Annotated in this window: 374 protein-coding genes, 4 tRNA genes and 2 pseudogenes (1 of these 380 only partly in view); 194 read left to right on the top strand and 186 right to left on the bottom strand. The window is 45.7% G+C overall.

The annotated features are described in order from the left end of the window. The 7 genes and pseudogenes from ACO0KZ_RS01900 to ACO0KZ_RS01870 form a co-directional block, all read left to right on the top strand. A protein-coding gene (locus tag ACO0KZ_RS01900; protein ID WP_422992172.1) for a patatin-like phospholipase family protein crosses the window boundary here: on the top strand, positions 1–415 show its final stretch. It extends 803 nt beyond the left edge of the window; 415 of the gene's 1,218 nt are visible here — the last part of the coding sequence; its start codon lies off the left edge, out of view; its stop codon occupies positions 413–415. Between the two features lie 83 nt (positions 416–498). After that, complete coding sequence (locus ACO0KZ_RS01895) at positions 499–864, top strand: ribonuclease domain-containing protein (protein WP_422992170.1); 366 nt, start codon at positions 499–501, stop codon at positions 862–864. Positions 865–974: 110 nt separating this feature from the next. Further along, a pseudogene (locus ACO0KZ_RS01890) lies at positions 975–1,385 on the top strand (barstar family protein); the annotation flags it as partial. 88 nt (positions 1,386–1,473) lie between these two features. After that, a complete protein-coding gene (gene purN, locus ACO0KZ_RS01885; protein ID WP_422992168.1) occupies positions 1,474–2,103 on the top strand; it encodes a phosphoribosylglycinamide formyltransferase in 630 nt (209 codons plus the stop codon). A gap of 21 nt (positions 2,104–2,124) precedes the next feature. Further along, positions 2,125–3,441, top strand: a complete 1,317-nt coding sequence (locus tag ACO0KZ_RS01880; RefSeq protein ID WP_422992166.1) for an RsmB/NOP family class I SAM-dependent RNA methyltransferase — start codon at positions 2,125–2,127, stop codon at positions 3,439–3,441. A 69-nt stretch (positions 3,442–3,510) separates the two neighbouring features. Continuing rightward, entirely contained in the window at positions 3,511–4,806 is a 1,296-nt protein-coding gene (locus tag ACO0KZ_RS01875) for a mechanosensitive ion channel family protein (protein ID WP_422992164.1), read from the top strand. Positions 4,807–4,922: 116 nt separating this feature from the next. Beyond that, positions 4,923–6,125, top strand: a complete 1,203-nt coding sequence (locus ACO0KZ_RS01870) for a DesA family fatty acid desaturase (RefSeq protein WP_422992162.1) — start codon at positions 4,923–4,925, stop codon at positions 6,123–6,125. Positions 6,126–6,427: 302 nt separating this feature from the next. Here the strand turns inward: ACO0KZ_RS01870 and rpmG are convergent, their stop codons facing one another. From rpmG to radC, 3 genes are all read right to left on the bottom strand, one after another. Continuing rightward, entirely contained in the window at positions 6,428–6,595 is a 168-nt protein-coding gene (gene rpmG / locus ACO0KZ_RS01865) for a 50S ribosomal protein L33 (protein ID WP_110257750.1), read from the bottom strand. A gap of 26 nt (positions 6,596–6,621) precedes the next feature. Beyond that, entirely contained in the window at positions 6,622–6,858 is a 237-nt protein-coding gene (gene rpmB / locus ACO0KZ_RS01860; RefSeq protein ID WP_186890252.1) for a 50S ribosomal protein L28, read from the bottom strand. A 152-nt stretch (positions 6,859–7,010) separates the two neighbouring features. Beyond that, positions 7,011–7,685 (bottom strand): RadC family protein, encoded by a 675-nt coding sequence (gene radC / locus ACO0KZ_RS01855; RefSeq protein ID WP_422992160.1) that lies wholly within the window; start codon positions 7,683–7,685, stop codon positions 7,011–7,013. A 133-nt stretch (positions 7,686–7,818) separates the two neighbouring features. Between radC and ACO0KZ_RS01850 the strand changes: the two genes are divergently transcribed. Both ACO0KZ_RS01850 and ispH read left to right on the top strand, forming a co-directional pair. Beyond that, positions 7,819–8,274, top strand: a complete 456-nt coding sequence (locus ACO0KZ_RS01850) for an FKBP-type peptidyl-prolyl cis-trans isomerase (protein WP_422992158.1) — start codon at positions 7,819–7,821, stop codon at positions 8,272–8,274. An 8-nt stretch (positions 8,275–8,282) separates the two neighbouring features. Further along, complete coding sequence (gene ispH, locus ACO0KZ_RS01845) at positions 8,283–9,233, top strand: 4-hydroxy-3-methylbut-2-enyl diphosphate reductase (RefSeq protein WP_422992156.1); 951 nt, start codon at positions 8,283–8,285, stop codon at positions 9,231–9,233. Between the two features lie 45 nt (positions 9,234–9,278). On the opposite strand, the gene ACO0KZ_RS01840 is transcribed toward ispH, so the two are convergent. Both ACO0KZ_RS01840 and trpS read right to left on the bottom strand, forming a co-directional pair. Further along, complete coding sequence (locus ACO0KZ_RS01840) at positions 9,279–10,490, bottom strand: winged helix-turn-helix domain-containing protein (protein WP_422992154.1); 1,212 nt, start codon at positions 10,488–10,490, stop codon at positions 9,279–9,281. Positions 10,491–10,575: 85 nt separating this feature from the next. Beyond that, positions 10,576–11,664: a tryptophan--tRNA ligase gene (gene trpS, locus ACO0KZ_RS01835; protein ID WP_422992152.1), complete on the bottom strand. Its 1,089-nt coding sequence runs from the start codon at positions 11,662–11,664 to the stop codon at positions 10,576–10,578. Between the two features lie 350 nt (positions 11,665–12,014). On the opposite strand from trpS, the gene hemC reads away from it, so the two are divergent. From hemC to ppa, 5 genes are all read left to right on the top strand, one after another. After that, positions 12,015–12,959, top strand: coding sequence for a hydroxymethylbilane synthase (gene hemC, locus ACO0KZ_RS01830; RefSeq protein ID WP_422992150.1), 945 nt, complete (start codon positions 12,015–12,017; stop codon positions 12,957–12,959). 3 nt (positions 12,960–12,962) lie between these two features. Then, positions 12,963–13,751: a uroporphyrinogen-III synthase gene (locus ACO0KZ_RS01825; RefSeq protein WP_422992148.1), complete on the top strand. Its 789-nt coding sequence runs from the start codon at positions 12,963–12,965 to the stop codon at positions 13,749–13,751. Continuing rightward, positions 13,748–14,944 carry a uroporphyrinogen-III C-methyltransferase gene (locus tag ACO0KZ_RS01820; protein WP_422992146.1) on the top strand — a complete coding sequence of 399 codons (1,197 nt, stop codon included), beginning with the start codon at positions 13,748–13,750 and terminating at the stop codon, positions 14,942–14,944. Before ACO0KZ_RS01825 ends, ACO0KZ_RS01820 begins: the two co-directional genes overlap by 4 nt. A gap of 2 nt (positions 14,945–14,946) precedes the next feature. Continuing rightward, entirely contained in the window at positions 14,947–16,143 is a 1,197-nt protein-coding gene (locus tag ACO0KZ_RS01815) for a heme biosynthesis HemY N-terminal domain-containing protein (RefSeq protein WP_422992144.1), read from the top strand. Positions 16,144–16,246: 103 nt separating this feature from the next. After that, positions 16,247–16,783 (top strand): inorganic diphosphatase, encoded by a 537-nt coding sequence (ppa, locus tag ACO0KZ_RS01810; RefSeq protein WP_314863718.1) that lies wholly within the window; start codon positions 16,247–16,249, stop codon positions 16,781–16,783. Positions 16,784–16,947: 164 nt separating this feature from the next. Here the strand turns inward: ppa and ACO0KZ_RS01805 are convergent, their stop codons facing one another. Both ACO0KZ_RS01805 and ACO0KZ_RS01800 read right to left on the bottom strand, forming a co-directional pair. Then, on the bottom strand, positions 16,948–17,985 hold the full coding sequence (locus tag ACO0KZ_RS01805) for a serine/threonine protein kinase (protein ID WP_422992141.1): 1,038 nt from the start codon (positions 17,983–17,985) through the stop codon (positions 16,948–16,950). 199 nt (positions 17,986–18,184) lie between these two features. Beyond that, positions 18,185–19,351 (bottom strand): GNAT family N-acetyltransferase, encoded by a 1,167-nt coding sequence (locus ACO0KZ_RS01800; RefSeq protein ID WP_422992139.1) that lies wholly within the window; start codon positions 19,349–19,351, stop codon positions 18,185–18,187. A 32-nt stretch (positions 19,352–19,383) separates the two neighbouring features. Here ACO0KZ_RS01800 and ACO0KZ_RS01795 point away from each other — a divergent pair, with 32 nt between their 5' ends. After that, complete coding sequence (locus ACO0KZ_RS01795) at positions 19,384–20,997, top strand: NAD+ synthase (protein ID WP_422992137.1); 1,614 nt, start codon at positions 19,384–19,386, stop codon at positions 20,995–20,997. Positions 20,998–21,034: 37 nt separating this feature from the next. Beyond that, entirely contained in the window at positions 21,035–21,373 is a 339-nt protein-coding gene (locus ACO0KZ_RS01790; RefSeq protein WP_314862133.1) for a P-II family nitrogen regulator, read from the top strand. 56 nt (positions 21,374–21,429) lie between these two features. Here ACO0KZ_RS01790 and ACO0KZ_RS01785 read toward each other — a convergent pair whose 3' ends face one another. The 3 genes from ACO0KZ_RS01785 to ACO0KZ_RS01775 all read right to left on the bottom strand — a co-directional run bounded on the left by ACO0KZ_RS01785 (position 21,430) and on the right by ACO0KZ_RS01775 (position 25,311). After that, a complete protein-coding gene (locus ACO0KZ_RS01785; protein WP_315475576.1) occupies positions 21,430–22,059 on the bottom strand; it encodes a Smr/MutS family protein in 630 nt (209 codons plus the stop codon). Positions 22,060–22,182: 123 nt separating this feature from the next. Next, positions 22,183–23,136, bottom strand: a complete 954-nt coding sequence (gene trxB, locus ACO0KZ_RS01780) for a thioredoxin-disulfide reductase (RefSeq protein WP_422992135.1) — start codon at positions 23,134–23,136, stop codon at positions 22,183–22,185. Between the two features lie 384 nt (positions 23,137–23,520). After that, positions 23,521–25,311 (bottom strand): pre-peptidase C-terminal domain-containing protein, encoded by a 1,791-nt coding sequence (locus tag ACO0KZ_RS01775; RefSeq protein ID WP_422992133.1) that lies wholly within the window; start codon positions 25,309–25,311, stop codon positions 23,521–23,523. A 538-nt stretch (positions 25,312–25,849) separates the two neighbouring features. Here ACO0KZ_RS01775 and ACO0KZ_RS01770 point away from each other — a divergent pair. The 3 genes from ACO0KZ_RS01770 (at position 25,850) to ACO0KZ_RS01760 (ending at position 30,188) form a co-directional block, all read left to right on the top strand. Next, on the top strand, positions 25,850–28,174 hold the full coding sequence (locus tag ACO0KZ_RS01770) for a DNA translocase FtsK (RefSeq protein ID WP_422992131.1): 2,325 nt from the start codon (positions 25,850–25,852) through the stop codon (positions 28,172–28,174). 80 nt (positions 28,175–28,254) lie between these two features. Next, positions 28,255–28,887: an outer membrane lipoprotein chaperone LolA gene (gene lolA / locus ACO0KZ_RS01765; RefSeq protein WP_422992129.1), complete on the top strand. Its 633-nt coding sequence runs from the start codon at positions 28,255–28,257 to the stop codon at positions 28,885–28,887. Positions 28,888–28,892: 5 nt separating this feature from the next. Further along, entirely contained in the window at positions 28,893–30,188 is a 1,296-nt protein-coding gene (locus ACO0KZ_RS01760) for a replication-associated recombination protein A (protein WP_422992127.1), read from the top strand. Between the two features lie 39 nt (positions 30,189–30,227). Here the strand turns inward: ACO0KZ_RS01760 and ACO0KZ_RS01755 are convergent, their stop codons facing one another. The 3 genes from ACO0KZ_RS01755 to ACO0KZ_RS01745 form a co-directional block, all read right to left on the bottom strand. Beyond that, positions 30,228–30,866 (bottom strand): hypothetical protein, encoded by a 639-nt coding sequence (locus ACO0KZ_RS01755; protein ID WP_422992126.1) that lies wholly within the window; start codon positions 30,864–30,866, stop codon positions 30,228–30,230. Positions 30,867–31,858: 992 nt separating this feature from the next. Further along, positions 31,859–32,161: a hypothetical protein gene (locus ACO0KZ_RS01750; protein WP_422992124.1), complete on the bottom strand. Its 303-nt coding sequence runs from the start codon at positions 32,159–32,161 to the stop codon at positions 31,859–31,861. A 232-nt stretch (positions 32,162–32,393) separates the two neighbouring features. After that, positions 32,394–32,711 (bottom strand): hypothetical protein, encoded by a 318-nt coding sequence (locus ACO0KZ_RS01745; RefSeq protein ID WP_422992123.1) that lies wholly within the window; start codon positions 32,709–32,711, stop codon positions 32,394–32,396. Between the two features lie 407 nt (positions 32,712–33,118). On the opposite strand from ACO0KZ_RS01745, the gene ACO0KZ_RS01740 reads away from it, so the two are divergent. Next, positions 33,119–33,472, top strand: a complete 354-nt coding sequence (locus tag ACO0KZ_RS01740; RefSeq protein WP_422992122.1) for a hypothetical protein — start codon at positions 33,119–33,121, stop codon at positions 33,470–33,472. Between the two features lie 89 nt (positions 33,473–33,561). Here the strand turns inward: ACO0KZ_RS01740 and ACO0KZ_RS01735 are convergent, their stop codons facing one another. Next, on the bottom strand, positions 33,562–34,905 hold the full coding sequence (locus tag ACO0KZ_RS01735; protein ID WP_422992120.1) for a M24 family metallopeptidase: 1,344 nt from the start codon (positions 34,903–34,905) through the stop codon (positions 33,562–33,564). Positions 34,906–35,266: 361 nt separating this feature from the next. Here ACO0KZ_RS01735 and ACO0KZ_RS01730 point away from each other — a divergent pair, with 361 nt between their 5' ends. Genes ACO0KZ_RS01730 through ACO0KZ_RS01715 form a run of 4 tightly spaced genes read left to right on the top strand, consistent with a single transcriptional unit; the run spans position 35,267 to position 40,408 of the window. Continuing rightward, positions 35,267–35,938 carry an ABC transporter ATP-binding protein gene (locus ACO0KZ_RS01730; protein WP_422992118.1) on the top strand — a complete coding sequence of 224 codons (672 nt, stop codon included), beginning with the start codon at positions 35,267–35,269 and terminating at the stop codon, positions 35,936–35,938. Beyond that, positions 35,935–37,965, top strand: coding sequence for an HlyD family secretion protein (locus ACO0KZ_RS01725; RefSeq protein WP_422992116.1), 2,031 nt, complete (start codon positions 35,935–35,937; stop codon positions 37,963–37,965). The genes ACO0KZ_RS01730 and ACO0KZ_RS01725 overlap by 4 nt, the downstream gene beginning before the upstream one ends. Then, entirely contained in the window at positions 37,962–39,176 is a 1,215-nt protein-coding gene (locus ACO0KZ_RS01720) for an efflux RND transporter periplasmic adaptor subunit (RefSeq protein ID WP_422992114.1), read from the top strand. Before ACO0KZ_RS01725 ends, ACO0KZ_RS01720 begins: the two co-directional genes overlap by 4 nt. Then, positions 39,173–40,408 (top strand): ABC transporter permease, encoded by a 1,236-nt coding sequence (locus ACO0KZ_RS01715; protein ID WP_422992112.1) that lies wholly within the window; start codon positions 39,173–39,175, stop codon positions 40,406–40,408. The genes ACO0KZ_RS01720 and ACO0KZ_RS01715 overlap by 4 nt, the downstream gene beginning before the upstream one ends. 131 nt (positions 40,409–40,539) lie before the next feature. On the opposite strand, the gene ACO0KZ_RS01710 is transcribed toward ACO0KZ_RS01715, so the two are convergent. The 3 genes from ACO0KZ_RS01710 to ACO0KZ_RS01700 form a co-directional block, all read right to left on the bottom strand. Then, positions 40,540–41,436: a Dyp-type peroxidase gene (locus ACO0KZ_RS01710; protein WP_422992110.1), complete on the bottom strand. Its 897-nt coding sequence runs from the start codon at positions 41,434–41,436 to the stop codon at positions 40,540–40,542. Between the two features lie 6 nt (positions 41,437–41,442). Continuing rightward, positions 41,443–42,138 (bottom strand): substrate-binding periplasmic protein, encoded by a 696-nt coding sequence (locus ACO0KZ_RS01705; RefSeq protein WP_422992108.1) that lies wholly within the window; start codon positions 42,136–42,138, stop codon positions 41,443–41,445. Positions 42,139–42,400: 262 nt separating this feature from the next. Then, positions 42,401–43,810 (bottom strand): Ig-like domain-containing protein, encoded by a 1,410-nt coding sequence (locus tag ACO0KZ_RS01700; protein ID WP_422992106.1) that lies wholly within the window; start codon positions 43,808–43,810, stop codon positions 42,401–42,403. A gap of 292 nt (positions 43,811–44,102) precedes the next feature. Here ACO0KZ_RS01700 and ACO0KZ_RS01695 point away from each other — a divergent pair, with 292 nt between their 5' ends. Further along, positions 44,103–48,707 (top strand): DUF4214 domain-containing protein, encoded by a 4,605-nt coding sequence (locus ACO0KZ_RS01695; protein WP_422992104.1) that lies wholly within the window; start codon positions 44,103–44,105, stop codon positions 48,705–48,707. Between the two features lie 130 nt (positions 48,708–48,837). On the opposite strand, the gene ACO0KZ_RS01690 is transcribed toward ACO0KZ_RS01695, so the two are convergent. The 3 genes from ACO0KZ_RS01690 to ACO0KZ_RS01680 all read right to left on the bottom strand — a co-directional run bounded on the left by ACO0KZ_RS01690 (position 48,838) and on the right by ACO0KZ_RS01680 (position 54,141). Further along, entirely contained in the window at positions 48,838–49,545 is a 708-nt protein-coding gene (locus ACO0KZ_RS01690; protein ID WP_422992102.1) for a DUF6445 family protein, read from the bottom strand. An 83-nt stretch (positions 49,546–49,628) separates the two neighbouring features. Continuing rightward, positions 49,629–50,933 carry an amidohydrolase family protein gene (locus ACO0KZ_RS01685; protein ID WP_422992100.1) on the bottom strand — a complete coding sequence of 435 codons (1,305 nt, stop codon included), beginning with the start codon at positions 50,931–50,933 and terminating at the stop codon, positions 49,629–49,631. Positions 50,934–51,162: 229 nt separating this feature from the next. Next, on the bottom strand, positions 51,163–54,141 hold the full coding sequence (locus ACO0KZ_RS01680; RefSeq protein WP_422992098.1) for a GAF domain-containing protein: 2,979 nt from the start codon (positions 54,139–54,141) through the stop codon (positions 51,163–51,165). Between the two features lie 392 nt (positions 54,142–54,533). On the opposite strand from ACO0KZ_RS01680, the gene ACO0KZ_RS01675 reads away from it, so the two are divergent. Beyond that, positions 54,534–55,331: a substrate-binding periplasmic protein gene (locus ACO0KZ_RS01675; protein ID WP_422992096.1), complete on the top strand. Its 798-nt coding sequence runs from the start codon at positions 54,534–54,536 to the stop codon at positions 55,329–55,331. Positions 55,332–55,342: 11 nt separating this feature from the next. On the opposite strand, the gene ACO0KZ_RS01670 is transcribed toward ACO0KZ_RS01675, so the two are convergent. The 4 genes from ACO0KZ_RS01670 to prpR all read right to left on the bottom strand — a co-directional run bounded on the left by ACO0KZ_RS01670 (position 55,343) and on the right by prpR (position 59,110). Beyond that, complete coding sequence (locus ACO0KZ_RS01670; RefSeq protein ID WP_422992094.1) at positions 55,343–56,347, bottom strand: diguanylate cyclase domain-containing protein; 1,005 nt, start codon at positions 56,345–56,347, stop codon at positions 55,343–55,345. Further along, positions 56,344–56,958 (bottom strand): chemotaxis protein CheC, encoded by a 615-nt coding sequence (locus tag ACO0KZ_RS01665; RefSeq protein ID WP_422992092.1) that lies wholly within the window; start codon positions 56,956–56,958, stop codon positions 56,344–56,346. Before ACO0KZ_RS01665 ends, ACO0KZ_RS01670 begins: the two co-directional genes overlap by 4 nt. 2 nt (positions 56,959–56,960) lie before the next feature. After that, on the bottom strand, positions 56,961–57,338 hold the full coding sequence (locus ACO0KZ_RS01660; protein WP_422992090.1) for a response regulator transcription factor: 378 nt from the start codon (positions 57,336–57,338) through the stop codon (positions 56,961–56,963). 164 nt (positions 57,339–57,502) lie between these two features. Beyond that, on the bottom strand, positions 57,503–59,110 hold the full coding sequence (gene prpR / locus ACO0KZ_RS01655; protein ID WP_422992088.1) for a propionate catabolism operon regulatory protein PrpR: 1,608 nt from the start codon (positions 59,108–59,110) through the stop codon (positions 57,503–57,505). Between the two features lie 256 nt (positions 59,111–59,366). On the opposite strand from prpR, the gene prpB reads away from it, so the two are divergent. The 5 genes from prpB to ACO0KZ_RS01630 all read left to right on the top strand — a co-directional run bounded on the left by prpB (position 59,367) and on the right by ACO0KZ_RS01630 (position 68,425). Beyond that, positions 59,367–60,257 (top strand): methylisocitrate lyase, encoded by an 891-nt coding sequence (gene prpB / locus ACO0KZ_RS01650; RefSeq protein ID WP_422992086.1) that lies wholly within the window; start codon positions 59,367–59,369, stop codon positions 60,255–60,257. A 103-nt stretch (positions 60,258–60,360) separates the two neighbouring features. Beyond that, complete coding sequence (prpC, locus tag ACO0KZ_RS01645; RefSeq protein WP_422992084.1) at positions 60,361–61,515, top strand: bifunctional 2-methylcitrate synthase/citrate synthase; 1,155 nt, start codon at positions 60,361–60,363, stop codon at positions 61,513–61,515. A 243-nt stretch (positions 61,516–61,758) separates the two neighbouring features. After that, positions 61,759–64,353, top strand: a complete 2,595-nt coding sequence (gene acnD, locus ACO0KZ_RS01640) for a Fe/S-dependent 2-methylisocitrate dehydratase AcnD (protein ID WP_422992082.1) — start codon at positions 61,759–61,761, stop codon at positions 64,351–64,353. Between the two features lie 258 nt (positions 64,354–64,611). Beyond that, positions 64,612–65,796, top strand: a complete 1,185-nt coding sequence (gene prpF, locus ACO0KZ_RS01635) for a 2-methylaconitate cis-trans isomerase PrpF (protein WP_422992080.1) — start codon at positions 64,612–64,614, stop codon at positions 65,794–65,796. Positions 65,797–66,451: 655 nt separating this feature from the next. After that, positions 66,452–68,425, top strand: a complete 1,974-nt coding sequence (locus ACO0KZ_RS01630; protein ID WP_422992758.1) for a propionate--CoA ligase — start codon at positions 66,452–66,454, stop codon at positions 68,423–68,425. An 85-nt stretch (positions 68,426–68,510) separates the two neighbouring features. On the opposite strand, the gene ACO0KZ_RS01625 is transcribed toward ACO0KZ_RS01630, so the two are convergent. The 4 genes from ACO0KZ_RS01625 to ACO0KZ_RS01610 all read right to left on the bottom strand — a co-directional run bounded on the left by ACO0KZ_RS01625 (position 68,511) and on the right by ACO0KZ_RS01610 (position 74,787). Then, positions 68,511–69,392 carry an HDOD domain-containing protein gene (locus ACO0KZ_RS01625; RefSeq protein ID WP_422992077.1) on the bottom strand — a complete coding sequence of 294 codons (882 nt, stop codon included), beginning with the start codon at positions 69,390–69,392 and terminating at the stop codon, positions 68,511–68,513. Positions 69,393–69,588: 196 nt separating this feature from the next. After that, a complete protein-coding gene (locus ACO0KZ_RS01620; RefSeq protein ID WP_422992075.1) occupies positions 69,589–72,189 on the bottom strand; it encodes a cation-translocating P-type ATPase in 2,601 nt (866 codons plus the stop codon). Positions 72,190–72,423: 234 nt separating this feature from the next. After that, a complete protein-coding gene (xth, locus tag ACO0KZ_RS01615) occupies positions 72,424–73,188 on the bottom strand; it encodes an exodeoxyribonuclease III (RefSeq protein ID WP_422992073.1) in 765 nt (254 codons plus the stop codon). 90 nt (positions 73,189–73,278) lie between these two features. Further along, complete coding sequence (locus ACO0KZ_RS01610) at positions 73,279–74,787, bottom strand: leucyl aminopeptidase (protein WP_422992071.1); 1,509 nt, start codon at positions 74,785–74,787, stop codon at positions 73,279–73,281. Positions 74,788–74,974: 187 nt separating this feature from the next. Here ACO0KZ_RS01610 and lptF point away from each other — a divergent pair, with 187 nt between their 5' ends. From lptF to ACO0KZ_RS01585, 5 genes are all read left to right on the top strand, one after another. Beyond that, entirely contained in the window at positions 74,975–76,132 is a 1,158-nt protein-coding gene (lptF, locus tag ACO0KZ_RS01605; RefSeq protein WP_422992069.1) for an LPS export ABC transporter permease LptF, read from the top strand. Then, on the top strand, positions 76,132–77,262 hold the full coding sequence (lptG, locus tag ACO0KZ_RS01600; protein WP_422992067.1) for an LPS export ABC transporter permease LptG: 1,131 nt from the start codon (positions 76,132–76,134) through the stop codon (positions 77,260–77,262). The genes lptF and lptG overlap by 1 nt, the downstream gene beginning before the upstream one ends. A 26-nt stretch (positions 77,263–77,288) precedes the next feature. Then, positions 77,289–77,666, top strand: coding sequence for a sirohydrochlorin chelatase (locus ACO0KZ_RS01595; RefSeq protein ID WP_422992065.1), 378 nt, complete (start codon positions 77,289–77,291; stop codon positions 77,664–77,666). Positions 77,667–78,008: 342 nt separating this feature from the next. After that, positions 78,009–78,620 carry an SOUL family heme-binding protein gene (locus tag ACO0KZ_RS01590; protein WP_422992063.1) on the top strand — a complete coding sequence of 204 codons (612 nt, stop codon included), beginning with the start codon at positions 78,009–78,011 and terminating at the stop codon, positions 78,618–78,620. A 92-nt stretch (positions 78,621–78,712) separates the two neighbouring features. Then, positions 78,713–79,225, top strand: coding sequence for a TlpA family protein disulfide reductase (locus ACO0KZ_RS01585; protein WP_422992061.1), 513 nt, complete (start codon positions 78,713–78,715; stop codon positions 79,223–79,225). 99 nt (positions 79,226–79,324) lie between these two features. Here the strand turns inward: ACO0KZ_RS01585 and ACO0KZ_RS01580 are convergent, their stop codons facing one another. The 3 genes from ACO0KZ_RS01580 to ACO0KZ_RS01570 all read right to left on the bottom strand — a co-directional run bounded on the left by ACO0KZ_RS01580 (position 79,325) and on the right by ACO0KZ_RS01570 (position 80,973). Beyond that, positions 79,325–79,717, bottom strand: coding sequence for a RidA family protein (locus ACO0KZ_RS01580; protein WP_422992059.1), 393 nt, complete (start codon positions 79,715–79,717; stop codon positions 79,325–79,327). A gap of 110 nt (positions 79,718–79,827) precedes the next feature. Continuing rightward, the gene (locus tag ACO0KZ_RS01575) at positions 79,828–80,484 is read right to left on the bottom strand and encodes an FMN-binding negative transcriptional regulator (protein WP_422992057.1); all 657 of its coding nucleotides are present in this window, start codon (positions 80,482–80,484) and stop codon (positions 79,828–79,830) included. 57 nt (positions 80,485–80,541) lie between these two features. Then, entirely contained in the window at positions 80,542–80,973 is a 432-nt protein-coding gene (locus ACO0KZ_RS01570) for a GNAT family N-acetyltransferase (RefSeq protein WP_422992055.1), read from the bottom strand. 85 nt (positions 80,974–81,058) lie between these two features. On the opposite strand from ACO0KZ_RS01570, the gene ACO0KZ_RS01565 reads away from it, so the two are divergent. Then, a complete protein-coding gene (locus ACO0KZ_RS01565) occupies positions 81,059–82,573 on the top strand; it encodes a PLP-dependent aminotransferase family protein (RefSeq protein WP_422992053.1) in 1,515 nt (504 codons plus the stop codon). 133 nt (positions 82,574–82,706) lie between these two features. On the opposite strand, the gene ACO0KZ_RS01560 is transcribed toward ACO0KZ_RS01565, so the two are convergent. Further along, positions 82,707–83,816: an SEL1-like repeat protein gene (locus ACO0KZ_RS01560; RefSeq protein ID WP_422992051.1), complete on the bottom strand. Its 1,110-nt coding sequence runs from the start codon at positions 83,814–83,816 to the stop codon at positions 82,707–82,709. A 492-nt stretch (positions 83,817–84,308) separates the two neighbouring features. Here ACO0KZ_RS01560 and ACO0KZ_RS01555 point away from each other — a divergent pair, with 492 nt between their 5' ends. Then, positions 84,309–85,394, top strand: a complete 1,086-nt coding sequence (locus ACO0KZ_RS01555; protein ID WP_422992049.1) for a DUF5694 domain-containing protein — start codon at positions 84,309–84,311, stop codon at positions 85,392–85,394. A gap of 206 nt (positions 85,395–85,600) precedes the next feature. Here the strand turns inward: ACO0KZ_RS01555 and ACO0KZ_RS01550 are convergent, their stop codons facing one another. The 7 genes from ACO0KZ_RS01550 to rsgA form a co-directional block, all read right to left on the bottom strand. Then, the gene (locus tag ACO0KZ_RS01550) at positions 85,601–86,749 is read right to left on the bottom strand and encodes a nuclear transport factor 2 family protein (protein WP_422992047.1); all 1,149 of its coding nucleotides are present in this window, start codon (positions 86,747–86,749) and stop codon (positions 85,601–85,603) included. A gap of 106 nt (positions 86,750–86,855) precedes the next feature. After that, positions 86,856–87,911 carry a helix-turn-helix domain-containing protein gene (locus ACO0KZ_RS01545; protein WP_422992045.1) on the bottom strand — a complete coding sequence of 352 codons (1,056 nt, stop codon included), beginning with the start codon at positions 87,909–87,911 and terminating at the stop codon, positions 86,856–86,858. Positions 87,912–88,095: 184 nt separating this feature from the next. After that, positions 88,096–88,842 carry a sterol desaturase family protein gene (locus ACO0KZ_RS01540; RefSeq protein ID WP_422992043.1) on the bottom strand — a complete coding sequence of 249 codons (747 nt, stop codon included), beginning with the start codon at positions 88,840–88,842 and terminating at the stop codon, positions 88,096–88,098. Positions 88,843–88,852: 10 nt separating this feature from the next. After that, entirely contained in the window at positions 88,853–89,152 is a 300-nt protein-coding gene (locus ACO0KZ_RS01535) for an Mpo1-like protein (protein ID WP_422992041.1), read from the bottom strand. An 83-nt stretch (positions 89,153–89,235) separates the two neighbouring features. Further along, positions 89,236–89,856: a hypothetical protein gene (locus ACO0KZ_RS01530; protein ID WP_422992039.1), complete on the bottom strand. Its 621-nt coding sequence runs from the start codon at positions 89,854–89,856 to the stop codon at positions 89,236–89,238. Between the two features lie 199 nt (positions 89,857–90,055). Further along, positions 90,056–91,636, bottom strand: a complete 1,581-nt coding sequence (locus ACO0KZ_RS01525; protein WP_422992037.1) for a dipeptidase — start codon at positions 91,634–91,636, stop codon at positions 90,056–90,058. Positions 91,637–91,923: 287 nt separating this feature from the next. Continuing rightward, positions 91,924–92,997, bottom strand: a complete 1,074-nt coding sequence (rsgA, locus tag ACO0KZ_RS01520) for a ribosome small subunit-dependent GTPase A (RefSeq protein ID WP_422992035.1) — start codon at positions 92,995–92,997, stop codon at positions 91,924–91,926. A gap of 7 nt (positions 92,998–93,004) precedes the next feature. On the opposite strand from rsgA, the gene ACO0KZ_RS01515 reads away from it, so the two are divergent. Further along, a complete protein-coding gene (locus ACO0KZ_RS01515) occupies positions 93,005–93,166 on the top strand; it encodes a hypothetical protein (protein ID WP_422992033.1) in 162 nt (53 codons plus the stop codon). 227 nt (positions 93,167–93,393) lie between these two features. On the opposite strand, the gene ACO0KZ_RS01510 is transcribed toward ACO0KZ_RS01515, so the two are convergent. Both ACO0KZ_RS01510 and ACO0KZ_RS01505 read right to left on the bottom strand, forming a co-directional pair. Next, a complete protein-coding gene (locus tag ACO0KZ_RS01510) occupies positions 93,394–94,128 on the bottom strand; it encodes a hypothetical protein (RefSeq protein WP_422992031.1) in 735 nt (244 codons plus the stop codon). 213 nt (positions 94,129–94,341) lie between these two features. Beyond that, positions 94,342–95,232, bottom strand: coding sequence for an amino acid ABC transporter substrate-binding protein (locus ACO0KZ_RS01505; RefSeq protein ID WP_422992029.1), 891 nt, complete (start codon positions 95,230–95,232; stop codon positions 94,342–94,344). A 562-nt stretch (positions 95,233–95,794) separates the two neighbouring features. Between ACO0KZ_RS01505 and ACO0KZ_RS01500 the strand changes: the two genes are divergently transcribed. From ACO0KZ_RS01500 to ACO0KZ_RS01490, 3 genes are all read left to right on the top strand, one after another. After that, positions 95,795–96,334 (top strand): PH domain-containing protein, encoded by a 540-nt coding sequence (locus tag ACO0KZ_RS01500; RefSeq protein WP_422992027.1) that lies wholly within the window; start codon positions 95,795–95,797, stop codon positions 96,332–96,334. A gap of 309 nt (positions 96,335–96,643) precedes the next feature. Beyond that, positions 96,644–97,090 (top strand): GNAT family N-acetyltransferase, encoded by a 447-nt coding sequence (locus ACO0KZ_RS01495; protein ID WP_422992025.1) that lies wholly within the window; start codon positions 96,644–96,646, stop codon positions 97,088–97,090. 183 nt (positions 97,091–97,273) lie between these two features. Beyond that, entirely contained in the window at positions 97,274–97,951 is a 678-nt protein-coding gene (locus ACO0KZ_RS01490; RefSeq protein WP_422992023.1) for a hypothetical protein, read from the top strand. A 420-nt stretch (positions 97,952–98,371) separates the two neighbouring features. Here the strand turns inward: ACO0KZ_RS01490 and ACO0KZ_RS01485 are convergent, their stop codons facing one another. From ACO0KZ_RS01485 to ACO0KZ_RS01455, 7 genes are all read right to left on the bottom strand, one after another. After that, positions 98,372–100,630: an isocitrate/isopropylmalate family dehydrogenase gene (locus tag ACO0KZ_RS01485; RefSeq protein ID WP_422992021.1), complete on the bottom strand. Its 2,259-nt coding sequence runs from the start codon at positions 100,628–100,630 to the stop codon at positions 98,372–98,374. A gap of 234 nt (positions 100,631–100,864) precedes the next feature. Then, positions 100,865–101,194 (bottom strand): DUF4259 domain-containing protein, encoded by a 330-nt coding sequence (locus ACO0KZ_RS01480; RefSeq protein WP_422992019.1) that lies wholly within the window; start codon positions 101,192–101,194, stop codon positions 100,865–100,867. 214 nt (positions 101,195–101,408) lie between these two features. Continuing rightward, on the bottom strand, positions 101,409–101,954 hold the full coding sequence (locus tag ACO0KZ_RS01475; protein ID WP_422992017.1) for a DUF7010 family protein: 546 nt from the start codon (positions 101,952–101,954) through the stop codon (positions 101,409–101,411). 29 nt (positions 101,955–101,983) lie between these two features. Next, the gene (locus ACO0KZ_RS01470; protein WP_422992015.1) at positions 101,984–102,496 is read right to left on the bottom strand and encodes a hypothetical protein; all 513 of its coding nucleotides are present in this window, start codon (positions 102,494–102,496) and stop codon (positions 101,984–101,986) included. 85 nt (positions 102,497–102,581) lie between these two features. Continuing rightward, positions 102,582–103,079 carry a DUF6882 domain-containing protein gene (locus tag ACO0KZ_RS01465; protein ID WP_422992013.1) on the bottom strand — a complete coding sequence of 166 codons (498 nt, stop codon included), beginning with the start codon at positions 103,077–103,079 and terminating at the stop codon, positions 102,582–102,584. A 118-nt stretch (positions 103,080–103,197) separates the two neighbouring features. After that, positions 103,198–103,524, bottom strand: coding sequence for a DUF4288 domain-containing protein (locus tag ACO0KZ_RS01460; protein WP_422992011.1), 327 nt, complete (start codon positions 103,522–103,524; stop codon positions 103,198–103,200). A gap of 125 nt (positions 103,525–103,649) precedes the next feature. Next, complete coding sequence (locus ACO0KZ_RS01455) at positions 103,650–104,048, bottom strand: hypothetical protein (RefSeq protein ID WP_422992009.1); 399 nt, start codon at positions 104,046–104,048, stop codon at positions 103,650–103,652. Positions 104,049–104,580: 532 nt separating this feature from the next. On the opposite strand from ACO0KZ_RS01455, the gene ACO0KZ_RS01450 reads away from it, so the two are divergent. Next, positions 104,581–105,393 (top strand): tetratricopeptide repeat protein, encoded by an 813-nt coding sequence (locus ACO0KZ_RS01450; protein ID WP_422992007.1) that lies wholly within the window; start codon positions 104,581–104,583, stop codon positions 105,391–105,393. Positions 105,394–105,634: 241 nt separating this feature from the next. On the opposite strand, the gene ACO0KZ_RS01445 is transcribed toward ACO0KZ_RS01450, so the two are convergent. The 3 genes from ACO0KZ_RS01445 to ACO0KZ_RS01435 are packed head-to-tail and all read right to left on the bottom strand — an operon-like array spanning position 105,635 to position 107,792. Next, a complete protein-coding gene (locus tag ACO0KZ_RS01445; RefSeq protein ID WP_422992005.1) occupies positions 105,635–106,300 on the bottom strand; it encodes a TetR family transcriptional regulator in 666 nt (221 codons plus the stop codon). A gap of 46 nt (positions 106,301–106,346) precedes the next feature. Next, the gene (locus tag ACO0KZ_RS01440) at positions 106,347–106,985 is read right to left on the bottom strand and encodes an NAD(P)H-binding protein (protein ID WP_422992003.1); all 639 of its coding nucleotides are present in this window, start codon (positions 106,983–106,985) and stop codon (positions 106,347–106,349) included. A 21-nt stretch (positions 106,986–107,006) separates the two neighbouring features. After that, positions 107,007–107,792 (bottom strand): SDR family NAD(P)-dependent oxidoreductase, encoded by a 786-nt coding sequence (locus ACO0KZ_RS01435; RefSeq protein WP_422992001.1) that lies wholly within the window; start codon positions 107,790–107,792, stop codon positions 107,007–107,009. A gap of 330 nt (positions 107,793–108,122) precedes the next feature. Here ACO0KZ_RS01435 and ACO0KZ_RS01430 point away from each other — a divergent pair, with 330 nt between their 5' ends. The 3 genes from ACO0KZ_RS01430 (at position 108,123) to ACO0KZ_RS01420 (ending at position 111,015) form a co-directional block, all read left to right on the top strand. Beyond that, complete coding sequence (locus ACO0KZ_RS01430; protein WP_422991999.1) at positions 108,123–108,464, top strand: autorepressor SdpR family transcription factor; 342 nt, start codon at positions 108,123–108,125, stop codon at positions 108,462–108,464. Next, positions 108,461–109,042, top strand: a complete 582-nt coding sequence (locus ACO0KZ_RS01425) for a hypothetical protein (protein ID WP_422991998.1) — start codon at positions 108,461–108,463, stop codon at positions 109,040–109,042. The genes ACO0KZ_RS01430 and ACO0KZ_RS01425 overlap by 4 nt, the downstream gene beginning before the upstream one ends. Before the next feature lie 191 nt (positions 109,043–109,233). Continuing rightward, positions 109,234–111,015, top strand: a complete 1,782-nt coding sequence (locus ACO0KZ_RS01420; protein ID WP_422991996.1) for an alpha/beta hydrolase family protein — start codon at positions 109,234–109,236, stop codon at positions 111,013–111,015. Between the two features lie 482 nt (positions 111,016–111,497). On the opposite strand, the gene ACO0KZ_RS01415 is transcribed toward ACO0KZ_RS01420, so the two are convergent. After that, a complete protein-coding gene (locus ACO0KZ_RS01415) occupies positions 111,498–112,853 on the bottom strand; it encodes a hypothetical protein (protein ID WP_422991994.1) in 1,356 nt (451 codons plus the stop codon). Positions 112,854–113,430: 577 nt separating this feature from the next. Between ACO0KZ_RS01415 and ACO0KZ_RS01410 the strand changes: the two genes are divergently transcribed. Continuing rightward, entirely contained in the window at positions 113,431–114,054 is a 624-nt protein-coding gene (locus ACO0KZ_RS01410; protein ID WP_422991992.1) for a methyltransferase domain-containing protein, read from the top strand. A gap of 18 nt (positions 114,055–114,072) precedes the next feature. Continuing rightward, entirely contained in the window at positions 114,073–114,882 is an 810-nt protein-coding gene (locus ACO0KZ_RS01405; RefSeq protein WP_422991990.1) for an FkbM family methyltransferase, read from the top strand. Positions 114,883–115,033: 151 nt separating this feature from the next. Here the strand turns inward: ACO0KZ_RS01405 and ACO0KZ_RS01400 are convergent, their stop codons facing one another. Further along, a complete protein-coding gene (locus ACO0KZ_RS01400) occupies positions 115,034–115,708 on the bottom strand; it encodes a hypothetical protein (RefSeq protein ID WP_422991988.1) in 675 nt (224 codons plus the stop codon). Positions 115,709–116,075: 367 nt separating this feature from the next. Between ACO0KZ_RS01400 and ACO0KZ_RS01395 the strand changes: the two genes are divergently transcribed. After that, positions 116,076–117,119 carry an alginate lyase family protein gene (locus ACO0KZ_RS01395; RefSeq protein WP_422991986.1) on the top strand — a complete coding sequence of 348 codons (1,044 nt, stop codon included), beginning with the start codon at positions 116,076–116,078 and terminating at the stop codon, positions 117,117–117,119. A 135-nt stretch (positions 117,120–117,254) separates the two neighbouring features. Here ACO0KZ_RS01395 and ACO0KZ_RS01390 read toward each other — a convergent pair whose 3' ends face one another. From ACO0KZ_RS01390 to ACO0KZ_RS01370, 5 genes are all read right to left on the bottom strand, one after another. After that, a complete protein-coding gene (locus ACO0KZ_RS01390) occupies positions 117,255–117,650 on the bottom strand; it encodes a hypothetical protein (protein ID WP_422991984.1) in 396 nt (131 codons plus the stop codon). A gap of 212 nt (positions 117,651–117,862) precedes the next feature. Beyond that, a complete protein-coding gene (locus ACO0KZ_RS01385; protein WP_422991982.1) occupies positions 117,863–118,330 on the bottom strand; it encodes a GNAT family N-acetyltransferase in 468 nt (155 codons plus the stop codon). Positions 118,331–118,408: 78 nt separating this feature from the next. After that, positions 118,409–119,497 carry an alpha/beta hydrolase family protein gene (locus ACO0KZ_RS01380; RefSeq protein WP_422991980.1) on the bottom strand — a complete coding sequence of 363 codons (1,089 nt, stop codon included), beginning with the start codon at positions 119,495–119,497 and terminating at the stop codon, positions 118,409–118,411. A 39-nt stretch (positions 119,498–119,536) separates the two neighbouring features. Further along, positions 119,537–120,931 (bottom strand): sensor histidine kinase, encoded by a 1,395-nt coding sequence (locus ACO0KZ_RS01375; RefSeq protein ID WP_422991978.1) that lies wholly within the window; start codon positions 120,929–120,931, stop codon positions 119,537–119,539. Next, positions 120,928–121,584 (bottom strand): response regulator, encoded by a 657-nt coding sequence (locus ACO0KZ_RS01370; protein WP_422991976.1) that lies wholly within the window; start codon positions 121,582–121,584, stop codon positions 120,928–120,930. Before ACO0KZ_RS01370 ends, ACO0KZ_RS01375 begins: the two co-directional genes overlap by 4 nt. Positions 121,585–122,106: 522 nt before the next feature. On the opposite strand from ACO0KZ_RS01370, the gene ACO0KZ_RS01365 reads away from it, so the two are divergent. Beyond that, positions 122,107–122,976 (top strand): ABC transporter ATP-binding protein, encoded by an 870-nt coding sequence (locus ACO0KZ_RS01365; protein WP_422991974.1) that lies wholly within the window; start codon positions 122,107–122,109, stop codon positions 122,974–122,976. A gap of 12 nt (positions 122,977–122,988) precedes the next feature. Further along, a complete protein-coding gene (locus ACO0KZ_RS01360) occupies positions 122,989–124,563 on the top strand; it encodes a hypothetical protein (RefSeq protein ID WP_422991972.1) in 1,575 nt (524 codons plus the stop codon). Positions 124,564–124,711: 148 nt separating this feature from the next. Here ACO0KZ_RS01360 and ACO0KZ_RS01355 read toward each other — a convergent pair whose 3' ends face one another. Then, positions 124,712–125,686: a fasciclin domain-containing protein gene (locus ACO0KZ_RS01355; RefSeq protein WP_422991971.1), complete on the bottom strand. Its 975-nt coding sequence runs from the start codon at positions 125,684–125,686 to the stop codon at positions 124,712–124,714. Between the two features lie 173 nt (positions 125,687–125,859). On the opposite strand from ACO0KZ_RS01355, the gene ACO0KZ_RS01350 reads away from it, so the two are divergent. Next, complete coding sequence (locus ACO0KZ_RS01350; RefSeq protein ID WP_422991969.1) at positions 125,860–126,459, top strand: TetR/AcrR family transcriptional regulator; 600 nt, start codon at positions 125,860–125,862, stop codon at positions 126,457–126,459. 32 nt (positions 126,460–126,491) lie between these two features. Here the strand turns inward: ACO0KZ_RS01350 and ACO0KZ_RS01345 are convergent, their stop codons facing one another. After that, positions 126,492–127,376, bottom strand: coding sequence for a hypothetical protein (locus ACO0KZ_RS01345; RefSeq protein ID WP_422991967.1), 885 nt, complete (start codon positions 127,374–127,376; stop codon positions 126,492–126,494). A gap of 507 nt (positions 127,377–127,883) precedes the next feature. On the opposite strand from ACO0KZ_RS01345, the gene ACO0KZ_RS01340 reads away from it, so the two are divergent. Beyond that, positions 127,884–129,185, top strand: coding sequence for a hypothetical protein (locus ACO0KZ_RS01340; protein ID WP_422991965.1), 1,302 nt, complete (start codon positions 127,884–127,886; stop codon positions 129,183–129,185). A gap of 257 nt (positions 129,186–129,442) precedes the next feature. On the opposite strand, the gene ACO0KZ_RS01335 is transcribed toward ACO0KZ_RS01340, so the two are convergent. Continuing rightward, positions 129,443–129,568: a hypothetical protein gene (locus tag ACO0KZ_RS01335; RefSeq protein WP_422991963.1), complete on the bottom strand. Its 126-nt coding sequence runs from the start codon at positions 129,566–129,568 to the stop codon at positions 129,443–129,445. A gap of 125 nt (positions 129,569–129,693) precedes the next feature. Here ACO0KZ_RS01335 and ACO0KZ_RS01330 point away from each other — a divergent pair, with 125 nt between their 5' ends. Then, positions 129,694–130,938 carry an SGNH/GDSL hydrolase family protein gene (locus ACO0KZ_RS01330; protein ID WP_422991961.1) on the top strand — a complete coding sequence of 415 codons (1,245 nt, stop codon included), beginning with the start codon at positions 129,694–129,696 and terminating at the stop codon, positions 130,936–130,938. 82 nt (positions 130,939–131,020) lie between these two features. Here ACO0KZ_RS01330 and ACO0KZ_RS01325 read toward each other — a convergent pair whose 3' ends face one another. After that, the gene (locus ACO0KZ_RS01325; protein ID WP_422991959.1) at positions 131,021–132,178 is read right to left on the bottom strand and encodes an agmatine deiminase family protein; all 1,158 of its coding nucleotides are present in this window, start codon (positions 132,176–132,178) and stop codon (positions 131,021–131,023) included. A gap of 150 nt (positions 132,179–132,328) precedes the next feature. Here ACO0KZ_RS01325 and ACO0KZ_RS01320 point away from each other — a divergent pair, with 150 nt between their 5' ends. Both ACO0KZ_RS01320 and ACO0KZ_RS01315 read left to right on the top strand, forming a co-directional pair. Then, complete coding sequence (locus ACO0KZ_RS01320) at positions 132,329–133,213, top strand: LysR family transcriptional regulator (RefSeq protein WP_422991957.1); 885 nt, start codon at positions 132,329–132,331, stop codon at positions 133,211–133,213. Positions 133,214–133,867: 654 nt separating this feature from the next. Continuing rightward, positions 133,868–135,973: a TonB-dependent receptor plug domain-containing protein gene (locus ACO0KZ_RS01315; protein ID WP_422991956.1), complete on the top strand. Its 2,106-nt coding sequence runs from the start codon at positions 133,868–133,870 to the stop codon at positions 135,971–135,973. Between the two features lie 203 nt (positions 135,974–136,176). Here the strand turns inward: ACO0KZ_RS01315 and ACO0KZ_RS01310 are convergent, their stop codons facing one another. Then, positions 136,177–136,782 (bottom strand): hypothetical protein, encoded by a 606-nt coding sequence (locus ACO0KZ_RS01310; protein ID WP_422991954.1) that lies wholly within the window; start codon positions 136,780–136,782, stop codon positions 136,177–136,179. Between the two features lie 376 nt (positions 136,783–137,158). Between ACO0KZ_RS01310 and ACO0KZ_RS01305 the strand changes: the two genes are divergently transcribed. Further along, a complete protein-coding gene (locus tag ACO0KZ_RS01305) occupies positions 137,159–137,821 on the top strand; it encodes an FMN-binding negative transcriptional regulator (RefSeq protein ID WP_422991952.1) in 663 nt (220 codons plus the stop codon). 94 nt (positions 137,822–137,915) lie between these two features. On the opposite strand, the gene ACO0KZ_RS01300 is transcribed toward ACO0KZ_RS01305, so the two are convergent. Both ACO0KZ_RS01300 and ACO0KZ_RS01295 read right to left on the bottom strand, forming a co-directional pair. Next, a complete protein-coding gene (locus tag ACO0KZ_RS01300; RefSeq protein ID WP_422991950.1) occupies positions 137,916–138,569 on the bottom strand; it encodes a CBS domain-containing protein in 654 nt (217 codons plus the stop codon). Positions 138,570–138,677: 108 nt separating this feature from the next. Continuing rightward, positions 138,678–139,346, bottom strand: coding sequence for a hypothetical protein (locus ACO0KZ_RS01295; RefSeq protein WP_422991948.1), 669 nt, complete (start codon positions 139,344–139,346; stop codon positions 138,678–138,680). 871 nt (positions 139,347–140,217) lie between these two features. On the opposite strand from ACO0KZ_RS01295, the gene ACO0KZ_RS01290 reads away from it, so the two are divergent. From ACO0KZ_RS01290 to ACO0KZ_RS01255, 8 genes are all read left to right on the top strand, one after another. Further along, positions 140,218–141,093 carry an urease accessory protein UreD gene (locus ACO0KZ_RS01290; RefSeq protein ID WP_422991946.1) on the top strand — a complete coding sequence of 292 codons (876 nt, stop codon included), beginning with the start codon at positions 140,218–140,220 and terminating at the stop codon, positions 141,091–141,093. A 164-nt stretch (positions 141,094–141,257) separates the two neighbouring features. Next, positions 141,258–141,560, top strand: a complete 303-nt coding sequence (locus tag ACO0KZ_RS01285; protein ID WP_422991944.1) for an urease subunit gamma — start codon at positions 141,258–141,260, stop codon at positions 141,558–141,560. A 22-nt stretch (positions 141,561–141,582) separates the two neighbouring features. Further along, on the top strand, positions 141,583–141,891 hold the full coding sequence (locus tag ACO0KZ_RS01280) for an urease subunit beta (protein WP_422991942.1): 309 nt from the start codon (positions 141,583–141,585) through the stop codon (positions 141,889–141,891). Next, the gene (gene ureC, locus ACO0KZ_RS01275) at positions 141,888–143,588 is read left to right on the top strand and encodes an urease subunit alpha (RefSeq protein WP_422991940.1); all 1,701 of its coding nucleotides are present in this window, start codon (positions 141,888–141,890) and stop codon (positions 143,586–143,588) included. The genes ACO0KZ_RS01280 and ureC overlap by 4 nt, the downstream gene beginning before the upstream one ends. Positions 143,589–143,621: 33 nt before the next feature. After that, positions 143,622–144,146 (top strand): urease accessory protein UreE, encoded by a 525-nt coding sequence (gene ureE, locus ACO0KZ_RS01270; protein ID WP_422991938.1) that lies wholly within the window; start codon positions 143,622–143,624, stop codon positions 144,144–144,146. A gap of 12 nt (positions 144,147–144,158) precedes the next feature. After that, on the top strand, positions 144,159–144,839 hold the full coding sequence (locus ACO0KZ_RS01265) for an urease accessory protein UreF (protein ID WP_422992756.1): 681 nt from the start codon (positions 144,159–144,161) through the stop codon (positions 144,837–144,839). A 60-nt stretch (positions 144,840–144,899) separates the two neighbouring features. Then, positions 144,900–145,592, top strand: coding sequence for an urease accessory protein UreG (ureG, locus tag ACO0KZ_RS01260; RefSeq protein WP_422991936.1), 693 nt, complete (start codon positions 144,900–144,902; stop codon positions 145,590–145,592). 68 nt (positions 145,593–145,660) lie between these two features. Continuing rightward, entirely contained in the window at positions 145,661–146,269 is a 609-nt protein-coding gene (locus ACO0KZ_RS01255; RefSeq protein ID WP_422991934.1) for a HupE/UreJ family protein, read from the top strand. Positions 146,270–146,500: 231 nt separating this feature from the next. Here the strand turns inward: ACO0KZ_RS01255 and ACO0KZ_RS01250 are convergent, their stop codons facing one another. The 4 genes from ACO0KZ_RS01250 to ACO0KZ_RS01235 form a co-directional block, all read right to left on the bottom strand. Further along, positions 146,501–147,148 (bottom strand): hypothetical protein, encoded by a 648-nt coding sequence (locus ACO0KZ_RS01250; protein ID WP_422991932.1) that lies wholly within the window; start codon positions 147,146–147,148, stop codon positions 146,501–146,503. A gap of 1 nt (position 147,149) precedes the next feature. Further along, positions 147,150–147,590, bottom strand: a complete 441-nt coding sequence (locus ACO0KZ_RS01245) for a hypothetical protein (protein ID WP_422991930.1) — start codon at positions 147,588–147,590, stop codon at positions 147,150–147,152. A gap of 135 nt (positions 147,591–147,725) precedes the next feature. Next, positions 147,726–149,129, bottom strand: coding sequence for a GDSL-type esterase/lipase family protein (locus ACO0KZ_RS01240; protein WP_422991928.1), 1,404 nt, complete (start codon positions 149,127–149,129; stop codon positions 147,726–147,728). Between the two features lie 478 nt (positions 149,130–149,607). Then, positions 149,608–150,522, bottom strand: a complete 915-nt coding sequence (locus tag ACO0KZ_RS01235; RefSeq protein WP_422991926.1) for a LysR family transcriptional regulator — start codon at positions 150,520–150,522, stop codon at positions 149,608–149,610. A gap of 133 nt (positions 150,523–150,655) precedes the next feature. Here ACO0KZ_RS01235 and ACO0KZ_RS01230 point away from each other — a divergent pair, with 133 nt between their 5' ends. After that, positions 150,656–151,690 (top strand): NADP-dependent oxidoreductase, encoded by a 1,035-nt coding sequence (locus ACO0KZ_RS01230; RefSeq protein WP_422991924.1) that lies wholly within the window; start codon positions 150,656–150,658, stop codon positions 151,688–151,690. Then, a complete protein-coding gene (locus ACO0KZ_RS01225) occupies positions 151,687–152,406 on the top strand; it encodes a hypothetical protein (protein ID WP_422991922.1) in 720 nt (239 codons plus the stop codon). The genes ACO0KZ_RS01230 and ACO0KZ_RS01225 overlap by 4 nt, the downstream gene beginning before the upstream one ends. Positions 152,407–152,596: 190 nt before the next feature. On the opposite strand, the gene ggt is transcribed toward ACO0KZ_RS01225, so the two are convergent. From ggt to ACO0KZ_RS01210, 3 genes are all read right to left on the bottom strand, one after another. Next, entirely contained in the window at positions 152,597–154,294 is a 1,698-nt protein-coding gene (gene ggt / locus ACO0KZ_RS01220) for a gamma-glutamyltransferase (protein ID WP_422991920.1), read from the bottom strand. 180 nt (positions 154,295–154,474) lie between these two features. Continuing rightward, the gene (locus ACO0KZ_RS01215) at positions 154,475–154,759 is read right to left on the bottom strand and encodes a hypothetical protein (RefSeq protein ID WP_422991918.1); all 285 of its coding nucleotides are present in this window, start codon (positions 154,757–154,759) and stop codon (positions 154,475–154,477) included. Positions 154,760–155,195: 436 nt separating this feature from the next. Next, positions 155,196–155,855, bottom strand: a complete 660-nt coding sequence (locus ACO0KZ_RS01210) for a peroxiredoxin (RefSeq protein ID WP_422991916.1) — start codon at positions 155,853–155,855, stop codon at positions 155,196–155,198. A gap of 423 nt (positions 155,856–156,278) precedes the next feature. Here ACO0KZ_RS01210 and ACO0KZ_RS01205 point away from each other — a divergent pair, with 423 nt between their 5' ends. Next, the gene (locus ACO0KZ_RS01205; RefSeq protein ID WP_422991914.1) at positions 156,279–157,604 is read left to right on the top strand and encodes a BPSS1187 family protein; all 1,326 of its coding nucleotides are present in this window, start codon (positions 156,279–156,281) and stop codon (positions 157,602–157,604) included. Between the two features lie 215 nt (positions 157,605–157,819). After that, entirely contained in the window at positions 157,820–158,578 is a 759-nt protein-coding gene (locus tag ACO0KZ_RS01200) for a substrate-binding periplasmic protein (RefSeq protein ID WP_422991912.1), read from the top strand. A 200-nt stretch (positions 158,579–158,778) separates the two neighbouring features. Here ACO0KZ_RS01200 and ACO0KZ_RS01195 read toward each other — a convergent pair whose 3' ends face one another. The 5 genes from ACO0KZ_RS01195 to ACO0KZ_RS01175 form a co-directional block, all read right to left on the bottom strand. After that, positions 158,779–158,964, bottom strand: a complete 186-nt coding sequence (locus tag ACO0KZ_RS01195) for a hypothetical protein (RefSeq protein WP_422991910.1) — start codon at positions 158,962–158,964, stop codon at positions 158,779–158,781. Further along, positions 158,940–159,515 (bottom strand): zeta toxin family protein, encoded by a 576-nt coding sequence (locus tag ACO0KZ_RS01190; RefSeq protein ID WP_422991908.1) that lies wholly within the window; start codon positions 159,513–159,515, stop codon positions 158,940–158,942. The genes ACO0KZ_RS01195 and ACO0KZ_RS01190 overlap by 25 nt, the downstream gene beginning before the upstream one ends. A gap of 128 nt (positions 159,516–159,643) precedes the next feature. Next, positions 159,644–160,270 carry a hypothetical protein gene (locus ACO0KZ_RS01185; RefSeq protein WP_422991906.1) on the bottom strand — a complete coding sequence of 209 codons (627 nt, stop codon included), beginning with the start codon at positions 160,268–160,270 and terminating at the stop codon, positions 159,644–159,646. A 108-nt stretch (positions 160,271–160,378) separates the two neighbouring features. Next, on the bottom strand, positions 160,379–162,499 hold the full coding sequence (locus ACO0KZ_RS01180; RefSeq protein ID WP_422991904.1) for a winged helix-turn-helix domain-containing protein: 2,121 nt from the start codon (positions 162,497–162,499) through the stop codon (positions 160,379–160,381). 55 nt (positions 162,500–162,554) lie between these two features. After that, positions 162,555–164,324: a glutamine--tRNA ligase/YqeY domain fusion protein gene (locus ACO0KZ_RS01175; RefSeq protein WP_422991902.1), complete on the bottom strand. Its 1,770-nt coding sequence runs from the start codon at positions 164,322–164,324 to the stop codon at positions 162,555–162,557. Positions 164,325–164,949: 625 nt separating this feature from the next. Here ACO0KZ_RS01175 and ACO0KZ_RS01170 point away from each other — a divergent pair. Both ACO0KZ_RS01170 and ACO0KZ_RS01165 read left to right on the top strand, forming a co-directional pair. Continuing rightward, positions 164,950–167,271 (top strand): DUF5916 domain-containing protein, encoded by a 2,322-nt coding sequence (locus ACO0KZ_RS01170; RefSeq protein ID WP_422991900.1) that lies wholly within the window; start codon positions 164,950–164,952, stop codon positions 167,269–167,271. Between the two features lie 167 nt (positions 167,272–167,438). Then, the gene (locus tag ACO0KZ_RS01165) at positions 167,439–167,885 is read left to right on the top strand and encodes a DUF2214 family protein (protein WP_422991898.1); all 447 of its coding nucleotides are present in this window, start codon (positions 167,439–167,441) and stop codon (positions 167,883–167,885) included. Between the two features lie 34 nt (positions 167,886–167,919). Here ACO0KZ_RS01165 and ACO0KZ_RS01160 read toward each other — a convergent pair whose 3' ends face one another. The 5 genes from ACO0KZ_RS01160 to garD all read right to left on the bottom strand — a co-directional run bounded on the left by ACO0KZ_RS01160 (position 167,920) and on the right by garD (position 173,126). Next, positions 167,920–168,375 carry a GNAT family N-acetyltransferase gene (locus tag ACO0KZ_RS01160; RefSeq protein WP_422991896.1) on the bottom strand — a complete coding sequence of 152 codons (456 nt, stop codon included), beginning with the start codon at positions 168,373–168,375 and terminating at the stop codon, positions 167,920–167,922. A gap of 33 nt (positions 168,376–168,408) precedes the next feature. Next, complete coding sequence (locus ACO0KZ_RS01155; protein WP_422991894.1) at positions 168,409–169,212, bottom strand: LytR/AlgR family response regulator transcription factor; 804 nt, start codon at positions 169,210–169,212, stop codon at positions 168,409–168,411. 31 nt (positions 169,213–169,243) lie between these two features. Next, entirely contained in the window at positions 169,244–170,362 is a 1,119-nt protein-coding gene (locus ACO0KZ_RS01150; RefSeq protein ID WP_422991892.1) for a sensor histidine kinase, read from the bottom strand. 253 nt (positions 170,363–170,615) lie between these two features. Next, positions 170,616–171,440, bottom strand: a complete 825-nt coding sequence (locus ACO0KZ_RS01145; protein WP_422991890.1) for an NAD-dependent epimerase/dehydratase family protein — start codon at positions 171,438–171,440, stop codon at positions 170,616–170,618. 117 nt (positions 171,441–171,557) lie between these two features. Continuing rightward, the gene (gene garD, locus ACO0KZ_RS01140; protein WP_422991888.1) at positions 171,558–173,126 is read right to left on the bottom strand and encodes a galactarate dehydratase; all 1,569 of its coding nucleotides are present in this window, start codon (positions 173,124–173,126) and stop codon (positions 171,558–171,560) included. A gap of 408 nt (positions 173,127–173,534) precedes the next feature. Between garD and ACO0KZ_RS01135 the strand changes: the two genes are divergently transcribed. The 7 genes from ACO0KZ_RS01135 (at position 173,535) to ACO0KZ_RS01105 (ending at position 188,113) form a co-directional block, all read left to right on the top strand. Continuing rightward, positions 173,535–174,224 carry a FadR/GntR family transcriptional regulator gene (locus ACO0KZ_RS01135; protein ID WP_422991886.1) on the top strand — a complete coding sequence of 230 codons (690 nt, stop codon included), beginning with the start codon at positions 173,535–173,537 and terminating at the stop codon, positions 174,222–174,224. A 216-nt stretch (positions 174,225–174,440) separates the two neighbouring features. Continuing rightward, a complete protein-coding gene (locus tag ACO0KZ_RS01130) occupies positions 174,441–177,137 on the top strand; it encodes a TonB-dependent receptor plug domain-containing protein (protein WP_422991884.1) in 2,697 nt (898 codons plus the stop codon). Between the two features lie 310 nt (positions 177,138–177,447). Continuing rightward, positions 177,448–178,269, top strand: a complete 822-nt coding sequence (locus ACO0KZ_RS01125; RefSeq protein WP_422991882.1) for a rhamnogalacturonan acetylesterase — start codon at positions 177,448–177,450, stop codon at positions 178,267–178,269. Continuing rightward, positions 178,266–181,022 carry a pectinesterase family protein gene (locus ACO0KZ_RS01120; protein WP_422991880.1) on the top strand — a complete coding sequence of 919 codons (2,757 nt, stop codon included), beginning with the start codon at positions 178,266–178,268 and terminating at the stop codon, positions 181,020–181,022. The genes ACO0KZ_RS01125 and ACO0KZ_RS01120 overlap by 4 nt, the downstream gene beginning before the upstream one ends. A gap of 75 nt (positions 181,023–181,097) precedes the next feature. Further along, on the top strand, positions 181,098–182,993 hold the full coding sequence (locus ACO0KZ_RS01115; protein ID WP_422991878.1) for a glycoside hydrolase family 28 protein: 1,896 nt from the start codon (positions 181,098–181,100) through the stop codon (positions 182,991–182,993). Between the two features lie 143 nt (positions 182,994–183,136). Next, a complete protein-coding gene (locus ACO0KZ_RS01110) occupies positions 183,137–184,075 on the top strand; it encodes a GGDEF domain-containing response regulator (protein ID WP_422991876.1) in 939 nt (312 codons plus the stop codon). Between the two features lie 39 nt (positions 184,076–184,114). Beyond that, positions 184,115–188,113 (top strand): response regulator, encoded by a 3,999-nt coding sequence (locus ACO0KZ_RS01105; RefSeq protein ID WP_422991874.1) that lies wholly within the window; start codon positions 184,115–184,117, stop codon positions 188,111–188,113. Between the two features lie 20 nt (positions 188,114–188,133). Here the strand turns inward: ACO0KZ_RS01105 and ACO0KZ_RS01100 are convergent, their stop codons facing one another. Then, on the bottom strand, positions 188,134–189,228 hold the full coding sequence (locus tag ACO0KZ_RS01100) for a LacI family DNA-binding transcriptional regulator (RefSeq protein ID WP_422991872.1): 1,095 nt from the start codon (positions 189,226–189,228) through the stop codon (positions 188,134–188,136). A 666-nt stretch (positions 189,229–189,894) separates the two neighbouring features. On the opposite strand from ACO0KZ_RS01100, the gene ACO0KZ_RS01095 reads away from it, so the two are divergent. Beyond that, a complete protein-coding gene (locus tag ACO0KZ_RS01095) occupies positions 189,895–191,271 on the top strand; it encodes an MFS transporter (protein ID WP_422991870.1) in 1,377 nt (458 codons plus the stop codon). A gap of 9 nt (positions 191,272–191,280) precedes the next feature. On the opposite strand, the gene ACO0KZ_RS01090 is transcribed toward ACO0KZ_RS01095, so the two are convergent. The 5 genes from ACO0KZ_RS01090 to kdgD all read right to left on the bottom strand — a co-directional run bounded on the left by ACO0KZ_RS01090 (position 191,281) and on the right by kdgD (position 198,117). Next, positions 191,281–192,960, bottom strand: a complete 1,680-nt coding sequence (locus ACO0KZ_RS01090; protein WP_422991868.1) for a glycoside hydrolase 43 family protein — start codon at positions 192,958–192,960, stop codon at positions 191,281–191,283. 65 nt (positions 192,961–193,025) lie between these two features. Beyond that, complete coding sequence (locus tag ACO0KZ_RS01085) at positions 193,026–193,952, bottom strand: SMP-30/gluconolactonase/LRE family protein (RefSeq protein WP_422991866.1); 927 nt, start codon at positions 193,950–193,952, stop codon at positions 193,026–193,028. A 49-nt stretch (positions 193,953–194,001) separates the two neighbouring features. Further along, positions 194,002–195,405, bottom strand: coding sequence for an MFS transporter (locus tag ACO0KZ_RS01080; RefSeq protein ID WP_422991864.1), 1,404 nt, complete (start codon positions 195,403–195,405; stop codon positions 194,002–194,004). A 94-nt stretch (positions 195,406–195,499) separates the two neighbouring features. Then, positions 195,500–197,083 (bottom strand): aldehyde dehydrogenase (NADP(+)), encoded by a 1,584-nt coding sequence (locus tag ACO0KZ_RS01075; protein WP_422991862.1) that lies wholly within the window; start codon positions 197,081–197,083, stop codon positions 195,500–195,502. Positions 197,084–197,205: 122 nt separating this feature from the next. After that, the gene (gene kdgD, locus ACO0KZ_RS01070) at positions 197,206–198,117 is read right to left on the bottom strand and encodes a 5-dehydro-4-deoxyglucarate dehydratase (RefSeq protein WP_422991860.1); all 912 of its coding nucleotides are present in this window, start codon (positions 198,115–198,117) and stop codon (positions 197,206–197,208) included. Between the two features lie 558 nt (positions 198,118–198,675). On the opposite strand from kdgD, the gene ACO0KZ_RS01065 reads away from it, so the two are divergent. Then, positions 198,676–201,852, top strand: coding sequence for an amidohydrolase family protein (locus ACO0KZ_RS01065; RefSeq protein ID WP_422991858.1), 3,177 nt, complete (start codon positions 198,676–198,678; stop codon positions 201,850–201,852). A gap of 53 nt (positions 201,853–201,905) precedes the next feature. Next, positions 201,906–203,294, top strand: coding sequence for an amidohydrolase family protein (locus ACO0KZ_RS01060; RefSeq protein ID WP_422991856.1), 1,389 nt, complete (start codon positions 201,906–201,908; stop codon positions 203,292–203,294). Positions 203,295–203,568: 274 nt separating this feature from the next. Here ACO0KZ_RS01060 and ACO0KZ_RS01055 read toward each other — a convergent pair whose 3' ends face one another. Next, entirely contained in the window at positions 203,569–203,922 is a 354-nt protein-coding gene (locus ACO0KZ_RS01055; protein ID WP_422991854.1) for an energy transducer TonB, read from the bottom strand. 584 nt (positions 203,923–204,506) lie between these two features. On the opposite strand from ACO0KZ_RS01055, the gene ACO0KZ_RS01050 reads away from it, so the two are divergent. Continuing rightward, a complete protein-coding gene (locus tag ACO0KZ_RS01050; RefSeq protein WP_422991852.1) occupies positions 204,507–205,199 on the top strand; it encodes a hypothetical protein in 693 nt (230 codons plus the stop codon). Positions 205,200–205,283: 84 nt separating this feature from the next. On the opposite strand, the gene ACO0KZ_RS01045 is transcribed toward ACO0KZ_RS01050, so the two are convergent. Then, positions 205,284–207,710, bottom strand: coding sequence for a S9 family peptidase (locus ACO0KZ_RS01045; protein ID WP_422991850.1), 2,427 nt, complete (start codon positions 207,708–207,710; stop codon positions 205,284–205,286). Between the two features lie 393 nt (positions 207,711–208,103). Here ACO0KZ_RS01045 and ACO0KZ_RS01040 point away from each other — a divergent pair, with 393 nt between their 5' ends. After that, positions 208,104–211,457, top strand: a complete 3,354-nt coding sequence (locus ACO0KZ_RS01040; protein WP_422991848.1) for a S41 family peptidase — start codon at positions 208,104–208,106, stop codon at positions 211,455–211,457. 304 nt (positions 211,458–211,761) lie between these two features. Here the strand turns inward: ACO0KZ_RS01040 and cspE are convergent, their stop codons facing one another. Next, positions 211,762–211,965 (bottom strand): transcription antiterminator/RNA stability regulator CspE, encoded by a 204-nt coding sequence (gene cspE, locus ACO0KZ_RS01035; RefSeq protein ID WP_126129050.1) that lies wholly within the window; start codon positions 211,963–211,965, stop codon positions 211,762–211,764. A gap of 417 nt (positions 211,966–212,382) precedes the next feature. Here cspE and clpS point away from each other — a divergent pair, with 417 nt between their 5' ends. From clpS to ACO0KZ_RS01015, 4 genes are all read left to right on the top strand, one after another. Then, positions 212,383–212,691 (top strand): ATP-dependent Clp protease adapter ClpS, encoded by a 309-nt coding sequence (clpS, locus tag ACO0KZ_RS01030; RefSeq protein WP_390214150.1) that lies wholly within the window; start codon positions 212,383–212,385, stop codon positions 212,689–212,691. Then, positions 212,688–214,988 carry an ATP-dependent Clp protease ATP-binding subunit ClpA gene (clpA, locus tag ACO0KZ_RS01025; RefSeq protein WP_422991845.1) on the top strand — a complete coding sequence of 767 codons (2,301 nt, stop codon included), beginning with the start codon at positions 212,688–212,690 and terminating at the stop codon, positions 214,986–214,988. Before clpS ends, clpA begins: the two co-directional genes overlap by 4 nt. Positions 214,989–215,348: 360 nt before the next feature. Next, entirely contained in the window at positions 215,349–216,611 is a 1,263-nt protein-coding gene (locus ACO0KZ_RS01020; RefSeq protein ID WP_422991843.1) for a dicarboxylate/amino acid:cation symporter, read from the top strand. Positions 216,612–216,760: 149 nt separating this feature from the next. Continuing rightward, on the top strand, positions 216,761–219,190 hold the full coding sequence (locus ACO0KZ_RS01015) for a prolyl oligopeptidase family serine peptidase (RefSeq protein ID WP_422991841.1): 2,430 nt from the start codon (positions 216,761–216,763) through the stop codon (positions 219,188–219,190). A 77-nt stretch (positions 219,191–219,267) separates the two neighbouring features. Here ACO0KZ_RS01015 and ACO0KZ_RS01010 read toward each other — a convergent pair whose 3' ends face one another. Then, the gene (locus ACO0KZ_RS01010) at positions 219,268–219,813 is read right to left on the bottom strand and encodes a hypothetical protein (RefSeq protein ID WP_422991839.1); all 546 of its coding nucleotides are present in this window, start codon (positions 219,811–219,813) and stop codon (positions 219,268–219,270) included. Between the two features lie 114 nt (positions 219,814–219,927). Between ACO0KZ_RS01010 and clpB the strand changes: the two genes are divergently transcribed. The 3 genes from clpB to ACO0KZ_RS00995 all read left to right on the top strand — a co-directional run bounded on the left by clpB (position 219,928) and on the right by ACO0KZ_RS00995 (position 225,373). Continuing rightward, positions 219,928–222,513: an ATP-dependent chaperone ClpB gene (gene clpB / locus ACO0KZ_RS01005; RefSeq protein WP_422991838.1), complete on the top strand. Its 2,586-nt coding sequence runs from the start codon at positions 219,928–219,930 to the stop codon at positions 222,511–222,513. Positions 222,514–222,838: 325 nt separating this feature from the next. Further along, positions 222,839–223,393 carry a GNAT family N-acetyltransferase gene (locus ACO0KZ_RS01000; RefSeq protein ID WP_422991836.1) on the top strand — a complete coding sequence of 185 codons (555 nt, stop codon included), beginning with the start codon at positions 222,839–222,841 and terminating at the stop codon, positions 223,391–223,393. Between the two features lie 351 nt (positions 223,394–223,744). After that, on the top strand, positions 223,745–225,373 hold the full coding sequence (locus ACO0KZ_RS00995) for a sensor histidine kinase (protein WP_422991834.1): 1,629 nt from the start codon (positions 223,745–223,747) through the stop codon (positions 225,371–225,373). A gap of 98 nt (positions 225,374–225,471) precedes the next feature. Here the strand turns inward: ACO0KZ_RS00995 and ACO0KZ_RS00990 are convergent, their stop codons facing one another. Next, a complete protein-coding gene (locus tag ACO0KZ_RS00990; protein WP_422991832.1) occupies positions 225,472–227,139 on the bottom strand; it encodes a peptide chain release factor 3 in 1,668 nt (555 codons plus the stop codon). A gap of 93 nt (positions 227,140–227,232) precedes the next feature. Then, complete coding sequence (gene waaF / locus ACO0KZ_RS00985; protein WP_422991830.1) at positions 227,233–228,291, bottom strand: lipopolysaccharide heptosyltransferase II; 1,059 nt, start codon at positions 228,289–228,291, stop codon at positions 227,233–227,235. Between the two features lie 194 nt (positions 228,292–228,485). Between waaF and ACO0KZ_RS00980 the strand changes: the two genes are divergently transcribed. Next, positions 228,486–229,397 (top strand): DUF535 family protein, encoded by a 912-nt coding sequence (locus ACO0KZ_RS00980; protein ID WP_422991828.1) that lies wholly within the window; start codon positions 228,486–228,488, stop codon positions 229,395–229,397. Positions 229,398–229,401: 4 nt separating this feature from the next. Here the strand turns inward: ACO0KZ_RS00980 and ACO0KZ_RS00975 are convergent, their stop codons facing one another. Next, positions 229,402–229,923, bottom strand: a complete 522-nt coding sequence (locus tag ACO0KZ_RS00975; protein WP_422991826.1) for a GNAT family N-acetyltransferase — start codon at positions 229,921–229,923, stop codon at positions 229,402–229,404. A 184-nt stretch (positions 229,924–230,107) separates the two neighbouring features. Between ACO0KZ_RS00975 and ACO0KZ_RS00970 the strand changes: the two genes are divergently transcribed. The 3 genes from ACO0KZ_RS00970 (at position 230,108) to ACO0KZ_RS00960 (ending at position 233,731) form a co-directional block, all read left to right on the top strand. Next, positions 230,108–231,004 carry a DMT family transporter gene (locus ACO0KZ_RS00970; protein ID WP_422991824.1) on the top strand — a complete coding sequence of 299 codons (897 nt, stop codon included), beginning with the start codon at positions 230,108–230,110 and terminating at the stop codon, positions 231,002–231,004. A 186-nt stretch (positions 231,005–231,190) separates the two neighbouring features. Further along, positions 231,191–231,343 carry a hypothetical protein gene (locus ACO0KZ_RS00965; RefSeq protein ID WP_422991822.1) on the top strand — a complete coding sequence of 51 codons (153 nt, stop codon included), beginning with the start codon at positions 231,191–231,193 and terminating at the stop codon, positions 231,341–231,343. Between the two features lie 162 nt (positions 231,344–231,505). Continuing rightward, positions 231,506–233,731, top strand: a complete 2,226-nt coding sequence (locus ACO0KZ_RS00960; protein ID WP_422991820.1) for a DUF1631 family protein — start codon at positions 231,506–231,508, stop codon at positions 233,729–233,731. 104 nt (positions 233,732–233,835) lie between these two features. Here the strand turns inward: ACO0KZ_RS00960 and ACO0KZ_RS00955 are convergent, their stop codons facing one another. Continuing rightward, the gene (locus tag ACO0KZ_RS00955; RefSeq protein WP_422991818.1) at positions 233,836–234,555 is read right to left on the bottom strand and encodes a hypothetical protein; all 720 of its coding nucleotides are present in this window, start codon (positions 234,553–234,555) and stop codon (positions 233,836–233,838) included. A 526-nt stretch (positions 234,556–235,081) separates the two neighbouring features. Between ACO0KZ_RS00955 and pepN the strand changes: the two genes are divergently transcribed. From pepN to ACO0KZ_RS00925, 6 genes are all read left to right on the top strand, one after another. Further along, a complete protein-coding gene (gene pepN, locus ACO0KZ_RS00950) occupies positions 235,082–237,751 on the top strand; it encodes an aminopeptidase N (protein ID WP_422992754.1) in 2,670 nt (889 codons plus the stop codon). Between the two features lie 50 nt (positions 237,752–237,801). Then, positions 237,802–238,815 (top strand): class 1 fructose-bisphosphatase, encoded by a 1,014-nt coding sequence (locus ACO0KZ_RS00945; RefSeq protein ID WP_422991816.1) that lies wholly within the window; start codon positions 237,802–237,804, stop codon positions 238,813–238,815. A 150-nt stretch (positions 238,816–238,965) separates the two neighbouring features. Continuing rightward, a complete protein-coding gene (locus tag ACO0KZ_RS00940; protein WP_422992752.1) occupies positions 238,966–239,880 on the top strand; it encodes a glutaminase in 915 nt (304 codons plus the stop codon). 269 nt (positions 239,881–240,149) lie between these two features. After that, on the top strand, positions 240,150–241,877 hold the full coding sequence (locus ACO0KZ_RS00935) for an alpha-keto acid decarboxylase family protein (protein WP_422991814.1): 1,728 nt from the start codon (positions 240,150–240,152) through the stop codon (positions 241,875–241,877). 40 nt (positions 241,878–241,917) lie between these two features. Next, positions 241,918–243,930, top strand: coding sequence for a hypothetical protein (locus tag ACO0KZ_RS00930; RefSeq protein ID WP_422991812.1), 2,013 nt, complete (start codon positions 241,918–241,920; stop codon positions 243,928–243,930). A 1,298-nt stretch (positions 243,931–245,228) separates the two neighbouring features. Next, the gene (locus ACO0KZ_RS00925; RefSeq protein WP_422991810.1) at positions 245,229–247,730 is read left to right on the top strand and encodes a DEAD/DEAH box helicase; all 2,502 of its coding nucleotides are present in this window, start codon (positions 245,229–245,231) and stop codon (positions 247,728–247,730) included. A 1,410-nt stretch (positions 247,731–249,140) separates the two neighbouring features. Here ACO0KZ_RS00925 and ACO0KZ_RS00920 read toward each other — a convergent pair. The 4 genes from ACO0KZ_RS00920 to ACO0KZ_RS00905 form a co-directional block, all read right to left on the bottom strand. Then, complete coding sequence (locus ACO0KZ_RS00920) at positions 249,141–249,509, bottom strand: glyoxalase superfamily protein (RefSeq protein ID WP_422991808.1); 369 nt, start codon at positions 249,507–249,509, stop codon at positions 249,141–249,143. A 112-nt stretch (positions 249,510–249,621) separates the two neighbouring features. Beyond that, positions 249,622–250,515: a pirin family protein gene (locus tag ACO0KZ_RS00915; protein WP_422991806.1), complete on the bottom strand. Its 894-nt coding sequence runs from the start codon at positions 250,513–250,515 to the stop codon at positions 249,622–249,624. Beyond that, entirely contained in the window at positions 250,512–250,919 is a 408-nt protein-coding gene (locus tag ACO0KZ_RS00910) for an OsmC family protein (protein ID WP_422991804.1), read from the bottom strand. The genes ACO0KZ_RS00915 and ACO0KZ_RS00910 overlap by 4 nt, the downstream gene beginning before the upstream one ends. Positions 250,920–250,993: 74 nt before the next feature. Beyond that, the gene (locus ACO0KZ_RS00905; protein WP_422991802.1) at positions 250,994–251,899 is read right to left on the bottom strand and encodes a DMT family transporter; all 906 of its coding nucleotides are present in this window, start codon (positions 251,897–251,899) and stop codon (positions 250,994–250,996) included. Positions 251,900–252,107: 208 nt separating this feature from the next. Between ACO0KZ_RS00905 and ilvD the strand changes: the two genes are divergently transcribed. Further along, on the top strand, positions 252,108–253,982 hold the full coding sequence (ilvD, locus tag ACO0KZ_RS00900; protein ID WP_422991800.1) for a dihydroxy-acid dehydratase: 1,875 nt from the start codon (positions 252,108–252,110) through the stop codon (positions 253,980–253,982). A 45-nt stretch (positions 253,983–254,027) separates the two neighbouring features. On the opposite strand, the gene ACO0KZ_RS00895 is transcribed toward ilvD, so the two are convergent. Next, positions 254,028–254,975, bottom strand: coding sequence for a hypothetical protein (locus ACO0KZ_RS00895; RefSeq protein WP_422991798.1), 948 nt, complete (start codon positions 254,973–254,975; stop codon positions 254,028–254,030). Between the two features lies 1 nt (position 254,976). Beyond that, complete coding sequence (locus ACO0KZ_RS00890) at positions 254,977–255,312, bottom strand: PadR family transcriptional regulator (RefSeq protein ID WP_422991796.1); 336 nt, start codon at positions 255,310–255,312, stop codon at positions 254,977–254,979. 409 nt (positions 255,313–255,721) lie between these two features. Here ACO0KZ_RS00890 and ACO0KZ_RS00885 point away from each other — a divergent pair, with 409 nt between their 5' ends. Beyond that, entirely contained in the window at positions 255,722–256,474 is a 753-nt protein-coding gene (locus ACO0KZ_RS00885; protein WP_422991794.1) for a substrate-binding periplasmic protein, read from the top strand. 558 nt (positions 256,475–257,032) lie between these two features. On the opposite strand, the gene ACO0KZ_RS00880 is transcribed toward ACO0KZ_RS00885, so the two are convergent. Genes ACO0KZ_RS00880 through ACO0KZ_RS00860 form a run of 5 tightly spaced genes read right to left on the bottom strand, consistent with a single transcriptional unit; the run spans position 257,033 to position 264,594 of the window. After that, the gene (locus tag ACO0KZ_RS00880) at positions 257,033–258,064 is read right to left on the bottom strand and encodes a glycosyltransferase family 2 protein (RefSeq protein WP_422991792.1); all 1,032 of its coding nucleotides are present in this window, start codon (positions 258,062–258,064) and stop codon (positions 257,033–257,035) included. Beyond that, complete coding sequence (locus ACO0KZ_RS00875; protein ID WP_422991790.1) at positions 258,061–259,086, bottom strand: acyltransferase family protein; 1,026 nt, start codon at positions 259,084–259,086, stop codon at positions 258,061–258,063. The genes ACO0KZ_RS00880 and ACO0KZ_RS00875 overlap by 4 nt, the downstream gene beginning before the upstream one ends. Then, the gene (locus tag ACO0KZ_RS00870) at positions 259,083–262,376 is read right to left on the bottom strand and encodes a glycosyltransferase (RefSeq protein ID WP_422991788.1); all 3,294 of its coding nucleotides are present in this window, start codon (positions 262,374–262,376) and stop codon (positions 259,083–259,085) included. The genes ACO0KZ_RS00875 and ACO0KZ_RS00870 overlap by 4 nt, the downstream gene beginning before the upstream one ends. A 24-nt stretch (positions 262,377–262,400) precedes the next feature. Continuing rightward, positions 262,401–263,777: an ABC transporter ATP-binding protein gene (locus ACO0KZ_RS00865; protein WP_422991786.1), complete on the bottom strand. Its 1,377-nt coding sequence runs from the start codon at positions 263,775–263,777 to the stop codon at positions 262,401–262,403. Next, positions 263,767–264,594 carry an ABC transporter permease gene (locus ACO0KZ_RS00860; protein WP_422991784.1) on the bottom strand — a complete coding sequence of 276 codons (828 nt, stop codon included), beginning with the start codon at positions 264,592–264,594 and terminating at the stop codon, positions 263,767–263,769. The genes ACO0KZ_RS00865 and ACO0KZ_RS00860 overlap by 11 nt, the downstream gene beginning before the upstream one ends. A 437-nt stretch (positions 264,595–265,031) precedes the next feature. Between ACO0KZ_RS00860 and ribA the strand changes: the two genes are divergently transcribed. Beyond that, on the top strand, positions 265,032–265,664 hold the full coding sequence (gene ribA / locus ACO0KZ_RS00855) for a GTP cyclohydrolase II (protein WP_422991782.1): 633 nt from the start codon (positions 265,032–265,034) through the stop codon (positions 265,662–265,664). Between the two features lie 34 nt (positions 265,665–265,698). On the opposite strand, the gene ACO0KZ_RS00850 is transcribed toward ribA, so the two are convergent. From ACO0KZ_RS00850 to ACO0KZ_RS00800, 11 genes are all read right to left on the bottom strand, one after another. Further along, a complete protein-coding gene (locus ACO0KZ_RS00850) occupies positions 265,699–266,511 on the bottom strand; it encodes a DUF2726 domain-containing protein (protein ID WP_422991780.1) in 813 nt (270 codons plus the stop codon). Positions 266,512–266,721: 210 nt separating this feature from the next. Further along, complete coding sequence (locus tag ACO0KZ_RS00845) at positions 266,722–267,231, bottom strand: DUF1993 domain-containing protein (protein WP_422991778.1); 510 nt, start codon at positions 267,229–267,231, stop codon at positions 266,722–266,724. 143 nt (positions 267,232–267,374) lie between these two features. Beyond that, positions 267,375–268,121, bottom strand: coding sequence for a peptidylprolyl isomerase (locus ACO0KZ_RS00840; RefSeq protein ID WP_422991776.1), 747 nt, complete (start codon positions 268,119–268,121; stop codon positions 267,375–267,377). A gap of 186 nt (positions 268,122–268,307) precedes the next feature. Continuing rightward, the gene (locus tag ACO0KZ_RS00835) at positions 268,308–269,132 is read right to left on the bottom strand and encodes a hypothetical protein (protein ID WP_422991774.1); all 825 of its coding nucleotides are present in this window, start codon (positions 269,130–269,132) and stop codon (positions 268,308–268,310) included. Positions 269,133–269,197: 65 nt separating this feature from the next. Then, on the bottom strand, positions 269,198–269,932 hold the full coding sequence (locus ACO0KZ_RS00830) for a LytR/AlgR family response regulator transcription factor (RefSeq protein ID WP_422991772.1): 735 nt from the start codon (positions 269,930–269,932) through the stop codon (positions 269,198–269,200). A 28-nt stretch (positions 269,933–269,960) separates the two neighbouring features. Continuing rightward, on the bottom strand, positions 269,961–271,025 hold the full coding sequence (locus ACO0KZ_RS00825; RefSeq protein WP_422991770.1) for a sensor histidine kinase: 1,065 nt from the start codon (positions 271,023–271,025) through the stop codon (positions 269,961–269,963). 115 nt (positions 271,026–271,140) lie between these two features. Next, positions 271,141–271,836, bottom strand: coding sequence for a LiaI-LiaF-like domain-containing protein (locus tag ACO0KZ_RS00820; protein WP_422991768.1), 696 nt, complete (start codon positions 271,834–271,836; stop codon positions 271,141–271,143). 76 nt (positions 271,837–271,912) lie between these two features. Continuing rightward, complete coding sequence (locus ACO0KZ_RS00815; protein ID WP_422991766.1) at positions 271,913–272,314, bottom strand: LiaI-LiaF-like domain-containing protein; 402 nt, start codon at positions 272,312–272,314, stop codon at positions 271,913–271,915. Positions 272,315–272,539: 225 nt separating this feature from the next. Further along, positions 272,540–273,175, bottom strand: coding sequence for an alpha-ketoglutarate-dependent dioxygenase AlkB family protein (locus ACO0KZ_RS00810; RefSeq protein ID WP_422991764.1), 636 nt, complete (start codon positions 273,173–273,175; stop codon positions 272,540–272,542). A gap of 4 nt (positions 273,176–273,179) precedes the next feature. Then, positions 273,180–273,911, bottom strand: coding sequence for a flagellar brake protein (locus ACO0KZ_RS00805; protein WP_422991762.1), 732 nt, complete (start codon positions 273,909–273,911; stop codon positions 273,180–273,182). A 33-nt stretch (positions 273,912–273,944) separates the two neighbouring features. Next, complete coding sequence (locus ACO0KZ_RS00800; protein WP_422991760.1) at positions 273,945–274,316, bottom strand: hypothetical protein; 372 nt, start codon at positions 274,314–274,316, stop codon at positions 273,945–273,947. Positions 274,317–274,696: 380 nt separating this feature from the next. Between ACO0KZ_RS00800 and ACO0KZ_RS00795 the strand changes: the two genes are divergently transcribed. The 5 genes from ACO0KZ_RS00795 to ACO0KZ_RS00775 all read left to right on the top strand — a co-directional run bounded on the left by ACO0KZ_RS00795 (position 274,697) and on the right by ACO0KZ_RS00775 (position 280,183). Further along, complete coding sequence (locus ACO0KZ_RS00795) at positions 274,697–275,545, top strand: HDOD domain-containing protein (RefSeq protein WP_422991758.1); 849 nt, start codon at positions 274,697–274,699, stop codon at positions 275,543–275,545. A 224-nt stretch (positions 275,546–275,769) separates the two neighbouring features. Next, positions 275,770–276,537 carry a class I SAM-dependent methyltransferase gene (locus ACO0KZ_RS00790; RefSeq protein WP_422991756.1) on the top strand — a complete coding sequence of 256 codons (768 nt, stop codon included), beginning with the start codon at positions 275,770–275,772 and terminating at the stop codon, positions 276,535–276,537. Between the two features lie 87 nt (positions 276,538–276,624). Continuing rightward, positions 276,625–277,308 (top strand): hypothetical protein, encoded by a 684-nt coding sequence (locus tag ACO0KZ_RS00785; protein WP_422991754.1) that lies wholly within the window; start codon positions 276,625–276,627, stop codon positions 277,306–277,308. Positions 277,309–277,451: 143 nt separating this feature from the next. After that, positions 277,452–277,931, top strand: a complete 480-nt coding sequence (locus ACO0KZ_RS00780) for a (2Fe-2S)-binding protein (RefSeq protein WP_422991752.1) — start codon at positions 277,452–277,454, stop codon at positions 277,929–277,931. After that, the gene (locus ACO0KZ_RS00775) at positions 277,928–280,183 is read left to right on the top strand and encodes a molybdopterin cofactor-binding domain-containing protein (RefSeq protein WP_422991750.1); all 2,256 of its coding nucleotides are present in this window, start codon (positions 277,928–277,930) and stop codon (positions 280,181–280,183) included. The genes ACO0KZ_RS00780 and ACO0KZ_RS00775 overlap by 4 nt, the downstream gene beginning before the upstream one ends. A gap of 158 nt (positions 280,184–280,341) precedes the next feature. Here the strand turns inward: ACO0KZ_RS00775 and ACO0KZ_RS00770 are convergent, their stop codons facing one another. Further along, entirely contained in the window at positions 280,342–281,346 is a 1,005-nt protein-coding gene (locus ACO0KZ_RS00770) for a phasin family protein (RefSeq protein WP_422991748.1), read from the bottom strand. Positions 281,347–281,685: 339 nt separating this feature from the next. On the opposite strand from ACO0KZ_RS00770, the gene ACO0KZ_RS00765 reads away from it, so the two are divergent. After that, positions 281,686–282,048 (top strand): nucleotide pyrophosphohydrolase, encoded by a 363-nt coding sequence (locus ACO0KZ_RS00765; protein ID WP_422991746.1) that lies wholly within the window; start codon positions 281,686–281,688, stop codon positions 282,046–282,048. A 69-nt stretch (positions 282,049–282,117) separates the two neighbouring features. Then, a complete protein-coding gene (locus ACO0KZ_RS00760; protein ID WP_422991744.1) occupies positions 282,118–282,588 on the top strand; it encodes a WbuC family cupin fold metalloprotein in 471 nt (156 codons plus the stop codon). A 64-nt stretch (positions 282,589–282,652) separates the two neighbouring features. Here the strand turns inward: ACO0KZ_RS00760 and ACO0KZ_RS00755 are convergent, their stop codons facing one another. After that, complete coding sequence (locus tag ACO0KZ_RS00755; RefSeq protein ID WP_422991742.1) at positions 282,653–283,114, bottom strand: hypothetical protein; 462 nt, start codon at positions 283,112–283,114, stop codon at positions 282,653–282,655. Positions 283,115–283,467: 353 nt separating this feature from the next. Here ACO0KZ_RS00755 and ACO0KZ_RS00750 point away from each other — a divergent pair, with 353 nt between their 5' ends. Then, a complete protein-coding gene (locus tag ACO0KZ_RS00750; protein WP_422991740.1) occupies positions 283,468–284,043 on the top strand; it encodes an outer membrane beta-barrel protein in 576 nt (191 codons plus the stop codon). Positions 284,044–284,147: 104 nt separating this feature from the next. On the opposite strand, the gene ACO0KZ_RS00745 is transcribed toward ACO0KZ_RS00750, so the two are convergent. Further along, positions 284,148–284,567 (bottom strand): organic hydroperoxide resistance protein, encoded by a 420-nt coding sequence (locus tag ACO0KZ_RS00745; RefSeq protein ID WP_422991738.1) that lies wholly within the window; start codon positions 284,565–284,567, stop codon positions 284,148–284,150. Positions 284,568–284,920: 353 nt separating this feature from the next. Further along, on the bottom strand, positions 284,921–285,382 hold the full coding sequence (locus ACO0KZ_RS00740; protein ID WP_422991736.1) for a MarR family winged helix-turn-helix transcriptional regulator: 462 nt from the start codon (positions 285,380–285,382) through the stop codon (positions 284,921–284,923). A gap of 316 nt (positions 285,383–285,698) precedes the next feature. Between ACO0KZ_RS00740 and ACO0KZ_RS00735 the strand changes: the two genes are divergently transcribed. Continuing rightward, a complete protein-coding gene (locus ACO0KZ_RS00735; protein ID WP_422991734.1) occupies positions 285,699–286,337 on the top strand; it encodes a glycine zipper 2TM domain-containing protein in 639 nt (212 codons plus the stop codon). 78 nt (positions 286,338–286,415) lie between these two features. Here the strand turns inward: ACO0KZ_RS00735 and ACO0KZ_RS00730 are convergent, their stop codons facing one another. The 4 genes from ACO0KZ_RS00730 to ACO0KZ_RS00715 form a co-directional block, all read right to left on the bottom strand. Next, positions 286,416–286,724, bottom strand: coding sequence for a single-stranded DNA-binding protein (locus ACO0KZ_RS00730; protein ID WP_422991732.1), 309 nt, complete (start codon positions 286,722–286,724; stop codon positions 286,416–286,418). Positions 286,725–287,067: 343 nt separating this feature from the next. Further along, entirely contained in the window at positions 287,068–287,565 is a 498-nt protein-coding gene (locus ACO0KZ_RS00725; protein ID WP_422991730.1) for a hypothetical protein, read from the bottom strand. 184 nt (positions 287,566–287,749) lie between these two features. Then, entirely contained in the window at positions 287,750–288,574 is an 825-nt protein-coding gene (locus ACO0KZ_RS00720; protein ID WP_422991729.1) for a dienelactone hydrolase family protein, read from the bottom strand. Positions 288,575–288,689: 115 nt separating this feature from the next. Further along, a complete protein-coding gene (locus ACO0KZ_RS00715) occupies positions 288,690–289,313 on the bottom strand; it encodes a DUF3885 domain-containing protein (RefSeq protein WP_422991727.1) in 624 nt (207 codons plus the stop codon). Between the two features lie 582 nt (positions 289,314–289,895). Between ACO0KZ_RS00715 and pgmB the strand changes: the two genes are divergently transcribed. From pgmB to ACO0KZ_RS00685, 6 genes are all read left to right on the top strand, one after another. Next, complete coding sequence (pgmB, locus tag ACO0KZ_RS00710; RefSeq protein WP_422991725.1) at positions 289,896–290,546, top strand: beta-phosphoglucomutase; 651 nt, start codon at positions 289,896–289,898, stop codon at positions 290,544–290,546. A 47-nt stretch (positions 290,547–290,593) separates the two neighbouring features. After that, the gene (locus ACO0KZ_RS00705; protein WP_422991723.1) at positions 290,594–292,906 is read left to right on the top strand and encodes a family 65 glycosyl hydrolase domain-containing protein; all 2,313 of its coding nucleotides are present in this window, start codon (positions 290,594–290,596) and stop codon (positions 292,904–292,906) included. A gap of 516 nt (positions 292,907–293,422) precedes the next feature. Continuing rightward, a complete protein-coding gene (locus tag ACO0KZ_RS00700) occupies positions 293,423–295,057 on the top strand; it encodes an alpha-amylase family glycosyl hydrolase (protein WP_422991721.1) in 1,635 nt (544 codons plus the stop codon). Between the two features lie 118 nt (positions 295,058–295,175). Continuing rightward, positions 295,176–295,865: a thiol:disulfide interchange protein DsbA/DsbL gene (locus ACO0KZ_RS00695; protein WP_422991719.1), complete on the top strand. Its 690-nt coding sequence runs from the start codon at positions 295,176–295,178 to the stop codon at positions 295,863–295,865. 226 nt (positions 295,866–296,091) lie between these two features. Next, positions 296,092–297,012, top strand: a complete 921-nt coding sequence (locus ACO0KZ_RS00690; protein WP_422991717.1) for a peptidylprolyl isomerase — start codon at positions 296,092–296,094, stop codon at positions 297,010–297,012. A 28-nt stretch (positions 297,013–297,040) separates the two neighbouring features. Next, positions 297,041–297,874 carry an alpha/beta fold hydrolase gene (locus tag ACO0KZ_RS00685; RefSeq protein WP_422991715.1) on the top strand — a complete coding sequence of 278 codons (834 nt, stop codon included), beginning with the start codon at positions 297,041–297,043 and terminating at the stop codon, positions 297,872–297,874. 100 nt (positions 297,875–297,974) lie between these two features. Here ACO0KZ_RS00685 and ACO0KZ_RS00680 read toward each other — a convergent pair whose 3' ends face one another. Genes ACO0KZ_RS00680 through ACO0KZ_RS00660 form a run of 5 tightly spaced genes read right to left on the bottom strand, consistent with a single transcriptional unit; the run spans position 297,975 to position 302,255 of the window. Next, the gene (locus ACO0KZ_RS00680; protein WP_422991713.1) at positions 297,975–299,018 is read right to left on the bottom strand and encodes an aldo/keto reductase; all 1,044 of its coding nucleotides are present in this window, start codon (positions 299,016–299,018) and stop codon (positions 297,975–297,977) included. A 27-nt stretch (positions 299,019–299,045) separates the two neighbouring features. Continuing rightward, a complete protein-coding gene (locus ACO0KZ_RS00675; protein WP_422991711.1) occupies positions 299,046–300,089 on the bottom strand; it encodes a quinone-dependent dihydroorotate dehydrogenase in 1,044 nt (347 codons plus the stop codon). A gap of 29 nt (positions 300,090–300,118) precedes the next feature. After that, positions 300,119–300,898: an arginyltransferase gene (locus ACO0KZ_RS00670; RefSeq protein ID WP_422991709.1), complete on the bottom strand. Its 780-nt coding sequence runs from the start codon at positions 300,896–300,898 to the stop codon at positions 300,119–300,121. Further along, the gene (gene aat / locus ACO0KZ_RS00665) at positions 300,882–301,664 is read right to left on the bottom strand and encodes a leucyl/phenylalanyl-tRNA--protein transferase (protein ID WP_422991707.1); all 783 of its coding nucleotides are present in this window, start codon (positions 301,662–301,664) and stop codon (positions 300,882–300,884) included. The genes ACO0KZ_RS00670 and aat overlap by 17 nt, the downstream gene beginning before the upstream one ends. A gap of 21 nt (positions 301,665–301,685) precedes the next feature. After that, positions 301,686–302,255 (bottom strand): NUDIX hydrolase, encoded by a 570-nt coding sequence (locus ACO0KZ_RS00660; protein ID WP_422991705.1) that lies wholly within the window; start codon positions 302,253–302,255, stop codon positions 301,686–301,688. A gap of 195 nt (positions 302,256–302,450) precedes the next feature. On the opposite strand from ACO0KZ_RS00660, the gene ACO0KZ_RS00655 reads away from it, so the two are divergent. The 12 genes from ACO0KZ_RS00655 to ACO0KZ_RS00600 all read left to right on the top strand — a co-directional run bounded on the left by ACO0KZ_RS00655 (position 302,451) and on the right by ACO0KZ_RS00600 (position 315,916). Then, positions 302,451–302,527: transfer RNA gene (locus tag ACO0KZ_RS00655), tRNA-Met, on the top strand. A 321-nt stretch (positions 302,528–302,848) separates the two neighbouring features. Then, complete coding sequence (gene scpB, locus ACO0KZ_RS00650) at positions 302,849–303,841, top strand: SMC-Scp complex subunit ScpB (protein WP_422991703.1); 993 nt, start codon at positions 302,849–302,851, stop codon at positions 303,839–303,841. After that, the gene (locus tag ACO0KZ_RS00645) at positions 303,828–305,666 is read left to right on the top strand and encodes a pseudouridine synthase (RefSeq protein ID WP_422991701.1); all 1,839 of its coding nucleotides are present in this window, start codon (positions 303,828–303,830) and stop codon (positions 305,664–305,666) included. The genes scpB and ACO0KZ_RS00645 overlap by 14 nt, the downstream gene beginning before the upstream one ends. A gap of 261 nt (positions 305,667–305,927) precedes the next feature. Then, positions 305,928–306,416, top strand: a complete 489-nt coding sequence (rimP, locus tag ACO0KZ_RS00640; RefSeq protein WP_422991699.1) for a ribosome maturation factor RimP — start codon at positions 305,928–305,930, stop codon at positions 306,414–306,416. Continuing rightward, entirely contained in the window at positions 306,413–307,972 is a 1,560-nt protein-coding gene (gene nusA / locus ACO0KZ_RS00635) for a transcription termination factor NusA (protein WP_422991697.1), read from the top strand. Before rimP ends, nusA begins: the two co-directional genes overlap by 4 nt. Before the next feature lie 84 nt (positions 307,973–308,056). After that, positions 308,057–310,942, top strand: coding sequence for a translation initiation factor IF-2 (gene infB, locus ACO0KZ_RS00630; RefSeq protein ID WP_422991695.1), 2,886 nt, complete (start codon positions 308,057–308,059; stop codon positions 310,940–310,942). A 238-nt stretch (positions 310,943–311,180) separates the two neighbouring features. Further along, positions 311,181–311,579 (top strand): 30S ribosome-binding factor RbfA, encoded by a 399-nt coding sequence (gene rbfA / locus ACO0KZ_RS00625; RefSeq protein WP_422991693.1) that lies wholly within the window; start codon positions 311,181–311,183, stop codon positions 311,577–311,579. Positions 311,580–311,754: 175 nt separating this feature from the next. Next, positions 311,755–312,705 carry a tRNA pseudouridine(55) synthase TruB gene (gene truB / locus ACO0KZ_RS00620; RefSeq protein ID WP_422991691.1) on the top strand — a complete coding sequence of 317 codons (951 nt, stop codon included), beginning with the start codon at positions 311,755–311,757 and terminating at the stop codon, positions 312,703–312,705. Positions 312,706–312,767: 62 nt separating this feature from the next. Next, positions 312,768–313,304 carry a DUF924 family protein gene (locus ACO0KZ_RS00615; RefSeq protein WP_422991689.1) on the top strand — a complete coding sequence of 179 codons (537 nt, stop codon included), beginning with the start codon at positions 312,768–312,770 and terminating at the stop codon, positions 313,302–313,304. A 33-nt stretch (positions 313,305–313,337) separates the two neighbouring features. Next, positions 313,338–313,781: a cupin domain-containing protein gene (locus ACO0KZ_RS00610; protein WP_422991687.1), complete on the top strand. Its 444-nt coding sequence runs from the start codon at positions 313,338–313,340 to the stop codon at positions 313,779–313,781. Positions 313,782–313,845: 64 nt separating this feature from the next. Then, positions 313,846–315,015: an acyltransferase family protein gene (locus tag ACO0KZ_RS00605; RefSeq protein ID WP_422991685.1), complete on the top strand. Its 1,170-nt coding sequence runs from the start codon at positions 313,846–313,848 to the stop codon at positions 315,013–315,015. A gap of 40 nt (positions 315,016–315,055) precedes the next feature. Beyond that, positions 315,056–315,916: a hypothetical protein gene (locus tag ACO0KZ_RS00600; protein ID WP_422991683.1), complete on the top strand. Its 861-nt coding sequence runs from the start codon at positions 315,056–315,058 to the stop codon at positions 315,914–315,916. 79 nt (positions 315,917–315,995) lie between these two features. Here the strand turns inward: ACO0KZ_RS00600 and cysS are convergent, their stop codons facing one another. Continuing rightward, positions 315,996–317,372, bottom strand: coding sequence for a cysteine--tRNA ligase (cysS, locus tag ACO0KZ_RS00595; protein WP_422992750.1), 1,377 nt, complete (start codon positions 317,370–317,372; stop codon positions 315,996–315,998). A gap of 413 nt (positions 317,373–317,785) precedes the next feature. On the opposite strand from cysS, the gene ACO0KZ_RS00590 reads away from it, so the two are divergent. From ACO0KZ_RS00590 to ACO0KZ_RS00580, 3 genes are all read left to right on the top strand, one after another. Further along, positions 317,786–318,913 (top strand): GGDEF domain-containing protein, encoded by a 1,128-nt coding sequence (locus ACO0KZ_RS00590; protein ID WP_422991681.1) that lies wholly within the window; start codon positions 317,786–317,788, stop codon positions 318,911–318,913. Between the two features lie 244 nt (positions 318,914–319,157). Further along, positions 319,158–319,748, top strand: coding sequence for a hypothetical protein (locus ACO0KZ_RS00585; RefSeq protein WP_422991679.1), 591 nt, complete (start codon positions 319,158–319,160; stop codon positions 319,746–319,748). Next, the gene (locus tag ACO0KZ_RS00580; protein WP_422991677.1) at positions 319,745–320,890 is read left to right on the top strand and encodes a hypothetical protein; all 1,146 of its coding nucleotides are present in this window, start codon (positions 319,745–319,747) and stop codon (positions 320,888–320,890) included. Before ACO0KZ_RS00585 ends, ACO0KZ_RS00580 begins: the two co-directional genes overlap by 4 nt. A gap of 11 nt (positions 320,891–320,901) precedes the next feature. Here the strand turns inward: ACO0KZ_RS00580 and ACO0KZ_RS00575 are convergent, their stop codons facing one another. After that, on the bottom strand, positions 320,902–322,347 hold the full coding sequence (locus ACO0KZ_RS00575; protein WP_422991675.1) for a PLP-dependent aminotransferase family protein: 1,446 nt from the start codon (positions 322,345–322,347) through the stop codon (positions 320,902–320,904). A gap of 418 nt (positions 322,348–322,765) precedes the next feature. Here ACO0KZ_RS00575 and ACO0KZ_RS00570 point away from each other — a divergent pair, with 418 nt between their 5' ends. The 7 genes from ACO0KZ_RS00570 to ACO0KZ_RS00540 all read left to right on the top strand — a co-directional run bounded on the left by ACO0KZ_RS00570 (position 322,766) and on the right by ACO0KZ_RS00540 (position 328,746). Next, on the top strand, positions 322,766–323,224 hold the full coding sequence (locus ACO0KZ_RS00570) for a RidA family protein (RefSeq protein ID WP_422991673.1): 459 nt from the start codon (positions 322,766–322,768) through the stop codon (positions 323,222–323,224). 96 nt (positions 323,225–323,320) lie between these two features. After that, positions 323,321–324,514: a PLP-dependent aminotransferase family protein gene (locus tag ACO0KZ_RS00565; protein WP_422991672.1), complete on the top strand. Its 1,194-nt coding sequence runs from the start codon at positions 323,321–323,323 to the stop codon at positions 324,512–324,514. Between the two features lie 215 nt (positions 324,515–324,729). Then, on the top strand, positions 324,730–325,935 hold the full coding sequence (locus ACO0KZ_RS00560) for a M24 family metallopeptidase (RefSeq protein WP_422991670.1): 1,206 nt from the start codon (positions 324,730–324,732) through the stop codon (positions 325,933–325,935). 111 nt (positions 325,936–326,046) lie between these two features. Next, on the top strand, positions 326,047–326,772 hold the full coding sequence (locus tag ACO0KZ_RS00555; RefSeq protein ID WP_422991668.1) for a pseudouridine synthase: 726 nt from the start codon (positions 326,047–326,049) through the stop codon (positions 326,770–326,772). Positions 326,773–326,844: 72 nt separating this feature from the next. Beyond that, positions 326,845–327,459, top strand: coding sequence for an AAA family ATPase (locus ACO0KZ_RS00550; protein WP_422991666.1), 615 nt, complete (start codon positions 326,845–326,847; stop codon positions 327,457–327,459). A 192-nt stretch (positions 327,460–327,651) separates the two neighbouring features. Further along, on the top strand, positions 327,652–328,254 hold the full coding sequence (locus ACO0KZ_RS00545) for a lysophospholipid acyltransferase family protein (RefSeq protein WP_422991664.1): 603 nt from the start codon (positions 327,652–327,654) through the stop codon (positions 328,252–328,254). Between the two features lie 33 nt (positions 328,255–328,287). After that, positions 328,288–328,746: a flagellar basal body-associated FliL family protein gene (locus ACO0KZ_RS00540; protein ID WP_422991662.1), complete on the top strand. Its 459-nt coding sequence runs from the start codon at positions 328,288–328,290 to the stop codon at positions 328,744–328,746. Positions 328,747–328,788: 42 nt separating this feature from the next. Here ACO0KZ_RS00540 and ACO0KZ_RS00535 read toward each other — a convergent pair whose 3' ends face one another. The 4 genes from ACO0KZ_RS00535 to zwf all read right to left on the bottom strand — a co-directional run bounded on the left by ACO0KZ_RS00535 (position 328,789) and on the right by zwf (position 332,984). Continuing rightward, entirely contained in the window at positions 328,789–329,628 is an 840-nt protein-coding gene (locus tag ACO0KZ_RS00535; protein WP_422991660.1) for an HDOD domain-containing protein, read from the bottom strand. Positions 329,629–329,754: 126 nt separating this feature from the next. Further along, positions 329,755–330,666, bottom strand: coding sequence for an SIS domain-containing protein (locus ACO0KZ_RS00530; RefSeq protein ID WP_422991658.1), 912 nt, complete (start codon positions 330,664–330,666; stop codon positions 329,755–329,757). Between the two features lie 121 nt (positions 330,667–330,787). Then, the gene (gene pgl, locus ACO0KZ_RS00525; protein WP_422991656.1) at positions 330,788–331,540 is read right to left on the bottom strand and encodes a 6-phosphogluconolactonase; all 753 of its coding nucleotides are present in this window, start codon (positions 331,538–331,540) and stop codon (positions 330,788–330,790) included. Continuing rightward, the gene (gene zwf / locus ACO0KZ_RS00520) at positions 331,527–332,984 is read right to left on the bottom strand and encodes a glucose-6-phosphate dehydrogenase (protein ID WP_422991654.1); all 1,458 of its coding nucleotides are present in this window, start codon (positions 332,982–332,984) and stop codon (positions 331,527–331,529) included. The genes pgl and zwf overlap by 14 nt, the downstream gene beginning before the upstream one ends. A gap of 342 nt (positions 332,985–333,326) precedes the next feature. On the opposite strand from zwf, the gene edd reads away from it, so the two are divergent. The 7 genes from edd (at position 333,327) to ACO0KZ_RS00485 (ending at position 342,408) form a co-directional block, all read left to right on the top strand. Further along, positions 333,327–335,174, top strand: coding sequence for a phosphogluconate dehydratase (edd, locus tag ACO0KZ_RS00515; protein WP_422991652.1), 1,848 nt, complete (start codon positions 333,327–333,329; stop codon positions 335,172–335,174). Positions 335,175–335,235: 61 nt separating this feature from the next. Next, positions 335,236–335,874: a bifunctional 4-hydroxy-2-oxoglutarate aldolase/2-dehydro-3-deoxy-phosphogluconate aldolase gene (gene eda, locus ACO0KZ_RS00510; RefSeq protein WP_422991650.1), complete on the top strand. Its 639-nt coding sequence runs from the start codon at positions 335,236–335,238 to the stop codon at positions 335,872–335,874. A gap of 53 nt (positions 335,875–335,927) precedes the next feature. Further along, positions 335,928–337,541, top strand: a complete 1,614-nt coding sequence (gene pgi / locus ACO0KZ_RS00505) for a glucose-6-phosphate isomerase (RefSeq protein ID WP_422992748.1) — start codon at positions 335,928–335,930, stop codon at positions 337,539–337,541. 373 nt (positions 337,542–337,914) lie between these two features. Next, positions 337,915–340,671, top strand: a complete 2,757-nt coding sequence (gene ppc, locus ACO0KZ_RS00500) for a phosphoenolpyruvate carboxylase (RefSeq protein ID WP_422991648.1) — start codon at positions 337,915–337,917, stop codon at positions 340,669–340,671. 149 nt (positions 340,672–340,820) lie between these two features. Beyond that, entirely contained in the window at positions 340,821–341,351 is a 531-nt protein-coding gene (mobB, locus tag ACO0KZ_RS00495; protein WP_422991646.1) for a molybdopterin-guanine dinucleotide biosynthesis protein B, read from the top strand. 123 nt (positions 341,352–341,474) lie between these two features. After that, entirely contained in the window at positions 341,475–341,681 is a 207-nt protein-coding gene (locus ACO0KZ_RS00490) for a YjfB family protein (protein ID WP_422991644.1), read from the top strand. A 292-nt stretch (positions 341,682–341,973) separates the two neighbouring features. After that, on the top strand, positions 341,974–342,408 hold the full coding sequence (locus ACO0KZ_RS00485) for a hemerythrin domain-containing protein (protein ID WP_422991642.1): 435 nt from the start codon (positions 341,974–341,976) through the stop codon (positions 342,406–342,408). Positions 342,409–342,466: 58 nt separating this feature from the next. Here the strand turns inward: ACO0KZ_RS00485 and ACO0KZ_RS00480 are convergent, their stop codons facing one another. Continuing rightward, a complete protein-coding gene (locus ACO0KZ_RS00480; protein ID WP_422991640.1) occupies positions 342,467–342,682 on the bottom strand; it encodes an RNA-binding S4 domain-containing protein in 216 nt (71 codons plus the stop codon). Positions 342,683–342,896: 214 nt separating this feature from the next. Between ACO0KZ_RS00480 and ACO0KZ_RS00475 the strand changes: the two genes are divergently transcribed. From ACO0KZ_RS00475 to ACO0KZ_RS00460, 4 genes are read left to right on the top strand one after another with little or no spacing between them, the layout of a single operon-like run. Next, positions 342,897–343,151 carry a DUF2282 domain-containing protein gene (locus ACO0KZ_RS00475; protein WP_422992747.1) on the top strand — a complete coding sequence of 85 codons (255 nt, stop codon included), beginning with the start codon at positions 342,897–342,899 and terminating at the stop codon, positions 343,149–343,151. 20 nt (positions 343,152–343,171) lie between these two features. Next, positions 343,172–344,074, top strand: a complete 903-nt coding sequence (locus tag ACO0KZ_RS00470; protein WP_422991638.1) for a DUF692 domain-containing protein — start codon at positions 343,172–343,174, stop codon at positions 344,072–344,074. Beyond that, positions 344,064–344,840, top strand: coding sequence for a putative DNA-binding domain-containing protein (locus ACO0KZ_RS00465; protein ID WP_422991636.1), 777 nt, complete (start codon positions 344,064–344,066; stop codon positions 344,838–344,840). Before ACO0KZ_RS00470 ends, ACO0KZ_RS00465 begins: the two co-directional genes overlap by 11 nt. A 48-nt stretch (positions 344,841–344,888) precedes the next feature. After that, positions 344,889–345,356 (top strand): DoxX family protein, encoded by a 468-nt coding sequence (locus ACO0KZ_RS00460; protein ID WP_422991634.1) that lies wholly within the window; start codon positions 344,889–344,891, stop codon positions 345,354–345,356. A 127-nt stretch (positions 345,357–345,483) separates the two neighbouring features. Here ACO0KZ_RS00460 and ACO0KZ_RS00455 read toward each other — a convergent pair whose 3' ends face one another. Continuing rightward, positions 345,484–346,719: an SGNH/GDSL hydrolase family protein gene (locus tag ACO0KZ_RS00455; RefSeq protein ID WP_422991632.1), complete on the bottom strand. Its 1,236-nt coding sequence runs from the start codon at positions 346,717–346,719 to the stop codon at positions 345,484–345,486. A gap of 419 nt (positions 346,720–347,138) precedes the next feature. Between ACO0KZ_RS00455 and ACO0KZ_RS00450 the strand changes: the two genes are divergently transcribed. Then, positions 347,139–348,479 carry a porin gene (locus ACO0KZ_RS00450; protein ID WP_422991630.1) on the top strand — a complete coding sequence of 447 codons (1,341 nt, stop codon included), beginning with the start codon at positions 347,139–347,141 and terminating at the stop codon, positions 348,477–348,479. A gap of 86 nt (positions 348,480–348,565) precedes the next feature. Here the strand turns inward: ACO0KZ_RS00450 and ACO0KZ_RS00445 are convergent, their stop codons facing one another. The 3 genes from ACO0KZ_RS00445 to ACO0KZ_RS00435 all read right to left on the bottom strand — a co-directional run bounded on the left by ACO0KZ_RS00445 (position 348,566) and on the right by ACO0KZ_RS00435 (position 350,837). Beyond that, a complete protein-coding gene (locus ACO0KZ_RS00445; protein WP_422991628.1) occupies positions 348,566–349,465 on the bottom strand; it encodes a GGDEF domain-containing protein in 900 nt (299 codons plus the stop codon). Between the two features lie 179 nt (positions 349,466–349,644). Next, a complete protein-coding gene (locus ACO0KZ_RS00440) occupies positions 349,645–350,511 on the bottom strand; it encodes an HDOD domain-containing protein (protein ID WP_422991626.1) in 867 nt (288 codons plus the stop codon). Continuing rightward, positions 350,511–350,837, bottom strand: coding sequence for a hypothetical protein (locus tag ACO0KZ_RS00435; RefSeq protein WP_422991624.1), 327 nt, complete (start codon positions 350,835–350,837; stop codon positions 350,511–350,513). Before ACO0KZ_RS00435 ends, ACO0KZ_RS00440 begins: the two co-directional genes overlap by 1 nt. 191 nt (positions 350,838–351,028) lie before the next feature. On the opposite strand from ACO0KZ_RS00435, the gene ACO0KZ_RS00430 reads away from it, so the two are divergent. Then, entirely contained in the window at positions 351,029–351,688 is a 660-nt protein-coding gene (locus ACO0KZ_RS00430; protein WP_422991622.1) for a DUF1345 domain-containing protein, read from the top strand. Between the two features lie 39 nt (positions 351,689–351,727). On the opposite strand, the gene ACO0KZ_RS00425 is transcribed toward ACO0KZ_RS00430, so the two are convergent. Continuing rightward, complete coding sequence (locus ACO0KZ_RS00425) at positions 351,728–352,198, bottom strand: hypothetical protein (RefSeq protein ID WP_422991620.1); 471 nt, start codon at positions 352,196–352,198, stop codon at positions 351,728–351,730. Positions 352,199–352,473: 275 nt separating this feature from the next. On the opposite strand from ACO0KZ_RS00425, the gene ACO0KZ_RS00420 reads away from it, so the two are divergent. Together ACO0KZ_RS00420 and maiA are read left to right on the top strand one after the other, a co-directional pair. Next, positions 352,474–355,020, top strand: coding sequence for a DUF349 domain-containing protein (locus tag ACO0KZ_RS00420; RefSeq protein ID WP_422991618.1), 2,547 nt, complete (start codon positions 352,474–352,476; stop codon positions 355,018–355,020). A gap of 134 nt (positions 355,021–355,154) precedes the next feature. Beyond that, positions 355,155–355,811 carry a maleylacetoacetate isomerase gene (gene maiA / locus ACO0KZ_RS00415; protein WP_422991616.1) on the top strand — a complete coding sequence of 219 codons (657 nt, stop codon included), beginning with the start codon at positions 355,155–355,157 and terminating at the stop codon, positions 355,809–355,811. Between the two features lie 76 nt (positions 355,812–355,887). On the opposite strand, the gene ACO0KZ_RS00410 is transcribed toward maiA, so the two are convergent. Further along, positions 355,888–356,523: a hypothetical protein gene (locus ACO0KZ_RS00410; protein ID WP_422991614.1), complete on the bottom strand. Its 636-nt coding sequence runs from the start codon at positions 356,521–356,523 to the stop codon at positions 355,888–355,890. A gap of 254 nt (positions 356,524–356,777) precedes the next feature. On the opposite strand from ACO0KZ_RS00410, the gene ACO0KZ_RS00405 reads away from it, so the two are divergent. Further along, positions 356,778–358,388 (top strand): M1 family metallopeptidase, encoded by a 1,611-nt coding sequence (locus ACO0KZ_RS00405; protein ID WP_422991612.1) that lies wholly within the window; start codon positions 356,778–356,780, stop codon positions 358,386–358,388. A 169-nt stretch (positions 358,389–358,557) separates the two neighbouring features. Here ACO0KZ_RS00405 and ACO0KZ_RS00400 read toward each other — a convergent pair whose 3' ends face one another. Continuing rightward, positions 358,558–360,387: a M61 family metallopeptidase gene (locus ACO0KZ_RS00400; protein ID WP_422991610.1), complete on the bottom strand. Its 1,830-nt coding sequence runs from the start codon at positions 360,385–360,387 to the stop codon at positions 358,558–358,560. Positions 360,388–360,832: 445 nt separating this feature from the next. Continuing rightward, positions 360,833–360,923: transfer RNA gene (locus ACO0KZ_RS00395), tRNA-Ser, on the bottom strand. Between the two features lie 192 nt (positions 360,924–361,115). Between ACO0KZ_RS00395 and murJ the strand changes: the two genes are divergently transcribed. Then, the gene (gene murJ / locus ACO0KZ_RS00390; protein WP_422991608.1) at positions 361,116–362,669 is read left to right on the top strand and encodes a murein biosynthesis integral membrane protein MurJ; all 1,554 of its coding nucleotides are present in this window, start codon (positions 361,116–361,118) and stop codon (positions 362,667–362,669) included. 95 nt (positions 362,670–362,764) lie between these two features. Here murJ and ACO0KZ_RS00385 read toward each other — a convergent pair whose 3' ends face one another. Continuing rightward, positions 362,765–364,681, bottom strand: coding sequence for an ATP-binding cassette domain-containing protein (locus tag ACO0KZ_RS00385; protein WP_422991606.1), 1,917 nt, complete (start codon positions 364,679–364,681; stop codon positions 362,765–362,767). A gap of 232 nt (positions 364,682–364,913) precedes the next feature. On the opposite strand from ACO0KZ_RS00385, the gene ACO0KZ_RS00380 reads away from it, so the two are divergent. The 3 genes from ACO0KZ_RS00380 (at position 364,914) to pyrF (ending at position 367,461) form a co-directional block, all read left to right on the top strand. Then, positions 364,914–364,988, top strand: a tRNA-Arg gene (locus tag ACO0KZ_RS00380). 174 nt (positions 364,989–365,162) lie between these two features. Beyond that, positions 365,163–366,338: an acyl-CoA dehydrogenase gene (locus ACO0KZ_RS00375; protein ID WP_422991604.1), complete on the top strand. Its 1,176-nt coding sequence runs from the start codon at positions 365,163–365,165 to the stop codon at positions 366,336–366,338. A 295-nt stretch (positions 366,339–366,633) separates the two neighbouring features. Further along, positions 366,634–367,461, top strand: a complete 828-nt coding sequence (pyrF, locus tag ACO0KZ_RS00370) for an orotidine-5'-phosphate decarboxylase (RefSeq protein ID WP_422991602.1) — start codon at positions 366,634–366,636, stop codon at positions 367,459–367,461. A gap of 112 nt (positions 367,462–367,573) precedes the next feature. Here pyrF and ACO0KZ_RS00365 read toward each other — a convergent pair whose 3' ends face one another. From ACO0KZ_RS00365 to ACO0KZ_RS00350, 4 genes are all read right to left on the bottom strand, one after another. Next, the gene (locus ACO0KZ_RS00365) at positions 367,574–368,059 is read right to left on the bottom strand and encodes a CinA family protein (protein WP_422991600.1); all 486 of its coding nucleotides are present in this window, start codon (positions 368,057–368,059) and stop codon (positions 367,574–367,576) included. A 126-nt stretch (positions 368,060–368,185) separates the two neighbouring features. Next, positions 368,186–368,698, bottom strand: a complete 513-nt coding sequence (locus ACO0KZ_RS00360) for a phosphatidylglycerophosphatase A (protein ID WP_422991598.1) — start codon at positions 368,696–368,698, stop codon at positions 368,186–368,188. A gap of 14 nt (positions 368,699–368,712) precedes the next feature. Further along, a complete protein-coding gene (gene thiL / locus ACO0KZ_RS00355) occupies positions 368,713–369,681 on the bottom strand; it encodes a thiamine-phosphate kinase (RefSeq protein ID WP_422991596.1) in 969 nt (322 codons plus the stop codon). 44 nt (positions 369,682–369,725) lie between these two features. Continuing rightward, entirely contained in the window at positions 369,726–370,217 is a 492-nt protein-coding gene (locus ACO0KZ_RS00350) for a DUF6882 domain-containing protein (RefSeq protein WP_422991594.1), read from the bottom strand. Between the two features lie 473 nt (positions 370,218–370,690). Between ACO0KZ_RS00350 and ACO0KZ_RS00345 the strand changes: the two genes are divergently transcribed. Further along, the gene (locus tag ACO0KZ_RS00345; protein WP_422991592.1) at positions 370,691–373,000 is read left to right on the top strand and encodes an NADP-dependent malic enzyme; all 2,310 of its coding nucleotides are present in this window, start codon (positions 370,691–370,693) and stop codon (positions 372,998–373,000) included. Positions 373,001–373,653: 653 nt separating this feature from the next. Beyond that, on the top strand, positions 373,654–375,834 hold the full coding sequence (locus ACO0KZ_RS00340; RefSeq protein ID WP_422991591.1) for a M4 family metallopeptidase: 2,181 nt from the start codon (positions 373,654–373,656) through the stop codon (positions 375,832–375,834). 269 nt (positions 375,835–376,103) lie between these two features. Here the strand turns inward: ACO0KZ_RS00340 and ACO0KZ_RS00335 are convergent, their stop codons facing one another. The 9 genes and pseudogenes from ACO0KZ_RS00335 to speE all read right to left on the bottom strand — a co-directional run bounded on the left by ACO0KZ_RS00335 (position 376,104) and on the right by speE (position 383,983). Then, the gene (locus ACO0KZ_RS00335; protein ID WP_422991589.1) at positions 376,104–376,631 is read right to left on the bottom strand and encodes an isochorismatase family protein; all 528 of its coding nucleotides are present in this window, start codon (positions 376,629–376,631) and stop codon (positions 376,104–376,106) included. A gap of 141 nt (positions 376,632–376,772) precedes the next feature. Further along, a complete protein-coding gene (locus tag ACO0KZ_RS00330) occupies positions 376,773–377,915 on the bottom strand; it encodes a methyltransferase (RefSeq protein ID WP_422991587.1) in 1,143 nt (380 codons plus the stop codon). A 268-nt stretch (positions 377,916–378,183) separates the two neighbouring features. Next, entirely contained in the window at positions 378,184–378,765 is a 582-nt protein-coding gene (locus tag ACO0KZ_RS00325) for a peptidylprolyl isomerase (RefSeq protein WP_422992745.1), read from the bottom strand. A 153-nt stretch (positions 378,766–378,918) separates the two neighbouring features. After that, positions 378,919–379,569, bottom strand: a pseudogene (locus ACO0KZ_RS00320) (DUF4214 domain-containing protein); the annotation flags it as partial. Positions 379,570–379,708: 139 nt separating this feature from the next. Next, on the bottom strand, positions 379,709–380,434 hold the full coding sequence (locus tag ACO0KZ_RS00315) for a 16S rRNA (uracil(1498)-N(3))-methyltransferase (RefSeq protein ID WP_422991585.1): 726 nt from the start codon (positions 380,432–380,434) through the stop codon (positions 379,709–379,711). A 92-nt stretch (positions 380,435–380,526) separates the two neighbouring features. Next, entirely contained in the window at positions 380,527–380,934 is a 408-nt protein-coding gene (locus ACO0KZ_RS00310; RefSeq protein WP_422991583.1) for a DUF350 domain-containing protein, read from the bottom strand. Positions 380,935–380,984: 50 nt separating this feature from the next. Further along, positions 380,985–382,115: a glutathionylspermidine synthase family protein gene (locus ACO0KZ_RS00305; protein ID WP_422991581.1), complete on the bottom strand. Its 1,131-nt coding sequence runs from the start codon at positions 382,113–382,115 to the stop codon at positions 380,985–380,987. Between the two features lie 5 nt (positions 382,116–382,120). After that, positions 382,121–382,564 carry a hypothetical protein gene (locus ACO0KZ_RS00300; protein ID WP_422991579.1) on the bottom strand — a complete coding sequence of 148 codons (444 nt, stop codon included), beginning with the start codon at positions 382,562–382,564 and terminating at the stop codon, positions 382,121–382,123. Positions 382,565–382,720: 156 nt separating this feature from the next. Continuing rightward, entirely contained in the window at positions 382,721–383,983 is a 1,263-nt protein-coding gene (speE, locus tag ACO0KZ_RS00295; RefSeq protein WP_422991577.1) for a polyamine aminopropyltransferase, read from the bottom strand. A gap of 178 nt (positions 383,984–384,161) precedes the next feature. Here speE and tkt point away from each other — a divergent pair, with 178 nt between their 5' ends. From tkt to lepB, 4 genes are all read left to right on the top strand, one after another. Continuing rightward, on the top strand, positions 384,162–386,165 hold the full coding sequence (gene tkt / locus ACO0KZ_RS00290; RefSeq protein WP_422991575.1) for a transketolase: 2,004 nt from the start codon (positions 384,162–384,164) through the stop codon (positions 386,163–386,165). 41 nt (positions 386,166–386,206) lie between these two features. After that, positions 386,207–386,791: a GNAT family N-acetyltransferase gene (locus ACO0KZ_RS00285; RefSeq protein WP_422991573.1), complete on the top strand. Its 585-nt coding sequence runs from the start codon at positions 386,207–386,209 to the stop codon at positions 386,789–386,791. A 214-nt stretch (positions 386,792–387,005) separates the two neighbouring features. Beyond that, the gene (gene gap, locus ACO0KZ_RS00280; RefSeq protein WP_422991571.1) at positions 387,006–388,019 is read left to right on the top strand and encodes a type I glyceraldehyde-3-phosphate dehydrogenase; all 1,014 of its coding nucleotides are present in this window, start codon (positions 387,006–387,008) and stop codon (positions 388,017–388,019) included. Positions 388,020–388,154: 135 nt separating this feature from the next. Then, complete coding sequence (gene lepB / locus ACO0KZ_RS00275) at positions 388,155–388,856, top strand: signal peptidase I (protein WP_422991569.1); 702 nt, start codon at positions 388,155–388,157, stop codon at positions 388,854–388,856. 45 nt (positions 388,857–388,901) lie between these two features. On the opposite strand, the gene ACO0KZ_RS00270 is transcribed toward lepB, so the two are convergent. After that, the gene (locus tag ACO0KZ_RS00270) at positions 388,902–389,690 is read right to left on the bottom strand and encodes an IclR family transcriptional regulator (RefSeq protein WP_422991567.1); all 789 of its coding nucleotides are present in this window, start codon (positions 389,688–389,690) and stop codon (positions 388,902–388,904) included. A 353-nt stretch (positions 389,691–390,043) separates the two neighbouring features. On the opposite strand from ACO0KZ_RS00270, the gene ACO0KZ_RS00265 reads away from it, so the two are divergent. Continuing rightward, the gene (locus ACO0KZ_RS00265; protein ID WP_422991565.1) at positions 390,044–391,555 is read left to right on the top strand and encodes a DUF3369 domain-containing protein; all 1,512 of its coding nucleotides are present in this window, start codon (positions 390,044–390,046) and stop codon (positions 391,553–391,555) included. A gap of 34 nt (positions 391,556–391,589) precedes the next feature. On the opposite strand, the gene ACO0KZ_RS00260 is transcribed toward ACO0KZ_RS00265, so the two are convergent. Further along, the gene (locus ACO0KZ_RS00260; protein ID WP_422991563.1) at positions 391,590–393,545 is read right to left on the bottom strand and encodes a GAF domain-containing sensor histidine kinase; all 1,956 of its coding nucleotides are present in this window, start codon (positions 393,543–393,545) and stop codon (positions 391,590–391,592) included. A 281-nt stretch (positions 393,546–393,826) separates the two neighbouring features. On the opposite strand from ACO0KZ_RS00260, the gene ACO0KZ_RS00255 reads away from it, so the two are divergent. Both ACO0KZ_RS00255 and ACO0KZ_RS00250 read left to right on the top strand, forming a co-directional pair. After that, entirely contained in the window at positions 393,827–394,258 is a 432-nt protein-coding gene (locus ACO0KZ_RS00255; RefSeq protein ID WP_422991561.1) for a diacylglycerol kinase, read from the top strand. Between the two features lie 80 nt (positions 394,259–394,338). Further along, complete coding sequence (locus ACO0KZ_RS00250; protein WP_422991559.1) at positions 394,339–395,364, top strand: hypothetical protein; 1,026 nt, start codon at positions 394,339–394,341, stop codon at positions 395,362–395,364. Between the two features lie 126 nt (positions 395,365–395,490). On the opposite strand, the gene ACO0KZ_RS00245 is transcribed toward ACO0KZ_RS00250, so the two are convergent. The 7 genes from ACO0KZ_RS00245 to ACO0KZ_RS00215 form a co-directional block, all read right to left on the bottom strand. Further along, positions 395,491–396,810 carry an aminotransferase class III-fold pyridoxal phosphate-dependent enzyme gene (locus ACO0KZ_RS00245; RefSeq protein ID WP_422991557.1) on the bottom strand — a complete coding sequence of 440 codons (1,320 nt, stop codon included), beginning with the start codon at positions 396,808–396,810 and terminating at the stop codon, positions 395,491–395,493. A 19-nt stretch (positions 396,811–396,829) separates the two neighbouring features. After that, positions 396,830–397,858, bottom strand: coding sequence for a phosphotransferase (locus ACO0KZ_RS00240; RefSeq protein WP_422991555.1), 1,029 nt, complete (start codon positions 397,856–397,858; stop codon positions 396,830–396,832). A 200-nt stretch (positions 397,859–398,058) separates the two neighbouring features. Beyond that, positions 398,059–399,576, bottom strand: coding sequence for an aldehyde dehydrogenase family protein (locus ACO0KZ_RS00235; RefSeq protein ID WP_422991554.1), 1,518 nt, complete (start codon positions 399,574–399,576; stop codon positions 398,059–398,061). Positions 399,577–399,631: 55 nt separating this feature from the next. After that, positions 399,632–400,531 carry a 5'-nucleotidase gene (locus ACO0KZ_RS00230; protein ID WP_422991552.1) on the bottom strand — a complete coding sequence of 300 codons (900 nt, stop codon included), beginning with the start codon at positions 400,529–400,531 and terminating at the stop codon, positions 399,632–399,634. Positions 400,532–400,549: 18 nt separating this feature from the next. Continuing rightward, complete coding sequence (locus ACO0KZ_RS00225; protein WP_422991550.1) at positions 400,550–401,800, bottom strand: cysteine desulfurase-like protein; 1,251 nt, start codon at positions 401,798–401,800, stop codon at positions 400,550–400,552. A gap of 301 nt (positions 401,801–402,101) precedes the next feature. Then, entirely contained in the window at positions 402,102–403,247 is a 1,146-nt protein-coding gene (locus ACO0KZ_RS00220) for an NnrS family protein (protein ID WP_422991548.1), read from the bottom strand. 268 nt (positions 403,248–403,515) lie between these two features. Beyond that, on the bottom strand, positions 403,516–404,271 hold the full coding sequence (locus tag ACO0KZ_RS00215) for a substrate-binding periplasmic protein (RefSeq protein WP_422991547.1): 756 nt from the start codon (positions 404,269–404,271) through the stop codon (positions 403,516–403,518). 538 nt (positions 404,272–404,809) lie between these two features. Between ACO0KZ_RS00215 and ACO0KZ_RS00210 the strand changes: the two genes are divergently transcribed. Next, positions 404,810–406,183, top strand: coding sequence for a hypothetical protein (locus ACO0KZ_RS00210; RefSeq protein ID WP_422991545.1), 1,374 nt, complete (start codon positions 404,810–404,812; stop codon positions 406,181–406,183). A 77-nt stretch (positions 406,184–406,260) separates the two neighbouring features. Here the strand turns inward: ACO0KZ_RS00210 and ACO0KZ_RS00205 are convergent, their stop codons facing one another. Further along, complete coding sequence (locus tag ACO0KZ_RS00205; protein WP_422991543.1) at positions 406,261–406,821, bottom strand: hypothetical protein; 561 nt, start codon at positions 406,819–406,821, stop codon at positions 406,261–406,263. A 239-nt stretch (positions 406,822–407,060) separates the two neighbouring features. On the opposite strand from ACO0KZ_RS00205, the gene ACO0KZ_RS00200 reads away from it, so the two are divergent. Both ACO0KZ_RS00200 and ACO0KZ_RS00195 read left to right on the top strand, forming a co-directional pair. Then, on the top strand, positions 407,061–408,038 hold the full coding sequence (locus tag ACO0KZ_RS00200) for an MBL fold metallo-hydrolase (protein ID WP_422991541.1): 978 nt from the start codon (positions 407,061–407,063) through the stop codon (positions 408,036–408,038). A 135-nt stretch (positions 408,039–408,173) separates the two neighbouring features. Continuing rightward, a complete protein-coding gene (locus ACO0KZ_RS00195) occupies positions 408,174–408,659 on the top strand; it encodes a GNAT family N-acetyltransferase (RefSeq protein WP_422991539.1) in 486 nt (161 codons plus the stop codon). Between the two features lie 21 nt (positions 408,660–408,680). Here the strand turns inward: ACO0KZ_RS00195 and ACO0KZ_RS00190 are convergent, their stop codons facing one another. Then, entirely contained in the window at positions 408,681–409,367 is a 687-nt protein-coding gene (locus ACO0KZ_RS00190; RefSeq protein WP_422991537.1) for a sensor histidine kinase, read from the bottom strand. A gap of 11 nt (positions 409,368–409,378) precedes the next feature. After that, positions 409,379–411,022 carry a tetratricopeptide repeat protein gene (locus tag ACO0KZ_RS00185; RefSeq protein WP_422991535.1) on the bottom strand — a complete coding sequence of 548 codons (1,644 nt, stop codon included), beginning with the start codon at positions 411,020–411,022 and terminating at the stop codon, positions 409,379–409,381. Positions 411,023–411,495: 473 nt separating this feature from the next. On the opposite strand from ACO0KZ_RS00185, the gene ACO0KZ_RS00180 reads away from it, so the two are divergent. From ACO0KZ_RS00180 to ACO0KZ_RS00170, 3 genes are all read left to right on the top strand, one after another. After that, positions 411,496–413,085: a phage tail sheath family protein gene (locus tag ACO0KZ_RS00180; RefSeq protein ID WP_422991533.1), complete on the top strand. Its 1,590-nt coding sequence runs from the start codon at positions 411,496–411,498 to the stop codon at positions 413,083–413,085. A 547-nt stretch (positions 413,086–413,632) separates the two neighbouring features. Next, positions 413,633–415,336: an ATP-dependent nuclease gene (locus tag ACO0KZ_RS00175; protein WP_422991531.1), complete on the top strand. Its 1,704-nt coding sequence runs from the start codon at positions 413,633–413,635 to the stop codon at positions 415,334–415,336. A 1-nt stretch (position 415,337) separates the two neighbouring features. Beyond that, positions 415,338–416,822 (top strand): UvrD-helicase domain-containing protein, encoded by a 1,485-nt coding sequence (locus ACO0KZ_RS00170; RefSeq protein ID WP_422991529.1) that lies wholly within the window; start codon positions 415,338–415,340, stop codon positions 416,820–416,822. Between the two features lie 76 nt (positions 416,823–416,898). Here the strand turns inward: ACO0KZ_RS00170 and ACO0KZ_RS00165 are convergent, their stop codons facing one another. The 5 genes from ACO0KZ_RS00165 to ACO0KZ_RS00145 are packed head-to-tail and all read right to left on the bottom strand — an operon-like array spanning position 416,899 to position 424,462. Then, positions 416,899–417,699, bottom strand: coding sequence for a hypothetical protein (locus tag ACO0KZ_RS00165; RefSeq protein ID WP_422991527.1), 801 nt, complete (start codon positions 417,697–417,699; stop codon positions 416,899–416,901). Continuing rightward, positions 417,696–418,685 (bottom strand): DNA topoisomerase, encoded by a 990-nt coding sequence (locus tag ACO0KZ_RS00160; RefSeq protein ID WP_422991525.1) that lies wholly within the window; start codon positions 418,683–418,685, stop codon positions 417,696–417,698. Before ACO0KZ_RS00160 ends, ACO0KZ_RS00165 begins: the two co-directional genes overlap by 4 nt. A gap of 5 nt (positions 418,686–418,690) precedes the next feature. Next, positions 418,691–419,158, bottom strand: a complete 468-nt coding sequence (locus tag ACO0KZ_RS00155; protein WP_422991523.1) for a hypothetical protein — start codon at positions 419,156–419,158, stop codon at positions 418,691–418,693. After that, a complete protein-coding gene (locus ACO0KZ_RS00150; protein WP_422991521.1) occupies positions 419,159–419,944 on the bottom strand; it encodes a hypothetical protein in 786 nt (261 codons plus the stop codon). Then, positions 419,945–424,462, bottom strand: coding sequence for an AAA domain-containing protein (locus tag ACO0KZ_RS00145; RefSeq protein ID WP_422991519.1), 4,518 nt, complete (start codon positions 424,460–424,462; stop codon positions 419,945–419,947). Between the two features lie 397 nt (positions 424,463–424,859). On the opposite strand from ACO0KZ_RS00145, the gene ACO0KZ_RS00140 reads away from it, so the two are divergent. Further along, positions 424,860–426,104: a hypothetical protein gene (locus ACO0KZ_RS00140; protein ID WP_422991517.1), complete on the top strand. Its 1,245-nt coding sequence runs from the start codon at positions 424,860–424,862 to the stop codon at positions 426,102–426,104. A gap of 642 nt (positions 426,105–426,746) precedes the next feature. Here the strand turns inward: ACO0KZ_RS00140 and ACO0KZ_RS00135 are convergent. Continuing rightward, on the bottom strand, positions 426,747–426,989 hold the full coding sequence (locus ACO0KZ_RS00135) for a helix-turn-helix domain-containing protein (protein WP_422991515.1): 243 nt from the start codon (positions 426,987–426,989) through the stop codon (positions 426,747–426,749). Between the two features lie 130 nt (positions 426,990–427,119). On the opposite strand from ACO0KZ_RS00135, the gene ACO0KZ_RS00130 reads away from it, so the two are divergent. Further along, positions 427,120–427,734 (top strand): hypothetical protein, encoded by a 615-nt coding sequence (locus ACO0KZ_RS00130; protein WP_422991513.1) that lies wholly within the window; start codon positions 427,120–427,122, stop codon positions 427,732–427,734. A gap of 179 nt (positions 427,735–427,913) precedes the next feature. Here the strand turns inward: ACO0KZ_RS00130 and ACO0KZ_RS00125 are convergent, their stop codons facing one another. Next, a complete protein-coding gene (locus tag ACO0KZ_RS00125) occupies positions 427,914–428,684 on the bottom strand; it encodes a hypothetical protein (protein WP_422991511.1) in 771 nt (256 codons plus the stop codon). 138 nt (positions 428,685–428,822) lie between these two features. Here ACO0KZ_RS00125 and ACO0KZ_RS00120 point away from each other — a divergent pair, with 138 nt between their 5' ends. The 15 genes from ACO0KZ_RS00120 to brxL all read left to right on the top strand — a co-directional run bounded on the left by ACO0KZ_RS00120 (position 428,823) and on the right by brxL (position 453,187). Beyond that, a complete protein-coding gene (locus tag ACO0KZ_RS00120; protein WP_422991509.1) occupies positions 428,823–430,334 on the top strand; it encodes an AAA family ATPase in 1,512 nt (503 codons plus the stop codon). Between the two features lie 73 nt (positions 430,335–430,407). Continuing rightward, positions 430,408–430,965 (top strand): HAD family hydrolase, encoded by a 558-nt coding sequence (locus ACO0KZ_RS00115; RefSeq protein WP_422991507.1) that lies wholly within the window; start codon positions 430,408–430,410, stop codon positions 430,963–430,965. A gap of 354 nt (positions 430,966–431,319) precedes the next feature. Beyond that, entirely contained in the window at positions 431,320–432,312 is a 993-nt protein-coding gene (locus tag ACO0KZ_RS00110) for a helix-turn-helix transcriptional regulator (protein ID WP_422991505.1), read from the top strand. A 249-nt stretch (positions 432,313–432,561) separates the two neighbouring features. Continuing rightward, the gene (locus ACO0KZ_RS00105; RefSeq protein ID WP_422991503.1) at positions 432,562–433,152 is read left to right on the top strand and encodes a DUF1819 family protein; all 591 of its coding nucleotides are present in this window, start codon (positions 432,562–432,564) and stop codon (positions 433,150–433,152) included. Then, positions 433,149–433,748 carry a DUF1788 domain-containing protein gene (locus tag ACO0KZ_RS00100; protein WP_422991501.1) on the top strand — a complete coding sequence of 200 codons (600 nt, stop codon included), beginning with the start codon at positions 433,149–433,151 and terminating at the stop codon, positions 433,746–433,748. Before ACO0KZ_RS00105 ends, ACO0KZ_RS00100 begins: the two co-directional genes overlap by 4 nt. Before the next feature lie 93 nt (positions 433,749–433,841). Beyond that, on the top strand, positions 433,842–437,471 hold the full coding sequence (gene brxC / locus ACO0KZ_RS00095) for a BREX system P-loop protein BrxC (RefSeq protein WP_422991499.1): 3,630 nt from the start codon (positions 433,842–433,844) through the stop codon (positions 437,469–437,471). A gap of 68 nt (positions 437,472–437,539) precedes the next feature. After that, the gene (locus ACO0KZ_RS00090) at positions 437,540–439,459 is read left to right on the top strand and encodes a PIN-like domain-containing protein (RefSeq protein ID WP_422991497.1); all 1,920 of its coding nucleotides are present in this window, start codon (positions 437,540–437,542) and stop codon (positions 439,457–439,459) included. Between the two features lie 93 nt (positions 439,460–439,552). Beyond that, on the top strand, positions 439,553–440,329 hold the full coding sequence (locus ACO0KZ_RS00085; protein ID WP_422991495.1) for a hypothetical protein: 777 nt from the start codon (positions 439,553–439,555) through the stop codon (positions 440,327–440,329). Next, positions 440,326–443,967: a BREX-1 system adenine-specific DNA-methyltransferase PglX gene (pglX, locus tag ACO0KZ_RS00080; protein WP_422991493.1), complete on the top strand. Its 3,642-nt coding sequence runs from the start codon at positions 440,326–440,328 to the stop codon at positions 443,965–443,967. Before ACO0KZ_RS00085 ends, pglX begins: the two co-directional genes overlap by 4 nt. Then, on the top strand, positions 443,960–445,309 hold the full coding sequence (locus ACO0KZ_RS00075) for a hypothetical protein (protein WP_422991491.1): 1,350 nt from the start codon (positions 443,960–443,962) through the stop codon (positions 445,307–445,309). The genes pglX and ACO0KZ_RS00075 overlap by 8 nt, the downstream gene beginning before the upstream one ends. 17 nt (positions 445,310–445,326) lie before the next feature. After that, a complete protein-coding gene (locus tag ACO0KZ_RS00070) occupies positions 445,327–446,562 on the top strand; it encodes a Shedu immune nuclease family protein (RefSeq protein WP_422991489.1) in 1,236 nt (411 codons plus the stop codon). Between the two features lie 204 nt (positions 446,563–446,766). Next, complete coding sequence (locus ACO0KZ_RS00065; RefSeq protein ID WP_422991487.1) at positions 446,767–447,189, top strand: helix-turn-helix domain-containing protein; 423 nt, start codon at positions 446,767–446,769, stop codon at positions 447,187–447,189. Then, entirely contained in the window at positions 447,182–448,486 is a 1,305-nt protein-coding gene (locus ACO0KZ_RS00060) for a type II toxin-antitoxin system HipA family toxin (protein ID WP_422991485.1), read from the top strand. Before ACO0KZ_RS00065 ends, ACO0KZ_RS00060 begins: the two co-directional genes overlap by 8 nt. A gap of 15 nt (positions 448,487–448,501) precedes the next feature. Beyond that, entirely contained in the window at positions 448,502–451,111 is a 2,610-nt protein-coding gene (gene pglZ, locus ACO0KZ_RS00055; protein ID WP_422991483.1) for a BREX-1 system phosphatase PglZ type A, read from the top strand. Between the two features lie 15 nt (positions 451,112–451,126). Then, positions 451,127–453,187: a protease Lon-related BREX system protein BrxL gene (gene brxL / locus ACO0KZ_RS00050; protein WP_422991481.1), complete on the top strand. Its 2,061-nt coding sequence runs from the start codon at positions 451,127–451,129 to the stop codon at positions 453,185–453,187. A 59-nt stretch (positions 453,188–453,246) separates the two neighbouring features. Here the strand turns inward: brxL and ACO0KZ_RS00045 are convergent, their stop codons facing one another. From ACO0KZ_RS00045 to ACO0KZ_RS00035, 3 genes are read right to left on the bottom strand one after another with little or no spacing between them, the layout of a single operon-like run. Then, positions 453,247–454,311 carry a site-specific integrase gene (locus ACO0KZ_RS00045; protein ID WP_422991479.1) on the bottom strand — a complete coding sequence of 355 codons (1,065 nt, stop codon included), beginning with the start codon at positions 454,309–454,311 and terminating at the stop codon, positions 453,247–453,249. A gap of 27 nt (positions 454,312–454,338) precedes the next feature. Continuing rightward, positions 454,339–455,286: a hypothetical protein gene (locus tag ACO0KZ_RS00040; protein ID WP_422991478.1), complete on the bottom strand. Its 948-nt coding sequence runs from the start codon at positions 455,284–455,286 to the stop codon at positions 454,339–454,341. Further along, positions 455,283–455,507, bottom strand: coding sequence for a helix-turn-helix transcriptional regulator (locus tag ACO0KZ_RS00035; RefSeq protein WP_422991476.1), 225 nt, complete (start codon positions 455,505–455,507; stop codon positions 455,283–455,285). The genes ACO0KZ_RS00040 and ACO0KZ_RS00035 overlap by 4 nt, the downstream gene beginning before the upstream one ends. 715 nt (positions 455,508–456,222) lie before the next feature. Here ACO0KZ_RS00035 and ACO0KZ_RS00030 point away from each other — a divergent pair. Beyond that, positions 456,223–456,492, top strand: a complete 270-nt coding sequence (locus tag ACO0KZ_RS00030) for a hypothetical protein (protein ID WP_422991474.1) — start codon at positions 456,223–456,225, stop codon at positions 456,490–456,492. A 63-nt stretch (positions 456,493–456,555) separates the two neighbouring features. Here the strand turns inward: ACO0KZ_RS00030 and ACO0KZ_RS00025 are convergent, their stop codons facing one another. The 4 genes from ACO0KZ_RS00025 to ACO0KZ_RS00010 all read right to left on the bottom strand — a co-directional run bounded on the left by ACO0KZ_RS00025 (position 456,556) and on the right by ACO0KZ_RS00010 (position 460,382). Further along, on the bottom strand, positions 456,556–457,749 hold the full coding sequence (locus ACO0KZ_RS00025; protein ID WP_422992743.1) for a tyrosine-type recombinase/integrase: 1,194 nt from the start codon (positions 457,747–457,749) through the stop codon (positions 456,556–456,558). 174 nt (positions 457,750–457,923) lie between these two features. Next, a tRNA-Leu gene (locus ACO0KZ_RS00020) sits at positions 457,924–458,008 on the bottom strand. A 158-nt stretch (positions 458,009–458,166) separates the two neighbouring features. Beyond that, complete coding sequence (locus ACO0KZ_RS00015; RefSeq protein WP_422991472.1) at positions 458,167–459,894, bottom strand: ArnT family glycosyltransferase; 1,728 nt, start codon at positions 459,892–459,894, stop codon at positions 458,167–458,169. Positions 459,895–460,112: 218 nt separating this feature from the next. Continuing rightward, positions 460,113–460,382: a type B 50S ribosomal protein L31 gene (locus tag ACO0KZ_RS00010; protein ID WP_422991467.1), complete on the bottom strand. Its 270-nt coding sequence runs from the start codon at positions 460,380–460,382 to the stop codon at positions 460,113–460,115. A gap of 192 nt (positions 460,383–460,574) precedes the next feature. Between ACO0KZ_RS00010 and ACO0KZ_RS00005 the strand changes: the two genes are divergently transcribed. Beyond that, the gene (locus ACO0KZ_RS00005) at positions 460,575–461,207 is read left to right on the top strand and encodes a trimeric intracellular cation channel family protein (RefSeq protein WP_422991465.1); all 633 of its coding nucleotides are present in this window, start codon (positions 460,575–460,577) and stop codon (positions 461,205–461,207) included. Positions 461,208–461,373 lie beyond the last annotated feature (166 nt).

The raw sequence follows: 461,373 nt of genomic DNA, 5'->3' as shown, positions 1-461,373 counted from the left end.
TGCCGGTCATGCGATGTCGAGTATATTTTTGGATAGTTTGGCAGTTGATATTGAGCGTCTGACCCGCATCAATAAGACACTGTCTATGCTACCTGCTGATTTGCTCGAAAGAACTCCACTGAAACCCGTCGATTTGCTGGTGATTGCGCCATCTGAGCGCTTAGACGAGATCGCCAGCCGTCACACTCAAAGCTTACCTTTGCCTGTGCGTACTATGCTAGGAGGTATTGGTGCCACCGACGTACGGGGTTCGGCGTTAGCGTCGTACTTGTTGTTTGAGGCTAGTTATACGAAAGAATTAATCGCCTTGGGTGTCAAAGATACTTTCGCTATGAAGGCTGAGGTGATTCGCTTCTTTCAAGCGCAGAACGCCTCCAAGCAAGATGAACCTGAAGTGGAAACGAACTTAGCTTAAAACCTTATTTGACTGACAAGCGCTAGGCGTGCGATTATACTTTTTGATCTTTATTTTAACTCTGCTTCTTTAATGCCAATTTAATGCGAATTCATTTAAGACAGTTGTTGCTAATTTTTAGTCTGTATCTAGGCATCTGTTTCAGTGCTTTGGCTGGGGATGTCGGTCAAATCAATGTGCGTGATTTGCCACCAGAAGCGAAGCAGACTTTACGTTTAATTCAGCAAGGTGGACCTTTTCCTTATGATAAAGACGGTTCCGTGTTTGGTAACTATGAACGCCAATTGCCCAAACGTGCCCGTGGCTATTATCGCGAATATACTGTGAAGACACCCTACTCAAGAAATCGTGGAGCTAGACGCATTATTGCCGGCGGCGAGCGTCTGTCTTATTCTGAGTTTTACTACACCGATGATCATTACGCCAGTTTCAAGCGGATTAAAGAGTAGAACTCTGTGTCCTTAGAAGCTTGCGAATTTAATATTGGCGACGTTTATTGTCGTGACTATCGTTGTAATCGTTGTTGATATTATCGTTATAAATATTACGCCAACCACCTATTGAGGATGAAATGAGTTTGTTAAGCACGGTTAGCCCCAATGCAGTGCAATCAATCAGAGCTTTTCGTAGCCCAGACTTGCAGGCAGAAGCGACCGCCACCGGTCAGCATTTTTTATACGCGTATTGCGCTCATAACTTGAATAAACAAGAAGTGTTAAATACGATTGCAGACTCATTTGGTTTTCCTAGTTATTTTGGCCATAATTTTGACGCACTTTATGACTGTTTGACCGATTCAGTACATAAAGCTGGGCAGCAAAATGGTTTCGTCGTGGTGATAGAGCATTTGCCAAATACCGAGCATTTTGATAAAGAATTACGCGAAACCTTACTTGATGTGTTTCGCGATGCTGCCGACTATTGGGCTAAAAAGAAAGTGGCATTCAGAGTTTTTTATTCTTTTGAGTAGTTGATTTTGTGATATCTAGAAAGCCTGAATTTAGTCGAATTCAGGCTTTTTGCTTGGGCTTAGACCGGGACAGAGGTACAATGCGGCAATGAAAAAAATCGTCATCCTTATTTCTGGACGCGGTAGCAATATGCAAGCCATCGTCCAAGCCTCACAATCCCAACAATGGCCAGCACAGATCGCTGCGGTAATTAGCAATAAGCCTGATGCCGCCGGCCTGGCGTACGCCGCTAGCCAAGGTATTCCTACCATGGTGGTGGAAAGCAAAGCTTTCCCAAATCGAGAGAGTTTTGACACGGCTTTACAGCAGGCGATCGATAGTTTTCGAGCTGATTTGGTAGTGTTGGCAGGATTTATGCGTATCCTAACACCGCAATTCGTTCAGCATTATGAAAACCGCATTATGAATATTCACCCATCCTTGTTACCTAGTTTTGTGGGCTTACATACGCATCAACAAGCTTTGGATGCAGGGGTGAAATTTCACGGTGCAACTGTCCATTTTGTGACGGCAGAGTTGGATCATGGCCCTATCATTGATCAGGCATGTGTGCGCATCGAGCATGCTGATACCGAAGATACGCTGGCGCAGAAATTACTAGTCAAAGAACATCAAATTTATCCACGCGCCGTGCGTTTATTCGTTGAAGGCAAATTAGTGGTTGAAGGCAATCGCGTGATTGTTAATGGATCCGACGCAGATAGCTGCGCGATCTAATCGTATTTACAGAGGAATGACATGAGATTACCACCAGCCATGATAGGCCATACCGAAGCAGTTTTGCGTGAAGTATTACGTTTTACCGGTCCTGCCGACGGCACATTATCACGCTACTTCAGAGAGAATCCACGTCTTGGCGGCCGCGAGCGTGGCGTGATCGCTGAAGCGATTTATGGCTTGCTTAGAAATAAAAGTGTCTACACCAGTTTTTCTGAATCTGGTACCGGTTCTGCGATGCGCCGTATTACTTTACTGGGCTTGGCGGATGCAGTCGGGATTGACGCTTTAGGCGGCCTGAGCGAAGAAGAAGATGTCTGGTTACGCCGCGTGATGGATATTGATCGCAGTCATTTACCGCATTCTTTGAAATCGAATTTGCCTGATTGGTTGTGGCAAAAATTGTCGACCAAATTTGGCGAAGAAGAAGCGATGAAATTGGCCAATGCATTGAACGCCCCAGCCTCGTTGGATTTGCGTGTCAATGCCTTGAAATCGAATCGTGAAGACGTAATTGCATCATTAGCGCAGGCGCCAATTTTGGCCGAAGCAACGCCGTATTCTGCGTTGGGTTTGCGCATCATCAAAAAACCATCGATACAGAATTTACCTTTATTTAAAGACGGCACGATAGAAGTGCAGGACGAAGGTAGTCAAGTATTGGCGCAATTGCTAGGTGCGAAACGTGGTGAGATGGTCGCCGATTTCTGTGCTGGTGCTGGCGGTAAAACTTTGGCCCTGGGTGCCGCGATGCGCAATACTGGCCGTTTATATGCCTTCGATATTTCTGAAAAGCGTCTGGCAAAATTGAAACCACGCTTGGCGCGCAGTGGTCTATCAAATGTGCATCCAGTGGTGATAGCGCATGAGCGTGATGCCAAAATCAAACGCTTAGCAGGCAAGTTAGACCGAGTCTTGGTCGATGCGCCTTGCAGTGGTTTAGGTACTTTGCGTCGCAATCCCGATGTGAAATGGCGTCAGACTCAGGTTGGCGTGGCAGAACTCAATGTTAAGCAAGCTTCCATTCTCGATAGTGCAGCACGCCTAGTTAAAGGCGGTGGCCGTTTGGTGTATGCGACTTGCAGTATCCTCGATGAAGAGAACGAAGGTATCGTCGAGCAATTTTTGGCGACGCACCCAGACTTCACTTTACTGCCAGTTTCTCAAGTACTGGAAGAGCAAAAAATTCAATTGGAAATGGGTGATTATCTGAAGCTCTACCCGCATGTACACAATACGGACGGCTTCTTTGCCGCTGTGTTCCAACGTAATAAGTTGGTGGCAAAAACGCTAGCTGCTGAGGATTCTGAGCTTGATCCAGTAGCTGATGCAGAGTAATTTTTCAGGTTAAGGTTTAGGTTACCCGTTTTGTTTAAAGTTTTAGCGCAAGTCTCCTCAATGCAAATTATGGAAACACAATCTTTAACGCGTCTCATTGCTGAAATATCTGCAGATTTGGGTAATCCAAGTTTGCTATTTCAGCTACTCGCGTTACTGACTTGTTTTTCGCTAGCGTGGTTGATGTCACGCAGTATCCAACGTTTTTTTGCCACAGTTGATCATACTTCTGGCGTACTTAAAATTGGTGTCGAAAGTTTTTCGCGTGTTTTGTGGCCTTTGCTTGCACTGATTTTCTTATTTCTCTCGAAACTAGTTATTGGCAAATTTCAACATACCGGTTTGTTGAAATTATTCTTCCCTATCCTAAGCTCGTTTGCCTTAATACGATTTAGTTTTTATGTATTCCGACGCGCGTTTGTACGCGACGGTGCAGTGGGAAATACCTTGTTGATTTTTGAGAAGGTGTTTGCCGGTCTGGTTTGGCTGGGATTAGTGCTGCACTTTACTGGCATGTGGGGAGAGATTTTTCAGGCTTTAGAAGAAGTGATTCTGCCATTGGGGAAAAGCAAGGTCTCTTTACTGGCAATATTACAGGGCATCGCTTCGGTCGCTTTAACAGTCGTGTTGGCCTTGTGGCTCAGTGCCATGATTGAAGCTAGGTTGATGCTTATTCCTAGTATGCATTCCTCTTTAAAGGTGGTGCTATCCCGTTTGGGGCGTGCTGTTTTTATTTTAATGGCGATTCTTGTCAGTTTGTCTTTAGTGGGAATAGACCTGACTGTCTTATCGGTATTCGGCGGTGCGCTTGGGGTTGGTCTCGGTTTGGGTTTGCAAAGAATCACTAGTAGTTATGTGTCAGGATTTATCATTTTGTTTGATCGCAGTTTGTCTATTGGTGACATGATTACCGTCGATAAATTCAGTGGTTGCGTCACACAAATTAACACTCGCTATACGGTTTTAAAAGGCTTGGACGGTGTAGAGTCAATTATTCCTAATGAGATGTTGGTGTCAAATCCAGTTCAAAATTTGTCTTTGACTGACCGTGCGGTTGTTGTCACGACAGATTTCACGGTTGCGTATGATACTGATTTGGATGCGCTGTTACCTGCCTTAAATGAAACCGTGAAGGACGTGCCGCGAGTTTCTCCCAATATCGCGCCATCGGCGTATTTGCTACGTTTTGGGGCGGATGGATTTGAAATTCGCGTGGGATTTTGGATCGATGATCCTGAAAATGGTCGCACCAATATTACTTCTGAGGTGAATCGGGCAATTTGGTCTTTATTGCAAGAGCGTGGTGTGCAGTTGCCTTTCCCTCAGCGCGAAGTTAGGGTTTTTCAAGTACCCGTAAAGCCATAAGTGCTTAAATCGGCGTAGAATAATAATGTTCTTGGGAAATTTTTTGTGAGCTCGTGTTGCATGTGTTCTGATTATGACGAGTTCCGAGTTTGTTTTTATCTGGAGTGGTATATATTTTGAGTAACTTTATAGAGTTAGCTTTGGATTTCTTTAGCAACGGCGTAACAGGTGCCAGTGGCTGGCAGGTATTTATTTTTACCATGGTGGTGACGCATATCACCATCGCCAGCGTGACAATTTTCCTGCATCGCTGTCAGGCGCATCGCGCTTTGGATTTGCATGCAATCCCTAGTCATTTTTTCCGTTTCTGGTTGTGGTTGACGACGGGACAAGTAACGAAGGAGTGGGCTGCAGTGCATCGCAAACATCACGCCAAATGCGAGACTGAGGAAGATCCACATAGCCCAGTAACGCGCGGCATTAAAAAAGTTTTACTGGAAGGTGCGGAGCTGTATCGCACGGAATCTAAAAATTTAGAAACTATCAGCAAGTATGGTCATGGTACGCCAGATGATTGGATGGAACGTAATGTGTACACACGTTTCAGTTGGCAAGGTGTTGCATTGATGTTGATCATTGATATCATTTTGTTTGGTGCTATCGGTGTGACAGTCTGGGCTGTACAGATGTTATGGATTCCAATTACCGCTGCTGGCATTATTAATGGTATCGGTCACTATTGGGGTTATCGCAATTACGAGTGTGCAGATGCAGCGACGAATATTGTGCCTTGGGGTATCTTGATTGGTGGCGAAGAACTGCATAATAACCATCATACATTTGGTACCTCGGCTAAGTTGTCTTCCAAATGGTATGAGTTCGATATCGGTTGGCTCTACATTCGTATCTTGGAAACCGTTAAATTGGCGAAGGTGAAGAAAGTCGCACCGCAGCCTAAGTTTGATGCGGCCAAGATGGTAGTGGATGTGGAAACTTTGCAAGCGGTGATTACGAATCGTTATGATGTGATGGCGAAATACGCCAAATCATTGAAAAAGACGTGGCGCGCTGAGTTTGAAAGCTTGCGTGACCAGGCTAAACTAGAGAAAAGTTTTTTGAAGGCAGTGAAGAAAAATTTGCAACGCGAACCAGCTAAATTAGAAGCACCACAACAACAGCAATTGGTGGAATTGTTTAACCATAGTGCAGCACTGAAAACTATGCATGACATGCGTGCAGAGTTGAATGCAATTTGGGAGCGTTCTAGTGCCACTCGCGAACAACTGGTGGCGCAATTGCAAGACTGGTGTCAACGTGCAGAGGCTTCAGGGATTAAGACTTTGCAAGAGTTCTCTTTGCGTCTAAGAAGTTACGCATAGTTTTGTTTGTCTTTGAAAAAAATGGCGCTTCGAGCGCCATTTTTTATGTCTTATGCTTTTGTCGGAATACTATTTTTTTTGCGAATATTGTAAAAATACCAGCATGATGCCTGGCTGCAAAACAGCAAACTTGCTCGAGCCTCTGTAGATGCGCAGCGCTTTTTAATGTGTCGTCGTTTTTGTAAGGATTAAGTAGTCGTCGCTAGGGAAAACAAGTCAATATGTGCCAATACAGACGAAAAAAAACCTGCAAAATTTGCAGGTTTTTTGGACATTCTACTAAAACTAGAATCAAGTAAAGCTTACTTAATTTTTGTTTCTTTGTAGATAACGTGCTTACGTGCCTTTGGATCAAACTTCATGATCTCCATTTTTTCAGGCATCGTACGTTTGTTTTTTGATGTCGTGTAGAAGTGACCTGTACCAGCAGTCGATTCTAATTTGATTTTGTCGCGACCAGATTTAGCCATGATATTTTCCTAAAAATAGTTTCTGCTTAAACTTTTTCGCCGCGAGCACGCATGTCAACCAAAACGGCATCGATACCGATTTTGTCAACAACACGCAAACCTGCGTTAGACAAACGCAGGGAAACCCAGCGATTTTCTGATTCTACGAAAAAGCGACGATTTTGCAGGTTAGGCAAAAAGCGACGTTTAGTTTTGTTGTTCGCATGGGAAACGTTGTTGCCAACCATTGGCCCCTTCCCAGTAACTTGGCATACACGCGCCATGTTTAGCTCCTTAATGATTTCCGAAATTGGAAAAAACGAAAGTATAACTAAAAAACTTTGAAATATCAACGACTTGTGAAAAACAATTGTGTCTTTTCTCTTCTCATGAATTTAACAATTTAAGTTTTCCCTATGAGGCACAACCTTAGGTCCTACATTTGCCCGTGCTCGGCAAAGGAGTGCACAGTGTTGTTAGCGACGATAAAATGATCCAAAACTCGGATATCGACCAAGGCAAGTGCTGATTTTAAGTTTTGTGTCAGGCTTATATCGGCCTGACTTGGTTCTGGTGAGCCAGAAGGATGATTGTGCGCCAGAATGATGCTGGCTGCATTCTGTGCCAACGCGCTTTTGACGACTTCTCTTGGGTACACGCTGGCATGACTTAGACTACCTCGGAATAACTCTTGAGCGGCGATTAAACGGTTCTTAACGTCAAGAAATAGGACGACGAAAGATTCATACTGTTTATTGCCGATTTGTAGCTGTAAATATTGTTTGACGGCTTGAGGGGAGGATAAGGATGATGTGGTTTCAAGCTCCTCTGAAATAGACCGTTTTGCTAACTCCAATACCGCTTGTAGTTGTGCGTATTTTGCGCTGCCAAGTCCATGTACTTGAGCAAATTCTTTTAAATTGGCAGAAAATAGGGCGCGCAAAGAGCCAAACTGTAGCAACATGTCACGCCCCAGGTCGACCGCGCTTTTCCCTTTCACACCGACCCTTAGAAATACCGACAGCAATTCAGCATCAGATAAGGCGGATGCGCCATATTTAATCAAGCGCTCGCGTGGACGTTGATCTTCAGGCCAATGATTGATTCCCATCGTATTTCTTCACCTTCCAAAAAGGGTGTACAGAGATTTTCTGGTTCGACTGACTTACAATAGAGCCTTAGCGTTTCAAAAATCTAAAAGATCGAAGTTGAAACAAAGTCGCAAAATAAGCAGAAAGTGAATTATGTCTGAAAAGTCTTTACTTGTCGTTAATAATGGTGCGTATTTAACCTTACACTATCGCCTTGCAACACTGGATGGTGAGGACATCATTTCCACCTTTCATGAGAGTCCAGCGACTTTGTTATTAGGGCAAGGCCAATTGTCTCCAGGGTTGGAGCATGCGTTGTTAGGTTTGGAAGAGGGCTCGCATACGACCCAAGAGTTGGCACCTGAACAAGCTTTCGGTCTGCGCAACCCTGACCTTGTGCAGCGTGTTTCATTGAAGACGTTACGTGAAAACTCAGCCTATGGTGAAGAATTTAAAGTGGGTGATTTGATTGACTTTTCTGCTCCATCGGGCGGCCAATTTGCCGGTGTGATTCAAGAATTAGACGAGGAGTCAGCCCTGTTTGATTTTAATCATCCTTTGGCAGGTCAACGCGTATTATTTGAAACCAAGATTATCGGCATACTGTGAGTGGAACTATGAGCGAATTAAACCAAGAAATTTTGTTGGCGCAGCCGCGTGGTTTTTGTGCTGGCGTTGATCGAGCAATCGATATTGTAGAACTTGCTCTGGCGCAGTTTGGTGCACCAATTTATGTGCGACATGAGATCGTACATAATGCCTACGTGGTCAATGATCTGCGCGAAAAAGGCGCCATTTTTATAGAAGAGCTGGATGATGTGCCTACTGGCAGCACCTTGATTTTTTCGGCGCACGGTGTTTCGCAATCGATACGGGATGAGGCAGATAAACGCGGCTTAAAGATATTTGATGCGACCTGCCCGTTAGTTACCAAGGTACATATTGAAGTTTCAAAAATGCGCAAAGAAGGCCGTGAAATCATTATGATTGGTCATCAAGGTCACCCTGAAGTGGAAGGGACAATGGGACAGAGTGATGGTGGCATGTATCTCGTAGAGACGGCAGAAGATGTCGCTAGTTTGCAAGTTTCAGATTCTGCTTTGTTAGCCTATGTCTCGCAAACCACCTTGTCTGTCGATGATACGGCAGATATTATCGCCGCGCTTAAGGAAAAGTTTCCTTTGATTGCAGAGCCCAAAAAAGGTGACATCTGCTATGCAACGACAAACCGCCAGGCCGCTGTTAAGTTCATGGCGCCGCAAGTCGATTTAGTGATCGTTGTCGGCAGTAAAAATAGCTCGAATTCAAATCGCCTGCGTGAAGTCGCGCAAAAGATGGGCACCACATCCTATATGGTGGATAAGGCTGCTGACATCGATCCTGCTTGGTTGGATAATTGTGTCCGTGTAGGCGTTACTGCCGGCGCATCTGCACCTGAGATTTTAGTGAATCAAGTGATTGACCAATTGAAATCGTTTGGTGTGAGAAGTGTGCGCACCTTGGACGGCGAAGAAGAGCATGTCACTTTCCCCTTGCCAAAAGGTTTGATTAACCCAGCCAAACAATGATGTTTTGAAGTTCTTTGCTAGCTTGGAACATGTGGCTGAAAGTCGTTAAAAAACTGCTTTCAGCGCTGTCTTTAATTGTTTGTTATCGCAACGTGTAATCTTGACTAGTGGCGTGCGATGCCAATCCGCAAATGCCTGCAGCGTTTTTGTTAGATCTTTGCTTAATGCGTCGCTGAATTTGACATCGTCTTCGAGATGCAGAGCCTTAATCTCCATCACACCGTCTTTCCTATGCGCTTTTGCATCGATACGGCCTATGATTTTACCGCGTCGTAAAATAGGTAAAGTGAAGTAGCCAAATTTACGCTTCGCTTCTGGCGTATAGCACTCAATACGATAATCAAATTCGAAGAATTCTAATGCGCGTTTTCTATCCCAAACGACTGGGTCAAACGGCGACAATAAGCAGGTGTGTGTCGCGCGTAATTTGCCGGCTAAGGCTTGATCGATCAGTGTTTGCTGGTTGGGGTGAAAGTAGGCAGCTTCCGGCCAACCGGATACTTCAATTTTTCTCAATAAACCCTGCTGATATAGAGTTTCTGCTTGAATCTCAGGCGGTATTTTTTTCATTCGAAAATAATCAGCGATCCAACTTGCTTTGCAGATGCCTAAAGCGCATACCGCATCTAAGACTTGATCGCGATGATCATCGAGCGGAATGCGTAAATCGCGTTGATCATTCCAGTTGGGATGCACACGCTCGGTCAGATCATAGACACGGTGAAATTTTTGGCGACGCGTCACCATCACTTTGCCTGTAGTAAATAAAACTTCGAGCGAACGTTTCTCCGGTTTCCATTCCCACCAACCGCCGGCTTTTCCATCGGTGCGCTCAAAGTCAGCCGAGCGACAAGCACCAAATTCTGTAATGTGTCTCAGGATTTGTTTAACTTGACTAGCGTTTTCTTTTAGCCAAGTTTGATTAAACTTCCAACCCATAGCATCGGGATTAAGCATTTGATGGCGGTAGCGGCCAAAGCTTTCTATTGGGAGAAAACAGGCTTCGTGAGACCAGTATTCAAATAGACGACCTTCTTCCAAATGTTGCTCTAACCATTCAGCTTGATAGTCGCCAAGTCGGCTCCACAACACTAAATAAGGACTACGTGCAACGACGCTGATGGTGTCGATTTGCAAAACACCCATGCGCCGTATCATGTCGATTACATGATCCTTATTGGCGCGGCGTTTAGGCGTGCTCAATAAACCTTGAGCGGCTAGATGAATGTTTCTGGCGGCAGTCAGGCTGAGTTGCATATCGGGTGTAGTGGGGGGATCTTAAAATCCCTCAACATAGGCAAGTAACATACGGCTTAACTATGTTGAGAGGTTTGTGCTAATGTTAAAAATGCTTCAAGCCAATTGCCGCCTTGACTTCATCATTCGTTCTGGCCGCTACTTCACGTGCACGATACGTGCCTTCTTTGAGCAACTGTAAAACATGGCCGCGATCTTTTTCATACTCCTGACGACGCTCACGAATCGGACGCAGCATGTCTTGTAAAACACCTTCAAGGCGGGCTTTGACTTTGCTGTCACCGAGGCCGCCGCGTACATAGTGGTCTTTCATCGCTTGCAATGCTTGTTTATCGATATCGAAGGCATCGAGATAAGTGAATGCAACGTTACCTTCTAAATGACCTGGATCTTCCACTTTTAAGTGCAGCGGGTCGGTGTAGACATTGCGCACCGCTTGCTTGATTTCTGCTTCGGTCGCGCCTAGATTGATTGCGTTGCCTAACGATTTACTCATCTTGGCTTTGCCGTCGATACCAGGCAAACGACCGATTTCTGGTACCAATGCTTCGCACTCAACTAAGATATCTTTTTTCGCTAAACGATTGAAGCGGCGCACGATTTCGTTGGTTTGTTCAATCATAGGTATCTGATCGTCGCCAACTGGCACCAAGGTCGCTTTGAAGGCGGTAATGTCTGCCGCTTGGCTGACTGGATACGTGAAGAAACCTGCTGGAATATCGCGTTCAAAATTACGCAAGATGATTTCTTGTTTAATGGTCGGATTGCGTTCAAGACGCGAAATGGTAACCAAGTTCATGTAGTAAAAGGTCAGTTCGGTCAACTCAGGAATTTGCGATTGAATGAAAATTGTTGACTTGCTGGGGTCGATGCCAACCGCCAAATAATCTAAGGCAACTTCGATCACATTATTGTGAACTTTCGCAGGATCATCCATATTGTCGGTCAAGGCTTGCGCATCGGCGATCATGATGTATTGTTTGTATTGATCTTGATAGGTAACGCGATTGCGTAAACTGCCGACGAAATGGCCTAAATGCAAAGGGCCAGTTGGGCGGTCGCCAGTCAAGATCAAATGTTGCTTGTTTGCCGAGGGTTGACTTGAAGTTTTGGAACTTGTGACTGCTTCTAAATCAGTGCCAGTGTCGTTGTTCGCTGCTGCTTGGTCGCTCATGAATGGTCCGGGAAATGTTTAAAGTTAAAATCTAATATGCAGAAAAATGCAGAAAATCGAGATAAAAATGAAAATGCCGCTCCTGAACTCAGGGCGGCATTAAAAATTGTGTGTTTGTCGTAGTCGAAACGGGCTGCCACCCTTAAGATTGGGTGCTTCGCCAATAGTTGTCTGTGTTTGAGAATCTTTGTTTCATACAGGCATAATGCCGTTTATAGCTGTTTTTTGTCAAGATTTGTCTACACTGGCATGGTAAAATCGCGTGTTAATTTATGCACCAAGTCCCATCATTTTCTAACAAGGCATAGCGTAATAGTTGCCTTTTTGGATGAAAAATAGAAAGCTTTGAAGTGAACTCAGCGCCATCCAAACTTATCATTGCCTCCCGTGAAAGTCGTCTTGCAATGTGGCAGGCCGAACATGTCCGTGCCCGCTTGCAGACTTTGTATCCTGCATGTGATGTGCAAATATTAGGGATGACCACTCGTGGTGATCAGATTTTGGATAGGGCTTTGTCGAAAGTCGGCGGCAAAGGCTTGTTCGTTAAAGAATTAGAAGTAGCGATGGAAGAAGGGCGCGCCGACTTGGCGGTGCATTCTTTGAAAGACGTCCCTATGGAGTTGCCTGAAGGTTTTTCATTGGCAGCCATCTTGGAGCGTGAAGATCCGCGTGATGCCTTCGTATCGAATCAATACGCTTCTTTAGCTGAGTTGCCAGCTGGTGCGGTGGTTGGTACAAGTAGCTTGCGTCGTCAGGCTTTAATTTCTGCACGCTTCCCACATTTAGTGATTAAGCCTCTACGCGGCAACCTGGATACACGTTTAAGAAAACTCGATGAAGGCGAATACGTGGCTATTATTTTGGCGGCCGCAGGTTTAAAGCGTTTAGGTTTGCCGGAACGCATCAAGGCTTTTCTTGAACCCTTAGAAAGTTTGCCTGCAGCCGGACAAGGCGCTATGGCAATTGAGATATTGTCGTCTCGTGAAGATTTACTTTCGGCTTTGGCACCTTTAAATCATTTAACAAGCTCGCAGGCAGTATTGGCAGAGCGTACCGTTTCCAAGGCTTTTGGTGGTAGTTGCCAGATTCCTTTGGCGGCATTTGCGGAAATCGATAACGGCACCATGCATTTGCGCGCCATGGTGGCGACGCCAGATGGAATTCAATCAGCCAAGGCTGAAGTGCATGGCAAGGCGGAAGATTACCAAGTATTGGGTATGCAAGTAGTCGCAGCACTTCGCGCACAAAATGCGGATGCGATCTTGGACATGTGTCGCGAAAACGTACTGCCTTGAATCGTGAGTCACGTGCCGACGGTCATCATCACGCGCCCTCAACATCAAGCGCAGAATTTAGTGCAAAAATTAGCGCAGTTAGAACGATCGTCCTTGGTCTATCCTTTATTTGAGATAGAGGCGATAAGCGATAATCCTGAATTGGATTTAGCCGTAAAGAATTTAACTGCGTTTGCTCTGGCAGTGTTCGTCAGTCCCAATGCGATCGATGCCTTATTTATGCGTGCGCCCACACTAGCCGCGAGTTGGCCGATTGAGGTTGCGATAGGTGTCGTCGGTGCTGCGAGCCGTCAAGCATTATTGAATCATGGTATCGATGAGAGCAAAGTCAGCGTTTTCAGTCCAAGTAATGTTGAGCGCACTGATTCTGAAACTTTGTTAGTGGAGCTTGATTTGCATGCGCTGCGTGGACGAAAAGCGCTGATAGTACGAGCTGATTCTGGCCGTGATTTTTTGGCAGATGCCTTACGTGAGGTGGATGTTGAGGTGCAATCGGTAACAGCTTATAAACGCGTAACGCCAACGTTTGATGAGAATAGGCGAGCTCAATTGATCGATTTTTTACAAGGACAATACGATTGGGTGATAACTAGTTCAGCGGCGTTGAAAACCTTATTGGATTGGTGTTCTCAATTGAATCTGGAAAATGCAGTCGCCAAAATGCAACAACAACATCTGTTTGTTCCTCATTTTCGTATCGCTGAGGTAGCAACAGAACTAGGATTTAAACATGTCAGCCTAAGCGCTTCAGGCGACGAAAAGCTCTTACTCGCGTTACAATCACACTTATGACTGAACAAACTCCCTCTACTGAAGATATGTCGACTAATAACACGACTAACTCGACTAATACGGCCGAGACCAACTCGAAAGCCGTGCTTGCGACGCCTGAGGCCGCTGCGCCAGCTACAGTTGCGCTCGATGAGAACGGAAAAGCAGCACCTCCTTGGTTGAGTGCGCCTTACTTAGTTTCGGGCGCATTGGCGATCTTGCTCGCGGTACATTGGTATACCTCGCAAAATCAGATGTCCGCTCTGCGGGCAGAGGTCGCACGACGTTTGCAAAACGCTGATATCACAAATAGTGAAATAAAGGGTATTGCTAAAGGTGTTCAAGATTCGTCCAAAGAAACCCAAGCTAAAGTGAGCATTTTAGAAGCAAAGCAAACTGAAGCTCAGGGACAGCAAGTTGCTCTCGAACAGCTTTATCAAGACTTGTCTAAAAATCGCGATGAATGGGCCTTAGCAGAAATTGAACAAGTATTGGCGACAGCGAGCCAGCAATTGCAGTTGGCAGGTAATGTTCAGGGTGCCTTGATCGCTCTGCAAAATTCCGATGCGCGTCTTGCGAAAGCTGAAAAAACCCAGTTTATCGTGGTGCGCCGCGCCATCGCTAAAGACATCGAAAAGCTCAAAGCTTTGCCGCAACTTGATTTGACCGGTTTGGTTTTGCGTCTGGATAGCGTGATCGCACAAGTTGATAATATTCCTCTTTGGTCAGACGAAAAACCTCCCGTTGTGGCAACGCCGCCGAAGGCTCCGTTGCGCGTTTTGCCACGTAGCAGCAAGGTGAGTGAAAAGCCTGAAAGCACGGGGGAAAACACTTTTGCTGCACAATTGCAAGATCGTTGGCAGAGCTTTTCTAGCGAAATTTGGACTGAAGTGAAGCAGTTGGTGCGTATTCGTAATGTTGAATCGCCAGACGCTCTTTTATTGTCACCGACCCAGGCTTATTTTGCTAAAGAGAATTTGAAACTACGTTTGTTGAATGCACGTTTGGCATTGTTGTCACGTAACGAAGGCGCGTTCCGCAGTGACATGATTTCCGCGCAAGATTTGATTACTAAGTATTTTGATGTGCGATCAAAGCAGGCGCAAACTGCGCAGTCGCTCTTGAAACAAATTCAAAGTAACAATTTGTCGATAGAAATGCCGGCTTTGACGGAGAGCCTTAATTCTGTCCGCAACTTTAAAATGAAGCCCTAAGCATGCGTATTTTTATTCGAATCCTCATTTTATTTGCCTTAGCAGCTGGCATTGCGATTGGTGCGCGATTTAACACAGGAAACGTGGTGTTGTTTTACCCACCGCTGCGAATTGATGTTTCTTTAAATTTTTTCTTGGTGTTGTTGGCGTTATTGTTCTTTGTCGTTTATATCATCGTCAGAACGATAGTTGCGACTGCAGAAATGCCGAAAAAAGTCAGTGAATATCGTCAAAGCAAGCGCGAACGTGAAAGCAATCGATCTTTGCGCGAAGCCTTAAAAGCATTATTTGAAGGACGTTTTGGACATGCAGAAAAATCTGCTTTGAAAGCACTTGATTTGCCTGAAAATAAAGCGATCGCGGCCTTGATTGGTGCACGGGCTGCGCATCATATGAGTCAGTTTGAACGCCGCAATGCTTGGTTTGCGCGAATCGAAGATGACAATTCGTACAAAACAGCGCGTTTGGTGACGATGACTGAGCTTTATGTTGATCAACACAAAGCAGAGCAGGCTTTGGATGCAGTACGTGAATTAAATGCGCGTGGCAAGCGTCATATACAAGTATTGCGCTGGGCATTGAAAGCCAATCAACAGGCAAAAAATTGGACCGAAGTGGTGAAGCTAGTGCGTACCCTAGAAAAAAATCATGCGATTCACCCAGCATTAGCAGGTCGTTTACGTGAGATGTCTTATGATGCCCTGTTGAAAGAGCATGGACATGATGCAGAGTCTTTACGCCGAGTCTGGAGCGAAGTGCCTTCGGCTGAGCGTAAAAATCGTTACATTGCGGTGAGTGCTGCCGCTGCATTTACTAAATGCCAGATTTTGGATGAAGCTAGAAGTATTGTCGAAAAATCCTTGAATGAAGATTGGGATAATCGTCTGTTACGCAGTTACCGTGAAGCCGCAGCAGCTGAGGGGTCTGCCGCTTTGCGTTCGCAAATTGAGAATTGTGAAACATGGTTGAAGGCACAAGCGAAAAATCCTGAGTTGGAATTAACCCTGGGTGTCCTGTGTTTTAATCAAAAATTGTGGGGCAAGGCACAAGTTCATATGGAAGATGCACTCGATCATGCTCAAGAGCCACGCACCATACGTGAAGCAAATTTGAGTTTGGCAAAATTGCATGAAACCATAGGTCAAACCGCAGAGGCGACTAAGTACTATCGTCAGTGTGCGATAGCGACGACTTTGTAATGGCCGATTGATGCGAAAACTGAATTTCTATTGCGCCGCACCAAAATGCTTTAAAAATCGCTATAATCTATCAATTGTGTTTGATTTACTTTGAAAGTGTCTTATGAGTTTAAATAAAGTTGCTGCAGGGCGTGATTTGCCTAACGATTTTAACGTCATCATCGAGATTCCTATGAATGCGGATCCGATCAAGTACGAGGTAGATAAAGAAAGCGGAGCGATTTTTGTTGACCGTTTCATGGGTACCGCAATGCATTACCCATGCAACTACGGTTATGTGCCAAATACGATTTCTGGTGATGGTGACCCAGTTGACGTTCTTGTGATTACGCCATTCCCATTGATTCCAGGTGTCGTTGTGCGTTGCCGTCCAATCGGCATTTTGAATATGCATGACGAAGCAGGTGCTGACGGTAAAGTTTTAGCAGTACCTATTGATAAAATCCTGCCTATCTACCAACACTGGCAAAAACCAGAAGATTTGAACATTTTGCGTTTGAATCAGATCCAGCATTTCTTTGAACATTACAAAGATTTAGAGCCTGGCAAATGGGTCAAGATCGATGGTTGGGGTGGTACAGACGATGCCCGCGCAGAGATTTTGAATGGCGTGGAGAATTACAAAAAGTCTTTGGCTTAAATGTGACTTGAGGAATCAGCTGTGATGTGACGCTTAACTTCAAATGCCTCATCTAAACAGCTAGTAAGCTTCCTAGTTTTTTTTAAAACGACCCGCTCGCATTTGCGCTCGGGTCGTTTTAGTTTTAATTTGTTGGTTTACCAGCGACTGAAAAAATATTTTAATCACTTCGAGGTGAAAGCCAAAAATGCGAGTGCCGCTGCGATCAGAAAGCTACCCCAGCCCAGCCAGAATAATGTGCTTTTATCTTTTAAACTATCACCTCCGCTTGTCGCTCCAATCCCGCCTTTAGCTGACTGGCGACGAGCACGTTTTGCTCCCGCTAAGAATTTATTTAAAGCCAATGCCATTTCGGCTGCATTTTTATAACGGCGATGGGGTTTTTTTTCCATCGCTTTCATCACAATATGTGCAAGTTTTTCTGGCACGTCGGGATTGATAAGGTTGGGTGCTTTTGGTGTTTTATGGAGAATGTTGTAGAGCAACTTATCGAAATCGGAGGCTGAAAAAGGTTTTTGCCCGGTTAATAACTCATACAAAACTGCGCCCAAAGAATAGACGTCGGTCAATGCTGTTACGGGTTGGCTGGAGGCTTGCTCTGGCGACATATAGTTGGGTGTCCCCATGATATTGCCTTTGAAGAGCGTTTGCGCCTGACCATTTTCGTCGAGTACCCGATTAGGTACGCGGGCAATGCCAAAGTCTACTACCTTAGGTTGATTGTTTTCTACGATGAAAATATTGGCGGGTTTGATATCACGGTGAATCACGCCTTGGTTGTGAGCGAAAGCTAAGGCATTCGCGATTTTGTAGGCGATACCAGCCGCATCCACTACATCAAAGCGTTTGCCACTCGCCATTAATTCACGTAAATCTTTGCCTTGCAAAAACTCCATAGCAATGAAGGTCGTGCCACCTTCACTGGAAGCATCATAAATCGTCACAATATTTGGATGAGAAAGTCTGCCAGCCGCACGTGCCTCATTAATAAACTGTTGTTCCCGCTGTTTTTTGTCCGTGGCACCTACCGGATTATTCAAGATCTTGATAGCAACCGCGCGGTCGATGATGGGATCGTGGCCAAGTAATACATTGCCATTTGATCCACTGCCAAGCTTATCCGTCACAGTAAAACGGCCGATTCTACGCATAGGCATCTTGGTCGATGCAACTGGGCTGTTCAAATGTGGTGTTTGATTCATACTAAGTGCAACCTTGAATTAAATATATCTAGCTTTTAGCAGTTGATCGCTATGATGGATTTTTTTGCATGCGCACATTCTAATGGATTTGACGATGATGAATGATAAACAGATGCGCTTTCTGTGTAAATTTGTTGCAAACTCAACCTAATTTTTCACCTGGTTTTTGTTTGATTGTCTAATACCACTTTATTATTTCTTAATCGTTTGACTCGATTGTTGATTTAAACGGCGAGTGATCGCAAAGCTCATTGATGTAGTTGTCAATACCACCTTGTTCTCTCTGCAGAAAATGCGCAACCGCATCGGCGAACGCGGGTTCGTTCAGGAAATGCGCAGAGTAGGTTTTTTGTGGCAAAAAGCCACGTGCCATTTTATGTTCGCCCTGAGCGCCACCTTCAAATACCTGAATTTTTTCGTCTATGCAAAATTCTAGGGCTTGATAATAAGCCGTCTCAAAATGCAAGCACGGCAGTTGTTGCAAGCAACCCCAATAACGGCCGTATATAGTCGTCTCGTCATGAATAAAAAGCGCTGCGGCGATTCTTTCATTACCTAAGGTGGCAATGATCAGGAGAATATTGTCAGGCATCGATGCACCAATGCGCTGAAAAAAATCCAGATTTAAGTAAGGACTGGAATGATGTTCGGAGTAAGTGTGGTCATAGCAACGCTTAAAAAATTGCCAGTCAGCTAGCTTCGTGTCTTTACCGCGCAAGCGTAAAAATTGCACACCGGCTTCCCTTACTTTGCGTCGTTCAGCGCGTATGTTTTTGCGTTTCTTTTGTTCCAGACTACTCAAGAAATGTTCGAAGTCTTGGAAGCCTTGATTTTGCCAATGAAACTGTACACCTTGTCTTTGCATAAATCCCTGGGCTTTGAATGTTTGCATTTCATTGGATGTTGGAAATAGCACATGACACGAAGAGTAGGCGCCGCTTTTTATTAAAGAGGATAAGTGTTGAAGCAACGCTTTTTCAGCGATAGGTGTACGACTAAGCAGGCGATTGCCTTGCACCGGCGTGAAGGGTATTGCCGATAGTAGTTTTGGATAGTAAGAGAGACCATGCTGTTGATAGGCGTTTGCCCATGACCAGTCGAACACATATTCGCCATAGGAATGCATTTTTTCATAAAGCGGCATCGCAGCGACTAAATTGTCTTGTTCCCAAATAATGATAAATCGGGGTACCCAGCCGCTTTGCGCCGAGGCAGAGCCCGATTCATGTAGCGCGTGCAAGAAAGCAAATGACAAAAATGGATTTGGTTTGTCTTGCGAGTGCAGCAATCCATCCCAGTTCTCTTGTCCAATCTCCGATAGAGAATCGACTACGCACGTGCGATAATGTGAGACTTCAGAATTCATAACTCGGTATTAAATCTTTATCGTTAAATCTTATGACTGTAAAAGTTGCTATTGCTCAAATGAACAGCATTGTCGGTGATCTCACTGGTAACGCTCAGCAAATTCATGATTATGTGGCACGTGCCGCAGCACAAGCTGCTGACATTGTCGTGACACCTGAACTGTCGCTGGTGGGTTATCCACCGGAAGACTTGTTACTACGCACTGCGTTTTATCAGCAAACCGCAAGCGCCTTGCAAAAATTAGCGCTCGATTTGCATCAATTTACTGATGTGCATGTGCTGGTTGGATATCCTTTGGAACAGCACGGACACCACTATAACGCTATTTCCGTTTTATTGAATGGGCGCATTACTCACACCTATTTGAAACACGCTTTGCCGAACGACGCCGTGTTCGATGAAAAACGCTATTTCGCGACGGGTAACGAGGCAGTTGTGTTTGACGTAAAAGGTATTAAATTCGGTATCAATATTTGTGAGGATGTCTGGAATGGCGATGCGCCACAATTAGCACGCGCTGCTGGTGCGCAAGTTTTGTTAGCGCCCAATGCCTCTCCATTCCATATGAATAAAAATGATTTTCGGATTGAGGTGATGCGTCAAAACATCAGCGCACTTGGTATGAGTCTGGTCTATGCGAATTTGTTGGGCGGTCAGGATGAATTAATTTTTGACGGTAATTCCTTCGTACTTGATTGTGAAGGAAAAGTTTGTGCTCAACTGAAGCATTGTGAATCCGATTTGCAAATGGTTGATTTCGTCGATGGCGTACCACAAATGAGTATGGTCGCGGAGACTTTGCCAGTAGAAGCGCAGATTTATAAAGCCTTAGTATTGGGTGTGCGTGACTATGTGACGAAGAACGGTTTTCCTAGTGTCTTGATCGGTTTTTCGGGTGGGGTTGATTCTGCATTGACCTTGGCGATTGCCGTTGATGCGTTGGGTGCAGAGAAAGTGCGTGCGGTAATGATGCCTTCACCTTACACGGCAGATATTTCTTGGCTAGATTCACGTGAGATGGTTAAACGCATTGGTGTGCGTTATGATGAAATTTCTATCAACGAGTGTTTTAGTGCATTTAAAAATACTTTGAGTCAGGAGTTTGCCGGCTTAAAAGAAGATACGACAGAGGAAAATATTCAGGCACGCATACGCGGTACTATTTTGATGGCGATGTCGAATAAGTATGGCTCTATCGTATTGACGACTGGCAATAAGAGTGAAATGGCGGTGGGTTATTGCACGCTCTATGGCGATATGGCAGGTGGTTTTGCCGTGATAAAAGACGTTGCAAAGACCATGGTATATCGCCTCTGTAGTTATCGAAATTCGGTAAGCGATGTAATCCCTGAACGCATAATTACGCGCCCACCTTCTGCTGAATTGCGACCCGATCAAAAGGATCAAGACTCCTTGCCACCTTATGATATTCTCGACGGGATTATGCAGCGCTACATGGAAGAAAATCAGTCACGAGCTGAGATTGTTGCAGCTGGTTACAGCGAAGCTGACGTAGAACGTATTACGCGTTTAATTAAAATTAATGAATATAAACGACGACAGGCGCCCGTAGGAATCCGCATTACCCACCGTGCCTTTGGTCGTGATTGGCGTTATCCGATTACATCGAAATTCCGCGATTAACATAGAAGACACGTAGTAGACAATCAGTGAGGAAAACATGAAGCAAATTACAGCAATCATTAAACCATTTAAATTAGATGAAGTCCGTGAAGGTTTAGCCGAGGTTGGCGTCACCGGTTTGACCGTGACCGAAGTCAAAGGCTTCGGCCGCCAAAAAGGCCACACCGAGTTGTATCGTGGTGCTGAGTATGTCGTCGATTTTCTACCGAAGATCAAAGTTGAGGTGGTGGTCGATGACAAGGTTTGTGATCACGTCGTCGATGCGATCATCAAAGCCGCGCATACAGGCAAGATTGGCGATGGTAAGATTTTTGTGCAGAATGTCGAACAGGTGATCCGGATTCGTACCGGTGAGACTGGGCCTGAGGCAGTTTGATTTTCTAAAAAAATAGACGCTAATTTGTATCAACTTAGCGTCTATTTTTTGTGTATTTATGATGCGCGCAGTAAGACAATCAAAGCACCTGAGCCACCATCTGCGGCTGTCGCCTGACTAAAGGCAATCACTTCATCTTTTTGTATCAGCCAATTACGCACCTTGTTTTTCAAAACAGGTTCTTTGTTTATTGAGCCTAAACCCTTGCCATGAATTATCCTTACGCAACGGTATCCGCTGCGCATACATTTTCGTAAAAACTCACCGAGATTATCACGCGCCTGATCACGGCGCATGCCGTGTAAGTCGAGTTGTGCTTGTATCACCCAAGCGCCCTGGCGCAATTTTTTTGCAACGTCGATGCCAACACCTGGTCGGGTGTAACTAAGATTTTCGTCTGACTCGAGCAAAGTCCCTGCATCAAACTCATCGGATAAAGATTCCTGTAAAGCCTTTTGCTCGTCTTCTATATGTTTGAAGGGAAAAGGCTGCGGTTTCTTGGGTGTCGGGTGGAATTTTTCTTGTTGCTTTAAGACTTGAACGTCACCGATACTACTGCGAAAAATATTCGCTTCAATTGCCGCCTGCTTTTCGCGCGCAATGCGTTCTGCTTCGGCTTTTTCACGTTGCGCTTGCTGTTCTTTGAGTTGTTTGCCAACTTGTTGAAGGTCAGCAAAAGTTTTCATTGATGAGGCCATGATGATGTTTGCCGATAAGATAGGGATTTAAGTACGTTTGCCGCAGAGGCGCAGAGGGAGCAGAGTTTTCTATGACTTCTTTGCGACCTCTAGGCCTTCGCGGTTCGATTCTTATTCCTCGAGGAAGCGCTGTGCGTCTAGAGCTGCCATGCAACCGGTACCAGCACTGGTAATTGCCTGACGATATATGTGATCTTGTACGTCGCCCGCTGCAAACACGCCTGGAATATTGGTAGCAGTTGCCATACCTTCATTTCCCATTTTGGTGATGATGTAGCCGTTTTTCATCTCCAACTGACCTTCAAAAATGCTGGTATTTGGTTTGTGGCCAATCGCGATGAAAACACCATGCAAAGGTACAGCGCTCACAATGCCATCAGCAGATTTGATATTGATACCTGTTACGCCAGAGGCATCGCCCGTGACTTCATCTAAAGTGTGATTCCACTTTACTTCGATCTTGCCTTCTGCGACTTTGGCCATTAAGCGGTCAATCAAAATAGCTTCCGCACGGAATTTGTCTCGACGGTGAATGACAGTAACTTTGCTGGCGATATTGGACAAGTACAAAGCTTCTTCCACTGCTGTATTGCCACCACCAACGACCGCTACTTCCTTACCGCGATAGAAGAAGCCATCGCAAGTGGCACAAGCTGAAACGCCTTTGCCCATGAAGGCTTCTTCGGATGGCAAGCCTAGATATTGTGCAGAAGCGCCGGTCGAAATAATCAAAGAATCACAAGTATATTCAGCCTGGTCGCCAATTAAGCGGATAGGTTTTTCTGTTAGCTTGGCAGTATGAATATAGTCAAAAATAATTTCTGTGTTGAAGCGCTCGGCGTGTTCCAAAAAGCGTTGCATCAATTCCGGACCTTGTACGCCATTAGGATCGGCTGGCCAGTTCTCAACATCGGTTGTGGTCATTAATTGACCGCCTTGCTCTACGCCTGTGATTAATACAGGGTTCAGATTGGCGCGCGCTGCATAAACGGCTGCGGAGTAACCAGCTGGGCCAGAGCCGAGAATCAAAACATGTGCGTGCTTAGTTGATTTAGGTGTAGACATGATGGTTCCGATATAAAAGGTCGAAAAAAGATGCGGATTAAGTATAAGTTGATTGCAAAAATTCCACGTTTTGGGTGGCAAATCAATTCTTTGGTCTGCGATGATGCGCATTATCCCAGATTTGTGAGAACTTGACTTTATGCTGGTCAAGGAAAATCTCATTGCGGTCTTTGTCAGAAGCAAATTGAATGCATTGATTGCGATGTCTGACCAAATCTTACAGTGCTGTGGTGGCGCGTTAGGATGGGTTCAATATTTTGACCCGTAATGCTGTCTTGAATGAGCTTATGATAATCAGTACTCGTGAAAAAACTGTTTATTCGCTTTAAAGTAAAAAAGCGACCCGGAGGTCGCTTTGTCTTTTTAGAGTTAAGTAAAAGTAGCTTAATTGATATCTAGCAATGCTTTCTTAATTGTGTAGGGGCCACTATAACTTCCTGTCGCGTTCTTATAACCTTGGGTTTGCCCATCGCGCTTGAAAGTCAGTGTGAATGAAAGTGGGTTGTAAGTATCGGATGGCGCGGCACCAGTACTAGTGGTCGGGGTCTGATCTATCATGTGCTTAAAAGTAGCGCTGGAGCTGCCAACGCCATTTGCATCGACTGTAAAGATATTACTGGAATTGAGGGCGCTGCTAAATTGGTAGTTAACACCACCACTACCAATTAAAAGTGGTTTAGTGCTAGTGATAGTGCGATCGCTAAATTTGAAACTGTCTCCCTCTGTTAAGTAGGACAAACGTACACTGCTTGCACTGAATTTCGTCCCAGTTCCAAAATTACTTGACGTCGCCTCTGCCACGTAGACGCCACCGGTTCCATAGACGGTAGCAATGTCGCCGTTAATGTAAAGCGCTGTGTTTTGATCAATGCCATAGGAGACATTTGGGCCTATATTTTTTAAGGCAGCAATGAATCTACCCAAGCGGCCAGAACGACTAGCGCGATTGTCAAAGTGCGTATCAACGTTGGCGTTGGGCACGAAGCCAAAGCCTTTGATCTTGGTACCAAAGTCTACATTGCTTGGGTGACTCAAACAGCTAGGTGCTGGCGTTCCATCGGAAGCGGGGGCGACATAAGGACAGTTTGCTGGTGTGATGCTACGTATAGTATTTTGGTTCAAATAGCCTATACTGATGCCTTCGCCATAAGACGTAGAGGGAGCGATAGCGGTACCAGCAGAGTCACCCGCATAAATAAAATTGCCTGCGGCGTAACGAGTTCGTATTGCTGCCATTAGAGGCGTATCACTACCGTCGTCTTTGAGGAAAGTACGCGCCAACCGTGATTGGTCACCGCCTATCACATAGACAAGATCAGCCTGGTTAATAATCGCGATATTGGCTTGTCCCTGACTACTGGAATTACCCGAATTATTAGCATAGGTGTCGTGGTGACTTAAAATATGCTTGGGTGAAAAGCCATGACGTTGAAACAGATTGTAATAAGACCACGCACCGGACGCAGTGTCATTGTTAAATTTATCAACACCATCTGCTTGATTGACTGCTGCTGCGGTGATGATGGCTACGCGTGGACATGGTGTGCTGTTCCAGTCAGTAGAACAGTTGGTGGTGCTATTGATGTTGGGTGTGCTGGTATTCTTGCCTGTGGCCTGACGTAAGCCATTCACGAAAATGCCCGCATTTTCTTGCAAAATCAGTCCGCCATTGAGCCACACTTTGCCAGTAACGACAGCGGTGATTGGCGGGACTATTGGTGGCACAGTTGTATCGCCGCCAACGCTAGGAAATGTGACGTTTAAAGTATAACTACCGCTGCCAGAATAACTCTTGACTCGAACGTAATAGGTTCCCGCCGCGGGCGCGTTATAGCTGCCGGTTTCTGGATTATTGCTAGTTGATTTGTAGCTGACATAGCTACCAGTGGCCGGATAAAGATACCAGTCTAGGTCGATACCAGTTCCGTGCGACAGTGTGATGTTAATCGGACCTGCTGCGCTCACATCAAGTTTGTACCAATCATAGTCAGTGCTAGAGCTTATACTGCCAGTAATTGTGACGCCGGAACATACACCTGTATTTGCAGCGGTATCGCTGTTATTTGGTTCTGTTTCGCTAGTACGGCATGCGGCCAAGCTCGCCGTGCTCATCAGTGATGCCGCTAAAGTGACCAGTACTATAGAACTGGTTTTCCATAAATTGAGGGTTTTCAATTGTTGTCTCCGAAATATTAATGGTGTATAGCATTTTTGCGAGTGTGTCTGCAGTGTGGAAGCTGCAGGCATTTCTTGGCCAGGTCGCAAGTGCTGAATACCTTCTTATGGTCGGTCGCTTTTGAATCTGAAACAGGCGTTCGCTCTCGATGCTTTGGTTTGAGTGCACAAAATAAATCATCTCAAACTTCGCAACTAAAACGGCTGTCTAAATTTTTACATTTTATTTATTTATGTAAACCGATTGACATTGAATATAACCTGATTTTTTGAAAAAGGAAAATTTTTTTGGATTTGTGTTGCTTCTGGTGTTACCACTACTGTTTTGAGATTTTTAGTTTTAATTTAGCAATGCGAGCCGGGCCAGAAAAATGTGCAAGCTGTGTTTCAAACTGCCTGCTTATGGGAAACCTGATTTGCTTAGGTATGCCTTGCTTGCCAAGTGTTCATGGCGCTAGAACTTAAGAAATGTATTGGCGAATAGCCTAGTACCCAGCTTTTGCCCTACAATCATGTCTGCTTGTTTTCTCTATGAACTATGACTAATTCTAACGAAGTTTATCAACGCAGCCGTAATGCGCCGTCCAGCGCACCATTGCCTAATCGTCTTGTCGTTTTGTTGACAGAAGTGCGTTGGCTGGTGTTCGCTGCCGTCAGTGTTTATTTGATGCTGATATTTGCCACTTACTCATCACTTGATCCGGGTTGGTCTCGAGTGACCGAAGTGTCGCGCTTTCATAATTTAGGTGGGCGAGTTGGTGCCTATATTTCGGACCTATTCTTTTTCATTTTTGGATTTTCCGCTTGGTGGTTTTGTCTTGCTCTCATACGCATGGTGTGGTCCGACTATCGCAAGGTAAATAACAAATTAGCGGAAAAGGAAGTGGAGGCGCCGCATAGCTTAGAAAAAATCATTCAGTGCACAGGTTTTTTTCTGGTGTTGTTTGGTTGTATGGGCATAGAATCCTTGCGTTTGTATTCGTTAAGAGTCGCTTTGCCCGGCGTACACGGCGGTGTTCTTGGAGAGCTGATTGGTCACCTGAGCGCAGCAGCATTTGGCTTCACAGGTGCGACATTGCTGCTTCTACTTTTGATTGCACTTGGCTTTAGTCTGTATTTTCATATTTCTTGGTGGCAAATCGCTGAAAATACAGGTACTGCGATTGAAACGACGTTTGAATTTTTCCGCAAAAAATATACCGATCACGAAGACCGGAAGTTAGGTGAAACTGCTGCCGTTAAACGTGAAACGACCGTAGTACAAGAGCGTGCAAAAATTGTAGAAGCACCGCCAATACGAATAGAGCCACAAGTGGTCGCCGTGCAAAAATCGGAACGCATAGAAAAAGAACGTCAGGTTTCTTTGTTTAACGATATGCCTGATACAAACTTGCCACCTTTATCTTTATTGGACGAACCGCCACTTACCCAAGAAACGGTGAGTATAGAAACCTTAGAGTTCACCAGTCGTCTAATCGAGAAAAAATTATCTGATTTTGGTGTCGATGCGAAAGTAATTGCGGCCTACCCGGGGCCTGTGATCACACGTTACGAGATTGAACCAGCAACGGGTGTTAAAGGCAGTCAGATTGTTGGTCTGGCGCGTGATTTGGCTCGCTCGTTTGCATTGACCTCTATTCGCGTTGTCGAGACTATTCCAGGTAAAAATTATATGGGCTTGGAGCTGCCCAATCCAAAACGTCAGATCGTGCGGTTAACAGAGATATTGAGCTCTAAAGTGTATAACGATAGTTCTTCGAATTTGACTATCGCTCTGGGTAAAGATATTGCCGGTCACCCTGTGGTCGCGGATCTTGCCAAGATGCCGCATCTCTTGGTGGCGGGTACTACCGGGTCGGGTAAATCTGTAGGTATTAATGCCACGATTTTATCCTTATTGTACAAATCAGATCCGAATGATGTGAGGATGATTTTGATCGATCCTAAAATGTTGGAAATGTCGGTATATGAAGGTATTCCGCATTTGCTAGCTCCTGTAGTTACGGACATGCGCCAAGCGGGTCACGCGCTTAATTGGGCGGTGAATGAGATGGAGCGCCGCTACAAATTGATGTCAAAACTGGGTGTGCGTAATCTCGCAGGTTACAACGTCAAGATCGCGGAAGCTGCGAAGCGGGAAGAACATATTCCTAATCCGTTTAGCTTGACACCCGATGCGCCAGAACCTTTAGAAAAACTCCCGACTATCGTCATCATCATTGACGAATTAGCTGATTTGATGATGGTTGTGGGTAAAAAGGTGGAGGAATTGATCGCACGTATTGCTCAGAAAGCACGTGCAGCGGGTTTGCATTTAATCTTAGCAACACAACGTCCGTCGGTGGACGTTATTACTGGTTTGATCAAAGCAAATATTCCTACCCGTATTGCCTTTCAAGTCAGTAGTAAAATTGACTCACGTACGATTCTTGATCAAATGGGTGCGGAGTCCTTGTTAGGTATGGGTGATATGTTGTACATGCCACCAGGTACAGGCCTGCCGGTGCGCGTGCATGGTGCTTTTGTGTCAGATGAAGAAGTGCATCGTGTGGTGAAGTATTTGAAAGAGCAGGGCGAGCCTAATTACATCGAAGGTATTTTAGAAGGCGGCGTATTGGAAGAAGGTGGTGATGCACTGGCTCCAGGTGAAGGCGGTGGCGAAGCAGACGCCTTGTATGACCAAGCGGTAGCAATCGTGTTGAAAAATCGTCGTGCCTCAATCTCTTTGGTTCAGCGGCATTTGCGTATTGGTTATAACCGTGCCGCGCGTTTGTTAGAGCAGATGGAGACCAGCGGTGTCGTATCAACCATGCAGTCAAATGGCAATCGTGAGATTTTAGTGCCAGCGGGTAACGCTGAGTAGACTTTATGGCTCGTCACAGCGTTAAGAATCTAGGTTCATAAAACAGAATTGGAAATATTTTGAAATCCTTTAAGAAAAGTATGCGTTGTATAAGCATTAGTGCAGTTGCCTTGAGTCTGATGTTCGCGGGATTAAGCGCGGCGCAGGCTTCGGCGATAGATCAATTTAAATCTTTCGTTGTGAATACCAAAACAGCGAAAGGCGAGTTTTCTCAAACGCAAGTCAAAATGGTGAGTGGTAAAGCGCAATTAGGTAAGACTGCTTCCGGTGTTTTTAAGTTTGCGCGTCCTGGCAAGTTTATGTGGAGTTATCTAAAGCCTTATGAACAGGTTCTACAAGCCGATGGTGACAAGCTGTACATGTATGACAAAGATCTAAACCAAGTCACGATCAAAGCCCTTGGTAATGCGATAGGCTCAAGCCCAGCGGCCATTTTGTTTGGTAGCGTCGATTTGGATAAGAATTTTACGTTGAAAGACGCGGGCCTTAACAATGGTATTGAATGGTTAGAAGCGATACCGAAAGAGAAAGATAGCCAGTTTGAATTAATTCGCATTGGGATGAAAGATGGACTGCCAGTTGGCATGGAATTACGCGATAGCTTTGGTCAAATCTCGACGGTGAATCTGAATAATTTCGAAAGAAACCCTAATTTTTCAGCAGATCATTTTAAATTTGTCGTACCCAAAGGTGCGGACGTTAATCGCCTATGATGCCTATGTCTGCAGCACCGGCATCACTACATCAACCCTTAGCCGAGCGCCTCCGTCCACGTACTTTGACCGAAGTAATCGGCCAGCAACATCTGTTGGGTGAGGGCAAGCCACTGCGAGTTGCTTTTGAATCAGGCGAGCCGCATTCTATGTTGCTGTGGGGACCACCAGGTGTCGGTAAAACGACTTTGGCTCGTTTGATGGCACAAGCGTTTCAAGCCGAGTTCATCGCTTTGTCGGCAGTCTTATCCGGCGTGAAAGATATACGAGATGCGGTTGAACGCGCAGAATTCGTCCGCGCCACTTCGCAGCGTCGGACTATCTTGTTTGTGGACGAAGTTCATCGCTTTAATAAGAGCCAGCAAGACGCGTTCTTACCACATGTAGAAAGTGGCTTATTCACTTTCATCGGCGCGACCACCGAAAATCCTTCATTTGAAGTCAATAGTGCATTACTGTCGCGCGCCGCAGTATATGTGCTGAAATCGCTTACCGAAGATGATCTGACTTTGATGCTGGATAAAGCCTGTTTACACGAATTAGAGGGGTTGCAGTTTAGCGCAGAGGCAAAACAAAGTCTGGTTGCAAGTGCCGATGGCGATGGCCGTAAACTTTTGAATAATCTTGATATCACCGCACGCGCCGCGCAGGTTAAAGGTTTGAAAGAAGTTGATAGCGACTTATTGGCCGAATGTTTGGGTGACACGCTGCGTCGCTTTGATAAAGGTGGCGACGCATTTTATGATCAAATTTCCGCATTGCATAAGTCGGTGCGCGGTTCTAATCCGGATGCCGCATTGTATTGGCTGGTGCGTATGCTGGATGGCGGCACGGATCCACGGTATCTAGCGCGACGTATTATTCGGATGGCGAGCGAAGATATTGGTTTGGCGGATCCACGCGCGCTGCGGATTAGTCTGGATGCAGCGGAGGTCTATGAACGCTTGGGTTCTCCTGAAGGCGAATTGGCATTGGCTGAGGCCGTGGTCTATCTGGCGTGTGCTGCGAAATCAAATGCCATTTATATGGCGTATAAACAAGCACGTGCATTTGTCGCGAAAGATAGATCGCGTGGCGTGCCCGAACATTTGCGCAATGCCCCGACTAAGCTGATGAAAGAACTCGGTTACGGCAAACTTTATCGTTATGCGCACGACGAACCGAATGCGTATGCCGCTGGTGAAACTTATATGCCGGAAGGTTTAGATGCGGTACGTTGGTATGAACCTGTAGCACGTGGCATGGAAATCAAAATTGCAGAAAAGCTTGCCTATTTAAGGCAATTGGATCAAGACAGTTAACTTCGAATTTACTCAAGCGAAACAAAAAATAGCTCTGTGCTACCAAGCTTGAAACCATAGCTCAGGACGATGTCTGGGCATTGATTCCGGATTCAATAAGGGATTCTTAAGTTGAATGACGGTTCTTTGTTTAATATTGGCGCGATCAATTGAAGTCTGATTATATTTCTGAAATAAGCGTTCAAAAATCCCATTCGCGATGATTTTCTCGAAACCTATACGTAAATCTTCTGCTAATTCGGGCCTGCGCGGTGTAATGAAAAAATAGCATGCGGATTGATAATGCAAAATGACATTTTGTTCAGCTTGAATTTGATATTGTTGATGATTCTCTAAGTCGCTCCAGATTTCAAAAATCGAACGCGGAAAATAATCAAAGCGACCTGCTTCCAACATCGCGAATAGGGGATCATAAGCGTTGGAAGTGAATACTTTTAATTGGTTGGCTCTTAATATATCAACATCTGGCCAATCAAATTCTTGCCCTGCAGCATAGGCTCTTAACTGCTCTAATCTGTTAATGCCAGTGAAGATATTTTTGTGGTTGTTGTTGACGAGTGCGATGCGCCATCCAATCAGACCTTTATCAATCGGAATACGAATTGGAATAAGCTCTTTTTCACGCTTATCAGTCGTCATGCTCCACAAAATGTCGACCTTTCCATTGGGCTTGGTCATTTCATAAATTGAGCGGCCTTGTAGCATTCTCCCTTGAGAGAACGCTATTTTATATGGGCGCGGCGAATAAAGAATGATTTGCTGTAAGAGTTCCCTAACGTAGACTTCATTTGGGTCAACCTTTGCGTCTAGGCGTGGCACGTTGATCACAGATATATTTTGTGCTCGCACATGCGCCGTCGTGATTACAAAAACAAATAAAATGCTTAGCACATGGAAGCAAATCATCTTTGCCTTGCCTACTTCGCACCTCATTTTTTCTCCCTAAAAAAATGCGCAACTACTATGTAATTTCGATGATAAGTATAGTGCGAATTTTGCAAAAATAGACGGCAAATGAAGTGTATTTTAAATTCATCGGATTATTCTCGGAAACAGATAACCCTGATTCAAGCAACTTAATTCAGGATGTTGCGGTGTTATTCCTTACGTCTGAGTTTACATTGCATAGTAGCGCCCAAACTTGTTGGCGTAAAAATGTTTCAACGTCGCTTGTTCCTGACGTACAAATCCTTTTTGCGGTAGTTGACCTGCTTGTAGCAATTCCACCATGGCGCAAATGCCGGATGCTGCGGTGAGTTGAACGGCGGATAGTAATTTTCCATTGATTTCTTGAGCATAGATCTCTTTTATCTATGACACATGTTTGAGTCGCCCATTGCGCTTGCTAGCAATGCTGATTAGTGTTGAGACTAGTTCTTGCTTAGTTCTTAGAATAAATATTTAAAATATAAATCTATTCCAAGCTCATCAGAGTTTCTCTATAAATCATTAGATTAAATCGGAAGCCGTGATTAAGCTCGTCAAACGTCAACCCAAATAATTTTGAGCAAACGCATAGATCGCTCTTCGATTTGAGTTTGATTAATGGGACCTGCTAAATGCTGCCTTGGAATTCGGTTGCCGTTTGTCTGGATTGCAAAAAAAAATGGCCTGTAAGACGGGCCATAAATTCTTTATCGTTTTGCTTTCGCATATCGAAAGCGATGCACTTAAGAGTTACTTTGTGCTTTGCTTGAAGGTTTTTTGTCGTCGTTGTTTTTCTTGGCATTTGCTGGTTCACTGAATTTTTGCGAACTTTGCTGCAAAACCTGCAAATGCACCGACGCTTTATCCATTCCACTACGATCTATCTGTAGCGCACCTTGACCGGTATTTGCGCCATCTGCCGGACAGTTTTCTTGGCAAGCAGGCTGGTTATTCATCTGAGATTGAGAAACCACAAATTCTTGGCTAAATGCAACGCTCGCAATGGCAGTTAGAGTAATGCCGAGAGAAATTTTTTTCATATTCATGATAGTCAAAACTCCAAATGAATCGCAATCAAGCGGTAAGTGTAAATCAAATCAATAGTTATACGTCAAACTAATTGTAATAAATTTGTATCTAAAAAATGTGTTTTTTATAATTTTGGTGATGTCTCTGGCATTGCTGTCAAGATAAACTGGTATTTGAGTACTTGAACAAACATAAAACTAAATAATCGTCGGAAAATCGATTCGATTAGCTTATTTCTAGTTTGGTTTCTTAGCCTATAGAATTCAGCTGCTGTTGTTTTTTGTGCGTATTATCGAAGCTTAATTTGTCTGCCGTACTAAGGCGTTTTGCAGAAATCGTGATGATTTGCATCTTGCTATTCATTTGTTCTTTGTCGAAGTCCGCTTTTTGTTGAAGACTCAAGCGTTTTGCTTTCACGATGATGGTTTGGTTGCTAGTCGCCTTTGCATATGATTTGGCGGATGTGTTTGTATCAAACGAGTTGCCTGCAAAGCTGGCGGCGCAAAAAACACTATTGATCGCTACTGCGGTGAAGAGTGAAGCTAGTTTTTGTAAATGCTTGGACATGACTGTTTCCTGTTGATTTAGTATTGGATAAGAAATTTGATGTTGCCACTGTAAAGATGTGCTGCATTAATCGCCAGCGAGATGCGATGAAATGCAGAATCAGAGGTGTCAATGCCGACTTTTCTAACCCAGATTACTATTCCCTTTTTGAACTAGAGTCTATTTTCAATCTGAAAAAAGTTGTCGCAGATAAATAACGTTGCTTTTGTTGTAGGGGCATATCGTTGTGGCGATTTATGCTTGGTTTTACCGTGGCTAGTTATGGGATGCATGCGCATAATCCGTTCACCCTGCGCCATACGCACTTCATCCCGTCAAACGTCAATTTGGTCGGAAAGACCCAGCAAAGCTCAGTGTGATGTTTTACATTGCAGTTGCTTTTATAGTTTCTTTATCAAGGATCACTCATGAAAAATTCGACTAAACAGTATTTGTATTCCGTCTTGCGCCAAGCCTTGCAGGAATTGCGTGTGTTTGGAACTAAAGCCGCACAGGTACTGATGCGCACACCCTTGCCACGGCTATTGATGCTATGTATTGGTATCGCATTGCTGATAACTATCGTGCCTTTGGTACTAACACTGTTTGTGATATTTATGTTGGTTAAGCTGCTTTTGGCACTGGTTGTGATTAACGTCCGCAGCCAAAAGGCGAAAAGTGGTCGAACAGCGGGCGATAAACCACAATGGTCTTATAAGGAAAGTGAAGAAGCACAATTGATTCGTGTAGAACGAATTCCTTACCGCCACGACGATAAATAATTTTGTTGTAACGATCAGTGATTGTCTGGTTCAAATAAAACGCCCTCAAAAGTGAGGGCATTTATTTTGTGTGATGGGTTATTGATTGACTATTGATTAAAGCGATTTGGTCTTGGGATAGGGTAGATTTCCTTTTGGCGACCATCAATATAATGCACTTTTGTTCCGTCAAAATACGCATCTTCCTCCAGCATGATGCGAATATCTTTTTTCCACTCAGGAATGGTGCTGACCGCATTTAATTCTATGGAGTAGGCGGTGCGTGGACGCAAGGCCTGTTCTCCCGTACCTTCAACTTTCGCCTGATTGTCCCACATACCAATTGCCGGACCTGCAGCGTGTCCGTGGTAACCAATTGGATGTGAATAGATTGTCGCTGCGATATTCTCTTTCTTGGCCTGACTTAAAGCATCCGCCAAAATTTGGTTGCCGGTTTTACCTTCTTTAAATTGTGAAGTCAGAATATCTTGTAGACGATTTGCTTTGTTAAAGGCTTGTCGTAGACTGTCGGGTATTGCGGTTTCGCGGGGTCTTAAAACATAGGCATGTTGTTGAATGTCCGTATTCAAACGCAGGTAAGTAATACCGATATCCACATGAATTAAGTCGCCAGGCAAAATGACATTATTTTTTGGACGAGCGGAAAAGCTACGTTGTGCCTCGTCCTTATTGGCATCCATGCGTTGAATGTCGACCGTAGGATGGAACCAAGTGTCATAGCCTAGGTCGCGTATTTTTTGACGGAACCACCATACGACATCGTCGCTGGTCGTGATGCCAGGTGTAATGACCTGTTCAGAAAAACCCTCTTCAATAATTTTATGTGTTGCGTTGATCAATTGCGGGTAAAACTGCATTTCACGTGCGGTTCTTGTTTCCAGCCAGCGTATTGCCAGCGGTTCAGCGGAGACAAGTTTGTTTTTTAAATCCGGCGGCAACTTCTGAACGAGTTCTTGATACTCGGTGTGATCCAAACCATCGGCGTGGGCAAAATGCATCGATGTGTTGATACCGATTTTTTGAGGGTTACGTTGACGGATTAGACTTACTAAAGCATCCCACTGGTCGGGAAATTTTTGTGTATCCCAGGCGGCTTTGATGTTGTCGCCAAAGTCATAGCGTGCAACAGCTAATTTTTCAAATTTTTTACTTTGTGGGTCACGATAAAATAACAGCATGGTACGACGACGTGCACTGAGCCACTCTGCTGGTAGCATCGTTTTTAGTACTGGATCTTCATTGTATTCGCGTCCAATGACCAGCCACATATCGATGCCTGTCTGCGTCATCATATCTGGTAACAATTGTTCAAAGCGTTCTGCCAAGTTCTCATTAACGATGCGCGCTTGTTCTCGCACCGATAGAATTTGTGCCTGTCCAGGTAGCGTTAGAAAAATACTAGCAATACTTAGTGCGCCTAGGAGTTTTTTCATAAAAGTTCCTTTTTGTTCGTATGCGGAAAATTGGTGTATTGCTTTGAAAATTTTGTTAATGATTCAGTTGATGCGGCAATGTTCATCGTAATCTTAATTGACCATTTTGTTCCGCATAAGTTCAGCATATTGATGCATTGATTTGTTTTGTCACGTTCATAATTTCTGCCAGCAGATCTAGTTGTAGTTGATACTCGCGCTTGTTTTGTCATTATGAGTTTTCTAAAAGGCCTAATTTATTGACAATTTCTGTTTGGGTAAGGATACTTCCCGCGTCACGTCTGTTGTGCAAATGCTGCCGTAAGTGCCAACTCGACTTATCTGATCGATTTTCTACCGTGTTAGCAGGGAAATAAAAAATATGATTGCATTACAAAATATCCGTAAGACTTATAAACAAGGTGGGAGTGAAATTCGGGCTTTAGATGGCGTGGACCTGTCGATTGCTAAAGGTGAGTTTGTCGCGATTATGGGCCCCTCTGGTTCCGGTAAGTCGACATTGCTGAATGTCTTGGGTGCCCTGGATAAACCGGATAGTGGCACTTATCATTTGGAAGATGATGAAATTGGTAGTATGGATGACGATGCTTCTTCTGATTTACGAAATCGTCGTATCGGTTTTGTGTTTCAATCGTTTCACTTGCTGCCGCGTTTGACCGTATTAGAAAATGTTTTGTTACCACAGCGTTATGCAGCCGTAGTAGATGCTGGCGCAGAACAACGGGCACGCGTCTTATTGGAGCGTATAGGTTTGGGACAACGCATGAGTCATTTGCCCGGAGAACTCTCGGGTGGACAACTACAACGTGCTGCCATTGCACGTGCATTGTTGAATCAACCGGCTTTATTATTGGCGGATGAGCCAACCGGTAATCTTGATTCTAAAAGTGCGACAGACGTGCTGGCGTTGTTGGCTGAATTGCATGGGAATGGGCAGACCATGGTCTTGGTTACGCATGATCCAAATATCGCTGCCAAAGCGCAACGCACCATTCATTTGAAAGACGGCAAAGTGGATGAGGTGTCTGCATGAGATCAGTGTTGAAGTATACCGCTATCTATGCCGCACTATGTCTCGCCTTTTTAACGAGCGCCTCCGCGACCGCGGATAAGGCAGTAGCGCAAGCCTATCAACGACCTGTGTTATTTACCGGCGAACTGCAGGCTGTAGATTCGGTGCCGATTATTATACCCACTTCGAATGTCTCACCAGTACCTTTACGTTATTTTGTGCCAGAAGGAAGTAAGGTCAAAACTGGGGAGGTCATTTTACGCATCGATTCCCAAGGGGATACTGATATCGAAAGGCTAGAGCTTGAAATGGTGCAAAACCGCGAGCGAGGCTTACGCGAAGCGGCTGACTTGGATGTGAAAACCATCGAAGCCGAGCGCGCTTTGATTACTGCTCAAGCAGCGTTAGCGAAAGCCAAGATCGACGCTGTACTGCCGAAGGCGCAGATATCTGCTTTAGATTACGATAAATATCAGGGCGAATTGGATAGAGCGACGCGCGATTTTGCGGTCAAACAAAAAGCCTTAGAGAACGCCAAAGATACTGTCAAACGAAAATTGGATGATAGTGAGTTAGCCGTAAAACGCCTACAAATTCAGATTGCTTTTGCCAAAGTACAGGTCGCACAAAGTGAAGTGCGTGCAAGCCGCGATGGCGTTGTGATTCATGGCTATGATGATTGGAATGGCAAGCGTCTTGACGAAGGCGGTCACGCACAAATTGGTTCTGTTGCCGGACAAATCATCGGCGCTGGCAAGCTGAATGTTGTCGCTTGGGTTTTAGAAGCAGATCGCCCATTTTTGCACCCGGGGCAGGAATTGCATTTGCGTTTTGACGCTATCCCTAATTCATTTTCTAAGGGGGTAATTGAGCGCATCGCCAGCGCACCTGAAGCCCGCGCGATTTGGGGGAAGGGACGTTACTTTAAGACGGAAATTCGACTGTCGGACAACTTAACTTATGAATTGCAGCAAGGCATGAGTGTCGCCATTGAGACAATCAAAGTGCAAAAAAGTCCTGTTAGCAAAGACAGTAGTAGCAGTCAAAAAGCGGATAAAGTGCCGAGCAAAATCACACACTCTCCCAGCACCACCACAAAAGAGCTCACCGCACCAGAACTCACTTTAGAAGGCGAAGTTTTATCCCGTCAATCGCAAGTCATTTCACCACCAACGATACGTAATGTGTGGAACTATAACTTGGTGATGCTGGCTGCGGAAGGCAGCCATGTCAAAGTCGGTGAGCCAGTGGCGATCTTTGAGGCGAATGATGCTAAGACTAAACTTGATACGCATCGAAGTTCACTTAAGGAAAAGCAACGCAGCATAGAGAAAACCACTTTGGATCACGCCGAGGCCGCCAAGGCTGCGGACTTAGCGGTCAACGAAGCGAAAAGTAATGCGGAAAAAGCCTTGCGTAAAGCTTCATTGCCAAAAGAATTAGTCAAGCGTATCGACTACGACAAACTGGTTATAGAGCGCGACTTATTTACCCAACTCGCGCGATTGTCGGAACGTCAGCGAGATGCTCAACAACGTGCCAGAACGGCGGAATTGCGTGGTCTAAAATCGGAAATAGCTCAATTGCAACAAACAATTGCAGTATTGGAAAAAGGCTTAAATGGCTTAACAGTGATTGCGCCACGTGCAGGCACAGTGGTGCATAACGTCGGTTTCGATGATGAAAAATTTGCGGTCGGTAGTCGCGTATTTATGGGCGCCGCGGTTGCAAATTTGGCGGATCCAGAAAAAATTTATGTCGCAGCCAAAGTGCCCGAGGCGCAAGTGTCTCTAGTTAAACTAGGACAGTTGGTATCAGTGACTACGCCCGGTAGTAATACACAAATCGCGGCAAAGATCAGCGGATTTGGTCCCGTCTTTCACGGCAAATCGGCGAACCAACCCATGATCGTGAGGGACATCGAAATTGAATTCGATAGCTTGCCAAAGAATCTGAAACCAGGCACCGCTGTGCAAGTGAATCTAGCCAATCAGACCGCTGGTGTACCAGTCATACGACCTAGTGCTGCAGTAGGAGCTAAGAAATGAGAAAAATAAATACGATCATCGCTTCCTTCATTGTGCTGGCAAACCTAACTGCGTGCAGCAGTGAATCGAGTAGTGATGCCGTGCCAGTGGAGGTCGTCGAAGCACGCAGTTGGCAAGAAGAAATTCATGCGGATGGTGAAATTAAGGCTGCTGCCAGCACGCAGTTAAATGTTCCAGGAACGGGCTGGGATCAACGGACTTTGGTGTCTATGGTCGCGAATGGCAGTATGGTCGAAAAAGGTCAGATCATTGCTGTATTTGATGCGGCGCAGTCGCGAGTGAAACTGTCGCAAGCAGAGACCGATTTGTTACGCAAGGAATTGATGGAAATAGGGATTCAATCGAATGCCGAATTGGGTCGCGCTGAATTGAGTTCTGACAGTGCCAAGGTGACTGGTGATTTGAATTTGAGTAAACGTTATGCGAATGCCGATCTACAGATTTTTGCACAAAACAAAATTCTCGATACCTTAGTCGATATCGGCTTCCTCAATCATAAGCAAGATTATTTGAAGTGGAAGAATAATCAAATCGGTGCCCGCAGCAATGCGGATCAGGCCGTGGTGCAGTCACAAAAAGAAAGCGTCACTTTGACCATAGAGCAACAACGCAAGAGTTTGTCTGCTTTGGAGCTGCGAGCACCACATGAAGGTGTATTTCTCTTGAAACCGCGTTGGAATGGTTCATTGCCCCAGGTCGGTAGCAAGATGTGGGCTGGAGAGGAGTTTGGTTCTCTGCCTGATCTTGAACAACAAGTCGCTAAGTTTAGCATTGCAGAAGGTGCTGCTTTTGGTTTGAAAGAAGGGCAAGCGATCAAAGTACGTTTGTCAGGTACTGGCACCGAGCTTGATTTGAAAGTCACAAAAGTCGGCAAAACCGCCAGCACCAAATCGCGTGAATCCCCCGTCAAGTATTCTGATTTTGAAGCCAGCATAGGGCAAGATTTGGTACGCAAATTTGTTCTAAAGCCTGGTCAGGCGATTACCGGTCGGGTCACTTTACTCGATTCTAAAAAGGTACTGACAGTTCCTAACATCGCTCTGGTGCAAGAAGGTACTGACTACTTCGTTTATCTGATGGAGAAGTCCACTAAGCTAAAACAGAAAGTCGAGTTGGGTTTGCGTGGCCAGATACGCAGTGAAGTGAAGTCCGGTTTAAGCGCCGGTGCAAAGTTGGTATTGGTACCGGAAAAGAAAGAGGATAAGTCATGAATCGTGCCCTGATTGTTGAGGCTATTGTTGAATTAAAACGACGCAAACTCAGAACCGGTTTAACGCTATTGGGAATGGTGTTTGGGGTGGCAGCTATCGTCGCCATGTTAGCGGTAGGTGAGGGCAGCAAACGTGAAGCTTTGCGCTTGGTCGCTGAGCTTGGTTTAAATAATATTTTGGTCGAATCTAAGAGTATCGCTGCCGATAAATTGAAAGATATCCGCACTCGCTCTTTAGGATTGTCCGCTGCCGATGCCACTGCGGCGATGTCGGTGGTGCCTGGTGCGCAGTCGGTTGCCCTGAAAAAAGAAATCAAGGTTGACCAATTAGTGTATGGCACTAATATCATCGCAGGCCGGGCATTTGCTGTGTCGCATAGCTATGCTGAGCATGGCGGCTTGCAGATTGCTCAGGGGCGTTGGTTGCAAACCGAAGATAGTGACACTTTGGCACCCGTCGCTGTGATTGGCGCACGTTTAGCCAAGAGTTTATTCGGCGAGCAAAATCCAATTGGTGAGCGCATCAAGCTGAACCATACTTGGCTGGAAGTGGTCGGTGTATTGGCAGATCGTTCAGCGGGAAAATCTGAATTCGAAGGCATTAAATTAGGACTCGATGACGAACGTTTGTTTGTCCCTTGGGAAAGTGGTCGCGCGCGTTTTCTATTTACCTTGATCGAAGATGAAGTCGATGGCATTAGCTTGCGTCTAGATAGCAAAGTTGCGCCCGATGCAGCAGCGCGTGTTCTGCAAACGCTCATCGCGCAACGTCATGCCAATGCTGACGATACCAACTTAATTGTGCCTATGGGTTTGTATCGTCAAAACCAACAGACGCAACGCATCTTTACCATTGTGATGAGTTCTATCGCTGCCGTATCCTTGTTAGTTGGTGGCATTGGCATCATGAATATCATGCTCGCAAATGTCTTGGAACGACGCCGTGAAATTGGTTTGAAACGTGCCCTGGGTGCGCGTCGTCGCGATGTAGTTGAGCAATTTTTAGCAGAAGCGCTTGTGATTGCGGTGACCGGTGCTTTGATGGGTGTCGTATTAGGGGCTATCGCGGCTTATAGCATCGCGACTTTGGCGGGGTGGTCGGTGGCTTGGTCACCGCTGAGTTTGTTTGTTGCGGTGGCGATGTGTATCGCGGTCGGTTTGGCGTTTGGGGTGTTTCCTGCGAAACAAGCATCACGTTTAGATCCAATTGCCGCTCTGCGTAGTGATGGTTAGTTGCGCTTGGTTGATGCTGATAAATAATGCTTAAAGTTGCCCTCGTATCGTAAACAATGCGGCATTTCTATTGGACTAAAAACGCCGCATTACGATACAAACGAAATTACGTTTAGCTCTAGTGTTTAGGTTTAATGCTGAATACCAAAGACGCTCAAATTTAAGCGCCCTTGTTGTTTTGGCGGGCACCAGAAGTAAGCATTATTCAATGGCGTTGAGAATTGAAATAGGGCATCGCTGATACCATCTTCTAGGCCTAGCATTTTACGAAACTGAGCTTCGAATGCATCGAAAGAATGTCCAAAGGCGACAAAGTATAAGCCGCCTTGTCCATCGCGCATCCACGGCATAGAACGGCGCACGACGAAGGCTTCTGGCTCAAAATTTTCTTGCGCGGTTCGTTTGACGTGTGCGCTTTCTGGTGCATCTTCTAGTTCTTCATTATCAATGCGCCGCCGCCCTATTATATGGTTTTGCGTTTGTTCCGACATAGCATTAAACTGTAAAAAATTGTGCTGCCATTGTTGAACCACTACAAAACTCGAGCCATGCAAGCGAGGATCGTCGCTTTCATAAATTGCAGCCGCAATAGCTGCTTCAGCTTCAGGGTTCTCAGTGCCATCTTCATAGCCTGTGAGGTCGCGCCCGGTTTGATATTTGAAGGCATCTATCTGCAAGTTAAGGGTAAAGACTGGATTCAATATGCTCTGCAACCGCTGCACTGCTTGTAGAAGTTCGCCACGCTCATTGACACACAACCAGCACCATAGATCAAATTCTGGTCGAACAATAGTGATATGTTCGTTGTTGAATGCTGGAAAGTTGCGGAGGTTGGGAATGGCTACATTTAGTCTGTCAAGTAAATTTGAACCGAAACCCACAACGATATCATGCTGTGCACTAAATTCAGTTAATTGGTTTAGCGCTTGTTTGACTTGGTCGTTGGTGCTCATTGGAGCACATTGAAAATGAAGGTAAAGGGCATGTTGTGGAATCGGTGCGAGTATCCCCGCTTGAAAATTTGTCATAGTCATTTATTTAGCAAATATTTTTTCAAGCTCTCCGGTTTTTTTAGCTTGAATAATGGCTTTGTCGATTTTTTCTAGCAAGCTTTGATCGGCCTTAGGACTGATCGCAAAGTGAGCGTCGACAACGGAGACAGGTTTGGTAGAAATACAAAAAATGTCCGTTTTCTTTTTTTTGTATTCATCTAAATCGTAGGCGTAAATTTGGTTCAATTCATGCTGAATTTGCTTCAGATTGGTACGCGGTTCATATAGCAAAAATGCGTCCATACGTTTTTGATAGAGCTTGGAAAATCGACCTGCTAGGCTACTGGTGTTGTATTCAGCTTTAAACAATTGATTCACCTGGCCATCAAATTCATCACCAGCACTTGAGCCTTGAACAATACCTATTGTTTTGCCTTTGAGATCAGCCATCGTATGGAATGTAAAGTTTTCGTCGCAGAGATGAACCAGCCATATTTTGTCGGAATAGACAGGTTCCGAAAAGTTGTAAATCTGGGCGCGTTCTGGCGTCTTGTAAATGCCAAAAATTAGACCCTCGCCATTTGCCGCATTGTGTAAAACACGGCGCCAGGGGTAGCGTCTGACTTCGAGTTTTAGTTTGCTGGTTTGTTCTATGTAATTAAATAATTGCAGTACGTTTTTTGTGAGCGGCAGAACTTGATCGCGATCGCCTTTTTGTTCTGCCATCAAGATGGGCACACTCGAATTTTCTACAGGCTTTTGCGACGATACCTGCCTAGCTCCGCTATTGGAGTGCAGAGCGACAAGTAACAGCACAGTCAGCAGATGTTTAAAATGAATGTTCAACTTCACAGACGGTTAGTTGCGTGAGAGCGGCAAAATTATTTTTACCGCATTCATTTTAGCTGAATTTGTCTTGCATAGTGTTGGATACAGAGAGCAACAATGGATTATTGTCTGATGTAAATTTGTTATTTATTTAATGTCCGGTTTGAAATGCCTATGGAATATTAATGGGTGTAGCTGAACTGACTCGCTTACCATCACCAAGTTGCCCTTCTTCGTTTCTACCCCAAACCCATAAGGTGCCATCACTACGTATTCCCAAGGTATGAAACTGTCCCGCAGAGATAGCCTTCCACATTTTGCTATCGCCAATCTGTACCGGATTCAGCTGATTTTGTATGTTTCCTATTCCTAGTTGTCCATTGCTATTGTCACCCCACGACCATAAGCTACCGTCGGTTTTTAATGCCAAGCTGTGCTTGGCGCCGGCAGTTACTACCGACCAAGTCGTCAGGTTCCCGATTTGACTTGGATTTAGGCGATCTGTAAGCACGCCGTTGCCGAGCTGGCCTTGATCATTAGCGCCCCAAGAGAACAGCGCGCCATCAGCGCGAATGGCTAGGCTATGATTAGCGCCTGCTGAAATGGAAACCCAAGTCGCTATACCAATTTGTGTTGGTGATGTGACTGTAATGCTGGGACCGGTACCAACCTGTCCGTTGGTGTTATTGCCCCAACCCCAAATAGTGCCGTCGGAACGGCGGGCGATCGTATGTGCGGCACCTGCCGTTACACTGGTCCATGTTTTCACAGTACCTATCTGTACAGGCTCAACTCGATCGATAACCGTACCATCACCGAGTTGTCCATTAAAGTTTCTTCCCCATGACCATAAAGTACCATCCTTCTTGATACCGACGGAGTGTGACTTACCTGCTGCAATGGAAATCCAGCTTGCGCTACCAATTTTGCTTGGGTTGACTTTGTCGACAAAGCTGGCGTCGCCAAGCTGGCCATTTTGGTTAAAACCCCACGCCCATAAAGAACCATCGGTGCGAATGGCTATATTATGAAACTCACCGGAACCAAGCATACTCCAAGTATTGGCGGTTCCTAGCGGTGCAAAATCAGGGCGATCTGTTGAAGTCCCGTCACCGAGCTGACCTGTACGGTTTAAACCACTACTAAACAGAGTTCCATTTGCCTTGAGAATGACAGAATGGCTGCCTCCAGCCGATACCGCTGCGTACGGCGCTTGCACCGTTAATTTTGTATTGCCACTGATTTTACCAACGGTCGCAGTAATAGTTTCCGTGCCAATTGTTTTGCTAGTCGCAATACCAGTACTTTGTACGATCGTTGCCGCAACACTCGTAGAAGTCCAATTAATATCTTTCGTTATTGCGGCGCTACTGCCATCACTATAATTACCTGTGGCAGTAAATTGTTGAGTTAGCCCAAGCTGGATACTGGAATTGGTTGGCGTAATGGCGATTGAGACCAAATTCGGCGCAGGTGCAGTGGTACTCGTTGTACCTTTGCTACCTCCGCCGCAGGCGGAAACGCATGTAACAAGGAGGGCGGCAGCTGTGATGGATCTAAACCATGAATTTGTTGGTTGCATAAATAATAGTAAGTCTATGAGTTGGTACTAAATCGTGCTTGTCTGTGTCTAGGATGAAAAAAACAATAATCTCTACTCGCTGAGTCTAACGAACTTTTCGCTCTTCAATCTCTGGATTAGAATGGCTTTTAGGTACCTTTTGCGGAGATAGCGGTCATATTCTGTTTTGCATGATGGCACTTAACAAAAAAAACTAAAATTATCCGGATATTTCTGTAAAGTAATGGAGGCGTGCAGCCGTTTACAATAAGTAAGCGTTGTTCTGCATTAGTTTCCTTCTTTGAAAGTAGTCATGGCTGTAGTTAATTATCAATACGAGTTGATTAAGATGTATCTTGCCGCATTCATACGTGCGCCTGAGATGAGTGGACTCGACTATTGGATGCTTCAGTTGAATAACGGAAAGTCGTTTGACAATGTTTTAGACACTGTGTTTAACCTCGATATTGTAAAAGCGATATATCCAACTAATCTGCCAAATCAGTCTTTTGTCACCTTGATTTATGTGAATGTTTTTGGCAAGGCACCCGATTTAGAGGGATTGAATTATTGGACCAAACAAATTAATGAGGGTCGTGCGCGCGGTAATTTGGTGATGGATATGATTAATGCTGGCTTGGGAACACCTGATGGTACCTCGGGCAAAGCCTATATCGTGAATCGCTTAGCCTCTTCGCAGTTTGCAGTCGAACAACAATTTGCACAACGTGCTGATTTCACGCCCGATTATTTAAAAAATGTAATGACTAGTGTTACTGCCGATGCTGCGACAGTCACTGCTGCTGCTAAGGCTATGAACTCGAGCGTGACAGGCGTCGGTTTAGGTGCGCCTGTAAATGCAGTAACTATCTCTGCAGCGGCGGAGGGACTGAGTGCCGCCGAGGTAAAGGCAGGTGTTTCTGTTGTAGTCGACTTGAAGGGAACAAATGCGGTAATCAATAATACGATTGAATTACTGATTAATCGTAGTGCCTTTTCTACTCCCGTTAGTAAGCTTTTGACCGATACCGATATTAAAGCGCAGAAGGTGACTCTGATCATTCCCAATACCGTGAATTGGGGAAACGATGGTAGTAAATCGATTAGTGCCTACGTAAAAGACAGTGCCGGTTATGCTGGTTTGGCAGGAGGTGATTTAGTCGTAGATTTGAACGTTTTCCCGCCAAATGCACCAACTAAGCCAATCTCTATTGCTGTTGCATCAAACGGCATTAATGCAGCTGAAAAAGCTTCAGGCGTCGATGTAAAGGTAGACCTTACTGGAACAGCTGCAAACAAGGGCGATAAAGTCGATATCTTGATCGGTGGCGTTGTATTCTCGCCAGCCGCATCCACAGTACTAACTGATGCCGATGTGAAAGCTGGATTTGCGATGGTACTTGTCTCGGGTGCGGCCAACTGGGGCACTGATGGCGAAAAGATACTTAGTGCACGTGTCACTGATCTTGCGGGAAATATTGGAGGGATAGGCGGAACACTTGCTGTGATGTTAGATGCAACTTCGCCCGGTGCTATTACTAATACTTTGGTAATCTCGGCCGCCAATGGCGGCATCAGCCCTGAAGAGCGCAATGCTTCTATGCCAGTTATTGTTAATCTAAATGGTAGCAATGCGCAAGCTGGCGATTCAGTCGAATTATTGATAGACGGCAAGGTGTTTTCAAATTCCACATTGCGTCTTTTGACAGCCGGTGAACTTGTAGCCAAGTCGGTGACTTTGAATATTGCAGCCTCTGATGTGGCATGGGGTACTACCGATGGCGATCGTTCGATTTCTGCTCGCTTAGTCGATCAGGCTGGTAATCCAGGAACAGCAGGTGGTATTTTAAAAGTGACTTTGGACAGTACGCCTCCTAATTCACAAAATGCGACTTTAAGCGTTAGTGCTGCAGAAAATGGTTTGAATCTCGCGGAGATTAATGCGGGTGTATCTGTGGTGGTGAACTTAACAAATACCGGTGCTTTGGCTGGCGATGTCCTGAGCTTGCTGTTTAATGGGCAGCCGTTTAATCCTGTAGTTTCGTTTGTATTGACTAGCTCTGAAATCACCGCGAAAGCTGCTACGGTTGTGATCCCCTCGACGGTTAATTGGGGAAGTGACGGTAATAAAATTTTGTCTGCAACGTTAACTGATAGCGCTGGGAATATCGGTGTAACAGGTAAGCCACTTACTGTTGTCGTAGACAAAACCCCGCCCACAGCCCCCACCAATCCGGTACAAGTTGCGGCAGCATTTAATGGTATCAATACACAGGAAAAGACGGCCGGTGTGGTGGTGGTAGTTGATTTGACCGGAACGGGTGCGCAAGCGGGGGATAAAGTTGAAATTGTTAGAGATGGGGCTGCCTTTACAGTACCGGTGTTACAAACATTAAGTACGACTGATGTAACAGCTGGCACTATCGCTGTTACCGTGCCGCAAGCTGCTGGTTGGGGGAATGAAGGTGCAAAAACGATTGCGGCGCGCTTAGTGGATAACTCAGGGAATACCAGTGCTAGCAGCCCTTCGTTCAACGCTATTCTCGATACGATCGCTCCCAGTGCGCCAGGGAGTGTTTTGCTAGTGCCTGCTAATGCAGGAGGGGGTATCACCTCAAGTGAGCGTAGTGCCGGCGTGAATGTCGTCGTCAATTTAAATAATACCAATGCGCTTGCTGGCGATATGGTTGAGATTTTGATAGGTGGGGTCGCATTTGCTACACCGGTTTTGTATACCCTAAGCGCTGCAGATATCACTGCAAAATCTGCGACGGCATCAATCGCGACTGGGGCCGGTTGGGGCATCGATGGCGATAAGATTTTGACGGCGCGGTTTATCGATACTGCTGGGAATATTGGTGCTGCTGGGGGGAGTGTCACTGTTACATTGGATGGAACTGCACCAGGTACACCCAGTGGTACTTTGCAAATCGCTGCAGCGGCAAGCGGCATCAGCAATAGTGAAAAAATTGCTGGCGTTGCGGTTGTGGTTGATCTGACTGGAACTGGCGCAGTGGCCGGTGATACAGTGAATTTACAGATAGATGGCAACCCTTTCACCACGCCCGTGTCGCAAGTTTTGAACGCCGCGAATGTTACTGCCAAGTCGGTGAGTTTGACAATTCCTACCGGTGCTGGTTGGGGGGCTGATGGCAGTAAAGTTATTAGTGCAAATATTGTCGATTCCTTGGGAAATGTCGGTGCGGTAGGTGCAGCGGTAAACGTGACACTCGATACACTCGCCCCGACGGGTCCGGTCAATCCAATTGCGATTCCTGTTGCTTCAAATAGTATTAGTTTGGCTGAAAAAAATGCGGGTGTTAGCGTTATCGTTGATCTGAACGGCAGTACAGCCGTCGCAGGTGATAAAGTTGAATTGCTACTTGCTGGCTTGGCTTTTGCTACACCTGTTACTCAAGTGTTGACTGCGACAGACATTACGAATCTTTTTGCTACGATGAGTATTCCCAGTGCTGCGGGCTGGGGTAGTGACGGAAGCAAAGTTATTTCCGCGCGATTGAGTGATGTCGCGGGTAATGTAGGTGTTGCTGCGGGTGCCTTGACAGTCACTTTGGATACGACTGCACCAAACGGTCCTAGCAACCCCTTAGTGGTAAGCGCTAATGCTGGTGGAGGTATTACTGGTGCCGAAAAGAATGCTGGTGTGATAGTGGCTGTGAATTTGAACGGCACCAATGCCGTGGCAGGCGACGTGGTTGAAATTCTGATAGGTGGTTCCGCTTTCGCAACACCAGTGACTTACACTTTAACCGCCCCTGATATCACCGCTCAAACAGCCAACCTGACCATCTTATCAACCAGCGGTTGGGGGGCTGACGGTAGCAAGGCACTCACTGCTAGGCTCACCGATGTTGCCGGTAATGTGGGTACTGGGGCAGGTAGCGTCACTGTTACTTTACTTGATACCACGCCACCCAATGCGCCAAGCAGTAGCTTAGTTGTGCCGGCAGCAAGCAATGGCATTAGCGCCGCCGAAAAATCCGCAGGGGTCGTTGTAACAGCATCCCTTGCGGGCACTTCAGGTGTCGCAGGTGATACCGCGACTTTGTTTATCGACGGCGCCGGTTTTGCTACGCCCGTCACTCATTTGTTAACCGGTGCAGAGGTTACCGCGGGTAATTTTAATTTCACCATCTTAAGTGGTGCTGGTTGGGGTATTGATGGAACTCATTTGCTGAATATGAGTATTACCGATGTTGCCGGCAATATAGGTGCGGTGGGTGGCGATATTAGCGTGGTCTTAGATACGATCGCGCCAACCTCACCCAGCAATGCGGTTGTCATTACGGCTGCCTCGAACGGAATTAATGCGGCAGAACAAGCGGCGGGTGTGCTTGTGACGATAAATTTGAGCGGTACCAATGCTGTGGCAAATGACAAAGTTGAAGTGCTACTCGGTGGTGTGGCATTTGCAACGCCAGTTCTTCATACACTAAGCGCTGCTGAGATCATAGCTGGGAGTGCTAATGCGACGATATTACTTGGTTCTGGTTGGGGCACTGATGGCGTAAAGACGATCGCTGCACGGGTGGTTGATGTAGCTGGAAATGTGGGGGCAATTGGCGGTAGTTTAACAACCTCTCTCGATACAACGATTCCAGCTGCTGTTGGTTTGCCTGTGTATACCGACGTCGATAATTCATCGACCAAAAATAGTGGCGATACCTATCTATTTACGGTATCGGAAGCAACCAATAAAGTGATTTCGATTGCCAATGTTAGTGTGAATAACTCACATAACTTTGGCACCGGCGCATTCGTGAATTGGAGTCCTGATGGCAAACAGTTGCTATTGACGTTAGGCACTGGGGCAACAGTGACAAGTGGTGATATTGTTACCTTGATCGGCGTATCCGATGTAGCTGGTAACTCATTGGATCTAGCGTTCGCTATTTGATTTTTGCGCTCATGCATCTCTTTAGAGATCAATCGATAAAAAGCTCAGATTCGCTACTTTACGATCTTTATGTTGGGGCGCAGATTTTTCTGGATACGACCCAGGTTTTCTACGAACTTGGTTGTGAACTTTAATCTTCTGTCATCCAGAAAAAAACCGTAGTCAATCTTTTTTCACGTAGTTCTTTACCGAAATAACCGGTAGCGCAGTGGACTAAATTGGCCTTGTATAGAATCATTCGATTGAATACGTTCTCTACTCTCAGATCTTCATACCAGGCTTGTATTGGTAGTGCGCGAACTTTAAGTGCATCGACTAAATTATTGTGGGGTGCCAGCACAATGTTCCCTCCGATTGCACCATTGGGATAGCGCAATCGACAAAAACTTGTTCCTGAATTTGGTGATGGATTCGGGCTGAGATAAATGACGCAGGCATAACGACATAAGCTGCGACTATCCGTGTGCGGATGCGAAGTACTTTCAGTGGCGCCAACCAATTGTGCGACGTTGCAATCGAGGCGCAGACCACCCGGTGGTTGTTCCATCCACAGTTTGTCTTTTCCTATTAAACGTTTCACTTGAGTTTCAACATGGCTCAATTCATCTTTGTTTAGTGCTCCATGAAAGCGCATACCCGGCCAGCTTTCTGGTTGGTAAGGTGCGCCGTATTCCCAGGCAGTATGCTTGAAACAACGTTCGGCAATTTCTTCTGCGTTCGGCAACACGTCATCGACGATCCAAAAGTTCTTTCCATGTTCTAATTTTTCGTACGGTAATTTGGGTGCGATCTGAGGTATGGCAGCTAAGACAGCATCGGGGGTGGGTAAGGGCAGCATGACAAAAAAAGAGATTGTTTTTGTTAAGAGTTGGCGAAAAAAATCAGAGTGAGAAAAGCATCACTCTGATTGTTCTATTGATTTTATTTCTGTTCTGGTTTTTTATACACCACGCCATCTTTCATGACGAAGTCTACTTTCTCTAACAATGTGATATCGGTCAAAGGATCACCTTTTACCGCGATGATATCGGCTGCGTAATTTGGCTCGATGGAGCCCAAACGTTTTGACTGATTTAATAATTCGGCAGCACCCAAAGTGGCGCTGCGTAGTGCTGCTATAGGCGACATTCCGGCTTCTACCATATAACGAAATTCTTTTGCGTTTTCACCATTAGGGAATACGCCAGCGTCCGTGCCGAACGCGATATTTACGCCAGCTTTCACCGCGCGGGAAAAGGTCGCTTGGATTAATGGGCCAATTGCTGCGGCTTTGGGTTGCACCACCGGAGAAAAGTAGTTAGGCACTTTTGCCTTTTCAGCGACAAATTTGCCGGCCGAAATGGTGGGGACATACCAAGCGCCCATTTTTTTGAACAAAGCGATAGCCTCATCATCCATATAAGTGCCATGTTCAATCGAATCTACGCCAGCACGTAATGCACGTTTGATGCCTTCGTTACCGTGGGCATGCGCCGCAACGCGGAAGCCATAATCCTTCGCAGTCGCTATTATCGCTCGTAATTCTTCATCGGTGAATTGACTATTCTGACCGCTTGCGGCCTGACTTAAGACGCCACCTGTTGCGGTGATTTTAATTAAATCAGCACCTTCCTGATAGCGACTACGAACTGCCTCGCGTGCTGTGTCAGCGCTATTAATTACACCATTTTCAGGGCCAGGTTTTCCCTTGGCGTGGCGCATGGCCATGGATAATCCATTGGATGGATCAGCATGCCCGCCCGTGGTTCCGATTGCTTTGCCTGCAGTGAACATACGTGGACCTACGATAGAACCGTTTTCAATGGCGCGTTTCATCGCAACATTTAAACCATCGGCGGCGCCTAGATCGCGCACGCTCGTAAAGCCAGCCATTAAGGTACGCTCCGCCAGTTTGGTTGAGCTATAAGCATAATCAATTGCATCAAGGCTTAGTGCATTTCTGAATTGATCGACTTGTGGTTTAGGATCATCCGATAAATGTACATGCATATCGATTAAGCCAGGCAGGCAAGCATAATTGCTTAAGTCTATATTTGACGGATTTGCCTGCATCGGTGTAATCGATTTTACACTATTATTTTCTATGGTGATGCTGACGCGTTCTCGCCAAACGCCTGCTTTGACGTCAAGTAATTTGCCACAATTAATCACTGTCGTACCAGCTATTGCGCTCGTCGTGCAAGTCGCAGTAGCAATCAAGAAAGCAAGCTGGGTGAGTTTATGCATAAGGTGTCTCTTTTAAAATAATGGGGGAAATCTCTGAGGATTCAAATAATGCGGTTTTTTTTGAGCGAACGAAAGCTTTGTTGCAGATTGCCTCACATTATTTGAAAATGCTGTTGTAATTTTCTGAAAAATGCGAGGGAGGTGCGAGAAGACTTGAGTGCTTTAATACTTAATACTTAATATTGAAAAAGACCTTTCAACCAACGAGGCCAGCTCACGCTAGTTTGGTTCACTCTAAATCGTTAGCATTAAGTTGTAGCTCTAGGTAAAAGTTTGCCCCCCCTTGACGATCTCTTTCGAAATCCAGGCTGCCATGCATCGCCTCCATGAGTTCCCTGCTAATTGCCAGACCTAGACCAGTACCACCTTGTTTTCTGGTATCAGAAGAGTCGGCCTGAACAAATTTTTGGAATAAGCTATTTTGGAATTCGGGAGGCACGCCAGGCCCTTGATCTATCACCGAGACGCGAATGAGATGTTCGCGCCAGCTAACTTGAATGGATACGTTGCCATGATTGGGTGAATACTTAATGGCGTTGGAAATCAAGTTTGACATGACTTGTAGAAAGCGATTTTGATCTATCGTAACTATGATTTCTGGGTGGGGGTTGTCTACGGTAATCGAAATCATTCTTTCTATGCCGGCTGCCAGATTGCTCTCGCAGGCAAGCTTTAGGACCTTGTTTAACTCAACTTTTTGCATATTGAAGTGCATTTTTCCAGCCGATAATTTTTCCATGTCAAGTAAGTCATTGATCAGGAAGCTTAAGCGTTGACTATTTTTGTGTGCGATATGCAGCATGGATTTAATTTTAGCGGGAAGCTCTCCTACTGCTCCACCTACAATTAATCCGAGTGCGCCGGAGATCGACGTTAATGGGGTGCGCAGCTCATGACTTACAGTTGAGATAAACTCACTCTTCATCGTTTCTATTCGTTTTCGCTCACTGATGTCTTGTATCGTGCCATACAAGCGCTCACAGCGACCTTCGTTTATTTGAGTAAGACCCAATACCCTAACCCAGCGTTCATGGCCTCGCATCGTTACGAAGCGTAATTCGCTATCAAAACTTTCGCCCGTATGAATCGCATGATTGATTTTCTCTTGTATGGTGTCGCGATCTTTTCCTTCCTTATAAAATAATATTGCCTGTTCCAGATTGCATGAATAACCTTCTGGTACTTGATGAATTTGCTCGGTGAGCTTGCTCCATTTGGTACGCGATTCATTTAAGTCCAGTTCCCAAGTACCTATTTGCGCAGCGCTATTGGATTGCTCTAACAAATCGATGGTGTGCGCTAGCTGTGCTTCTGCAAATTTTTGTTTTGAAATATCGGCGTGGCTTCCGGACATCAATAAAGGTTTACCATCGTCTGTTCGGCTGATCAGACAACCACGGTCCAATATCCAAACCCAATGTCCATCCTTATGCCGCATACGACTTGTAAACTCGTAGTAATCGAGTTCTCCGCTAAAATGTCTTTGCAGTAATAAATCGGATTGTTTTAGATCGTCTGGATGAACTAACTTACTCCATGTCTCTAAACTGATTGGAGCCAATTCTTCTAGCGTATAACCCACAATTTCTGCCCAACGCTGATTGTAGCTGGCTTCTCCCGTTTGCACATTCCATTCCCAGGTGCCGATATTGGTTCCCTTAATAATATCTGCTAGTCTGCGCTCGCTATCCAGATGGCTTGCCCGTACTCGAGCTGCCTGAATTAATTGTGCAATAGTGAGTAATATCGGCTGCAAGAAGTTGACCAAATCTTGTTTGTAACCGAATGGGCGATTGGCGATTCCTATGGTCGCAATGAGCGCTTCATTGTAATAAATCGGCAGGCCTAAGAAATTATGGATGCCTGGGTGAGTCGAAGTACCTTGCATTCTTTCATCTGTCAGCTCATTCAAAATAATGACAGATTTGGTTCGAATCGCCGCGCCGAATAAATCATCGAGCGCGTTCAATTTTAGATTTTGAGTCGTACATTCGTTGGCAGTTAAAGGTGATGTCAGTTTTTTCGCAGTGCGGTTAATGGTAAATAATTTGAGATGCGTTTCGGATTTTTGATCTTGAAATACTTCTCCGATAAAACCGTAGCTACTGCCAGTTAAATCCAAGATGTCATGCAAAAGGCTTTTAAATCCCTCACCGTGCTCCAAACTATGTATGAATTTTGCCTGAGCATTGGAAATAACCTGCGCTAGGTTTTGTTGTAATTTTAAAGAGCTGGCTAATTCCCATTCATAGATAGTATTGTTGACCCACTCCGAAAACAATTTGATAAACTCAATTTCGACCTGAGTAAAAAAAGCAGGTTTGCGGGCTAGTGAGTCTGAGAAAGCCAAGGTTCCAAAAAGTGTATTTTGCGCATGGATAGGAACCCCGATATAGGAGCCAAATACCAAGAGCGAATTTTTTGCAATTTCCGCATAAGGGCTCGTGCTTACTTCAGGCAGTAGCGTAATTTCGTTCGATTGCATGCTGACCGAACACATAGTCTGATCTAAAGTTAAAACCGAGCCTTCACAGGGGAATTCAGGATTCCATTGAACTATGACTTCGCAATCGTCGCTTCGATGACGATTAATCATACCGTTTGACATGTTCAAAAAGCGGCATGCGATTTCCAGCGCTTGCCTCAATAAAACGGCGTAATCAGTGTTACTTAAAGAAGAGATTTTGGTTAAAGCTAATAGCGCATAGTGTTGTTGATTTTGTTGGAATAGCCTAATTTCTTGTTCTACACAATCGGCCAAGTCGCGCAGTGAATTTAATTCTGCAACGCTTAAAGTGCGTGGATGGCTGTCAATAATGCACAGCGTACCAATATTGTTTTTGCCATCGGGCCGTAATGGTGCACCTGCATAAAATCGAATATTAGGCGCCCCAGTGACGAGAGGATTGTCGGCAAAACGGGCGTCTTCAAGCGCATTGGTAATATGGAAAACTTCTTCTTCCAAAATTGCGTGACCGCAAAATGAAATGTCTCTGCCTGTTTCACAAGCTGTCAGTCCTTGCTTGGACTTAAACCATTGGCGATCACTGTCGACGAGGGATACTAGCGCAATTTCTACACCAAAAAACTGCTTGGCCAGTCGGGTCAGGCGGTCAAAGCGCTCTTCTTCGGCAGTGTCTAGTATATTTAAATCGACTAGCGCCTTTATCCGCGTACTCTCGTTCAGCGGCATGTCGGGTGATTTCATGCACTTCGCTCCAGTGATAAAGAATACGATGGATTGGTTTTTGAATGCGCGTCCATGTCAATCGCTGATATCACAAAATGTCGCAATTGGATTAGCGATGATATTATGAGTATCTAGCAAGAAGTTCTTCTAGGCAAGTGAATCCCGATCTCAATTTTTGCATGTTGCTGATTTACGAATGTTGTATGGTAATTCGGGTCAGGTTTTGCTTAGTTTCTATGCTTGCTAAGCTAATGATATTGAAATCATGGCAATATAAGCTTTGTCAGTGTTAGTATTCTTTATAAGCTTAGTCAGGTCGTGTCGAAATAAGCTTCCCCAATTCTCGCTTTCTTGCTCAAACCTACTTAGACTGGGATAATCAGCGCTGTATATATTTCCCTGCCCCCACTATGTTGAAGTTCCGCTCCTTCGTTGTTTCTATTGCTGCATTGTTTGTGATATCTGCGCTGTGTTTTCCATCTGCCTGCAACGCGTCAGAAAGTCCGGTGCGTCTTTTTTTGCAGGAAAGTCTGGATAGCGAAGGGAAGCAAGTTGCTCTGAATCCAAAATTGATGGAAATTTTGACCTATTTTGAACGCCAGACCGGTCTCAAGTTTGAACCGATTATTTTGCCTTGGAAGCGCGCGCAAAGTGAGACTTTGGAGGGAAAGGGAATCATTTATGGATTTTCACGTTCACCCGAGCGTTTAAAGGCCTACCACTTTTCATTGCCAGTCGTTACTGAGCGAGTTTGGGGTATCACATATGGTAGACCTAAACCTAATTATCGACATGTAGAGGATTTGCGCAACAAAATAGTCAGTACTGGGCGCGGATTTAGCCATGGCATGGAGTTTGATCAAGCCCGTGATGTGATCTTTAAAGTGCAAGAAGATTCTGCGTCGACTGTTGCACGCTTTAAAAAATTAATGGCGAAGCGCAGTGATTTAATGGTGTGGCCAGTACGCGGATATCAACACCATGCCGAAGTTGAAGAATACATTAATCGCATCATCGTAAAAGAGTCGAATGACCCCGAGTTAAAAGGCCGGTATTTTGATGTAACCGATCAGCCTTTGTTTTATGACTCCACACACTTTGCCAGCGCTAAAGGAAAGTATGCGGAGGTACTCAAAAAGATAGATCAAGCGATTGCGCGTGGTACAAAAAATGGAAGTTTAAATAAGGTCTTACGCGGCTATCATTAAAAAAACACTCATTATTGGCGGTCAGCATGTTGTCGAATTGTCTGTTGCTTGTGTGCGATCAAAGTATCTAATGCTAAAAAACAAGCTTGGTTTCGACCTTGTTGTTTAGCTTTATACAATGCGGTATCCGCTGCATCAATCAATGCCGATACTTCGCGATGTTGGATAGGATCGTAGGTGCTTAAACCTATGCTTATACTAATGACTTGATTACTCTTTGACTTTAAATGCGGGAGTTGTAAGTCAGTAATCGCAGTGATTAATTTTTCAGCAAATAGCACGCCATGTTCTGCGGGCATATCCGGTAATATCAAAACAAATTCTTCTCCACCATAGCGCGCTAACATATCCGAAGAGCGTGAAATCTGCGCTCTTAAAGCAGCAGCGACCTTAATCAATATCTTATCGCCTGCAGGATGTCCGTAGTAGTCGTTATATTGTTTGAAGTAATCGATATCGACCATGAAGATCGATAAAGGGTGCTTTTGCCGTATCGCTTGTCCCAAAGCAATTTTGTAATGTTCGTCAAAAAAGCGGCGATTGTACAAGCTAGTCAGGCTATCGGTAGTCGCATCTTTTTTCAATAGTTCTGAATGCGAGCGCAACATTTTTTCACGTCGTATGGAGGTGCTAGAATCGGTGACTTGAATCAAGTAACAAGCATCCGCCAAATCCGAGTCGAGTACTGTGATGGTAATGGATTGATGAATGGCAATTTGCTTATTCAAACTTTCTTCTTCGCCAAATAGCGGCAAAGGGGAGCGATGCAAAGCGTTCGATAGCATTGCAGGCAAGCCATAGGTAATCGAATTTTTCAGAGCGTTACTGAAAGCCAAGCTAGGAGCGGTAGGAAACACAGTAGACATGTTGTTTTGCCGTGCTATGTCCGAAGAGATACCTGAATGTTTTTCCATCCAAGCATTCCACAACAATATATTGGTATCAGCATCAACTAAAATCAGCCCCATATTAATACTATTCAAAATAGGGCTTTGATAAATCTCTAAAGAGCTCATTCTATATTTCCTAAAAACTGCTCTAAATGCTTTACTAAGCTAAGTAGTGACATGGAGCTCAACAAGAAAATCAGGTGGCCTTCAGAAAGGCGTTTCTCGATCGAAAGATCGATGTGCAATACCAAAACAAAAGCCTGGTCTTCTGCGCTATGCAAGCTTCTGAAAATTTCTTCAGTCGACGCAATTTTGTAATCTGGTAGTGAGCTATTTAAGGAAATATGCAACATATCTGCCATGGCCGAGAGACAGGCATTGAGGATAATATTCCCCAGTTCGCACATGGCTTCTTGTTCGAATTCTGCCAGCTCTTCAATGCTCATCTGCGAGCCCATCATATCGCGCACTATTTCCAGTGCATGGCTCTCCGTAAATAAAAGCAAAGCCTGCGCATCGAAAGGGCCGGAAAATTGTTGGCTGACTACGCCGAATTTCAAGCTGCTCAGATCCATGATGTTGGCATCAACTTCAGAAGTTTTTTTAATTTCCACTGAAGGCACTGAGAGTTTTACTTCGTCTCCAACAATTTCGCTCAAACTTGCGGCAGCGCGGCCAGCACCGACGTTAAAAACTTCGGCGAGCGCGTCTAAATGAAGGTCTGTTAGGCTGTTCACAATTATCCTAAAAAGTAATGCAGTGCTTCTGCGATCGACTTCTCCGTGATCGGCTTAGCAACAAAGATGGCGCCCATAGCGTTCGCTCTATCTTGAAAACTCTCTTGAATATTGGCAGAAAAAATGACCACCCGACACGAAGGCATTTCCTTTAGTAATATCTCGGCAGCATCCGTTCCTAAAATGCCGGGCATATTAATGTCCATAGTGCAAAAATCAGGTTTCTTTTCCAGTGCCATAGCAACGCCATCAGTGCCGTTGTTAGCTTCGAGAATTTCCCAGTTGGGATGAACATCTAAAACTCGGGCGCGTATGATCATACGTGATACTTTACTATCATCTACGATCAGTAGTTTTTTTACTGGCGTGTCGGCTGTCATCGCATTTTTCCGTTATTAATTTAATGTTGAATCAAAGATTTGTTTAGCGAACCTAAAGTCTCTTTTGATATTTTACCCTAAGCGGTAGGCTTAGCATTTTAAGGAGATTTAATGCGTTGTAAAAAGCCTTCGATATTTGTTACTTTTTGTGTCTGGGAGACTGTCTATGTTGATTTGTTGCTTTTTAACTTGCGCCATAAGGTGGTACGACTAATCCCTAAGTGCTTGGCAACGTCATCTTTTCTATTCTTAAACTTATGCATTAAGAAATCAAGTGATTCTTCAGAAGTTTCTGCGATTTTTGAAGCAGAGAGTTCATTTGCTTTATTCTGCGCAAGCTCAGGGAATAAGTTGACTAGAAAGCCAGGCGTAATGGCTTGTAAAGGCGTGGCGGATAAATGCAAGGCCACCCGTTCCATGAAGTTGCGTAATTCGCGCACATTGCCCGGCCAACCGTAGCTCCTCAGTAAATCTTCGCAAGCTGCTACCTCTGCATGGAGATTGGGATGGGGTCGACTAGCGATTGCTGCACACGCTTGTTTTAAACTCCATTGAGAAAGACTGACTAAGTCTTCAGGGCGTTCACGCAGCGACGGCAAATGTAATGGCAGTATCGCTAATCGAAAAAACAAGTCTGCACGAAAACGTCCCTCTCGTATTCTTTGTTGGAGATCGCAGTGGGTTGCGCTGATGATACGGACGTCGATCGAAATAGGCCGTACACCACCGACACGTACAATTTCTTTTTCTTCTAACACGCGTAGTAAGCGTGTTTGCAGATTTAAGGGCATTTCACCTATTTCATCTAAGAATAAGGTGCCGCGATGTGCGGCTTCAAATAAGCCTGCATGACCACCACGACGAGAGCCAGTGAAAGCACCTTCCTCGTATCCAAACAGCTCTGATTCCAACAAGGATTCTGCAATCGCGCCGCAGTTAACCGCGACAAAAGCCTGTCGTGATCTTGGGCTTTCCCGGTGGATGGCTTGGGCCGCTAATTCTTTGCCAGTACCAGTTTCACCTTGTAATAAGACAGTGGCTGGTGAGCGCGCATAAAGCATGATGCTGCTTCGCACTTCTTGCATGAGTTTTGAATCACCACGTAAATCATTTAAGCCATGTTTGGCACGCAATTCGCCGACAGGTTGTTGGCGCCCTTTCGATGCCTCGAGGCGGGTGAGGCGAGAGATTTCAATCGCATCGTCAAACGCCTGTCGGATGGAGCCAGCGGAGTACATAAAGATACCGGTTAAACCGGCTTCCTCTGCTAGATCGGTAATTAAGCCCGCACCGACAATGGCCTGTATGCCCATCGCTTTGAGTTCACTAATTTGGCTTTTGGCGTCTTCCTCGGTGACATAAGTTCTTTGTTCAACTTGAAAACCAAAAGTAGTTTTGAAATCGGCCAACTCCGGTATTGTTTCCTGGTAAGTGACAATGGCGATCTGGCGCGAGACTTTACGTGCGCGAGCCAAGGCTTGCATGACGTCAAATCCACTGGCTTTCGCGATAACGACTGGTATAGGTAGTCGATTTTTTAGATAGGCGCCGTTCGAGCCGGCAGCAATCACGGCATCACAGCGTTCGGTTTGCAAACGTTCGCGCAGCACCTGAGCGGCTTCTTCAAAGCCAAGGTGTATCGGTTCAATGTCAGCACTGGCATCGTACTCGACCATGATGTCGCGGAATAAATCAAATAAACGCGAAATTGAGACTGTCCAAATGATGGGCTTGTCTTGTGGATCGCGTGGAAGAGGGGAGTGTCGGCTCATGAGGGCTCCATGCTTACGTGGATTGCGTAGCGCTTGCTTTGGCTGGTGTTTCAAATGATGTTTCAAGTATGTTTCAATTGTGTTTCAATTGCAACGTATTTCCGTCGTATAAGTGAACTTTTCACTCAAGTTTGGCTTTGTAAGTTTGAATTCAAGTATTTGATTTTTAAGGCTATTAAATTTCGCTAACGTGAATGGACGCCCCCCTGGCACGCGCTTTGCAATAGGGACTACATCCAAACAAAAGGAAAAGATCATGTCTCAATATTCCGCAGGTGCTGCCTTCCGTAAGGCGATGCAAGAAGAGTCTCCGTTACAAGTCGTTGGTGCGATCAACGCTAATCATGCTTTATTGGCGAAACGTGCAGGCTTTAAAGCGATTTATTTGTCCGGTGGTGGCGTTGCTGCTGGTTCTCTCGGTTTGCCCGATCTCGGCATCTCAAATTTGGACGATGTATTGACTGATGTGCGCCGTATCACTGATGTTTGTGATTTGCCTTTGTTGGTCGACGTCGATACTGGTTTTGGTTCTTCGGCGTTCAACGTTGCACGTACCGTCAAGTCCATGATCAAGTTTGGCGCGGCAGCGATGCATATTGAAGATCAGGTCGGTGCCAAGCGCTGCGGCCACCGCCCAGGTAAAGAAATCGTCAGTAAGCAAGAAATGGTCGATCGCGTGAAAGCCGCGGTCGATGCACGTACTGATGACAATTTCGTGATCATGGCACGTACCGATGCGCTGGCAGTAGAAGGCTTGGAAGCGGCAATCGAGCGCGCTCTAGCATGCGTCGAAGCGGGAGCTGATATGATCTTCCCAGAAGCGATTACAGAGTTGGCGATGTACAAGCAATTCGCCAATGCAGTGAAAGTGCCTATTCTCGCGAATATTACTGAATTCGGTTCCACACCTTTGTACACGGTGGAAGAATTAGCGTCCGCTGAAGTTGGTTTGGTGCTATATCCATTGAGCGCTTTCCGTGCCATGAACAAAGCAGCGGAAAATGTGTACACCGCGATTCGTCGTGATGGCACGCAAAAGAATGTCGTCGACACGATGCAAACACGGATGGAATTGTATGAGCGTATCAACTATCACGATTTTGAACAAAAACTGGACGCCTTGTTTGCACAGCAAAAAGGGAAATAAACGAAAAGCCTCGCCGCAGAGGCGCAGAGGTCGCAGAGAAGGGAATCAAGGAACTCTGTGGGCTCTGCGCCTCTGCGGTTCAAAAAAATCAATGGAGAAAGAAATGACCACACAAGAAAACCCAACATTTAAACCAAAAAAATCCGTCGCACTATCAGGCGTTGCTGCTGGCAATACTGCCTTGTGTAGCGTGGGCAAGACAGGTAACGACTTGCACTATCGCGGTTACGATATTTTGGATGTGGCCGACAATTGTGAGTTTGAAGAAATCGCCCATTTGCTGGTTCACGGCAAATTGCCAACGACGGCTGAACTGTCTGCCTATAAAGCAAAATTAAAATCCTTGCGCGGTTTGCCAGCGAATTTGAAATTGGCGTTAGAAGCTTTGCCTGCCTCTTCGCATCCTATGGACGTGATGCGTACAGGTTCATCAGTCTTGGGTTGCACATTGCCAGAAAAAGACGATCACAACACGCCAGGCGCACGTGATATCGCTGATCGCTTGATGGCATCTTTTGGTTCCATGCTCTTGTATTGGTACCACTTTAGCCATAACGGTAAGCGCATCGACGTTGAAACCGACGATGATTCAATTGGCGGTCATTTCCTGCACTTGCTACACGGCGAAAAACCAAAAGCGTCTTGGGTTCGTGCCATGCACACGTCCTTGATTCTGTACGCGGAACACGAATTCAATGCATCGACTTTCACTAGTCGCGTGATTGCAGGTACAGGTTCCGATATCCACTCCGCTATCACCGGTGCAATCGGTGCTTTACGTGGTCCTAAACATGGCGGTGCCAACGAAGTCGCGTTTGAAATCCAAAAACGCTATGACAATCCCGACGAAGCAGAAGCGGATATCAAGCGTCGCGTAGAAAACAAAGAAGTGGTGATTGGTTTTGGTCACCCAGTGTACACAGTGTCTGATCCACGTAATAAAGTCATCAAAGAAGTTGCTCGCACATTGTCGGTTGAAGCAGGCTCTACCAAAATGTACGACATTGCTGAGCGTTTAGAAACGGTGATGTGGGATATCAAAAAAATGTTCCCGAATTTGGATTGGTTCTCTGCTGTGTCTTATCACGTAATGGGCGTACCAACAGCAATGTTCACGCCACTGTTCGTGATCGCACGGACATCTGGTTGGTCGGCGCATATTATTGAGCAACGTATCGATAACAAGATCATTCGTCCGAGTGCAAATTATGTGGGGCCTGAAGATTTACAGTTTGTGGCTTTGAAGGATAGAAAATAGAGCTTAGATTCAGGGGCGCGATGTTTCCTTGTGACTCTTCGGTGTGCTTTTTTATGCTCCCTCCCTTTCAAGGGGAGGGTTGGGGTGGGGATGGTTAGTTATGTCTACTAAAACCCCCATCCCCCTCCCAGCCTCCCCCTTGAAGGGGGAGGAGCGGATAGAAGATGCGATACGGATAAAAAACATCTCTTATATAAAACAGCACTACCTCAGTAAGTATTAAAAATCAAAGATGGACAAAAAATGAACACACAATTCCGTAAGAATCTCCCAGGAACCTCACTCGATTACTTCGATGCGCGTGAAGCGGTTGAAGCGATTGAGGCAGGCGCATACGCCAAGCTGCCATACACTTCACGCGTACTAGCAGAAAACTTGGTACGTCGCTGTGATCCAGCGACTTTGACTGATTCCTTAAAACAGTTTATCGAACGTAAGCGTGATTTGGATTTTCCATGGTTCCCTGCACGTGTTGTGTGTCACGATATTCTGGGACAAACGGCCTTGGTTGATCTTGCTGGTTTGCGTGATGCGATCGCGGATCAGGGTGGTGACCCGGCTCAAGTAAATCCCGTGGTGCCTGTGCAGTTAATCGTCGATCATTCTCTCTCGGTTGAATGTGGTGGTTTTGATCCGCAGGCCTTCGAAAAAAATCGCGCGATTGAAGACCGTCGTAATGAAGATCGCTTCCACTTCATTAATTGGACCAAGCTCGCGTTTAAAAATATGGAAGTGATCCCGCCGGGTAACGGCATCATGCATCAGATCAATCTGGAGCGGATGTCGCCTGTGATCCAGTCACAAAATGGCGTGGCGTTTCCAGATACTTTAGTCGGCACGGACAGCCATACACCGCATGTCGATGCGCTCGGCGTGATTGCGATTGGTGTCGGTGGATTGGAAGCTGAAAACGTCATGCTCGGTCGCGCATCTTGGATGCGTTTACCCGATATTATCGGCGTAGAGCTCAGCGGCAAACCACAGCCTGGTATTACGGCAACCGATGTCGTATTGGCACTCACAGAATTTTTGCGCAAATCCAAAGTGGTGGGCGCTTATCTTGAGTTCTACGGTAGCGGTGCAGCAGCCTTGACGCTGGGTGATCGTGCGACAATTTCGAATATGGCACCTGAATACGGCGCGACGGCAGCAATGTTCAGTATCGATCAGCAAACCATCGATTATTTGAAATTGACAGGTCGTGAAGATGCACAAGTGGCTTTGGTAGAGACCTACGCAAAAGTCGCTGGCTTGTGGTCCGACTCTTTAGTCACAGCAGAATACGAACGTGTACTGCAATTTGATTTATCTTCGGTCGTGCGCAATATGGCGGGTCCATCAAATCCGCACGCACGTGTCGCTACCAGTGATTTAGCAGCAAAGGGTATTGCTACTGCTTGGGACGATGTGCCAGGCCAGATGCCAGATGGTGCGGTCATCATCGCGGCGATTACGAGTTGCACCAATACTTCCAATCCACGCAATGTGATTGCTGCTGGTTTGTTGGCGCGCAATGCCAATCGACTTGGCTTAACTCGCAAGCCTTGGGTGAAATCATCCTTAGCGCCAGGTTCTAAAGCAGTGACTTTGTATTTGGAAGAAGCGGGCTTGATGCAAGATCTCGAAGCACTTGGCTTTGGTGTCGTGGCTTACGCTTGCACATCCTGCAATGGTATGTCTGGCGCGCTTGACCCAGTGATTCAGCAAGAAATTATTGACCGCGATTTGTATGCAACCGCTGTGTTATCAGGCAATCGTAATTTCGATGGACGTATTCATCCCTATGCGAAACAAGCTTTCCTTGCCTCGCCACCACTAGTAGTTGCTTATGCGATTGCGGGCACCATGCGTTTCGATATCGAGAAAGACGTATTGACCGTCGTCGATGGCAAAGAGATTCGTTTGAAAGACATCTGGCCGACCGATGAAGAGATCGATGCAATTGTGAAGTCCAGTGTGAAGCCTGAGATGTTCCGCAAAGTCTATGAGCCTATGTTCGCGATCTCGACAGAGAAAGCAGCCAGCGTGGCGCCTCTGTACGATTGGCGCGCACCTTCCACCTATATCCGCCGTCCACCTTATTGGGAAGGCGCTTTAGCTGGTGTCCGTACCATGAAAGGCATGCGTGCTTTGGCGGTGTTAGGCGACAATATTACGACCGATCATTTATCACCATCCAACGCGATTATGCTTGATAGCGCGGCAGGTGCCTATCTCGCAAAGATGGGTTTGCCAGAAGAAGATTTCAATTCTTATGCAACACATCGTGGCGATCACTTAACTGCACAACGCGCTACGTTCGCGAATCCAACTTTAAAGAACGAGATGGTGCGCGATGCGGAAGGTAAAGTGAAAGCGGGATCTTTGGCACGTATTGAACCCGAAGGCAAAGTGACGCGCATGTGGGAAGCCATTGAAACCTATATGGAACGTAAGCAGCCTTTGATCATTATTGCGGGTGCTGATTACGGCCAAGGATCTTCACGTGACTGGGCGGCCAAAGGTGTGCGTTTGGCAGGTGTGGAAGTCATCGTCGCTGAAGGTTTTGAACGGATTCATCGTACCAATTTATTGGGGATGGGGGTGTTGCCACTTGAGTTTAAAGCGGGTGTCAATCGTTTGACTTTGCAATTAGACGGAACAGAAACCTATGACGTAACTGGCAAATGTACACCGCGCACGACCTTGACTTTGGTCATTCATCGTAAAAACGGTGAGCGTGTTGAAGTGCCTGTCACTTGCCGTCTTGATACAGCTGAAGAAGTATCGATTTATGAAGCGGGTGGTGTATTGCAACGTTTTGCACAGGACTTTTTGGAGTCGACTAAGTCTGCTTGATAACAAAGGAATTGCTGAAGAGGCGCAGATTAGGCAGAGTTTCTATCACGATGAAGTAAGCCCTTCTCCCGCAAGCGGCGAATTGGAAATGCGGGGTGGGGATGAGGGGCATTGATCAAGTATTTCGAGATTGTTTGATGATACGTTTGTGAAACTGCATGTCAGTATTGCTGAAACGATTTTGCTAGCTCACCTTCCCTCACCCTAACCCTCTCCCGCTTGCGGGAGAGGGGACTAAGAACCAAGAAAAGGAAAATAATGTCCCATCCAGCCCAAATCAAAATCCCAGCCGTCTACATGCGTGGCGGCACAAGTAAAGGCGTGTTCTTTCGCGTACAGGATTTGCCGAGTGCTGCCCTGCAGCCAGGAGCTGCACGCGATGCTTTGTTATTGCGTGTGATAGGTAGCCCCGATCCTTACGGCAAACAAATCGACGGTATGGGTGGCGCCACTTCCAGCACCTCGAAAACAGTATTACTGGCGAAGAGTGCCAAGCCAGATCACGACGTTGATTATCTGTTTGGACAAGTTTCCATCGACAAAGCATTCGTCGACTGGAGCGGCAACTGCGGCAATTTATCTGCAGCGGTGGGTTCTTGTGCGATCAGCATGGGCTTGGTTGACAATGTCCCTAAAAACGGCATCGCCGTAGTGCGCATTTGGCAAGCGAATATCAGTAAAACGATTGTTGCTCATGTGCCGATGACGAATGGTGAGGTGCAGGAGACGGGTGACTTTGAGCTTGATGGCGTGACTTTTCCAGCGGCTGAAGTTCAGCTTGAGTTTATGGACCCAGCAGCAGAAGAAGAGGGTGCTGGCGGTTCTATGTTCCCAACGGGGAATTTGGTCGATGATCTAGAAGTACCTGACATCGGCACATTAAAAACGACCATGATTAACGCCGGGATTCCAACCATCTTTGTGAACGCCGAAGAGATTGGCTACACCGGTACTGAATTGCAAGACGCTATCAATAGTGATGCTGCGGCGCTAGCGAAGTTTGAAACAATACGCGCTTATGGTGCGGTACGCATGGGTTTGATTAAGCATATTGACGAAGCCGCAAAACGTCAACACACACCGAAGGTGGCCTTTGTTTCTAAGCCTTTGGACTATGTTTCCTCTAGTGGAAAACAAGTTCATGCGAGTGAAATTGATTTGTGTGTAAGGGCTATGTCTATGGGTAAATTGCATCACGCGATGATGGGGACTGCAGCGGTTGCGATCGGCACAGCGGCAGCAATTCCTGGAACATTAGTCAATCTCGCGGCGGGCGGTGGAGACCGCACGGCTGTTCGGTTTGGACATCCATCCGGAACTTTACGTGTAGGTGCGGAAGCTCAGCTGGTAGATGGTGAGTGGAATGTGAAGAAGGCGAGTATGAGTCGTAGTGCTCGGGTGTTGATGGAAGGTTGGGTTCGCGTTCCGGGCGATTGCTTTTGATTTTTGTTTTGAGTGATTTGTGCTGTTGATTTGCTGTCTGTTGGTCGGGAGTGGCCCGACAGCCACTTACTTTCTTTGCTTCGCCAAAAAAAGTAAGCAAAGAAAGGCGACCACGCTGCCACTGCCCTTCGGGTTCCCAATTATGCAAGACAAAAAATGGGAAAGCTTCGAAACTCGCTGCGCTCAGACAACGAAGCTTTCTTATCCATTTTCTGTCCTGCACAATTGGCAGTGTCAGAAGTGGATGAAGGTCAAAAGCAAAAGCAAAAGCAAAAGCAAAACAATCAGTATCGACGGATGTTCGTTCTTCTATTAGCAATTCCAGGTCGTTGTTTTTGATTTGCTTTTGACTTACACCCGTTTGAGACGACGTAATTTGTGCTTCACAGAAAATGGATAAGAAAGTGTTGCTGTCTGAGCGTAGCGAGTTTCAACACTTTCCCATTTTTTGTGATGCACAAATTATGCTGAAGCGTAGCGTAAGCACCCCGAAGGGGCGAGTCTACGGTCGCCTTTTTTGGATCACCTTTTTTGGCGAAGCAAAAAAGGTGATTGGCCGCCGGGCCACACCCGGCCAGAGAAAGTTGAGTTAGCACGATAACCAATAAGAAAGTAAGCCATTCAAAGAATAAATTTGATGTAGTACAAAAGGCGAATAGATAAAACAAATAACAATCAAAAACAATCAACTACGCGCCAAAAGAATTCAAACCAAAACGCTATAAAAACTGGAGACACCATGAACTACCAAGATTTTTATCAAGCCTCAATTCAAGACCCAGCCAGCTTCTGGGACCAACAAGCCCAACTCATCAGCTGGCACAAACCCTATACCCAAGTACTTGATCACAGCAAACCACCATTTTCGAAATGGTTTGTCGGTGGCGAAACGAATCTTTGTTATAACGCGATTGATCGTTGGTTGGAGACACAGTCGGATAAGGCGGCATTGATCGCCATTTCGACTGAAACCAATGCCGAGAAAACTTACAGCTTCGCTGCACTGCATGTGGAAGTGCAACGCATGGCAGCAATCATGTTGGAGCTCGGCGTCAAGAAGGGCGATAGAGTCTTAATCTATATGCCCATGATTGCCGAAGCGGCATTTGCCATGTTGGCCTGTGCGCGCATCGGTGCTGTGCATTCCGTGGTGTTCGGTGGATTTGCCTCCAAGAGTTTAGCAACGCGTATCGATGATGCTAAACCCGTATTGGTGGTGTCCGCCGACGCCGGTATGCGTGGCGGCAAGGCAGTGCCTTACAAACCTTTGCTCGATGAAGCGATTCAATTGGCCGACCATAAGCCAGCAAAGGTTTTATTAGTGAATCGTGGTCTCGATGCGATGAATATGGCTGCCGGTCGTGATGTTGATTACGCTGCATTGCGTGAACAACATATGGTCGCTCAAGTCCCTGTGACTTGGTTAGAGTCCAACGAGATGTCGTACGTACTCTACACCTCAGGCACCACTGGTAAGCCTAAAGGCGTGCAGCGCGACGTAGGTGGTTATGCAGTTGCCTTGGCATCATCCATGAAAAATATTTTCTGCGGCAACCCTGGAGAAACTTATTTTGCGACATCCGATATTGGTTGGGTGGTAGGACACTCGTATATCGTCTACGGCCCTTTGATCGCTGGTATGGCAACCATCATGTATGAAGGTACACCGATTCGCCCAGATGCAGGTGTGTGGTGGAGCATTGTTGAAAAATACAAAGTGACACGTATGTTCTCTGCACCGACTGCTGTGCGCGTACTGAAAAAGCATCCAGTCGAGCTGATGAAGAAGTACGATATTTCCTCGCTTAAGGCTTTGTATTTAGCGGGTGAACCACTTGATGAAACTACCTCTAATTGGATCGCCACTGAATTGGGCGTGCCGATTATCGATAACTACTGGCAGACTGAAACAGGTTGGCCGATCTTGTCAGTTGCTCGTGGCGTGGAACATAAAGATACGCGACTTGGTAGCCCGGGGATCGCGATGTATGGTTATAACGTCACTATCATTAATGAAGGAACAGGCGAGGTGTGTGGCGCGAATGAAAAAGGCGTGGTCGCGATTAAAGGACCTTTGCCACCAGGCTGTATGCAAACCATTTATGGCGATGATGCGCGCTTCGTTCAAACGTATTGGTCTAACTTCGCGCATGAACAGATGTATTCGACTTTTGATTGGGGCATACGCGATGAGGACGGGTATTTCTTCATTTTGGGACGCACCGATGACGTAATCAATGTCGCTGGGCACCGTTTAGGCACCCGTGAAATTGAAGAAAGTATTTCTAGCCATCCGCAGATTTCTGAAGTCGCTGTGGTGGGTATTGAAGATAAATTGAAAGGGCAGGTCGCGGTGGCGTTTGCGATTATAAAAAACCCCGAACGTGCGGCTACACCCGAATTAGCAAAAGCTTTGGAAACCGAAGTGATGGCCGTAGTCGATAATCAGCTGGGTGCGGTTGCACGTCCTGCTCGGGTTTATTTTGTGGCGATGTTACCTAAAACGCGTTCCGGTAAACTCTTGCGTCGATCTATCCAAGCTGTGTGTGAAGGGCGCGATGCGGGTGACTTGACGACGATCGAAGATCCTCAGTCTTTGCAGCAAATTAAGAATGCATTACAAAATTAAGTTCTGACCGAGAAAACAAAAGAGCGTCAAAATATTCTGACGCTCTTTTGAATTTTTTAGAAGAAAACTATATCGCGGGATCAGTTTAAATAATTAAAGCTGCGGATAAGGTTGTTACTTCATCCTCAGATTCCTCTAAGATACTTAGCAGACTGCCTTCGCCCACCACAAAATCGATTTCTGATTCGCAGCGATTGGCCTCGGTGTCAGTACGTGTGTCTAAGGGCGAGACTGTTTTTGCCAGATCATTTGCTAGGAGCAGAGTATCGCCTAAAGTTTCTGGTGGCATAGCGTGTAGTCCATACCACATGGCTTCGACTGCTTCATTCACTTCAGAAGGTAAGTTAAGATTCTTCAAAACCGCGCGGCCAATGATCGCTTCTTGTGACTCGACTTTCGTCACTGTGTCACGGAACTCATCAAAATTTTCATCATCATTCGCACCAGATAAGTCGTCTGGTTCTAATAAACAAGGAAATTCCTCGGCACGTGATAACAGGTAAAAACCACCCACTTCGTGCACGATCCCGGCAAACATAGCGGTATCTGGATTCAGTTTTGTTACACGACGCGAAATAACTTGAGAAAGAGCGGCTACCTGCGCCGAGTGTTCCCAGAGTTGATTCACTTTGGTGCGAATGATGGGGTTTTTACTGGCGCCAGCAATTTGGCGCATCACGATTGACGCAGTTAAGCCACGCAGCGTATTAAATCCAAGACGTGCAATGGCTGAACGGACATTAGTCACCTCTGAGCCTCTTGAGTAGGCCGCGCTGTTGGCAACCGCAACCACTTTCGCCGCCAGCATCGGTTCATTGAGTATGATTTTAGTTGCCGTATCGAGACTACAATCAGGGACGTCTATGGCCTCTTTTACTTTAAGCGAGGTTGCGACACTGGCAGAGAATATTAATTCTCCATGGCGCGCTTGTTCTACCAGTAGGGCTAGGGCTTCGGATTTATTCATGACACAGAGTCGCTCCGTATTGAGAAAATCACACTTATCTTTGTTTGATCAAACGCTATTTGATGTCTATTGCAAATCGTTTTAGTCTGATATTGATGGTGCTAAAAATGACATTGTTAGATTGTGTGCCTGAATGCTGCTTTCGTCAAATTACAATGTAGCAGATAAAATTGCTTTATAGAAATTTTATTTGTATTTATGAGTGCTTTCGAAGCAGTAGCCGTTGTGTTAATGCAATCAAGGATATTGCGCTGATTGTTGTTCCTACGCTCAAGAGTATATCTGTCAACTGAGGATCACCAAAATAGAATAAGTGACGTAAGCTTGGCATTGTAAATACAAGCAACAACATGACAGCTGTTGCCGCACAAACCCACCATAGCATAGGGTTGGGAGAACGCAAGGTATGCCATAGATTTCCGTTGAGTGAACGGTTTAGAAAGATGAAACCGAGGTCGCTTGTAACCACTGCCGCAAAAGTGATGGCACGGGTTTCGTCAGTCGCGATGTTGTTCTGAGTCGCGAGCCAATAGACGCCGAGTATTGTCAATAGGGCAGTGCAGCCCTGCCAAAATCCGCGCCACAATACCTCAGCTTGAAAGATACTAGAGTCAATGCTGCGAGGTGCTCGTTGCATGATGTTTTCTTCTTCCTCTTCGGCTTCGAAAACCAATGAGCAACTAGGATCAATGATTAACTCCAATATCAAAATATGCACGGGCATTAGGAGAACCGGCCATCCCAGCATTACCGGTAAAAACGATAAGCCCACAATGGGTATATGTGCAGCGATTACAAAACTTAAGGTTTTACGCAAGTTGTCGAAAATTCGTCGTCCTAAGCGCACTGCTGTGACAATCGATGAAAAGGTGTCGTCAAGTAAGACTAGTGCTGCAGATTCACGTGCAACGTCAGTTCCTCGCTTACCCATCGCAATTCCAATATGTGCCGCTTTCAGGGCAGGTGCGTCGTTGACCCCATCACCCGTCATGGCGACGATAGCGCCGGATTGCTTTAACAAACCGACGATACGCAGTTTCTGCTCGGGCATGACGCGGCAGTAAATTTGGATTTTTTCTAACTGTGTCTTTAAGGCCTCATCTGACATTGACAGCATTTCTTTGCCTGTCAGTACGCCCGCGGCACTGTCAATGCCGCATTGCTGCGCTATATTGATTGCGGTCGCAGGATAATCTCCGGTCATCATCATGACGCGTATGCCTGCGCTAAGACATTCTTTGATAGCAGTGGGGACACCTTCGCGCACAGGATCCGCAAAGGAGATTAAACCCAGAAGTTGAAAATCAAAGTCATGCTGCTTCGACGGTAAATTTGCTTGCTGCAGAGCTTCATTGTTTTGATTGAATTCCGCCTTGGCGACAGCCAGTACGCGCAAGCCACGTTCGGCCATGGCATTCACCTTTGTCATCAAATGTGCAGTTTGTTCGGGATTCAGGTGGCAAAGATCCGCTATCGCTTCGGGTGCGCCTTTACTGGCGATAATTTGATGTGAAATGTTCTTGTCGGTGCTTTGCCAAGCTCGCGATATTGCCATGAGTTCTTTTGATAGAGGGTATTCTTCCAAGAGTGACCAATTTTGATGTAAGTGCTCCGTGCCCTTTAAATAAATTTGTCCTGCTTGTTGCAGTGCATTATCCATCGGTTCATTACTCTGGCTTTGACTAGCCAGAATGGCAAACTCCAAAATGTCGTGCAGTTGGTCGGGTAAATCTCTTTCGGCATGACAAATAAAGTGTTGATCGCCTACTGAGAGTTCGGTGAGTACCATCTTGTTTTGCGTCAAGGTTCCTGTCTTATCAACACATAAAACATTGGCCGAACCTAAGGTTTCGATAGCGGGAATACGGCGAGTCAATACTTGTTTTTGACCTATGCGCCAGGCCCCAATCCCAAGAAAGATGGTTAAGACAATCGGCAGTTCTGCAGGAATCATCGACATCGCAAAGGTCAGCCCAACTAAGGCGCCGCCTATCCAATCGCTGCGGGTGTAGCCATACCAACTAGCCAGTAGTACCGCAAGGGCGAGACTGGTGAGCGCAAGGTATTTAACGACTTGGCGTGTTTCTTTTTGAACCCGGGTTGGTTCTTCTTCAATTGATGCTAGTGCTTGACCAATTTTTCCGATGGCGGTTTTACTACCGGTGCGGGTTACTACGGCAATGCCTTTACCTCGAACGACCAAACTGCCGGAAAAGAGCTGGCCGACACGACTTGCATCCGCACTACTATCCAATTGGGTATCGGTCATTTTTTCGGTACTGTTATCCTGTGGTTTGTTGTAAGGCGTTTTGTCGACAGAGACAGATTCTCCTGTCAATAATGATTCGTCTACGCTGAGGTTCAAACTGGTGATTAAATTGCCGTCCGCGGCAATCCTGTCGCCTTCACCAACGACCAGATAGTCGCCATTAACGACTTGATCGCTGGGAATACTAACTTGCACGCCATCTCTAATCACCAGAGCACGTGGGCTGGACAAGTCACGTAAAGCTTCTAAGGCTCTTTCCGTTTTATGCTCTTGATAAAAGCTGATAAGCAACATGCATGCAACAAAACCACATAGCAGTAGAGCCTCATGCCAGTCTCCCAGCACCAGATAAATACTGCCACAGGCAATCTGTAATAGGATCATGGGCTCTGAAGCAACACGCCAAGCAATCTGCCATAATTTTTGCGGCTGAGCTGCTGGTAGCTCGTTTGCGCCGTCTTGCTGTAGCTGAGCCAAGGCCTGCTGTGAAGTCAGTCCTTGGAGTTTATTGGGGACAGGTGTCGGCATGGTGGCGGGCTCTTAGGCTAGAAAAAATAGTGCTGCCTAAGTGTCACATGGAATCGACCTGAAAAATCTCATGCTAAACATGACATTCTTTGAATTTCAAAGAATTTTGTCTTAGATCAATAAAAAAGCCGACCGCTATTTTTAGTAGCGGTCGGCCTTCACATGTTCGTTCACGCACCTTAGTAAGTAATCGCTAGTCTAGTAAGGGTTCAAAATTGAACTAAATACCAATGATTAATCTAAAGTCGCAATCACAGGTGCGTGATCAGACGGTTGTTCCCATTTACGCGGTACTCTGTCGACGACACAGGAAGTGCAGCGCGCCGCTAATGGTTGGGATAAGAGTACGTGATCTATCCTGACACCTTTGTTGAGGCGGAAACCAAGTTGGCGATAATCCCACCAACTAAAAGTTTTCTCAGGTTGATCAAACTGACGGAAGCTATCGCTCAAGCCTAGACTGATAAGAGCCTGAAACGCCGCACGTTCTGGCGGTGAGACCAGATTCATGCCTTCCCATGCTGCAGGATCGTGGACATCGCGATCGTCAGGGGCGATGTTGTAATCACCGAGCAAAGCGAGTTGTGGATGTTGCGCCATTTCGCTCTTTACCCACTCATGCAAGGCCGCCAGCCAGCTGAGTTTGTAAGGATATTTCTCGGAGTCTAGCGCCTGACCATTTGGCACATAGGCGCAGATGATGCGCATGCCGGCAATGGTGGCGGCGATGATGCGTTGCTGCTCATCTTCAAATAGAGGATTATTTTTTTGCACATCTTCTATAGTGTGACGCGAAAGTATGGCGACACCATTGTAAGTTTTTTGACCCGTGAATGCGACTTGGTAACCGGCCGCTTCGATTTCCGCTTGGGGAAATTTATCATCGGTTAATTTGGTTTCTTGTATGCACAAGACATCCACAGGATTGGTTTCTAGCCATTGTAAAACTTGTGGCAGGCGAACCTTTAGGGAGTTAACATTCCAGGTGACTAGTTTCATATTTAATCTCAGACTATAGCGACACTTGTACTAACAATAAAAAACGCGCTCGATGCGTGCAAAGAGCGCGTTGAATGCTTACATCGCAGCTTAGCCAGCGCGGTTCATCAAGAAAGTCGTCAGCATAGGTACTGGACGACCCGTGGAGCCTTTGGCTGCGCCAGATTTCCAAGAAACGCCAGCGATATCTAAATGTGCCCAAGTGTATTTCTTGGTGAAGCGTTCGAGGAAGCAGGCCGCAGTAATTGAACCCGCCGCTGGGCCACCGATATTCGCGATATCAGCGAAATTTGATTTCAACTGTTCGTTATACAACTCACCAATCGGCAGACGCCAGGCAACATCATTCGCTTGTTTGCCTGCGGTGAGCAATTCTTCCGCCAATTTGTCGTGCGTATCATCATGGCGCGTGAACAGGCCAGTAGTGTGGTGACCGAGTGACGTAATGATCGCACCAGTTAAAGTAGCGACGTCAATCACGGCGGCTGGCTTGAAACGCTCTACATAGGTGAGCGCATCACATAAAATCAAGCGGCCTTCTGCGTCAGTATTTAAAACTTCTATCGTTTGACCCGACATCGACGTAATAATATCGCCAGGACGCGTGGCGCTACCTGAAGGCATGTTTTCGCAGGTTGGAATGACCGCGATCACATTGAGTTTTAATTTCATCTCACCGATGGCACGCATGGTTCCGAGCACAGAGCCTGCGCCACCCATGTCGTATTTCATTTCGTCCATGCCTGCGCCTGGTTTCAAGGAAATACCGCCTGAATCAAAAGTAATACCTTTGCCCACCAGTACGACAGGGGCGTCTTTGGCTTTGCCGCCCATGTGTTTTAAGACGATGAATTTAGGTGGTTCAATGGTGCCAGCAGAGACGGACAAAAAGCTGTTCATCTTCAATGCCTGGATTTGTTTGCGTTCCAAAACTTCTACGCCCATTTTGAAGTCGGCAGCGATCTTCTTGGCGGTATTGGCTAAATGTGTAGGTGTGCAGAAATTGGCTGGCATATTGCCTAGCTCTTTAGTTAATTCCATGCCGTTCACCAAAGCGATGCTTTGTGCCAATGCTAATTTGGCCGCGTTCGCTTCGTCAGTTGCAACAATGAGTGCCACTTTTTTGACATTGGCTGAAATCGTATCTTTTTTACTCTTGTGGGCATCAGTACGAAACACGGCTTCATTGAAGGCGATCACAGCTTGACGAATCGTCCAAGCCAAATCACGACCATCAACATTTGGTAATGCAATGCTGACATCGGCAGCGCCGAGGTTATTTAAACTGCGAGCAGCGCCTTGTACCGCAGCGTTGTAAGCTTTTTCACTGACTTTTGCTGGATCGTCGCCCAAACCTACTAATAACACGCGCTCGGCGGCAACATCTACCAGATTGCGCAATAGCAGAGAAGAACCAATCTTTCCCGTAATATCGCCAGATTTTAAGGCTGCATCGATGGCAGTTTTCTTATTTAACTGTGTTGCTTGTGCCGATAATTTCTTGTTTTCGAATACGCCGACTACCAGGCAGCCCGTTTTGACAGTGCTCAGGTTATCTGTCGCGCTTTTTGCTGCCAGTGTTTTTATGCTAAAGTCCACGTTTTGCTCCTTGTTGATGATCAAAATTTTGATCTTTTATCAGCGATTAAATTCTCAAATGTCGCGAAGAATTAACTAAAACGATTATTATAACCGCCTTATAGCGTAGGAATCGATTTCCTGGCGTTTGCAAGTTGCTCACTTATTACTCCATCAACGACTCAATTAATTAAAGCTATTTATTTCTATGATTTTTGAACGTGCGCTCAGACGAGAATTGCTCAGTACTGCTGGCGCTGTATTCACGACACTATTTACGATTACTGTGACCTTTATGCTGATCCGGATTTTGGGTGAAGCTGCGGGCGGTAAAGTGGCATCCACGGATGTCTTGATTTTGATCGGCTTCAATTCTTTGGATTATTTTCCGATTTTATTGATTTTAACTGGATTCATTTCGGTGCTGTTGGTCGTAACGCGCGCTTATCAAGATTCGGAGATGGTGGTGTGGTTTGCCTCAGGCCTGAGTTTGACGAAATGGATTAAACCCGTATTAAGCGTTGGTATTCCTCTGGTTTTGATCGTGGCAACTTTAAGCTTGGTGGTGTCGCCTTGGGCGAATGAGCAAAAAATGGAAGTGCGCAATCGCTACGAAAAACGAGAAGACATTGCGAAAGTCTCACCTGGTAAATTCCAAGAATCACGCAGCGGAGGCCGAGTTTCGTTCGTAGAAGAAGTATCTGGCGACCTGAGTAAAGTACAAAACATTTTCACTAGCATGATGAATGATGGGCGTTCCAGCGTGATCGTGGCGAAAGAAGGCAAGATAGAAATTGATGCGCACGGTGATCGTTTTCTGGTGATGAGCCAGGGACGACGTTACGATGGATTGCCGACTGAAGGTGATTTTCAGATGATGCAATTTGAAAAATATGCCGTGTTGGTTTCAGTACAAAATACCTTGGATAGTAATAATAGATCGGCCAAGGCATTACCATTGCAAACCTTACTCGATGATCCAAATCCCAGTCGCGATGGCGAATTGTTATGGCGTGTTTCATTACCATTTATGGGTTTGCTATTGATGCTGCTGGCGATCCCGTTGGGTTTTGTGAATCCTCGTGTAGGACGTTCGGCTAACATGATCGTGGCCTTAGTTTTTGTGGCGATTAATTTGAATATTTTAAACATGCTGCAACTGGCGGTCGTCGAAGGGCGTCTGAGTTTTTGGCGAGCATCTTGGCCTATGCATGCGATGGTGGTTTTGCTCATCGCGATATTTTTCTTGTGGCGCCTGAAACTGAATAGTCCTTTGCATCCAAGCGGAATCTGGAATCGCGTCAAAGGCTGTATACAAATCAAAAAAGAGCAGAAATGTACTGAAGATCAAACGGTGAATTCATAATGAAAGTTCTACAGCGCTATTTTGGCACGGAGATTATCCGTGCCGTGCTCTTTGTCTTACTAGCCTTGTTGGTGTTGACTTCGTTTTTTGATTTGATGAATGAGGCTTCGTCAGTCAATAAAGGCGGTTATCAGATCAAACATGCCTTACTTTATGTGCTCTTGAATATTCCAGGGAACGCCTACGATTTTTTACCCATCGCAGCATTAATCGGAACCATCTACGTGCTGGCACAATTCGCTAGTAATTCAGAATTCACTATCATGCGTGCTGCCAGTATGTCTTCCTGGACAGCCGCAAAAATGCTGGCGAAGATCGCAGTGATCTTAATTACATTTACGTTTTTACTCGGCGAAGTGATCGCACCGATGTCGGCAAAGACAGCAAAAAAAATAAAGCTGACGGCAAGCAACGGCCCCGTCACACAAGGTTTTCGTAGCGGCTTGTGGACTAAGGATTTGATCCGTGATTCTCATGATAAAAGCCTGGTCATCGGCACCCGATTTTTGAATGTGCGTGAAGTATCTCCGACTCGTGCTCTGTTGGGTGTGAAAGTGTATGAGTTCGATACCAACTTTCAATTGCTGCGCGAAATTAATGCCAGTAAAGCGGAATATGTCCGCTCTCAGGTATGGCGTTTGAGTGATGTAGTGGAAACTGATTTTCCTAAAAATCTGGCGCAAGATACCAAAATTGCGTCGAACACGCACAAGCTTGCGACTAAAGAGTTAGAGTCAGAAATTACACCCGATATTTTGGCTGTGCTGTTCATTGACCCTGATCGCATGTCGGCCTATGAGTTGGCGTCCTACACCCGACATTTATCGGAAAATAAACAGTCCACAGAGCGCTATGAAATTGCGTTTTGGAAGAAGCTTACGTATCCGATTTCCATCTTAGTGATGATGGCCTTAGCATTGCCGTTCGCCTATTTACATGCCCGTGATGGCGGTATCAGCCTGCGTATATTTAGCGGCATTATGTTAGGAATGGTGTTTTATCTGGTGAACAGTTTATTCTCACACTTAGGCATGATTAATACCTGGCCTGCGCTCATCACTGCCTTGTTCCCCAGCTTGTTATTTTCGGGCATGGCGTTTGCGGGTTTGCGTTACGTTGAACGTAATTAAATATTTAAAAATGAAAGCATGTTTCGATGTCTAAAAGAGCTCTGATCTTATTCGCCCACGGCGCGCGTGCCGCAAGCTGGGCTGCACCATTTGAACGCCTGCAAAAACTGACGCAAGAAAGCCTGCCTGAAATTCAAGTTGAATTAGCTTTTCTGGAATTGATGCAACCTCCGCTACCTGAATTGGTGGCCGATTTAGTAAAAAAAGGTTGTGAGGCGATTACCATCACGCCGATTTTTCTTGGACAAGGTGCACACCTGTTACGTGATTTACCTTTGATGGTGGATGATTTGCGCTTGAATTATCCTCAATTAAGTATCAAGCAAGTAGGCGCCGCTGGTGAGGATGCTGAGGTTCTAAATTCGATCCGCGATTATTGCGTTCGCTCATCGTTTGCCGACTAATAAGTCTGAAAAAGACCTTCTTTATAGGTACTTCTTTAGTCCTTTTAATTTTTGGAGCATTAATTTTGCAATGAGCATGTATTCATGATAGTTTGACATTGCTCGATTAGTGCCTTGAAAGATGAAGAATTTTTTTGTGACCAGAAACTACGGTATAGATATTTTCATTGTTCACTTAAATCTTCTATTGCAAGGCGATCTGTTTTCAGCGGCTCTCGATGACTTTAGGCTTTGGGCGAACCAGAGACAGTTCTCACCAGCTTGTGTTCGCTTAGGGACAGAGAACATACCTTTGAGATGTCATAGTTAAACCCAATTTAAGATATTCTGAGGAAAATAGTAATGAAAAAGATACTGGCAGGATTTATCGCATTTTGGGGAGTCGTAATGAATGTGGCTGCAATTGAAGAACCGTCTTATGAAGTGTTGAAACGCTATCCTCAGTTTGAAATACGAAAGTACCAAGCCTACTTGGTCGCAGAAGTTATCGTGCCTGGTCCAGCTGATAAAGCAGGAAATCGCGCCTTTGAATACTTGGGTGGCTACATTTTTGGCAAAAATAAGGGCAGTAAAAAGATAGAGATGACTGCACCTGTGTCACAAACTCCGGCACCTATCAAAATTGAAATGACAGCGCCGGTTTCTCAAGCAGCTGTTGAAGGTGGCTATCTCGTGCAATTCGCGATGCCGAAAATGTTTACTTTGGCAACTTTACCCGAACCTAATAATCCCAAAGTGAAATTACGCGAAGTGCCAGCTCAAACCTATGCTGTGATCACTTATTCGGGCAGTTGGTCACAATCGCTTTATGAAGAAAAACTCGCTTTGTTAAAGAAATTGACTAGTGAAGCTGCGCTTAAAACCGATGGCGAACCGATCTTTTCACGCTATAACGCACCATTTTCTTTGCCTTTCTTGCGTAGAAATGAAATTTGGATACAGATAGTGATGTAAGAATGCATCGCCCTATCAAAAGCAGCTTATACTTCTCAAGCAAACCCATAGTTGCTTACTACCCTTGACGTACCAATTTACAAAGGAGTGTGATGATGAAACGAAGAGCTTTTTTGAAGTCGGCTGCCATTTCTAGCCTTTTTTTATCGACTCAAGTGTTTGCTGCGAAAGATGAGAAAACACCGACGTTTAATTTACTCGGTACGGATGTTAGTGGTAAAAAAGTTCAATTGAAAGACTATGCGGGCAAGACAGTATTAGTCAGTTTCTTTACTTTTGATTGTCCAGTTTGTACCAATGATTTGAAACTCATGCGCGAATTTTATGTGGGCAATAGCAATAAAAATTTCATCTTGTTGGGCGTAAATATAGATAAAAACAAAAAAGAGTTGGATGAATATAACGAGGTCACCACACTTGCCTATCCTAAAGCGCAAAGATTCCCCAGCGTCTGGCGTAATGACCCAGCGCACAAAGATAATTTTGGTGTAATCGCCACGACACCAACTCATTTTGTGCTGAATAAACAGCATCAGTTAGTGTTTAAGCGAGAAGGTGCTTTTCGCGGCGAAGATTGGGATAACTTGTGGCTGTCTCTGTCTTGATGTTTCTATGTAGTGCGCAAGGTGTTTGAAATTTATTCGGCTATTGAAAAATAAACCGACCATGTTTTAATCTTTTTTTGCGCACGCTATTTCGCCGGATCATACAATCCGCTCTTTGATGGCAACGCCCATCACTTTCACTCGCCCCCCGTAGGGTAAGGCAGCTGCTTGATAGATGGTTCTTGCTGGCCTTTGACCTTCAGGAAAAAGTTCAGCATACAAATCATTGACCTCACCAAGCTCGTTCAAATCAATGAACGCAATATCGACAAAAGTTAAATCATTGATAGAGAAATTAGCAGCCTTGATGGCCGCAAAGAGATTGGCAAAAGCACGAGCGGCCTCTTCTCTCGCTGTGCCTGCAATGTACTGACCATCTTCGCCTATGGATAGCTGGCCACTCAGGTAACAGATGTTGTCAACCACAACCGCATGGCTGATCGGTGTCGACCATTTAGGAAGTCCATCACCAGAAGTAATGAATTGACGCATATGTGATCCTTTTTGATTGTTACCTAGAACTGATTGCAGGGTGTTAGCTTGTGATTTTTCGGTAGTCCTTTCCTCAGGACAGGTGAGAATTTTTAGCTTTCGTTTTCTCGTTAAACTATCGCTTGATTTTCTTGTCGTGTTTCGACCAAAACAGCCATGTCATGCGCATGCTGATTCTGGCTCAATCTCAAACCTGCTGCAATATTGACGCGATCTTGCTCTGATTTGTTTTGACTGACTTTCCATTTGCCCTGCAGCTTAGCCAGCGGAATTTCTATGCCGACGATAGCACTTAGCATTTTTTGAATATAGACATCTGGAGCATCGCTGATTTTCCATGGCCTTGTTTGAGTCGTTTCTTGTTGATCACTTAGTCTTTCGAGATGCGCCTGTAACCATTTCGTATCATCAATTACACGTAATTTGCCGTAGCCATGCACCACTGCGTAGTTGTAGGTGGGAACCACTTTACCACTAAGTTTTTTTTCTTCATACCAGGTCGGCGTGATGTACGCTTGCGGCCCTTGAAATATCGCTAAAACCTCTTGTTGGTGATCGGGATTTTTCCACACAGAATTTGCGCGAGCCACATGGGCTCTGAGCGTCCCGAAAGGCGCCTCTTGAGTTGGTGCCAAAATTTCAAATGGGATGTGATTGGCATTGATGCCATCCTGGTCCACAGTGACTAAAGCACCCAAAGGGTAGCTCTGTATCAGTTGAAACATGGCTTCAAGACTGGTTTCATCAAAATGTTTGGGAGCGTACATACTTTATTCCTTGGCGTTAAGTTGAATGCAAAACTAGTTATTGCTTATTGTGTGTGCTTATTGCGTGCGCTTGATCGTCCATCCATTTGGTATCGCTTCGAAACCCACTTTCGGGTAATACCCCATAGCTGTTGGTGCTGCAAGCAATAGCAAGGTGGTACTCGGGCCTATTTTTTCTTGGGTTAATGTGATTAATTGTTTGCCGATGCCGTGATGCTGATAATTTTTATCAACAGCAAGGTCCGACAAGTAACAACAAAAACAAAAGTCAGTTAAGGAGCGTGCCACGCCAACTAATTTGTCCGCATCCCAAGCGGTGATCAAGAGATTGCCATGTGCCAGCATTTGCGCCATTCTCGGCAAGTCATCTGTGGGGCGATTCAAGTCAGCACGTTCAAAGATGTCAGCGAGCTGGGTAGGGGTAAGTTCACGATCAAAATGGTATTGGATATCTTGCATAGGATGCTTTCGTGGTGTGGAGGTCGTCATTCTAGTTTTTTGATTGGCTGTTTAACATAACCAATAAAAGGTAATATGGAGCTACCAATCTATATTGCGGAGTGAGAGCATATCTATGTCTTTGTTCCTAGAGTCTTTGCAGCTTGATACGGCGTCCGGCACGCCCCTGTTTCGACAACTGTATGCGGCGGTGAAACACGCGATATTGACAGGCGTGCTACCTGCAGGAATGCAGTTGCCGCCTAGTCGGGAGTTTTGCCATCGCTTGTCTATTTCAAGACAAACGGTGCTAAATGCCTATGAGTTATTGCTGGCCGAAGGCTATTTGTCGGGAACAGTAGGGAGGGGGACGTTTGTCAGTGTCGATTTGCCTGATGCATCTGATGCGCCAGATAGGATAGCAATAACAGGCAAGCGCGGCGTCGCACTAACGAACAATACGAGGCAAGGTACGCCTGCGCTTTCAAAACGGGGCCGGCAATTTGTCGATCGCGCCAGTCTGGCACCCGTGCATCAAGAAAAAACACGGGCATTCAGAGTGAGCATGCCGGGTTTGGATGTATTTCCATTTGATGTTTGGGCACGCTTAGAGGCGCGTCGTTGGCGGCATCATGAAGATAGGTTGGGGTATGGTGATCCGGCCGGATATGGTCGCTTGCGTGAACTACTAGCGGTATATCTAAAAAACGCTAGAGGCGTGAATTGCAATCCTGAGCAAATCATTATTACCTCCGGTTCTCAACAAGCATTGTATTTGTTATCGACGGTGCTGCTCGATCCTGAGGATGCTGCGTGGGTAGAGTCTCCCGGTTATCGCGGTGCCATTGCGACCCTGCAGGCGGCACAAGCAAATGTGTGTCATGTGCCAGTCGATCACGATGGACTGAATGTTGACTATGGTGCGCTCCATTATCCTGATGCCAGATTAGTTTATGTCACGCCGTCGCATCAACTTCCATTAGGAATGACGATGAGCCTGCAACGACGTCTGGCTTTACTGGCGTGGGCCAAGCAAGGTTCCGCCTGGGTGATAGAAGATGATTATGATAGTGAGTATCGGTATAGCGGTGCACCGATAGCATCTCTACAAAGTCTCGATAAAAATGACTGTGTAATTTATGTGGGCACCATGTCGAAGGTCTTGTTCCCAGGTTTGCGACTTGGTTACATGGTACTGCCACCTGCACTGGTCGCCCCTGTTACCCATGCCAAGGCGATCATTGATCGACATACCGCGATTGTGCCGCAAATGGTGTTGGCTGATTTTATCGCAGAAGGCTACTTTGGCCGGCATATCAAACGTACGCGGAAACTCTACAGTCAACGCCAGGCCGCATTATTAGACTCAATTCAGACGCAGCTTTCTGATGATCTAAGTTGCGGCGCTAGCGATGGTGGTCTAGATCTTGCCGTACATTTTAAAATGCAGCACTCAGAGCAGGCGGTGGTTAATGCGGGTCTCGCCGCAGGTTTGGAGTTGCGACCACTTTCATATTTTTTGTCACCTGATGCAAAAGAGGTCAGTTCGGCATTTTCACGCGGATTACTATTGGGGTTTTCGTCGCTCACGGAACAAGAGATTTATAAAAGTTGTTTGGTACTGCGCGATGTGTTGCGATCTCAGCGCTAATCCTTTGCTGATGTGGAGATTTGAGAAATCTTCCTTTTAGATCTATTGGGTTTTTAAGGAAGAAAGCGCAATGCCAGCCACGTGGCTGGCATTGCTCCAAACGATTGAATCGTAAGTTCTACGTCGTAGTCAATTATTTTTGCCATTTCTTTAGCATCGATTGCGCCTCAGCACGTTGCTTAGGGTTGATCAGCTTTTCGGCTGCCGCAAGATTTTCTATCGCTACAGCATTGCCCTGAGATGCTGCTAATGAGAACCAGAAATACGCTTTCACCATATCGGCTTTCACACCAGTACCCATGCCATACATCATGCCCAGATTGACCTGCGAGTCAGCAAATCCTTTTGCCGCCGCTTTGCTAAACAGATCAAATGCCTGTTCAGTATTTTTTTGTATGCCGCGACCTTCGAGATAAATCACACCCAGGTTATGTAATGCTTCGACATGGCCTTGCTGTGCTGCGCGGCGATACCAAACTACGGCCTGCAATACATTCTTTGTGACGCCACGACCTTCATCATAGAATCGCGCCAGGTTATATTGACCATCTGCTAGGCCTTGATCGGCGGCTTTGCCAAACCATTTGAATGCCTGCGCATCGTCTTTCGCCAAACCCGTTCCCGCACTAAAGAATGAACCCACATTATTTTGTGCTTTAGCTTCACCTTGTAAAGCTGCTTTGGCAGCCCATATCGCGGCTTGGTCAAAATCCTTGGGTACGCCTTTGCCGTTGATGTAAAAGGTGCTCAAGTTATGCTGTGCCGCCGCTAAGCCTTGTTCTGCCGCTTTACGTGTCCAGGCTAGCGCTTTCGGAATGTCTATAGGTGTGCCGATACCATTTTCATACATCTGCCCTGCATTCGATTGCGCAGCGGCCAAGCCTTGTTCCGCATCTTTGAGGAAATAACTTAGTGCCATCGCTTGATCAACCGGCACACCAAAACCGTTCGCGTAATGCAGACCAATATTGTAGTTTGCTGAGTTCATGCCGCGTTCTGCCGCTTGTGTAAACCAATAAAGACTTTGTTGGAAATTTTGGGGTGTGCCAAGTCCATTGAAGTAAATCAGCGCCAGCCTATGTTGTGCTGAAGTGTCCCCAGCTTCTGCAAGGGTTTTGTATATCTTGGAAGCGGTTGCGTAATCTTTTTTATCGAAGGCGCTGTGCGCGTCTGCTAAGGTTTGCGCTTGCAGCTGCGACGTGAATGCGAGGCAAAGGACAATGCCTGTTATAAATCTATGCATGTTGATACTCTCAAAAAATAGAACGACAAAGTGTTGCTTTGAAAAAATGAATAACACAAAATGAGTGGGCTCATATTGTCAATTCAACCCGGACTTTTCCTAGTAAAAACCAAAAGAGCGAACTTTACCGAGAACCCTGGAAAGCCAATACAAGAATGCGATGAATCACGGAGTTCTTGGCGCCAGTTGACAAAAATGAGCGGGATTCGCCGCCATCTTTCATTTTTAAATGGAACTGAGACTGCCGCATCGATTTCACTTTTCTTGACCGATTATTCGTTTGCAGGCCAACTTTTCAATTTCCCATATTTCACCACCAAACTGCAGTTCGCACCTTCATTTCTGCAGATTGTCTTCTTGTAGAAATATTTCTTTTTTGCATTGACTATACTCTGAGCCTTCATGCGCATTCTTTTTTATAGCGACGATGTGAGCAAAGTCGGTTGAAAAAAATAGGCATGGTTCGTGTGAATTTTATGAGAGGAATGGAATATGCTATATCAATCGATCGCAGTTATTGCCACACTTATCTCCGGCACAGCAATAGGTGCATCGGACTATCAACCAAAATTTGATCCGAGTCGTCTCAAGAGTACCCAAGCGAAAGTGCCCAATGAAGTCTTGGTGTTAGGTACGCCGCACCTTTCTGAATTACCCGCGAGTTTTACGCCTAAATCTTTGGATCTCTTGATGACCCGCCTTGAGGCATGGAAGCCACAAGTCATTACCGTTGAAGCCTTGTCCGGGGCACAGTGCGACATGCTGCGTCGCTACAGTGTTCGTTATGCTGAGTCGATTAAATACTATTGCTGGGATACTGCGCCGGCTCGCGCTGCTACGGGGCTTGATGTGCCTGCCGCAACGGCGGAAGTTGATCGCTTGTTGGCTGCTTGGCCAGCAAGTCCAACACCAGCGGAGCGGCGTCATTTGGCCGCAGTTTTTCTAGCGGCAGGTGAACAGGCTTCGGCATTAGTCCAATGGCTGCGACTGCCAGTCGCCGAACAGAAAGAGCAAGATGGGCTCGATAAAGTGTTGGTGAAACGCCTGCAAGATTTGACCGTTAAACGCAACGAAGATTTTCAAATTGCAGCACCACTTGCTGCACGCCTTGGGCTGGAACGTGTTTACCCTATCGATGATCATACCGCTGACTCCGCCTCTGGTAGTGAGGCTGATGACAAAGCTGCTGGCGAGATCATGCAAAATCTTTGGAATAATCCGGCATCCGCCAAACGTAAAACAGAGAGTGAGGCGCTATATAAAAAATTGGATAGCGGTGAAGGTATCCTCGCTATGTATCGCGCTTACAACCGGGCGGACCAGTCTATGTTAGTTTACCAAAGTGATTTTGGCGCTGCGATGAAAGATCGCTCTGCCAGGCAAGTGGGGCGTGTTTATGTCGGCTATTGGGAAACACGTAATCTGCGCATGGTCTCGAATATTCGGGACGTCCTGGGTGCAACACCCGGCAAGCGCACACTGACGATTGTCGGCGCCTCACACAAAGGCTATTTTGAAGCCTATTTGAACATGATGCATGATGTAAAACTGGTTAATACCGATACCTTGCTAAAGTAATTCTGTGAGACTGCAAGCCTAAAAGCTTGCAGTTCTTACAGGTTGATGGCTTTTTTACGACCATATTCCAAACATCAGGAATATGGTCAATCCTTTGAGATTCAGTGGGACATCTTTCTTGTGTGTCTGCGCAAGATTAAAGCAGTATGGTCTGAGTTCACCTCAATCAAGCTCGTTCTTTGTATGCTATGCATGAACTGACTCAATCACTTGCTGTTTACCTGTTCTTTTTGCAGCTGTTTAATGATCGCCTCTGCCACCAAGGCTGACGACTGGTAATTTTGTCCTGTTACAACACGGCCATCGACTTCAATGTAAGCCTCGTCTGGTTTTCCAAAGTGGAAAGTGCCGTTGCGACTTAATACCGTTTGTTTGATTAAGAAAGGAAATTGTTTAAAGTATTCAGCAGAAGGTTTTTCGAAATCTTCAGGGTAGCCGCTGATTCTTTTCCCATCAACCAAGTACTTACCATCTTTTGTCTTCAAATGGACGATGCCCGCTGTCCCGTGGCACACAGAAGAGATAATGCCCTTGTGTTGCTCATAGATTTCCATCACCAAGCGTGAAATCTCGACATTATCCGCCACGCCGTACATAGCATTGCCACCGCCAATATAGTGAACCGCCCGATAATCCTTTGCCATCAGTTGCGTCGCCTTCTTTGTGTTCTTTAACGCGAACATAAATTCACTATCGTACAAATGCGCTTTATGTAAGGCATTGGAGGTATCAATGTAGGAAAGCGGTACGGCACCGCCCTCAGGACTGACGAAATCAACGGTGTATCCAGCTTGTTTGAACGTATGATAAGCGTTCACGATTTCAGAAAAACTGGCTCCTGTGGGCAATTTGGATGTGCCGTGAAAATGTGCGTTGGAAACGATAAACAAAATGCGTGCACCATTTTGTTTTGATGCTTGTTTTACCGCAGCTTTGCTGATGATTTGCCAATGGCTATCAATATTTTTCAATAGAAAAACATCAATGAAGCGACGTTGTTGGCCGGGAATAATGATTTCTGCCTTGGCCGTAGCCAAATCACCGCCAACATCAATTTGAAGAATTTCACCAATTCGGCCATTGAATTTTCCTTGATTCTCAGATTTATACCAATTGAGGTAGTCGGCTACCGTGACTTTAGTGAACGCCTGGCCTTCTTTTTCTAAAAGTAAATCCGCAGCAGGGTTGAACGCTTTCGCAATTTGTTGCTTATTGTTATACGAAGTCCCTTCTATGTAATCTTTTAGTACTTGTTGGATGGCAGTGACACTTGCTTGATTATTGATAGCAAGCTCCGATGCCCAGCTGGGTTTTTGAATGAAAATGAGAATGACTAGTGCTAAGAAATATCGCATTGTTGCTCCTGTTTTGTGTGAGGGAAACGAGGGCGTGTTGATCACGCGCCAGGAGCAACAATAAGATTTGCGTGGCTGACGTACTAGCGTGGATTACGATTTCGGATTACGAATTTATAATTCCGGAATTCTTTGACGCCTGCAAAGTCTTATATTTGGCGGGTGTCAGCTGCGTGTGCTTTTTGAACGCGGAATAAAACGTGGACAGTGAATTAAAGCCAGAGCGTTCAGCCAAGTCTTCCATTTTCATTGCGGTATCGCCTTGCAGCTGGGTTTTCGCATGTTCAATCCGGTAACTATTTACAAAATCATTAAAGGATTGATCAAGATTGTCATTCAATAATTGTGACAGCTTAGGCGTCGACCAACCTAGCATTTTTGCTAATTTTGGCATCACCAAATTCGCATCCAAAAAGGCTTGCTGTGTAATCATGAACTGTTCCAACTCAGCGATTAAGGGTTCTGCAATTTTGTTGGATATTTTCTTGTTGGCATAAGGGCTGATGACTCTATCCTTTTGGTTTTTATGTAGGAATACGGTGAGTACACCGAGGCTAATCAGAAAAGTGAAGGTTAAAGCACCCGAGATATAGGAGGTATAGCTCGCGAAATAATAGGCGCACCAAATCAGTCCACTTCCAAACACAATCGACAGTACGATGACGAGATCGATTTGTGTACGCCAGTTTTTCAGGTCAAGGTTACTTATTTTCGGCCACAGCATATAGATAGAAAGCAAGGTATAGGCGAGCCAAACATAATTAATGATTTTGTAAAATAGTCCACCCCAAAGCTGCGGATACGCATGGTAAGGAAATAGTGCCCCAATCACGATGACCAAGATGCCAGGAATAATTAAGTGCAAGCGGTGAAGCGATGAATCACGGAAAATTCCGAGGAATTGAAGGCTATAGCAATAAAGTAAGGGCCCAATCAAAAAACAAGCAGATAAGCCCACTTGCAGAATCTGTTTTCCGATGGCGGGATTGAAATAAAACAAAACTGATTTCAGTACTCGCAAGCTCAGCATGAGAATAACGCCAGAGAGAAAACGGTTACTCCATTTTCCTGGCTCGCGCAAGAATAAATAAGTGGCAAGCAGCAATCCATGAATGCCGCCTAGACCGCTAAATAGAAGTAATAGTTGATCAAAAATTGCCATGAGATTTTCTGATTTTTGAGATGCGGCATTATCCCATGTGGCAGCACAATTGAGAAATGGGTCTGGTTGGGCTGAAATCAGTGAGCACATGCTCAGCGCAAAGTTAGTATGAAAAAAGAAGAACGCGATAGCGCATCAATAATTGGATCAAGCCCTCAGAACTTGGATCTGGCGTTGTGGCCAATCAATCTTTATTAGTCTTAAACAGTATATCCAACAGTCGGTTAGTAAAGCCGTAATTGACATTGCCCAGTGTGTGATGATAACGATGATAGGTCGGATGATTGATAAGTTTTTTAAACCAATGATGGTCAGATAAAGCGGGCCACAAATCATAGTTGCAATGGATACAAACCGTGTACGTCATCCCGAACGCATGCAGCAAGACGACCATGCCTAAACTCATCGGTACTAGTAACAAAAAAAGTGGAAAAGTAGCGGCGATGACGATCGCTTCTAAGCCATGTACGCTATAGCTGGAGAATGGCGTGACTCTCACCGAACGGTGATGTACCGCATGAAAGCGTATCAAGTATCGGTGATGTAAAAGTCGATGCGTGCCGTATGAATATAGGTTGTTAAACACCACAAATGCAGCCAGTTGCCAGAGCGCCGTTGCCGCATCTTGCGGCCATAAGTCAACACATAAGCTACGGTAGCTAAGGCTGATGACGCCAAAAAGTAAACATGCCAGCAGGCCATTGCGCAGTTCGTATGTGAGTTGTCCAGGTTTGAGTGGACGCAGATCGATTTCTCGTCCTAATCCTATGGCCGGCCAGAGTTGGCGAGTTAGCAGCCATCCGACGCCGCCACCGATTAAATAGATCGACAGGTGCACAAGCGTTGCTAACAATAAGGCCCAGTGCCAATCCATCTGCATCCAATAGTGCAATTGAAGATTGATCCACGCCATTAATGTGCTAAATGTCATGCTGATCCTGCTAGAACTGAATGCGACCGGTAAACATCTCAGCGAACATACGTAGATTGGCGCAGGCTGTTAAGAAAGGATGTTTGAATTCAATATCCGCACCCGGCTCCAAAATACCATGCCCTATCCATATCGCCAACAAGGCGGGGAATGGTGCTAATAAAATGAGCCAGTACTGCGCGTCAAGCAGTGCCCATATGCCTAAAGCGATACCGAGCATCCAACCCAATAAGTGCACGCGGCGGTTCCAGCAATTTTGGTGTGACGCCATGTACAGCGTATAAAACGAGTTAAAGTCGGTTTTGTTCATAAAAACTGTTGGGAGAGTTAGTTCTATATGGCGTTGCTTGAGTCGTGAATATCATACAAGTATCGATGTGAACTATCCCTGAGCTATCGCTCTTGCGAAACATCTTTTACATCAACCAATTCAGATTCAGTATCATTTTTTTCATCCGATATTCCTTTCTTGGTTTTCCATTTGGAGTAAAAATAGGCTGTACCCGCTACGGCACCAGTCACCGTTGCAGCAACACCTATCACAGGGGCAGCTGCGACGACGATAGGCGGGCCGATAATGGCTGCTCCAGCTGCGACGCCAGCAGCAATGCCGAGACCCATGGAGACAGTCTCGGTTTTTTCTTTAATTTCAAGGTGATTTTCTTCTAACTTGCTATCAAGTTTTTTCACACCATCGATGACTTGGTTGCCAACGAATTTTGCACCATGCGTCGCATTGTCGGTTAATTGCTGACTAGTCTCTTTGACTTGCTCCATCAAAGCTTGCGTCGTTTCATGTTCGATCACATGAGTCAACGATTGTTGCACTGATTTACCTGCGGCTAATGCAAATGACGTCGCTGCGCTCGCTTTATTGACAGCTTCCTTACTAACCGTTTTAGAAACAGACTGTGTAAGATCTTGTGCCATGGTCTGTACATTGAGCAAACTACGGCCAGCGCTATTGGCTGATTGCATTGCCAATTGACTCAGCTTTTCAATACTATCTTTCATCAGCTATACCTCGTAAGACAAGAAATTAAAATACATGACTTTTCGTTGAGTAATTTTAGCAGTAGTAAATTTTATTCGTACAACTCGCATATACGCCTCCGGACTGTCCAAAGTACAGCAACGCTCGTTGCAAAAAAAGATCACCATACTCAGAAAGTCATATTCTCAAAGATTCTTCGTGCGTGCTTGTTTATCAACTCTATTTTGCCAATTCGACCAACACCGCCGTGTACATTTGTAAGTTCAGTAGCAACTGCTTAGTCGAAATGAATTCATGCTCCGAGTGTCCCGAGTACACCATACCAGGCATCGATGGACCAAAGCTCACTGCATTTGGAAACAAGCGCGAATTGGTACCGCCGCCAATAGAGATGGGTTTCGCATCCTGAATGCCTGTGTAATGTGCAAACACGGATAACAATGTTTGAATCTGAGGTGCATCTTTGCGTATCCATGGATCGCTTAACTCTATCGATACATTATGTAAGGCGACGTGTTTTGTTTGCCATGAATTTAGTGCGTCTTGTATCTCTCGTTGCAATTGAACACCATCTTTACCTTGTGGGCGACGGATGTTGATACCAAGTTGTATGCCTTCTGGAGTCTGTTTGAGCACCGTCGGTGCCACGCTCATCGAGCCCATGAAGTTGTCATGATAGGCGGCTTTACCTAACTTCTCACCGTACAGACTCGTGCCGAGTAATTCGTTAATTAGATTCACCATGCTCCCCGCTGTTGTTGCTTGCCAACTGCGGAAATAGAGCGCATCGGCCAACATCGCGATCGCGTTCACGCCATCTTCCGGTTTCGAGGAGTGCGCCGATACACCGCGCGCCTTAATCTGCAATTCACGGTCTTTCCAGCTAAACGAATATTGCATCTTGTCTTGCTTCGCTATTCTTTGTTTGATTTCTTGTTCAATGGCGGGAGTTGCGTTGTTAATGCTTGCGTAAGCATCTTCCGGAATTTGACTACCGAAAAAGCCACCACCGAAGGTGCTCAAATAAGTTTCCGTATTGGCGATAGTTGGATTCTGTGGCGGTACCGTTAATTGCACCGTGCCATAGCCTTTTTCGGCGATCACAACAGGATATTCTGCATCCAAGGTAATGTTCATTTGCGGTGGCTTATGGGTCTTTAGGAAGGCTTCCAAAAGCGCCCAATCGGACTCTTCTGCCATGTAAACATACAGCTCTATGCGCTTACGCAAAGCTAGCTTTTTGTCTTTAATCGCCTTCATTGCATACAGGCCACTGGCAATTGGACCCTTATCATCTTCCGTGCCACGTCCTAACAAACGTCCAGGCTCGCTCTTGGTATCGAGTTTAAATGGTGATTGTTTCCATTTGCTGGGGTCGACAGGTTGTACGTCACCGTGAGTGATTACGCCAACTCTATCCTCGCTCTTGCCATAGCCGATCACGACCACATACCCATAGTCAGTAAAATCGAAACCCAAACGTTTTGCTTCCGATTCTAGAAATTTCTTGAAGCCAAGATGCGCTGGATTTTTTTCGAAGGGGATATCAGGGTTTGCGACGGTATTAAAACTCACCATTCTCCCCAGTGTTTGGACAATGTCTTTATTGTATTTTGCGATTGCATAGCTCGCGGTTTTCTTGGCCATTGCACTGGGTTCATTGGTGGCGTAGGTGGCGGTTGTAGCGAATCCCGTGAGAATAAATGCGACAATTAAAAGTAGAGGCTTGGCACCCAATGGCGCAAAGTGATTGTGCAATAAAGGGGCTCCGTGAATTTGACGAGAAAGTAACTCAAACATGACAATTCTTTTTTAGGGAAAAGTGGTAGTGTACGCCCAATTTGATTGCAACTTAATGTCGTCAGGAGAATAAGGCGCAATTGATAATCAGTCTCCTCGGTGTAGACGTTCACCTTGGATAAATGAGATTTGAGTCAGGTGAAGATTGCTGCTCATTGAGGTATTAAGACAAAGTAAAGCCTGTTGTTGTCGATTAGGGAAACGGTTGATAATGGCCGAGTTTAGTTCAAACATGTTGATATATTTCTGATTTGTTTGAATTGGCCTCGGCCACTTAAAAAATAAAGTTAGCCGTGTTTCAATCTATCCCTTTCTTTCATAGACCGTATCAACACCTTCCACTTCGACCTCGCCGCAATTTTGTCAATCGGAGTTTGTTGATTTCGCCGAGTTTCACGCAAGAGTTTTTGGTAGTTTTTGAGCCTGTCTTCATCTACTGCACTGCGCACCGCGCAGCCTGGTTCGCTTTGATGGCTGCAGTCACGGAATTGGCATTCTGCGGCCAGGGCATCAATGTCAGCAAAGCTTGCGCTCAGTGCTTCTTCATCGAGATTAAGTTGCAGGCTGCGTAGGCCAGGCGTGTCGATGATGCAGGCACCGCCTGGACATAAGTGTAAGGAACGTGCTGTGGTGGTGTGATGGCCACGATTATCACCAGCGCGTACTGCATCGGTTTCTTGCTGACTGCTTGCCAAGGTATTGGTTAGCGTTGATTTACCTGCGCCCGAAGAACCCAGCAAAATCAGGCTTTGCCCGGCAGACATCCACGGGGATAGCAATTCCACCGTGCTGCTGCTTAGCCCGTTGACAGCAAATACTGGGACGCTGGCCGACAAACGTTGCTCTACCTCAGCGAGGCGAGCTGCGGCATGTGGATGCATATCTGCCTTGGTTAACAGCACGACTGGAGCAACACCCGCCGCATGCACTAGCGCCAGATATCGTTCCAGTCTGCGCAGGTTAAAGTCATTGTCCAATCCCATCACGAGCAGGGCAGTGTCGATATTGCTGGCGAGTGCTTGCAAGCGTCCTTCATTATTGCGTCGCGCCAAGTGAGTCGAGGCGGGCATGCAGGCGATAAAGTGGTAGCCGCTAACTGCAGTACCACTGAGTAAGCCCCAGTCACCCACTGCCATGCTTAGTTCATCTGCTGCGAGTTCATGCAAGAGGCGCGGCAAGGCGCGCGCTTGCACGCTGCTGCAGCCATTGTGCAACACCAAGCTATCTCGGTGGACCTCGGTAATACGTGCCACCTGCAATGTGGCGTCTTCGGAAAAGTTGGCCGCCAGTGCGTGCAATTGGTTCGCGATGGCAGGGGTTAAGCCGATCAGGCGTAGTGATGCGAAATCAAAATTGATCATGATAAGTGTGTCTATCCAAATTCAAGGTGCGCAAATTTCCGTAGATGCGCAAAATAATCCCGCAGGCGTGACAAAAGCACGACGTGCAGAAACGAATAAAAGAAGATGGAAGTCGGCGCGTGATCAAACGCGCATCAGCACACTAGCGACAATTTTTTTAGAGGCTTAAGGTATTCGAAAAGCACCAAAAGAGAGTACAGGCAGCGATGTGGTCAGATCAGTTGGCCGACAGGAGGGCAATATCTACTGTTTTCATGCTTTTTTCTCCTGTGCTTATTGATAGAGACGTGAGTGTGCCAGCGGTGGTGCGAGACGTCAAGTATGGGGAATTTTGCTTAAATGACTTGCGTGTATGAACGCGACCGTGTCGTGCAAAAATTGGGAGCGTTCAGACAGCTATTTCAAAGCCAACATCTCTTCTACCACTTCTTCGAGTAAAGGATTTCTGTCGACAATTTCAGCAAAGCTCATGCCTTTTTTTTCCATCAAATACACTAGTGCGAGATGATAGCGAACATAGAGGCCAGAGGATATTTGTAGTCTTTTTTCGTTTGATTTTAACTGCGTCAGGTTACCCATATAATCGAAGGTTTTTTTTCCTATCAAGTCGGCATAGCCTTCCTCAATCCAGCTATTGGTCTTAAATAATGAGGTGAAAAGGCCGGTATGGTTGACCATCATGCTGTGGGTGATTTCGTGTGAAATGAAATACACCAGATCTCTTTCTGCAGCGTCAGCCATCGTTGCGCGTGGGGGAATAATGCGGTTTTCAGCAATGACACTGGGTCGTATAAAGGAATTTTTGGGAAAGAATTTTATATTGAATCCACCTGCATTTGGCCTCAGGTTGGCAACAAAGCGCCAGCGCCAGTTTCTATTCGAGATGAAGACTTTGTATTCATCCTGTGCATTGTAATAGGCGGATTTTTTTATTCTCGCCAGAACAGTTTGACTAAGCTCGTCTATGTTTGAAGGTAATTCCTCGTCGCTGAAGATGCGCACGTTTTCCCTTTGGAAATGATACTGATACAAAAACGAAGGAGAAAAAAGGATCATGCCATACAGGCTTGCAAGAACAAATAAGCTGATGAAACCACGTTGAACTAGTTTTGATTTAAAAAAATGCTTCATTGTTTAACTTTATTCTGGGTGTGATGACCTTGGGACAAGTTAAGCATTACCACTTGGTTGAAATGCTTTTCTGTTTAGCCACAAAGACCTAGCCTGCCTAGATTGCAGGTTAGGTTGCTATATTTCTGCTAGGTGTCGCCTTGTTAGGACTGTCTTTGGCGGCGTAAGATTTAGGCCGGTACTTGGTCAGTGCCCCGTGATCGGCATAGCGTTCTAAAGATCTACATCTTTGAAGGAAGGATATCGCATTTGATCGAGCAAAATAGGATTTAAAGGCATCTCTAGGTTGATGCCATTGGGCTGGGTAGGTTTTTTGAACCATTTTTCATATAACTTTCCAATCTCGCCGCTGACCATTAAGCGTGCCAATTCTTTATTTAAGAAATCCTTAAACTGTGGGTCATCTTTACGCACGACAAAAGCATAGGTCTGGGTAAGCAGCACGTCTCCCGCAATAGTATATTGCGCGTGATTCTTGGTGCCTGCTTTCAAACCATAAAGTAATACATCGTCCATCACAAACGCTTTTGCTTGATTTTTTTCTAAAAGTTGAAATGCTGCTTCATGATCGGGCGCTTCGACTGCCGTGAATTTAATCGTTTTCGTACGAGGGTTTTCGGCTAATAACTTGGCGGTGGAAGATCCCTTTATTAAGGCAATTGGTTTGTCGCTAAAATCAGTCCAGTTTTTGATATTGGAGTCGCTGCGGGTAATGAATCGCACATTGGCGTAAAAATGAGGGATGATAAAACTCACTTGTTTGCGACGTTCTATATTATTAGTCGTAGTGCCGCACTCGATATCGGCTTTGCCTTCAATAACTGCGCTCATGCGCGTTTCTGCGTTGACAGGCACATACGTTAGCTTCAATTTAGGCTCTTTAAGTTCGCGTTTGATGGCGTCTACCAGTAATTCACAGATTTCGATGGAATAACCTACCGGTTTCTTTTTTTTATCTAAATAGGAAAAAGGGAATGTGGCTTCACGATAGGCAACTGAAATATTTTGACTAGTCTTAATTTTAGACATCGTATCTGCGGCGCTAACAATCAAACTGGCGTGTATCAAGCAGAAAAGTAATGCCATTTGCAGGGGTAACTTCATATTTGCTCCGTCGATTTAGGGATGAATTGGGGGTTATCTCATAAGGTCACAGAGTGCATGAAAGCGCTGCATTTAGAATGCTTTGATCTAATTTAGATGAATCGCAGGGTTCAGTAAACCACTATTTCAAATATATTCTCAAATGCCCTAGGTTTTGTTCAATAGGGCATGTAGGAATTGTTTAGGCTCTTGTATTTGATGAAACAGCGAATTGTAATGTATTCTTTATGAATGATTCCCGTACTGCGCAATAGAGCAAGCAATCTACTATCTCGTAGTTAGTTGGTTAGTTAGCGACGTCGAATGTTTTCAAAAATCAGTATAGGCGATAAAGACGTATTAGCAGGTCAGCCCTGACCTCAGTCGCGCATCTGAATGAATGCTCAATGTCAAAGACGATCCCGTCTATTGTGATTAGCCGAACACAAGCACTTAGCTTCTGCCGGTTGGTTTTCATTGTTAAGTTGATTCGCAGTGTTCGACTTAGCGGAAGAAGTACCTATCAACAGGACTTTATGGCAGACTATGCGCTTTGCTAAAACCGAAGAGACGTTAAGACACTATGAGCGCTAACGATACGCCTGATAATCGCAATACCAAAGACTGCCCGGTTTGTGGTGAAACCATTAAAGCGGTCGCGATCAAATGCCGTTTTTGCAATACCGATCTACAAGCCTACATGACACATGCAGAGCACGACGCAGAGCAAATTTTGTTTGCTGGCCATCCTGCGACAATTTTTAGTGCATTGCAATGGATAGTCGTCGTGCTGACATTAGGTATCGGGTATTTATTCTATTGGTTCAAGGCGCGTGGGCTACATTATGAAATCACGACGCAAAGGGTAAAACTAGAGCGCGGCATTTTTTCCAAAGTCAAAGATAACGTCGAACTTTTTACGATAGAACATTTTGACTTGAATACGCCATTTGGTATGCGTCTGCTGGGTTACAGCATATTGCAACTCAGATCGTCCGATACCAGCTATCCGCAGCTGCATTTGTATGGAGTTAAGAATTTGGAAGCCCTCTCTGACACCTTGCGCGAATGCTCGATGCGTGAACGGGCGAGACGTAGGGTGACTGCAATTATTCAACCATAAAGGTTTAAGCCGTTCAAACATCAATACATTTTTAGTTGCTCGTTGGCGGCTTGGAGCTGCTTTTATTCGTGCGTACAGTAGGGTGGAATAGCCAAGGCTGTTGTACCGATTTCAAATGAATTCATATTGGGAAAGCGTTTCACTATTGGTGTTTTAGGTGCCTTACAAAATGTCGTGGCCTAATGAGTTATCGTAGTCAGAGAGCGTGGGATGAAAAAACCATGCAGTGGGGTCGCAATGAGCGAAGCGGGCGAGATTCAAGCGGGATAGTTCAAGTGTAAAAAAATAGAAGTCAGGTAAACAAAGAACATGAAAATTGATTTGAAAGAAGTCACCTACGATAACTTCGATGCGGTCGTGGAGTTGCAACTCTTAAAGCATCAAGAAGATTATCTAGCGAGTAATACCTATTCGATTGCGCAATCGAAGTTTGATCCGCATTATCATCCGCGCGCCATTTATGCCGATGGTGAATTGGTTGGGTTTTTGATGTATCACAGCTTCGATTGTGAAGTGTTGCATCAAACTGGTATCCATCGGTTTATGATTGATCATCGCTATCAAGGCAAGGGAATCGGGCGAGGTGCGATGGAAGCAGCTTTAACTGAGATCCGCCGCACTCAGGACTTGAAACGCATCACGATTTGCTACCATCCTGAGAATGGTTTGGCGCAGCCTTTCTATGCCAGCTTTGGCTTTAAAGAAGTTGGACTCGATGAGGATGGCGAAATGATTGCGGTGATCGAAGTAGGCTAGTAGCCATTAAGGCAATGTTGCATCTATCTACTCCTCCCACGTTTCCTCATTGAATACTTCTACGTGAGTGTTGCAGCTGCGCCTCATTTTTTTTATCGTTCATTACGTCAAAGGCAAAGCATTTGCCAAGTGCCAGCAATTCCAACACACTTAGCGCCTTATGTTGAGTTGCTTGGAGAGGCTATGTATAAGCAAGCGGTCTATTATTTCGGTGCGGTGTTGTTGATAGCGCTGATCGGTTTTTACCCTTCATATTTCGGAAATCTAGGTAATGTCGATTTGGTTCATCACTTTCATGGTATCGCGGCGACCCTATGGCTGTTGATGTTAGTCGTTCAATCTTGGTTGATGCGAACAGGGAAAATACAAGCGCATAGGATAGTAGGGCGCACCTCACTAATACTGGTGCCCTTATTCATACTCTCTGGCTTATTCATGATCAAAGCGATTGTAACGAGCCCATCAGGTTTTTCGCTAGCCTTCGGTAGTCGCCTTGCTTGGATTGATACCGTCACGATGATTACTTTTGTCGTGGTATATGTATCTGCTATTTACTATCGCAAGAGCATACAACTGCACGCGCGATTTATGGCGTCTACCGCAATACTGGTTTTACCACCAGCGCTCGGGCGCATTATGCCAAGGTTAGGAGAATGGATTACTTCTTTCGAGATGGCTGTGCATCTGTCCTACGCGATCTGTATTATTGTCGTGCTCAGCTTGATCTACGACGACTACCGTAGAGGAAAATGGCGAGCGCCTTACTTTATTCTTTTGCTTTCTGTGGGCCTTCAGCAATTCGGTTTTTATGCGTCGAATGATTGGTCGTGGTGGATGAGCTTGGTGAACGCTTTCAAATAGGGCTTAGAGCCAAGTCTTCACATATAACATCACTACTCGCCACGTACGATTATCTATGGCGTTTGATAAGCTATTTTGAAAAATCGTAAGAGGGAAGGTGATCCCACGCAAATTTTTCAAAGTCGAAATGGCATGAGCGTGACCTTGGCATTTGTAGTTTTTAGAAAAGGCCTGTTCAACATGAAGCTTGCTTCGTCGTTACGCCTTGCCAGCAACGCGGAAAAACGCGCACTCGAACCTGTCCAACTGAGGAATTTAGGATAATTCGCGTAAAACTTGTCCAAGCGTCGAGGATTTCGCCAAGATACCGCAGTTCCAACATACACCTGCGGATTCGTGCATGGCTTGACACCCTCGTGAACGAATAAGATAAAGCGCGTCCGAGTGGACGCGGCTTATCGGAAGACGCTTGGAGCCACTCTACATCTGGCTGTAGTTGATACCGAGATTCATTGCATAAGGGCGCGAGACGCCAGCGATTTCTTTGCCTAGCCTGTCGCCTTCGCCATCAATAAAGGTGCGGTTAAGCATGGTCTCTGAGATCATCCATCCACGCGCAACGAGCTGATTTTGCACGGCCATCATCGCGGTTTGGACAGCGATATAGTTGAAGCCTTCATTAGCGAGGGGCCCCGTTTGGTCAATCCCTACGCGGTAGCGATCTACGTCGCGCTTCTCGAAGTCACACATCGTGGGATAGATTTCCGTGCCGCGACTGGTAATACGCAACAGTTCGAATCCATGCTCATTCAGGATAGGCTTGATCTCCTGTGCTCGTACCCGATAGAACGCTTGAATCAATTTGATGCTCACGGCGCTAAATTCGACCAGGCTGTCGACGGCTTGCTGGAGGGTCTTCTCCTTGAGCGCATCGCTATAGCGCTTGATCGTGGCTTCGCTCGCATTCATCGCTGTTAGCGCCGAGCCAAACGACGTGGTGGCGAGCTCGGGGTGGGCATGCAGGTAGTCACGCATCACCCGAGCGCTGTATTGCCCAAAGCTGCGAATCGATTGAAGGCTGCCGGCTTTGTTCTTATTGAACATCGTGCGCAGATCGATGCCCGTTTCGCCTTCGAATAGTTCACGCACTGCCGGAACCAGGCCGGTCGCTTCTTCGTCGACAGCGCCGGAAGCGGTGAACGACACCCGGAGGCCGGAATCGTCGACGAACATATCGAATCCAATGATTTTGGAGTTGGCGCGTGTCGGATTCGGCGGGGTATTACGCTCAACAAACGCCTCCCATTGTTTGCTGCCGGCCTGCATGTCATCGGCGTACTGCTCATAGGAGCGTAACACCCGCTCAAACAGTGGCCGTGCGTTTGCATCCGCGCGAGCCAAGGCGAGTTCCTTGACAGTGTGGTGCGGCTGCGCATCCTTAAGCGCCCTTAACTCCATCACTTTCTTCGCGATCTCAGCGGCGAATTCACGGGTACCTGAACGTTCCCTACCTTTGCTTATTTGAAATGGCCCTTGCTTAATGTCGCCAACGTAATGCCCGTCTGCCAGCACTTCCAGTACCGCGGCCTTGATGAGTTCAGCGCCACGAATGTTCGCAGCGCCGCCAATATGCAGCAGCATCTCTGCCGCGGCATCGATCAGCGCGACCGGATTGGCCTTGTTTTGTCCAGCGATGTCATCGGCAGTGCCGCCCATCGTTTCGAACATCGAGACCGCCTGATGATTGTTCGGATTGGTATTGTTAGAGCTCACTAGTCCGACACCACCAGTCACTTTCGCGGCAATATCCGATCCGATGTCGCCAAACATATTGGTGGTGACAATCACGTCGAAGTTCTGTGGCACCGCAGCGATCGCCGCCAAACCATCATCAATGATCATGAAGTTCGCTTCAATGCCAGCGTCGCCGAGTCGTTCCCGGCTGTAGTCGCGCGCGACTTTCAAGAACGATTCCTTGAACAGTCCACCGGTGATCTTGAGAATGTTAGGTTTCTCAAGCGCGGTCACCTTCTTCCGACCATCGCGCACAGCGGCCTCGAAGGCAGCGCGACAGATGAGCTCGCAGCCTTCGGGCGTTTGATGTCGCAAAGCCTGGGGATAGTTGCGGGCCAGGCGATGTTCAATCGAGGCATACAAATCCTCAACGTTCTCGCGCACAAACAAAATGTCCGCACCGGGAATGCCCGGCGCGATTGGGTCTAGTGTCACGCAACGGCGAATATTGGCGTATTGTTCAAAGCCTTTGCGAATCGTCACGTTGCGGCTGGGCTCGTCTCCCTCATCGAGGGTGCGCAGGGCGCCTTTCAGTACGGCGTCTGCCTTGCTCGCATCCATCAGGGTTTGCCGCTCAAGCTGGGTCACCATCTCCTTGGCGGCTTTGAGAGTCTCTGGCTCAAGTTTTTTAAGTAGTATTTTGTAGAAATCATTGATATTGCCGGCGGCGCGTGCCTGGTCTTTCGCCTGGGTTTCGAGTTCCTGAGCTACTTCGTCCGGCGCACGGTTAGCAAACTGCGCCGCGTACGCTTCGGGGGCATGTTGCTGCAACAGCGAGAAGAGATCTTTAGCGTCGGGATAGCCGAGGGTGCCCTCGATATAGGCAAACTCAAGGCCAGTGGCTGCCAGAACCATCTGCGTAGCGTCGATGCATTCAGGGCCAATGCCCTGACCTTTGATTACCAGAATGGTGGAGGTATTGTTGGTTGAAGTGGGCTGGTTCATCGCTAGTTCCTTCGACAAGTAGATGAGATTGAGGATACGCCTTTAAGTCTTAGTATTGTCTTCATTGGCAGAATTACTTGCGTGGGGGATCAATGCAAAGGCGATTGCCTATTATAAACATATGGTGGCTTTTAGGCTTACATCAGTGCAAGTGCCTGACGCTGGCGCGAACCGAGATACAAGGCTTGCGACGAAGTCGCAAGCCTTGCTTGCATTTCCATGTCGAGCAAAAAATTAGGTAGGCTCTGGGCCTCGCAAGTCTGTGATTTCACTGCGAATTGCATCGTTAAACTCGTCATCCTCGAAGATGCCAGCATCCACAATCGCCTGAAGTCGGTCTGCGGCTAGTGCTCGGTGACGGTCGATGTCATCAACTGGCCAAATGTACGTTCGGCCAAGGAGCCGAATCAAGTATGCAGCTGCTCGAATCTCTTCGTAGTGGTCTTCGACATCCAGCATCAAAGTTTGTTCGACCCGCTCGGCCAGCCGAGTTTCATCGAAGATGTCGCCGAACCAATCAGCTGCGCCATCATTGTCCCAAGCTTTTACACCCCATGCTCCCATAATCTACTCCTTCGTTGAACGCCGAGTTTCGCGGCAGTTCTTAAGTTGTGGTTTTATGAAATATTCTTGCGCAGCAAAACCATAAAACCGCGACTTAAAAACTATCCAGTACGCAAAGCGCAAAACGCTGCAATGACTTACTAAAAAAAGACTCTTAATATGCTTGAGCTCTTTTTTAAAAAGCTCAACTGCAGCGCGCCCAACATGATGATTGTTAGAGCACTGGCTTGGATGCTTTTGAAAACAGTAAGAATGCAAATAGAATCTCAATTAATCCACCGAGGCCAGCAACAACCACAGGCTGAGCCACTAAGAAGAAGACGAGATTTGCCGTGCCAATAAGGCTCACTCCGATTATCCAGAAAATCTGCCTGCCAAAAATACTTGCAAAGATAAGATAGCGACTTCCAATAGTCGCCATCATTGCTGGGAAAAACAACTCTGGCTTTAAAAGAAAGAGGCCATAAGACATCGCACAACAAAGGATAAGCCAAATCGTCGACGCCATCGCAAGTTGGTTCAGTGCATTATCTTTGCTCGTTTTCGCGGGCCGCCCAAGCACTTTAGTTACAACGGTGGTAATAGGATGAATTAGCGCACCACCTATGAGCAGAGTCCATACAGCTTGGTTTATCCCTATTAAATTACACACAAACGCGGCTGTAATCCAAACTAGGCCAGACACTAGAATTCCTGGGGCGCCATCATAGTAGGCTTGTCGCATCTCATTTTGTTGTTCTTCGGATATAGAGAGTCTCATCAGTGCTCCAGTTGTTTTTAAGGTTTGAGTTAGGCGCCAACTGCGCTAAGACCCGACAGTAAGGACGGCAACCCAGAAGCTTTGAACTCGATGATAGCATCGGCTCCCTTGTTGCCGCGCCCCACAAGTTTGAAAGTGACGAGAGCATCTGGGAACGCGACAGCACCGAATGATTCAAAGGCAGGTTCCTGGAAGGTTCCGATGCTTGTGGGCGCTTGAACTAGTGCACCTGTGGAAGATCCGCCAATTGAAAGGCGCTCCGCACCAATTGTTCCGGCATAGCCGTTGAGAAATGTTCTTGAGACGTTCGGGTTGATCTTGGCCTGTTCGCGGAAAGACTGGTAGACGAAGCTTACTTCGACGTATGGTGAACTTCTTGACGCGATGGTGATGCCGTTGGGGTAGTTTGACTTCAGAACTCGGAAGCCACTCGGGACTTTGAGTGTGGCCGCACCATTCGCGAAGGAAGCCGCTTCGTCGCCACTCTTACAGGCGCAAAGAGAGAGGAGGCCGATCAATAGCATGCGACGGTTTTGTTTCATTGGCGCCTAAAGAGGTGAACAGCTGGCCGTCCACAGTTTAAAAAAGGACTCAATCGTTTTACGGCTAGTCTGATCGACCGTCCTGTTATCCATCACGCCGCACTTCAAATACTACGAACAGTGGGTGAACTTCGCCTTCGGAACCACGGAATACACCTATTGCTTCATTCGCTTTCAAAGCTAGACTACAAACGTACGACAGCGAGATGTCTGTTGGAACTGGAATCATGCCCTCAGTTAAGTATCTCAACTCAAATTTTTCCCCAAACTCCCTTACAGTGTGGCTTGCCTCAATCATTTCTTCCGGATATCTCGGGTTATTCCAACACCACTCAAGCGTTTGATCGTCAGTGCAGTACGTTGCGAAGAATCCGCAACGCGCTTCCACGTCAGGTGCACCTTCGAATTTGAGTCTGAGTATAGATGTCTCCGGGTTAAACTCCCACGAGTTGTACTCGTCGAATCCCCACTTTTCTCCGAGTTTAGCCTGTTTTGAATTAAATTCCTCTACAGCAGTCGCAGCAAACAAATCGGCTTCCTTGGATAAAACGTCATTAAGTGGCGGTGTTTGGCCATTCTTCATGTGCAGCTCCGTTCCTGATGATAGCTAAGCTGAGAGTTAGCGCGTTGCGCGTGTTTTTGTGCAGCTTCGCTCGAATGTCGAGTTATGCGTCAAACCGCTAAGCCTAGTTACATCAGTCCTAATTATGATTGGTTTCATCAGGATAGTATTTGTATCGGTTGTAACGATTCTCATAGAACTCTTCAAGTGACTCAGGTGATTCGAAAAGCTGTGAATACACTTCGTAACCATCGATCAATGGATCGCCATCCTGACGATATGCATCTTGTTGTGAGCCTGATTCGAAGCCATTTGCGTCAGAATATTCTTCAGATTCCCTTAGACCTTTTTGATGTGCTTCTTGTTCTGTCTCGGCTTGAATACAAACGATTCTCTCTTCAAAAACATTGGTGCCGTCCGCCTTTACTTTGAAAAGATAAATGTTACGAATTCCGTACCAATCCATGGAAAGGCTCCTAACGCAGAGCTACCCGGAACTGCGCACTATGCACAAGAACCGAAGCGCGAATGATTGAAAAATTGTTGAACATTGAGATGCCAATATGCGCAGTTTCCGAGTTGAGCGTCATGTTAAATGTGATCACGGACATTGGCAAATTCCTCATATTTATCTTTGAATTCTAATTCGAGCGCCAATCGTAATAATCCTGGATACGCGAACCAATATCGCTTTCGCATAAAATCGTTAAAAACTGTCGCACCCATTTCCTCGGCGTACATTTTTTGATGGTATAGATCGATCGGACTTCGATCAATTTCAAGAATTTTTCTTCGATGGCGCTTAAGAAGAATTCTTAGGTCTTTGACTGTATGGATTCCAAATGTCCTGAGTTCGCCAAGTTCCTCGGTATATCCAGCTTCGCTTTTCCAATAGTCATTCACCTGCGGAAAAATTTTACTTAATCCTTTATACACAAGCGCTTCACTAAGGACTTGATTGTCGATTTTCTGTCTAGCCGAAAGGATCATAAGGACATTTAACGTGATTTAATTTTACAAAATGAAAAGATACCTGACTACGAAAAAATAAGCAATTTGTTTTAACTCGCTTGAAACCCGCATGAATACTCACTAAAAATAGTTGTACTATGAAAATCAATGGTGTAAGCGAATCGACAAAAGATGCATGGTTAGAAGTCTGGGTTTCATACTTTTTTGTCAGAATTGGCAGATGTGGACATAGTCTTAGTTTGAAAGAGCGACGAACAAGACGCCCACTCTCCTACAATTACCAAACACATAAATCAGAGCCTGACAATCCACTCATGAAATGCCTATGCCTCAACGAATAAGTCGTATCTGGCTTTTATCCGCAAAACTAGGCGATGTCCTTACTCGAGCACGAATTTATACGCTAAGCTTCCCTAACGCCAAAAAATCGTAATGAGGAAGCTGCGTACAGACCAATCTCTAATGCCGTTGAGATATAAGTATGCAGTCTGAATCTGTCGTGTTTGCACAAAGTCTTATGGAACTTCAACATACTCAGAGGCATTAAAAAATGAAGCAACGATATTATGGATTGATCTTTGCACTGTTGTTGGTTTTGGTTGGCAATGTGCGCGCCGATACGCTCGAGGAAGGTGTTGCGGCTGCCCGTCGCGCCGATTTCGCCACTGCGTTAAAAATTTTTACGCCGCTGGCTGAGCAAGGAAGTGCGATTGCGCAATACAATTTGGGTCTCATGTATGACACAGGACGCGGCGTAAAAGAAGACTTCACGATAGCCTTTAACCTGTATCAGCAAGCGGCCGCTCAAGGCGATTCTGCCGCGCAGAATAATCTCGCCTTAATGTATGTTGAAGGTAGGGGCGTTGCTAAAAATCTGGTCGAGGCGATACGGCTTTTCAAATTGTCTGCAAACCAAGGCTATGTAAATGCTCAGGATAACCTGAGTGAGATGTATCGAAGGGGGCAAGGTGTAGTACGCAATGATGCAGAAGCATTCAAATGGGCAAGCCTTGCCGCAAATCAAGGTCTGCCAACTGCGATGACCAGAATTGCCGGGATGTACTTTGAGGGTAAAGGCGTGACCAAGAATTACGCCATGGCATTGAAATGGATGCGCCTAGCAGCGAGTCGCGGCGAGCCCGTCGCACAAAGTAATCTTGCTGAATTTTATGTGGAAGGAGATGCGGTTGGAAAAGATCTGCCACGTGCCTATATGTGGTTCAAAATTAGCGCTGGTTTGGGCAATGGCTGGGCGGCTGGCCGAGCTCAGGTGCTTTCAAAGCGACTGAAGCAGGAACAAATTATCTGGGCAGACAATACTGCGAAAGAATGTCTTGCACAAAAATTTGTAGGGTGTGACTAAAATCATTCTTGATGGTGAACATGGTGTTCGCCATCAAAAATTGAACTACAACCTATGTTCAAATCTAGAATTTAAATTCTAAATTTTTTTTCAAAACGAAGTTTGGTATACCCTGCACGGCCAAGGGCATGACGTAAGATACTTGTGAATTTGGTGGCGGTAAATCTGGTTATCGTGGGTCTTAATTTATTTTGTTATATGCCGAAAGCTGACACGATCGCATAGAGTTCGAGCGGTAGTTTCAAGCTAAAGCACCACGCCAATATTCGTTTAACGAGATGGTGAGTTCCTGATGAAATTCTGGGCGTATCGGTGCAAATATCGGGTTTGATAGTAATTTTTGCAGATGTTCTGGGTAGTCGAGTGATTGCCACAAACCTCGCATTAAGGCATAAGTCCGCAGCAGCAGACTAGCGCCGCGACCGTCTTCTAGCGATAAAATTTTATCCAGCTGTTTTCCGGTATCGACTAAGCTGCGAGTCAATTCGACCTTGAATGCATACAAAAATTCATCACTGAGGTTTTGCTCAAGTACACTGTAGGACATTGCATCGAGTCGTAAAAACTCAGGATGAGTTTTAAGGTAGGTAGCAATTTCTGTAATTAGGCCACTCGCGACTTCTTGGCGTTGCACTTTTGAAGTTCTCTTGTGATTAGTACTTGCGTTCAAAAATCCATGAATCGCCCCAAGCAAGCCTGCGAATTCTTCCGCTAACAGAGCAAGAAAAATCTCTTCTTTAGTACTGAAATAAAGATAGACCGTTCCCTTGGCCAAGCCAGCTTGATTCGCAATATTCGCAACCGCTGGCAATTGCCTGTCATTCGCGAGAAAGAGTTCGCGAGCAGCGTTTAAGATGATGCTGCGCTTGATGTATTTGTCGTCACTGGTGAGTGCGCGTGTCTTCATATTTCGGTGTAATTACGATATTGCCAGAAAGCGATCATTGTACAACTTAGAGATGATAAATCGCATCCGATTCAGCGATATGCCTTCCAGCCTTACTTTCCAACGCCAGTTGCCACATCATTTTTGCTACCTTGGCAGTACTAACGGCACGATACTTTTTAGGGATGAGAGGCGCCAATAGTTTGGCCAGGAAAATCGCGATGGATTCGCCCGGGCGCTTCTCAGGGCGCGGCCCCCCATCAAGAAACGACGGACGTACTATCCCCAGCTTTGCAAAACCTAAGTCTGCCAAATCCGCCTCGATTTGTCCTTTCACTCGCAAGTAAAACGACGATGCATTGCTAGCCGCACCTAGCGAGGAATTGTAAATAAAGCTTGGAACGCCAGCCTCTTTTGCTGCTCGCGCGGCTTTGAGCACATAGTCATGATCGATCTCGAAAAAACGTTCTGAGGTTCCGGCTTGTTTCATGGTTGTCCCCAATGCACATAACACTACATCGGCATGCCACCATTCTGCATCCGTCGGCAGATTGGCAAAGTCGATTATCGGATTCAACAATTTAGGATGCGCATTCAAGGCTTTGCGAGTAGGCGCAACCACGCGAACGACATTAGGGTTTTCCAAGGCTTGCAAAAGCAATTGATGTCCTACCAATCCGCTTGCTCCCAAAATAATGCAATGCATTTTTAATTCTCCATGGTGCGTCTAGTTTTTCATTAACAGGTAAGCCAGTTTGGTTTGTAACTGGCGCGGCACAAAACGGTTTGAGAATATCGTCAATTTATTGATCAGACCAGGCACGACACTCGCCTTGCCGGCAAAAAGAGCCTTTAAGCCGATGCGAGCAACCGTGCGAGACTGCATCATCACCAGTCGTTGATAGAGCGTGGGCTTCTGCCCTGACACTTGTAAAAAACTTGTGGCCGTTATACCCGGAGACAGCACACTCACTTTGATATTGTATTTGGCTAACTCATGGTGAAGCGCTTCTCCAAACAAGAGTACGTAGGATTTCGATGCCGAGTAGGCAGCATAAGTAGGTGTCGCCTGATACCCACCGATGCTGGCGATTAATAAAATTTGGCCACCACCTTGTTGTCGCATATCTTGCGCGAATAAATGCGTTAGCCGTGTCAGTGTCATCATATTCAAGGCTAGCATTTCATTTGTTCTTTCAAGATCTTGTTCTAGAAAATCGCCAAATAACCCGAAACCGGCATTGTTAATTAAGGTCGCAACCTTAATGCCATCTTGATCGAGTATAGACTTAAGTTCGGTTGCCGATGAGTCTTTACTTAGATCAAGGTCGATAATCTTCACTTTGATTGGATATCGTTCTTGCAGGCTTGTTGCCAAGACTTGCATAGGCTCAAGGCGGCGTGCTACCAAAACGAGATTTGCACCACGCTCTGCCAACAAACTGGCGAAATCAGTCCCTAGACCACTCGAAGCGCCCGTCACCAAAGCCCATGTATCCTTTACATCTTGCATATTTGCTCCTAGTTTAAATGACCGTTGGTCATCAATATCGTAAAATAAAATGACCTTTGGTCATTTATGTCTGAATTCTAAAAAAATTAGGTCCTATGGTCAAGTTAAATTAGTAGCGAAGTATCTCTAAACATTCAAACATCAGCTTGTGAAAGTCATGGAAAATGTGTCCTCTTTACAATATCTGGGCAACACAGGGAAGACTGTCGGTTTGCGAACATAGTTGGAAGCAATTAAATGTGTGAGGGATTCGAGTGGGGAGGGAGAGGCATGAATTTTTTCAAATAATAAATCTTGACATCATTTAGATGATTAGCTAATCTTCGAAACATGAATCCTATTTTTAAAGCATTGTCTGATCCGACTCGCCGCCAAGTTCTAAGCTTGTTGCGCGATGGCCCCTTAACGGCGGGTGAGTTGGCTGATCAATTTGATGTTTCTAAGCCGACTATGTCAGCGCACTTTGCAGTTTTGCGCGAAGCGGAATTGATTGAGTCTTCACGTCAGGGACAAACGGTGGTGTATTACCTCAAGCTCTCTGTGTTAGAAGAAGCATTGGTGGGTTTTGCGCAGTTGATGGGGATCAATATCAAAGCTGCAGAGTCAATCCCTGAAGTTGCAGAACCATCGAAATCACGGTCACCATTTTCTCAAAACAAAGGAAAGCCATGAAAATCTCGACAGTGAAAACTGACAGTGTTCTATTCGTTGTCGCATGTATCCTGAGCGTGTTGGTTGTGCTTGGTTGTAGTGTCACGCTTTCGCAATCGTCACACTTGCGATGGCCTTATATCATCACCATCATTTTGGTTCTGTGTGCTTGGATGTTCAGACAAATGCCATTCGTTTCTCAGAAAACGATGGCTGCTACCAGACACCAGAAAAACCTCACACAGGCGATTATTTATGCCTGCATTATTTTAATCGTAAGTCTGATTCTACGTTCACCGTGGGTAACAAATTTAGATCTTGATTTTGGTAATCGTATCCTAGGATGTCTGATGGGTTTGATGGTTTGCATTTTCGCGAATCGCGTGCCCAAGCAAATCAGTTCTGGATTCCGCTTGCGTATATTAAGAACGGTAGGATGGACTTTGGCTTTAGGTGGCTTGGGCTACGCCTCGGCATGGTTGATTTTACCTTTAAACTACGCGAATGCTATTGCATTGCTGTTACTGATAGTGTGCAGCGTAGTTGCCATTCTTCGTATTATCTATCTGCGTTTCTCTCATCGCGCTGCAGCGCCTTAAGTTCCTACCATCTTCGTTCTATTCTAGCTAAGGTGAAGTTTCTATCCGCTAGCTCAAGTAAAACTGAATCAAGCTAACAATGCTGCGGGAGAAAGTCCTGCATTGTTACCCAATCGAGTTTCTGCATAAGCGAAGTTAGCCCAAATGGCTCATTGGGTTTGTGCTCGTCTTTAGGAAAGTGAGTCTCTGCCATGAAATCTTCATCTTTATTTGTAAGAAACGTGATGCTTAGTTTGATGTTCATTCTTAGTTTGGCAGCAGTTGCACAAACTGACGCTATGCCCGCTGTACAAAATGCCGATTATCTACTAGGTCAATGGCATGCCAAGTTACAAGCAGGCGGGGCGCAATACGCACTCGAACTCACTGTAAAAAAAGATCCACGAGGAAATGTTGTTGCATCGATAGAGAGTGTAGATCAAGCACCGGGTCAGGCGATTCCTGTTAGTCAGATTCAGTTCGTGAATAATGAAGTGAAGCTACAACTGAACGCACTTTCTGCCAGCTTTGAAGGCAAGTACGATCAAGAAAAAGATAGCTTGATCGGCGTTTGGAAGCAAGGCGCCAATTTACCCCTGATCTGGACTCGCGGCACATCGCTGAAGTTGTCTAATCTTTCGGAATTAGACGGTAGTTGGCGCGCTGTGCTACAGCGTAATGGTAATAATTTACGTTTGATCTTGCGCGTGACAACCGGCGAGCGCGGCACCATCGCACTATTGGATTCACCAGATATGGGTATTGCCGGCCTAGAGGTAACTGAGCTCGTTCGCGATGGCGAGAGAATTACGTTCCGCATTCCTCTAGCTCAGGTAAGCTTCGATGGTGAGTTAAATACACAAAGCAATACGCTGCGTGCCAACTGGTTGCGAGAAGGGCAAGCGCCAGCGGTAGTGCAATTTTCACGTACTGAAGAGGGATCGAATAAGGCAAAGACTGCGGGTGTAACAAAGCAACAAACACCGCTAGCACCATTTGCCTATCAAGTAAGAGAAGTTCGATTCCAGAACCAACAGGCTAAAATTACTTTAGCCGGGACTTTAACACTGCCAGCAGGCAGCGGTCCTTTTCCTGCTGCTGTACTAATCAGCGGATCAGGGCCGCATGATCGTGATGCTAGCGTATTCGATCACAAACCATTTGCCGTATTGGCCGATTATTTAACGCGCAACGGCATCGCGGTCTTACGTTACGATGATCGCGGTGTTGCCCAATCTGAAGGCGATTTTAACAGTGCGACCAATCATGATTTCGCAAGTGATGTAAAAGCAGCCATCGCTTACCTTGCATCACAAATTGAAATCAACTCAAAAGCAATCGGTTTAATTGGTCATAGTCAAGGTGGAATGGTGGGTCCCATAGCCGGTATGAATAATCGCGCTGTTGCTTTTCAAGTGTTGATGGCGGCACCAGCTACCGATATCACGGAATGGTTGTTGGCGAAACGACGTATGGAGGGTGAAATACAAGGTCAACCAGAAGCCCGTATCGCGGCAAATGAACGCATACTGCGCCGTTTATTCGCGGTGGCAGCACAGCCTGCAAAGAGCACAGACCGCGCAGAAATTCGACAACAATTAAGTGCTGTGTTAACACCAGAATTACAAGCAAGAATGGGACTCAATTCCGCACAAGGTCAAGCCATGTTGGAAGAACTATCAGGTTTGTGGTTGCATGATGTTTTGCAGTATAAGGCCATGAAAACACTGCAAGCCAACCACATGCCCATTTTAGCTTTACATGGTAGTCTCGATAAACAAGTGCCTATACAAGAAAATCTGGCGGCGATAAAAGCCGCTACCCGCGAAAATCATGATGTACAGATTGTCGCACTTGAAGGCCTGAATCATTTATTTCAAACCGCCAAGAATGGTGCCAGTGCAGAATATCAAGATCTTGAAGAGACATTGTCACCCAAGGCGATGCAAATTATTCGTGATTGGATACAACAAAAAGTTAAGTCAGTGAGATAAACGAAATTTTGAAATCACGGATTGAAAGGACAAGACTTGAACAAAAGGCTTTTTATGCGAAAAAATTAGATAGCGCTAATTAATCATGCGAAGGGATGCGATGGTGGAATTGCTTCAGAAACACGAACGGCCTTTTATGCTCAAGTTCCTTTGGTGATCGACAGCCTTACGGTATTGGGGTCTGCCATTTGCGTTCTATTTTTGCGTATTCGCCGTTTCTTGGGATGATGCGCAAACCCTCAACATATTTTCCAATAGTAGGCATCGCTGATTCCTAAAACATAAACCGGCGATTGGTCGGTGTCACGAAGCTCTCTTGGTAGCTTTGTTCATAAAGCTTGGTAGGCGAATTTTCAAAATATCATATCGAAATTGTAGGGGCAAACCTCGATTCTGTGCTGCGAGTTTCACTGTCTCGCATATCAAGTTTCATGCATGCTCTATTAGTGAGGGCGTATCAAAGTAGATACTCCCTCGCTAATTTATTTCAATCGACTTTGTGCTTCCCCGATCAGATCGCGATATGTGTTCAAGATACGATCCCACGACTCAAAATGCTCATCGTCTTTGATTGACCATTTTCCGCGCAGGCCATCTTTGTTTTTTTCACTAACAATCTTCAATGAATACCTGAGAGGTTCATCACCGATGCGTTTGAGAATTACCCGAGTACGCACCACCGATTCATTCACCTCGTTTTGCCCCCACGTTTTGATTTGCCACGCTGTTCTTAAGTAGCCAGTTTGGCTGTCCGAATTGTCCAGAACATCAAAATAGTTTAAGACGATTGAGGAAAGCAATTTCCAAGCGGTTTCTTCTTTTATTTTTTTTCCAGTTTCAATGGTGAAGTTGACGTTTGCTTGGTCGCTGGCAATGGATGCTGCATAAGAACCATCTGCTCTGAGTACAACATTTTCTTCATACGGTGGTTCTGTCTCATTCGGTTTTGCACAATATTCTTGTACGAACGTCAGGTAGCCCGGTTGCTTGACGCGCACAAGCGTACAACTACCGAATGGCACTTGGACGCCGAATGAACCTGAGGCGACAGATTTTTCGTTCACATAGATGCGAGCCTCTTCAGGAGCGGTCACTTTAACCAAGCGGCCTTTGAGTGTAAATTTGTCAGCTAATGGTGGTTCGGGTTGACCATCTTTATTGCAATACTCTTTAGTTTCAGTGATCCAACCATTTTTTCTGGCAGAGAGTTTCGCGCAAGTACCGCGCTTCACAATGAAGTCAAGATCTCCTTCTCCAACTTTCGCTTCGTTACTGAACAACTCAACCCCTTCGGCTGAAGTTGTCACGGAAACTCTCCGATCGATAAGTTCTATTCGATCTTCGATAGGTGGTAATTCACCGCCACGATTCCAGCGATAGATCCGTTTAACGGTGGCATAGCCAGGTTTCAATACCTCAAGCGTTGTCGTCTGACCTTCGTCAACTTCAACCTCATAGGAGCGACTGGCTCTGAATTCACCATTGATATAAATTTTGGCGTCATAAGGTAGCGCGGTAACTTGTACTACGCGTTTGGTCAGAAAAATACTGAAAGTTTTATCGGGGTAATCTGCTTCGCTTGGGAAGCTTCGTATGCTATCGCGAAAGCCTTCTTGTCGTACCACGATCGTGTTTGGATCATTCTTTTCGAGTTTTATTTTTGCGTTCCCAACGCCGATAGGAATTAGAGAATTGTCCTGTAGCTTTCTTTTATATATTGTTGCCGTAGAAGGAGTCGCAACAATGTCAAGCGTTGTGCCAAACAAAGAAAAAAACTGTGCGTGGGCTGGATTGATGATTGCAAATGCTAGAAGTGCGCCAAAAAAATAATGCCGCATAAAATCTCTCCCATTCTGATTTGAAGCGTTAAAGTGATTCATCCAATGAATTGGACATCAATCAATTAATGTTTAGGTTTTCGAATAAATCATGGTGGTAATACTGATGCTCACTCAGCTGTTGCTAAGACATGCGGCGAGTAAAGAGTGAGTAAAATTGAAGCAAGCGAGTTGAAGTATTACACATCATTTTCATAATCACAAGTTTAGCTCTCCCCCTTCAGGCAGCTTTAAATACGCTCATGAATGGCTGTATTATCTAAAAGCTTTCTGATCCTTAGATGAGTAATAAATAAGCATGAAAGTAGAGCAAATAGAATTATTGTTAATTGTATCGAAGCGAAATCGGAAGTGATGTTTTGGTTTTGAACTTTGTTTTTTTGGTGAGAGAATCTTTGGATATAACTTGTGAAGTTTCGCGCTATGGCGACGTGCCATGATGGACATTACTGGCAAGCTTAATCGCCTTAGTCTGGACATAGAGGAGGAGCTGGTTTATAAATACGTTAAGTCAGGAATTGGCTCCATTTGCACTAAATTTTTCACTATTCGTTTCTTTAAACTCACAAGGTAAGCAATGAGCGGAACCAGTAAGGCAATGATGCGTCGTGTACATGATCAAAGGTTTACGACTCGGTATTTTGTAGACAATGGAATTGATATAGGATGCGGCGCTGATCCTATCGCACAGTATCACGAACAATTTCCCTTGATAAAAAGCGTTAAAAATTGGGATCTTCCAGATGGAGATGCACAGTATTTGGAGACCATTCCAGACGGTAGTTTGGATTTTGCGCACTCTAGTCATAGCTTGGAGCATATGGTCGAGCCGCGTATTGCTTTGGCGAATTGGTTGCGTGTATTGAAACCTGGTGGGCATTTGGTCGTTATGGTACCGGATGAGGACCTTTACGAGCAGGGCAAATTCCCTTCGACCTATAACGATGACCATAAGTGGACTTTTACCATTCATAAATCGGCTTCTTGGTCGCCCAAATCGATCAATTTGATGCAGCTGTTGCCTGAATTTTCGTCGCAGGCACAGACTTTAAAATTGGAATTATTAGACGCGACCTATCGCTATGAACTAAAACGCTTCGATCAAACCCTTACCCCTGTGGCAGAATGTGGCATTGAGTTTGTGATGCGTAAATTGCCAGCAGACGAGTTGGCTAAGCACGGTCGCTTCCCTTTAACTTAAATTTCAAAAAGACAAATTATGGCTATCGCTAATTTACGTCCCATTGCTTTCGTGGTCGCGGCTACCAATCACGGTAGCATGCTGGTCAATCGCCACGACTATCGTTTGACTGAGCGTGGTGGTTACGGTGTTGGATTTCAGTTGTTAAATAATTCGGCGTTTGATCCAGCTGAAGTGGATTTTGCTCTGCAACTGCTAACAACCCGCAAAGAATCTTTTGGGCCTGGCGTCGTGGCAATCGACTGTGGTGCAAATATAGGTGTACATACGATAGAGTGGGCGAAGCACATGCATGCTTGGGGCGAAGTGATTAGCGTCGAAGCTCAGGAGCGAATTTTTTATGCACTGGCAGGCAACATCGCGATGAACAATTGCTTTAATGCACGTGCAATGTGGGCGGCAGTGGGAGCGAACAGTGGCACCATACAAGTGCCGTCTGCGAATCACTTCACGCCATCGAGTTTTGGAAGCTTGGAAATTAGAAAAACAGAACGCACGGAATTCATCGGACAGACCATCGACTATTCTCCACAAAAAACCGTAGAGACCAGATTGTTTGCCATTGATGATTTGGCGTTGCCTAGAATCGACTTCATCAAGATTGATATTGAAGGTATGGAAATGGAAGCCTTACAAGGCGCAGCAGATTCTATCTCGCGTTGCAAACCGCAGATGATGATAGAAAAAATTAAGTCCAATGAAAATCACATTACCGAGTTTTTGAAAGCGCATGGCTATGCCATTTTCGGTTTAGGAATTAATGTTCTGGCGATCCATGAATCTGACCCGGCCGCTATGCAAGTGAAGGTCAATGCGGCTGCTGGGTGAAGCAAGAATTAATGTGGAATTAGCTATTTGCAGAGTGCTTGGATTTGATTGCTTGGCGTCTTAGGAATTCAAAGAGGTAGAACAGAGCGCTATCCGAATGACTTTATATGCGCGTTGAGCCCATACTGCCGATCATGGACAGTGCTGAACGCTACAATTTTGTGTCAGCCCATGCTATTGGATGTGCAAAAAATCGCACTTCTTTTTTATTCCATGCCGCAGGATGTGACACAAAACCTTGTTTGAGCGTTGTACTAAGATAATTCGTCGCACCTGCTTGTGTAATTTGCGGGCCTTCTTCGATAACACGCTGTACGGTCTTTTGATCGGGGCGAATAATGGCAATATGTCCGGGTCTGTCGTCGTGATGATTGCGATAAACAGCGACCACGAATAAACCACGATTGGCTAATGCTTGCGCTTCCTTGCTGTCTGTAAGTTGATCCCAGCCTGCTGTTTTCCCTGCAGATGTGAGCCAGTCGTATTGGGCATTGGCTAATAGCGTTGCACTGTGCTCAGGAGGGCGCAACAGGTAAATGCCAAGTCGCTTGGCAATGGCGGCGGCGAACGCGCTGCAGTGTGTATGTTTGCCATTCCCTTTGAGTGGCTTACCGTCTGCCTCACCGCTTTCCCAGTTAACATGCAGCCCCGGGAGCCAAAGCTGTTCGACTTGGCTTAGCTCCAACACTTGCAACAGGCGTTCACCTTGTTTGTCAATGCGATCGATGTCACCATCTTGCGCTAACGCTTTGGTGCAAATTACTAAGAGTAAGAGAAAAACGTAACGTGTCGATGCTGGTATTGTTTTACGGATCAATTTCATCATGGCGAGTTTTCGTTTGGGGATGGGGCTAAAGTGCTGTTCAATTGGGTAAGGAGAACAGTACACCTCGTTTTCTGTAGATCGCTTTTATTATTTCACAAAGTAGATAGTGGCAAGTCGTCTGAACAGTTTTAAGCCGAACGATGATGTAACAATTTCTTAGTTTCTTTCTCTCTTGTAGTAGCGAACTTTTAGCCACAAAGTCAGATTTGGGATGCCGTTGCGTCAGCTGAAACCCTGTGTTTGCATGCGCTGCTTCAATGCCAATTAATCTAGAATAGTTTTACATCCAGTTACAAACAAAGACGATAGGCGAAGAGCCTCCACTTAAAATGCGTTTTTACAAATCTTGAAAGTAGGCGGTATGAAGATGACAATGAAGTACTGTGTTCTCTTGTTTCTGCTGGCGCTTATTGGATTAACCGAGACTGCTCAAGCTGCCGATAATGAAGGTCTTATGATCTCGGCCAGCCGCTTGCAGGAATTGCGCGCGCAACCAGAAAAATGGCAAGCATTGCGTAAGCGATGCGATAAAGAGCTAAACGACGCGCCGCATGCTGTCTATAATTTTGCGCCAGCACCACATTACACCAGCTCCGGCGTGAGCCATGATGAAAGCGCACGCTATCTAACTATTGATGCAGGCGTTGCCTATCGTTCTGCACTCTGTTTTCAATTGACCGGTGACCCCAGTTTTGCGCGACATACCCAAAGTATCGCTCAGGCTTGGGCAGTGACTCTCAAATACGTACAAAAAGGGCAGGGCTCAGCCGAAGTTAATTTCAATATGCCGCAATTAATTGTTGCGGCGAGTTGGGTGCGAGCGTATGAGAATTGGGACGACAAAGCGTTTCGTCAAATGCTCGTGACCATCGCTGCTCCCGCTAGCCATGCCAATCACGCAAACAACCATGGAAACTGGGGCGTGTTACTTGAGACCGCGATCGCAGCCTACCTTGAGGATGAGAGTCTTCTCACTAAAGCGAAGTCTCGCTGGGAAACACTGATGCTTAAGCAGGTAGCGGACGACGGTTCACTGCCATTAGAAATTTGCCGCAGTAACACGAACGTGTATTGTGGTGGCAGCGACAAAGGGGTAAATGGCATTAGCTATACGCACTACCTGCTCCTGCCGACCACCTTGGCCGCAGAAATTTTCTATCAGCGCGGACGAAATTTATATGTCACCGAAGCAGGTGAACGATTACATCTAGCTTATACCAAAGCGGCAGAATGGACGCAATTTCCAGAGAGATTTCCTTTTTTTGAAAGCAATCATAGGAAGCTCAATGGCATTCGCAATGCTGCTTATTTCTATGTTTTGCAGCGCTATTTTAAGGATGCAATCGCGGACCAAGTCATCGAACGGGGAGCACTTAGTATGAATAGTTTTGAGTTGAACTTAGTCAAATAGACGCATATGTCAGTCATCGGTTAACGGACGACAAGCCTTGTTCGAGTCCATTTATTGAGAAGCAGTTGCAAGCCAAGACTTGAACCTGTGATCCCTAGATTCAAGACTCGGTTTATTCTCCAGACCGATAAATACTTAGTCTTTCTTGGCAGGCGTTTCTTTTTGTTTCATTTGAGGGTCGCCCATTCGTCCCGCTTCAGGCGGATGCGGTGGGCGTTCCGGTCTAGCGAATAAACCTTTCGGCGATGTAGTACAAGTAGCGTTAATTTTCCCCTCTCGCGGCGTTACGATTTCAACCAACGCACCTTCTTTTTTAGCTTTACAAGCCTCGTATGCCATCGGAGGCGGTTCGCGGTGTGGCATGCCAGGATCGCCATCTTTCATTGCTGGAGGCGCTTCTTTATTCTCAGACGTTTTTTTTTGCGGATTGGATTGTCCATGTGCCAGGGATGAGATTACGCTAAAGATTAGCAATGTCGTGCAAATGCTAATGGATGTACTCCAGCTTTTTTTGCGTATATTCGTTTGCATAGGTTCTTCCTTTCTAAAGTTTCGCGAGTCCAACTGAGCCAAAGCGTAGTGGTAGATTATGAAGAAATGATGAATTTCATCTGCATTTTTTCGTTGCGAACAGCAACTACCGATTGCTAAAACAGAAATCGAACGTGCGAAATTTTGAACGCATTACGATCTTGACGCCAGTTTTGGCTGCAAGGAGCTTGGCCTTGTCGACCAAGTCAGCGTTATTGCCGACCCGAATGCCGCAATTCTGTCACTGATACAGCAAATGCGTCATTGCCAGGCATATGACCCTGAGCTCTACCTATTTCAACAAAGCCTGCTTTTTTGTAAATCGCGATAGCGGCATGATTGCCATCGAGTACTTCAGCAGTCATCGGCCCAGCACAAGTGGTAAGTGCAGCGTCAATTAACGCGCTGCCGACGCCTTTGCCGTAGAAAATCGGATCAACATAGAGCCAGGCCAATTCATCCGCAGAAAACGCCACGAAACCCAGCACGTTTCCCTCGTATTCGGCGACCTGAATTTCGTATTCATGGAAACCTTCATTCTCCGCGGTTTCCGCTAGCATTAAAAATGCTTCCGTAAGACCTGCTGCCTTCAACTCGTCTATACGCGCTGCATCATGGATAGCGCAAACGCGAGTCCAATCGGCGGAAGTGTAAGGGCGTATTTTTAAGGTGTTTCTCATTTTCATGTTTCCGATGTAGTTAGTTGTTTGGTTTTAATAGACGGTTTTTCGTAGGGAGGGCGATGAGCGCACGTCTGCTTATTTTTTCATATGTTCTGCAAAAAATGCAATGACACGCTTATTCATTGTTTTGTGAAAAACCGCACGGTCAAATTGCGCTGGATCTGAGCAAATCGGCGGCATCTTCAATGGGCCGCATGGTGTCAGAAATGAGTAGTGCCCCGCGTTAGGCACCAATTGAAAATCGACTTTGGTGCCGAGCCCATCTTGTATGACTTTGGCGTTGGTGGCGTAAGGCACACTTTCATCCTTATCCCCTTGCCACAACTGAACAGGTGTGCTGATGGTCGTTAGTGCATTGCTGCCGCTGAAGCTAAATCCTAAACCAGGCGCAGCAACTACGATCGCTTTGATCCGCGTATCTTGCTCAAAATTATCAGAACCGGCAGGCAGTTCTGCCTTGAGTAGAAATGAATTTGACTGACGTAGCATGTCGCAGGCAAATTCGCGCGAATTGGCGCAATATTGAGCGATACTCTCCAGGTTAGGTTTGGCTCCAGTTGCAGTCAAGACAGTAAATCCACCTATCGAAAAGCCGAATGCACCAATGCGCTCGGCATCAATTTGTTTGGCGTCTTTCCATTTTGTAAGCATGTGGTCTATCGTGGAACGGAGTTGTCTTGTGCGGCCTGAAATGTAGGCAGGTGTGCCGACCGATGACATGTCCTGAAAGTTATCGAGATGCATCGGTGCGGCGACGACGTTGCCAGCAGATGCGAGCGCGAGTGCTAAGTCAGCATGACTGGTGATGCTTCCGCCAGTGCCATGTGACATGACAACTAAGGGTAAATTGTTTCCCTTCACCGATCCATTGTCGGCAACGTACATTAGAAAGTTACCAGCCCATTTGGCTGAGGGCTGAGCGCTGGTTGGATACCAAATTCCCAGCGCGAAAGGTTTTCCTGCGGCGTCAACGGCGCGTACGACTTGAAAGCCGACAGGCTGTTCTGTGCGCAGTGCTGTCCAAAAGAGTGTAGCAATTAAGATGCCGCCTAGTACTAGTACGACGATTGTCAACACGCCCGTCCATTTTAGTACTTTCTTGCCTAAGCTGGCTTGTGTGCGAGTTGGATCAACTGCATTTACTGTTGCTTGATTTTGGTTCATGGAGCTTTCCTTGATTAAATTGGCCAGAGCACAGATGTGCTATTGCAAGGGTAATTCGACGATGAAGCGGCAACCGCGTCCGTGTAAGCCAGATTCAATGCGCACCCTACCGTGCAGACGTGCAACTGCTTGAGCAACAATGGCTAAGCCCAGACCGGAACCTGACTTGTCGCTTCCTGCTACGCGGTAAAAGCGTTCGAACACTAGCGCGCGTTCGGCTTCCGCAATACCTGGACCGTCGTCTGCTACAGATAACATCACGACTGTATTGAGTAAGATTAGTTCGACATGCACTTCGCCTCTTTGGTGTTCTGCATCGAGTTTTTTTTCATGTCCATAGTGCAGTGCGTTAGAAAGCAAATTGTGTACGATTGATAGAAATGCGTTCCTATCAATTTGGCGCGTTAATTCATCAGGTGCTTCGAGTGACAGGTCAATGTTTCCTTCCGTCGCAATTGGTACCGTTTCTGCGAGTGCTTGGCGCAGCAATTGGCAAAGATCAAGTCGCTCGGTGGTATGCGCTTCATCATTTTCAATGCGAGCCAGATCTAGCAATTGTTTAATCAGATGCGAAGCACGGGTAATGGCGGCGTCAAGATGTGTGCCTGCTTGTTTGCGTTCTTCTGGCGTTTCAGCCTTCATCATGACGTGTGCTTGGGCCGAAATCACTGCCAAAGGTGTTCTTAGCTCATGGGCTGCATCTTGCACAAAGCCATGTTCGCGGCTGAGCTTGGTACGCAACTGATCCAAGAGCCGGTCAAGGGCAGCTGCAAGCGGCGACAGTTCTGCATACTCGACATTGAACTCTAAAGGGCTAAGGTCATCAGGACCACGCGCGGCGATGCGATTCGATAGCAGCTTTAGTGGCCGCATGCCGCGTGTCACCGCAAACCATATAGGCAATAACAGTAAGGGAAACGAAATGATCATTGACATCGTCAAGTTACTGCTTAGGCGCGCGAGTAGCCAACCTGGGCTTGTGACAGGTTCGCCTATGAGTAGCACCCAAGCACCTGACTCGGCGCGATAAACATGATACCGCTCACCGTTGAATTCGTTTTCGATAACATTGCCAGCTACACCTTTCAAAAGGCGCTTACCACCTGCGGCGGAGGAAAACAGCACTTGGCCTTGCCGGTCTTCTAGTTGAAGTAAAAAATTCTCCGGCAAACCTGCTCGCTGATACGGCGCATTGAATAGCGCCGAATACAATTTCGCGCCATTACGTACTTGTTCAACATCATCGATTTTTGCTAACACTGCAACAACAAGCTCGGCGCGTTCGCGTTGCCGAGTAGTTGTCGCTCGTTGCCCAGTTTCCTGCCAATAGTAATAGGCCATCAGCACTACCCAAATCAGCAGAGACGCCAGTAATAGGGTCATGCTGACGCGTCGCACTAAGCTAGGGCGTAGCAGAAGGTGCAGTAGATTCATATCACCAACATATAGCCAATGCCACGCAAAGTACGAATGCGGTGCGCGCCGATTTTACGGCGCAGGTTAGACATGTGAACTTCGAGCACGCTAAAGGCAAGTGGTTCGCCCAATGGCTCAAGGCGCTGTGCCAACACACCTTTGGGTAACACAGTGCCGGGCTCGCGTGCTAATTCCAATAATAATTCAAATTCGCGGCGTACCAGATCCAGCTCGACGCCATCTTGCCACGCCTGGAAAGCGCGTGGGGCGATTTTCAATTCACCTATCGTCCACAAGGCGCTTGCTTGTTGCGCATAGCGGCGTAGTACAGCCCGCACGCGTGAGATCAATTCAGCCATAGCAAAAGGTTTCACAATGAAGTCGTCCGCGCCGCCATCTAGTCCGGCTAATCGGTCGTCCAAGCCAGAACGGGCTGTGATCATAATGATAGGTAAATTCACACCCGAACTACGCCAACGCTTGAGTAAATCTAAGCCGCTGCCATCTGGCAGCGCGACATCGAGCAAGGCGCAGTCAAAGTCCAGATCAGCCGCCGCCCAAGGCGCGTCTTTCATACGGCGCAACCAGACGCTGGTGATGCTTTCAGCCTTGAGAGCCTGCTGCAGCGCCGAGCCTAAATCCATGTCGTCTTCAATGATTAATAAGTGCATGAAACAATTATAGTCAGGTTTACCTTAAGTGAATCTAAATTCAAGTGATGCGACCTCGACGAATTTGATATTGGAGGAAGGGGCGAACTCTAGGATATACCAAGAGAGACAAGCTCTTTATTGCCCATGCATGATACGGCCACACCTTGCGGAATTGCTAACCTAGAAATTCAGATGCTGGCCAAACTATGTCAACACTAATGAGGTACGTCCCGGATGTTTTTATTTTGCTTCTTTCTTAAAGTCTCAGTCTCGTTTTGAATTTGTGCATACGAAGTAGGGCGGTCAGGTAAATGTTCTTTGTACGGTACTTCGCATAATTCCTTCGCTAACTTAGAGCAGTTGTTCTTTGATTTGATCACGAAGAGAAATTCAGCAATTTTTTTACAACTCACCCCCTTCGTTTTGCAGTTCATCGGTTTTCGCCAGCAGATTTCACCGAAGCCCTTTACTGTGACGACATGGACAACCGACTTGCTCAACAAGGATGTGTTTTTGCGGGTCACTTAGTAGGGGGAAATCATGTTAGAAATTCGTAATGTCGTCAAATCTTTTGGCAAAGCAGTGACTGCAGTGGACAATGTTTCACTATCACTGACGCGAGGCGTCGTCGGTTTAATTGGTCACAACGGCGCAGGCAAAACTACCTTGATGCAAATGATCGCGACGCTCACTAAACCCACCAGCGGCGAGATTATTTTTCAAGGCGTTAATATCATTAAAGCGCCAGACGCGATTCGTCAGCGCCTGGGTTTTTTACCCCAAGATTTCGGCGTTTACCCAAACTTATCTGCATTGGAATTCATGCAGTATTTTGCAGCACTGAAAGGCGTCAAAGATCCACGTCGTATTCAAGAATTACTCGAGCTGGTTAATCTGCACGATCAAGCGCACCGTTCAGCTGCCGCTTTCTCCGGTGGTATGCGTCGCCGCTTGGGTATTGCGCAGGCTTTGTTGAATGATCCCGACATTTTGATTGTCGATGAGCCGACCGCAGGGCTCGATCCAGAAGAGCGTTTGCGCTTTCGAAATTTGCTGGGCGATATTGGTCATAGCAAATTAGTGATTATGTCGACTCACATTGTGTCGGATGTGGAGAGTGTTGCCAGTGAATTGGCAATTATGCGTTCGGGTAAATTGATCGGTTTTGATACCCCTGACAACATGATAGAAAGCGCGCGTGGTCAGATCTGGTCGGCACAAGTTTCACCAGCAGAATTAGAAGAATTACGGGTTCGCACCAATGTATTGCACATGCAGCGTCAAGGTGAAGTAGTGAATGTTCGCATTGCGCATCCGTATTTACCATGTGCAGACGCGGAATTGGCTACACCGAATTTAGAAGAAGCGTTGATGGCACAGCGTTACGCTAATCATGACAGCGTTTTGTGAAGGTAGATGAGCATGTCAATACTACAAATTCAAGTCATTAGGACTTTGGTGATGAACGAGGTCAAACTTCGTTCTCGTCGACTCAGCACCTTGGTGGTACTCATATTGATAGCAGCGCTTGCGCGTTTGATTTTCGGCGCAGGTGACAGCAATTTGAGTATGTTGGTGATTAATCAGGCGCGAACTGTCTACAACAGTTCTTCACTGGCTTTGGGCACTGCTTGTTTGTTTGCGCCCCTGCTCGGACTGTTGAGTTTTTATCTAACCCGAGGCCGTATCGCTGAAGACGCGCGTTGTGGAATCGGCGCTGTGATCGCCTCCACGCAGATCGGCAATGGCACTTTTATCTTTAGCCGTTGGTTAGGCGCGGTGGCGTATCTCCTTCTCATTCTCGCTGCCTATTTGATGACGGTCGTCGGTTTACAAATCGCACGTGGTGAATCGGCCGTGCAGCTGATCGTTTATCTGAAAGTGTATGGACTAGTCCTCCTCCCAGTTATCTTCTTTGGTGCAAGTTGTGCAATTTTGTTCGACAGTGTTCCCCTTCTCATGGGTAAAGCAGGCGATGTCATCTATTTCTTCGTCTGGGTTTTTGAAGTATCGATGCTCGACAAAGTCGGACACGGCCATGTGTCCAGCATGCCTCCGATTATGATCCTAGAGGGATTGGGAATGACGATCGTCGATTTTATCGTTCGTACGCAATTCACTGTGCAAAGCATTTCGATCGGACTTGGTACTTTTAACCCGAGCTTGCCCGCCAACGTTGTCGAATTAACGGAGATCCCAAACACCATATTGCTTTATCGCTTAATCACGACCTTGTTGAGTTTTATCCCTATGTTGCTCGCTATTCCTCTGTTTCATCGTTATTCTCCAGACAAAATTAAGCTGTCTAATATTAGAAAACGTAGAACACCGTTTGAGATCGTCAACGCGTGGTTGCGCCCAGTTTCGCGCTTGGTAAAACCCTTATTCGGATTCGCAGCAAAAACGCCTAACTTCGCTGGGCAAGTACTTGCAGAAGTCGCGGTTACTTTGGTCAATTCACCGCTCGCCATTATTGCGATGATTGCCTTTTCCTTTTTCGCGGCAATCATGAATGTGAAAAACTTAGCAGGTATTCTGGTATTCGCCTGTGCGTTGTGGGGCGTATTGATTAGCGACTTAAGTACGCGAGATCATCAGGCACAATTGTCAGCCATGGGTGACGCCGTGGTCGGTGGCGCCGATCGTCGTTACTTACGTCAATTTGCCGCAAGTGTTTTGTTAGGTTTCATGCTCTTCGGTGTGGTCTTGTATCGTTGGAGTTTTCACGCACCGCACTTCGCTTTGGCACTGTTAGTAGGCTTACTGTTCATGAGTTCGTTGGCATCCATGTTAGGACGACTCACCCGCACGTCTCGTACCTTTCTGGGGCCGTTTATGTTCTGGTTTTATTTGGCAATTCAAACCAAAGGTGCACCGTATTTTGACGTGTTAGCATTTAATGAATCAGCAAGCAATAATTCTATTCTGCTTTACAGTGAAATCGGAGTCGCTGCTTTGATTTTGGGATTGGCGTACAACCGATACCAAGCGCGATAGGATAAACTAGGCGCGAACTTTACTAAACAATATGTCTGACTCAAAAAATGATTTTGAGTCAGACATCGAACTTCTGAGCTACGCAATCTCAAGACCGCGATTAAATTCAGCTTGTGATCGCAAGTTCAAAAATTCGTCGAACAATCGTTTATGGCAATGTTGGAATCAAGACTTTGTCAATCACATGGATCACACCATTGCTGGCACGTACATCGACTGCGACTATTTTTGCAGGTACAGCCGTTGAGTCTGAAATGGTTGGTGGTGTTGTGCTGTTAATAGTGATGGTTTTACCTGCGGCGACCGTATTGATTTTTGTGCCAAAAGGGATCGCATTGGATAAGACTTGACCGGCCACAACATGGTAGGTCAAAACGGTAGTCAATTGTGCCACGGTCAAGCCAGTTGGTGCTGCTGCAAAGGCTGAGTTGGTTGGTGCGAATACGGTGAATGGACCAGCGCCACTTAAGGTGCCTTGTAAGTTAGTGGCGACCACCGCACCGACTAAAGAGCTAAATGTGGGATTGGCTTGGGCGATTTGAACCACGTTGAGTACGCCTGGTGGAACCAAAACTTTGTCGATCACATGTATCACACCGTTTGAGGCAGGCACGTCTGCGCTTGTGACCGTTGCGTCGGTCAAGATGGCATCCGTGATTTTGACACCGCTCGTTGTGGTCAGTTTCAAGGTCGCATTGACGTTATTGAAGCTATATTGTGTGGCTTGCGTTGAGCCACCTGCTATCAAATCTGCCGCGGTTTTCTTATTACCCAACACGTGATATGTCAGTATCGATTGTAGTTGTTGTGAAGTTAATGCATTCACTAATGCAGTGCCATTGGCTAAGCCTAGTTTTGTAGCCAGGTCATTGAAGGCCTGATCAGTCGGAGCAAATACAGTCAACTGGGCGCTGGTGTTATTCAGCGTAGTGGACAGTCCTGCTTTGTCGACGGCTGCCGCGAGTGCAGTAAGGCCTTTCATTTGCGCTTCTTTTAGAATCGTATCAGGGCCAGCGGGTTTCTTAGTATCATTACTTCCCCCGCAAGCGGTGACGGCAGTTACAATAGCAAGCGTGGCAAAGCCACGTAGTAAGAACTGTTTCCATGTTTGTTTGAAATTCATGTTGATACTCCTCGATTGTGTAATTAAAAGAACAAATATCTCTGAAAAAGTGTCAGGCTTGGATCGGAATTTTGTTATCAGTCGAATAGAAATGTGACTGTAAAATCATTTTGTGACTGATGAGTCATAAAATATACCAATTGGTTTTCTCTTGTCCAGAAAAATTTGAAAAAATGCGATTTTCTTTTAAAAAACAGCAGTTTGATGCACGAGAAGAAGCAATTATTGATGCCGTAAATCATCTTTTGTCAGAGAAAGGTTTTGACCTGATGACGATGGATGATGTCGCAGATCGTGTTGGCATCGCAAAAGGAAGCTTATATAAACACTTTTCATCGAAAGAGAAGTTGGCTGCGGCTGCTTTGACGCGTTTATTGAAATCGACCTTGGATGAGCTCGATGGTTTGCCCGCGGATATGGTGGCAATTGAGCAGTTGAAACATATCTTGGCGTGGTCTTTGCATTTGCGATTGCAAGGGGGCGTTCCACATTTGCCTTCGACCAGCGTGAGCTTGCAACGTAGCTTGATGCTCAATCTAGACTACATGACTGTCGCCTTGCGCGTGAACAAGCGCTTCCATGCTTTGGTAGCACAGGCGAGGGTAGATGGCGCTTTAACCCCTGAAGTGCCAGATGATGTGTTGGTGTTTACTTTGTATTCACGGGCTTGCGATCCGACGGTAGATTTCTTGGTTCGCGATAACAAACTGAACCAAGAACAGATTGTCAATGCGATGGTCCATGCCACCATGGGTGGATTTCTTACCCGCTAAGTCGTTAAAGACAAACTTGGCAGTTCTCCTTACTAAGGACTGAACCAGAATTTGGCGCGTTGTAAGGGGAGTGATGTTTGTTGTATCAGCGGATTCTCTAGTTCGAAAATGCGGCGGTTTTTGAGATCGGCTTTGACGATAAAGGGACGGCAGTACTGTGTGAACAATTGTTCAAAGCTGCCATTGGTAATTGAGAGCTCTAGTCCTCTGCGTATGTTTTCGGCCAGTTGTTTTTGGTTTGGTGCGACAAAAAAATACAAAGCAGTCGGATAATGCAGAATCATCGAGGTATCGACTTCACGTTTCAATTCAGGGTGTTTGCTTTGTTCATTCCAAATCTCGATGATAGAACGAGGGAAATAATCAAAGCGGCGTTCACTCAACATCAGCGGCAAAGCTGCCGCAGTGCCTGTAACCACCGGTAGTTTGTTGTGACGCAAAATTTGGGTATCTGGCCAAAAGTAGCCTTGACCTGCCTTTAGCGTCCCCAGCTCCTCGAGGCTCTTGATCGCTTTCATGCGCTCTGCCATTTCCGGATTAATGAAGGCAATACGCCAACCCATTAAGCCTTTGTCGATAGGAATACGAATCGGCAATAATTGCGCTTCGCGCTCATCGCTAGTCATAGTCCACATGAGATCGAGTATGCCACGGTTATGCGATAAGTCTTCGATCAGCCTGACCTGAGGCGTTGACACCGATGGAATTTTCTCTAAGCTATAAGTGACACCACTGTGTTTGATGGCCAAACGTAAGACTTCCGTGACGTACTTACCTATGGGATCACCAGAATTCTCTAGATCCAAGATGCGCAAACGTGTGCTGTCTTGAGTGCTCTGAGCAAAAACAGTTTGCAGCAAGCACAGTTTGAGTACGACGAAAATAAGCAGCTTCTGGTATTTCATTGGAGTTGTCATCCATATTCCAGGTGTGAACAATGATCGTTTGCGGCGTTACTGATCGGCTTCTATTTTGCTCTTAGTGCCGAGAGTATGGCACGATGTATTTTTCTTACCCATTGATTGAGAACACAATTTTCCTGATTAGTTCACAAGCATTATACAAAAGGTGTGCTCAATGAACATCAAGTCACTGATTTAAAAGATGACTATAGCGTTTCTGAGTATGCCATCTTTGCTAAGATTGTGTTCATTTCATGCCTGAGTTTAGAATTATTGTAACCATAAGCTCGCTTCAAAAGAGGTGGGGTTGTTGAAATGTTAGTGGTACCGTTTGCCTGGTTTTACTATCTTTAGGATCGAGACTGTAGCAAAAGCAACTATCGCATTCACGAAAACGTACCTGATGAATCCTACCGAGCGACAATTCAAAGTCTTATTTGTTGAAATAAGACTTCGATGAGAAGTTTGTCATTTCGGAACAACGTGAGAAAATGAAGTTTTACTCTTCACTGGAGAAATTTAGTGCACCTCATACTCATTCTTGTCGGCATCGCTGGTGTCGGTTTTCTGATTTTGCAATTGAGTAAACAATACACCGCTAGTCGATCTGCGCCGAATCTTCAAGCGCATGAATCAAATTCGTGGAACGCAGACTCAAGGCTTTCGCTTGCTTACCTTGCGAATGGCAAGCTGTATTACCAAGATCCGACAACCGGTATCGAGCAATTACAGAGTCCCTATGTGCAAGAGATGCACGATAAGCTTGAGCGACATCAGGAACGTCATGCATGGAAAGAAAACACCAGCTTTAGCGTCTCGGCAAACGGCGGTTTGCGACAATTTCAAAAAGATGAAGCACAAATCTTAGCAACATCTATGCAATTTTTCGACCGGGATAACGTTCTCTATTTTTTGCGCGATGAATTGATGGGTGGCCTGTTCTCGATGAACTTGAAAACAGGTGAAGAGAAACGCATTTTGCATAAGCAAAACTTGGCTTTGTGTGACTTGAATCTTGATGATTCAAGCTCGCGCATTTTATGTGCATCGAAGAGTAAAGATGGTTCCTCAAACATTGCCATGATCAACACGGATGGTTCGCAGTTTCAGTCGCTGACAGGTGGCGATACTTTAGATTGCGCGCCAACTTGGATACCTGGCGCGGACACCAAGATTTTGTACCAATCGGCAGGTTTGGCAAGGGCGGCTAACGGCTATATTGCAGCGATTAGTAATACTTCGATACAAATGTTAGACCTAACATCGAGTCGCGTGACTTCAGTGCTTGAAGATACTCAGTTTGATTACTTGCATCCACGTGTTTGCCCTCAAGGAAATTTACACTTTATCCGTCGACCTTACGAAGGGCAAAAGAATGATACGGTGAGTTTTCTGTTGGATACGCTACTGTTTCCATTTAGATTATTGCGCGCGGTTTTTCATTACTTGAATTTCTTTTCCATGATGTACTCTCGTAAGCCCTTAACAAGTGCTACCGGGCCTGCAGTACAAGCTGATCTCAAAGAAATTATTCTCAAAGGTAAACGCATCGACGCTGAAAAAGCGATGCGCAATGCTGGTGCGGTGCAGGGGGTGCCCTCTCTCGTACCAACTTCGTGGCAACTCATTTCACGCGATCGCCAGGGAAATGAGCAAGTGCTAGCGACAAATGTTTTAGCCTATGACATACATGCAGATGGCAGCATCATTTACACCAATGGTCGAGGCGCCTTCTTAATCGAGCAAGGACGCGCTACACGGCTGATCATGAAAGCGGATTTGATTGAAGAATTGGTCACTGTTGGTGCGAAGTTGTCTGCTTAGTGTGCGTCGAACTAGGAAAGGCGTTCAAGTCTAACTGCATGGAATTCTTGTCCATAATTTCATTCACAAAGCGACATGTTCTTGTGCGAGCCAGACATTGCAAAGGTTGATACGATAAGCTTGTGTTTTGAAATTTTTTCAAAAATACAGAAAAAAGTACGGATATATAAAAACGATTCAAACGCACAGCGACAACTATATTCTGACAACTGTGCTTTGCGTCGCAACCTAGTACGAATTGCCCAATTGAAGAAAATTCAGACCGCAGTTTCAGGATTGAATGTCGACAAATCAGCCGAGATTTGGTCGGCATTCACAAAACCAGGCAACGCCAAATAATCACGTAATACCAAAGGCGAGATGATAGATTTGCCTGCGATCACGGGCGTTTGGCTGCAATTCGCACGCTACCGACTTTTGTCACTGCCCATCGGGTTTTCGTCACACATCACAATCGCACATTTTCATCTCGATCAATAATAAAGGCTCCCAATCTTGGATCTTTCTTATGAACTACGTTAAGTTTTTCACCACCTCAATACGTGTAGCCGCCGTGGTGTTCTTTGTGTCCACGGCGATGGCGCAAAACTTGCCCGTGCCTTCGCCCGGCACTTGGGTAACCGGATGGATGGCCGCACCGGACGGCGTCGCTGCACCGTTGACGCCTGTTACGATACGACAGGTATTACGTACCAGTGTTGGTGGAACGGATGTCCGCTTGCGTTTCTCCAACTTGCTGGGAACTCAACCCCTCACCATTAGTTCAGTGCACGTCGCCCTACATGCAGGTGGCGGCGCGATTGTGGAGGGCAGTGACCGCCTCGCGCTGTTTAATGGCGCTGGTACCATCACTATTGCTCCCGGCAGTAGCGTGGCCATTGATCCGGTTGCGCTGCCAGTGGAGGCCCTGGTGGAACTGGCTGTCAGCCTGTATCTGCCGATGGGTGCCAGTCTGCCTACCGTCCATGACAACGGTGCTCAGACCACGTATCTGGTTGAAAGTAAGGATGTCGCTAGTGTCACCTCCATCTCCAGTACACAGATCAATGACAGCAGATATTTTTTGACCGATGTTGAAGTGCTGGCACCCATAGGAACTCACACCCTCGTTGTTGTTGGAGATTCTGTCACGGACGGTATTCGGTCGACTCAAGACGGCAATGCGCGTTGGCCCGACTTCCTGGCGAACCGCTTACAGGGCATGCCAGCAGCGGGAACAGTTGCCGTCGTCAATGCAGGGATTGCTGGTAACCGTGTACTCAATGATTTTGGCTCGCCGTATGTGGGGCCGAGCACGTTAAACCGATTCGAGCGCGACGTGTTGGATAAGCCAAGTCTGCGTTGGATCATACTCTTGCAAGGCATTAATGATATTAGCGCTTCGGAGCTTCTCAAAACACCAAAGGATCAAGTGTCAGCCCAGCAAATCATAGACGGTATGAAGCTGTTGATTGAACGTGCGCATGCGAAGGGCGTGAAAATCTGGGCAGGAACGCTGCTACCGCGGGAAGGTGCGGTCAGGCCCTTGCCACATAGCGCAAGTATGGAGGCCAAACGACAAGCCGTGAACCTATGGATTCGAACCGGCGGGGCATTTGACGGTGTGGTCGACTTCGATCTGGTGCTGCAGGATCCAGCACATCCTTCTCGTCAACTCAATACACTAAACAGTGGAGATGGCACACATCCAAACGATGCCGGTTACATGCTCATGGCGAATGCAGTTGATTTGGTTGGCTTGCTCAAGCAGTAATTTGCATCCATGAGAATGCACACACGCATGACATAATTTTTTTAAGAAGGCGCATTTAACAAAGCGCCTTCTTTTATGTGAATTATTGTTGCTGTGTAGCGCAATGTATGCCGCCACCGCCGGCAGAAATCGGATCGATATTTAATGCAATCACTCGTCGATTTGGAAAGGCTTTCTCTAAAGTTGCTTTGGCTAAGGCATCTGTTTCCACATCACCAAATTGCGGCATGATGACGGCATTATTGACTACATAAAAATTGATATAGCCTGCTGCAAACTCTTTACTCTCATACTCAGGGCGTACTTTAGATGGCGCATCCAACACCAATACTTTGAACGCTTTTCCATTGGCATCTGTAGCACTCTTTAGTATCTCTAAATGACGACGTGTCAAAGCATAATCATAGGATGCTGGATCATGCTCCAAGCCTGCAATCACCACACCGGAGCTTGCAAAACGTGCATAAAAGTCGGTATGTCCATCGGTGATATCTTTGCCCACGATACCAGGCAACCAAATCACTTTTTGTATTCCTAAGAGTCTTTTTAATTCCGCCTCACAGGCTGCTTTGCTCAATCCAGGATTGCGATTCGGATTGAGTACACAACTTTCAGTGATGATCGCTGTACCATGACCATCCACCTCTATACCGCCGCCCTCTAATACTAAACTCGTATTCAATTGCGTTCGCCCGGATAGTTCACATACTTTTTTAGCGATACTCGCATCGCGTTGATAGCTCTGTTTCTTACCCCAGCCATTAAAATTAAAATTCACACCAGCTTGTTCGTCACGACTATTTTTAACAAATACTGGGCCAGTGTCGCGTATCCATAAATCGTCGATTTCAGCAATATGCAAAGTCACGCGCGGATCAAGTTTTTGCTTAGCCAAAGTGTAATCACTTGCATTGACCAACATATTCACCGGTTCAAATTGCACTATCGTATTGGCAATCGTGGCCAAGGTATTTTTCACAGGATTAACCAAGTCAGAACCCCACACATTCGCATTGGCGACAAAAGCCATCCAAGTTGCAATATGAGGTTCCGCTTCATCAGGCATGCGCCACGTTGTGAGTGTATTTTCTGGTGTTGTCACTGTTGAACCACCAGATGAAGCAGATGTCGATGCACTTTCCGCTTGCGCATTTTCACCTCCACAAGCAGCGAGCATAGAACCCAAGCCCATACTTGCCCCAAACTGCAACAATTTTCTTCGCGTCATCATTTTGTTCATCTTCCATCTCTCAATTTAAACAGCTCAATCAATAAGCACTCAGTCCTAAACAAGATAGTGCTGAATTTTAATGAAAGACAGTATAAAACCAGAGTTTAATGAGGTATATTGATTTTTATTGCCTAAATTAATCAAAAAATTTCATATCTAATGAAAAATATCCCTTCTTTACGCCATTTAATCGGATTTGAAGCCGCTGCCCGCTTAGGTAATTTTTCCAGAGCAGCGGATGAGTTACATCTATCTCAATCAGCAATTAGTCATCAAATTCAACAGCTAGAAGAACAATTAGGTCAGCCTATGTTCCATCGCGTTGGGCGCGGTGTTGAATTAACTGTGGCTGGCGAGGTGCTTTTACAAACGGTACAAAAATCACTCCATACTCTGCATCAAGGATTAAATCGTATAACCACTTACCTTGACCCAGGCTTGGTTGTCGTTGTCGCCCCCGCGCCTTTCATGCAAGGTTGGTTGCAAGCGCAAATCAATGAAGCGCAAGAACGCGACCATGAGTTCTTACCTGTCTTATCAACGGATCAAACTGCGCGATTTATTGATGAAGTGGACGTGGATATTCATATCAGTGCATATCCTTTGCAGCAAGCCAACTTAGAGGAATGTCCTCTATTTCAAGATGAATGGATCGTCGTAGCCACACCGACATTGGCGCAAAAAATCGACATGAATAATTTAGAAAACCTACGATTATTTTATTTTGAAAAAAGCCTAGCCGATGACAGCATAAACAATCAGCTACAAGAACAACTGAATTTATGCAAAAAAGTAGCGTTCTATGACGATATTTGTTTACTCATCAACGCGATAAAACAGCAAGAGGTCATCGCCTGCGTCCCTTATTCTGCGGTGGCGAACGATCTTAAATTGGGTGTTTTAATGCAAGTTCCAAACTTCGTAAAGAGCCCAAGTCATACATGGTGGATTGCACGAATGGGTGGAAAAACACGTTCTCCTAAAGTGCTTGAATTATTTAATGCGCTTTGCCTAGAAGCAAGAGGATTGCAAAGACATTCATAGCAGAAAGCATTAAGTGTCCAAATACCTTTAAAATTTGTGGTGAATGCCTAATGAGGTATTAAAACTGATGGGCATATTGGAATGTTAACACTGACCATTTGTCGGCAATAGCCTAACACGGCTAGCGGGTTTCACGTGAGCTCGATGCTCTTTTTACATATAGAGAAAATATGGGAATGATGACTCTCTATCAAATCTGGATCTTTACGGAGCGTTCGCGGGCAAGGCTTGGATAATTTAGCTCAAGTAGTCGAATATCGCATCGTCGAGAGTGGTGAACCGTGTCTTGATGTATTACGAAGCGCTATGTGAAAAATTGACCCTTGCTAGCTTTTGTCCTACTGCAGTTAACGGCCGTGCAAGGCGTATGGGCCAGTGTTCATTCGGGCTTATCTTGGTTCAACTTTGTAGATCCATTTTTGTGTACACAATAATTTCGGCGGATCTCGCTTGAACTTTGGCATGTCAATGAATCCATTCTAAAAAGTTCAAATTTGAATGAGAGAAAAAAGGTGTACTGTCTCCGATGACAAAAAGTAGCTCCAGGTAGTACTAATCGAAAACTTTGCTAATTTGTTTCTTCTCGAAACAACAATGCACGCTCTTTGGCGCGCCTAGCGTGTTTTTCAATCAAGTACGAACTTTTGCCTCTTCATGAAAAATCTCTCGAATCTATCTTCGCAACATCCTTTGGTATCGTTTTTGGCTCCGGTCGTCCAAACGTCGCGACATTCATTTCGTCAACGTTCTTTTGTCCGATGTTTTAACCGTGCGATGTTGGCTTTTATTGCCAGTGGTATGGCGGTAAGCGCACAAGCGCAGCAACAGGTAGATACATCAAAAAAAGAGAACACGGAACAAGAACAGAAAGTCGAAGTGCACGGCGCCAAGCCTATGCAGAGTGGCACACAAAAAATGAGTCTGAGTGGCGAAGAACTGTTCAAGATGCCGGGTTCCGGTGGAGATCCGCTCAAAGCATTGCAAACTCTACCCGGTATTGCTGCTAATAACGATGGCGATGGGGGAGCGGCGGTGCGTGGTGCCAGGCCCTCTGATAATGCTTATTACGTCGATTTTTTGCCAGTCGGTTACTTGTTTCACATGGGCGGTTTTGTCAGTGTTTTCAATCCCGATCTAGTACGCCGTTTTGACGTGTATAGCGCCGCGTGGAGCCCGCAATATGGCAACGTGGTGGGGGGCGTTTTTGATGCTTCCTTGCGCAATCCTAGAACCGATCGCATAGGCGGGAAAATTCGTACCGGCGCGTTAGCTGCCAACGTATTGGTAGAAGGTCCGTTGTCGGAGAATACGTCTTTCTTCTTATCGGCGCGTCGTAGTGTGATTGATCTATTTGTCAAAGAAATTAAAGACGAAAAGGCAGGGACGAGTTTTACCTTTCCTTCCTATAGCGACGTACAAGGTCGATTTTTGTGGAACATCGACAACAAGAATCGCCTGCGTTTTGATCTAACTACGGCGCAAGATAGTGCGAAATTTACTCTAAAAAAAGACTCGATCGATGTACAGCATGACCCAGTGTTGTTGGGTGAAAGCGCCCTCGCTAGTTCCTTTAATAATATGGCGCTAGTGTGGGAGTCGGATCTGAGCTCAACGACGAGCAGTCAATTGGCAGTGGGGCGTATGGTAGCACATCAGAAAACCAGGATCGGCAGCGCAGGTGCGTATGCGACGACCTCGACGCTGACCTATTTGCGAGACCAGATGACGAAAAACATTGGGGATCATCAGTTGACCGTGGGTGCAGATATTAGCTCCAATGTCTTGGATGTAGATGTCAATATCAAGAATCCACGCTGCACCGAATTTGACCCTAATTGTGATTCTACAGCTGCAAATTTCTCTAAAACGGTGAGCAGTCAACGCGACAATTTTGGCGCTGTTTATCTGAATGACCGTTGGCGCCTTGGGTCGCAATGGACACTCACGGGTGGTTTGCGCAGTGCACGAGACGACTATTTGAAAGAGACAGTGATCGACCCTCGTTTGGGGTTGGAGTATCGCTACTCGCCGCACACCGTATTTTCTTTAACAGCCGGTCGCCATCATCAAGAACCATCACGCGAACAAAGTCTCGCTGAGATCGGCAACCCGAATTTGAAGTCGATACGTTCCAATCAAATCGCATTTGGGCTTGCGCAGAATTTAGATCAAGGATGGTCATGGCGCGCTGAGATATACAAGAAAGAATTTGACCACTTCGTCGTGAATGACCCATTGGTCAATTATGTCAATGGTGCCAGCGGTAGCGCACATGGCTTGGAAGTCTTAGTGAAAAAGGATATGGGTTATGGCCTTTCTGGATTTGTATCGCTCAGTGTGTCCAAGTCAAAACGTCATAACGACATCACTGGTGAAAATTTTACTTTTGGCTTTGATCAACCCGTGATTGCAAACGCAGTACTTCAGTATAAACAGTCCGATAAAATTCAGTATGGCGCACGCTGGAGTTATCACACAGGCCATCCAGATACTCCCATTGTTGGTATCCGCACCGGTACGGATGGTCGGTTACTCCCCGTTTATGGTGTGCTGAATTCGGAACGTATGCCCGCTTATCACCGCTTAGATCTACGTGTCGACTTTCAGAAAACAGAAAGACTGTCTTACTACGTCGAGTTGATTAACGCCTATGCACGTAAAAATGTGGGTGCCTACGAATACAGCGCTGACTACAAGACGCGCAAACCGCAAGCACAAATGCCGTTTTTCCCATCGGCGGGCTTGGAGTACAAGTTTTAATTTAAATCTTAAGTGTTAAGGTGAGGGCGCATTTGCCGCAATTTGAATCACCAACGACAAAGCGAAATCAAAGTAGTTCGCTTTGTCGTTGTTCTTTGCAGAGGATGAAAAACTTGGTTTCTTAAGATGTGATATTTCAAAGATTGGCACCAACTAGTATTGCCAGGTGTTGGTGCCTTTCAAACGCAGTGCGTTAAAGGTTTTTACTTTGAATTGATTTTTTTAATGATTTTAAATGAACGATATTCACCGATTTTTGGATCAAAAATATTTTGGTTTTCAAATGAAAACTGCAAAGATTTTCCTTGTAAGGAAAGATATTGATTGGCCATATCGATGTTCGTTTCGATTGGGCTAGTCCACAGTAATTTGCTCGAATTACCATTGGATTCACGTACCACAAACGAAACAAAAAAATCTTTTTCTATTTTGATGACTTCACCAAAAACACTTTGAAAAGCATTGTTGGATTTCTCTTTGTCAACTTGAGCATTTGCTAAAGCCATCATGGTCGTAGGACAAATCGGCGCCATTTTCATACCAATCAGTTTGCCGATTTTTTCTCCGTTTTTATCGATCTCATTAAAATCTAAGTTGAAGTCCTTCTTAAATTTCTTTTTGTCTTCTGCGTCCGCAGCGTTCAGGATGCAAAACCCTATTTCCATGGAGCGTGTTTTTTCGTTGCTATTTTTAATGGCTGTTTCTGAGCAATCACAAGCGCGCTTTGCTATTTTATCTACATATTCTTGGGCAAATGATTGAGCGCTAGCAGAACATAACAACACGAGGAAGGCGATATTTTTTAACATGACGGTTACCCAATAGAAAGAAAATAAATCCTAGCAGCAAATGGGTAATTTGACTAATGGATTATTTGGGCCTTGTTGCAAATTCGAACCGACGCTTTCAAAAAAATTCAGGAATGTGAGTCAAGTCTTGCGATTGCTTATCTGTGACAAATACCTTGCATGCTAAGTGTTTGGTCTAGTTTATTATGTGACCTATCAAAATAGCAATTAGACGCAGAAATAAATGGATCGCCAGTGTTTTTTTAGATCAATGCAGACTCGTTTATTGAAGGATGTTGGAGTCATTGAACTGATCCCGTTTCCCGCTATACATTTTTACGCATTGGTGCTTGTATAATCCAAAGCTTTTTATCAACCCCAATTGACTGGACTAGTGATGTATTTGCCAACTTATCACGAAGAAAAAGATCTCGACGTACTGCATGCGCTGATACAAACGCATCCATTAGGGACTTGGGTCAGCATGACCGATGGTGGATTAGATGCCAATCATATTCCATTTATTCTAGACAAATCACGTGGTGAATTGGGCGTATTGCGTGCCCATGTAGCGCGAGCAAATCCTATATGGAAAATGCTGTCATCGGATGTGCCATCAATAATTACTTTCCAAGGGGCGCAATCCTACATCACACCTAACTGGTATCCGAGTAAACAAATCGCTGGCAAGGTAGTACCCACCTGGAATTACACTGTCGTACATGCACATGGTATAGCTACGGTAGTTGAAGACAGGGATTGGATATTGCAAATGGTCAGCGATCTTACCGATCGCAATGAAGCCTCAAAGACGCTCGGTCATGTGGGGGCAGCACCATGGAAAGTCTCTGATGCGCCAGAAGAATTCATACAGCGCTTATTAGGTGCGATCGTCGGGATAGAAATTCCAATTACCTCTATTAAGGGACGATGGAAATTAAGTCAGGACGAAGCGATGGAAGATAGGATCGGTACCGTCAAAGGCCTGCATGAAGTTGGCACGACAGACGCGATTGCTTTGTCAGACTTGGTGAATTCAAGGATCAATCTCGAAGCTTAGATCTAGCGATTACACGTAGAACGAATTGTAAACCTTTCGTTGTTTGATACTGGAACGTTAGATGTGCCTTCGTTTGTCGAATATCAAGCTATTACTAACACCAAAGACTCAGCGGCGGGTCTTTCATCATCACTCTTAGCATATCGCTGCGCGAAATAAAGCCGATCAGCCGTTCTGACTCATCTACGATAGGCACGCCATCGACCTCAAAATCTAGCATCACGCGTGCGATGCGACGGATGTCGGTCAGCGGAGAACTGGCAACAACTGGCGTACGCATGACATCACTTACACGTCGGTCTAGTACATTGGTCATTCCATTTTGTGTGAGATTGAGGCTGGTGAGCAGGTCGCGCTCACTGACGACGCCAATGAGTTTAGCTGTGTTGTTGAATACTGGCGCTTGATGAATGCCGTTTTCTCGCATAAGTTCCCATGCCTCAGACACAGAATCATTGACGTTCACAGCAATCACTTTGGTTTGCATGATCTGCCGCGCGTGAAAGAGTGGGCCTCGTTCGAATTCTATCGGCAGTGTCGACCGATAGGCATTGATTGCACGTTGTTCCCCCGTAGTAGGCGGCAAGGCCTTTGCTAGAATTTGGCTAGGAATAATATCGGTGCCTAGTTCAAACCCGTCTTCTTGGACTGTGCGTCCCCGCCTTGCTTGACGGACCTGGTTGACACGACTGATACCTTCAAATGAGCCTGAATACACTTGCCCTGTAATGCCATATACCGAAAACATAATAACTCCTTCATGATTGACACTCACCGATGTATTGAACGAAAAGACTAAGTCAATATCTTCACATTTAAAACTTCGGGATACTCGTGGATCACAGATTCGCGCTTACTAACTACTTTGAGCATTCATTCTCTCAATTTTCAATTGCACGACACTAGACGATTTTTGAGTCGTAGTTAACTTGTAACGATCTTGTCCCTTCAGATATTCTTGAATTTCGGTTTCCTGATTTGCTGAAATGATCGTTTCTGAATATCCTTGCTCGATAAACCCTTTGCTGTAGTGATGTCGAACTTGCTTGAAGTCGGCTTTGCCCTCATATTGCGCTATACCAGCTTTATCCCATGCAATGCGTACCAAACCATCGTAGCGGGTGACGGGAGCGATATCAGCCCCGCTGACTTCGCGTTGCGTCGATCGTTTTGAGTCTAGTCCGTCCAGCACACCCTCCAACGCGCCAGTTGCCCCTGGCACTGCGCCTTCTAATGCTTCTCTTGTCTTTGGTATGACATCCTCAAGCGCTTTTTTCGCTCCTGGCATCACTTGCTCTACTTTTCCTAAAACAGTTTCGGACATTTTTGGCGCGCGATTGATGATATCGACTGCGGCATCTTTACCTTGAAATAATAGCCATTGTGCCGATGCAATGACTGCCCAAATCAACAATACTGCCAACATTGAAACGCTGCCGATTATCCAATAAATCGCCTTGCGAGAAATGCCAAATCCCGGTCGGGAATAGTTGGATGCTTTCGAAAATAGGGTGCGTGAATCCATGGTTTTACTCCAAATAAAATGTAAAAGTGGTCAACCGTTTTTTAATAAAAAATTCAGACAATACGGCGATGAAGAGAACGATGTTCAATCAGTCTCATGTGGTGATTTTCTTGTCCTGAACATGACATCATTTTCATATACACTTTGTCCAAACGGGTTCGTTCAAATTTCTATTGCGACTCGCAATCGATGCAAAGTATGGTGACCCAAATCATCGCCGCATTCTAAGCCGTGCGGTTTATCAAGCTACATAGACTCTCCCATACTTTTAAACTGGTCGGTACGAGTCAATCGGCAGTCGGATAAAAGTATGTCTCACCATTTAAGATCTGCTTTCTTTGTACAGGTACCGTGAGAACATTATAGGAAGCTGGGACACCTCTAACAAATCGAATTATGTACGTACTCACCTCGATTATTTAGATGTGTCGAGCGTTCATCGCTTGAAGCATTTACATATCGCTATTTTGAAAGTGAATAAGCCGGTGGTCGAAAACAAGCCACACTTCAGGGAAGTTGTAGACACTCATTAATCCTTTTGAACTGACGCGCGTGGTCAAGTTTGGACGGGTACCGGTTCGATTAATTGAGTGCTAAGGACTAAAAGGCGTGCCACATGTTTTCTATCACTTATGCACATTAAAGGTGTCGCGCAATGTTTTAGTGCGATCGTGTTCGAAAAAGGTGCAAAACTCGATTTCTTGCACTCTTTGAAGGCAGAATTTTTGGCTGTACTTTTAAATAAGAATCCGTGTGTCGCATTTCCGCATGAGTGCTCCTTAAAGCCGTAAATACGCCTTCCAAAAAATTAGCTGAAATGAGATTTTTGGCGCTATAGTGGTGGCAAGACAGAACTCAAGACCACGAATAAATGCCTTTCCAATCCCGTAATGAGACTAGCTTCACCGCACATGTAACAGCAGCTTGTGAAGCCAGACTGAAGCTTGGGTTCACGTTAGATGAGGATGTAACCCGCCTAACTGAGCGCCAGCATTTTGGCCCATTACGTGTTCAAAAACCACTTTATCCCGAAGATAAGAAGATCTGTCATGCCATTATTGTCCATCCCCCTGGAGGTATTTTGGGTGGCGATATTTTACGTACCGAAGTAGGCGTCTCTACGGGTGCACAGGCTTTGATCAGTACGCCCGGCGCAGCCAAATGGTATAAGGCGAATGGCAAACTTTCTCAGCAAGTCTTACGTTTGGAAGTGGGTGCAAGTGCCAGTTTGGAGTGGCTGCCGCAAGAGACAATTTTTTTCGATTGCGCTGAAGTCCTTCTCAAACAAGAGATAGTTTTGGCAAGCGATGCATCGCTCATTTTTTGCGATATTTTCTGCTTTGGTCGTACTGCCTCCAATGAACAATTTAATGCAGGCAAAGTTAGGCAAGTGACCACTATCCATCGCGACGGAAAGTTGATCTGGTTTGAACAAGGTCAGTTATCAGGCGGTAGTTCGATGATGGCAAGTCAGGTTGGTTTGGCGGACGCCAGCGTTACCGCGAGCCTACTCGCTGTCGGCGGCAGCATCAGCCAAAATCATATCAATGCACTTAGAGAGGCAGCTGCCGCGCAATTATCGCCGGGTGAACAATTTGGTGCAACGGTGGTAAAAGGCGTTACGGTGGTGCGCTATCTTGGCGATTCCAGCGAACAAGCCAGACGTTTGATGCTCTTGGCCTGGCAGTTTTTACGCCCAGTCGTCATCGGTCGCGATGCGATTCCCTTACGCGTCTGGAATACCTAGAATCAACTTCCCCAAAAATCTAAGCGCTTTCTAACTGGCACAGGACTTGCTAATCAGTTGCTATTCAGTTGCAATTTAGCTGGTATGCAGCGACGTAGCGAAATTCTACTTTTTGAACTCGCCCAACTGGCTGCTCAACAAAGCAAGATTATCTAGGCGAGTCCATGGAATTAACACCGCGTGAACGCGACAAATTATTAATTTTCACCGCTAGTCTATTGGCAGAGCGGCGCAAAGCGCGCGGCTTGAAACTTAACCACCCAGAAGCGGTGGCTCTGATTTCCGCTGCGATCATGGAGGGCGCACGCGATGGAAAAACGGTGGCTGAGTTGATGTTTGAGGGCACCAGAATTTTAACGCGTGCCGATGTTATGCCAGGCATCGCCGAAATGATTCCAGATATCCAAGTGGAAGCGACTTTTCCTGATGGCACCAAACTGGTGACCGTGCACCATCCTATTCCATGAATTGTTTACTTCAGGTGCATCTATGATCCCAGGCGAAATGCTGATCGAAACAGGCGATATCGAATTGAATGTCGGACGTGTTAGCGTCACGATCAAAGTCGCAAATAGTGGAGATAGACCGATACAAGTCGGTTCCCATTTTCACTTCTTTGAAACCAATCCCGCCTTGCAATTTGAGAGGCAAGTAGCCTACGGTATGCGCCTCAACATTGCTGCTGGTACTGCAGTGCGTTTTGAGCCGGGGCAAACACGCACCATAGAATTGGTGGCACTCGCCGGCAAACGGCGCGTGTTTGGATTTAATGGTTTGGTGATGGGAGATTTGGAATGAGTAAAATTTCCCGGCAAGCCTATGCGGAAATGTATGGCCCAACCAAAGGCGATCGAATACGCCTGGCCGATACCGAGCTATTCATCGAAGTCGAAGCGGATTACGCTTTTTACGGTGAAGAGGTGAAATTCGGTGGCGGTAAAGTCATACGCGATGGGATGGGGCAGTCGCAGGCCTTGCATGATGAGGTGATGGACACGGTGATTACCAATGCTGTTATTCTCGATCATTGGGGCATCATCAAAGCGGATATCGGTTTAAAAAATGGCTTGATCGCCGCGATTGGTAAAGCGGGCAATCCTGATATTCAATCCGGTGTCAGTATGGTGATAGGCGCAGCGACAGAAATCATTGCCGGTGAAGGAATGATCGTGACTGCCGGCGGCATCGATTCGCATATTCACTTTATTTGTCCGCAGCAAATCGAAGAAGCACTCATGAGCGGCGTGACCACCATGTTAGGCGGCGGTACCGGGCCGGCCGTTGGAACGGCTGCTACAACTTGCACACCAGGTCCCTGGCATATCCATGCGATGTTGATGGCGGCGGATGCCTTTCCTATGAATTTGGGATTTCTGGGCAAGGGTAATGTGAGCTTGCCCGGGCCAATCGAAGAGCAAATTAAGGCTGGTGCAATCGGTTTAAAGCTGCATGAAGACTGGGGCACAACACCAGCTGCGATTGACAATTGTTTGTCGGTGGCGGAGCGCTATGATGTGCAGGTGGCGATCCACAGCGATACGCTCAATGAAGCAGGTTTTCTGGAACATACCTTAGCAGCATTTAAGGATCGCACTATCCATACCTTCCACACTGAAGGCGCAGGGGGCGGCCATGCCCCCGACATTATCGCTGCAGTGGGTGAAAGCAATGTCCTGCCTTCATCGACTAATCCAACACGACCCTATACGGTCAATACCTTGGATGAACATCTCGATATGCTGATGGTGTGTCATCATCTCGATCCAGCCATTGTCGAAGACGTCGCATTCGCCGAATCGCGCATCCGTCGCGAAACGATCGCCGCTGAAGATATCTTGCACGACCTTGGCGCGATTTCTATGATGTCTTCCGATTCGCAAGCCATGGGACGCGTCGGCGAAGTCATCATGCGAACCTGGCAGACAGCGCACAAGATGAAAATGCAACGCGGAACTTTGGCTGAAGACAATGTGCGCCACGACAATTTTCGCGCCAAACGTTACATCGCCAAGTACACGATTAATCCCGCCATCACCCACGGCATTTCGCATGTAGTGGGATCGATAGAAGTCGGCAAAATTGCTGATCTCGTGCTTTGGAAACCAGCGTTTTTTGGTGTGAAGCCGAGCATGATCCTAAAAGGTGGCATGATCACCGCAGCGCAAATGGGTGATCCAAATGCCTCAATTCCCACACCGCAGCCTGTCTATTCGAGAATGATGTTTGGTGCTTTTGGTGGTGGCCTTAAAAAGTCGTTCACCTTCGTTTCGCAGGCAGCATTCGACGCTGGTATTGGGGAGCAGTTGCAACTGCAAAAAACCGTCATTGCGGTAAAGAATACGCGCAATATCCGCAAGTCCGACATGATCCATAACGCTGCCACACCCAAGATGGAAGTCGATCCAGAAACTTATGAAGTCCGGGCAGATGGCGAATTGCTGACCTGTGAACCTGCCAAGGTATTGCCGATGGCGCAGCGTTACTTTTTATTTTAATCCAACACAAGTGCTTCAATTACATCAAACACTATGCTTACCCTGAATACAAAAATTGATACGCATCCGAGTATAGAAATTGCGGCACAATTGATTCTGCCCTTTGAGTTAAGAGAAAAGAGTCGATTGCGCGTCACCATGACTAATGGTGAAGAAGTTGGCGTCTATACCGTTCGCGGCACCGTGATGCGGGACGGTGATTTGATGCAGGGTGATGATGGCCGCGTGGTGCAAATTATTGCTGCACCGGAGCCAACCTATCGTGTTGAGTGTGCCAATCCCTTCGCTTTGTTACGTTGTGCATTTCATCTCGGTAACCGCCACACGCAGGCACAAGTTGGTGATGGTTTTTTACGCATACGTCAAGACCCCGTGCTGAGAGACATGCTACAAGGATTGGGTGCCAATGTCATCGAAGAGCTAGCAAGCTTTGAACCGGAATCTGGCGCGTATGGCGGTGGCCATCATCATGCTGGCGATTCGCATCCCCATCATCCTTTAGCCCCGATTCCCTTGCGTCAACGTATACATCGCCCATCAGACACACAAGCACAATAAGCCCAATAATTGATGCAGACCGCGGCCTTACTTCATTTATTGCAATTAGCAAGCCCGTCCTTGCCAATTGGCGCCTATAGTTATTCGCAAGGCCTAGAAGCTGCGATAGAACGTGGCACTGTCACGAACGAACTAACGGCACGTAGTTGGATCGTTAGTAATCTGCAAGAAGTTGCCGCCTATTTTGAGGCGCCGGTCTTATGGCGTTTGATGCAGGCCTTTGCACAACGCGATTTTGCTACCGTGAGTAAATGGACTGATATTTTTTTAGCGGGGCGTGATACCGCAGAGTTTCGCGCAGAAACGATACAGATGGGCTATTCATTGGGCAAGCTCATCGCCGAATTGAAGATCGCAGATAGTGGTTTGTTGGCAGGGATGCAGTCACACACTGATTTACCTTATCCAACTGCCTTGGCATGTGCGGCGGTCGCTTTAAACATACCACACGAAGCGGTGATCCACGCCAGCCTATTTTCTTGGGTAGAAAATCAGGTGCTAGTGTGTGTGAAGTCCGTGCCCTTGGGGCAAGTCTCAGGGCAGCGCCTATTACTGTCTTTGCGCGCTGAGATTGAAGATGCCGCAAGGCTGGCAATGCGCTTAGAAGACGACGATTTGTCGAACTGGGCACCCGGTTTATCGCTGCTGTCTATGCAACATGAAGTGCAATTTCACAGGCTGTATCGATCTTAATGAGCACTCTGGCGTGTGTAAGGTGTTTTTAATTTTTTGAAGAATTTGAGAGAAAGTAACATGAACAATTCGTCGCAACGAGCAGATATCAATAGTGACCAAAGCGCCGCATTGACGCTGAATTCAACGCCGACTGTTAACTTGAAGGAACCACTACGAGTAGGTATCGGCGGACCAGTCGGCTCAGGCAAAACCGCATTATGTGAAGTGCTGTGTAAGCGCATGCGCGATCGCTACGATATGGCGGTGATTACCAATGACATCTACACCAAAGAAGACATGGAAATTTTATTGCGTGCCAATGCTTTGCCAGCAGAACGCTTGATGGGGGTAGAAACCGGCGGTTGTCCACACACAGCCATTCGTGAGGATGCCTCCATCAACTTGGAGGCCATTGCCCGCATGTCGGCGGATTTCCCCAATCTAGATTTGATCTTGCTTGAGTCCGGTGGGGATAACTTAGCCGCGACCTTTAGCCCGGAGCTGTCCGATCTCACCATTTACGTGATCGATGTTGCCGGTGGCGAGAAAATTCCGCGTAAAGGTGGACCAGGCATCACGCGTTCCGATTTGCTGATCATCAATAAAATAGATCTCGCACCGCATGTGGGCGCCAATCTCGATGTGATGGCGAGCGATGCAAAACGCATGCGTGGCGCCCGACCATTCGTTATGACCAATTTACGAAGTGGAGAGGGTGTTGAAGCAGTCATCGATTTCATCCGCGTACAAGGTCTGCTGGATAAGGCTTAATCAGGGCTCAGTCAAAATTTTTTATTTTAGGTAATGGTATTTATTTGAACTTTTTTTAGGGGAATAATATGCAGCGTTTTGGAAGTAAGACTGTCGGGCTTCTGATTTTTTTGTTTGGCGTTGTTCTCATGCTCAGCTTTCCGTCATTTGCCGTGGCACACGATGGCATAGCCCAAACACATTCAGGATTTGCTGCGGGATTTCTCCATCCATTGACGGGCTTTGATCATCTATTGATGTTATTCGCCGTTGGTTTTTGGTTGCGCCAAAATATAAGTCGCAACCCGACCAGCTTAGGCTTGGTGTTTTTATGCGCGATACAAGTGGGTGCGGTGTTGGCGGTAAGTGGTTTTGTTACGACTAAGGTAGAAACGGAAATTGCCCTGAGTTTGGCAATTGCTGGTGCACTTCTAGCTTTTGCCATTCAATTGCATCGTATCGTCGCGCTTGCTTTACTCGCAGTATTTGGCATCGTTCATGGCGCGGCACACGGTTTAGAATTGCCACAAGATGCAAGCGCGTATCTTTACCAAATCGGTTTGCTAGGTTCTAGCGCTTTAATACTAGTATTCGGCTTATTGCTCGCGACAACCGTGAAAGCCCATCAAGGTGTAGCGAGAACTTTAGCCTTCATCCTTACGGCCAGTGCTTGCGCAATGTTCGGCTTAGGTGTCTAGATACTTATGTAGAGCTGGCGGTACGCCACGCTTTTTATCGACTAGCTATATTCTGTACACGGCAGCGGATTTTGTTTGGGTCCAAATAGGAGTGCCATTTCGATATATCAGACTTTTGGGTGCTGTGATTGGACAATAGGGGAAAATGCCATCCCAGCCTTTCGTCTGTAGCCGCGTGTTGTGATTGAGCAGGTTTGCATTTACCCTTTTGTGATAAGGGCGACTGGCATTCTACAAACGCTTTTTGAACTTTTGGTAGTAATAAAGTGCTCCCCAAAAGGCAAATGGGCTTGCGACTAGAAACTCTATACTCAGCTTGAAGGATTCACTTCTGCTTGGATCAAGTTTTATCCAACCCAAAAGTCCCCCAAATCCTTCTATCAGAAACAAAATTGAAAATAGCAAACTCATCAGGGCCCAAAAGGCATGGACCCAGGCACCGCCGCCCACGGGCGTATATGTCGCAGGAAAAGGCTTGGCGCTCTTGTCTGTGTCCGCTTCAACTAAGGCATCTGCCACATTTATGGCCTTTTTTAGAACAACTTCCCATTCACCCGGCCTTACTTTCTTTTTAGGGGAAACTAAATAGATATGTTGCTTGTCCGCCGAAATTTGAAAATCGACAAGGGGTTGGGTAATGCGTGGATGGCTGATTTTTTTTTGATGAGCGAGAATAAAAAAAGTAGAGACAGCGGTTCTTTGATCGCCCGCTAAAAGTCCCAATTCATCATGCTGCATATCGATAATGATAAAGGGATAGTCTTCCCTCTCTCCCTCAATGATAGCGAGAGGTTTGCAATTTTCCAGATCCAACAAATCCCAAAGTGGCGATGTAAATTTGTTGAGATATTCTTTGGACGGCGCAATTTTTGTTGCCATATTATTTTTTCATAAAATCTTGAAGATCTTTTTCATCTTTGTTGGTTTTTTTTGTTTTAATGTAGGCAAAAGGAAAAGAGATAAGTGCTAGGGTAGTTACGAAGATCGATGGTTTTCCATACCCAAGGAAGAAAACGCCGAATGCTACTAGTAAAAGGCAGACACGAGTACTAGGGGCTTTGACGAAATGGAAGATCCAACCAAAAAACGCGCCCGCAATGCCAAGTGCTACACAGAATACAAAGGGTATGACTATCCAAATGACCATGATTCCAACACCATTTTGCAGATTAGGGTCGCTATGATACAAGTGCTCCGAAGCCCAAATTGCATATAAAAGTGCCGCTACGAAAGCCCATGCAGCCCAAAATGGATCTTTATTTATTTTCATGAATCTATTACCAGTTAACTGAATAGATGAATATGTTTTTTTCATCGACATGTTACGGTGAGCTCGCTAACTATAAAGGTAGCACGGGCGCACCAATATTTTCTGCGAGGAAGAGCGATGTACCACAATCATAACAATGATGTTTGAAAAAAGACGGTAGCCAGAGCCCTCATCTTCTAAGCAAATCTATTTCGCGATCTTGTCGAGTATAGGAGTAAGAGCGTCGCTCCATATTTCGTAGCCCTTGGGTGAGAGGTGCAGCTTATCAGGCATGATAGTGGAATCCAGTTGACCGTTGGGTGCGAGCTTGTGGCCGATATCGAACCAAATAACAGATTGCCCATCTGCGAGCGCTTTTAGAAGTAAGTTCGCTTTTCGGTTGATCGCATCCGCCGGATTGGTGCGCGGGAAAATCGCGGTGAGAATGGTTTTTGAATCCGGAGAAGCTTGACGCAGTGAATTCAAAATAGCGTTTACGCCGTCGCGGATGTCCTCAGGGCTTTCTGTCAGCGTGCGGTGTCCCGCATTGTTGGTACCGATCAGCAAGACAAACGCTTTTGGTTTGAGTGTGTTGCTCGCCAAGTTGTCACCTTTTGTCAGGCGCCATAGTATATTTTCAGTGGTGTCAGCGCTGATGCCGAGATTCACCGCATTGTACTTTGACACAAAGTCGGCCCAACGCACTTTACCTTCCTGCTCCCATCCCTGTGTGATGCTGTCGCCAATGAAAACAACTTGAGCGGTGTTAGCCTTGGCTTTGGCGATAGCAGCGATAGACTTGTTACGCTGCGCCCACCAATCATAGCTTTCCTTGGATACTGGCGAGGTCGAGAACTGCACTGATTTCACGAGCTGGTCGATGACCGGTGCAAGCTGGTCCGCGATTACAGTATATCCTGCGGCATTGGGATGTAGACCATCACGGAAAAGACGTGTCGCAGGCAAAGATGGTTTGCCTGGCTCCGCGAGGATTTTACTGAGGTCTAAGAAATATACTCCGGTGCTAGTTCTGGCAAGCTCAGCGTAGCGTCGGTTCGTATCAGCGATGCTGTCTGCGAGCTTTGCTTCATGACGTGGAAAGATGCCCAATAACAGAATTTTCGCCATGGGCTGTTTTGCGCGTACCGCAGCGAGCAGCGCCCTCATAGCACGCTCGCAGGTTTCGGCGTCATCACCATGGTGACCAAGATTGTTTGTGCCTATGCTGATGACAATCAGCTTAGGTAAGATCTCATCGAGTTCGCCATTATGAACTCGCCAAAGTGCGTTTTCTATATAGTCAAAGCCATAGCCCAAGTTCGTCACCACGCGCCCGCCAGTTGTCTTTTGCCAAGAGGTCGCATCAGTGGGCCGATATGAAGCCGGCTCACCACTCCAGAAGTGTGTGATGCTATCGCCAAGAAAAACGATTTCAGGTTTTATTGTCTTGTTGCGAGCAATGATTTGAGCATGTCGCTCCATCCAGGTGACGTCACCGTACACCTCACGTTGCTGAGTGACGGGAATGACGGATGACTGAACTTGCTCTGTCGCTGCAGAATTGCTTTGTGAGCTGCTGACCACAGCCGCTTCAACGAAGGTGCTGAGCATGGCATTCGTCAAAATGGCGCAGATAGACGAAAGTACAAATTTGAGATGTCGCATAATGTAGAAAAAGAGAATGGGTATTAAGCTTCGTGTAGTGGAGTGTTTGGGCAATTTGCTGGAGGTGTACGAGCTTTAAATTGCTTACATTAGATGAAATTGTATCATCGCTATTTTAGCTTCCATTGTAAATTTTATTTAATATTTATCATGGAAGCGAGTAGCTTAAAGCGCATATTTTATAGACTGGTAGGAAGCAGAAGAAAGTGATGAAGTGCTGGGGTAAGTCTTTATTTGAAAGTTCATCGGTCACCAAAGAGCAGTAAGGCTCACAGGTAAGTAATGCAAATCAGAAGAATGCCCGGAACTTGGCCAAACGATATACATACGTATCTGGTTCGGCAACTTGACTACCCCGGTGCTAGTCGGTGACCTCATCGGTTAATTGTGATCGCTTGCTGAAGCTTTACTTTGACCGCTGTGCTCAATCCATAGTGAATAGACTTACCAGTTTATTTTGCCATCCACTGGCGACGCTGGGACGCCAAACTAGCCAGCATTGTTCGACGCATTCGTAGTTGCAATCCGTGACATGCAAACGTACTAGGCTTGGATCGTTTAGGGCGAAGTCTGGCAGATAGGCGAGTGCCTGACCCGAGCGAACTAGACTCATCAATAGTTGTAAATCATCGAGCCAGAATCGGATTTTGCGTGGCAGTTGATCATCACGCCATCCGTCGGAGCGTGTGCCTCGATCTATGCCGCAAAACAGGGAGCGGTCGGGGCAGGCAAAATCGTAATTGAGAATTTGCGCGGTATTGGACTTGAATTTGCGCATGGTGGGTTTGGCATCGATCATTGTCTTCACGAGTGGGTGTCGAGTGCCCGCAGCTAAGTGCATCGTCAAATTTCCAATCGCCACGGCTTCTAGACCTAGAGGCAGCGAAGTGTTAATCGCAGCTTGGGTTACTAGAGCGAAATCGGCTGCGCCCTTGCTCAATGCACTAAGGGCGGCGTCTTCGAATTGCGAAACGAAGGCGATGCCGCTGCCAGGATAGTGTTTCTGAAGTAGTTCGGAAAATGTCGCTCCATAGCGCCATTGTAAGATGGCAGGACCGACAATGCGACAGTGCAGATGTTGACGCTCGCCGCGAAATTCAGCTTGTGTTTGATCGGCAAGTGCCACTAGTTGCTCGGCACGTTCACGTAGATGTTCCCCCTGGCTATTGAGTCTCAAACTCTTACCAATACGATCAAAGAGCGGCGTGTTGAGCGCCGTTTCTAATCGCTTTATCGCCTTGGACAAAGCGGATGGACTTTGATAAAGCTCAGCTGCCGCGTTACGCAAGTTGGCATAGCGCGCGATGACTAAGAATGAGCGTAGGTCGTCGATCTCCATTGCATGCTCCCTCTCGATTGCTCTTGATTATTTGATGCCTATAAGTGCACAGTTAGGTATTTTAAGTTGCTTGGTGGGATATAGCAATGTGATTACACTATCGCTTCATCATGATTAGACTTAAGAGGAATACATGGTAAATATACGAGACGTGCTTAATCAACAATGGATTTACACGAGCCATCCGGATGGCATAGTGGGACCCGAACATTATGCGTTGCGCGAAGAGGTGCTCGATACCACGCTATCCTCAGGTGAAGTTTTGGTGGCGGCCAAATACATCAGTGTCGACCCCTATATGCGGATCAATCAATCGCGAAAACCTACTTTTAATGAACAGCCGCATGCGCTCAACACGGTGCAGACAGCTGGGGTAGTCGGAGAAGTTCTAGCGTCGGGTGTGCCTCATCTGCAGGCAGGTGATATGGTTGAAGGCATATTAGGTTGGCAGACTCACGCACGAGTACATCACACTACATTGCGTAAATTAGATACCAAGATTGCGCCAGCTAGCTCGGCACTCGGTGTGTTAGGCATGCCGGGGCGAACGGCATGGTTTGGCTTAACCGAAGCGGGTAGGCCCCATGCAGGCGAAGTCGTTGTTGTCTCCGGCGCGGCCGGAGCTGTCGGGTCTTTGGTTGGTCAATTTGCGAAGCGTCATGGTTGCAAGGTACTTGGCATAGCCGGAGGTGCGGAAAAATGTGCATGGCTGCTGGACAGACTTGGGTTTGATTGGGCAGTGGACTACAAATCGCATTCTTCGGCCGACTCGCTTGCCACAGAAATCAAGTCATTAGTTGGCGGCGTTGACGTTTATTTTGACAATGTAGGCGGCATGGTTAGTGATGCGGTAATTCCCTTAATTAATCGTCGTGCTCGTATCGTCATTTGTGGCAGCATTAGTCAATATTCTGAAGGCCTGGATGATGTGAAAATGGGACCACGTTTTCTGCATCACATGCTGTATCAACGTGCAACCATACAAGGTATTTTGGCGCGAGATTACCTACATCGCATGGATGAAATGCTGGCTCTGGTCGGGCCTATGGTGAGTGCAGGTGAAATCGTGTTTGAGGAGACCGTGGTGCACGGTTTCGATCAATTGCCATCTGCGCTCAATAGTTTATTTACGGGCGGTCACCGTGGAAAATTGTTGGTGAAGATATGAGATTGAAATGCTTTCATTTGAATCTCACCAGTAAGCTGTGGTTCGTATTGTTACTTTTCTTTTCTATCTCCGCAGGTGCACAGCAAACAACCAGCTCGATGACAAAGTCGATGAGTTTTGGTAAACACGGCATGGTTGTATTTGGTGGCCTTGAAGGTTTATACGCGTCGCACATGCCGATGTTTCATGTGCCACATGACTATCAGGTGCTGATTCGTTTTCATGTGGTAGATCCTAAAGTTGATCAGCAGCTACGCCAGCGGTTGTCTCGTAAGCCAACGCTTTGGTCACTTGATCCGGAGGATTTTGAACTGTCACGTCTTGGACCTGAGCATCCGCAAGCCTTACAGCAATTTACAGCAGTTTTTTTCGAGGGACATTTTGAACGTGATGGCAAAGCGCGTTATGCAAAGCAGATCGTGGTGATTGATGAAGTTCTCATGTTTCGACAGCTCTCGATGCAAGAGCGTAATCACACCGACGGGCACTATCGTGTGATAGGTCATGGACATGAGCGATTCCTGATTAAGGAAATAGACAGGCGTCCGGACTTTGACGTTATTATTGCGTTGGGTAAGAAAGCTAAGCGATTGCAGAGTAAGGTTCTTGTTTTGCCAAGCGATAAGATGAATATACCGAGCGCGCTTCTGTCTTTGTTTGCAGAGCAAAGTGGCCAGGTTAGGGTTTTATATTTTGAAACAGGTGATCTTCAATAACGATCGCATTGAGGAGTGACTTGTGGAATCGCAGTAGAGGTATGACCTCAACGTGCCCACGCCTTGCTCTTGAAAAAAAGGTGAATATCGCCGATTTCTACGTGTTCTTTGAAGCGAGGATAAGGAATAGTGCCAGCGCAGATGCCCAACCTAAGACCCATCTGCGCCTGCTAATACATTAAGATTTGAGTTATTTCCCAGCCGCTCCACCATCTGCTGGCCGACGGTCGACACCGCCTTCAAGTAGATTCTCTTTCGCATTCAATATGATCACTTCGGCAGCACCTTGATTGCCACCTTCCACCACGTTATGTCCCATCGATTTTAATAACTTGATGGTGTCTGCAGAGAAGCCGTAACGTTCAATAGTCAAGGTATCCGGCAACCATTGGTGATGCATGCGACCAGCATCAACTGCTTCTTGCGCGTTCATACCAAAATCAATCACGTTCAGGATGGTGGTGAGTACGGTATTGATGATCGTCTTCCCACCAGGTGAGCCTGTCACCATAAACAATTGGCCATCTTTGGTGATGATGGTCGGCGCCATGCTCGATAACATGCGCTTGCCGGGTACGGCGAGGTTGGGTTTGGTGCCGATCTGGCCACGCTCAGTCGTCAAACCTGGGCCTGCATTGAAATCGCCCATTTCATTATTCAATAAAAATCCTGTGCCTGGCGCCACGATGCGCGAGCCGTAGCCGTATTCCAAGGTATAGGTCAAAGAGACTGCGTTACGCTGCGCATCGACCACTGAAAGGTGCGTGGTTTCTAGCGATTCTGCCGGCCAGGTAAACGATGTTGGTGTTGATTTCGACGCCTTAGCGGGGTTAATGGTCTTGCGCAGGTTGGTCGCATACTCTTTCGATGTTAAGCGGGCGATAGGAATGTCGCTGACAAAATCAGGGTCACCCAGATGCTGCGCTCTGTCTGCAAAAGCACGACGCATTGCCTCGGTAATCAGATGTTGATTCTTGGCAGAACCATAGCCATTGGCTTTTAGATCATAGCCTTCCAGCAGATTGAGCATCTGGACCAGTGCGACACCGCCCGAGCTGGGTGGTGCCATCCCGATAATGTCAAAGCCACGATAACTTCCTTTAATCACATCGCGCTTCTTGGCTTGATAGGCTTTTAGATCTTCGCGTGTGATGAGACCGCCATTGGCCTTCATGTCTTGTTCGATTAAGAGCGCGGTTTCACCCTCGTAAAAACCAGCAGGGCCTTGCTCGGCAATGCGCAGTAAGCTGCGCGCAAGATCGGCTTGTTTGAGCGTTTCGCCTGCTTGATAAGGCTGTCCATTTTTAGAAAATTGCGCCAGCGTTGCCGGGTATTTTTTAAAAGAGGGCAATACTCTTTCTAAGGAACGCGCCAAGCCATGCGAGACTTCAAAACCATCACGCGCCAAGATGACGGCAGGCATGACCAGTTCCTTCCATGGCTTGGAGCCTTGCTCTTTCCATGCCATATACAAGCCCGCAACTGTGCCGGGCACGCCGACGGAACGATGGCTGTTGTGATGCAGATCGAAATCGTATTTGCCGTCTTTCAGCCACATCTCGGGAGATGATCCGCTAGGTGCCGCCTCACGAAAATCATACGAGACAGCTGCCCCGCTAGTCGGACGGTACACGATAAAACCACCACCGCCGATATTACCCGCCGTAGGATGCGTCACCGCCAGCGCGAACGCAGTGGCTATCGCCGCATCCATCGCATTACCGCCATTTTTGATGATCTGAAACCCGGCTTCTGAGGCAATATCGCTTTGCGACACTACCATTCCTAACTTGGCACGAGATGGCGCGGATCCAGCGTGTGTGGCTGGTGTTACAAGCACGAGTAAAGAAACGGTGGAAACAAGAACGAGAAGCTGACGGCGTATCATGAAACATCTCCAGAAAGAGGGGAACTTAACGCGTAAATCGAATTAGTAGAACGGTGAAAAACTCACTATCGCGCGGAATAGGTTCAACTATACCTTTTTTATGTCCTGATCATGAAAACTCCGTGAGGAATTTTGGTTTGATGCTTAACGATAGTCGTCGATAGCATTAACGAATTCTTATCACGATGGCTGAAGTGCAGCCCTTACCAATGGCAGCGTTTTTTCAGCGTGAGCTACCGCCGCATTCAAAAACGAGATCAACGTATCAGGAATTAAAGGATTTATTGATTTTCGTCTGATTAACTCTTCATTAAGATGAACAATCTCTTCGCAAATTTTAATCGTTCGATTTAAATGCAATATTCCTTTTTCAGCATCGTTGGCAATCGTGTTAATTTGCTGATTGATCCTTGCTATTTCAGAATAAATTGATGTGGTAGACAAAGCTGCGGTCGCGATGTTCAAAGCAGCGCCTATGTCCGATGCTAACGTGGTCAATGCGTGTTGAGCTTCAAAGACGGCGTTTGAATTGTGTGCGTTACCGAGCGCATTCATGAGGGAACTCCTTTGGTGTCGCCCGTGGACGTTGGGTTTTGAATGAGACGTTGAATTTCGGATGTCTTGCGTATTTTAGAATTTCAATATTCGGCAACATTTATGGCGATGTTGGAATGCTATAACGGACACAGCTCTTGTGCTAGTTAGTATGCCGCTAGTGTGCTATTGCGCCAAAAATTATGTGGACACTTATACTGAAGGGTTTAATAGCGAAGCGCATTACACCGTTTCTGAATGATCCCATTCGGCGCAATACGCTTCGCTAATGACGCCCTATAAAAAGATTGCGCCGTACCGAGTCAAGACGCAGCGGTCTTATACTTGACACAGCAAGATAGCGTAATTATTTTGGCTGTTTGGTCAAACGCAAATACGGTTTCAATGCTTTCCAACCCTCGGCAAACAAAGCTTTTGCTTCCTCGTCAGATACCGATGGAACGATAATCACGTCATCGCCATTTTTCCAATTGACTGGTGTTGCCACTTTGTGTTTCGAGGTCAATTGCATGGAATCGAGCACACGCAAGATCTCATCAAAATTACGACCTGTGGTCATAGGATAAGTCAGCATTAATTTAATTTTTTTGTCTGGACCAATGATGAACACAGAACGCACAGTCGCATTGGTTGCAGCGGTACGACCTTCTGAGGAGCCAGCTTCATCAGCCGGCAGCATATTGTAAAGCTTCGCCACGGCCAAATCGCTATCACCTATCATAGGATAATGCACTGCATAGCCTTGCGTTTCTTCGATGTCCTTCAACCACAGTTCGTGATTGCCGACTGGGTCAACACTCAAGCCGATCAACTTACAATTGCGCTTAGTAAACTCTGGCTCTAACTTAGCCATGTAACCCAATTCGGTGGTACACACTGGCGTAAAATCTTTTGGGTGCGAAAACAAAATCGCCCAAGAATCGCCTATCCAGTTATGAAACTGAATCGTGCCTTGCGTTGTTTGTGCGGTGAAATCCGGTGCGACATCATTGATGCGTAAAGACATACGTTTCTCCTTAAATAATTTATCGGCGACAAATTGATTACAAAGCGTGTTTTACTGCGCAAACGCTAAGACTTTCATTCTACTTTTATTCAGTAAATAGGTGAAACTAAATGAACTAGGCTTGAAATCCGTCAAATGCGCTAGGTTGTTCCTCATTGCTGAAATGTAAGGTCCACCCTCAGACTTTTCCGTGCTTTTATGTTTTTTAGTTGATGCTAACCCTATATCTACTTTTTTTGGGCAAATTTGATTCATAGCACCCAGTGTGCAACATTGATTGACACACGTCACCTGTCCTGCCAACATCAAACAAATTGGGTCTTTTTTTAAAGAGCCGAGTAACGATGCAGAATCTTGTTGAACTTTGCAGCCTGTTACCGCATAAGGAGATAGAGAATGAACTTTCTTTGTAGACTCTTGCCAATGACACATTCCCCATTCTTGGCTACTTCGTTAGTGCTTTTTTTGGTAGCCTGTGGTGGCAGTGGCGGGGCGACCAATCAAGGCGGGATGCCGATTCAGTCCACGCCTCCAAGCTTCACATCTCAGCCGACGGGGGTGACTGTCTCTGTCGGGTCTGTGGCAATGTTTTCGGTAACGGCGGCTGGCAGTGCGCCCTTGAGTTATCAATGGCAGATGCGCAAAGACACCGAGACTACCTGGTCTTCCGCGCCTGGCTCTGCACAATCTGCAAATTACGTAACGCAAGCTACGGCTGTTAAGGACAATGGATACTTCTATCGTGTTCAGGTTTCAAATTCGGCGGGCACTGCAACCAGTGATGCCGCGCTTCTGACGGTAATTGCCGCTTTACCGTCGGTGGAACGTCAAGTCAACGCGACCCTCACCGATAGTAATATCACAGCGATTCCAAGTACAGTTGAAGCTCCCCACCTTGCGATTAACCCATCTGCTTCGGTAAATCAACGGGGTAAATTACTCGTATTCCTGCCCGGCACACAGGGCAGGCCGAGCCAGTATAGCTACATCCTTCGTGCTGGCGCTGCCCGCGGCTTTCATGCCTTGGGTTTGAACTACGCGAATCAGACGGCCATGGGCACATTGTGCCAATTTAGCGCCGATCCAGATTGCTATTGGAACGCACGCAACGTCGTCATCTTTGGGAATGGCACGCCAGTCAACGGGCAGAGTGCTGTGACACCAGCCGACTCCCTCGTAAACCGACTAAACAAATTGCTGAACTGGCTTAATAACGCCAACCCTTCAGAGGGCTGGAGCCAATTTCTGCTGTCGAATAAAAATGTCGATTGGAGCAAGGTCGTCCTTGCGGGGCATTCCCAAGGAGGTGGTCATGTTGGCATACTTGCTAAAACAGTTTCTTTAAGTCGTGCGATTTATTTTTCCTCACCGGAGGACTGGAACGAATCGTCAAATCGTCCGGCCAGTTGGACAGCGTCGAAGCCGAACGTCACGCCAGCAAACTTGCAATACGGTTTTGGGTCGGGTAGTGACACCTTAGTTCCCAATGCCCATGCCTTTGCGCACTGGGATAACCTCGGATTGACCAAACCAGCATCCGGGCCAGTTTTGGTTGATGGAGTCAGCCAACCGTTCTCCAATTCGCATCAACTTTATACATTATTGCCCTTTAATCCAAGCAGCTTAGCACTTACACTGGCACTCAAGAATCACGGCATCTCGGTCGTAGACGCCTCCACGCCGCTGGACGGAAACGGCAAGCCGCTCTTTGATACCAATGGTGTTTGGGAATACCTTTGCTTTCAGTAGTACCACTGTTTGGTTTTAGTGGGGTAGCATCGGTTTTTAAATGATGCTTCCCTCTTTAATTCATGGCAAGACTTGCCCCATTCTCCCTGCAATAACGGATCAATGTAGGATGTCAGGATAGCGCCATTAGATCAAAGTGTGAATGAGCGCTTGGATTGTCAGTCAAGTATTTTTGCACTAAGATAGCTCTACCGATTCGGAGAACTGGAGATGCGATGCGCTGGTTTCTTATAAAGACAGTTGTGGTATTTCTCGGACTGCTCCCGCTCTACCATCTGGCTGCGGCCCAAGCCTTAGAGCCCTTAAGGCTTATGTACTACGAACGCCGGCCTTTCAATTACACGGACAACGGTGGCAATGTCGTTGGTCTCACAGCTGAGCCAGCGGCCAAGATCTTTGCAGTGGCCGGGATTCCATTCACCTGGCAGGTACGCTCTGCAAATGCTATCCTGGATGCACTACAGAACAACACAGCGGCCATTTGCTCTCCGGGCTGGTACTACAGTGCGGAGCGTGCCAGCTACGCGCAGTTCACTCAGCCCATCTACCGCGATAAACCGCTGGTGGGCCTGGCAAATGTGAACTTCAAATATCAAATGGGAACCACCGCAAAAGACCTGCTTGGGCGTTCAGATGTTCGACTCATGATCAAGCAGAATTTTCTGCACGGCCCGTACCTCGACAACCTCATTGCCAAAATGCCGGTCACACAGTTGATTTTAGAGGCTGCGGAAGTGTCGGACATCGTGAGACTGATTCACCTGGGTCGGGCAGATTTGTCTCTAGTGACCCAAGAAGAAGTCGAGCTGTACGTGGCCAATGCACATCTCAAAATGACCGATTTCAAGATCCTCAAGTTCATGGACATTCCCGCAACTGAAATGCGCTACATTATGTGCAGTAAAAAAGTGCCTCCCGCCACCATCGACGCATTGAATGCGGCGATTGCAAAAACAGTACAGTTGAGCCGTTAGAAACCACGGTGCTTTGTAGACGTGTAAAAGCTTGACGATGTTTTCATCTAACTCAGAGCAATTTTGATGTGTACGGCGTATTCCGAATCAAATGCGAATCAAATGGGTCAGCTTTGGTTTTTTATCGATGCTGACCAAGACTGTTTATTTATGGCTTGATGTTGGAATGGCAGGAGCGACTCGTTACTTAGTTGCATCCTCTACTTAGCCTTGTATTCCTCTGACGATTCCTGTATCGAAGACGTTGTTATCAAACCCAATTTGCGAGCTTTCTCAACCGCTTCGACGACCGCTTGTTTCACCACCTTTTTGAGCATAGCAGTATCACGTAATTTCTTCGTGATGGTGTCAGGTGTCGATGCTAGATTGTTTGGATTTTGTTCCATGATGCTTCCTCGAAAACAGTTACAGTTTGATTGTCTACGCCTTCGGCGACTAATAGGGGATTGGCCACTTCAGAATTGTCGAAGACGCTCCATTCTTTGGTAAGTGGCAAATACAAATCGCGGAAATTTTGTATGCTGCGCACGTAACGCCGTTCGATCACGTCACTGGGTATGTGATGCCCACCCATCTTTACTCGTAATGCAACCCGTTCTCTCGCCAGAGCGGCGCTATTGAGCCAAACAAAACATAGACCGACATGGTAACCCTGTGCTTTAAGTCTCTTTAAAAACACAGAAAAAGTGCGGCTAGATAGATTCGATTCAAACGCAAAGCTTCGACCGGACGCCGCCAACTCATCAAGCCGACGCAACATAATACGACCCGCCTCAAACGCAGCACCCTCAGGATTAAACGCCGACAATCCTGCCGCGATTTGATCGGCGTTCACAAAATCAGGCACCGCCAAATAATCACGCAAAACCATGGGCGCGATGGTGGATTTACCTGCACCATTGGGACCTCCGATGACGATGACGTGGGGTTGCGACATGGGTTTGTGATTTCCGTTTAGATGATTATTTGTGGCTTTATCTTTTCGTTAAAATTTATGGAAATGTTGGAATGTTGGAACTGCCCCCGTTCGTGCCCGCCTTACGGCCTTGTTATTTCATTTTTCTTCTATCGACTAGCAGGTAAATATCCCGAAAGCAAGATTAACAATGAAATCGAAGAAATTACGATTTTCGCTGCCGTGGAAAATTTTCCGAGGAATTTATCGTCCAGAAAATGAATTAAAAACCAAAATACATAAACTGTAATAGTGGCGAATAAGAGATATCCGGCAATGAAAGTTAAGGCGAGGATGTCAGATTTTCCGAATGCCGTCTTACTTTGTATTGCCGCGTTGATGACAATGAGGGGGAAGGCGCCGAGCGAAACTGCGAATAATTCGTATATTAAGGTTGTTGCAGGTAGAAAAATGTACTTGCGAATTAAGTCAGGAAATACTGCACCATAAAAAACTACGCCGACTGTACAGAAACAGATGGCGAACCCAACTAACTTCCAATCTGGTACAGCCAATTCATGTGACATTTTTTCGAATACTTCTAAAGCAATATTGTTGCCAGGAAGATTCGTTAGCCCGTATATCAAAACTGCTAAAGAAAGTGCAAAGCCCTTGCCGATTTGTTTTTTAAAGTCAGTGCAGAATTTCCTGCGTCGCCTTTCGAGAGAGGAAAACAGTTCAAGATTTTCAGACCGCCATTTTTCGCAAAAAGAGAGAAGTTGAGAGATTTTAATCATGGGAAGAGACTAAAGTTGTTTGGTAAAGAGAGTAAATTTTTGGAGGCAGGTCTCGAACCAAGGTTTTCTCGCTTTGATACTTGCATGTAAAGACCTGACCCTGTTCTTTTAATCGTACAAATTTCGTGCCGTTTCGGACAAGACGTAAGTGTATGGATTACTCTCTTTTGCACGAACAATGAGTCCTTTTTTGAGATCAAGCATTTTACATTTTTGACCAATTGATTGTGATGAAATGTCGATTTCTTCTGAAATTTCTCTCGCTGTGACAGGCGCGCCATGTTTCGTCAATTCCATCACAATTTCTATGTCGACGGGATTTAACAACGCTTCCTGCTCAATTTGTTTTAACTCTGTTCTGATTTCTTCAGATAGCGCTTCAGTAATTACTAAAGATCCACACTTATTGCATTTGAAATCAGTGAATTCCAATAACGGTATGTGTTCTTGACTGAATACTTGGCTGCACTCATCATTCGTACAATGTGTCGTTTTGCTCGTTGCTAAAAACTCCTTTATTAAGACATTGAAGCTAAACGGGCGTTCGATAAAATATTTTCTATATTTAGTGCCTTTTGGTTTTCCCCAAGATAGGTTGTGCTTTTGAGTTAGGCCATAATTCAAGCAATAAACCGAAGAAAGTTGCCCATCTTTGTCGCTCATTTCAACGTATTTTGATATGAAGAAATTGAGCTCTAAAGTTTTCAGAAATTTTTCTAAATCTCTTGAAAAGTGGAAGTGACTGGCAAATGGTGTGGAAGGTATGTATGCCTCACCAGAATATTCAACCGTTGAAATTTTCTTCTTAATATCCGACATTTTATCAACGAATTTTGCAAGTAAATCTCGCAATTGGAGTGTATCGATCTTTTCATTAATTGAAAGAAGAGAGAATGTTGTCTTGTGAAAAAAAGGTTCTATTTTATCTTCGTAATATTTTTGCGCCGCTGCTTCAATGTCCTGCTTATTAATTGGCTTGTTATAAATTATTTTACTCTGATAACAAAAGGAAAGGATGTATCCGATTATTCGCGGTACATTCATTGAAACTTGAAAAATGAGCTCATAGTATTCGGCCATTTGCATTCTTGTTACATCGAAAAAATGGTCCGGAGTTGAATCTAAAAAATAATTAAAACGTTTTTCGATTAATCGTTTTGTGAAGTCGATTGCACCTTCTTCCATTTTATTTCTGTCAAATTCAGAATATAGGCTATAAAAATCTAGGTTAATGGTATCGATTTTTCCGGGATCAATTTTTCCAAAGTAAATACGATCGGGATATGCAGCCACTTTAAATTTAACAAATTCTTCAGACCAATTATTCAATGGTGCTAATATCACGTCGACGAAAGTTTTGATCGCGTGATCGTCTATTTCGGAAAAATCATCCAATAGCACAACAACATGTTTGACTTCAATATCAACAAGAATTGATTTGATTTCGTCGATGAAATTTTTGACTTGAAATACTTGCATAAAAACTGAAGAAAAATCTTCCTCGAGGGCAGATGAAGAGAGTTGATCATCAGAGTTCTTATTTTCAAAATCTAAAGAGGCCTTTAATTTGGGTGAAAAATTTTCTGCTTCTGCGGTTGCAGAAAGTTTTGTGGATTTTGAATGGGATAATTTTTTTTCATCAAGTTGTTTTCGTTTTGACGCTATCCCTTTTATAATCGGAATTTCGATTTCTTTTAACAACTCATTGTCTTCAATAGCATTTTTAAGTTTTTGAATTTTTTGTTTGACTAGTTGTGTTTTTGTTTCACAAAATATTTGTTTAAATTTTTCAGTAATTGTGTCGCAACGTAAATCAATTTCTTCGGCAATTCTTTTCAGGACTGTTTGAAGGAAGCTTCTTTCAATTAAATATTTTTGTATTGCTTTTGGCGATAAGTACTCTGCTAAATATTCGAGATTTAAGTATTCTGTAGAAGCAGATTCGTAAATCGTCTTCACGTCTAAATAACATGGGAGTGAAGTCGATTTTTTTCTTAATTCTTGCTCTATTCTCAAAAAAATTGTTGATTTTCCGGTACCTTTCCTTCCAATTAGAAAAGTTGTATTTTCTTTTATACTTTTCTTTAAAATATGATCGTTGGGAAGAAGATCCGTATAGAGTAGTTCAAGCAGATTTTTCCCTTTATCATCTGAGAGATCGGCTCTTCGATATTTTTTTAATGATTCAACAGCATTGAAAAAATTGTCTTTCTCTGTTTGATTAAACATTAATTTGTCTCTTTTTTGTTTGAGATTAAAGGGAGCTTTGAACGGAAAAGGAGTGTCACTTCCCCCAACTATCCTTCAAAGTAGTAACCCGATTAAACACAGGCACACCCTTCACAGAATCCACACGATCCGCCACAAAATAACCATGGCGTTCAAATTGTAAACGCGTATCCGGTTCCACATTCGCCATGCCCGGTTCTACATAAGCGCGGATGGTTTCTAAAGAAGCTGGGTTCAACAAAGCCATGAAGTCTTTGCCGCCTGCATCTGGGTTGGCGTCTGTGAAAAGGCGGTCGTACAAACGTACTTCCACTTCTAAAGAATCCGATACGCTGACCCAGTGGATGTTACCTTTGACTTTGTAATTGGCGCTGCCTTCTGTGCCTGATTTACTGTCGGCGAAGTAGTTGCAATGCACAGCGGTAATCACACCGTTCTCATCTTTATCGCAACCAACACATTCGACCACATAGCCGTAACGCAAACGCACTTTATTGCCTGGGAATAGGCGGAAGTAGCCTTTTGTTGGTTCTTCCATGAAGTCTTCTTGTTCTATCCACAGTTCTTTGCTGATGGTGAATTCGCGGTTGCCGAGTTCTGGGTGGTGTGGGTGGATAGGGGCTGTACACGCGACCTTTTCGCCCTCAGGGAAATTGCCGATGATGAGTTTGAGCGGGCGCAAGACGGCGGTGGCGCGTGGTGCTTTTGGGTCTAGGTCTTCACGCAGGCAGCCTTCTAGCGTGCTGTAGTCGATCCAGCCATCGGAGCGGGTGACGCCTATGCGTTCGCAGAACAGTTGGATGGCTTCTGGTGTGTAGCCGCGACGACGTATGCCGACGATGGTAGGCATGCGCGGGTCGTCCCAACCGCTGACGATGTTTTGTTCGACCAGTTGGCGCAGTTTGCGTTTGGAGGTGACGACGTAGGTCAAATTCAAACGCGCGAATTCGTACTGTTGCGGTACCGGTTGTTTGAAGAAACCACCTTCGGTAGCACGGGCGATAATCCAATCGTAGAACGGACGGTGATCTTGGAATTCCAAAGTACAGATCGAGTGCGTGATCTCTTCGATCGCGTCTTCTAATGGGTGGGCGTAATCGTACATCGGGTAGATGCACCATTTGTCGCCGGTGTTGTGATGAAGCGCGTGACGAATGCGATAGATCGCTGGGTCGCGCATATTCATGTTCGGTGAAGCCATATCGATTTTAGCGCGGACGATGTGCGCACCGTCGGCAAATTCTCCGGCTTTCATGCGGCGGAATAAATCTAAAGATTCTGCCACGGCACGATCGCGGAAAGGCGAGTTCACACCAGGTTTGGAGAAGTCTCCACGATTCGCTGCCATGTCTTCGGCGCTTTGGCTATCGACGTAGGCGTGGCCTGCTTCGATTAAATATTCCGCAATCGCATAGAAGGTGTCGAAGTAATTGCTGGCGTAGTAGAGGTGGTTGCCAGTTTTGCCTTCCCAATCAAAGCCTAACCATTTCACGCTGTCCATGATGGTGTCGACGTATTCTTGGTCTTCTTTTTCTGGATTGGTGTCGTCAAAGCGCAAGTGGCAACGACCCTGGTAGTCGCGGGCTAAACCGAAGTTTAAGCAGATAGATTTGGCGTGACCGATGTGTAAGTAGCCGTTCGGTTCTGGCGGGAAGCGGGTGATGACGTTTGGCAAGCCATCGCGTGTGTATTTGCCTTCTGCTAGATCGCGGTCGATGATGCCGCGCAGGAAGTTGGAGATGACTGTCGGCTCCGCGCTCGCGTCCGACTTAGTATTCGCTTTTGCAGATGGGGTGGCGAGGTTATTTTTAATATCGTTGCTCATTGCTTAATTCTTTACAAAAAGGATACAAATTAGAGGTAAGTTTAGATTGAATATTGGCAAGCATTTTACCGCAGGGTAGGTGGTTTATGGGGTTTGCCTAGGTTTGCCGGGTTTTATTCGAGGAAAACGTCGGTTTTTGGGTGCTGTTTTGAGGGAAACAAGCTTTGGTTTGCAGTCGCTGGGGTCGAGCTGCCGTACGTGGCTCGTTTCTGAACTACCCTCACCCTAGCCCTCTACCGCTTGCGGGAGAGGGGACTGGTGCTAATGTTTTTGCTGTTCAATTTTGAGTTTGTCCTTCCAATGCAAGATTTTTTAGGCAGCTGGCAAAATGAGCTAATGGAACCCTCCCTTTCAAGGGGGAGGGCAGGGTGGGGATGGGTTTCTGTCGGATCTGCAAGTCCATTTTCCGGACGTTACCCATCCCCATCCCCATCCCAGCCTTCCCCTTGAAGGGGAAGGAGAATTCCGGTTCTATACAGTTTTTTAGTATTGCAAGGTAGGTGCAAGCCGCGCCCTACGGGGCAGAGTCGCCCTCAACCTAGCCCTCTCCCGCTTGCGGGAAAATGGATATGTGTCATTTACTTGAACTTTAATATTTTTTTGCAATCTATGTAGTCAATGTAAAATGCCAGTTTTTTTTGCTGCTGATGCCTGCAATAGTGGTTCGCTGAAAGATGAGAAGTTTATGTTGAAGAAGATAGTTATAGCCTTGAGTTTATGCTTTGCCAGCGTCGCTGTGCAGGCGCAAATTGAAGCGCAGACACAGGTACAGGCGCAAAGTAAGTTGATCATACCTCGTGCTAAAACTCCGCCCTTGCTACGCGATTATGTGCGTGGCGTGCCTGCTGATGCGGGTTTTATGATCAATGAATTTACCCAGCGTTCGCCTAGCGATGGCACACCAGCGACCCAGGCGACTACCGCTTATCTATCGTATGACGATACACATTTTTATGCGGTGTTTGTGGCGAAAGATGATCCGTCATTGATACGCGCTCGTATTGCCAAGCGTGAGGATTTTGAGGGTGATGATTTTACGGTGTTGGAGTTGGATACTTTTCATGACAAGCGCCGTTCATTTATCTTTTTTGTGAATCCGTATGGTGTGCAGCTTGATTCTAGACGTACCGAAGGACTTGACCCTGATAATAATTTTGATACGCAGTGGGAGTCAGAAGGCGAGTTGACCAGCGACGGTTATGTGACGCGATTTTCGATACCACTGAAGAGCCTGCGCTTCAAAAATGCCGATGTGCAAACTTGGGGCGTCGCGGTGGGGCGCGTGATTTCGCGTTTGAATGAAGAAGCCTTTTGGCCGCCTATCAGTAAAAAAATTGCAGGCTTTGTGCCGCAAATGGCGAGTATGACGATACCGGAGAAATTAAGTGCTGGTCGCAATGCGCAAATCAATCCTTTTGTGTTTTTGGGTAATTCACGTTTGCTTAATACCGATGATCATAGCCGTCCGGTCTGGCAACAAGATAATAAAGTACAGGCGGGTCTCGATGCAAAATGGGTGCTCGGTGATGCAACGGCGATTGATCTGACTTTGAAACCTGATTTCAGTGAAGTGGAATCGGATGAGCCGCAAATCGTAGTAGGCAAACGCTATGAAGTTTTATTCCCAGAAAAGCGTCCATTCTTTTTAGAGAACGCGAGTTTCTTTCATACACCAAATCCGCTCTTCTTTTCGCGTCGCATCAGTCAACCTAATGCAGGTTTGCGTGTCACAGGCCGCGCCGAGAATTGGGCTTATGGTGGTTTATTGATAGACGATCAGGCGGCAGGTGAGGATCAGGATGCAAAGAAAGCCAATGCGCATATCGCGATGGCGCGTGTCCAAAATGATGTGACGCACGATCTGAGTCTAGGCGTATTGGCGACAAATCGCCGTGTGTCCGGTGAACGCACTAATTGGGCTGAACGCGATTCGGTTCTTAGTTTTGATGGCCGATATCAATTGGATGAGAATTGGATTTTTCAAAGCCAACTGGCGCGTAGCCAAAGTCAGACTAAGATCGACAATCGGGATCAGCAGCAAAGTGGGCATTTGAATTACATAGAAGCCAAACATCAGGGTAAACATTTAGAGTTCTTAGCTAAGTATCTCGATGTCAGCCCAAATTTCGCGACGAGTTTGGCTTTCTTGCCGCGCACTGATATCAAGCAAATTCAACAAGAAGCTAAGTATGTTTGGCATCTAGACGGCTATGATCACTTACAAAGAATTGGTGCTGTGATTACGAGTGAAGTGGCACGCAATCAGGATGGACAGTTGCAAGATTGGTTGGCAAATGCCGGCATGTTCGCTGATTTCAGTCGGAATTCTTGGTTTGAACTGTTTGCACGCCGCGGCTTTGAAAATTACGCGGGCCGTGATTATCACAAACAAGGTTGGATGCTGGATGCCGGAAGTAGTTGGTGGAATTGGCTGACTGTGTTCACGCAAATGGGCGTGATAGATAGTATCAACTATATGCCAGTGAGTGGCGTCTCAACATTGATGGGCAAAGGTCGCAATGTCGATTTGACGGTGACGTTTAAACCTCACGCTCAATGGCGTCTGGAAGAAAAAGTATTGTGGAATGATTTGCGCACGCCATCAAATTCTAAGGGAGAGACCTCGTTGGTGTATCGCAATCTGATGTTGCGTACAAAATTGAGCTATCAACACAATCGCTTTTTGGGACTACGTGTGATTGCTGATTATCATATGTTGGACAGTAATTCTCGCTTGAGTACGCTGCAATCTGGCAAACAGTTGAATACCGATTTTCAGATGAGCTATTTGCTGAGTCCGGGTACCAGTATCATTGCCGGTTATGGCAACCGTCAAGAGAATCTGGCATTGATTGGTAACCCTACGCATCTACAGCGCACTGAAGATTTGAATTTACGTACGGGGCGCCGGGTGTTTATTAAATTGAATTATTTGTATCAGCTGTAAGCGGCGTGCCTTATTGAAATCCTTGATTTGATTTCCACGCGTTCATTTCGCGCCCTGATGATGCCGTTCACGACAAAATACGATGTATTCGTCGCTTTCTATCTTTCGATACGTAAGAAGTCGGCAAAATTTGCAGGTTAATCAACAAATCTAGCCTAAGGAAATTTATGAACGCTCTAGTGTTTGCCTACCTTCATCATATTTCGGTGTTTACTTTGGTGGCTGTTTTGGTGCTCGAGTGGGTATTGATTCGGCAGGAATTGAACCTTGGTATTGCGAAAGCTATTCGAATAGCAGATGCAATCTATGGCGCCAGTGCTGGCGGCATTATTTTGATCGGTAGCTTACGCGTGATGTGGTACGAAAAAGGCGCTGATTACTATCTACATAGCCATGCCTTCTGGTGGAAAATGGCGATCTTTGCTGCGGTCGGTATTTTGTCGATTTATCCAACCATAGTGTTTGCTCGCTGGGGAAAAACTATGAGAGCAGGCAGTACCCCGGTCCTCACAACAAGTCAGCTGAGTCGCTTGAAAACGATTTTAAATGCTGAATTGTTGTGTATTGCTTTGATACCCGTGTTTGCCTATGCAATGGCACATGGCGTGTTTTAGGCGCATTAAGCTTCGTGCATAAAATGATCTTGGGTCATGCCGTCAACAACATCTCCACATGGGCAATATCATCTTCCAGATACATATCGGATACGGTGACAAAGCCAAACGATTGGTAGAATTTTTCCAGATACTGCTGCGCACCGATGCGTATCGAATGAGTGGGGTGCTGCGCTAAACAGGCGGCGACACCGCGTGTCAGCAATTCTTTGCCTATGCCAGTACCACGGGCGAATTGGCTGGTGATGACGCGACCCAGAGAGGCTTCTGGGTATTTCAAACCAGGTGGCACGATGCGTAAGTAAGCGGCGGCTTGTTGATCTTCGCTCCAGGCGATTAAATGCAGTGAATCTTGATCGGCATCATCCATGTCCAGATACGGGCAATTCTGTTCAACGACGAAGACGGCTGAGCGGGCGCGTAGGATGGCATACAGTTGTTCGACTTTGAGCTCTTGAAAGCGGCACAGTTGCCAAGTGATGTTTTGCATAAATTCTCTTCTGATAGTCGACTTTGTGAAATTCTACATCTGCTTGAATAAGTGCGCATAGACGCGACTGACTTGCAGTTTTTGCGTGCTGCCTTTGAGCTGCAGGCTGAGCTTGCCGGCTTCGTCACGGCTGGCATATTGCAGATGCTGGGTGTTGACGATGTAGCTGCGGTGGATTTGCCAGAATAATTGTTGATCAAGCTGTGGCAATAATTCACGCAGACTCATACGAATCAAGCTAGCCTGATCTGCGGTCACAACGTTGATGTATTTGTCGGTCGCTTCAAAATACAATACGTCTGCAATTGGGATCATGCGTATCTGATTGCCGACCGCTGCACGTATCATCGTCAGTCGTTCGGTGGCGGGATTGCTCAAGCCAGCGAGCGCAGGATTGAGTTTGCCCAATTGCGCGATCATGCGTTCCAATTCAGAAGGACGTTCTTGCTTGTCTTCCAATTTTGCTTGCAGACGTTGTATCGTCTTAGCAATGCGCACATCGCTTATTGGTTTTAATACATAGTCGGTGGCTTGATGTTCAAATGCCTCGATCGCAAATTCATCATAGGCGGTGACAAAGACGATGAGCGGAAATGGTTTTTCGCTCGGCCATTCTTCCGCTAATTCTTCCGCTACTTCTAACCCTGTTTTGCCCGGCATTTTGATGTCGAGAAAAATCACATCTGGGAAAGTTTTAAGCGCTTCATTGACCGCTTCTACCCCATTGGCAGCGACACCTGCGATTTCTAGTTCAGGCCATAGTTTTTCTAAGGTTTTGACCAAAGTCAGCGAGAGAATTTCTTCGTCTTCGGCAATCAGGGCGCGTATTTTTTGCATGATGAGGTAGAGAAAAGTTTAGGGGTAAATTCTATGACTGAGCTTGCAGCTGAGGTAATGGCGACGCAATAGGTAACAGTAATTGAGCGACTACGCCGCTTGGTTGGTTGTCGCGTAGCTGCAAGCTGGCATCTGGTCCATACAGAGCGAGTATACGTTCACGTACATTGGCATTGCCGACATGGCTGCGGTTATCTGCGCTGACATGGTTTTCGTCATAATCGATGGGTAAGCCGAGGCCGGTATCGATCACCAGAATCTGCAACGTTTGCGCTTTCATTTTTGCGCTGACATGGATGCTGCCACCTTCCATTTTCGGTTCGACACCGTGTTTAATCGCGTTTTCTACCAGGGGCTGTAACAACATAGGCGCGATTTCTTGAGTTGTTAATTCGGGTGGCAAATCTGAGCTGTAACTGAGACGTTTGCCCATGCGGATTGCCAGTAATTCGAGATAGGAATTCATCAATTCAAACTCGTGTTTGAGCGTGGTTTTTTGGGTGCGTGAAGAATCTAGACTGGCGCGCAGATAACGTATCAACTGCTCTAACATGTGTTGTGCACGAGCTGTATCAATCGCGATCAATCCTTGTAAATTAGCGAGCGTGTTGAACAGCATATGTGGCTCTATCTGTGCTTGCAGTAATTGCAGTTGCGCTTGTAAGGCTTGTTTTTCGATGGCGGCAGTGCGTGCTTTTTCTTTCTCTTGTTCGGCCTGCATTTCAGCTAGTTTAGATTGATTCCAAAAAAAGATACCGGCAAACAGGCTGATGAAGACGGACATGATAATGACCGGGAGATTGCCGCTGTTCATGATAGAAAGAAAGCCTGGTATTTTCTGCTTATAGATCAGCATGCCAGCGGCGCCGCCAAGGTAATAGCCTATGGGTGCTGAGGCGGCGCACATGAGCAGAAAACTGGGGCGATGCGGTTTTTTGTCGCGCCAGATGAGCCAGCGCATGAAACCTATGGTCAGGTTAATGGACGTGCCGATTAGCATGGAAAATACCCAAGTCATACTGAAGCTTGGGCCCACCTTCATCACCAGTGTCAGGAAAACGGCTATAGCCGTGTTGATCGCGACAAGTTGTCCGAAACCAATGAATATGCGAATAAGGCGCGGCTGATCCAACGTCCAGAATGTGTTCATAGTCATGCCAAATTGATTGTGAGTTTTGATGCCTGACTAATTAAGCGAAATTATTTGCTTTGAGTGAGTCAGTCCTGTATTGCTAAGTATAAAGCTTAGCGAAGAATTCGAGTCGGATAAATTGGCTTGCGATTAAGTAGCGCATTTGCGCCGCGAGAGTCGTCTAAAAAGGCGTGAGCGCAGAGTGGAGGGGTATTCGAGGTATGTTGCGCAGGGTGCACATGGCACACCCTGCAATAACTTGATCTTGCAATTACTTGTACTGCGGCCCTGTCAACAAGAATCCGCCACCTTGATAAATCGTCGTGATGTCGTCTTTTTCAGGATAGTCGGCGCTATCTGGGAATTTGTGGGCGAATTGACTGGAGCTGTCTTTTGCCTTGTAACCAAGGTGGCTAGCGAGGCGGTTATCCCACCAACTCGCTGCATTGTCGGACGCACCAAAAGCAATCGTGTGTCCTACGCGTGGCGTGAATAAACAGCAGCGCAGCATTTCAACTAAATCGTCATAGCTAAAATAAGTCACCATCATGCGTTTATTGATCGGCTCTGGGAAAGAGGAACCTATCCGCAGGCACACGGTTTCTATACCAAAACGGTCGTAGTAATAACGCGATAAGTCTTCACCGAAACATTTGCTAATGCCATACATGCCATCTGGACGACGTGGATCATTGGCGTCGATATAGTCGGTGGTTTTGTAAAAACCGACGGTATGGTTAGAGCTGGCAAACACGACACGTTTTACGCCCGCTTTGTGCACGGCTTCATAAATATTGTAGGTGCCTTGAATATTCGCCAGCATGATCGCTTCAAAATTATTCTCAGTCGAGATGCCACCAAAATGCAGAACCGCATCGACGCCTTCCATCAAAGCATGGACAGCGGCCTTATCGGATAGATCGCATTGCACGACTTCTTCGCCTTCTTTGGCCGGACTCATATCGCAGATGTCGCTGAGGCGAACGATATTCGCCCAAGGCTTGATACGCTCACGCAAAATCCTTCCCAAGCCGCCAGCGGCACCAGTTAATAGAATGCGATTGAAAGCTTTGCCTGGTGGTGTAGTGGTTGTCATGATGTTTCTCTTTGTTCTAAAAATTAGCAAAAAATAAGCTGAAAAAATAACTGAAAAAATAACTGAAAAAAAAGCTGTATTACGTTAATTGTTTAATCAACGAAGCTGTGAACTCCGTTAGGTAATCGGAGCAGGATTGAACAAGACCAACGCATTATGCAGTTTCCAGTATTCTGCCCAAGTCTTCTTGCCGCTCGCGACTTCGAGTAAGAAATGGAAGAGCTCCCAGCCTAATTCTTCTATGCTCGCTTCGCCACTGGCGATGCGGCCAGCGTTGATGTCCATCAAGTCATGCCAGCGACGTGCCAGATCATTGCGAGTCGCAACCTTGATCACAGGCACGGCGGCTAAGCCATAGGGCGTGCCACGACCGGTCGTAAACACATGTAGATTCATCCCCGCCGCCATTTGCAAAGTGCCACAAATAAAATCGCTAGCTGGTGTGGCTGCGTAAATCAGGCCTTTTTGCGTTAGCTTTTCACCGGGTGACAGCACGCCTGTAATGGCACTGCTACCGGACTTGACTATAGAACCCATGGCTTTCTCAACGATGTTCGATAAGCCACCTTTTTTATTGCCCGGTGTGGTGTTTGCGCTGCGATCTACACCGCCACGTTTTAAGTAATTGTCGTACCAATCCATTTCACGGATCATTGCTTCGGCAATTGCGGGTGTCGCTGCGCGTGAAGTTAATTGATCTATGCCATCGCGTACTTCGGTGACTTCAGAGAACATCACGGTAGCACCTGCGCGTACTAAGAGATCAGTTGCAAAGCCGACTGCCGGATTGGCGGTCACACCAGAAAACGCGTCACTACCGCCGCATTGCACGCCGACTACCAATTCGGACGCGGGGCAAGTCTCGCGCTGACGTTGATTTAGACGCGTCAGATGTTTTTCTGCGGTTTGCAGAATGGAGGTAATCATACTTTGAAAGCCAACATGTCCGGCATCTTGCAGACAGACTACATCAGGCTCTTGTTGACTTTGAATCGGGATAGACGCCTTGGGAAATAAACGTGTCGGTTGTAATTTTTCACAGCCCAGACTAACGACCATGGTCTGACCACCGAAGTTTGGATTTAGGCTGATGTTGCGCACGGTGCGGATAGGGATCATGGCATCGGGCGCGTCAATTGCGACGCCGCATCCGTAAGTATGTTCTAGTCCGACCACATCATCGACATTTGGGAATTTGGGTAATAACTCTTCTTTAATACGTTTGACAGCGTATTCCACGACACCAGCGACGCATTGTACTGTGGTTGTGATCGCCAGAATATTACGGGTGCCAACGCTGCCATCCGGATTGCGAAAACCTTGAAAGGTATAGCCTTCCAGTGCAGGTAAATCCGGTGCTTTGCGAGTGGCAATCGGTAGGTTTTCGAGCTTGCGGGCGGGCGGCAATTGCACTAGGGCTTCTTGTATCCAAGTCCCCGCTGGAATATCTTGCTGGGCATAACCGATGGTGACGTTGTAGCGCGTAATTGCACCACCTTGGGCGATATCTATGAGTGCGACCTTGTGTCCTTGTGGCACTGCTTCTAAGAGTGTCAAACCATCCGCGAATTGGGCGCCAGCTGGCAAGCCTCCATCATTGACGACGATGGCGACGTTGTCATGCTCATGCATGCGTATATATAAAGCGCTCAGGCCGCTTGCTGTCGTTGTCGTATCGTTTGCCATTTTCTTCCTCTCGTTCTGTTTCTTTATTTTTATTTGCCTTCACTTCACCAGCAACCAAAGTTCAAGTTAGAAAAACCGGTCAGTCCAGTTTTTTCTAACTTGTCTTCGACATCGACTGATTTGCCGTTGTGCCGAATTTAGCTGGCGTTTTTCATTTTTTACCGCAGCTCATTAATCAATATCAGAGCTATTTCTTGGTGAATTTTCTGGCGTTTCAGAAAGAGATGAGCGTTTAGCCACATCAATTCCATCCCTATTTTGGGCTTTTATATGTGGTGAGTATGCCACCAAAAAAATTATTTGGCTAGTCCACATTGCAAAATTGGTCTAACCACATTAGAATGGCCTTACCAAATGCAGCATATTAGCGACAACTCAGTAGAAAAATAAAGAAAGCATTAAGCCGCAATGACTAAAAAAGCCCACTCGGTCAGTGAGCACGAGCCGCGACTGTATCGCGTGGTGGCAGATCGCATACTGACACTTATACAAGACGAAGGTATCGCCGCCGGTGAGCGGTTGCCGTCGGAGCGGGATTTGGCGAGCAAATTAAGTGTGAGTCGCGCCTCTTTGCGTGAAGCGGTGTTGGCATTGGAATTAAGTGGTGTCGTGGAAGTGCGCGGCGGTTCCGGTGTGTATGTCTGCGAGAAGAAGGTTGAAGAAGATATTCCTGAAGTGGGGCCTGGGCCGTTTGAAGTCTTATCAGCACGCAGATTAATCGAAGCCGAAGTGGCAGCAATCGCAGCAAGGGTGGCGACGGATGCTTCCATTGATGCGATCTTGAACGCGGTATTGGCAATGGAAAAGCATCACGAACACTATGCTAGCAATGAGAATGCAGACCGCGATTTTCATCTGGCGATAGCGCGTGCTACGGGCAATAGTGCTTTGGTGGGCACGATGGAATATTTGTGGAATCAGCGTGGTCGTTTGTGGCATCGTTTAAAAGAGCATTTTCAAACCGAGGAATTGCGTCAGTTAACCTTAACCGATCATCGCAATATCTTAGAAGCGATTGTTGCTCATGATCCCGCCGCTGCGAGGAGGGCGATGCGTGCGCATCTGGAGCGGGTAACAAGAACCTTCTCTCGTGGCTAGTTTCTTAATGATGAAACCTGAGCGTATGACTAAGCTTAAAAGAACAGAAACAACAGAAGTTGGCGGTATGAAGTTGAATAAATTGACCGGTTCAGACCTCGGCACAGGCATCGCCTGACCCTCGTCGTGACGGCATCGGGTACGCGAGGTATTCCGACCAAGATCTTAGGTCCCGTAGTACTAGGACTTTAATTTAAAAATGAGCAGGAGACAGTAATGCAAACTAGTAAAAAATCTCAGATGAAGCAACTGACTTTGTCCGCCATCACTTTGGCTGTATTGGGTCTGATGCAACAAGCCGCCGCGCAAGAACCATTGCGCGTAGAAGTAACAGGCTCTTCAATTAAGCGTCTGGCGAGCGAAGCCTCATTGCCGATCACCGCAGTGTCCGGTGATGAAATGGAAAAGCGTGGTATGACGACGTTGGCTGATTTGATGATGGCCTTGCCACAGTCAAATTCTCTAGCGCCTTCGAATGCGGGTTCTGGTACGAATATCAATCTGCGCGGTTTGGGTGTCAACCGTACTTTGGTGTTATTGAATGGACGTCGCCTCGCGAACGAAGCGATTGCCGACGGTTATGCCAATTTGGACGTGATCCCTATGAGTGCGATTGCACGCGTAGAAATCTTGAATGATGGCGCGTCTTCTATTTATGGCTCTGACGCAATTGGCGGCGTAGTCAACTTCATTACTAAGCGTGATTACCAAGGTGTGGCAATTACAGCGCAAGCATTGCTGCCTCAACGCGATGGCGGTGGCGATGAAAAACGTTTCAGCTTTATCGCTGGTGCGGGTGATTTGCAAAAAGATGGCTGGAATGTGTATGCGACGTTAGATGGTCTGCGTCGTAGTCGTTTGGCGGCATCGGATCGCTCGGAATTAACTTCGGTTGACTTGTTGACCAGCATAGGTCGCGCTCCCTCTTTGGTGAGTGGTGGTTTCGCGACGCCAGCCAATTTCACGATTCCAAGTAACAAGAATTTTGCAGCGGCGAATCCTTACTATGGATCATCCTGTTTAGCGCCGTACTCGATACAAGGTGGTAAAAATACCTGCGTGATTGATAACAGCACTTATAACACCGCGATTTATGGTCGCGAGCAGTTAACTTTCTTTGCCAAAGCGACTAAGAAAATCAGCGAAGACCATACTTTCTCTGTCGATTATTCACGCGGTGAGGCAGAAATTTTTGGTACAAAAGTACCGACCACGAGTTTGGCGGCAAATGGTGTTACAGCTTTATTACCGTCTACCAGTAAATGGTACCCAGGTGGAAGTGGTGGCGTACCCGCAGTTGCAGGTGTGACTGGTGCACCGCTATTGGTGACATGGAGTGTAGGCGAAGCCGGTATGTATATCACTCGCGATGTGCAAACCAATCAACGTTTGAATTTTACCGATGAGGGTGAAATCGGCGGTTGGGACTATAAAGCAGGCTTGGTGATAGGTGTTAGTGACCGCGTCGGCTATTTGCATGCTGGCTCTTTGGATGGCCCGAAATTATTGACGGGTATTACCAACGGCACTCTGAATCCTTTTGGTTTGCAAGACGCAACAGGAAAAGCTTACTTGGATAGTATTTCTTTGAATGGCCAGAAGTTGCGCGTCTCTAAGAGTACTTTCACTGGACTTGAATTCACAATGAATAAGCCGATTATGAAGTTATCGGCGGGTGAAGTTGGTTTGGCATTGGGCGCGGACTTCCATCGTGATACAACCGAGGACGTGAAAACTGATCTCGGTTTGCTCGCGACCTATGCAGCATCTTCTCCATCACGTGGTCAGGGCGCGCGCAATGTTGCGGCCTTGTTTGCTGAATTGGACATTCCTGTTAGTAAAGAACTGAACGTCAATTTGGCGGTACGTGATGACCACTTTAGTGACTTCGGTAACACGATTAATCCTAAGGCAAGTTTCCGTTATCAACCGAATTCCACGATTATGTTCCGTGGTTCAGCAAATACAGGTTTCCGTGCACCGACTTTGTTCGATCGTTATGGTTATCGTCTGCCGGGTGCGACGACTACCACCGCGGCAGCATGGGATGATCCATTGCAATGTCCAAGCGCGACGCCAGCCATTGCCAATACGGGTAAACCTTTGCCAGGATTGGTTGCTGCGACAGTATGTAATGTGAAGTTGCCAAGACAAACAGGTAGCAATGCGGAACTGATTCCAGAAACTTCAGTCGGTGGCACCTTAGGTGTGGTCATTGAGCCTATGAAGAATTTGACGGTGTCTTTCGACTACTGGCGCGTCAATATGGATAAGATGCTGGCCAATTTGCCGGAGCAGGTCTACTTCACAGATCCAACTAAATATGCCAATTTATTCGTCCGGGATGAAACAGGCAAACTGCTCTACATCAAAAACACCACAATGAATTTAGGTGGACAAAAAGCGGCAGGTATCGACGTTGCAAGTAACTATACTTTCCCGACTGCAGACTTGGGTACATTTAAGCTGCAATTGAATGGTACTTACCTGACACAGTTCGATAATCAGTTGGAAAAAGGTGGTGATTTTGTTTCCAATATTGGTCGCTTTGGTCTTGCCAGCAATGGTACGACCAGCAGCTTGCCAATTATCACTTTCCGTTGGAAGCATAACCTCGCGTTGTCATGGTCTAAAGGTGATTGGAATACCCAATTGACGCAGAACTACAATACGGGTTACCACGATCAGAATCTGGTAGCTGCGCAATACTATCGTGATATCAAACCTTACACCATGTATAACTTCACGATGACTTATAAGGGCTTCAAAAACATCACGATCGTACTTGGTGTGAACAATCTGTTTGATGTCAATCCTCCAGTGACAAATCACAGTGGCTATACCGGTTATTTGAGCAGTGCGGCTAGCCCTCTCGGTCGTGCATTTAATACTCGTTTTACTTACACGTTTTAAGGGCGATGCTATTTCAGTCCGAAGAATGTGCACCATCGTCCCCTCTCCCGCAAGCGGGAGAGGGTTAGGGTGGGGGAGTTCGGTATTTATGAAGTTGGGAAAAATAAATCGGTAAGGAGATGACGAGATTTATGCTTCTAAACATTTTATTTAAATCTGAAACACCCTCATCCCCGGCCCTTCTCCCGCCTACGGGAGAAGGGAGTTTACAACGAAAATTGTTAGGAAAATTATTCCAAATTGCAGCGCGTCTGTGCCGGAATGACATTTCGCTGATTTTCAATCCTATCGTAGTGAAAAATAGACAGCAATGAATAAATTTTCTCTCGCAAGCATCTTGGTTTGCACCTCTCTTTTTCTAAGTTTTCTGCTGTCAACTTCACAAAACGCCTACGCCGAAAGCAGCAAAGTGCGTGTAATCTTGGTCGGTGATTCGACCATGGCGACTAAGAGCGGTTATGGCGATGCATTGTGTCAGCGCTTTCAGTCCAACGTGGAATGTATCAATCTCGCGCGTGGTGGCCGCAGCTCGGGTAGCTTTCGTGCCGAAGGTTTTTGGGATAAGGTGCAAGAGCTCTTGCGTCAACCGGACAGCGCGATGATTACCAGTTATGTGTTGATCCAATTTGGACACAACGACCAACCAGGAAAGCCTGGACGCTCCACCGATCTGGTCACTGAGTTTCCTGTAAATATGGCGCGTTACGTCGCGGAAGTAAAAACTTTGAACGGTGTTCCTATTTTGGTTACGCCATTGACACGTCGTAGTTTCAAAGAGGGCGTGTTAGAAAATAATTTAAAACCTTGGGCCGACGCGACAGAAAAAGTAGCGCGCGAAACCAAGACGATTTTATTGCCCTTGAACGCAGAAAGCTATGCGGCGGTGCAGGCAATGGGTGAGGCAGAAGCGGACACGCTGGCTGTGACACCACCACCTAAGCTTGAATCAAAACCGGAATCAAGTTCAACAGACATCGCCAAATTAGAACCGCAAGGTGCGGCAAAGTCGGCATTTGATCGTACGCATGTCGGTGTCAAAGGCGCAGCATACTTTGCAAACATGGTGGAGCGAGAATTGAAGCAGCTAGTGCCAGTTTTGCACTCTGTCTTTAAAGCGGAGGGCGCGCAATGAAAACCATGCTTAATCATGCGTCATTGGCTTGTGTAGGATTAGTGGTTTTGACCGCAGTCTCTGCTACTACTTTCGCACAAGACAGTCGCCAAGTCAGTGAGCCACGCGTTCCTGCGGTCTGTACCATTTTAACTGCCAGTCAAACTCAGGCAGAGCATAGCAAAGCGCTCGATACGCAACGTATTCAGGCTGCATTGGATAGTTGTCCACAAGGGCAAGCGGTGCAGCTCGCTGCGAATAATGAGAAAGATAGTTTCCAATCTGGTCCTTTACGTATTCCCAGCGGGGTGAGTTTACTTGTGGATCGTGATGCGATTTTGTACGCGAGTAATGATGCTGCGCTTTACAACAAAGGAACTCAAGGAGGCAATCAAACTTGTGGTGTGAATGCTGAAAAAGGACGTAGTTGCAAACCATTCATTACGATAGAAAATGCCCGTGGTAGTGGCATCTACGGTACAGGCGTAATTGATGGACAGGGTGGTCAAACAGTGGTCGGTAAAACCGAAAGCTGGTGGCAAATGGCACGTCGCGCTCAGAAAGAAAAAAATGAACACAATGTGCCACGCTTCATAGAAGTGATTCGATCTGAAGACATCACTTTTTATCAGATCACTTTACGCAATTCGCCGAACTTTCACCTAACGCTGAATCGTGTCGATGGCTTTACCGCTTGGGGAGTGAAAATTGATACGCCATCAGATGCCAGAAACACCGATGGTATTGATCCTATGTCCTCTCGTAACATCACCATCGCGCATAGTTATATCCGGACGGGCGACGATAATATTGCAATCAAAGGCGGCAATAACGGGCCGACTGAAAATGTATCGATCTTGCATAATCATTTTTACAGCGGTCACGGCATGTCTATCGGTAGTGAAACCAATAGCGGCGTGCGCCGTGTTCTCGTCAAAGATTTGAGTCTAGATGGGACGACTTCGGGTTTGCGAATTAAGAGTGACGCCTCACGCGGTGGCGTAGTAGAGCAAGTACGCTATGAAGATGTCTGTATACGCAATAGCAAACGCCCGATTGATTTGGATACTCGTTACGATAAGAACGCGGTCGGCGATAAAATTCCTCAATATCGCGATATTGTATTGGAGCGAGTTAGTAGTCTGACGCCGGGACAAATCATAGTTCGTGGTTATGATGCCGCACACCCTTTAGCAATTCAGTTCAAACAAGTTGCGGTTGCGGCACAGTCGCCCCAGATACTGCAATTTGCTAACGTCGAGATTGATCAGCAGTCTAACAAAATCGCAGAAGCAGCGACCGAGTTACGTTGGCCTACGCAAGGGACCGTAGATTGCCAGACTAAATTTGTCGCGTTCCCAGCGATTACCCCAGTTAACTTTAGACCGCAGCTCAACGCGGAGCAGGCAAAATACTATTCCATCGAGCAAGCACTGCGTACCACAGGCGCTGCCGGCAAAGAAGTGCTCGATCCTTGGAACCCTTTAAAGGATGACTTGGTCAGTATAGCAACATTGCCGGTCGACTATGTAGTTGACGCCAATTCAGCGGCTGATGGTAAATCCCGTTTTACGACGGTGCAAGCTGCGATCAATCAGGCACTGCTAGATGGGCGTAAACTGCTGGCGGAAAAAGCGGGAAAATCTCGCTTGTATATCTTGGTACAGCCAGGCGTCTACAACGAACTCATGTATGTGCCCGAGACCGCTTTGCCTATCACTCTATATTCGAATGAAACCGATGCACTTAAAACGAAGATCTCAGCCAGCGTTCATGCTGCCTTGTTGGGTAGCGTTTATACCGAGCGTTTTGCTGCGCAGTTTGCGAAAACCGATAGTGCGATTCAGGCGATGTTTCAATCACTAAAAGACCGTCCTGTTGTTGGTACCAGTGGTACTGGCATCGCCTGGATTAAAGCTGATGGCTTTCAGGCGAAGAACATCACATTTGAAAACGCCTACAACAAAGACAAAGTGGATTTGAAGGCCGAATGTCCTAACACCAGTTGTGGTACGACCGCTGGCACAGCGCCTGTCGTGGTAGTGCAACATCAGGCAGTGGCATTAATGGTCGATGGTGCAGATAAAGTGCAATTTGAAAATATCCGCGTACACGGTTTTCAAGACACCTTATTTCTAAAGTCTCGCGCAATTGCACATACATCACGTAGTTTTTTTCATCGTTCGTATGTGGAAGGTAACGTGGACTTTATCTTTGGCGATACGACCGCTTATTTCTATCGCTCAGAAATTAAGTCTTTGGGCGATCGCACTACCTCCTATGTCACCGCCCCGAATACCAATGTCAAGACACCTTATGGTTTCGTGTTTAATGAATGTAACTTCACCCACGATGGCAGCGTCAATGCATTGGCTGGAAAATTCTATCTGGGTCGTCAATGGTTTCATACACAAAAATGCACGCCTTACGCAGGCATTAATATTCCAGGTTATAGCTGCACTGTGGCCGAGACTGATGCTTATCAAGCACCGCGTGGCACGATATCCAGAAATGTTTTAGAGACTGTGGGTAAGTCGGTGATTTTGAATTCCAAAATTGGCGCTCATATTCAAAGACAACATCCTTGGGCGGATTGGAATAGAAAAAGCGTACTGGCATTTCGTCCAGCGCAGTTTGCGATTGCGGACTACTGGCGTAACTTGATTGAGACTGGCATTGATCCAGTCAAGCAACTTGGCTACACCTCGCCTGAGCAATTGGCGACACGGAGTGCGGCTATCTTTCTGGCTGAATTTAATAACACGCAAGAGTGAGTTAAATTTGCGCACTATGATATTGGTTCGCAGCGAGAATTTATTTGGTCAAATATTTGAGACGAAAGCAATACCATGTCAGATTCAAGCAAGTTGTTCAGTAATATGAACAATGCTCACCCACAACGCCGTCGTTTTCTACAACTATCTTCTCTTGCGACTTTGGGCGGTATCACCAGCACGACTTTAGGTTTGCAAACCGCTTCTGCCGCCTCTCTAGAACCCGCAGATCCGTGGGCAGCAGCGCAAGCTATCGTTGATCGATTTGCCCAGCCTTTAAAATTTCGCGATGAAGATTTTCTGATTACACAATTTGCTGCGAAGACTTGCGAGCTGCGTTCGGTACCCGGCTGGGTATCATTTGAAGAGCAGACCGCTTTACCAAGTCCTAAGCCAGATTCATTTGACGTTTATCCGGCGATTGCTGCGGCGATAGCCGCTTGTCATAAGGCAGGCGGCGGTCGTGTAGTGATTCCGAAAGGGGATTGGTATTGTGCCGGCCCTATCGTCTTGCTATCGAATGTACACGTGCATTTGCAGGCGGGTGCCCAACTCTTTTTTAGCAATCAACCTGATGATTACGCGAAATACGGCACAGTCGATTGTGGCGCTAAGGGTCGTTTGGTGATTTCCCGTTGGCAGAGTAATGATTGTTTGAATTATTCGCCCATGGTGTATGCCTTTGGTCAAACCAATATCGCCTTAACCGGTGAGGATTGGACTAGTATTTTGAATGGTCAAGGAGGTGTCCCGTTTAATGAAGCCGGTGATTGTTGGTGGACCTGGAAAGGTAAACAGCGCACGATCAACTCAGTCGGGCAGGGCACAACACCCAATTTTACGGCAGGAAAAATGTCGGAGAATACCGTTAATCCGCTTAATGCAAAGGCCTTACGAGACATTACCTCGATAGAAAAAGATGATGCAGCGTTGATCCAAGGCGAAGCGGATCGTTGGCGCGCTGATGCGGCATATTTGCCTGCTTTATCAGAAGCGAATGTGCCATTGCCAAAGCGTGTTTTTGGGAAGGGCCACTATCTGCGTCCGCCCATGATACAGTTTATCGGCTGCGATAAAGTTTTGCTGCAAGGCTACCAAGTTAAAGATACACCGTTCTGGCAACATCATCCCGTGAATTGTCGTGATCTGATGATCCATAAAGTGCTGGCGAAAAGCCATGGCCCCAATAGTGATGGCTTCGACCCTGAGGCTTGTGAGTATGTATTGGTCGAATCTTGTACTTTCGATTCGGGTGATGATTGTATTGCGATTAAAGCGGGGAAGAACAGGGATACTCAATATGGTCCTTCACAAAATATCGTGATTCAAAATTGCACCATGCAAAGTGGTCATGGCGCAGTGACCTTGGGCAGCGAAATGGCGGGCGGCATACAAAATGTCTATGCGCAAAATCTTCTGTTCGAGAATATCAATTGGGCGACCAATCCACTCAATACTGCCATTCGCCTAAAAACCAATATGAATCGCGGCGGCTTTTTACGAAATTTCTATGTCCGGAATATCTCGATTCCGAATGGCGTGCAGACTAGTCCATCGTTTTATGCCACTTTGCCCGGTTCTCCCATAGCCTCGCGCACCGTGGCGACGGCGGCTGGTGCGGTCGTGACTTTCGATTGTGATTACGCACCTTTAGCAGACAATGTACGCACTCGACCACCCGAGGTCAGTAATGTGCATATCTCCAACGTCAGAGTCGGCAACGTTAAATCCAAAACGGGACAGCATTCGTGCTATCAGGCCATCGTGATTCTGGGACCAGTAGCTTCTGACTACAATGGCAGTCTTCCTTTACCCAAAATTCTGCCAGTGACGAATGTGTTTATTGAAGATTGCGACTTCGGCGACACCGTTAATCGCGAACAGCCCTTGTATTGGTATAACGTTCAAGGCTTGAACTTGAAGAACGTGAAGATCAATCAAACTATCTATACCAAGACGCTGAACACTTGATTAAATGATAAATATTGTTTCGTTTTTGTGGATTTTCACGTACTTGAGGAAAAATAGTTAGGTGTAATGTTTCTGCTAATGTATTGTTGAGTTTTGGAAATAAAGAAGTTTTTTGACTCGCAATTAATACAGATAATTAGTTTATGCCTGCTTATTCGCCCAAAAAGAGCACTCTTTTAATTATTGATGATGATGTGAATTTAATTCGCATCTTAAGTCAAATATTGAAAGATTTTGGGCGAATCTTATTTGCGGTCGATGGTGATCATGGCCTACAAATTGCTAGAGAGCATAATCCTGATTTGATTCTACTTGATGTCGGTATGCGACCTATGGATGGCTTTGAAGTATGCCGCCGTTTGAAGAATGATGACAGGACTAGTAATAGTACAATTATTTTCGTTACTGCGAATACAGGGATGGAAACCGAAGTCGCTTGTTTAAATGCGGGAGCGGTAGATTTTATTACTAAACCGCTTAACCCTCCTGTTGTGCAAGCTCGTGTGCGAACCCATTTGCGCCTAAAACATGATTCAGCCGCATTGGAGTCGCAGGCTCAACGTGATGGATTGACGGGGCTCTATAACCGTCGATATTTTGATAAAGCCATCAACGCAGAATATAGTCGATTACAGCGTCACCAATTGCCAATGGCGATAGTGCTTATTGATATCGACTATTTTAAAAAATATAATGACACCTATGGACATCTCGCTGGAGATGTCGCATTGAGAGCCGTGGCTCATGCGATTGAAGCTGCTACCAAACGCCCTGGTGAATTTGTTGCCCGCTATGGTGGTGAGGAGTTTGTCGTAGTCTTGCCACAAATCGATGAACAAACCTTGAAGCAATACGGTCAGATGATTTGTCATGAAATCCGTGCTTTAGAGATACCCCACAGCACCTCAGAGACTTGCCAGCACATTACAATTAGTGCAGGGCTTGCTCATGGTATTCCGGCTATTGATTCGTCACCGCAAGTATTGATCGATCAAGCGGATCAGGCACTCTACCGGGCAAAGAGGCTTGGACGGAATCGTTATGAAATTTTTTCGGCACAAAATAAGAGTAAAGTGTCATAGGAAATAGATTGAAGCGATAATTTATTGGGAAAATATCGGATGGCAAATTTCACGATGGGTAATCGATTTTTCATCACTCAAGCTTTAACGATAGGCTTAGCATATTTTTTCCTTGCTTCAATCTCCATTCATTTTTCAAAAGAAGCGGGTAATGTCGCGCAATTTTGGTATGCCAATGCCTTAGGTATCGCTTTTTTGTTGCAGTTTCAGGGTCAGCAAAAATGGTTGCTCACCTTTATCTTGGTCGGTGCCAATCTTTTCGCGAATCGATATATGGGCAATTCGTGGGAGCTGTCGATGGCCTTTGCGATTCCTAATGTCATTGAAATGCTAGTCGCCCCTTGGCTCGCAATTCGACTGAAGATCCAACTCGATTTCGATCAGTCTCCGGATACGGTGCTGAGATTTGTACTTGCAGTTTGCCTCTTGCCGAGCGGAATCGGCGCGTTAATCGGTGCCTACATCTTGATGTTGTTGAATTTCGCCCCATTTTCTGTAGTTCTCCCTACATGGTTCGTGAGTTCTTCGATCGGCACACTTTCCTTGTTGCCATTTTTGCTGTTATTAAAACGCAGGACGGTTTTAACTAACTCAGAACGCTTAAATTTAAAGACAAAGAGAACGTTTTTCTTTTATGCCATTTGCGTGTTGTTGCTTAGTTTTTTTGCATTACGTTATCTACCTTTTCCCTTCATTTATTTGGTTATTCCGTTAGTGTTTGCCGCTATCTATACAGAATCATTGGTCGTTTCCGGATTGGTTTTCATACAATCATTGGTAATTGCTGTGATGTTGCATTTAGGTTACTTTCAAAAGGCATTTGATTCAAGCAATGTGTTGTCCTTCTTGAGTTACTTGCCAATTTTGGTGACATTTATTCCCGTATTGGTTTTGATGGGGAGCATGAATTTATTTCGACGCCGAGACAAGCAACGACTTGAAACCGAGGCGGCCTTGCAGCGCAAGCATCTTGAGTTGCAAATGATTGTGAATAATGTGCCAGCGATGATAGGTTTTTGGGACTTAGATTTAAAAAACCGGTTTGCGAATAGCACCTACCTAGACTATTTTGGTTGGAAACCCGAGGACATGCTGGGCGTGCATATGCGTGAAATAGTCGGTGATACAGTGTACGAAAAAAATCTTCCGCACATGCAAGCCGCATTGCGTGGCGAACCGCAAGTATTTGAGCGGACTCTTGTGAATCCGAATGGTCTTACTCGTGAGGGACTAGCTTCTTATGTACCGAGTTACCGTGATGGGAAAATTGAAGGTGTGTATGTTTTTGTGAGCGATATCAGCGACATCAAAAAAGCACAAAGGGCGGAACACATTGCGCAAGAACGCTTGCAAGCCATCATTGATTCTGCGACGGAATTTTCCATTATTGCGACCGACTTGCAAGGAACCATCACGCTTTTTAGTGCTGGCGCTGAAAAATTGTTGGGTTATGCCGCTGCTGAGATGGAGCATAAAGTCACTCCCGCTTTAATACATGTTCCTGAAGAAGCGATAAAACGTAGTGAGGAATTAAGTGTCGAATTCGGTCGGCCGGTGACGGGCTTTGACGTGTTTGTTCTGAAAGCGACTTTGGGTACCACTGAAAAGCGCGAATGGACTTATGTTCATAAGTCTGGGAAGAAAATACCAGTGCGTCTCGTGGTGACAGCAGTCTTTGATTTAGATAGAAAAATAGTCGGATTCCTCGGTATCGCGAATGATATCTCCGACGAGAAAGAACTACAGCGTCTGTTGATTAGAGCCAAAGATGACGCAGAGCAGACTAGTCGGGCGAAGAGCGATTTTGTGGCGAATATGAGTCACGAAATTCGGACGCCAATGAATGCTGTACTTGGCATGTCCCAACTGCTCGCATCAACAGACTTGAGTTCCGAACAGCGTAAATATCTGGAGATGATCAAAGTTTCTGGGCAGTCCTTGATGGGAATTCTGAATGATATTTTAGACTTTTCTAAGATCGAGGCGAATCGTCTAGAACTATCGAATACCGAATTTGTTCTTGACGAAGTACTTGGCGCATTAGCCAGTATGATGGCGATATCAGTCGGTGAGAAGGATGTTGAAGTGGCGATCGGTATGGGGACTGATGTGCCAAAACGTTTGATTGGTGATCAGTTGCGATTGCAGCAAATACTCACCAATTTGACGAGCAATGCACTCAAGTTTACTGAAAAAGGTGAGGTCGCCGTTTTTGTCGATGCCGTTAAAGATAGTGCCGACCTAGAGACTAATCGAGTTTTGTTGAAAATCACTGTCAGTGACACTGGGATAGGGATGGACAAACAGCAGCTGCAGAAACTATTTCAGCCGTTTTCACAAGCAGATGCCTCGACGACGAGAAAATTTGGTGGAACAGGATTAGGACTGTCAATTTCAAACAGTATAGCCACTCTTATGGGGGGCACGATTGAAGTAAAAAGTCGTTTGGGGACGGGCAGTGAATTTCAGATTTCTGTCCCCATGATTGCCATCAACGATACGGCAACGCTGGTCAGTTCGACGAATAAAAAACGATTAAGTCTCTTGGTCGTCGACGATAATTCGACTAGTAATAATTACATCTGCAAGACGGTGCATTCATGGAATTGGGATACCGAATCAGCTACTAATGGACAGCAGGCTCTGGACATCGCGCGTGCCAAGCTCTCGGAAGGAAAGCATTTTGACGCCATCATTGTTGATTGGCAAATGCCGATGATGGATGGTTTAGTTACTATCAAGAGGTTGCGTGAGCTACTTCCCAAGGGAAAGACACCATTAGTCATTATGGTTAGCGCATTTAGTCGTGACAGACTGTTGCAAGAGCAAGCCGCAGATTATGCGGATGCAATCTTGATGAAACCGATTACTGGATCTAGCATATTTGATACCGTACATGAAGCGATCATGTTGTGTTCTGGCGTTGAGGTGATGCCACGTTACAGTAAAGCGGCAATTACACGAAGCAATCAAATCCAAGGCGCGAGCTTGCTTTTGGTGGAGGACAATCCTTTTAATCAAATCGTCGCAAGAGGCTTTCTGGAGCAAGGGGGCGCGACCGTCGATGTGTTGGAAAATGGCTATCTTGCCGTTGAACATTTGCGAATTCACGCAGAGAAGTATCATGCAGTCTTGATGGATGTACAAATGCCTATCATGGACGGTATCAGTGCCACGCGCATGATACGTAATGAACTGCATTTACATATCCCCGTCATCGCAATGACGGCTGGCGTGATGTATTCTGAACGAGAACGTTGCTTGCAATCTGGGATGAATGATTTTATCGCAAAGCCTATTGACGTCGAGCAAATGTTTTTAGCCATTTCCAAAGTATTGCCAGTGGGTCTCTTGGATAATAAAACGGAGTCGGGCTCGTCCGCCAAAGGCACTTTGAATCTTGATCAAGGTGATGCTGATCAAAGCAACACCGATCAAGCTAAAGATGAGTCCGGTATTTTTGATCCTCGCTCTTTAGAAATGTTAGGTAAATCAGATCCTAGGAACATGCAGAAGATACTGACTTCTGTTGGTGCGGTGGTCGAAAACGCGAGTGAACAAATACGTCAAGTCAGAGCAGCATTTGACGAAGCGAGGTTTGATGACGCTGCAAGAATACTGCACACGATGAGGGGATCAGTTGGCACCTTAGGCGCGAGAAATTTTGCGGAATTAAGTTTAAAGACTGAGTTGGAAATTCGTGACGGTGACAAAAAGAATATTGATCATTTGTTGCTGACAGCAGAGGACGCATTACAAAAAACAATCAATGCGGCGCGTCATTGGCTAGAACGAAAAAAGAATGTCGATCTAACCGAGCAGGGAACTGTGCTGCCGAAGCTTGAAGGTCAGGAGCTGATACATAAACTCAGAGTACAGTTGCAGAGCAATGATATTGCTGCTTGTGATGTATTTCCACTGGTAAAAGAAAACTTAAGTCAGAAAATTCCGGCGGTAAGCATCTCGCAGCTGGAGGCGTACATCAATGGTTTAGATTTTAAAAATGCCAAATTACTTTTGGATAAATTTTCTCTCTAGGTTGATGACCATTTTAAAACTCAGCGCAACCTGCGGGTCGTTTCGCGCACTACCAGTTCTAGCGGTGGGATGCTGGTTTCAACGACTTCACCATGAATGATATTGAGTAAGGCTTTGGTCGCTATCCGACCGATTTCATACAGTGGTTGCTTGACTGTCGTTAGTGGTGGGGTAGTGTAGGAAGATCCCGGCAGGTCATCGAAACCTACCAGAGAAATATCTTCTGGAACGCGTATCCCTTTTCGATACAAACTCAGACGCGCGCCGTAGGCACTCAGATCGTTGGCAGCGCAAACCGCAGTGAACTGTTGTTGAGTTTCAAATAAGTGGTTGATAGCCCGCATGCCGCTACTTTCATGAAAGTCACCTTCGACCACTAGCTTGTCGTCAAAGGGAATATTCGCTTCTTGCAGTGCGCGTTGGTAGCCAGTCAAACGTTCGGCAGCATCGCAATTATTCGTTGGTCCTGTAATGAATGCGATACGACGATGCCCCAATTCGATCAAATGACGAACAGCAAGCCAGGAGCCATATTCGTTGTCAAGTTTAAATCCCAGTGCTTTATCGGTATGAATGTCACGACCCGTTGAGACTATAGGCCGATGCTGGGCAAATTGTAGTACCGATTCATCCGTGATACGGCCGGACAAAAGGATAATGCCATCGACTTTTCTGGCCAGTAGTAAGCGTATCCTTTCTATCTCTTCGGCGGCATCCCAGTGGCCACTGACGATAACCGATGCATAGCCAGTACCTTTTAATGCATCGTCAACACCATGTAAAGTTTCATCGAAAAAGGGGCTGGAGATATCTTGCACCACGATTCCTATGGTCATGGATTTGCCTTTTTTCAGACCTTGCGCCATTTGATTTGGGGCAAAATTAGTCTTCGCAATGGCATCCATGACGGCTTGACGCTTCTCATCCGAGACCTTGGCGGTTCCGTTCAAAATGCGTGACACAGTGCTGGGTGAGACGCCGGCTGTACGAGCCACCTCGATTAAGGTGGTGGGTGCATCATTGTCGTTGAAGTTGCCGATATTGCTGCCTGATTTGTCGAGCGTATTCATATCGTTCAAATGGTGGTTGGACGGATTGTTGTGATTCTCGCTCAAAGCTTCTTGCTTGTGGGATTTTACTTGTCTAATTAATACTTAAGGCTAGTCGTTTTACTATGGTTTAGGGGTTTGTGTGGTTTAAATTGACATAAACGACGGGTCATTTTGTTGATGATCAATTGATCATCAGTAGGGCGCGCCGTGTGATGCGATTTCTATATTTCTCAGTATTCCAAATAATTAGCGAATGAGTTAAAAAACCTGTAGAAACCCGTTTGAAATGCTTTTCAACGTACTTGCATTTGAAGTATGCAACATCAAGCTAAATGGTGGAACTATCTCCAGGTCGGAAATGAAATCAAGTCGACTTGCTGGACCTGATTGCCACGTGCGAAGTTTATTTTGTGGTCTCTGCAATAGCCTATTTGCATATTGAGCTTATGCGCAAAAATACAATCTTGCAGAGCCAGGTCATGTAGCCAAGTTGACGAGTTCCACTCAAAATTTCTGTTGACTTCATTTTCAAGCAAAATGTATCATGAAAACGTTTTCATAGTGTTTAGTGAAATGCGTTTCATGCCGACTATAGAGTTTGAAACTTTTTAAAAGAAGTAAGTCCTAAAAAAAACTTGCAAGAAGAGACACTTGTAGCCCCCCACTCTTTGCCGGACGCTCTATGTGTTCAGGCTATACAACAAACACAAAAAGAAGAGGACTTTGATTATGCAGAACCAACTTAGCACGCGATCACCTTTGCTATGGGTGCCTACCGGTTATTTCACCATGGCACTGGGCTTCATGATGCTGACCAATGTCAGTGCCATCATGTTTAAAAATCTGGGCATGGATAATGGCAGTGCAGCGCAGTATTCGAGTATGTTTATTTTGGCGTACACGATTAAACCTTTGTTTGCCCCCTTTGTGGAAATGTACCGCACCAAAAAATTCTTTGTATTGTGCGCGCAAGTTTTAATCGGTCTGGGATTTGCCGGCGTTGCCTTGGTTATGTCTCTGCCTAACTACATGGTAATTTTGATTCCCTTGTTTTGGGTCTTGTCCTTTGTCGGCGCGACACAAGACATTGCTTGCGATGGGGTCTACGTGACCTCGCTCGACCAACGTAGCCAATCTCTGTACTGCGGCGTACAAAGTCTGAGTTGGAACATTGGTCCTATCGTCGCAGCTGGTGGCTTGGTGTATCTGAGCGGGCGATTACACACTGGCGTTTTTCATCATAGTAGCGGTAGTTTTGGCGAAGAGTGGATGGAATCTTGGCGCGTCATCTTCTTCCTCGTGGCGGGGCTCACTTTATTGATGGCAGTATGGCATGCACGCGTGATGCCTGATGGCGAACGAGCCAGCAATACGCCGACCAGCTTTGCCGCTACTGGAAGAATCATTATTGACTCCTTCCGCAGTTTCTTCGAAAAGCGCGATGTCTGGCGCATGATTGCGTTTGCATTCCTGTTCCGCTTGAGTATAGGATTTTTGGAGAAAATTGGCCCCTTCTTTATGGTCGATCCAGCGAGTAAAGGTGGCTTGGGTTTAAGCAATGAATTGCTCGGTATTATCTATGGAACCTATGGTCTGGCGGCGGTATTGCTAGGCTCATTGCTAGGCGGTTGGTTGGTCGCTAAACGTGGCTTGAAATCGACTTTGTTCTGGTTGTGTTGTGCTGTCAATATCCCCAATGTCACCTTCCTGCTGATGAGTATTTATTTGCCGGAAAATCTTTATTGGATAGGTGCTGGCGTGATTGTCGAGAAGTTCTTTTTTGGTTTTGGCTCTGTCGGTTTTATGATTTATTTGATGCAAGAACTCGCACCAGGTAAATACACGACAACACATTATGCCTATGGCACAGGACTCATGGGTTTGTGCGGTTTAGTCACCGGCGTGGTTAGCGGACACCTACAACAACAAATGGGCTATATCAGTTATTTCGTACTGGTGATGGTTGCGACAATTCCATCTTTTCTGGCTTGCTGGTTTGCGCCTTTTCATGTTTCGGATCGCTTAGCTGATAAAGAAGATAAAGCGAGTCTTGTGACAGAGAAAAAGTCAGACCTTGCTGATGTGGCAGCAGCGCAGCCTAACTAGCATGGAAACTTAATCTAGTGCTTTGATAGTGAAATTTGAAAAATCAGCATAATGATTTTTAGTAATTGCGATAGCAGGTGTGGCGCTGAAAAGACCGATTTTAGCGCCTACCCAGCGTCCTTGTGCTGCTACAAAGGGCGAGCCAAAAGGTAAGAAGCTCTTATTATTTTCGCTGTAATAGAACTGTGTGACACCGCCGGAGCTCATGCCTAGCTTCAGATGTAATTCTGGCGTGCTTATAAGCTTTTGTTCCAAGATTTTTTCCTGACACTTTCCCGCACCCGCGCAAGTAGCGTAGCGCAATTCATACTTGCCTTGATGTCGCTGAATGCCTATCCATGCATAGTTCGAGCCATACAATACCAAACCCGCACGATCGCCGTCTGTGTTCGTATTTAAACTTACTTTGACCGTCACACTAAATTCTGGTGCTGGTATTTTTTGCAAAATTATCGCGGGATAATCTGTCAAGGTATTGGTTTCAATTTGGGTTTGCGGATACAGCCGTAAATGATTTTTGTGCGCTGAGAGTGAATACCAATCAGCTTTCCAGTTAGCATTCCATTGCCATTGCAAGCCAAGTTCTGATAGTGAAAAATTATCTGACTCGGCTGGAGTCGCTTTGAACGCTTTCTCGGCAACCGTATTGCTTAAAGGTTTTTGCCATTCAGCGACGGGTTCACCTATTCCTGTTTTGCTATTCTTCACACCCATGACAGGCCAGTCGTTTTCCCAAGCCATGGGTTGCAAATGCACGATGCGGCCATAAGCGCGTTTATCTTGAAAATGGTAGAACCAATCGCTGCCGTCTTGCGCTATTACCCATGCACCTTGATGTGGTCCGTTGGTGTTGCTATTGCCTTGTGCTAAAACGATTTTATCTTCATAAGGACCGAGTATGTTTTTTGCACGGAATGCCGTTTGCCAGCCATGCTCCACGCCGCCAGCTGGCGCGAAAATGTAATACCAGCCATTGCGTTTATAAAATTTTGGTCCCTCTAAAGTCGTGTAGCCCGGTAATTTATTGCCATCAATGACGACACCTTTGTCCTCTATTATTTGGCTAGCATCGCTAGTCATACTTTTTAAACTCAATTGATTATTGAAACCTGCACGGCTTTTTGCCCAAGCATGCAGTAACCAAGCTTTGCCGTCGTCGTCCCACAAGGGAGTGGGATCGATCAGGCCTTTTCCTTCGATGAGTAAGTGAGGCGCTGTCCATGGACCTGCAAAATTCTTTGCGGTCATGACATAGATGCCCACATCTGGATCAGGATAAAAAATCCAAAATTTCCCGTCATGAAAGCGTAAGCTCGGTGCCCAAACACCTTTGCCGTGCTGCGGGCTGCTGAACATATCTGCAGGCATCAAGTTGGGAAGGGCATGTCCCACAAGCGACCAATGGACCATATCGGTGGATTGCAACAAGGGCAGACCAGGCGCGCTGTTAAAGCTAGACGCCGTCATGTAGTAATGATCGCCAACACGGATGACGTCAGGATCAGAATAATCGGCATGGATGATGGGATTGCGATAGCGACCGTTCCCGAGATCTGGGTCCCAAACTGTGGTTTGATTGTTTGGCTGAACAGTACTAGCGGTCTTGTTATGAGTTTGCGCGGACACACTGAATACTGGTAACAGTAAAGAGACTAACAGGCAAGAGAGCGCCTTATCCATCATGATCATGGAATATCCTATTTAAAAAAACTGGAATAAAATTAGTGCTTGCTGGCGCTTTCAGATTATACAAATTAAGCCACAAATGCAGTCTCAGCAAGGCCTTGCACACCGGGACGCAGTAGTATTGTTGCACCGGCCCAGACATCGTTCTGGGACTGACCGGCAGCGATTGATGCCACCATTAAAGTATCCATGTTGGTGCCACCAAAGCAGCACATCGTTGGTTTTGTCATTGGTACGGCGATTTGCCGGTCGAGTTTGCCTTCTGGTGTGAAACGTAAAATTCGCCCTGCATCGTTGCCACAAATCCAATAGCATCCATCAACATCAATTGCAGCACCGTCAGGCCGGCCATCATAGTTTCTCATATCGACAAACACGCGTTGATTGTGTGGCGTACCGCTGTCCGTATCGTAGTCAAATGCCCATATTAGTTGGCTATTTGGATGAGAGTCGGACAAATACATGGTGCACCCATCGGGCGACCATGCCAGGCCATTTTGTACCCATAAATTTGACACAACGGGAGTCGAGATACCTTGTTCTGTAGAATAGCGGTATAGATGACCTGCAGCGCGTGGCTCGCTCATGTCGATTAGCATAGTGCCACTCCAAAAGCGACCCTGACGGTCACAACGGCCATCGTTAAATCGCATGCCCGGTTTTAGTTCTGCAGGGGCTGCCAGATGCGTGGCGGTCACCGTACCATGCTCTTCAAGCACCAGATTAAATATGCCGCTTTCCATACCCGCGATAAATTCAAGTCTCTGACCAGCACTCTGTTTAGGTGTCAGACAGCCTATCATCTCTGCTGTATGCCAGCTTTGTACACGAGTGCCGTTGGCATCGCTACGCCAAATCGTCTTGCCTATGATGTCTACCCAAAACCAAGCGTTGTGGCTGGCCAGCCAGACTGGACTCTCGCCAACGCCACAACGGATATGGACGGATGAATTGCCGACACGCCTTACATCGACAGTATCTACAGGTTTTAGCATGTCTTATTTCGTGCTGTAAATTTTGTGGCAAGGATGCCCTGATTGCGATTTATAAATCACTGATGACTTTATACTTCGGTACCAAGGTTTTCATCACGCTCCATGCTACCAAATAGGCGAGGGCGCAGATGGCAAACATGATAGTGTAACCCGTTTGCAATTGACCTTGACTACCGTAATAGTCAAATAACCAGCCGCCAAGTTTAGTGATTAAAACGCCACCGAGGCCACCTGCCATGCCACCTATACCAACGACAGACGCGACGGCTTTTTTCGGAAACATATCTGACACTGTCGTGAAAATATTGGCAGACCAAGCTTGATGCGCAGAGGCTCCAATACCGATCAAGATAACCGGTACCCAGAAGCTCAGGTAACCGAAAGGCTGTGCCAACAAAACTACCAAAGGCACAACCGCAATCATCAACATTGCTTTCATACGACCATCATAGGGTGCGTCGCCGCGATTGATAAAGTAGCTTGGTAACCAGCCGCCACCAATACTGCCTACCATGGTCATGCTATATAAGACTGCCAATGGGAAAACAAAATCGGTCGTCTTCATGCCGTATTGCGCCGCCAGATATTTCGGTAACCAAAACAGGAAGAACCACCACACACCATCCGTCATAAATTTACCAAAGGCAAATGCCCAAGTCTGGCGATATGCGAGCAACTGGAACCAGGAGAATTTTTTGCCCTCATCATTTCCACTATCGATCACGCCATCACGTATCTGATCTTGATTGATGTAGGCTAGTTCGCCGGCGGACAAGCGTTTTTGCAGTTCAGGTTTGTCATAGAACACCATCCACGCGCCTAACCAAATAAAGCCGATCGCACCGATGATGATGAAGGTCGCTTGCCAGCCCCATGCATCTGCGATCATAGGCACTGTGATCGGCGCTAGCACCGCGCCAATGTTAGCGCCAGAGTTAAAAATACCAGTGGCGAAGGAGCGCTCTTTTTTTGGAAAATATTCTGCGGTCGCTTTGATTGCAGCGGGAAAGTTACCAGCTTCGCCCAAAGCCAGCACGGCGCGAGAAATCATAAAGCCAGCGATAGAGACTGGTACCGCCGCCAAGCCTATTGTCGTAAATACTGTGTTGATGGCGGTGCCAAATGCGATGGCAAACGCATGCATGATGGCACCGATAGACCAGACAGTAATCGCAATGACGAAAGCTTTTTTGGTGCCGATTTTGTCGATGAAGCGACCCGCAAACAACATAGAAATCGCATACACGAATTGGAATGCAGCAGTGATGTTGGCGTAATCGCTATTGGTCCAGCCGAACTCTTTACTCAGATCAGGTGCTAGTAGACTCAGTACCTGTCTGTCCAGATAGTTGATCGTGGTGGCAAAGAATAACAGGGCACAAATTGTCCATCGGTATTTGCCGATTCCTTGCGCATTGGTTTGCGGTGGCGCTTCCGCTTTTGATGATGACATTTCTTGTCTCCGGTTTTATTTTTTGTGTGCTTGCTTCGGCTAATGGGATGCAAAAAGATAGCGCTGACGCGATCTCGCCAGCGCTATTTTTCACTTACGCTGGTAGTTTAAGTTCACCATCAATCACACGCGGGATGCCCAAAGGATTGTTTGTTTGCAGGCTGATAGGTAACAGCTCCGCAGGCACTTCCTGATAACAAATTGGACGTAAGAAACGATCAATTGCCGAAGCGCCGACCGAAGTAGAACGGCTATCCGAAGTCGATGGGAAAGGGCCACCATGTACCATTGCATGCGCAACTTCCACACCAGTTGGGAAACCGTTAAACAAAATACGTCCGGCTTTGCGCTCTAATGTCGTCAATAACTTAGCTGCTGCCGCATAGTCTGCTGCATTTGCATGTACAGTAGCAGTCAACTGACCTTCCAGATGTTCAGCAATAGCCAGCACTTCCGCTTGATCAGCACACACTATGACCAAAGAAGATGGACCAAATACTTCATCATGCAAAGCGGTGTTTGATAAAAATTGTTGCGCACTGCATTGCACGAGATTGGCGCGTGCAGCGCAAGCACTGCCAGTACTTTCCTGACCTTGCGCTAGAGTTTTAACACCATCAATCTCGTGCAAACGACTGACGCCGCTGCTATATGCCTGATGTATGCCTGGTGTCAGCATAGTCGCAGCAGGTTTGCCTTCAACGGCCGCTGATGCTGCTTGGATAAAACTTTGTAGGGCAGGGCTGTCTATTGCGATGACCATACCTGGGTTGGTACAAAACTGACCTGCACCCATGGTCAGAGAGTCGACGAAAGCTTGAGCAATACCCGTGGCTTTTTCTGACAAGATATTAGGCAGCAAGAATACCGGATTAATACTGCTCATTTCTGCATAAACAGGAATAGGCTCTGGACGTTGTGCGGCAGTGCGAACCAGCGCCATGCCGCCTTGACGTGAACCTGTAAAGCCGACTGCTTTAATCGCAGCATGTGATACCAAGCTTTGACCAATTTGACGACCCTCACCGATCACCATAGAAAACACGCCCTCTGGCAAACCAGCATCACGCACCGCTTTTTGAATCGCGGTAGCTACCAATTCTGAAGTGCCTAGGTGAGCACTGTGCGCTTTGACAACGACAGGGCAACCTGCTGCCAGGGCTGACGCCGTATCACCACCTGCAACAGAAAACGCTAAAGGGAAATTACTTGCCCCAAAGACGGCAACTGGGCCCAAACCAATTTTGCGCAAACGTAAATCTGGACGTGGAGGCGCACGTTCTGGCAAAGCTGAATCTAAAGTCGCAGACAAATAGCGGCCATCGCGCACGACTTTTGCAAACAAGCGCAATTGGTTCATCGTGCGACTACGTTCGCCTTCCAAGCGCGCTACTGGCAGCCCTGTTTCTAAATTCGCGCGTTCAATCAGGCTAGTTCCTAACTCCAAAATATTGTCGGCAATTTTTTCTAAAAAAGTCGCACGTTGCTCCGGACTAGTTTCTCTGAACGTATCAAAGGCGGCGCTAGCTAACTGACATGCTCGTTCAACATCTGCATTGGTAGCTAGGCCAAATGCAGGCTCGAATTCGCTATTGGTGGCGGGATTAATCGCTTTGACCGAACCAGCACTTCCAAAAACTGTTTGCTGACCGATGATCATGCTTCCTGTGATTTGCATTGATTACTCCTGATAAAACTATGCGCTTATTTAAAATGTGGCGAAAACGGGCGAGCCCGTTTTCTGTGTTTTTACTGCATTCTTGCTATGTGCATTAAAGTCAGAGCACTGGCCTCAAGCGCTTATTGAGCACCTTGCGCTCTAATTAATTTCAACAACATCTCATCTTCTTCTGCCGTTAAATCCGTCAATGGTGCGCGTACTGGGCCACCGCTATGGCCGACCAAACGAGCACCGGCTTTCACGATACTCACTGAGTAGCCTGCTTTGCGATTGCGAATTTCTAAGTATGGTAAGAAGAATTCATCGATCAGACGATTGGTCGTCGCGAAGTCATCGGCCGCCGTTGCGTGGTAAAAATCCATCGCTAATTTTGGCACGAAATTAAATACCGCAGAAGAATACACTGGCGTACCAATTGCTTTGTACGCGCCAGCAAAAATTTCTGCTGTCGGCAAACCGCCCAGATAACTAAAGCGGTCACCCAGTCGACGCCAGATTGACACCATCAATTCGATGTCGCCGATACCATCTTTAAAACCGATCAGATTTGGGCACATCGCCGCTAATCTTTCCAGGGATTCTGGTGTCAAACGGCAGTTAGCGCGGTTATAAACGACCACGCCGATGCTAACCGACTTACAAACTTCAGCCACGTGCGCAACCAGACCATCTTGGCTAGCTTCAGTCAAATAATGTGGCAGTAACAACAAACCATGAGCACCCAAACGCTGGGCATCCTGCGCCAAGGCAATCGCAGTTCGTGTGGGACCACCCACACCCGCTAAAATCGGTACTTTGCCACGGCATGTGTCCACCGCTGTGCGGATAACGTCGGTGTATTCACCAGGCGTCAACGAAAAGAATTCACCAGTGCCACCTGCCGCAAACAAAGCACTCGCGCCATACGGTGCGAGCCATTCCAGACGTTCAGCATAAGTATCAGCACGGAAGTCACCGTTTTCATCGAAGTCGGTGATAGGGAAGGATAAAAGTCCAGACGACAGGATTTGCTTGAGGTCTTGCGGATGCATAGTGTCTCCAATAGTAAAGGCAGGAAATTGATCGGAATTAGAAAAAATCATGTGATGTCGCTTAAGTGATACGTCATCGTACAACTTAAAAATGAATTATGCAAAGCTTTTCTCTGAGTTTTTGTAAGTGTGATTGTTTTGTTATGTTAATGAGGTGTGTGGTGCGTAGAGCCTGTCTATCCAGTACGGCAATTAGCATTTACTTTTTTCGTTCTGAGAAGTGTTACCTCCTTAATCTAACGAGTGAGTCTTAATAGCAGCCTGTTGTTTTTTATCTCGCGACTTCCCAAAAGGCATCGATAGCAAGCCCGCCAGCTTACAATTTGGCTCGATTACTTTTGCGCCTTATTTGCGGCACAGGGAATTTATTTTAGTTTTTTTTGTCGAAATGTAGGCGCGCTCAAATTCTGAGGCGATTTCAAATTTATCAGAGATAACGCGCATTGATGTGCGTAAAAAATAGTCAGTTAAGTTAAGTCCAGATTTCAAACCAATTCGAATCCTATTGCCGCGAGGGCGATAGGATTTTCAATTTAAGCCCCACTTCGAGGAGTTTCTATGCAAGTTCGTCGGCGTCTCAAGCCCTTTGCAATGTTAATCGTCAGTTCAATAAGTCTCGCTTCTGCATGTGCCCAAGCTCAAGTATCAACCTCTCGTGTTGAGGGACTGCGCGAAAGTAATCCGCGTTGGCACGCATTGACAGGGGCACGTTTGGTAATGGCGCCCGGCAGGGTGGTTGAAAACGGCACAGTGGTGATACGTGATGGTGTGATTGTGTCCGCTGGGGCGAATGTTTCAGTACCAGCCGGCGCCAAGGTTTGGAAATTAGAAGGGCGCACTATCTATCCAGGCTTTATTGACATGGCGAGCAGTCTAGGTGTTCCTGCAGGCTTGCTGGCAGCCCCAGCAGCGGCACCCACTGCGCCGGGCGCACCTCCACGTGTGGCGGTTCCGCGTGTGGTGAATGGTCGTGCGCTGGCGAGCGACAATGCCCGCGTTCGTCCTGAACAAGATGTGGCGAATCAATTGGAATTGCGTGCGGATGACGCTAAGGCAGTGCGCGAACTCGGCTTTACTACAGTATTAGCAGCGCCGTCCTCAGGCATCTTCCGTGGTCAAAGTGCCTTGTTGAATTTGAATGGTGCGGATACCGCTAAATCACTGGTTTTGAATTCCCGTGTTGCGCAGCATATGGCGAATGAATTGGAAATGGGGCGCGGCAGTAGCTATCCAAGTTCTTTGATGGGCGTGATCGCTCAGGTGCGTCAGACTTTTTACGATGCGCAATGGTATCAACGAGCGACAGACTCAAAGTTAAAACAAGAACGCCCACAACTCAATGAATCCTTGGAAGCATTGAAACCTGTTTTAGCAGGGCGCCAGCCAGTGATTTACGCTACCGACAATGAGCAAGCCTATCAACGCGTGGCAAGGCTCAGGGACGAATTCAAATTGCGTGTGATTTTGCAAGGCAATGGTTTTGAATATCGCCGAACTAATCATTTGAAAACCGGTGGCATGCCGGTGATCGTGCCGTTACTGTATCCAAATGCGCCAGAAGTTGAGAATCCGGATATGGCATTAGATACTTCCTTGGAAGCGATGCAACATTGGGAACAAGCGCCTTCTAACTTGGCGATGCTAGATAAGGCAGGTGTAGAGTTTGCGATTACAGCAGCGGGTCTGAAAGACCCCAAAAAAGATTTCTGGACGCGCTTGCGTCAAGCGATACGTCGCGGCTTACCCGTTGAGCAGGCATTGGCCGGTTTGACCACGACCCCCGCTAAGTTATTAGGTGAACAAAAACGTTTGGGCACATTAACGCCAGGTCATATGGCGAATATCGTGATTGCCAGTGGTGACATGTTCAACGACGATAAAGCGAATATAGAAATCACCTTCGTCGATGGCAAGCCGTTTGTTACCGAAAACTATAATCGCTTCGAATTGCGCGGTAGCTGGGATGTGAACACCGGTGGTAAAACACAGATCTGGAATATCACAGGCACAGCACTGAAACCGATGTTGACAGTAGACGGCGTTAACGTAGAACTGAGCCTACGTGATAATCAGTTATTGGCGCGCTATGGCGATACTGCGATTATTGCGGATGGTCGTGGGGATAGCCTGAGTGGAACTATACAACAAGGACAAACTAAGGCAGTGTTGTGGACTGCTCATCGCACTAAAGCGGCACTGGCCGATAGCACGCCTGTTAAGCCTGAGAAAATGCCAGCCAGCTGGAAAAATGTATATCCTGCCGGTCCTTATGCTTCCTCTATCAGTGCCCGACCTTCTGCAATCTTGATTAAAAACGCGACAATCTGGACTAGTGCCAAGGCGGGTAAATTAGAACAATCTGATATGTTGGTGGTAGATGGCAAAATCAGCGCGATCGGTAACAATTTAAGAGCCCCAGCAAATGCAGAAGTCATCGATGCGACGGGCAAGCATATTAGCCCTGGCATCATTGACGCTCATTCGCACACCGCGATGATGCAAGGTATTAACGAAGGCACGAGTTCGATTACCGCCGAAGTACGTGTTGGTGACATTATTGATGCCAGCAGTATCAATATTTATCGTCAGCTAGCCGGTGGTGTGACAACCGCGAATATATTGCATGGTTCTGCCAATACCATAGGCGGCCAAAATCAAGTGATTAAAATGCGTTGGGGTTCTGATGCCGAAGGATTAAAATTAGACGGTGCTTTCCCTGGGATCAAATTTGCTTTGGGTGAGAATGTCAAACAATCCAATTGGGGTAATGAAGCGACGGGCCGTTATCCACAAACACGTATGGGCGTGGAGCAAATCTTGCGGAGTGCTTTCCTCGCTGCTCGTGCCTACAAAGAAGAACGCGATGCATGGCGCAAAGCCCCAGGCTCAATGTTAGAACCACGTCGTGATCTGCAACTTGATACCTTGGTTGAACTGCTGGATCGCAAACGTATGATCCATATTCACTCTTACCGTCAAGATGAAATTTTGATGTTTGCCCGCTTTGCCAAAGAGTTTAATTTGATGGTCGGCACATTCCAACATGTGATGGAAGGTTACAAAGTAGCTGACGAAATCGCTGCCTTAGGTGCGGGCGGTTCTACTTTCTCTGACTGGTGGGGTTACAAGATGGAAGTGATTGATTCTGTGCCATTTAACGGTGCTTTGATGCATCAGGCAGGCGTCGTTACCAGCTTTAATTCGGATAGCGATGAATTGGCGCGGCACTTGAATACCGAAGCGGCTAAAGCCGTTAAATATGGTGGTTTGTCTGAAACTGAGGCACTTAAATTCGTCACTCTTAATCCAGCTAAACAATTGCATATCGATCAAAGAACCGGTTCTTTGGAAGTCGGTAAAGATGCCGACTTTGTGATTTGGAATACCAGTCCCTTATCGACATTTAGTCGCGCAGAACAAACTTGGATTGAGGGGCAACGCTATTTTGATTTAGCTAGCGATGCGCGTTTACGTAGAGAAGCACAAGAAGAACGTCAGCGTATTGCGAGCAGTGTGATCGCAAGTCGAGCATCCGTGGCGCCGAGCAATGCCAGGTCAAAAGATTCGGTAAAAGACGCAGCGGCGGATAAAGTCAGTACCCCAAAATCTGCGGCTGAAATGTTAGAAGCGAATCGTGCCTATTTAGAATTGCAGCATTGGATGCACATGGTCAGCAAGCATCGCACTGGCTATTGGAGTGGTGCAGAAGAACACGAATGCACGGGAGAAGAATAATGTCACCATTATCACAACAACGCTCCTCAACTTTCACAATGAATTCGAATTCTATGATGAATAAAAAAACAAATTTAACTACAAGCATCGCTAAGCTATTCGTTGTCACGATTCTGTCAAGCGCGAGTATGCTGGGCCTCGCTGATCTCGCAATCGCTTCGGATAATGTGCCTGCTGCAGCACAAAAAATACCTTTAGTATTTAAAGGCGCGACTTTACACACGGTCAGTGGCCAAAACATTGTCAATGGCAGTATGTTAGTGGACAAAGGTCGTATCGTTGCGCTTGGTAGCCAGATCAATGTGCCAACTAATGCCCAAGTGATCGATGTCAGTGGTAAACACATTTATCCGGGCATGATTGCAGCAAATACGGTGATGGGTTTAGCCGAAGTGCAGTCAGTTCGTGCCACCTTGGACTATGCAGAAGCTGGTGCGATTAATCCTAACGCGCGAGCTTTGGTGGCGGTGAATCCTGATAGCGAGTTAATCACGACAGCGCGTGCCAATGGCGTTTTGGCGACTTTGAGCGTGCCGAATTCACCTGCTGGTTTAATCAATGGCACTTCCGCTTTGATACAGTTAGATGGCTGGACTTGGGAAGAGATGGCGGTGCAAGCAGAAGTAGGTTTGCATATTACGCTGCCTGTGTTACGTTTTAATCCCGAATTGTTTCCAGCCCCTTTAGATACCCGTCTGGATGAAATCCGTAAGGCAAGCACGCAGCGCTTGAAAATGCTGGAAGATGCCTTCGATGCGGCATTGGCCTATCGCGATGCACGTGCACAGAACGATGGTACCCAGATTGATGTGCGTTGGGAGGCGATGTTGCCCGCCTTGGCAGGCAAGCGTCCCGTATTTTTTCACGCACAAGATGTCAATCAAATTCGTTTTGCTTTGAATTTTGCTGAACGCTATCAGTTGAAATTAGTGATTGTTGGCGGTGTTGATGCGCCCTTGCTGGCCGATGTTTTGAAACAGCGTCAGGTACCGGTCATCGTCACAGGTATTCATAAGTTACCTATGCGCCGCGGTGCCGATTACGATGCCTATTTCACCGTGGCAGCAAAGTTGGCACAAGCTGGTGTGCCATTTTGTATCGCACGTTCTGGCACTGACGATGATGTACCGAACGAACGTAACCTGCCTTACGAAGCCGCAGTCGCTGCAACGTTTGGCTTAGATCCGAACGAAGCTTTAAGAGCGATTACACTCTATCCGGCGCAAATCTTGGGTGTGGCAGATCGTTTGGGTTCACTTGAAGCCGGTAAGTTGGCGAACTTCTTTGTATCGAATGGTGATCCATTGGAAACATCGACTAAAGTAGAGCAAATCTACATTCAAGGCAGAGCCGTAGACAGCTCGACGAAACAGTCCCGTCTTACTGAAAAATACCAACAGAAGTATTTGCAAAAGAGCGGTGCAAGTCAGATGAAAAACTAAGTGAACTCAAAATAGGGCAACTGAAACAAGTTGCCCTATTATTTGTGAGCTTATTTGCGAGCTTATATGCAAACTGAGTGATATTCTTCAGGATCAATGTACTAGCTAACTAGCGATGCATAGACAAAATGATCTGCTAAACATAAAAAAGACAAATGGTGCGCTACTTGAAGAAGTAGTGCACCATTTTTTTGTCTAAATTCAATGGTACAGTTTTGGTGAAATCAACGGTGTTTAGTTTAAGACAAGTCACTCAATCGATGAGTGGACAGGCTTACTTAATTGCCCAAGTAAATGCGATCAAATGCGATGGCTTGCTCACGATGTTCGCCGATTTTTTTGCGTCGAACTGGCAGTTCTTTAATGCACTTAATGATGCTTTATCGAGGTTTGCGAAACCGCTAGATTCTTCTACTTTTGCTTCTGTTACTTTACCTGTTGCATCAGTAGAAAAACGTAACTTCACTTGACCTTTTTCTTCTTTGCGCAGCATTTGTGTGTCGTATTCAGGCATCTCGCAGGCATTCATTTTGAGAACGTTACTGGTTTCGTCTGCGCTAGCGGATAAGCATGACAGGGATAACAGTGAGCCCACGATAGTGGCGATAAGGCGAGAGTTGGCGTACATAAGACCTCCATTTAAATTGCAAAGTGAATTAAAAAAACTTGACTGAGGCAGAGCTGCGATGCGGCATTTCCTTTATCTGGGAATTGCTAACTCTGTTTTCCTTTGTCTCTGGGCTCAAATATACGTGTCCCGTGAGTTCGTTCAAAATTGCGATTTCATATGTCCATTATTCGTAAAAAACATAATGCAAATCGTGCATTTTCTTGGTGCGCGAGTTCAGTAAAAAAAGATTTAGCATTCACCGTCTCGGTGCAAAAAAAGTCTGATTTGAGATGAATTGGAAAGATTTTTTTGGCTGTGAACAGAATTGGTGCGATTAAATTTTTTTTTGAAAAATAGTCGTTTTTTTTGTGATTGCGTATTTTTTCAACACATTTTTAGGATTTTTCAGGCGTTGCTGTTTAAAAAAAGACATGAACTTTCGTCGAAGGCTTAAGTATTCAACGATTCAAACGCATAATAGTAACTTCGGCGTTTGGCCAGTCTAATTAGCCAGAATCTTGCTAAAAGCTTCAGCGCTTTGTTGGAGCTCGAAAGAAGCAGCACCAGTCTTTTACCTATTTTTTTGATGTAGAGAATTTCAATTGCAGAAAACGCCTATTCCTTGGCTAGTCATTAAAGCCGAGCTTCTTCTTATTTTTTTGGTCGTTCTTGTTTTGGCGGTCAAGTCATTCCGCTTTGTCAACGATGACACTAGGCTGGTCTTGCGCGGCGAGCTCGACTTGGTCAGCATTGCATTGATAGAAAATGCCTTGCGTGAGCACAAAGGAAAGTTTAATACTTTGCAGTTTGAAGACTCCCCAGGCGCGGGAGCTGCGGCGGGAATGATCGTCGATCAGCTCGAAGGTCTCATTAATCGACATCATTTGAATACCGAAGCGCGTGGCTACTGTGCTTCAGCTTGTGCTGCGGCTTTTCTTTTAGGTGAAAACCGGACTCTTTTAAAGAATAATGAGCTTGCGCCAACCTATTTGATGATTCATGCTTTTCGAAATCATGTGACTCGCGAAGTTAATTATGGAAAAACTGAAACTTTGAATAAGAAGATGAGTGCCAAAAGTTTGAGTAAGTTACCTTTGCCATTGTTGAATCGAATTTTTGACGATAAGAAGGGAACTGGCGATGGCGAAATTTATATCTTCCGAGACCCACAACGCACACCAAATGGGCAGCATCATGTCTTTGTCTGCGATGGTTCGCGCCACGTGGTCATTGGACAATGTGAACCTATAGTCGGTATGACGCCAGCGAAGTTGGGAATACGCGTAGCGAATTAGCTGAACGCGATTCCCCATAAAAAAATCCCAGTACACGAATGAACCGGGATTTTTTTAGGACAACTTATGAGTTTATTTTGCCAGTTATTTTTTCAAACATTTTTCCAAGAATTGGTCTTGTTCCCACAACAGATGCAAAATGTTTTCACGTGCGGCATAGCCATGGCTTTCTTTCGGGAGAATAACCATGCGAGCAGGAGCGCCCAAGCCTTTTAACGCTTGGAAGTAGCGCTCGGTTTGCAGTGTGAAGGTACCTGGGTTATTGTCAGCTTCACCGTGTACTAACAAGATTGGGGTCTTCATTTTGTCTGCGTTCATGAACGGCGACATTTTGGTATAGACCTCAGGTGTTTCCCAATAATTGCGTTGTTCACTTTGGAAACCAAAAGGTGTCAATGTGCGGTTGTAAGCGCCGCTACGTGCGATACCACAGGCAAACAAATTGGAGTAGGTTAACAAATTCGCCGTCATAAATGCGCCGTAAGAATGACCGCCAACCGCTACTTTTTTTCGGTCGATATAACCAAGCGCATCGACCGCATTAATGGCCGCCTCTGCATTATCGACTAACTGCGGTACAAAATTATCATTCGGCTCTGTCTTACCTTCGCCGATGATAGGGAAGGCGGCATCATCCAAGACCGCATAACCACGGGTTGCCCAGTAGATGAAAGAACCATAGCTAGGCGCAGTGAACGCATTTGGGTTGTGTGTGCTTTGGCCCGCAGAGTCTTTATCTTTAAATTCTGCAGGATAAGCCCAGATCAAGAGCGGTAATTTCTCTTTGTTGGTTTTGTCGTAGCCTGCAGGCAAATATAAAGTGCCTGATAACTGCACGCCGTCTTTACGCTGATATTTAATCACCTCTTTCGATACGTTTTTTAAGCCTTCATACGGATTCTTGAACTGCGTAATCGGCGTCAACTTAGAGTCTTTGATATTACGGAAGTAGAAATTAGGAAAATCAGTCTTTGACTGTATCTGCACCAATACATCGCCTTTAGTGAAGTCTTCAATGGATTGAATAATTTCAATCTTGTCGGTATAAGTCGATTGGTAAACGCGAGTTTTTTCTAGGCTCTCTACATTCATCGCATCGATAAATGGGAATTGTCCTTTCTTGGTATGACCCGCACCGATTAAGTAGGCTTTGTTATCTTCAATAGCCAATACGCGTCGGTCATACTGATTGCGCTTGGTTTCGAAGCGACCAGGATTCGCATACAAATCCTGAGAGTTGCGGTCGAATACCAAACGTGGTGTTTCTGCAGGATTGGATGGATTGAAGAAATAAGTTTTTTCATTTCGCGTGTCATACCAGCTATCGCTAATAATAGCTAACTTATCGTTACCCCATACGATACTACCAAAACGTTGCGCGGTTTTTACCAAGGATTTTGGCGCTTGATCAAAGGGTGCATCCCACTGAAATACTTCATCACGGAAATCGACTTTTTTCGCAGGATCACCGCCGTCCAATGCGACCACATAAGACAAGCTGGCTGGTTTGTCCGCACGCCAGTTCATACTGCGCTTACCCTCACGTACTGCGCTAAAACCTTTAGGGATAATTTCAGTCAAAGGGACTTCATTGACCGTCTTAATGACTTTGCCGGTTAAATCCATGACCACGGTTTTAATAGGAAAACGACTGGCAGGAACAACGTAAGAGAAGGGCTTTTGTATGCTGGTGATCATGAGGAACTTACCATCGGGAGAGAAACTCTCGCCAGCAAACATCTCAGCTTTTTTCCACAAGCTGCTTGTGCCATTCACGTTCACCTTAAATAACTCGGAACTGGCGATATTTTCAAAATTGATTTCATCGTTGCGATTTTTTAGCAAATCGGGGAAAGTACGATTTTGTGCCGCTTTGCCATCCGCGTTGGAAATGATAGCGCCCGTCGGTAAGTCTTTGCTAGCGTCCAATAGATGTGCACGATTTTTTGGTAGGAATTTAACTAATAAATTATCGCTGTCTTTGAACCAGATAAACGGGCTATCCAGATTGGCATTCACATTCGCGCCACTGATTTTCTTTGCTTGTGCGCTAGCAACATCGATTACCCATAGTTCCACGCCCTTGTCAGTAGTATGTGTAAAGGCAATTTTCTTTTCATTCGGAGACCAACTGATATTGGCGATCAAAGGATCTTTTGGCAAACCTTTGACTTGTTGTTCTTCGCCGCCATTGACTTTACGTACTTTAAGATTATTGATGTAGTTGGTAGAGCTGGAGATATTTGTGATGGGATTGATACGCAGGCCACCTAAACGCAATTCTGACTGATTCAATTCCGCCAGTGTTTTGAAAGTGCTGCGGTAGGTCAGCAGCATCATTTGTTTTTTTGAATCCATGCTGACGGCGGGTGCACGTACCACATCGGCCAATTCCAATATTGATTGTGGAGGCTTTTGATAGGGCAGATTTTCTTGTGCCATTGCGGTAGCGCTCATGCCTATGCTAGCAATGCTGGCGGCCAAGCCTAATATACGCAGATTCATTTTCATTATTAATCCTATTATGTGTTTAGGTTGTTTAAATGCTTTTTTGCTCCCCTTAGACAGATTTTGATCTCTGAAGTTCATTCCATGATGTCTGATGTCATACGGAGTTTAATTTGAGGTAAAAGGCTTTGACCATTTCACAGGATTGATATTGTTTAATTAGCATTTTAAATATTATTCGAATAGCCTGACGGGACGGGGGTGTGTGTTTGTATCAGCATTACTTCATTTTTTTGCGTAGCTGAATTTAATCTAGCTGACAGTATTCTTGGCCAGAATAATCTCTGCTACAGTGACGCTGGCCCATCAAGCTTGATGCCGCATTTTGTACCAGCCGTGCTTCGGTTTTGAAGCACCGTGCGCTGTACGTTTTGACTTTCTTACAAGGAGATGTCTGTGCAAATTTCTTCCCTCACTAAAAAGACCATCATCAGTTTATTAATAGGCGCTTGTTTCACTGTACCCGCAGCCTACGCGGATACCCAGTTGCTGCGACAACCAGCGGTATCGCGTGATCATCTTGCGTTTGTATACGGTGGTGATATTTGGTTGGCAGATCGTGACGGTAAGAATCCGCAACGCCTGACGCAACATCCAGCTGCGGAATTTGCACCGATGTTTTCACCCGATGGCAAATGGTTGGCATTTTCTGCTTCCTATGATCGCAATACGGATGTGTATGTGATGCCTGCAGGCGGCGGAGAGGCGCGGCGCTTGACCTGGCATCCGGGTGCCGATGTGGTGGTTGGATGGAGCGCGGATAGCAAGCGCGTGTTGTTTTCGTCTGGGCGCGAAATTGCGGTGAGTCGTAGCACGCATTTGTATGAAGTGTCGGTCGAAGGTGGCTTTGAAAATAAAGTGATGGATGCGATTGCGTTTGAAGGCACTTGGTCCGGCGATGGCAAGTTATTAGCGTATCGTCCATTCCCTCAAGCTTATGCAGGCAGCAGTGGCTGGCGTCAACATCGCGGTGGCACCACGCCACCGATTTGGATTATCGATATCAATGGCAAGAAATTAGAAAAAATACCGCATGAAAATGCCACCGATAAATCACCAGTTTGGATAGGCGATGATGTGTACTTCATCTCCGATAGAAATGACGGCGCAGCCAATTTGTTTAGCTATAACCGCAAGAGCAAGGCTGTAAAACAGTTAAGTAAAGAGACAGTATGGGATATTCGTAGCATGAGCGCCTACGACAAGACGATCGTGTATGAAGCGGGCGGTGTCTTAAAGGAATTCGATACCACGACCGGTAAAACGAAGATCTTATCAGTGGATTTGAGCGCGCAAACCGGTCAGGCAAATCAATTGCGTCCGCAATGGAAAGATGCGACGAGCAACGTCACTTCTGCCAGTTTGTCACCCACAGGAAAACGTGTCGTCGTGACCGCACGGGGTGAGGTGTTTACCGTGCCAGTCAAAGATGGCTCCATACGAAATTTGACTGAGACTGCGGGCGTGCGCGAAAAAGACGCGATTTGGAGTCCAGATGGAAAACATATTGCATATATTTCCGATGCGGGGATAGAACATAAAATCATTATCCGAGATCAAACTGGCAGTGACGCAGGCAAGACGATCGCACTTGGTAAATCGGGTTACTTCACTTTGCTCGAATGGTCATCCAATAGTCAGATGATCGTTTTTCAGGACAATCATTTGCAACTCTTTGTTTTGAATCTGGCGCAAGGAAAAATCAGCAAAATAGATGAGAGCGCACGTAGGTCGAATTTTTCTACTTCATTTTCCAGCGATAGTCGCTGGTTGGCATACACGGTAGCTGGTGCCAACCATTTCTCACAAGTGAAATTATATGATTTCAACAGCGGCAAGAGCACTACCATTACCGATGGTCTAAGTGATGCTGATAATCCTGCGTTCGCCCCCACGGATTACCTATACTTTACAGCATCAACTAACGCGGGGCCAACTCATGTCGGCCTTGATATGTCGAGTCAGGAACGACCACTGCGCAATGGAATTTATGCGGTGGTACTAGCGGCTGATGGTAAGTCGCCATTGTTGCCAAAATCAGGCGATGAGGATGGTAAAAAAGACGACAAGAAAGACGACAAGAAAGAAGATAAAAAAGACAGTAAGTCAGAAGGGGATAAAAAACCTGAAGTTGCCTCTGCGACAGATACAAAAAAAGACGAGGTTAGCAAGCCCATCAAAGCAGTTAAGGTCGATCTCGCCGGCATACAGCAGCGTATCGTCCCTTTACCCATCGCTGAGCGTAACAACGTTGCTTTGTCGGTGGCTTCCGACGGTGCTTTATTCTTCTTGGAGCGTCCGCAACCGGGCGTCAGTAATGATCCTCCGGCAGAGCGCAGCGGCAATAATGCGAACTTAATGCGCTTTAATATGGAGGAGAAAAAAGCCAAGTTAGTCAAAGCCGGCATCGCCGAATACAGCCTTAGTGCCGATGGCAAAAAACTTCTACTGCAATCGACAGGCGCAAAATTAGAAATCGCTGATGCTGCAGAGAAAATTGATCCTAAGCCTATCAGCTTGGCTGGACTCAAAATGCGCGTTGACCCACGTGCAGAGTGGGAGCAGATTTTTAATGAAACCTGGTGGATGCAGAAGGAATTTTTCTATGATGCGAATTTGCATGGCATAGATTGGGATGGCATCTATAAGCGTTACCACGCCTTACTCAAGAATTTGCAAAGACGAGAAGATTTGAATGAATTGCTGGTAGAAATGATAGGTGAATTACAAGTTGGTCATAACCGCGTGAGTGGTGGCGATATTCATCAAGAAACTTTAATCCCGGTTGGTTTGCTTGGCGCTGATTTTAGCTTTGAAAATGGGCATGTACGAATCAAGACGATTTTTAAAGGTGATCGTTGGAGCCCTTTCTCGCCAGCGCCCTTGGCAATACCAGGTTTGGATGTGAAGGAAGGTGACTACTTAATCGCGATCGATGACAAAAACGTCGATGCAAAGAACAATCTGTATGCCTTGATGGAAAACAAGGTTGGCAAACAAGTCAAGCTTACTATCATGCGTGATTTGATCACTAAAGTGACCCACCAAGTTGTTGTGCAACCGGTCGCGAATGAAGCTGATTTGCGGCAATGGCATTGGATAGAAAAAAATCGCGACTATGTGCAAAAGAAAACAGATGGCAGAGTCGCTTACGTTTATCTGCCGAACACCGGTGGCGAGGGCTATCAATATTTCAATCGCATGTTCTATGCTCAAGCCGAAAAATCAGCATTGATCGTCGATGAGCGCCGCAACGGCGGTGGCCAAGCCGCTAATTACATTACGGATGTACTCAGCCGCCAATATTTGGCTGGTTGGAAGGATCGTGACGGTATGATCTACGAAACGCCCGGTGCGGCCATTTATGGTCCTAAGGCGATGTTGATTGATCAGGATGCTGGCTCGGGTGGTGATTTTCTACCTTACTCGTTTAAACGTCTTAAATTGGGGACATTGATTGGTAAGCGAACCTGGGGCGGACTCATTGGCATTTCCGCCAATCCTAATTTAATCGATGGTGGCAATCTGGTCGTGCCGTTCTTCCGCTTCTTCACACCTGACAATGAATGGCGTGTGGAAAACGAAGGCGTAGCGCCGGACATCGATGTTGATCTCGATCCACTCGAAGTCAACCAAGGTCGCGATCCGCAACTCGACGCTGCGATTAAAGATGTGATGGATAGATTGAAAACTTACCGTGACATTAAATTACGCGTTGCACCACCTATGCCAAAGAAGTTGGGGCAGTGAAGTGATGGATGCGGACTTAATACGCTGAATGTGCGCTTAGTTCCTATGCATACACCAAGTTTAGCAATCCAGAGTAGTGTCTGATCTGAACTTGGTGTTGGTTGGCGTTAGACAGTTAAACCGTGTCAGCGTATAGGTTGGTGTCGAGCATCATTCCTTGAACCTGATAGTCAATTTGCATGACAATAATTCGCTTACTTATAGTGATTGAGTAAATCAACAGCCAGACACTTTCTGATTCACCATTTAATTAGTCGAAAAAAAACCCGCTGTAGCGGGTTTTTTTAAAACATTTCAAATCTGATTAAGGATTTTGGATGTTAGAAGCTTGCTTGCCTTTTGGACCCTGTGTTACCTCGAATTGCACTTTTTGACCTTCTTTCAAAGTCTTGAAGCCATTCATTTGGATCGCGGAGAAGTGGGCGAACAAATCCTCACCGCCATCATCAGGAGTGATAAAACCAAAACCCTTGGAATCATTGAACCATTTTACGGTACCTGTTGCCATAATACATCTTTCAAATATAAACTAATCACACGAGCCGAAAAAGCAAGAAAACTCTATAAAGCTACCTTTCTTAACCTGCCCACTTCATATTGATAATAAAAACTTAAGTTAGATATCAATAAATATCATTCTTGGCGGAAAAAAAAGTAAAGTCAAGAAAATTAGCTTGTCCTCGTAGTATTGTTGTTTTTTTACGTGAAAAGTCTTGCTCTTGATCTGTGGGAAATGATCTCCATCTACCCAAACAGGTCGTAGGCGACTGACAAACGCTGAATGCATGAATTGCTTATTCGGATTCAGTTGGTTAAATATTCTTAAGCTCCTGCAGAAATTACATAAGCGCCTTACAATGAACAGAAGTACTTTTATTTGTCTGATTTTTGACTTCGACCTCGATCAACGTACTAGAATAGACGTATGGGAATAAAGCATGAAAATAGTACGGTACTCGAAAAGCAGGCGCAGAAATTAAAACCGCCTTCGATGTACCAAGTGGTACTTCTGAATGACGACTACACACCGATGGAGTTTGTCGTGGCGGTTATTCAAGAATACTTTAGCAAAGATAGAGAAACTGCCATGCAGATCATGTTGAAGGTGCACGTCGAAGGGCGTGGGGTTTGCGGTGTTTATACGAAAGATGTCGCATTGACAAAGGTTGAGCTGGTTTTAACACACGCTAAGCACGCGGGTCATCCGCTGCAATGTGTGATGGAGGAAGTATGATTGCGCAAGAATTAGAAGTCAGTTTGCATATGGCCTTCGTTGAGGCAAGGCAAGCTCGTTACGAGTTTATTACGGTTGAGCATTTGTTACTCGCGTTGCTGGATAATCCATCAGCAGCCGAAGTGATGCGCGCCTGTGCCGTGAATATTGAAGACTTGCGTAAGACCCTATCCAATTTCATCGCCGATAATACACCTACAGTACCAGGTGCGGGCGAGGTTGATACTCAGCCAACGTTGGGTTTTCAACGTGTGATCCAACGTGCCATCATGCATGTGCAATCTGCATCGAATGGCAAGAAAGAAGTAACTGGCGCGAATGTGTTGGTTGCGATTTTCGGCGAAAAAGATTCTCATGCTGTGTATTATTTACATCAGCAAGGGGTGACGCGCCTTGATGTCGTGAACTTCATTTCGCATGGTGTGCGTAAAGATAATCACAATGAACCGCAAAAATCGCCTGAAGGCGCGGAAGATGCGCAGGGCGATGCACAAGCCAAAGAAAATCCACTCGAACAATTCACCCAGAATTTGAATAAAGCCGCGGCTGAGGGCAAGATTGACCCTTTGATTGGCCGCGATAGCGAAGTGGAGCGCGTGATTCAAATTTTGTGCCGCCGTCGCAAAAACAACCCTTTATTAGTCGGTGAAGCAGGTGTTGGTAAAACCGCGATTGCCGAAGGTTTGGCATGGCGCATTACCCAAAATGACGTGCCTGATATTTTGAGTCAGGCGGTCGTGTATTCCTTGGACATGGGTTCTTTGTTAGCAGGTACAAAATACCGTGGTGACTTTGAGTTGCGCTTAAAAGGTGTTTTGAAACAGCTAAAAGATGCACCTGACGCAATTTTGTTTATTGATGAAATTCACACGATCATCGGTGCCGGTTCTGCCTCAGGAGGCACGATGGATGCATCGAATTTGTTGAAGCCAGCCTTGTCAAATGGTCAGTTGAAATGCATAGGCGCAACTACTTATACCGAATACCGTGGTGTGTTCGAAAAAGATCACGCACTCGCACGACGCTTCCAAAAAGTCGATGTGAATGAACCGACGGTAGAACAGACTGTACAAATTCTGCGTGGCTTAAAATCGAAGTTTGAAGAGCATCATAACGTCAAGTATTCGGCGGCGGCTTTAACGACAGCGGCAGAGTTGTCCGCGCGTTTCTTGAACGACAGGCACTTGCCGGATAAAGCGATTGATGTGATCGATGAAGCTGGTGCGGCACAAAGAATTTTGCCGAAGTCCAAGCAAAAGAAAACAATAGGCAAAGCGGATATCGAAGATATTATTTCTAAGATCGCTCGTATCCCGCCACAAACCGTGAATCAAGACGATCGCAGTAAATTGCAGACAATTGATCGGGATTTGAAAAATGTGGTGTTCGGTCAAGATCCGGCGATTGAAGCTTTGGCGGCTGCGATTAAGATGTCACGCGCAGGTTTGGGTAAAACGGATAAGCCGATTGGCTCCTTCTTATTCTCAGGCCCAACAGGTGTTGGTAAAACCGAAGTGGCAAAGCAACTTGCGTTCACATTAGGCATTGAGTTGATTCGTTTCGATATGTCGGAATACATGGAGCGCCACGCGGTCAGTCGCCTGATCGGTGCTCCTCCAGGCTATGTAGGTTTTGACCAGGGTGGTTTGTTGACTGAGGCGATTACTAAGAAGCCGCATGCAGTTTTGTTACTGGATGAGATTGAAAAAGCCCATCCCGATGTGTTCAATATTTTGTTACAAGTCATGGATCATGGCACGCTGACCGATAATAATGGACGCAAAGCGGATTTCCGTAATGTGATCATTATTATGACGACCAATGCCGGTGCTGAAAGTCTGCAAAAAGCGTCGATCGGCTTTAGTAATAGCAAACAAGCCGGTGATGAAATGGCGGATATTAAGCGTATGTTTACGCCTGAGTTCCGCAATCGTTTAGATTCGATTATCAGTTTCCGTTCGCTTGATGAAGAAATTATTCTGCGCGTTGTGGATAAATTCTTGATGCAATTGGAAGAACAATTGCACGAGAAAAAAGTGGAAGCGACTTTCAGTGATCATTTGCGGAAGTTCTTGGCGAAGAAAGGCTTCGATCCATTGATGGGCGCGCGCCCTATGGCACGTTTGATTCAAGACATGATTCGCAAAGCCTTGGCCGATGAGCTTTTATTTGGTCGTTTGGTCAGTGGAGGACGCGTCGGCGTCGATCTGGATGACAAAGATCAGATCAAGCTGGAATTCTCAGAGGGTGATGCACCACCGCCAGTTGCTTCGCAAGAAGTGGTAGAAGTGGAATAGTTTTTTTCTGCGAGGAAGCTCAAAAACCCAGATGCCGATCTGGGTTTTTTTTTGTCTTGTGGATTCGAATGGATATTGATGTTGATGCCAGTTTTCATCAAGTTATTTGGTATTTTTGTATTGGAAATGAAAATTTTCTTACGCACTATTTGAATAAAAGTGGTCGATGACATCTTCCTCCAGTATACTGAGCCACCATTTTTCTTAGCTTGTTTCAAGACGTGATTGGCTATTTTGGCTAATGTCAGTTGCGTAGCTTAAGATTCTGGACTTGTTTTTGTACTTTTTGTGTACTGGGTAAAAGTACCGCGAACAGCTTATTAGATGAAGTCGGAAATTAATAAAAGGGATGTCTAAAACATGAAAAAACGCCTCAATCTTACTAGTTACATCATTCTCGGTTTGATACTCGGGATTATTGTTGGCTATTTTGTTAATGCAAATACAGCCAAGCCCGGCGATTTTGCCGAAGCGATGTCTTTGATCACCACGATGTTTTTGCGCTTGATCAAAATGATTATTGCGCCTTTGGTGTTTTCTACTTTGGTCGTGGGTATCGCCAAAATGGGCGATGTCAATGAAGTAGGGCGGGTTGGCGGTAAGGCATTAGGTTGGTTCATTATTGCATCTTTGATTTCATTGACCTTGGGCTTAGTCATGGTCAACTTCTTCCGCCCTGGTGACGCTATGCATGCCATGTTGCCTGCAGCTGATGCGGTGTCGGGTATTTCGACGACCAACTTGAGTATGAAAGAGTTCATTACGCATTTGGTGCCCTCGTCGATCGTTGATGGCATGGCGAAAAATGAAATTTTGCAGATCGTGGTTTTCTCTATTTTCTTCGGTACAGCGGCTGCGGCCGTCGGTGATCGCAGCAAAGTATTGATTGAAGCTGTCGATGGAGTGGCACATATCATGTTGAAATTGACTGGTTATGTGATGAATTTTGCGCCTATCGCGGTGTTTGCTGCGGTCTCTGGTGTGGTTGCTAAGAGCGGACTTGCTGTTCTGGGAACTTATGGCGTTTTCATGGCGGAGTTTTATTTCTCTATTTTGATTTTGTGGTTGGTATTGATTTTCATCGGCTACCTTTTTTTGAAAGGACGCATCGTCGGTCTTTTGCGTGAATTGCGTATGCCTACGCTGTTAGCTTTCTCGACAGCGTCATCGGAAGCGGCATTTCCAAAAACCTTGGAAGGCTTGGAGCGCTTTGGTGTTAAAAACCGTATCGCCTCTTTCGTACTGCCTTTAGGTTATTCATTTAATCTCGATGGTTCTATGATGTATTGCACATTCGCTACCGTGTTTATCGCACAGGCCTATGGCATAGAATTGTCGCTGGGTACGCAAATTACTATGATGTTGATTTTGATGCTGACCTCCAAAGGTATGGCGGGTGTGCCACGTGCATCCCTCGTGGTGATTGCTGCTACTTTGGCACAGTTTAATATTCCAGAAGCGGGCTTACTTTTGTTACTAGGTGTTGATCATTTCCTTGATATGGCGCGTTCAGCGACCAATGTGATTGGTAATGGTCTGGCAACTGCGGTTGTCGCGAAGTGGGAAGGCGAATTGGGTGAACATATAGAAGGTGATTTGGCGAATCAAAAATTGCCCGAGTAGTGCTAGTTCGGACTAATCAGGGCTGATTGTGGCCGAATAAGGCTAATTTTTAAGGAATCTTTTTGCTTCCTGCTTGTCCAAGAAACGCTGAACTCTGCAAAGATTCAGCGTTTTTTTATTGACCATCTTACCCGATGAGGGAAACAACAATGAGAATGAAAAAGAATGGTGTGCTGCTTTTGATAGTGGCTGGCGTCTTCACGACAAGTTTTATGTCTGTCGCTGCGGCGCAGGATAGTAATAGAGTCGCCGCGAAGCTGACTGAAAAGCTCAGCATGGAGCAGATTATGGCAAATACCGATTGGATGGGGATAGCGCCCGAACGTCCGTATTTTAGCCAAGATGGCAAAAGTATCTATTTTTCTCGCAAAGCAGTCGGTTCTGAAATCCGTGATCTATATAAAGTAAACGCAAATGGCGGTGCGGCGCAGAAATTGAGTGCAGCGGAAGTTGTCGTTGCTGAATCTGATCAAAAAGTCACTAGCCCAGATCGTACGCAAACGGTGTGGTTGCGGAATGGGAATTTATTTTTACTAAAAGACGGCAAGCGCCAACAGCTCACTCGCACGGGAGAGATGAGCGGCCTTTTAGGGTTTGTGGGTAATGATCAAATTGCGATGCGAAATGAAGGTAAAGTGATTTTGTTCAATTTGCGCAGCGGTGAACAAAGCATGCTGGTGAATATCAAAAATGATGATGACCCGCTCGTGAAAATTGAAACGCCTGATTACCTGACGGCACAGCAAACACGCCTGTTCGACATCATTAAAAAACGTGATGCAGATAAAAAAGAACTAGAAACCCGCCAGCGCGAATTGGCTAGTCAGACCGCCAGTGCGCCTATGCCTGTTTACTTAGGTAAGGGGCGTGAATTCCGTAGTTTCAGCGTTTCTCCAGATGGTAAATATGTACTGGTCGGTACTGTTGCGCCTCGTAGAGATAGTCGTAACGACAAAATGCCCCACTATGTTAGCAGTGATGGCTATGTGAAAATTGAAGATGTTCGTAGTAAGGTAGGTACTGAGCCCGACAGCAGCGAGCAGATTTTTGTCGTTGATGTCAGTGCCAACAAAGCTATCAAACTCAAACTGGATCAACTATCAGGCATCAATGAAGATCCACTACTGGTACTCAAAACCGATGCGGCAAAGCGTTTAGGAAAGCCCGCACCCAAAGCTGTTTCGCCACGTGCGGTGTATATTAACTTCCGTGGAATACGCTGGAGTGCTTCTGGGCAGCAACTGGCCTTTTGTTTATTCAGTGCTGATAATAAAGATCGTTGGATCTTGAAAATGGATTTAAGTGCTGCTGATAAATCCAAATGGGTATTAGCACATCGACTGACCGATCAAGCCTGGGTCAACGATGGCAGCTTTAACGAATTTGCTTGGAGCCCTGACGGTAAAGCATTGTGGTATTTATCTGAAGAGTCTGGCTTTAGTCAGCTGTATGTGCAACGTGATGGAAAAGATGTAGCGCTGACGAACGGCCGATTTGAAGTCAACAGCGTGCAGCCTACGCATGATGGAAAATGGTTTTACTACCGAGCCAATAAGAAACATCCTGGTATCCATGAAGTGTACCGCGTCTCTGCCGACGGCAAACGAGATGAAGTATTGACGGATATGAATGGCGGTATGGATTTTGAGTTGGCACCAACAGAAGATAAGCTGTTATTGACGCATTCCACCACCACACGTCAGCCTGATTTATTTGTGCAGGCGAGTACACCTGGTGCCAAGGCAGTTCGTTTGACAGAGTCAACCTCGAAAGAATTCGCACAGATTGATTGGATTAAACCTGAGATCATCGCGGTACCATCTAAACATGGCGCTGCGCCGATTTATTCACGCGTCTATCGCGACAATAAAACACCTAGCGACGAACGTAAGCCTGCAGTAATGTTTGTTCATGGCGCAGGTTACCTACAAGCGGCGCATCATGGTTGGTCAACTTATTTCCGCGAGATGATGTTCCATAACCTCTTGGTGCAACAAGGTTACGTCGTGATTGATATGGACTATCGCGCCTCCGCTGGCTATGGCCGTGACTGGCGCAATGCAATCTATCAGCGTATGGGTACGCCTGAATTAGAAGACTATGAAGATGGTCTCGACTGGTTAGTTGATAATGCCAATGTAGATAGAAATCGTGTGGGTATTTACGGCGGCTCTTACGGCGGATTCATGACCTTTATGGCGCTGTTTAAGACCGATAAATTCGCTGCCGGTGCTGCTTTGCGTCCGGTAGCAGATTGGGCTCATTACAATCACGGCTATACCTCGAATATTTTGAATACCCCTGATGTCGATCCAGATGCTTATGCGCGTAGTTCACCGATAGAATTCGCGGCTGGTTTGAAACGACCTCTCTTAATTTGTTCTGGTATTTTGGATGACAATGTTTTTTTCCAAGATAGCGTGCGCATGGTGCAAAAACTGATTGAGTTAAAGAATCCAAATTTTGAGTTGGCAGTCTATCCAATTGAGCCGCATGGCTTCCGTGAGGCAGATAGCTGGTTAGATGAGTATCGCCGGATTTACAAATTAATGGAGCGCGATGTAAAAGGGCGTAAGTAGCCCTAGCAAGAATTAGAACGAAAAAAGCAGAGAGTTTTATTCTCTGCTTTTTTTGTATAAAATCGGCGTATATGAAACTAGTTTAGTAAATGTGCAGGTACCGACATTTCTTCCGGTTTTGGTAAGCTCAAGTCCAAACCCCAACCCGACGCTTTTTCTGCGTCGATCAATAATTTACAAAAGCCGTGTAGCAAGGATGTTTCCAGACGCAAGTCCACGGTGCCACCTTGTGTTGGAAAAAATTGTATCCATAATGCTGCGTTCGCTTTCAAATGAAACTTGACCGTTTCAAGCAAAAACGGTCGTTCACCATTCAATGCTTTGCGGTTTTCGTCTGAGTAGGCTTGATCAAAATTGCCACTTTCCTTTATCTTGTCCAGCGCATTTTGATGTTCCATATTGACCAACTCATCGCTCGCAAAAGCCGCCCCCGGACGATTCAGGCGCATATGGGAGCCGATAGCTTCCATCATGGTCGGCCATAATTTTTGCAATAGACGACGTGTGAAAAAAATCTGTATCTCTTTTTTGGTTTGATCCGTATCTTCGGTAGAAAAACCTATTCTCAATAAGATGCGGTCTTCGTCGGTAAGGTAAGTAAGATTAAGTTGTTCTAAAGGCATAAATGATTGATATAACGCAAAGCGGTTGAAGTTTTTCCTATTGACCGCGCTTGAAAAGTGGTTTTGTCGCCTAATCTATGGAGCACTAATAAATTAATGCACCCGGAGGTTTGTATGCGCTTAGATAAATTAACGACAAAATTGCAAGAAGCATTGGCTGACGCACAGAGCCAGGCGGTAGGTAATGATAACCAATATATAGAGCCTGTGCACGTCTTACTCGCTTTGATTAATCAAGACGATGGCGGTGCCCGCTCATTATTGCAACGTGCTGGTGTCAACATCAATGGTTTATTGAGTAGTTTAAACGCTGCCTTAGAACGTATCGCAAAAGTCACTGGCGGCGATGGTCAAGTGCAAATTGGCCGCGAGTTGATGGGTTTATTGAACCTAGCCGACAAAGAATCCCAGAAGCGTGGCGATCAATTTTTGGCCAGCGAGATGGTCTTGCTTGCTTTGGTGGATGACAAGTCAGAAGCAGGTAAATTGGCGCGTGAAAATGGCTTAACGCGTAGCGCATTAGAAGCTGCTATCAAAGGCGTGCGTGGCGGTGCCAATGTTGACTCTCCCGAAGCAGAAGGCCAGCGCGAAGCCTTGAAGAAATACACCTTAGATCTCACCGAACGTGCGCGTCTTGGTAAGCTTGACCCAGTGATTGGTCGTGACGACGAAATTCGTCGTGCGATCCAGATTTTGCAACGTCGCAGCAAGAATAATCCTGTATTGATAGGCGAACCCGGCGTCGGTAAAACCGCGATTGTCGAAGGCTTGGCGCAGCGTATCGTGAATGGCGAAGTGCCCGACAGCTTGAAATCAAAACGCGTCCTTTCACTCGATATGGCAGCCTTGTTGGCGGGTGCAAAGTTCCGTGGCGAATTTGAAGAGCGCTTAAAAGCTGTACTCAAGGAAATTGCATTGGATGAAGGTCAAACCATCGTCTTCATCGATGAGTTGCACACTATGGTCGGTGCTGGTAAAGCAGAAGGTGCAATGGACGCCGGCAATATGCTGAAACCTGCTTTGGCGCGTGGCGAATTGCATTGCGTGGGCGCCACCACCTTGGACGAATATCGCAAGTACATCGAGAAAGATGCTGCACTCGAACGTCGCTTCCAGAAAATCATTGTCGATGAGCCTAGTGTCGAAGCGACGATTGCCATCTTGCGTGGCTTGCAGGAGAAGTATGAAGTCCATCATGGCGTCGATATCACTGATCCAGCGATTGTTGCTGCGGCGGAACTGTCTCATCGCTACATTACCGATCGTTTCTTGCCAGATAAGGCCATTGATTTGATTGATGAAGCAGCGGCAAAAATTAAGATAGAGATTGATTCCAAACCAGAGGTTATGGATAAATTGGATCGTCGCTTGATTCAGCTGAAAATTGAGAAAGAAGCGGTCAAACGTGAAAAAGACGAAGGTTCTAAAAAGCGCCTCGTCTTGATTGAAGAAGAGATCAAGAAACTCTCGCGTGAATATGCCGATTTGGAAGAAGTGTGGAAAGCAGAAAAAGCCACCGTGCAAGGTAGTACTCATATCAAGGAAGAGATAGAAAAAGTTCGTTTGCAAATGGAAGATGCCAAACGTAAAGGCGATTGGCAAACCATGTCGGAACTTCAGTATGGTCGTATGCCCGAACTTGAGGCTCAATTGAAATCCGCAGATTTACAAGCGGCGAAAAATGCCGAAGCGGGTGGTAAGCCAAGATTACTGCGTACTCAGGTTGGCGCGGAAGAAATTGCAGAAATTGTGTCGCGTGCAACGGGTATTCCTGTCTCGCGCATGATGCAAGGTGAACGCGAAAAACTCTTGCAAATGGAAGATGCCTTACACAAGCGAGTGGTTGGTCAGCACGAAGCGATCACTGCCGTGTCTGACGCCATACGTCGCTCACGTGCTGGACTCGGTGATCCAAATCGTCCCTACGGGTCATTCCTATTTTTGGGACCTACTGGTGTTGGTAAAACTGAGTTGTGTAAAGCCTTAGCGAGCTTTATGTTTGATACTGAAGAGTCCTTAATTAGAATCGATATGAGCGAGTTTATGGAGAAGCATTCTGTCGCACGTTTGATCGGTGCTCCTCCGGGTTATGTCGGTTACGAAGAAGGTGGTTATCTGACTGAAGCCGTACGTCGCAAACCGTATAGCGTGATCTTGCTAGATGAAGTAGAGAAGGCACATCACGATGTGTTTAACGTCCTACTGCAAGTCTTGGATGATGGTCGTATGACCGATGGTCAAGGGCGTACAGTTGACTTTAAAAACACCGTGATTGTTATGACTTCGAATCTGGGTTCGCATCAGATTCAAGCCATGGAAGGCAGTGACCCTAGCGTGATTAAAATGGCGGTAATGGGCGAAGTGAAATCGCATTTCCGTCCAGAGTTTATTAATCGAATTGACGAGATCGTCGTGTTCCATGCACTTGATGCGAAAAACATCGGTGCAATCGCTAAGATACAACTGGAAACTTTGAACAAGCGTCTGACTCAAATGGATATGGGCTTGCAAGTGACTGATGCGGCCTTGTTGAAAATCGCGGAGGCTGGCTTCGACCCTGTGTATGGCGCCCGTCCTCTAAAACGCGCGATTCAACAAGAGATAGAAAATCCTTTGTCTAAGCTGATTTTGCAAGGCAAATTTGGACCTAAGGATGTGATTGTGGTGGATGTCGCAGATGGTGCTCTGGTGTTTAACTAAGAGAAACAAATCTCAGTGGTAGTTTTAATGGTAAAGCATGAACCGCAAAAGCAATTTTGCGGTTTTGTTTTTAGTTCGTTTTTTGTGTATATTCTGGGCATGAAGTGACTAAACTACGCTGCGGCAAGGATGGGCAGAGCAATTTCCGATATGTTAACGATGACAAAATGTCGGGCGGGTGAAACCCCCGCCGCGGTAACATCGTGTACATCAGACTGACTTGTCGGCAGCGTGGGTTTCAGGTGCCCCACGTTGAATCGTCATTAGCTATTGATCAGTGTGCAAACGAGGTGCGGACTTATCAAAAAACTCATAAGAAATTTTCATGACACCCAAAATAAACCCACAATTAATTGTCCGACCAAGTACCTTGGAAGAGATTCCCGAACTCAACCAAATGATCATCGAATCTGCGCGAGTCTTGAGCCGTGGGTTTTATACTGAACAAGAAGCGGAATCTGCCATCAAGTATGTATTCGGTGTCGATACCGCACTTGTGAATGACGGCAGCTATTTCACCGCCACACTCGATGGTGAATTGGCAGGCTGCGGCGGCTGGAGTCGCCGTCGTACATTATATGGCGGTGATCAAAGGCCGATGGGAGCAGATGAGTTCCTTGATCCCGCCCACGATCCAGCCAGAATCCGCGCCTTCTTCATTTCACCAACAGTAGCGCGGCGCGGTGTCGGTAGAGCCGTATTCGAAGCCTGTAAGCATGCGGCGATAGCGCGAGGTTTTAGCAGCTTGGAGCTAATGGCAACGCTGCCTGGAGTGCCGTTTTACCAAGTCTTGGGCTTTGAAAAAGTGGAAGATGTGTCAGATACTTTGCCTGACGGTGTGACGATACGGTTTGAACGTATGAGTTTAAAGATTGCGTGAATCGTCTGCAGAGTATCAACGCAAGTTTCGCGACGACGATGGCAGTTTCCGTTAATCTTTTTAATTTGGCACCGATTTTCCTGCTGTCGGTATGGCCTTAGCTAAGTGCTCACGTGGGTTGCCTGCACTGTAGTTTATTCGCCGTAAAAATACATTTAGATCTGCATGCAAAAGTGCGTCAGCTTCACAATATGTGTCAAAATGCAATGCATCACCAAGTCATTTGCAATATGAGGTGAAAGATATAATGAAGATGGTCGCCACCACCGTCAATGGGATTGCTTAAATTGATCGTGCGATACTGGACAGTTCGCTTAAAGTCATTTACCCCTAACGTCAATTCTTAAAACTATGATTTTTTACCGTAAGATCATTGGCTTTAGCACTTCGATTATTGGGCAATTTACTTTAGTCGCGTTCCTTGCGTCTGCGCTACTTGTTTTCAATGTCATTGTGGGTGGCAATGAAGTATTGAAAGCGGCCTTGATTGAGAACGTCAAAACCAGCATCGTACAAACTTCCCAATTGCTTAACTTTACGGTGGCTACTTACGCAAGCAATAATGATCTGAAGACGGTACAAGCGTTTCTAGATGAGATGGTTGAAGGTGATTCAAAGAATGGTTTAACTTATGTCGTTGTTGGAGATTCTAATGGAAAAATTCTTCTGACAACCCAAGCGTTTGATTCTAATTTGCCGACTCCTTTCGTTTCTGGGGATATTGAGAAAGTGGCATTGGAAGGCGCCATCCACATTCGAAATTCGCTTCTATTGCCAAAGGCTGAGGTAGGATTTCTACAGTACGGTTTGTCGACAAAGAATATTATCGAGGTCACCGAAGACACCAGAGAGAAGTCATTAATTCGTACTGGTTTGATTATGTTTCTCACTTTTTTGGCGATCGTCTTTTTAGGTAAGCGCATCGTACATCGCTTGCAGCAAATGATTCGGGCCAGCCAAGAAATTGTTGCGGGAAACTATCAGTTACACATCAAAGTTTCGGGACGTGACGAGCTTAGCGTGATGTCAGATCATTTCAATAAAGTGGTCGATGCGGTTCAAACAAAAATTACAGAAATTACCCAGCTAAATCAATCATTGGAAGTCCGTGTCCAACAGCGGACACACGAGTTGGAAACGTCAAAAACTCAAATTGAAGAAAGCCTCAACCAACTGCAAGAAGCGCAGAAACAACTGATCACTTCAGAAAAACTGGCGAGTCTCGGGTCGCTAGTCGCTGGCGTTGCGCATGAATTAAACACGCCAATTGGTAATTCTGTCACCGTGTCTTCAACCATTAATCACTTGGCGATGGAACTCAGACGGGAGAGTGAAGAGGGCAAATTGCGACGTTCCAATTTAAATCATTTCATTGCGAGAGTTGAAGAGGCCGCCGACTTGCTTGATAAAAATTTAGGGCGGGCATCAGAGTTGATTACCAGTTTTAAAAACGTCGCGGTTGATCAGACCAGCGAATTACGCCGTGAATTTCAATTGCGAAAAATCATGGAAGAGCTGGCGGTAACTTTACGTCCAAAATTACGGAAAGTAGATATTCAATTAGTGATTGACGTGCCGTCAGATATTGTTCTAGACAGTTATCCAGGTCCACTGATGCAAGTAATTGCTAATTTATTTAATAATGCCGTGATACATGGGTTTGAAGAGCTTACCAATGGCGAGATTACTTGGTATGCCTCAATCGACGAGAGAGACCCAGCTTATGTCAAAATGCAGTTTAGTGATACGGGCAAAGGAATAGATCCGCAAATCATAGACAAAATTTTCGATCCGTTTTTTACGACAAAATTTGGACAAGGTGGATCAGGGCTGGGCCTAAATATTTGCCACAATATTGTTGAAGGTGTCTTAGAAGGCAAAATTTCGGTCAAATCGACGTTGAATGTCGGTACAACCTTTGTCATACGCATACCAATACGAGCTACGTTTAAGGCTACTGATACTAAGAGTTTGTATTAATGGTATGACTTTGTTGTTGCTCAATTCATCAACCAAGGGCATAAAAAACGAAGCTAGAAATTCTCTAGCTTCGCGTTTTTTAGAATGCAATGTAAATTTTAGTCCAGCTTGGCAGCATGTTCCCGTGTCGCATGGAATACCACATCCGGCCAACGTTCTTGGGTCAAACGTAAATTCACGCCCGAGCTGGCGAGGTAGGCCATATTGCCTGCCGCATCGTAAGCCACATTCGCACCCGCGCTAGAACGTTCAAAATCTGCCAACATCTTTTTATCTTCGCAAGTAATCCAACGTGCACTACTGATGCTCGTGCCTTCGAATACTGCATCGACACCGTATTCGTTTTTCAAACGACTAGCAACGACTTCAAACTGCAAAACACCAACCGCGCCAAGGATCAAATCACTGCTGACGATAGGTTTAAAAACCTGTACCGCGCCTTCTTCACCCAACTGCTGCAAGCCTTTTTGTAATTGCTTGGTTTTGAGTGGATTCAAAATGCGAGCGATGCGGAAGAAGTCTGGTGCGAAGTAAGGGATACCAGTGAATTGTAGTAATTCACCTTCGGAAAAACTATCACCAATTTGCATATTGCCGTGATTCGGTAAGCCGATGATGTCGCCTGCGTAAGCTTCCTCAACTTGTTCGCGAGAAGACGCCATAAACGTGACCACTGATGAAACTTTGATGTCGCGGTTAATGCGCAAATGTTTGAGCTTCATACCGCGTTCAAAGCGACCAGAGCAAACACGCAAGAAGGCGATACGGTCGCGATGTGCCGGGTCCATATTCGCTTGAATTTTGAAGACGAAACCCGAGAATGGCTCTTCGGTTGGTCCAACGGTACGCACCGTTGCATCGCGTTCACGTGGTGCTGGCGCCCAGTCGAGCAGGGCGTTCAAAATTTCACGTACACCGAAGTTGTTAATCGCCGAGCCGAAGAATACGGGCGTTTGTGTACCCGCTAACACCGCTTCTAAATCAAAAGGATGAGAGGCGCCATGCACCAATTCGACTTCCATTTTCAGTTGTTCGATTTCCAGCGGGAACAATTCTGCCAGACGCGGATTGTCGATACCTTTGACAACTTCAAATTCTTGATCCGCGCGCTCACTACCTGGTGTGAACAACATGATTTCATCTTTTAAGATGTGATACACACCACGGAAAGTTTTGCCCATGCCAATCGGCCAAGTGACAGGCGAGCAATCAATCTTTAAGACCGATTCCAACTCATCCAATAATTCCAATGGATCGCGAGTTTCCCTATCCATTTTGTTGACGAAGCTGATAATCGGTGTATTGCGCATGCGGCAAACATTTAACAGCTTGATGGTTTGTTCTTCCACACCTTTGGCCGCATCAATCACCATCAATGCAGAGTCGACGGCGGTCAATACACGATAAGTATCTTCGGAAAAGTCTTGGTGACCCGGTGTGTCGAGCAAATTCACCACGTGATCGCGGTATTCGAACTGCATGACCGATGACGCCACTGAGATGCCACGTTGCTTTTCAATTTCCATCCAGTCAGACGTCGCATGGCGACCGCTCTTACGTGCTTTGACCGTACCTGCTAACTGAATCGCACCCGAGAACATCAAAAGTTTCTCGGTAAGCGTGGTTTTACCCGCATCCGGATGAGAAATAATGCCGAAAGTGCGGCGACGCGCTACTTCTTTGCGGATTAGTTCAGTGGATACTTTTTTGATGGCAACGCTGTCTTGCTCGTCGTTGCTTTCTGGGGTGCTGATGATATCGGTCATTGCTGAGGTTCTGTGAGAATAGAATAACCGCATATTTTAACATGCGATAAAGGGGGATTTTTGTTATATCGATCTATCGCAAACGATTGAAGCTCAGATCGTGTCAAGCAGTATAGGCAGCAAAGATTGCCAGACCATGTCGGGCGATATTTTTGTCATACACTCTCTGTGCCCGAGCGGGCATTCTTTTTGTTTGCAAGGGGCACACGATAAATTTAAAGAGATCGATATTTTTTTGTCGGAGTGCGATGGCGCGTGTTGTGGATCTGTTGGCCCATAAATGGCGAGCGTGGGGCGATTTAATGCCGAGGCAATATGCAACAGACCTGAGTCATTGCTAATGATCGCGCTCGCGCCAGAAATCAAACCTATCGCTTGCTCTAGGGTGGTATTGCCCGCTAAATTCAAGGCATTAGGAACTTGCTCATGTATTTGCTGGCAAACCGCTCTGTCATTCGGACCTCCCAATATGACGATTTGTGCCTTGCGATTAAAGCCTAGTATTTTGCGTGCAAGGTCGGCGAAATACGTTTCTGGCCATCTCTTTGCAGAACCGAACTCTGCGCCTGGCGCCAATACGATAATAGGCAAATTTGTCGCTAGCCCAAATTTCCCAAACAATTGTTCGTTCTTTAAGGTCGATACACTCAATCTAGGCTTTGGTAACGTCGCCGGAATCGGATCTTGCGGCGCTCTTGCGAGCGCAGCATAAAAATCGGTCATAGGTCTAGGACTGATTTTGCTATCATGGTGCATCACATTAATCAGACCGTAGCGGGTTTCGCCACGATAACCGATTCTTTTCTTGATCCCTGCCAGCCAAGGAAGTAAGGCGTATTTGATTGAATTGGGCAACACATAAACTGCTGAGTATTCTTTTCTTCTTATTTCTTGTGCGTGCTTCCAGTAGTCTCGAATTTTGATGGATCCATGACGAATCGTACTTTCAAGCACCATATCCACTTCGGACATCGCCTGTACAACTGGCGCAACCCATTTGGGTGCCAGGACATCAATTTGCGCATTGGGATGTTGCGCTCTCAGGAGCCGCAATAAGGGCTGAGCCATGATAGCGTCGCCTATCCAGTTCGGTGCGATTACCAGCAGTCGCGATTTTTCGCTGGGCTGATTATTTCCAAAGTATTGTTTCAATTTCAATTTCAGCGTTGCGTTTTTCGTCTAACCAGGATCAAGACTAATACATTATGTAACGAATAGAAACATTAAGTTACAATACGACCAAGCGCGTATGCTACAGGAAATCTGCAAAGATTTTCAGCTAGTTGCGATTGAATTTCGCTTCAATATGAGTTTCTTTATCTAAAAAAATAGCAAAAAAGTTATATATGTCGCCCAGTGTGTTAAATAAAATAAGTTTGTCGTATGGTGTAGACGACAGTCGGCAGGGGCTTTCTTTTTTTCGAGAGTATTTAAAGTTGTTCGTCAGAGCTCGACTTCACCCTAAAGTGACGCGGGCTTGGCTAGCATTTTGGAATTCAAGGGATTCGTTTACCGCTATCGCTACGGCCAGTCCGCAATTAATCAAGAAGATTTATCGACCTTATCTCAGTCGGCAATTTGATTGCGGACAGCGAAGCAAAATAATTCAATCGCACTATCAGTTCATTCAGCAGCGCGGTTTGTTGGGAATGATTAATGGTGCGTTAAATGAGCCCCTTACGCTTTTGGATATTTTGGGGAAAAGCGGCGATCTGTACCAAGTTCAATTGGTCTCGACCAAAGTCATGGAGCGCGAGGGGGAATTGGTACTACAACTTTTGTCAAACCAAGTGCTCCTGTATTCAATTGCTTTTACCTTTATTCAGACTGAGGATGAGCTCCAAATTGGCGTAGGTTGTTTGCAAGGCGGACGTGCCGAAGACGCGCTTGATTTAATTCGAAAATCAACACGGGATATGCACGGGTTACGACCAAAAACTTTGCTGGTCAATTTGGTTCAGCAAATAGGACAGCAACTTGAGTGCCAGCAATTGCTGTTGGTCGGAAATGACAATCGGACTGTGACGCAGCCAATGAAAAAGGGCAAAGTTCGCGCTAATTACGAAGAGACTTGGCTCGAACATAAAGCGAGTCGGCTGGAGAATGGTGATTTTTCTCTGCCTTGTCGAGAGTTGCTTGAGCCAGACTACCAAGAAATCCCGTCACACAAGCGGTCTGAGGCGCGTAAACGTTTTGCTCTATTGTCAAACGCTAGCCTGTCGATTCGCCGTTCTTTTAAGTCTGCAAGCGCAGCTTAGTAATTTATTCCGAACGTATCCACGCCATAGGAATATCCGATTCCAGATCGCCATCGGGACGGCGTACGCGTTGTTGAAAATGGCCTTCAATCTCGAAACCTAAGCTCTGATAAAAAGCGATCGCTTTGAGATTCGATTGGCGCACAAATAATTCGACGCGCAAGATATTAGTACGATGCAGTTTAACTTCCTCAAGCAAGGCCTTGAATATAGCTCGTCCAATCCCTGTGCCCTGAAAAACAGGGTGCACCGCAATCGTCAGATCTGACAAGATATGCGCGAATATTTTGGGGAAAGGTGGATAGGCATGTATTTCGCCGACGATTTGTTCTTCTCGCTTCGCGACATAACAGATGCCACGTGTGATCGCAGTCTCAAGATTGTGCTGAATGTAGTCATCCGTGATTTCATCTTCGGTGCGGGCGATACCACCTCCTTGTCGAGCGACGCTTTGATACAGCGCTTTGATGTTGGCGAAATCGTCTGAGGTAGCAGCATGTATGTGGTACTGAATGTCCTTGTTCATCGTCGTTTCCATCCAAATTGATGAAGGTGTACTGAAAGTCTATCAGCATAAATGATCAGTGGCCGGGCAGCTTTCTAAAAAGTCCTTTCTTTTCAGATCAAATTATAACTTCTAAAAAATGGTATAAGAATGGTATAAATCAATCTCATTTGATGAGGATCTACCTCGACTTCAGGAGCTGTTTTTGGATCAAGCTGCCATACAGCGCCGCAATCATTTAACTGGTTTAAGTTTAGCGATTGTCGGTGCCATTTTGTTTTCTGCAAAAGCCATCGTTGCGAAGTTAATTTATCGTTATCACGTCGATGCGGTGACTTTAATTGCTTTTCGTATGCTATTTTCTTTGCCAGTTTTTGCCGCGATTGCCATTTGGCAGGCTTGGCGTCATCCCCCTTTATGTGCCGCGGATCGTTGGCGTTTGTTAGGTCTGGGATTGGTTGGCTATTATTTGTCTAGCTTTTTAGATTTTTTAGGTTTGCAATATATCTCGGCCGGATTAGAACGTTTGATTTTGTTTTTGACACCATCATTTGTCTTGTTCATCCATGTGCTTTGGTTCAAGCGACAAATACGTCCAATTGAGTATTTGTCTTTGCTGATTGCTTATCTGGGAATTGTTTTAGTGTTCTTGCATGACTTATCGTTTAACGGGCAACAAGTGATCTTGGGTGCGGGATTGGTGCTCGGTTCGGCAATTGCTTATGCGACCTACTTGATACAGTCGGGTGAAATGGTGGCACGCATAGGTTCTTTACGCTTGGTTTCCTATGCCATGTGCGTGTCTAGTGTGGCGTGTATTGCGCAGTTCTTTCTTTTGCGTCCGGTGACTATGTTAGTTCAACCCGCGCAAGTCTTGGCTTTGTCTGTAGTAAATGCCATCGTCTGCACGGTGTTTCCGGTGTTTCTGACGATGTTTGCGGTAAAACGTATCGGTGCGCCTAGTGCTTCTCAAGCTGGCATGATAGGTCCTGTCTCGACTTTGATTTTAGGTACGGTTTTTTTGAATGAAGTGATCAGTGAATGGCAGATCGCCGGCGCTAGCCTGGTTATTTTGGGTATGTATCTACTGAGTAGAAAATGAGATAACTATGAATGTCAGACCCCAGTCTGTTCGATCTTATGGTGGCTAAAAGCCTCTTTTCGCCTATTTGCAGGCCAGATTAGTGCGCTGGACTAGTCGAAAAGAAGCAAAACAACATATACTGAATCTTTATAGGTTTACCCTTACTTACGGATACTTTGGGGACAGTCGACACTGTTCAATATTATGGCTGAAGAAAAACAAGTCGGATCTGAAATTGAAAAAACGAGTGCTGATGACGGCAGTCCTAAATTTGGTCGTCTATTAATTGTGTTGCTATTTGCGGTTGCGTTGATCGTTGCGATTACTTTTGCAACTGAGGCTTACCACGGTTTGTAGTACGGCCTGCCATTCTTTTTGCAGCCACAAATCGAGCATCAGTAAGTGATAAAACGACGCAAGATACAGATGTAATGGATGCGACTAAAGGGACTATTCGCGTAAGTATTCCTGATTGATATGCATTGCTTATTTATAACGTGCTACTGGTTGAATTGAACAATGGACACTATCCCACTGATGCCGGTCTCGGCTGACAAATCCCAAAAAAACGCTGGTGTGTTGGTAGGTGCGGCTGCTACTGCTGCAGGTAAGAAGGCAGAGACTTCCAACGCGTCACGCCTCTTGATTTTGCAAAATATGGTACCGCTAGCAACGAATTTAGTTGCCTCGCAATTAGAAGCCTTTTCAACCCGGTTGGCCGATGCATTATTTAAGCTATCGGATCAAGCAGTGCGCCCCGATGAAGCAAAAATTAGTTTCGAAGCGCATCAATTGGTTAAACGAAATAGCACAGCTTTTTATCGTTTGGTCGCAGGACAAATCAACGCCGCCCTTAGTAAAGAAGTGAGCGTATTTAACACCAGAAAACGGCTCAAAAAAGAAAGCCAATTCCTAGATACGACAGCGCAGACTTACGAAGAGATGGAAGGCAAGATTTTGCTGCGCAATGCCAGTCAATCGATGGAAGTATTGAATGCAGAATCGCTGGTCTTATTGAATAGTTTGATTGGTCGGATCTTGAATCGTATGCCTATCGATATCTCGCAAAATCCTTTTCGTCCTGAGATATTCATCTCGGCTGTGCATAAAGCCTGGGTGGAGCTTGATCCTAATCCAGCGTCACATTTGATTGTACTGCGCCTATTACAACCAGCGATCTTCTTGCAATTAACGCCTATCTTAGATGAGATTAATCAGGAGTTAATGGCGCGAGGGATACACCCGGGAGTTGATGATAATTTCGATAGCTCGGGAGGCGTACTCGCCTATTTGCCAGCGCAAAGTCTGTTTAGTTTGGATCCTTATTTGCAGGATAAACTAAAACGGGTCTTTTCTGGACAACTCGAATTAGCGTCTGCCGATGGCCTCGATGGTTTGGCCTCAGGTAGTGATACCTTACTCAATCAGTTAGATTTGGATGATGAGGATACACCTTTAGATAAAGCAACGGTTGATCACCAATTTTTCGCTAATTTGGTTGAGATGCAAAAAGACTTTGCTCAGAATGATGCCGATGGCCCGCAATTCGAGTCTCGCCTGCGCAAGGTCTTACGAGCACCATCGGCCGATAGTTTGAGCCTGATTCAACGCAATACCGTGGAGTTGCTGGCGCGTGTGTTTGATTATATTTTTACTGATGTGAGTTTGCGTGATGATGTTAAATCGATGATCTCTCAGCTGCAAATTCCTATTTTGAGGGTGGCATTGCAGGACTCTGATTTTTTCTTTCGCGAGTCTCACCCTGCACGTACCTTGATGGATATTCTTGGTAGCTCTGGGATTATTCTGGATAATGAAACTTCTCAAATTGACCCATTATTAGGTGTTATTGGTGATGTGATAGAGCGGGTTCAGTTCGAATTTGATGAGCGCATTGATTTGTTTTCCGATGTGGTATCAGATTTGGAAAACTACCTTAAAGATGAAGAAGTCAAAGCGCAAGAAGCGATCAGTCAACCGGTACAGACAGCATTAAGCGAAGAGAAAATGCGAGTGGCTCGTGAGTTCGCAGAGCATGATGTAGCGATTCGGGTAGAGACGGGTGAGGTTGCAGGCTTCTTGGAAGTCTTTTTGCAAGAGCAATGGATAAGGATTCTGACGATAGCGCATAGCGTGAAAGAAGAAAAGCCGCACGCATTAGAAAACGCTTTAAAGACGATGGATGATTTGATCTGGAGTCTGAAACCGAAGAACAGTGCTGATGAACGCAAAGAATTGATTGCAAAATTGCCTGCCATGTTGACGCTGCTTAACGCATGGTTGAACGCGATACGCTGGGATGAACCTGACCGTGTCTTGTTTTTTTCCAAGCTGGCCGAGCGTCACGCTTCTATGGCGAGAGCACCTCTAGAGTTGTCACCGCGCCGTCAATTAGAAATTGCGGTTAACATCGCTCAGCGTGCCAGCAATCGCCGCCTTGACCGATTTGTGCAGGAAAAAGTCGCGCATACTGATGATGAGGCAACTAAGCAGGTGGCCAGTTTGGAACGTGGCATCTGGCTCGATTTTAGTGACGAGAATGAACAAGTGAATCGCTATAAATTGGCGTGGATTAGTCCGAAACGCACTAGTTTTATTTTTGCTAATCGCCAAGGCTACCAAGCATTTTCTATTTCAGCAGAAGAGCTGGAAGAAAAGTATCGTACTGGTTCGGTCAGTACGATTTTGGTAAATTCGCTGGTGGATCGCGCCTTGATATACGCTTTGCGTGAATTGTCTTCGTAGAATATGTAGAGTGCAGGCGGTAAAACATGTTTTGAAAAATAAAAATCCCGGTGCTTATTGATGCACCGGGATTTTTTTGCGCACTAAGTTGCTACGCTATTGTTCTATTTTTCCAACTGAATTTCTACCGTGCTGTCGCCGGTTTTATTCGGGAATTCGCGCAGCGCGCTTTCCACTAGAAGCGCGATGTAAGGGTCGATTTCCACATCGGTTTTCGTTGTTTTTGCATTGACCGAATACAGCAACTTGCCAGATGCAGCTTCGGTGATTGTGATTTCTATGCCATGATCAAAGTACTGTCGGACCTCAAACCGTGGGTCATAAATTGGATCGAAGCGACTACCAAACGGAAACGCTGAGTACATAGAACCGAAATAGCGTGGATAGAAAACAGTGCGTGGATAGTATCGATACGGCAAACGGGCAAAACCTGGATAAAAGCGATAGGGTTCGAAACCGCCAATGGGTATCACCATGCCGGACGGCGTGACGATATAACTGGTCGAGCGAAATGGTGAAGATAGGTGCGCATTACCAGGTATGGATATCAGTTGTAGCTTAACTTTCAGTGTGCCTTTTCCCGCCTCTGTTTCAGTAAAACCTAATTCGCGCAAACGAGCTTTTACATCTTCGCTGGCATGCAGATATTCTGGCTCTTTCCCTTGTTCAGGATGCTCGATCAAGCTATAGGTTTTATCAGAAAAACCCGCTGGTAATTGATTGACAGTGCTGATTTTGCTGTAAAACGTGCTGGCACATCCTGTGAGTGTCGCCGTACAAAAAATCAGGCCTACTAACAATAAACGTTTGTTAAGAATATTCATGGTGTTCATCTCCGGTATTGCTCGCGCACAGTGGTTCATTCTAACGTCACTTTATTTTACTTCGCTGTTACTTGATAGTACTTGATCTGGCTAAAACTTTTAGTGCTTAGACAGAATTTTTACATCGTAGTTTTTTTGTTCCGCCATGTTCATGTGGCTTAAGTTTGAAGTCTACAGAATGTTGCGACTCTATCATGATCCTTGCTAGAGCAAAAGTCTGTGAAAAATTGTAACGAATTTGTCTGTAAAGGTAGCGCATGTATTAAACAGACGTGCATACCACTTTCGCCAAGTTGCCGACTCTACTAATTTTGAACCTTCAGTGGTCGGATTGATCGGTTTGTGGATTCTCTACTATTTGAATAACTATTTTTGTTGATTTGTCTGTTGACAGTCATCTTAAAAAGCCCATCCCAAGCTTGTGCTTGGTAAAATACAGACTTTATTTCTCATCCCGTTGACCACACCAGTTTATTTGGCTTCATTTTTGAATTGAGTTCAATTTATGCGAAAACCTGCGCAAGACATGCCTGTAGCGGCTCCCGTTACCATATATCGTAAAGATTACATTGCTCCCGGCTTTTGGGTCGATACTGTGGAAATGGGCTTCGATTTGCATCCGTTACGTACCCATGTTGCGACTCGCATCACGATGCGCCGCAACCATGAGAGTGCAGAAAAAGACTTAGTCTTGTTCGGCGAAGATATCAAGCTGCTGCAATTGCGTATGAATGATGTGAATCTGAAAAAGTCATCGTACACCTTGACCAAAGAGCGTTTGGTCATCAGCAATGCGCCCGATCAAGTCACACTTGAAATCGAAACGGCCATCGCAGCAGACAAAAACACCACGATGTCGGGTCTGTACGTCTCCAACGGCAATTTTTTTACCCAATGCGAGGCCGAGGGTTTCCGTAAAATTACTTTCTTCCCAGATCGTCCTGATGTGATGGCGAGTTACACCGTGATGTTGCGAGGTGATAAGAAGCTGTATCCGGTCTTGCTCTCGAACGGTAATTTGATAGAACAAGGTGATCTCGGTGATGGTCGTCATTACGCTAAGTGGGAAGATCCGTTCAAAAAACCATCTTATCTGTTTGCCTTAGTCGCCGGTAAGTTGGTCTGTCAGGAAGAAAATTACAAACTCAAATCTGGCCGTAAAGTGTTACTGCAAGTGTGGGTAGAACAGGGTAATCTCGACAAAACCCAGCACGCGATGGATTCTCTCAAGAACAGCATACGCTGGGATGAAGAACGTTTCGGTTTGGAACTCGATCTCGACCGTTTCATGATTGTTGCGACGAGCGATTTCAACATGGGTGCGATGGAAAATAAGGGCTTGAATATTTTCAACACCAAGTATGTGTTGGCTAATTCTCGCGTCGCGACGGATAGCGATTACGCAGGGATTGAATCAGTGGTTGGCCACGAATATTTTCACAATTGGACCGGCAATCGCGTGACTTGTCGCGACTGGTTTCAATTGTCTTTGAAGGAAGGCTTGACCGTTTTCCGCGACCAAGAATTTTCTGGCGATTTAGTCGGTAACGAGACGGGGCGCGCAGTGAAGCGCATAGAAGACGTACGCGTGCTGCGTCAATTGCAATTTTCGGAAGATGCAGGCCCGATGGCGCATCCGGTGCGTCCAGATTCTTTTGTTGAGATCAATAATTTTTATACGGTGACGGTGTACGAAAAAGGTTCAGAAGTCGTCCGCATGTATTACACACTGCTGGGTCATGATGGATTCCGCAAAGGAATGGATTTGTATTTCGAGCGGCATGATGGACAAGCGGTTACCTGCGATGATTTCCGTGCGGCGATGGCGGATGCCAATGGACGTGATTTAAAGCAGTTTGAGCGCTGGTATAGTCAGGCCGGTACGCCGCGTGTCAGAGCAGAATCAAGTTATAACGCAGAGGCCCAAACTTATACTTTGACCTTGAGCCAATCTTGCCCTAAGACGGCAGGGCAAGCGAAGAAATTGCCTTTCCATATTCCAGTGGCTGTTGGTCTGATTGATGCTGAAGGAAAAGATATCGCTTTTCAATTGCAGAATGAATCTACCATCAGTACGACCAAGATTTTAGAATTGAAAGAAGCACAGCAAAGCTTTGTGTTCACCCATATAGGTAGTGAAGTGACGCCATCCATACTGCGCAATTTTTCTGCACCAGTGATTTTGGAATTTGATTATAGCGATGAACAATTGGCGCATTTGCTGGCACACGATAGCGATCCATTTTGCCGATGGGAAGCTGGGCAACGTTTGGCGATGCGTCGTTTATTGAAGTTGGTCAGTTCAGTTCAGCGAGGTGAAACGCTGAGCCTCGATGATTTGTTCATCAACGCATTGCGCAAAACTTTGAATGATCAAAATCTTGATCCTGCATTCCGTGAATTGGTACTAACATTGCCCTCCGAAGTGATGATGGCCGAAGACATGGCAACGGCTGATCCAGATAGCATCCATACAGCACGCCAATTTGTGCGCTCCACTTTGGCGCAGCATTTAAAGGCTGATTTACTGCAAGCCTATCAAGATAATTTGACGCCGGGTAAGTACAGCCCCGATGCTCAATCTGCGGGCAAGCGCGCTTTGAAAAATTGCGCTTTAGCTTATCTGGTGGAATGGCCAGATACGGCAACGTATGCCCTTGCGCATACACAGTATCAAGAAGCAGAGAACATGACCGACCGTATCGCGGCTTTGAGCGCGATGTTGCATTGTTCTTCGGCATTGGATAAAGCGCATAGCAAGACACGCAAACAAGTGTTGGCGCACTTCTATAAAGAGTTTGAAAGTGAAGCGCTGGTCGTCGATAAATGGTTCACACTGCAAGCGACAGCACCAACAACGGATGTTGAACAGGTACGCGCCCTGATGCTACATAAAGCGTTTAGCATGAGTAACCCCAATCGCGCACGTAGTCTGATTTTTGCATTTTGCAATGCGAACCCGGCGCGCTTCCATGCAGCTGATGGCAGCGGCTATGCACTGTGGGCCGATTGCGTGATCGCACTGAATAAGCTCAATCCTCAAGTTGCCGCGCGCTTATCGCGAAGCATGGATAGGTGGACCAAATATCCAAAAGCCAATCAAGAATTAATGAAAGCGGCTTTGCAAAAAGTAGCGGCAACGAAGAATTTGTCGAAGGATGTGTTGGAAGTGGTAACGAAGGCTTTAGCTGCATAAAAACCAGTAAGAGAAGAATTTTATAAGATCCAATTTTAAGAAGGAAAAATATGAAACGCATCAGTCTGACCCGGTTTTTGGTCGAAGAGCAAAGGCTCAATAGTAATATCCCTGCCGAATTGCGCCTCTTAATTGAAGTGGTTGCTCGTGCATGCAAAACCATCAGCCACGCTGTCGGTAAGGGTGCCTTGGGTGAAGTCTTGGGTACGGCGCATACGGAAAATGTGCAAGGCGAAGTGCAAAAGAAACTCGATATTTTATCGAATGAAATTCTGTTAGAAGCGAACGAATGGGGTGGCCATTTAGCGGCGATGGCATCGGAAGAAATGGAAACCATTCATCCAATCCCCAATCGTTATCCACAAGGCGAATACTTGCTCTTGTTCGATCCACTCGACGGTTCTAGTAATATCGATGTGAATGTGTCTATCGGGACGATTTTCTCTGTTCTGAAAGCGCCAGAAGGTTTGAATACGCCGACTGAAAAAGACTTCTTGCAAAAAGGCAGTCAACAAGTTGCCGCTGGTTATGCCATTTATGGTCCGCAAACGATGTTGATTTTTACCACTGGCAACGGCGTGAATTGCTTTACCTTGGATCGTGAAATGGGTTCATGGGTACTGACAGAACGTAATATCCAAATCCCCGCCGATACGCAAGAATTCGCCATCAATATGTCCAACGTACGTCATTGGTATCCACCAGTCACGCGCTATGTAGACGATATGTTGGCAGGTAAAACTGGCCCGCTCAACAAAAACTACAATATGCGTTGGATCGCCGCTATGGTAGCCGATGTACACCGTATCTTGCACCGCGGCGGCATCTTCATGTACCCAGCAGACAAGCGCGAACCGGATAAAGCAGGCAAATTGCGCTTGATGTACGAAGCCAATCCTATGTCCATGATCGTCGAACAAGCAGGTGGTGCTTCGACTGATGGCAAACAGCGTATGTTAGATGTTCAACCGACTTCATTACACCAAAGGGTTGCGGTGTTCTTGGGTTCTAAGAACGAGGTGGAGCTCGTTACGCGCTATCACTCAGAACATTCTGAAGCCTAATCGAAATATTGGTAGGTGCGATTAATCGTCACGTGAAACGACGTTTAATCGCACGCATGGGAAACCCGGTATCGTTATTCAATCAATTTCGAAAAGACTGCGATCTGCTCGCACTAGTCGCTTAAGCCTTATGATTTCTATCCCATGGCCATCAACTACCAACGAATCTTAGACGACATCCATCAAGAAATTCAACCCTTGCTAGCTCAAGGCAAGGTTGCGACCTATATCCCAGAGTTATCCAAAGTGTCACCGCAACACTTTGGCATGGCGGTGTATTGTTTGGACGGAAGCAGTTATACGGTAGGTGATGCGCAGCAAAAATTCTCGACGCAAAGTATTACCAAGTTATTTGCTTTGTCTTTGGCCTTTGAACGTGAAGGTAGTGCGATTTGGAAGCGAGTAGGGCGTGAGCCTTCTGGCAATCCATTTAACTCCTTGTCGCAACTGGAATACGAGCGTGGTGTTCCGCGTAATCCCTTTATCAATGCCGGTGCATTGGTAATTAACGATATCTTGGCGCAGCGTTTTGTGCAGGCCGACATAGCGGTTTTGCAGTTTATGCGTATGTTGTCGGATGAGGTAAAAGTCGACTTTGATAAAGAGGTAGCGATCTCCGAAGAAAAACACGCGCATAGGAATAGTGCGATTGCACATTTGATGAAAGACTTTGGTAATCTCCATAATCCGGTCGACTCGGTGATTGCAAGCTATTGTCGTCAATGCTCGATCACCATGACGTGTTTGGAACTAGCAAAGGCAGGTAGCTTCTTAGCCAATCACGGCACCATTCCTTGGAGTGGGACAAAAGTTTTAGACTCTAGCTCAGCCAAGCGACTCAATGCCTTGATGCTGACGTGTGGTACCTATGACGTGGCTGGCGACTTTGCTTTTCGTGTGGGTTTGCCTGCCAAGAGTGGTGTTGGCGGTGGTATTCTAGCGCTGGTGCCTGGCGAGTTGGCGGTCTGCGTTTGGTCGCCAGGACTCGATCCTGCGGGTAATTCTCTGGCTGGTGTGATGGCTCTGGAGTTGTTTACCAATATGACTGCGCGTTCGATTTTTTGACCCTTCCTACCGAATCATTGGCATGTAAGTTATTTCTTAACACGTTAAATTTTCAAATTTTCCTTCTTATTCAATCGAGCGATCTAGCCGAGCAAACTCGGTGTTCGCGTTCGTTTTTCATTCTACGCTCCATGCGTTTTCCTCATTAATTTCCTGACTGGCATGCAAATTGCACTACGCAAAATGTTCGCAGTGTTTACACACGATTGACTTAAAGATGCGTCGATTAGTTACTGATGATTTTCAAATAATCATAAGGGAAGTCCACGATGAGCCGCCCACCATTTACCGTAGCCGATTATCTGCTAACCCGTCTATTGCAATTGAATGTGACCGATGTGTTTCAAATTCCCGGTGATTACGTCAAACATTTCACCCAAGCTCTGGAAGAGTTTGAGGGCATCAAAACCATCGGTGCCGTCAATGAATTAGATGCGACTTACGCCGCCGATGCCTATGCGCGTACACGTGGTCTTGCGGCAGTCTCTTTGCAATATGGTGTGAGTACCTTTAGTGCCTTGAACGCAGTCGCTGGTGCTTACGTCGAACGCAGTCCTATCGTGGTGATTAGTGCATGCCCAGGTGCAGATATGCGTAATCAAACCAATATGTACGGCATGATTTTTCACCATTCCACTGGCAACCTCGATGCTGATCAGAATGTGTTTAAGAATGTGACGGTAGCGTCTGAAACCCTAAGCACTTCGGTCGGTGCTGCAGAGAAAATTGATGCCTTGTTGATCGCCGCGTTGACCCATCAACGTCCGGTGTACATCGCTTGTTATAAAGAGGTGTGGGCTGAAACTTGCCCACGTCCATTAGCAACGCCATTAAAAGCACAGCGTACCCAAAGCGAAGCATTAGCTTTGGAAAATGCAGTTGAGGTGGCCTGGGAGCAGATTACTGCTGCGAAAAAACCTTTGATCTTTGCTGGAGTAGAAGTATTGCGATTTGGCCTGAGTGAACTTCTGCAAAAAATCATCGATACCAGCGGCATTCTCTATACCACAACGACTTTGGGGAAAACGGTAGTCGATGAAGTGGGTGAACAATTCATTGGCACTTACGCCGATCAGGCATCCATTGCCAGCGTCATCACCACGGTAGAACAAGCTGACTGCATCATTTCGCTAGGTACTATTTTGACCGACGATTATCTGTGGTTGATGCAAAACAAGTATCCGCAAATGATACAAAGCTCCATAGGGCAAATGCGGGTAGGTTACTTCCAATACGAGGGCGTGATGATGCAAGATTTTATGGAAGCCTTGTTGAAGCGCTTTCAGAAATCTAAAGCTTATCCTTTAAAAGTACAAGCCCCAGCGAAACCCATCTATCCCGAACCCTGGGTTTCGAATTCGGATATACGTTGGAATAATAAACCCGAAGTCATCACCTACAACCGCTTCTTCCAGCACACGATGAAGTTCTTGCAGGATCACAAGATGATGGACGACATCGTCATGGTGTATGGCGTCAGCAGCGCGATGTATGTCGCTAGCAATGCGATAGGTATGAAGCAGGGCAGCTATATCAGTTCCGCCGCTTGGCAATGCATAGGCTTTGAGACTGGTGCTGCATCGGGTGCCCAATTAGGCAGTGGTAAGCGTGCATTGACCATCGCGGGTGACGGCGGTTTTATGATGGTTTGCCAATCTTTGTCTACCTTGGTTCGTAATAATTTGAATTCAGTGATCTTTGTCATGAGCAATGGCGTGTATGCGATCGAACAAGTGTATGTCGACATCACGGCTTTTGAAGCCGGTCCGCAGCATAAGTTTGATAGCTTCGACATCTTGCCGAAATGGGACTATATGGCACTGGCGCAAGCCTTCGGTGCGAAGGGCTTTAGAGTCGAAACGGTAGAGGAATTGAAGCGCGTTCTGCCACTCATTAAGAAGATCAAGTCGCAACCTATTTTGGTGGAAGTTTGTATTCCCGAAAAAGATTTGCCACAACAAATGGCGCGTCTTGGGAATGAGACTTTGCCAGTGTAATTTCAACTTATCAATCAAGAGTGAATTTTAGGAGACTTTCATGGCAAAGCAAAATCAAACGACAAAGACATATTCCATTTTCGGTGCTGGTGCAGCTGGACTTTACACAGCCTGGCGTTTGTTGAATGGGGAAGTGAAGAACAGTAAAGATAAAAGTAAAAAGCTAGCCAAAGGCGATACGCTAGAACTCTACGACTGGGGACGTTACGATTTCTCCAAAGCGCATCCCGGCACGCGCGCAGCGGGTGCTCGTATCTGCACTTGGCATTACAAGAACGATAAAACTCAGGCTTACTTGGAATTAGGCGGCATGCGTTATTCGGATTGGGATATGAATGCCAAAGACGCCAATAATGGTACTGCGCCCGGACACCGCGTTGTCACCACGGTGATTAAACAGTTAGGCTTGGATAGATATTCTGTGCCGTTCAATGAATCGACTAATCCTCTCTACTATTTGCGCAGTAAAAACTTTTTTCTAAGCCAAATCACTTCGCAAAATCCAGCGCCATATCACGTTGATCATTACGGCGCAGATGCTGCACCTGATAATGGCTTCTCGACTTTAGAAAAACTGTCGGTGACTAAAAATATGACGCGTCGTCAGTGGGATACTTTCTATCGTGACGGCGTGATCAAGGTTAATACCGGTGATGGTTCGGTCTATCAAAAAGGCGATAAACTCAAGGACATAGGTTACTGGAATCTGATGTACGACCAACTCGGGAATGAAGGATTTAATTACGCTGCCGATGGCAATGGCTATAGCTCGAACGTGATCAACTGGAACTCAGCCTATGCGTTTCAGGCGAACAATGAATTCACACCAGGTAATCAATACAAGACCATCAACATCGGTTATTCAGGTATGTTCAATGCCTTGTTTGAGGAGATCATCAAGCTCGCCAAAGCGCAGGGCGTGATTTTTAACTATCAACCCAATATGCGATTGCAATCTATCATCGCGAAAGGCAAAACCATTCATTACAGTTACGCCACTCGCGAAAATCCATGGAAGAAAGCGGGTACTAGAACCACCGATGCAGCTTGGTTAGCGATGCCACGTCATGCGATTGAACAAGTGGCGCAAGGTTCACGCTTTGATGTCGAAGTTGGAATGACCGACGTTCTCAATCACCGTAAAGTCCAGTTGTATTTAGAAGCTGCCATTATGCAGCCTTCGTACAAAGTAGGGATGTTTTTTGACACGCCATGGTGGACTGCAGATGCGCCAAATCCTCCAACCTACATGCCGCAATTAACGGGCTATGAAGTGACGCAACGAGCGGTCGTGCAATTAAAAGCCTTGGGTTTATCGAAAGCGGCTTTAAAAGCGCTCAGTAGTTTGGTAGGTAATCCGTATGCGAGTTCGGCTGATTTGATCAGCGCAGTCGAAGCAATCACTGAAGAACGCTTAAGTCTCAAACACGAAAACGCCTTACTGCAAGTGACGTTCAACAGCACCATCGGCCCTAGCGTCACTGATACACCGATACGTCAGGTCGTGTATTTTGGCAATAACGCGACCGATCCTAAAGCTAAGCCTGTTTATGGTTTACTCGCCAGCTATGACGACGAGGTGTATACGACATTTTGGAAAGAGATGGAGCTAGAGCCAGATCAGGAACAACGCATTCCGAATAATGAAAACGTACAGACCTTACAGGGGCCGAAAAAAGTGCCAGATCGCATGGTGAAAATGTTGCGTAAGCAATTGGCCGAAGTTCACTTTGGTCCAAATTCTGATTACACGATGGTGCCAGCGCCAGTCGAAGCAGCGTATATGGATTGGTCATTGCCGCCATTCAACGCTGGCTATCACGCGTGGGCATCGCATTTTAATATCGGTGATGTACAGCAGAAAATTCGTAAACCATCGCAGTTGATGGAGAAGACGGATGTGAATATTTTCATCGTTGGCGAAGCGTATTCGAATGATCAGGCTTGGGTGGAGGGGGCATATTGTACCGCCGAGTCAGTGTTGAATGATTTCTTTGGGGTAGAGCCGATTATTGATAATCGTGAGTATCCGTTTATTTGTTCTGCGAAATAGTGGAATTTCTCTCTGAAATAATATTTCTGATAGTTTGTTGCTTTAAGCTCCCTTCTCCCGCTAGCGGGAGAAGGGTTGGGGATGAGGGACGTTCAGATTTAGATAGAGTCATCAAATGCGTTTGTTGATGTATATCGACGCTGAGCGTTTATCGATATGGATGTCTTCATCGGACGTATCTTGTAAATAACTTCTCAGCTAATCTCTTTGACCTCTGGTCGGGGGTAGCCCGACAGGTACTATCTTTTCTTTGCTTCGCCAAAGAAAAGACAGCAAAAGAAAGGCGACCACGCTGCCACTGGCCTTCGGCCTCCCAATTGTGCAAGACAAAAAATGGGAAAGTGTCGAAACTCGCTACGCTCAAACAACGAAGCTTTCTGTATCCATTTTCTGTCCTGCACAGTTGGCAGTGTCAGAAATGGATAAAGTTCAAGACCAAAGTCAGAACCAACGACCTACAGCCGCGAGAGCGTAGGATGGGCAGGATTTGTCTGCCCACGCTTGGGTCGTGTCTTAGGTTGGCTTCTATTTTGTTCATTTAACGAAGCGTTGCTGTATTTTTTAGGTCTGTAGGTCGGGGGTAGCCCGACAGCTACTGTCTTTTCTTTGCTTCGCCAAAGAAAAGACAGCAAAAGAAAGGCGACCACGCTGCCACTGGCCTTCGGCTTCCCAATTGTGCAAGACAAAAAATGGGAAAGTGTCGAAACTCGCTACGCTCAAACAACGACACTTTCTTTATCCATTTTCTGTCCTGCAAAATTGGCAGTGTCAGAAGTGGATGAAAGTCAAAAGCAAAGTCAAAAGCAAATACCTACAACAGCCAGTAGAAAAAAGAATGTCCTTTGGGACTGTTTGTTTTGATGTTGTAGTTGTTCTTGACCTGCCCCCGTTTAAGACGATGTAATTTGTGTGCCACAGAAAATGGATAAGAAAGTGTTGTTGTCTGAGCCGAAGGCGAGTTTCAACACTTTCCCATTTTTTGTGATTCACAAATTATGCTGGAGCGTAGCGTAAGCACCCGCAGGGCGAGTCTACGGCCGTCTTTTTTGGATTACCTTTTTTGACGAAGCAAAAAAGGTAATTGGCTGTCGGGCCACACCCGACCTGTGAACGATCAGCAATCCACAAAAAGTAAATTAGAGTCAAATAAATCGATAAATTATTCGTTGAAAATAAAGCATGCGTTGCGTCTACTATGAGGAATTTAAGCCTCAAACCAAACCCCAATCCAAATTAAAATTCCAACCAATAAAGCGCGGTATACTTCTTTCAAACTCAAGACAGTATTGATACCCAAAATGCCACCCCCAACAACCCACCACGCCCACTTCCAACCCCGCATCACCCTACAAACCCTACACCGAGGTGACGGCTTATTGGGAATGAAGCCCACAGGCACATTCGGCCCGCGCGGTGGCTGTGTCACAGTGGTGCAAATTGATTGGCTCTACACCACAGACACGGGCTTGAGCTGGACAACGCCAGCACCAATCACGCTATTAAATCGCCGACCACATGCCACCCATTTAATGGAAGACGCGCAAGGCCAGCCGGTTGTCCTCGTTCGCGATCTCGGTGCAGAAGCAGATGCTTTGGATAAAGTGTGGGACTTAAATTTACAACCTGTGCCAGCAAGTAGTTTGCAATGGCGCAGTGAAGATGCTGCTTTGCAATTTGGTCCGCTATGGAGTTTGCAACAAGAAGGTTTTTTTGCGGATTTTTGGGCGGAAGAATTACCGCGTTTGCAGGCGCTAGGTTGGCGTGTTGTCGTGCGTCCGGGCTTTGCGCATGAGAGTGTGCCTGTGGATGCTTGGCATTTAATTTTGGATCCCGACACTGGAGAAGTGCTAGGCAAAGAAGTCGCTGCCACCATGCGTGGCTATGCGCCGATTATCGTGCCTCTTGGTTTGCCGGCGCGTGAAGGATCTTGGTTGTTGAGTTTGGGTGTGGAGATTGATGGTCAGATTGTGGATCTGGTACCGATGTTGGCCAATTTGTTGCGACGTGATGCGCGATGGTCAGATGCGAAGAAGGTAATAGCAATCGATGATCTTGAAGTCATACAGTTGCGTGCGCCAGGTGGAAAACGCGTTGATGCTTTGGCCGCACCACTAAAGGCCATCGTTATGAATATGCTGGAGTTGTTGAGCGACGAGCAGCGTGCACAAGATCAAATGGCGGGACCGTTGCATTTGTCGGCCTGGGACGGCTATCGACTGGAGGCCTTACGCCAATCTTTGCTCGATAGTCAGGCCGCGCGAGCTGGTGTGCATGGCGGCTGGCAACTGCGTGGTGATCTGGGTTTGCGTGAATTGGCGCAGCGCTTGCAAATGGTGGGCGAATTAAAGCCTGTCGTTGCGCCAGTTGGTTTGGGTATCACTTTGCGGCCATATCAATTGCATGGCGTGGCGTGGCTGCAATACCTGCGTGAGCATCATCTTGCTGGTATTTTGGCGGATGACATGGGTTTGGGTAAAACCGCGCAGGCGCTGGCGCATATTTTGATCGAGAAGCAAGCAGGGCGCTTGGATAAACCTGCATTGATTGTGTTGCCGACGTCGCTGGTGTTTAACTGGCAGGCAGAAGCACAGCGTATGGCGCCAAGTTTGCGCGTGTTGGCATTACAGGGTGCGCAACGTGCCGAGAATTTTGCTCAGATGGCTGAGGTCGATATCGTATTGACGACCTATCCTTTGTTGTGGCGCGATTTAGCCGTTTTGGAACAGCAGGAATTCCATCTTTTGATTTTGGATGAAGCGCAAACCGTGAAGAATGCTTCCAGTCGTGGAGCAGACGCGGTGCGTCGTCTCAGTACACGGCATCGGTTATGCATTACAGGTACGCCACTAGAAAATAATCTGGGTGAATTGTGGACGCAGTTTGACTTTTTGATGCCAGGCTTTTTGGGCGATATGCGCAGCTTCACACGACTGTGGCGCAAACCTATCGAAGTCAATGGTGAAACCTTAAGAGCACAATTATTAGCGCGCCGTGTGCGGCCTTTTATTTTGCGTCGCCGTAAAGATGAAGTCGCAAGTGAATTGCCAGCCAAGACTGAGGTGATCAAACGGCTGCGATTGCAAGGACAGCAGCGTGAATTATACGAAAGTGTACGAGTCGCGGCGGACGAGAAAATTCGAAGAATTCTAAAGAACAAAGGATTCTCTGGCAGCCAGATTACGATACTCGATGCGCTCTTAAAGCTTCGTCAGGTTTGCTGTGATCCTTATCTTTTAAAGGGTTCCAAAACACCCGACACCATGGAGCGCGCTAAGCTAGAAATGCTCAGCGATATGCTGCCCAGCTTGGTGGCAGAAGGCAGACGTATTTTGGTATTTTCCCAGTTCACCGAGATGTTGGATTTGATTGCAGTACAGCTGGATAAATTGGCTTTGCCATTTTTGAGTCTGACAGGAAAAACACCAGTAGCGCAACGTGGTTCGGTGGTTGCACGATTTCAAAATCAAGCTGAAGACAATGCGCCGCCAATTATGCTAATTAGCTTAAAGGCTGGTGGAGTGGGTTTGAATTTAACGGCTGCTGATACCGTGATCCACATGGACCCATGGTGGAATCCCGCGGTCGAAGAACAAGCCACGTCACGCGCTCATCGTATCGGACAGGACAAGAAAGTTTTTGTGTATAAATTGGTGGTGGAGGGCAGCATAGAAGAGCGCATACTTGGTTTGCAGGAACGTAAAGCAGCGTTGGCGGAAGGTGTGCTTGGTAGTGATGCGGCGTTCTCCACGAAGTTTAATGTTGAGGATTTACAGGCTTTGTTGCAGCCTTTGGGGTTGTAAGGGGAGGGTGGTTTTTGCTTTATTTGAGATTGGGTAGGGCGGGTGCAACCCGCGCGGTAAATTGATTTTAACGATTTATCGTTCAACTATTTTTCTCACTCTCAATCACCATCGCCACATATCAAAATATCTGGTAGCGCGGGTTACACCTGCCCTTCAAGGCTCGTCTCTCCTGAGCAATCTCAAATTTGCCTGAATTCTCTTGACCGTATTATGCGTTTTGTAAGCTCCTTCCCCTTCAAGGGGAAGGTCGGGATGGGGATGGGTTATCGCCTGGGTTCTAGTAAGACTGGTTATTTTTTTGATCGTATTTTTTTGTCGTTGATCTGCAGTCTGTAGGTCGGGGGTGGCCCGACAGCCACTCACTTTTCTTGCTTCGCCAAGAAAAGTAAGCAAAAGAAGGCGACCACGCTGCCACTGCCCTTCGGGTTCCCAATTGCGCAAGACAAAAAATGGGAAAGCCTTGAAACTCGCTTCGCTCAGACAGCAAGGCTTTCTTTGTCCATTTTCTGTCCTGCACAATTGGCAGTGTCAGAAGTGGATGAAGTTCAAAACCAAAGTCAAAACCAAAGTCAAAACCAACGACCTACGGTCGCTAGGGCGTAGGGTGGGCGGGAATTTTCTGCCCACGCTTGATTTGTATATTGGGTTGGCTTTTTTCCGTATAACGAAGTGTTGTGATGTTTTTTAGGTCTGTAGGTCGGTGGTAGACCGACAGCTACTATCTTTGCTTCGCCAAAGAAAAGACAGCAAAAGAAAGGCGACCACGCTGCCACTGGCCTTCGGCTTCCCAATTGTGCAAGACAAAAATGGGAAAGCCTTGAAACTCGCTTCGCTCAGACAGCAAGGCTTTCTTTGTCCATTTTCTGTCCTACACAATTGGCAGTGTCAGAAGTGGATGAAAGTCAAAAGCGACGACCTACAGCCCCCAATAGAAAACGAGTGGCCGCAGATATTGAATGTTTTGATGTTGCCGTTGCTTTTGACCTACCCCCGTTCAAGACGATGTAATTTGTGCGTCACAGAAAATGGATAAGAAAGTGTTGTGTCTGAGCGCAGCGAGTTTCAACACTTTCCCATTTTTTGTGATGCGCAAATTATGCTGAAGCGAAGCGTAAGCACCCCGCAGGGGCGAGTCTACGGTCGTCTTTTTTGGATTACCTTTTTTGACGAAGCAAAAAAGGTAATTGGCTGTCGGGCCACACCCGACCTGTGAACGATGAACACAGGAAAAAATTATTGTAATCAAAGAACTAGAAATTGCGGAGAAATTCATTATGTAGGGCGGGTGCAACCCTCGCTGTAAATCTATTTCAAGAATTTATCGTCCCAAGTATTGTTTCTTGCTGCAAATCACCATCACAGCACCGTGAAAATTCTGGCGGCGCGGGCTTCACCCGCTGGACAGGACTACTGCTGCACGAACCGCAAAGTATTGCCGTCGGGATCGTTCACGTAAAATTCACGAGTCCCCCAAGTCTGATCTAATGGCCCCTTGTGCACAGGAGAGTCAGGATTTCCTGTTGTAGCAAGTCCCCGGGCAAGGTAGTGTTTGAACAGTGCATCGATTTCATCGGTGAGCACTACAAGCGCTTGACCATATACCCCATCTCCACTGTGACTGGATAGAAACACTCGATCAGAGCCTCTCGATATGACGGTGAATGAAGGATCACCTGCGTGAAGGTCACCATCCAAATGTTCAAAGTCAAGAACACCCGTATAGAATTCCAGCGCCGTTTTCATGTTGCTGCAGCGTACGGTTGGGATAATTGGCATGGCAGGCTCCTTCAATCTCAGGTTTTATTATGTTGGTTAAAATTTCCCTATTTCATAGTTGCGTGAATCAAATTGATTGTTTGTGGTGAGAGAAATGTTCATCGATTTAATTCTAACGCTTCGGCAAAGGAATCCGTTCAACCTCCCGAGGCACCTGCCCCATTCCCAAAGCACTGTCACCAGCCTCCCAAGCCAAGGCCGCAGCATCGATAACTTCCTTACGACTAGCAACAAAATTCCACCACATAAATCGATGACCCAAAGCCTGACCACCAATTAGTACGAAACGTGAAGGTTGGTCGCCGCTGCTGATGATTTGTTCCTGATCGATGACTAACATCGTATGCGATCCCAGTGCTTCGCCCGCGACAAATACTTCCCCTTCAATTGGATAAATCGCCTGCTCGTCAGCCAGAATGGGTAATTGCCATTGGCTATTCGGTGGCAGTTGAATATCGAGATAGAGTGTCGGCGATAAAGTCGCTACAGGCGAGCTAGCACCGAATGCACTTCCGACTAAGACGCGTATGGTTGCATTGCCATTGGTGATTTCGGGTATGGCGGAAGCGGGTGTGTGGCTAAACGAGGCCGAGATTTTTTCTTTATCCTCAGGTACAGCTAGCCACAACTGTAAACCGTGGTTGACGTAGGTGTCATTCTTTTGTTCTTCTGGTTTGCGTTCTGAATGGACGATGCCATTTCCGGCGATCATCAAATTGATAGCCCCCGGTTCTATACGTTGGGTGTAACCTAGATTATCTCTGTGCAGAATCACGCCATCGAATAAATAGGTTAATGTCGCCAAACCTATGTGAGGATGTGGGCGTACATCGTGATTGTCTTCTGGCTTGACTGTGACTGGGCCGAAGTGATCGAAGAAGATAAACGGACCAACCGCCTGCCTTTTAGCGGAGGGCAGTAAACGACTAACGACAAAGCCTCCGCCTAGATCTTTGCCATGTGCCTTGAGTACTTTGGCTGGATCAAATGGATCGTTGGTACTCATTTTGCACGCTCGACTTTCGTGGTGATTTCTGTGGTGACGCTGGTCATTAATTTATGCACGGGACATTTTTCTGCGACGACACTGAGTTGATGAAATTCTTCATCACTGAGGGCGCCATGGATAATTAGGTGAGTGCTCAATCGGTAGATACCTTGGCGTTCTTCACTGTCATCGCGTTCTATTCGTGTATCTATGTGCGTGACCGCAATATTTTTTTTGCGGGCGAACCACATTACGGTTAAGGCTTTACAGGAGGCTAGTGCTGCATCGTACAAATCGTGCGGGCTAGGCCCCAGATCTTCACCGCCTTCTGCGACGGACACATCCATGGTCAGTTGATGGTCCCCCATAGATAATGTCTGTGCCAATAAGGCTTGGGCTTTGCTTTCTAAATGGATGTTCATAGTGTTCCTTGTTTGCTGATGCTAGTAACACGCCTATTTTAACCAAGCCTGATCATGGATGCTGGCGGTAATGATTAAACTTTTTGTTTAGACGAAATAACGATGCCTGCGATTATGAGTAAGAAGGCGACACCGTGATACCAATCGGGTAGCTCTCCCAAAATGGCAGCAGATAAAATAGTCGTGAACAATGGCGTCAGATTGACGAAAAATCCGGCCACATTGGGCCCGGCTTTTTGTATGCCGGCTCCCCAGCAACGAAAGGCGATCAAGGCGGGGCCTATGGCAACGAAGATAATCGCCGCCAGTAATTGCCAGCTCCACTGTATGTGGTAGTCGATGAGTGCCCATTCTCCCGCGGCAAAAAGTCCTGACCAGATCACACCAAAGCTGATTTGTGCCAGCAGAAAAAATGTCCAGCGCGGTCGCAGTTCTTGATACTTATTTTGATCAGTGAGTAGCCAGCTATAAAACGACCAGGCGATCGTGGCGGCGATCATTAACAGGTCACCTGCAACCAAATGTAAGGCGAGCAGATGCTCAAGTTTGCCGCGGCTTAATACAAAGAGCACGCCAACGATAGAGAGTACTGCGCCTGCGATTTGCGGCATGCGTATTTTGGCGCCGAAGAAAAGCCAGCCGACCAGCATCATCCACACGGGCATGCCTGACGCGACTAAGGTGACGTTGATAGGACCCGAGCTTTGCAAGGCGGCGTATTGCAGGGCGTTGTAGACACCGATACCCAACAAGCCCAACAGCGCATATTGTTTAGCATCGCGCCAAAGACTGCTGTCTCTTTTGAATATAGGGTATGCAAACGGCAGTAAGATAAAGAAAGCACACAACCAACGGAGAAAATTTAAGGTCACAGGCGGGATGTCGTGATAGATCGCTCTACCGATGATGGCGTTCGCTGCCCACAAAAGTGGTGGGACAGTGAGCAGAATGATGGTGTTGATTGAGAGTTTATGGCGCATTAAATATAGAGATGAGAGTGCCTTGATTTATCGCTGAGCTTGCATTTTCATGCTTGGCTTTTGTGTTTTATGAGTATGCAGTGATGTAAAAGTGATTATTAATATTTTTTTCGACTTAATAATGACTATTTTAAATATTTGACATATTAAATGCTTTGCTTCAATCTTCCATTTTGCTTTTTCTTATTCTATCTGTTGAGGTGACCCCATGCCTGTATATCGTTCCCGAACCACCACTCATGGCCGTAATATGGCAGGTGCCCGCGCTTTATGGCGTGCTACTGGCATGAAAGATGGCGACTTTGAAAAACCGATTGTGGCGGTGGTTAATTCCTTCACACAGTTTGTGCCTGGCCATGTGCATTTAAAAGACTTAGGTCAAATGGTGGCGCGTGAGATCGAAGCGGCAGGTGGCGTGGCAAAAGAATTTAATACTATTGCGGTGGACGACGGTATCGCGATGGGACATGGCGGCATGCTGTATTCCTTGCCTTCCCGCGAATTGATCGCCGACTCAGTCGAATATATGGTCAATGCGCATTGCGCTGATGCTATGGTGTGCATTTCCAATTGCGACAAAATTACGCCGGGCATGTTGATGGCCGCCATGCGTTTAAATATTCCTGTGGTATTTGTCTCTGGTGGCCCGATGGAAGCAGGCAAGGTCATGGAAACTTTGCATCCTAAACAGACAGGCGAACAAAAGATCATGAAGATCGATCTGGTCGATGCCATGATTAAAGCCGGTGATAGCAGTGTCAGTGATGAAGAGATCGGTCGTATAGAGCGCTCTGCCTGTCCGACCTGTGGCTCTTGTTCCGGTATGTTCACAGCTAACTCGATGAACTGTTTGATGGAAGCCTTAGGCTTAGCTTTGCCAGGCAATGGAACGATTTTGGCGACGCATGCTGATCGTAAAGAATTGTTTTTGCGCGCAGGCCGTTTGATTGTTGATTTGGCCAAGCGTCATTACGAGCAAGACGACTACACTGTTTTACCACGTTCGATTGCAAACAAAGCGACCTTTGAAAACGCGATGGCGCTAGACGTCTCCATGGGCGGATCTACCAACACCGTGTTGCATTTACTGGCTGCAGCGCATGAAGCTGGCGTCGATTTTAAAATGGCGGATATTGATCGTATTTCGCGTAAAGTGCCATGCTTGTGCAAGGTCGCACCGATGACCGATAAATATCATATCGAAGACGTACATAGAGCTGGCGGCATTATGGCTATCTTGGGGGAATTGGCGCGGGCGAATTTGTTCGACACCACACGCCCAACGATTCATGCACCGAGTTTTGCCGAAGCCATTGCGCACAATGATATTGCTGTCAGTGATGATGCCGCAGTCAGAAAAATGTTTATGGCGGCGCCGGGCGGTGTACCAACACAAACCGCATTCTCACAAGATAAACGTTTTGATAGTTTGGATATTGATCGCGCTAACGGTTGCATACGTGATTATGAACACGCCTATTCCAAAGATGGCGGTCTTGCGGTCTTGTACGGTAATTTGGCAGAAAAAGGTTGCATCGTGAAGACGGCCGGCGTCGATGAAAGTATTTTGACTTTCAGCGGCAAAGCGCGTGTTTTTGAAAGCCAAGATGACGCGGTCGCTGCGATTTTGGGCGATACCGTGCATGAAGGCGACGTCGTGATTATTCGCTACGAAGGTCCGAAAGGCGGCCCTGGTATGCAAGAGATGTTGTATCCAACCTCGTACATCAAATCTAAGGGCTTAGGTAAAGCTTGTGCGCTCTTCACCGATGGTCGTTTCTCTGGTGGTTCATCAGGTCTGGTGATCGGCCATGCTTCACCTGAAGCGGCCGAAGGCGGAGCGATTGGTTTGGTCGAAGAGGGCGATCAAATTTTAATCGACATTCCAAATCGCAGCATACGTCTGGACATCAGCGATGAAACATTAGCCGCACGTCGCGCAGCGATGGAAGCGAAAGGCCTATTAGCATGGCAGCCAGTGAATCGTGATCGCTATGTATCGCAGGCTTTGCAAGCTTACGCGGCGTTAGCGACTTCTGCAGATCGCGGTGCTGTGCGAGATATTACGCAGTTGCGTCGATAAGAGAAAAATTCGCCCTCTCCCTAAGTGGGAGAAGGCGAAATCCAACTAAGCTTGTAAGCTTTGATGCGGCCTAGGCTTCACCTGCCGCAGAAATTCCACACCCAAAAGCAACAGCGAAAACGCAACAATTACGCCCATGAAAAACTTTGCTGTTGAATCGCTGGCAGGGGACATCATGATAGTGCCATCGACGATCGCCCAAGTCATCACTGCACAAGTCAAAAGGCTTAATCCGGTTTCAATACGTCGTAATAAGGTAGTCCAGCACCCCTGAATCATGACCGCAAAGTAAAATGGAATATTCAGAAATACAAGTGCAAGTAAGAAAGGCGCTTGACGTTGCAAAAAAGCATCGGTGTAAGTTAATGCCGTGTAGGCAGCCGGTGCTGCGTTGCCGCTCCAGATGACATCTAAAATCCACGTTGGATTAATAAGTAAATAGATACCGCAGAGCATTGCAATTAATCCTAAACCCACCGCAACACGACCTCCTGTGATTCGGTCTTGAGCAAGCGGTTTCCATTCCATTGCACCTGGCCGACGCTGGCGTGCCCATGAAGCAATGCCAAAACTGACGACCAAAACGCCAGGCCACCAGAATGAGGGAATGACTGTTTTTCCCCACCATGAACTGAGCACGCGAATAAAATCGGTTCCAGAATTGATAGGTTGATTTAAATTAGCTAGTAAACCTAAACTCCAGATCAGTACCAAACCAGTCATAGTTAGACTTAAGAATTTTGCACCATCCGCTGGATCGATAATCATTAGTGCAGGCCGATAGCGTTCGGCTACCTCATTCGGATGCCCGAAGCTTTTGAGTAAACTCAACGCCATCGCGTAGTCAGGCTGGCTTCCAGCTTCATCGGCCTTTGCTTGCAGCTCCTCTTGTAGTAACGCGCGTAACTCGAATGCGACATCGTTACGCTGCTTGCGTGGTAGTTGTAGTGCGACATCGGTGATATACGATTCAATAACATCATTTGCTTTCATGCTATTCCTCCTTTAAAAGGCCATTCATCACCTCATTCATACTTTGCCAAGATTCGGTGAGTTTCTTGAGTAATTTCTTACCATCCGTATTGAGTGAGTAATAACGGCGTGGCGGGCCGTCTTCTATCTTCCACTCACTTTGCAATATGCCCTGAGTTTCTAATCTGCGGAGCAGAGGATATAAAGTGCCTTCCTCAATTGCCATCCCTTGTTGAGCCAAGGCTTGACGCAGTTCATATCCGTAGCGAGGTTTGCGTAACTGCGAGAGCGTGGCAAGTACCACCACACCGCGCCGCAGTTCGAGCTCTAATTTTCCGAAAGTATCTATAGTAACCATGTGGTACACTGTACTGTGTGTTGCACAGTAAGTCAAATAGTTTTTTGTTGCTCATTGATTCAATATGTTGCTTTTCATATGGCTGAGTTCATTGATTAACGTATCTTCAAGCTCATCAAGAGCAATTTTATTCATGATGTAAATGCATTATTACGTAAAGAAAATCACTGATGTGTACCATGTTTGAAACAAAGCTATGACGTACATATTTATTCCGATTACATGCGAAGCACGCGCTATAATCAGCTTAGAAAAAAAGTTGATCCGCCTTATTTGAATGGTTTCAGAGGGTGGTTTTCTTACCAGTATCTGATCTCATAGATAGAAAAGATTTTTTATGCCAGCTTCCTTTTTTCATTCTCGTTTTTCGCTAAGGTCGATACGCCAACCCTTTCTACCTGGATTGTTTTTGTTAGCTTTGTTTTTTGCAATGTCTTTCAAACCAAGTTTTGCCTCAGATAAACCAGTTTTACGTGCTGTCTCTACCGATGAAGCTTTCCCCTATAGCTTTCGAAAAGATCAAGAGATGGATGGCATGGTGTTTGAAATCGCAAAAACTTTAGCAGATCGAATCGGATATCAACTTAAAGTAGAAGTGTTACCCTGGACGCGTGCACTATTGACGGCAAGAGATCAGCCATCCACTCTCATATTCAGTGTCGTTAAAACTCTTGCGAGGGAGCCTCAATACTATTGGATAGGGCCGGTCGCCACTAGCGAGATTTGGCTCTTCAAATTAGCAAGTCGAACAGATATTGCAGTTCACAATGTTGGGGATTTGAAGAAGTATATTGTTGGTGATATTGCCAGTAATGCGACCGTGCCCCTATTCGAAAAGTTAGGAGTAAAAGTCGATACCGCTCCTTCTAAAAAATCGAATTGCCTTAAATTGAAAATGGGCAGGGTAGACCTGATCCCTTTTGATCCTGATGGTATCGAGGATTTTCTAAGAGCCTGTGATATCCCGGCAACTAGTATCGAAAAGACGATCTATATGCCACGCCAAACTGAGCTGTATTTGGCAATCGGTAAAAAGACGCCACCTGAATTGGTCAATCAGCTCAACGCAGGATTTGCGCAGATGGTGAGTGATAAAACACTTAGTAAGATCGTGGCAAAATGGAGGTCTAGGGTATTGAAAGAGAATCTGGTGATTCCTTAATCGTTAGTTTGCCACGCACCGAGATTGATTCGAAATAACTGTTTTTTTGTTTAAGCAGTGCTGATTAGGAATTGTAGATAAACTTGGATTTATAGTTCAGTACATTCTGAGATCAACATCTCAAGTTATCTCTTAATTACTTCACTCATAGTTTTTCAATTGCATAGTTCTGCCAAGCTTCACCTATTACTGTGCATGAATCATGGCAGTCGATGAGTGATTGCAGCCAAGCGCCTTCAAGGCGACTATCACCTTTTAATTTCATTTCTAAACGACGCCACCCGTATAACTCTTTTAGACAGTTTTCTTTTTCTTCTACACGAGGCTTTAATAGAACTTTGCCTTCGAATACGCCATTCTTTATGGTGTTACGAATGATTGTTTCCCCTACAGAAAATCTCCACTCTTTTTGTTCCGAACTGACTTGCGCATATTTACCTACAAATTTTTTTCCAACTTTGTTGAATCAAATCAGAACATGGATAGTCCGATCGACTGCAGAAAACCAAAGGCATGAGACCGGTTCATGTCTTTATGGAATCTAAGAAATTGCCAAGATTAACCTTCCATTTTAGAAGAATATTGTGGCGCTTGACGAGGTACAACTCGTGCAGGCGCGGCGTTAATCGGGGGCTGACGCTTAGGTAAAAACTGTTTATCTAAGACGTGCCAAATTTCACCCAATGTCGCAACTCGGGTGGATTGCACTTGCTGGCGTTTACGCCATGCTTGTGGCAGTCCAAACAACGCATCACGCTTCGCGCGCAAAATTAATTTGCATTGACCGCGTCGCATAAAGACAGCAATCGTCACGAGATTTAAAAGTAGATGTAATGGGAGGAGCAACCAGAATAAGGCGCCCGGCATATTCTTTATGAAGGCGTAAATTAAGTTGCGATGGCCGTGATAAACAGAAAAATCGCTACCACTGCCACCGGTGCTTGCAGAGCCTACGTGACGCACACTGGCTTCTGGGACGTAATAGGATTTGTGCCCCGCCAAACGAAGGCGAAAACCGAGATCGATATCCTCTACGTAGCAGAAAAAGTCCTCATCAAAGCCGCCTAGCTCTTGCAGCACTTTGGTACGGTATAAAGCAGCGGCAGCACATGGTGAAAATATCTCGCAAGGCTGCAAACAGTGCTCTAGATTTTGCGCGCCGTAGCCAGCACGCCACACTAGGCCACTCATATGATAACTGTCGCCGATACCATCCAAGAGTTGTGTGTTTTCGTGGCGTACTTGGCGCGAACCGAAAGATGCCGATGTGGGGTAAGCCTCGGCTGCCAAAAATAGTTTTTCTAACCAGTTAGGTGCGGGAAACGCATCTGGATTTAATAGCGCAATAAATTCAGTAGTGCAGTGCTTAAGGACATAATTATTTGCGGCCGCAAAGCCGAGATTGCTCTGCATCCGCAATATTTCCACACGCTCAAATTGCTCTATATTAGCAATCGAATCATCGCTACTAAAATTATCGATGACAACAATTTTCTTTGGCCTGATGGTTTGCAATGTGAGATGCTGCAAACAATCTGCTAATAATGAGCCACTATTCCAATTGACAATGACGACGGTGACATCCTTCATATGATTGCTCCTGCTAAGGCTGGATTGCGTGGTTTAAATGCGAGGGCAGCTTTTTCTACCAAATGCCAAGAAAAGATAGCGAGCGTCAAGGTCACTGCCATACAGAGTGCTACATAAATGCCAAAATTTAACTTTGGGTAGAGAAACGCGATTGCTTGCTGTACTGGGAATGCATAGATGTAGACGCCGTAGGAGTAATCACCTGTCGCAGTGATGCGCGTTAGGATCTCGTTGGTCGATAAACCAAATGCCAATACGATTAGGGGGAGTAGACCCCATCCAGCAAGGAACAGAAATTGTGGGAAATTGGTTTGAATACACAAGATGCCTACACTCGCCAACACCACACTGGTGATAGAGAAATAGCGCTTCAAATCAAGCTGATAAAATACTGCACCTGCCCAAAAATAAGTGCCATTAATAAATAGCTGACGCATATCTGTGCCGTATATCACTAGCATTTCTGTAGCGGATTGCGCCCATAATAAATAAAGTAGGGCCGACGTCAAGAATGTCGCGATCATGATCCATTTTTTTGTCGAAATCACACTTAGGAGAGCCACTACAATGTATAAGAAAAACTCTAGCGGCAGACTCCATAAGGATCCGTTGACCGCATTAGGTACGCGGCTATGTTCAAATACGCCAGGTAAGTAGTAGGTAATATACAGCCCGAGATTACGCAGATAATGCCAAGTGGCCTCATGTGCGAAGTACTGTTTTAGCGATAGGCTGGTGAACCAAGGCCCCAGTACAAAAATACATAACAACACGCACACCAATAGGCCTGGAAATATCCGCAAACATCGACGTATGAAAAAACGTCGTAAGTTAGGATCTTGCTGCCAACTTTGGGTAACAAGATAGCCGCTGATGATGAAAAATATCGCTACGCCTAACGGGCCAAGCGGCATCCACGACAAAAAAAGTGGCTCAGGACGTCCCAAAAAAATGGCGCTATGACCGTATAAAACTAAGCCAGCTGCGATCAAACGTAGAAAATTGAGGTTATTTGCTTTCACGCCAGTATCTCTTGGGGTAGTTCATTTTGGTTTGACTTAGCGCAGGCTAAGGTTTTGTCAGCATCCGCCTGATCAGCTAATAGGGTATCGATCGCCTGTGTTTTAATGCTATTCCTGGTCAACGCCAATGGGTAAGCAGCGGCAAAAATCTCACTCCGTTGTCGAGTTTGTTCGGCATTTTCGGGTACGCGAAATAGTGAAGTTAATTTGGGAACGTAGGTAAATTGATGATTGTGGGCATAGCGTACCCACAGAGTCCAATCTTCCAGCGCATCCATGTCTTCTTCAAAACCACCGCGCTCTAAATACAAACTACGTTCAAATAACACTGATTGTATGGGCATGAAGTTATGGTGGCGCAGCACGGCGTAATCGAACACTTGGCGCAGAGGAGTCGGCACCTGATAGGTCATTTCGCGATAGCTACCTTGAGCTAGCTGTGAACTATCGGTCGGCACTTCCCAAGCTAAGGTGTAGGCTGCGCGAGACTGTGTTTCGGTCAGCAATGTATTCACTAGCACTTCGACGTGATCAGCGAAGAGCAAATCGTCATCATCTAAAAATAGACACCAACGGCCGTTGGCTTGGCGTAAACCGTGATTGCCAGTCGCCGAACGACCACATTTGCCTAATCCGAAATATCTTATGGTGCGAGGTATAGCGGACTGCATATCATCGATCAAAACCTGCATGCTGTCGCCGCCGTCTTCCACGATGATATGTTCAATATTGGGGTAAGTTTGACGCGCAACTGACACTATTGCCTGCCGTAAGTACAGCTCTCTGCCGCGATAAGTACGTGTGATGATAGAGACCAAGGGCATTTCCTCGGGCATCGCTTGCAGCTCGATGAAAGCGCCATCCCTGATCATTTCATAATCCCACTCGCGAAACGGAAATTGAATTGCACTTGACTTTCGTGCCCAAAAAGTTTTGGGGACTAGCGTCAGCAGGCGTAGCAAGTTGCGTAGTACGCCTAATCTTGATCCCGGATAGGGTTGGCTCGCTAATAGTAGCCTTACACCCAATAGAGGCACCGCCAGAGCATCCCATCGATTGCCATATTTCAAGCGTAAATACAGATTGGCGAAGGTGCTACCGGTGTATTGCAATGGTTTTACCTGTGCTACCGTTTCATACGTAAAGTGCCAGACCACCGCCTGTGGACAATAGCGTAAGACATGACCAGCGCGGCGCAAGCGATAAGATAGCTCTACATCTTCGCCATACATGAACAGAGTTTCATCAAATCCGCCAACCGCTTGTATGGCTGAGCGACGCAGTAAAACGCAGGCATGCGAATTCCAATTCGTACTGCCAGTGATGGGGTCGTAGTATTTAGGATGTTCGTAGGGCTTTTGGCGTAGTTCCCAAGCAGCAGCGTGGGCAAGGTCGGCCACTGCATTCGACACCACTTGGCGCAAAGCATCCGCTTCAAAAGTCAGATCCAGATTGGTAATCAAGCAGTAGGGTGCATTGCCTTTTTTAAAGGCGACATTGTGCCCCGCACCAAAGCCATGATTGGGAGCGACTTGAATTGCGACCTCGATACCTTGCGCACGCAAAACTTGGGTACTGGTTTGCAATTTTTGCAGTGTGTCATCAGTCGAGCTATTGTCGACAAAAAATACGCTAAGCAAAGCTTTCGGGTAATCTATTGCGAGTACCGATGCAGTAAAGCTTTCTATCCAACGACTGCTATTGTAAGTAACGATACTTAAATCGATGCGTGGACACTGCTCGTCTTTCAGCAAGGGGGGCACGAATACTGAGACAGGTCGCTGCATAGCAGCGCAACGTTCTGCCACCATGGATGCGATTGCGCCTTGGTTCATACTTGAATGCGGCATGATCGCCGTGATATTCAAAAATTTCCCTTGTAGCGTTCTTGCCAGTTGAACGACAGGTCTAGGCACGATTCTTTTTGCGCGACTCAATAATACGCGGCTTGCGGTCCTGAGTAAGGAGGTTTCGCCACGACTAACGCGACGCAAACCCCGTAACGGTGCACTCCAACGCCATGACCTGCTGGCACGCATTTCGGCAATGCTGGCAAATGCGTGATCGCGCTCACACGTTAGTCCTGCGAGCTTGTCATTGATTGCACACAGTTGGTTTTGTAAGTCACTAATTTCCAATCCATACTTTGTTTCACGGTTCGCGCTTTGTTGTAGCGCTAGTTCGAAATCGCTGACAGTTTTCTGGTGAAAATCTAGCTCTTGTTGCAGTGAATTTACTTCTACACGTCTAGCTTCGAGTTTCTCTTGTGATTGGCGATACTGCGATTGGATTTCTGCGAGTTCAATTTCGAGTTTTTCTTGTGATTGCTGATACGCTTGAAGACGCGCCGCTGTGTTATTGGCGCGCTCCATTTGCGCTTGAATACGTAGGGATGACTCCTGCATGCTTAGTTCAGCTTGTTGCAGATTGCTTTGCAATTCTAATGCGCCTTGTTGGTGCACCGCGATGTCGTTCTCGAGATGTGCGATCCATTGCTTATGAAGGACGATATCGTTTTCTCTATGTTCTACTTGAGTACGCAAGGCTGACACGACATCTGCGTCCTCGATAGACTTCTCAAAAAAACTCGCATCTAAATGTGGCAGTGCCTGGTTGGATGCCAGTGCAATCCAATACAGCGGTTTGGCCATGCCAGGAGATCTTTGAATCGCGTCTTCGTGTTGCCAATAGCTATTGATGGAGCTTGATACCACCGCGGAAGTTGTAGATAGAGGTTCCGCGAAAATGCCTGATCCAAAAATGATACGCTGTCCAAAATAGGCAATATTTTCAAAATAGCCTTCTAGTAGTTGCTTGAATTCTTGTTGATATAGTTCTTTCACATGAAATTCATTATGCGAACCTGGAACATCCGAATAGGTCAATTTATCTGGGCTAGAAATGAGTAAGACCCCATCTTTGCGTAAAACACGCCGAATTTCCTGCATCATTTCTTGATGCTGGTCGTGATGTTCTATCGTTTCAAAACTCACCAACAAATCAACGCTGGCGTCGGCCAATGGTATTGCGGCACAGCTGCCGACCCGGTATTCGAGATTGTCCCTTTGGTAGCGCTGCTGTGCGTGCTCAACCGCTAGTTCGGAGATGTCGACACCGATTACCTGCAACGCATGTTCAGCCAGCATGGCAGATCCATAGCCTTCACCACTCGCGATATCGAGCACCACCTTACCTTTAGCGATGCTACTCGCCTGTAAATAGCGATGGCGATGTTCCAGTTCGATATTGCCGTGCACTTCAGGCACGAAACGTTCACCAGTAAATTTCATAAAGTATTTTCGATTCTTTTTTCACTAAGCCATTGCTTTGGATTGCACTTGATCTAATTTAATATGCGTCATAGGAATGCCAATCAAGCCAGTGGCAACGCTACTTGCTTCGGATTTAAAACTAAGGGCGTCGTGCACCCAATGATGCTGAATGTGAGTCTGCTGACTGCCGTTGGCAATGGCTACGCCTATGCTATATTCGCCAGCAGGCAGTATCGGCATCAAGAAGCAGAATTCGGCCTCTATATGGCTGCCTGCCTCATAGAATGGTGGACAGTCGCTATAGCTTAAATACGTGTTATCGCCAAACAAGGCTTGTCCGCGACTATCTTTCACCGTGAAACCGATAATCGGTGCATCCAGCTCCGTATGCGCGACGGCTTGTATGCGCAAGCTCACTTGTTCGCCACCGACTACCCAAGTTAAAGCGACACCGTCTTGATCGTAAAATTCAACCGCAGTGATTTGTGCACCGCCTTGACCAAACGATTTTGATTCGGGATCGAAAGCGAATAGCTTTAGATCATTGCGCAAATTGCTGTTATTGACGAACGCTAAGCGTTGGTCGCGGCTAGCTCCAGATTCGCGTGCGGCGATTGCAGTTCGCTTCATTCTAGTGCTGCTACTCTTGCCTTGTTGTGCCTCATAAAACGCTTGGAGGTAAAGCTCACAGACTTCCTTGGGGGAGCCTTGTTCTTGAACTTCACCCTTTTCTAACCAGATCACGCGGCTACATAGACTCTTTACCGCTGCCGTGTCATGACTGACAAACAAGACCGTGCCTGTTTTCATAAAATTACGTAAGAAACGCATACATTTCTGCGTAAAGAAAGCATCACCAACCGCCAAGGCTTCATCAATCACTAAGATATCTGCATCGACATGCACGATCACCGCAAACGCTAGCCTGACTAACATACCGCTAGAATAGGTGCGCACTGCGTGCTCTAAAAATTCGCCAATATCAGCGAAGGCAACGATGTCGTCAAAGCGTGCATCTATTTGTTCTTTGGTGAGGCCTAGTATGGTCGCGTTCATATACACATTTTCGCGCCCAGTAAAATCTGGGTTAAAACCTGAACCCAATTCCAATAAGGCGGCAATTCGGCCATGCGTGCGCACTTCTCCGCTGCTTGGTGATAAAGTGCCGCAAATGATTTGGAGTAAGGTCGATTTACCTGAACCATTACGTCCAATGATGCCGACCGTCTCGCCTTTTTTTACCTCGAAATCAATTCCCTGTAAGGATGAGAATTCACGGAAATAGTTTTTTTTCGCTTGGCCTAATGCATTGCGCAATTTGGGTAATAAGAATTGTTTTAAGCGGTCACCTGGTTTTTCGTAAATTTGGTAATGCTTATTCAATTGTTTGACGCTGATCGCGATCGCATTAGAGGACATCAGCAAATCCTTTACGTGTTTTTTGAAACCAGGCAAATCCCAAGCAGGCGATTACTATCGAATAGAATAAATAGGAGAACCAGATCGTTACATCCAAGGATTTGCCCCAAATCATGGCATCACGACTTTGTTCTATTACCTGCGTCAATGGGCTTATTTGCACCAGCCACTGATAATTCTCAGGCAGGGCGCTGACTGGATAAAAAATCGGGGATAAGAAGGTAAGTACCGAAGTCAATACAATGACGATTTGGCTAACATCACGTAAATAGACGCCGAGTGATGCTAATAGATAAGTTAGACCTAAACTGAAGAAGACAAGAGGCAATAAGATCAAAGGTAACAAGAAGATGGTCAATGGCGGGGCACCAAAGAAAATGAAGTAGAACAGCAACCAGACTGAGAGGCTAATGGTCATATGAAAAAAGGCCGCGCCTAGTGTCACTAAGGGTAAGATTTCCAAAGGAAAAATGACCTTTTTGACGTAGTTCACATTGTTGACTATCAGACCAGGTGCACGATTGATGCAATCGGAAAACAGTCCAAACAACATCAAACCCGCAAATAGCACTAACGCAAATTCCGTTTTTGACTCCGAGCCGCCAATCCAGCGGGCTTTAAACACCACACTAAACACAAAAGTGTATACCGCCAGCATTAGAATGGGATTGAAAAATGACCACAATAATCCCATCATCGACCCCTGGTAGCGGATCATGATTTCGCGTCGGATTAAGTCTCGAATCAACTTGCGATGTGTTTTTGTCGCTAACAATAGATTGAGTGGAGAAATTTTGGGGGCTGCGTGGGGATTCATCAAATGCTTAGTTTTTTTGGTAAAAGTGCTGAGTGTATAATTAAGGAAACATGCGAATTTTATAAGAAGAGTTGTTGAGAATTTCGCTAGATTCTGTCCTTAAAATGTCTGAAATGTGTACAAAGACCAACAAAAAATGGTGATATGTGCAATTTTTGGTGTAAATAATGCAATTTTTTTCAAGTGAACGCAACATTATAGTGCGTATTATTTTAATAAGTGGTAGAAATTTTAAAAAAATGAAATAGAGTCAGAGTATCAATGCATCTGAGATCGAGAAATTGGTCGGATTAGCTGATTTTGTGAGCCAGCTCAAACCTGGTTTCAGTCGAGTTGGCTCGACTCGTTTATACTCTTACCTTTAGTGCCCTAAACACCTAACAAGGGCTAGCATTTTGTGGTCTTGGCGATTGGCCAAGACAATCAGCGAGAAAATTATGTCAAGTATGGATCTGCCTGTGAAATCTGAAGAACAGGCGTTAGAGTATGTTGCGTCTTGTGCTTTGCCTACGACTTGGGCGAATTTCACTATGCATGCGTTTGTTGAGCCTGCAAATGGTAAAGAGCATATTGCTTTGACTTTGGGGGATGTTACTGATGGCAAGCCAGTGTTAGCACGCATACATTCAGAATGCTTAACGGGCGATGCGCTGTTCAGTAAACGTTGTGATTGCGGGCCGCAATTGGAATTGGCGATGCAAAAGATCGCGCAAGAAGGTCGTGGTGTGATTCTATATTTACGTCAGGAAGGTCGGGGCATAGGCCTACTTGCTAAGGTGCAGGCCTATCACTTGCAAGATGCTGGGGCTGATACTGTGGAGGCAAATCAGAAACTAGGTTTTGCTGCTGATTTACGTAGCTATAGTTTGTGCAATCCTATGCTAAAACACTTGGGGATTACGAGTGTTAAATTGATGACAAATAATCCACGTAAGATTTCGGCATTGCAAAATATGCAAGTGAAAGTTGAAGAGCATATCCCACTGATAGTACAGCGTAATCCTTATAACGAACGTTACCTCGATACCAAGGCAAATAAGTTGGGTCACATGCTGGTACCTGACTTGTAACTGATGTGCCTAAGCAAGATGCGCTCAAGCAAAATTAGCGATGTAGGAAAGTTGGATCCCACACGGGATCTGGTGCATTTGGTACGACAAAACGGGCGTTTTCTGCCTGCAAGGCGACGACTTCGTTGGCTACATGTTTAGGTAAGCCCCGACGCTTTACTGGGCGGTTTTGGATAAACAAAGATTCCAGATAATTTTTCAAATAGCCAGGATCGCCAGCAAACAAACAGATTTTTTGCCAGATATGTGGATATTCTTTTTGGATAAAACTTTCAGGTGTAATGCGTTTTAGTGCTGCCAGCGACAGGGCATTAGGATTGCCGTGTTCAATATAGGTGAATGCTTGCTCTTGCAGTTTGCCGGATGCCTTAGGGTCGTCATCTAAGAACAGTTTTCCTATGGTCTGCATACTCGTCTCAATTTTTGGTGCGTCAAGCTCAGAAAATGGTGCTAAGGTGCGCAAAATTTGCTCTGGCGTTGGCAAGTTTTCGCGGTTCCAACGTATGCATTTAATACCTGCGCTTTTGAGTAGCTTGCGAGTTGGGTATTCTTCTTGATCAGTTTCGCTACGCTCTAATTCCAATACACAGAGTAAATCCAGATCTTTACTGAATACGCCAAAATCAACATGTCGATCTTTTATTTTTTGGTGCATCAGAGTACGTTTTTTCTCGTTACTGATATGTGGCTCAAGAATAGCGGTCAGTTGTACATGGGGAAATATCAGGCAGTTGGGGAGCGCCTTTTGTACTCGCTTAAAGAAGATTTCTTCTTCCGCTTCGAACAGCTTGCGTGGTTCGCATTCGGGAATGGCGTTGCTATCTTTGTCAAGAAAATGGGAAAACATGCTTAATCCTCCTATGCGACGAAATCATCCTATTCGAAATATACTTTCAATATGAGGGAACGCAAGCAGAATCAGGGGAAAGCTTGGCGAAAGGTTCTGATTTTCTGATAAGCGGTGATGAAAGCCTAAATTGGGAAAGCTGGGGGAATATAAAAAAACCCACCAAGTTTCCGGTGGGCATGATTTTCTTGCCGAGTTAGTTGTGAAGAATTAATAGACGCCCATGTAGTCGCGTTTGCCCAATTCCACCCCGTGATGACGCAAAATCGCATAAGTCGTGGTCACGTGGAAGAAAAATTGCGGTAGGCCATATCCCAATAAATAGGCATTGCCTGTCAGCTTTTTCTCTTTTGGTGTGCCCGGGCGCAGAATAATTTCACGGTTTTCGCCGCCTTCAAATTGCGCTGCATTGAGGCTATTGATAAATTCCAAGGTTTTGGCTAAACGTGCTTGCAAATCTTCAAATGTCGCTTCGGTATCTTGATATTCAGGTACGTCGACGCCTGCTAAACGCGCAGAGATACCTTTGGCAAAATCTGCGGCGATTTGTACCTGACGGATCAAATTAAACATATCCGGTGTCAGACGTGCTTGCAGAAAGACCTGATCTTCAACTTTCTTTTCAGCCGCGTGCGCCTGTGCTTTCTGTAAAATGACTTGCAAACTACCAAGCATTTGTTTAAAAACAGGGACAGAAGTGGAATACATAGGGGATGTCATAAAGAGCCTTTTTTTTGGGAGTACAAAATGGTTACAAATAAGAAAAAACGCACCATCATAATTCAATTATGCAGGGTGCGTTTTGGAACTACGTCTTAAGCTTGCGAGCATTTATTCTTGCTGCAACACAAGCACAATTTGAATTACGCGAAAGCCGGTAATTCATAGCCTTCAATTTTTGCTGCACTAACCAATTGTGCCAGGTAGGCGTGTGTTGCTTTACGGCCTTCCAAATCGGTCAAATAGGCTTGCAGGCGTTCTTTGACTTCATCGAAACTAACCAGGTCGCCACCATTGCGTTCCGTGACTTGGATGATGTGGTAGCCGAATTGAGTTTCGATCAATTCTGGCGCGATATTGCCCGGTTCCATACTGAACACTGCTTGTTCGAATTCTGGCACCATCTGACCACGGCCAAACTGACCCAAAGCACCGCCTTCTTTGCCGGATGGGCAGGCAGAATGCTCACGGGCCATTGCTGCGAAAGCAGCTGGATTATTTTGTAGATCCGCCAAAATACCTTCTGCCTTGGCTTTAACCAAACTTGCGGCCAACCCTTCGCCAGGTGTAAATAATATGTGGCTCGCAGCTGCCATTTCACCTTGTTTGAAGCTACCACTGTTTTCATCATAGAAAGTACGGCAAGTAGCTTCATCCACTTCAGTAAATGCCACTTCTTGCTCCAGCAGCGAACCTATGATTTCTTCTTCGTTACCTGCATTAATGTCTAATTTGGCTGCTTCTGCCAGCATTAGGCTGCGTAAAATAAGCTCCTGGATCGCGCTATCGCGTAATTGTTCGCCTTCTGGGTGGCCAGCAGAGCGGGCACGATCCATTTCGGCATTGATGTTGGCTTCGGTGATTTCTGTGCCGTTGACGCTAATAGTCATGATGTTCCTAACAATTCAATAAGTGGAGATAAGTGAAACAGGATTTTGAAAACAAAAGCTAATTATGGGCAAAATACATAATTTCAAGCCCATTTCTGCCCTATTTTGTTGATTTTTGCCGAATTTGACGAGTAACTTTGGTGGCCTCTCAAATAGCTGCGAGTCCGCTATTCTGCCTCCAGCGGCTTATTCAGGGCGGGCTGCGGCGAGTTGTGCTGTTAATTCTGCAATTTGTGCTTTTAAAGCATGATTTTCTGCGCGCAGGCGTTCCAATTCGGTTAGGGCGGGCGCTGGACTATGCTGACTTTCATCAGCGCTTAAATCATTGTGACTAGAATCGGTCTGATTGCTGCCGTTCTCAACGCTGATTCTCGGTGTGCGAACTTGGCGTAATTGGCGTGCCGCTTGCTGTAATTCTTTTTTTCCGCCGGCGACAGCGGCTACTTGTTGCTCGCTAGGGAGTGAAGCGATAGTGGCGGCTGTATTGATAGAGATCGTTCCAGCTCGCACTGCTTCTACCAGTTCGGGCGTCGCTGCTTTGCGGATTTTTTCTATCTGTGCCACAGCGGGTTTGCTTAAGCCTGCTACTTTGGCGATTTCGTCACGGGTTTCGACTGAAACTGGATCCGGTTCGCGTGCTGCTTGCTCTGCTTCTTCCGCTTTTTCTTTGCTAGTTTTGTCTTTTCGACGGGTCGTGATGATCTCTTTCTTGCGCAAAGCAAGTACGCCTCGTTGGAAGCTGGAGACGCTACGGCGCGCGAGATGATTGTCTATCATCCACAGCATTACGTCTTCTATGCTCTGAAATTGATCGTTTTGCTTAGTTTGAAATGGGATGTCATGCTTTTGGCAAATGCTGTATCGATTATGCCCATCGATTAAAGTTTCTCCCCATAGCACTAAAGCATCTCGACAGCCTTCTTTAAGCAGGCTGCGCTCTAATGCCAGGTATTCATGCGTGGTGAGTGGGTCAATGTAATCGCGGAGTTGTTGATTGATGATGATAGTCATGATGCTCGTGTAGGATGAAACCGATGTCGACTCTGGTCAGAGTCTAAAACTTGAAGAGCAGCACTTTACAGCATTCCTTTGATGCGGTCATAGCCAGAACGACTAATCGGAAGTTTAACGCCGATATGCATCACTGCTTGATAGCTATCTTTGTTTGCACGTTCCAAGCATTTGAGCGCTTGAAGACGGATGATGGTCGAGCGATGGATACGTACAAAATATTCGGGACTGAGTTGTTTTTCTAAATCTGAAAGGCTTTGTGTTTTGAGTAAGGATTTGCCATCAAAGTGGATTTGTACATAATCATCCTGGGCTTCGATGTAGTCGATTTTCTCAATAGGAATAATGTGGGTTTGACCCCGATCTCTGACGATAAGGCGTTCTGGCTTGGCATTGGTTTGTGTGAGCAGTTCTTGTACTGCATGACTGTTTTGACCCAGTAACTTACGTGCCTTTTGGAGCGCCTCATCGAAACGTTGTTGTGAATAGGGTTTTAATAAATAGTCGATGGCATGTTGGTCAAAGGCGCGTAAGGCATATTGATCATAGGCCGTCGTGAAAATGACTCCTTCTTTACGGCCAGTGGCTTCTAAGACTTCAAAACCATTCAGTTTTGGCATTTGAATATCAAGAAAAATTAGATCGGGCTGCTGCGTACTGATGGAATCGACCGCTTCTAAACCATTTTCGCATTCACCTATAATTTCTATATCGGTGTGGCTGCGTAGATATTCTTTGGTCAGACGACGAGCTAAATCTTCGTCGTCGATGATGAGGGCGCGTAGGGTTGTCGTAGTCATGATTTTTCTTTGATTGAATAACGATGGATCAATTCACTTTTTCTAGCGGCAGGGTAATTTCGATACGGAACATCGAATTGTCTGTGCGCCATTCAACACGTGATTTTTCTGCGTAAAGGCTCAGCATGCGCGCCTGCAGGTTTTTTAAGCCTGTGCCTGTACCTTGAGCCAGGTTCGTGCTTTGTTCATCGATAGGATTTTCAATGGCGATGTAGAGCCAAGGTTCCCGCACCTTAGTGGTGACGAGTATCGTCCCACCATCCACCAGATCACGAATGCCATGCTTGATGGCATTTTCCAGCAAAGGTTGCAATAGCATGGGTGGCAGTAAGCATAGCGTTGAATCTGGATCTATCCGCATGTCAACCTGCAGTTTCTTACCAAAGCGAATTTTCTCGATTGATAAAAAATGATTGCATAGAGCGACTTCTTCAGCCAGCGTGATTTTCTGTTTTTCAGACAGTGCTAAGGTTTGCCTAAAAAACTGTGCCAGTTCTATTGTCATACTACGAGCGCCAGCGGCGTCTAAGGTCGTTAACGCGCTGATGGAGTTAAGGCTATTGAACAGAAAGTGAGGGTTAATTTGTGTACGCAAGACTTGAAGTTCTGCATCGCGTGCGAGTACTTCTGAGGCGGCTCCACGGCGCTCCGCTAATCGGATATTCTCTAAGGCGATCAGTACGTCATAAACCAAAATCGACAATAAAAAAAGCAGCGTGCCAATGATGAATAATAGAATAGGCATTTGCTGATTAAAGTGAATGCCAGCCCAGCTTTCTTCAAGTAACTGAGTCGCTTTATTCCACAAATAGCAGAGCCATAGCCAGATCGCACCATACAGAAATGCAGCTCCACCGAAGATCCCAAAAACTTGCAAGAAACGGCGCTTTTTCATCGGTAAGGAGCGACTGATATAGTAAGCCGAGGTACTTAACACGCCGAACGCTAACATAGTTGGTATCGAGAAAAGTAGGGCATTCATCCATAAGCTTGTATTCGTCAACACGAGCAAGGCGGCAAGCAAGCAGCCTGTCATTAACCAGATGGCATAGGTTAGCGAAATAGCCCGGAAATTTGACAAGAAGGGATTCATAACACTCGCGTTGGTCGTTTTTGTCGCACATACAAGTATGCGCGTTGTCATAGATTTATCATGACAACGCGCACTCTAGAACAATATAGGTTTTTCTAAAAAATGGAAATAGAAATTAGTTCTTGATTTCGACGCCGCCCATCACCGCCATACCGGTAATCACTAAGCGTTTTCCTGCGGTCATGGACGGGACGCTTGAGTCTTCAATGCCACCTAAGAATGCCATCCCATTATTTACTACTGTCCAGTCACTTGGAATTTTTAAAGCAATACCACCCCAAAATGCTGTGACGTTTAATACAGCTTCTGTTTGTATCGTCGCATTTCTCAGGTCCAACTCAACACCTCCCATGATCGCAGTGATGGAGCCACCACGAAAATCGTTCGATGCTACATTGCCTTGGTTGCCACTCATGATCGCAACAATATCCACTTGTGAATCTGATGTGATCGGCGTAGTGCTTGGCTTGACCAGATCTAATAGTTTGGAAGATTTATCTTTGAAAATCACCAATAAGCCAGCTCCGATCAATAACAAAGGCCACCAGTCACGCATATGAAAATTAATGATACCGAGACGGTTCAGGGTGATGATGGTACCGGCCGTCACCAGACCGCCGCCAATTAAATAGCCAGAGCGTGAATTTGCTTGTGATAACTTCAGCAAACCAACTGCGATAAAGACAGTCGGCCAAAATTGCAAAATATCGCGGGTGTCAAATAAGCGTAGATTGTCGACCAGGGCAAGGGCACCTATGATAATGATGATGGCACCGAGTATTAGTCTTTGCTGCGGATTAGCGTTTCTCATGATTTTGCTCTTTTCTTAAATTGGGTATAGATAGTGTGAAATCGGGCTACATAGCTAGGTAGTTATTTAGCTTTACTTAGTTGTTTGGTTTGTCGACGAAATATTTGAACACCATGTTCAGGCCTGCTGCTATGACAAACAAAGGCCAACTATTCGAGAACGTCAGTCCATACAAATGCTGCGTCACCGCATATAACCAAGCGCCTATGCCAATTTGAAAAAAACCGTCGAGGACTTCTGACATACGCTCGGCGCGCACTACGCAGATCACGCCTGAGAAAGCGATGAGGGCAGGCCAGTATTTGAAATAATCACGTGCATCAAGATAATCCATGCGATCTAACAAAAAGAAAAAACCTATCGCAACCAGCATGATGCCCATGTGAATACTATCTTTATGTTTACGCTTTGATGCTGCAGATTGTCCTGACGTGTTTGCTGTGGCGCTTATATTTTGTGTTGAGGTTTGCTCTGACATGATATTTCCTTTCGTCTTTATCTCTATTTACTGTTGAGTGCTTAGTTGATTCTTTAATCTATCGGCGTCGTATTGTTTGCGCCACATCGTTAAGATAAAACAGTCGATCAAGGAAGTCATGCCTTATTCGGCGAACGACGGTAAGGGGTCGGTAAATGACGAAAGTGGGATAAATAAGATGGAATCGAAGGAGAAAGGCAGGACGGAATTTGAGTGGACGCTGATTTACTTGGCGTCTGATCTTTCCTTAAAAATGCGTCTGAAAGTCAGATTGATACGTGCTCCAACGGGCTCTTTTTCTTTCGCGATCGCGTGTAACCAGTACTTTTGAGTGTTACCTTGCATGACTAGCAAACTGCCATGGCCGAGCTTGATTTTGTAGCGCAATTCCTTACGGGTTTTATGTTTAAAGGCAAATTCTCGACTGGCACCTAGAGTCAGAGATGCGATGATAGGTGCGGGGCCTAGCTCTACTTCATCATCGCTATGCCAGCCCATACTGTCTTGTTGATCGCGGTAATAGTTTAATAGAACGCTGTTAAACTGCGTCGCACAGCTATCCTCAAGTTTTGCTTTAATATCGATTAGCGGGAAACTCCAGGTCAAAGGCACTAAATGCAATCCAGAATAGGTATATTCAGCATCAGTATCACCATACCAAGCGCTGAGTCGTGGTTGTAGTCGCTGTACTCCCGCAATGCGTATGCTATCTTGTCGCCATGGTGTCTCTACACGTAGAAGTTCAAATAAATAATCAGCTTCAACCGCAGAATAGAAGTTTGGGAAGTAATGCAGATCAGCATCATGAAGGGTGATGATTTCGCCCTGTTCTGCGGGAGGGAACAAAGAACTTTGTTGCATGCGCTCACTTGCCTTGCAGTTTGTGTCGTTCGTATTCGATGTTCAATATCGTTTTTTGAATTGCGATGTCCATCATATGTGGCAGATCGACGAAATTAAAACCAACTTGATATTTGCCGAGCCGCGTGCGTTCGATCACGGTAATATGTCTGACGACTGCCGGGCAAAACAAGGGAGATTTGGCTGCGATATTAATTGTCACCTGTGGAAGAATAACTCCCGCTTTGAATGGTGGTTCACCTACGGTATAAATGCTAAACCCAGCGACGCTGAGATCATGTATACGCCATTCGCCCAGAAGTCTCGCTTCATTATCATACAGTTTCGCGTGTGGTGTATTTACGATAGGTAATAGGATTCGGTAAGTATCGCGCCGCTGCAGGCGCACAATTCGCTCTGGAATTGGCACCCAAAACGCTTCCTGATCACCCCACATAAAGCGTTCAGGATTAAGCCCAGTAAACTGTATTTTCACGCCATCGGGAAAGCCCATAAATACACATTGCTGTGCTTTAGCTAGTAAACGATTAGCTTTTTCATCGCCGCCCAAATCGAACACCAAGCCGTCTGGTCTGGCGGACAAAAGAACAGTCAAAATAAAATGCTGTCCGGCATTGAAGTAGACCGAGATTGGCTCACGTCTGTGGGCGAGTTCATTCAGGACGCTTAAGATTTCGACCTGGCTGGATAGGAAATATTTATCCTCGATTTCTTCGTTACTCAACGAGGCGGACATGTGCTACTTTCAATTGGAATAGTTAAATACTGCTTATTGCAGCAATTGTATAAAATGTTCAGCTGAGCGAATAATCGCATTGGAAGGTGATCCAAATAGGTTTTTGGTTTCTTGTACAACATAGTCATTGGTACCTTTGGTGCAGTAAAGCACGCCTTCAAAATTGGTGCCCAAATAGGTAAACGGGGTGAGTTTGGTTTTGACTGGAACATCACTGGCAAGTAAGACTCTTAACTTACGTTCAACGTCGTACAAATTATTTGTTTCAATTTTCACCATACCGCCCTTGGGGTTGGGGAAGCTAGTAGCAAATACAGGATATTGTCCCATGGGGTTTTTTAAGGAAATCTTCACGCCAAGCTTTAAAAACTTGCTGACTGCTACAAAATCGTCTTCGGTAAACATACCATCCCCCCCTTACATGCTATTAAGCTTTTGAGTTAGGTTACCAGAAAGTTTCTTTTACCCCAATTAGAACTTGTCAATTTATTTAATTTTTCATTAGTCATGTGGCTAAATTTTGGAATTGACTCAAATATCTGGACGAAGATAGAGATTCTTCTTGGATAGTGACACTGGGCGCTTCATTTGTTTTACTATAGGAAATGATTGAAATGAGACGCTATTGGCTACTTGATTAAAAATTTTAAAGAAGGCTAATTGGCGTCATTTGTGCTAATTGAAAAATCTGATTATAGGAATAATCAAAACAATCACAAGCTTTGCCATAGCAGATGTCGTCGTTAATTGAATCATTATTGAATTATTTTTTTTAATTACTCCAAATGAATCAGAGAGAATCCGAGTTTGAATTTATTAAGGGGCTAAGTGCAGAATTATCTTCCCGCAACTTGGTATTCCCAACCTCCTTAAAAGCGACGATGAAAATTCGTCAAGTGTTGGACGATCCTGATATGCCAATTGATCAGGTGGCCAGAATCATTAGTACCGAGCCGGTTTTGTCGGCGCAAGTATTGATGTTATCCAACACACCGATGTTTAATCGTAGCTCGAAGAAAATTGAAGAATTGAAATTGGCGGTGAGCTTGATGGGCTTTGGTGTGGTGCGTAATGTTGCCATCTCAGTCGGGATGAAACAGCTGAAAGACCAGAAGGAAAATACAGTAAAGTCGGAGCAAATGGAAGGATTATGGACCCGCAGCATGCGAGTCGCTGCTTTGTCTTTTGTGATCGCAAAAAATAGAACTAAACTAAGTGCTGATAAAGCGATGGTGGCGGGTTTGTTGCATGATATAGGTAAATTTTATATTTTGAGCCGTGCTTGCCAGTACCAAGGATTGTTTAGCTCTGAAGAAGCATTATGGGATTTAGTGGACCAATGGCATACCGATATTGGTGCAGCGATCTTGGAAAGCTGGGAGGTCTCAGATGATATTCGTGCTGCAGTGATGGACAGGAAGCGCAGTGATTTACCTGAGCATAGCCGCCCAACTTTGACTGATGTGGTTGCCGCTGCAGATTTCTTAGATGTGAGCTTTGTGAAGCAGTCCTTAGAAGACTTGGATGAATTTCCAGTGTCATTGAAAAATTTGGGATTGGACAAGAGTGAAACTGAAATTTTGATGAGCGAAACTCGTCAAGAGATCGCACAGATTTTGAGGGTCGTTGCTTGAATCTCCTGGTGACAGTCGATAGAGCGTTGCTAGCAAGATGGTAAAAGCCGTTGAACACACCATGAAAAAACCATGGATTTTCTAAGGTTATTGTTAATTGAGCTGAACTTAGTTCGATTTGTAGGTTCTTAGTGATAGTCTAGTTTGTTGCGACACGATCCTATTGCTCGGTGCGCATCGGTCATGACTTCTTTAGTATTGCCTTTCCCTTGATTGGAGCACGTATGAAAAAACTCTTATTGGCGTTGATGATCGCCTCTGGTATTACCCAAACAGCTGTGGCTGATGATGCTTTAAAAGCGGCTATTTCCAGTACTCAACGCACGCCCGCCAATGTCTTGCGTGATGGCGCCCGTCACCCTTATGCAACCTTAACGGTATTTGGTATCAAACCAACGATGACGGTGGTTGAGTTGGCACCAGGTGGTGGTTGGTATACGGAGATTTTGGGACCGTATTTACGTAATCAAGGCAAATTAATATTGGCCGGTGCTGGCAAGAATTTAAAAGAAAAGATGACGGCAACGCCAGCGATGTATGACAAAGTGGCGATTGGTGAGTTTGATCCGGCAAAAAAAATCGATTACGCGCCGAAAAATTCCGTCGATATGGTGCTGACTTTCCGTAACGTCCATAATTGGATAGGTATAAACCCTGCCGCGGCGAAACTAGTATTTCAAAGCGCATTTGACGCACTCAAACCAGGTGGTGTTTTTGGGGTGGTTGAGCATCGCTTACCTACTACGATGAAGCAGGATGAAAAAGCCAGCTCTGGCTATGTGCATGAGGCGTTTGTAGTACAACTGGCTGAGAGCGTAGGCTTTAAGTTGGTCGGTAGTTCGGAAGTCAATGCGAATCCAAAAGACAAAGCAGATCACGAAAACGGTGTATGGGCATTGCCTCCCGTTTTGGCGAACAAAGACAAAGATAAAGAAAAGTACTTGGCGATCGGTGAGAGTGATCGCATGACCTTGAAATTTATCAAGCCTTGAGACATGGCTAAGTTTTGATTCTAGTCATAAAGCCCAATGAATTTAGTGATTCATTGGGCTTTATTTATTTTGTAAAGATCAAACACAATGAAGTTAAACTCTGTTTTGTTCAATAGCGCGTTTTTGCTTTCGTTAGTATGCATATCCTGGCAAGGTTTGGCACATGCACAAACCATGTATCGTTGCGGCAGTAATTATCAAGATAAACCTTGCGCTAATGGTCAGACGGGTAAGGTGATAGGAGCCCAAAGAGCAACACCAACCGAAGCGGAAACCAAGAACGCCGTCGACAGTGTCTGTGCAAAACGTAGTGAAGATGCCAAGAAAATCATTTGGATGCGGCAAGGCGGTGCGGCGAAAGAAGATGTATTGGCAAAGGCAGATAGTTTGGCGCAGCAGCGTTTAGTTGACGAAGTCTATGCGACACGTGGTGACACACCGCAAATTCGTGCTTCGATTGAAAAACGTTGTATGGAGTCACGAACTGTTCAACGTGGCCCTGAATCTATGACAGACGCGGAACTTCTAAGTGCTGCGAAGGCTTTGGAGAAACGTATCAATAATGCGGAAAAAGCGGAAGCGAGTCGCGTCACTCCGGCGGAACCAGAAGCACCAGCGCCTAAGCGTAAACTGCCCTGCCAAAACATCAAAATGCAATTAGAGATCGTGAGCAACACGATACGGGCAGGAGCAGATGTACAGACCTTGCAGCAGTTAAATCAGCAAAAACGTGAATTTGAAAAAGACCTGGCTGCCGGAAGTTGCCGATAGTCGACAAGATGCTATAAGGCTCTGGTATAGGCCTTGATTTCAGCACAGTTGAAGAAAAAAATTTAGTAAAAGTTCTAGTAAAAGTTCTAGTAAAAGTTCTAGTAAAAGCGGACCACAATGAAGACTAAGAAAAAGGTGTGAAAATGAGTAAATATTCCCTGAACGTGAATGGCCAGACCAAGTCCGTCGATTTGGTGCCTGATACGCCTCTATTATGGGCACTGCGTGATTCATTAGATTTGGTCGGCACCAAATATGGTTGCGGTGTCGGTCAGTGCGGTGCCTGCATGGTACAGATTAACGGTGTCCCTACCCGTTCATGTATGACGCCGGTATCGAGTGTCGGTCGTCAAAAAGTCACGACCATAGAAGGCATCGATCCTAAAGCCGCACATCCTTTACAACAGGCTTGGCAAGAACTCGATGTGCCGCAATGTGGCTACTGTCAGGCTGGTCAGGTGATGAGTGCAGCGGCCTTATTAAAAGATAATCCAAATCCTAGCGATGCTGATATTGATGCTGCGATGGGGGGGAATTTGTGTCGTTGCGCAACTTACATGCGCATTCGTGCAGGCATACACCGCGCTGCTGAAATCGCCCGTGCTCAGAAAGGTAAAAAATGAAAACGACTGATTTGTCATTAGAAAAACCATCGCGTCGCGATTTTTTGCAACACACTACTGCAGGCGGTAGCGCACTGGTCTTGGGAAGTTTCTGGAGTGATCTGGCGAATGCCGAGCAACAGGTAACTAAGCCCACTGAAGGCGCGGTTTTCAATCCAAGCGCATTAATTAAAATCAGCAGTGATGGTACGGTCACTTTAATTTCTAAGCAGCCAGAAATCGGTCAAGGAATTAAGACCTCATTGCCTATGGTGATCGCGGAAGAATTGGAAGTAAATTGGAAAGATGTGAAGATCGTACAAGGTGATTTGAATCCCGCGTACGGCGGACAATTCGCTGGCGGTTCTTTGTCGACGCCACTTAATTACGATGAATTTTTAAAATTAGGTGCATTAGCGCGCACGATGTTAGTTGAAGCTGCTGCACAGACTTGGAATGTTGCTGCCGCTGAATGTTATGCTGAAAAGAGTAAGGTCATTCACAAAGCCAGCAAGCGTCAATTAAGCTACGCTAGCTTGGTGGCAAAAGCCGCCAGCCTGCCGGTGCCGGATGTAAAGACGGTCAAATTAAAAGACCCGGCGCAATACAAATTAATCGGTAGTCGCATCGGTGGCGTTGATAATGCGGCATTGATGACGGGTAAACCTTTGTTTGGTATCGATGTCAAAGTGCCGGGAATGCTGTATGCCGTGTACGAAAAATCTCCCGCTTTCGGCGGCAAAGTCATTAGTGCCAATTTGGAGGCGATTAAGGCACTGCCGGGCGTACGCGATGCGTTTATCATCGAAGGTACAGATAATCTGAATGGATTAATGCCAGGTGTTGCGATCATCGCCGAATCGACTTGGGCTAGTTTCAGTGCACGTAAACAGTTAAAAGTGGTGTGGGATGAAGGTCAGGTCGTCAACGAGAGTTGGGATGATTTTTCCGCGAAAGCACAGGCCTTATCCAAACAGACTGGCGCCGTCGGACTGCGTAAAGATGGCGATGTCAATGCCGCTCTGGCGAAAGCCGCCAAGACCGTTGAGGCGCATTACAGCTACCCGTTTATTTCTCACGCTAGTATAGAGCCCCAAAATTGTACGGCTTGGTACAAGCCAGAAGACGGTAGTTTGGAATTATGGGTGCCTACGCAAAATCCGGCAGCAGGGCAGGCGATCGTCACCAATATTCTGAAAATACCAAAAGAGAAAATTACTTTGCATATGACACGCAGTGGCGGTGGTTTTGGTCGTCGCTTGAGTGCGGATTATGTAATCGAAGCTGCCGCAATCGCGATGAAAGTTAAAGCGCCAGTCAAGCTGACCTGGTCCCGTGAAGATGATATGCGCCATGATCACTATCGTGCTGGTGGCTTTCATTTCTTGCGCGGTGGTGTTGATGCTAAGGGCAAGCTGACTGCCTGGCACAATCATTTCGTCACCTTTGCTAATCGTGTGATGCGAGATGGTAAAAGCATACTACAACCGGGCAGTGGCGCAAGTTTGTCGGGCGAGGAGTTTCCTGGTCGTTGGGTCGAGAATTGTTTGTTAGAACAAACCCCTATGGAATGCGGTATTCCTATGGGGCCGTGGCGCGCGCCTGGCAGCAATGTGTTTGCCTGGGTCTTTCATAGCTTTATCGATGAGCTGGCCCATGCAGCAAACCGTGATCCTTTAGAGTTTCGATTGGAAATTTTGGGTGATAAGGACATGATGCCAGGCACTGGCGAGCGTGGACAGCCGTATAACGTCGCGCGTATGCGTAAGGTATTGAAAGAAGTCGCTGAGAAGTCTGGTTGGGGCAAACGAAAGTTTCCGCGCGGTCAGGGGCAGGGTATTGCTTTCCATTTTAGCCATCGCGGATATATCGCTGAAGTGGCCGAAGTCACGGTATCAAAAGATGGTCAGTTAAAGGTGGGCCGTGTGGTAGTTGTAACAGACATTGGGTCACAAATTGTTAATTTGAGCGGTGCTGAAAATCAGGTACAGGGTTCCGTGATTGACGGCATCAGTACTTTAATGTTCCCTGAATTAGATATCCAACGTGGTCGCGTGGTACAGGGCAATTTCAATGAATACGGTTTGTTACGCATGCCAGATTCACCGACCAAGATTGATGTGCATTTCTTAAAGAGTGATTATCCGGTCACAGGTTTGGGTGAGCCTGCATTTCCGCCTTTAGCACCTGCTGTTTGTAATGCGATTTTTGCGGCTACAGGTAAGCGTGTGCGGCAATTACCTTTGTCACGTAATGATTTACGTTGGTCATGATGGTGTTCTGAACTCGCGTATTCAAATCAACCTAAAGTAGCCGCTAAAAATAGCGGCTTAAGTAAATTGCTAAGCAAGTGTTAATGAAAAGACCCGCCAAATTCTTACTGAATTTGGCGGGTCTTTTTCTTGCTTTTCTAAAAAGCAGCTTACCGACTTTATTGACGAACGCGTTTTTTAGCGCCGGTAGCTTTGCTGCTTTTCGCCTTGTAACCAGGTTGCCCTGCGACACCAGGGAAGCCAGGTTTAGCTGCTAGTTTTGTTGGCAAACCGACTACCGCCGATTTTTTTGAGGTGCTGTCATCTTTGCTTGAGGCTTCTACAGTTGTTGCCGCTGCTTCGGTGGTTTCTGTTTTTTTCACTTGTCTGACCTTGCTTGGTGGTTTTGTCGGAATCATTGTATCCGCTTCAGTTTTTGTGTCTACTTCCACAGCTTGAGTTAGCTTGGTTGGCGTTCTGACGCGCTTAAGCTTTTCTATCGGTGCTGGTGTTGCTGGTTCATTTGACGCTATCACTGCCGCCGATTGTAAAGAATTTGCTTTTGGCTTTACACTAGTCTTAGCTTTAGTTTTGCTTGCTACGTCTGTTGTAATATTGGCCTCTGCATCTTGTTTGACACTGCGTTTTACGGGTACCGTTCTTGCACGAACTAAAGTTGCTGTCGCTGCTTTTTTTGCTATTTCGGTTGTAGGCTTAGTTTCAGCCTTAGTTTCAGCCTTAGTTGCTAGCTTAGTTGCCGATTTAGTTTGAAGTATAGTCACTAGCCTCGGAGTTATGTTCTTCTCCGTTGAATTCGGCAAAGGCGTAATATCGATCATGCTCTCCGTTATCATAGGCGATAAAGTCTGTTCTAAGGCAAACATTTTTTCCTGAATTTGACGAGTCAAACTGTGTGCGGCGTGCCAGTAATGTTGAGTCTGTTCTGCACTGGCATGTAGTTGCGCCGAGAACAACATAAAAAATTCTTGTGGGTCTTTGACTTGCCACAGTGTGCTGTAGAACTGTCCCCAGCTTTCGCAGGCCAGTTGTACGGTCTGCGCTTGCAATTCAGCGCTACGGTCAAATTCTTCGCTGATGGATTGACTAAGTCCACTGAAAGCTGCGAATTGCTGCTCAATAGTCTGTGGACGAGTGCTAAACAACTGATTTGCTACAAAAATCATGGTTTCCTCCATCATCAATAAGAACGAAATAAGTATCAAACAATTATGAAACAAATTTTAGTGTGGCATTTGAGCTAGGTCTAAAACTGATAACATTTGGCATACGATGCGAGGATCGTGAATCAGTCGAAAAAGATTTGTCCGTATTTGTGGCATCGCAACATCGCGAATTGTAAGCTGAGAATTAGGAAATAGCGAGATTTGGCGACTATTTTTGCTGCTATGCATCAGGAATCCTTGAAATGCGCTGGTTAATTCTGTTTTCTTGCAAGTTTGGTCGCGTCAGCTCATTGTAAACCAACGTAAAATTCAGTTTGCTTTCTCCTTTAGGTATTCCTTATGCTCGAACCGTATCCAGATTTACATCACTTGCGCCAGCAATTGCGCGCCTTTGTTGCCGAGCGCGAGTGGCAACAATTTCATACGCCCAAGAATCTTGCCAGTGCTTTGGCGGTAGAAGCGGCAGAATTGTTAGAGCCATTTCAATGGTTGAAAAATGGCGAACTGACAGAGTTAAATGAGACAACACAAACAGCAATTAGACATGAAATGGCGGATGTCTTAAATTATCTAGTGATGTTAGCGGATCGTTTAAATGTCGATTTGATCGCAGCGGCGCAAGAGAAAATCATCTTGAATGCGCAAAAATATCCTGTTGATCAAGCCCGTGGCAGCATCAAAAAATATACTGAATTAAAATAAAACTTATCAACGGATGTTAACTAGAATCAGACTAACTATGATGTCTTGCAAAAAACAGGGATACATATAATGATACAACTGATTAGCCAGCACACTTTACAGGACTTGTCTGAGCAAGCGAAAGTTAGTCCGCGCTTACGTAAGAATTTGAATTTTCACTCAAGTAACGAAGCTCAATGCCACCGTCTGTTGAATGCTTTAGAGCCAGGTACTTATGTGCAACCACATTGCCACTTTGCGCCAGAAAAAGAAGAAAGTTTAGTGGTATTGGCAGGCTGCATAGGATTGCTGATTTTTGATGCGAGCGGTGCCGTCTTGCAAAAAATACGCCTCGCACCAGGTACTGAAAACTATGGTGTCACAATACCAGCAGGTGTTTTTCATAGCATGGTGGCATTGCAAACTGGTTCGGTATTTTTTGAAGCGAAAGCAGGTCCCTATGTTGCGATCAGCGATGCAGAAAAAGGAAGTTGGGCACCCGCAGAAGGTGATGCCACTTGTGCAGATTATTTGAATTTTATGCAGCAGCAATTCAATTGACAGATTTAATGCAATAAGTGTGAAGCTATCCAACGGGTTAATGCCTACTTAAGATTCATTAGGCTTAAGTGCTAGGTCGGGTACGCTCTATGAACGTATGATGAGGGTACTCTTCTTTCGTAATCGGAAACCCCTGATCGCTAAGCCACCTACAAGCTTCGTTTAATTCGAAAAAATAGGCGACTCGTGGATCGGCAATTGAATCGGTTTGTTGCTGATGAATTTTTTGTTTCAAATTATTCGGAACCACGACCGCAAGGCAAGCGCAATTATTTTCAAAAGCCCACGCACGCATACCGCGTATCATTTGTAAGCTACTCCCACCAGACATTTCCCAGTTTTCAGCATTTGTCAGCCCAGCCCATGGGGCATGTGTGGGTGCTTTTTCTTGAGTTTCCTTAAATACCGCTAGAGTGCCTTCGTCATTGAAAATTCCTGCGGTGCTGCGCACGAGAATTTGGCGTATGACTGTAATCTCCCAATCGCCGTGAATTTTCATATTTCCCGTAGTAAAAATGATGGACAAGATGAACTTCTTTGTATGTATTTTACTAGGAATATAGTGTAGTAGTGTTGTAAGCATAGCTGAAATTCTGCGTAGTTTCCTAACGCACAGACAATTGGAAAAAAGTGTCAAGAATTGTTTTGAACTACCAATTTCTTCTAAGGTACTGGCAAGTAATACCACTCAGTGTGTTTGAAACTACCTGCTTGAAGCTTTTTGCTAGACATCGTTTCGTCCGATAGTCTTCGCTCCATGTTGCACCGACCAGCATTAAAAGCTGAAGTGCGAACACAAGACGCATGTTGGACTTGACCACTGCGTCGCGTTCTTTAGACGTTTTTAAATTTCAAGAATTTTATTTTATTGAGGTCATTATGTTGAAGAAAAATTTGTTGGTATCTATTTTAGCGGTCGCTGGTTTAATGATAGGTGCTAGCGCATCAGCGCAAGTGTACGTGGGCGCGACTGCGGGTCAGTCTAAATGGAACGATGAATGTAAAGGTACGACTAAATGCGATACTACCTCTACTGGCTACAAAGTATTTGGTGGCTATAACATCGATAAGAATTTTGCAGTAGAAACGAGTTATTTCTCTTTAGGTAAAATTTCCGCGGCAGCTAGTGTTGGGCAGATCAACGCTAAAGCGGAAGTCAAAGGCACTGGTTTTGAAATCGCTGGTGTTGCTAAACATAATTTCACTGAAGATTTTGGTGGATTTGCGAAGTTGGGTTTGGCAAGGGTTAAAGCGGACGCAAGCTCAGTAGTTCCAGGCTTAGCAAATTTTTCACAGGACACAACGTCGACTCAACCAGTGTTGGGTTTAGGTGTGACTTACAAAGTATCTAAAGAGATCGCATTGCGTGGTGAAATCGAGACACGTCGTGTCAAACTGGGCAATGATAAAGATACGGTGAACAATTTCTCAGTTGGCGTGCAATACAGTTTCTGATAGCTCTTTATTGAGCTAGGTTTTCTCGAATAGATCTTACCGGTTAGACACGCAATCTAGTGCGCTAGATTGCGTGTCTTTTTTTATGGTCTTATTTTTGCGAATTAGAGCAAATTCAATTGAACTTCAATGTTGCCACGTGTCGCATTGGAATAAGGGCAAACTTCGTGTGCCTTCGCGATGAGCGCTTCGGCAGCGCTGCGTTCAATTCCTGGCAGCGAAACATTCAAAGTAACTTGCAGGCCAAACCCACCTTTACCATTGGGGCCTATCCCAACTTCGCCCGCGATGCTGGTGTCTGCCGGCAGGCTTTGTTTTGCTGCTGCCGCGACAAATTTTAATGCGCCAATAAAGCAAGCAGAATAACCTGCAGCGAATAATTGCTCTGGATTGCTACCTTCGCCACCTGGACCACCCAACTCTTTTGGCGTGCTAAGACTCACGCTTAATCGTTGATCGTCAGAGATGGCGCGACCATCGCGACCGCCAGTTGCGGTGGCGCGTGCTGTGTAAAGTACTTGCATAATAAACTCCTTGAAATTGATAATAAATGATGAAAATGTATCTGATGCGGACCGCTGCTTGCGCTTGAAGCTCACATAAAGTTGAAATGCAATGGCTTCTTTATTCGTGTTTGCAGCTTGGATATAATAATATCGCACAATTAAATTGTGTACAATCTACTTTGTTGAAATTAATTCTATCGACTTAATAGAATTTCTTTATATGGCATTGGTGGATACGTGGTACGCGCCATGCGCGCCAGCTGGAAGACCAGCTTGAATAACAGAGAAGACAGTGCGTGCCGCACACGCCAGCTCTATCGATCATCTAAGATAACAAACGGTTACAGTAATTTTTACATCAGCCGTGAGGTTTACTCCGCTAAATGCCGGTTCAATTCGTCACGAAGTTGCTGCAAGTTACTACGAAGTTGGCTCAGATTGTTAGTGCTTAAGCCGCTGGCACACAGGATTTGTGCTGGGATTTCTTCTGCTGTTTTGCGTAGCGCTTGTCCTTCGGCGGTCAGGGTGATTCTGACTTGACGTTCATCTTCACTGTCTCTTTTCCGTTTTAGGAGTAATGCGCTTTCAAGACGTTTTAAGAGCGGGGTCAATGTGCCAGAGTCAAGAAATAGTAATTCACCGATTTCTTTGACGAGCAGATTATCCTGCTTCCAAAGAACTAACATCACCAAATATTGCGGATAGGTGAGACCTAGCTGATCCAGCAGCGGTTTGTAGGTTTTTGTCATTGCAAGTGACGTTGAGTACAGTGCAAAACAAAATTGGTTTTCTAGCGCCAGGTAATCTGGTGTGGGAGATTTTTTTGATTTCATGTTGAACATCGCCATTAGTTCTTGCATTATCGGACTTCCGCTGCGCTTTATCAATCTTTGTTGAAAGAGCCCATGGAGTCTGAGGGCCGAAGCGGGAAACGTCGAAACGCGAAAATTCCTATTCGAGTGCTTATACATAGTGAAAAACCTAGTGTCGCGAATTAGCTCGTGGTCGTGTGTAAGAATGTTTCGATATTTTCGGTATAAGCCGGATCGATGAACTTTTATGGCGGATAGGTGATTGCGCATCCGTGGTCAACCCTCATTGCGCTAGCGTCGTTAAATACACTATCTTAGATGAGTGGAGCATAGTGACATGACTGATACGCAAACCAAAAAATCACTGCATCCTTTGATTGCAATTGCAGCTTGTTCCGTCATTGTGGTAAGTCTCGTTGGCGTTGCTGCGATGACAGGGATGCTCCCTAATTCCAATGGCGAACCTAAATCAGATTCGCTCAATACAAGTGCTTCACTGGCTGAGAGCAGTAGCTCGGCAAAAACAAGCGGTAAAGCGCTAGCAAAAAATTCTGCGTCGAAAAATGCCGAACACAATAGTGCCCTCGATGATGACAGAGAAAAAGCAAACACGGTTCAAACAGCTAAAAAAACGATCTGCCAACAATGTGGCGTTGTCACGTCGGTGCGTAGTTACGAACAAAAAGCCGAACAAGGAAGTGGCGTCGGTGCCGTAACGGGTGCCGTTTTAGGTGGCTTGATTGGTAACCAAATAGGTGGCGGGAATGGCAGAAAAATTGCTACTGTTGCAGGTGCGGTAGGTGGTGGTTATGCAGGAAATGAAATTGAAAAAAGCCGCAACACGCATGTCGTCTACCAAGTGACTGTAAAAATGGAAAATGGCGAAGTCCGTACCTTCAAACCAAGCAATAAACCTGACTGGCGTTCAGGTGATCATGTGCGAGTGACGGATGGTCGTTTGGTCAGTAATGACTAAGTTCGAACGAAGTCTACATTCAACCTGATACAAACCTAAAACACGAAACGGCGACTCAGTACTCAAGTCGCCGTCTTTTTATTTAGTCTCAGTCTGCGATAAAGTCAGTATGCTATGCGCAACCAAATCCAAAGCAGGGCGCGCATTCCCTTGTTTGTCAGTCCAGACCTTAGGCGTTAAGGCCCCCGACAGGCTTAGACTTGCGCCATCTTCCAGATTCAGTAAGGCCTCTCGCACGGCGTCATTAAAGGCAATCACATTACAAATGATAACGTCGCCATCGTCAGTCATAGCCTTGACTTTACAAGTCACATAGCTGGAGCCAGCATGACCAGTTCTTTGTTCTGCGATGCCATACAGGCGTCCTGCGATCAGTGCATCTATCATATTGGTTTGTCTCGTTCACGGTATTGGAAGCGAATTATAGTACCTAAGATGTACATTCTTCTAGTTCAGGCAGGCAATGAGCTCAGCGGTGGCATGTGGATAAAATACATGTAATTGTGCCAGTCCACTAGAAACGAAAACACAACATTATGGTTTGCTAATCAATTTTTTGAGTTCGAATCGTCCTGCAATAGATGCAAACAGTATTTGAAAACCGTAGTGATTCCATAACGCATTCCAATCCGCATCGCAACGCGTTGCTAGATGCGTCAGTCAAACTATATGCAATTTAAGGCATGGCTAAAATTTCTTTTCTTAGCGATTCATTCATTTTCGGTGCTTTTCAGCTTATGTGAGCGGTCAGAACCTTGGGCTTTGATGCGCTTTGAGATCGGTTAAGTCCGCGCAAAATTACATAGAAAATGAGTGCGCCGGCGAGGCCATGCATCGCCATGAAAAAGACTCCCTCAGCATAGCTTAGCCAGGCATAGTTAGTCGGAATGCCATCGATGTAAGTGTCAACATACGTGCCGTGCCAGTTGTGACCAGCAGAGTAGCCCTCCATCTGTCTTGGCCAAAAAAAGACATTCGGTAAAGCACCAAGAATCAAGCCAGCGCTTGCCATAGAAAGCCAACTGTCTTTACCAAGCTTACGCAGTGCGAGGAACGTCGGTATGCCTAAAATTAGCACCGCAGCGGAAGCGACGGCCAATATCGCAACTATCATTAATCCGATACCGTTAAGTGGCTGTGGCGATGCCAAATAGTCTGGTGCTAGCCGTAAGAGCATTACGATAGGCTGAATTAAAACTGCGGCCAGAGCTGCGATCCAAATGTTCATGGTGTGTTAACTTTCAAAAATAGCCGAAGAGGGTGTGTCGCGCTAGACTTAGGTTTAAATCGAATGTTATCTATAGAAATGTTTTGCGGCGACTACTCGGTTGAGATTGCTTGAATCAATTACTCAACACAATAGCTTATGGGCTGCAGACTTCATACTTTATACTGAAAAACATTGGTGGCGCTTATTTATGCTGCTGACTAAATAACCAATCACGCCACCAATATCCCGGATAGACATCAGACGGTGGCTGATGCTTCAGCCCTTTGTACTCTCTCAATGTGACTTGCTGCCCACCATGGTCAGTAATCGCTTGGACGAAGCGTCGATCAGCGGTAATTGGGTTTTCCATGTCTGCGTCACCATGAATCACGATGATAGGTAGATTCGTAAAATTACTCGCTTGCGAGTTGGGCGGTGCGATGCCACCCATGGGGACAATGCCAGCAAGCATGCCCGGTGCGATGCTTGGCAGCAGCCAAGTTGCTGAGCCACCCATAGAAAATCCCGAGGCATAGATTCGTGATTTATCCACGGGATTTGCTGCGCTAAATTGATTGATTAGCTCGACGGTGTCGTTCAACATAGTCGAAGGCACAGCATGTTGATCCGGTGAAGCCGGACCGTAGTTCGCGCTTCTGATAGCAAACTGCGGAATCAAAATAAAAGCCTGATATCGATCGCGAACATCCGGCATAGCCCAACTTTTCGCCAGTCGATCTAACTGGCTTACATTGTCAGTCCCTATTTCTCCTGATCCATGCAGTTGCACTACTAGCGGATAAATTTTTCCTGGAATTAGTTTTGATGGCCGCAGCAAGCGATAGGGCAATTGCGCACCGCGTGATGATTTGAAAATGACGCTCTCAAATTGGTCGGCGGATACCGTATTGAAAATTTCTCTAGACAGGGGAGTGGGGTTGTCTATCTGTTCTTGTTTTGGGGAGACGCTTGCGCAGCTTGTCAGGGCGGCGCAGAGAAGGAGGATCAATGTTTTTGTTGTTTTCATTGTTGGGATGGGCTGTGTGACTTCAGGTTTAGCGTTGAGCTGAAAGGTCCGCCTTTGTGTAAAGAAGTAAACCAGAAATTTTCTTTAGCTATTCTATGTCATTTGTTTTGTTAATCTATTCAAAGGATTTTGACATCCTCGCTCTATCGTAATCAAGTAGGAGGCTATTATGCTTTACGTATAGTTTTCTTAAAAATTCCTTATTTGGTCCAATTATATCCATACCTCTATCATCATAAGGATGCACTAATACACGATCTTTAAAATTGAAAATGTATATGTCACAACGGGGATTGGGATGCAAAGATGGGAAATCTACTGTAAAAGCGCACCAAAATAAACTCTGTAGTTTCGTTGTCGGTAATTGAAACGCAAGGCTTATCCACCATTCTTCAATGTCCTCATCAAACCTGTCTTCGAATGGAACGGGGTCAAACCAAATTTCACGCTCTTCTGGAATTGCAATACCCGCATTTTTTAGTTCACGTAAAACTTTGCGCAGTGCGAACTTATCATTCCCAGCGAATCTCCGTAAACAAACGGTTAATGAATCAACTGCATCAAACAAATCTTCACAAATCAGTGAAGCTTTCCGTAATGCTGTCAGCACTTGTTCTAACGGTTCTCCACCTTCCGATAGTTCAAATCGTAAACCGTCTGGGTGCGCATAGAACAGCGCATCCCCGCACACTTGAATCCCAAAAATGTCCTCGATTGATCTACTAATTTTTGGATTCATGATGATCCTTAATGCTCGCATAGCACTGTTCACAAACAATGGAGAAATCGCAAAATTTTCTAAACCGATCTGTCATATCTTCTTCGAGCAAGAACATATGTTCACATGCGTAGCACCAAGCTTGAAGATCGCGAGGTTCAGAGCAGTTCTCGACAAAACCAAGTGGCGCCCCATTGTTTTTAACCAAATGACAACATACAGTAGCGGCAAATCCTTTTCCGTGCTTCTCACAATCCATACTCAGTTCGTCGCTTTTCATACGTGAAGACACCTAAATTAATTTGGAAGGAACCGAAGTTAACATGTAAATGCGAAAATAACAACGATGTTTCAAATAGTTGGCAGAGCTTATCAAAAATTGTATTTATGCTTCCAGTGATATATTGATATTGTCTATGCCCACGGGCAAACATCATCCCTCCCAATCCCACAAAACAACAAAACCACGCGTTTTTTTCTTTACTTTTCAAAGCGCTTTGAATTAAACTGGAAATCAATCCAAAGCGCTTTGAATTAATCCAGCAAAAATTACAAAAATTATTCAATCAGCGCTTTTTAATTTTCCAGAATATGAGTAAGTCTATGAAACCAGCCTGCATTTTTGACCTCGATGGTGTGATTGTGGATACCGCGAAGTATCACTATCTGGCTTGGAAGCGCTTGGCGAATAGTTTGGGCTTTGATTTTACTGAGCATGACAATGAGCAGCTTAAAGGTGTCAGTCGGGTTGAGTCTTTGAAATTGATTTTGCGCTTGGGTGGCAAGCAACTTGATGACGCGGAATTTGATGCGGCCTTGGTTCGTAAGAATGGCTGGTATTTGGAATACATACAGCAAATCGGGCCGGAAGAAATCTTGCCAGGTGCGGCGGAGTTTTTGAGTTCAGTGCGCGCGCTGGGGATCAAAGTGGCGCTGGGATCGGCGAGTAAAAATGCGGTCTTGATCTTGGAGCGCATACAGTTGCTCGATCAGTTCGATGCGATTGTCGATGGCAATAAAGTTAGCAAAGCCAAACCCGATCCTGAAGTTTTTTTAAAGGCGGCTGAAGAATTAGCAGTACCTGCGAGCGAGTGTATCGTGTTTGAAGATGCGGTGGCGGGTGTGCAGGCGGCGCGTAATGCGGGCATGAAAGTGGTGGGTATCGGTAGTGCGGCTGTACTAGATCAGGCGCATTTTGTGTTGCCGAATTTTGCGGGTTTGAGCATCGCAGATGTGCTTGCCAGATTCGCGTAGTTGAAGAAGATAACGAACAAAATAAAACCAAGACGGATGAAATAGCAATGAGAGATTACATAAAAAAAGACCCATGGAATATTATCGAAGAAGGCTTTGATCCTGCTTTGAATCGTATTTCCGAAAGTGTCTTTTCGATAGGTAACGGCAAGATGGGCCAGCGTGCCAATTTTGAAGAAAAATACAGTGGCAGCAGCCTGCGCGGCAGCTACGTGGCTGGCGTTTATTACCCAGATAAAACGCGCGTCGGCTGGTGGAAAAATGGTTATCCAGAATATTTCGCCAAGGTGCTCAATGCGACCAATTGGATCGGTATTAACGTCAACGTCGATGGCGAAGAACTCGATTTGGCAACGGCCAAGGTAGAGAATTTTAAGCGTGTGTTGAACATGCAAGAAGGCATCTTGCAACGCAGCTTTGTGGCGACGCTGGCATCGGGCAAGCAAATTGAAGTGCAGTCCACACGCTTCACTAGCATCGTCGATACCGACAATGCGGTGATTCATTATTCTGTGAAGGCTTTGAACTTCAGCGGTAAGCTCACATTCACACCATTGCTTGATTTGAATGTGGTGAATCAAGACTCCAATTACGATGAACAATTTTGGGCTGAGATTTCACGCAGCGCAGAAGTGGGTGTTGCCTCGATTACTGGTGAGACTAAGAAAACGGCGTTCCATGTGGCGACAGCCTTTGCTTTGTCATTGGAAATCGATGGTACGTCGCAGGCTTTGCAAGCGGAACCCGTCTCGAAAGAAAAATTTGTCGCGAATGTCGTGCATGTTGAAATCGCGCAGGGACAATCTGTTAGCTTGATCAAATACGTTTCGGTGGTTTCTTCGCTCTACGCTGAGAAGGCGACGATACAGGCGACGGCGCAAGCGAGTGCAACCGGGGCGCAGGCTAAAGGCTTTGAAAAAATGCTGAGCGAGCAGCGTGCAGCATGGGCGAAAAAATGGGCTGAATGCGATATCACGATTGATGGCGATGTCGCTGCGCAGCAGGCGATCCGTTTCAATATTCTGCAAATGAATCAAACCTATACAGGTGAAGATGAGCGCTTGAATATCGGTCCTAAAGGTTTCACAGGCGAAAAATATGGTGGCGTGACTTATTGGGATACCGAAGCGTATTGCCTACCGTTTTATCTGAAAACTGCTGATCCAAAAGTCGCACGTCAATTGCTCGTGTATCGTTACAAGCATCTCGGTCGCGCTATCGAGAATGCAGCCAAACTGGGCTTTAAGCATGGCGCGGCTTTGTATCCTATGGTGACGATTAATGGTGAAGAATGCCATAACGAATGGGAAATTACCTTCGAAGAAATCCACCGCAATGGCGCGATGAGTTTTGCGATATACAACTACATCAATCACACGGGGGATGTTGGCTACTTGGCCGAATACGGCTTGGAAGTCTTGATCGCGATTTCACGTTTTTGGCGTCAACGCGTGCAATGGTCAGATCGTCGCAATGGTTACATCATGTTAGGTGTGACCGGGCCAAATGAGTACGAGAATAACGTCAACAACAATTGGTATACCAACTTGTTGGCGCAATGGACTCTAAATTACACCCGCGAATCCTTAGCGCAGGTCAAAGCCAGCGATCCTGCGCGTTACGCCGAAATCGTCACCAAAACCCAATTGGGTGGGCACGAAGACGAAGAAACGATCTGGGCCGATGTCGCAGCAAAAATCGTCTTGCCACTGGATGCGCCAACCGGTGTATTTATTCAGCATGACGGCTTTATGGATAAAGAATTGCTGCCGATGTCAGCGATTCCTAAGGGGGAATATCCTATTCATAAAAACTGGTCATGGGATAGAATTTTGCGCTCTTGCTATATCAAGCAAGCCGACGTTTTGCAGGGGATTTATACCTTTGAAGCGAACTACGATAAAGAGACACTCAAGAAGAATTTTGACTTCTATGAGCCTTTGACTGTGCATGAATCTTCGTTGTCGCCGTGTATCCATTCGATTTTGGCGTCGTCCTTGGGGTATGAGGATTTGGCATACAAGTTCTATTTGCGTACCGCACGTCTTGATCTCGATGATTACAACCATGATACGGATGATGGCTTGCACATTACCTCAATGGCGGGTACCTGGATGTCGGTGGTCGAAGGCTTCGGTGGCGTACGCGTAAAGCAAGGCGTATTGCAGTTGAATCCGAGTTTACCTAAGCAATGGCAAGGCTATTCTTTCCGTATTACTTTCCGTGGCGCTTTATTGAAAGTGGCGGTGAAGGCCGACGCCATCATCGTAGAAAATGAATCGGATGTGGAGTTGTCTATGCAAGTTGCTGGCATAGAGAAGCACATATCTGCTAGACAGATTTTGACGGTAGAGCGTTGAATTTAGAATGGTCCCGGACTTAAAGTGAAACAATTTGTGAATTAACTAATTTGGGAATTGATTTCTGTGACATTGAGTGATAATGTAAAAGCGAAAACATAGGTTTGATTAAATCGAATGCTGTGTTTTCTCTCGCAAGTAGAGGGAAATAGGTAGCCCACAAAAGGCGATGAGTAGGGGTGATGGTTGAGGTGTTTAGTATCGAATTTCTTGCTCACATCGGAGGGGTAATCAGCTCGGTGATGAGTTTCGGCTCCCTCCTTATGAGAGTAAGTGAGGGGCTTTTTTTTCTGCTTTTATCCTTCATTTCCGGCCTATTCTGTTCAGCTCATTATCTTCTCCCGTAACAGTTATTCTCTCGTCTTCAGCTTTCTCCCTCGATTCTTTCCTTATTGCTTTCCATCGACAGTGAACGAAGTTGAGTAAAGCGAGTCTATCTGTTTGTCTCCGGCGTACGATAGCCGCGAATGAAAAATAGAGAAGTAATTAGCGACAAAATTAGTGGTGAAAAAAGTGATGAAAAAAAACGTTTTGCATAATCCTGACTGGTGGCGTGAAGCTGTCATTTATCAAGTCTATCCGCGTAGTTTCAAAGACAGTAATGGCGATGGTATCGGTGACCTACCGGGCATCACTGAAAAACTTGATTACATCGCCAGTCTTGGCGTCGATATCGTTTGGATTTCGCCTTTCTTCACCTCGCCGATGAAAGACTTTGGCTATGATGTGGCCGATTATTGTGACGTCGATCCTTTGTTTGGCACGCTTGCTGATTTTGATGCCCTAGTCGCTCGTGCGCACGAACTCGGTTTGAAGATCATGATAGACCAAGTCTTATCGCATACCGCTGAAACTCATCCTTGGTTTATCGAAAGCCGCAGTAGTCGCAACAATCCCAAAGCTGATTGGTATGTTTGGTCAGACCCTAGTCCTGATGGAACGCCACCGAATAATTGGTTGTCGATTTTTGGAGGTTCAGCCTGGCAATGGGATACCCGTCGTTGCCAGTACTATTTACATAATTTTCTCACTAGTCAGCCGGATATGAATTTTCATCACCCAGATGTGCAAAGCGCTCATCTTTCGAACATGCGATTTTGGCTGGAACGTGGCGTCGATGGCTTTCGCATGGATGCTTGTATCTACCATTTTCATGATGAAGAATTACGTAATAATCCTGTTGCCGCAAAACAGAATACGGTAAATGTCGCAGCCTCAAATCCCTACGGCATGCAAGCCCATGTTTATGATAATTCGCGTCCCGAGAATCTAGAATTTTTGGAACAAGTACGATTCTTACTCGATGAATATCAGGCCATCTCGATTGGTGAAGTTGGCGCTGATGATGCCTTAGAAGTGATGGCGCAATACACTGAAGGGGGGCGACGCCTGCACATGGCATATAGCTTTAATCTGTTAACAGCTGAGTTTTCGGCTGGGCACATACGGCGTCAAGTCGAGGCCTTTGAGGCTAGAGTGAAAGAGGGGGGGGCATCTTGGTCGGTCGGGAATCACGATGTGGCACGGGTGATGACACGCTGGGGCGGGCAACATGCCAGCCCCGAATTTGCCAAAATGATTTTAACTTTGCAGTTGACATTGAAAGGTACGCCATGTTTGTATCAAGGCGATGAACTGGCATTAACCGAAGCCCAATTGGCTTATGAAGATTTGCAAGATCCGGTTGCAATTACTTTTTGGCCCGAATCGAAAGGGCGTGATGGATGCCGCACGCCACTACCTTGGGATAGCGATGCCGCATACGCAGGGTTTTCCAGCGTGAAACCCTGGTTGCCAGTGTCGGCAGATCACTTTTCTTTAGCGGTTAACGAACAGGAAAAGAATCCTGATTCGAGCTTGCATTTTGCTCGTCGTATCTTGCGTTGGCGTAAAAGTATCCCGCAATTATTGCGTGGCGCAATTCGTTTTTACGATTTACCAGAACCTGTAATAGGGTTAAGCCGTGATCTGCCCGATGCGCCAAGTATGTATGTCGCTTTCAATTTGAGCGCCGAGGCGATCACTGTGGAATGGCCGCAAGTGCAGGACGCGATTGCACTTTCTGGTCATGGTTTGGCAGGGCGGAAAGACGGTAGTATGCTGATCTTGCCACCCTACGGTGCTTGGTTTGGGATTAAGCGCCATAGCTGATTGACGCGTACGTTTTTGCTGAACTTGGATTGCATTTAGATCGGGTGAAGACCATGGTTTTCCGTTTATACTGTTCTCTTTCGGATTTTCCTTTAAGATTATTTTGACGGATAAAAACATGCAAATTAGCAAAAGACGATTTACCAAAATGCTAGTCGGCACTGGATTAGGTGCATTAACGAATTCAGTCTTTGCTGGCGTTGGCGCACCTGAGATGGGTGTTGAATATAGATTGCTGCGCCAAGCACAATCAGTTGCGGCGGGCTCTAAGATCCAGATCATAGAATTTTTTGCTTACTATTGCCCACACTGTTATGCCTTAGAGCCCATCATGACGGAGTGGGCCAAAAAACAGGGCGATAAAATTGAATTTAAGCGCATACATGTATTAAATCCTGGCGTCGAAACTCAGCAAAAATTATTCTTTGCCTTAGACGCTTTGGGAAAGGTTGAAGAATTGCATACCAAAGTATTTGAGGCTTATCACATCAAACGAAATCGCCTGATGACCGACGAACAAATCAGAGCCTTTATTGACACTACGACCATCGATAAAAGTGCTTTTTATAACGCCTATAAATCCTTCACCGTCATCACTAAACAAGGACGGTCACCGCGCGTGATGGCGGACTATGAAATTGACTCTTGGCCTACTGTAATTGTCGATGGACGCTTGCAAACATCGCCGAGTATGGCGGCACGTGGCATGGGGCGAGTCACCGAGCAAGAACAAAATGAAGCATTGCTCCCAGTTTTAGATTTCCTCGTCAGCAAAGCGCAAAAAGAAAAGGCAGCCTTGCCTAAGTAGTAGGTAGCAAGCAAGGTCGTGCATATAGAATAGTGAATTCCGCACATTTAAAAAAACTCCAGCGCATGAGTGCGCGCTGTGCGCGCAGGTATTTCGGACTACTTTTCGTTCATGTTGCGCGCGGCACATTCTATAGAGTATTGTTTTAAATGAATTTTGTATAGAAAAGTCTATTGAGTACTTCAGCTCATTCCTTAAACAATAAAAAAAGAAAGAGACATTGATTATGAATAAACAGATCAAGCTGCTTGTTTGCGTCGCTGGATTAAGTTCACTATATGCTTTAAACACTGGTGTGGCAGCACAAACCCAAGCGAAACCAGCTGCAAAGCCCACCATGCAGGACATCCTGAAAGCCTCACAGGCTAGCGACTGGCGATCATTAGACCCAAACAATACGCTCTACCTGGATTTGGAAAAAGGTCGTGTCGTGATCGAACTGGCACCTGAGTTCGCACCGAAAAATGTCGTGAATATCAAAACACTGGTGAAAGAAGGCTATTTTGATGGCCTGGCCATGATACGTTCACATGATAATTATGTGGCGCAGTGGGGCGATCCAGGAGAAAAGCGTGAATTCAAAAAAGCTGCAAAGAAAGTGGAAGGCGAGTTCACTGTTAAGTACAAGAAAGACGCACCGTTCACGCGCTTGCCCGATGTAGATGGTTATGCGCCACAAGTTGGTCACGTGAACAGCTTTGCTGCAGCTCGTGATCCGAAAACACAAACGACTTGGCTCACGCATTGCTACGGCGCAATTGGTGTCGCGCGCGGAAACGAAACTGATAGCGGCAATGGCAGCTCTCTGTATGCAGTCACCGGTCACGCCCCACGTAATCTGGATCGCAATATCACCGTAGTCGGCCGCGTGATGCACGGAATAGAATTGCTCTCTAGTCTGCCACGGGGAACCGGCGCACTAGGATTTTATGAAAAACCTGAGGAACGCACACCCATCAAGTCTGTTCGCCTCGCTGCTGATGTGCCGGAAGCAGAACGTAGTAAATTAGAAGTTTTCCGTACTGATACGGCCAATTTCACAGCCCTGGTTGAAGCACAAAGAAACCGTGGAGGTGATTGGTATAAATTCGCCGCGAATCATATTGAATTGTGTAATGTGCCGATTCCAGTACGGATTGTGAAGTAGAGTTTCTTGTTGCTAGTTAAGGATAGAGATGAAAAAAATAGTATCACTGATCGCATTGACCGTATTCATGTCGAGTGGATGCATGACCATAGATGTTAGCTCTAAACAATTTGTTCCGAGAGATGCAAATAAGTTGGTGCTATTGAAGGCAAGTGCACCTGAATACCAATTACGGGATGTGCAATTTGTGCAAGCCGATGGTTCGGTAAGTCGTGGCGTCCATTTTAGTAAGCCGGGTGCTGAGGCCACGGTGCTGTATTTTCTTGGTAGTGGAATACGGGTCGATGCCGATGGTGCTTTTTTCTTGAAGTCGTTTGCTGATTTGAACCTCGATGTCATAACCTTTGACTATCGTAGTTTTGGTCGTAGCGATGCCACTACGAAAAGCCATGGTTTGAAAGAGATTGAAGCGGATACGGCAGCACTTTACGATCATGTGCGCAGTCTTGTGAAAGGTCGTTTGATTGTGCACGGACATTCCTTCGGTAGTTTCGTTGCCGCCCATTTGGCCGGTCAACGTCAGCTCGATGGGCTCGTATTAGAAGGCACGGGAACCGATCCCAAGACTTATGCACAAAACTTGACACCTTGGTTTGCAAGGCCTTTCGTTTCCTACCGTGTCGTTGGTGAGGTCGCAGAAGTTGACAATGTCCGCAGCCTGCAAGGCACCAAGTTCCCAATTCTGGTAATCGCTGGAAAACGCGATTCGACAACACCTGAAGCAACCGCACGCGTCTTGTTTGACAGCCTAAAGCAAAGCAATAAACGTTTTGTGAGCGTCGATTCCGGGCATATGGACGCAATGCTATTCCCTGAAGCGAAAGCGGCGTACAAGAATTTCATCAGTGGCAAGTTCGAGTAAGGCTGAGGGATGTGGTAGACAGGTCTGCATAACCCAGCATTTTTCGGTGCTCGCGCCAAATGTTGGGCTTCGCGTCGGTCACGACCAATCTACGAATTTATCACTGTGCCGGATTCGCTCCCTCAGCATGAATTTGATTGACCGCAGCGATCAGCTCATCACTCAAACGAATGTCCGTTGCTCGAATATTTTCTTCCAATTGGGTTAAATCGGTCGCACCAATAATCGTACTCGCTACAAACCAACGTGAATAACACCAGGCTAATGCGAGTTGCGTTGGTGTCAGCCCATGTGCGCGAGCCAACTCAGTGTAACGCGCACTGGTGGCGATCACTTCAGAGCGCATATAGCGAGGACTCCAAGTCGGCGGAAATCGCGTTAAGCGTCCTTTAGCTTGAATGTCATCGACATACTTTCCTGTTAGGCGTCCAAAGGCGAGTGGGCTGTAGGCCAATAAACCGACTTGTTCGCGATAACAGGTTTCAGTTAAGCCTTGTTCAAAGCTGCGGTTCATCAAGTGGTAGGGGTTTTGGATGGAAATGATACGGGCTTGTTGTTTGCGCTCTGCGTGCTTGATGAATTCGCTGGCACCCCAAGGTGTTTCGTTGGAGACGCCGATGTGACGAATCTTGCCTTCTTTGACTAAACCATCGAGTACATCTAGCGTTGCTTCAATAGCGATGCATTCACGTTCCAATGTAGGGTCAAATTCTTTTTGACCGAAGATAGGCGCGTTGCGGCTGGGCCAGTGTAATTGATATAGATCGATGTAATCGGTATGCAAGCGCTGCAAACTCGCTTCGACTGCGATGCGGATATTCTTGGCATCGAGATCGTTCTCGCCATTGCGTATCCATGGCATGCCGCGTGAAGGACCTGCAACTTTGGTAGCTAAGATGAGGTTGTCGCGTTGGCCGGATTGTTTAATCCAACTACCTATGTATTGCTCGGTACGATTGACTGTTTCGGCACGTGGCATGACGGGATACATCTCAGCTGTGTCGATGAAGTTGACGCCATTTGCGACTGCGAAATTAAGTTGCTGATGCGCTTCGGCCTCGGTGTTTTGTTCACCGAAAGTCATGGTGCCGAGACATACTTCTGACACCATTAAATCGCTGCTGCCTAGTTTTTTAAGTTTCATTTTGAATCCGAATTCTTTGGTGTGAATTTATCTGTTGTTCCGCATCGCCAATGCGGCTTCACGCACCAAGGCTGGACCGCGGTAAATCAAGCCAGAATATACTTGCACCAAGGATGCACCTGCATCCATTTTGGCGACCGCATCGTTACCTGAAAAAATACCACCGACACCGATAATGGGTAATGCATCACCAAGTTCTGATTTCAAGGCACGGATAACCTTGTTGGATAGTTCAAACACCGGTTCGCCCGATAATCCACCGGTTTCTTCGCCATGTTGCAGACCTTTGACTGCATCGCGGGTGATCGTCGTATTGGTTGCAATCACGCCGTCTATCTTATGGCGCAGTAAAGATTCGGCGATATTTTTGATTTGCTCGCTGTCGATATCCGGAGCGATTTTTAAAGTGATCGGCACATAGCGCTTGTGTTGATCGGCTAGGCGTTGCTGTGCATCTTTGAGTTTGGATAGAAGATCGTCTAGTTCAGATGCGCCTTGCAATTGACGCAGGTTTTTGGTATTCGGTGAGGAGATGTTAACGGTCACATAGCTAGCGTAAGGATATACTTTGTTTAGACAAAGCAAATAATCGTCAGCGGCTTTTTCTATTGGGGTATCAGCGTTTTTGCCGATGTTTAAACCGAGTACGCCTTGCTTCTCTTGATAAAAACGTGAAGCTTGTACATTCGCGACAAAAGCATCGACGCCACCGTTATTAAATCCCATACGATTAATAATCGCATTGGCTTGTGGTAAGCGGAACATGCGCGGCTTGGGATTGCCCGCCTGAGCGCGAGGTGTGACGGTGCCGATTTCTATCGATCCAAAACCTAAAGATGTGAGGCCATCGATGTAGCGACCATCTTTATCTAGACCTGCAGCTAAACCCACTGGATTGGGAAATGTAATTCCCATTACACTACGCGGATCCGCCGCTGGTTTGGGGAGCAGGCGAGTTAGGCCCATATTATGAGCACGCTTTAAACCCGGCAGTGTTAAATCATGCGCGCTTTCTGGATCCATGAAGAATAAAAAAGGACGGGCTAAAGAGTAGAGCAATTGATCGGACATAATTTTGATGAGTTTTAGATGAATTGAATTTAGAGTGATTGCCAGCTGTCATCGAGCAAGGCTTGTAACGGTTTGAAATTGGTTTTATACGACATTTTACGGCTCGCTTCTATCCAGTAACCGAGATACAGATAGGGCAGACCGAGGATTTTAGTTTGCGCGATTTGCCATAGGACATTGAAGGTGCCGTAAGCGCTATGCGGTACATCGGGGTCGTAGAAAGTATAAACGGACGAGAGGCCGTCATTCAAAATATCGATGATGCTGATCATGCGTAAAATATTTTGTGCATCGCGAAATGCGATTAAGCGTGTATTGACTCGGCTCTGTAAGAGAAATTGTGCGTATTGATCGCGGCCATCTTGATCCATGCCGCCACCCGCATGACGACGGCGTTGATAGCGTTGATAGAGTTCAAAATGCTCTTCAACAAATTCCAGTGGCAATATCTCAGGTTGCAGATCGGCATGCTGTTGTAAGGCGCGACGCTGGCTACGATTGGTTTTGAATTCACCGACAACGGTGCGTACTGGTGTGCAAGCCGAACAATGATCGCAATACGGGCGATAGATAAAGACACCGCTACGCCGAAAGCCGCGACTGACTAATTCCGAATACACTTCATTGTCAATCAGTTGCGCTGGCGTCGCTACTTGGGAGCGTGCTTGCCGGTCCTCCAGATAGCTGCAAGCGTAGGGCGCGGTTGCATAGTAATGCAGCGTAATGTAGTCGCCTGCATTATTGCTATCCCCGACTTGTTCCCCTAATGTCGAAGGAGAGGGGACTGGCGGATTAGTTCGGGATTGCATCGCTGTTCATCTTTCTGCTAGCTAGAGGATGCTCGGTTTGTAAGTAGTCCTTGAAGCTGAGTAAATCTAAAGGCTGCCAATCTTGAATCGTCTCTTGCGTAATCGCTAGAATTACATGCTGCATAAACTCACTTCGGCTGATGGGCTTGGCGCCGAATGTTGCTAGATGCGAGGTCTCTTGCTGGCAGTCTATCATTTTCACATCATGCTTGCGTAAGAAAACGACTAACTGACTTAATGCCATTTTAGAGGCATCCGTCACCTTAGCAAACATAGACTCACCATAAAACATCTTACCTATGCAAATACCATAGGCACCACCCACTAACTCCCCATCAAGCCAGATCTCTGAGCTATGTGCAAAACCCATTCTATGCAAGGCAGTGTAACCAGCGATGATCTCAGCTGAAATCCAAGTGCCATCCTGATTCTTGCGTGGTTCTGCGCAGTGGCGCATGACCTGTTCGAAGGCTGTATCAAAACGAAAAGTCCAGCGCGGGTCTTTGAGCGACTTGTTCAGACGTTTCTTCAAGCTCTCTGATAGTTTGAAATCGCTAGTCTTTAATACCATACGCGGATCAGTCGACCACCACAATATAGGCTGGCCTTCAGAAAACCAGGGAAAGATGCCATTTTGGTAGGCATTCAATAAACGCTCTGGGGATAAGTCTGCGCCAGCCGCCAATAAGCCTGCGGCGCCTTGTTCTTCCGTCAAGGCTTGCGCTACATCAGGGAAGGGGCTGTCAATTTCTAACCAGGGAATCATAGGTGCGGGATACGGATATGCTTATTCAGGGTGATGTGATTTGTAAAAGTCATGTTCGTGCAAACTAAATTGCCCCTCATGCTGTACTTTTTTCAGATCTTCGAAAAAGAACTTCAAAGTTTGGCTCACTGTAGCGAACGCGATTTCATCCCAAGGTATTTCATGTTCGGCAAATAAAGTGACTTCAAGGCTCTCGACGCCGGCCAGATAATTCGTGTCAACCAGAGTCGCTCTATAGAACAGATGCACCTGATCCACATGGGGTACGCTGAGTACCGAGAATAACTCATGTAGTTCTATATTTGCGCCAGCCTCTTCTATAGTCTCTCGTTGGGCTGCCTGCCGACAGGTTTCTTGATTTTCCATAAAACCTGCAGGCAAAGTCCAATAGCCATAGCGCGGCTCAATCGCACGTTTGCAAAGCAGTACCTTGGCTTCTCCTGCGATATCCCAAACAGGTAACGTGCCTACGACCATGTTCGGATTTTGATAATGAACTGTGCCGCATTTTGTGCAGACAAAGCGTTCACGCGTATCGTCAGCGGGAATTTTCAAGGTCACAGGCGCAGCGCAAGCAGAGCAAAATTTCATGGAGTAACTCTTTCGGGACAGACACATAAATCGAATCTGTGAAAGTGTATCACCGCCTGCACGGTTCTCTGAGTGTAGAGCTGAAAAACTACTTGGTGTCATGAAGCCGCAATAGAAATATGCTCACGAATTATGCTTGAGCATAGAAAGAAATTGCGCAAAGCAGCAAAGTCCTGTATAGTTCTACATATCAGACGCGGGGTGGAGCAGTCTGGCAGCTCGTCGGGCTCATAACCCGAAGGTCGTAGGTTCAAATCCTGCCCCCGCAACCAGTTTTAAGAATAAAGCCACGTTTCATCGTGGCTTTTTCGTTAGGCTGACGAATTTTTTTGATTGGTTTGTGTTTGGAACGTGTTTCTAGACTACAATCGGGCATCTACTAAATTGATCGACTGTTTTGACTGACTTTTATTGACGATTCGCTAGTTGGCGATCTATGTACGGGTTGGCTGCAGACTGATCCACCAGGCGCACATCGATGAATCGTGCTGCGCAATGTCCTACAAGACTAGACTGGTTGGGATAATGATTATCCCGAGTGCTTCACTGAATACTTCTTAAGATCAACACAACCTGTTAGCTAAAGAGTTTGCATGAATACTGCAGATGCCAAGCGTGTACTCGAAACCGCATTGTTATGCGCACATGAGCCGCTGACCATTAATACAATGAAAAAATTGTTTGTTGATAGTAGCGATCAAGAAGATCTGGTCGGTGCTGATACGATTAAATTAATGCTGGAAGAAGTGCGTCAAGATTGGTCCGACAAGGGAATTATGTTGGTTTCCTTATCGACTGGGTGGCGCTTTCAAAGTCGCCCTGAGATGCGCGCTTTCATCGATCGATTGAATCCAGAAAAGCCGCCCAAGTATTCACGTGCAACCTTGGAAACTTTGGCGATCATTGCTTATCGTCAGCCTGTGACCCGTGGCGATATCGAGGAGATACGCGGTGTTGCAGTGGCATCTCAGATGGTAAAGACGCTTGAGGATCGTGGCTGGATAGAAACCATCGGCCATCGTGAAGTGCCTGGGCGACCAGCTTTGTTTGCGACAACCAAGCAATTCTTAAGTGACTTGGGGTTGGCATCACTAGATCAATTGCCGCCTTTGCAGCAGATTGGTCAGGAGGAGGCAGAAGATGCGCCTCCCTCTAAGGATGATTCCCCAGAATTGAATATGTTCGCTGAGATGGAGGCTTTAGTTGAAATTGCCGATGCTTCCGCGATGAATGTTCATACGGGTGATGAAGAGTCTCTTGTAAAGCTTGAGCATGAGCTTGATGCCTCTGAAGAACTTGTTTCTGAGATTGTGATTGAAGATGATGCGACGGAAATAGTTGCAAACGAAATTGATGTAAGTGCGCAAATTAATGCGCAAATGAATGCGCAAATGAATGCGCAAGAAGAATTGAGTGATGTTGCATCGGAAGACCGTGCAGCAGATGCTCACAAAAATGAAGCAGCCAGTGATGTGATCTTGGATGATGTTGCAATGATGGCTGACACGAATATAGATGAAGTAGTGGAAGCAGATGCTGAAGCTCTAACACCTTTCAAACCAGAATCAGATAATGAACACAAATAATCCAGACGATACTTCCAGCCAGCAAAAAACTGGTGCTGAAACCGACGCTCCGCGTCCCCGCGCAAAACGCGTTGCACGTCCGAAAGTTGCAAAGGCCGATGATGCAACAGTCGGTGTTGTCAGTGCCGCGAGTGAGGGGGCGCCAGCTGCTAAAGCGCCACGTGCTCCGCGTAAGCCAAGATTAAAGGCGGAAGTCGTTAGTGCAGAGATACTAGCTCAAACGCCAGCTTTCGCAGAGCAGTCAGCGCCTGTTGCCAGAGCGCCGCGTCAAGAGCGTCCGCCACGTCAGCCTCGCGTACCGCGTCAAGTTGAATCGCTTGAAGTGAGTGTGGAGCAACAAGGTACGCCTCAATTAGAGTCGCCCAATCGAGTGGGCGCGGAAGAGGGTAATGAGCGCCCACGTCGTCCTCAAGGTGATAGAAATAATTCCCGTAATGCAAAGCCTCGTGATGGTCAAGTGCGCGACGGTCAGTCGCGTAATCGACAGCAAACAAAGCCTGGGCAAGGTGCGCAAAATCGCAATGGCGAGCAGCGCAACCAAAATAATCAACGTCGTCCGGGTCAGCAAAATAGTCGCGGCGCCGTACCTGACGCGGATGATGTGTTTTCATTTGTGACTTCTGATGCGTATGACGCAGCAGATGATGCTCAACATTCACGTAACGATAAAAATAAAAAAACTCGTCGCGATTTAACGGCTGATGATGATGCGCCAAAATTGCATAAAGTCTTGGCCGAAGCGGGTCTGGGTTCGCGTCGTGATATGGAAGAGTTGATTATTGCTGGACGCGTTTCCGTGAACGGTGAGCCGGCGCATATTGGTCAGCGTATTTTGCCGCAAGACCAAGTGCGTATTAACGGAAAATTAATTCAGCGTAAAGTCAGTAAAAAACCGCCGCGCGTGCTGATTTATCATAAGCCCGCTGGTGAAATCGTCAGTACGAGTGATCCTGAAGGCCGTGCATCCGTGTTTGATAGTTTGCCGCAAATGAAGGTCGGTAAATGGCTGGCTGTCGGTCGTCTCGATTACAACACTGAAGGTTTGTTGTTATTCACAACATCTGGTGATTTGGCGAACCGTCTGATGCATCCACGTTACGGCATTGAGCGTGAATACGCTGTGCGTACTTTGGGTGATTTGGAAGAGGGTATGCGTCAAAAGCTATTGGCTGGCGTGGAGCTGGAAGACGGTATGGCGCAATTCTCCAAAATTTCGGATGGTGGTGGTGAGGGTGTGAATAAGTGGTATCGCGTCATCATCGGCGAAGGTCGTAATCGTGAAGTGCGTCGTATGTTTGAGGCGGTGGGTTTGACCGTGTCGCGTTTGATTCGTACACGCTATGGCGTGATGACTTTGCCTTCCGGCTTGAAACGTGGACGTTGGGATGAGTTGGGTGAAGATGCGGTGCGTAGCTTGCTCAAAGTGAGTGGTTTGGAAAAAACTGCTGGCGAAAGATCTGAAAAACCTGTGGGTAAGCCAAATGGAAATCGCGTGCAAGGTGGCAAAGTGCCGCGTAATGTGAATCCATTTGATGCGCCAGTGCAGAGAAGCTTTGAGCCTACGGTGCGTGGTGGTTTTGCTAATCCTCAGAATGGTCGTCCGGCACGTGGCTCTGGTACGGGTGGTTACGCTGGCACGCCAGGTGGTTCTAAGGCTGCTAAGCCGAATGCAAATGGTGGAAAACCGCGTAGTCGTCAGCCAGATCCTTTGCAAACAGCCCTGGGCTATCCGAGTCGCGACCAAAATCGCCGCGGCCCGACCGAGCGTGGCAGTGGTCCTGCGATTGGCCAGGCGATTGCGGCACGTCGTCGTCGTGGTACTTAAAAATTAAATGCCTGGAAGTGGGTGAAAGATGTTGCTCAGGCCGTGTTTTTCACCGACTTCTCATTGCGATTGAGTAATTAATCGTTTATAATCTTGTAGTTAGCAGATTTTTCCTTGAATTATTTTTTGGTCAACATTAAGTCTATTTAAGGCGCTAAGAAGATGGGCTAGTGCCCATTTTTTTTTGGCGAATCGTTTTTCAGCGTTTAATCAGTTTTAGAATCGTTTGGAAGCGATATCTGTATTTATCGGAGAATTGTCTTGCAATTGTTGGAATTAATTGAAAAGACTGTCAATGGGACAGGCTATGATCTGGTCGACTTTGAGCGGGCAGAGCGTGGTTTGTTTCGTGTGTATATTGATCTTTTACCGGAAGATGTTGAGGAAAAGGGTCATGTTACTGTTGAAGATTGTGCGAAGGTCAGTCATCAATTGTCGCACGTATTGACGGTAGAAGAAGTCGCTTATGAACGCTTAGAGATTTCTTCCCCGGGCTTGGATCGACCATTGAAGAAGATTGCTGATTTCGTCCGTTTTGTCGGCGAAAAAGCCAACATAAAATTGCGATTGCCTATGCCGGGCATGGCGAATCGTAAGAGCTTCGAAGGTGTATTGCATGAGCCAGAAGGGGAAACTCTGAAGCTCGAATTTGAAACGAAAGATGGCGCGGCGATGCTTGAGTTTACGCTCGCTGATTTAGATAAGGCACGCTTAGTGCCGCAAGTGAATTTTAGGAGTCGCAAAGCATGAGTCGCGAAGTTTTATTATTGGTTGATGTGCTGGCGCGTGAAAAAAACGTTGATGAAGATATCGTTTTTGGCGCATTGGAACATGCTTTGGCAACGGCTACCAAAAAGCGTTATGAAGGTGAAGTCGATATTCGTGTAGAAATCGACCGTGATACTGGCGAATACCGTACTTTCCGCCGTTGGCACGTAGTGGCTGACGAGGCAGGTTTGCAATTGCCAGATCAAGAAATTTTACATTTTGAAGCAGTCGAGCAATACGCAGACATCGAAGTCGATGAATACATTGAAGAGCCAGTGGAATCGGTTGAGCTGGGTCGTCGCTTTGCACAAGATACCAAACAAATCGTATTGCAACGTATCCGTGATGCAGAACGTGAACAAATTTTGGCTGAGTTCTTAGAGCGTGGTGATTCCTTAGTTATGGGCACTATTAAACGCATGGAACGCGGTGAAGCGGTGGTTGAATCTGGTCGTATTGAGGCACGTTTGCCGCGCGATCAAATGATTCCGAAAGAAAACTTGCGTGTTGGTGATCGCGTCCGTGCTTACATCTTGCGTATTGACCGCAATGCTCGCGGCCCACAAGTGATCTTGTCGCGCACTGCGCCAGAATTCATCATGAAATTGTTTGAATTAGAAGTGCCAGAAATCGAACAAGGTTCTTTAGTTATCAAATCTGCGGCTCGTGATCCGGGTGTTCGCGCTAAGATCGCGGTGCACACTGATGACAAACGTATTGATCCTATCGGTACTTGCGTTGGTATGCGTGGTTCACGTGTACAAGCAGTCACTGGTGAGCTCGGTGGTGAACGTGTTGATATCGTATTGTGGTCTGAAGATCCAGCACAATTCGTGATTGGTGCTTTGGCGCCAGCGAACGTTTCTTCCATCATGGTGGATGAAGAAAAACACGCAATGGACGTCGTTGTTGATGATGAAAACCTGGCGATTGCGATTGGCCGTAGCGGTCAAAACGTACGCCTGGCAGCAGAATTGACTGGCTGGCAAATTAATATCATGACGGCAGAGCAATCTGCGGATAAAGCAGAGCAAGAATCTGCTGGCATCCGTGCTCTGTTCATGGAAAAACTCGACGTAGATCAAGAAGTCGCAGACATCTTGGTTGACGAAGGCTTCTCTAGCTTAGAAGAAATCGCTTATGTACCAATTAGCGAAATGCTGGAAATCGACGCCTTAGATGAAGATACAGTGAATGAATTGCGCAATCGCGCACGTGATGCACTTGTGACGGAAGCGATTGCTTCTGAAGAAGGTGTAGAGGGTGTGGAAGACGCATTGATTAATCTGGAAGGTATGAGCCGTGCAACAGCAGGTAAATTGGGCTTGGCAGGTATTAAGTCCCTCGCTGCTTTCGGTGGCTTAGCTTACGATGAATTTGGCGCGATTTTGGCTCTGTCTACAGACCGTGCACGTCAATTAATCGATAATGCATTTGAAGATGTGACTGATGATGAGATGAAACTCATCGACGCTAAATATGATGAACATGCTAAAGCCTTATTGGAAAAAGCATGGAAACTCGTTGAAGCAAAATAATCACGAGTAAACAACATAATTGAAGCGTGGATTTAACTAAATTTATAGCGTTAAATCACAGCGCAAACAAAGAAAGAGGACTGAATGGCGAGTAATAATGTAGCTCAATTTGCCACCGAGCTGAAAATGTCAGCGGATTTACTGCTCACGCAATTGAATGCCGCAGGCGTTGCAAAAGCGTCTGCGTCCGATATCTTGTCCAAAGAAGATAAGGACAAGCTGTTGGAACATTTACGCCGTTCGCACGGCGTGGCTCCTGATGCCGATAAGAAAAAAATCACTTTGACTCGCAAGGAAACGACCGAGATTAAACAAGCTGATGCCACTGGCAAAACACGTACTGTGCAAGTTGAAGTGCGTAAAAAGCGTACTTTTGTGAAGCGGGACGAAAGCTCTCCTGACGAGAATGCTATACCTGCGCTAGCTATTGACCCTGCAGAAATGGCTCGTCGTGAAGCTGAGGCGCAAGCGGAAGCAGAATTGGCCGCGCGTCGTGAAGCTGAATTGTTAGAGAAGCAAGAACAACTGGCGAAACTCGAGGCAGAAAAAGAAGCCGAAGCGAAAGCAGCTCGTGAAGCGGAAGCGGCTGCCAAAGCGAAAGCTGACGCAGAAAAAGCGAAGCAAGCCGAGGAAAAGCGTGCGAAAGCAAGCAAAACACCAATGGTTTCGGAAGTTTCTTCTGATACACCTGCAGTTGACGAAGAGGCAAAACGTCTAGCCGCTGAAGACGCAAAGAAAAAAGCGACTGCTGCTGCAGCTGTAGCCAAAGAAGCGGTGAAAGAAGCTGCTGCACGCGCTGCAAATGCTGAAAATGCTCGTAAAAAAGTTGCTGACGAAGTTGCACAGATTAAAGAAATGATGCTGGCAGCGCGTAAGCCGAAAGTGGTCGAGGTGCCAGCTCCTGTTGCTGCACCATCTAAAGTTGCAGAAGGTACTTTACATAAGCCCGCCGATAAAAAGCCTGGTGAGAATAAGCCTGGTGACAAGAAAGATGTGAAGCCAGCAGTAGCCGCACCGACCGATAAAAAAGCCATCAAATCCGCCAATGTGTCTTCCACATGGCAAGAAGACGCGAAAAAACGCGGTGGTGGTGGTTTGAAAACACGTGGCGCAGCACCAGTTGGTCGTGATGGTTGGAAGAGTGGTCCTAAAGGTCGCCGTAATAATCATCATGATGATAGAGAAACTAACTTCCAAGTACCAGTTGAAGCTGTTATCAAAGACGTCTACGTGCCAGAGACCTTAACGGTTGCGGAACTCGCACATAAAATGTCCGTCAAAGCTTCTGAAGTGATTAAGCATTTGATGAAATTAGGTCAGATGTGTACGATCAACCAAGTTCTTGATCAAGAAACAGCGATGATTCTGGTTGAAGAAATGGGCCATAAGGCCTTCGCTGCTAAGATTGATGATCCAGAAGCGATGCTGACGGATGTGGCTGAACATGCAGAATATGAATCATCACCACGTGCGCCAGTCGTTACCGTGATGGGTCACGTTGATCACGGTAAAACATCTTTGCTTGATTATATTCGCCGCGCGAAAGTGGCTTCTGGCGAAGCAGGTGGTATTACGCAGCATATTGGCGCTTACCATGTGGAAACGCCACGCGGCATGATTACATTCTTGGATACACCAGGTCATGAAGCGTTTACGGCGATGCGTGCCCGTGGTGCAAAAGCAACCGATATCGTTATTCTGGTCGTTGCAGCAGACGATGGCGTGATGCCACAAACGAAAGAAGCGATTGCCCATGCAAAAGCTGCGGGCGTGCCTTTGGTTGTCGCGATTAATAAGATCGATAAACCAGGTGGCAATGCAGATCGCGTGACACAAGAATTGATTGCGGAAAGCGTTGTCCCAGAAGCCTATGGTGGTGAGTCACCATTCGTTTCGGTGTCCGCTAAAACAGGCCAGGGTATCGATGATTTATTAGAACAAGTTTTGTTACAAGCTGAAGTTTTAGAATTGCGTGCACCAGTTGATGCACCTGCTAAAGGTTTGGTCGTTGAATCTCGTTTGGATAAAGGTCGCGGTACTGTTGCAACGATCTTGGTTCAGTCGGGTACCTTGAAACGTGGCGACGTAGTCTTGGCTGGTTCATCTTATGGTCGTGTTCGTGCGATGTTGGATGAAAATGGTAAAAATATTCACACAGCAGGTCCATCGATTCCTGTTGAGATTCAAGGTTTAACCGAAGTTCCAGCAGCTGGCGAAGAAGTCATGGTCATGGTTGATGAGCGTAAAGCACGTGAAATCGCTTTGTTCCGTCAAGGTAAATACCGTGATGTTAAATTGGCGAAACAGCAAGCCGCGAAGCTCGAAAACATGTTTGAAAACATGGGCGAAGGCGAACTCAAAAACTTGCCTATCATCGTCAAAACCGACGTACAGGGTTCGCAAGAAGCTTTGGTTCAATCCTTGGTCAAGTTGTCGAACAACGAAGTGCGCGTACAAGTGGTGCATGCGGCAGTCGGTGGCATTTCAGAATCCGACGTCAACTTGGCTGTGGCTTCCAAAGCGGTCATCATCGGATTTAACACCCGTGCTGATGCCTCCGCTCGTAAGTTGGCTGAATCGAATGGCGTGGACATCCGTTACTACAACATCATTTACGATGCAGTTGACGAAATCAAGTCTGCCTTGTCCGGTATGTTGGCACCAGAGAAACGCGAAACGATCATTGGTATGGTCGAAATTCGTCAAGTCTTCTCCGTCAGCAAAGTCGGTTCCATTGCAGGTTGCTTGGTCACCGAAGGTGTGGTTAAGCGTACGTCGTCCGTGCGTTTGCTACGCAACAATGTGGTGACATGGACAGGCGAATTGGATTCCTTGAAGCGTTACAAAGACGACGCCAAAGAAGTTCGTGCAGGTATGGAATGTGGTCTCTCACTCAAAGCTTACAACGATATCCAGGTCGGAGATTTCTTGGAAATCTTTGAAATTCAGGAAATTGCTCGTACTCTGTAAGCAATTAAGAAGTAAGACCAAAGAGGAAGCGAAAGCTTCCTCTTTAGTTTTGTAGTGTTGAAAAGAGACTGGGAATTCGCTCCCCTTGAAGGGGAAGGGGAAATTCTAGTTTGCAGCATTTATTGAAATTCATAGGCAACCCTCGTTGCCTATAGAAACATGACGACTAATATTGAGAAAGCCCAACAGACTCTCTCGATGATGAATAGAATATTAGAAGCAGTAACCGGTAATCCTTATGGCCAAAAATAGTAAATCCATCCCAGCTCGCGGTTTGCGCGTTGCTGATCAAATCCAACGTGATTTATCCGAAATCATCTGGGCAGAACTCAAAGATCCACGTGTCGGCATGATCACGCTCACTGAAGTGCAATTGACGCCTGATTATGCGCATGCAAAAGTGTATTTCACGACCTTGGCAGACGATCCTGCCGCCATCAAGAATACCCTAGAAGGCTTAAACAAGGCAGCTGGATTCTTACGTAATCAGCTAGGTTTGAAATTGCGCATTCACACTTTGCCGCAATTACATTTCGTCCATGATACTTCCACTATGCGCGGTATCGCTATGTCGAAGTTGATCGATGAGGCTAACGCGACTCACGTTCCAGAGGATAAGAGCGACAACGAAGACTGATTCGGTTCTTAAGAAGCTGGAACCGCAAAGGCGTAGAGACTGCAGTTTTCGTAGGGCGGGTGAAACCCCGCGCTGATCAGGTGCTCGATAGGCTGGCGGCGCGGGGTTTCACCCGCCCTAAATTCCTTATGAATCCTGAGTAGAAACTTTTTGAAATTCCAATTCTAGTCTGCATATGAACCAACCCGTCAAGAAAAAAACACGCCTACCCATCAATGGCGTGCTGTTATTAGATAAGCCCGTGGGGTGGTCGAGCAATGATGCGCTAATCAAATCTAAGCGATTACTCAATGCAATTAAAGCTGGACATACCGGTACTTTAGATCCGTTTGCTACGGGCCTGTTGCCATTGTGTTTTGGTGAGGCGACCAAGTTTTCCGCAGATTTATTAGAGGCAGATAAAACCTACCAAACCGTCGTGCATTTGGGTGTGAGCACTAATACAGGTGACACCGAAGGTGAGGTTATCCAAACCCGCGAAGTGAATGTGAACGAAGCGCAAATTCACGCTGTTTTAGAACAATTCAAAGGTGATATTCTGCAGGTGCCACCTATGTATTCGGCACTTAAACGTGACGGTAAACCGCTTTACGAATATGCACGCGAGGGGATCACACTAGAACGTGAAGCGCGTCCGGTGACGATTCATTTGCTTGAGTTCGTTAAATACGAAGCGCCATTCTTAACCTTAAACGTATGCTGCAGCAAAGGCACCTATATTCGTGTCTTAGGTGAAGACATTGGTAATGCCTTAGGTTGCGGTGCTCATTTAAATGCTTTGCGCCGCACTCATGTTGGTCATCTCATTTTAGAAAATACCGTAACGCTCGATCAATTAATAGAAATGAGCGAAGAGCAACGCCATGCCTTGTTAGCGCCTGTCGATGCATTGTTGTCGAGTTTTCCTGAGGTGCTGTTAACATCAGAGTTGTCTAAGCGCTTTTTGCAAGGCCAACGGATTTCCTTGGCGAAGGAAGCTGTCGCCCATCCTAGTGAGCTTGGTCGCGTGCGAGTTTATCGCATTGATCCTGAACAAACGTCGAAACAATTACTTGGCTCGGCACAATTGCAAGAGTTTGGTGTATTGGCACCAGAGCGTTTGATTTCCACCGTTGATCAACACTGAACTTTCCTTGACTTTGCATTCACGGGTAAAATAGGTGGACTGATTCCCGATGAAAGCATCCCATGTTCCAAGAAATTATCCGCTTCTGGTTCGAAGAAATCGACAGCAAGCAATGGTGGAGTGTTGATCCTGAGTTTGATCAATTGATACAAAAGCGTTTTCACAGCGTGATGCTACAGGCCGCCGCGGGTGAGCTCGACGAATGGCGTGGTGATGACCATGGTCGTTTGGCAGAGATCATCGTCTTGGATCAGTTTTCGCGTAATGTGTATCGCAACACGCCGCAAGCATTTGCGCAAGATGCGATGGCCTTGGTGTTGGCGCAGGAGGCGATTAGAGTGCAAGCGGACCATGGCTTAACGCCTATCGAAAGAAATTTCTTGTACATGCCTTTCATGCATAGTGAATCTCGTGCCATTCACGCTTATGCTGAGAAGCTGTTTCATGAACATGCCCCTCAAGGTAATTACGAATTCGAGTTAAAGCATAAGCGCATCATCGATCGTTTCGGTCGCTATCCGCATCGCAATGCCATCTTGGGACGCGAATCAACAGCTGAAGAAATCGAGTTCCTGAAAGAAGCTGGGTCTAGCTTTTAAGTTTTGTTCGTTTTAGTTCAGTAGGAGAAAGCGATGATTCGTACCAAACTTCGACAAACTCTTGTTGCGCTTGGATTAATCGCACTTGGTAGTGCAGGTACTTTACTTGCGCAAGCTCTGAGCGATTCACCGCAGCGCCAAGAAAAACAAAGAGTTGAATTGCAAGGACCAAATGGCACTCCCACTGGGATGGAAGTGATTTCTTCAGTTGCCGAATACAAACCAGGTGAGGGTATCGATCTGCATTTGCATCATGGCATAGAAGCACTGCATGTCTTGCAGGGTGCACAAATTCAGATGCAAGGGAAAGAGCCACAAACGCTGCCTACCGGTGCTAGCCTCATGAATCCACGCATGGTGCAACATGGTGGATTCAAAGTCATTGGCGATACATCTTTGAAGTTATTCACGGTCCATATAGTAGACAAAAGCAAACCGCTTTACGATAGGTCTTTGGGGCTCGTCGGAAGTAAATAAGTGGTGCTTGGTTTATCAGCGTGACTTGTGTAGGATGCGCATTCTCCTATGTTAAATTTTCTTCATGCATTCTACTTACGATCAAAGCTCTAGCCAACTGAGTCTAATTCACGCATATTCAAGCCATCGTAACTTTGGTATCGACCTGCTGCGCGGGTTTTCCATTTTATTCGTCGTCATTCATCATCTTGCCATGAGTTTTCGCTTGCCTTTGAAACCGAGCTTAGTTGGTGAGTTCCTGGGTAAGCGCGTTATTAATGGCATCAGCTTTAATGGCTATGAATCGGTGTTTCTGTTTTTTGTGTTGTCGGGTTTCCTCATTACGCAGCGTTGTTTGCAAAGCTATGGTGAGCTGAGTGCGATCAATTGGCGGCAGTTTTATCTGCAGCGCTTTAGTCGTATCTTTCCTCTTCTCGCACTTTTACTCATCGTTCTGAGTCTCATGCACTTATTCGGTGTGGATGGCTATGTGGTGCACGAGAAAGGCCAGACTTTGGGGCGCGCTTTGTTGTCTGCTTTAGGTTTGCATTTGAATTGGTACGAAGGGCAAACAACTTGGTTGCCGGCGGCTTGGGATGTCTTGTGGTCTTTGTCAATCGAAGAGGTTTTCTATCTCGCGTTTCCGCTGATGTGTATTTTCTTACCTCGACGCTGGTTGGTAGTAGCTTTATTGGTCTTGGCATTCTCCTTGCCTTTGACGCGTGAAGCCATCGTTGGCAACGAAATCTGGAAAGAAAAAGCCTATTTGCCAGGCATGTCGGCCATTGCTTTCGGTGTGTTGACGGCACTTTTGGCGCAGGTCTGGAAAACCAGCGAACAGTTTGCACGTTCGATTGCTGTCTTAGGTGGCATAGGACTGATCGCGATTTATTTCTTTGGCAGTGAAGTGTGGAAGGTGATTCATGGTTACAGCATGTTGATCTTGTGCCTGTCCGCTTGCCTCTTGGTGTTTGCCGCTCAGCGTCTCGCGCCGCGTCCGCGTTGGGGCTGGCAATGGTTGGCGAAGATGGGTTATTTGAGTTATGAAGTCTACCTGAGCCATATGTTCATCGTCTTATCGGTTTGTACTGCCTATCGTGCCTATTTTGGTGAGAATATGCGGTGGACGTTTGTGGTGTATGTACCAGTGGTCGTAGGCTGTTTGGTGCTCGGTTTGCTGCTGGAGCGCTGGGTGAGTACGCCCGCTATGCAATATTTACGCTCCCGTGCATCCAAATATGAGCTTGATAAGTAGAGATTAATTTCGAAAAAGTAAAGTTCTGAGGAGAATGTTGATGCGCACAAGCTTAGTTTGGATTTTGATCGCTTTACCAAGCTTGATTGCTAGCCTGTTCTTGATGCGCCTGGCGAGTGTCGGACTGTCATTGCAAGTACAGCAGATTGTTGTGGCCTTGGTAGGTATAGCCTGCGTGTTATGGATGGGCAAAGCGCGTCGTAATCAAGATGGTGAAAGTAGTTCATCGGTGCCTCGGCAAATCCGCAATTCTGTCTCGGTGCTCGCTTTAATGATGATCGGTTTAGCTGCTTGTTTCGGATTTTCTGAAGCAGGAGATCCAAGTCGATGGCTTAAGTTCGGAGGTCTACGCTTGTACTTTTCAGCCGCTGTTTTGCCTGTCGCTTTGTATTTGTTCGCCAGACTTCATTGGCGCCTGCATTTTTCGGCGTATGCCAATGCAGGCCTGATGGTAGCGTTAGCAGCACTACTTGCTCTGCAACCAGATGTCTCACAACTGATTGCCTTCGCACTAGCTGTGTTGTTCATCGTGTGGCATCGTAAGGGTAGCTTCGTGCTGAAAGTAGCGATCAGTATTTTGATGGGACTGTTGTGTTATTGGTGTTGGCAACAACCAGATCAGCTGCAGCCCGTGCCTTATGTCGAAGGCGTGATTCAGTTGGCGAGCAGTGCGGGAGTCTTGCCGGTGCTAACAGCCGTATCGAGCATAGTGCTGATTCCCATTGGTCTATTTTTTGTCGGCATCAAGCGCGGTTCGCCAGAATTGATACCGATCGCGTTTTACTACATCGTGATTATGATATGCGCATATTTGGGTTTGACGCCTATGCCCTTAATGGGCTTTGGTGCTGGACCGGTGCTGGGGTATTTTCTGTTAATTGTGGTGCGTCGAAATTCTTAGAAACGCCATTTTTATTCCTCGAAAAAAAAGCGCAAAGAATTCGAATTTCTTTGCGCTCCTCAATCTCGCTATTACTTTTTTAGCCAACCGCCTTCACCACCATCCCAGCAGGCGTATCCTCAACCTCAAACCCCGCAGCCTTAATCGCATCACGCAAACGATCCGACTCGGCCCACATTTTGTTTTGACGCGCGATCTTGCGTTGTTCGACCAGTTCTACAATGTGCGCAGGGATTTCGGTTTTCTTCGGTTCCCAGGCTTTCAAATTCAAACCTAACATTTGATCGAAGTAATCGAGCGTGGCTTTTTTGTCGGCGTCACTTACGTTGGATTTCAACATTTCCCACATGACCGCAATCGCCTTTGGTAGATTCAAATCTTGGTCGACCTCGGCTTTGAAACGGTCTGCGTAGTCTTGATTGATGCTGCCGCCTGCAGGCAAATTAAAGTAGGTTTCGCGTAGGCGATTCAAGCCAGTTTGTGAGGCTTTTAAGGATTCCCAGCTGAAGTTGAGTTGGCTGCGATAGTGGGCAGACAAACATAACCAGCGATAGGCGAGTGGGTCGATGTTGTCGTCGATCAGTGTTTGCAAGCGTAAAAAGTCGCCGCTGGATTTGGACATCTTGCCGGCGTCGATTTGTAAGAAGTAGCCATGCATCCAGAAGTTAGCTAAACGTGTACCGTGGCAAGCTTGATTTTGTGCGATCTCATTGCTATGGTGAATTGCGATATGGTCTTCGCCGCCGCAGTGAATATCAAACCAAGGTTCCAAATATTTTGCCGACATGGCCGAGCATTCAATATGCCAGCCAGGGAAACCACGACCCCATGGGCTGTCCCATTCCATTTGACGCGTGCTGCCTTCAGGGCTGAATTTCCACAGTGCGAAGTCGGTTGGGTTTTTCTTTTCGCCGATTTCTACACGTTTGCCGGCTTCTAAGCCTTCGCGGTTGAGGCGAGCGAGATAGCCGTAGTCGTCTTGTTTCGAGGTGTCGAAATAGATGCCATCGGAGGTGCGATAGGTGTAGCCTTTTTCTTCGATGACGCTGATGAAATCAATTTGTTCGACAATATGGTCGGTCGCTTTACACCAGATTTTTGGTTCTAAAATATTTAAGCGTTGCACATCTTCTTTGAACGCGACCGTGTATTTCTCTGCGATTTCCCAAGCCGTTTGGCCAGTGCGGCGCGAGCCTTTTTCCATCTTGTCTTCGCCGTCATCACCGTCCGACACCAAATGGCCGACGTCCGTAATATTAACCACGTGACGTACGTTGTAACCGTTGAGCTCTAAGGCGCGACGTAAGACGTCTTCGAATAAATAGGTGCGTAAATTGCCGATATGCGCAAAGTCATACACGGTAGGGCCGCAACAGTACAAACCAACCCAGTCCTGGTGAATCGGAGTGAAAGGGCGCAGGGAACGTTCCCAGTTGTCGTAGAGTTGCATGTCGATTTAGTAATAGTTGAAGTAAAAAAATCAGGAATTGATATGAAATTGAGGCTTCTTTGCTATTTGCAATAGCGCACTCATCGGGTTCAAATCCTGCCAAAATTGCGGAAGCCTTAGCTAGACCAGTATTATCGCCGAATTCCTTATTGAATTCTGCATGAAAGTTAACTTAAAGGTTTAGAGGACAGCAATGAATTTGAGTTTTCTACAAAATGTTGACTTGAAAAATAGAATGCCATACGCATGATGTAAATCAGGTACGGATTCTAGGCGTTTCTTATCAAATCATCGCAAACAATTTGCTTTGTTTGTTCAAAGCGCTACACTGAATTTATGCCCTCAGGCAATTTTTTTGCGACAAAATCCAATATAGCGAAAAGATGCAATGACATGTAATAAACAGGTAGGAGACACCTATGATAGCGCTATATCCCGAAGTAACGCCTGACGAATTTCGCGCACACTGTCAGTCACAGGATCAAATGCAAGCACGTAGCGTGTTACTTTTTTTTATGTGGGCGACTTGGCCCTTGTTGTATATCGATTTTTCGCTCCTTGGCTGGACGCAGAATTTTTGGATTATGGTGTGCTTGCGTGGTGTAATGTGGGTCGTCAGTTGGTATTTGTTGCGACCAGTGAAGTCGGCTCAAGAAAGACGCGCTGACAATAAGTTCAGACGCCCATTATTAGAAAAGCACTTGTACCGTTGGACTGTTGCGGTGATGTTGGTGCAATTGTCTGGCAATGTCATCGCACCAGTCTACTATCTCGGTCATTTTTTTATTGATGCCTGGATCTGTTTGATGGTATCAATTGCGTTACCTTTGCGCAATGTGCGACTACGGCAACTGCTGATAGCCTATTTCTTTGCTTGCGTCACTTTATCTTTGACCAAGACTTTTCCCTCTACGGCATTTCAATTGACGGTGTTGACCTCACTGTTACTCAGTGCCTATTCAGGGCAAGTATTAGCAGCGCAACGGCAGGTTTATCGTAAGAAAATCTTGAGTGCGGAATTGGAATTGCAGCGCAAAGAAAATACGGATCCTTTAACGGGTATTGCCAATCGTCGTGAGTTTTTGCGTGTCACTGATAGTGAGTTGCAAAGACATCTGCGCTTGGGAAAACCACTTTCTTTACTGATGTTAGACCTTGATCATTTAAAACAAATCAATAGCGAATATGGAGCAAGTGCTAGTGACATGGTTTTGGTGGAAGTGAGCAAGCGCATGCGTCGTGCTACTCGCAGTTACGATTGTCTGGCTCGCTATGGCTCTGAAGAGTTTAGCGTGCTCCTGCCTGAAGCGAATGAAGAAATTGCCGAGAAGATTGCAGCACGCGCCCAGGCGACGATTGTCGCCATGCCAGTCGCTGCCTCGGGTAAAGAATTAAAAGTTAGCGCCAGCGTCGGTGTTGCCACGATGTTGGAAGGTGACACGATAGAAAGTATGTTACGTCGTGCCGAAGATGCTTTGCATAAGGCACAGCATGTTGCTAGACAAACTTTGACGCCATCCAGCCCTGAACAAGAAATATTTGCCTAAATCGCAAGTAGTCAATCAGATTTAGTTGATTCTGATGTTTTTACTTGATTCCCATCTCTTAGCTTTGAATCTGCCGGTGCTCTTTTGGGTACTGGCATTTTATTGCACACGTCCCGTGGCGCAACAGGTCTCTAAAATTTTCTTGTTTATAAAATATTTTTGTTTGATACTTGGGTTGGTTGTAATAATTCAAGTAAAGAATTAAGCAAGATTTTTATTCTTCCTTTGCTCCTATTGAGGCTATATGCCCATTCGAAAAATAGACTCAAACCAACTATGCGCGTTGATCATGCTCGTTTGCGGCCATTATTTTTTTGCGCCGCCTTCAAGAGCAATAGATTTACCGAATGAGCAAACGATTGATGTTGCAGATGTCCGAGTCGAAAGTTTTGTCTGGACCAATGCCGTGGATCGCCAAACGAGACAATTTCAAGATAAATTAGTTCAACCGGTTCGAAGCAGAAAAGCATTTTTGTGGATGCAATTACAGGGCTCTGCTGCCTTATTGGCTCGACTGCAAAATAGCACTAAAGGCAGTATGCCGATACGACACGAGTGGTACAAATATCAAAGCGATGCTATTGAAGCTGAAAGTCCCGATACGCTGGATTTGGCGGTCGATTTAGCTGTTGGTAGAAAAGAGTCACTACAAAAATTAGCTTTTGAAGTCGATGCAACGGGTGCGTTTCGTTGGCGAGTGTGGAGCGGAAAGCAGCAGTTGACACCAGGTTGGTGGCGGGTTGATTTGGTGTACAGCTCAGGTGCTCCCGTTATTTGCCCAACGCCAGACAATAAGTTAAGACCTTGTAAATTTGTGATAGAGATAAAAAGATGAGCGATGAAATCCAAACAGTGGCAGCCGTTGTCGCATCACCCTCAGGTGATGATCTACAGTCGAAAAATACGGTAGAGAAAACGAATGTTGATAGGCAGAATAATGCTAGTCTCGGTACAGCGATTCGTGAATCGCAGATATTACTGGCATTCGCATCACAAAATGGAACGGCGCTAGATGAATCTGTTATTAAAGTGATTGTTTCTAGCGGTAGTTTGTATACGTTAAAGCAAATGAGCGATGAAGCCGAAACCGCATTTTGGCTCGCGTTCAATACGCTAGCAAGAGCCGTGGCGCCCGTCTCGGTGAATAGTTTGCAATCGATACTCGATCCTGACGAAATAGAAACACGTGTCGTATTCGGGATGACACTCAAAAAAATTTCCTTGGCACGCAGCGCGGTACGTTGGTACACCATATTAGCAATAGGTACTTTATGTGCTTTGTTGACCATACAAATCTATTGGCTGTTTGGTAGCAAAATTACGACCGATGTCCAAAAAATCTCAGAGAAATATGCCGACTCTTCAGCCAAGTGGACAGCTGCGAAGTTGCAGGCACTGAACGCAACGAATGCCGTGAACGCGAATTCAGGGGAGGGCGTTTTAAGCAGTGGGAATGCGGCGCAAGACACCATTAATCTTAGTCTCAAAGCGCAAGTCGAGAGCTATGGGTTTCAAAAAGATTCTAGTTATGAATCGCTGTATGTGTGGAGTCGTATTTGGGCCATGTTTTTGCCCAACCCACAGATAGAAGTCGACAATCCCGCTGAGAAGAAAATCTACCTCAATTCTATTTTGTTGCAGTCGTCTAATCTCTTATTGGATGCATTGCAACGCTATCTTTTGCCTCTGCTGTACGGACTTTTAGGCACCTGTGTTTATGTTTTGCGTACCTTGGCAGTTGAGATTACCGCCCGTACTTATTCAGAGGCGTCGAATGTTGGCTTTCGTATTCGCCTTTACCTCGGTACGCTGGGCGGTATGGTGTTTGCTTGGTTTGTGATCCCTGAAAATAGCGATGGCGGCATATTCAAATCTTTATCGCCGTTTGCATTGGCATTTTTAGCTGGCTATAGCGTGGAAATTCTGTTCGCTGCGATGGATAGATTTCTAGTTGCTTTCACCAGCAAACCGTCATAGTTCATGAGGGTTTAGTTTAGTTCCTTTCCCAAAAAATCCCAAACACTAGCGTCCGACATCGCAGCAACATTCAAACGCATTTTCGTCGAGGGCAATTGATGCGGTGAAAACAGACTGCCGGGTGCGAGTAAAAATCCTTTTTCAAAGGCTTTTTCAGTTAGGGCGATGGTGTCATTGCACGTGTCCACCCACAAGAACATGCCAGCGGGGGTGCGGTATTCTACTTTCATTCCTAATTTTTCGACACGAGCCGTAACTTCATTGCGCGCCGTGTCTAGTTTGCCGCGTATACGATCGACGTGCTTGCGATAATGGCCTTCTGATAAAATTTTATGAACCACACGCTCACTGATTTCATTCGTGGTCAGGCTAGAAAGCATCTTGCGGTCGGACAGGCGGATCGCGGTTTCATGCGATGTTGCGATAAATCCCACACGTAAATTGGCTGCCAGAGTTTTGGAAAAGCCACCTAAGTAGATGACACGATTGAGCTGATCCAAAGCAGACAGGCGGGTCGCTGGCTGCACCGTAGAACCTGGATGCATATCGCAATAAATATCATCTTCTACAATCATGAAATCATGTAGTTCGGCGGTTTTCAGAACTTGAAAAGCTTTCGCAGCCGACAGTGAAGTGGAGGTCGGGTTGTGCAATACCGAATGAATGATGTACAGCTTGGGTTTATGTAACGCAGCCAATTCAGCAAGTTTGGCAACGTCAGGGCCATCGTGCAAGCGCGGGATACCGATAACTTTGGTACCCAAGGTAGCGAAGGTGCCAAACATTAAGAACCAGGCCGGATCATCGACAAAAATGGTGTCGCCAGGTTGAGTAAACTCACGTGCAACTAAATCAAGTGCTTGCGTGACACCATTGGTGGTGACGATTTGCTCGGGGGAAGCGGCTATTTCCAATTCAGCCAATTTCAATTGCAGTTGCTGGCGAAATGGCAAAAATCCTTGTTGAGTACCGTAATGGAGTAGCAAACTCTGATTTAGACGACTTACCGCACGCAGGCCGTTGGCAACTAATTCTCCGTCTAACCATTCATGCGGTAATAAGCCTGAGCCGGGCATCTTCTGTTGCGGTAATTGGCGTAGCATATTGCGAACTAACCACACCACATCGGGTTGTTGCGAGGTTGGAATGTTGCGTGTATTGCTATTATCTGTCACACCGCTGTTAAGCAATGAAGCGCGTTCACGTACAAAAAAACCAGAGCCTCTACGGGACTCTAAGTAGCCATTGGCGACTAAACGATCATAGGCTTCGACTACCGTAAAGCGCGACACTTTTTGCTCGTCGGCGAACTGGCGTATAGACGGCATGCGTGAGCCGGTACGCAGCAATTTGTCGTCTATACGGCAAGCCACCGAGCGTACGATTTGTTCCACCAGAGAGCCACCCGAGTCGCGGGATACCATGGAACCGATTGTTAAATTGGAGCTTGAACGCATTTTGAGCGACCTTACGATTTTTTAATTTTGTGAATTTAATATCACAATCCGAACAATTCTTTGACGAAGTCTTGTGTAATGGTAAAAGTGCCATGACAGTGTGAAATCTATTTCGTAAATTGTATTGGTACTGTATTGGTGTTTACGGTTAGGATAGCATAATAAGTTGTCGTCTCTGAATGGTTCAGTAGTGCAGTAGCATAAAAAAGGATTACATCAGATTTGTCGCTATTACTTGGTTTTATTTTATCTGCTTACAAAAAAGCGCCAAAATAAAAAATATTTGATTGGTTTTTGATTGTTTTTAGGTTCCGCTGTGGTCTTGCCCGAGCTTGCGCCTTACAATGTTGGTGGTTGCTGTAGAGGCATTTTTGAATTGCCGCACACGTCTGCGGAATCACTTTGTTGAGGAATATTTATGTCAGTTTACGAAAAATTAAAAGCTTTGAATATTGAATTGCCAGCCGTCGCTGCACCAGCTGCCGCGTATGTAATGCACGCACAGACTGGCAATACGGTATTTTTGTCCGGCCATATTGCCAAAAAAGATGGCAAGGTCTGGGTTGGACAATTGGGTAAAACGATGGAAACAGCCGAAGGCAAAGAAGCGGCGCGTTTGATTGCAATTGATTTGTTGGCGACCTTGCAAGACGCCTGCGGTGGAGATTTGACCCGCGTTAAACGTATTGTGAAATTGATGAGTCTGGTAAATTCAACGTCAGAGTTTACTGAGCAACATTTAGTCACGAATGGTGCTTCTGAATTGATCGGTGAGATTTTCGGTGAACAAGGCAAACACGCACGCTCTGCTTTCGGCGTGGCTCAAATTCCTTTGGGCGCTTGTGTAGAAATAGAAATGATCGTTGAGATCGCCTAAGTGTCAATTTTTATTGGCTGAATTTTGTCTGAAAATTGCATTTGTGCAGTTCAGCAAAATAAATTGTTTTAAAACTTTTTTTGAAGTGAATCCAGTATGAGCCTGCAAAATTTAAAACCGATAGAGTGGAAATTTTCTGAACGCGCTGAGCAGTTACAAAGCTCGGCAATTCGTGAAATTCTTAAAGTAACGATGCGTCCAGAAGTGATTTCGTTTGCAGGTGGCTTGCCTTCTCCAGAAACCTTTCCTGTAGAGCGTATGCGTGCGGCCTTCGACAAAGTTTTGGCTGAAAATGGCAAGACTGCCTTGCAATACGGCACAACTGATGGTTATGCACCTTTACGCGAATTTATCGCAAAGTCTTTATCGACTTCCGATTGCACCATTACCGCGGATCAGATCATGATGGTGTCGGGTTCTCAGCAAGGCTTGGATTTGTTGGCGAAAGTTTTGGTCGATGAAGGTAGTAAAATTTTGGTAGAGACACCAAGTTACCTCGGAGCGCTGCAGGCTTTCTCGGTGTATCGCCCGGAGTTTGTTTCTGTTGATATGGATGAGAATGGCGTGGTGCCCGCATCGGTCGCAGCCAAAGGTGAAGGCGCCAAGTTGTTTTACGCTTTGCCTAATTTTCAAAACCCTACCGGGCGTACTTTGTCTTTAGAGCGTCGTAAAGAATTGGTGGAAACCTGTGCACGCATGGGCATTCCATTGATAGAAGATAATCCTTATGGCGATCTTTGCTATAGCGGTGAACCTTTACCTAAGCTCTTAAATATGAATCCCAATGGTGTCATTTACCTAGGTTCATTTTCTAAGATTTTGACACCGGGTATACGTTTGGGTTACATGGTGGCACCGGTGCCTTTGATTCGTAAACTGGAACAGGCGAAACAAGCGACTGATTTGCATACCTCGACTTTGACGCAGATGGCGGTGTACGAAGTGATTAAAGATGGTTTCTTGGACGAGCATATCCCTAGCATTCGTCGCTTTTACTCAGCACAATGTGATGTGATGTTAGCCGCCATGACTAAGCATTTCCCAGAAGGCGTCAGCTGGACTCGTCCTATTGGGGGCATGTTTATTTGGGTGACTTTACCTAAGCATATTCATAGCAAAGAGTTGTTAGAAGAAGCGATTGCGAATAATGTTGCCTTCGTGCCTGGCGGTCCGTTTTATGCGAATGAGGCTGAAACCAATACTTTCCGTCTGAGTTTTGTCACAGTGTCGCCTGAGAAAATTAACGAAGGCGTAGAGAAGATCGGCAATTTGATTAAAGCGCGCATGTAATCTGCAACAATAGACCCATAGATGCGTAAGCATTTGGCTCCATTGCACAATAAAAAAGGCTAGTCGAAAAAAGACTAGCCTTTTTTATTGTGCAGATTTCGTCATGGTTATACTCGCGCTTATCAAGACCAGATGAGTTATGTTTGCTACAGTCTTTGCTATTGCTGCATCCTATTCTTTAAATTGATACTGATTACTGATACGAAGGAAATAATATGACGAGCTCCATCGGTGGTTCAAACGCCGCAACTGAATTAGCCAGCATCGTTAAAGACCTGTCTCATGTTCGTCCCATTACGAATGATGAGCGTCAACAAAGGCGTGATAAGGCTTCAGCCTTAATGCAAGAGCGTGGTATTGCTGCATTGATTATGAGTGCGAGTACCAGCTTGTACTATTTTACCGGGTTGTCCTGGTATCAAAGTGAGCGTTTGGTAGGCGCAGTATTGACACGGAATGGCAAATTGACTTTTATTAGTCCCGCATTTGAAGATTCCAAATTGCGCGAAACCCTCGGTGATCAAGCGGAGATTCGCCTGTGGGAAGAAGACGAAAGTCCATATACTTTAGTCGCACAAGTTTTGCAAGATGAGGGTTTGAGTGGCACGGTCGCTCTGGATGAAGCTGCACCGTTTTTTATCGCGGATGGTCTGCGCCAAGCGCTGACTTCGCATACTATCGTGAATGGGATGGTGATCACGGCTGAATGCCGTATGCATAAATCTGCGAACGAAATTGCTCTGATGCAGGCGGCTAAAACCATTACCTTAGAAGTACAAAGACGCACCGCAAAAATTCTACGTGAAGGTATTTCATCAGTTGAAGTTGCCGATTTCATAAATCAAGCACATCGTGCTTTTGGTGGGAGCAGTTCGACCTTTTGTATTGTCAGTTTTGGTTTGCCAACATCGATTCCACATGGCCCGGATGGCGTGCAATACTTGAAAGAGGGCGATATGGTGCTGATCGATACCGGTTGCATGATAGAGCGCTACCATTCCGATATTACGCGTAGTTATGTATTTGGCGAACCGACTGCGCGTCAGCGCAGTATGTGGGATTTAGAAAAAGCTGCGCAAGCTGCCGCTTTCGATGCGGCAAAAATTGGTGTGCCTTGCGAACACGTTGATGCTGTTGCACGTCGTGTGTTAGACGCAGCAGGTCTAGGTCCAGGTTACAAGACACCAGGTTTGCCACACCGAACGGGTCATGGGATAGGTCTCGATATTCACGAATGGACCTATCTGGTGAAAGGGAACAAAACCCCATTGGCAGCGGGTATGTGCTTTAGCAACGAACCCATGATTTGCCTGGATGGTGAATTTGGCATCCGCTTAGAAGATCACTTTTATATGACTGAACAAGGTCCCAAGTGGTTCACAGGACAGAGTTATGCCGTGGATGCGCCATTTGGGGTTTGACTTATTGCTCAAATGAAATCGCACTGTCAAAGCCTGCTGTCGCAGGCTTTTTTTGCTTCTAGTCATCCTTAACGGGTAAAATGCAGGCTTGCATTTTTTGAGCATTTTCCCATGAGTAAATTGTCTTTTGACCGTATTCTGCAATCGCAGGGTTTCGGCACCCGTAAGTACTGTCGTGAACTGATTGAAGATGGTGAAATTACCATCAATGGGGAAGTTCGTGATAACTACAAAGAATTAATTGAAACTCAAGGTCTGGTGTTTACGATTTTTGACGAAGAGTGGACCTACCGCGAGCATGTGTATTTATGTTTAAATAAGCCTGCCAATTTTGAATGTTCACGTAAGCCTTCGCATCACCCCGGTGTGCTGACTTTACTGCCGGAGCAATTGAGCTGGCGTGATGTGCAACCGGTTGGGCGCTTAGATCATGATACGACTGGAATGTTGTTGATGTCGGATGATGGGCCATTCATTCATGCACAGTCATCTCCCAAACGCCATATTCCTAAACTGTACGTCGCAACGACCGCCGAACCCGTGACTGCGGAACTTGTTGAAAAATTATTGTCTGGCGTGCAATTACATGACGAACCCGAACCTCTAGCCGCTCAAAGTTGTGTGCAGCTAGGTGAATTTCAGTTGCAAATTGTCTTGGAACAAGGAAAATATCATCAAGTAAAAAGGATGTTGGCGGCTGCAGGGAATCATTGTGCTGCATTGACCCGTACTGCCATTGGTCAACTGAATTTATCCAGTTTAGGTTTACAAGAGGGCGAGTGGTGTTATCTTGAGCCGGAACATTTGGCACTTTTAGTTTCGGATTCTGAGCAGTGATGTAGCAAGTCATAGAGATTTACTTAAAGTAGTTTCTTTAGCCCCTCCAGTTTCTGTTGATAAGGAATACATATGCTTGTGATCGCCGTAATGAATCCTAAAGGTGGAGTGGGTAAAAGTACGTTTTCTACCAATCTCGCTGGCTACTTTGCCGCACAAGGGCATCAGGTGATGCTTGGCGATGCTGATGTCCAGCACTCGTCACGTGCTTGGTTGGCCTTAAGGCCTGCCAGCTTGCCAGCGATTACTGGCTGGGAAATCTCCGATGGTCATATTGCAAAACCGCCTAAGGGCACTACGCACGTGGTGATTGATACCCCAGCAGGAATTAAGGGCAATAGACTGGATGCGATTTTGAAAATCGCCGATAAAGTCGTGGTTCCCTTGCAAGCGTCGATGTTTGATATTTTGGCGACAGAAGATTTTCTGAAAAAATTAGCTAAGCGTGACGATAGGTTTGAAGTTGGCGTGCTAGGTATGCGAGTCAATGCGCGCACAAAAGCCGCTGACCAGCTAACGCATTATGTGGCACAACTCGGCCTACCTGTTTTGGGCTATTTGCGCGATACGCAAAACTATGTTCAATTGGCTGCACATGGAGCAACGCTTTGGGATGTAGCACCGTCAAAAGTAGAAAAGGACTTAGCTCAATGGGAAGCGTTGTTACAGTGGGTCATTAAGAAGTAAATCCCATGCTACCCACTGAAAATGGATTGCGAGACTTAAAGCCGATTGACGAATTCAATCCGAGCTAAGGTAATACAAAAAATAAGATTGTAAAAATTCCTCACCTTTAAAAAGCAGGTTTAACCAAGCATGATGCTGTGTCTGTAAAGAATTCAGCCTGGCAGTTTGGTTTTACTTGTATAGAGATTACTTATGCATTTCACCATTTTCAAAACACCTGTCATTAATACGCTCATGCGCTGGATTTCAGCAGTGATTTTGCGTTTGCTTGGCTGGCGAGTCGACAGTGCCGCCGCCGACGTGCAGAAATGTGTCTTGATCGCGGCGCCACATACGAGCAATTGGGATTTTCCGATTGCTTTAATGCTTTGTTTTGTATTGCGCTTGGATGTTTACTGGATGGGTAAGGCGAGTCTGTTTCCACCTGTATTGGGTGCTATCATGCGATGGCTTGGAGGTATTCCAGTGGATCGTTCTCAATCAGGTAATCTGGTGCAGGGCACCATTGATGCATTTGCGCGAAGTGACAAACTGCTGGTGATTGTGCCGCCAGAAGGGACACGCGATAAGGTCACGCGCTGGAAAACCGGTTTTTATTATATTGCGGTTGGTGCCGGTGTTCCTCTGGGCTTGGCATACGTCGATTTTAAAGAAAAGATTGGCGGCGTTGGAAAACTATTCTATCCTTGCGGCAACATTGATGAAGATATGATTCTGATTAAGCAGTTCTATGCAAATTTCAGTGGGAAAAATCCGCAGCAGTTTGATTCAAATAATATTAATGTAAAGAAGTAAATGCTTATCGCCCAATCCTGAGGAGGATGGAAGTTGATCGTCAAAAAATCCGAAACGAGTAGCAAATCCAGTAAAAAAAGTGAGTCGCAAGACAAATTTACTGTCTATGCGGCTGTACTAGTTTTATTGTTATTTGCCGCATTAGCTTTTTTTATTTATCGAACACGTATTGGCGCAGACGTTGGTGTTGCGGCTACCTATATAGAATTGAAACAGACTATCGTGAACGATTCGGGTGTAGTGGCACGACTTTCGGTCACAGTGCAGGTAGCTGATGGCGATGAGGCTTGGCTTAAAGAAAATCAATCTCTATTAAATTCACATTTTCGTAAAGAATTAAGTACCACCGAGGCTGCGTCATTGCGCTCTATGGAGGGCAAGCTTGAATTGCAAAATGAATTAAAACGAAAGTTCAACTTGTTGTTAAAGACGGATAAGGTGCAGGCGGTGATGGTGACTGAATTATTGTTGCAAGATCAGCGCACAGACTAAAATGAACATCGTGGGAACTTGGGTGTAAGCGTTTGAATTTTTTTATAATTCAACTTGATCAAGTTTCTTGAATCGTATAGTCGCTTCTTCAATTAAGGTGTCGAGTGAGGCTTGGTCAAGGTTTAGTCCATTCCATGACACCACAGATACCGAGATAGCTAGCTCTTCTGATTCCGAATTGCGGCTCAACATATGGCTTACACCATCAGCCACATGAATCACCGAAGCTAAGAAACCAATTCCTGGTCGATCAGGATTATGGTGTCCGCCAATCGCATTTTTCATCACGTCTGAAAAATTCCATTCAACGGCCAATGCCTCTCCCACCGCCGCATGATCAATCCCCAATATTTTTCGTTCTGCTTCAAATTGAGTCGCTAAGGTCTCTTTGCGGTAGGTAATGACTTGTTCGAATTCACGTGGATACAAACTGACCAAAGCTAGTAAGCCTATGTCGTGTAAAAGGCCAGAAGTAAAGGCGACATCCTCATTAAAATTCATGCGACGTGCGATGAGTTTTGAAACAAAGGCAACGGCATTTGAATGGCGCCAAAAAGCCTTGTGATCAAATCCTTGGCAGTTATTTTCTGGAAAACAGCCCGATAAGGCCGCAGACAAGACCATCTGCTTTACAGTTTCTAAACCGAGTAAGGAAATCGCCTGCTGTATCGTGGTGACTTTGACTAAAGTCGAGTAAAACGGAGAATTCGCATAGCGCAAAGTTTTTGCAGTGAGTGCCAGATCCTGGGTGACTTTCTGTGCCAACAAATTGATATCGGTATCTTCTTGTTCGAGGCTGTTAAGCAATTCCATCACGATGGCAGGCAGCGTGGGAAGATCTTTTAGATTCTCGGTAACTTGCTGCAAGCTCAATTGGGTCATTTAAAGCTACTCCCTTTTTAAAGATAGAATCAGTACAAAGGCAGCTTGCCAGAAATTGAGACTTTAGTGCGTGGTTTTTAATCAAATTTTGCAGATTGTTGTAATCTTTTGCTTCATATTAATGTATTAAAGCGCTTCATCAAGTTTGGATACCAAGCGCTTTTCTGAAATACTCGCTTTAGCTCGCTCCAACATATCGATTGCTGCCGGCCCGCGCAATAAGGTTACTGCAACTGCCAATGCATCGATGTAGGTCAAATGCGCTAAGCGTGAGGTCATCGGTGTATAAATATCAGGATCTTCCTCGACGTCCACACTGATATGAACATCCGCCAGTTCTGCCAAAGGTCCGCCACTTGCGCACAGGACTAAAACTTTGGCACCGGTATCTTTTGCTAGTTGCACACTGCGGATTAAATCGCGGGTACGACCAGTGCGTGAAAAAGCCACCACCAGACAATCGCTATTGAGTAAGCTCGCCGATTGTGCCTGCAAATGGGCATCGCAAAATACCGTGGTTGGAATGCCGAAACGGAAGAATTTTAATTGCGCATCAATCGCTAAAGCACCCGAATAGCCAAGACCGTAACACTCAATACGACGAGCGCGAGATAATAAATTGACCGCTGCTTCGAAGCTCGCGCTATTGGCGGTATTGCGTGCTTCCATCAAGGTGGCTATGGTGCGGTCAAATACTTTCGGTAATACATCTTTCACCTGATCAGCTTGATTTACGTCGAGATGTAAATAGGGAATGCCGGTTGCCAGACTTTTTGCGAATGCGAGCTTGAATGATTTGAAACCATCAAAACCCAAAGATTGCGCAAAACGAGCGACGGTCGGTTCACTCACATTGCAAACTTGAGCCAATACGCGGATCGACATCTCTAAAGCGTCGTGCGGTTTTTGCAAAAGGAAATCTGCCACTTGTCGTTCTGCCCGGCTTAATGCGGTGCTAGCGACGCGTATGCGTGCTAACAATCCCTTTTCAGGCGGATTGTTGGTCGAAGTGTTTTTTGTCGAAAGAACGTTGACCATATTGTGATTGCCTCTAGCGTTTCTGTTTTTGCCGCTTATGTTTTCTTATGGGGTAAACATAAGTGAATACTTTCTGAACTCTACGCTTTATGAGCGCAATTTCAGCCTATTTTTAGCGAAGTTACGGGCACCAAAAAACTTCAATCTTACACTGTGCCTGCTTTAATAAGTTGGTAATTGGCAAGTTGCTTGTTAAGGCGTTTTCCAGCACTTGACGTTTTTCATCACCTGTAATCACTAGCCAAATTTTTTCTGTCTGCAGTAAACGTGGCAAAGATAAAGAAATCCGAGTTTGATGTGTTTGCGGATGCACTGCTGCCAAACAATCTAAACCATCGGCTTGTGTCGGTGCACCAGGAAACAACGAGGCTATATGACCATCTGCCCCCATTCCCAGCAACACCGCGCTAAAACGCCCCGGAATTTGTTGATGCAATCGTTCGTTGATTGCTTCCATGGCGACTTCTGGCGTGTTAGCAGCATTTTTCAACGACACTAAGTTCCATTGCTTGCCGTAGCTAAGAGGTAGACATTTTTTGAATAGCCCCTCATTGCTTTGTGGATCATTATCATTGACCCAGCGCTCATCGGTAGCCGCTAGGCGCACGTCGGATGGCGCGCGCTTTGCCAAGGCTTGATCCAGTTCGCGGTACACCGGTGCTGGGGTTGAGCCTCCGGCCAATGCAAATGCGGCAGGGCACTTAGCCGTCACTGCTGTATCGATTAGCCCGACCCATTCGTTGACCAGTGACGTTGTTAATTCGCTGAAATTTTCGAAACAATTAAATTGTATGTCTGAAAAACCTATCGCGTTGCTCACTTTTTGTCCTTTAGTCTCCATCATTGCTTCCATGTTCTGCTCAGCCTTCCACATACTCTTCGCCCCACGCTGCGCCGTTTTGCGCCAACAAATAGCTAGCTGCGGCCGGACCCCAGCTGCCCGCGATATAGGATTTCAATCCTTCCGCATCGTTCTCCCAGGCGGACATAATCGGGTCGATCCATTCCCATGCTGCACCCAATTCATCATCGCGCACAAACAAAGTCAGATCGCCATGTAAAGCGTCAAGCAATAGGCGTTCATAGGATTCCACACGACGTAAATTGGACGCTTCAGCAAAATCCAAATTCAAAGCGACATCGGATAATCGTATGCCTTCACCGGGTTCTTTGGCCTTCATGAACAACTGCACGCTTTCTTCCGGTTGCAAAGTGATGACTAGACGATTGGAGCGCAAAGGGCCTTGGCCTTTGCCGAAAATCGAATACGGAATTGGCTTGAAATTAATGGTAATTTCCGCGCAACGACTCGCCATACGTTTGCCAGTGCGCAGGTAGAAGGGGACACCCGCCCAACGCCAATTATCAATCTCAGCGCGAATCGCGACAAAGGTTTCGGCACGGCTGGAAGTTGGTACACCTGGCTCATGTTGATAGCCAATCACGGGCTTGCCATCGACTGCACCAGCGCGATACTGACCACGTACAGTTTTCTTCGCAACGTCATCAGCCGTAAATTTGCGCAAGGCGCGTAAGACTTTCACTTTCTCATCACGGATCGCATCTGGATTGGCGTTGACTGGCGGTTCCATCGCCACGATAGAAACCAATTGTAATAAATGGTTTTGCACCATGTCACGCAAAGCACCGGTTTTGTCATAGAAATCACCGCGTGTTTCTACGCCGACTTGTTCGGAAATCGAAATTTGTACGTCTTGTATCCACTTACGATTCCACAATGGTTCGAGGAAGGAGTTGGCAAAACGTAGTGCGAATAAGTTCTGTACCATTTCTTTACCGAGGTAATGATCGATACGATAGATTTGATTTTCGTTCAGATAGGTGCGCAGAGCGGAATTGATATCCTTGGCAGATTTTGCGTCGCGACCTAGAGGTTTTTCGACTACAACGCGGGCGTTGCCTTCCACCAAACCGTGCTTGGATAATTGCTCAACTACAGGAATGAAAATATCTGGGCCGATTGCCAGATAGAATAATTTTGCTTTAGTCGTATCTATATTTACACGCGCCTTTAAGGCGTCAAAATCAGTCGGCACTTTCGCATCAATCTTGGAGTAACCAGTCAGCGCTAAGAATCCAGCTAACTGTTCTGGTGTGCCATTCGCTTTCGCTGCATAAGTTTCTATGCTCGCTGCAACGCGGGTACGAAAATCATCGTCGCTCAGTGCCTCACGTGCTGCGCCAATAAAACTGAACTCGGGATCAAGACGTCCATTGACGAACGCGCTGTACAGTGCAGGAATGATCTTGCGTTTTGCCAGATCGCCAGTACCGCCAAACAATACAAAAGTAGTCATGTGGACTCCGAATAATTTTAATGGGTGAAGAAATTTTAAAAACTTCCCGACACAGAGACTTGGAAGAAAAACGAGAGAAGTTAGAGAATAAATTCATATTGCGTTTCTCCTACTTTTCTCAGTGCCTTTGTGTTGAGAAGTATAAATTTTTGATGCTTATTAACGTCATAAATTATGCCATAGCTTAAACCATATTTCGTCAAAAATGTAGTTTCATTACGATATTTTTGATGGTTTTTAGGTTTTAATAAGAAAAATTTCGTATTTCTGAAAGTTTGTTACAGTTTTTTTCTGTTTTTGTGCTATCTTTCAATTATTCGAATTAGATACCCCCACAAAACTATGACGACTTCTGGACAAAAAACAAATCAAGTTGCAATCAACGCGGTGGTTGATGCAGTCACTCAACGTATTATTGAGCGCAGTAAGACTCTGCGTGCGGAGTATTTGGCGCGCTTAGACCAATTGCGTAGCCGCGGTCCGCGTCGCGCAAGTTTGTCGTGTGCCAATCAAGCACACGCCAATGCGGCGGCAGATAGTAAGACCAAAATCTGGTTGAATCAGGCTCAGAAACCAAACATCGGTATCGTGACGGCCTACAACGATATGCTGTCTGCACATCAGCCTTACGCGGTTTATCCCGATCAAATTAAAGAAGCGGCCTTGCGATTCAATGCAACCGCGCAAGTCGCTGGCGGCGTTCCTGCTATGTGTGACGGTGTTACTCAAGGTCGCCCGGGCATGGAATTGTCCTTGTTCTCGCGTGATGTGATAGCGCAAGCAACCGCGGTTGCCTTGTCCCACGATGCCTTCGATGCGACCTTGTGTCTTGGTATTTGCGACAAAATCGTTCCAGGTTTATTGATTGGTGCTTTGGCCTTTGGGCATTTGCCGACGATTTTTATTCCGGCCGGCCCTATGGGTTCTGGTTTGTCGAATAAAGACAAAGCTGCTGTTCGTGAACGCTATGCTCAAGGTAAGGCAACCAAAGAAGAATTGCTCGCTGCAGAAAGCGCTGCCTATCATAGTGCGGGTACTTGTACTTTCTATGGCACGGCCAATAGTAACCAAATGTTGTTGGAAGCCATGGGCTTGCATTTGCCAGGTGCCGCTTTCGTTCATCCATCTGAACCTTTGCGCCATGCATTGACGGATGCGGCGGTGGAACAAGTATTGAAATTGACCGAAGCTGGTGGTGACTATCGTCCTATCGGTCATGTTGTGAATGAAAAGACTATCGTCAATGCCGTCATTGCTTTGTTGGCGACTGGTGGCTCTACCAATCATACGATTCATTGGGTTGCGGTAGCGCGCGCAGCTGGCATTCTTATTGACTGGGAAGATTTTGATGAATTGTCTTCCGTGATTCCATTGTTGACGCGGATTTATCCAAATGGTACCGCTGATGTGAATGCCTTCGAAGACGCCGGTGGCCCTACCTTTGTGATCCGTGAGCTGTTATCGCAAGGTTTGATGCACGCCGATGTCATGACCGTTTTTGGCAATCAAGGTTTGGCGTCGCACACAACGCGTCCAGAATTGCAAGACGGAAAGGTTGCTTTCATTGCTAATCCAGAAAAATCCAGTGATCCAACTGTCGTTCGTAATGTGGATGAGCCATTTGCTGCAACCGGTGGTTTGCGTTTGTTGCAAGGCAATTTAGGTCGTGCGATTGTTAAAGCATCTGCAGTGCCAGAAGATGCCTGGATCGTGCGTGCTCCAGCCAAAGTATTTGAATCGCAAGACGCCTTAGTGGGTGCCTACAAAGCAGGGCAATTGAATCAAGATTTCGTAGCGGTCGTGATCTTCCAAGGTCCACAAGCGAACGGTATGCCAGAGTTACATCATTTCACCCCAGTGCTTGGTAGCTTAATGTCGGCTGGCTACAAAGTCGCCTTGGTGACTGATGGTCGTATGTCAGGCGCGTCAGGCAAAGTTCCGGCTGCCTTGCATGTGAGTCCAGAAGTTGCGCAAGGTGGACCACTTGGTAAAGTACGCGATGGCGACATGATTGAATTGAATGTGCACACGGGCGAATTGCGTGCTTTGGTCGATGATGCAATTTGGGCAGCGCGGACTAACCCAACTGTCAGTATCGATAGTAGTTATGGTTATGGAAGAGATTTGTTCGTCGCGCAACGTCGTGTTGTGACATCGCCAGAGCAGGGCGCTTCGACTTTGTTCGTTTGATTTTAAGAAAATCCATCGTAATTTTAAATTTGATAATTTACCGTTTAGAAGTGAGCCCAAGATGACTATGACGACCGCCGCGATTATTTCCCAACTAGCACAAGTACGTGTGCTACCTATTTTGGTGACAGATGACGTGGATCAAGCAATTCGTTGCGTGACAACGCTCGCTGAAAATGGTTTGCCAGCCGTCGAAATTACACTGCGCACACCGAATGCATTGACGGTCTTGCGTGAAGTCGTGAAAGCTTGCCCAACAGTGACGGTCGGTGCGGGCACGATTTTGACGCCAGCGCAACTCGATGCGGTACGTAATACCGGTGCTGCATTTGGTATCAGTCCTGGGATCACGCCTGTATTGGCAAAAGCGGCTGCCGAATCGGGTTTGCCTTATTTTCCTGGCGTCGGTGGTGCAAGCGATTTGATGCTGGCATTGGAACATGGCTTTAAGGTCGTCAAGTTGTTCCCTTCCGATATCGTTGGTAGCGTGAAGATGGCAAAAGCACTCGGCGGCCCATTCCCCGACGTGAAATTTTGTTTGACTGGCGGCGTCACGGTGGAATCGACGCCAACCTTATTGCAGCAATCCAATGTTTTGTGTGTGGGTGGCTCATGGATGTGTCCCGCGAATTTGATCAGCAGCAATGACTGGGCAGCAATTGGACAATTGGCAGCGCAGGCAGCAGCGGCAGGTAAGTAAATTTCAGTAGTTTGGTTCTCAATTCATTTTTCTCAGGTTGTTTGATCATGGCTATCTCAGTTTCTCGTACCCCATTGTGGTGTTTGTTACAGCAACGCGCAAATAATATGCCGAGTTTGAAAGAGTTGTTTCGTGCTGATCCGCAGCGCTTTACACATTTTTCTGCTTCTGCTTGCGGCATGTTGTTGGACTATTCCAAACAGCGCATGGATACCACGGCGAAACTCAATTTATTAGCACTGGCGCGTCAGCAAGAAGTGGAATCCCGCCGTGATGCGATGTTACGCGGTGAAGCGATTAACAACACAGAAAATCGTGCGGTCTTACATACCGTATTGCGTTTGCCTAAGGGCGAGAAGTTCATGTTGAACGGCGAGAACATCGCAGCGGATGTTCACAGTGTGTTAGCGCAAATGCGCAGCTTTAGTGATGCGGTGCGCGAAGGGCGTTGGTTAGGTTATACCGGCAAGCCGATACGCACGATTATCAATATTGGTATTGGTGGATCTGATCTTGGTCCGCAGATGGCATGTATCGCTTTGGCACCGTGGTCCCAAAAAAATCTGTCTCTGCATTTTGTCTCGAACGTCGATGGTCGTCATGTCGCTGATTCTTTGGAAAACGCCGATCCCGAAACGACATTGATTGTGGTCGCGTCTAAGACTTTCACGACGATGGAAACTTTGACGAATGCACGTACGGCACGTGAATGGATGTTGAATCATGGTTGTCCAGAAGATCAGATTCGCCAACATTTTGTCGCACTAAGTACTAACGTCAAAGCCGCAAGCGCATTTGGTATTGCAGAGGAAAACGTGTTCCCATTTTGGAACTGGGCGGGTGGTCGTTATTCCATGTGGAGTGCAATTGGTTTGTCGATTGCTTTGTACGTTGGCGCTGATCGCTTTGAAGAAATGTTGGCGGGCGCGCACGAGATGGATCTACATTTTGCGCAAGCACCGCTGGAACAAAATTTACCGGTCTTGATGGCATTGATTGGTGTCTGGAATATTAATTTCCTCGGCTTGCAAGCATTGTCGATTGCGCCTTATCACCAGCGCATGACGCGCTTGCCAGCCTACTTGCAGCAGCTCGAAATGGAAAGTAATGGTAAGTCGGTGACACGCGAAGGTCAACGCGTTGATTACACGACTTCACCGATTTTATTTGGTGAAGCGGGTACCAATGGTCAACATGCATACTTTCAATTGCTGCATCAAGGCGCGACGATTATTCCAACCGACTTTATCGTGGTTGCTGATGATGATGCGGGGTTGCCTGGTCACAATCAAGCTTTGCTCGCGAATTGCTTTGCGCAATCGAAAGCGATGGCTTGGGGTAAAAATATTGAAGAAGTTCGTGCAGAGCTCGGTGATCTGTCAGAAAAAATGTTGGCACCGCGAGTCTTTGAAGGCAACCGTCCAACGTCAACTCTATTACTCGATTCTTTAACGCCACGCTCGCTCGGCGCCTTGATTGCCCTATACGAACATAAAGTGTTTGTGCAATCGGTGATCTGGGATATCAATGCGTTTGATCAATGGGGTGTTGAGTTAGGAAAATCATTGGCGCAGCAATTGATCAGCCTTGATCCCGCTGCAGTGAAAGAAGAATACGATAGTTCGACTAAGGGTTTGTTAAAGGCTTTGACCAAGCGCCATCGTTGAGATGAATAGTCCCCTCTCCTGCAAGCGGGAGAGGGCTAGGGGGAGGGTGGTTTAGCAATTGCGATCTTTTGAAGCAATATAGCAAATCGTGATTTTTTCTTTAGTTTTACGGATAATTCATTCGAACCTGAATCATCGTCAATGCATGCTTTGACTCCCCAACCCTTCTCCCGTTCGCGGGAGAAGGGAGTAGAAGCGAATTCAAGAAATCCTGTTCCTTGAACTACGCTTTACCTATTTGATTTATATTGAATGAAGCTGATATACCAGCCATAGTGCTACCAGCTTTGTTAAGATGTCTTGACTTTTAAGTCGCTCCATTTCGCATAAACTATTTATTTCCAATTTTACTTAAAACCATTTAAAGCTGATCATGAACGATATCGCTGACGATAAAGACCAGAGCCTCCGTGAAGACATCCGCCGCCTCGGCCGCATTTTGGGTGACACGGTTCGTAACCAACACGGTGAAGAAGTCTTTTCTCTCATTGAAACGGTACGTCAAAACTCGATTCGTTTCCGTCGCGATGCCGATGTTGCTGCACGTGCAGAGTTGGAAAATACGCTCGATACCTTAACGAATGATCAGACTACGCATTTGATTCGCGCATTTAGTTATTTTTCGCACTTAGTGAACTTGGCGGAAGATCAGCATCACATTCGCCGCACGCGTGCGCACTTGATTGCAGGTTCGGCGCCACGTCGTGGCAGCCTAGCGCACACTATAGAAACACTCTTTGCTAGCGAAAATGGTGCAGAAGATCTGAAAACGTTTTTTCAGACTGCTGAAGTAAGTCCGGTACTGACTGCCCATCCAACGGAAGTGCAACGTAAGAGTATTTTGAATTGTCAGATGGTGATCACGCGCTTACTCGATGAACGCGATCGTATGCAATTGACTCCAGAAGAATCACGCGCTAATGAAGATGCCTTAGAACGTGCGGTCTTGACTCTGTGGCAAACGCGCATGCTACGTATGTCGAAATTGTCGGTGTTGGACGAAGTCGAAAATGGTTTGAGTTTTTATGACTACACGTTCTTGCGTGAATTACCGCACCTGTATGCAGGCCTAGAAGATTTACTGGCGAGTAAAGATCAACGTTTCGAAAAAACAGAATTGCCTAGCTTCATGCGTTTAGGTAGTTGGATTGGCGGTGATCGCGATGGCAATCCATTTGTGACTGCCAGCGTTCTAGAAAAAACCTTAACGATGCAATCCACGCGCGCTTTCAAATTTTATTTGGAAGAGTTGCATACTTTGGGTTCACAATTGTCGATGGCGACTCTGTTGGTCAAGGTTTCACCAGAGTTGGTTGCGCTTTCTGAGCGTTCTCCTGATCATTCGCCTCATCGTGCGGATGAACCATATCGATTGGCTGTGAGTGGCGTGTATGCACGTTTAGCGAGTACGTTTAAGAACTTGCTTGGACTGGATCCGGTGATCGCTCCATGTGGTATTGCTGATGCATATACAAGTGCTGAGGAGTTGGTGGCGGATCTCGACACTATTCATCAATCTTTGTCCGATAATGGCTCAATCGGCATTACGCGTGGCCGTTTGCGTCACTTACGTCGTGCGGTTCGCGTGTTTGGTTTCTATCTCGCTCCTATCGATTTGCGTCAAAATTCCGACGTGCATGAACGCGTCGTCGCTGAGTTGTTGCAAGCCGCGAATCCTTCATTGAAGTATCTAGATTTGAATGAAGATCAGCGTATCGAAGTGTTAATTGCAGAAATCAGTTCTTCTCGTCCATTGGCGTCACCCTATTTGACGTATTCTGAAGAAACACAATCCGAATTAGCGATTTACCGCGCAGCCTGCACAGCGCAACAACGTTATGGAAAAGGCGCTGTCCCCAATTGCATCATTTCGAAAACGGATGGCGTTTCCGATATGTTGGAATTGGCTTTGTTGTTGAAAGAATCTGGCTTGTTACATCCGGCCGAGAATCGTTTGGATGTGAATGTCATTCCTCTGTTTGAGACCATTGGCGACCTGCAAAATAGTGCGCCAGCGATGGATAGATTGTTTGGCATTCCTGCTTATGCAAATTTGTTGGCAAGTCGCAATAACGCTCAGGAAGTCATGCTCGGTTATTCTGACAGTAATAAAGATGGCGGCTTCTTAACTTCTGGTTGGGAATTGTATAAAGCTGAAATTGATTTGGTCGAAGTTTTTGCTAAACACCAAGTGCGTCTGCGCTTGTTCCATGGTCGTGGTGGTTCAGTGGGGCGTGGCGGTGGCCCTAGCTATCAAGCTATTTTGGCGCAACCAGCAGGAGCAGTTCAAGGTCAGATCCGTTTGACAGAGCAAGGTGAAGTCATCACCGCAAAATACGCGAATCCCGAAGTGGGACGTCGTAATTTGGAGGTGTTGGCGGCCGCAACGATGGAAGCAAGTTTGCTTTCACACACCGAGCTGGCGCCGCGTCCAGAGTTCCTCAAAACCATGGAAGCCTTATCCGAAAACGCTTTTAAAGCCTATAGAAACATGGTGTACGAGACCGAAGGATTTGAACAGTACTTCTGGGAGTCGACCGTGATTTCTGAAATCGCTGGCTTGAACATTGGTAGTCGCCCAGCATCGCGTAAGAAGTCGACGGCGATTGAAGATTTGCGCGCAATTCCTTGGGTATTTAGCTGGTCACAATGCCGCCTGATGTTGCCGGGCTGGTTTGGTTTTGGTAGTGCCGTCAAGCAATACCTGGAGGCGAATCCAAGTAATGGCTTGCATACTTTGCAAGCGATGTTTAAAGATTGGTCCTTTTTCTCGACTGTGTTGTCAAATATGGAAATGGTCTTAGCCAAGAGCGACATTGGGATTGCGAGTCGTTACGCGCAATTGGTCAAAGACGAGGAATTGCGCGATCGCATTTTCCCGCGTTTGGAAGCTGAACATGCGTTAACTATTGCTGTTTTGAAGCAGATTTCGGGACGTGATGATTTGCTGTCTGACAATCCATTGCTCAAGCGCTCTATTGTGAATCGTTTCCCATATCTGTCACCTTTGAATCACGTGCAAGTTGAATTATTGAAGCGTTATCGTCAGGGTGATGAAGACGAACGTGTACGCCGCGGAATTCATTTATCTATTAATGGTATTGCAGCGGGCTTGCGTAATAGTGGGTGATGAATAGCGCGTGTATGAATTTATGCAGTTTGATTTTGGACAAGTAAATCGAACGCAGGATCCAACACATTCGATGCGGCTTTAATTTTTACTCGGTCAAAAAGGGAGTATTCGCTATACTCCCTTTCTTTATTGGCAGGTTTAAGAATATGGAAACCGCATTATTAGGGGTAGTTGGTTGGTCGGGCAGTGGCAAGACCAGCTTACTAGAAAATCTCCTTGCAGGATTAACCGCGCATGGTAAACGGGTCAATTTAGTTAAACATAGTCATCACGATGTGATTTTGGAGCCTGAACATAAGGATAGTGCTCGATTACGGCGGGCCGGTGCACAAGAAGTCTTATTAATTTCACCTTTTCGTTATGCTATTGTTCATGAATTACGTGAGGTTCACGAACCGCAGTTAGCTGAGTTGTTGGCACGCCTGGCACCAGCAGATTTGACCTTAATCGAGGGTTACAAGTGGGCGCCGATAGCAAAAATGGAAGTATTCCGTCCAGCACTGGGTAAGCCCGCGATTTACCCAAATGATCAGTATGTTGTGGCGGTCGCTTCCGATGTGTCACGCCCAAATGATTGCCCTGAGAATATTTTATGGCTAGATTTGAATCAAACCCAAGAAATTTTAGATTGGCTATTAGATAATCTTGGTCAAGGACAATTTCGTAACATATTATAAATTAAGACTGCATTCACGCAGTGATGCTGGTATCTAGACTTAAAATTCAAAAGAATTTGAAAGAAACTCTAAAGTATCCTTAAGTTCTGGCCGTTAAAGGGTGTATAGATAAGGAGAATTGTCATGGATGTTTCCGGAATTGCGAGAACTGCAACTACGATAGCCGATGTAGGTGTCAGTCAAGAAGTGAGCATTGCGGTGCTGAAGAAGGCAATAGATATTAGTAAAGATAGCGCGACTGCGCTGATTGAAGCCATTCCTAATTCTAGTGCTAATACTGTGCCAAATTTACCGCCTAATTTGGGGCGTAATATTAATACAACGGCCTAATTAATGTAGTCGATTCAGCTTGCTTTTATACACCTTAGACAGCGTTCAATGAAAATTGAGCGCTGTTTTTGTTTTTGGGAAAGGTTTTTAGGCGGATACATTTTTAGTGTTAACTGAGCCAAAGTATACAAGCTGGTTTCTATGCAATCGGCGATAATTGCAAACTATTGCGGCTTATTTTGCCTGTTCGCTCTGGTGCTTTGGATGTTTCGCATCATCTGGACGTGATCCGAAAACTTAGCCGTAAATTTTTTGCTATTGATAATTAATTCTTATATTGTTGAGGGTTTGTATGACAAAACCAGAATGGACCTGGTCGGATCGATTAAGTTTGAAACACGAAGTGATGGATGAAACGCATCAAGAATTCGTTGCCTTGTGTGCTGCTTTATCTTTGAATGAGCCAGCTACTTATTTAAGTCGCCTGGATGCATTGATCAATCATTCAGTCGAACATTTTACACAAGAAGATAGGTGGATGCGTGAAACCAATTTTCCTCCTGCAGGCTGTCATCAAGGCGAACATGACGCTGTTTTGCAAGTCATGCAAGAGGTGAGGCGTCGCTATGCAGCGGGTGAACACGATCTTGGCGCAAGCTTGGCAGAAGAATTGCCTTTATGGTTTGAACATCATGTAGCGACGATGGACAATATGCTTGCGCAATTTTTAATCAGCAACGAAATTTCTGCAGGCAAATTGAGCGAAGAAAAAGCAGCTTTAGTTTAATTAGCGCTTAACATGGTAATCCGTTTTACTATTGCTATTGCTTGAGAGTGTCTTAATATTAAGCTTCTACTTTGATGTAAATCTCGCCAAGCTGAACTTGTTGACCTGGGCGAATTTTTGCTGTTTTACGCAATTCTTGTTTGCCGTCGACACGAACCGCACCACTGGCGACGATCACTTTACCCGCGCCTCCACTGTCACAAACACCGACCAACTTTAGTAACTGATTTAATTCCACAAAGTCTCCGTCGACGGTAAAGCTGATTTCTTGCATGGCTGCCCAATCTAATAAGTTCGATAAAAGTGGCAGGATACACCATTTTAAAAGCTTTACTAGTAGCTAGAATCGAGGCAGAATCAAAATTGAAAATTTTTTGAGGCAGTTTTGTAAGGATTCTTTGTTTACTTCGACTACTCATTGTAGTTTGCAGTTGGTAGCACTTTAACGCTACTTTTTTATTTCACTTTGGAGAATAAATATGAGCAACTTGAATAGTAAAGCAATGATTGCAGTGGCACTGGCTGGTTTGATGGGGTCTTCTACTTTGATGGCAGCTGACACGCCGAAAACAGAGAAGTGCTATGGTATTGCTAAAGCCGGTGCAAATGATTGTGCGACAAAAAATGGCAGTCACTCTTGCGCTGGTCAAGGAAAGAAAGATAACGATCCTAATGAGTGGAAAAAAGTACCAGCAGGTAGCTGTGAAAAAATGGGCGGTAAATTAGAAGCGCCTAAATCTTAAGATTTGCGACTTAGATTTATTTGAACTTGAAGAATCATTTTTCTTCCAGTGAAAGCCGCAAATCTACTTCCGAAGTGCCGATTTTACATGGTAATGGAATAGGTTTGCGGACGCCACATTATCGTCAATTTTTAGAACATCAAATAAAGATAGACTGGCTAGAAGTTCACTCCGAAAATTATTTTGGTGATGGTGGTTTCGATTTGCACGTACTCGAACACGTCGCACAAAATTATCCCATCAGCTTGCATGGTGTGGGTCTTGGCTTAGGCTCTGCAGCGCCTGATCAGATCAATCAAGTTCATCTGCAAAAGTTAAAGCGCCTGGTGGACAGAATTCATCCCACTTTGGTCTCAGAACACTTATGTTGGGGCGCAATTGCTCAGCAACATCTGAACGATTTATTACCACTAACTTTGTCAGACTGCGCTTTACAATTGGTTTGCGATAGAGTTAATTTTTTACAAAATTATTTGCAGCGCCAGGTCTTGATCGAAAACGTGTCTACCTATCTGCGTTTTCGCGATGACGCAATGAGCGAGGCTGAATTTCTTATCGCACTGAGCCAACGTACAGGTTGTGGCATTTTGCTGGATATTAATAATCTGTATGTCAATCAATGCAATCATGGCGAAGATGCGCGTGCGGCAATACAGCAATTTGCAAGCTTGCCAAATCAGATAGTTGGTGAGATTCACTTAGCTGGACATACTTGGACTGAGAATGCTGTGATCGATGATCATGGCAGCTGTGTAGCTCCAGCTGTTTGGGAGCTCTACAGTGAATTTTGTCGTGATGTGAGTCCTGAGGTGCCTACGCTCATCGAATGGGATACGGATGTGCCAGAATTGGACGTTTTGCTAAACGAGGCCAATACAGCACAAGAAATTCGTCAGCAAACGAGGACTGTGCATGGACGATAAAATGCGACAAACTCAGGAGCATTTTTCTCGACTGGTGATGAGTGCAGATTTAGATTCCGTACCTGATTTATTTTCCACTGAAGCTGAACTGATTGAACGACGGTTGGCTATCTATCGGGGGAATGTACAGAGTATTTGGACGAAGACGCTGTTAAACACTTTCCCAGTGCTGCAGCAACTTGTTGGGGATGAGTTCTTTACTTACCTCGCTTTGCAATACGGCAGGCAATTTCCCTCTCAATCCGGTGATTTGAATCAATTTGGATCACAATTTTCAAGTTATCTTTCGATAGAAGCTGCTGTTAAGGACTATCCTTATTTCCCTACAGTCGCGGCTTTGGAGTGGCAGTTGCATTGTGCTTATTATGCTGAAAACATTGAATTAATCAGCTTGCCGCAGTTTTTGTCATGCGTCGGAGACTCCGTCCAATCCAGCCGATTATTGTTTCATCCTGCAGCCAGTTTGTTTCAGTCATCATATGCTGCTGCTCAAGTGTATCTTGCGCATCAGGAGCAACCAATACGGGCGATAGATGTTCCTTTAGATACTTCTTGTTATGCTTTAGCGAGCCGCCCTAAGTGGCGGGTTGAGCTCACGTTATTGGATGCGGCGAGTTTTCGTGCTTTGCAAGCATTGCAGCAAGGCGAGATATTAGGTGATGCATTGGAACAGGCAATGTCAGTCGATTCTCAGTTCGATATCGCTTCTCAATTACAGAAATGGTTTGCTTTGGGTGTTTTTATCGGTTTTGAATGTAAGGAATAGTTGGGTCGCACCGACTAATTACTTCAATCATTCAGCTTTCACATTCCAATGAATAAATTCTTATACTTGCATCAAACATTGACGAACTTCGATGGTAAGTTACTAGATGGTGCGCGCGCTCTTGCTAACCTTGCTTTACGTGGCTTCATTTCTTGGCAGTTTTTGAAGTCAGGTTGGATAAAATTACAGGATTGGCCGTCAACTTTAGATTTGTTTCGTGAGGAGTATCAGGTTCCTCTGGTCTCGCCAGAATTGGCTGCGTATATGGGAACCGCTGGTGAGCTTATACTTCCGATCTTACTTTTGACGGGTTTGTTTTCACGCCTCGCTGGTGTTGGTTTATTTGCGGTGAACTTGATGGCAGTAGTTTCGTATCCTATTCTTTGGACCCTAGAGTGTCCTGCAGGTTTAAATGACCATTTTTATTGGGGTGGACTGATACTTCTTACCATTGTTTTAGGCCCAGATAAATTAAGTTGCGACAGATTTTTGAACAACTTGTCGCAGAAGAAATAGTCAATTTTTTGAGGTCAGATTTAGAAATAAAAAAACGGGAGCAATCCCGTTTTTTTATTCTATGCAGAAGTCTTATTTCTTCCTGGTAGTATTGAATTTAGTTCAGTTCAGCTAAATTCAATGCATCTTACTTCCACTTGCGCTTCGCCAATTCTTCGCCGACAAAACTGGCGAACAAAGAATAGCCTAAAGGTGATGGGTGAACATTGTCAGCAAAATAGTATTTGCTAGTATCGCCAGCGATCAAATTATTTGCGTTACAGACCAAAGACGAGCCCAAAGGATTTTTCGCTGCAGATAAGTCACACGCTGGTGTTGTCGCGTTACCGATTCCATAAGTGCCAGGATTTGAAGTGTGGTCACGGAAGCGTGTAAAAAGATCGACGATCAAGACATTATCGTTACCGGCTAAACCTGCCAAGAGGCGTGCGTTAAATGTGATGCTCATACCGTTTAATAATGTTTGCGTATCAACACTTTGTTTTAGAGCATCGGGTGTTCTGCTCAAGTCTGGCATGTTGACCACCACCACGTATTTAGCACCTTTTGCCAATATCAGATTATTCACGTAACCAGCTAATTCAGTGCCTGCTGTTCCCATGGCGTCCACATAGGTTTGTGCATTTGCTTTTGCATAAGCAGCACCAGCCGCAGCGCCAACGGTCGGTGTTAAGGTTGCTACTGCACCAGCAATACAATTGCTTGCTTGAGCGTCAGTTGGTGTACATGCGCCACTAGCGATGTCTTTTTGGATTTGACCTGGTACAGCCGCAGTTACTGCGGCTGTTGCCGCTGCCGTTGCAGCAGCAGATAAAGTGCTTGCCTGAATAAAAGCGTCATTCGGACCGCCACTGACGAAGACAATTTCAGTGCCACTAAATTTGCCACCCACTGCGTCCAAATGATTTTGAATTTGTTTTGCAACAGGTACAGTCATTTGTCCCAAAATAGCATTGGCGCCGCCTAATGCTTTATTGCCAGGACCAACAGGATTCGTAACGCGTGCACCACCTTGGGCATAGCTTGTGCAACCAGAATTATTTTTTACAGGTACGTTGAAACCTTGCGATGCCAAACCTTCTAAGCCAGTTTGCGCGGCGCATGGTGCTGGCAGTCCGAGGTCGGCCGCAACAGTTTCTGTCCAGTTCTTTGTAGTTGCGCTGTTGATCGTGTACTTGCCTCCGCCGAGTGCCGCAACGGTGCCTACTTTATAGGTGCCCACATCACTCAAGCTATCGCCGAATGAGACTTGAGAAGTAAACTTGATTTTTGGCGCTGGATCAGTGGCGTTGCTGCCGCTGCCGCCGCAGCCTGCAAGAATCGCAGCCGCGATGATAGTCAGTGAATAGTTAATGTAACGCATTTTGTCTCCTGGTCAATTTTATAAGTGTAGGCGAAACGAACGATAGTGCTATTTGAATGCTTACTATATGTCATTAAGTTCAGGCATGGGGTTGCGAGGTGCAATTAAACGACATTCAAAATTAGAAGATTTATTCGAAAAAAAACATCATTTTTACCTGGTCGGCCTTGAAAATAATCAATGAAAAAGACCTATCTTTTATTGATATTTCCATAGCGGACGAAAGTCAATTAACGATGTCTAATTTAAGCGCTGGTCTTATATTTTTTGTTAGTGTCTATTTTGCGACAGTCATTCAATTCTGAATGATGCTCCTATACAAGTGGGACGATCAATGTCATATTTTGACAAATGAAATTAGTACGTGCGTTCGTTTTACAAGTATTTAAGAACTATTTTGGAGACAATTAAAAATGAAAATGAAACTTATAATCGCTGCTCTGGGTACATGCTTTGCAGCTCCTCTGTTTGCGCAGACCAATGTCACTTTATACGGTATCTTGGATGCTGGTATTCAAGTGAGTAATAGTGGCAAGAGCACACAAACAAAAATGGTCAGTGGTATTGCTGACGGCTCTCGTATCGGTTTCAAAGGAACCGAAGATATGGGCGGCGGCTACAAAGCAATTTTTAATCTTGAGGCTCGCGTAGAGGTTGATACCGGCAGCAACAAAGCCGGTAACTTGAGTGATTATCAAGGCTTTGCATTGACCAAAGGTATGGACTTTCCAGATTTCGGTAATCCGGTTTTGAAGGGCGCTGCAGCACAAACATTGGCTGGCGTTCGCGCTGCCTTACAACCTAAATACAATGTCAATGCAACTTCTTCACTGGTGTTAGCGCGAGGCGGCGGTCCAGATGGTGGTTTGTTTGACCGTACCGCGATGGTGGGCTTGATCACACCCGTAGGTGCGATATTGGCAGGTCGTATGTATACCCCTGCATATGAAGTCTTTAATGCGGCAGATGCGTTTGAAAGTGGTATGGCAGGTAGTTGGGGTGGTATTACAGGCGGTACTGGTGGCTTGTTGACCACAGGTATGGCGATCCGTTCAAATAAATCCGTGCAATATCGTATTGAGTTGCCAAGCGGTTTTGGCGGCGCTTTGATGTACGGTTTTAAAAATTCCGGCTACATCGGTTTAGACAAAGATTTCCTCGCGGCTAACGTGAAATACAAAGCCAATGGTTTCGACGTAGGTATTGCTTATAACCGTGGTACAAATACCGATGGTTCTACTGGTTTAGTAACTGCAACAGCGGGTGGTTCATACAGTTTTGAAGACTTCAAATTTTTCGCTGGTTATCAATCCATGAAAAATGAGAATTCGATTTTGTTGCCAGTGTTTTACGATGCGTGGGATCAGGAAATTTCACCAGGTTTAAAAGCGGGCGGCGTGCCAGCACCAGTTATCGCTGCTTGGACAAGTATTTTTAGATCTAACGTCACTAAGAACTTCAAGTTAAAAGCTGAAAGTTATAGCCTAGGTATGCACTACAAAATCGGCAATGGTCGTGTAATGGCATCCTATAGTCATCAAGATGATAAGACATTGTCGAATAGTGACGCGACACAGTATGCACTAGGTTACGATTACAATTTGTCGAAGCGTACTGATTTGTATGCTGTTTATGCATACATTAAGAATCAGAATGATGGTCAATATGCACCTGGTGCGGCGAGTGCTTCAGGTGGGTTTACTGAAGTCGCAGGTCAACCAGGTCGTGCTTTACAATTTGGTATCCGCCATCGCTTTTAATTGCTGATGTTACAGATTTGTATCTGCGAATCTAAATAAAGAAGAGTGCTGCAATTGCAAGCACTCTTTTTTATGGTCAATGGTTTTTATAAGGCGACTTGATCTCTACCGCGCTCTTTCGCTCTATAGAGCGCCGCGTCTGCGCATGCGATGACTGCTACACCATCTTGCCCTGATCGCAAACTGGCGAGCCCAAGTGATGCGGTTATATGTGGCAATTGCCGTTGGCTGTCTTGGAAAACCCTTGTTTGTCGGATGCGTTCACAAAGCCGTTCAGCGACCACTAAGGCAGATTCTTCACTTGTACTCGGCAGGATAATAAGCATTTCTTCACCACCATAGCGTGCAGCGAAGTCACTCGGGCGCAGACCATTGTTAATTACTTTTGCCGCTGCCTGTAATGCTTCATCACCGGCTACATGACCGAATTGGTCATTGAATTTTTTAAAGTGATCTAAGTCGATCATGATGACGCTGAGCTCGGTCTGCGTTGCATGCGCATGTTCGATCAATCCCGGGAGTTGTGCGTTTAACCAAGAGCGGTTATGCAAACCAGTTAAGCCGTCCACCATAGAAAGTTGGCGATAGAATTCGCCCACTTTTTGCCGATTGCGTAGCTGTGCGTTGGTGGCACGAATTCGGAAAGAGAGCAAACGCAACAGATTACGCGCAACACCATTTGATTCATCAATCAATTTCCACATGCAGGCAGCATCGATTAAGAGTAGTTGGCTATCGCTAACGGCGGCGATTGTCGCGACCGAAGTCTCTTCATTCAATACTGAAATCTCACCAACACATTCACCAGCAAAATATTGTGTGCTGGCACTTTCTAATTGGCGCTTCGTGACACTGCTAGCTTGAGCCAATGTGCCTACCAGCACGACATATAGACATGCACCCGGGCTGTTGCTGTCGATGATGATTTCGCCAGCACGCGCTGACACCACAGGACAAAGATCAAGTGCTCGTTGTATTGCACTCATCTCTTGGGATGCTAAACCGTGAAAAAGTTGAATGTCATTTACCTTAAAACCTGAATCTTTAAAATGACCTATATGTTCCAAGGTGACCTCTGAATAATGCGAAACTTGGTTATCAAGATTTTTTTCCCGTTCTACTTAATCATGATGAATAAAATAAGATGATACTCGTTTGCGAGGTCTTATTGAATAATTTGATTTAATGCTTCAAAGCGCATTTCTGTCTCTTCAAATATCGCTATATAAGCCTCTTCGGATAGACCTAAATTGTCCCAAGCGAATTGGGATACGGCGGGCACCATTTCGTGCGGGTTGTCGCATAGATCGAGAGCGTGAACTATTGCGTTTGCGACATGCACGATTGAGGCAATTGAATTGAGCTCCTTATGGTCCGGTTCGTGATGTCCACGAATTGCATCTTGTATGGCGTCAGAAAAATTCCATTGTAGAGCAAGGATTAATCCTACTGATACGTGATCGACGCCAAGTATAGTGCGCTCTGCATCAAGTAAACTACAGTCTTTTTCTGTTGCACACCTAATGACTTCCTCGTATTTTTTAGGAAAGCGTGACACTAAAACTAAACGGCCAATATCATGTAGCAAGCCTGCTGTGAATGCGAAATCATGTTTTAGATGCAAACTGCGTGAAATAAGTTCCGCGCATATTGCAGTAGCAATATTGTGGCGCCAGAAACCAAAACTATCGAAGCCTCTGCAGTTTGCCACCGGTAGATTGTGGGTAAAGATACTGGTGCGGATAAGATTCTTGAGGTTTTTCGTGCCTAGCATCGAGATGGCTTGTTGGATGGTAACGACTTTGGAATTCGCACCATAATAAGACGTATTGGCAACTTTTAGTACTTTTGCCGCGAGTGATTGATCTAAGGCGACCTTTTCTACAATAGTGTCTAAACTAATATCGTCACTGTTAAGGTCACTGAGCATTTCTTGAGCGACCTGCGGTAGAGTAGGCAAGTCGTTAATTTTGTTGATGACTTCTTCTAAGGAAATCTCATGGTTATTATGATCTTTGATGTATTGGCTCATTAAGATTTACTCCTGCGATACTTCTCAACGTAGATCCTCAACATATCGGTCGGTTCACCAACCGGCGCATGTCTGAAGATAGCATCAAGTCTGGCAATTTTCTTTTGCTGAAACTCAATATCACTATTGTCGTTCTCAGCATCAGCTGAGTCAGATAAAACTGCGAGTTGGTGTATCTCGTGGTGAGCCATCGCTTTAATGGTATTCTCAGTCAGTTCGGTTCCTGATGGCAACAATACATGACCAAGTTTATCTAACAAATTCTCGGACAAAATCATTCCTGCACGAACTTTTGACACTGGAATAAAATGGTGTTTCTTACTCATAAAAGAGGTCTCCTGTTACGTCAGTGTAATGATTTTTTTAGGAAATATAAGGGAGTGTTGTAATTTGGTGAAGTGTTTGCGCTGAATGTCGTCTATCGCGTTAGCATGCTGCAAGCCAAATGGCGGTTTTGTTTTGCTGTACAGTTAATTTCGTCGTTTAAAACCAACTTCTAGTAAATATAAAGTATTCAATGAACCACCTATTCCGAGATTTCGTCATTCATCGACCACGATTTGTATTTGCTTTAGTCTTGGGAATATTTGGATTTTTTTTGCTTCCTGTTGATTGGAGTCTAGTTAGTAAAGTGCTCATGGCGTGGAATGTGACTGTTTGGATCTATTTACTTTTAGTTGTTTGGCTGTTGCGTGGGTCTAGTCATGAGAGTGTCGTGAAGGTGGCTCAGCGTGAGGATAATAGCGCTTTCGCGGTTTTGTTCATTTTGGCTTGTTCAGCAACAGCAAGCTTAATTGCTATCGTGTTTGAATTGTCTAATTTACGTGAACTTAACGGTGAAATGAGACTGTTGAAATACTTGCTTACCAGCGCCACCGTGATAGGTGCTTGGCTATTACTTGCTACGATTTTTACCTTTCATTATGCTTTGCTTTTTTACCGATCTCCAAAGGAGCAACGGGCACTGCAATTCCCAAATCAAGAGGCGCATCCTGACTATTGGGATTTTCTATATTTTTCCTTTACGATCGCAGTCGCACTGCAAACCTCGGATGTAATGGTGATGTCACGTACCATGCGAAAAACAGTACTTGCACAATCAGTGCTAAGTTTTATGTTCAACGCTGCGATACTGGGCTTTTCTATCAATATTGCAGCTGGCCTTGTTGGCAATTAAGCGATAGTGGTCACGAATCCATCCAGAGACAGAGTTTTGCTACCATCTACTGTGCCCATCATGCCGATTCTCTAGGTCGTCGCGTCGGTTGTATCTGTGATGGCGGCCGTATCTGTCATCAAAGTCTCTTCGTTCTAGATAGTCGTGGTGATCATAGTGCGTCGTTCTCCATGGCCGCCCGTAACGTTGTTCGACGTAAACATGGTCGTAGTATGGTAAGGCAGAACGAAGTTGGATGGGTATGCCGCCAAGTTTGAGGTCGATGCCAAATGGTAAGCGACCACCTGAACGCCAGAGGGCGCCTTCTGACCAATACCAAGTGCGGGCACGTGGTGAAAAATAGACCTGGTGACTTGGGTAATAAACGAAATCGTAAAACTGTACTGGCGCTGGTCGCGAATATACTTGCACAGGTGAATAGCGATCGTGCGCATTGGCATTAAGCGTAACGGCGCTAACTTCTACCAATGCCATGGCAATAAGTAACTTCTTGAATAAGTGGTTTTTCATTTTATGCTCCTGAGTTTGACCAGTACCTCAATAACGCTGCCTCAGCAAAAGCAGCAGACAGGCAAATACATAAAATTGAAACAAAATATTTCAATCGGAGCAGCAGTGATAGATCAGAATCCGGCCTTTCAATTTATTCTTTAGCCCAACTGCCGAGCAATATTAATCACGCCTGTGTTTAATCCTCCAACAAAGCATGGATTTTTATGATTTCAGTCTAAGTCTTGTTATGATGCTTACTTTCGCTTATTTCCTTTAATTTAATAACATCCCTTATGTTTGATTTCATCTCCAAATTGATACATGGTCGTTCTGATGCTAAGAAAAATGATCAACAAGTCGCAGCAACTCTAAATACGCATCAGCAAGCTGAGGATAAACATAAAAGTAGAGAGCAAGAGCGCCAATTATTTTTGCAAAAAGTTGATGCAGCGGCGAATGATGAAACCATATTAATTGAATTGTTGGGGCAGTGTGATTTTGCGGATGGACGTTTTCAGGTCGCGCAAAAAATTGTAAGCCAGTCGGGTATGGTGAAAGTTTTACCTGCGATGCGTAAGCTAGATAAGCGGGTTGCAAAATTACTCCAGACGCGTCTTGACGAGATTTCCGAAAATTCACAAAACGACATGGCGGCGCAAGCCTGCGTTGCGGCAGCGGACAGTTTATTGCAGCAGACCGTTATTTTAAGCAATCAATTAGTTGACCTTGATAAGCGATATGCGCAGGTCAAGTCATTTTCTGAAGCAGTCAAAGCCCAATTCCAGGAGAAACGTCAGGCTCTGACAAATCGCTTGAGTCAACAGATTCAATTGCAGCAACGCATATTGACTTTGATGCAGGAATTTGAGCATGTTGAGGATCATGCCGCTAGCGATTTGGGCAGGAAGTTTTTAGATTGGCAGGCAAAATTTGATGCTTGTTCTTCCGATGAAAATGCCGCTTCTTTACCTAAACATTTGCTAATCGAATGCCAGCTAAAGTTAAACGCAATACAGGATAATTGGCGCAGGGCAAATGCAAAGTCCGAGCCAATTAATGAGACGGTTTCGTCACCGGAAAATAATACGCCAAGTGAACTATGCGTCAATGTTCCCTTTGGCTCAATCGGGCAAGGAAAACCAGTAAATAAACCAGGGAACAAAAAAATAAGTAAGCCGCATTTATCACTGTCACTTGAACAGATCGAATCGAGTCTGCAACAAATGGAAGCGGCTTTGGAGCAGGGTAGTGTGCAGAATGCGCGTCAGTTTGATCGCGAGTTGCGAGATTTGGATACCAAGCAAAGCTATGCAAATATAGTGCTGAGTGTGGAGCTGAAAGAGCGGGTCAATCTGGCACGCAAAGAATTATTACATTTATTGTCATGGGCAAAATGGAGTGGTAACGCGTCCCGTGATGAGTTAGTGAATACGGCAGAAGGTTTGGCGGGATTAAAGCTTAGCCCGAAAGAAATTGTCGGAACTGTCTCGGCATTGCGTGAACAATGGAAACAAACTGAAGCGAGCAGCGGTGCTGCCAGTAAAGAACTATGGACACGATTTGACGCTGCGTGCAACGCTGCCTACGCGCCTGCGACGCAGTTTTTTAGCGAACAAAACGAACAACGTCGGGCCAATCTGCTACAAGCAGAGACAAAACTTGTTGATTGGCAAGCACAGGTTCAGGCATTGCTTACACCTGTATTAGATTCTTCAAACGACCAACCGGAAAAAAATGACTGGAAGAGCATCGTAAGTACCATCCAACAGATGCAACAAAATTGGCGTGGTTTGGGGCATGTGGACCGTAAAGATAAGAACCGTTTGGACAAAGAGTTTGATACTTTGCTGAATCAATTGCGCCAACCTTTGGCTGCACGTCAACAGGAAGAGGTCGCTTTACGCGAAGCCTTGATTTTGTCAGCGAGTCAGTTAGATAGCGCGCAAAAAAACGCCGTTGACCAATTACGTCAATTGCAGCAACGCTGGCAAATACAAGCTGCTAGTGTTCCCTTGCCGCGCAAAGATGATCAAGCGTTGTGGGAGCGTTTTCGTGCGGCTTGTGATGCCGTGTTTGAGAAGAAAAGGGCAAACGTGGAGAGTGCTGACAAGCTGCGACAAGAAAATCTGCAAGCAAAAGAAAAAATCTGTTTGGAGTTGCAGCAAGTGAGTCTGGGTGAGTTAAATGAAGTCCAAAAAATGTCGGGACTGATCGCCGATGCGAGAAGTGCATGGCGCCAACTCGGTCAAGTGCCGCGTGCAGATGAACAACAGATAGAAACAAAGTTTCAAGCGCTATTGGATGGCATGCAGCAGCAAATGATTCAATTGCAAGAACGAATTGAGCGAGAAAAGTCGCAACAGATCCTGGCTAAACTGCATACTTGCTTGCAAGTTGAGGCTTTACTGTCGAGTTCTGCGATTGACTCAGTTGCACTACAAACCTTAAAGCATGATTGGAATACAGATGCACTACCTAATTCGCCCATTAGTAAAAATTTGCAGAAAAAATTTGACTTGGTGTGCGGTTTATTAGAACCATCAGATGGCGTGGCTGATGTTGGCGCTTACCAAGAAAGAGCTAATATTAAACGTTCAGAGATTGAAGATACCTTATTACATTTAGAGATATTGTTGGGCGTCGATAGCCCAGTTGAATTGAGGCGTGAACGTTTGCAGAAACAAGTTCAAGTATTGCAGTCATCTCTGAAGAATGGACAAGATAAAACGCAAGTGCTGGAGCTGTTAAACCATCTACTGAGTTTGCCGTTGAACGTAGATACTAAGATGCAGCAACGTGTCGAAACATTGTTTCATAAGGTAAATTTGAAAGTGCAATAAAAGTCTTCAATTATTATTTGTACGTCAAATAAAATTGGATTTTAGTAATACAGTTTTTTTGAATCTACAGACGCTGCAATTGGCGGCAGCATAGTTGTATTTAGCGACATTTGGCGAAATAGAAAGGTGTATCAATGCAGTTGTATAGTTATTTTAGAAGTTCCGCATCGTATCGAGTACGAATTGCTTTAAATCTGAAAGGGATAGAATGCGAGCAACTGCCAGTGCATTTGGTCAAGGATGGCGGTGAGCAATTTTCAGAACAATACAGAACGATTAATCCGGAAGCACTCGTCCCCGCTTTAGTCGATTCGGAAAATGGTGATGAGCATGTAATCAGCCAATCTTTGGCAATTCTTGAGTATTTGGAAGAGAAGTATCCACAATTTGCCTTGTTGCCCATGGACTCCGCCGATCGTGCCTATGTAAGGGCACTTTCCTTGTCGATCGCTTGCGATATCCATCCCGTCAATAACTTACGAGTTTTGAAATACCTAAGCGCAAATTTTGCGGCAACAGATGAGCAAAAAAATGCATGGTACCGGCATTGGTGTGAATTGGGGTTGTCAGCGATAGAGCAGCGTTTGGCGCAGGGCGGCCGTAGTGGCAATTTTTGTTTTGGTGATAGGCCCGGAATGGCGGACTGCTGTCTGATTCCACAAGTCTACAATGCGCAGCGCTTTAAATGTGATTTAAGCGCTATGCCTAAGATTCTTGAAATTAATGAGCGTTGTCTGGCACTGGACGCTTTTGATCGGGCTGCTCCTGGGAATCAAGCTGATGCAGAATAGAAAAAAGCCAGGAAATTTCCTGGCTTTTGTATTTAATCCAAACTAATACGCCTAAACGCGCAATGCACGGAGAGACTCAATTTGGCAGTTTGTCTTTATCTAAATTGGCATCTAAAACTTCGTTTAGCATACTGATTAAAATCGATCGCGTTAATTTGGATTTGGTCGCGTAGCCATCAATCGCATAATTACCCATCAAATTTTCTTTCGCATAACCTGGTTGACCTGTACGTAACACAATGCGAAGATTTTTGCGTGATAAGTCGTCACGTAAGACATTGACTAGCTTTAAACCTGCATCAACTGTCTCCATGACAACATCTAGGAGTATCAAGGAGGTATCAGGATTGTTTTCTGCCACTTGCCTTGCTTCTTTGGCAGAAAATGCATGCAGAAACTCCAAAGGCTTGCCGTGAATTTCAACACCGCTTAATGCCAGTACAGTGGTGTCGTGTACGTTTGAATCATCGTCCGCAATTAATATCTTCCACGGAAGAATAGCTTTATTAGCACTTCCTTCTTCATCCTCTTCAGACAGAAATACGATGCTATCTTCATTTTCATCGTCTGAGGTGAATACACTCTCAACCTCCAAATTAATAATGGCTCGGTAGGTGTGTAAGTTGCCGCACGGCATTGCATTCGAGGTCAGCTTTGGTAATGTCGAGTGCAAGTTCCAATCGGGCTGTTTACTGCTATGGTGACGTTCCATCAGTAGCTCCCTTAACTTGGATAAATATTACAGTTTTCGTTTTAATCATATGTGATAGTTTGAAAGGAAACAAGTAGGAAGATGCTAAAAAAGTGAATTGTGAACACATTTTACTTTTATTCACAACTAGGTAAGGCATGCCTCTTCCGAATACCATTTTTTGCCATGCTATAAGTAATACCGTTAGAATGACATAGATGATTAACTTGCCTATTCTTCCAGATCCATTTTTTAACTTCCAAATAAAAAGATTTATGAAACATTTTTTGTGTGGATTAGTAATTGCGACTTTGCTCGCCCCCGCATTTGGCCGTGATTTTTATCCTAAAAACCGTGCCTTAGATATAGAGCGCTATAAGTTTTATATTGAACTCAGTGATCAGTCTGAACTGATTAAAGCGAAGGCAATTGTGACATTACGTACGCTTAGCCCCATTCAAGAGTTCGCGCTTGATTTAGCTGGCCAGACTGATGGTATGCATGGCATGAAAGTTTTACAGGTAAAGTCAGGTGAGCAATCGCTGCAATTCGAACATATCAATGATCGCCTCTCCATTCACTTACCACAGATGAGCGCAAGTAATGATTTGGTAAGTTTGGAGATCACCTATCAAGGCATTCCTAAGTCTGGTTTGCATATCAGTAAGAATAAATATGGTGACCGAGTGTTTTTTGCGGACAATTGGCCAGATCAGGGACATCAATGGTTACCGACTATCGATCATCCAAGTGACAAAGCAGCGGTCGAATTTCTAATTACTGCGCCTGCACAATATGCTGTCGTGGCAAATGGTTTGAAGGTAGAGGAGAGTAGTCTTGACGGCGATAGAAAACTGACGCACTGGCGCGAGGATGTGCCCATCGCGGTGAAGGTGATGGTCATAGGTGTCGCGCGTTTCGCGATGCAAGAGAGTGCCAGATTGAATGATGTCTCTATAACGAGTTGGGTGTTCCCACAAAATCGTTTAGACGGATTTAATGATTATGCAGTGGCGGTGAAAGCCTTAGATTACTTTCAAAAAAATGTTGGCCCGTACCCTTACAAAAAATTGGCAAACGTACAGTCCAAAACTCGCTTTGGTGGTCTTGAGAACGCCAATACAATTTTCTATTTTGAAAATTCAGTAACAGGCAAAGGCGAACAAGAAGCTTTGGTCGCGCACGAAATCGCGCACCAATGGTTTGGTAATTCGACGACAGAGAATGACTGGCATCATGTTTGGCTGAGTGAGGGCTTCGCGACTTACTTTACGAATTTGTATATCGAGCATACTTATGGTCGCGAGCGCTTTGTGAAACAAATGCTGGCAGATCGCGAAAAGATTGTCCGTTTCCATCAGCGTGTGAATCGTCCTATTGTCGACACCGAAATTCGAGACCCTAAGCAAGTGTTAAGTCCCAATACCTATGAAAAAGCAGGTTGGGTTTTGCATATGTTGAGACAGGAATTGGGCGATGAAATATTTTGGAGCGGGATACGTCATTACTATACAAAATTTGCGGGTAAGAATGTCTTAAGTGCAGATTTTCAGACGTCTATGGAGCAAGTTTCTGGTAAGGATTTGTCAGCATTCTTTCAGCAATGGTTATACCAAGCGGGGTATCCAAAGTTAGCATTGCAATGGCATTTCGATTCGAGTAAGAGAGTAATCACATTAACGGTGGATCAAGTCCAAGGAGTAGCTCAATTTGCATTTCCATTAGATCTAGCAATACAAACTAATGATGGCAAAATGCAATTGCAAACAGTACGTGTGAACCAAAAAAGTCAGGAATTCATGTTTCCAGTTGTCGGGGTGCCCAACTTAATCAGTGTTGATCCTATGGTGCGTTTACTAATGGAAGCGAAAGTGGAACCGAAGTAACTTCAATTAAGTCGGCGTCACGGTTGAAATAAGTCCGCTGAGGTATTCATAGAAAACGCCGGTAGCTTCGAAAAAGTTACCGGCGTTCTCATTTGCAACATTGACTCTTACGCAGCCAGCTGATTGTGCTACTGCTTAATTTGGTATAAGCAATGAGCAGAGATAAATTTTATTTGTCAGCACCCGCAGATACAGCAGATTTAGCTGCAGGCCACGCCACACCTAACCAACGCGCGTTCAATTCTTTCTGCTGATCCGTGACATTATCTAAGGCTTTTAATTTCGCTTTGCCTTTAATTTGTCGAGTTGGAATCAATGCAATTTCACGTAATTCATCGCGGCGGAACACGCTTAGTTTAATGGGTGTTTGTTGCTGCAACCAAAGTTTATCGTTGATATCTTTTGATGTTAGACGCAAACCATTACCTGCCACCAAAATATCACCCGCTACCACGCCCGCTTTCCAAGCTGGACTATCACGTTCAACCTCGATTACAACTGGATGGTCACCCGTATCTCTTGTACGCCAGCCTGTGAACCATTCTTCTTTTTGTTCATCATCCTTACCACCTTCGACGACATAACGCATGCCAACCTGAGAGAACAATTCGCTAAATGGAATCTCGCCTAGGCCGTCGACATATTTAGCCCACCAGGCTGACCAATCGTTGCCAGTCACCGTTTTTAAAGCTGTGCGAACATCTGCTTCTGAGTAGCCACCTTTATCAACGGTATGATGTTGATATAGATATTGGTGCACATGCTCAAAGCCTTTGGCACCTTTAGTTTGTTCGCGGATGGCGATGTCCATAGCCGTCGCTAACAGCATACCCTTGCTATAAATATTGACAGAAGCATTGCGCGCACGTTCTCCACCTGCGTCAATCCAAGCGTCAAAGCTGGACTCCGCCGCGCTTTGTTGGAAGCGGCCCGGTTGGTGTTCGTAGGCCAGCAGAGCTTTGGCAAACTCTTCCATGAATTCATCACGTGTTTGTATGCCTGCACGCAAAGTCAAAATTTCTTCAAAATACGAGGTGTTGCCTTCCGCCATCCACAGCAAGCGTGTGTAATTTTCTTTTTGATATTCGTAAGGTACCATCTCTTTAGGACGATAGGCCTTTACATTCCATGTGTGGACAAATTCATGCGCTGCGGTGCGGATAAAGCCCAAGTATTCTTTGCGTGGCGCAAAGCCCCAACGTGTTTTTTGGATTACCGTGGAATTGATATGCTCGGTCGCGCCGCCAACACCATCGGTCGCGTGCACAATAAATAAATAACGCTTAAATGGAAATGCTCCAAACATTTTGCGACCTTCTTCGACTACTTTTTTCAAGTCACTCGCCATTTTTTTGCCGTCATAGTTACCACGACCCCATATCGCCAATTCGATGGTATTGCCATCCACATCGAAACTATGGAATTCATGTTCACCCGTCTCAATTGGTGAATCAATTAATATGTCGTAGTTCTTCGCCACGAAGCAATGATCACAACTGCCCGTGTCCATGCCGGAACGTGAGATCCAGTTTTTCGGTGTTTCCAAACTGACTTTGACTGCTTGACTGCGGAACGGTGCTGCATACATCAAAATGCCGCTGGCATCTAAGTAGGCGTGTGTGTCATCGATATGCTGAGTCCGCTCGCCCAAAGCGTTGGCATACACTTCGTAAGAAATCTTGACCGTATCGCCGGGTTGCGTCTTGACTTGCCAGGTGCCTTTGTCGGTTTTGGCGAAACTTAAGGCCTTGCCTTTGCCATTCGTCGCCACAAATTGACGGACATTTTTTCCCAGATTTAATACTTCGTAACGACCAGTACGCCAAATCGGCATTTGCACATCCAAGGTCTTACCGGAAACGGCAGGGAAGTCGATTTGAACCTCCGCTAAGTGTTGTGCAGGGTTGGTGATTTTGATTTGGTACTGAACATCGGCAAAAGCGGATGGTGCTGCCATGGCACAAACTAAGGTAAGTGAGCTAAGAAGTGTCTTTTTCATCTTATATTTTTGTTGAGCTAGAGGGAGTTTAATTGCGCAAAATTGCATTGCAAGGCAAGCATGCAGGCAAAATAAAGGCTTGTCAATGAAACACGGAGTATGAAAATTTATTTTTATTATTTGCAGCCCAAGTCAGAAAACAATTTGCCTAGCTTTGCGTGTTCTTGGCACAGAATCTGGTTCTTTTTCCTATGCCACCTTTGTGTATCGTTTTGTATCTGGCGTTGTGTATATCAGACAGTCTGGTTTTGTCTGAGTAATTGAGTGGCTATGGATAGTGACTACTTTCGACTCAATAGAAAATATATTTTCAAATTTGCGAGGTGGTTGGGCAATTTGGGGGAAACTGGACGAGACTGAAAGCTTGTTGAGGGACAGCAATCTATATTTGAACGAATTAAAAAATAGAAAAGCCACGTAATTGCTTACGTGGCTTTTAATATTCTGGCGGAGAAAGGGGGATTCGAACCCCCGGTAGGCTATGAACCTACGCACGCTTTCCAGGCGTGTGACTTAAACCACTCATCCATCTCTCCGAATTCGTCAAATACCTTACATTTCTACAAGCCATTTGGGAAGCTCGAAAGTATAGCAGTCTAAACGCCGTTTGTAAAACCTTTATTCTGGGGTAGCTAAGGTTAGTTGCAAAGAAGCTTGCACTTGCTGATTGTTTTTTATTCGGATTTTTGCGGTGGTTTTTGCAAGTCCTGAGGCTATAATCTTGCCCCATGAACTTATTAAAAACACTCGCTGCAATTAGCAGTATGACCATGTTGTCGCGTATTACGGGCTTGATTCGCGATGTATTGTTTGGCGCCTATTTTGGCGCTGGTGCGATGATGGATGCCTATGTGCAGGCATTTAAAATTCCGAATTTTTTTCGTCGCTTGTTTGCAGAGGGGGCTTTTTCGCAAGCCTTTGTGCCCATTCTTGCCGAGTATCGCAATAAGAGTTCCGATGATGAAGTGAAAGAGTTGGTCGATCATGTCGCGACTGTGTTGTTGTGGGTGTTGCTCTTTACTTGTGTGATCGGCGTGCTTGGTGCCCCTGTATTGGTGCTGATGTTTTCTTCTGGTTTTTGGGGAACGCCGAAGTTTGATCTGACAGTAAATCTTACTCGTATCATGTTTCCGTATATTGGCTTCATGTCCTTAGTCGCGCTGTCTAGTGGTATTTTGAATACTTGGCGCAGATTTAAAATTCCGGCTTTTACGCCAGTTTTACTTAATCTTTGCTTCATCGTTGCCGCTTATTTTTCTTTGGCTTGGTTTGGAAAAGAAAAGCAGATTTATGCCTTAGCGTTTGCCGTTTTCGTTGGCGGTTTGTTGCAGTTAGCGATACAAATTCCCTCCTTGATACAAATCGGTATGCTGCCGCGAATTTCCTGGGATCCCGCATTCGCATTGCGCGATCCAAAAGTACGTCGAGTTTTAAAACAGATGGGACCGGCGGTATTGGCGGTGTCTGCGACACAAATTAGTATCATGATCAATTCAACTTGGGCTTCATTTTTGCCCGATGGTAGCGCTTCCCAATTGAATTTTGCGGATCGCTTGATGGAATTTCCTTCAGCAATGTTGGGCGTCGCGCTGGGAACAGTATTGTTGCCGAGCTTGTCAGCTGCTAAAGCGAATGCCGATAAAACAGAGTATTCATCTTTGCTGGATTGGGGGTTGCGCTTAACCTGTTTATTGGCATTGCCCGCTGCGGTTGGCTTGTTAACTTTATCGGATGCTTTGACCGCGACCTTGTTTCACAATGGTAAATTTGACGCGCATGCAGTGAGTGAAACTGCGAAAGCCGTAGCCGCTTATGGGGTCGGTTTGACTGGTTTAATTTTGGTAAAAATCTTGGCGCCAGGCTTTTATGCACAACAAGATATCCGCACTCCGGTCAAAATCGCCCTGATTGTTTTAGTCATCACGCAGGTCATGAATGTCTTATTTGTGCCATTCATACACCAAGCTGGTTTGGCTTTGTCGGTGGGATTAGGTGCTTGTGTGAATGCAGCGATGCTCTATCACGGATTACGAAAACGCGAGCTTTATACACCCTCAATTGGATGGTTAAAGTTCTTTGTTAAATTGAGTGTTGCTTTATTGCTGATGGGGTTAGTTGGCTTTGGATCAGCTTCGCAACTCGATTGGATTGCATTGCAAAGCAATCGATGGATAAGAGCAGCCTTCATGGGGGGCGTGATCATCACCTGTATGCTGGTGTATTTCAGCTCTCTATTTGTGATGGGATTTCGCTTGCGTGATTTTAGAAAAGTCTCGCGCTAGTTCGTTATTGATAGCGTTAATTATCGTCCAATTAAAAAAAGAGAAGCCTGAGCTTCTCTTTTTTACTTGGACTTTTTACTTCATTCTAGACAGTTTTAGCCGCCGATCGCTTCCCACTTTTCTAATGCGGCCATCAGCAATTCATCGATCTCCGCAAAACGTTCATTGAGTTTTTTGATGGCGTCCGGTGTGGCGTCTCTATAGAAATCACCATCAGCAAGTTTTGCAGAAATCGTCTTTTGTTCGGTTTCCAAATTACTGATTAAAGTCGGCAATTCATCCAATTCTTTTTGCTCTTTGTAACTGAGCTTTTTCGGCTTAGCTTCAACTTTTGCCGCAGGTGCGGTCATGCTACTGACTGGCGACTTGTTATCGGTTTTTTGTTTTGCTGGCGCAGTTACCGCCTTGCCAGCAGGGGAATTCTTGTAGGTTTCCCAATCGGTGTAGCCACCAATGTATTCTTTCCAGACGCCATCGCCTTCAGACGCGATGACTTGTGTTACCACATTGTCGAGGAAGGTTCTGTCATGGCTGACCAAGAATACCGTGCCATCGTAATCTTCCAGTAACTCTTCCAATAATTCTAATGTATCGATGTCGAGATCATTGGTCGGTTCGTCGAGCACCAAGACGTTAGCTGGCTTGGCAAACAAACGCGCTAACAAGAGACGATTGCGTTCGCCACCGGACAAAGTTTTAACCGGAGAGCGTGCACGTTCAGGTGCGAACAAGAAATCGCCGAGATAAGACATGACGTGCTTACGCTGACCGTTGATTTCGACAAAATCGCTACCAGGAGAAATCGTTTCTGCTAGGCTGACTTCCTCATTCAATTGCGTGCGCATTTGATCAAAATAAGCGATCTGCAATTTGCTACCTTGTTTTACAGTGCCGCTATCCGGTTGATCTTCACCCAAAATCATTTTCAATAGGGTCGTTTTACCTGCACCGTTCTGGCCAATCAAACCAATCTTGTCGCCGCGCATAATAATGCTGGAGAAGTTATCGACAATATTTTTCGGGCCAAAGCTCTTACAGACGTTTTCCAATTCCGCCACGATCTTGCCTGAACGCTCGCCTGTGGTGACATCGAGACGTACTTGACCTTGTTGATCACGACGCGCTGCACGTTGCAGACGCAATTGCTCAAGACGTTTAACACGGCCTTCATCGCGCACACGACGGGCTTTCACGCCTTTGCGTATCCAAACTTCTTCTTGCGCTAAAAATTTATCGAACTTCGCGGCTTCAACTTCTTCGATAACTAATTGTTCTTCTTTGCGTACTTGATAGGTCGTGAAATTGCCCGGGAAAGACGTGATCTTGCCGCGATCTAATTCGATGATGCGCGTTGTTACATTGTCGAGGAAGCTACGATCATGGGTAATGAAGAGTACGCTGCCTTTGAAATCTTTTAATAGACCTTCTAGCCATTTAATCGAAGAGAAATCCAAATGGTTGGTTGGTTCATCGAGCAGTAAAACATCGGGCGCACTGACTAAAGCACATGCTAAAGCCACGCGTTTTTTCATACCACCAGATAGCGTGCTCATGATCGCATCTTTGGATAAATTCAATTTCTCTAAAGTCGTCTCAACGGTGTTACCTAAACTCCAGGCGTCTGCCGCGTCGAGCTGTACCTGAATATCATGCATGCGTTCCATCAATGCGTCGTCATTGTCACCGCCAAATTGACCAGTAATCGCTTCGTACTCTTGCAATAGTTTCGGTAAGTCGCCTAGGCCAGATGCGACTGCATCAAACACGGACTGATCAGGATCAAATTGCGGCTCTTGTTCAACATAGGCAATCTTAATGTTTTGCTGCATTACCAAGAGACCATCATCGAGTTTAAATTTACCCGCGATGATTTTGAGTAATGAAGATTTGCCGGTGCCATTACGACCGATTAAACCCACGCGTTCTGAAGTTTCGATGGAAAATTCTGCGTGATCGAGGAGGGCAACGTGACCAAATGCGAGTTGCGCGTTACTGAGAGAGATGACTGCCATAAAAAACTTCTGCCGAGCTAAAGAGAGCCGATGCGTGTAGATGAAGGTCGTTAAAAACCAAGAAAGGCGCTATTGTACGCTAGTTGCATTCGGTTTCATCGTTTCAGGCGGATTGCATTTGATTGTTGTTGGTCTGTCAGGTAAGATGGCGGGCTTCGTTTCTTGCTGGTTTTTAGTATTTAACCAAGGAATCGCGAAGTCTGTGAAAAAGCTTTGCATGGGTTTCAAGAGTCTCTCCGTAGCACAATGGATAGTGCACATGCCTCCTAAGCGTGGGATACAAGTTCGATTCTTGTCGGAGGGACCAAATCTTTCAATTTCCCACATTTACGCCACTTTTCGTTGATAAATTGGCACAGTTCAAATTTCCACTTGCTCCTAAATCGGTTAGCATGTTGGTCTAAGATAATAATCGTTGATGCCCCTGGATATTTTGATCCCAATCACGATAAGACCAACCACAAAAACTTGAGAGACTGATATGGCAAGAGCATCATTTCAATGGGAAGACCCGCTGTTATTGAGTTCGCAACTGAGCGACGACGAGCGCATGGTTCAAGAAGCGGCCCGCGTGTATTGCGAAGAAAAGTTGGCACCGCGAATTTTGGACGCCTTCCGTAATGAACGCACCGATCCAGCGATTTTTCGTGAGATGGGTGAATTGGGCTTGCTCGGCTCTATGATTCCTGCCGAATACGGTGGTGCGGGTTTGAATTATGTTTGTTATGGCTTAGTAGCGCGTGAAGTAGAGCGTATTGATTCTGGCTATCGCTCTATGATGAGTGTGCAGTCTTCGCTGGTGATGGTGCCGATTAACGAATTCGGTAGCGAGGCGCAAAAGCGTAAGTATTTGCCTAAGTTGGCTACTGGTGAATGGATCGGTTGTTTTGGTTTGACGGAGCCCGATCATGGCTCTGATCCCGGCAGTATGGTGACACGCGCTAAAACGGTTGATGGTGGCTACCTGCTGACTGGCGCGAAGATGTGGATTACCAATAGCCCGATCGCTGACGTGTTCGTGGTATGGGCGAAGACCGATGATGGTAGGATTCGGGGCTTTATCTTGGAAAAAGGCTGGGAAGGTTTATCGGCGCCGGCGATTCACGGCAAAGTGGGTTTGCGTGCTTCGGTTACCGGTGAAATCGTGATGGACGCTGTGTTTGTACCAGAAGAAAATTTGATGCCGCATGTGGAGGGTTTAAAAGGACCGTTCACCTGTTTGAATTCTGCTCGCTTCGGTATCGCCTGGGGTGCTTTGGGCGCCGCTGAATTTTGCTGGCATACCGCGCGTCAATATACGATGGATCGCATCCAGTTCGGTCGACCGTTAGCGGCAAATCAATTAGTGCAGAAAAAACTTGCAGATATGCAGACCGAAATTACTTTGGCCTTGCAAGGCTGTTTGCGCCTTGGCCGTATGAAAGATGAAGGCACTGCTGCAGTCGAGATCACGTCCATCATGAAACGTAATTCTTGCGGCAAATCTTTAGATATCGCCAGAACAGCGCGAGATATGTTGGGTGGTAACGGAATTTCGGACGAATTTGGTATTGCGCGTCACTTGGTGAACTTGGAAGTTGTGAATACCTATGAAGGTACGCATGATATTCATGCTTTGATTTTAGGTCGCGCTCAAACGGGGATTGCTGCCTTTTAATTGTTTGCTTGGCTTGACATTTTCAGGTCTGAAAATGCGATAGTTTATAATGGCGGTTTAGAAACCTATGAAAATGGTAGGTTTGATCCTTAAAGTAATTCAGCTAAGGCGAGAGTTCGAAGCTGCCATTCCTGCGTAGGCAGGGATCCAGTGTCTTTCAACTGTTACTCCACTGGATTCTGGCCTATGCCGGAATGATGGTATTAAAGTTTAGCTTGGCTGAACTGCTTGAGGTTCTCTCACTTTTATATTGGAATCGCGCTTGCGATGCCATTTCAGACAATAGAGATACACCGTGACATTTTTACAAAAACTATCCAATGCCTGGACTACCAATAATTCTTTATTATGTGTAGGTCTAGATCCTGATGTGAATAAACTTCCCGCCGAGCTAGCGGGTCAGTCAGATGCAATTTTTACTTTTTGCAAGACGATAGTTGATTCTACTGCTGATTTGGCATGCAGCTTTAAACCTCAGATTGCTTACTTCGCTGCCTTGCGCGCCGAAGATCAGTTGGAAGCGATTTGCCGTTATATCAAAACGACTTATCCGGGTATTCCTATCGTGTTAGATGCTAAACGCGGTGATATTGGCGCAACAGCTGAGCAATATGCACGTGAGGCGTTCGAGCGTTATGACGCCGATGCTGTGACAGTCAATCCTTACATGGGTTTTGATTCGGTTGCGCCTTATTTGGAATGGAAAGATCGTGGCGCAATTGTATTGTGCCGTACCTCAAATGCAGGCGGCTCTGATTTACAATTTTTGGATGTAGGCGGTAAGCCTTTGTATCAACACGTCGCGCAGTTGGTCGCAGATAAATGGAATACCAATGGACAGTGTTCGCTTGTCGTCGGTGCGACCTTTCCAAATGAAATTGCTCAAGTGCGTGCTTTGATCGGTGATATGCCTTTGCTGATTCCAGGCGTGGGAGCACAGGGTGGTGATGTAGAATCTACGGTACGCGCTGGTCGCACTGCAAACGGCACGGGTATGATGATTAATTCTTCACGGGCGATTTTGTATGCCAGGCCAGTAGCTGATGAAATTTATGCTAAGGCGGCACGACGTGTGGCTTTGGAAACGCGGGATGCTATTAATCTGTTCCGTCTACCATCTTAATGTATCAAATACCTTCGTCAAATTTGGTAGGCGTAAATTCATTAAGAATGAAAAATTAAAAAGGCGCGGAGAATAATTTCTTCGCGCCTTTTTAGCTTAGTTTTTCACGAATTTAAATCTCATCGACATAGCGTAGTAATTTATTGAGTGCATGCGCCACGGTTTGCTCCCGCACTGCATGTCGGTCACCCGCAAACACTTTACGCTCAGTATGCGTCACGCCACCAACGCGCCAGCCGAAACATACCGTACCAACGGGTTTTCCCGGTACCGCACCGCCAGGGCCAGCGATGCCGGTAGTGGATAAAGAAACGTGTGCCTCAGAATTTGCCAGCGCACCTTCTGCCATCGCCGCCGCGATCTCTTCGCTGACAGCACCATGCTGCGCAATGAGCGAGGCGGAAATATCTAACATTTCGGTTTTTGCAGAATTGGAGTAACTCACGAAACCGCAATCAAACCATTCGGAAGAACCTGCAATTTCTGTTAAGGCGTAAGCCACACCACCACCTGTGCAAGACTCCGCGACAGAAAGTAATAGCTTTTTAGATCTAAGTGCTTCACCCACTTTTTCCGCTAGTGCTATCATGTCAGTCATGATTTTGTCTCCTTGAATTTAGAACGCCTTTTCGCAGCTATTCTCTGCATGAATACTTTAGCACTTAGCATCTTTGTTTAGGTGATTTATCTAAAGGATTTTTGTCTACCCGAACCTATTGCTTGTTCACCAAATGCGCGAAAAAGCGAACACTAACAAGGCAAAGAAAGCTGCCACGATATCGTCAAACATAACCCCAAACCCCCCCTTAAATTGGCGATCGAAATAGCCAATTGGCGGCGGTTTGACCATGTCAAAAAAACGAAATGCAATGAATGCCCAAAATTGTGTCATGAGTGGTGCAGGTGTGATGAACAGGAGAACCAACCAAAATGCGATGATTTCATCCCACACCATACTACCGTGATCGGCAACGCCTAAATTTTTCCCGGTCACTTCGCAAGCCCATACACCAATGAAATAGCCTATTACAATAATGGCGCCCCAAACCAGGGGAGTGAAAAGAGTGGGCCAGCGTAAGCTCAATACGGCAAAACTCAGCCATGCAAATAAGGTTCCTGCTGTCCCAGGCATGATAGGTGAAAGGCCGCTGCCAAATCCTTGAGACAAAAAATGGGCAGGATGCGCCAGCATAAAGCTGGGACCCGGTTTCAATATTGGATGTGGATTGCTGTCCATGTTGCGTCAAATCCTTAGGGCGAACTGAAATGGTCAAAAGATTTTAGTCGTAGATCGAGCGCTTCGCCGTTTTGATCTAGCACTCGTATGCCAGACTCGACTTCAATTTGACCTACACGCGTTACCGCCGTGTTACTCGAGCGACCCGCCGCCAAAACTTCTTCCCGTTGCACGACAGGTGCGGTGAAACATAATTCATAGTCGTCGCCGCCCGCTAAAGTAAACTCTCGACGCAATTGCACATCTTGAAGTTCCAAAATAGGGCCCGAGGGAAGCATATCTGCGTACAAACTCGCACCAACTTTGGACGCACTTAATATATGCCCGAGATCGCCGATTAGTCCATCGGAGATGTCCAGTGCCGCATGTGCAACCCCACGCAAGGCTATACCCAAAGCGATACGGGCTGTCGGTTGATGCATTCGCGTCGCGGCTTGTTGATGAAATTCTTCACTCAAATTAACTTCTTTCCAATACGCAGCAAGTGCCAGGCGTGCGTCGCCCAAATTACCTGAAATCCAAATATCATCTCCCGCCTTAGCCGCATCTCGACGCAAGGCGGATGCAGGAGGCAATTCACCAAATATGGTGATGCAAATATTGAGAGGACCCTTGGTCGTATCACCGCCAATCAGTCGGCATTGATGAGCATCTGCCAACGTTAATAGACCTTTTGAGAACGCAGCGAGCCAAGTCGGATTCGCTTCAGGCAATGACAGTGCCAGTGTGAATGCAAGTGGTTTGGCCCCCATCGCTGCCAGGTCAGATAGATTGACTGCCAGACACTTATGGCCGAGGTAATAGGGATCTGCATCAGGGAAAAAATGTCTACCAGATACCAGCATGTCACTGGAAATAGCGAGTTGCATGCCAAGACTAGGGTTTAGTAGCGCGCAGTCGTCGCCGATACCCAAAGCAAAGCGCGGATCTGGTGCGTAATCTTGTACGAAATATTGTTTGATGAGATCGAATTCAGAAAGCATCCGACATTGTAACTAAAGCGTTTCAAACTCGGTTAAAAATGTCATCAGGATTTGGCTTCGTGTGCAATCTGTACTTCGCCGAAGGTCAAAAACATACTCACACCCGGTTTAATCTGAACTCTGTAGGCACCTTTAGCTTGATTCAGTCGCATCGTCAGCGCGGTCAATTCCCAAGCGCGATGTTCTGTGCATTTTAGTTTGTTTTTGGTAAGTTCCCTTGCACCTTGTTCCTTGCCAAATTGTTTGACGGTAGTGGCGTTGCGTTGTAGCGCTGGGATTACAGAAGGGTGATCCCATGCCCACAAAAAACTACTATCTTGATGGTGATAAGTACCGACGATTTGCGCAGGTGCCAATGCGAAGGAGCCGTCATCAAAGGTTAAAAGTAGTTGGCCATTTGCTTGATCCAGATGCCAGGACTTTTCTTCACCCAAGCGCCAGTTGGTGTTGTGCAGCATATTGGCAATCTGAGTTTCCTCTACGCTATTGGCGATATAGGCTTCAAAATTTTTCTCGCGTTGAAACAGCTTCACCATCTTTTTTTATCGCTTTCTAGTACACAAAAGTGTCAGTCACTTTTGTGAGCGACACTGGCAATGCATTCTTTTAATGCCATAATTTTTTTCGTCTTGGAAAAATACTGGAAAACATGCAACTAAGCAATTGAAGTTTGGCTGGAGTGCTGTTTTTTGGCTTATATATCAGCTTGTGTAGCATTTTTTACCTCATCATCGTGGACGAAAAAGCAAGGAAAATACTGGGGCAATATGTTCTGTTATTTATTTTTATCAAATGGGTGAGGCACAAGTATGTAAATAATCACAAAAATCCTCATTTCATGCTGAAAAACTAAGTTTTTATCGTTCTAAAATCGTTTTCCTGCTGGGTTTATGCAAAAAAGTAATGGAACTCGTATAAATACGTATGAAGCAAATGTTGCCTGTCTGCTAGAATCATTAGCCCCCCCTGTTTGTTTATATCAGTTTGTATAAAGAAGGAATTGACCCGCATGGATTCGCCAGAACAAAAAGAGTTACTTCGTAAACAATTGCGTCAAGCTGCTTTGGAATATCATGAATTTCCTACCCCAGGCAAAATTAGCGTAACGCCAACTAAACAATTAACCAATCAGCGTGATCTGGCCTTGGCTTATTCGCCTGGTGTGGCATCGCCATGTGAAGAAATTGTGGCGGATCCTGCGGCGGCATTTAAATATACTGCGCGCGGCAATTTGGTGGGTGTGATTACTAACGGTACCGCGGTACTCGGGTTGGGCAATATTGGTCCGCTCGCTTCTAAGCCTGTCATGGAGGGTAAGGGCGTTTTGTTTAAGAAGTTTGCGGGGATTGATGTTTTTGACATAGAAATCAATGAGTCCGATCCGGATAAACTGGTCGATATTATCGCTTCCTTGGAGCCGACTTTTGGCGGGATCAATTTGGAAGACATTAAAGCGCCTGAGTGTTTTTATATTGAGCGAAAATTACGCGACAAGATGAAAATTCCTGTCTTTCACGACGACCAGCACGGCACCGCAATTATCGTGGGCGCTGCGATTTTGAATGGTTTAAAAGTCGTAGGTAAAGGTATCAAGGATTGTAAACTGGTGGTGTCAGGCGCAGGTGCGGCAGCGCTGGCCTGCCTTGATTTGATTGTTGATCTGGGTTTTCCGATCGAGAATATCTTCGTGACCGATTTGGCAGGCGTGGTCTATAAAGGTCGTGCGGAGTTGATGGATCCGGACAAGGAACGTTTTGCGCAAGAAACCACGGCACGTAGCCTGAAAGAAGTGATTGTTGATGCAGATATTTTCTTAGGCTTGTCTGCAGGTGGTGTTTTGAAACAAGATATGGTGAAAGCCATGGCGGCACGGCCTCTGATTCTGGCCTTGGCTAATCCTACGCCAGAAATTTTGCCTGAGGAAGTCAAAGCCGTTCGGGATGATGCTGTGATGGCGACCGGGCGTTCTGATTTTCCAAATCAAGTGAATAATGTACTGTGTTTTCCTTACATTTTCCGCGGCGCTTTAGATTGTGGTGCAACCACCATTACGCGTGAAATGGAAATCGCTGTAGTTCATGCGATTGCCGATCTGGCGCAGGCAGAGCAATCGGATGTGGTTGCTTCTGCTTACGGTATTTCGAACTTGTCGTTTGGCCCTGAATACTTGATCCCTAAACCGTTCGATCCGCGTTTGATGATCAAGATTGCCCCAGCTGTTGCCAAAGCTGCTGAGGATTGTGGCGTGGCCGGTCGTCCAATTCAGGATATGCAGGCGTATAGCGATAAGTTGCAACAATTCGTGTACCACAGCGGTACGTTCATGAAACCACTGTTCCAGATTGCCAAGAAAGCTCCCGATTCACGCAAACGTATCGTTTTCGCTGAAGGCGAGGAAGAGCGCGTATTGCGCGCAGTTCAAGTCGTGGTGGATGAAAAGCTGGCAAAACCGATCTTGGTTGGACGTCCTCATATCTTAGAAAAACGCATAGAAAAATTTGGATTGCGCTTACGTGCGGGTGTTGATTTTGAAGCGATTAATCCAGAGATGGATGCTCGTTATAGAGATTACTGGCAAACCTACCATCAAATGACTTGCCGCCAGGGGATCACTGAGCAATATGCTAAGTTGGAGATGCGTCGTCGTCATACCTTAATTGGCGCGATGATGGTACATAAAGGTGATGCTGATGGAATGATTTGTGGCACCTTTGGTATTGGTAGCTTGCATTTGTTCTACATTAATCAAGTGTTAGGAAAACGTGCTGGGGTAAACGTGTATGCGGCGATGAATGGTCTGGTTTTACCTGATCGTCAATTAGTGCTGGTGGACACGCATATCAATGAAAATCCAACTGCTGAACAAATCGCAGAAATCACGATTTTGGCAGCAGAAGAAATGCGTCGATTCGGACTGCAACCGAAAGCGGCATTGCTGTCACATTCCAATTTTGGCTCCAGTAATAGCGATTCTGCCAAGAAAATGCGTTCGGCTTTAGCGATCGTCCAGCGTGACGCACCAGATTTAGAAATCGATGGCGAAATGCACGGTGATACTGCTTTGGATTCTGATTATCGCCAGAAAATGATGCCTACATCCACATTAAAAGGTGACGCGAATTTATTGGTAATGCCAAATATCGATGCTGCCAATATTGCATATAATTTATTGAAAACAGCCGCAGGTAACAATATTGCGATTGGCCCTATTCTTTTAGGTTGTGCGAAGCCGGTACATATTCTGACTTCATCAGCAACGGTTCGTCGCATTGTTAATATGACAGCACTTTGTGTGGTAGATGCGGTAGCGCAGCGCTAAGTTATTTAGCTCTTCCTTAATGCAAACCGCTGGCCTCGGCCAGCGGTTTTTTTTTGGGGAATTAAATAATGATGCTGAGCATTACGCTTTCAAAAATCATCGATGGGCTTGAGTTAACTTAAGTTGAGGCAATTCGGATGAATGAATATTAAATATATTTACAATACCACTTGGCGGTTGTAGTAAAAGATATCGAAATTATAGAGAGATAATAATGATGGGAAACTTTTTTTGGCAATACCACTTCAGTGTTGTAAAAAAGTTTTGTATGTTATTATTTAAACACTTGTGATAAAAAGTTTCATAGTGAAGATTATTCGGTGCTTTTCCTTCTTTTTTTGTTTAATTTTGAACAATCGGCGCGACCAATACAAAATTTAGTTTTGATAGCTTACTTTGAGTTGTAAAAAAAGCTATTTTCATGACTAAAATTGAATGTTTCCAAGATCATCTTCCTCTGTTCTACTAGCACACGCCACTTGAGATTTGTCAAAAATTCTAGGCGTATTCGACAGTCTCAGAAATAAGAGCGTATTGCCACTTCATTACCAAGAAAATGGAGCAAAACCGGCAATCATAAAATGGGGACTGAAGTCAAAAGCTTTGGTCAATTATGTACTTAGGGAGTTTTTCGACAAAAAAGGTAGAAAAAAATGAAAAAGAGTATCAAGTTACAAGTGATTCGCCCAACATTGTTAGCAGCGATGATCGCAGCCACTTTCAATGCCTCCGCAGCGGATCGCATCGATTTGGGTAAATTTCAAGGACCGCAAAACAAATCTTTTGCAGGTGGATCTTCTCAAGCGTATGAATTTTTAGGCTTGGGCGCATCTGATTTGCGCGCAGTTCGTAGTCAAAATTATGGCAGTAAAGTCGTTACGCGCTACGAGCAGTTACACCAAGGTGTTCCAGTTTGGGGTGAAGCAATCGTCGAGCATAAAGATAGCAGTCAATCTATCGTTGCCACTGAGGCTCGCTCATTCCATGGCGCGATGTTGAACAATTTGACTAATGATATTCCAAGCGCAAAACCATTGTACTCAGAAACTCAAGCTTTGGGTTTGTTGAAGAATGCAAAGCGTCCTGCTAATACAAGCAATGAGCAATCAAAATTGTTTGTCAAATTAGGCGCGAACAATGTCGCTAAGCTGGTTTACTTGACTTCGTATGTGACAATTGCTGCGAACGGTGCTCCAAGTCGTCCGCATGCATTGATTGATGCAAACACTGGCGCGGTGTTGGAACAATGGGAAGGACTAACGCATTTAGACGCTGGTGGCCCTGGCGGTAATCAACGTATTGGTCGCTATACATACGGTGCAGCGGGTAGTGGTTCCACCTATGGTCCATTGAACGTATCGAGCACCTGCCAAATGACTAGTCCAAATGTCGATACATACAACATGAATGGTGCGACTACTGGTTCTGGTACTTTATTCAAATTTACTTGCCCAACAAATACATTTAAAGAAATTAATGGTGCATATTCTCCTTTGAATGATGGCCATTTCTTCGGTAACGTTGTGTTCAATATGTACCAAGATTGGTTAGGCCTACGCCCAATTGCAAGCAAATTGCAAATGCGCATTCATTATGGCACTAACTACGAAAATGCATTCTGGGATGGTACTGCCATGAGTTACGGTGATGGCGGTTCTACCTTCCATCCTTTGGTCTCTTTGGGTGTTACATCGCATGAAGTCAGTCATGGTTTTACAGAGCAGAACTCTGGTTTGGTTTACTCAGGTATGTCCGGTGGTATGAATGAAGCCTTCTCTGATATGGCGGGTGAGGCGGCTGCGTGGTATATGCGTGGTACTGGCACATTCATGGTCGGTGACGACATCAAAAAAGGTTCTGGTGCAATGCGTTACATGTACAACCCAGAATTAGATGGAATCTCTATCGGTCATGCGAGCAAATATACCAGTAGCATGGACGTGCATCACACTAGTGGCGTGTTTAACAAAGCTTTCTATCTGTTAGCAACAAAATCAGGCTGGACAGTACGCAAAGCTTTTGAAGTGATGGCTGATGCTAATCGTTTGTACTGGACTGCAAACAGCACGTTTAACCAAGGTGCATGTGGCGTAGAGAAAGCTGCGATTAACCGCAACTATGCGGTGGCGGATGTCACTGCAGCTTTCGCATCTGTTGGTGTGACTGGTGGTTGTGGTGGTACAACGCCGCCTCCAGGTGGCGGTGTCTTGACGAAAGATGTATCTGTATCCTTCTCTGCAGCGGCAGGTCAAGGTGCTAGTTACACATTCGCAGTACCAACTGGTGCTACGAACTTGACATTTAAAATGTCCGGCGGAACTGGTGATGGCGATTTGTATACTAAATTAGGTTCGGCACCAACTACCACAGCGTATTTGGCAAAATCTGATGGATCTAGCAATGCTGAAACGATTACAATCGCTGCACCAACCGCAGGTACATATTATCTGTTGGCGAATGCGTATGCGACGGTGAACGGTGCGTCAATTGTTGCTAGTTATGATACAGGTACAACACCGCCAACGGGTAATGTATTGGTCAGTGGTGTCGCACAATCAGTGACTTTGGCCGCAAGTGGATCTAAGGTGTTTAACATCACGGTTCCAGCTGGTAAGACGAGTTTGACGTTCACAATGTCTGGCGGTACTGGTGACGGCGATTTGTATGCTCGTATGACGACAGCGCCAACAACTACTAGCTATACGAAGAAATCTGATGGCGCAACCAATACTGAAACTATCACTTTCAGTGCACCTGCAGCTGGTACTTACTACTTGTTAGTCAATGCTTATACTGCGGTTGGTAGTGCAAGTGTAAAAGCAGTTGTTCAGTAATAACGAAGTAATCGCGAAGTATATAAGCAACGATTAATTCGCTAAGTACTTTGTTAAAAGTAGAGGAAATTAGATCGAGTGCTTGGTCCCATTTGATTTAATTTTCTCTATGAAATAAAGAGCCGTCGATTGACGGCTTTTTTCTTTTAGTCCGGCAATGATGCCCTGATATGATTCAAGTATCGTTCCGTCTAGAAAATTAATATCTAGTTAGGGCCTAATCATTCAAAAAATTGATAAGTGCTGAAAATCCATATGGGCTTTGGAATCTATGATTTCAAATAATCTATTGTCGAAATTACTTGTAGTTTTCGTTGTGTTGGTAAAGCGAGATTGGCCCATACCCAATTATGGTGCTCAATAATTGATTTTGCGTTCAAGTGTGTGCGATCTGCTGTCGTGTGTGCGTCACTCAAAGCGATTACATCAAATCCATGTGATAAGGCGGAATGCAAGGTAGTATCCACACAAAACTCCGTTGCCAACCCACAAATGCTAAGCGTTGTGCAAGCCTCTTTGTGTAAAAGCTCAAGTAATCTAGTGCTTTCAAATGAGTCGCAAGCGGTTTTGTTGATGTAGTGATCAGATACATGACGATGAAGCTTGTCATCGATCTGCCAACCATAAGTATTCGACTGAACACTGTCTTGTTCATGTTGGATAAATATAATTGGCTTGGATTGTTGTCTGAAATGGGCAATCAGACGATTAATGCGGTCAATAATTGCATCAAGCTCGTAGCGTGGATGTTCTTCTATCCATGCATTTTGCATGTCGATAATGATGAGTGCTTGCATAGTAAATTTTTAGATTAAATTAAGTTTGCGCGTGCTGTTTATTGATTCTGGAATATTCATCGTTTTCAATATCCGAAATTAGATGAATAATACAGAATCAGAATTGATGCGCGTTTTGTCCTGCGCTGTGAGCGCCCTAACTTATTTGATACGCAACCTCCAAAGTGAAGTAATTTCTGCGGCACGCGCTTGGTATAAGGGGTCACTAGTATCCTTTGATTTTGCATGCTGAGGACGGATATCCATTTTGCCCACGACTTCCAAATTGGCAGCATCTATCCAGCTCCAGAATTCTTGTGAGCTACGTAAGCCCAAATGTTCTGCCAAATCAGACATGATTAACCAAGCTTCGCCACCTGGCTCCAGATGCGCTCCAACGCCACTCAAAAAGCCTCGCAACATACGGCTGTCCGGGTCATACACAGCATATTCAATCGCAGAGTTTGGTCGAGCAGGAATCCATGGTGGATTACACACAATTAACGGCGCGCGCCCACATGGAAACAAGTCGGTTTTGACTAGCTCTACCTGATCTGTAATGCCGAGGCGCCGCAAATTGTCTTCTGCGCAGGCCAACGCGCGTGAATCTTGATCACTTGCCAAGATTTTTTGTACGCCACGTCGAGCCAATAAGGCGGAAATGACGCCCGTACCAGTACCAATATCGAAAGCAAGCGTGGTTGAAGGTAATGGGGCTTTTGCAAGTAACTCAAGGTACTCTCCACGGATCGGTGAAAAAACGCCGTAATAGGGGTAAATTTTGCCACCAATGGCTGGAATTTCTACGCCATTTTTACGCCATTCATGTGCGCCAATGACACCTAACAACTCGCGCAATGAGGTGACAAAAGGCGCTTTGCCCTGACCATATACTTCGGAACAAGCGTGCAGGACATCTGGCGCTCGTCTCAAAGGAATATGGAAATTTTCATCAAAAGAGATCAATAGCATAGCCAATACGCGTGCTCTTTGTGATTGCGCCTGTCTATGGAGATGAAAAGCTTGAGCAGGTGTTGTTTCCGCTTTCGCTGGTTTTTCTTTCTTTTGAGGTTTTTTGTCGATGCGACGCGCTATCGCTTGCAATAAATTTTTCGCATTTTGAAAGTCACCGCGCCACAGCAGCGCCGTTCCTTCGCAAGCGAGGCGGTAGGCGGTTTCTGCATTCATTGTGTCATCGGCAATTTGCACCCGTTTTGGTGCAGCTGTGCCATTTTCGGAATGCCAGTTTGAACTATGTTCAATGTTATTTTCTGTCCAGCGAATGATTGTCGACGGGGCGTTCATGATACTGGCCTTGAATAGTTGGATGTGTCGATCGATCACACGATTGTGTACATATTTTTGCTGAGCTTTAGAAGCTTAGAGAGAAAGAATAAATGCACATTTCGCGAAATCGGTCGAAATCGGAAGTGTAGCAAAGAAAGTGAATATGCAAAGAACTTTGGCTTGAATCGAACTCTCTCTATTTAAGCTTAAATCAGAGCAAATTTGAACAAGCATGCAGAGTGTGAAGAAAATGGGCGCATGGCGCCCATTCCTTGGCTTTACTAGATTAGTTGGAGCGGCTTACTGAATTGATTATGACCGGCGTGGTTGGTACGTCAGAATATCCACTGCGGGTTGTGGTTGGCACCGCCTTTATCTTGTCGACTACATCCATGCCAGAGACGACTTTACCAAAAACTGCATAGCCACCACCGTTAGTATCAAGGAAAACATTGTCAACCACGTTGATAAAAAATTGAGAAGTCGCTGAATCGTAGACACTAGTGCGAGCCATTGCAATCGTGCCACGTAGATTGCTCAGACCGTTATTTACTTCCAATTTAATGGGTGAGTAAGTTGAGGCTTCCACCATATCTTGGTTGAAGCCTCCGCCTTGAATCATAAAATTACTTATGACGCGATGGAAAATCTTGTTTGAGTAGAATCCCACGTCGGTATAACGTAAAAAATTAGCGGCAGTGATAGGCGCTTTTGTTGGGTTAAGTTCCACAATAATTTCGCCCATGGAAGTCTTGATGCTGACCTGAGGTATTGGCGCAGCAACAGTTAAATCAATTGTGTCAGTTACACCAATGTAGTCTCGCGCCGCTTTGATATCAGTGGCCGAGACCAGCTTCGCAATATCCATGCCTTTCTTGATAGAGTCGGCACTAGTGTTGTAGTTTAAACCTTGCTGAATTGCAAAATAGCTGCCAACTGCAATCTTATTATCCAATAAATCTGCAACCCAGCCGTATTGGGTGTTCCCTTTGAATTTGTGGGCAACATCTACGATCGCACTCACTAAATTACCACGTGTTTTGCTTTTATCATTCAACGCAGCTGTCCAATACGCAAGTCCTTCTGCGTCGACTTCACTTCGACCAAGTACATTTAAATAAATTCTTCGGACAAAATCCGCGTTCGACATGGAGTCGCTATAGCCAGTTAAGTCCGAATACACAATTGCAGCTGCATAGAAGTTATTGGCGAGTTCAGAAATGCTCATGCCTGCTTTGATTTTGTCGATCCAAAATGCCATACCGTCAGCATCTGGGACACGATTAAAGAAAGCAATATACAGTTCAGTCAAGCTTTGCAAATCGGCTGCCGATATCGTTTTTGATTTGTCGCCGATGTATAGATTAACGGTGAAGTCACTAAACTTCACACTGGTTTTACTTGACGCTAATGCTGTGGTGCCGCCAACTATGCCTTTATCAACCAAAGAGAAACTATTGCTGGTGCGTTTGATCGCAACGCTATTGCGAGAACCAGACACGGTTACGATATTATCAGCTGGCGCGCTAGCTGGCGGCAAACTAAATGCCACCGTAGGTTGAATCGCGCTATTTGATTGATTGCCACCACAGGCACTCAAGAGCAGACTAGCGCTGAGTAGTAGGTGGGACAAAAGACTTGAAAGGAGGGGATTTTTTTTGAAAGTTTTCATAGCTTAGTATCTAATTTATTATGCTGCTAAAACGAACATTATAGCGATGAATGGCGGAGTATTCTGAGAAAATCAATTCATGAAATGTTCCAAGTTGTAACAGTTACTGAGATTCACATCGAGTGTTAGCAACCCCTAACTACATACCGCCCCAAGCAGCGCTTAATACGCTGATTGCAGTAAGTCCGGCGGTTTCGGTTCTCAGAACCCGTGGCCCCATGCTTAGCACCAACGCACCGTGTTGTAGCGCCAATTTCTCTTCTGTTTCTGAAAAGCCACCTTCTGGCCCTATCATTATGGTGAGTGCTTGTGCTGGATGGTGGCGCGCCCAATCTGCCAGGGATGTCTCGGCGCGTGGTGACAGCAGTACGCGCCGGTGCATATCCTGTTGAGCTAGCCATTTTTGCACGTCCATTAGATCTGCCAGATGTGCAATTCTCTTGCGGCCACATTGTTCGGTGGCCGCTTGAATGACTGCTTGCCAATGGCTCATTTTTTTCTCTGCACGTTCTGCCGTTAATTTCACAACACTGCGCTGTGCGGCCAATGGTTGTATCGTGCTCACGCCCAGCTCTATCGCTTTTTCTATAATCCAATCCATCTTGCTGCCTTCCGGTAGCGCCTGCGCTAAGCTCAGACCGAAGGGTAATTCAACTTCTTCAGGTAGGAAAACTTTCACCTCGGCAGACACATTTTTTTTGCTGATACTCGTTAAACTGGCTAAGTAGCTACCACCCTCACCATTAAATAATTCAATTTGATCACCAACATTAAGGCGCAGTACAAATACATGATGTGCCGTGTTATCCGGTAGATCGAGATGCGCGCCGATGGCGAGCGGGAGAGGGCAAAAAAAACGAGGCATAAGAGGCTTTGCTTACAACTTTATAAAGATGGCGCTATGAAGTGCCATTGCTGATTTGAAGAATAATTCTTTGCTGTGCGTTTATCTGGCGATCAATATGACTGACAGGCTGCATTAAGTATACCCATACCTAAACTGAGTGAGCCCAGAAAAACACCAGAAGCAAGTTTGTTTTCAGGAACATCCTTGATCAAGTCAGGCAAAATCAGGCGCGCCACAAAGAATGCTAATAATTGAATCACCAGCGCAATCGCTCCCCAAATCAACATGTCGGCCAAATCAACACTATGTGCAACGGAGGAGGCGAGGGCAATGCAATAACCTAAAACCGCACCAGATAAACTAGCCGCTGCGGCGGTATTACCTTCACGAATTAAAGCAATTTCTTTGTAAGGCGTGATGCGAATATAGATCGCGATAAAAAGAAACAAAAATGCGAGTGCTGAACCGAAGTGGCTGATGAAAGCGGGGAATCCATAGGCTAAAAATTGTGCGCTCATAGTAATCTTTCAAAAAACGATAAATTTCTGTTGTTAGTACTGATTTGAATTTAGTCCACAAAATAATGGGGCACAAAACGACTGGTATTTTTCGTGATCAATGTTTCGTCTTCACGTATGCCTATACCCGCAGCTTCATCTCCGACTACCCAAGAACCGATCGAGGTATATGCTGGTGTGATGCCATCATCGAATTTCGGTTGTGGCGCATAGGCTTGGTAAATAAAACCTTCGTGACCGTATTCGCCGTCAGTATGTATCACATTGCCGTCGGCATAAATCGAAATGTTTTCACCTTCACGCGACAGTAAAGGTTTTTTGACGAAGTTGCCGCTGATGCGCCAAGCTTCTGTATATGCTGGCAGCAGGTTGGGGTGATCTGGAAATAATTCCCACAAGACTGGCAAGATCGCTTTGTTCGATAAAATCATTTTCCATGCGGGCTCTATGATACGTGCAGGGCGGCTCAGTAAGTGCGATGAAAACTGTTCACGGCATAGCCATTCCCATGGATAGAGCTTAAATAGATTGTCGACTTTGACATCATTGTCATCGACTAATTCCGCATTGGTTTCATCCCATCCCAAATCATTAATCAGAATTTGTTTGGTCGCAAAACCAGCTTGAATCGCCGTGTCACGTAAATAGGAAAGGTTGCCGATGTCTTCTTCACTATCGGCACAAGCAAAGTGCAAGACACCTTTGCTATCAAATTTTTTCCATTGCTCGATTAGCTTTTCGTGCAAAGAATTGAATTGATCGGTGTCAGGAAATACGTCTTGCAGCCAATACCATTGTGCCACCGAGGACTCTACTAAACCTGTCGGCGTGTCGGCGTTATACTCCAACATCTTGGGTGCGCCGATGCCATTCCAACTCAAATCAAAGCGGCCAAACAAAGAGAATTCTTTGTCGCGCCAGCTCTCTTCAACTTGCGACCAAAATGCCTGAGGCACTGCAAATCGTTCGATTTGTCCTTGACGAATTACATGCTCCACTGCTTGCAAGCTCATTTGATGTAGATCGATCGTTGTCTGTTCTAATACATCAATCTGTTGTGCCGTAAATCGATATGCATAGCGTTCGTCCCAGTACAATCCATCAATCGAATGATAGCTGAAACCTAAATCTTCAAATTGTTTTTGCCAGTTTGAACGTGGTGTTAATGATTCACGGATCATCGCGTTTAGCCCCCGGCAGAAAAGCCACGAGAACTCGACCCAAAGCCACCACGGCTAACACTGCGAGTCACGTTGCGACTTACAGCTTTATCGCTTAACTGTGAGCTACTGCCGTTAAATTGGTTTCCCAAAAAACTACGTTGCGCAATGTGGCGTTGTCCTTCGTAGTAGCTTGGTCCCCAGTAGCGACCTGTGTATATATGGCCGCCCGACGTATTGCCAGTATTGGCTATGGCATTGCTATTTGGGGGCGCTGGCTGTGGTTGGCAAGGATCGGTGCTGCCCCAGTCTTCTTTGCAGTCCTCTAAACTTTTGTATTCGTCACGTACGCTGGCGAGATTGGCGTTGGGACCATCATTGCTGCACCCGGTTAAACTGGCAACCGCAGCAGAGGCGACCAACATCAATGGCAAGCTTTGAGAAACGCGGCGTTTGTATTGTGTGCTCATCGGCACTCCTTGTTATTTTCAAAGATTCTATTAAGAATGTGAGTTGCCATTGTAATACTGCGATGCTTGCTTGTAATGGTCTTCGTGCTTTTGTTTTACCGTTGCTGAAGACCTGTTGTTTCTGTGAGTGAAGGCAGTGCACAGTGGCAAGGATTTTTAGCGCATGTTGATAGATGGCGCAAACATGCTTGCATGCACCCCTGCGCTGTAGTATCGCAAGTCGGTTATTTTTTGTTCAAGTAGCCGCTCATTAATTAAGCTAGCTGTTAAATTTGCAGGGCCCCAAATGTTCCTTGCCTGGTCCGATTTTGTCGCAATCGCCATACTCCATAAAGCGCCATATAGAGGAATGAAAACAGCATAGGGATTAACTACATCAAATGTTTTTGTTAAACGTGCCAATGTAGTTTGATAGCGCGCTTGATGGTAAAATTGACTACCTAAATGTAGGACGATAGAACCACCCGTATTTAATCTTGTATAGCAGGCGCGGAAGAATTCTTCGCTCATGCATGACTCTGCTAAATTGCTTCCATTTGGCGCAATTGGATCGGTGAGATCCAATAAAATTAAATCGTAAAATTCACGATCTTTTTCTTGATTCTCTTGGATAAATGCAAAGCCATCGGTGTGAATGATATTGACCTTAGGTGAGTCGAATGCGTTTTGATGAATAGTCGTTAAATGCTGACGCGATAGGGTAATGACTTGTTCATCAATTTCGCATAGTGTGATGTTTTGTATGCTGCGATATTTTAATAGTTCTTCTGTCGAACCACCATCTCCACCGCCGATAATCAGTGCACTTCTTGGATGACCATGCGTGATCGCGGCAGGATGCACTAAAGCTTCATGATAATAAAACTCATCTTTTTCCGACGTCATCATGGCACCATCAATGCGCATGATTTTTCCGAATTCGGGTGTGTCTGCGATTTGTATTAGCTGATATGGGCTTTGAACCTCGGCAAGCATTTCGCTAATTTGTGTTTGCATTGCTGTGTAAGGACTTAAATGCTCTATTGCTGGCGCGACGTCGTTGGATGGCTGCAAACCGCGTTGTAATTCTTGACGCGAAACTTGCTGCGGCTGAAAAACAGCAATCAATCGGTCGACGATGTCACGTGCTTTTGCGCTATTGTTTTTTTCAAAATTGCAGACATAGACATCTAAAGTGACCGCTTGACGTTCCGGCCAAGTGTGAATCGCGACGTGTGATTCAGCCAAGAGTAGGGTGCCAGTTACGCCTGCTGCACTGCCGTCTGGATAAGTAAAGGAATGAAACATTTCACCCACTATCGTCAGACCTGCTTGGTTCGTATGTTGACGAACCAATTCGCTTAAGCGGTTTTTTTCAAATAACAGCGTGGGATCGCATAAGCAATTAAAGCAATCCGCAGTAAGGTGCAAACCTTCCATAAATCCGTCTAAAAATGATGTGAAAGTCGCAATTGTATTCTGTGAGGCGCTGCTCTGGTAAAATAACGCACTTTATGGAATGAAACGATAATGTTGAAGCAATATATTTGCTTGGCACCTAGGGTAGGCCCTGTTTCGTTCTAGTGCTCGATTTTATAAACTTACCTCCTCTGCCGCTATGACATCCACTTTCCAGCCTGAAAATACCTCCAAGATGGCCAATGCGATTCGCGCATTGTCTATGGACGCTGTTCAAAAAGCCAATTCTGGTCATCCAGGAGCTCCTATGGGCATGGCAGAAATCGCGGTGGCCTTGTGGGCAGGTCACTACCGCCATAATCCGACCAATCCAAAATGGGTCAATCGTGATCGTTTCGTTTTGTCGAACGGCCATGGTTCTATGTTGCACTACTCCTTGTTGCATCTGACAGGCTACGATTTGCCTATGTCTGAAATCAGCAATTTCCGTCAATTGCACTCCAAGACAGCTGGCCATCCTGAAGTTCACATCACTCCAGGTGTAGAAACGACGACAGGCCCACTGGGTCAGGGTATTACTAATGCTGTTGGTATGGCATTGGCTGAAAAATTACTTGCTGCAGAATTTAATGTCGATGGCGCGAATATTGTTGATCACCGTACTTATGTTTTCATGGGCGACGGTTGCTTGATGGAAGGTATTTCACACGAGGCTTGTTCTTTAGCTGGAACGTGGAAGTTGAATAAACTGACCGCATTCTGGGACGATAATGGTATCTCGATTGACGGCCATGTTGAAGGCTGGTTCACTGACGATACGCCAGCACGCTTTGAAGCATATGGTTGGAATGTGATTCGTGCTGTCGATGGGCACAACGTCGATGCGGTTAATCAAGCGATCATCGCGGCAAAAGCCTCTGATAAACCAACACTGATTTGCTGCCGCACTGTGATCGGTAAAGGCTCACCGAATATGGAAGGTACGCACAATGTGCATGGTGCTGCATTGGGTGACAAAGAAGTTGCTGCGGTTCGTGCCAATATCGATTGGAATTATCCACCGTTTGAAGTGCCAGCGGATGTGTACAGCGCATGGGATGCTAAAGCTGATGGCGCGAAAGCAGAGGCGGAATGGAATGCAGCATTTGCTGCTTATAGCGCGGCTCAACCAACGAAAGCGGCAGAATTGACGCGTCGTATGAATAATTTGTTGCCAGCTAATTTCGACGAAGTCGTTAAAGCTGCTTTAGCAACAGTAGTCGAGAAAAAAGAAACGATCGCAACGCGTAAAGCGAGTCAAAATGCGATTCAAGCTTTTGCTCCAAGCTTGCCAGAATTCCTCGGGGGTTCTGCCGATTTGACAGGTTCGAATCTGACTAACTGGAAAGAATGCGTAGCTGTACGCGCAAATCAAGCCGGCAATCACATCAATTATGGTGTACGCGAATTCGGTATGAGCGCGATCATGAATGGTATCGCCTTGCATGGTGGTTACTTGCCATTTGGCGCGACTTTCCTGACTTTCTCCGACTACAGCCGCAATGCGATTCGTATGGCAGCGTTGATGAAAATCCGCACACTGTTCGTTTTCACACATGACTCAATCGGCTTGGGTGAAGATGGCCCTACGCATCAATCAGTTGAGCACATCTCCAGCATGCGTTTGATCCCGCACTTGGATAACTGGCGTCCATGCGACACCACAGAATCGACAGTGGCTTGGGCTGAATCAATCAAACGTGCGGATGGCCCTTCGACTTTGATTTTCTCCCGTCAAAACTTGCCGTTCCAAGAACGTACTGCGCAACAAGTAGCAGATATCGCTCGCGGTGGCTATATTTTGCAAGACGCAGCGGATGCGAAAGTGGTGTTGATTGCGACCGGTTCTGAAATTGAACTTGCTGTGAAATCTGCTGCGGAATTGGCCGCGCAAGGTATTTGGGCGCGCGTGGTGTCTATGCCTTCAACCGATGTATTTGATCGTCAAGATAAAGCTTATCAGTTGAGCGTATTGGGTAAAGGTTTGCCACGTGTGGCGATCGAAGCTGGCGTTACGGCATTCTGGCATAAATATGTAGGCTTAGAAGGCGCTGTGGTCGGTATCGATACTTTCGGTGAATCTGCTCCAGCAGGTGTTTTGTTTAAATACTTTGGCTTCACGGTAGAGAACGTGGTGGCGAAAGTTAAATCGGTTTTGGCTTAAGTCAGTTTATTTTGACCACGCTCAAGTGATCCAGACTCAATATGAATAAAATCAAGGAAATCCAATTACGTCGTGCCACAGTCGCCGATGCGGAAGCGATAGCAGCAATACGCATCGAAGGCTGGCGCACGACTTATCGCGGCATGATCCCTGATAGCTATTTGGCTGAGATGGACATGAACCAAAACGTACTGCATTGGCGTACGATATTGCAGGCATTACCTGTGAAAGAAGACAGCTTGTGCGTGTATGTCGCAGTCAGTGAAAATGAAATTGTTGGTTTTGTTTCGGCGATGAAATTGCCTGAATCTAAATTGGATAAGGATGGCGAAATTAATGCCATTTATATTCGCCCACAATGGCAACGCTGTGGCATAGGCAAACGTATGTTACACAAAGCGGCTCGTTCGCTACAAGCGATGGGCTGCACCAGTTGTGTGATCTGGGTCATTGATGGCAATGCACAGGCGCGCAATTTTTACGAAGAACTCGGTGGAGAGATCCTCATCGAGCAAGATTTTAGCTGGGATGGATTAGATCTGACTGAAGTCGGTTACGGTTGGAGTGATTTGAATGTAATGATGGCATCGGCGGATGCAATGCCGTTCCCGCGCGCTATGCAATAGCGGTTTATATAAACCCCATATTCGGGCGCATCGCGTTGTAGGCGCTGAAACCGCGTTCCTCGCAATATTGACATATTGCTCCGGAGGGCTGGAAACTCGGCCTAGCGCGCAGCATCCCGACTAAGAGGTTTCTACAAACTTTGTTCAAAGTGTAGATTTAAGATTTTTTTGTGTTTTATTTTTTGTTGCTGTTTGTCTTTTTGGAGATTGAACCATGACGATTCGCGTCGCAATTAACGGCTATGGCCGTATCGGTCGTAACATCCTTCGTGCACATTACGAAGGTGGTAAGTTTAAAAATGAAATTCAAATCGTTGCAATTAACGATTTGGGTAACGCAGAATCTAACGCGCATTTGACACGTTACGATACAGCCCACGGTAAGTTCCCAGGCACAGTCACGGTCGAAGGCGATACGATGATCGTCAATGGCGACAAGATCAAAGTATTTGCGGAACGCAATCCAGCGAATATCCCTTGGGGTGAATTGAACGTCGATGTGGTGTTGGAATGCACAGGTTTCTTCACGACGAAAGAAAAAGCATCTGCACACATCACTGGTGGCGCAAAGAAAGTCATCATCTCAGCACCAGGCGGTAAAGACGTTGATGCAACGATTGTTTATGGCGTGAACCACGGCGTATTGAAAGCAACGGATACCGTTATTTCTAACGCTTCTTGCACAACGAATTGCTTAGCACCTTTGGCAAAGCCATTGAATGACGCGATCGGTATCGAAAGTGGTTTGATGACAACGATCCATGCGTACACGAATGATCAAGTGTTGACCGACGTGATGCATGAAGACTTGCGTCGCGCACGTTCTGCAACGATGAGCATGATCCCGACGAAAACTGGCGCGGCTGCTGCAGTTGGCTTGGTATTGCCAGAGTTGAACGGTAAATTAGATGGTTACGCAATGCGCGTGCCAACCATCAATGTTTCTGTGGTTGATCTGACTTTCATCGCGAAGCGCGATACGACTGTTGATGAAATCAACAAAGTATTGAAAGAAGCATCTGAAGGTGCTTTGAAAGGTATTTTGGATTACAACACTGCACCCTTGGTGTCAGTTGATTTCAACCACAATCCAGCATCTTCCACATACGATGAAACATTGACGAAAGTCAATGGTCGTTTGGTGAAAGTATCTAGCTGGTACGATAACGAGTGGGGTTTCTCCAACCGTATGTTGGATACCACCGTTGCATTGATGCACGCTAAGTAAGCTGAGCGACATCGACACTAGTTCGAAGTGGTTTTTAAGCTAGTTTGAAGCTAGTGAGGCGAAATAAACAAAAGCCCCGAACTTTCGGGGCTTTTGTGTGTCTTACCGTAGTGCTGTTTATTCTGGAGATCTGTCATGAACTTTAATTTACGCAAATTAATTGCTGATAATAAGACTTTTTTACTCTTTGTCGCTGGCATGATTTTGATGCGTAGTGCCTTAGCGGATTGGTACGTGGTGCCTTCAAGTTCTATGTATCCGCATTTGTTAGAGGGCGATAGAGTGATCGCAAATCGAGTTGCTTATGACATTAAACTTCCATTTACCGACGTGATATTGAAACAAGTTGGTGATCCTCAGCGTGGCGATATTGTGACTTTCAGTTCGCCTGCAGATGGCGTGCGTTTGATTAAGCGCGTGATTGGCCTGCCAGGTGATGTAGTAGAAATGCGCGATCAAAAATTGATTATTAACGGGCAATTAGCGGATTATGCGGAAGTCGCTGAGCCTGATCCAGCACATCTCACGCCAAAGCGCGAATACCCAAATCAGCAGTTGATGTACAGCGAAAAACTCGGTAGTTTGCAACATAATATTTTGGTTATGCCTGAGCGTCCGGCATTGCGGTCTTTTGATCCGGTGACTGTGCCTGTAGGGCATTACATGATGTTAGGCGATAACCGTGACAATAGTAATGACTCTCGTTTTTATGGTTTGGTTAAACGAGAATTGATTACAGGACGCGTTAATCGTTTGATGTTTTCACTCGATTACGACAATTATTATTTGCCGCGGGTGGAACGCTTTGGTGCCAAATTAACGCAATCAGCACAGTAAGTTGGCTTAGATCTGGCTATTATTAAGGTTCTAAACGATGTTTTTTTATTTCGCCGTTTTAGGTACATAGCCAAGTGCCGCTGAAATCTGTTCAGCGGTACTAATCAAATCGCCCAACCAGGCTTCCTGTAAACGATCCGCTGGCGCAGAAATCGACAACCCCGCTATCATTTTGCCGCTGTCATCGTGTATGCCTGCCGCCATACAACGTACACCTAGTTCTAATTCTTCATTGTCGCGTGCATAGCCATTGCTGCGTACCCCTGCTAACTCACGTTCCAGTTTGGCGACATCAGTAATTGAATTCTTATTGTGTCCTGCTAGACCAGTGCGCGTGATATATGCGCGTAAGGCTTTGGGTTCATCAATAGATAAGAAGATTTTGCCTGTAGACGTTAAATGCAAGGGCGCACGGCCGCCAATCGCACGTACGACTTGCATGCCAGAGCGCTCTGAAAATGCGCGGTCAATGTACACAATCTCGTCACCCTGACGTACCGATAAGTTAATGGTTTGATTCGTGATGCGATGTAGATTACGCATAAATTCCAATGCCGCTTCACGTACATCAAGACGGCTTTTAACGATATTGCCCAATTCGAGCAAACGCATGCCAAGTCGATAGGTGCCAGTGTCGGCACGATCCACAAAGCGGGTAATACATAAATCATTCAAGATCCGGTGTGCAGTCGAGGGATGTAAGCCAGTTACACTAGCTAACTCTTTGAGGCTTACAGGATCGTGATAGCGAGACAGCGCATCTAACAAAGAGACCATGCGCTCGATGACTTGTATCGATGTTTTTTCAGCAGAATTAGACGCGTCGTTTTTCATAATGTGAATGGTGCATTGCAATAAATCTCTTTATACCATGATGTGAAATGACTGTGTTGAACTAATGATTCTATTTTTAGCTTTGTAGCAAGTTTTTGGATATGTATAAGTAGTATTCGTGTTGAATAGAGCGAATCTATTATTAAGTAGCCTTAATCTGTGTCTATTTAGATTATGAACTTTTGAAAACTCGTCTCGCTTGATGTAATTTGTTGGCGTGTTGGTGTTGCTTCGGTGTACTATGAAGCAAGAGAATTCAGATATTTTTAGCATAGTCTTGCTGCATACTGACTTCTACTCAGCTTCGCATTGGTGTCATATTTTCTGTTTCATTTTTTAGGGAAATGCGGTCTATGTCGAATACTTTGCCAGCATCGTCAAAACTCGCACCATGGAAAATTCTATTGGTCGATGATGAGCCTGATATCCATGATGTGACTAAGCTGACGTTACACCGCTTCGAATTAGACGGTCGTCGGCTACAATTTTTTGATGCATATAGTGGGCCAGAAGCGAAAGAAATCCTGAGCCGTGAACCTGACATCGCGCTGGTGTTTCTTGATGTTGTGATGGAGGCCGAAAATAGCGGATTAGAAGTCGCACGTTGGATGCGCCAAGATTTAAAAAATCAATTTACTCGTATTGTTTTGCGAACTGGCCAACCAGGCCAGGCACCGGAAGAAAGCGTTATCGTTGATTATGATATCAATGATTACAAAGAAAAAACGGAACTCGATCGTACCAAATTATTCACGACTACCTTTGCAGCCTTACGAGCGTATCGCGACATCTATACGGTAGAAGAAGCGCGACGTTTTCAAGTGACCTACCGCGAAGGTTTAGAGCGCGTTATTGAAGCCTCGGCGCATATTTATCAACAGCGAAATATGCATGATTTTGCGAATGGGCTGTTACAGCAAGTTGTGGCCTTGTTGCGCTTAGAAAAAAGTATGCTGTTGCGACTTCGTGGAGCTAGCGGTGTTTCAGGCGAAAATTCCTATGAAGTGCTGGCCAAAATCGGCAATTTTGACGACGATCACCAATTGTTTAATCAAGAATTACTTGAGCACTTACAGCAAGTGACGATAAATCGTATTTCACGTTTGTCCGGCGATACTTATGTCGGTTATTTCCCTAACGAGAGTGGCAAAGCCTCGCTGTTGGTGTTGAAAGGTGTAGAAAGTGTCAGCGAAATTGATGCTAAATTGTTAGAGGTTTTCTCTTCCGGCGTTGCGATTGCATTCGACAATATCTTACTCAATCAAGAAATCAGCGATACCCAAGGCGAACTGATTATGCGGCTCGGTGATGTCGTAGAATCGCGTTCTTCAGAAGCAGGGAATCATGTGCGGCGGATGGCGGAGGTGTGCTATTTGATTGCGATTGCCTCTGGTATGGATTCAGATGAAGCCGCGATATTAAAGCAAGCAGCGCCGATGCACGACATAGGGAAAATCGCTACGCCTGATGCGGTTTTACTTAAGCCTGGCAAATTAAATGAAGGCGAGTGGGATATTATGAAGATGCATCCAGAAGTCGGTATGTCGATTTTGGATGGATCACATCGACCTATCTTGCGCGCTGCATCCATCATTGCGCATCAACATCATGAAAAATTTGATGGCTCTGGATATCCGCAAGGCCTAGTGGGTACCGAGATTCATATCTATGCACGCATCGTTGCTGTGGCCGATGTATTTGACGCTTTGATGCATGCGCGTGTCTATAAATTAGCTTGGCCAGTAGAACAGGTGATCGCTCATTTAAAAAGCGTGAGTGGTAGTCATCTCGATCCTCAATTTGTCGAGCTCTTGATACAGAATGTTGATAAAGCGGTAGATATTAATCATCGCTATCCGGACTAAACTAGGAATTGAGTTTTGCTTCAATCATTATCACTTAATCCAATTTTGTGGCTGACCTTGCGTGTAATGGAAAACGTAATTGATAAGCCAATCCTTCTCCTGGTGTTGATTGCGCTTTAATGCTTCCTCCCAATAAACTGGTGACCAGGTTGTATACGATGTGTGTACCAAGTCCGCTCCCTCCTTGGCCGCGTTTGGTGGTGTAAAAAGGATCAAATAGCTTACTCAAAGCTTCTTTGTTTAGCCCATGTCCGTTATCTTCGTAATCAAATTTGAGATCATTGTCCTGAACTTCTATACGCATTCGTATCTTCCCTTGATTCAGATTTTCAAAACCATGAGTCAGAGAATTCATGACGAAATTGGTTAAGATTTGGGAGAAAGCACCAGGGTAGCTATCGATAATCAAACTTTCAGGGCAATCTATGTTGATGTCAATGTTTCGTCCTTTTAGTTTCGGTTGTAGCGATACTAATATTTCATTCAGGTAAGTCGCCAGTTGAAATTTGCGTTTGTCATTTGAAGTTTGGTCAACTGCGACTTGTTTAAAACTGCGCACTAGCGCAGCGGCTCGTTTAGTATTCGTACTCAGAATACGTAAGCTCTGGTCTATAGTTTCTAAAAACTGATCACGTTGCGATTCCGTAAATTGTCCATTTTCGATATCTTTGCGTGTGAGTCTAACTTCTTCAATCAGATGGCTGGAAGCGGTAACACAGATGCCAAGTGGCGTATTGATCTCGTGTGCGACCCCCGCGACTAAACTGCCTAGTGAGGCGAGTTTTTCTTGTCTTACTAATTCGGTTTGCGCTTCTTGTAAAGCTAAGAGAGCGTCATTCAGAGCATTGTTTTGGTGCTCTAAATTGACTTTGGCCAGACGCAATTCTCGGTCAGCGTTCATACGCGCGATCGTCACGGCAATATGGCTAGCAACAAAGCTTAATAAATCGAGGTCTGCATGACCATAAATATTGTGCACATCATAGCTCTGAACAATGATGACTCCATAAATTTTGTTTTTAATTAAGATGGGCACGCCTATCCAACTTTCAATATCGCTGCCACCGAGCACCTGACGAATCTCACCATCTCCAATCAGTTGTTGTAATCGTAGCTTGTCAATCAATTGGGCTTTCCCAGTACGGATGACAAAAGACGTCATGCCTACTCCTAATGGAAAACGGGTGTGGCTAGGTACAGGGTCTTTCTCGTCGACAAAGTATTGGATACTGATCTCTTCATTGTCCGGATGGTAGATCGCCACCACAAAATTTTTGGCGATCATCAGGTTCTCAACAATTGAATGTAACTTTTTATAGAGATGATCGCCTTCTTCACCGGAAAACGATAACTCCGCAATGGCATACAAGGCACTCTGAATCTTTTCTGAGCGGCGGCGCTCTGCAATCTCGTGAGCTAACAAAGTGGTACGCTCTTGCACTGCACGTTCCAATCGATCGACACTTTGAAAGCCTTCTAAGGCGTTGGAAATATGGCTTGCAATCAATTCAAAAAGCGCCTGGTCTTCTTCGCTGTAGAGATATTGTTTATCATAGCTTTGTATGACCATTGCACCTAGGATGCGCTTATTGTGATCGATTAAAGGGTAGCCCATCCAATGCTCTGATGGTGCACCTGTCACACCAATTTTTTCTTCCGCACGGATGGCTGCCATTTCTGCTGCAGTTGCCACCAAGGGCTTACGATTTAGAATTACCCATTTGGTGAAGGATGACCCCGGTGCTTCAAGTTTGAAACGTTTTTCTGAATCAGGGGGCGGATCAATTTCATCTAAAAAGTAGGCAAACTGGATCGAATCATCGGCAGGATCATAAAGCGCAATATAGAAATTTTTCGCATACATAATGCGGCTCAATGCCATGTGAATGGCATGCAAAAATTCTCGTAAATCATTGGTGTTATAAGATATCTTAGCGATCTCTAACACCATGGACTGTACTGCCTCTAATCGTCGTAAGCGATTTTCCATTGTTTGATTTCCTTTTTTGTCCGCAGCCCATGAGCGATGGATTAATTTGAGTCGAGATTACATGTTATTTTCATGCTTAGCTTAGTCTACTTTTGACTGAAAGGAAATTACGCGCTATTTTTGAGTGGTTGAACATTTACTTCGACATGATTTTATGAGCGTGACTAGTTAGGGATAATTTGACCTCGTATGGCAATTTATTCAAATAGTCATATACACCTGTTAGAATTTGCGAGCTTTGATTTTATTTTTTTACCTTGCCGCAAAGGATTTCCTCCCCCATGAACTCACCAGAAGACCTCGACCCCCAAGCCAAAAGTGAACTTAAGGCAGAGGTGAGTGAATTTAAAAGTAAGAGCGGACTTAAGCGTATTTTCTCAGCTTTTTTCTATTCACTGGATGGTTTACAGGCAGCATGGCGTCAGGAGCATGCGTTTCGTCAAGAATTAGTGCTGGTAGTGATTGGCGCTGTGATCGCCTTGAGTTTACCGGTATCTGCCTTTGAAAAACTGATGATGATTGCCGTGCTAGTGTTAATGCTAATTGTTGAGTTGTTGAATTCAGCTATCGAAGCCGTGGTTGATCGTGTTTCACTAGAACGCCACGCACTATCCAAAAATGCTAAGGATTTTGGCAGCGCTGCCGTTTTGTTGACTTTTTTCTTAGCGCTGGCAACCTGGACTGTGATTTTAATGGATCGTTTTTATTATTGAATTATTCTTCGCGAACGATAGTCCACCAAGCTTTGCCCCAAAGCGTTATTACCTTACTTTATACTTTTTTTGAGTCCGCCATGACCCTGCAGAAAATCTACCTCAAGAGTCTCATTTTATTTGCAATGTTGTGCAGTTTGATGAATCTCGCATCAGCTCAGCGTGACGAGGGGCAATACCAAATTCTCCATGCCCGTTATGGGACGGCTGAGCGCAATGTCGATGTGACTCAGACCCTCAAAGACTTGGCACGTCGTGATGTGAATTTTCGTATGGGAAACGATAGTTTTGGTGTAGACCCACATCCAAATCGTGTAAAAACGTTGAGAATTTATGCGCGAAGTGAACGTGGTGAAACACGTACTTTTGAGTACCGTGAAGATAGTTTGGTCGATGGTGCGCTCTTCACCGGTTGGGGGGGCGGCAATTGGGGACGTGATGGTGACTATCGGGGAGGATGGGATAATCGTGACTCACACGGCAATGATAGAGCAGATCGAGATGATCGTGATGATGGCGAATTTCAAATTCTACGTGCGCTTTATGGTACAGCGGAACGCAATGTCGATGTAACCGATAGACTGAAGGAATTAGCACGTAGCGATAGAAATTTCCGTATGGGAAATCGCAGCTTCGGTATAGATCCTCATCCAAATCGCGTTAAGACTTTGCGTATTTATGCACGCGGAGCACGGGGTGAAATACGAACTTTTGAATATAGCGAAGGCAGTCTGGTGGATGGCGCCATGTTCAAAAGCTGGGGGCGCGGAAATTGGGGAAATCGAGGCGATCACCAAGGTGGTTGGGGAGATGGCGATGACCGCAACTACGATAATCGTAACGATAACCAAGACAGGTACGCGGAATCCAGACAATTAATTATTATTAGCGCTTATTATGGAATTGAATCGCGCAAGACTGATGTGAGTCGTCAACTGCGATCATTGATTAACAATGGACGTTTAGAACTTCGCGTTGAAAACAATATCTTAGGCGGCGATCCAGCACCTGACGTGGCTAAATCTCTTTGGGTGACTTACAGCATTAATGGTGGAAGAACCCAAACAGTGCGTGTCGAAGAGCGAGCTTGGTTGAACCTACGTTAAGTCCAAGTGAATTAAAAAAAGGACCCTGAAGCATAGCAGAGTCCTTTTTTGTTTTTAAGTGCGACATGCATTTTACTTGTGGGTCTGACTCGATATCTATCTGTCGCCTCGCTCTAGCGACTATTTCTATATCTGCTTGAATGCCTGATCCAGTCGCATCAAAAATTCCTGCGCATTTTCTATACTAAATACCATAGGCGGCTTCAGTTTTAAGACATTATCGTAAGGGCCGTCGGTCGATAATAAAATACGATGTGCTTTTAAAAATTCAATCACCGCATTTGCTTCTGCCGTAGCTGGTTCTAAGCTGATACGATCTTTGACCAATTCCACCCCGATGAATAAACCTGTACCACGCACATCGCCTATTAGAGTATGTTTTTGTTTTAAGTCGTTTAATCCTTGCAAAAGAAAATCGCCAACATGTTTGGCATGTGCTTGTAAGCCTTCTTGTTGAATTACGTCTAACACTGCCAGACCAATCGCACAGGAAACGGGATTGCCGGCAAAGGTATTGAAGTATTCCATGCCTGTGATAAAGGCTTGGGCAATTTCTGGTCTTGTGACGACTGCACCCATAGGATGTCCATTACCAATCGGTTTGCCCATGGTCACTATATCCGGAACAACCCCTTGTGCTTCAAACGCCCAGAAATAATCACCTGCGCGGCCAAAGCCGACTTGCACTTCATCCGCAATACAAACTGCGCCAGCAGCGCGTGCATGGGCGTAGGCTGCTGGTAAATAGCCTTTGGGGAGGACTACCTGACCGCCACAACCCAAAACGGATTCGCAATAAAAAGCGGCGGGCTTCTCACCGCGGGCATGAATCGCTGCAATCGCGCGTTGCAGGGCGTCTGCATAATGTGCGCCAGCTTCAGGATCATCTTTGCGAAAACGTCCACGATAATCATCGGGAATCTCGGCAACCTGGATATGCGCAGGACGACCGCGCCCACCCTTGCCATCAAACTTATACGGACTTAGTTCTATCATGGTCGGTGAATTACCGTGATAGGCATGATCGACCACGATGATGTCATTTGCTTGGGTATAGGTTTTGGCGATGCGTAGTGCGAGATCATTCGCTTCGGTGCCAGAATTGGTGAGAAAGACCACCGACAACTCGGATGGGAAAGTCGCGCTAAGTCGCGTGGCGTATTCAACGATATTGTCGTGCAAGTAGCGTGTATTCGTGTTGAGTTGAGCCATTTGTGCTTGACCGGCGGCGACTACGGCTGGGTGACAATGACCGACATGGCAGACATTGTTCACCATATCAAGATAAGCATTGCCATCTTGATCGTATAGATAGGCACCAGCGCCGCGTACCATTTTCAGCGGTTGTTGGTAGGACATACTTAACGTGGGATTTAAGTGCTGACGGCGCAGCGTGACGATATCTTCTGGGATGCGATTTGGGATGGGGGCGACAGTAGTTGGCATGATGGGTTTATTGGTGAAATTAAAGTACGCTCAAAAATAAATGCTGCAAGTATGGGTAATCCATCGCGTTAAGCTGACGAATCAGGCGACGCACACCTTTTTGCGAGACCAAAATATAGTCGTTGTCGGGATTGCGGCGGTAAGCACGGGTAGCCATTAAAATACTCTGGCACAGTCTTGCCATGATTACGTGATACAAGGCTTGGATTTCTTGCTTGCTTAGAGGATTTTGCGATTGATAGCCTTGCAGTATCGCCCGTATGCAATCTATTACCGCTTGATCTTTTTCGACATGCTGCAAAGCATATACAACGGTGATAGCCAGGTCGACGATACGTAGGTGACGACACATGTCGCCAAAATCAATGATGGCATTCACATGCGGCTTGGGATCTGCGGCGGTCGCGGCGACGATGACATTAAAATCGTTGGCGTCATTGTGGATGACCGACATCGGTAAAGTTTTCTTCCAAGTCGCTTCTTGCTTGGCAAAATAATGCGTATGGTGCCTTACTAATTCGCGTAAATCGTCTTCTGTTACATACGCAATTTCATCCTGTAATTCGGGTAAATTGCTAATGCTCCAATCCACGTATCTGTCCATGCTAGCATGCTGGAAATTTTCCAATCCTCGATCCAACTTGCCGATCGCAATGCCTAAGCTGGTTTGTAGATAATGTTGGTCGAGATCCTCGCGTACAGCCACATTCGCGTAGATTTCACCTTCTACAAAGCTGAGTAGACGCATATGGCATTCTTGCCCGCCACCTGTGATTAATGGCAGGATATGCTGACCAGATCGCGTTAACATCACTTGAGGTAAAGTCAGATCTGGGCAAGTCTTAGCGAGATGCAGTAAGGCCGCGTTTTCGATATCGAGATCGGCATGCGACCAATTGGGATTCGCGATTTTGAAGACGTAATTGCCTTGTGGCGTGTGGATTTTGAAATTGCGGTCAGCGTAAGAGGGGAGTTCTTTGGCTGTGCCGCTAAGGTGCCAATGCTGCTCGACTAAGGCTAATGCTTGTTCTGGGGTTATGGTTTGCATTGTTGTTGATGGGCTGAAATTTTTAGAACGTCGAGGCGCTTACGAAATATTTAATTACCGTACAAATAGTTAACGGTCACTCCTGCGTAGGCAGGAGTCCAGCGACTTAGTTTGATCAAGGAACGACACTGGATTCCTGCCTGCGCAGGAATGACAGCTTACAGTGCCTCTACGGTTCAATATCTTAAATCGACTTAGTACTAAATATCAAAACTAATCCCCTGCGCCAACGGTAGAGAATGACTGTAATTGACCGTGTTGGTAGAACGTCGCATATACGCTTTCCATGCATCTGATCCAGATTCACGGCCACCGCCTGTGTCTTTTTCACCGCCAAATGCACCGCCGATTTCTGCTCCGGATGGGCCGATGTTGACATTGGCGATGCCGCAATCGCTACCGACGTCAGACATAAACAATTCTGCTTCGCGCATGTCGGTAGTGAAGATGCTGGAGGACAAACCTTGCGGTACCTCGTTATTCCAGTCAATTGCTTGTTGTAAATCTGTATAACGCACGACGTACATAATTGGCGCAAATACTTCGTGATGCATGTGCGCCGTTTGGGTCGGCATTTCGACGATGGACGGGCGTACGTAGTAACCCGCGTCAGAGCCAGCGACCATCACACGCTCACCACCAAATACTACTCCTTGATCTGCTTTTGCTGCTATCAGCGCAGTTTGCATGGCTTCGTAAGCGGCTTGATCTACTAGCGGGCCAATTAGTGTCGATTTCTCTAAAGGATTGCCAATTGGCAGACCTGCATAAACCTTTTTTAAACGCGGCACGATGGTGTCGTAAATGCTGTCGTGGACAAATAAGCGACGCAAAGTCGTGCAACGCTGGCCTGCGGTTCCGACGGCAGAGAAAGTAATCGCGCGTACCGCCATTTCCAGATCAGCACTTGGTGCCACGATCATGGCGTTATTGCCGCCTAGTTCTAAGATGGTACGGGTTAAACGTTTGGCGCACACTTCTGCTACCTGACGACCCATGCGAGTACTGCCAGTGGCCGATACTAAGACGACACGTTTGTCCTCTACCATTTGTGCTCCGGTATCGCGGGCGCCAATGATCAGTTCGGCTAATCCTTCTGGAGCATCATTGCCAGTTGCATTAAAGCGTGCGACGGCTTTCATGAATAAAGCGTGGGTAGCGACTGCGGTTAATGGTGTTTTCTCAGATGGCTTCCAGGTCACGCTATTGCCGCAGACGAAGGCAAGTGCTGCATTCCAAGCCCACACAGCGACCGGGAAATTGAAGGCAGAGATCACACCCACCACGCCGAGTGGATGCCAGACTTCCATCATGCGATGTCCCGGACGTTCAGAGGCAATAGTCAAGCCGTACAACTGGCGTGATAAGCCAACGGCGAAGTCGCAGATATCGATCATTTCTTGTACTTCACCTAAACCTTCTTGCAAAATCTTGCCTGCTTCTAAAGTTACGATCTGACCTAAAGCGGCTTTGTGCGTACGTAATTCTTCTCCGAACAAACGGATTAATTCACCACGGCGTGGTGCTGGCACTTTACGCCATTCCAGAAAAGCTGCGTGAGCTCTGTCAATTTTTTGTTCTACTTGATCGGCATTATCAGCGCGTAAGCTCATGAGTGTTTCACCATTAATGGGTGAAACACTGTGTAATTCTTGTCCATGATAGTCAGCGAGATTAACGCCGAGATCGGTGAGCAGAGTATGGATGTGGGATGTCATATATAATTTTCTGGTTTCGATAAGGTAGAACAGCGGTTTTTATTTTGACAGTGCGTTATTGTTTATAGGGTACTCGACCAGTCGGCACCACGCTAGAGGCATGCATACAGTGTCCGTGCTGATCATCAAAAAACATATGAGGCTTAAAGGCCGCTAGCACTGCTGATTTATTCACACCACCCATGAAAAAAGTTTCATCAATCGCGATATTCCAGGCGCGCAAGGTACGGATCACGCGTTCGTGTGCTGGAGAGGAGCGTGCTGTTACTAGCGCAGTGCGCAGTGGAAAGGCGCGACCATCAGGTGCTTTGAAGTTATTTTGGATGTAAGATAAGGCGACTAGTAGGCGGGCAAATGGGCCTTCTGGGAGAGGCTTCTTGGCATTGTCGCGTTCGTGTTGTTCAAAGGCTTCTATACCTTGCGATTGATAGATTTTTTCAGCTTCGTCCGAAAAGATGACCGCGTCGCCGTCAAACGCAATTCTGATTTGCTCCAGGTCCGCGACGTTTTCTGCCAATTGATACAGCAAGGCAGATGCCACACCGGCATTGATCGCGGCTTGCACATCATCTTCATGCAGAGATAAAAATAGGCTGACATTGAATGCTTGCAAATAGGACGATAGAGACGCACCGCCAGCCAAGACGGCTCGACTGATATCCAAACCGTAATGTTCGATGGAATTAAATATGCGCAAAGAAGTCTCGGACGAATTACGCGACATGATAACGACCTCGACTAAGCGATTGCCGGGTGTCAGATTATTGAGTTTTAAGAGCGCTTTAACTAACGCAAAGCCAGCGCCGGGTTTTAGTATTTCATTTTCATGATCAAGTTGATGTTGGCGATAAGCGTCCAGTCCTTGATTTTGAAAAATGGCTTCTTCTGCCTCAAGATCGAATAAGGCGCGAGATGAGATACCAATAACCAGTAATTTGTCGAGTGAAAAGGGCATAGTGTGTAGTTGGTATTTTTATTGGAGTATGTCGGAAAGATGGCCGATCAGCGCATCAATTTCCTCTACTGTGTTGTAATGCGCAATCGAGACGCGCACAACGCCACCATGTTTTTCTAGATCTAAAGCTTTGATTAAATGACGGGCATAAAAATCACCAAAACGTATACCTATGTTGAATTGGTCGATGCGTTTTACGATAGTTTCTGATTGCGTATTTTTCACCACAAAACTAATCGTTGGCACGCGGCTAGCGTTACCTTCAAAGACCTGCCGCATTCCTATGATGCGCACCTTGGATTTCGAATTTAAAAAATTCAATAATCTTTGTGCCAGAAAATTTTCATGTGCTTCAAATTTATCGAAAGCAAATTGCATTAATTCACGACGACTACCTTTGCCGCCAAACTGCGTACCCATAGCGACCAGGTATTCTGCAATCCCTTGACAGCCGTACGATAATTCGAAATTCACATTGCCCGGTTGCAGTTTGTAAGGAAGATTATCTTCTGCAATAAAGAAGTGATTTAGATTTGCGAGGCTATGCAAGAGTTCGTAGTGTCCCCACAGCACGGCATAGTGAGGTCCAAATACTTTGTAAAAGCTGAACACTAAGATATCAGCGCCGCTGGCTTGCACATCGACCAAACGATGCGGCGCATAGGCCACCGCATCGACGCAGACCCGGCCGCCTACGGCATGCACACGACGCGCGACTTCAGTAACCGGGTTGATGGTGCCGAGTACATTCGAGGCAAAGGTCATCGCCAACCACTTGGTATTATCGCTCAGTAAATTTTCTAAGTCTTCCAAATCTAGCTGCATTGATTCGGTATTCACCTGCCAGACTTTGATGATCGCGCCAGCCTGCTGCAGGCGCTTCCAGGCACCGATATTGGCTTCGTGATCTGTATTGGTCACAATGATTTCATCGCCAGCTTGTATCCCTGGAAGGATAGCCTGTATAAGTTGAAACATCAGACCAGTGGTCGATCCGCCCATCACGACTTCGTGAGCATCTGCTGCATTAATGAGTTCAGCGATTGCTAGTCTCGCCGCGATGACTCGGGTACTCGCGAAGGTCGACGTTGGGTAAGTCGCGCCGAGTTGCACGCTAGAGGTCAACAGATAATCGTAAATTCGGTCTGCAACACGTTTTAGGACTTGAGAACCGCCGGCGTTATCGAAGAAAACGCATTGATCGGGGATTTGTAACGCAGGAAACTCAGCGCGTACGGCGCTGATTTCCATAGGAGATAATGCTTGCATTGTTATGTATATGCCAGATTGAGAATGGGCATAAACATAACACGATTCCGGTCTTGAATGGCATTAGATATATTAAACCCAGATTTTACATTAGGCGCGTCTTCGACGCTATTTGAGCGCTGGCGGCGCATTTTCGGTCATTTTTTTCGTTCTTCGTTGGAAATAGCTAGCTATTTTCGCCTCATTCACGTAAAAACTGCCTCGAAAAGTGCATCCACCATCGTTTCAAATCCTAATGGAAATTCTGGGTTTAAATTAAGTCACTATAATAATGACTTTGCCGAGCACTTAGGTGCAGCATCTAGCCCGCTTGTCCGTCAGCACGTGCGTTTAGATAAATCGGCAATATCAATCCCACCCACGTCAATAACAGCAGCAGCCAAACGCTAGCCGACAAGCTCATCATTTGTGGAATGGCAGTCATACTGGCAGCGACACGCAACAACGCCGCAGCATGCAAGGCGAGGTAAATGGTCCACAGTAAATTGCTGACTTGTAGAGGGCGTCCGCTATGACCAAAACTGACCCGACTGACGAAGCCAACCAACATCGTTCCCATAAAGCCTAAGGCTAAAGCATGCACCATTGCAGAGCCTATTTCTGCGCCAAAAGCACTCGCAGCCTGTAGCGCGAAAACGATGGCAAGCCAGGCAAATGATAAATGCAACATCGCCAATAAGCGATTCTGCAAGCTACGGAACAAACCCCAGCGCCATGACGTATTGGCAAAACTAAAGCTGAGTAGTGTTGCTATCAAGGCTTCTACAACATGCGCACCAACAATGCCCGCAATCGCAAGTCCCCAGCACGCTGCGATCCAAGACCCCAACAACCAGTAAGGCCGCCACATCGCATATGGCTTGATCACGTTACTGCTAAAGAACGGCAGCATACGATGGCACACCGTCAAAAATACTGGCAAGAGAAAGGCGAAAAAGGCGAGTTGACGTGCTGCAATCCAAGCAAGGTTGAGGCCCGCGCTCCATAAAAACGCAGAGAATATCGCCAATACACCACCCGTCATGGCCAGTAACAAAGCTTGAGGATGTCGCTTATCTTTGACCTTGCTATGTATGACCAAGCGCGCCCACCGGAACGTCACCGCGCACCATGCTCCCAACATCAGAGCAAATCCCGACATACGTAATGGTGGTAATTCCAAAGTCGAGGCGACCAAGACCAAGATCAAACCACCAAAGTAGGTGCCACCATGCAGCAGGAAGTTATGCGGAGGTTCATCCGCTGCCAACCATTTTGGCCCAGCGGTAAAAGTGAAGCCCAAAATAAACAAAGGGAACACACCTAAAGGCATCAATAAGGCATGCAGAGGTACTGCCAGGTTGCGACCGCTTTGCACTTGCAGCCACCACCATGAGAATAAGATCAAAACAGCAATGGCACCAAGAAAAAAATACAAGCGGTGAGGGGCGAGGGCTAGACGTTTCATGACAGTCTCTTAAGACAAGGATGGTGCAAATAGAATGACGATCAGCATAATCTTAAATGCGCCGTCGAATTTTGATGAAGAACAAGATGTAGGTTGAAAGTCTAGTCCTGGAGTGATGGTGTGCTAGCGACTGAATGATCTGGATGTAGAAAAACTAGATACATATCAAGTTTCGATTAGCATTCGAGTATTCATTGTCAGCTTAAACTGACCAGACCAACCGCTCGGGGTGAGGTCGATGGGAATGCCTGTAAAAAATGACCAACTGTTACATAAAATTGAGATTGACTAATTGTTTTAATTTACCGTTTTTCTCAAGCGCAGTGATGCCTTTGTTAAGCGTCTCTAAAATTTGCTTTGCTTGAGGATTTTGTTTGCTAATGGCGAAATGTAATGGGAGCTGTTGTGTTTCAGGGAGCGTTACTATCTGATAGTGTTGCGCATCGAAAGGTGCCACGCCAATTTTCGACAAGCCAAGGAAGACTTCTTTCATATCAACAACAATCTCACAATGTCCGCGATCTATTTTTCGAATTAAGCTTATATAGTTGGTTGCGCCGCTTTCGATTTTTGACGCAGCATTTCCAACATAGGATGTAGCAGCTCCATGCAGGCTGCAGACTTTATACTGGCTGAGATCTTTGAGTGTGGTTATCGGTGCTTGAGCGAAGCGTTGACGAGAGAAAAAGTATGCAGGGGTTAAGTTAAAGTAAGACCGTGAAAAATAAAATTTTTGCTCGCGGTCTGGTGTTTTAAAACTGGACATAATTAAGTCGCTTCCCTGCATGGATTCGACTTCAGCCATGCAACGAGCCCAAGGACGTAATTTAAACTCAGGAGCAGGGGTTAGGAAAATTGCTTTCAATACCTCTACGGAAAGGCCCTGTATGGATTTTGTCTCTTTAGAGATATACGACATCGGTGGCCAATTACTGTCGCCACCGCATGCTCGGATAGGCTCCGAAGCTTGACAAGCGCTTGCGAATAGCAATAGAAGTAGGCTGCTAAAAAGGAACCGGCGCATGGGAAATTGCCTTGATTTATTTTTCGTACCAAAGGAAATTTATCACAGTTTCACACAGCTAGGTCTTTCAACAAGACGTTTCACCCAAACCAGGCGTTCCCAAACATCTTTTTCAGAACGTGATTCAAGCGAGGTCGAGATATGCACAGCGTGAAATGCGCCAACCTTGTATTGTTGTTTTATGTTTCGTAAGTATTTTGCAGTTACTGTAATGTGGGGGAATGAAGACAGTAAGTAGTCGTAGTCGATGAATCAAATCGTGATGACTTGCACGACATGGTCGGTGATTGCCGCTTTGGATGGCATATAGTTACCGGTAGGTTCTACGAGATCGAGAGTTTTTAAACGCAAGATGCCTGTGCGCTTAGAAGCACTGCTTTGTCTTAAGTCAATGAAATGAGATCTACCTAGATAGGAATTGGATTTAATTGGAAGTCACTTAACTAAAATGCCTATTTTTTGAGCTATGATTGACTTGGTTTACTACTTTTTACTCGATTCTCCGATTGTTGACTCGCCTGTATTTGAGGAACCCAAGATGAATAAAATTAGATTTTTGCAGCCATCTACTTCCAAACTTAGTGTAGCTTCATGCATAGTACTCAGTGCAACTGGCTTACTCAACTTTCCTTTGAGCGCGCAGGCACAAACCAAGACTAAAGCAGCACCAGCGGCAAAGGCTGCCGCACCAGTAAAAGATATCGTGCAGGTGGTGAAGCCGCCAATCGCATTGGCTTTTATCGATGCAGCTACCAACGCCAGTGACATGCCGGGCGGTAATTTGATGGCGGGTGCTGCTCATGGCGCGCAGTCAGGCGGTGGTTTTTTTGGCGCTTTAACGGGCATGGCCAAAGGTGCAGTCGGTGGCGTTAGTGATCGCGGCAACGCATTTGGTAACACTCACACTATGGGATTTTCCAGTGGTAAATATGTCGATGTATCGGTCTACACCACAAAAAATCCGAGTTTAGGTGATGCAAAACAAATGATTCCGAGTGTGATGAATCTGGGTGAAAGCTTACAATTGAATGCACCAGTCCCAGAGAAAACGACACCCGTGATTGTAGATGAAACGCCTCTAGAGCCGACTTACGAAAAGCCTAAAGGGAAAATTTCGGTATATTGGGGCTGTGGCGAAACCATACGCCCGGGACAGCCACGAACGCTCGATGTCGCTACAGCGTCGATGGACGACTACGCGAAGTTCTTTGTAATGCGTGGTAAGACAACAAAAGGCGCACGCTGGCAACCCGGTAATCCCGCCTGGCCGAATAAAATTGACGACCGCAAAGTACCCGATACTGCTTCATTAGTCGGCCAGCATCAATTTGTCGGAAATGGTATCCCAGAAAGTTTTAAAGTGAATTTAGGTGCACCGCAAGATCTGATGCCTGCTATCGAATTGCAACAAACCAAAAAAGAGGGCGCGGTTGCCTTGCAGTGGAAGAGCATCGCACACGCACGTGGCTATTTTTTGTCGGTAATGGGCGGCCAATCTACTGGTGGCGATAGCGGCGAAATGATAGTCTGGACTTCGAGTGAATTGCCCGATTTTGGATTTGGTTTGATGGACTACCAGTCGAATCAAGACATTGATAAGTGGATTAAGGAGCAGGTGATTTTGCCTGCCAGTGCGACGCAATGTGCAGTACCTAAAGGCATATTTGGTGAGAATGGTGCGGGTATGTTGCGTATGATTGCCTACGGTTCAGATGCGTATTTTGCCTATCCTCCACGTCCTGAAGATCCGAAAATTGCCTGGGAGCCTGATTGGCAAACCAAAGTAAGGGTGAAGTCAGTATATGGCTCGATACTCGGCGGCATGGGTGATATGGGCGGCCAGTCTAAATCACAGAAAGAAGAAAAGAAGCCGAAAGCGACCGATTTGTTGAAGAGTCTTTTTGGGAATTGATTTCTATACTTTAATCGCCGCGCTAAGGCCGAGACAGGGCAGCTTGTTCAATAGCTTGATGGGTAGCTAAAAGCTCATCAAGCTGACGTACTGAACAAACTACCAATGGAAGTACTACCTTGAATATTGACGGCAACTAGTTTCAAAAACGATTGTAGATTTTCTGCACTGGGATCTCCCCCACTTTTCTTCACAAGCGCATTAAACGATTCTTGTAAATTACCTAAGCCAGAATCTTCACCTTTATTATTGTCGAGCTGGGTAATCAGTTTTTGTATGCTGTTTTGTAGCTTGAATGAGCTACTGGATTGATCTAGCTCGATTCCTGACACTTTGTTTCCATTGCCATTCGTCGCATCTAAGCCGGGGAGATTGGAAAGCAAACTAGACGTGAAATCTGCCCCAGCTTGCTGCCCCTTTTCTGAAGAGAAAAAAGCGCTGATGTCTTTAGAGGAATTGATCTGGCTTAACACTTGGCGTAAGGCTGCGTTCAACTCGCTGTTGTTATTGCTAGTACTGTTAGTATTGTCGAGCTCATCAGCGGAGTTAGCCTTAGTCGCCCCTGAATTGTTGGCGTAAGTAGTACTCAAGTCTTTAATCGTTTGAAAATTGCTGCTACTCAGTGGTGTGATAGCCATAATACTTGCTCCTTGCGGGATTGATATCTACATGTGCAGCACCTAGCGATGTCGCTTGATTTATGAGTTACATGATCCGACAAATTGACACAAAATGAAATGGCAATATGCTTATATTTTAAGCAGTTTTAATTTTGTTATGTTTAAAACTGTCAGTCACAGCAAGATCATTCAAATTTAGTCATAATGACGCCACGCTATTTTGCGTATGCAAGATTTAAATTAGGAGATCTAAAGTGATGAAATCCCGTTTCAGCTTAGGTGCCGGTACTTTGGCACTCACATTATTATCTGCCGCCATTGCTACATTAAGTGTTGCGCCAGCCCATGCAGATGCACCTATGGTTAAGGCTGCTGCCCCAGGCTATTATCGTGTGATGTTAGGTGATTTTGAAGTTACTGCCTTGTCAGATGGTACGGTTGCACTCCCCATTGATAAGCTGTTAACCAATACCACCCCAGAAAAAACGATCAAATCTCTTAAAAAATACCATTTGAGTACGCCGGTACAGACCTCAGTTAACGGCTACCTCATCAACACCGGAACTAAGTTAGTGTTGATCGATACGGGTGCTGCTGGTTTATTCGGTCCCACGCTTGGCCGTCTTGCGAATAGCTTAAAAGCTGCAGGCTATACACCTGAACAAGTTGATGAAGTTTATATCACGCACATGCATGGTGACCATGTAGGTGGCTTGATGAAGGGGGATCAAATGTTGTTCCCAAATGCGGTAGTTCGTGCGGACAAACATGACGCTGATTTCTGGTTGAGCCAGGCAAATTTGGATAAAGCCCCCGCCGATGCAAAAGGTAGTTTTCAAGGCGCGATGGCTTCGCTCAATCCTTATGTCAAGGCTGGCAAATTTAAACCATTTGATGGCGACACAGAACTAGTTCCTGGTGTGAAAGCGGTGGCGGCACGCGGACATACACCAGGCCATAGCGTGTATCAGGTCGAAAGCAAAGGTCAAAAATTAATGTTGTGGGGCGACTTGATGCACGTCGCGGCAGTCCAATTCGAAAACCCTACAGTTACTATCGGTTTTGACAGTGATAGTAAAGCTGCGATGGCGCAACGCCAAAAAGCCTATGCTGAAGCAGCAAAGCAAGGGTATATGGTCGGTGCAACGCATCTATCGTTTCCTGGTCTCGGTTATATTCGCACTGAAGGTAAAGGCTATGCATGGATGCCGATTAATTATGTGCCTGTGAATTGATTATGCATAATTGATTTATGTTTGATAGCGAATTGAGAAGGAAGTGCTGCATTTCCTTTTCAATTGCGCGTCGGGACGTAAGACCAGCACAAATTGAATTCACTTAAACTGCAATTCTTATCCATAGCTAATTAAATGTCGTTATTCACAATTCGTCCAATTCAGGACACTGATAATCCGCATATCGCCGCGTTGATTCGCTCTGTATTGATAGAAATGGATGTGCCGAAAGTCGGTTCCGCTTATGCAGATCCGTCACTCGATCATTTGTACCAACACTATCAAAATGACCGCGGTGCTTATTTTGTGGTTGAGCAGGGCGGCGAAATTGTTGCCGGCGGGGGTATTGGTAGCCTACCCGGTGAAGATACTTCGGTATGTGAGCTTCAAAAGATGTACCTTGTCGCAAAGCTGCGTGGTCAAGGTATAGGGAAGGCTTTGATACAAACCTGTATCGAGGCGGCACAAGAATTGGGCTATAGCCAGTGTTATCTCGAGACCATGCCAAATATGCTGGCGGCTCAGGGCCTATACAAAAGGATGGGTTTTAATTACGTTTGCAGCCCTATGGGAAATACAGGACATAATGCCTGTCCGGTCTGGATGCTTTTGAAATTCTGATAGTCGTATATGTGGTGCAGCTTAAGGAAGAAAAAGCTGGAAGCACGCGCCATTATTCTTTGCGCTGTTTGTAATATCCCAGTTATTGGTATTGCTCATTCTGTTCGATAAGCGAATTGAGCCCGATTTGCCTTGATTTTGGTGTAGAGCCATCACACGTTGCGCCAGACGTAAGCCTAAACCCGTACCGTGCCGTGTGACCGGACTATGGCTATCCAGATTTTCGAGTACGGCTTGAGGATAACCATCTCCATCGTCCTGAATCTGAAACATCAGTTGACCTGAATAGTCCGCCACCGTAATCGTGATTTGATGTCGTGCATAGCGTAAGGCGTTTTGTAAAGCATTCGCTAATACCATTTGAATTAAGGTTCTATCATAAAACCATATACCCGGCGCTTGGCTGGTTTCTTGGATGATGGAGATGCTAGATTTTGCCGGGTGATTGGTCGCAATTGCCGCGATCAGGTCGACAAGCAGCTCAGCAGGATCTTGCAGTTCAATTTGCACATGCAGATTATGCGTCTCTGATTTGTAAAAGCAGAGTAAGCCACTTAAGGTTCCGGACGCCTCCATTGCCACCTGCATGCTTTTTATATCACCGCGTGATTCAGCTTCGGAAGCAAGTTGTGCGAGATTGTTTTTGACATCGTGTATCGTCAGAGCCGCAATGTCGGTGAAGTCCTGATTGTCACTGTGGTGTGCCATCGAGCGTTCTCTTATTCTTTATATTTAAAGGGGTATTTGCTCTGCACTTTGGCTAGCAGTGCGTTGATTTCCAGCAGTTTAGGATGCTGGTTATTCTTCGTCGTTACCGTATCTTGAAATTGTTGTGCCAGCATAGACTTCGTTGCGTCGTAGCCATTCATTAAAATATCCATCAAGATCGACAGTGCCGCGTTGGATGCAATCTGTAAATTATTCGGCAAACGTAGCGCCGCATCGGTCAGCATTTTTGACGCCTCAGCATATTGGCCGGCTTTGGCCTTTTGTACTGCATCGTTATTCAGATTAATAACCTCTTTGACTGAGCTCTCGATTAATTTTTTCGCCGCCTCGATACCACCGTGATCTTTAAAAATAACGCCTATGCTCTCTTGCAACTTTGGTGAATCGGGATTGTTTTGTACGATGTTTTTTAATATCTCCATCGCTTCGTCAGTTTTATTGTGCACCATACAGGCTTTGGCGATGGCCAAGCTGGTATTTTCCGAGACCGCTTCACCGGCTTGCATGGCGATCTCCAAGGCTTTTTGTGCTAGATCGAGATTGCCTGCTTTTTGCTGTGTGACGGCTTCCACTGCGGCGACTAATTTTAATTCATGTGTTTCGGTGAAATTATCTTTGGCTTCTTTGATGGTACTGATCGCACGCTCAAGGTCTCCTGTTTCCGTCAATGCATTGGTAAGTTTTGCGTAATCGTTGGCGTCGCGCAGTGGTGAATTTTTGGTCTGCTTTACTACCACCGACAAGGCTTTATCCACACGAGAATAGTCACCAGTATCTTCGGCTAATTGTGCTATCGATCGTTGTCTCGTCAATGAGTGTGGAGCGATGTTGCAGGCGTTATCCAAAATTTGCAAAGCCTTTTCGGTTTCCCCCGCTTCCGTATGTATGCGTCCTAATAAATCGTAGGCTGCTAATAATCTTGGATTTTCTTGTATAACGGTTTCCAAAATTTGCCCAGCTTGTTCGCCTTGACCTTTGGATTTGAGCGCCTTTGCAAGACCTAGTTTTGCCCAAGGCATTTCGCGCATCTTTAAAGCGTTTTGATAAAACACAATGGCCGCATCAAATTGACTCAAACTCATGAGTGAGTTACCTTTGATCCGCATGGCATCGATTAAGTATTTATCTTTGCTTGCGATGATGTCGTCGCAAGCTTTGATCATGCCTATCCAATCGCCACGATCTTGCAATTTATCGACGGTAGCTAGACGTGCTTTGCGTTCTAATAAACGTTCTAGACGAATCTTCATCGTCTCGCCAGTAAATGGTTTTAACAGATAGTCATCAGGTAAACACTCCGCAGCAGTGATGACACTATTAAATCCCGTCTCGGCCGTAATCATGATAAACAAGGTGGCGCGACTTATCGCATTGGTACTACGTAGATATTCGAGAAACTGCTGACCATCAGTAGCGCCACCTAAATAGTAGTCGCATAAGATAACGTCATAGGTTCTCTGTTGAATGTAGTTGAGCGCCTCCCGCACATTCGACGCCAAATTGATATTGGTAATACCTAGTGCCTGCATCTGGTTACGCATCGTCGTGCGCATATCCGGCATATCGTCGAGCACAAGAATTTTCTTGTTCGAGAAAGTGATTGCGGGAGTGTTTTGTAATCCTGGTAGCGCCATAATGTCTCGTAGATCCTATAGAAATCAACGTAAAACTACTTATGAAAACAGGGTGTTACTGGTTTGTGCTGGAACAGGCCCGATGCGACTAAGGGGAATTCATGGATCGAGGAAGCGGCGTAAAACGCCACAAGCACGACTATAGTCGTTATGCGAAAAAAGACAATAGTAAGTCGTAATATATTTCCATGTGGAAATTTACTAATGCTTCAATTTACTCGTAATGGTTTTTTCACCAAGATTGAGAATGAAACATCATTCATTCAGGATCGGGTGTAAGTCGTATCCAATTGTCCATTAAACTTGCAAATAAATTGTTACTTTTGTTTACAGTTTGAACTGCTTTCCAAGTAAGATTATCGCTCTCTTTTATCCTCGCTATTCGACTGGTCCCTACTCATGCGCTTCATCTACACCTCCGACTGGCATCTCGGCCACACTGTGCACGTTCACTGTTCTATAGGCAAAAAACCATGACCCAACAATACAAAACCCCAGGCGTCTATATCGACGAACTTAACGCCTTCCCCAATTCCATCACCCCAGTCGCCACCGCCATCCCAGCCTTCATCGGCTACACGCCCAAAGCGGAATATCAAGGCAAGTCCTACCTCAATACGCCGCAGGTGATTTCTTCTTATGCTGAGTTTGCGGCGATCTATTTGTTGGATGATCCTGCGCCGCCAGCCGATCCGGCGAAGCAGTATCAGCCTGAGTATTATCTGGTGGCGCAAGCGCCGCATTCGTCGTTATCGAGTGTTGGGCATTATGTAAATGTTGGAGGCGTGGATTATGCGATCTTGCCTGATCCGAATACGCTTTATTACATGGTCAACAGCCTGCGTTTGTTTTTTCAAAATGGCGGTGGGCGTGCCTACATTGTTTCGGTCGGCACATATGGTGCGCCGAGTAAGACTTCCTTGATTGATCCCACGGTGCGGCCTTTGAATGCGAATGTCTTGCTATCTGATTTGACGACTGGCTTGGCGACCTTGAAAAACGAGCAGGAACCGACGATGTATGTGTTCCCCGAGGCGACTTTGTTGTCCTTAGCGGAGAACGCTACCTTGATGCAAACGGCTTTACTGCAGGCTTCAGAAATGCAAACAGCAGTGTGTATTTTTGATGTGATCGGTGGCGATACGCCTGATCCCGTTTTGTACACCAATGACATAGAGAATTTCCGTAATGGGACTGGCAGTCAGGGTTTGAATTATGGGGTTTGCTATTACCCATTCATCGGCACCACGACCATGCAAAGTGCTGAGATCGATTTTACGAATTTATGTGGTGGCGATGTCGCGCAATTGGCCGCGCTGTTGAATCCAACATCGAATCCTAATCCCGCTGCGGCAGCTATTTTGAATGCGATACAAAATCCGCCAGCGAATCCTATGACGAATAGTCAGTTGCAAGCGGCGTTGTTGCTTGCTAGTCGAAGCTATCAGCAGCTCATGAATGAAGTCTTGGCCTATGCGAACACTTTACCAGCGAGTGGGGCGATGGCGGGTGTGTATACCTTGAACGATAGTCAAAATGGTGTGTGGAATGCGCCAGCCAATACCAGCATCGTTGGTGCGGTGTCATTGCCGATTCGTTTAAGCGATGCACAGCAAGGAAATTTAAATGTGGATGCAGTAACGGGTAAATCCGTTAATGCGATACGGTTTTTTAATGGGCTAGGTATTTTAGTTTGGGGTGCCCGTACACTCGATGGAAATAGCGATGATTGGCGTTATATTCAGGTGCGTCGCACGATGACGTACTTGGAGCAATCATGTAAAGAAGCAGCACGCGCCTATATTTTTGAACCGAACGACAATAATACTTGGGAGGCTGTGAAAAGCATGATTAGTAGCTTCTTGACTTCAGTATGGAAACAGGGCGGCTTGCAGGGCGCGAGTCCGGCAGATGCTTTTAATGTTAGTTGTGGTTTGGGTACGACTATGACTGCAGATGACATACTCAATGGCTTTATGAACGTCACTATAAAGGTCGCAGTGGTGCGTCCTTCGGAATTTATCGTCATCACCTTTCAGCAGCAGATGGCAACAAGCCAATAGCGCAAGAGTTCGGGCGTAATGAAATTGAATGATTACGCCACAAAGCAAAAAGCCTCTTGATTTCTCAAGAGGCTTGAATACTTTTGGTGCGAGAGCCGGAATCGAAAGTGCCAATAAATGCTATTATTTTCAATGGTAATTTCCAAAATGAAATATTAGGTACCAACAAAAGTACCAACATTTGTATTTCTGAGGTTGGTTCGATTACGTAAATTGCTTTTTTAACATTTTATATTTGTCATCTCGTTGTTTGATAAAAAGATATTTTGTTCCTATTCTTATTCCGATTGGAATCTTCGCAAGTACTATTAGTGCTTCCTCGTCTAGTGTAATGTGTAATGCTTTTTTTCATCCTTCTAATTGGCATCTCGGCCAAACTTTGCATAATTTTGTTTGAAGCTACGAGCATTAAGTTTTGCTAAATTGGATTGGGGGGCGGATTTTGGTCTGCGTGAATTGAAGGTTCAAAGCATCTGTTGGTCGAGGATTCGAAGTTATGTGATCGTGAAATATTTAAATTTTTCAAAATAGAATATGAGAAGCAGATATGGCAAAAATAATCGGTTTAGAGATAAAGAACTTTCGAGGCATTAAATATTTTAACGAGAGATTTGATGGAAACTTTATTTGCTTCGTAGCTCGTGGTGATAGCGGTAAAAGTACGTTACTTGATGCCATAAATTTGGTACTTTCTTCTTCGTGGAGTGCAAATTTTTTTGACACGGATTTTTTTAATTGTGATATTTCCCAATCTATTGAAATCACCGTCACTCTGTCAGAATTACCAACTGAATTGCTTACAGAAGGAAAATTTGGTTTGCATCTTAGATCTCTTAGTTCTAGTTCATGTGATATTTCGGACGATATTAAAGATGGCGATATTCCAGTTTTGTCGGTTAGGTTATCGATAGATCGGTCTTTAGAACCAAGTTGGACTGTGATAACTCGCGATGTTGATGATGGGATTGCAATAAGAAGTGTTGATCGTGCCAAGTTGAAGTGTCTTATGATTTCAGACTACATTGATCGACATTTTTCCTGGGATCGCGGCAACCCACTTTTTTCGCTGTTGAGTCAAGGCGAAAAAATCGTAGGCAAGACAGACCATATTGTTGATGCAATGCGTGGCGTGAAAGGTGAAATAGATAAATTGGGATTTAAAAACCTCCATGCAGCTATGGAAACCATTGAGACAAAAGCAGCACAGCTTGGCCTAGATTTGAGCGAAATTAATACGACGATAGATTTGAGAGATTTATACATAAAAGATAGCCGCGTTTGCCTTCATGAAGACAACATTCCATTGCGAATGAAAGGGAAAGGGTCAAAGCGTTTAGCATCAATTGCTATTCAATCCTCTATCGCATCTGATGGTGGCGTTATGCTTATAGATGAGATTGAGCAAGGATTGGAACCGGACAGGGTAAAGCAATTAACTAGATCACTTTTGACTGATTATTCGGGACAGTTGTTTATTACGACCCATTCTCGAGAAGTTATAACCGAACTGCCTTCCAAGAACCTTCGATTTGTGAGGAATGAGAATGGTTTGGTAAGCCTGAGTCCAATTCAATATTCAAAAGAAGAACTGCAAAAAGTAGTGCGCGCATGCTCGGAAGCTTTTTTTGCAAAGAAAATTATCGTATGTGAAGGTGGAACTGAGGTTGGAATTTGTCGGGCAATGGATAAGTATCGTGTAAGTAAGAATAGGAAATCGCTTGCTTTTAATGATTGTGCATACATTGATGGTACAGGCAGTAGTTTTGTGGAGCGAGCAGATACAATACATGAGGCAGGATTTGAAGTCGCAGTCCTATGTGATTCAGATTTGCCAGAGGTAAATCAATCTAAAGTTAATTGGAGAAGCAAAAACATAGAAGTATTTGATTGTGATGTGAACGTTGCTCCTAAGAAGGGAAATTCGATTGAGCAGCAGGTTTTTCAAGATTTGCCGTGGAGTGGAGTTATTGAATTAGTCAAATATGTCAAGGAGAAACACTACAAAACGGATTCCGCTTTCAATGATTCATTAAGTAGCAAGTATTCTTCATTGTCGTCAGATTGGGAGTCGATTGATGATCGAAACGTACGCGAGGCGTTAGCATCTTGCAGCGTTGTTCCGAGTAAAGAATGGTTTAAAAGTATTCATCAAGGTGAAAAACTGGGTGAGTTTCTGTTTAAATATTTGGATGATATGTCGGATACAAAGTTAGGAAAGACATTGACGGCATTAACTAATTGGGTAGGTTAAGATGGACTACCAGTCATTTGTCAACGCATCACGATCGCTGTTAATCGCACCCGCCGGTTATGGAAAAACATTCACAATTGCTGAATGTATGAAATACACAAGCGGAAAGCAGTTGATTCTGACACATACACATGCGGGTATAACTTCGATTCGAAATAAAATCAAGGAGCATAAAATTCCCGCTGAAAAATACGCGGTTGAGACAATAAGTAGTTTTGCTCAGAAGTATGTAAATGCGTATTTCTTAGGTGATATTCCTGCCCAGGAGACTAAACAATATCATCCATTTATTATTGAACAAGCCCGAGCTATCGTGTCAACACCTATTGTTAAAAAGGTGTTGTCGACTACATATTCAGGTATTTTTGTAGATGAGTATCAGGACTGTACTTATTCGCAGCATTTACTTTTAATGGAAATTGGATCACTTTTTCCAATACATATTTTAGGCGATCCTTTACAGGGTATTTTTGATTTTAACGGTAAGGAAAAGTTGGTCGATTTTAAAACTGATTTAGTTGAGTTTGAGAAATTTAAACTCAATACACCATATCGTTGGAATAACGTAGGTAAGCAAGGTTTAGCAAACTCTCTTGAAATCATAAGGGGAAAATTAGAAAGACAAGAAGCAATCGACTTTAAAGAGTTTGAGAGTTGTGATTTTCATTTTGTGAGCGCAAAACTTGAAGATATCAGGGATGAGGATAGCCTTCTTCGAAAGTGTTTGGATAGATTACTTAGAAAATCAGTTTATGAAAGTTTATTATTTATCGTTCCATCTCATTTTGAAAATGGAGTGTTGAGAGGGGGGGTAACGGATAGATCAAAACTGAAGAATCGTTTTGACTTTCAAAATCAAGTGCAGCTGCTAGAAGCAATTGACGACGAATCATTTTATAAAAATTCGAAGAAAATTGATGAACTATATGAAAGCATTGGTCGCGCAAAAAATAAATATAACAAGATAAAAAAGGATCTACTTTACAAATATTTTAGGAAAGGGGATGTGAACGCTTGGTTTAACGATGACGCGTTGAAAGCGAAAAGAACAAAGAGCGATCAAATTTTATCAATAGAGATAAAAGAACATTTAGAAGATTTCATTTCTTCCCCATCAATCTTTAACTGCAAATCTATTTTGGAGCTTTTTAATAAAAAATTTAAATTTAAGACCGCTAGACCGGAGCTCTATAGAAGTGTTGTTTCCGCAATGGAGAGCGCTATTTTTGATTCGAAAAGTGTGGAGGTTGCAATGAGAGAACAGCGAAATCGCTTACGCCAAAATGGCAGAAGCATAAAGGGTAAATGTATTGGAACTACTCTGCTTACAAAGGGATTGGAGTTTGATACTGTCGCAATTTTTGACTTACACAAATTCGAATGCCCTAAAAATCTCTATGTAGCCCTTACTAGGTCCTGTAAAAAGTTAATTATATTTTCAGATATCGAGATATGGCAGGCTAAGGTTTCTAAACCCACAAAATAGAGAAATGGTATGCGAACCATGACCTAGCCATACCAAAGCCCAGCAATGTGGAGCACCTGTCATAAGAGGGGAGATCTTATCGAACTGAAAAATGGCGCCTCAAGGTTTTAACATTTAGGTTTGATTTTCTCACCGTATCCCGCATGACTTCAAATTCTCTGCTTTCAGAAAAGTTGCGTGCGGCTACAACGACTAACGAATTTGAACCAAGTGCACATTCGTTTAATGGATAGGGGAAATCCCTATCGTCAACTTTTATGTGTGCGGTGAATTTTCCAAAATAGACGCGATAGGTATTCACTCCTTGCAAATTCTCTTGAAATGGGTCCATCAAGTTTTTTGAGAGATTGATGTTTTTGTCCTCACTTTGCCATCTGGACAAGACGACCCCAAACGGTTTTAAATCCATTTCATCGTCAGACCTCAGCAATTTTTTTGCAATCTCTTTGTGACTACTTTCAATGTTGATCCGTTTGTAGAACGGTTGGACTGAAATGGACGCACGCAAAATGACTGAAACGAAAAATTTGAGCAATACTTGTTGATCAATTTCCTTTGCAACATACACTACGGAGCCATCTTCATTTCTAATCGGCTGAAACAATTCGTCGCTTTTTCTTAGTAAAACCTTTATGCCATAGTCGTCTAACTTGCCGAAACTTACCTCACATGCAGCACAAAGGATAGTATTGTCATAGACGCCAATAGGGGCCTTTTTGGGAATTTGGTTTTGTCCACTGCTGATCAAAAGTGGGATTTCGTTTTTGTTCCGAACTTCGCGCCAAAATGCTTCAGGGATGATGTGAGACTTGACTAACGGCTTAGTTTCGCCGCAAAGCTTACACACTTGGACGTAGATTTTCCCTTCGGATTTCATTGACCAATACTCCATCCAACCATCCAGCGACGCAGAAGATCAAATGCATACTTGTTGCGCCACGCTTTTTCAGTCAAGTCTAATTTCTCAGCGTCGACCACGATCCTCATGGATATTCTTTCTTCTTGAGTAAGGGCGATCCAGTTTTTTGTGCGGCTAGCGGCTTCGTTGTTAAGCCATTTACGATATTCGCGATAAGTCGAATCTGCAGGGAGGTTCATTTCTGGGTCGATTTCACGCGGTAAAGTGCCAGGCGTCCAAGGTACGCTCGAACGCTCCGAATCATCACGCGCTTCGTAGGAAACTGTAGCGTAGTCACCTTCGATGTGCTGTCGCTGCAACCAATTCGATGCTTGGGATGCATGGCTAGGGTTAAGCCAACGGGAAAAACATTCCTGAATAGATAATTTTCCATTGTCGATGCTATCGAGATCTGCAAGAAAGGAGCGTGTAAAGTCGGCATTGAAACGAGCAGCAGCCGTGTTCCTCAGTGCGTTTAACATTGACCGGCCTTTGTCGGACAAAGTGACATTGTTTGCGCTAACGATCAAATCCTCGTTGATCAACTTTTGCGCATGATTGGCATAGGTTGAAGGACGACCAAGCCCATGTTTTTCCATGTGCAGAATAAAGTCACCTATCGTCATTTTGGCGAGAGAAACAGTAGAGAAAGTATAAGAAACGATTTGAGCCGAACTTTCGGGGATCTTCTCAGCTGGCGGCAAGTAAGTTTTGTTCTGAGGGACTTTCTTAAGTAAAGTTACCGATCGCCAGCCAGGCTGAAGTAATGTCGCTTCTTCGTTACCATAGATCGCACCATCAATATTGACAATGTAACGGGTAACTTTCCACACTGGTGGTGGACACGCATAGCCATCGACCATGTCGTAAAGTACTGGATAAACTTTGCGAGCGTTGTCAGACAATTGGGAAAGATTTGCCGAGTCCCTTGCCTCATGGGGCAAAATCATTGGATGGGCTTGCATATTAGTTAGTCCTTTGTTGTTCGCTGATTATGGTAGGCAGTTAATGCCTGAACCATAAATCGCTCACGATTTGGCCGTGGTGCGCTTGTAATTAAAAGCTGTGTCTCATCCACACATGTTTGCCATAACGGCTCAGCTTTCTGAACCCATAGCCTGCTCCAAGACAATTGCATCTCACCAACGAATCGCGTGTCAGATTGAATGTGGTCTATGAGATAGCAAAAATAGACAGCAGAAGTTTGGATGTCAGATTTTCCGGAAGTGGAAGTGGATTCGAGTGGCTTTGCCGCTAAGTGGGTGTCAATGACATAGATCCATTGTTTTAGTGGTCCGATATCGAGGGAGACTGGCGAATAACCGCGCGCGAGCGCTACTTTGGCATCAGTGTCCAAGATGGAAGTGAGAATTTTTCGCAGGTCTTCTAACTTATTAATCAAGGCGTGCGCTTTGTTGGCGAGTTCGATCAATTCCATTTAGAGGTTCCAAGGTGAACGGTGGACTGTGGCATTTAAAAAGTAGTCACGGAACGAATTGAGTTTTTGATTATCGATACAAAGTTGTCGTCCACCACCTTCAAAGTAGTGGCCTTGAACCATACTAGGTTGTGGTCCAACCGTTCCAATCAAACCGGAACGGAATACGTTTCTGACTTGTTCGGGCAAATCTCCTACGCGAAACGAAAGATAGCCTCCATCGCCATTCCAAATACCTGGAATCGCACAAGTGTTGCGCCATTCAGCTTCTGTTTTGGGAATTTCGCCAACACCCCAAAAATCACCAGCCGGATTGTTGCAATAGTAAGCGCCAATTGTCGCCCCCATTTTCTCTTGAGGGGAATAGTTTGCTCCAAGAAATCTCCAAACTGTCTCGTCATCGCCAAGTCGAGTGGATTTTTCTACTATGCCGCTAAAGGTGTTCAATTTTTTGAGTGGTTCCTTTATAGCAGGATCAGACTTGTCGACGGCAGACGACACATCAGCTTTTGATGTGGGAATTGGTCCGAGCATCGCGCCAGGTTCAGGGTAAATTCGACCCTCATCGTCTTCTCTGTGCAGGTTTGAAAACCGTGATGGATCTACATAGGCTGCCACAAGAAATTCCAGCCCTGGCAAATTGTCGTTAAACGCCTGTCGATGTCGCTTAGTAAGACCGATCAATTTACTTCGCAGTGGCTCTGGCACGTTCGCATATGCTGCGGGAGGAACAAAATCGCCATCGATGGGACCGGACGTACGCGGATAACTCGAAAACCCATTCATCTAGATATTCTCCTCAAGCGTTTGCTCGCTTTCGGTGCTACCGATGTAGATTTCTTGAAGTGCATTCATTGCTTCAATAGGAGAAATGGATAAGTCGTTTATCGCACGATGTAAGACCGTGGCCGTTGATGTGGCGGGCGCCGGATCTTCAGATCTCAAAAGTGGTCCAACTCGAATAATTTGAGTCGTGGTACCCGCGGATAATAGCTTCTGATTTTCTGGAGGCGCTGAATAGAATTCCGTTGCGCCTAATGGATCATCTTGCGCTAGCCGCGTCATCTTGACAGTAAATTGACAGCCTTCAGGTTGAATTTCGATATTTTCGGTAAAACGAGCACCATCGCGTTGCAATTCAATACGGTCAATTTCATCCAATAAACTCGCCGAAACACGACCTGCGCCAACGTTGGCGATTGCCTTGATTTCGATAGATATGAATTTATCTGCGATGGTGCGCGCGAGAGCCGCTTTAACCCGAAGAGGATCAACACCCCGCGTGGTAAACTTCTTACCCTCGATTAAAGACTCTGGCGTCATTGCGTAAAAGCGCAGTCTAAAAAAGCGTTCTTTCGGAATCGCCAATTTGACTTGACTCGCTAGATCCATCACGTGCCATGCGATGCCTTCACCTTCTCTATCATCATCGGTGGCAAGATAAATGCTGTCGTAATGGCGTGCCCCGAGTTCCGTTAGGGAACGCATAGACGACATGAAGGATTCACAATTGTCTTTGTTGATCCATTTAGGTTCTCCATTCTCGAAAAAATCGAACTCTCTGAGATGTCCGCGGGTCGCGATACCTTTGGCGATTTTTCCGAAAGCCTGCTCCGCTAACTTCGTTTTGGATGGACTCTCAAAAACGTAAAGATCTCGAGGATAGAGCCGATAACCATAGTCAATGAGGTAGCGCGCTAAGATTCCGCTGAACTGACCATTTGGTTTTAAAATGACCCCAGGATGTCCAAACACAACAAAGGCATGCTTGGCGCGACTGACAGCGACATTGAGCATTGATGCCTTGCGATTGATAAAGATTTTTCCTGTTAGATCGTTCACAGTGGAAAACAGCACGATCTCTTTTTCTGCCCCCTGCAACGAGTGCACGGTACCGACGATCATTTCTTCGACTTTGTCTTGCTCAAGTAAGTCGTCGTTCGACCCTGTCGATTCATTGTCGCGCACCCTGAATCCTACAGAACTCAGTGCTTCTTTCAACTTTCTGACCTGAGCACCGTAAGGAGAAATGACCGCGACTACTTTTTCAACGCTGCCGTAACGATCTTTGATCGCTTCACGATTTTCTACAATCCAGCTGACGATAGAAGAAATTTCTTCTTGATTCATCTGGCTTTCGTCGCTAGCAAATTGCTTGCCTTCGACCGCTACGAAGCCCATTGGTGGCAGTAGGGCTTCATGATTTTTTGCTTCTTTAGGTGAGCGAGCGACATGTGGGTGATCTTTGACCATCGGTATCAACGGGTCGATCGCGTCGTAGACGAGGCGATTACAAAATTCGATGATCGTTTTACGACACCGGTAGTGATACTTAAGCATGACACCATAGCGCTCGTTGTCTCTATCTTCATGACGCGCGGCTGAATATTGGGCGCATGCCATAAAATTGCCCACTTCCGCATCGAGGTTTTCTCGTTGGTGTTGCGTTGTTTTTGTTGATAGGTCGTGACGCCTCCGTAGATCCATATTGCTTTTGCGATCTAATGTAACCACCGGTTCAAGCTGTTTAACGTCTCCGACAACCAAGGCCTTGCGCGCAAGACACGTTAGCGGTACAGCAAGTTGGGGCGATACTTGACCGGATTCGTCAACTAGCAACCAGTCAGCAATCTCCAGATGATGCTGTGGCATCCTATTAAGATCTAGATACAGTGCTATGGATGGCATTGTTTGAGTAGTGGCAACGATTACTGGCGATAGCATCGCTGCTCGTTCAAGAGCGATCCTTGTTTCTTCCTTTGGGTCTTCGGGTAAGGGTGTCGTAGCTTCTCTAATCCATTGAGCCTCCCAGTACCGCATCGCGACGTGAAAAGCTTCATAGCGTACGGTAAGGTCAATTACGCACTCAATGTTGTGCCGAACCTTCAGTAATGTGGAGTGATTCATCGGATCGGCATTAGTAATAGACTCCCGCATTTCTTTACCTAAGCCGCAAATACTAGCCTCGATGCCACTTTCCACAGTATCTTGGCGTTGTATGCCATTTCGAAAAGCAATGTTGGCCGCTGCGCCGCGATGATGGAGAAATAAAGTCCCTATTGCAGTAATATTGCGATTTAAAGCTCTTTGTTGTTTAACTATTGGTAACAGCGTCTCAATGCGTTTTTGAATTTCTGACTCTAACTTTCCTCGCGAAACTTGCCATCTTTCACAGCGAGCAATAGATTTATTCTGTTCATTTGCTTTCTCACATAGATAATTAACTGCCTCGGATGCAAAAACAGGGAGCATGGAAAGATTATCCGGTAGGATTAGCGATGGATTTGCATCCAAAAGAGCTCGTTTCAAGGCCCGATAATCTCGTTCATCCTTTTCAGCCTGTAACCTTCTTTTCGAGGTAAGCAGCTCTTCCAGAAAAGCTTTCGTTTTATTCCAAAAACCGGCAGGCTTGGGTCGATGCGCGTCAATAATAGTTTTCTTTATGCGCTCAATTAATTTGATGGTTTCTTGTTGTTGAGACTGTAATGTGCGGATTTTGCTGCTACGGTCTTGAGGTAGCTTTCTGGCTGTTAGTTTGTCATGTTGTGCTTTCGCTTCGGTCAATTCTTGCCACGTGTGATGGCATAGAATTTCATAAAGCGAGTCTGCATTACGTAAAGCGGAAATAAGGATACTTGCAGGACCAACAAGCTCGACTAAGCGATTGGATAAATAGCTTGTAGCCGTCAGATTAGTATTGATGTTGTTTGTCTCAATATATGCTCTAAATCGGCGATTGAATGTCGATAAATGCGACTGCATTTCCTCTTTTGTCAGTATCGAAACCATTCGCGGAGTGCCATTTTCACTAGCGGCTTTGCCAGCTCCGGTGAGGGTTGGTGCATACATCCTGTCCCGATACAGCTCTTGGTACGGCGTGTTCTTATCTCCTCGCTTGGATGCAGAAGGAAAATACCATCCGTATGAAGGAAAACCGTCCAGCCAGCGATGTTCAACACGTACCGCTTCACCTTCTATATAGGGTTTGGCGATATCGCGAAAGGCTTTAATCATGTTGGTGGTAGCCTGATTTGTTTGGCTTGCCGCAATCGTCACTAAAGGTCGTTCGTTGAGAGCGCTTTGTACAACTAAAGTAGCAATGACGCCTTGAAGCATTGACGTTTTACCCGTGCCCGGTGGGCCTGACACGGCAATTATCTCGCCACGCTCAGCAACGGTTGTTTGCCATAAGGCTATTCGCTGAGTCTGATCAAGACCAAACTGTTCGCCCATGTGTCCAATATGTCGGCTACGGGCTTGATTCAAATGATCGGAAAACCAATTAACGCTTGGTTTTGAGTGATCAAATTTAGCATCAGCTTCTAAGATTCGTTCCAATAAAGGAGGAGTCAGTTCTACATCCTTTAGGTCTTCGGTCAATGCAATGAGACGTCGATTGGCAGGAGGAATTGCGGTATATGCCACCACGCCAAGAAAAATTAAAGAATTGGGTTTAGAGTTCCCAAAACCGCCAGACCAAGAAAATTCTGTTATCGATAGCGATGGTTTGGAATCCTGGAAATTCTTGAATGTGTTATTCAGATTGTCCCAGTGCTGTGGCCAAGTAATGGAGGGAGTTTCATTCTCGGTATCGTGGTGTTCGTTGGTAGCTTGGTTTGCACTCTGTGATAAATCGTCATGCGTAAATACAAGTGGACCGACACGAGGTTTTCTAGCGTCTCGATCCTCACTTGATAAGTGTTTTGGATTTATTAATAAAGACTCTTTGCTTGGTGCGAGCTCACCCGTTTTTAGATTCAGTAGAGCGGGTAGACCGCATATCACCAATTGAATGAGCTTCCCTTCTTTATTTTTCCACTCGTTTCCGAGTAAAAGCAAAACGGATGCGAATCCTTTAGGTGGCGCGTCTTTCTTATTTGCGGCATCCTCGGCAGTGTCAACTAACTTCAACCAATTTTCTTCATTTTCCCGCTTAGAATTGAGGTTCAATTGTCCATTTTTAATCGTATCAAGGAAGTTAGTTGCATGTGCAAACCATAGTTTTCTTGTCTTAGGCTCTTGCGCAAAGTCATCCAAGTCTTGGAATCGTAGAACGTCAGCATAATAGGAAAGCCACTGGATCGTATCGCTATTTTGGGGCTTTTCTGTCGTCTCCATGCGCTTGAGCTTTATCCAAGCATCTTCGTCAAGATATTGACCAGCTAGTAGCAATATGTCTCTTGGTACTGCTGCAATATCAATTTCAAATCGGGGTTCATCGATTCCACTCCTTTTATTCCAATATGGCATTAAAGCTTTTAAATGTTCTCTGTTTTCGACATACTTAAGAGGAATTTTAGCCATTTGTTTTCCGAAGACAAGCAGTTCAATTGAGCTGCAATTTTCATAATATAAAGTAAATTTCAATTACTATAACAGCAAGTGATCGTTTGGTCGTTAACGTTAATTCAAAGGCTGAAAGAACGTTGTACGCGAAACCAAAAAATGTTAACAAAGGAATCTTTGGCTGGGATATGAAAATAGAAATTATTGCAAGGTCTTAAGCGACACTTTTTGAAATTGTTTAAATATTGAGTTCAGGTGCATAGCAGACTTGTCTAGCGTCACGAAGTACGTTACTTTCTGAATTTTAAGTTTCTAATGTAAACACATCTGAACTCAAATCAGTAAACTGTTATTCATCGATGAAAATCCAAATCTCGAAGTAGATAGTCGAAATTTTTATCATTGGAGCGCTTGAATGCTGGTCTCGAGAGAAGATTTATTTGCATTGGTTTGGTCGGAACCCGCGCAAACCATTGCGAGACGTTTCAAAGTATCAGGAAGTTATCTAGCCAGAGTCTGTGAACGGTTGAAAGTTCCAACTCCAGCCCGTGGCTATTGGGCGAAATATTCAGCTGGTAAAGTGATGGCAAAACCAATGTTGCCTGCACCGCGCCCAGGCGATGAAATTTCTTGGAATCCAGGAGGCGGACCTGGTGAAATATTTTCAGAGGCCGAAAATCAATCGTCGAACGAAATTGAAAAAACTCCTAAAACGCTAACAAAGAAAGCAAAAGATAGCACTCATTCGTTATTGATTAACGTCAAAGACCTTTATCTGATAGGGCGTTTGTCTTATCAAAAAGAGTTTTTGAAACCAAACAAGCGCCTCTTACCTGATATTCAAGTCTCTACATCAGGTCTTGATAAATGTTTTGAGCTTGCAAACCTACTTTTTAATTCTCTCGAGGAAAAGGGCGCGCGGGTAGGGCTTGAGCCCGTCGGTTTTCATTCAATGCGTCCAGTTCTTGACGTGAGGGATGTGCCAGACAAAAGACCTCTAAATGATAACTTCTGGGCGCCAGCAAGAAATACGGTGTTCTATTTTAATGAATTGAGAGTAGGGATCACAATTTTTGAACTTACCGAATCTATTCCAATGGTTTATATCGATGGAAAATATGTAAGGGAAGCTGACTATATCTCTTCGCCTAAGTCAAAAAGGCAACATTCTTGGGTTAGCAATCATGATATACCGTGTGGTTGTTTTGGCGTTCAGCTTTATGCTTCACATTACGATCAACATTGGGTAAAAGTTTGGAAAGAACAGCGAAGCGGTGAATTCGTGAAAAGAATTAAGTCACTTACGACTGATTTTCTATCGAACTACGAGGACATCGCGAAGGTCATTGCGCTTGGAAAAGCTAGATTCGAAGCCGAACGTGTCAGATACGAAGAAATGCATCGATTGATGGCGATACAGCGAGAACAAGAGAGATACGCAAAAAGTGTCCATGAAAGTCGTGAGGTGTTAATTAATTTACGCAACAAATTCGAAGAAAACAACCGATGGAATGCGTTTTTTGCACATGTAATTGAACTCGAAAAAGGTCTATCACCAGATTGCATGAATAAGCTGAACGATCAGATTGCAGAGATGAAGAAACTGGTCAGCTCGAATATATCTATTGAAGATATTTTGCATTGGAATCCACCAAAATAATGGCCTTGTGTTCAGCCTGCAGATTTCGAATTGGCTATCTTGTTTTCAGGATTTGTTTGATGCCATTAGATTAGTGAATGGCACACAAAAATTTCTCACAAGCGTGGCATCAAACTTTGTCTAATGTGAGCATCCAAAATCTTCTCTTGTCTCCATCACTTCAATATTGTTTCCATTGCCGCAGCCCGTATTAATGTTTGCATTTGGGGCTGCGGGCGCATTCTTCCACGGTGGAATAAGCTTCGTGGAAGAATGCTTAAATTGTTTATGGAAACATTATTTTCGCTGGAGAAAAATTGACCAGTGCATCATTGTGGCGACACTGTGCAATCATTGTGGCGATACTGTGCAATCATTGTGGCGATACTGTGCATCATTGTGGCGATACTGTGCATCATTGTGGCGATACTGTGCAATCATTGTGGCGATACTGTGCAATCATTGTGGCGATACTGTGCAATCATTGTGGCGATACTGTGCAATCATTGTGGTGATACTACGTAATCGTTGTGGTGATACTACGTAATCATTGTGGTGGTAGCGGATCGCCGTTACATTGATCTGGCGACGCTATACGATCATCTAGGTCATATTTGGACGCAAAAAGACCTTTTTGCTTTCTAGCTGAAATTAAACCTTAATCTATTCGATATCGAGCGTCGATAGTAGATCTAGAATATCAACACCCAAGGCATTGGCGAGTTGTTCAAGTCCATCAATCGAAATATTAGTAACGCATCGCTCGAGTTGCGAGACGTAAGTCCGGTGAAAATCGGCTGCTTCGGCCATATATTCCTGGCTCCAACCCCTCTCTTTTCTGAGACGTTTTAGATTACTGGCGATACGCTGCCGAGCGGTGATTAGTGTTTTTCTTTTTGTATTCATAGCCGCAAGAGTGAACCTCTACTGGCTTTGTATCTACAGCATAAAACTCTACTGGTTTTAAATCTCAATTGGTGTTATCGTTGTATTGACATAATTTTTTGATACTCGACGAAACACTAAGGAGGGATTTATGGCAAGTGCTTTTAAAACATTCGGAGTTACGATGCTGTCCTCACTTGCGATTCCGGTCGCTGGCCTGTCTGGATTGGGGGCAGCTGGGGCAGGGTTGAGCTGGATTTTTTTTAAAGGTAATCGTACAGCCGGAGTTGCAGAATTTTTTCTAGTCTCGGTAATCATATTTGTGCTGACTTTTCGATTTCTCGTGAAGCTACAGAAAAACGCAAAGGAATTGGTTCAAAAGATTAATCAAGAAAATCAACTAGACTTGGACGCCTCGAATTTGCTTGGCTACCCAAGCCCTGTATTTCTCTCATTTGATTCAAAAAATCGAAGAGTCGCTATTTGCAATTCGGTTGATGGTTCTTATCGGTTGAATGATTTAAATTATTTAATTGAATGGCGCGTTGAGTGGCGTATCAAGACCTCGATGGAAGCGACGGGGCTAGGAAAACAAATAAACGCGACGGGAATGCGCGCACCATCATTCGAGCAAGTTGAGCGAAGAGCAGATTTTTGCCTCGTACTGACTGTAAGTGATCCGGGTAATCCGATTATGAAATTTCCGATGAGTGAGCGCGCATGTCATGAATGGTATGCACGACTCAATGTTATTTATAACGGCTAATACGAGCATTCATTTGGGAATTTAGCTAATCTCTCTATTCTCTTGGTAATTTGAAAGTTAGAAGGCCAATTTTCTTTCTCATGCGTCCAAATCTAAGCATTGTCTACTAAGCTTACGATGGGTGATTGTAGAGGTGCCCAACGATATTTCTAGCAAAAGAATCGTAAGCTAAGAATTTTCTACGAAATTGGAGGGAGTCCAGCATCCCTAACGTAGAGTGTCGAAAGTTTTGAGGCAAGTTCATTAGGGCTAACACCAGAGTTCAAAATTCGCGACAGCTCAATCTTCAGTTTCGAAAAGCCTTCTGCATGTTCATCGCGAAGCACCGCTGAATTTTGATCTATAGAATCGGCTTCGAATAGCTCCGCAAGTCCTTCTGTTCCATCTACATGCTTTGGTAAGTTGTATGTGGCTTCTTCACACAATGAAGAGACCGCCAGTTTGAGTTCTTCTTCTTTAGTAGGTAAGCTTTGAAGCGAATATTTATATCTAACTAGTGTGCCGAATTTGATTGAGGTCGGTGTTAAAACGGGGACTTCACTTGGGGTCGGCTCAAGTGCCACTACGATGTAGACAGCGTTTTCTCCATTTGGTATCTGTAAAATGTAATGAGAAGCAAGTCCGCTCTCATCACCCTGCAAAATCAATGTTTGCTGTTTTTGAGCAGAACTGAGGCAGAATTCAAAGACTGTTTTGATATCCTTGATGCTCCCCAATGCAGTCCATTTGTGGATCATATCGTCGCGCAGGCTTTTGGCCTTTAGACCAAGGTGATGCATGATCGCGGCAACGCGTTTTTCAGAAATTACTTGTTCACGTCCCCGCAGCCACACTGATAGGTTGGCGGTTTTAACATCAGTAGCGAAGCTAAGGCTACTTAGCGTTTCTCCGCGAAGTCTAGTTAACGCAGCAGCGACTTCATAAATTTTCTGTTCTGGCATGGCGGACATAATTCTCTATTTAGCTAATCACTGTAATTTACTATAAATATCTATTGTATATCGATAACAAAGCTTGTTGTGTGCTTAATATGCTGTTACTATAATTTATAGTAAATAGATTTCAAGTGACTCAAAGGAGTAATCGATATGAAAAAACGTGATTCAGGTGATTTTTTTTGTATGACCCGTTCCGACTACGATTCAAAAATTCAAAAACTCAAGAAAAAGTTCAAGTGGATGCGAAATTTTGAGCTCGAGTTTGATCCTGGTTTTTTAGGAATTGTCGAAGAATTTGTCATATCATTCGACGTGTTTTTGAAGCAGAACGAGGTCGTTAATCTTGAATATTTTGGCATTACGATGTTCGGTGAAACCTTAGATATTCGGTCGAGTTGGCTCTGGGCGAATCGAGAGCAAGCGGATGCAGGAGAGTCTCTGATTGATGAGGCGATCAACAAGTCAAAAACGGTTTGTCGTGTTTGCGGTCGGCGGAAACCGCTACACGGCCAATATGATTTTCAGAATAATCGTTGCTATTTGCATTTCGATGCACCCAAGTTTTTCGTCGAGGGAGAGATAGTTGAAAAAAATGAGAAATTCTCATTGGGCGAAATAGCAGTGGAAGCAAGCCGATTAATGAAGGCGGATTTACACGATTCAACCCCAAGAATCCGACTATTTGATGAAACGAAATTTCAAGTCTTTGTTTCGAATCTTGTATCGATGCGAGCGGAAAAGAAAGACCGTCTTGACCGTATGCTGAGTTCAATACGTAGTGCAGGGCAAAGTTCTCGAATGCTAGCCATTTTGCCTGCAGATTGGGAAATAAAACTAGATGAATTGGAAGAGACTTTTCCAAACTTCGCTTCCTTTTGTGATTTGCTTCGTGACCAATGTGCACTTAGTGCTCTCGGGGATAAACGAATTAAATTCGCCCCGACTCTTTTCGTCGGCCCACCTGGCATCGGTAAGACCGAGGTCACCAATTGGGTTGCAGAATACTTCAAATTGCCGACACGTTTCTTCGATATGGCGTCGGCACAAACTAATTCTTCAATTAGCGGCTCTGAGGCGTATTGGTCCAACACGCGCGAAGGTGGTGTTTTTGAGATGCTTGCTTATCAACCGTTTGCTAATCCAATCCTCGTTCTCGATGAAATCGATAAAGTCTCACAAAGTGACCAGCATGACCCATTGTCCGCTCTATATTCCTTACTTGAACCTACGACTGCAAGAAGATTTTGTGATCTTTCCATAAGAGACTTTGAGATTGATGCAAGCCACATTAACTGGATAGCCACGGCAAATTCGTTAAGCACCATTCCGAAGCCTATCTTGTCACGTTTTAATGTGTTTGAGATTTCGGCTCCGAGTAAGGCGCAGATTTCAAAAATCGCGAAGCAGATCTATCGAAAAATTCGAACTGAATCAAGTTGGGGCGAGAGTTTTTCGCACGATTTAGATGATGCTGTTGCAGCGCTCCTTGCCAAGCAATCGCCACGAGAACTTCGGAAGTTGATGGAACGCGCATTTGGTACTGCTGCGCGCCAAGGTCGCCGTGTGTTGATTGTTGATGATTTTGCATACACGTCGCGGGTGAGTGATGCGCCTCAAATTGGATTTCTGGCGAATCAAAACGGCGCTCGGGCGTTCTCATAATCTATGAGGCATCACTTTCGCCTTGAGCAAGTCATGATATATCGCAGCTACTTACTAAAGATCGGATTTGTATATGAGTGAGATTATTGCGTTGGATGCAGATGGAGTATTGCTTGACTATCATGCCGCATATGCGCAAGCCTATTGGCCGATTGATCGATGGGATGTTCGAGCGCTAGAAGGAAGCCAGCTGGTACACTTTCGAGCACAGTTTGATCGAGAGTTTTGGTCTACGATTCCAGCAATGGAAGGAGCTGTAGAAGCCTGCTGCAGCTTGGTTGAACGAGGCTATGAATTGGTCTGTGTCTCAGCTATTGAATCAAAGTATGAAATTGCGAGGTTAGACAATCTTAAGATGCATGGTTTTCCAATCTATCGAGTTGTTGCGACTTCTTCTGAAGTCCAGTCAGAGAGTCCAAAAGCGAGAGCGTTGCGAGAGTTGAATGCAGTAGTATTCGTAGACGACTTTGCCCCATATTTGGCTGGAGTCGCAAAGAAAATCCACAAAGCCCTCATCCTGCGGGAGAGCATTGGAAGTCCAAACGTCGGTGAAAACCTCAAGCTTGCAGACACAACTCACAATGATTTACTCGCATTTTCTGATTGGTGGTTGAACGAAGGATCGCATTAGGCATTGGCCTTCACTAAAAACATTTCGAAAACCTATTCATACCAACGTTCTAAGCTGAAATGATCGCGACATAATATGTCGCGAGATTCTAATATCCTCCTCGATTCACAGGCCCCACTATGCTGGATCGAAATTAACCATGCAAGTCGACACAATTACATGTAATCGCTGCGATTATTTCATTGCTTTACGTGTAAAAAATTTCAAAAGAAATTCACTGTTTGATTTTCGAAAATTTTTTTACCAAAAGACGCGATTTTGACTGTTCAAATAGTGGTGCTATGTCCTATGATGTGCACGCGAATCGCCTTGTGATGCGATTGAATATCTTGTTGAATTCTATTTGGAGATTGAATGTCTGATGCATTAAAGCGCCACTTTGATATTTTGAAGATGCTATCAAAAGATAGAGCGCTAAAAACATATGATGTTCACCAAAAATTAGAAGCACTTGGTCACGACATTTCTAAGCGCACGGTCGAACGAGATTTACAAAGTTTGTCGCTCACTTATCCAATAGCTACCGATGAAAAGGATAATGCGCTGTGGTGGCGCTATGCGCAAGGAGTAGCGATCAATCTATTCCCAGGTTTGAGTGAAGCAGAAGCGGTGAGCTTCATTATGCTAAAACAGTTAGCTGAGCAACTGCTGCCAGAAAGCTTGGCCCAAGACTTGGAGCCCTATTTTCAAGAAGCCAAACGCACGCTCTCTAGCGGGATAACAAAGAGTGCCATCCGTTCTTGGCCTGACAAAATTCGCACAGTACCCGCCAATCAACCGCTAATGAAACCGCTTGTGCCGCACGAAGTGCAAAAAGAAGTGCACGCGGCACTACTACGCGATCAGCAATTGCGCGTGTATTACCAAGCACAGGGCAAGCCAGCGCCCAAAGAATACGTGATCAATCTCTTCGGTTTAGTTGAACACGGTGCAGGGCAATACTTAGTTGTCAATTTCGATGGGCATGAGGCGGAGCGTATCATCGCATTGCATCGTATCCACAGAGCAGAAATGCTACCTACAAAAACTAATAAGCCAAAAGATTTTGACTTAGACGCCTACATCGCTTCTGGAGCATTTGGGTTCAGTGGTGATGCGCCTGAGATTAAAGTTGCTCTTCGTTTTTATAACGGTGCAGGCTTTCATTTGAAAGAAACGCCTCTAGCGGCAGATCAGCAGGTTCAAGATATCGACGCGCAAACTTTAGAGGTGTCGGCCACTGTTCTTGATAACAAGCGATTTCATTGGTGGTTAATGGGTTTTGGCGCAGATGTCGAAGTTCTAGCGCCGCGAAGCCTGAGGAATATGGTGAGTAAAAAACTGCACGCAGCAATTGAGTTTTATTAATTGCAATAAAAGAAATTGCCTGGTTTTAGATTGAATAGAACTTGGGTTGATCGAATGCGACATATTTTGTCGCATTCCCTAGGTAAGTTCCTAGTTAAGTTGCTGATTTGATGAGTTTTTGCACAGCGTAACGCAAAAACAATCAAGTTTTGAGAAATGGCAGTGAAATCATCAGGTGAGCTGGCCTTCGTTGTCATATTTACTGCTAAACTTGGCGTTCCTAAGTGAAACAAGTAGAAGCAAGAGTGAATGATGTATAGCGCTGAGATTGTGGCTGGTTCTTTGTTGATGAATGAGACGCGTAAGCTGGCCGAAGTGCTGCTGCGCGATCAGTCAAAAGCAGCGTGGTTGAATGCGGTGATAGGTGAAAATGTCCTACAAAAAAAGACCCAATCAACAGCAAAGCGCATGGCTGGTTTGATCCGTCATCGTTTAGAAACCGGGGATGCAGAGATTTGGAAGTTAATCGCCAATGGCGATTTTGAATTGTCTTCGCAAGCGACTTTGGTGTTAGTTATACGCCGCAGTCGTTTGCTCGCCGATTTTATGTCCGAAGTTTTGGGTCTAAAGATGCGGCGTTTGGATTTTAAGTTGGTACAAAAGGATTGGGATGATTTCTTGCAAGAATGCGAGTTACGCGATCCGGTGGTAGCAGGGTGGAGTGAGCTGACTAAAGCAAAATTGTTCGAAGTGCTAGTGCGCATATTGGCAGAAGGGCGTTACCTCAATTCGAGCAAAGAAAAAATGATACAAGGCGTCATGATCAGGCCAGAAATACGAGCCTATCTTGAAGCGACAAATGATCAAACAACATTGGCGAGCATGGAACTGCATCGATGAATTTAAATACTAGCGAAAATAACGAACAATTGCGCGATAGGCTAAATCGAGTTTTACCGCGTTTGCAGTCTGCAGATTTATTGAACAACAAAGGTTTGGGTAACGAAATCGGTTTCTATATCTTTGATTACCCGCCGGAGCATGAATTAGAGGTGGATGCGTTTTTAAAAGACGTGATTCTTCCCAGTCTCGATAAAGGGCCAACGCCTGTTCGCGCCTGCCACGTCAATTTATTTCAACTTGTTTTAGATGTGCTCAACAAGCGAGACTTGCTCGACCGTGCCGTCGCCCTACAAGCCAACAAAGGTGACAAAGAAGTTCTAAGAGCGATGAAGGGGCCACTAGAGCCAGCGAAGCTGGCGCAAGAATTTGTCAAAGATATCGACTTGACGCAAACCGACTTGGTCTTGCTTACAGGTGTTGGTAGCGCTTATCCCATGTTGCGCACCAATACGCTATTAAGTGCACTACACCCATTGATGGGACATATCCCCTTAGTCGTGTTTTACCCGGGTACTTACGACGGCACCAAGCTGCGTCTGTTTAATCGCCTCAGTGACGACAACTATTACCGCGCTTTCCGTTTGGCAGTCTAAACGCACAATGCCGCGCTCGAGGCGGTTGTCCAAGCACAAAACAGTATTTCCAAGAAAAAATCGAATAAGAAATAACCGAATAAAAGGAACACCATGCGTATCGCAGAACTTTTTAAGAAAAATATTACTCGTCCGATTAACGGTGTCGTCAAAGCCGACGAACGCGGTGCAGAAGCCGTCTGGCAAGAGTTAGATGAATATGTCGTCACGCAAGAGCTTGATCGCCATTTTCGTCGTTTCTTTGAAAGCTATCTGCAAGCCAAAGATAATCCTAATGACCCTAATATCAATTCACGCATGGGCGTTTGGGTATCGGGCTTCTTCGGCTCTGGTAAATCCCACTTCATTAAAATTCTCTCCTATTTGCTGAACAACTTCGAAGCCCAAGATCCGCATAGCAGCGCAACGCGCAAGTCGGCTAATTTCTTCGACGACAAAATCAATGACGCGCTCTTGCTTGGTGATGTTAAACGTGCGGTCAAAGACGAGACTGACGTTATTCTGTTCAATATCGATAGCAAAGCAGACAGCAAAGACGACCGTGACGCCATCTTGTCAGTCATGCTGCGCGTCTTCAATGAGATGCAAGGCTACAGCGGTGATGCACCGCATATTGCTGGTATGGAGCGTTATCTTGTTAAAGAAAACGCCTATGACACCTTCATGACTCATTTCAAGTCCCTCACGGGAAAAGAATGGGTAGCCGAGCGTGATGCCGTTGATTTCATGCGCGACGAAGTGATTCAATCGCTGATGGTCGCTTTGAATATGTCAGAAGACTCCGCCGCCAAATGGTTCGACGATGCACCGCATAAATTCAGCATCAATATCGAAGGCTTCGCCAAGCTCGTCAAAGAATACCTAGACAGCAAGGGGCCAAAGCGTAATATCGTTTTCTTAATCGACGAGATCGGCCAGTTCATCGGTGAAAACACTCAGATGATGCTTACACTGCAGACTATCGTTGAAAATCTCGGGACGACTTGTAAAGGCCGCGCTTGGGTCATCGTCACATCACAAGCCGATATCGATGCCGTCATTGGTGACAACAACAAAGCACGCACCCAAGACTTCTCAAAAATTCAAGGCCGCTTCCACACGCGTTTGTCATTATCCAGCTCCAATACGGATGAGGTCATTGCTAAACGCCTGTTAGCGAAAACCACTGAAGCAGAAAAAGCCCTTTTGAATTTGTTTGTTGAAAAAGGCGATGTCATCAAAAACCAATTAAGCTTCATTGGTAATGACGTCAATATGAAAAACTATAGCAATGAAACTGATTTCATCTCGCTTTATCCATTCGCGCCATATCACTTTCAATTAGTCCAAAAGATTTTTGAAGAGATCCGCAAAGTCGGCGCAACGGGCTTCAACCTGTCAAAGGGCGAGCGCTCCATGCTCGACGCCTTCCAAACCGCAGCCCGTTTGAATCAAGACCGTGGCATTGGTGTGTTGATTCCAGTCTATGACTTCTACCCATCAATAGAAGGCTTCTTAGATCCTGTCATCAAAAAGACGATCGATCAATCGGTGACGAATGAAGTCTTAGAAGAATTCGATAGCAAGCTACTCAAAGCTTTGTTCCTGATTCGCTATATCGAAATCATCAAGCCGAATATCGACAACTTAGTCACACTCTGTATTGATGAAGTTGATGCCGACCGTTTAGCATTAAAACGCCGCATCGAAGCGAGTTTGACACGTCTCGATAAAGAAAATCTGATCAATCGCAATGGCGACCATTACTACTTCCTCACTAACGAAGAGCAAGATGTTAGTCGTCAAATTAAGCAAGTCGACATTAGCTTTGGCGATCAAACGAAGATGCTCTCCGAACTCTTGTTTGAAGAAGTCTTCGGCGGGCAAAGCCGTATCCGCTTCAAGCTTAACAAAACCGATTACGATTTTAACCGCCTGTTAGATGCGGTTCCCTACAAGACTGCCAGCCACGAACTCACGCTCGAAGTCATCAGTCCGCTAAATGATGACTACCTGCGCTTTGATGAGGCGCGTTGCATCAACCGCAGTAGCGAAGCGCTTTCCGCATTGATTTATCTGCGTGACGACAAAGTGCTTGGTTCAGAGTTACGCACCTGGTTGCAAGTCGATAAATTCGTGCGCATCAATAATACCGCACAGGCAGCACCAACTTTGCGCAAAATTTTAGCCGAGCACGCCAGCGACAACACCAGCCGCCGTGCTCGCTTGGTTGCTAAATTGACCGAGCTAGTTCAAACAGCAGATTTCTACGCGCTCGGCCAAAAGCTAGCTATCAAGGGTAGCTCACCAGCCGCGCAGTTAGACGAACAGGTCAACTATCTAATCACCAACAGCTACCCAAAACTCAGTTACCTCAAAGTATTGCAAAGCGATGTGCTCTCCGAAATCCGCGCTACCTTCTCCATGACCGATGTAGGCCAAAGCAGCCTCAATTTGAATGGTGAAGAGGGCAATGCCCAAGCAGTCAAAGATATGCGTGAATACCTAGGCCTCGCTGCCAGCCAGTCACGCGTATTACTGTCCGACCTCACCGAACGCTACCGCAAGCGTCTGTATGGTTGGCCAGAAATGGAAACTGCACTCATCATCGCTCGATTATTCATGGCAGGCGAGATCAAGCTGGCCTTAGATGGCGGCGACTTGGATGCAGCCAGCGCTTTCGAGCCATTCTCAAAAGGCGTGCGCCATCGCAATATCTCCATTCTCAAGCGCAAATCGACCGATGCGGGCGCACTCAACCGCGCAAAACTCTTATATAAAGATTTGTTCAGCGCCTTACCAAAAGACGAAGAAGACGCCTTAGTTGCAGACTTCCGAGACAAGCTACAAAAAGAATGGAAACAGCCACTGGAAGTCAACAAAGGTATTGCTGCCAATGGTCAATACCCAGGCAAACAAGCAATCGCGAATGCGCTCACAGAAATCAATCGCCAACTCGCCATCAAAGACAGCTTTGAATTCTTAGAAGGCCTCAATTCCAAAAAGAGCGAGTGGCTCGATTTGCAGGAAGAGTTGGAAGATATTTTAGGTTTCTACAGCAAACAACGCGAAATTTGGGATGAGCTCTTAGCCGCGAAGGCACGTTTCGCCCCTAACCATGACATCTTAGTCAAAGATGCGAACGCCAATACTGCCTTGATTGAGCTTGAAAGTATTCGCAACAACGAAAAGCCCTACGCACAAATCAGTCGTATCAGTGGCTTGATCGCGCAAGTCGAAGCAGTTAATCAATTACATCTAGCTCAGCGCCGAGAGCATGCACTAAGCCGCATTGACCATCGCATCGCAGAAGTAAAATTGGATTTGGAAAAGATTCAGGCAAGTAGCGACTTGAGTAACGATGTACTGATGAAGTTACAAACAATTCGGCAGCAGGTCACCAAGATCACCAGCATCCCAGAGATACATGCCAAACAAGAAATCGCTGCCGAGGCGCAAGATGAGGCCAATGACAAAATTGGTAAAGCAGCGGCTAAACAAGCGGCAGCAGCCAAGGTAGTAGCTGCGGTTCAGGACTCAGGTTCAAGTGCGACGACGACTGTGTTGCCAACAACGCCAGCAGCGCCAGTGTTTGTGAGCAAACCAAGTAAGACCATACGTGCCGCAGAGCTATCGACCAAGAGTTATTTGGAAACCGAAGAAGATGTGGAGGCTTATTGTAATCAATTGCGCCAGCAATTACTGGCGGCAATTCAGTCTGGGCATAAGGCGCGAATTCAGTAGCTCATTTTTTAGCTATTTATTGTTTTGGTTTTCTAGTAATTTTTGATTTTGTGAAATGAGGTAGTGCAATGTCACTTGGAATGAATTTGCTTAAAAAGACAAAAGATGAATATTTGAAGGAAATAGCGAATCTCGTTCGTGATGAAAAGACGCTAATTTTTTTCGATACTAATATTTTGGCTTACCTTTATAAATTGCATGGAGCTGCGCGTAATGAGTTCTTTATTTGGACTGATTCAATATTGACAGAGGAACGTTTGTGCATTCCAGCTTGGTCTGCAAACGAATATTTATCTAGAGTCACGTCGAAGCAACTACAAGCTTATACACCGAAAAGTAAAGAGCCTGACCAAATAAAAAAAGCATTGGAAGCAATGCTTGGAGCCGCATCCTTATTTGTAGATACCACACTTTTATCTAAAATTAGTTTTGTTGGAGATCGCGCCAAATATTTGAGTGATTTCGAAAAGGCAATTAATGCGTTACCACAATTTACATGTGCGTTTAAGCAGGAATTTGATCCAGAAATTGTGCATGATGAAATTCAAAGCCATCTTGCCACCGCAGTTTTGAAGTCCGATATTTCTCAACTATGTGTTCGTGCGTCGAGAGAAGGTGATAACAGATTTGAACATAGATTACCTCCGGGTTTCAAAGACGGGAAAAAGGATGAAAATCGCTTTGGAGATTTGATCATTTGGTTTGAGATCTTGGAGCATTCATCTACAGTTAGAGAAAAATTTTCTAACGTAGTATTTATATCTAATGATGAAAAATGCGATTGGGTTTATGCACCTAAACGTCGAGAAGAAATTCTTGGCGCCGCACGCAAGGCGATCGCAAACACCAAGCCCGAGTTGAAAATAATTGATCCTCGATTGAAATCAGAATTTGATAGGGTAGTCGGACACGATAATATTTTCATCTGCACTTTGTTCGATTTGATCGAAGGGTTATCAATTGAAAATGCTGATAATTTCGGTCAACTTGCGCAGGCCATTCAAATAAATATCGAAGAGCGAAGCGAGACAGAAATTGTTGGTGCGCCGGTATCGGAATCAGTTGTAAATCTGGTCGCCGCGGAATGCCCAATTCACGCTACATCTGAAATGCAAGCGACAGCGCAGATTATTCGAACGGAACACTGTACTGGAAAAATGAGTTCCGATCCTTCTATTCTTTGTTATGGACAGAATGCAATTTCTGATAGCGAATATGCAGTTGAGGCACCTTCCGTCGTTAACGAAATTATTCGAGACTTGAAATCGCATAATTGGTACGTTCAAAACCCCGCTATAGTAAAGATATATTCAATTGGCGATCAAGAAGTTGACCCTGATTCATGGTTCGTATTAGGACGGAATATTTATCAAGCAGCATGTGGGAATGCTGGTAAGGCAATGGATTTTATCGCCAATCTCGGCGTGAATTTGAGCCGTCTGCCCTCGAGCAGTGCTAATCATATTTTGGCTGGAATCGTTTTCGAAATTTATTTTGATTCATTTGGTCAGTTTAGGAAGGAACCGAAGGCTTACCTTATTGAGACACCTTTGCAGCAGATTGCAGAAAGTCAGTTTGAGGACGTTAAAAATTTTATTCTTATTGCCTTAGAACCATTTTTAGCTGACTTGCAATTTAAGCCCGGAGATTCACAAAAAGTTCATCTGCGGATTGAGTCCTTAAATATACCAACTCCAGGAAGTACCGAGGAAACTAACCGTTATCATGTGATATCTGTTCAATTTGAAGGAAAGGAATTACTTTCAAACCGAGATGAGGATGCATGGACATATTCGATCACAGATAGCTTTACGATTAAGACATTAGTTGAGTACCTTTCAAAAAATCTGGCTATTCCTCGATGGGCAATTGAGCGTCACTTTGAGCCCGGTGTAAGACTAGATGCGATATTTTTTATGTCAGACGATAAGATGATCGATTTCCATTTAGCGAGTGCAAATGAAAACATAAGTACCATTGAATCATAATTCCAAAAAGTGCCGCGAGAACGAATATAGTGAGTGAGATATTTTTGTTGGAAGTATCTTTTGTGAGAAATTAAATTAGTTTGGAAAGATCTAATGAGTCAAAAAGCGAACGCTGTACCAGGATCACAAGTCGTTACACTGCCTCAAATAACCATATCGAATTCAGGAGTTCCAAGTGCTTCGACGCGAGCAGAACTATCTGTGTCACACCTTCCAGAAATTAAAGTTGATGCACCAACAGATTGGCTTGCGATTGTCGGATTGGTAGCGTCAATTTTGGCATTTGTAGTCACAGCATATATAGTCAAAAAAACGACAGAGCAACAGATCGCATCTATGAAAGCATCTATCGATGCACAAAAAAAGTTTGCTGAAGATAGTGATCGTCAGATCCGAGAGCGAGTGAAGGCAGAAATACTTAGTAAGAACCGTCAAGATTGGATAAATTCACTTCGCGATACGATGGCGCAATATGTTGCGGTGCTTTTGAAGATATCGGATCTACATTCGTTAAAAGTGGGTACCGACCCAGCGAACAACACGTTATCGCCAGAGATAGCGATCAACAATAATCTTGAGTGGTGTCGTCGGCTCAACGAAGAGAAATCAAATTTAGTGAGCCTGAAGTGCAAAATTCATTTGTTGGCTAATCCCACCGAGCCTGAATTCAAGATTCTGCTTAACCGTCTTGATGTCATGCATGAAATGGCGATGGATGAAAAAATGGGTTTACATATTCATACACCAGAATTAATTCAACTTACTCAAATCATTTTGAAGAATGAGTGGGAGCGTGTTAAGGGGCTTGAAGGTTTTGTTTCGTCTCAATGCGACGCCGATTCACTAAAAATCTACGAAACAATCAAATGAACAAATCCAAACTAAAAACCTACGCCCCAGAAGCGCGTCGTGACTATATCCAAGCTGTAACCCAACGCGCTAATCTGTTGGGCTTAAGCGCAACAGAAATCGCTCCCGTCCAAATCACCGGCGACATCGCCATGATCAATGGTCGGCCATGGCCTGCGAGCGTGGTGCAGCAGAGGGACTTGTTGATTAAGCGCGTACAGGTGCAGGGTTTTGCTGCGGTGATGGAGGCGGAGGCCTATGGTTGGTTTAACCGCTTTGCGGCCTTGCGTTATATGGAATTACACGGCTATCTCGATCATGGTTATCGCGTGCTGTCTAACTCCAATAACGCCGACGGTGTGCAGGGTGGTTTGCCAGAGATTTTAGAAAACGCCGCCAGTCTCGATAGCGCCTCTTTGCCCGGCTTAAACCGCGACGAAGTCATACGTCTGAAGCTCGACGGCAATAAAGATAATGAACTCTATCGCCTGCTGCTCACCACGCAATGTAATGCCTTGGCCGAAAGCATGGGCTTTTTATTTGAAACTCTGGGTGACGAAACCGAATTACTCTTACCAGACAATTTGCTCAATACCGATTCCGTCATCGCCAAGATGGTGAACAATATTGACGAAGCCGATTGGGAACAGGTCGAGATCATCGGCTGGCTCTACCAGTTTTATATCAGCGATAAAAAAGACGAAGTCATCGGCAAAGTGGTTAAGTCAGAAGACATTCCGGCAGCCACCCAGCTTTTCACACCCAACTGGATCGTCAAATACCTCACCCAAAACAGCATAGGCCGCTTATGGCTGATGGCGAACCCCAGCTCCAATCTGGTCAGCCAAATGGAGTATTACATCAAGCCAGCCGAGCAAACTCCGGAAGTCAATGCCCAGCTCGATGCCTTGATCCAAACGCGTATGGCGGAAGATGGCAGTAGCCTCAATCCTGAAACCATTACCGTACTCGACCCCGCCTGTGGCTCAGGCCATATCTTGGTCGAAGCCTACGATCTACTCAAAGCCATCTACCTCGAACGCGGCTACCAACCGCGCGCCATTCCGCGCCTGATTTTAGAAAAAAACTTATTCGGCCTCGACATAGACGACCGCGCAGCCCAGCTTGCAGGCTTTGCCTTGCTGATGAAGGCACGTGCCGACGATAGGCGCTTATTTGAAAATAAGTTGGTGCTTAATGTCATGGCACTGCAAGACAGCCATGGTCTCGATGACGAAACTATGGCGCAAACGGTGTTTGATGCGGCTATTGCTTTAGAAGGCGGGGAAGCCCTACCTAGCGGGCAGTTGTTTGGTGGCGGGCAATTAGAGACGCAGCACTCCAGCGGTTTGAAAGTGAATGATTTGCTGGAGTTGATCCAGTTTTTTGAGCATGCTAAGACTTTTGGCTCTTTGTTGACTGTGCCAAACTCATTGACTGCGAAGCTGGATAAGCTAGAGGTATTATTGCGCGATGTGGCGGAAAGAGGCAATTCTTTGGCTCAGTCCTATGCGAATCAAATTCGTGAACATTTTTTGATTCAAGGTTTGATCTTGAGTCGTGCCTATGATGCTGTTATTGCTAACCCACCATACATGGGTGGTAAAGGCATGAATCCGTTGGTAAAAGATTTCGCGAAAAAACGGTTCCCAGATAGTAAATCGGATCTGTTTGCGATGTTCATTGAACGTGGTTTTGGCTGGTGTAAAGCATCTGGTTTTAACAGCATGGTGACGATGCAAAGTTGGATGTTCTTGTCCTCGTACGAAGCGATGCGGGAAAATTTACTTGGCGAGCGTACGATTATAACAATGGCGCATCTCGGCGCACGCGCTTTTACTGAGATTTCGGGTGAGGTGGTACAAACGACAGCATTTGTCTTACAGCGACAGCATCAGCTCGGATTTAAACCAGTGTTTTTCAGATTGATTGAGGGTAATGAACGTGAGAAAGCAATTGCTTTGACATCAGGCTCACATCGGCATGATCAAACGGTTCAGGATGATTTCAAGAAAATACCAAGTAGTCCACTTTCTTATTGGGTTGACCGACGAATAGTAAATTGTTTTCGCTTTGAAAAAGTTTCATCATTTGCTGAAGGTGAAGGAAAAAATGTAACTGCAGACAATGACCGTTTCCTTAGAAATTGGTGGGAAGTTAGCGTTGATCGGGTTGGTCGAAATAGGAAATGGCTTCAATATGCTAAGGGAGGGCCATATAGAAAATGGTGGGGAAATTTAGATTTTGTTATTGATTGGAGTGAGGAGGCGAAAGAGTTTTATGCTAGGAATACTTCTTCAAGGATTATCGATCAGAGATTTTGGTATCGCCCTGGTATCACTTGGACTGACATTACTTCTTCAGGTACAGGGTTCAGATATCTCCCGAGCGATTCCACTTACGATACGACAGGCATTAGCTTTTTCTTGAAGGACGATTCAGGAATAGTAGCAATGCTGTCCGCATTAAATTCAAAGCCCTACTCGCGATTTCTTTCAATAATTAATCCGACAATTCATGCAAATTTGATTGACATAAAAGCTTTGCCAGTTCCCAATTTAGATGCGATTGATGAGCATATCGGAAAGCGCTGTATCGAAATCTCAGAGCTCGATTGGAATTTTTTTGAGATTGCAGAGAAATTTCGCTCACATTCATTGTGTGAACTTAAAGACGGGAATAAGAAACTTAGTGCATCCTATTTAGATTTAAGAGAACGTTGGGAACAGCTCATACGTGAAATTCAGTGTTTAGAAATAGAGAACAATCAAGTATTTATCGGCTCTTTTGGTTTGAAGGAAGTCTTATCACCAGATGTAGCTCAAAGTGATATCACGCTAACCTGCAATCCAAGTTATCGATATCGAGGAATTGAGAACGAAATTGAGCGTGAAGCTGCCTTGTTGGTTTCAACACTACAAGAATTGATTTCCTACGCCATTGGTTGCATGATGGGCCGCTACAGCCTAGATGAACCGGGCTTAATCTACGCCCACGCTGGCAATGTTGGTTTCGACCTCGCGCGCTACACCAAATTCCCTGCAGATGCCGATGGCATCGTACCTGTCACCGATGAATATTGGTTCGACGACGATGCCACCAATCGTGTGCGCGAGTTTTTAATCGCAGTTTGGGGTGAAGCCACCTTAAATGAAAACATGAATTGGCTGGCCGATAGTCTGGGGCGCAAAGCAGGACAAAATGCCGAAGACGCGATCCGCGCCTATATCGCTGGCAGCTTCTTCAAAGATCATCTGAAGACCTACAAAAAGCGTCCTATCTATTGGTTATTCTCTTCAGGCAAACACAAAGCCTTTGAGTGCCTGGTGTACCTACATCGCTATAACGAAGGCACATTGGCACGCATGCGCAATGAATACGTGATTCCGCTAGCAGGCAAATTCGGCGGCCGCGCAGATTTGCTACAAAACCAAATCAACAACGCCAGCACCACGTCCGAACGCAACAAGCTACAAAAAGAACTCGACCTACTCAAGAAAAAACAACTAGAGCTAGCCCAATTCGACGAACAACTCCGCCACTACGCAGACCAACGCATCAGCCTAGACCTAGACGACGGCGTCAAAGTGAACTACGGCAAGTTCGGCAATTTGCTGGCAGAGGTGAAAGCGATTACGGGTGGGGCGGGGGATGATTGAGTCGGTTGATGTGCCTAAGACTGATTTCTCACAGTGGATTGCATTCACTGGTGAAATTAGCCTTGGAGACAATCGCACCGCAATCAATTTTCAAGCGCGTATTGATGAGACGGGGGAGGTGGAATATCAGTTCGAACGAATGACGTTGAACAATCAACTCCGTTTTATCTATCATACGCACGATAATCAGGGCAGTAGATTTGAACAGTTTTCACTTCGCGGTCTTAGTGAAGGTGGCGTGCAACTTGAAACTGATAACCTCATTTTTACTGCAATGAATTCGTCTTTTGGCGAATTGGAAGGCGATTGGTTTCAGCCAACAGCAAGTTCAAGTGTCTCGAATTTTTCTGCGCCTTTGTCGATCATTTCCGACTTGCCCATGATGACATCGCGGCTTCGCGGTTTTCAAGGATTTTACCCTCTAACCGTTGAATGTGCCTTAGGCACGATTTCGATGATAGGCCCTAAAGAACTGGATAACCCGCAACTGGTGAGCGGCGCCTTACAAATTAAGGCGACAAAGTCACCGAGCGATGTATTGGAATGGAAAGTAAAGGCCGATGCGTTACTCGACCACGTTCGACGGGTCATGTCGTTTTCCTCCTCCGCGATTCTGAGTGCACCGATCCGTGAATTTTATGGCGCGTCAGATGTCGAAATTATCGCGTATTCGCAAACGACACAATCGGTAAGTCCGATGCGGATTACGCATTTCTTGAACCAGCAACCGTTTTTCGAGGCCGCTGTTACATCTTTTTTTTGCCCTCCGATTCAAGTTAAGAATCTGTTTTATGCCATTGAATGGTTTGCGATGGATGCCAAATTCAATGAAGTACGGTTGATTAATGCGATGACAGTGATTGAGAATTTGGTGGCCTCGAATCTCGACGAGTCGACAAGCCAGATTTTGCCTAAAAATGAGTTTAAGAAAGCGAAGACGGTATTGAGGGACGCATATACTGAATTCATTAATTTTAAATATTCTGCCAATGGTGAACTTACTAAAAAACTCGTTAAAAATTTTGATGAAAAACTCAATGACCTCAATCGATGCTCAATTATTGATAAGCTGAATGCACTTATCCAACAATGGAAGGTGCCGCTTGATGGAATCAGTGATAAACAAATAGAAGCAGCAAAGAAGGCGAGAGATCTCATCGTGCATCGAGGCCATTATTACGATGAGGATGGTCACCCTAAAGGCGAACTTTGGGATCACTTCACGCTCATCAGAGAGCTCGTTGTACGCATTCTATTTACTGCACTGGGATATCGCGGTCAGTATATTTCTTATGTTGGTGGTACTAAGCATGTGAATTTTCCACCGGATTCAGGACATTGATAAATTGAGGAATGTCTGTGATTGAAGTCATAAATGAACAAACACAATTGGTACTCGAATATTTTCCAGACGATTTTTCTGGTGGAGTATCTTGGGTCGACCGTAAGTTAAAAGAAGATGGTGAAGTGACACTTGGTAAGACTTTTACTTTTTCTCAGGGTCAATTGTTGGTAGATCCAGATATCGAATTAGAGCATGAGACTGGGCGTCGGTTTCTCCTGGCATCGCTTGACGGTGATTATTTTAGGATTGATCAGTCAATACTTAATATTCAGTTTGATTTGTTACTTCATAAATCACTGTGTATTTCAAAGAAATTCTTTATGGCGACCGGAAATATTTCGATTTTTCGTAAGATTGACCATTTCATTGATGAACCAATTGTCGTCGGTGGAGATATGGAGGGGGCTATCCCTCTGAAGGATTTCTATGTTCTGTTGAGAGTTTTTCCAACAAAAACAACTTTGGAACATTATGCTCATTCGAGAATATCTCGAATATTGAAAGACTATTTTGGCACGATGAGTGATGCTGAGCGCAAGCTCGAAGAACATTTAAATCGGAACAGTGCAGAGACGTTTAGTACGGACATCAGGGAGCGCGACGAAGGTGGTCAACTGTCGCCCGCCAGTATCCTTGATGAATACGAGATCATCAAATTTGAATATATTCGGGACAAAATGACTGCGATGCTCAAGGACTCCGAACCTTATACAGAAAAGGCATGGCAGCAATTAATGGTGAAGTTGCTGTTGTTGATTTTCCCTAAATATGTCGCGGTGCTTGAGAATCTACAAATCAAAGACTACTACTCATCTTTAAGTAAGACGACAGATCGCTTTATCGATCTTACGCTTGTCGATGCAAATGGAAATATCGATATTGTTGAGATCAAGAAGCCATTCAGTAACTGTTTGCTTTCAACCAATAAGTACCGTGATAACTATATTCCGAAGAAGGAACTTTCGGGTGCTGTGATGCAGGTCGAGAAGTATGTTTTTCATCTGAATAAATGGGGTGTTGAAGGCGAACGTGAGATTAATAAAAAACGTTCGACAGAGTTACCTCCGGGTATGCAAATTAAGATCACTAATCCGAAAGCAATGATCATATTGGGACGAGATAAAGACTTTGCCGCTGTTCAAAAATTTGATTTTGAAATTATCAAACGCAAGTATGCCAACATCGTCGACATCATGACTTATGACGATCTTCTACAACGACTAGAAAATATTATCGCTAAATTCAAATAAATAGTTAAATTTAGTGACTTAATTAGATTTACCTATTTAAAGTGCTAAATTTAGTGAAATATCGTCATTTGCAATACCTAATTGTTGTTCGCTTGCTGAATCATTTTGATATTCAACGTTCGAAAAGGCTAAAGTGCCTTGTAAGTGGTTATATTTAGCGTATTATTATATTTATCTGCGTTAATTAGCTTTATTTAATTATTTATGAATCTCTTCGAGCTTGGACAATCATTAAAGGATGCCCGTATTCGCCAACAGCTGACTCAGGGTGAGTTGGCTGAGCGAACAGGAGTAAGCTTGTCCAGTATTTCTGGTCTCGAGCGTGGCATTCTTGCCGAGATTGGCGTCGTTAAGTTATTGCAGTTATTTGCTGCTGTTGGTCTTGATTTACAGACACGACCTGCTGGGCAACGTCGAACGTTGGATGATGCAAAACAAGAGCAACGAATTGGCTTGGGGTTGCCGATTGTGATCCAGCAGGCGCCCAGCCAGTTTGTGGTTACCCGCGGAGAACACCTATCGGTGACACCAACTAATACGAATAATCAAGGAAAAGTAAGTCTTCAGAAAGATTCAGTAGCCCGTCAGCGTGTTCGTCATTCGAAAAAGCGCGAGCGCCATGAGTAATTTATTGGACGTCTATGTACTTGATCGAATGGTCGGTGTGCTGAGTGATCATGGTGAGCAGTACGTATTTAATTATTTGCCTGATACGCCGTCAAAATATTTAGTCTCATTGACGATGCCAGTTCGCCTTGAAAGCTATGTGTGGCAGCGGTCTTTATTTCCCTTTTTTCAGCAGAATTTACCTGAGGGTTTTAAGAAGGATGCCATTCGTCAAACACTTGGCCCACATGCCGATGTAACAGATTGGGGCTTACTTGAATTGACGGGTACCAACGTCATTGGGCGGGTAAGAGTGGTGCCGCACGGTACTGCCATTGCAACGGTACTTTCACATATTGAAGTGGCCGCTATTTTGGCGAGCGAAGATTCTCAATCGAGTTTGTTGCGCTATTTGAATGAGGGTGTGCTTGAGGGTATTTCAGGTGTGATGCCTAAGGTGTTAAATTCCAGTGTGAGTGCTAAAGCGACAGTGTGGACCGATGAGCTAATTCTAAAAACAGGAACTCAAGAAATACCTGGGCTTGCGATCAACGAGTATCTGTGCCTCGAAGTTGCGCGTGCTGCTGATCTAAATGTGCCAAAAACGGAATTGTCAGCTGATGGACAGGTATTGGCTGTGGAGCGCTTTGACCGCAAAGGTGGACAACAGCTTGCACTTGAAGACTTTTGTTCAATTGCTGCTTTTGATCCGGTCAATAAATACAAATGCTCGTTAGAGCGCATTGTCGAATTGCATAACGAATATGTTGTCTCGACTCAAAAGCAAGAGAGCGCAAAGCAGTTGTATAAGCTTATCTTACTAAACTACGCCTTGCATAATGGCGATGCGCATTTAAAGAACTTTGCGCTTGTTTATTCCAACTATGATGATGCCGTTCTCGCGCCTGTTTATGACGTGGTTACAACCTCCGCTTACCCACATCTTGAGGATAAGCCTGCATTAAGCTTGCAAGGTAAAAAAGCGTGGTGGATGGGTAAGCAATTGCGCTTATTGGGCAGCACACGCCTGTCATTGTTGTCACGTGATCTTGATGAGGTTGCACAAAGTATTCATCAAGCAATCGATCAGGTAATACCGTTATTGACAGAAATGATTGAGCGTTATCCGTATTTTCGGGAGACGGGTAAACGTATGCTGTTGGAATGGAACGCTGGTAAGCAAGATATAACGATAGGCGCAAAAAAGAGGGTACGAATAGAAAGCGATGCTTTAGAAGAATTGAAACTTTCTGACGTGAAAAAACAGAAGAAGAAAAGTACCTCAATCCCAAATTCACCATTCAAAATGAAGAGATAAGAAACAAGGTAATGTATGTCGCAATTACAGATAAAAACAGTTCTGAGTGGTTTGTTTAGCGAGAGCCGCATTGTGTTTTGGAATGACGCTGAGCAGGAATTTTTCAGCGACATTCACTCGCATGTGCCAGACGGTGTCACGCTGCTGATGCTTGATGATGAGCCTAAGTTGGCAGTTAAGAAGCAACTAGAATTTGAAGATCGCACGGGGCAGTATCTCATCTACAGCAAAGAGCCAGAGCCTTTGCCAGAAGAAGATTGGTTGTTAAATATTCGTCTCTGTAGCCGAATATTTAGGGCTGATGCTGTTTCGATACAGCTAGACGAGCTTGGCTTGGTGAACCAAGTAATGCGCGAACATCTCAAACGCCGTAGTAAGTTTTTGCGGAACAAGGATCGCGTCGAAAAATTGAAGAAACTGACAGCACCCCTCGATGACGAGCCAACACTCGATTTGAAGATGATGGCTGTTTTGCTGCGAGCAGATCAAGTTGAGCCATTTGCAATGTTGTATAAGCTATTCTCAAGCTTGGTTGTCGATGGAGAAGCCGAGTTGGATGAAGTGCCAAAGCTACTGACGGAAATCACAAATCTCGACTTGGAAGTACCGTTTTGGAGTATGGTGCGCGAGCAGTTTGGGTACCAAGCTGACGATCGCAGTTTGCGTGATTTGCTATTTCACTTATTTGTCAGTGACTTTGCAATGACGAGGCATGGTGCTTTTCCGGCTTCGTTACAAAATTTTGTTTTGGAAGATAACAAAAAGCTGCCTCAAGTTGCCGTGTTTTGTGATCGCTGGCGAAGAGATTTGAATCTCTTCGCTGGCTACGATGTAATCAGCGAACAAATTGCACAGGAACTGAATATTCCTCAAAACCTTAATGATTGTGACCATTTGGGCCTGTTGGACGTGCAGACTTTTGCCGATGTTGAAAAGCGTATTTTGGTAGGCTTGCGAGATGTTATTCAACAAGACGATATCGCTGCGCTCGCTCACGTTCAAGCGATCGCAGCAAAGCGCCGAGATGGGCACTGGGCAAATACGGTCCTCGCATCGCATAACACCATCATTAAAGCGTTTGGCGCTTGCTACGATGCGATAGAGGCTGCGGCTAGCTTCAGTGAACTCTCGGCTCCATACACAAAAGGTTTTAGTTACCCCACTGCGGAAACGATGTTTGCTGCCTACCAAAAGGAGTTATACCGCTTCGATCAGTGCTATCGTCGTTTTATGTACTCAAACGATGTGGTTGAGCTTAACGGTTGGACGTTTTTGCAGACCTTGAAGACTTGGATGGGCGGTCAATATGCTTCAGTGATGTCCCAGCTTTCGTCAACATGGGGACGCTTTGTCGCGGCTGATGATGGTTTGCTCACCAACTGGCAGTTACACGATAGTCGTAATCAACAGAATTTTTTCAACGATTACGTCAAGCCTTATATCGATGGAGGAGCGAAGAATCGTGCTTTTGTTCTGATTAGTGATGCGCTTCGGTATGAAGTCGCCCAAGAAATATTGGCGCGTGCAGTTTCTACTAATCGGTTCAAAGCAAATTTGGATGGGGTACTAGGTGTACTTCCCTCGTATACGGCATTGGGGATGGCTGCGCTATTACCGCACAAACGGCTTGACTATAAGGCTACCGCAAATGCGGATGTATTGGTAGATGGCAAACCAACCGTATCCCTCGATCAACGCTCTGCGATTTTGCAAGGCCATGATGGTATCGCGATCAAATCTGATGAATTAGTCGCGATGGGTAAAGAGGCTGGACGCGACTTCGTACGACCCTACAAAGTTGTTTATCTCTACCACGACCAGATTGATGCAATTGGAGATAAACAGGCAACCGAGTCAGAGACCTTTAACGCGTGTCAGAAGGCAATCAATGAAATTGAGGCCGTAATTAAGTATGTGATCCATAACCTTAATGGTTCAGTTGTCTTCGTAACGGCGGATCATGGTTTTATTTATCAAGAGGAAGACTTAGAGGCCGCGGATAAGAGCAGCTTAGATGAAAAACCAGCGGGAACATTGAAAGCCAAGAAGCGCTATTTGTTAGGCGAGAATTTAGTTAGTTCAAGCAAAGCATGGTGCGGCAATACGAACGTAACAGCAGGCACCACCGAGGGACTTGATTTCTGGGTTCCGAAGGGCGCTAATCGATTCCACTTTACTGGTGGCGCTCGATTTGTTCACGGTGGTGCGATGTTGCAAGAGATCGTCGTACCCGTGTTGACAGTACGTGTGACCGACAACGAAAAATCGAAAGTGCGACCAGTTGAGATTACCTTGATGGGATCGGTCAGAAAAATTGTTACGAACCGCCAAAAATTTGAGTTCATTCAAACTGAAGCTGTGACCGATAAAATTCTGCCGAGAATAGCTTTGATCTCATTGCGTGATCCCGAGAACGATCGGTTAATTAGTAATGAAGCGACAGTCAGTTTTGATAGTTCTTCCAATCTGATGGATGAACGCAAGAAAACGGTAATGCTCACCGTATTAGGCGGCACCTATGACAAGAATAAAGATTATGCATTGGTGATACGGGATGCCAATACGAAGGCGGAAATTGATCGCGTTAATTTCCGTATTGATCTCGCACTGAGTAACGATTTCTAAAGAATAGATAAGACCATGGACCAAACTGCTCAAGTTGATGCAACCGTAGACACGGCAACGCTCGATAACCTTCTCAACCAACATTTCGCGGGACGCGTAGTGAGAAAAGACCTCACGAAAATGGTGAAGGAGGGGGCGAACGTGCCAGTTTATGTACTGGAGTATTTGCTAGGTATGTATTGCGCATCTGATGATGCGGACGTGATTCGTGAGGGGCTGGTGACAGTTAAGCGAATACTAGCCGAGAACTACGTACGTCCGGACGAGGCGGAAAAGATCAAGAGTAAGATCCGCGAACAAGGTACTTACAAGATCATCGACAAAATCACAGTGAAGCTTAACGATAAGCGCGACGTTTATGAAGCTTTACTTTCGAACCTTGGTGTGACGGGCGTCGAAGTTGATAGCTCTGACGTTAAAGAATTTGAAAAACTGCTCGCTGGCGGTATTTGGTGCATCGTCACCTTAAATTATTTCTTTGAAGAGAATCAAAAAGGCTCACCATTCCGCATGGTTGATTTAAAGCCTATCCAAATGCCGAATATGGATATGGATGCCTTGAAGGACGGGCGTAAGTATTTTACTGAAGAGCAGTGGATTGAAGTTCTCTTGCGTTCGACGGGGATGGAACCAGCCCATTTCAAAGTGCGTGCGAAATGGCATTTGTTAGCGCGCATGATTCCATTAGTCGAAAACAACTATAACGTTTGTGAACTTGGTCCACGTGGTACAGGTAAGAGTCACATTTACAAAGAAATTAGTCCGAACTCGATTTTGGTGTCGGGCGGGCAAACGACGGTTGCAAACCTTTTTTATAACATGGGCAGTCGTAAAGTTGGTTTGGTTGGATTGTGGGATGTTGTTGCCTTCGATGAGGTTGCTGGGGTGAATTTTAAAGACCATGACGGTGTTCAGATAATGAAGGACTATATGGCTTCTGGGTCGTTCTCTCGTGGTCGCGACTCGATTAGTGCATCAGCATCGATGGTGTTCGTCGGTAATGTAAATCAAAGCGTGGAATCCTTAGTAAAGACAAGCCATCTGTTTGCACCATTTCCAGATGCAATGATAGACACGGCATTTTTTGATCGCTTCCATTGCTATATTCCTGGCTGGGAGATTCCTAAAATGCGCCCGGAGTTCTTTACGAATCAGTACGGTATGATTGTTGATTATCTTGCAGAGTATTTGCGTGAGATGCGTAAAGTGTCGTTTGCCGATGCAATTGATAAATTCTTCAAGCTAGGAAGTAATTTAAATCAGCGCGATACAATTGCTGTGCGAAAGACAGTTTCGGGACTATTGAAGCTGCTCTATCCGCAAGGTAATTATACGAAAGAGGCTGTAGGTCGGTGCTTGGAATATGCGTTAGAAGGGCGCCGCCGTGTTAAAGAGCAATTGAAGAAACTGGGTGGCATGGAGTTTTATGATGTGCACTTCAGCTATATTGACAACGATACATTGGAAGAGCATTTTGTTTCTGTTCTCGAGCAAGGTGGCGGTGGCTTGATCCCAGAGGGACAGTTAAAGCCAGGCACGTTGCACACGATTGCGCCTAGTGCCAGTGGCATGCTAGGTGTCTATCGCATTGAATTACAATCGACGCCGGGCAACGGAAAATTATCACTATCAGGCCTTGGATCAAGCGCAAATACAAAGGAGCCGATCCGTATCGCGTTCGATTATTTCAAGGCGAACGTCGGTCGTGTTAGCGCATCGGCTAAGGTCAATGATCATGACTTCCACCTGTCTGTACTTGAACTTAATAACACAGGGCCAACAGATCAAATGACATTGCCTGCCTTCGTCGCTCTGAGCTCAGTGTTGATGAACCGCCCAATCCAATCGCAAATGGTCGTGCTAGGCAATATGAGTTTAGGCGGCAATGTTGCGCCAGTTCAGAATCTCGCAGAGTCAATGCAGGCGGCGTTTGATTCAGGTGCAAAGCGTATCCTTATTCCAATGAGCAGCGTATCGTCGATCGCTACGGTGCCAGGCGAGCTCTTCTCAAAATTTCAAACTAGCTTTTACTCAGACCCGGTTGATGCGGTATTTAAAGCGCTGGGTGTAGAGTAAATCGCTAATTGGTTAAAGGGCTTGGATGCTGGAAAGCTGCATATAATGATTGCACTGTTCTAGCATCCCTCCGTTAAGCCATTGTCGCTTGTTGACTCTTTGTTTTTAGAAAATCGTGTGATATTTTGGCGAATGGGAAACGGGGTTAAAATCTCAGTTGGTATTGGATGATCACTCGATCTTGAGAGCTGTTTTTGGCCATAACGTTTTTGCGTTCGAGTTGATCTGTGACCCAGACTTTGTGCAACAGTATCTTGGTCACCGGTGGCTTTCATGTCTGAAGCAAATGCATGCCTAAATGAGTATGGCGTTATTGGTACTTTAAGCTTTGGCCAAAGTTCTGCCGCAAAACGGCTGATTGCGGACGAGAACGCTTTTTCATTTTGAATTTTTAGGACTGTCGATCCCCCCATCTCTTTGGCAAAGTTAATCAAAGGAGAAAGCAGCGCATTGCTTGCGTCAGCCGAAAAAGTGAGATGACGGTACTTTTGACCATTTTCATCTGTAACTTTTGCACCGTGAATTTCAAGTACGAAATTTTCAATTTGATCGACGACGACTGACTTGATCAAAATGCCCAATTTCATTTCATGCGGTCTGCAACCGCAAATTGCCAGTGCTAACGTTTGGAAGAAATATTTGCTCGATATCATTCGATAACATAGTTGTTTTCGCCAATCGACTGGCAATCCAGATAACGAACCTCGCTTTGATTTTCTACTTTCTATGGATTTGATTTGAGACGATGGCGGCATTGCGTTTATTTCTGCCAGTTCACATTTTAGTTTGTGTATTGTCGATTTTGATTGTTGAAAGGTGTCAGTGTCATTCTCGGAGATGGCTATGCGAGCCTTTTCATGTTCCTTTCTTAGTTTGATACAGATCGAGTATCGACATGCTGCCAACTTTGAATAGTATGTATTTTTTCTTTTTGATTGATACAAAACATCGCAGAATGCTATGCCGTTTTCATAATCAATTTTTGATGCCATGTTTTCATAAATTTTCGCGTAGCATTGGCGTGTTGCCTCATTGATAGTGGCTTGGGATATCGAGTCTATTTTGGACCAGAGATTCTCGAAAAGGCTGTCCAAGGTAGCTTGGTTGTCTAGTTGAGTATTCATATGTTCCTACAGTGTTTGCGGTAGCTATTAGCGTTTTTTACTGGTAAATTTCAAGATTTTTTTAATATTGTCTAAATGTTTTTTTGTTTCTTTTTGATCTTGGGGAAGTCCAATATCGTTCTCTATTCGAAGATAATGGTTGCTCTCGCTTTGCTTGCGTACCTTCTGAGTTTCTCGATTTTTAGCGATCGCAGGCCCGAACTCAGGCATAAATTCGTCCAGCTTTGCTGACTTGAATAGTGCAAGAAGCCACGCACGTTTTGAATGAATGTCACCATGATTTCCAGCTTGAATCTGGCTTAAAACGCCCGCAAATTCATCTGCAATTTGCTGATGAATTAGTGGTGAAATGCTTTGAGAGAACTTCATGCTCACCTTTGTAAATATTGATCGGTGATGGTGAAGCATTGGGTGCGAGAGGTCGAGCTCAAATGATTCGAATTTATTTTCATTCGCAATCTCGTGCTGTTCATCGTTGAGACTAGCACTTTTTTCAATTGTTTTAGTACAAGGTGACTTTTGTTGTTGTGTTTTCTTTTTTAAAAACTCTTCTTGAAAACCACTTTTATCGACGCCTTCACCATTGCTGGATTTGCCGTCGATGGTGGCTTCATCATTTACGATTTTCTTGGAAAATTTTTCGTCCAAATAAGGTATCCCACAGAGCGGATGGAATGATGTAAACCACTTCCACACCCCATTTCCCAATCGTTTTTTTCTTCGCACGAGGTACCCGTGTTGCTCTAGCTCTTTGATTATCTTTTTCGTTGAATCTCTTCCGAGGTGTTCACTATCTTTTGATTTGACTCGCAGTACCTCATGTAGTTTTGTGGCGGAGAAGTTCCACGTAGCCGACATCGATAGTAAATGGATAGCAACAGCACGCGAAGCGTAGGTAAGGCGCTCGTCGCGAATTAGTGAAAGGGGAATACTCTTCCAAAATACTTTGTTTGCATCGGCTAAGTCGATTTTCATTTATCCACTCCTTTATTTTTTTTTGTCTCCCGTTGCTGTGTTGATTTTTCAAGATACTCTTCTATTTCATGTTGATAAAAACCAATCGCAGAACGTGGTGCGGAGCCGATCCGAATGAGGCGCGGAAAGGATTGATCTTTCTTGATTCGACGCCACATCGTTGCTGGACTCACGCCCAATTTCTTTGCGGCTTCTTTCATACGTACGATTTGATGATTCATTTAATTCTTCCTTTCAAAAAGATGAGTAATGCGAAGTCAATATCAATCAACAGAGAATCAATATCAACACAAAATTTTTGTCTCAAATTGAAGGAGATAGAATTATTTTTCAGTGTTTCGATATCTAATAAAACTCCGAGTTTGGGTTGGGTTTTAGCTATGTGATTACAATAAAAATCACGGTGTCGAATTCATTTTTCTAACAAAATCTTTTTCAAAAAAATCAGAAAATCATTACGACAAAAATTTAACAACCGTGGAAGTCAGTAATGGCGCCGATTGTTGAAAAATGGATATGGAAAAAATGTGAGTTTTTTTGCGAAAATAGGGTGAACCAAATATTTTCTTATTGTGTTGTATTTGTCCGACAATTAATCGTGAAGCGTCGAAGTTGAAGACCAATTCTCGATTGATTCTTCTGAGTAATCTCGAATCACGCATCAGTTTTATGTTCGCGACACAATTTGTCGCAGATTCACAATATTGTTCAACCTATGTCGAGTATGAAGAAACCGCTTTAGATGACAGTCGATTCCTTCTTATAAAGCGTAGTTCTTCGACGAAACAGTGTCGTTAACCATCGAAAATTATTGGGAGAACAATTGTGACTAAGAGGAGAGTGCAGACTCTGTGTCTGTTAGCAGTTTTTGTTTTATCTGGGTGTGCAACCACGGGTGTAAACTATCGGCCAATAGTTGATTCCAAAAGTATCGACATGAACAAGTTTGAGCTTGATCTGAATGAATGCCGACAATTCGCGTTACAAACTGCTGGCGCCGCCGAACGAGCGGCTTCCGGTGCCGCTGCTGGCGCTATTTTGGGTGCGCTTTTGGCAGCCGCAGCGGGAATTAAATATGATCGCGGAAGTATCGCGAGAGTGGGTGCGTTGAGTGGTGCAGTCGGTGGAGCAGCAGAGGGTGAAACCGATCAACGACACATTATTCGTCGATGTCTCAGCGGTCGTGGGTATGTTGTTTTGCAATGAAGCAGTTTTGTCAGATTGAAATTTAGATGGATTTAATGTGAATTTTCAATTTGACGCTCACTCTCATAAAGAGATCCGCAACTTATCCAGATAGTCGGCCCATCGTTGCATCATTTCACGCCGTGCCGGGAGATGGGCAGTCCTATTGTAAGCGCGGCCGTTTGGGTCTATGACCGCGTGGGCGAGTTGATGTTCGATCAAATCAACTCGCTCCCCAAGAACTTCATCCAAAATAGTTCGTGCCATTGCCCGAAAACCGTGTCCAGTCATTGTTTCTTTGTCGAATCCGATCGTGCGTAGTGCTGCGTTGACTGTGTTTTCACTCATAAATCTATCGTCCGTTCTGATGCTCGGAAATACATATTTTCGATGACCTGTTAATTTGTGCAGCTCTTTGAGGATCGCCAATGCTTGATGCGATAATGGGACGATGTGTTCAATGCCCATTTTCATGCGAGGTCCAGGGATGCACCAAACTGCGTTATCAAGATCAAACTCTGCCCACTCAGCACCACGCAATTCACCGGGGCGTACAAAAAATAAAGGCGCTAACTTAAGTGCTGCGACAGCAAATGGATGCCCTGAGTATCCGTGTATGGCTCTTAATAGGGCAGCTGCTTCTTTCGGATCAGTGATTGCTGCATAGTTTGTTCGCTGTGGAGGAGGGAGTGCACCTCTTAGGTCAACTGTGACGTCTCTTTCAGCAACCCCAGTCGCAACGGCATAACGAAAAATCTGACTACACAGGCTTTTGACTCGATGGGCCGACTCTACTGCGCCACGAGCCTCAATTTTTTGAACGGTTGCAAGTATATCTCGCGGCCCTAATGTCGAAATTGGCACTTTCCCAATGTAGGGGAAGACGTGATTATGTAACCAAGCAGTATTTTTTTTGTGGGTTTTGTCAGATTTTGTTGAGTTGATTTTCACAAGCCACTCATTAGCGACTTTTTCAAACGTAAATTCAGCCGACTTAATTCGATCTAGCTTCTCTTTTCGCTTCGTTTCGGCAGGGTCAATATTCTCGGCAAGCAGCTCTTTCGCTTCTTCTCGTCGCTTGCGCGCTTTCAATAATGAAACTTCAGGGTAGACGCCAAGTGCCAAAGTTTTTTGCTTATTGGCGAAACGATAATTTAGCCGCCAATATTTGCCTGCAGCCTTTACCAAGAGAAAAAGCCCATGCCCGTCGGTATGTTTGTCTCCCGCAGGTGCACCGCTATGTTTAACATTACGTATGAATGTGTCTGTAAGAGCCATGAAATCCCCTTTGTTGGTACCTGATTTGGGGTAGCATCGAAGTACCAACAGAAATACCATCAAAATATTGAGATTTGATGATATCGGGTGAGACTGTTTTAGACAACAAAAAACCCACAATGCAGTTAAACATGTGGGTTAAGAGTCGATTTGATACTTGTTGAGACAAGTAAATGGTGCCGAGAGCCGGAATCGAACCGGCACGCCTTGCGGCGCTGGATTTTGAGTCCAGTGCGTCTACCAGTTCCGCCATCTCGGCAACGCATGAACAGAATTATGACAGGATGATCCGATTATTGCAAGCACTTGGCCTAAATTGCTGTTATATTTTACGGTTTCGCTCTTTGAAAACGCTTGTTTGCTTAATTATTCAGCAAATCTTGTTTTTGACGTCTTGGGCTATATTTCACTAGCGATTCATTTCTTTTCTACTTTTCTGTAGAGCGTAAAGAACTCATCCTTATCCGCAGCACGTTGGCCTTCCCAAATCATTTCCCAAGTGCCGGGGAAGTCTTTGTCTACGGGACCTTTTATTTGGCCCTGGAAGCGGCGATTGCCTTGCGTGAGCAGCAAGTCACAATTTTGTTCATTAAAGCCGGCAAAATGCGCGCCGCTGAAATAGGCGAAGGAGGCGCGTTGTGATGGGCCGAGTTTGCTGTCTATGCACCGGTAGGGCGTACTGATTTTTTGTGTCATATCTTGCGCCACGATGGAGTAGCTGACGCGGTGATTGACCAGTGGTAGCCACAAGGACATTAGTAAGAACCAGCATAAAATCACGCCGCCACTAGACAATACAACAGCACGCCATAGTACCGATGGTTGGCGCGAAATGCGCCAGTACACAATGCGGAACCAGATAATGCTGACGACCAGAGCGATGATGAACGTGAATGCATTAAAGCTTGGTGTAAAGCCCGGTGCCCAACTGAGTACCTTGGCGCTCGTCCTAGCTGGCCAGCCTGTTTGCGCCGCGATCCAACCAAACCAAAATAGGCCAGCCGCGCCTGTCATCACCATCACCGCGAACCAGTCTACGGCATTGATGGCACTGCGCTTCATGGTCGGCAATCCAAATGCAGCCAAAATGGCTAATGGCGGTAATAGGGGAAGTAAGTAACCTTCTTCATGCGTGCGATTGAGTAGCGCCAGGATCGTGAAGCAGATCAAGAATCCTAAAGGCAAGGAAATATGTAATGCGCGTTCTTGTTTGCGCCAAGCGAAAATAGCCCATGCAGCGAAAGGCCATGCTGGCCAAGCGAACCAGATGCTGTAACCGAGGAAATGTTTAAAGTTGTCAAAAATTGGAAAGCCGATTTGACGGTAATTCCAATCCATCCAGCCTCCCAATGGGGAACTGGCATAGGGCTGAATTTGTTGCAAGGCAAAAAGCCATGCTCCGACAATCAAGAGACTAATAGGTAGACTTAGGCCAAGCAGGTACTTGTAGAGCGGCTGTTTGCGATAAATGCATACAGCCAGCAAAGTGACAAGTAATCCTGCAGGTGAAACCCAGCCGCGGGTAAGCACCAGCAAACCAAAGATAAGACCTATCTTGATTGCGGTGATTTTTTGTGGAAGATCGAAGAAACGTATGCAGAGATACAGCGTATATGCAATTAAAGCGATGTATAGAGGACCCGTGCTGGTGGTATGGCTGGGTAGTAAAAGGCCAAGGCAGCCGAGATAGATCAACAAGGCACCGTCCGCCAAAGTTCGACCAAAATCGCTGGGCTCTGGTTGACCACCAAAGGCTAGTTTTAAAGGCTGTGCTTCTTGGCGACGCCCTAATAGGTAGGTGCAATACCAGACTGATATTGATCCAATCAAAAAGGCCACGCCAGTTGAGATGCGTGCGGCCATGGGGTCTCCAATAAGACCACCAAATAATTTAATGCAAAGTGCACCTAGCCAAAAGGCGAGGGGGCCTTCTTCTGGCATGGGTAAGCCGACAATGTGTGGCCATAACCAGTCGTGCAAATTGCCATGTGCCATCGTCCACATCACGCCAAAGCTGGCAGCATCAACACCTTTCCATGGGTCGCGGCCAATTAATCCGGGCAATATATAGAGCAGGCAGAGCGCAAAAATACTCCAGCGTGGCAGAGCAATAGTGGCAGCGGCAGGCAGGCGGACTGGTTTCATAGATCTTTTCGATAGAGAAATGAGCGCTTCGTTTCCCCACTTGTGTGTCGGTGCGCGATAACGCGGCGGCTGTCCGACAGATTGAAGCAGAGGAATGTAGATGACGTCTAGTGTAAAACTTGATGATACAAAAAAGGCAGCCTGAGCTGCCTTTTTTTACTGCTGATGTAACTTTGTCGCATCGTCGTACTATCCGACAAAATGCGCCATATCGCAAATTATTGGTTAGAAATAGCTGTCTTAGAACCAACAGTACCAAATTTCTTACGGAATTTATCAACGCGACCTGCAGTATCAACAATTTTGTGTTTACCAGTGTAGAAAGGATGGGATTCCGCAGAAACCTCGATCTTTACTAATGGGTAAGTTGCGCCTTCGAATTCGATCGTGTCACGTGTATTGATTGTAGAACGTGTGATGAATTTGAAATCGTTAGATACATCGTGGAACAAAACTTCACGATAATTTGGGTGGATACCGTCTCTCATGCTTGCCTCAAAAAATAGTTTGGTAGCCAATACGCACTTCGGCGGTCGTCTTGCTTCTTGACCCGATTGCTTATCACTTGCCAGGGTTTAATCTTATAAAAAGTTTCTTAGCGTTAAGCTAAGCCCGTAATTATACAATAAAATCATAGGATTGCACGATTTTGAGCGTGTTAGCAGGCTTCAAGGAAAAGTATGTCAACAAATATCCAGGCAGGAATGAGTACGGTACTTCATGTGGTCGAAGTTATCGGTGTGTTTGTTTTTGCCAGCTCTGGCTTGGTGGAGGCTAGACGTAAGAAGATGGATCTGGTCGGGGTCTTTACCGTGGCGTTTATTACGGCTTTTGGTGGCGGTACGGTGCGAGATATCTTGTTGGACCGACGACCTTTGTTTTGGATAGCAAATTATGAATACCCAACCTTGGTGTTTATTTTTTGTTTGTTGGTATCGCCATTTTTTCGTCAACTGCGTCAGGTTGTTACCGAAAAAGTCATTCTTTACGCCGATGCGCTTGGTTTAGGTTTGTTTAGTATCGGCGGTACTTCATTGGCTTATGAAATGCACATGCCTTTATTTGTCTGTGTGATGATGGGCGTGATCACGGGTATTTTTGGTGGTGTGCTCAGGGATGTAATTTGTAACGAAATTCCTATGGTATTTCGCCGTGGCCAGTTGTATGCCAGTTGTGCTTTTCTTGGTTCTTGGGCTTATCTATTGTTGGCCTTGCTCGGTGTCGCTGAGCTTAGCGCTGTGTTAAGCGGTATTGCACTCACTGTGATTCTGCGTTTGTTGGCAGTGCGCTTTGACTGGAAGCTACCAGGTTAAGTTTTGATTTTTCGAGCTGGCAGGCTTAATTTGTACCTGTGACCCGTCCTGAAATAGATTGACAGTTTTCTTCGTGATTGAAAGGAACGTCAATGAAATCAACAGAACGCAGGAGCCAAAGAGATTACACCTTGGCCTTTAAATTATCAGTGGTTGATCAGGTAGA

The organism is Undibacterium sp. Di24W (assembly GCF_049340325.1).
In the GTDB taxonomy this organism is placed as follows: Bacteria; Pseudomonadota; Gammaproteobacteria; order Burkholderiales; family Burkholderiaceae_D; genus Undibacterium.
This window is presented reverse-complemented; position numbering and strand designations above follow the sequence as displayed.

Excerpts from the sequence above, each read along its gene's own strand:
- ACO0KZ_RS01895 (WP_422992170.1), top strand. The coding sequence starts at position 499 with ATGCGAATTCATTTAAGACAGTTGTTGCTAATTTTTAGTCTGTATCTA.
- purN (WP_422992168.1), top strand. The coding sequence starts at position 1,474 with ATGAAAAAAATCGTCATCCTTATTTCTGGACGCGGTAGCAATATGCAA.
- ACO0KZ_RS01880 (WP_422992166.1), top strand. The coding sequence starts at position 2,125 with ATGAGATTACCACCAGCCATGATAGGCCATACCGAAGCAGTTTTGCGT.
- ACO0KZ_RS01875 (WP_422992164.1), top strand. The coding sequence starts at position 3,511 with ATGGAAACACAATCTTTAACGCGTCTCATTGCTGAAATATCTGCAGAT.
- rpmG (WP_110257750.1), bottom strand. The coding sequence starts at position 6,595 with ATGGCTAAATCTGGTCGCGACAAAATCAAATTAGAATCGACTGCTGGT.
- rpmB (WP_186890252.1), bottom strand. The coding sequence starts at position 6,858 with ATGGCGCGTGTATGCCAAGTTACTGGGAAGGGGCCAATGGTTGGCAAC.
- radC (WP_422992160.1), bottom strand. The coding sequence starts at position 7,685 with ATGGGAATCAATCATTGGCCTGAAGATCAACGTCCACGCGAGCGCTTG.
- ACO0KZ_RS01850 (WP_422992158.1), top strand. The coding sequence starts at position 7,819 with ATGTCTGAAAAGTCTTTACTTGTCGTTAATAATGGTGCGTATTTAACC.
- ispH (WP_422992156.1), top strand. The coding sequence starts at position 8,283 with ATGAGCGAATTAAACCAAGAAATTTTGTTGGCGCAGCCGCGTGGTTTT.
- ACO0KZ_RS01840 (WP_422992154.1), bottom strand. The coding sequence starts at position 10,490 with ATGCAACTCAGCCTGACTGCCGCCAGAAACATTCATCTAGCCGCTCAA.
- trpS (WP_422992152.1), bottom strand. The coding sequence starts at position 11,664 with ATGAGCGACCAAGCAGCAGCGAACAACGACACTGGCACTGATTTAGAA.
- ACO0KZ_RS01820 (WP_422992146.1), top strand. The coding sequence starts at position 13,748 with ATGACTGAACAAACTCCCTCTACTGAAGATATGTCGACTAATAACACG.
- ACO0KZ_RS01815 (WP_422992144.1), top strand. The coding sequence starts at position 14,947 with ATGCGTATTTTTATTCGAATCCTCATTTTATTTGCCTTAGCAGCTGGC.
- ppa (WP_314863718.1), top strand. The coding sequence starts at position 16,247 with ATGAGTTTAAATAAAGTTGCTGCAGGGCGTGATTTGCCTAACGATTTT.
- ACO0KZ_RS01805 (WP_422992141.1), bottom strand. The coding sequence starts at position 17,985 with ATGAATCAAACACCACATTTGAACAGCCCAGTTGCATCGACCAAGATG.
- ACO0KZ_RS01800 (WP_422992139.1), bottom strand. The coding sequence starts at position 19,351 with ATGAATTCTGAAGTCTCACATTATCGCACGTGCGTAGTCGATTCTCTA.
- ACO0KZ_RS01795 (WP_422992137.1), top strand. The coding sequence starts at position 19,384 with ATGACTGTAAAAGTTGCTATTGCTCAAATGAACAGCATTGTCGGTGAT.
- ACO0KZ_RS01790 (WP_314862133.1), top strand. The coding sequence starts at position 21,035 with ATGAAGCAAATTACAGCAATCATTAAACCATTTAAATTAGATGAAGTC.
- ACO0KZ_RS01785 (WP_315475576.1), bottom strand. The coding sequence starts at position 22,059 with ATGAAAACTTTTGCTGACCTTCAACAAGTTGGCAAACAACTCAAAGAA.
- trxB (WP_422992135.1), bottom strand. The coding sequence starts at position 23,136 with ATGTCTACACCTAAATCAACTAAGCACGCACATGTTTTGATTCTCGGC.
- ACO0KZ_RS01770 (WP_422992131.1), top strand. The coding sequence starts at position 25,850 with ATGACTAATTCTAACGAAGTTTATCAACGCAGCCGTAATGCGCCGTCC.
- lolA (WP_422992129.1), top strand. The coding sequence starts at position 28,255 with ATGCGTTGTATAAGCATTAGTGCAGTTGCCTTGAGTCTGATGTTCGCG.
- ACO0KZ_RS01760 (WP_422992127.1), top strand. The coding sequence starts at position 28,893 with ATGTCTGCAGCACCGGCATCACTACATCAACCCTTAGCCGAGCGCCTC.
- ACO0KZ_RS01755 (WP_422992126.1), bottom strand. The coding sequence starts at position 30,866 with ATGACCAAGCCCAATGGAAAGGTCGACATTTTGTGGAGCATGACGACT.
- ACO0KZ_RS01750 (WP_422992124.1), bottom strand. The coding sequence starts at position 32,161 with ATGAATATGAAAAAAATTTCTCTCGGCATTACTCTAACTGCCATTGCG.
- ACO0KZ_RS01745 (WP_422992123.1), bottom strand. The coding sequence starts at position 32,711 with ATGTCCAAGCATTTACAAAAACTAGCTTCACTCTTCACCGCAGTAGCG.
- ACO0KZ_RS01740 (WP_422992122.1), top strand. The coding sequence starts at position 33,119 with ATGAAAAATTCGACTAAACAGTATTTGTATTCCGTCTTGCGCCAAGCC.
- ACO0KZ_RS01735 (WP_422992120.1), bottom strand. The coding sequence starts at position 34,905 with ATGAAAAAACTCCTAGGCGCACTAAGTATTGCTAGTATTTTTCTAACG.
- ACO0KZ_RS01730 (WP_422992118.1), top strand. The coding sequence starts at position 35,267 with ATGATTGCATTACAAAATATCCGTAAGACTTATAAACAAGGTGGGAGT.
- ACO0KZ_RS01725 (WP_422992116.1), top strand. The coding sequence starts at position 35,935 with ATGAGATCAGTGTTGAAGTATACCGCTATCTATGCCGCACTATGTCTC.
- ACO0KZ_RS01720 (WP_422992114.1), top strand. The coding sequence starts at position 37,962 with ATGAGAAAAATAAATACGATCATCGCTTCCTTCATTGTGCTGGCAAAC.
- ACO0KZ_RS01715 (WP_422992112.1), top strand. The coding sequence starts at position 39,173 with ATGAATCGTGCCCTGATTGTTGAGGCTATTGTTGAATTAAAACGACGC.
- ACO0KZ_RS01710 (WP_422992110.1), bottom strand. The coding sequence starts at position 41,436 with ATGACAAATTTTCAAGCGGGGATACTCGCACCGATTCCACAACATGCC.
- ACO0KZ_RS01700 (WP_422992106.1), bottom strand. The coding sequence starts at position 43,810 with ATGCAACCAACAAATTCATGGTTTAGATCCATCACAGCTGCCGCCCTC.
- ACO0KZ_RS01695 (WP_422992104.1), top strand. The coding sequence starts at position 44,103 with ATGGCTGTAGTTAATTATCAATACGAGTTGATTAAGATGTATCTTGCC.
- ACO0KZ_RS01690 (WP_422992102.1), bottom strand. The coding sequence starts at position 49,545 with ATGCTGCCCTTACCCACCCCCGATGCTGTCTTAGCTGCCATACCTCAG.
- ACO0KZ_RS01685 (WP_422992100.1), bottom strand. The coding sequence starts at position 50,933 with ATGCATAAACTCACCCAGCTTGCTTTCTTGATTGCTACTGCGACTTGC.
- ACO0KZ_RS01680 (WP_422992098.1), bottom strand. The coding sequence starts at position 54,141 with ATGAAATCACCCGACATGCCGCTGAACGAGAGTACGCGGATAAAGGCG.
- ACO0KZ_RS01675 (WP_422992096.1), top strand. The coding sequence starts at position 54,534 with ATGTTGAAGTTCCGCTCCTTCGTTGTTTCTATTGCTGCATTGTTTGTG.
- ACO0KZ_RS01670 (WP_422992094.1), bottom strand. The coding sequence starts at position 56,347 with ATGAGCTCTTTAGAGATTTATCAAAGCCCTATTTTGAATAGTATTAAT.
- ACO0KZ_RS01660 (WP_422992090.1), bottom strand. The coding sequence starts at position 57,338 with ATGACAGCCGACACGCCAGTAAAAAAACTACTGATCGTAGATGATAGT.
- prpR (WP_422992088.1), bottom strand. The coding sequence starts at position 59,110 with ATGAGCCGACACTCCCCTCTTCCACGCGATCCACAAGACAAGCCCATC.
- prpB (WP_422992086.1), top strand. The coding sequence starts at position 59,367 with ATGTCTCAATATTCCGCAGGTGCTGCCTTCCGTAAGGCGATGCAAGAA.
- prpC (WP_422992084.1), top strand. The coding sequence starts at position 60,361 with ATGACCACACAAGAAAACCCAACATTTAAACCAAAAAAATCCGTCGCA.
- acnD (WP_422992082.1), top strand. The coding sequence starts at position 61,759 with ATGAACACACAATTCCGTAAGAATCTCCCAGGAACCTCACTCGATTAC.
- prpF (WP_422992080.1), top strand. The coding sequence starts at position 64,612 with ATGTCCCATCCAGCCCAAATCAAAATCCCAGCCGTCTACATGCGTGGC.
- ACO0KZ_RS01625 (WP_422992077.1), bottom strand. The coding sequence starts at position 69,392 with ATGAATAAATCCGAAGCCCTAGCCCTACTGGTAGAACAAGCGCGCCAT.
- ACO0KZ_RS01620 (WP_422992075.1), bottom strand. The coding sequence starts at position 72,189 with ATGCCGACACCTGTCCCCAATAAACTCCAAGGACTGACTTCACAGCAG.
- xth (WP_422992073.1), bottom strand. The coding sequence starts at position 73,188 with ATGAAACTAGTCACCTGGAATGTTAACTCCCTAAAGGTTCGCCTGCCA.
- lptF (WP_422992069.1), top strand. The coding sequence starts at position 74,975 with ATGATTTTTGAACGTGCGCTCAGACGAGAATTGCTCAGTACTGCTGGC.
- lptG (WP_422992067.1), top strand. The coding sequence starts at position 76,132 with ATGAAAGTTCTACAGCGCTATTTTGGCACGGAGATTATCCGTGCCGTG.
- ACO0KZ_RS01595 (WP_422992065.1), top strand. The coding sequence starts at position 77,289 with ATGTCTAAAAGAGCTCTGATCTTATTCGCCCACGGCGCGCGTGCCGCA.
- ACO0KZ_RS01590 (WP_422992063.1), top strand. The coding sequence starts at position 78,009 with ATGAAAAAGATACTGGCAGGATTTATCGCATTTTGGGGAGTCGTAATG.
- ACO0KZ_RS01585 (WP_422992061.1), top strand. The coding sequence starts at position 78,713 with ATGATGAAACGAAGAGCTTTTTTGAAGTCGGCTGCCATTTCTAGCCTT.
- ACO0KZ_RS01580 (WP_422992059.1), bottom strand. The coding sequence starts at position 79,717 with ATGCGTCAATTCATTACTTCTGGTGATGGACTTCCTAAATGGTCGACA.
- ACO0KZ_RS01575 (WP_422992057.1), bottom strand. The coding sequence starts at position 80,484 with ATGTACGCTCCCAAACATTTTGATGAAACCAGTCTTGAAGCCATGTTT.
- ACO0KZ_RS01570 (WP_422992055.1), bottom strand. The coding sequence starts at position 80,973 with ATGACGACCTCCACACCACGAAAGCATCCTATGCAAGATATCCAATAC.
- ACO0KZ_RS01565 (WP_422992053.1), top strand. The coding sequence starts at position 81,059 with ATGTCTTTGTTCCTAGAGTCTTTGCAGCTTGATACGGCGTCCGGCACG.
- ACO0KZ_RS01560 (WP_422992051.1), bottom strand. The coding sequence starts at position 83,816 with ATGCATAGATTTATAACAGGCATTGTCCTTTGCCTCGCATTCACGTCG.
- ACO0KZ_RS01555 (WP_422992049.1), top strand. The coding sequence starts at position 84,309 with ATGCTATATCAATCGATCGCAGTTATTGCCACACTTATCTCCGGCACA.
- ACO0KZ_RS01550 (WP_422992047.1), bottom strand. The coding sequence starts at position 86,749 with ATGCGATATTTCTTAGCACTAGTCATTCTCATTTTCATTCAAAAACCC.
- ACO0KZ_RS01545 (WP_422992045.1), bottom strand. The coding sequence starts at position 87,911 with ATGGCAATTTTTGATCAACTATTACTTCTATTTAGCGGTCTAGGCGGC.
- ACO0KZ_RS01540 (WP_422992043.1), bottom strand. The coding sequence starts at position 88,842 with ATGACATTTAGCACATTAATGGCGTGGATCAATCTTCAATTGCACTAT.
- ACO0KZ_RS01535 (WP_422992041.1), bottom strand. The coding sequence starts at position 89,152 with ATGAACAAAACCGACTTTAACTCGTTTTATACGCTGTACATGGCGTCA.
- ACO0KZ_RS01530 (WP_422992039.1), bottom strand. The coding sequence starts at position 89,856 with ATGAAAGATAGTATTGAAAAGCTGAGTCAATTGGCAATGCAATCAGCC.
- ACO0KZ_RS01525 (WP_422992037.1), bottom strand. The coding sequence starts at position 91,636 with ATGTTTGAGTTACTTTCTCGTCAAATTCACGGAGCCCCTTTATTGCAC.
- rsgA (WP_422992035.1), bottom strand. The coding sequence starts at position 92,997 with ATGATCAATTTTGATTTCGCATCACTACGCCTGATCGGCTTAACCCCT.
- ACO0KZ_RS01510 (WP_422992031.1), bottom strand. The coding sequence starts at position 94,128 with ATGAAGCATTTTTTTAAATCAAAACTAGTTCAACGTGGTTTCATCAGC.
- ACO0KZ_RS01505 (WP_422992029.1), bottom strand. The coding sequence starts at position 95,232 with ATGAAGTTACCCCTGCAAATGGCATTACTTTTCTGCTTGATACACGCC.
- ACO0KZ_RS01500 (WP_422992027.1), top strand. The coding sequence starts at position 95,795 with ATGAGCGCTAACGATACGCCTGATAATCGCAATACCAAAGACTGCCCG.
- ACO0KZ_RS01495 (WP_422992025.1), top strand. The coding sequence starts at position 96,644 with ATGAAAATTGATTTGAAAGAAGTCACCTACGATAACTTCGATGCGGTC.
- ACO0KZ_RS01490 (WP_422992023.1), top strand. The coding sequence starts at position 97,274 with ATGTATAAGCAAGCGGTCTATTATTTCGGTGCGGTGTTGTTGATAGCG.
- ACO0KZ_RS01485 (WP_422992021.1), bottom strand. The coding sequence starts at position 100,630 with ATGAACCAGCCCACTTCAACCAACAATACCTCCACCATTCTGGTAATC.
- ACO0KZ_RS01480 (WP_422992019.1), bottom strand. The coding sequence starts at position 101,194 with ATGGGAGCATGGGGTGTAAAAGCTTGGGACAATGATGGCGCAGCTGAT.
- ACO0KZ_RS01475 (WP_422992017.1), bottom strand. The coding sequence starts at position 101,954 with ATGAGACTCTCTATATCCGAAGAACAACAAAATGAGATGCGACAAGCC.
- ACO0KZ_RS01470 (WP_422992015.1), bottom strand. The coding sequence starts at position 102,496 with ATGAAACAAAACCGTCGCATGCTATTGATCGGCCTCCTCTCTCTTTGC.
- ACO0KZ_RS01465 (WP_422992013.1), bottom strand. The coding sequence starts at position 103,079 with ATGAAGAATGGCCAAACACCGCCACTTAATGACGTTTTATCCAAGGAA.
- ACO0KZ_RS01460 (WP_422992011.1), bottom strand. The coding sequence starts at position 103,524 with ATGGATTGGTACGGAATTCGTAACATTTATCTTTTCAAAGTAAAGGCG.
- ACO0KZ_RS01455 (WP_422992009.1), bottom strand. The coding sequence starts at position 104,048 with ATGATCCTTTCGGCTAGACAGAAAATCGACAATCAAGTCCTTAGTGAA.
- ACO0KZ_RS01450 (WP_422992007.1), top strand. The coding sequence starts at position 104,581 with ATGAAGCAACGATATTATGGATTGATCTTTGCACTGTTGTTGGTTTTG.
- ACO0KZ_RS01445 (WP_422992005.1), bottom strand. The coding sequence starts at position 106,300 with ATGAAGACACGCGCACTCACCAGTGACGACAAATACATCAAGCGCAGC.
- ACO0KZ_RS01440 (WP_422992003.1), bottom strand. The coding sequence starts at position 106,985 with ATGCATTGCATTATTTTGGGAGCAAGCGGATTGGTAGGACATCAATTG.
- ACO0KZ_RS01435 (WP_422992001.1), bottom strand. The coding sequence starts at position 107,792 with ATGCAAGATGTAAAGGATACATGGGCTTTGGTGACGGGCGCTTCGAGT.
- ACO0KZ_RS01430 (WP_422991999.1), top strand. The coding sequence starts at position 108,123 with ATGAATCCTATTTTTAAAGCATTGTCTGATCCGACTCGCCGCCAAGTT.
- ACO0KZ_RS01425 (WP_422991998.1), top strand. The coding sequence starts at position 108,461 with ATGAAAATCTCGACAGTGAAAACTGACAGTGTTCTATTCGTTGTCGCA.
- ACO0KZ_RS01420 (WP_422991996.1), top strand. The coding sequence starts at position 109,234 with ATGAAATCTTCATCTTTATTTGTAAGAAACGTGATGCTTAGTTTGATG.
- ACO0KZ_RS01415 (WP_422991994.1), bottom strand. The coding sequence starts at position 112,853 with ATGCGGCATTATTTTTTTGGCGCACTTCTAGCATTTGCAATCATCAAT.
- ACO0KZ_RS01410 (WP_422991992.1), top strand. The coding sequence starts at position 113,431 with ATGAGCGGAACCAGTAAGGCAATGATGCGTCGTGTACATGATCAAAGG.
- ACO0KZ_RS01405 (WP_422991990.1), top strand. The coding sequence starts at position 114,073 with ATGGCTATCGCTAATTTACGTCCCATTGCTTTCGTGGTCGCGGCTACC.
- ACO0KZ_RS01400 (WP_422991988.1), bottom strand. The coding sequence starts at position 115,708 with ATGATGAAATTGATCCGTAAAACAATACCAGCATCGACACGTTACGTT.
- ACO0KZ_RS01395 (WP_422991986.1), top strand. The coding sequence starts at position 116,076 with ATGACAATGAAGTACTGTGTTCTCTTGTTTCTGCTGGCGCTTATTGGA.
- ACO0KZ_RS01390 (WP_422991984.1), bottom strand. The coding sequence starts at position 117,650 with ATGCAAACGAATATACGCAAAAAAAGCTGGAGTACATCCATTAGCATT.
- ACO0KZ_RS01385 (WP_422991982.1), bottom strand. The coding sequence starts at position 118,330 with ATGAGAAACACCTTAAAAATACGCCCTTACACTTCCGCCGATTGGACT.
- ACO0KZ_RS01380 (WP_422991980.1), bottom strand. The coding sequence starts at position 119,497 with ATGAACCAAAATCAAGCAACAGTAAATGCAGTTGATCCAACTCGCACA.
- ACO0KZ_RS01375 (WP_422991978.1), bottom strand. The coding sequence starts at position 120,931 with ATGAATCTACTGCACCTTCTGCTACGCCCTAGCTTAGTGCGACGCGTC.
- ACO0KZ_RS01370 (WP_422991976.1), bottom strand. The coding sequence starts at position 121,584 with ATGCACTTATTAATCATTGAAGACGACATGGATTTAGGCTCGGCGCTG.
- ACO0KZ_RS01365 (WP_422991974.1), top strand. The coding sequence starts at position 122,107 with ATGTTAGAAATTCGTAATGTCGTCAAATCTTTTGGCAAAGCAGTGACT.
- ACO0KZ_RS01360 (WP_422991972.1), top strand. The coding sequence starts at position 122,989 with ATGTCAATACTACAAATTCAAGTCATTAGGACTTTGGTGATGAACGAG.
- ACO0KZ_RS01355 (WP_422991971.1), bottom strand. The coding sequence starts at position 125,686 with ATGAATTTCAAACAAACATGGAAACAGTTCTTACTACGTGGCTTTGCC.
- ACO0KZ_RS01350 (WP_422991969.1), top strand. The coding sequence starts at position 125,860 with ATGCGATTTTCTTTTAAAAAACAGCAGTTTGATGCACGAGAAGAAGCA.
- ACO0KZ_RS01345 (WP_422991967.1), bottom strand. The coding sequence starts at position 127,376 with ATGACAACTCCAATGAAATACCAGAAGCTGCTTATTTTCGTCGTACTC.
- ACO0KZ_RS01330 (WP_422991961.1), top strand. The coding sequence starts at position 129,694 with ATGAACTACGTTAAGTTTTTCACCACCTCAATACGTGTAGCCGCCGTG.
- ACO0KZ_RS01325 (WP_422991959.1), bottom strand. The coding sequence starts at position 132,178 with ATGAACAAAATGATGACGCGAAGAAAATTGTTGCAGTTTGGGGCAAGT.
- ACO0KZ_RS01320 (WP_422991957.1), top strand. The coding sequence starts at position 132,329 with ATGAAAAATATCCCTTCTTTACGCCATTTAATCGGATTTGAAGCCGCT.
- ACO0KZ_RS01315 (WP_422991956.1), top strand. The coding sequence starts at position 133,868 with ATGAAAAATCTCTCGAATCTATCTTCGCAACATCCTTTGGTATCGTTT.
- ACO0KZ_RS01310 (WP_422991954.1), bottom strand. The coding sequence starts at position 136,782 with ATGTTAAAAAATATCGCCTTCCTCGTGTTGTTATGTTCTGCTAGCGCT.
- ACO0KZ_RS01305 (WP_422991952.1), top strand. The coding sequence starts at position 137,159 with ATGTATTTGCCAACTTATCACGAAGAAAAAGATCTCGACGTACTGCAT.
- ACO0KZ_RS01300 (WP_422991950.1), bottom strand. The coding sequence starts at position 138,569 with ATGTTTTCGGTATATGGCATTACAGGGCAAGTGTATTCAGGCTCATTT.
- ACO0KZ_RS01295 (WP_422991948.1), bottom strand. The coding sequence starts at position 139,346 with ATGGATTCACGCACCCTATTTTCGAAAGCATCCAACTATTCCCGACCG.
- ACO0KZ_RS01290 (WP_422991946.1), top strand. The coding sequence starts at position 140,218 with ATGCCTTTCCAATCCCGTAATGAGACTAGCTTCACCGCACATGTAACA.
- ACO0KZ_RS01285 (WP_422991944.1), top strand. The coding sequence starts at position 141,258 with ATGGAATTAACACCGCGTGAACGCGACAAATTATTAATTTTCACCGCT.
- ACO0KZ_RS01280 (WP_422991942.1), top strand. The coding sequence starts at position 141,583 with ATGATCCCAGGCGAAATGCTGATCGAAACAGGCGATATCGAATTGAAT.
- ureC (WP_422991940.1), top strand. The coding sequence starts at position 141,888 with ATGAGTAAAATTTCCCGGCAAGCCTATGCGGAAATGTATGGCCCAACC.
- ureE (WP_422991938.1), top strand. The coding sequence starts at position 143,622 with ATGCTTACCCTGAATACAAAAATTGATACGCATCCGAGTATAGAAATT.
- ACO0KZ_RS01265 (WP_422992756.1), top strand. The coding sequence starts at position 144,159 with ATGCAGACCGCGGCCTTACTTCATTTATTGCAATTAGCAAGCCCGTCC.
- ureG (WP_422991936.1), top strand. The coding sequence starts at position 144,900 with ATGAACAATTCGTCGCAACGAGCAGATATCAATAGTGACCAAAGCGCC.
- ACO0KZ_RS01255 (WP_422991934.1), top strand. The coding sequence starts at position 145,661 with ATGCAGCGTTTTGGAAGTAAGACTGTCGGGCTTCTGATTTTTTTGTTT.
- ACO0KZ_RS01250 (WP_422991932.1), bottom strand. The coding sequence starts at position 147,148 with ATGGCAACAAAAATTGCGCCGTCCAAAGAATATCTCAACAAATTTACA.
- ACO0KZ_RS01245 (WP_422991930.1), bottom strand. The coding sequence starts at position 147,590 with ATGTCGATGAAAAAAACATATTCATCTATTCAGTTAACTGGTAATAGA.
- ACO0KZ_RS01240 (WP_422991928.1), bottom strand. The coding sequence starts at position 149,129 with ATGCTCAGCACCTTCGTTGAAGCGGCTGTGGTCAGCAGCTCACAAAGC.
- ACO0KZ_RS01235 (WP_422991926.1), bottom strand. The coding sequence starts at position 150,522 with ATGGAGATCGACGACCTACGCTCATTCTTAGTCATCGCGCGCTATGCC.
- ACO0KZ_RS01230 (WP_422991924.1), top strand. The coding sequence starts at position 150,656 with ATGGTAAATATACGAGACGTGCTTAATCAACAATGGATTTACACGAGC.
- ACO0KZ_RS01225 (WP_422991922.1), top strand. The coding sequence starts at position 151,687 with ATGAGATTGAAATGCTTTCATTTGAATCTCACCAGTAAGCTGTGGTTC.
- ggt (WP_422991920.1), bottom strand. The coding sequence starts at position 154,294 with ATGATACGCCGTCAGCTTCTCGTTCTTGTTTCCACCGTTTCTTTACTC.
- ACO0KZ_RS01210 (WP_422991916.1), bottom strand. The coding sequence starts at position 155,855 with ATGTCTTTACGCATCAATGATGTCGCACCGGATTTCACCGCACAAACA.
- ACO0KZ_RS01205 (WP_422991914.1), top strand. The coding sequence starts at position 156,279 with ATGACACATTCCCCATTCTTGGCTACTTCGTTAGTGCTTTTTTTGGTA.
- ACO0KZ_RS01200 (WP_422991912.1), top strand. The coding sequence starts at position 157,820 with ATGCGCTGGTTTCTTATAAAGACAGTTGTGGTATTTCTCGGACTGCTC.
- ACO0KZ_RS01195 (WP_422991910.1), bottom strand. The coding sequence starts at position 158,964 with ATGGAACAAAATCCAAACAATCTAGCATCGACACCTGACACCATCACG.
- ACO0KZ_RS01190 (WP_422991908.1), bottom strand. The coding sequence starts at position 159,515 with ATGTCGCAACCCCACGTCATCGTCATCGGAGGTCCCAATGGTGCAGGT.
- ACO0KZ_RS01185 (WP_422991906.1), bottom strand. The coding sequence starts at position 160,270 with ATGATTAAAATCTCTCAACTTCTCTCTTTTTGCGAAAAATGGCGGTCT.
- ACO0KZ_RS01180 (WP_422991904.1), bottom strand. The coding sequence starts at position 162,499 with ATGTTTAATCAAACAGAGAAAGACAATTTTTTCAATGCTGTTGAATCA.
- ACO0KZ_RS01175 (WP_422991902.1), bottom strand. The coding sequence starts at position 164,324 with ATGAGCAACGATATTAAAAATAACCTCGCCACCCCATCTGCAAAAGCG.
- ACO0KZ_RS01170 (WP_422991900.1), top strand. The coding sequence starts at position 164,950 with ATGCCAGTTTTTTTTGCTGCTGATGCCTGCAATAGTGGTTCGCTGAAA.
- ACO0KZ_RS01165 (WP_422991898.1), top strand. The coding sequence starts at position 167,439 with ATGAACGCTCTAGTGTTTGCCTACCTTCATCATATTTCGGTGTTTACT.
- ACO0KZ_RS01160 (WP_422991896.1), bottom strand. The coding sequence starts at position 168,375 with ATGCAAAACATCACTTGGCAACTGTGCCGCTTTCAAGAGCTCAAAGTC.
- ACO0KZ_RS01155 (WP_422991894.1), bottom strand. The coding sequence starts at position 169,212 with ATGCAAAAAATACGCGCCCTGATTGCCGAAGACGAAGAAATTCTCTCG.
- ACO0KZ_RS01150 (WP_422991892.1), bottom strand. The coding sequence starts at position 170,362 with ATGAACACATTCTGGACGTTGGATCAGCCGCGCCTTATTCGCATATTC.
- ACO0KZ_RS01145 (WP_422991890.1), bottom strand. The coding sequence starts at position 171,440 with ATGACAACCACTACACCACCAGGCAAAGCTTTCAATCGCATTCTATTA.
- garD (WP_422991888.1), bottom strand. The coding sequence starts at position 173,126 with ATGGCAAACGATACGACAACGACAGCAAGCGGCCTGAGCGCTTTATAT.
- ACO0KZ_RS01135 (WP_422991886.1), top strand. The coding sequence starts at position 173,535 with ATGACTAAAAAAGCCCACTCGGTCAGTGAGCACGAGCCGCGACTGTAT.
- ACO0KZ_RS01130 (WP_422991884.1), top strand. The coding sequence starts at position 174,441 with ATGCAAACTAGTAAAAAATCTCAGATGAAGCAACTGACTTTGTCCGCC.
- ACO0KZ_RS01125 (WP_422991882.1), top strand. The coding sequence starts at position 177,448 with ATGAATAAATTTTCTCTCGCAAGCATCTTGGTTTGCACCTCTCTTTTT.
- ACO0KZ_RS01120 (WP_422991880.1), top strand. The coding sequence starts at position 178,266 with ATGAAAACCATGCTTAATCATGCGTCATTGGCTTGTGTAGGATTAGTG.
- ACO0KZ_RS01115 (WP_422991878.1), top strand. The coding sequence starts at position 181,098 with ATGTCAGATTCAAGCAAGTTGTTCAGTAATATGAACAATGCTCACCCA.
- ACO0KZ_RS01110 (WP_422991876.1), top strand. The coding sequence starts at position 183,137 with ATGCCTGCTTATTCGCCCAAAAAGAGCACTCTTTTAATTATTGATGAT.
- ACO0KZ_RS01105 (WP_422991874.1), top strand. The coding sequence starts at position 184,115 with ATGGCAAATTTCACGATGGGTAATCGATTTTTCATCACTCAAGCTTTA.
- ACO0KZ_RS01095 (WP_422991870.1), top strand. The coding sequence starts at position 189,895 with ATGCAGAACCAACTTAGCACGCGATCACCTTTGCTATGGGTGCCTACC.
- ACO0KZ_RS01090 (WP_422991868.1), bottom strand. The coding sequence starts at position 192,960 with ATGATCATGATGGATAAGGCGCTCTCTTGCCTGTTAGTCTCTTTACTG.
- ACO0KZ_RS01085 (WP_422991866.1), bottom strand. The coding sequence starts at position 193,952 with ATGCTAAAACCTGTAGATACTGTCGATGTAAGGCGTGTCGGCAATTCA.
- ACO0KZ_RS01080 (WP_422991864.1), bottom strand. The coding sequence starts at position 195,405 with ATGTCATCATCAAAAGCGGAAGCGCCACCGCAAACCAATGCGCAAGGA.
- ACO0KZ_RS01075 (WP_422991862.1), bottom strand. The coding sequence starts at position 197,083 with ATGCAAATCACAGGAAGCATGATCATCGGTCAGCAAACAGTTTTTGGA.
- kdgD (WP_422991860.1), bottom strand. The coding sequence starts at position 198,117 with ATGCATCCGCAAGACCTCAAGCAAATCCTGTCGTCTGGACTTTTATCC.
- ACO0KZ_RS01065 (WP_422991858.1), top strand. The coding sequence starts at position 198,676 with ATGCAAGTTCGTCGGCGTCTCAAGCCCTTTGCAATGTTAATCGTCAGT.
- ACO0KZ_RS01060 (WP_422991856.1), top strand. The coding sequence starts at position 201,906 with ATGATGAATAAAAAAACAAATTTAACTACAAGCATCGCTAAGCTATTC.
- ACO0KZ_RS01055 (WP_422991854.1), bottom strand. The coding sequence starts at position 203,922 with ATGTACGCCAACTCTCGCCTTATCGCCACTATCGTGGGCTCACTGTTA.
- ACO0KZ_RS01045 (WP_422991850.1), bottom strand. The coding sequence starts at position 207,710 with ATGAAAATGAATCTGCGTATATTAGGCTTGGCCGCCAGCATTGCTAGC.
- cspE (WP_126129050.1), bottom strand. The coding sequence starts at position 211,965 with ATGGCAACAGGTACCGTAAAATGGTTCAATGATTCCAAGGGTTTTGGT.
- clpS (WP_390214150.1), top strand. The coding sequence starts at position 212,383 with ATGGGAATAAAGCATGAAAATAGTACGGTACTCGAAAAGCAGGCGCAG.
- clpA (WP_422991845.1), top strand. The coding sequence starts at position 212,688 with ATGATTGCGCAAGAATTAGAAGTCAGTTTGCATATGGCCTTCGTTGAG.
- ACO0KZ_RS01020 (WP_422991843.1), top strand. The coding sequence starts at position 215,349 with ATGAAAAAACGCCTCAATCTTACTAGTTACATCATTCTCGGTTTGATA.
- ACO0KZ_RS01015 (WP_422991841.1), top strand. The coding sequence starts at position 216,761 with ATGAGAATGAAAAAGAATGGTGTGCTGCTTTTGATAGTGGCTGGCGTC.
- ACO0KZ_RS01010 (WP_422991839.1), bottom strand. The coding sequence starts at position 219,813 with ATGCCTTTAGAACAACTTAATCTTACTTACCTTACCGACGAAGACCGC.
- clpB (WP_422991838.1), top strand. The coding sequence starts at position 219,928 with ATGCGCTTAGATAAATTAACGACAAAATTGCAAGAAGCATTGGCTGAC.
- ACO0KZ_RS01000 (WP_422991836.1), top strand. The coding sequence starts at position 222,839 with ATGACACCCAAAATAAACCCACAATTAATTGTCCGACCAAGTACCTTG.
- ACO0KZ_RS00995 (WP_422991834.1), top strand. The coding sequence starts at position 223,745 with ATGATTTTTTACCGTAAGATCATTGGCTTTAGCACTTCGATTATTGGG.
- ACO0KZ_RS00990 (WP_422991832.1), bottom strand. The coding sequence starts at position 227,139 with ATGACCGATATCATCAGCACCCCAGAAAGCAACGACGAGCAAGACAGC.
- ACO0KZ_RS00980 (WP_422991828.1), top strand. The coding sequence starts at position 228,486 with ATGTCGCCCAGTGTGTTAAATAAAATAAGTTTGTCGTATGGTGTAGAC.
- ACO0KZ_RS00975 (WP_422991826.1), bottom strand. The coding sequence starts at position 229,923 with ATGAACAAGGACATTCAGTACCACATACATGCTGCTACCTCAGACGAT.
- ACO0KZ_RS00965 (WP_422991822.1), top strand. The coding sequence starts at position 231,191 with ATGGCTGAAGAAAAACAAGTCGGATCTGAAATTGAAAAAACGAGTGCT.
- ACO0KZ_RS00960 (WP_422991820.1), top strand. The coding sequence starts at position 231,506 with ATGGACACTATCCCACTGATGCCGGTCTCGGCTGACAAATCCCAAAAA.
- ACO0KZ_RS00955 (WP_422991818.1), bottom strand. The coding sequence starts at position 234,555 with ATGAATATTCTTAACAAACGTTTATTGTTAGTAGGCCTGATTTTTTGT.
- pepN (WP_422992754.1), top strand. The coding sequence starts at position 235,082 with ATGCCTGTAGCGGCTCCCGTTACCATATATCGTAAAGATTACATTGCT.
- ACO0KZ_RS00945 (WP_422991816.1), top strand. The coding sequence starts at position 237,802 with ATGAAACGCATCAGTCTGACCCGGTTTTTGGTCGAAGAGCAAAGGCTC.
- ACO0KZ_RS00935 (WP_422991814.1), top strand. The coding sequence starts at position 240,150 with ATGAGCCGCCCACCATTTACCGTAGCCGATTATCTGCTAACCCGTCTA.
- ACO0KZ_RS00930 (WP_422991812.1), top strand. The coding sequence starts at position 241,918 with ATGGCAAAGCAAAATCAAACGACAAAGACATATTCCATTTTCGGTGCT.
- ACO0KZ_RS00925 (WP_422991810.1), top strand. The coding sequence starts at position 245,229 with ATGCCACCCCCAACAACCCACCACGCCCACTTCCAACCCCGCATCACC.
- ACO0KZ_RS00920 (WP_422991808.1), bottom strand. The coding sequence starts at position 249,509 with ATGCCAATTATCCCAACCGTACGCTGCAGCAACATGAAAACGGCGCTG.
- ACO0KZ_RS00915 (WP_422991806.1), bottom strand. The coding sequence starts at position 250,515 with ATGAGTACCAACGATCCATTTGATCCAGCCAAAGTACTCAAGGCACAT.
- ACO0KZ_RS00910 (WP_422991804.1), bottom strand. The coding sequence starts at position 250,919 with ATGAACATCCATTTAGAAAGCAAAGCCCAAGCCTTATTGGCACAGACA.
- ACO0KZ_RS00905 (WP_422991802.1), bottom strand. The coding sequence starts at position 251,899 with ATGCGCCATAAACTCTCAATCAACACCATCATTCTGCTCACTGTCCCA.
- ilvD (WP_422991800.1), top strand. The coding sequence starts at position 252,108 with ATGCCTGTATATCGTTCCCGAACCACCACTCATGGCCGTAATATGGCA.
- ACO0KZ_RS00895 (WP_422991798.1), bottom strand. The coding sequence starts at position 254,975 with ATGAAAGCAAATGATGTTATTGAATCGTATATCACCGATGTCGCACTA.
- ACO0KZ_RS00890 (WP_422991796.1), bottom strand. The coding sequence starts at position 255,312 with ATGGTTACTATAGATACTTTCGGAAAATTAGAGCTCGAACTGCGGCGC.
- ACO0KZ_RS00880 (WP_422991792.1), bottom strand. The coding sequence starts at position 258,064 with ATGAAGGATGTCACCGTCGTCATTGTCAATTGGAATAGTGGCTCATTA.
- ACO0KZ_RS00870 (WP_422991788.1), bottom strand. The coding sequence starts at position 262,376 with ATGAAATTTACTGGTGAACGTTTCGTGCCTGAAGTGCACGGCAATATC.
- ACO0KZ_RS00865 (WP_422991786.1), bottom strand. The coding sequence starts at position 263,777 with ATGTCCTCTAATGCGATCGCGATCAGCGTCAAACAATTGAATAAGCAT.
- ACO0KZ_RS00860 (WP_422991784.1), bottom strand. The coding sequence starts at position 264,594 with ATGAATCCCCACGCAGCCCCCAAAATTTCTCCACTCAATCTATTGTTA.
- ribA (WP_422991782.1), top strand. The coding sequence starts at position 265,032 with ATGTCAAGTATGGATCTGCCTGTGAAATCTGAAGAACAGGCGTTAGAG.
- ACO0KZ_RS00850 (WP_422991780.1), bottom strand. The coding sequence starts at position 266,511 with ATGTTTTCCCATTTTCTTGACAAAGATAGCAACGCCATTCCCGAATGC.
- ACO0KZ_RS00845 (WP_422991778.1), bottom strand. The coding sequence starts at position 267,231 with ATGACATCCCCTATGTATTCCACTTCTGTCCCTGTTTTTAAACAAATG.
- ACO0KZ_RS00840 (WP_422991776.1), bottom strand. The coding sequence starts at position 268,121 with ATGACTATTAGCGTCAACGGCACAGAAATCACCGAAGCCAACATCAAT.
- ACO0KZ_RS00835 (WP_422991774.1), bottom strand. The coding sequence starts at position 269,132 with ATGACTATCATCATCAATCAACAACTCCGCGATTACATTGACCCACTC.
- ACO0KZ_RS00830 (WP_422991772.1), bottom strand. The coding sequence starts at position 269,932 with ATGACTACGACAACCCTACGCGCCCTCATCATCGACGACGAAGATTTA.
- ACO0KZ_RS00825 (WP_422991770.1), bottom strand. The coding sequence starts at position 271,025 with ATGAATCCCTTCTTGTCAAATTTCCGGGCTATTTCGCTAACCTATGCC.
- ACO0KZ_RS00820 (WP_422991768.1), bottom strand. The coding sequence starts at position 271,836 with ATGAGAAACGCTAATCCGCAGCAAAGACTAATACTCGGTGCCATCATC.
- ACO0KZ_RS00815 (WP_422991766.1), bottom strand. The coding sequence starts at position 272,314 with ATGTCAGAGCAAACCTCAACACAAAATATAAGCGCCACAGCAAACACG.
- ACO0KZ_RS00810 (WP_422991764.1), bottom strand. The coding sequence starts at position 273,175 with ATGCAACAAAGTTCTTTGTTCCCTCCCGCAGAACAGGGCGAAATCATC.
- ACO0KZ_RS00805 (WP_422991762.1), bottom strand. The coding sequence starts at position 273,911 with ATGTCCGCCTCGTTGAGTAACGAAGAAATCGAGGATAAATATTTCCTA.
- ACO0KZ_RS00800 (WP_422991760.1), bottom strand. The coding sequence starts at position 274,316 with ATGTTTACCGAAGACGATTTTGTAGCAGTCAGCAAGTTTTTAAAGCTT.
- ACO0KZ_RS00795 (WP_422991758.1), top strand. The coding sequence starts at position 274,697 with ATGAATCAGAGAGAATCCGAGTTTGAATTTATTAAGGGGCTAAGTGCA.
- ACO0KZ_RS00790 (WP_422991756.1), top strand. The coding sequence starts at position 275,770 with ATGAAAAAACTCTTATTGGCGTTGATGATCGCCTCTGGTATTACCCAA.
- ACO0KZ_RS00785 (WP_422991754.1), top strand. The coding sequence starts at position 276,625 with ATGAAGTTAAACTCTGTTTTGTTCAATAGCGCGTTTTTGCTTTCGTTA.
- ACO0KZ_RS00780 (WP_422991752.1), top strand. The coding sequence starts at position 277,452 with ATGAGTAAATATTCCCTGAACGTGAATGGCCAGACCAAGTCCGTCGAT.
- ACO0KZ_RS00775 (WP_422991750.1), top strand. The coding sequence starts at position 277,928 with ATGAAAACGACTGATTTGTCATTAGAAAAACCATCGCGTCGCGATTTT.
- ACO0KZ_RS00770 (WP_422991748.1), bottom strand. The coding sequence starts at position 281,346 with ATGATTTTTGTAGCAAATCAGTTGTTTAGCACTCGTCCACAGACTATT.
- ACO0KZ_RS00765 (WP_422991746.1), top strand. The coding sequence starts at position 281,686 with ATGCTCGAACCGTATCCAGATTTACATCACTTGCGCCAGCAATTGCGC.
- ACO0KZ_RS00760 (WP_422991744.1), top strand. The coding sequence starts at position 282,118 with ATGATACAACTGATTAGCCAGCACACTTTACAGGACTTGTCTGAGCAA.
- ACO0KZ_RS00750 (WP_422991740.1), top strand. The coding sequence starts at position 283,468 with ATGTTGAAGAAAAATTTGTTGGTATCTATTTTAGCGGTCGCTGGTTTA.
- ACO0KZ_RS00745 (WP_422991738.1), bottom strand. The coding sequence starts at position 284,567 with ATGCAAGTACTTTACACAGCACGCGCCACCGCAACTGGCGGTCGCGAT.
- ACO0KZ_RS00740 (WP_422991736.1), bottom strand. The coding sequence starts at position 285,382 with ATGAAATCAAAAAAATCTCCCACACCAGATTACCTGGCGCTAGAAAAC.
- ACO0KZ_RS00735 (WP_422991734.1), top strand. The coding sequence starts at position 285,699 with ATGACTGATACGCAAACCAAAAAATCACTGCATCCTTTGATTGCAATT.
- ACO0KZ_RS00730 (WP_422991732.1), bottom strand. The coding sequence starts at position 286,724 with ATGATAGATGCACTGATCGCAGGACGCCTGTATGGCATCGCAGAACAA.
- ACO0KZ_RS00725 (WP_422991730.1), bottom strand. The coding sequence starts at position 287,565 with ATGAACATTTGGATCGCAGCTCTGGCCGCAGTTTTAATTCAGCCTATC.
- ACO0KZ_RS00720 (WP_422991729.1), bottom strand. The coding sequence starts at position 288,574 with ATGAAAACAACAAAAACATTGATCCTCCTTCTCTGCGCCGCCCTGACA.
- ACO0KZ_RS00715 (WP_422991727.1), bottom strand. The coding sequence starts at position 289,313 with ATGAATCCAAAAATTAGTAGATCAATCGAGGACATTTTTGGGATTCAA.
- pgmB (WP_422991725.1), top strand. The coding sequence starts at position 289,896 with ATGAAACCAGCCTGCATTTTTGACCTCGATGGTGTGATTGTGGATACC.
- ACO0KZ_RS00705 (WP_422991723.1), top strand. The coding sequence starts at position 290,594 with ATGAGAGATTACATAAAAAAAGACCCATGGAATATTATCGAAGAAGGC.
- ACO0KZ_RS00700 (WP_422991721.1), top strand. The coding sequence starts at position 293,423 with ATGAAAAAAAACGTTTTGCATAATCCTGACTGGTGGCGTGAAGCTGTC.
- ACO0KZ_RS00695 (WP_422991719.1), top strand. The coding sequence starts at position 295,176 with ATGCAAATTAGCAAAAGACGATTTACCAAAATGCTAGTCGGCACTGGA.
- ACO0KZ_RS00690 (WP_422991717.1), top strand. The coding sequence starts at position 296,092 with ATGAATAAACAGATCAAGCTGCTTGTTTGCGTCGCTGGATTAAGTTCA.
- ACO0KZ_RS00685 (WP_422991715.1), top strand. The coding sequence starts at position 297,041 with ATGAAAAAAATAGTATCACTGATCGCATTGACCGTATTCATGTCGAGT.
- ACO0KZ_RS00680 (WP_422991713.1), bottom strand. The coding sequence starts at position 299,018 with ATGAAACTTAAAAAACTAGGCAGCAGCGATTTAATGGTGTCAGAAGTA.
- ACO0KZ_RS00675 (WP_422991711.1), bottom strand. The coding sequence starts at position 300,089 with ATGTCCGATCAATTGCTCTACTCTTTAGCCCGTCCTTTTTTATTCTTC.
- ACO0KZ_RS00670 (WP_422991709.1), bottom strand. The coding sequence starts at position 300,898 with ATGCAATCCCGAACTAATCCGCCAGTCCCCTCTCCTTCGACATTAGGG.
- aat (WP_422991707.1), bottom strand. The coding sequence starts at position 301,664 with ATGATTCCCTGGTTAGAAATTGACAGCCCCTTCCCTGATGTAGCGCAA.
- ACO0KZ_RS00660 (WP_422991705.1), bottom strand. The coding sequence starts at position 302,255 with ATGAAATTTTGCTCTGCTTGCGCTGCGCCTGTGACCTTGAAAATTCCC.
- scpB (WP_422991703.1), top strand. The coding sequence starts at position 302,849 with ATGAATACTGCAGATGCCAAGCGTGTACTCGAAACCGCATTGTTATGC.
- ACO0KZ_RS00645 (WP_422991701.1), top strand. The coding sequence starts at position 303,828 with ATGAACACAAATAATCCAGACGATACTTCCAGCCAGCAAAAAACTGGT.
- nusA (WP_422991697.1), top strand. The coding sequence starts at position 306,413 with ATGAGTCGCGAAGTTTTATTATTGGTTGATGTGCTGGCGCGTGAAAAA.
- infB (WP_422991695.1), top strand. The coding sequence starts at position 308,057 with ATGGCGAGTAATAATGTAGCTCAATTTGCCACCGAGCTGAAAATGTCA.
- rbfA (WP_422991693.1), top strand. The coding sequence starts at position 311,181 with ATGGCCAAAAATAGTAAATCCATCCCAGCTCGCGGTTTGCGCGTTGCT.
- truB (WP_422991691.1), top strand. The coding sequence starts at position 311,755 with ATGAACCAACCCGTCAAGAAAAAAACACGCCTACCCATCAATGGCGTG.
- ACO0KZ_RS00615 (WP_422991689.1), top strand. The coding sequence starts at position 312,768 with ATGTTCCAAGAAATTATCCGCTTCTGGTTCGAAGAAATCGACAGCAAG.
- ACO0KZ_RS00610 (WP_422991687.1), top strand. The coding sequence starts at position 313,338 with ATGATTCGTACCAAACTTCGACAAACTCTTGTTGCGCTTGGATTAATC.
- ACO0KZ_RS00605 (WP_422991685.1), top strand. The coding sequence starts at position 313,846 with ATGCATTCTACTTACGATCAAAGCTCTAGCCAACTGAGTCTAATTCAC.
- ACO0KZ_RS00600 (WP_422991683.1), top strand. The coding sequence starts at position 315,056 with ATGCGCACAAGCTTAGTTTGGATTTTGATCGCTTTACCAAGCTTGATT.
- ACO0KZ_RS00590 (WP_422991681.1), top strand. The coding sequence starts at position 317,786 with ATGATAGCGCTATATCCCGAAGTAACGCCTGACGAATTTCGCGCACAC.
- ACO0KZ_RS00585 (WP_422991679.1), top strand. The coding sequence starts at position 319,158 with ATGCCCATTCGAAAAATAGACTCAAACCAACTATGCGCGTTGATCATG.
- ACO0KZ_RS00580 (WP_422991677.1), top strand. The coding sequence starts at position 319,745 with ATGAGCGATGAAATCCAAACAGTGGCAGCCGTTGTCGCATCACCCTCA.
- ACO0KZ_RS00575 (WP_422991675.1), bottom strand. The coding sequence starts at position 322,347 with ATGCGTTCAAGCTCCAATTTAACAATCGGTTCCATGGTATCCCGCGAC.
- ACO0KZ_RS00570 (WP_422991673.1), top strand. The coding sequence starts at position 322,766 with ATGTCAGTTTACGAAAAATTAAAAGCTTTGAATATTGAATTGCCAGCC.
- ACO0KZ_RS00565 (WP_422991672.1), top strand. The coding sequence starts at position 323,321 with ATGAGCCTGCAAAATTTAAAACCGATAGAGTGGAAATTTTCTGAACGC.
- ACO0KZ_RS00560 (WP_422991670.1), top strand. The coding sequence starts at position 324,730 with ATGACGAGCTCCATCGGTGGTTCAAACGCCGCAACTGAATTAGCCAGC.
- ACO0KZ_RS00555 (WP_422991668.1), top strand. The coding sequence starts at position 326,047 with ATGAGTAAATTGTCTTTTGACCGTATTCTGCAATCGCAGGGTTTCGGC.
- ACO0KZ_RS00550 (WP_422991666.1), top strand. The coding sequence starts at position 326,845 with ATGCTTGTGATCGCCGTAATGAATCCTAAAGGTGGAGTGGGTAAAAGT.
- ACO0KZ_RS00545 (WP_422991664.1), top strand. The coding sequence starts at position 327,652 with ATGCATTTCACCATTTTCAAAACACCTGTCATTAATACGCTCATGCGC.
- ACO0KZ_RS00535 (WP_422991660.1), bottom strand. The coding sequence starts at position 329,628 with ATGACCCAATTGAGCTTGCAGCAAGTTACCGAGAATCTAAAAGATCTT.
- ACO0KZ_RS00530 (WP_422991658.1), bottom strand. The coding sequence starts at position 330,666 with ATGGTCAACGTTCTTTCGACAAAAAACACTTCGACCAACAATCCGCCT.
- pgl (WP_422991656.1), bottom strand. The coding sequence starts at position 331,540 with ATGTGGAAGGCTGAGCAGAACATGGAAGCAATGATGGAGACTAAAGGA.
- zwf (WP_422991654.1), bottom strand. The coding sequence starts at position 332,984 with ATGACTACTTTTGTATTGTTTGGCGGTACTGGCGATCTGGCAAAACGC.
- edd (WP_422991652.1), top strand. The coding sequence starts at position 333,327 with ATGACGACTTCTGGACAAAAAACAAATCAAGTTGCAATCAACGCGGTG.
- eda (WP_422991650.1), top strand. The coding sequence starts at position 335,236 with ATGACTATGACGACCGCCGCGATTATTTCCCAACTAGCACAAGTACGT.
- ppc (WP_422991648.1), top strand. The coding sequence starts at position 337,915 with ATGAACGATATCGCTGACGATAAAGACCAGAGCCTCCGTGAAGACATC.
- mobB (WP_422991646.1), top strand. The coding sequence starts at position 340,821 with ATGGAAACCGCATTATTAGGGGTAGTTGGTTGGTCGGGCAGTGGCAAG.
- ACO0KZ_RS00490 (WP_422991644.1), top strand. The coding sequence starts at position 341,475 with ATGGATGTTTCCGGAATTGCGAGAACTGCAACTACGATAGCCGATGTA.
- ACO0KZ_RS00485 (WP_422991642.1), top strand. The coding sequence starts at position 341,974 with ATGACAAAACCAGAATGGACCTGGTCGGATCGATTAAGTTTGAAACAC.
- ACO0KZ_RS00480 (WP_422991640.1), bottom strand. The coding sequence starts at position 342,682 with ATGCAAGAAATCAGCTTTACCGTCGACGGAGACTTTGTGGAATTAAAT.
- ACO0KZ_RS00465 (WP_422991636.1), top strand. The coding sequence starts at position 344,064 with ATGGACGATAAAATGCGACAAACTCAGGAGCATTTTTCTCGACTGGTG.
- ACO0KZ_RS00460 (WP_422991634.1), top strand. The coding sequence starts at position 344,889 with ATGAATAAATTCTTATACTTGCATCAAACATTGACGAACTTCGATGGT.
- ACO0KZ_RS00455 (WP_422991632.1), bottom strand. The coding sequence starts at position 346,719 with ATGCGTTACATTAACTATTCACTGACTATCATCGCGGCTGCGATTCTT.
- ACO0KZ_RS00450 (WP_422991630.1), top strand. The coding sequence starts at position 347,139 with ATGAAACTTATAATCGCTGCTCTGGGTACATGCTTTGCAGCTCCTCTG.
- ACO0KZ_RS00445 (WP_422991628.1), bottom strand. The coding sequence starts at position 349,465 with ATGAGTGCAATACAACGAGCACTTGATCTTTGTCCTGTGGTGTCAGCG.
- ACO0KZ_RS00440 (WP_422991626.1), bottom strand. The coding sequence starts at position 350,511 with ATGAGCCAATACATCAAAGATCATAATAACCATGAGATTTCCTTAGAA.
- ACO0KZ_RS00435 (WP_422991624.1), bottom strand. The coding sequence starts at position 350,837 with ATGAGTAAGAAACACCATTTTATTCCAGTGTCAAAAGTTCGTGCAGGA.
- ACO0KZ_RS00430 (WP_422991622.1), top strand. The coding sequence starts at position 351,029 with ATGAACCACCTATTCCGAGATTTCGTCATTCATCGACCACGATTTGTA.
- ACO0KZ_RS00425 (WP_422991620.1), bottom strand. The coding sequence starts at position 352,198 with ATGAAAAACCACTTATTCAAGAAGTTACTTATTGCCATGGCATTGGTA.
- ACO0KZ_RS00420 (WP_422991618.1), top strand. The coding sequence starts at position 352,474 with ATGTTTGATTTCATCTCCAAATTGATACATGGTCGTTCTGATGCTAAG.
- maiA (WP_422991616.1), top strand. The coding sequence starts at position 355,155 with ATGCAGTTGTATAGTTATTTTAGAAGTTCCGCATCGTATCGAGTACGA.
- ACO0KZ_RS00410 (WP_422991614.1), bottom strand. The coding sequence starts at position 356,523 with ATGGAACGTCACCATAGCAGTAAACAGCCCGATTGGAACTTGCACTCG.
- ACO0KZ_RS00405 (WP_422991612.1), top strand. The coding sequence starts at position 356,778 with ATGAAACATTTTTTGTGTGGATTAGTAATTGCGACTTTGCTCGCCCCC.
- ACO0KZ_RS00400 (WP_422991610.1), bottom strand. The coding sequence starts at position 360,387 with ATGAAAAAGACACTTCTTAGCTCACTTACCTTAGTTTGTGCCATGGCA.
- murJ (WP_422991608.1), top strand. The coding sequence starts at position 361,116 with ATGAACTTATTAAAAACACTCGCTGCAATTAGCAGTATGACCATGTTG.
- ACO0KZ_RS00385 (WP_422991606.1), bottom strand. The coding sequence starts at position 364,681 with ATGGCAGTCATCTCTCTCAGTAACGCGCAACTCGCATTTGGTCACGTT.
- ACO0KZ_RS00375 (WP_422991604.1), top strand. The coding sequence starts at position 365,163 with ATGGCAAGAGCATCATTTCAATGGGAAGACCCGCTGTTATTGAGTTCG.
- ACO0KZ_RS00365 (WP_422991600.1), bottom strand. The coding sequence starts at position 368,059 with ATGACTGACATGATAGCACTAGCGGAAAAAGTGGGTGAAGCACTTAGA.
- ACO0KZ_RS00360 (WP_422991598.1), bottom strand. The coding sequence starts at position 368,698 with ATGGACAGCAATCCACATCCAATATTGAAACCGGGTCCCAGCTTTATG.
- thiL (WP_422991596.1), bottom strand. The coding sequence starts at position 369,681 with ATGCTTTCTGAATTCGATCTCATCAAACAATATTTCGTACAAGATTAC.
- ACO0KZ_RS00350 (WP_422991594.1), bottom strand. The coding sequence starts at position 370,217 with ATGGTGAAGCTGTTTCAACGCGAGAAAAATTTTGAAGCCTATATCGCC.
- ACO0KZ_RS00345 (WP_422991592.1), top strand. The coding sequence starts at position 370,691 with ATGGATTCGCCAGAACAAAAAGAGTTACTTCGTAAACAATTGCGTCAA.
- ACO0KZ_RS00340 (WP_422991591.1), top strand. The coding sequence starts at position 373,654 with ATGAAAAAGAGTATCAAGTTACAAGTGATTCGCCCAACATTGTTAGCA.
- ACO0KZ_RS00335 (WP_422991589.1), bottom strand. The coding sequence starts at position 376,631 with ATGCAAGCACTCATCATTATCGACATGCAAAATGCATGGATAGAAGAA.
- ACO0KZ_RS00330 (WP_422991587.1), bottom strand. The coding sequence starts at position 377,915 with ATGAACGCCCCGTCGACAATCATTCGCTGGACAGAAAATAACATTGAA.
- ACO0KZ_RS00325 (WP_422992745.1), bottom strand. The coding sequence starts at position 378,765 with ATGGATATTGCGAAGCTGGTCTCGGCCACTGATATCAAAGCGGCGCGA.
- ACO0KZ_RS00315 (WP_422991585.1), bottom strand. The coding sequence starts at position 380,434 with ATGCCTCGTTTTTTTTGCCCTCTCCCGCTCGCCATCGGCGCGCATCTC.
- ACO0KZ_RS00310 (WP_422991583.1), bottom strand. The coding sequence starts at position 380,934 with ATGAGCGCACAATTTTTAGCCTATGGATTCCCCGCTTTCATCAGCCAC.
- ACO0KZ_RS00305 (WP_422991581.1), bottom strand. The coding sequence starts at position 382,115 with ATGATCCGTGAATCATTAACACCACGTTCAAACTGGCAAAAACAATTT.
- ACO0KZ_RS00300 (WP_422991579.1), bottom strand. The coding sequence starts at position 382,564 with ATGAGCACACAATACAAACGCCGCGTTTCTCAAAGCTTGCCATTGATG.
- speE (WP_422991577.1), bottom strand. The coding sequence starts at position 383,983 with ATGGAAGGTTTGCACCTTACTGCGGATTGCTTTAATTGCTTATGCGAT.
- tkt (WP_422991575.1), top strand. The coding sequence starts at position 384,162 with ATGACATCCACTTTCCAGCCTGAAAATACCTCCAAGATGGCCAATGCG.
- ACO0KZ_RS00285 (WP_422991573.1), top strand. The coding sequence starts at position 386,207 with ATGAATAAAATCAAGGAAATCCAATTACGTCGTGCCACAGTCGCCGAT.
- gap (WP_422991571.1), top strand. The coding sequence starts at position 387,006 with ATGACGATTCGCGTCGCAATTAACGGCTATGGCCGTATCGGTCGTAAC.
- lepB (WP_422991569.1), top strand. The coding sequence starts at position 388,155 with ATGAACTTTAATTTACGCAAATTAATTGCTGATAATAAGACTTTTTTA.
- ACO0KZ_RS00270 (WP_422991567.1), bottom strand. The coding sequence starts at position 389,690 with ATGAAAAACGACGCGTCTAATTCTGCTGAAAAAACATCGATACAAGTC.
- ACO0KZ_RS00265 (WP_422991565.1), top strand. The coding sequence starts at position 390,044 with ATGTCGAATACTTTGCCAGCATCGTCAAAACTCGCACCATGGAAAATT.
- ACO0KZ_RS00260 (WP_422991563.1), bottom strand. The coding sequence starts at position 393,545 with ATGGAAAATCGCTTACGACGATTAGAGGCAGTACAGTCCATGGTGTTA.
- ACO0KZ_RS00255 (WP_422991561.1), top strand. The coding sequence starts at position 393,827 with ATGAACTCACCAGAAGACCTCGACCCCCAAGCCAAAAGTGAACTTAAG.
- ACO0KZ_RS00250 (WP_422991559.1), top strand. The coding sequence starts at position 394,339 with ATGACCCTGCAGAAAATCTACCTCAAGAGTCTCATTTTATTTGCAATG.
- ACO0KZ_RS00245 (WP_422991557.1), bottom strand. The coding sequence starts at position 396,810 with ATGCCAACTACTGTCGCCCCCATCCCAAATCGCATCCCAGAAGATATC.
- ACO0KZ_RS00240 (WP_422991555.1), bottom strand. The coding sequence starts at position 397,858 with ATGCAAACCATAACCCCAGAACAAGCATTAGCCTTAGTCGAGCAGCAT.
- ACO0KZ_RS00235 (WP_422991554.1), bottom strand. The coding sequence starts at position 399,576 with ATGACATCCCACATCCATACTCTGCTCACCGATCTCGGCGTTAATCTC.
- ACO0KZ_RS00230 (WP_422991552.1), bottom strand. The coding sequence starts at position 400,531 with ATGCCCTTTTCACTCGACAAATTACTGGTTATTGGTATCTCATCTCGC.
- ACO0KZ_RS00225 (WP_422991550.1), bottom strand. The coding sequence starts at position 401,800 with ATGCAAGCATTATCTCCTATGGAAATCAGCGCCGTACGCGCTGAGTTT.
- ACO0KZ_RS00220 (WP_422991548.1), bottom strand. The coding sequence starts at position 403,247 with ATGAAACGTCTAGCCCTCGCCCCTCACCGCTTGTATTTTTTTCTTGGT.
- ACO0KZ_RS00215 (WP_422991547.1), bottom strand. The coding sequence starts at position 404,271 with ATGCGCCGGTTCCTTTTTAGCAGCCTACTTCTATTGCTATTCGCAAGC.
- ACO0KZ_RS00210 (WP_422991545.1), top strand. The coding sequence starts at position 404,810 with ATGAATAAAATTAGATTTTTGCAGCCATCTACTTCCAAACTTAGTGTA.
- ACO0KZ_RS00205 (WP_422991543.1), bottom strand. The coding sequence starts at position 406,821 with ATGGCTATCACACCACTGAGTAGCAGCAATTTTCAAACGATTAAAGAC.
- ACO0KZ_RS00200 (WP_422991541.1), top strand. The coding sequence starts at position 407,061 with ATGAAATCCCGTTTCAGCTTAGGTGCCGGTACTTTGGCACTCACATTA.
- ACO0KZ_RS00195 (WP_422991539.1), top strand. The coding sequence starts at position 408,174 with ATGTCGTTATTCACAATTCGTCCAATTCAGGACACTGATAATCCGCAT.
- ACO0KZ_RS00190 (WP_422991537.1), bottom strand. The coding sequence starts at position 409,367 with ATGGCACACCACAGTGACAATCAGGACTTCACCGACATTGCGGCTCTG.
- ACO0KZ_RS00185 (WP_422991535.1), bottom strand. The coding sequence starts at position 411,022 with ATGGCGCTACCAGGATTACAAAACACTCCCGCAATCACTTTCTCGAAC.
- ACO0KZ_RS00180 (WP_422991533.1), top strand. The coding sequence starts at position 411,496 with ATGACCCAACAATACAAAACCCCAGGCGTCTATATCGACGAACTTAAC.
- ACO0KZ_RS00175 (WP_422991531.1), top strand. The coding sequence starts at position 413,633 with ATGGCAAAAATAATCGGTTTAGAGATAAAGAACTTTCGAGGCATTAAA.
- ACO0KZ_RS00170 (WP_422991529.1), top strand. The coding sequence starts at position 415,338 with ATGGACTACCAGTCATTTGTCAACGCATCACGATCGCTGTTAATCGCA.
- ACO0KZ_RS00165 (WP_422991527.1), bottom strand. The coding sequence starts at position 417,699 with ATGAAATCCGAAGGGAAAATCTACGTCCAAGTGTGTAAGCTTTGCGGC.
- ACO0KZ_RS00160 (WP_422991525.1), bottom strand. The coding sequence starts at position 418,685 with ATGCAAGCCCATCCAATGATTTTGCCCCATGAGGCAAGGGACTCGGCA.
- ACO0KZ_RS00155 (WP_422991523.1), bottom strand. The coding sequence starts at position 419,158 with ATGGAATTGATCGAACTCGCCAACAAAGCGCACGCCTTGATTAATAAG.
- ACO0KZ_RS00150 (WP_422991521.1), bottom strand. The coding sequence starts at position 419,944 with ATGAATGGGTTTTCGAGTTATCCGCGTACGTCCGGTCCCATCGATGGC.
- ACO0KZ_RS00145 (WP_422991519.1), bottom strand. The coding sequence starts at position 424,462 with ATGGCTAAAATTCCTCTTAAGTATGTCGAAAACAGAGAACATTTAAAA.
- ACO0KZ_RS00140 (WP_422991517.1), top strand. The coding sequence starts at position 424,860 with ATGCTGGTCTCGAGAGAAGATTTATTTGCATTGGTTTGGTCGGAACCC.
- ACO0KZ_RS00135 (WP_422991515.1), bottom strand. The coding sequence starts at position 426,989 with ATGAATACAAAAAGAAAAACACTAATCACCGCTCGGCAGCGTATCGCC.
- ACO0KZ_RS00130 (WP_422991513.1), top strand. The coding sequence starts at position 427,120 with ATGGCAAGTGCTTTTAAAACATTCGGAGTTACGATGCTGTCCTCACTT.
- ACO0KZ_RS00125 (WP_422991511.1), bottom strand. The coding sequence starts at position 428,684 with ATGTCCGCCATGCCAGAACAGAAAATTTATGAAGTCGCTGCTGCGTTA.
- ACO0KZ_RS00120 (WP_422991509.1), top strand. The coding sequence starts at position 428,823 with ATGAAAAAACGTGATTCAGGTGATTTTTTTTGTATGACCCGTTCCGAC.
- ACO0KZ_RS00115 (WP_422991507.1), top strand. The coding sequence starts at position 430,408 with ATGAGTGAGATTATTGCGTTGGATGCAGATGGAGTATTGCTTGACTAT.
- ACO0KZ_RS00110 (WP_422991505.1), top strand. The coding sequence starts at position 431,320 with ATGTCTGATGCATTAAAGCGCCACTTTGATATTTTGAAGATGCTATCA.
- ACO0KZ_RS00105 (WP_422991503.1), top strand. The coding sequence starts at position 432,562 with ATGATGTATAGCGCTGAGATTGTGGCTGGTTCTTTGTTGATGAATGAG.
- ACO0KZ_RS00100 (WP_422991501.1), top strand. The coding sequence starts at position 433,149 with ATGAATTTAAATACTAGCGAAAATAACGAACAATTGCGCGATAGGCTA.
- brxC (WP_422991499.1), top strand. The coding sequence starts at position 433,842 with ATGCGTATCGCAGAACTTTTTAAGAAAAATATTACTCGTCCGATTAAC.
- ACO0KZ_RS00090 (WP_422991497.1), top strand. The coding sequence starts at position 437,540 with ATGTCACTTGGAATGAATTTGCTTAAAAAGACAAAAGATGAATATTTG.
- ACO0KZ_RS00085 (WP_422991495.1), top strand. The coding sequence starts at position 439,553 with ATGAGTCAAAAAGCGAACGCTGTACCAGGATCACAAGTCGTTACACTG.
- pglX (WP_422991493.1), top strand. The coding sequence starts at position 440,326 with ATGAACAAATCCAAACTAAAAACCTACGCCCCAGAAGCGCGTCGTGAC.
- ACO0KZ_RS00075 (WP_422991491.1), top strand. The coding sequence starts at position 443,960 with ATGATTGAGTCGGTTGATGTGCCTAAGACTGATTTCTCACAGTGGATT.
- ACO0KZ_RS00065 (WP_422991487.1), top strand. The coding sequence starts at position 446,767 with ATGAATCTCTTCGAGCTTGGACAATCATTAAAGGATGCCCGTATTCGC.
- ACO0KZ_RS00060 (WP_422991485.1), top strand. The coding sequence starts at position 447,182 with ATGAGTAATTTATTGGACGTCTATGTACTTGATCGAATGGTCGGTGTG.
- pglZ (WP_422991483.1), top strand. The coding sequence starts at position 448,502 with ATGTCGCAATTACAGATAAAAACAGTTCTGAGTGGTTTGTTTAGCGAG.
- brxL (WP_422991481.1), top strand. The coding sequence starts at position 451,127 with ATGGACCAAACTGCTCAAGTTGATGCAACCGTAGACACGGCAACGCTC.
- ACO0KZ_RS00045 (WP_422991479.1), bottom strand. The coding sequence starts at position 454,311 with ATGAATACTCAACTAGACAACCAAGCTACCTTGGACAGCCTTTTCGAG.
- ACO0KZ_RS00040 (WP_422991478.1), bottom strand. The coding sequence starts at position 455,286 with ATGAAAATCGACTTAGCCGATGCAAACAAAGTATTTTGGAAGAGTATT.
- ACO0KZ_RS00035 (WP_422991476.1), bottom strand. The coding sequence starts at position 455,507 with ATGAATCATCAAATCGTACGTATGAAAGAAGCCGCAAAGAAATTGGGC.
- ACO0KZ_RS00030 (WP_422991474.1), top strand. The coding sequence starts at position 456,223 with ATGAACAAGTTTGAGCTTGATCTGAATGAATGCCGACAATTCGCGTTA.
- ACO0KZ_RS00025 (WP_422992743.1), bottom strand. The coding sequence starts at position 457,749 with ATGGCTCTTACAGACACATTCATACGTAATGTTAAACATAGCGGTGCA.
- ACO0KZ_RS00015 (WP_422991472.1), bottom strand. The coding sequence starts at position 459,894 with ATGAAACCAGTCCGCCTGCCTGCCGCTGCCACTATTGCTCTGCCACGC.
- ACO0KZ_RS00010 (WP_422991467.1), bottom strand. The coding sequence starts at position 460,382 with ATGAGAGACGGTATCCACCCAAATTATCGTGAAGTTTTGTTCCACGAT.
- ACO0KZ_RS00005 (WP_422991465.1), top strand. The coding sequence starts at position 460,575 with ATGTCAACAAATATCCAGGCAGGAATGAGTACGGTACTTCATGTGGTC.